Source organism: Bifidobacterium intestinale (genome assembly GCF_023656765.1).
GTDB classification, from domain to species: Bacteria; Actinomycetota; Actinomycetes; order Actinomycetales; family Bifidobacteriaceae; genus Bifidobacterium; species Bifidobacterium hominis.
This window is the reverse complement of sequence record NZ_JAMOKR010000001.1, coordinates 115,344-576,716: the sequence shown is the minus strand read 5'-3', so window position 1 is coordinate 576,716 and position 461,373 is coordinate 115,344. Positions and strand designations below refer to the sequence as shown.

Below are 461,373 nucleotides of genomic sequence, written 5' to 3'. Positions count from 1 at the left end.
CGTTCCTGATGACATTGGCCACGGTGGACGATCTGCTTGCCATCATTCTGATTGCGGTGTTCTTCTCCTCGGTGAACGCATGGTACTGGTTCGTCGGCATCGCCGTATGCGCGGTCGTATGGTATTTCCTCGTGCGCATGCGCAAAGTGCCGTGGTTCGCCGTGGCCATCGTCGGTATTCTGGCTTGGGTGATGATGTTTGAAGCTGGTGTGCATCCCACCTTGGCTGGTGTGCTGGTAGGTCTGCTTACTCCCGCGCATGAACGCTACGGCGAAAAGACTCCACGCGCCGAACGTTATGCGGACAAGCTGCAACCGTTTTCCGCATTGCTGGCCTTGCCGATTTTCGCATTGTTCGCCACTGGTGTGCATTTTGAATCGTTGACTTTGGCGCTGTTCGTTTCGCCAGTCGTTGTTGCCGTCATGGTGGCGTTGGTGGTCGGCAAGCCTTTGGGCATCATGATCACGGCCTGGCTTTCCACGCATGTGGCTGGATTGAAGATGGCCAAGGGGCTGCGTGTGCGCGACATGTTCCCCGCAGCCTGCGCTTGCGGCATTGGCTTCACCGTGTCGTTCCTGATCTCCTCGCTCGCATATAAGGATGCCGAATTGTCTGCGGAGGCACGCTTCGGCGTGCTTGTCGGCTCCATGGTCGCGGCGGTGATCTCCGGCATTCTGCTGAGCCGTCAATCCAAGAAGTTCGAACTGGCCGCTGCCGCATCGTTGAAACATAAGCATCACACTGCCGACGAGGACGCTGCCGGGGAAGTGGAATCCGTGCTTGAAGACGGCACCGTTGTGATCAGCCAGATGATCAGCGCACATCCAAAGACCAAATAACGACGTTCCGACGTATGACATTCCGCGCCATATGTCAGACACAACAAAAAGCCGACGCTCATCACATATCGTGAGCGTCGGCTTTATGTATCAAACGGTAGTCCGCTGGGAACGGCCGTGCTAGCGCTTGACCGCTACGAGCAGACCCGTACCGGTCGGAGTGAGCGCGGTGATGAAACGTTCATCGGACTCCACGGTTTCCAACAGGGTACGCATGGCAATGGATTTGGCGTCACGATTGGCGGGATTCAATACGCCGCCTGCGGAAGTTGCCGCATCGAAAGCGAGCACATCCGTGAATACGATCACACCATGCTTCTTCAGCAGGCGGGGAGCCTGTTCAAAAGAGGCAGCATAATTTTCGGCATCGCCGGCAACAACGATCAAATCGTATGTTTCGGCGTTCAAACGCGGCAGAAACACGTTGACAGGAGCATTTACCGCACGAAGCGTGGTCTGCGTCTCGTCGGAAAGACGATTGAACAGCGTACGAATCAGCGCAATGCCTTGTGAAGAGGAGTCAACCGCGGTAAGCTGTCCCCTGTTATCCAAACCATTGACGAGCTGCAACGTTTCCACTACGGAACCAGTGCCGACGGCAATCACCGACGACGCATTCACCATATGCACCAGCATGCGCAACAACTCCGCCTGTGCTGCGGAACCTTGCGGAATGCCCGCTTCTTCGGCGTGGGTACGAATGGCGTTCAGGCTGGTCGACTGGCGTGAGAACGCATGATCCTCAACGTATTCCCAAGATTTGGCGAGATTGGTATACGACGTTCTATCCATGGGTTCAGCGTTCCTTGACTTGGGCGATCAGTTGCCAGATTTCCTCGCCGACATCGATGCCGCGCGGGCATTCGCGGGTGCAGGCGCGAACCGACTGACATGCTGCGATACCGTCCGCGGAATCAATGGCATCCATACGAGCATTCGCCTGTCCGTCTCGCGAATCGTTGATGAAGCGAGACGCGGCAATCAACGCCGCTGGACCGATGAACGCCTCGCCTCCGGCGTACACTGGGCAGCTTCCTTCGCAAGTGCCGCAGGCGATGCAATTGGTGAGCAGCTCATATTTGGCGAGCTGCTGAGGATTCTGCAGATATTCGAAAGCATTGATCTTGCCGTCTTTGGTGGTGGCTAATTCGTTATTGGCCTGCAAATACGGCTTAAGCTTCCTGATCTGATCGAGCATCTGATCGATATCGGCAACCAGATCACGCTGTACGGGGAAACCCGGCAGGGGCGCGAGCTCGATCACGCCAAGATCGCCTGAAGAAACGGAAGCGGCGTCATCTGCAAGCGACGCATCTGCATCTCCGGTATGGCGGAATCCTTCATCGTCCACTAATACGGCATTCGGCTGCTTGGCCCAATCCCTGACGGAAGCGGTGCACAGCAACGTCGGTGTGCCATTGATGGACACCGCGTCGGAACCGCACATGCCATGGCCGCAGGAATAGCGGAACGCCAAAGTCGGATCGACGGTTCGCTTGATCTTCAACAGGCAATCAAGCACCGTGTCTTCCGGACGCACGTTTAACGTGTAATCCTGCACCCACTGCTTGCCGCGGGGACGGCGACGCGTCGACGCGCCGGAATCTCCGAACGGAGAGCTTTTCCTGGCGAACGGGGAGCCCCCGCGTTCGCGGTCGCGGGCACGTTCGGGGCGCGGGGTGAACCTATTGACCCGCAACGTCACCGTGTTCATGCCGTTTTCCATACCGCTCATCTACTCGCCTTTCCAATAAAAACCGACAACAAGTTTGCCATACACCGTGCCCAGAGGGCTCAGTACTCACGGGCCTTTGGCGGCATGTTCACAATATGCACCGGCTGCCAGGAGATCTGACCGGAATCATCCACCATGGAATGGGCGAGGAAGTGTTCGTCATCGCGTTCGGGGAAGTCAAGCCGCTTCAGCGAGCCACGGGATTCATGACGTGCGTCGGAAGCCGCAAGCACGGCCGAACCAAGCTCAAGCAGATGACGCACCTCCCAAATGGCGGTGATCTCCTGATTGAACGTGGAGGAATCGGAATGCGCATGCAAGGCCTGAGCGCGTACCTCCAGCTCGTCGTGCAATACGGTCTGCGCCTGCTTGATGCTGTTCGCATCGCAACGCACGGCGACAGCCCGCTCCATGACGGATCCCAAATCGGCCATAAGCTGGTATGGATTATCAGAAGCGTGCTCGTTGTCTTCAGGAAGCTGCGTCAGAAGTTCCTTCAATTCAGAGGAACGCGCATCGGCGGCCTGCTGTACATCGTCTGTTCCATCTTCGGCATCTTCGACGGTTTCGGCCATCGGATCATTCACCGGAGTGGCGGCGATACGTTCCGCAAGAGCCTTGCCGGAACGAGTACCGAACAGGCAGGCGTCCAGCAGGGAGTTACCGCCAAGACGGTTCGCGCCGTGCACGGATACACACGAGCATTCGCCGGCCGCGAACAGGCCGTCAACAATGGAGCGTTCGCCGTCAACCCAACGATATACTTCACCGTTGGTGGTGATTGGAATGCCGCCCATGGTGTAGTGTGCGGTCGGTTTGACTGGCACATAATCCTTGGTCGGGTCAAGGTCGGCGTACTTTTCGATGGTTTCCACCACCTGAGGCAGCACTTCATGCATATGGTCGGCATCAATGCCGGTCATATCGAGCCACACGCAATCCTTTGGGCCATCTGGATCCTTCGGATCCGCCACGCCACGTCCGGCGTCGATTTCAGCGGTGATGGAACGGCTGACTACGTCTCGCGCGGCCAGATCGGCATGGCCCGGAGCATACTTTTCCATGAAGGCCTCGCCATCGGCATTACGGAGCACGCCTCCCTCCGCGCGGGCCGCTTCCGACAGCAGAATGCCGGTATGTGCCAAACCGGTCGGGTGGAATTGCACGAATTCGCTGTCTTCCAGCTGCAATCCAGAGTGCAGGGCAAGCGCCATGCCGTCGCCGGTCAGATCCCACGAATTGGATGTGGTGTGGAACAGACGTCCTGCGCCTCCGGTGGCCAGAAGCACGTTGCGCGCATGAATGGCGTGCACTTGCCCCTTATGCGTGTCGAACGCCACCACGCCCTCGGCCTTGGCGCCATCCTCGGAGACCACCAGATCGGTCACATACCATTCCTCTGCGAATTCGACGCCTTCCGCCACGCACTGCTGCCACAGCGAGAAGAGGATCTGATGGCCGATGCGGTCTGCGGCGTATGCGGCTCGTCGAACTGGTTCCTTGCCGAAATCCTTGGTGTGCCCGCCGAAACGACGCTGGGCGATGTGCCCGTCTTCGGTGCGGGAGAACGCCACGCCGGCATGTTCCAGTTCGATGACCGTTGCCGGAGCCTCTTGCGCGAACAGTTCGGCCGCATCCTGATCGACCAGCCAATCGCCGCCTTTGACGGTGTCGTAGTAATGCCAATGCCAATCGTCGTGTTCGACATTGCCGAGGCTGGCCGCGATGCCGCCCTCTGCGGAACCGGTGTGCGAGCGCAACGGCTGGAGCTTGGAAATCACCAGAATATTCGGTTCGATGCCGGCTTCCCTCAGCTCCTGCATCTTTTCGCTTCGTAACATTCCTAACGCTGCGGAAAGACCTGCCGCTCCTGCGCCGACGATTACTGCATCATACATATCTTCAACATGCTTCGGACTCATACCAACGATTTTCGCACAGGGTGTGACCTCGCTGTGGTTCGTTGGATGGCGGGCATGTTGTCGTATGCGTGTTTCGCATGCTCCTGTGTGTGTTTGTTTGTCGATGGCTGTGACGATTGGTGGTGTCAGTTGCGCTGTTGCGTGGTGTTTGCGTTGACGATGGTGATGTTGCCGTGTTGCGTGCTGATGAGCCCGTTGAGTTCCAGTACGCCGAGTTCCAGGACGATTCGTGGGATCGGATATTCTCCGGGATTGGTCTCTGCCAGCATGGCGAGCAGTCCGTCAGTGGAGACATGGCCATATTTCGCGTCGCATTTTCGTATGGCTTTCAGTATGGTTCTGGTGGTGTCGTCTGATTCCGGCAGGACGTCGTCGGTTGGCTGTTCCGTCTGTTCGTCGTCTATGGCGACTGGTTGAGGGCGGTGCGAGGCATGGCAGAATTCATCGATGTCGGTCAGCGAGCAGATGATGGTTGCTCGTCCTTCTTGAATGAGCCGGTTGCATCCCGTGTTGTGTGGCATGGTCACGTCTCCTGGCACCGCGAATATGCGGCGGTTGAGTTCGTCGGCCCATCCCGCGGTGTTGAGCGCGCCTGAACGTGCGCGCGCCTGGGCGACGATGAGGCTGGACGACAAGGCCGCTATCAGACGGTTTCTAATGAGGAACCGTCTGGCTTCCGGAGCGGTTCCTGGGCACAGTTCCGAGATCAGTGCGCCGGAGTGGTTGATGATGGTTTCAAAAAGGCGTTCGTTGCTTTTCGGCCCGATATGGTTGAGGCCTCCGGCGAATACCGCGACGGTGCGGCCGGCGAGGGGCGCCCCGATTTCGTCCATGGCTTGGATGGCACCCCAGTGGGCTGCCGCATCGGTGCCTAAGGCGCCCCCGGATACTATGAGGTGCCCTGCACGGGCTGCCTGTTTGGCGAGCTCGTGTGCACTTTGCCTTCCGTATTCGCTCACTCCGCGTGATCCGACGACGCCGATCGGTTCCGGACATGACACCAATGCTTGCGGGCTGCCTTGCCCCCAAAGGCATAATGGGGCGGCCCAATCCGTATGCATGGTGAGGTCGGCGAGCTGCGAAGGCCAGCAGGGATGGTGTGGTGCGACGATCCACTGTGTACCCCCTGCTGTGAACCAATCCTTGAGCTCGTCGGAATCGGTGCTGGGCAGTGTGGTCAAACGATGCTGCCAGGAAACCATCGCGCCATGGAATGAGGCCATGCCGCGGGAGTTGATGCTGCGCCCCCAACGCGTGATGCCGTTGATGAACGCCGCATCCAGGGTTTTGCAAGCGGCCGTGGCCACGTTTTCATGATTGCCTGGACCGCTGTCGGCGAGTAGTTGCAAGGTGTGCGTGGCTGATCCGATGCCTTTGATCAGCGCGTACATCATCGCGTCGGCGCTGTCCAGACAGTAGGTGAGCACCGCACGTGCCAGGGTCTCGTCGTCGATAGCGGTTGCGTTGCCGTTCGCATTCGTATTTTCGTTCATGTCAGCTTCGTCCTCATGGAGATTCCCTGCATCATCTCTTCCGGTCCCGGAGAGGTTTTGCCTGATAGGTCGGCCAGAGTCCATGCGAGCCGCATGGCACGGTCTGCACCTCTGAGACTGAGCCGTTCACTGGCCAACGCATGGTTCACCAGTTCGATGGCTTTCGTGGACGTGTTGGCGCGAAGCCATGTTCCGGTGGCCTGCGCATTGCAGACCCACCCGAATTCATGAAAACGCTCCTGCGCGGTTTGCCTTGCCACGATGACCCGCAGGCGAATGGCGTGGCTGGATTCGCCGGAAGGAGCCATCCCTGGATTGATTCGTTCCACGGGAGGCACTTCGATTTGAATGTCGATGCGGTCGAGGATCGGACCGGACAGTCGGCTGAAGTATTTGATACGGTCTTTTTCCTTGCATGTGCAGCGTTCGCCGTTGCCGTAGGCGTAACCGCAGGGGCAGGGATTGGCCGCCATGATCAGTTGGAATCTCGCTGGATAGTAGGTGGTGCCTTTCGCACGCGATATTGCCACGTACCCGGATTCCAAGGGTTCGCGCAATGTTTGCAGGGTGCGTGCCGAGAATTCGGGCGCCTCGTCCATGAACAGAATGCCCCGGTGCGCCCGTGTGATCGCGCCTGGCTGCGCCAACCCTGCGCCACCGCCGACCAGGGACGCGGTGGATGCGGTATGGTGCGGCGCTTCGAATGGTGGAATGTCGCTGATGCCATAGCTGGGCAATGTGCCGCATAGGGAGCGGATTGATGCGACTTCCAGCTGTTCCGATTCGCTTAACGGGCTCATAATGCCGGGAATGCGCGAAGCAAGCATGGTTTTTCCGGTACCGGGAGGGCCGGTCATCATCAGATGGTGTCCACCTGCGGCCGCCACCTCCAACGCCCATTTGGCCGTTTCCTGCCCCATGACCTCATTCATGTCTCCTGGGGAAGGGTATATCGACATGGCGGCGTCGTTGGGGTTCACGTCCCTGATCAGGTCGGGAATCTCGTACTTCGCGGTGCCTCCCATCAGTTCGATTAATTCGCCCACGTGGCGCACGCCGATGGCGTTGACGTCGGGCACGAGGGCGGCTTCGTCCAGATTGGCATGCGGCACAATCACCTTGCAGGTGCCTTGATCGCGTGCATGCAGCAGAATCGGCAGTAGGCCGTTGATGGGAAGCACCGTGCCGTCGAGATTCACTTCCCCGAGCACGACGGTGTCGTTCAGGCAATCGTGGGGTATCGTTCCGGATGCGCTGAGCACGCTCGCTGCGATCGCCAGATCATGAGAGGAGCCGCGTTTGGGCATGGATGCCGGTGAAAGATTGACTGTGACCCGTGTTTCCGGCCATTTTGCGCCGCTGGCCTGGCATGCAGATTTGACACGTTCCCTCGCTTCGGAAAGCGAGGTGTCGGGAAGTCCAATGATGGAGAAGTAAGGAAGTCCGGGGGAGACGAACGCCTGGATTTGGATGATGAAGGCTTTCAGTCCGATCAGCCCTACGGAAAGTGCGCTGCCGATGGCCATCAGAACGCTCCTTCGATATGGTGCATAAGCGGCTTGCCGTCACGTACGATGACGGTGATGACGTCGAATCGTACGCCGTTGTGTGGTGTGCGATGGTCGCTGTCTGACAGCCATTGCACGGCCGCGTGGCGCAGGTTGATCTGCTTAGATGGCGTCACGGCTTCCTGCGGAGTGCCGTAGCGGAGCGTCCGCCTGGTTTTGACTTCGACGAAGACGATGATTCCCGCTTCGTCGCGTGAGACGATGTCGAGTTCGCCATACCGGCAGTGCCAATTGCGATCGAGCGTCTGCCAGCCTTGGCTTTCCAGCCATGCGGCCGCATACTGTTCGCCAAGTTCGCCGAGCTGCCGTGCGCACAGCGTACCGTCATGCAATCGCTGCGTGATGGAATCAAGAAGCTGTTCCGAACGCTGCGTTGCGGTCGGAGAGTCATGTGTTGTGTTGCCGTTCATGGTTCAAGTCCAGCAGAAAGAACCGGTGTGAAGCAAGCGTGAACGGCAAATGTGGATAAAGGATACGGTTTCGGGCGTGTTTGGGATAGTCGGTGGATAACTTGCCGTTATCCACATTGCTCCACGGGACCAATGGCTATGGAACGCCCGAAACCGTATACGATCGGAATGCTCAGCAATGGACCAGCTGCGTCAGCTCGTCAAGATTCAGTTCGAAGCTCACGCCACGTTCATCATGATGCGGCTGATACTGCGTGTTTTCCATGGCATGACGTACGAACTCGCCTGCGATATGCGCCGATTCGGCTAACGGCCTGCCCGCCATCAGCGCACCGCAGAGTGCGGAAGCGAACGCGTCGCCGGTACCATGCGTCATGAACGGCAGCTTGCTGTGAGCAAGCTCCTGCTTGCCGGAAGCCCCCGAAGCAGCTGAGGCAACATAATTGCGAATCATGCCATCGTTATGGTCGATGCCTTTCAAAACCACGTTTTTCGCACCCAAATCAAGCAATGCGTCAATCATGTCATTTACTTCGGCATCGCTCAGATCACGCCCCGGATATGCGCGCTTCGTCAGTATGGACGCTTCCGTCAAATTCGGCATCAGCACGTCGGCGCCATCCACCAGCGTGCCCATAGCTTCGCAGAGTTCCGGCGTGTATGTGGCGTAGATTTCGCCGCCGTCTCCCATTACCGGATCCACCAAACGTAGGGCATGCGGATATTGCGAATACAGTCGTTTGATGATCTCAACCTGTTCGGCGGAGCCAAGAAAACCGGAATACACGCCGTCCAAATCGACGTTTTCCTTACGCCATGCGTCCAGATAGCCGTCCAAAATCTCAGTCGTATCGTGGAACGTGAATACGCTGTAGCGCGTGTGTGCCGAAAATAGCGCGGTCGGCACCGGACATACGTCGCATCCGGCCGCCGACAGGATCGGAATGGCCGCCGTCAGCGAGCAATTGCCGTAGCCGCACATGTCATGCACCGCTGCAACGCGCGGAACATAATGCGGGTCGCGATCATACAGAATCACGTCATCCATGTTGAAACCCTCTCTTGCGATTGTCTGACCACGACTTTAGCCGCCCGTCTGACTTCGGAGTCCTGACGCTTCGCACGGTGTATCACCGCAGCACCGTTTGCCGGCGTGTCGCAGATTTTCAAACGGTTGTCAGAACGGTTTTGCAGGGCTCGAATGGCAATGATTGCAACGGTTTATAAAGGGGTATAGGCAAGTGCGATAACGTTCGGCTTGCATTGCAGAGAGCGGCCGGATTATTGTCACTACCAACACCTGACCAACCGCCACACACGGCAAGGCGGGTGGTCAGCAAGACAAGCAACGAACCATTCCACACAAGGAGCAGAAACCATGGCAGATTCCAAAAACTACCGCTTCGAAACCCTGCAGCTTCACGTCGGCCAGGAGCAGGCCGACCCGGCAACCGATTCCCGTGCGGTGCCGATCTACCAGACCACCAGCTACGTGTTCCATAATTTCGACCACGCCGAGGCCCGTTTCGGACTGGCTGATCCAGGTAACATCTACGGCCGCCTGACCAACTCCACCCAAGGTGTGTTCGAAGACCGCATCGCAGCCCTCGAAGGCGGCACCGCAGGCCTGGCCGTCGCATCCGGCGCAGCCGCGGTCGAATACGCGGTGCGCAACATCACCCAGTCCGGCGATCACATCGTCGCCGCCAAGAACATCTACGGTGGCACCTTCAACCTGCTGCGTCACACCCTGCCGCGTGACGGCATCACCACCACCTTCGTCTCCGCCGAGAATCCGCAGGAGTTCGAGGACGCCATCCAGGAGAACACCAAGCTCGTCTACTTCGAGACCTTCGGCAATCCGAACGCCGACCTGCCGGACTTCGAAGCCATCACCGCCATCGCCCACAAGCATCATCTGCCGGTGATCGTCGACAACACCTTCGCCACCCCGTACCTGTTCCGCCCGCTGGAGCACGGCGCTGACGTCGTAGTCGAATCCGCAACCAAGTTCATCGGCGGCCACGGCACCACCCTCGGCGGTGTGATCGTGGAAGGCGGCAACTTCAACTGGGCCGAAGTGCCGGGCAAGTTCCCGACCCTGACCGAGCCGGATCCGTCCTATCACGGATTGAACTTCTACGAGGCCCTGGGCGGTTCCGCGTTCGTGACCCGCATCCGCGCCATCCTGCTGCGCGACACCGGCGCCACCCTGTCTCCGTTCGCGGCCTTCCTGCTGCTGCAGGGAACCGAAACCCTGTCGCTGCGTGTCGAACGCCACGTTGAGAACGCGCTGAAGGTCATCGACTACCTGAAGACCGTTCCGGAAGTCGAATCCATCTCCCACCCGTCCATCGAAGGCCGCAAGGACAATGGGCTGTACAAGAAGTACTTCCCGAATGGCGGCGGCTCCATCTTCACCTTCGACATCAAGGGCGGCAAGGACGCGGCACGTGTGTTCATCGACAACCTGCACCTGTTCAGCCTGTTGGCCAACGTGGCCGACGCCAAGAGCCTCGTGATCCACCCGGCCTCCACCACGCACTCTCAGGAGACAGTGGAGGAGCTCGAGGACCAGGGCATCCACCAGGGCACCATCCGCCTGTCCATCGGCACCGAGAACATCGAAGACATCCTCGACGATCTCAAGGGTGGTTTCGCGGCTCTGCGTGAATCTGGTCTTGCCAAGTGAAATGCATCGGATCGGCGGAATAGCGCCATCCTAAACAAATGAAACGGTCTGCGACACCGAAAAGAAGGGGCGGTGTCGCAGACCGTTTTGTCGTATCTGCAAACGATGTCATCTCAATGTATTACAGCTGGTATAGAATCTGCGATTGTTACGAAAAGCAATATCTCAATTCTTTTCTTTGAAAGAAAAAACATTAGATTCTTTCAAAAATACAAGCATTACCGATGATATTGAGAATAACGTAAAGAGAGAAGAGATCATGGCCCAAGAAGTCAAGAACGATATCAAAAAGGCGTTGCAGGTCAACACCATTCCGCTGATCGCCATTATGACCGCGGTCACCACGGTGCTGACCATGCTTGTGAAGATCCCGACCCCGATTCGTGGCTACCTCAACCTGTCCGACACCATGATCTATTTCAGCGCGTATGCGTTCGGACCATGGGTGGGCGGCATTATCGGCGGTCTCGGCCCGGCGTTGAGTGATCTGATCTCCGGTTATCCGCAGTGGGCCATCTTCACGTTCGTCATCGATGGCCTGCAGGCCGTGCTCGTGGGCCTGCTCGTCAAGAAGTTCAATCCGGCGAACATCATCATCGGCTCGGTGGTCGCAGGCGTGTGGAAGGTGTTCGGCTATTTCATCGCAGGCGGAATCCTTTCCGGATTCGGCCCGGCTCTGGGCGAGATCGCGGGCAACTCCTTCCAGATGGCGGTGGGCCTGATTGTGGGCTTCGCGCTGTTCACCGCCGTTCGCCAGGCTTATCCGCCGCTGGTGCGTTTGGGCAATCTCGGTATCAAGGCGGGGGAGTGATACATTAATATCATGTGAAGGCAGGCCCGTGGATTTGCCGATGAATGGCGATTCCACGGGTTTTATTGTGAAACGCGGCTGCCGGCTGCGAAAAAAATGTGGAAGCACGGGGTGGACGTCATGATTACGGTTCGCGACTTAGGGTGGAAGTACGCGCCACTGGCCGACGGGGGTAAGCCGGTGGAAAGCCTCAAGCATGTCAGCTTCGACATCCGGTCCGGATCCTTCGTCGGCATCATCGGACCGACCGGAGCCGGCAAATCCACGCTATGCATGGCATTGGCCGGCATCATTCCGAACCTGGCCGACGGCACCATGAGTGGCGTTGTGGAAATCAACGGCATGAATACGAGCAGGCACTCCGTCTCGGCGCTGTCGGAGCGCGTCGGCTACGTGCAACAGGATCCTGAGGCGCAACTGTTTTGTTCGAGTGTCGAGGATGAGATTGCTTTCCCTTTGGAAAACCGTGGAGTCGCACCGAGCCTCATCGATAAGCAGATCGACATCATGCTTGACTTGGTCGGCATGACCGGATACCGCAAACGCGTGCCGACCAGCCTGTCGGGAGGTCAGATGCAGCGTGTGGCCATCGCGGCCGCGCTCGCGGCGGAACCCGATGTGCTCATTCTTGACGAACCGACTGCGGCACTCGACCCCGAAGGCAAGCAGGAAGTGTTCGATGTGCTCGAACGCATTCGCCAGACCCGTTCCATGACGGTGATCATAGCCGAACAAGATACCGAACACATCGCCTATTGGGCCGATCAGGTGCTGTTCATGGTCAACGGCGAAGTGATACGCAATGGAGACACAAGCCTATTCACCCGGGAACGCGGACTGTTGGAGTCCTCCGGAGTGCAGGTGAGCGACGGACCGTCCCCCATCATCAAGGCGCTGCCGGTAAGGAACGACGGCAAGCCGAAGCATGCGGTCATCAGTCTGGACCATGTGACGCACCGTTATGGACAGGGTGGCAATGCGTCTCCCGCACTGGATGATATCAGTCTGGATATTGAACAGGGCGCCTTCGTGGGGCTTATCGGGCGCAACGGGTCAGGCAAGACTACGCTCGCCAAGCATTTGAACGGGCTGATCCAACCCACACAGGGAATCGTGAAGGTGGATGGGCTCGACGTATCGAAGCATAGCGTGGGCGAAATGGCCGCGCACGTCGGATTCGTATTCCAAAATCCCGACCATCAGATCTTCTGCTCCAGCACCAAAGAGGAGATCGCGTTCGGTCCGACCGCGCTCGGACTTGACGCGGCCACCGTGTTCAAATGTGTCGACGAAATGATGACATTGTTCGACCTGCACCGGTATGAGGACGTTTCGCCGGCCACGCTCGGTTACGGCGAACGACGTGCGGTGGCATTGTCTTCGGTGATCGCCATGCGCACGCCAATACTCGTGCTTGACGAACCTACGGCGGGTCTTGACCATCGTCTCGCATCACGATTCCTTGGAACCGTGGAAAAACTCAACCAGCGTGGCGTCACCGTCATCATGATCAGCCATGACATGCGTGCCGTATATCGGTATTGCACGCACGTGCTCGAATTGGAAGACGGTCATATCGTGCAATATGGACCGATCGACAAATCGCAGGAAGCACAACAATCGCCCGTGCGACAGGCGCGGCAACCGCACAAGTCGCGCGGTCCGGTATCAGCGACCCACGTATTGTTGAAAATCGCCAAGGATGAATGCGACAAGGAGGAACGCTGATGGATGCCGACCTGTATGTACCAGTCGACGGATGGTTGCATCGCGCCGATCCGCGCGTCAAATTCCTCATCTCCATCGTCATGCTGGCCCTTTGCCTCGTATGGCGTAACTGGGCGTTCATCCTCGGCATCCTCATTCTCGAACATGTGATGCTCGCCACCGACCATGTGCCCGCCGAGCGCATCGGATGGGTGTGGAAGATCCTCGCCGTGCTTATCGTGTTTATCGTGGTGCTTTGGCCGGTCTTCGACCAGAGTGGAACGCACGTGCTCTGGCAGTGGGGATGGCTGCGTCTCACGCAGGAGAATCTGCTCATGGCGGCGGTGATGGGTCTGCGCATTCCAGTACTCGGCTTTGCATGCTTCATCACGCTGTTCACCACCAGCCAGACCAAACTGGTTCGTGGCTTTACCTCGCTCGGCATGCCCTACAAGGCCGGGCTCACCTTGGCAACCGCATTACGGTATATTCCCGTGTTCTTCTCCATCTTCCAATCCGTGTCCGACGCGCAGCGTGCGCGAGGGCTTGATCTGAGCGGCAAAGTCAATGCGGCAGGTAAAAAACGCAACGTATTCGTACGTCTCGTCGACCGGTTCAAATCGTATTTGCCGATCATCATCGCCGTATTGATCCGCGCCTACAAAATGAGCCAAAGCGTGGGATGGGCCATGGAATCACGCGGACTCAACCTGAATCGGAACGGCGCAAAACGCACATATCGGGTCAACCTTACGATGAGGATTGCCGATTGGATTATTCTTGCGATTACCGTCGCCGCCACCGCAGTCAGCGTATGGTTGATGACATGGCTGTCATAGGGGGTATGATGATGCAGGATGAGGGGCGTACCACGATCGCCGCACGTGATTTGAAGGTGGTATCGGCGCTGCAATGCAACGGACGCATGACTATGCAGGCGCTTGCCGATAAAATCGGCATTTCCGTATATGCGGCGACGGAAAGCTACAAACGGCTCACCGATGCGGGCATCATGACCATTGTGCCCGTATGCAATCCGTTGAGTCTCGGAAATTACAGTCAGGTGCTCGTGGGACTGCGCATCAACGGCAATCGCAACGAGGCGCTCGCCATGCTCAAAGCCATGCCTCAGGTCACCTATGTGGTCTGCACGCTGGGCGATGCCGACATCATCGCCGAAGCCGTGGTGTATTCAGCCGACGGCATGGACCATTTCCTCAAACATGATCTGCGCGCGCTACCGGGACTGACCCGCCTGCAAGTGTTCTCCTGCGGTCGATTGGTGCTTGACGACCATAATGTCAGCGTGGTCAACCGTCTGCTGGCCAAACGCGGCGAAACTGGATTCATGACCAAACGTGAGGCCAGCGTCGGCACCGACATTCCCGTGCATCGGTTGGACGCGCGATTCGTGCACACGTTCAACGAATTGCAGAAAGACGGCAGGGCAAGCTACGCCATGCTGGGGGAGCATCTTGGTGTGACGCACACCGCGATCCGTGGGCGCGTCAAAAAACTGGAGGATTCCGGTGTGATGCGCATTATGGCCACGGTAAGCCCCATGCGTTTAGGTGGATTCCGCCAAGCGTTTCTCGGCATCGGTGTGAAGCCTCCGTATCGCCTCGACGTCGAACAGTTGCTAGCGATCGACGAGGTGACATATGCAATGAGCGGAGTCGGTTTGAATGGCGCCGACTACCTCATCGAAATCATCGCCGGAGATGACGAGGACTTATGGCGTGTGGTGGATGAGTCCATCCGTTCGCTGCCAGGCGTGGACCAGACATGGTGGGCTTCCACCGTCAGCGTGGAAAAAGAGTCGTACTGGCTCGAACCTCCGCAGGATGGTGTACTCCTCGACGATTGATAAATCAATGGTATGAGACGTTTCATTTTTGCTCATTCTCAAGGATGAGCAAAGAATTCAGACCAGCGCATGATATCCGAATCAGCTGTTTTTCCGTAATTTTGGAGGTAATCCAAAGAAAGGAATGACAGCATGGATATCAGGGACGCTATCAAAGCTACCAATACGGCCATTGCAACCGTGGATCTTGTGAAGGACTACGGTTCCGGAAATAACACGGTGCATGCGTTGCGTGGCGTCAACGTCGCTTTTGAAAAAGGAAAATTCACGGCGATTATGGGACCTTCCGGTTCCGGCAAATCCACGTTGATGCACACATTGGCAGGACTGGATTCCGCGACCGACGGGCACGTCATATTCAACGGCGACGATCTGACGCGCATGAACGACAACCAGCTCACGTTGCTGCGCCGCCGTGACATCGGATTCATCTTCCAAAGCTTCAATCTGTTGCCGATGTTCACCGCCGAACAGAACATTCTCATGCCATTGACCTTGGCTGGAGCGAAACCCGACCGGCAGTGGCTGCGTCTGCTGGTGGAAACGCTTGGCCTTAAGGAACGTCTCAACCATCGTCCGAACGAACTATCGGGAGGCCAGCAGCAGCGTGTGGCCATCGCACGAGCATTGATCACCAAACCGAAACTGGTGTTCGCAGACGAGCCCACCGGCAATCTTGATTCCGTATCAAGCGCCGAAGTGCTGAGCTTCCTGAAACGTTCCGTCAACGAACTTGGCCAAACCATCATCATGGTCACGCATGATGCGGTCGCCGCGTCTTACGCCGACCGTGCGCTCGTGTTCGCCGACGGCCAGATCGTGGCGGACGTAAACAAGCCGACAGCAGACCAGATGAGTGAACTGCTGATGAGGGAACGTGAGGCCGCCACAATGAATGTGGCTTCCGCGAGACATTCCCGCTAAACGCACTGTAGAAGCATTCGAAGAAGGGAACAGAATCCACCATGTGGTCCATCACTTTGAAACTCATGCGAAAAACCAAGCGCATGCTCATACCCGCAGGCATCGCCATCATGATCGGCACGGCGTTCATCGCCAGCACCTTCCTGTTCGGCAATGCCATGAACGACTCCCTGACACGGCAGCTGACCGCCATGTTCGGAAACGCCAACTATGCGGTGAGTATCAACAGCTCCGACCTGAGCGATAAGGAACTCAACGAGGCGTATTCCAGCACTGTCGGCGACTTTCATCTCGACCAGATCGCCGGCATCGAAGGGGTTGGCGGCGTCCGTGCCTCGGTGGAAACCGGCGTCAGCGTTTCCAAGGGAGACAGCAACGTCAGCGGCGAGATCATTTCCACCGCGGCACAGAAGAACATGCTCCCCGTGAATATCACGGAAGGGGACCAGCCGAAGGATTCCAACGAAGTCGCGCTGCCGGAAGACATGGCGAAACAGTTGAACGTCGGCGTTGGAGACACTGTAAGCCTGACCTCCCGATATGCGGTAGGCGACGATGGCAAAGCCAAGGCGGACAACGTGCGCGTGGTAGGACTCACATCCGATCCGAACGGCGCCTACTCATACTATGGTGGTGCGATCGTAGGATCCAACAATCTGCTTGCCGCAATGCAGGGAGTGGACGATTTCAACGCCACCGGAACAACAATGGTGTATCTCGACCTTGCCTTGGATGGAAACAGCGTATCCGCAAAAACCATCAACGGTGTGAAAGCGTTGCTGCCAAAGCATTTCGATCTGATGTCACGACAGCAAATCAGTGACGAAAGCATCAAATCCTTAAGCGGCAACCAAACCAACATCGTCACCACATTCCTTATGTGCTTCGGCGTGCTTGCCATGTTCGTGGCGGCTCTGGTGATCGCCAACACGTTCCAAGTGCTCGTGGCGCAACGCCGCCGCACACTCGCCTTGCTACGCACCATCGGCGCAAAGAAAGGCCAACTGTATGGTTCCGTGCTGTTCGAAGCGGTGGTGCTCGGCTTCGTCGCATCCGTGCTTGGCGTGGTGCTTGGAAGCCTGCTCATGTGGGGCATGTGCGTCAGCGACATCATGCAGGCGGGTATGCGGTTCAACTTCTCCTGGCAAGCCGCCGTCGTACCGATTCTCTTCGGCATTGTGGTGACGGTGCTTGCATCCATGGGATCCGCACGTTCCGCCACCGCGGTAACGCCATTGGAGGCATTGCGTCCGATTGAACTGACCGACAACCGTCGTTCCAGCCTTACGCGAGCCATAATCGGTATTCTGATGGTGGTGGTCGGTATCGCCATGGCCATATTCTCCATCGGGCAGGTGCAGGCCACCAACGGCGGCGAGGATGCGAGCGGCGATCAATTCACGATGATTCTGCTCATAGCCATCGCCGGTGCCGCACTGGTGTTCCTCGGCATGGTGGTCACCGCGGTATTCTGGATGCCTACCCTCATGAAGGGCGTTGGAGCGTTGGCCTCGCTGACAGGTCCTTCCGCAACAATTGCACACGCCAACATTCAGAAGAATCCGCGACGCATCGCAGCAACCGGTGCCGCTCTGCTCATCGGTGTCACCTTGGTCTCCACCATCGCAACCGGTGCCGCTAGCGCCAAAGAGACTATGAATGGTGCGCTCGCCACCCGTTATAGCGTCGACATCGTGGCCATGGGCGATGACATCAGCCAGCAAATGGTCAAGGATGTATCTGACATCAACGGCGTGTCCGACACGTTGTATGCACCGGCGGTTTCCGTGACCTTGGAGAAAGCGGATGGAACCCAGCCTACGTCCGCATTGCTGGTCGGCGTGAAAAACATCGATCAGGTCAAGCAGGTCATGCGTGCCAACTTGGGTAACGCCTCCATCGACAGTGATAGCGTGCTCATGCCAACATACAATGCGCAAACCGGCAAGGAGCTGCAGTTCGCCAATGGCACGGCTGATTTCTCCACTGAATGGAACCAGAACGGCGACGCTACGCGTTCGCTGACATTGCAAGCCAACCAAGCCGACTACCGTCGTGTATCCGCGCAATATGGAGCTGTCGGATTCGTGGATGAAAGCCATTTCACCAATGGTGACCTTGATGCCGCCACCCATGTGTTGCTGGTCAAGGCAGACACTGACAAGTCGGGAGTTTCCGTTGACGACATCTACAACGACATGCAGGCCGCATTGGAGAAGAGCACTGATGCGACAGTGACCGGACCGATCGCCGAACGCATCGTATGGGCGAACATGATTGACTCCATGATGATGCTTCTGGTGGGGTTGATCGCCGTGGCCGTGCTCATCGCACTTGTCGGCGTAGCCAACACGCTGTCGCTGTCAGTGATTGAACGCACCCGAGAATCCGCCACACTGCGTGCCATCGGCATGACTCGAGGCCAGTTGCGACGCTCCCTCGCGGTGGAAGCCCTGCTCATCTCGCTGGTATCCGGCATCTCGGGCGTACTACTTGGCACACTGTTCGGCTGGCTGGGCGCATACGTGGTGTTCAGCATGTACGGCAAAGTGGTGTTCCCGTTCGAATGGGGCATTAATGGCATCGTACTCGCCGTGGCAGCCATGGCAGCACTGCTCGCCAGCGTATTCCCCGCACGCAGGGCAGTGAGCACGCCTCCTGTTGAGGCGCTCGCCGAAGCCTAAGCTTCATAACAAACACAACGAGAAGGACTCCTACCATAAACATGGTAGGAGTCCTTTTTCGCATATCATGCATACGCAAAACAACAACAAACCAATCAGACCAAATGGTTTTCATAGGCGAACACCACCGCCTGCACACGGTCACGCGCATTGATTTTCGACAGAATGTGCGCCACATGCGTTTTCACCGTCGGCAGACTGATGAAAAGCTTGTCGGCAATCTCCTGATTCGACAATCCATGCGCGATCTCAATAAGCACTTCGCGCTCGCGATCGGTCAGTTCATCTAATTCCGGATCGGTGTACGTCGAATCAAAAGTGGAAGCAGCAGCGGAATTTCCATGTGCGCCAACATTCGCAGCCATGAAATCGCCTTCCATCATTTTCTCGATAAGACGTTTCGTGGCGGACGGTGCGATAATCGCATTACCTTGAAAAACCGTGCGAATCGAATTCAGCAACGTTTCCGGTTCCGTATCCTTCAACAGAAAACCGGAAGCTCCGGCAGTGATCGCAGCCATAACATATTCATCCAAATCGAATGTCGTCAGAATGATCACTTTGGTGTGAGTGACTTCTGATTGCGTTCCATCGGCAGCAAAGCGATGCTGCAACGCACTGATCTGCCGGGTCGCCTCGATACCATCCATGCCGGGCATGCGCACGTCCATCAACACCACGTCAGGATGCAGCGTTTCCGCCAACGCCACAGCTTCCGCGCCATCACGAGCCTGCGCCGCAACCGCCATATCAGGTTGGGAGCCGATCACCATGGCAAAACCGGCGCGTACCAATTCCTGATCATCGGCTATGACCACACGAATCTTCTGTTCTTCACTCATACTCTCCACCTTATCGGCATTGTTCCGCTCACAGTGCGAAACAAACCCTTAAATCTCCCTGAAAAACTTGAATCGGCTATCGAGACACGCGCTGCAGCTGCTCCTCCAATGGTGCTGCGGGCCTCAACTGCAGTTCGCTCGCACTACCGGCATGAGCGTCATCGCTGAAACCAGTCTCACGAAGCACGCCAAGCAATTCGCGCATACGCTTAAGCGCGGCGCGCCCCTGCTCGCCAATGGCTTTGAATGCTGTGGAAATCTCGTCGGCGGTAGACTCTTTGCCTTGTGCTTCGGCGCTATCCAGCATGCGGATACCATCGACGGCTTGACTAATCACGCTGTTCAACGTGGCGGTGACTTCAGCCTGAATGCTGGCACTGATACGGTCACGTTCCATATTCGCCGCGAGAATACGCTGCTTCTCCTGCTCGGCCACCAGTGCCTCTTCGCGAGCCTGCAATACCAGTGCGTTTGAATCACTGGAACGCGCCCAACGTGCCCACGCCATGATGCCGGCGCACAGCATCAGCACTGCAACCGTATACATGACGCCGGTAAAGAATGCTGCACTACTACTTGACGTGGCTGAAACCGGTTTTGTTAAGCCCACGGAAGCGGCGATGGCGCCGAACAAGGTAGTGTATCCGTGTTGATCAGCTGCGATTTTCAAGCCCATCAGAGCTGAACAGGTGACAGCGGCAAGACCGGTCCAACGCCATGCGTGTTCACGCCCATACAATACGGCTGAATACAGCGCACACAGTGACGCTACGATATGTCCAACCTCAATCAATCCCAAAAATACCAATTGCACAACCGACAATACGAACACAATAAGCGCGCAAGTCTCGGGGAACCTGCGTCGAAGAGCCAGTGCCAGCAAGCAGCATGCGGCGATCGCATGAGAGAGCTGCGCATCGCGTGAACTATCAAAAAAGAATGTAATCGACATGCGATTCAGCAGCATGACCAATACCACGGCACCAACGGAATCCATGAGCACATAATGGTGCTGCGTCCACGCGGAAACACGTTCCACCCAATTCAGCCCTCGCGAATTGGATGTATTTGCAAGTTCTACGGATTTCAGTTTCAACGATGTGAGCAAATCATGCAGATTGGGTGCGGTGATGCGCAAGTGTTGCAGGGCGTTCGAACGATGGTCGCGGTTGGTTGGTTGGTTGGTTTCCTGCGTCTGTTCCGATGGTTGATCTGGGATTCGCGCCGATATGTTGACGGCTGTGTGAGATGCGATTGCTTCGTCGGATAATTTCGCTTTGCTGGATATGGCAGTTGTGTTGCAAGATTCGGACTGTTCCGAGGCATACTGTTCGCCGGTTTCGTCTGTCGCTGGCTCTTTACCGCCGTAAGGCAGGGTGGCCATAACTTCGAAGCCTCCGCCGAGTTGAGGGCCAGCCTGCAATGAGCCTCCGGCCGATTCGATGCGTTCCTTCATGCCCAACAGGCCGTAACCTGGCGTATGCCCGTCGATATTGGCCGCCGCGCCACGACCATTGTCGGTGACGGTCAAAGTGAGTAAACCGTTGTTCCATGACTCTTTAATATGCACATCGACGTGCGGCCCCGCATACTTGCGGATATTCGTCAGCGCCTCCTGCACTACATGGTAGGAAGCTATCGAGGCTTGTTCACCGAGTTGTTCTGGGCTGGCGGTGCCGGTGATATTCCATCGGATTCGAATGTCGGGGGAGACGTTTCGCGCTTGTTCCACAAGATTGCCTATATCGTTATAATCGGCGTGCGGTGAACCCCCGAATACTCCCAGAAGACGTTGCATGTCATGCAGTGCGCGTTCCGATTCGTGTCGAATCGTCTCCATGGTGTTTCTAGCCACCGCGGGATCATGCGTGCCTGCATAGCGGCCGCCATCAGACTGCACGATGATGATTGATAGGGTGTGCGCCACCACATCGTGCATGTCACGTGCGATGCGTGCTCGTTCCGCCAACGCGGCGATATCGCGTTCGTCCTGGTCTCGCGCGGCGATTGCCTCATTGCGTTCCCGCATCATGCGAACGGTTGCCAGACGGGCACGCTGCCAGAACGCTACAATGACGGTGGAAATGATACATACTTCGAAAATCGGCGTCAGCACCAGCATGTATTGCGCCACCATGTCGGCGACTTCCGACATGGATGTTCCTGTGTAGATGGAGCCGAGAGTGACTTCCGTGACCATTGCGCCATTTGGATTTGAGCCATTCCAACTGCTCCACGTATGCACTTTGCCACCGGTGAGCAGCGGCCCATTGGTCATGGTCCATGCCATCAACGCCGAAGCCAGAAGACCGATGGCCAACGCCAAAATAATGAAGGCTTTCGTGTTTTTGGGATTGCCGTAGACGATCACCGAATACAGCATGAACAATGCCAGAATATCGGCGCCCAATATGCAAGGGCCGAATATGAGATGCGTCAAGGCCAATGCCACACAGAGCAACGCTCCGGTCTGTGGCCGCCATCGACGGATCAGCAGCGGGATCAGCATTGCCGCTTCCCACGCCATCTGTATGGAAGGATTAAGGTCAAACAGCAATCCCGGATTATAGGTGATGCTGCCGGTCACGCCGAACAGCAGAACACCTATAACAAGCGTGAGGATGAGATCGCCTGCGAAGACATGACCATGCATCCACGACAGGAAACGCTGCTTGAAATTCGACATACGCTCCACCCTAGCGCCAGATATGCTGTGACGCCATCGTGCGCAGGAATGAAATAACGGTAAGATAAAGCCGCTTTTGTGAGGTAAGGTTGTCTCCGCATGTGGGTGAGATGGAATCCATCAAGAAGTCACTACCCGCATTGAATATGCCGATGACGCCAAAGGAAAGGTGAATGCATGACGTTGCTGAGCGAATACTACGTGCCCGGATTGCATATTGAGGATCGTTCCATCAAGGTGCCGTTGGATTGGGCGGGTCACGAGCCCGGTCATGGGTTCGATGGCGAATCGATCAGCCTGTTCTACCGTGTGGTCACCGCTCCCGAACATGTGCATGACGACCTGCCGTTGCTCGTGTTCCTGCAGGGTGGTCCCGGTGGTTCCGGTCCGCGTCCGCTCGGCCCAAGTTCCGATGGTTGGATCGAGGAAGCGATCAAGCATTTCCGCGTGGTGTTGCCGGATCAACGTGGTACGGGGCGTTCGTCTCGTGTCGACACGCATGTGATTGAGGGCATGGACGGCGACGGCAAGGCCGGTGCCGCGTTTTTGAAGCGTTTCCTCGCTGATTCGATCGTTCGTGATTTCGAGCATCTGCGTCGCACCGAATTCGGGGGCGCACGTTGGGTCACGCTTGGTCAAAGCTATGGCGGATTCCTGACGTTGACGTATCTTTCGCTGTTCCCGCAAGGAGTTATCGCCAGTTTCACCACGGGCGGCATTCCTCATGTTCCCGCCGATGCGACCGACGTGTACCGTCATACGTTCCCGCGCATGGCGGCAAAGACGAAGCAGTTCTACGAGCGTTACCCGATCGATATCGAACGTGTCGTGGCCGTCGCCGACATTCTGCAATCGCGCAAGGTCATATTGCCGAACGGCGATCCGCTCACGGTGGAACGCTTCCAATGCTTGGGATCCGATTTCGGTATGAAGCCAAGTTTCGAACGCGTGCATTGGATTCTTGACCAGGCATTCCTTGACGGCGACGGTTCGGCCTCGACCTCGGCGGAACTGTCTGACGAATTCCTATCTTCCGTGATGGAGGCGACCTCGTCTCGCCCACTGTATTGGCCGTTGCAGGAGTTCATCTACGCCAACGGCGAGCTGAAAACGCCGATTTGCTGGGCCGCCCAGCGCGTGCGCGGCGAGCATCCGGAATTCGCGGGTGACATTCGTCCGCTTAATTTCACCGGCGAGGCCATGTTCCCGTGGATGTTCGAGCAGGAACGTGCGTTGCGTCCGTTCAAACCAGCCATGGACGTGCTTATGGAAGACACGCATTTCGGCACGATCTACGATGCCGACCAGTTGGCGCGTAACGAGGTGCCGTTGCAGGCCGCCGTCTATTTCGACGACATGTACGTCGACTCCGGTCTGCAATTTGATACGCTGTCCCGTGTGGGACGATCGCACTATTGGACCACCAACGAATTCGAGCACGACGGTGTACATGGTTCCGTGGTGTTCAAGCACCTGTTCGACGAGGCGTTGAACAGGGGAGACCTGGAAGAACTGTTCTGACATTCCCGAAATTCTCCGAAACCATCGCATCCAAAACAATTACGTCCATTAGAAAAGACGACAAGGAGGACACCATGTCCAATCCAACCATCGGATTCATCGGATACGGCAACATGGCGCAGGCGATCGCCGAAGGCTTGGTTAATGCCGGCACAATCAGCGGCAACGACATTGTGGCTTGTGCGGCACACTATGACAAGCTGGAATGTAACGCCGCCAAACTTGGTGTGAAAGCGGTGCATACCGCTGCACAAGTGGCCGAAGCCGCCGACGTGGTCGTTATCGCCATCAAACCGTATCAGATTGAAGCGGTGATTTCACCGATTGTTGATAAGCTGGCGCAGCCAAACACCATCGTCGTGTCCATTGCGGCAGGCTGGGATCTGAACAAATTCCGCGACCTGTTCGGAACGTCTTTCGAACAGGCACACATCCAATGCACCATTCCGAACACGCCGATGGCTGTCGGCAAAGGCGTGCTGGTCACGGAAATCGACAACACGCTCACGCAGGAACAGACGGAAACCTTCGAAAGCCTGTTTTCGTCAATCAGCCTGATTGAACGCGTGGACACCGCACGCATGGGCATCGGCATGTGCATCGCCGGCTGCGCGCCGGCCTTCACCGACATGTACATCGAAGCATTGGGCGATGCCGGTGTGAAATATGGATTGCAGCGTGCTGCCGCGTATCGTATGGCCGCCAAAATGGTGGAAGGCGTGGGCGCGCTCTATTTGGCCAACGAAACGCATCCGGGTGCCATGAAAGACGCTGTCTGCTCTCCAGGAGGCACCACCATCAAGGGTGTCGCATCGTTGGAGGAAAGCGCGTTCCGCGGTGCCGTGATCAAAGCGGTCGACGCCATCGAAGCCTAATACTAAGCTAGGGAACCATGTCTCTTACTATCGGAATCGTCGGACTGCCGAACGTCGGCAAGTCCACCATGTTCAACGCATTGACCCGTAACAACGTGCTGGCGGAAAACTATCCGTTCGCCACTATCGAGCCGAATACCGGCATTGTGCCGTTGCCGGATGACCGCCTGCCGGTGCTCGCCAAGCTCGTGCACACGGAGAAGATCGTGCCGGCCACCGTCACGTTCGTCGACATCGCAGGCATCGTCAAAGGTGCTTCGGAAGGCGAAGGCCTGGGCAACAAGTTCCTCGCCAACATTCGCGAAGCCGATGCGATCTGCGAGGTCGTGCGTGCCTTCGAAGACGATGATATCGTGCACGTCAACGGCAAGGTCGATCCGTCCGACGACATTGAAACCATCAACACTGAGCTGATCCTCGCCGATCTGCAGACCATCGAGAACGCGCTGCCGAAGCTGGAGAAGGATCTGCGCGGCAAGAAAATCGAACCGGCCTACATGGAAGCCGTCAAGCAGGCGAAGACCATTCTCGAAGCCGGCGAAACCATTGATAAGGCGGCTCGCGAAGGCCGTTTCGACAAGGATTCCGTCTATGATCTGCACTTGATGAGCGCCAAGCCGTTCATCTACGTGTTCAACGTGGACGATGCCGAACTGCAGAACAAAGACATGCAGGCCAAGCTCGCCGCATCCGTGGCTCCGGCTCCGGCCATCTTCCTCAACGCGCAGTTCGAAGCCGATCTGACCGAACTTGATGAGGCGGACGCGCGCGAAATGCTCGCCGACGCCGGTCTTGAGGAGTCCGGCCTGGATCAGTTGGCGAGAGTTGGCTACGATACGCTTGGCCTTTCCACCTTCCTCACCGCAGGCGAGAAAGAAGTGCGCGCATGGCAGATTCACAAGGGCTATACCGCTCCGCAGGCTGCCGGCGTGATTCACACGGACTTCGAAAAGGGCTTCATCAAGGCCGATATCGTCTCCTACGACGATTTCGTGGCTGCCGAAGGCTCCATGGTCAAGATCAAGGAGGAAGGCAAGCTACGTCAGGAAGGCCGCGACTACGTGATGCAGGACGGCGATATCGTCGAATTCAAATTCAATGTGAGCAAGCATTAGTTTTCAATGGTTTGAACCATGTACATGTAATAGCCACCATTAACAGCCACCATGGTTTCAGCATTATGGAATATTCACAATATTTTCACATTTCATAGTGTATGGAACCATGGTTCAAATGGAATGGTTCAGCGGATTGTGTCATACATGCCTCAAAAACGCGTTTAAACGGCATTCTAACGGCTTTTCATATGAAATACGATGAAGTATTCATGTTCATGCTGAAACCGCGTTAAAACCGCCTTAGAATGATTCTATTTGTTATTCAATGGTTTCAAACGCTGGTTTGATAGATAATAAGCATTGAAACCGTGAATCATCGGATTCCATAACAGTGAGTATGGTTCATGATTTCAAGTTGATAACATAGATAAAGATAAAAATGAACCGCGTCGGATTACGCATAAGTTGTTAATCCAATCATGAGATGAATCCGGCGATTGTTTTCAGGTAATCGTGAACCGCAATGAGATTGAAATCACGGATTGATTGGATGGATGGCATTCATTGGAATGAGCGCTTTCATACAGCATTTCAATGAAATGTAAGTCAGGTTAACATGAACCGCAATGAGATTGAAATCATGAGAATCAGGCTGTCATGCGCCGTCAATGAGATTGAAAATCATGTGTATGAAATAAGTGAACTAAGAACTTAAAAACCTGTTAAAATATTGGGAATCGTTTTCAATGTAATGGTTCAAACATTGGTAGGCAATAAGCATACAGGTGAGGTTTCAAATAGCATTAACGCGGCAGTGATACAACGCGAATAATGTGAAATCTTGTTCTAATGTTGGGGATTGTAGGTAGCAATAATGGCAAGAGCCAGGAAAACGATAGGAGTAGCGTCCGGCGGAGCCTACACAGTGTATCACCGTATGCCCTTATAGACCGGATTCTTTCAAAAAAATCCCGAGGGTAGGGATTCTTATACTTAAATATAGATAGAATAGTGGTCCACCTGACGGCGGCGTTTTTAAAAAATGAAACCATGATATTTAAACATTGTCATTAATATATTGCGGCGTGCCGGTATAAGGAACAAACCGGCGCGCCGTTTCCTTTTGATAGATGTATTCATGAATATATTCTATTAAATAAAAGGATTATGGATTATGATTATTTTAAGTATTGTTTATTCAGCGGATTTGGCTGATTTAAGCGCAGTATGGAACAGCATGGTTCAGAAATGGATAAGTCCTATTGTTATCATGGTAATGGGCGCACTATCATTAAAGTTCCTGTTGAACAGGCAATGGAGTCAGTTCATTAACTTCCTATCCATTGGAATCGGCGTTGCTGTTGTTGTTTATATTGCTCCGGTGATGTTCAATGAAAATAGTGATTTGATTAATAGCGCCAGTGATACGGCGAAAATGATTAATTGAAACGAATATGATTGGATTGTTTGATATTTGATATATATAATATGAATCCAATCCATATCCAATAATGAAACCGGTGAGAATACAAATCACCGGTTTCATTGTATTTGAATGAATATATATAATATTGAAGATCCGTGAAAATCGATGCCGTCCACAGAGCTGAATATTACGCGTTCTGTGGACGGCATATTTTATTGAAACCATGAAAAACCGCGTTTATGACTCATGATACACGAAATGTTGAAAATCGCTGTCAGAATCGAAATGAGCGTTCAGTCAAATAGTGATTGTTTATAGTTATTCATTTCATTTTCAATTGTTGTTTTAAGCCATGAATCATGGTATTTAATAGTGCTACAACGAACATTATAAACAGGGTTTTTTATGTTCATTGTTTTTGTTATAATCGCACCGTCAACACCAATGCGTAAACCGTAAGGATCATTTGTATTATCGTCAGCGTTAATGTATATGAAACCGCGTTTCCAACTTTGATTGTAGTCATAATCAATGATTACATTTTTATATGTATGTATTTCATGTTTAATATTGTTTGAAACACCAATGAAAAATGCTGTTCGGATTTGTTCGCTACATTCATTGAATGTTTTTAATCGTTCAAATTGTGTTTCACCGAAAATATTCCAGTCAGGTTCACATTTCAGGGTTTCAATTATATATTCTGGTGGCATTTCATTAACATCACTCATTGTATTAATCCTATTGTTATTGTGTTCTATTTCAATGTTATCATTCATTCCATTCATCATGGAAATATCCACCGTTCAAAAGTTATAATAAGATGAACGGTTTGAATACCATCTATCAATATTTAAAAAACCTGAAAAATACTGGATTTTCATTTTCCATTTCAATGGCGGAAATGCGGATTCTCAAATGATATGGCTTTTGAACACAGTTTGATAGATAGATAGTGAAAACATACATTCTATTGAAAGGATTAATAATAAAATGTTATATGGTTATATAAGGGTTTCAACTGGAACGCAGGCAATACACGGCTATTCATTGGATGAGCAGAAACAGGCTTTAATGAATGCTGGTGTGGAAGAAAACCGTATCTTTGAGGACGCGGGCAAAACCGGAACAAACTTTAATCGTGATGGTTGGATTAATCTGTCGAAAGCAGTCCGTGAGGGCGACACGATTGTTTGTTATTCCATGGATAGGCTTGGACGCAACTTCAATGAGATTGTTTTAAATATGAATGTATTGGAAAAGAACGGTATTAACATACGCACTATTCGTGAGAATGTTAACACGGAAACCGCAGCAGGAAGAATGGTTGCGCAGATTTTCAGTGCCGTGGCGGAAATGGAACATGCTCTTATTTTGGAACGCACGGCGGCAGGCAGAGAGGCGGCGCAGAAGTCCGGCAAGGTATGTAATCGGCCGAAAACATACACGATGAGAAAAGCAAGGAAAGCATTGGAATACCGTGAACAAGGATGGACTATTGATGACATAGCAGTGCGTTTGAAAACCTCACACGCGGGTGTCTATCGCATGATGGCGGACGCGAAAAAGGAACGCGAGAACGCATGATAACTATGGTGAAAATAATGGTTGATGGTAATACAATGAGAAAAGCACGCCGTGTTAAGGCATGGTTTAATATTAAGAATATGGATAATGCTATCACGCTGGTTGAATATTATCCTGATTATGATTATGATGATTTCAATGTATTATTTGAACAGTATGACGCATGGAATATTGATGATTGTATTAATAAAATCCTGTGTCCGAATCCGGGACTTACGAAAATCTCAATCCGCAATCCGAAAAATATTCCATAATAACTAAAAATCATATTCAACATCACTATTGATGTCAACACATGGTGATGTTTAAAAAATCCCATGGTTCCACTTTAAATATGGAACCATTTTTTTAATCCGGTTTGAACGGCGCATACAAAAACCAACAATAAATACATTACATTAAACAAATCACACGCGTTTCACACATGAAACAAGTTCATGTGTTCACATGTGTTCATATGTTGTGTTCCAAGAACGCGCTACCACTCGCCACACACATTTCATAGTATTTATCAGGTTCTGTGGTTATGATTGTTCGCGCGCGTTTGAAAGTTCGCGGCGGCGCTTTTTTGTGCTTATTTTATTTTTTTCTTTTTTATTTTTATTTTTTGTTTTCATTGTCTATTTTCATGGTTTCATCAACTATGTTGTTCATTGTTTGAACAGCAGTATCACGCGTGAATCGTTCAATGGTCTCGCGTTTCATGGTTGCTGTTATATGCGTGTAATGTTGCGTCATTTGAGCGCTCATGTGTCCCAGTATCGTTTGCGCCATTGAAAGCGGAATGCCGTCATATGCCATTAATGACGCGGTGATGTGTCGTGTGGTATGTGGTTTCAAATAGTTGTCATCGGTGAGTTTGGTATTCCATATTTCATTGAAATAATCGCGTTGTATTCTATGCCATATCCAGTTGAAATATGAGTATGTCATAACATGTTTGTTCTTTATGAATATGACATGTTCATTGTTAATAATCGTTCCATCGCGCCATACTGGTGTTAAAACAGTATTATCCAGTGTTTGAATATGGTTTATTAACAGCGTGTAGTAATCTAATGGTAATGGTATTGTTCGTGTTTTATATGTATCCGCGCGTCCTTTTGTTCCTGCTTTTAATGTATTGTTATTAACCAGTGTTTTATTAATAGTCAGTGTCATGTTTGCGTCTGAAATCTGTTCACGCGTGATTGCTAATATTTCTCCTATTCTTAATCCGAGTGTCATGAGTTTGATGATTGGATACATATGTTGATACTTTTCATTCTTTTCAACATAACGCAGTATTCCACGAAAATCATTAACATACTGTTCAATGTTAATATTGTTTTTTATTTCAGTTTTATTCTCATAATGCGGTTTTAATAATGCTGGTTTAACCTTAATATAATCGCGTTTCAACGCATAGTTTAATACCGCATTAATCAATGATGAATAGTGAAATGCGGTTGACTGAGGTAATGTTTTATCCAGTATTATCCGTTCTATGGTTTCACGGGAAACTGTTTTAACCGGTAGTTTTTCAATGGTTTTAAAACCGTTGTTCCATTCATGAACTCGTTGTGTGTATGTTTTTTCACCTAAGTTTGCTTGTTCAAGGTATTCATTGAATACCATTTTTAATGAGGGGTTATTCTTATTCACGCGTGGTTTATTCACGCGGCGTGCCGGTTTTATTATTCCATCCACGCCGATTTCTGCGACGCGTTTTAAATGTTTATTGTTTAAATCCGCGCGTGTGTATGCGTAAACATAACGCCATTTTCCATCCTGTTTCCATTTCATACAGTATTGTTCATGCCCGTTATGAACGGTTTTGAATGTTGAAGCCATGCTATGAGCATAACATGTAGCCACCAAAAGTAGCCACCATTTCATGTATGCTACCCCATGAAAACCATTGGAAATACTGGAATGATGGAGTTCAAATTCAACGTCTCCAAAAAGTAAGTGTTTCTCTGGCTCCCCTCTTTGAGGGGAGCTGTCGCTACAAGCGACTGAGGAGCGGCACGGATAAGGCCTGAGAAGTCGTCTTCTCAGGCCTTTGTCATGACATTGTTCTGCAAGGACTGGCTGCTGCGGCAGCATAATGTGTGTTTTATTATTCGGCCTTGGCGGCTTGCTGGTCAATCCAATTGTTAACGTCGGTGACCGCCTCGTCAGGGGTTGCTTTGGCGGCTTTGTAGTATTTGGAATCTACAGGTTGACGATTTCCGCGCCGAACGGCCAGAGTGCGAGCTTGGCCATCTTGAACGATTGCAGTCCGAACGGAATACCGATAATGGTGATGCAGTTGAGTACGCCGGCTCCCAGATAGCCGAGCGCCATCCACCAGCCGACCAGCACCACCCACAGGATGTTGGCCAAGGCAGAGCCGACTCCGCCGCCGTATTGCACGGTTTTGCCAAACGGCGTCAGGGTGAGTCCCGCCATCTTGAACGCTTGAATGCCGAGCGGGATGCCGATGATGGAGATGCACAGAATCAGTCCCACCAATGCCCATCCGATTGCGATGGCCAATCCACCAAGAATGATCCACAGGATATTGCCGAGAACTCGCATGATTAGTCCCTTTCCGATTCCGGTCGATGCCTCGCATGTTCAGCTTCACTATTTTGCCAGACATCATGACGGAAACACGAGACGCAACCCTTAGTTCGCCCCTGATTCATCCCCGGACCGTTATTCGGGCGTAGCGTATGCGTAAGCCCAATCCTCTTGTGAAGATTTTGTGTATTGTTGAGCATGCGTGGGTTTCACCGTCTATTTGAATGATGATAGGCTTCTCGATACCTGCCGTACGAAAACCCATCAAGGAGATGCCATGAACCTGTATCGCTACGCGATGTTCATCGCACGCGCCTGCCGTGGGTCGTTCATCGGCAATGTTCTGTTTGCCAATCCACAAATGGCCCTATTCTCGATGCTGGTGTAGCGGGGACACGCCTTATGCCGGGATGTACCGATGGCCCATCCGCAGTCGACGTCGCATGAATCGCTCACCATAGCCATCAACTTACGCAAAGCCGCGAATCGTTTGCCGTATATGAATGCGGAACGGATGGCGGCTTTTCCTTTACCCCGGACTCATCGGTGTCCTCGCGTCTTGACACAAGCATGGGGCCGGATCGCCCACACATGCCGTTACCAACAGAAGGAAATGCTGTGACCTCACAGAAAACCGCGGAACTCGGGTCCGCCGCCAGTTCCGTAAAGCCTATTGATCCGCACACCCGATTCATCGTCGTGGGTGTGATCGTCGTCGGCTCGTTCATCGCGCTGCTCAATCAGACCGTCATGTCACCGGCCTTGCCGGCACTGATGCGTGATTTCAATATCACCACCGGCACCGTGCAGTGGGTGACCAGCGTCTACATGCTGGCCTCGGGCATCATGGTGCCGATTTCAGGCTATCTGATTGATAAATTCTCCACCCGAAAGCTCTTCGCCGGAGCTCTTGCCACTTTCATGGTCGGCACACTGCTGTGTGCCGTCGCGCCGAATTTCATGCTGTTGCTCGTCGGACGCATACTGCAATCCGTCGGCTCCGGCGTGCTGTTGCCATTGGTCGCCGTAGTGCCGATGCTCGTCTATCCGCCGGATAAGCGCGGCACCGCCATGGGCATGGCCGGTATCGTCATGGCCGCCGGCCCGGCTATCGGCCCGGTTGTCGGTGGTCTGGTGATTGACAGTTTCGGATGGCGCCCGATGTTCATTGGCATCGCAGTCGTGGCACTGGTCATCCTTGTCGGAGGCACGATGATGCTCAAGAACGTCAGCGAGTTGAAGAACCCAAAGCTCAACATCCTGTCCGTGGTCCTTTCGACCATCGCGTTCGGTGGCCTGCTCTATGGCTTCTCGTCCGCTTCCACGATGGGATGGGCCAGTCCGGTCGTCATTACCTCAATCGTCGTTGGTCTTGTGGCCTTCGTCGCATTCGTATACAAGCAAGTCAAGCTCGATGAACCATTGTTGCGCGTTGACACCCTTGCCACCCGCAACTTCCGCAACTCCGCGATTCTGGTCACTCTGATCAACGCCGCAGTCGCCGCAACCAACGTGACGTTGCCTATCTTCATCCAGAATGTGCTCGGCCAATCCGCCACCGTCACCGGCATGGTCATGCTGCCTGCCGCGGCGGTCGGCATCATCCTGAGTCCGGTCGCCGGTGCCGCATTCGACAAATTCGGCCCGCGCGGCGTGGGTATCGGTGGCCTTGCGCTCATGACCATCTCTCTTGGTCTTCTCGGTACCATCAGCACCAGGACATCAGTGCTGTTTGTCGCCGTGCTCTGCGCATTGCAGGCATCCGGTCAGGCTATCGCCAACATGCCGATCAACACTTGGGGCATCAACGCTTTGCCGAACGACATGATCGCCCATGGCAACGCCATCGCCAACACCGGCCGTCAGATCGCGGCAGCCATTGCGACCTCGCTTCTGGTCACCGCAGAAACATCCGTGACCGCCTCGCACATGTCCCAGGGTGTGAAGTCCGCCACGGCCAGCGGCATCGCGTTCTCCTACCTGCTGTGCGCCGCCATCTCGCTGGTCGCCCTGATCATCTGCATCTTCACCGTCACCAGCCGTGCCAAGGAGAAGGCCGCACGCAACGCCAAGGCCTACGAGGCGCAAGCCTCCGCCGAAGTCGCGGCTGAAACCACTGAAGGCCAGCCCGCCGAGCATCACTACGCCGGCGCATACGTGGCCCCCGCCGCCTCCCTGTTCAAGCAGGCCCAGGAACAGTCCATCGGCGGGATCATGGACGATCAGCCCTACAGCTGCCTGGACAGCGATGACATCACGCATGTGGTGCGCGAGTTCATCCGCCTCAACGTCTCCAGCCTTCCCGTGGTGAACGGCGAGGGCAGGCTCGTCGGCTTCGTCAGCGACGGCGATGTCATGAAATCGATTGCCACCTATGAATCCCGTACGGTTTCCACCGGCACCGGTTCGACGATGGTGGTGTTCGACGACGAAACCGTGGCCTCCAAGGTGCAGGCACTCTCCGGCAAGAAGGTGATGGACATCGCCACGCGTAAGGTCGTTGCCGCCACGCCCGACCAGCATGTTGGAGAGGTGGCCCGAATCCTCGCCAAGAAGCAGTTCAAGAAACTGCCGGTGGTGGATGGTGATGGCAGGCTCGTCGGTGTGATCCGCCGTAAGTCCGTGATGGAACATGCCTTCGACGCGCTGTTCCCAAAGGATGATCGGTGATTAGGCGCCATCATCGCTGAATAGAATGAATGGAATATGAGGCTTCCCTTCTCGCGGGGGAAGCCTCATTGCTTTGTCCGCGGAGTCTTACGGCACCTGCGCAAGGGCAACGTCACGTCTTCATGATATACTATTGAATAGTGTGTTCCTCTCGTTGCATGGTGACGCTAACGCATGGCGTCACGATACTGAAGCCTGCCATCTAACGGCGGGTACGGCTCGTTGCTGGAGTCGTGCACGCATACGCGCGTCGGCGTGCGTATGCCGTGATGTGACCTTTGTAGTGGAATTGAAGAATTGAGGGGCTTCTGCTGTTTTCGTGGGTTAGGTTCTTGGTTGTGGTAGGTGTATGTCGAGTCCGCCGCAGCGGAGCATGACGAGCGCGATGAGGCTGCTGACGTGGTGGAAGCCATAGGTCATGCGGATGGTGACCTTGATGCGGCTGTGGGGCTTCATCCGTGGAGCCAGCGTGATCATCATTTCGACGATCACGGCGCTGTGGCTGTTGCAAGGCATTCCCGTGGTCGCCGGCACAGGCGGATTCACGCACGTCGACGATGTGCATGATTCCGTGTATGGTATGCCGACCTGACCCCGCTTCGTTGGTGTGCGTGGGATGTCCATTCAGGTTTTTCCCATCTTCGGACTCGTAAAATAGGCGAGGTTAACAAGACGAAGAACGATGACATCCGTCGATTCGCAAGGGGTGGACGCATATGGATTATCAGTATCAGGCCGTTGAACAGCCTTCCAATCCCCGCAAAACCTGGCCGATTGTCCTTTCCGTGGTCGTGGCGCTCACTGTGGTATGCGGCGCAGGAGTGTACGTCTACCACAACAAACGGCAGGAGGCGTTGGACACATGCCGGCAATCGCTTGCGGAATTCAGCTCGGCCCGTAAGGCCGTGCTCGACACATCCGAAAATGGTAGCGAGCTGCAGAAATTGATCCGTGGTGCGCTCGGCGTGAACGACATCATCGACGCGTTCGCGGACGCGGCCACCAGCGCAGAGAACACGGTCGATACGGAAGGCTGTAAGGCGGACGCCACCATCACGCAGCTCAATCTCATCGCCAAAACACTAGACAGCGCCACGGACTCCCTGAATAACAGCCTGAAGGACATCCAGGAGAAGAACGGCACGAATGCGCTGCAGGATTCGCGGAACGATTCGGATGGCACGACGAACAGATCATCCTCCAATACTCAGTCCAATACGTCATCGGGGCAATTGCTCGACGTTCCTTCGAACGGTTCTTCCGACACGGAATCGTTGGATGAATCGAAGAAGGAACTGCAGCAGTCGCTCGACAAGGCGGACAAACTGGTCAACAAGCTTGGCAAGGACGAAACACTGACGTTGACTGGCCGTAAACTGCTGTCCGCATTGTCCAAAGCCGTGGATTCCGGTCAAAAACTCATTGAAAACAGCAATATCAAGGATTCCAAGTACTACAAGGCAGCTAAAGTCACGCTCGATGAGGCCATCGATGTGGCCGAGAATTGGGTGGACAGCCAGGCGTCCAAAGCGCAATGACGATTCTCCCTCGTGTTGCTTCCATACGCGCGTCTAAAGTTTCCCGGAAAACGTCGACGATTATGACATCAGAGAATATGACGCCATGACGGATGGAAGCGTAAGAGGGTATACGAATGGTGAAATCGGGGTGTGGGCCGTCGGGAAACATCGCGTTTGCGAACCCGGTCGCCCGTCCATATCCTAGGCGATCGGGTTCGAAAGACCGATTAGAAGAACAGCGCTGAGACTCCGGCCGCAAAGCACATAAGCAGCACAGACGTGATGAAACTGGCGAGGAACGCCTTCTGTCCCTTTTTGGCGATGGCGCTGAAATTCACGTTGATGCCAAGCGCGGCCATGGCCATGCCGAGCACGATGTACGCGAAATCGACCAGATTCGGTGCGATGGCACCGATGAACGGCACGAACGTGCCGATGATGGAAGCGCCGATGAAACCGAGCATGAACCATGGGAACGACACTTTGCGTTTACCGTCCGCTGGCATTTCGGAATGGTTTTTATCCCACCAAACGGCGATGACGATGGCTGCGAACACCAGCATCAGTACTCGCGACAGTTTCATGATGGTTGCGATGTCCACCGCGCCAAACGCGTCGCCGGCCGCCACGGCATGGGCGATTTCGTGCAAGGAAGCTCCGGCGGTAATGCCCAGCTGTGTCTTACTCAAACCGGTCAATGGTCCAAGGGCGATTTCCAGTAACGCGAAGATGGTGCCCATGATGGCGATGATGGCCACGGCCATCACTTCGTTGTTGGCTTTTTCATCCTCTTTTTCCGGCGGTACTTTGATGGAGCCAGACAATCCCATGACGGCGGCCGCACCGCAAATGCCGGTGCCGCCCGCCACCAGAATGGCGAGTTGCGGGTCGACGCCAAATTTGCGGGCGATGGCGTAGCACACCACGATGGTGAGTGTCACGACCACGGCCGCGATGGGCAGACACTTGATGCCTTGGGTGAACAATACGGTCAGATTGAGCTTGAATCCGAGCAGAATGATTCCCAGACGCAACAGTTTATTGGAAATAAGTCCTGCTGCGTCCTTCACGCCGGACCTGTGCTCCGCGGAACGGCTGGAATACCATTTGCGAATCGGAAACTGGGCCACCATGCCGATGAGCAATGCGATGATCAGCGCGCCGAACAGACTGAATCCCGGAAACTGTTTAAGCCACGAAGCCACTAGTGAGGCAGCCAAAGTGACGATGCCGACGAAAACCATTTCCTTGGTGGCTATGCGAGCCCACCATTTTTTGCAAAAATCAATCACGTGTCTCAAGTGTTCCGGCTGGTTCGGACATCGGTATGGTGCGGAAAGCGATGACTTCAGCGCCGTGCCAACGATACTGAAATCCAATGCGCGATCGGCAGCAGGTACAGGAACACTGCCAATGTCAGACTGGACGTGGGTGCTCCCACCGAAGCGAGCGGCACCGCTCCGGCGATGGACCATGGAATCAGCGGAGCCACCACCACGGCGGTATCCTCCAAATCAATAACCCTACGCTGCTCGTCATTTTCCAAATTGCCACACAACTGATCAGTCAACATAATCGACAACGTCTGATTGCAGGCGACCGCGCTCGCAACCACAGACGTGACCAAAGTCGCACCAAACACGCTGATGCGTTCCGCCATCGAAGCGATAAGCCGATGCGCGCCATCCAACAATCCCGTTTCATGGAAAATACCGGAATACGACGAGGAAATGCAGACAATCAGCATTACCTTGATCATCGAAACAATGCCGCCGCCATCAATCAACGATGCCACCTGAGCGTTCGAACAATGAAAACCGAACACCAAAGCGCGGCCGATCTCCAGCCAATCCATATGCTGCACCAACACGCAAATCGGCAATGCAGTGAGAATACTCGCGCCCATCGTAATGCGCACATCCACTCGGGCGATCGCAAGCACCACAAGCACCAACGCGGGAATAACGGTAACCCAATGAAGATCGAACGCGCTTGAGAACAAACCCGCAATATCCATGGAACCTGCGGAAGGGTGCGTGCACAAAGCCAACACAGCATAAATCGCACACGTGATGATGAACGGAACAATGGATGTTTTCAACATCAGTACGATATTGTCGAAAATATTCGTATGTGTGAGTGTTTTGACCAATTGCGCGCTGGTGGAAACAGGGGAGCAGCGGTCGCCGAAATAGGCGCCCGACAGAATCGCACCGCCAAGGAATACTGGCGAAATCTGCATGGACGTGCCGAGCGTCATGGTGATGACACCCATGGTGGCGGCCGTGGCAAACGATGAGCCGGTCAGCAGTGACATGAGGCAGTTGAGCAGGAAGGCGAGCAGAATCACCACATGCGGACGCACTAGGCTGGAAGTGTTCGCCACGATGAACGGCACGGTGCCGGCGGCGCGCCATAGCGTGGTCAGCAGACCAATCAGCACGAACGTCACCACCACAATGCTTGCGGCGCGTACGGAGGCGAATCCTTTGGAAAGCATGGTTGTAAACCTGTGACCAGTGAGTTTTCCGTGGATGAGGAACATGACCACGCCGGCCAGCAGTGCGGGAACGATGGATATGTTGGTTATGATGCAGGCGATCAAAGCCGCACAGAACAGTGCCATCGTAACAAGTTCCGCCATGATGTTCCTTTCTTTAATGATTATCGCGCGGTACGTCAACGCCTTCGACATTCTTTTGGCGAATCGTGAGAACTCGGTAAGCGTAGCAGTCAACATGTAAACGCAATGAGTTCGGGTTAAGACATGGACATGGTCTTGCGCTGTTCCGATGGAATGGTTGAAATGACAGGAGTGTCGGTTTGGTTAAACCAAACTTGAGCTTGATAATCTGAAATCGGTTATGCTGAAGTGAGCAGAATCGAGGAGGATTATGACTGATTTCGATATTGCGAAAGCGCAGGAATTGGAGCATCGTACAGATGATGCGTCGGCTCCCGAGGTGTTCTTCACTCCCGTGATTACGCCGGAAAGCCTGGTTGTCGCGTACCATGCGTTGGGAGCCAAGACGGAAGGTAAGGTCGCCATCAAAATCCATTCCGGAGAATCCGAAAAATCCAATAATCTGAATCCTGCGCTGGTCAAGGATTTGGTGCAGGAGATTGGTGGAACATTGGTTGAATGCGCCACGGCATATGACGGCAATCGCGAGACGCCTGAGAAAAGCCTTGCCGTGTTCAAGGAACGTGGATACGCGGATATCGCACCGATCCAAATCATGGACATGGGCGGTGAAATCGAAATTCCGGTAGCCAAGCACCGTCATATCGCTTATGACATCGTCGGCAAGCATATCGACGACTATGATTCCATTTTCGTGCTCTCGCATTTCAAGGGGCATCCGATGGGCGGCTTCGGTGGCGCGCTCAAAAACGTGTCCATCGGCATCGCATCGTCGAACGGCAAACGCTGGATCCATTCCGCGGGCGTGGCCACCGACCGCTGGGTGGAAGCCGACCAAGATGACTTCCTCGAATCGATGGCTGAAGCCGACGAAGCAGTGATCAGCCACATGCATGGCAACATGATGTATCTGAACGTCATGAACCGCCTGTCCGTGGACTGCGACTGCTTCCCCACCCCATCCGAACCGGACATGCACGATATCGGCGTGTTGTCATCGCTTGACCCGGTGGCGCTCGATCAGGCATGCGTGGACCTTATCCACGTTGCCCCCGACGGAGCTTCCGTCACCGAACGCATCGCTTCCCGCCACGGCGAACACACGCTCGAATACGCCGAAGAGCTCGGCATCGGTTCACGCTCGTACCGGCTGACCGTGCTCGGCTGACAGTGTCCGCAATGACCACGAAACCAGCGGGAACCGGTGGTGTCGCAATCGCCCATATCGAAGCGCTGCTTGCCGAACGCGACCATGTGTTCGTTGCCATAGACGGGCCGTGCGCATCCGGCAAAACCACGCTCGCCGCAACCGTCAACAAGCGTTTCGGCGGCAACGTGCTGCATATGGACGATTTTTTTCTACGTCCCGAGCAGCGCACGACGGAACGATTCGCGCAGCCCGGCGGGAACGTGGACCGCGAACGGTTCGAAATGGAAGTATTGGCGCCGCTTCTCGCCGGAAAAACCGCGCAATACCGTCCATGGGATTGTCGTGCGGGCGATTTTGCGGCCTCTCGTACCGTCGAACCGGCACGTCTGACCATCGTGGAAGGCAGCTACAGCATGCATCCCGATCTGCGCGGGTACTACGATTGCATGATCTGCCTTGCGATTACGCCTGCTGAGCAACTGCGTCGGCTCGAGCAACGTAATCCGCGCATGCTGCGACGATTCGTCGATGAGTGGATTCCGTTGGAAAACCGTTATTTCGAAGAGACCGGAACCGAATCGGCTGCCGACATGATTGTCGACACTGCATCGCCGGATAACGTATGACGACCATTGAAGAGAAGAAAACAAAAGGAGAATGAATATGTCTGATTCCGCAACCATGTCCGTGCGCGCCTTGCGTCGTGCCGACCTGCCGAAGCTGAGCCTGAGCATCAAAGCCGCGGCCACTGTGCTGGCCATTGTGGCCGCGGTAGCATTGCCGCAGCTGTTCCATGTCATCGGTGCCGTTTCCGGGCAGGGCACCATGCTTGGCGTCGCGTTCCTGCCGATGCATCTGCCGATCATCTTCGTCGGCCTGATCGCCGGTCCTGCCGCTGGCGCCATCGCCGGAGCCGCCGCGCCGCTCGCCAGCTTCCTGCTGTCCGGCATGCCGATGCTGGCGATGCTGCCGCTGATGATGGTGGAATTGTTCGCGTATGGTCTTGTGGCCGGTCTGTTGCGTGAGGTCAAGCTGCCGAGTCTGGTGAAGGTGGTCATCGTCCAGCTGGCCGGCCGTGTGGTGCTGACCGCAGCCACTGCGATCGCTGTGTTCGCGTTCGGCTCAAGCAAGACGGTCGCCGCAACATGGACGAGCGACCTGGCCGCCGGTCTGCCGGGACTCGCCTTACAGTGGGCTCTGATCCCGCTCGCCGCCTACTGGACCGAGTCGCTGATCGCCAAGCGCAATCACTGAACAACGATAGTCCAAACGCGGCAGTCAGCCACGTTCTGAACAAAACAGGTATTTTCGGGAGCCAAGCCATTACGCTTGGCTCCCGTTGTCATATCAGTCGGGGAATCGGGAGTAACGGCCATGATCGCGGGAGTGTCCATCACCACATTGCTGCTGGTGCTCGCAGCCGGCGTCGGTGCAGGATTCGTTGGATACGCGGTCGGCGCATCCTCTCTGATCTCCTATCCGGCGTTGCTGGCGTTCGGCATTCCGCCTGTGCTGTCCAACACCACGAACACGGTGGGCGTGTGCGGTACGGGCATCGGCGGACTGCTTTCCGCCCGAAAGGAGCTTAAAGGCCAAGGCACGCGCGTGGCCGTCTATGCCTGCATCGGATTGGTCGGCGGCATCATCGGCGGGCTGTTGCTGTTGGAACTGCCGGCGAAGGTCTTCGAATTCGCGGTACCGCCGCTTATCCTGTTCAGCGCGATCATCATCGCGCTCAACCCACGGAAGAAGGCGGCCGCGCGCGACGCCGTGGCGCAGGCGCTGCCGCAATCGCATCAAGGCGAACTAGCCACGCGGATCGCCAGCAAAACCGCAAGCGGCACGTTGCGCAACGATCCGTGGTGGCTGTGGGTCGGCGTGAGTTTCGTCGGCGTCTATTCCGGCTATTTCGGCGCGGCAGCGGGCACGCTTGCCTTGGCGATCCTGGATTTGGGTAAGATCGGCCCGTTCCATCAGATCAACGCGTTGAAAACCGTGGTTGGCTTCGGTGCGAACATTTCCGCCGCAATCATGTTCATCATTCGTGGATCCGTGTATTGGCCGTTCGCCATCATGATGTGCCTCGGCTGTACCATCGGCAGTGCGATCGCACCGCCCGTCACCCGCCATATTCCGGAGAACATCATGCGTGCCGCCGCCGTGCTGACCGGCATCATCCTTGCCGTCAAACTCGGCTGGTCCACCTACTTCTAAGCAAAATAGATCGGTTTTTGTGTGCAATGGCGATATCCTTGAAAGAAAGATAGGTACAAAACGGCAGGGGAATAATGGCGATTGTCGATGAGGCGAAACTGGGGTACCTGGACTTTCTTTCGCGTGAGGATCGGGTACGCCACCATCGCTACGTTGAGGAAATGAAACAGTATGACATGATGCGCGCCGGCGACGTCAATGCCATTTCGGAAAGCGCGAAACTGTGGGATTCTGGACTATACGGCCATCTGTCGGACGATCCACTCAAAAACGCGAAATACCGTTTCGTTACCACCATTACCTTGGCCACGCGTTTCGCCATCGAAGGTGGCATGGACGAGGAAGACGCCTACAACGCTTCCGATCTGTACATTCAGGATCTTGACAATTGCAAGACTCCGGAAGACGTGCGCCGACTGCACACCGACATGATGACCTTCTTTACTTGGGCCATGGCCGACATGCAGAAAACCGACACCCATTCCAAAGCCGTCAACGAATGCATGGACTACATCCACTACCATCTGCATGAGAAAATCACTGTCGCGATTCTGGCACAGCACGTGCATTTGAATCCCACGTATCTGTCAGAACTGTTCGCACGCGAAACGGGAACGTCATTGTCGCAATACATTACCGACAAACGTATGGAAGCCGCCGAAAACATGCTGAAATATTCGGAATACAGCTTCAATGAGATCGCGCAGATCCTCGCATACCGGTCACAAAGCCATTTCACGAAAGTGTTCAAAAAACATAGCGGCATGACACCGGGGGAGTATCGCAAGAAATACTCGCAAACCGGCATTTGGCCGGAATAAACTTGCGGACGGTCGCGTTTTTGCATCGTTGCAAGTGGTCCAAGTGAATCGCAAGTAACCTGTACGCGAATTTCCGTGCACAAATCGCATAAATCAGCGTACTTTGATGTGTGAAATCCCTGCAAATCAGCTACGGTGGAAACAATTCGATGACGATACGCGCGGATAACGAGTAGCGAAGCGCGTGAAGTAAGTAGGAAAAGGAAAGAAATACTATGGGAATGCCCCTTGATCTGTATGTGATTCGACACGGCGAATCCGAAGCGAACGTGATTATCAGCGCCGGCGAACAGGGCGACAATTCGTTGTACACGCAAGACAATGTGACCGTGCCGGATCGTTCGTGGAGACTCACCGCGATCGGCCGCAAGCAGGCGGACTGCATTGGACGTTGGCTGGTTTCGCAGCAGCAGCTGTTCGACCGTTATCTGGTTTCGCCGTACGTGCGAACGCGCGAGACTGCCGCCACCATGGCGTTGCCGAAAGCGAAATGGGAGGAAACTCGCGTGCTTCGTGAACGCTCTTGGGGTGAGATCAGTACCGTCACCAAAGACGATTTCAAAAACAATTATGAACGCAATTGGCTGTTCAAAAACACGGATCCGCTGTATTGGCGTCCGCCGGCAGGCGAGTCGATTGCGGATGTTGCGGAAAACCGCGTGCATAATCTGCTCACCTCGCTCAACCGCAAGTCGGATGCGGAATCCGTGGTGATGGTCAGCCATGGCGATCTCATGCTGGCATTGATGCTGACGTTGGAAGACCTTTCCGACGAGGAATTCATGCACCGTGCGGCGTCCGACGAATGGAAGATCACTAATTGTACGTGCTTCCATTATTCGCGTCGCGATCCGGCCACCGGGCGCACGCATAAGCGTTTCCGCTGGGAACAGACCGCCCGTCCGGTGTTCGACGATGCGGAAGGCCGTTGGGTGGTGAAGGTTGAGGATTGGCGTGAATTCAAGCGTCCAGTGCTGTCGAATGGCGATTTGGTGGACGTTGTTCATGCGGTCGACCGTCACCTGTGATGTGCGTTGGTCTGTTGATTGCATGATCGGATTGGCTGATATCGACGATTAATGCCCCCATCTTGCGTGCGAAACGCGTCCGTGTCCACACCCCGCTACAATGGCTGTGACACGCGGCGCGTTTTTGCTTGCCGCGCAAGAGAGTTAAGGAGACAATCGCATGTCCAATCTGTTCACGTGGCAGGTCCACGGTGACGGCAAGACGCTGAAGCCGGGCGAAGTCGTTGAGCCTGACGAGCGCCTGACGTGGCCGCGCACCGCCGAAATCGGCGCACAGCATGTCATCGCCATGTTCGGAGCCACGTTCCTCGTGCCGATTCTGACCGGTTTCGACCCGTCCACCACCTTGTTCTTCACGGCCATGTCGACCGCACTGTTCCTGCTGATCAACAAGAACGTGCTGCCGAGCTACTTGGGTTCGTCCTTCGGCTTCATCGCCCCGATCACCGCCGTCACCACGGCGAACAAGGGCATTGCCGTCGCATCCTTCGGCATTCTCGTCACCGGTTTGCTGCTGGCTCTGATCGGTGTGCTCGTGCACTTCGCGGGCGCCAAGTGGATCGACATCATCATGCCGCCGGTGGTCAACGGTGCAATCGTGGCCATCATCGGTTTCAATCTGGCTCCGAGCGTGTGGAACAACTTCCAGGTCGCTCCCGATACCGCTATCGTGACTTTGGCTGCCGTGCTGCTGGTAGCAGTGCTGTTCAAGGGTCTGCTTGGCCGACTCAACATTCTGATCGGTGTGATCATCGGTTACGCATACGCTTGCATTCGTGGCCAGGTTGACTTCTCCGCCATCGGCAAGGCTGCTTGGGTTGGTCTGCCGACTTTCCACCTGCCGCAGGTTGATTTCACGATTCTGCCGATGTTCGTTCCGGTGGTGCTCGTGCTCGTTGCCGAAAACGTCGGCCACGTCAAGTCCGTTTCCCAGATGACCGGCCGCGATTATGACGACCAGATCGGCACCGCCCTGTTCGCCGACGGTCTTGGCACCACCATCGCCGGTTTCGGCGGCGGTTCCGGCACCACCACGTACGGTGAGAACATTGGTGTGATGGCAGCCACCAAGGTGTATTCCACCGCAGCCTACTGGTGCGCGGCTGGTTTCGCACTGCTGCTGAGCCTGTGTCCGAAGTTCGGTGCCATCATCAACACGATTCCGGCTGGCGTGCTCGGTGGCGTGACCACTCTGCTGTACGGCATGATCGGCATGGTTGGTATCCGTATTTGGGTTGAGAACAAGGTCAACTTCGACAAGCCGCTGAACATCATGGTGGCCGCAATCACCATGATCATCGCCATCGGCCAGTTCGCGTTCGCCTTCAATGGCATTTCCTTCAACGGCATCGCCATCGGCACCATCGTGATCCTCGTCTCCTACCACGGCTTGAAGGCCATCGGCAAGGCCACCGGCACGATCGACAAGAACGACCCTGACATCCTGTGATGCAATAATCATTTGCATCGTTCTGAAGGCCCTTCCCAAACGTTCCCTGTTCCGGAAGGGCCTTTTGCGTACGCCTGTGTAGCTTTCGCGTGTGCAAGGCATTAGAGATGCGATGAGGATATGACGATTATTGAGAAGTTTCAAGATGAAAGCATACGTCGGAGTCTTCGTCGATATGGCATCTCTGAAATTTGGTTGTACGGGTCTATGGCTCATGGGGATACGAAATATGTGGGCTCGCTGAAAACGGTGTTGAATGTGTTACGTCAATCGTTTGACTTCATGTGGGGTTGAACGGTTATGATGGTGCAAAAAAGGGGCTATGTTCTTTTTTTGAATGAAGGAGTTCGTCGTATGAGTACCGCAGCAGGAAAGAAAATCGCCATCGTCACCGGTTCCGCACTTGGATTGGGATATGAGCTGACTCGACAGCTGATCGCCAAAGGATGGTTCGTTGCTGGTATTGATTTCAATGGCGCACGTCAAACGGAGCTGTCAAAGACTTTTGCTGCCGACGAATACAGAGCCTTTGTGGGCGATATTTCCGACGAATCGTTCGTGAAGAACTCCGTTGCCGCAATCTCGAAAATCGGTCATATCGATTTGCTGATCAACAATGCAGGCCAGCCTTCGTTCAAAGTCCCGACCGCATACGAGGCGGCCGACGTGGACAAGTGCCTGAAGGGTCTGAAAGGCATGGTGCTGTGGAGCGTGGAAACCCTGAAGGCGGACGGCGAGCGGGATCTCAAAATCGCCAACGTCATGTCTACCGCGGCGACGCGAGGCAACCCCAACGAATCCGTGTACTGCGCCACCAAGTGGGGCGAGAAGGGCTACACCAAGAGTTTGCAGGCCGCATACAAGGGAACAAGTGTGAAAATCGTGGGTGTCTATCCAGGTGGCATCGACACCTCATTCTACCGTGACAGCCATGACTACGTTTCGGAAGAAAAGCAGCATACCTTCATGCGTGCCGACCAACTGGCCGAAGTGATTCTGTTCAATCTGGTCAATGAAGCGAATCTGACCGTCACCGACATTGAAATCAACCGCAATCCGGCGTGAATATAACGGATATGAAGGATTGAAGGAACGTAAGCAAAAGTATTGGGCATAGGCTACAGTTATCAGGTTTGCGCAACGTGCGTAATATTTGACATGAAAGGCCATTGTGCCCGATACCGTTTTTGATGAAGATACCCTCGCAGCCGCTTCCGAAGCGATGGGCGAGGAAGAGGAACGTCCGCTGACGTTCGCCGAACTCGGCGTTCCTGGTCCGCTGGTCCGCGTGCTTGCGGCTGATGACAAGAAAACCGCTTTCCCGATTCAGGCCGACACGCTTCCCGATTCGTTGGCTGGGCGAGACATTCTTGGCCGTGGTCGTACTGGATCCGGCAAGACGCTGGCATTTTCGATTCCGCTGGTCGCTCGCTTGGGTGAAGTGGATGCCAGCGAGTATGAGAACATGAGCCAGTTCCGCCACGAGGTCAATCGTGTGAAGCAGGCCCATGCCGAGGAGCGTCGCGCCGACGATTTCGTGCCTCATCCGCGTGGTTTGGTGCTTGCTCCGACCCGTGAGCTTGCCAACCAGATCAACGACGTGCTGATGCCACTTGCTCAGATATACGGCATCAACACCACCACCGTGTACGGCGGCGTACGTTATGCCCGCCAGATCCGTGACCTTCAGGCCGGTGCCGATATTGTGGTGGCATGCCCAGGTCGTCTTGAGGATTTGATTGAACAGGGCGCGCTCACCTTGGACAAGGTTGAGGTCGCGGTTATTGATGAGGCCGACGAAATGGCCGATATGGGCTTCCTTCCGCCAGTCAAGCGACTGCTCGGCCAGATTTCGTTCGACGCGCAGATCATGCTGTTCTCCGCCACGCTCGACCATGGCGTGGACGAAGTGGTGGAAACCTTCCTGTCCGATCCGAAGGTGCATAGCGTCGATTCCGCGACGGCGACCGTTGACGAGATGACCCACCATGTGTTCAAAACCACGCTGAGCGACCGTCACGAGCTGGTGCGCACCCTCGCTTCCGGCAAGGGCCGTCGCATTCTGTTCACCCGTACCAAATTCCAGACGCAGAAGCTTGCCAAGGATTTAACGCAGAACGGCATTCCTGCGGCTGAATTGCACGGCAATCTGAGCCAGAACCAGCGTGACCGCAATCTGGCCGCCTTCAACTCCGGCGATGTGAACGTTATGGTGGCCACCGATGTGGCCGCGCGAGGCATCGACGTTTCCGGTGTGGAACTCGTGGTGCAGGTCGAACCGCCGGAAGATCCGAAATCCTTCCTGCATCGTTCCGGACGAACCGCGCGAGCCGGTCATTCCGGTGACGTGGTGACCATCATTCTGCCGAATCAGCGCCGCAGGACCCGTCGCATGATGCGAGAGGCCGGACTGGAGGTCGAGCCGATCGACGTAACCCCTGATTCGCCGGAAGTGTTGGAACTCGTAGGTGAAGTGGCCGAGCCGGTATTCGGCTGGACGCTTGAGCAGTCGCAGCCGGCAGGCAATCCGCGCCGCAGGAAAAACGGCAATGGCGGTGCCGACGGCGAACGTTCCGGCAAACCGAACCGTTCCGGTGGACGCAACAAGGATCGCGGCAAAGACAAGGGTGGCAAGCCGTTCAAGTCCGAACGTAAGGATCGTCGCAATCGCGACCAGCGTGAGGAGCGTAACGACAACGCCAAGAAGTTCGAGCCGAAGCAGAATCGCGCTGAACGTCGTGCCGCCAAGTTCGAAGGCCGTGACAATCGCGAATTCGAGGCGCGCGAACATCGTTGGGAACATCCTGAAATTCAGGAGGAACGTCGTGACCAGCGTGAGGAAAAGCGCAATAACAAGCGTCGTGAAAAGTACGCGCGCCTGCATGAGCAGCAGCGCAGTGACAACGAACAGCACGAAACGGCGAACAAGCGTAGGCACGACGGCGATTACGGCAATACCAACAATCGCAGGGGGCCGGGAAAGAAGAAGTCCGCGCAGCTTGCGAAAAAGCAGGGTGTGCCAAGCAAGAAGCAGCGCAAGTCTGAAGCCCGTGCCGAACGTCGATATGACGACGATCGTCGTTCCAAGGGCAAGAAGCATGACGAGCGTTCCTCGGATGCGAAACGCTATGACCGTCATACGGAGGTCAAGCGTGGTGGCCGTGGCGAACGTCACGACAAGCATGCCGGGCAGTCCCGCCATCGCCATGCGAACATCAGGAAAGCGCCGTTCCGCACGCGTTGATCGCTGAAATGCAAAATCAAAGCTTGCATAGCTGGTAAACAATAGAAAACGGTGTCCGCCAAGGTTCATGAGCACTTGGCGGACACCGTTTTCTATTAAAACTGATCGTCTATTAATTTGATTGGCTATATGAAAGTCGTTCAGTCTGCAATCGGATTATATTGGTCGTCTGCAGTGAAGCACTTGCGGTACGCCATCACCATAATGAGACTGTCAGCCAGAAGTGTCAACGCTGCAATGGCGGCGAGAACCAGGAACTGGTATTTCGCCGCATCGATAGGATTGCCGCCGGCGATGATCTGACCGGCCATCATGCCAGGCACCGTCACAATGCCGCTGGACGCCAGCGAGGCGGTAGTTGGCAGCAAACCCAAACGAATCGACGAGACGATGGACGGGCGCGCGGCCTCCCAAGCGGTCGCACCCAACGCCAGCAGCGTATCCACTTCGTCACGGCGTTCCTTCATGCTTTCGAAAAACCGGCTCAATCCAACCGCCAAAGCGGACACGGTATTGCCGAGCAGCATGCCAGTCAACGGTACCACCAATTGCGGCGCATACCAAGGTTGCGGGCGAATGATCAATTCGGTGACCAACGAAATCATAATGAGCATGGTGATGACCAAGCTCAAAAACACGGGACCGGCCAAGCCCTTCGGCACACCTTTGGCACGAGACAGGGTGATCTGCACAGCCGCGATCAGCATGAACATCACCAGCAGCAGCACCAGCCATGGATTGTTCGACTTGATGACGAACTCCATAATGAAACCCATGGCGCACAATTGCAGCAACGCGCGGCATGCCGACCATAGCAGTGTCTTGCCAATGCCCATGCGCATCGCTTCGGAAATGCCTGCGGCCACGCCGACCATAACCAATGCGATGAGCAGACCCCAAATATCAATGGAATAGTAATTGCCGCTCATGCCTGCACTCCTTGCACCGAATCGGACTGTGCCGCGAAATCATTGGAATCATTGGTTGCTGCGGTGTGCGGAGCATTCGCACTCTGCAATACGCCATTGGCCAGTGTGAGAATGCGTGTGGCACGCCCATCCGGCGGGCGATGGCGAATACGAATCACCGCCATGCCCCGCTCTGCGGCCTGAGCCATGATGGATGCCACCTTATCGGCGTTCTCATCATCCAAACCGGCATCAACCTCATCGGCAAGCAGCACTTTCGGCGAAGTAAGCAAGGTGCGCGCCAAACTCACACGGGCGGCCTGGCCTCCAGACAAGTCATGCGGAGCACGCCCCAAATCAATATCCGCGCAGCCAATGGCGTCAAGCGTGGCTCGAATGCGAGCATCCGGCAGTAGATCTGTGGGTTTGAGAGACTTACCGGCCGACCATTTTCTGTCGAATCCTTGCTTGCCTTCGCCCGCACGGATAGCCAATGTGAACGGTAAACGAATCGCCTCGGCCACACTCGAACCGATCAATACCGGCTTCTGCGGCAAATACGCCACCTGACTACGCCACTGCTGCGGTGTGAATTCGCTGGCAGGGCGCCCTTCAAGCTGAAAATTGCCGTTCGCATTCGGATTCAATCGTGCAAAAGCGGTAAGCAGACTACTCTTGCCCGATCCGGAAGGGCCGACCAAATCCATAATCTCACCATGCTTCACATCAACGGATAATCCGCTGAAAATCGTGCGTTTCTCACCGTCGACCGGCACGACACAGGAAACATTCGACGCCGAAAAAACATACTGCATAGTCCAACACCATACCGCTTGACTGCCGGTCGGGAGCATTGGATGTGTTTCTTAGAGTATTCTAAGCTGGAATCATATTATTTGACCAAACCATTGGAACGTGCGTTCGAGGCATGATCGGCAAAGGCAAGAACGCTGCCTAAGAGCATCATCCATTCAGCTTGCTCACAGTATTTTTCGTCGGTATTCCAAGGAAAATCAGCCTCAAGGATGAGGTCGTGCCAACGTTTCATGGACTACAACTGGCACATTGGAAATGAAGAATATGAAAGCAAGAAGTGAGCATGCGTGCATGGTTGATGAACATAAGCTTGGTGGATGGCTGGTTTCCGGCAACGTTGTTTTCGATAACCGCGGTGCTGGCGGCGATACTGTTGGGTATTGCAATATGGGAGACGGTTGGCGGAAGCCGTGGCGGCGGTAAACGTGCAATTGCCGTAGTTGCACGTCCGATGGTGATTGCGGTTATTGCCGGCATTGTCGGATTGGTGATTGCCTGGTTGCTATCGGACGTGTTTGTGGTGTTCGGTGTTGAGCTGGGTCCGCGTGTGATCGCATGGTCTGGTTGCGGTTGCGCGATCATCGGATTCGCGGTCAGTCATGCGATGCTGCATAGGGGAGCGTTGCGTGCCGTCGCCGTAATATTGGTGGCATGCGCAGTGCTTTCCGCCGCCACCGGCATCGATCAGGCATATGGAGAATATGCCACCATCGGATCACTGTTCGGCCAAGACACCTATCACGAAGCCGACCTGACGGGAATGGCGAAACGCAGCGATTTGATTAGCGTCACGCAATGGAAGCAGGAAGCGGCAGACGGTAGCATCAGCGATATTCCCGCACATGGCGAAGTCAGTAAGGTAAATATTCCAGCCACAACATCGCATTTCGAGGCGCGACAGGCGCTGGTATATCTGCCGCCGGCAGCGATTGCCACAGCCAAGCACAAGCCGGCGTTGCCGGTCATACTGATGATGAGCGGCCAGCCGGGTTCTCCGGGGCGCGCGTTTGCCGCGGGCGGCATCCAAACCATGATGGACGATTATGCTCAGCATCATGGCGGACTCGCACCCATTGTTATTGCGGCCGACCAGTTGGGAGACGATTCGCATAACACCCTATGCGTGGATTCGCCGGTGTACGGCAATGTGCTGACCTACTTGACGAAAGACGTGGTCGACTGGGTGAGAACCAATCTTCCTGCGGCATGGCAAGCACAAGATTGGGCAATCGCAGGTTTTTCGCAAGGAGCCACATGTTCGTTGCAAATCGGTGCGAACCATCCGGATTTGTTCGGCACCATCATCCCCACCGGCAGCGAGCTCAAACCGACCAATGGCAGTGAAAGCAGTATGATCAGCCGGTTCTTCCGCGGCGATCGCACCGCATACGAGAAGCAGATTCCCATCAACGCCATTCGCAACCATGCGCCTTCGAACCAGACGCTTGTTATCGGTGCGGGGGAACGTGATCACGAGTCCGTGCGCAATGCCGAACGCATCGCACCGGTTGCCCAACAGGCGGGCATGCATGTTACGGCGGTCGAATCGCTTGGCAATGCGCATGACTGGCATGCCGTGCAAGACACGTTGCGGTACGGACTTGCCGTATTCGGCTGTAACACGGGACTGAGCGACGCCAAGCCGAAATTGGCGGACTATCCGAATCTCAAACGCATCGCGATCTGACATGTCGTTTTGACGCGTCGGCAACTCGCGATCACAAGTATCAATCTGAATCGTCAATCTGAATCATTAATCCGAATTATCGAACGGAAGCATTGTCATGACAACGCAATCGCAGGAATCAGCAGTAAAACCATTGTTCGGCTTTCGCGCGCTCATATCCGATCTTGCCGACTGGATACGTCGGCACCGTATGACCTTGGGCTTCGTGCTGTTCATCACGCTGTTCAATGTCGGCATGCAGCTCGTATGCGGCATCAGACATATGCAATTTCCGCCGCAATTATCGCGCGTGAGTTTTGACGCGCTCGCGCATGGGTGCTGGTATACCGCGCCGATCTCACTGCTGTCAGTACCTCATTTGGGTCGTCTGCTGATCGACATTCCACTGATACTCATCGCATTCGGCTTATGCGAAACGGTGATTGGAAAGGTGAAGACGGCATGGGTGTCGCTGATCACCACGCTTGGCGGCATAGCGCTGGGCATGGGATTATGTTCGCTGCTCGCAGGCAAAAGTCCGCAATGGCATGCGATTTCGCATGATGGCGCGATTCTGGGGCCGCTGGTTGTTGTGGTGGGCACACTGATGTGTGCTAGCGCATTCACCGCCATGCTGTGGCGTCGGCGTATTCGTGTGATCGGCTATAGCGTGGTGCTGATCATGTTCCTCTACCGTGGCGAGGCCAGCGATTATTGTTTGCTGGCTGCCGCGCTGATCGGTCATGTGCTTGGTTATTTGATGGCGTCCGAAAGTCAAGGCGATGTGTATAGGCATGGTGCCTTGTACGAGATGCGCAGGCTGATTGGTATTGCTGCCGGCGTGCAGGCGGTCGGTTCGCTGGTTGCCGTTTCCTCAAGGCAATCATTTGGATTGCTTTCCATGTTCGGATTGCTGACCGGTTCCACGGAATTCGATACGGAACAAGTGTTGGATTGCCTCAACGGTTCCTCGCATGCCAACTGTTTCGCGCAATATCGTATGATGCGATTCACCATGCCCGGAAACTGGCTGGTGTCGTTGATGCCGACGCTGATGCTGCTGTTGATCGCATGGGGTCTGTACCGCGGACGCCGCATTGCCGCCGTGTTAAGCGTGCTGTTCAACGCGTGCACGGTGGTATTTGCGATGCTGTTCTATGTGATGCTTCCGCTGCGAAATGTTGGCGATTCGCAGGCTGATGCGTTGCCTGCGTTGGTTCGTCACGGTGCGTTTCACGCAATGTTTTCCACTATGGCATTGCCATTGATTTTTATCGTTATCGTCATTGCGTTCCGTCAGTGTTTTATGATTCGCACCAGAAGTGAGATTATGTTGCGCGCTGCGGCAGGTGCATTGTCGGCTTTTCTGTTGTTGGGATTGATGTATGTCGGGTATGGGCTTGCCTCTCCCGAGGATTTCAACGAAAGTCCGCAATTGATTGCATTGCTTGCCGATTATGTGCAACGATTGTTGCCGATCGGACTGCTGAGTGCGATCGAACCTGAGTTTGTACCCGTCGGGCAAATCTCCGTGCTGGTATATCAGTGCGTCGGTCCGGTGTTTTGGGTTATCGCCCTGCTGTGTGTTTGGGATTGTTTGCGGGATCGTTCCATGGTGAATGACGCTTCGCGCCATCATGTTGACGCGATTATTCCGCTTGGCGGCGAATCCATGTCATTCATGGCAACTTGGGAAGGCAATGATTATTGGTTTTCTGCAACCGGACGTTCCGCAATCGCCTATCGAGTGTCGTATGGCATCGCATTGACGGTGACAGGACCATTCGGAGATCCACACGAATATGCGGAAGATCTCACTGATTTCGCAACATTCTGCGCGCAGCATTCTTGGACGCCCGTATTTTACAGCGTACACGAGTCGCAGCGAGCCGAACTCGCCAAAGCCGGATGGGATTCACTTGACGTCGGCACGGAAATGATCGTCAATCCCAACGAATGGCAGACCCGAGGCAAGAAATGGCAGGACGTGCGCACCGCCATCAACAAAGCCAAACGAGACGGCATCACCGACGTGCTCACCACTTTCAAGGAAGCACCCTTCTCAGTGCAAACGCAAATTCGTGAGATTTCCGCACAGTGGGCCGGCAAAAAGGCTCTGCCGGAAATGGGATTCACCCTGGGCGGCGTCGACGAACTGATCGACTCCCGGGTGCGCCTGCTCTACGCGGTCGACGGCAACGGCAAAGTCCTTGGCGTAACCAGCTGGCTGCCCACCTATCGTGACGGCACAATCATCGGTTGGACGCTTGACTTCATGAGGCACCGTACCGACAGCGTCAACGGCATCATGGAATTCCTGATTGCACGCATGGCTGAACGACTACGTGACGAAGACAACGTGGAATTCATGAGCCTATCGGCGGCGCCACTAGCCGGCATGGGATCCAGCGAAAGCGAACACGAGGAAAGCGAAGTGTTGCGTCATGCACTGCAAATGGTCGCAGACATCATGGAACCAGCATACGGATTCCACTCACTGTTCCGTTTCAAACTGAAATTCCACCCCGACGAAGAGAAAGTGTATATCTGCTATCCCGATGCGGCCAAACTGCCGCAAATATCGCTTGCTGTGGCGCAGGCCTACGTGCCATCACTCACACCTGCCGAAGCTATGCGTTTTGTGCGCACCATCACGCCACATGATTGACGATACGTCAGATTTGGCATGGTATCAGCTTTGACAGGATGTCAGACTTGAGACGGTCCATGGTTCTGGGGTAGCTCGGGTCTACACTAAAGAACGGTTCATAAAGTACTACTTTTCCTGATGGAAGGGGTCAGCATGTCAGCTGAAGCAAACGTCGGCGTAGTCGGTCTTGCCGCAATGGGCGGTAGCCTCGCGCGTAACCTCGCACACCACGGCAACAAAGTGGCCGTGTTCAACCGCTCCTACGGTCGTACCGAAAAGCTCATGAACGAACACGGCAGCGAAGGCGAATTCTTCCCGGCAAAAACCCTCGAAGAGTTCGTGGACAGCCTCGTCAAGCCGCGTACCGCCATCATCATGGTCAAGGCCGGAGAGCCGACCGACGCCATGATCAACGCGCTCGCCGACCTGATGGAACCGGGCGACATCATCGTCGACGCAGGCAACGCCTACTTCCCGGACACCATTCGTCGCGAGAAGGAAATCAGCGCTCGCGGCTTGCATTTCGTCGGATGCGGCGTGTCCGGTGGTGAGGAAGGCGCTCTGCTTGGACCTTCCATGATGCCGGGCGGCTCCGAAGAATCCTGGAAGACGCTGAAGCCGATTTTCGAATCCATCGCAGCAAAGGCCGAAGGTGATCCGTGCGTCACACATATCGGACTTAACGGTGCCGGCCACTTCGTCAAGATGGTGCACAATGGCATCGAATACTCCGATATGCAGCTCATCGCCGAAAGCTACGATCTGATGCGTCGCGGCCTTGGCATGACCCCGGCTGAGATCGGTGACGTGTTCGAAGAGTGGAACAAGACCGAACTTGACTCCTACCTGATCGAAATCACCGCCGAAGTGCTGCATCAGGTCGACAAGAAGACCGGCAAGCCGCTGGTTGATCTGATCGTCGATCATGCTGGCATGAAGGGCACTGGCACGTGGACCGTGCAGACCGCACTGTCTCTGGCCGTTCCGGTCACCGGCATTGCCGAGGCCGTGTTCGCCCGTGGTCTTTCCTCCGAAGCTGATCTGCGTGAGGAAGCCGCCAAGCAGGGCTTCAATGGCCCTGACGGCAAGCTGAACCTCACCGACGATGAGAAGAAGGCCTTCATCGAAGACATCCGTCAGGCACTCTACGCTTCCAAGATTGTCGCCTACGCCCAGGGCTTCAACGAGATCACTACTGCCGCCGAAGAATATGGATGGGATATCGATCTGGCTGCCGTGTCACGCATCTGGCGTGGCGGCTGCATCATCCGTGCGAAGTTCCTCAACCGTATTTCCGAAGCGTTCGAATCCGGTGAGGCTAACGTGTCGCTGCTGTTTGCCCCGTACTTCAAGAACGCCATCGAAACCGCCGAAAACTCGTGGCGCAACGTGGTGGCCGAAGCCGCGCGCAATGGCTTGCCGACTCCGGCTTTCGCATCGTCCCTGTCGTACTTCGACGGCTTGCGTTCCCCGCGCCTGCCTGCCGCTCTGATTCAGGGTCAGCGCGACTATTTCGGCGCTCACACCTACCAGCGTGTGGATCAGCCGGGCGCATTCCACACCCTGTGGGCTGAGCCGGGTCGCGAAGAAATCGAAGCCTGATAGCGATTTCGTAACGAAACCAATACGCTGACGAACGTAACGAGCCGCACGCTTTATGAAAAAGTGTGCGGCTCGTTACATGAAGGCGGGTCTGTCTGGGCGTGAAGGCTCCATTGAGTTGCCTGGCGAATCATCAGCGATGTTGGTTGTGCGGATCGCCTCCGTTCATGACTGCGGCGACCCGTCGAGTCAGGGCGCGGGGGAGCAGCCGTTCCGCGGTCGCGCCGGCTTTGGTGAGATAGCCATGGTAGGCAAGCGTGCGCCCCTGCTTCATCTTTCGATAAGCATAGACGGCAAGCTGGTAGGCGGTGGCCGGTTTGGTCAGTGTAAAGAAATTCATGCCACGCATGTTCGCGGCCTTGGCGAACCCTGTGGATGTTGGCCCCGGGCATACGCAGGTCACACTCACTCCGGTATCGTGCAGCTCATACGCCACCGCTTCGGAAAGGGAGCGCACGAACGCCTTCGACGCGAAATACACCGCCATATATGGGCCTGCCATCATCGAAGCTACAGAGGAAATATTCAAGATTCTGCCGTGTCCGTGTGCCCGCATGTCACGACCATAACGGTACGTAAGCTCAGCCAACGCGGCCATATTGAGCTGCATCATCTCATGCTGGCGATGCCAGTCGGCGTCGAGAAAACCCGTCCAATCCGCAAAACCGGCGTTATTGACGAGATGATCCACCTCAAAATCCTGCGAAACCGTGTAATCATGCAACTTTTGCGGTGCGTCAGACTCGCTTAAATCAAGTGCGACCGTTTCCACATGCACGCCATAGCGATGTTCCAGCGTGCGTCTCACTTCATCGAGCTTGCTTTGCCTGCGTGCCGTGATGATGAGATCATGCCCGTCGGCCGCAAACAATGCCGCCATTTCGCGTCCAATACCACTCGAAGCCCCCGTTATCAACGCATATGCCATAAGACCACCTTCCTTAAGTATTGATGTTCATGGTAGTCAATGCGCATGCAGTAACGCCATTTGCAACGCAACGGTCCGGAACTTTTCGACTGGGCTGACTGATTGACAGTTTTCATGCACTTCTCGCATAGAAAGCAATACATCATTTACATTGGTTATTTTGGTTTGGTTCGTTCACAATGGGTGCGTCAGCATGAACGCGAAAGAACCGGCATGGAATATCCGAAAGGCCATGTTTTTGAACTTATGCAACAGGGCGGCCTGACCGACAAAGTCATTAAAATGCATGTTGTGAAACCATGATCATTCACAGCTTGCATTTGACTTCGTCCACTTGAAGTCCTTAAGTTTGATGGCATGACTTACGATTTCGACACTCCCATAGACCGCTCCGGAACATATTCGCTCAAGTGGGAAGAGGCGGGGGGCGCGCTGCCCATGTGGGTGGCGGATATGGAATTTCAAACCGCTCCACAGATCCGAGCCGCATTGCAACAGCGTCTTGACCACGGTATTTTCGGATATTCGATTGTTCCTCCTGAATGGAATCAGGCATATGTTAACTGGTGGCGTCGTAGGCACAATCTTGATATCGACCCGGAATCGTTGGTATTTTGCACCGGCGTGGTGCCGGCAATCTCCAGCATGGTACGAAAACTCACCACTGCCAACGAGAATGTGCTTATCCAAACTCCGGTCTACAACATTTTCTTCAATTCGATTATCAATAATGGATGCCGAGTGCTTGAATCGCCGTTGGGATATGACGGTTCCGGACATTACTCCATCAACTGGGCCGATCTGGAATCCAAGTTGGCTGATCCGCAAACCACGCTGATGATTCTGTGCAATCCGCACAATCCCGTAGGCCGAATCTGGGATCGCGACACCCTCGCACGCATAGGCGAGCTCTGCTGGAACAATCATGTGACCGTAATCAGCGACGAAATTCATTGTGATCTTACCGATCCGGGATATGATTACGTGCCCTTTGCCTCGGTGAATGAGCGGTGCGCAATGAACTCCGTGACCTGCATGGCACCGACCAAAACGTTCAATATCGCTGGTCTTAACACGGCTGCCGTAATGATCCCGAATCCCGTGCTGAAGCATAAAGTATGGCGCGCGCTCAATACCGATGAAGTGGCCGAGCCGAACGCTTTCGCCATGACCGCCACGCTCGCCGCCTTCAACGAAAGCGAGCCATGGCTTGAGGAATTGCGCGCATATCTGGCCGATAACAAAGCCGAAGCGCGAGCCATGATCGACGAATACAACGCTTCCGCCGCACCGGAACGACGCATCACCTTGATCGAAAGCCATGCCACCTACCTGCTGTGGGTCGATTGTTCGAAACTGACGCATGATACCGCTCTGTTGTGCGAACATCTCAAACGCAATCACCGGGTGATGTTCTCCGAAGGTGCCGAATATGGCGGCAATGGGCGTGATTTCATCCGCATCAATGTGGCTTGCCCGCGAAGCACCATGCGAGAAGGATTCAGCCGTCTGTTCGCCGGATTATGTGATTTTTCTGCGGATTAATATAGCGGCTATCGATTGTGACATTACTCACAGCTGCCAAGGAACGGCTGGTTTTGTGGGTTTTCACAAAATATGGAAAGGACGTTTTTCGGATGGTCACTGCCGTCCGTGACGTGTTGGCGATACTATGAAGCACATGACTGAAACTGTTTCATCCGTACTTGGCACGCCTGAAGAGTGGACGAATCCGCTGCGCGATCCGCGCGATCTTCGACTTCCGCGCATTGCAGGCCCGTGCAGTATTGTGATTTTCGGCGTGACCGGCGATTTGTCACGCAAGAAGCTGCTTCCTGCCATTTATGATCTGGCTAATCGTGGCCTGTTGCCGCCGAGCTTTGGTTTGACGGGTTTTGCACGTCGTGATTGGACCGAGGATCATTTCAAGGATTTCGTGAAGGAAAACGTGCAAGCGCACTGCCGTACTCCATTCAAGGAGGCGACATGGAAACAGCTCGCCGACGGCATTCGTTTCGTGCAAGGCACGTTCGACGATCCGAAGGCGTTCGAACGACTGTCGAACACCGTCGCCGAGCTCGACCGCGATCGTGGCACGCGAGGCAACCATGCGTTCTACATGTCGGTGCCGCCGCGCGCGTTCCCGCAGGTATCGCGCCAGTTGGCGGATTGCGGTTTGGCGAAGTCCGACAAGGGTGCTTGGCGTCGTGTGATCATCGAAAAGCCGTTCGGTCACGATTTGGCAAGCGCGAAAGAGCTTGACCGTGTGGTTTCCGAGGTGTTCGACCCGTCCAGCGTGTTCCGTATCGATCATTATCTCGGTAAGGAGACGGTGCAGAATATTCTGGCGCTTCGTTTCGCGAACGCGATGTATGAGCCGATCTGGAACAACAATTACGTCGACCACGTGCAGATCACGCATGCCGAGGATATCGGCGTGGCGGGTCGTGCCGGCTATTACGACGGTATCGGCGCGGCGCGTGACATCATCCAGAACCATTTGCTGCAGCTTATGGCGTTGACGGCGATGGAGGAGCCTGTTTCGTTCTCCGCTTCCGATCTGACGGCGGAGAAGACGAAGGTGCTGTCCGCAGTGCGCTTGCCGAAGGATCTGGCGGCGCATACGGCGCGTGGCCAGTATGCGGCCGGTTGGCAGGGTTCGCATGAGGTCGTGGGGTATTTGGATGAGAAGGGCATCGATCCGGAGTCGACGACCGAGACGTATGCGGCGATCCGTTTGGATGTCGATACGCGCCGTTGGGCCGGCGTGCCGTTCTATCTGCGTACGGGCAAACGTCTAGGTAAGCGTGTCACGGAGATTGCCGTGGTGTTCAAGCGCGCCCCGCATCTGCCGTTCGAGTCGACCGCAACGAAGGAGCTCGGCAAGAATGCGGTCGTGATCCGCGTGCAGCCCGATGAAGGTGTGACCATGCGGTTCGGCGCGAAGGTGCCGGGTGGCACGTCGATGGAGGTCCGTGACGTGTCGATGGACTTCGGTTACGGCCGTTCGTTCACCGAATCGTCTCCGGAAGCCTATGAACGTCTGATTCTTGACGTATTGCTGGGCGACCCGCCACTGTTCCCAACCACGCGTGAAGTGGAATTGAGCTGGCAGATCCTCGATCCGATCGAAGAGTTCTGGTCTACGCTTGGCCAGCCGCAACCGTACCGTTCCGGAACATGGGGCCCTCAGGAAGCCGTTGAAATGCTGGCCCGCGATGGACACCGTTGGAGGATGCCGTGATCATTACCATGAAGAACACCGAAACCCGTGAGATTTCGGCGAAAATCGATGAATTACACGAGGAACGTGGCGAAGCGGCTTTGGGGCGCGTGCTCACACTGCTGATCTCCACGAATGAGACGTCGCTGGAGCATGATCTCGCCGTGGCGAACAACGCCAGCCGTGAGCATCCCTGCCGTGTGATCGCCATTGCACCGAACTCGCGCAAGGCTGACATGAATGCGGAAGATGGTAAGAAGCGCACCTTCCTCGATGCTGAAGTGCGTTTCGGATCCGATGCCGGCGCGGGCGAAATCATCGTGTTGCGTCCGATTGGCGGGCTGGTTCACCACCCTGACACGTTGGTGATTCCATTGTTGGTACCGGATGCTCCGGTGGTGGCCTGGTGGCCAAACGAAGCTCCGGCGAACCTGTCGAACGATTTGCTGGGTTCCATGGCACGCAGTCGCATCACCGATGCCATGCATTCGTCGAATCCGATGCGCACGATGGATGATTTGCGTCGTAACTGGTCGTCGAAGAACGTGGATATGTCGTGGACCAGGCTCACCGTATGGCGTGCCATGCTGGCTTCGATGCTCGACCAGCCTCCGCATCTGCCGGTAAGCGGTGTACGCGTGACCGGCAAGAAGGATTATCTGCCGATGGACCTGCTGGCCGCATGGCTTCGTCTTCGTTTGAACGTGCCTGTTGTGGTGGAAGACGATCCGAACGCAACTGCGGTGACCGGCGTGTATCTGACCCGTTCCGATGGCGTGCTGAGTCTGGAACGTCCTTCCACCGATGATGGCATTGCAGTGCAGAACGTGCCCGGTCAATCGCCTCAGACCATCAGCGTACCCGCGCGTACGCTTGAGGAATGTCTGAGCGAGGAGCTGGGGCGTCTCTATCCGGACGAGATCTATGCCGAAGTGGTGACTCAAGGCTGGGATCTTATCAATCCGAAGCACTGAATCGATTCCCCCAAACAATAAAGGAACAATGCAGGAAGAGCATATGGCAGAACGTACCACCGTTGTATATCCTAATCCTCAGATTCTGGCTGAAGCCGTGGCCGCACGCACGCTGCTGACCATCACCGATTATCTGTCGGAACCGAATCGCACGCGCGTTGACATTGCCGTGACCGGTGGAACCGACGGCAACCGAGTGTTCGACGCCATGAACGCGAGCCCATTGAACGATGCCGTGGACTGGAGCCGCGTGCACGTATGGTGGGGCGACGAACGATTCGTGGCAGCCGACAGTGACGACCGCAACGCCAAGCAGGCGCGTGAGGCATGGTATGGCAAACTGGTTGACGACGGCCGTATGCCGGCAGGCAACATTCATGCGATGCCGTCCGATGAGCGTAACTTGGAAAGCGTCGCGGCAGCATCACCCGAACAGACTGATGCGGTACTGGCTGAAGCCGCCGCGCAATACCAGCGTGAACTCATTGAACAGTTGGGTGAGAATCCAGCTTTGGACATCGCCATGTTCGGTATGGGACCGGACGCGCATTTCGCATCCCTGTTCCCCGACCATGGCGAGTCGGAGATCGACGATCCGCATGTGCTTGTCGCCGGTGTGCGCGATTCACCTAAGCCGCCGCCACTGCGCCTGACGCTGACCGTGCCGATGATCGCACGATCGAAGCACACGTGGGTGTTCACATCCGAAGCGCGCAAGGCGGATGCGGTTGCTGCAGCATTCGCGCAACGCAACAATCCGCATGCGCCAAGCTCCTACGCCGATGGCGAGGAACTGCTTTGGCTCATCGACGAGGGTGCCGCCTCCAGATTGTGATGCAGGAACCGGAACCATGGAATCCCGATAGCCGGGTTCCGTTGGTTCCGTGACGGGCACGTCACCTAAGTCTATGTCTGACATGGATTATTCCCCATGGCTAAACATCAAGGCTGAATCGTCTGGATGAGTGAGCGCGCAACGCCATGCGTAGTAGTATGGCGGCAGTCAAACATGCCAGACCCTGCATTATGACTATGAGAGGAAACGTCATCATGGAACAGCCATCTAAGTTCCAACATCAGCTTCAGCCCGATATGCCATCGTCTTCCACGATATCTCCGTCACCTCATCCGGAACAAACTCCGCCATGGGGCGCGCTATGGGTGTTGGCTTGGGACTGGCCAAGGCGGTCAGTAGCTCGGCTGGCGGTGTAATTGGCTCGTTCCGCAGCGGAGATGGACCGGCGGCCCAATTCGGTGAGGAAGCGCCGAAAATCGCCGATGCGATGACTTCCGGGTTCATCGAGGGCAACCGTTGGACACTTTTGGTGGCAGGCTGCATGCTGCTCATCGGTTTGCTGGCTTCGGTCGCTGTGCGACGCGCGGCATCGACGCATAGCACACACTGACAAACATGAGGCAGGGACGATCTGCTGAATGGTTTTGGTGGGCCAGCAGCTCAACGGCGAAAAGCTCTACTGAAGCCGGCCGATACCAAGGCGAAACTGATCGCGCGGTAAGGTGGGTTTTATGAAAGTAGTAGTGCAACGAGTGAGCCAAGCCAGTGTTGACGTTGTCAACGAACTTGGCACCATTGACCCCACCTTCGAACCTCAGCAGATCGGACCCGGATTCATGTTGCTCGTAGGCGTAACCGATGAGGATGGTGAGGAGCAGATTTCTTGGCTTGCCCACAAAATCCTCAACCTGCGTGTTTTCGAAGACGAGCAAGGCAAAATGAACCGTTCCATCAAAGACATCGGCGGTGAAATCCTGTCCATTTCACAGTTCACGTTGTTTGCCGACGCGAGGAAAGGCAACCGCCCAAGCTTCGTCAAAGCGGGCAAGCCGGAACATGCCAACATTACTTGGATCAAATTCAACGAAGCGCTGCGATCCGGCGGTGTGCCAGTACGCGAAGGCCGCTTCGGAGCGCACATGCGCGTTGGACTGATCAATGATGGTCCGGTCACCATTGTTATTGACACGGACAATCTGTGACCAATAGTAAAGCGACGATTGCTTGGTGACATAAAAAATATTTGAGGAGCTGTAGTATAATTTGCAGCTCCTCAAATATTGTTTTTTGATTGACAATGATATTTACCTGTTGTCGGTAATTATCGTCACCTTGTTCGGATCGATCTTCAGGGGATCAAGCGTCAATTCCTTGATGGCATCCGCACGAATCGTGCCAGACGAAGGATTGAACACACTGTCGACGGTGCTGTGAATATCAGCGTCTACATTCGAATATTCAAAAGCAAGCGTCGTATTGATCAAACGACAATTACGCAACACGAGATTGTCCACATAGCACAAGCCCTGCAGACTTTCGATCGTACAATTCTCAAACGTGACATTACGAGAGTTCCAAGCCAAATACTCGCCGGCAATAAACGAATCGCGCACAGTCACATTCTCGCAATTCCAGAAGCAATCCTTGGAAATCAATCGAGAATTCGAAATCTCAATATTGCGTGCGCCATCAAACGGATAATTGCCAACCAAACGCAGATTATCAGCCTTGAAATCAGAACAATTCATTGCTAGATAATCACCGCGTGCACTCACATTATTCAGTGAAACATTTGAACAATCCCACAATGTTTCCTCGGCATTGACGAAATCAACGTTCCTCAACGAAACATCATGGCAACGGCGGAAATTCTTCGGCGCTTCAAATGTGCAATCCTCGACGCGAATGTTGTCTGTGTACCACACGCCTGCGCGTGCCATCTCGAACCACGTGCAATTCTTCGCCGAAATATCCGAGCAATACCACAGCGGATACTTCCATTTGAATGAACTCGACTCAAGCTCAATAGCATGCGCATGCTTCAACGGCGACTCGCCATCGTCGAAAATCGTGTCAATATACCGTTTGTCTGATGCTTGAAATTCGGCGCGTTCGCCGGTCAGCAATGCCTGACGGACCTCTTGCATGTCGCTCATTGATAACTCTCCTTGGAAAAACGCTCTGTTGCCAAGATAGAAACCTCGAGTACTCGAAGTCAAACGCATGGCCATGTTTCGCAGGAGGCGGAATAGGTCGAGAGGATTAAGCGCGTTATAAGCAATGCCGATATGCAAGCGGGTGTTTGCGAAACATGAATGTCGGTACCATAAATTGGGCAGTTGAACAATTAAACAATCGCAAGGTATTGCAGCCATATATGAAGCTTGCCGTGTAAGGCAGAGAGGAATGCGGATGAGCCAGCAGCGTGGGGGAGTGAGGACGCATGCGCTCAAAGCCGCGTTCCCCAAAGTGCTGCCGATTTGCGTCAGCTTCTTCTTTCTGGCCATGTCGTACGGCGTGCTTATGGGCGCGCGTGGTTTTTCGTTCCTATGGCCGCTGTGCATGAGCGCGTTCATCTATACCGGTTCCATGGAATTCGTTACAGTGAATCTGCTGGTTTCCGCATTCAATCCGTTCGCCACGCTTATGCTGGCGATGATGATGGGAACGAGGCACCTGTTTTACGGTCTGTCCATGTTGGAGCGTTTCAAAAACATGGGGGCGAAAAAACCGTACTTGATCTACGCCATGTGCGACGAGACATTCGCAGTCAACAATAGCGCGCAGATACCGGCAGGCGTCGACCGCGGCTGGTTTTATTTCTTCGTGTCGCTGCTGAATCAGGTTTCATGGGTGGCTGGGGCGACGTTCGGCGGCATTGTCGGCGGGCGATTGACGTTCGACATGACCGGTTTGGACTTTGTGATGACCGCGCTGTTCGTGGTCATTTTCGTAGATCAATGGCTGACTACGAAACGCAAAAGCCATATGGCGGCATTGACGGGCATTGTGGTGCCGGTGATCTGCCTGGCACTGTTTGGCGCTGATAATTTCATGATTCCGTCGTTGATCGCCATGCTGGTGATGTTCATTGTGTTGCGTCCGTATTTGGATGATCTGAAACATGATGATGCCGATGGTGAGGTCGGATTTGCTGCGGACCGAAACGAAGTGGGGGAGGCACGTTCATGATCATGACCACATGGCAGGGCATTGTTACCGTACTGATGGCGGTACTTGGCACCATCATCACCCGTTTTCTGCCGTTCATGCTTTTCCCGGAATCAAAGAAGCCGCTGCGTATCGTCGACTATCTCGGCAACGTGCTTCCGTACGCCATGACCGGACTGCTGGTGGTGTATTCGCTTAAAAATGTCAATCCTTTTGCCGGAAGCCATGGCATTCCCGAAGCGATCGCCATCGCCGTAATCGTCATACTGCACATATGGAAACGCAATATGCTGCTCTCCATCGCCGGAGGCACCGCCATATATATGGCATTGCTTCAGCTTGTTTTTGTTTGATTATCCATTTTGCAGGATTCCTCAAAATTGAAGTGCGTTTTATAGGGATTTTCCACAGTTGTTATTGCTGATATCCCATATCGTGAGAAGAAATGCGTTGATGCGATTGACGAGCCTACTCTTTTTCTTTAGCCGATAAGGAGCTGTGTTGAGCGGCTCTGGCTGTATCGAAGAGTTATATCTAACGAGAGAGAACAATATGACTAGTGCAGCAAGCACTGCCAATGCCGCGGTTCCAGCGCCCGGCAAACTGGAGTTCAAGGATGATTACACGCCTGAGGAGGCGGAACGCGTCATCCGCAATTCGAAGGGGCTCCCTGTCGGTGTGAAGCCGAAGATGGCGTGGACGTGGCCGAAGGCCCTGCTGTGGGCCGCCATCGCCATTGTGTGCGCTATTGGTTGGGCTATTCTGGCGGTTTCCCGTGGCGAGCAGATCAGCGCCATCTGGTTCGTGGTTGTGGCATTGTGCTCCTACGCGATCGCTTACCGTTTCTACGCGTATTATATTCAGATCAAGATCATGCGTACCGACGATGCGAACGCGACGCCGGCCGAGCGCGTGCATGACGGCGCCAACTTCGAACGTGCCGACCGTCGCGTGCTGTTCGGCCAGCATTTCGCCGGCATTTCCGGTGCGGGCCCGCTTGTTGGTCCTATTCTGGCCGCCCAAATGGGTTATCTGCCGTCCGTGATGTGGATCATTCTCGGTGTGATTTTCGCCGGCGCCGTGCAGGATATGCTCATGCTGTGGATCTCCGCCAAGCGTCGCGGCCGTTCCTTCGGCCAGATGGCAACCGACGAAATGGGCAAGTTCGGCGGCACTATCCTATCGATCTTCCTGATCGTGATGACCGCCATCGCCATGGCATTCCTTGCGCTCGTGGCCATCAAGGCCATGGCTTCCTCGCCGTGGGCCGTGTTCTCTATTGGTATGACCATTCCGATCGCCTTGATCATGGGCTGCTTCCAGCGTTTCCTGCATCGTAGCGTTATCGAAACCACGGTGCTCGGCTTCGTGCTGCTCGTGATCGACATCATCGCTGGCGGTTGGATCTCCAGCGTTCCGGCAATCGCCGACGTGTTCACGTTGAACGCCAAGGAACTGGTTATCGCACTGGTGATCTACTCCTTCGCCGCCGCCGCGTTGCCGCACTGGCTGCTCGTCACCCCGCGTGACTACCTGTCCACGCTGATGAAGATCGGCACGCTTGTGCTGCTCGTGCTCGGCATTCTCATCGCCAATCCGTCCGTGCAGATGCCGGCTCTGACTGAATTCGCGTCCACCTCCACGGGACCGACCTTTGCAGGCGACCTGTTCCCGTTCCTGTTCATCACCATCGCGTGCGGCGCTCTTTCCGGCTTCCACGGCGCAGTGAGCTCCGGCCTGACCCCGAAGGCTGTGGAGAAGGAAAACCAGATCCGCATGATCGGCTACGGCTCCATGCTGGTTGAATCCTTCACCGCCGTGATCGCACTGATTGCAGCCATCACCATTTCCCAGGGCGTCTACTTCTCCACGAACATGTCCGCCTCGCAGATCTCCACCGCTTCCGGCGTGACCCTGACCGCCACTTCCACTCCTGACGAGCAGGCTGAGGCCGCGGTCAAGGCCGTGGATTCGATGAAGGTTTCCGACATTGAAGGCAGCCAGATGAAGGTCACTTGGGATTCTGTCGACGAGAACGGCAATGCCAAGACCTATGAAGGTGCCGACGCTTTGAAGCAGGCCGCTTCCGACATTGGCGAGAACACCATCGTTTCCCGCACCGGCGGCGCCACCACGTTCGCTATGGGTATGGCCAACTTCCTCAAGTCCTACCTCGGCGGTCATGACTCCATGGCCTTCTGGTACCACTTCGCCATCATGTTCGAAGCGTTGTTCATCCTCACCACCGTTGACAACGGCACCCGCGTGGCCCGTTATCAGATTGGTGAGTTGCTGGGCAACGTGCGCAAGCTGAAGAAGTTCGCTGATCCGACATGGAAACCGGGCAACATCATCACCACGCTGATCGCAACCGCCCTGTGGGGTGGCCTGCTGTGGGTCGGCGTGTGCGATACGAATGGTGGTATCAACGCCATGATGCCTATTTTCGGTATTTCCAACCAGCTGCTTGCCGCCGCATGCTTCATGCTGGTCACCGTTTGCGTGGCCAAGCTTGGCTATAAGAAGTACCTGTGGATTCCTGTTGTTCCTCTCGTTTGGGATGTGGCCGTGACCTTCACCGCCGACTTCCAGAAGATCGTCGGACCGATCAGTTACTTCGCCACCGCTTCCAAGTACCAGGCGCTGATCGATGGCGGCACTTTGGAAGGCGAAGCGTTGGTCAACGCCAAGGCCGCACTCTCCAATGCGTACCTTGACGGCGTGCTCTCCGTGTTCTTCATGGTCATGATGGGAGTCTTCCTGGTCATCGGTATCTACCAGACCGTGAAGATTCTTGCCAAGGGCAAGTTCGGTGTGGAAACCACGTCCGAGGAGCCGTTCGTGGAATCCGAATGGTTCGCACCGTCCAGCCTGATCGCCACCAAGCTCGAAAAGAAGGTGCAGCGCGAATACGCCGCCAAGAGCTACGAGCTGGCGCAGAAGGAACAGGCCGCAGCCTGATGCAGGGACTCACCACCATGGTCAGACGAATCTGGTCCGCCTTATTGAAAGCCAAGGCCGGATTCGTCTGGTATGTGCGCGAATTCAGTGGAGAAGCGAAATACGACCACTATCTGGAGCATTTCGCAAGCGAACATCCCGGCGAAACCCCGCTGACCGAACGTGAATATTGGCGCATGCGAGAGGAATACGATCGCAAGCATCCCAACACCAGTTGCTGTTGCTGAAATTAACGGCCATACATAAACAATCCCCGTCTTTCATTTCGGAAGACGGGGATTGTTTTTCTTATATTTATGTTGCTTGCTTGCGATTATTCCTATACTGAAGATATTCGATTGCATGTTCCGCAATCAATATTTCGCAATCAAGAAGCGAGTCCCATGCTGTATTTCAATGTCATCACACGAATCGCGGACTGCGTTACTTTGTCTGCAAAAGCGGAATCGGCCGCGGCTTTTGCATTCAGCCCATCCAAAATCGGTTGAACATAATCGGAAGCGCCAATGCAGGCAAGATCACCTCCGGCATCGACCAATCGCACCCCCAAATCACTTGGCTGAATGCCGCCCAACGCAGTGGCGGACAAAGAATCCGAAGTGATGACACCTTGGAATCCGACCGTATTGCGCAAATAATCCGTTACCAAAGCGCTGGAGAACACGGCAGGATTATTCGGATCAATGGACTGATAGGTGGCAAGCGACATCATCACCATGGAAGGATTCGCTTCCAGCGTACTATTGAACGCGCCGATTTCCGCACCATCCAAGGTGGTGGTGGTATCAAGAATGCCGTCGGCGGTGAAATCGGTGTTGCCCGTCACCGAACCCAAACCAGGATAGTGTTTGATGGCGCTGCCTACACCCGAATCCGCCATGCCCTGAATGAACGCCTTGGCATGGTCGGCATTGCCGTCCGCATCAAGACCAAAATCACGATACAGTGCGCCGATCGGGTCATTGGAAGCCCTATCTACCGTTACCGTGCCCACCACCGGCGCCAAATCGACATTGATGCCAGCCGACTTAAGCTGGGAACCCCATACGGCCGCCGACTGACGAAGCTGATCGGTCGACATCGTTCCCTGATAAGTGGCGGAAGGAATCTGGTCGAAACCAGAGCCCTGAAGATGCTGCACCAAACCACCTTCCTGATCGGTGGTCATCAACAGCTGATTATTGTCCGGCGCATACGATTGCAATGCGGATGTGGCTGCGGCGACACCGGCCGCTCCCGAATTCCAGTTGCCGATGATCAGCACCGAACCGACATGCTGGTTCACGATGAGATCCTGCAATGAGGAAGGATCAGATCCCGCGTAGAGGGGTGCCATGACAAGCTGACCGACGCGCTCTGCAAGACTCATGGCCTTGACTGCAGCTACGGCTTTGCCATGCGGAGAGTCGTCCACCACGCTCGGCACACTGGATTTGTCAAGCGAATCATGCGATGCGTCGGATCGCTGCGAATTCGATTGCTCGGATTGACTGGAACCAACACTCGAATCCGTGTTGGATGAACATCCGGCGAACGATAGCGGCAGTGCTATGGCGCACAGTGCGACAGCAAAACGAGCGAAATGAACGTGGACCCTTTTCATGGTGTCATTATCACATGCCGGTGATGACGAATCCTCTCGCATGGGGAAATGCAGGCGGATTCGTGTTCGTGGATTGCGTAAACGTTAGGCTGGCGGCGTAAAGCCGTTCCGTGCCTATCGATAGGCTATTAGCATGTCTTTCTTTGATATGTTTGGTCCCATGTTTGACCCGGGAAGCGGCCCGAACCGTCCTCAAGGGCAGCGTGCCAATAAATCCGGTAACGATGATCCCATCATTCTCAATGTCGAAACCGATGGCGACAACACCGCCCGGCCTTCGGCGAACATGCCTCCAAGAGGCCCGTCCGGTCCGCGCATCACACGCAAGCCGAACCGCCCACGAAAACCGTCGAATGGCAGCAAAATTCTGATCGGAGTGGTGCTGGCGCTCGCCATTATCGTCGGACTGTTCTTCGGTCTGGCGCAGTTCATCACCGACGTTATGTGGTATGCGCAGCTTGGCTTCCAAAGCGTCATTTGGACGCAGCTGGGCACTAGGGTAGGCCTGTGGGTGGCATATGCGCTGTTGATCGCCGCGGTCGGATTCCTTTCTGCGTCGCTTGCGATCTGGGCCCGCCCTGACGCTGCGGACGGCTCCACCATTCGCATTAACGGCGACACCATCGAAGTAGGCAAAGGCGTAAGTTCGAAGAGCGCACGTCGTGTGGCAGTGGTGATTTCACTGATCGTCGGTCTGATGTTCGGATCGCAGTTCAATGCGAACTGGTCTGAGATCCTGCTGATGTTCAATGCCCAGAGCTTCGGCACCACCGATCCGCAATTCGGCATCGACAACGGTTTCTACGTATTCGTATTGCCTGGCTTGAAGTTGATTATGTCGGCGGTGTCGTTGCTGCTGCTGGCAGGTATCATCTTCTCCATCGTCACGCATGTGATGATGGGCGGCATCCGTATCACCATGCCAGTGCATGGCCGTGGACTGTTCCACATCACCAAGCGCGCCCGTAGGCAGATCGGCATCTGGCTGATGCTCAACATGTTCGCTTGGGCCGCGAATCAGGTGCTCGGCGTGTTCTCCCACCTCACGCAGGAGGGTAGCCGCATTACCGGCGCCACCTACACCACGGTCAACGCCACGATTCCCGTTACCTTCATCATGGCCGCCATCACCGCCATATTGGGTGTGATTCTCGGCGTGTGGATCATGAAATCGCATGCTCTGGAAGGTCAGGCCCCGATTGCGGCACGCGCTTCCGAAGCGTTCAAGGCGTGGAAAGTGCCGACCGTGGCCATCGCATCCGCCATTGTAGTGAGCTTGGTGCTTACCGTGGCATGGCCGATGCTACTGCAGCGTTTCCGAGTGAACCCGAATGCGCAGGAGATGGAATCAACCTATATCCAACGCAATATCGACGCCACGCGTGAAGCTTACGGTTTGAACAATGTGAAGACGGAACAATACCAAGCCACCACCGAAGGCGAGGAAGGCGCGCTAGCCGATTCCGCGGAATCGACCGCGCAGATCCGACTGCTCGATCCGCAGATAGTTTCCCCAACGTTCAAGCAGTTGCAGCAATCCAAGCAGTACTACACGTTTGCCGACACTCTTGCCGTCGACAAATATGAGGTCGATGGCGTGAGCCAAGACACGGTGATCGCGGCACGCGAACTTGACCTTGCCGGTCTTGACAATCGCAACTGGGTCAACGACCATACCGTGTATACGCACGGCTATGGTGTGGTGGCCGCCTACGGCAACAAGGTGACCGCTGACGGCCAGCCGAAGTTCTTTGAGGCGGGCATCCCAACCCAAGGCAAGCTCACCGAATCCGAACAGTATGAGCCACGCATCTACTTCTCGCCGAACGCTTCCGAATATTCGATTGTGGGCGCTCCGGAAGGCACGCAGTCGTGGGAGTTCGATTACCCGACCGGTTCCGAAGGAGCCACGAACACCTTCGACGGCGACGGCGGTCCAAAGATCGGCAATGTCTTCTCCCGACTGCTGTATGCCATCCGTTTCGGCTCCGACCAGATTCTGTTCTCCAACCGTGTGAACTCCGAATCGCAAATCCTCTACGATCGTTCCCCGAAGGAGCGTGTGGCCAAGGTCGCACCATACCTGACGCTTGACGGTCGTGTGTACCCGGCGGTTGTGGATGGCCGCGTCAAGTGGATCGTCGACGGCTACACCACTTCCGACGCCTACCCGTATTCGCAGATGACCGATCTGGGCGAAGCCTCTAAGGATTCCACCACGGAATCTTCTGCCACCGTGAGCGAGTTGGCTTCGAAGAACGCCAACTATATTCGCAACTCCGTGAAAGCCACCGTCGATGCATATGACGGTTCCGTGGACCTGTATGTGTGGGACGAATCCGATCCGGTGATTAAGGCATGGCAGAAGATCTTCCCCGGCCAGTACCACCAGCTGTCGGAGATTTCCGGCGATCTGATGAGCCACCTGCGTTACCCGGAAAGCCTGTTCAAGGTGCAGCGCGAACTGTTGACCAAATATCATGTGTCGAGCGCCAACCAGTTCTTCTCTGGTGAGGATTTCTGGCAGACCCCGGTCGATCCGACCGAATCCCAGCAGGCGCAGGAACGTGACATTTTGCAACCGCCCTACTATTTGACGCTGCAGACCGGCGGCTCCAACGAGCCGGTGTTCTCATTGACGTCGTCGTATATTCCCGCAGGTACGTCAACCCGAGAGATTTTGACGGGATTCCTGTCTGTCGATTCCGATGCGGGCAACGAAAAAGGCAAGATCGGCGCGAACTATGGCACTCTTCGATTGCAGGAGTTGCCGAAGGATTCCAATGTGCCAGGCCCCGGTCAGGCACAGAACAACTTCAATGCGTCGGCCGACGTATCGAAGGAACTTAACCTTCTCGAATCCGGCTCCACCAATGTGCAGCGAGGCAATCTGCTCACACTGCCGCTCGGTGGTGGACTGGTGTACGTGCAGCCGGTGTATGTCAAGTCCTCCGGTTCCACCAGCTTCCCGCTGCTGAAGAAGGTATTGGTGGCCTTCGGCGATCAGGTCGGATTCGCCAACACGCTGGACGAAGCGCTTGATCAGGTGTTCGGCGGCAACTCCGGCGCGTCCGCGGGCGACGCCGAAAACGTCAACGGTTCCACCAGCAGCAAGACCGACACGAGCGATACCAGTGACGGTTCTTCCGGAACGGACGGCACTGACTCGTCATCTGGATCGAATTCCGGCGATGGCGGCAGTTCCGACAGCACTGGCGGTTCCAGCACGATGAGCAACGATCTGAAGAGTGCCCTCAACGACGCTTCCCAGGCTATGAAGGATTCCGACGCGGCCATGAAGAAGGGCGATTGGTCCGCTTATGGCGAAGCGCAGAAGAAACTTCAGGAAGCGTTGAACAAGGCGCTCGAACTCGAACAGTAGTTTTCGTACGATTTCCGAACGAGCGCTGTTTGCATAAGGCGGAAGGACTGTTCCTCATATGGAACCGTCCTTCCGCCTTATGCGCATGCCCGGTATGCTCAAATGCATGACCGAGTATTCCTATCGCGTCGCAACGCAAGACGACATTCAAGCAATCACCGACATTTACAATGCGGCAGTCATACGAGGGGGATCATCAGCCGATACAACCCCACGCACATACGAACAGCGCAAAGCATGGGTTGAATCGCATCATGATCCGTACGCGGTGTTCGTCACGGAAACGGTAGATGATGACGGAAAGAAGCAGATCATTGGATTCAGCGCGCTTTCCGTTTTCTATGATCGCGCGGGATATGACGGCGTTACCGATCTTGCCTACTACATCGACCCGCAATGGCAGGGCAGGGGAGTCGGTACGTATACGCTCACCAAACTGCTTGAAGAATGCCGGAAACGTAATATGCGTAAGGCATGCGGCATTATTTTCGCAGACAATGCCGGTTCGATCGCGCTCATGAAACGGTTCGGTTTTACACAGTTTGGACTCATGCCAACCGCCGCCACCGATTCCACCGGCACCATGCGTGACATGAGTTACTGGTATCTCGACCTGTAAGTACAATCTTTGCGGTTATCAAGACGAGACAACGTGGCGCAATATGAATGCGCGCAATCGTATGTATGAATGAATGGAACGATTTCAATGGCATCTGATTTCTGGCTGATTGCAGGACTCGGCAATCCGGGCTCCAAATATGAAGGCACCCGTCACAATATGGGATTTATGGCAGCTGATCTGCTTGCCGAACGTTGGTCGGTCAACTTTTCCGACCATAAAGGGCTTGCCATGCTCGGCAAGGGTGTGATGAACCTGTCTGGTCGTAACGTCAAATTCTTCCTGGCCAAGCCGCTCACCTACATGAACGAGTCAGGCAATGCATTGGCTTCCATCAGCGCCTACTACCAGATTGAACCGGACCATATCGTGGTGATTCACGATGACATGGATCTTGATTTCGGACGTATCAAAGTCAAGGCAGGCGGCTCCGCAGGCGGCCATAATGGCATCAAGTCGATTGATCGCGCCTTGGGAACTCCGAAGTATGCCCGTGTGCGCATGGGCGTTGGCCACGCGCAGCGAGGTGCCCACGCCCACGACAACACCGTGAACTGGGTGCTGGGCGGATTCGGGCCGGATCAGCGCAAGCAGCTTCCGGAATTCCTCGCCGATGGCGCTGATGCCGCTGAAACCATCATCTTCAGTGGCCTCACCAAGGCTCAGGAGCAGTTCAATGGCCGCTGAACCGGTGCAGTTGCCGACTTCAGGTTCTCTGGCTGGCATTCTTGACGTACTCGAAACCGACGAGGATTTTCGTGCACTGATTTCCGGTGAGATCGAGGTGCCGGAATCCGACATAGACCCCAGCATTACCGTTGGCATTCCCGAAGGATTGCGCCCGGCACTGGCCGCTGGAGCATCGGGAACGCGGCCGGTTGTGCTTGTGGTGGCCTCTGGCCGCGAAGCCGAGGAAACGGTCGAGGCGATTCGTTCGTGGTATTCCGGCGATCCAAACGACGTGGCACAGCTTGAAGCATGGGAAACTTTGCCGCATGAACGCCTTTCGCCACGTGCCGATACCGTGGCAAGCCGCATGGCGGTGTTCCGCAGGCTAAAGCACCCTCAAGAGGGAAGCAAGCTGTTCGGACCCATCCGCATTCTCGTCATGCCGGTGCGATCCCTGATCCAGCCAGTGGTTGCAGGTTTGGCCGACGTGGAGCCTTTGGTGTTCTCTCAAGGCGAGGAATTGGCGCTCGAAGAGGCGTCGAGTCGACTGGTGGAAAACGCCTATACTCGAGTCGACTTGGTGATGGATCGTGGTGAATTCGCGGTGCGAGGCGGCATTATCGACGTGTTTCCGCCGACATTGCCGCATCCGGTGCGTATTGAGTTCTTCGGTGATGAGATCGATACCATCAGGGAGTTCCACGCTTCGGATCAGCGCACATATGGTGAGGACGTTCCTGTGGTTTGGGCCACGCCATGCCGTGAACTGCAATTGACCGACAAGGTGCGCAAGCGTGCGAAATCCCTGATTGGATCCATTCCCAATGCCGAAGACATGCTAGAGTCCATTGCCAACGCCATTCCGGTCGAAGGTATGGAATCGTTGCTTCCCGCATTGGTCGATGACATGGAGCCGGTGCAGGGCATGTTGCCCAAGCATGCGCTGGTCATGCTATCCGATCCGGAAAAATTGCGTCGTTCGGCTGACGATCTCGCAAAAACCGCCAATGAGTTTCTTGCTGCCAGCTGGCATGTCGCAGCATCCGGTCATGGTGCCGGCGCTCCGATTACGTTCGATCAGGCGAATTTCTACGATTTTGACGAAACGATTTCATCGCTGGTTTTCTCAAGACACGACGTATGGAAGCTTACGAGTTTCGGCGTGGACCCAAGCAGGGAAGGGCACGTTCAGCTCGACGCTGCCAATCCCGGCGAATATCGCGGGGATGAAGTCAAAGCAGCATCCGGCATCGAAGGTCTTCTTGATGCCGGCTATGCCGTCACCGTCACTGCAGGAGCGCAAGGTACTCTTGTCCGACTCAAGCGTGCCATCAACGAAACGGGAATCGCCAACTTCGACTGCATCAGATCGCGTGCCATCGACGGATTCGTTGACAACGCGGCGAAAGTCGCGTTGCTTACCGAACGTGACCTGACCGGACGTACATCGGCCGCGGGACAGGCAAAAACCCCGAAACGTCGCCGTAAGGCCATCGACCTTATGGAGCTCAAAGCCGGCGATTACGTGGTGCACGAGCAGCATGGCATCGGCCGGTTCCTCGAAATGCGCCAGCGTACCATCGGAGCGGGTGCCAACCAGACCACACGCGAATATCTGGTCATCGAATACGCATCCAGCAAACGCGGTGCCCCTGCCGACAAACTGTTCATCCCCACCGATCAGCTTGACCAAGTCAGCAAATACATCGGTGCCGACGCTCCGAAACTCAACAAACTGGGCGGATCCGACTGGGCTGCTACCAAGGCGAAAGCACGTAAGCATGTGCACGAAATCGCCGAAGATCTGGTCAAACTGTATTCGGCACGTCAACGCATGCAGGGGTATGCCTTCAGCAAAGACACCCCTTGGCAGAAAGAATTGGAAGACGCTTTCCCATACCAAGAAACCGCCGATCAGCTGACTACCATCGACGAAGTCAAATCCGATATGGAAAAGTCCGTGCCGATGGATCGCCTGATTTGCGGCGACGTGGGATTCGGCAAAACCGAAATCGCCGTACGTGCCGCATTCAAGGCGGTGCAGGATTCCAAACAGGTGGCTGTGCTGGTGCCGACCACATTGCTGGTGCAACAGCATTTCGAGACGTTCACCGAACGTTTTGAAGGATTCCCGGTGGAAGTAAGGGCGATGAGCCGTTTCCAAACCACCAAGGAGATCAGCGACACCATCAAGGGACTTGAAGACGGTTCCGTCGATGTGGTGATCGGCACGCACAAACTGCTTGGGCCGAAGGTCAAATTCAAGGATCTGGGACTGGTCATCATCGATGAGGAGCAGCGTTTCGGTGTCGAACACAAAGAGACGTTGAAGGCGCTGCGTACCAATGTGGATGTGCTGAGTCTGTCGGCAACGCCGATTCCGCGTACGCTGGAGATGGCCGTTACGGGCATTCGTGAAATGTCCACGTTGGCCACGCCTCCGGAAGACCGCTTGCCGGTGCTTACTTACGTTGGCGCGTATGAGGATGCTCAGGTCACTGCTGCGGTCAGGCGTGAGCTGTTGCGCGGTGGCCAGGTGTTCTACGTGCATAACCGAGTACAAGACATCGCTTCGGTTGCCGCGAAGATTCACGAGCTGGTGCCGGAATCGCATGTCGGCATCGCCCATGGCAAGATGGGGGAGAAGCAGCTCGACGGTGTGATCCGAGACTTCTGGCATCGCGACATTGACGTGCTCGTGTGTACCACCATCATCGAAACCGGTCTTGATATTTCCAATGCGAATACGTTGATCGTCGATCATGCCGACCGTTTCGGCCTAAGCCAGCTGCACCAGCTGCGTGGCCGTGTCGGGCGAGGCCGTGAACGTGCCTACGCGTACTTCCTGTACGATCCGACCAAGCCGATGACCCAGCAATCGCATGACCGACTGGCCACCATCGCGCAGAACACTGCGCTTGGTTCAGGTTTTGACGTGGCGATGAAGGATCTCGAGCTGCGTGGCACCGGCAATCTGCTGGGCGACGAGCAGAGCGGGCATATCGAGGGCGTTGGCTTCGATCTGTATGTGCGCATGGTTTCCGAAGCTGTCGAACAGTACAAGGAGCCGGAACGTACGGAATCGGTTGCTGTCACAATCGATCTGCCGATCGAAGCGTCCATTCCCGTCAGCTACATCGATTCCGACAAGTTGCGATTGGAAGCCTACCGCAAGCTGGCAGGGGCACGTACGGAAGCCGATCTCGACGAGTTGCGCGATGAGCTTACGGATCGTTACGGCAAGCCCCCGGTCGATTTCGAAGCATTGTTCGATGTGGCGAGATTGCGATTCAAAGCAAGAAAGCTTGGCATTACGGAGATCATCGGTCAAGGGCGTAACATTCGCGTGTCCAAATTCCAGCCACGTGAATCCGTGCAGATGCGCATGGCACGAATCTACAAAGGCATCCAGTACAGGCCAGTCACCCAAACGTATGTGATCCCCACCCCGTTTGCGGGTTCGCTTGGATCCGGGCCAATGAGTTCCGATGAGGTCGTTGGATGGACGAACCAGCTTCTCGACGATCTTGACTGGAAGCCGACGCCAGGGAAATAACAGTTGAAGTTCCGGACACATCCGACACGATTTACGTGAGCGTTCACATAAATCGTGTCGGATAAGTTTGCCATACGTCCACAAAACGCACTATTCTAGGCAATGTCATCACAACCTAACGTTTATAAGGAGTAGTTGTGGCAGTAATTGAAAGCGTTTACGCGCGTCAGATTCTCGATTCCCGCGGCAACCCGACCGTTGAGGTCGTCCTCGACACCGAAGACGGTGCCCAGGGTCTGGGTCTCGTTCCGTCCGGTGCTTCCACCGGCGAAGCTGAGGCTTGGGAGCGTCGCGATGGCGACAAGTCCGTGTACCAGGGCAAGGGTGTTCTCAACGCCGTTAAGGCCGTGAATGAAGAGATCGCTCCGAAGGTCATCGGCATGGACGCTTCCGACCAGCGCGCTCTCGATGAGGTCATGATCGAGCTCGACGGCACCCCGAACAAGGGTCGTCTGGGCGCCAACGCCATCCTCGGCGTGTCCCTGGCTGCTCTGTACGCCTCCGCTGAGTCCGCAGGCCAGCCGCTGTACCGCTACATCGGCGGCACCAACGGCCACATCCTGCCGGTTCCGAACATGAACATCATGAACGGTGGCGCTCACGCTGACTTCGCCACCGACATTCAGGAGTACATGATCTCCCCGTACGGCTTCGACACCTACAGCGAGGCTCTGCGTGCAGGCGTTGAGGTCTACCACACCCTGAAGAACGTCCTGAAGAAGGAAGGCCTGGCCACCGGCCTCGGCGACGAGGGCGGCTTCGCTCCGAAGATGAAGTCCAACAAGGACTCCCTGAACTACATCATGGACGCCATCTCCGCCGCCGGCTACGAGCCGGGCAAGCAGATCGGCATCTCCCTCGACGTGGCTTCCTCCGAGTTCTACAACAAGGAGACCGGCAAGTACCACTTCGAAGGTGATGATCGTGAAGCCGGCTACATGCTCGACTTCTACGAGAACCTCATCAACGAGTACCCGATCGTTTCCATCGAGGATCCGTTCCAGGAAGAAGGCTGGGAAGACTGGGCTGCCATCACCTCCAAGCTCGGCGATCGCCTGCAGTTCGTCGGCGACGACCTGCTGGTCACCAACCCGGCACGTCTGGCTAAGGGCATTGAGCTCGGCGCCGCCAACTCCCTGCTGGTCAAGCTGAACCAGATCGGTACCGTTACCGAGACCCTCGACGCCATCGAGCTGGCCACCAAGAACGGCTTCACCTCCATGGTTTCCCACCGTTCCGGCGAGACCCCGGACACCACCATCTCCGACCTGGCTGTGGCAAAGAACACCGGCCAGATCAAGACCGGTGCTCCGGCTCGTGGCGAGCGTATCGCCAAGTACAACCGCCTGCTCGAGATCGAGGAGGAGCTCGGCTCCACCGCTCAGTATGCTGGCTACAGCGCTTTCAAGGCTTGCAAGAAGTACATCGCCAAGTGAGCGTAAGCGCATTGAATATGCGCTGATATAGAATGCCCGTCGTGTTCCTCGTCGAATGCGACGGGTATTTTCGTTGCTATGAGTTCAAAGTCACGCAAGAAAGCATCCAAAAAAGGCAGCGCTGGTCCCATCGCGTTCTTTGTGGCGTTATTTATCGTGGCTTTAGGGATCATCCAGTTGGCGTCGACCTTCCATGTCTATGCGTTGAATATGGCTGAATTGAATGGCTTGAAGAAGCAGGAAGCCTCATTGATAGCGCAAAAGCAGGAATTGGAAAACGACATCGCGCGTTGGGATGACAAAGCCTACGTCACGGCGCAGGCGAGGGATCGTCTGGGATTCGTATTTCCGGGAGAACAGGCTATTCGTGTGGAACATCCCGAAGCGGTAACCGGCGAAACCACAGAAGATAAGAAGACTACGGACGAATCGCAGAAAACCGTACTGCCTTGGTACAAGGAGATGGCGTATTCGTTCAAACAAGCCGACCAGTCGGATGAAGCGAAGTCGATGGAAACGTCCGGAAGTCCGTCAGCCGGCGAATCGGATGCGAATGGAACAGGCCAGGAATCTGGTGACCAGCAGCAAACTTCACAAGACAATAACCAACAGCAATCAGGAGATCAGCAGTAGTGACACAGGGTATGACAATCAGCGAACGGGCCAAAATCTTGGCGAAGAAGGTTCTCGACCAGCCTGCTACCGAGCATGATATTGCTGTGGTCGAGCGTCAGTTGGGTCGTTACCCGCGTGGCATGGTGGCTGTCGGAGCACGTTGCGTGTGCGGCAGGCCTTTGGCTGTGGTCACGCGTCCGCTGCTGCCGGGAGACGTGCCTTTCCCGACCACTTGCTATTTGACTGGTCCGGAAGCGGTGAAAGCCATCTCCCACATCGAAGCCGAAGGCAAGATGAAGGAGTACAACGATCTTTTGGCTGAAGATGACGATCTGAAAGCCGCCTACGAGCGTGCGCACGAACTGTATTTGGCCTTTCGGCATGAAATCGCCGTTGCCATGGGAGACAGTGAGGAGCATATCGAAGGCACCAGCGCTGGCGGCATGCCTGTGCGCGTCAAGTGTCTGCATGCCCTGTTGGCGCAAACTCTGGTGATGGGCGAGGGCGCTAATCCGATCGGAGACATGGCATTGGAAGCGATTCGTCATGAATTCGACCCCAGTGTATGTCGTTGCACGGTGGAAAACGAAGACTGAACCATATTCAGACAGAAAGAAGAAGCAATGAAATCCGTTACTGTTGCCGGCATTGATTGTGGTACGAACTCGATTCGTCTGAAGGTCTCCCGTGTCAGTGAAGACGGCGTTGAAGATATTGTTCCGCGTATTCTTCGTGTGATTCGTCTTGGTCAGGATGTTGATAAGACGCATCGTTTCGCCGATGAGGCATTGGAACGTGCTTACGCCGCTGCCCGCGAATTCGCCGAGGTGCTGAAAGAGCATCCGGTGGACGGCATTCGTTTCGTTGCCACTTCGGCCACTCGTGATGCTGAGAACCGTGAGGAATTCGAAGACAATATCGAGCAGATCCTCGGCGTGCGTCCGGAAGTCATCCCCGGTACGGAGGAGGCTGATCTAAGCTTCCTTGGTGCCACGAGCGTGGTTCGTCGCGACGTCGAGGCCCCGTATCTGGTGGTTGATCTGGGTGGTGGCTCTACGGAACTGGTGCTTGGCGGCGACGGTGTAAGCCATCCGAACACGCAGGTGCAGGCCGCGTTCTCCATGAACATTGGCTCTGTGCGCATGACCGAACGTCACTTGAAGAACGATCCGCCTACCGAGGCGCAGATCCAAGAGGCTATTGCCGACATCGACGAGCATATCGATGAAGCGTTCAAAACGGTTCCTGCAGGCAAAACCCGCACTATCATCGGCGTGTCCGGCACAGTGACCACCATGACCGCTCTGGCCATGGGATTGACCGAATATGACCATTCCGCGGTAGATGGTGCCAGCTGCTCGCTGGAAGACGCTTATGCGGTCGATAACAAGTTCCTTAAGATGCCGCGCGAAGAGCGCTTGACTTACAAAACCATTCATCCGGGTCGTGTTGACGTGGTTGGCGGCGGTGCCTTGGTGTGGAATCGTGTGCTCGCCAAAGTCAGCAAAGCGGCCTATGCCGACCATGGTCAGCGTATCGACTCCTTCATGGCCAGCGAACACGGTTTGCTTGATGGCATTGTGTTGGATTACGGCACGCGATTGCTTGCCGAACGTTAACGTGGCATAATAACTTGGGTGTCGGCTTGTTCGACGCCTTGCCGCCATGGCGAAACTGGTATACGCAACCGACTTAAAATCGGTCTCTTCGGATTGCGGGTTCGATTCCCGCTGGCGGCACCGAATAACGCTGTGAATGCGTTGCTGGATAGCATGTACGAAACAATCCGTTATTACACTGGCGGCATTGATAACCCCGAGTAGCCGACCGGAACGGAAAAAGTATGACGTCGAAAGATATCAAGCCAGTAATCGAACAGCCCGATACGGAAATTCCGCTGATGCTCTCCCAAGCGATTATCGTCGCAGGAGTTTTGGCTGTGGGCGAACTGGCTTGTTCTCCGCTGTATTTCTCGTTGTTGAAGGCGTCTTTGGCATTGATTCCATGGGCTATGGAAGCGGTGTTCATGGCAGTGGCGTTCACGTTCGTTGTGGGCTTTGCGTTGCTGTGGTGCGCCGAATCGTTCACGCTCAAGATGCGTGAGCGGTTCCGCCCGTTCGCGTATGCGATTGTTGGACTTATCGGTTACGGTGTATGGAGCCTGCTGGTGTTCTCTGCCACCATCAATTCCGTGCTTGCCATGGTGGGGGAGAGTGTGCTCTCCAATGGCCAGATTGGTGCGATTGCGCTGAATGGCGCAGCTCTTGGCTTCGTCGCCTTCCTGTTCGCCAAGTTGCTTGACGTTAAACTCGGCAATCGTAAAACCACGGCCATCATCATGCTGGTGGTGGAAGTTGCGGCTGCCATCATTGGTTTGATTATTATGATTCTCATGTTCCGTGCATTGTATGCAGCCTGAGCAAGGCACCTGAGAAGCAAGGCGGCGATTGGCGTGTTCAGTATTCTCGAAATGTTCAAGATAGGCGTTGGGCCAAGTTCCTCACATACTGTTGGTCCGATGGTGGCGGCATGCAAATTTGTCGAATCACTTGACCATGCGGGAACGCTTGGCCGTGTGAGCCGCGTGCGTACGGTACTGTATGGCTCTCTTGCGTTGACGGGCTTGGGGCATGGTACCGATCGTGCGACTGTGGCAGGGCTGGAAGGCAACATGCCGCAAGCCGTCGATACAGACCATGTGAACATCATTCGTCATGAATGCGAGGCGAGTGGGGAACTGTTGCTGGCGGGTAAACATCGCATCGATTTCGACTATGCGCATGATGTGGTGATGGACGTGTGGCATCGCATGGCCGCACACCCTAATGGCATGCGTTTCCAAGCATTTGACCAGCAGAACAATCTTGTTGATGAACAGGTCTGGTATTCCATCGGTGGAGGCTTCGTACGGCAAGGCAATGCCGATGATCTGATGATCGGCATTCATGAGCGTCCGCCGGTCGGAATGTCTTTCGCCGATCAGCAGAGTGATTCCTCACTTGATGACGGTTCGGATGTGCCATATCCATTCACGTCATGCGACGAACTCATTGCGCTATGCGAGAAGCACCATATGAGTATTGCCGACATTGTGTGGGCCAACGAAACGTCCATGCAGTCGGCGGTGCAGGTTCGCAGCGAACTGGATAACGTGTGGCGGGTGATGCGTCGTTGCGTACAGCGCGGATGTCATACGTCGCAGACCGTGCTGCCCGGCGGTTTGGATGTGCCCCGCAGGGCACCGAAAATGTATGCAAGGCTTGCCTCCAACAGTGATGTGCTTGCGCGAGACAAGAAACGCGTGGATGCGGTGCTCGAATCGTCGGATGCGGCATGGGTGGATTTGTTCGCTTTGGCGGTGTCGGAGGAAAACGCCGGCGGTGGGCGAATCGTCACCGCGCCGACCAACGGTGCTGCAGGAATCATTCCGGCAGTGCTTCACTATTACTGGCATTTCGTTGACCATGCGAACGAAGAGGGCGTTATTACCTTTCTGCTCACTGCAGGTGCGGTAGGGTACCTGTTTAAACGCAATGCCTCCATTTCCGGTGCGGAAGTCGGATGCCAGGGGGAGGTCGGTACGGCATGTTCGATGGCTGCGGCCGGGTTGTGCGCGGTGATGGGTGGCTCTCCGCAGCAAGTGGAGAACGCTGCGGAAATCAGCATCGAACATAATCTGGGACTGACCTGTGATCCCGTGGGAGGTTTAGTGCAGATTCCTTGCATCGAACGCAACGCCATGGCGGCGAACACTGCCATCAATGCGGTTCGTATGGCCATGCTGGGAGATGGAACGCATATCGTGACCCTCGATCAGGCCATCAAAACCATGAAAGACACGGGCGAAGACATGATGGCCAAGTATAAAGAAACTTCAAAAGGTGGTTTGGCGGTCAATGTCGTTGAATGCTAGCGGTGGTTGGTGCTAGTCTAGGTGGCATTGTGCTTTTCAAGGAGGTTCACCATGGCATCTCAAATGCCCGTTGTCAATGTTGAGTTCGGCGATCGCCCGACCATCGAATTCCCGTCCGAGACCGCTCCGGCAGGTCTGAAGGTTGTGGAACTGTTCGAGGGCAATGGCCCGATGGTTCGCCGCGGCGACACCGTCACCGTTAATTATCACGGTGTGGTCTGGGGCAAAGACACTCCGTTCGATTCCAGCTTCGACCGTCACCAGCCGGCCAGCTTCGGCATCGGTGTTGGCCAGGTCATCAAGGGTTGGGATCAGACCGTTCCAGGTCACAACGTCGGTTCCCGCTTGGTGGTGTCCATTCCGCCGGAGTATGGCTATGGTTCCCGTGGCGTTCCGCAAGCCGGCATCGGCGGCGAAGACACCCTGGTGTTCGTGATCGACATCATCTCCACTCGCTGAAACTAAGCGGTATAGAGTAATTTCCAAGGTCAAGGAGGCAACATGGCCGAAGAAAAAACGCTTCTGCTGACGCAGGAAGCTTATGACAAGATGAAGGAAGAGCTCGCTTGGCGCGAAGGCGAGTATCGCGACGAGATCCTTTCCAAGGTTTCCGCGGCTCGCGCCGAGGGCGATTTGAGCGAAAACGGCGGCTATCAGGCCGCGCGTGAGGCTCAGCGAGTAAATCAGGGCCGCATCGAGGAACTGACCGTCAAGCTGCGCAATGCAAAGATTCTGACCGCGCCCAAGGCCGGCGAAGTCGGCGATGGTTCTTTGGTGACGTTGGATGTCAACGGCCGTGAAATGGTCTATGTGCTTGGCACGCGTGACCTGTCCATCGCCACGGATTACAGCATCATCAGCCCGGAATCTCCGATCGGCGCAGCCATCAACGGCGCTCACGAGGGAGACACGGTGTCGTACACGGCTCCGAACGGACGTGAGATTTCCGTGACCATCAAGGAAGCCAAGCCGCTCGCCTGAGTGATGTTCGTCATAAGCTGAATCTGGTATTCCAGCGACATAAAGCGACATAACAAGGCTGGTTCATCGAATACAACTGATGAACCAGCCTTTTCGTATATTTCGTCAAACTGCAGTCAGATATGACCTGAACTTACGGCCATAGCTGCACGATCACCATGTAGATCGCCACCATATGGCATGCGTAACCAGCGACAGTGCCGCAATGGAAAATCTCATGGAAGCCGAACACCTTCGGCCATGGATCAGGCTTGCGTAGCGCGTATACGATGGCTCCGGCGATGTAGCAGGCGCCGCCTGCGGCCAACAGCACCACAACAGCCGGACCGGCGTACGGTGAAATCCAGAACAATCCCATGAATGCCACGCCAGAAACACCGAAAAAAATATACACAATCACGTAAAGCCAGCGTGGGGCGCTGATCCAGATGACGTGAATGATGAGCGCCACGGTAGTGCAGATCCACATGCCTGCGATGATTGAATTGCGCCAGAACGGTTCGAGCGCAAAGGAGACCGGCGTATAAGTTCCTGCGATCAGCAGGAAGATATTCATGTGGTCGATGCGTCGTAGCACATCGGTAACGCGAGGCGACCAATCGCCCAAATGGTAGCAGGCGGAATTGCCGAACAACACCAGCGAACACGTCATGAACACGGCACACGCCCACTTCAAACCGGTACCGTGAGCCAGGCAGATCAGTACGATGCCGGCCGCCAATGCCAGGGGGGCGGCCACGGCATGAATCCAGCCGCGCATCGCCGGTTTGGGCCGACCGTGCACGTCAAGGCGAATCTTCCGTTCGATTTCCGTCGGAGTGATGCCTTCTATTTTTGCGGCACGAGCTTCACCCTTGGCAATGGCCATTTTCGCCTTGCCATCGGCCTTCTTGCGAATGTTCTCGGCCTTGTTGCGTGCCTTCACGCGAATTATATCGGCCTTGGCTTGAAGCGCCTGTTCGCGCGCTTCTGCGATGATCGCGCGTTTTTCCTCGATCTGAGCGTCTGTGGGTTTCGCCATCTGCGTGCCTCCACTGTAAGTTACGGAACCGTAACCTACGTTACCGTAACTCATGGATATGTCAATTTCTCTTCCCAATGATATTCGGCTAATATGTGCACGTGTCGTGCAAAACCTCTGGCGTAATGCGTATGATGGACTGCATGGCTGATTTCTCACATATCTTGACGACCCGTCCCGATTTCGATGACGAAGATCGTGAATGGCTGCATCATTTGGTCGCCGACTGGCAGGTGATTGCCGACCTGAGTTTTGCCGACCTACTGCTCATTTTGCAAAATGGCGAGGGCAAATACATCATCGCCGAGCAGTGTCGTCCATCCACGGTGATGAGCCTTATAACCGATGACGTCGTTGGCGACGTTGTTGAGGAGGGGATGCGCGCTGAATTGGATGCTGCGATGGCCTCCGAGTCGGTGTTCCGTTCCACGGTGCTTCGCACGGTGGGTGGGTCCACGGTATGCAACGTATATGCGCCGGTACGCCACAACGGCAAGACTCTGGGTTTGGTGGTACGTGAAACCAACTTGGCCACCCGAGAGTCGAATGGACGTTACGAATCCGAAAGTATCAGCGCGGGCAAGCAGCTGTATGAGATGATTCCGCGCGACCAGTTCCCGTACCGCAACCCGATCATGAACCAGCGTCATAATGCGCGTGTGGCGGACGGCTTCATCGTACTCACCGTCGACGGCATCGTGCGATATGCTTCGCCGAACGCCATCAGCTGCTTCCGACGTTTGGGGTCGGTCAGCACCATACAGGGGGAGTACCTGAGCGAAATCGGCACTAAACTGCTACGTGAGAACGATCCCGTGCTGGAAACCCTCCCTCTGGTGCTCAGTGGCAAGGCTGCCGTCGACTCTGAACTTGACGCCAACAAGTCTGCAGTGTCCATGCGTTCGCTGCCGTTGATGGAGGCCAATGGCCGTGTTGGCGCTGTCGTGCTATGCCGAGATGTGACCGAGCTTCGTCGCCGTGAAAAGGAATTGCAGACTAAGAATGCGACGATTTCCGAAATCCACCATCGTGTCAAGAACAATCTGCAGGCGGTTTCCGCATTGCTGCGACTGCAGGCACGTAAAACCAAGTCCGAAGAAGTCAAGAAAGAGCTGAAAGAGGCGCAGCGCCGTGTGCAGACCATCGCCATGGTTCATGAAGGCTTGAGTCAGACCGCCGATGAGATCGTCGACTACGACAAGGTCATTTCCAGTCTGTTGAAGATGGCTGTGGATTTGGCTACCATGCGCGATCAGCACATCGACATTGATTTCATCGGACGATTCGGCATGATGCCGGCGCAGGATGCCACGCCGCTGTCTCTGGTGCTGACCGAGCTGATCACCAATTCCGTGGAACATGGTTTTGAAGGCCGAAAAGACGGGCACATCACGATTTGCGTGGGTCGTGGCGGCAACAACCTCAATGTCATGGTTGAAGATGATGGCATCGGTTTGGCCAATGAGGAGCATGACGGCATGGCGCGTTCCTCCGGGTCCGGTCTGGGCACGCAGATCATCAGCACGTTCGTCAAGAACGATTTCGGCGGTACGGTCCGTTGGGAACCTCGCCGTGGCGGCGGCACCCGAGTGGTGCTTGACATGAAGCTGCGTGCGGCGCAGGACTGATGAACGCGAAAGCGATTCGGAAGGCATAAAAAAGTCCGGTTGGCTGTTAGGAGTCAACCGGACCTTTTTGTAAGTTGCTATTCGCAGAGCGTATGCGAATGACGGATCTTCGAAAAACCTTTAGATTTGCATCTGCATAGCCTGGGAACGACGGGCGCGCATGGCACGACGCTTAAGCGCGCGACGCTCGTCTTCGCTCAGACCGCCCCAAACACCGTAATCCTGATTGGTGTCGAGAGCGCATTTCAGACACGCGTCAATCACCTTGCAGGTGCGGCAAACGGCCTTGGCCTCTTCGATCTGCTGGTAGGCGGCGCCTGTGTTGCCGACCGGGAAAAACAGCTCCGGATCCTTGTCTCGACATGCGGCCTTGGCGCGCCAGTCAAAAGCACTGCTCATATAATTAATCGCCTTCCTCTTGCCATGTAAGGCATGTAAGTCCGTTACTCAGATAACCACGAATCGTGCGACTTTTCAAGAGTTTCCACGAAAAGAATCCCACGAATCGTCAAAAACCTTGAAATTCTACACACTGAATAGGGCAGGCTTTGGCCTGCTGAATAAGCACGCCACGACCGTGGAGGGTATAGTCATCCGCTGAGAATCCGTCCAGAATCGCGCCGGGAATGCCCAACATCAGATCGTTGGAACGTTCTCCGCTGGGAAAAGCCACACGGGTGGGGCATCGGTCCAACAGTGCGGAAGTGGGTTTTTCCGTAGCTGCGATCACGGTGATATTGGGATTTGCCAATGCCTCCCGCAGTTCGTTCGCTTCAGGCGAAGTGGAAAAAGGATTGAGCGGATCGTCCGCATCATCCACAATCCAGATGGTGCGTTCATACAAAGACGAGGGCCTTCCGTCATCCGTCACCATGCCATGTTCGCTTTTGCGTGTGAAACGAATATTGGCACGACCTGTGTCGTACAGCCAACGTGCGCAGTGCAGCAGCAGATTGGTTTTACCGCTGCCATAAGCGCCGATAATGGCGATGTTTTGTTGGCTCACGTCAAGAACGGCGGTATGTACAAGCACGCCATCGTCAGCAAGAGCGAAAGGAATTTCGTGCCATGGCCGGTTCGTTGTGGTCGACAGATCGGATTGCGTCGCATGCCGGGCGAGCGGATCGGAAAACAAGAGATCGGGGTGTTTGCAAGCATGGAATCGTGCGGCTGTGTCGATGTTGCGGATAAGTCGGTTGACATCTCGAACCGCGCTGCACAGGAAGGGCGTGGTGCGCTGTCCGTCATTGCAATAGGCGGCGCCAGGCATATGGGGAGGAATCAACGCCGCGTCTCGTATGCCGATCAATTCGTTCGACTGCATCTGGTCCGTAACCCTTAAGCATATGCTTAGCGACATGTTGGCCTTCATATCGGCATGAACCTGGCCCATGGGATTTTGCGTGCAGACAATCAAATGCATGCCGAGGGAACGGCCGAGCGATGCAAGACGGTTCAACCGTTGCATATAGTCGGGCAGACGGTCGCGAAGTGCGTGGAACTCGTCGATGACCACGACCAGTCTTGCCGGAGGATTGGCCAGCTGGTCGAAACGGGAGACACGTTCGGCGCTCACCAAAGTCTCACGCCGAATCAGTTCCTGTTCGATGGCGTTCAGTGCACGGACCGCATGGGACAGGTCAAGATCGCAAACATTTCCAACCGTGTGCGGAAGCTGTTCCAAGGCATTGAACGTCGATCCGCCCTTGAAATCCAGAAACACGAAATGCAGATCGTCCGGGCTGTGCTGCATGGCGAGCGATAGACACCAACTGATGAGCAGTTCCGATTTTCCCGATCCTGTGGTGCCTGCAACCATCGCGTGCGGGCCTGATCGTTGCAAATCCGTATGGAACAAGCCACGTTGCGTGATTCCTAAGGGGCAGGAGGATGTGGGGGAGAGCCACGTTCGGGCGATGGTACGCCACGGCAGCATGTCGTCATCCAAACCGTAGAGGCGTTCGAAACATACACGGGGCATCGCGGCGAATGGTGATCGGTCAATGGCCCGCTCTAGCGTTTCCGCAACCTTCGACGGCGCCGGGTCCGTAGGTTCGTCATGCTGCTGTTTCTGACGAAACCGCAATGCCATGGATATCAACGACATTGCGCTGCCGACAAGCCCCGGAGCAAGCATAGCCACGTACAGCCATTGTCGTTGCGCGACCATCGCGACAAGCATGACGAACTGCGCCAGCACAGGCGCGGCCCAGCTGATGAGCATCAGCCGGTTTTCATTGAATCCATCGGTATGCTTGCGTTTGTTCTTGCCATTCATACCCGCCATAGTGGGCAATGCGGATAAGTGGGTGCAAGCTGAAACCAGGGTTGTGGTCGGAGGATGAGTTATCCACATCCTCCGACTGGAATGTCAGCCCTGCTGTTCGGCAAGCGTGCCTACAGTGCCTGCCTCGTGGGTGCCTTTGGCCAGCTCGGAGAACAATTCGAGATTCTTCTGCTCATCCAACAACACGCTGGAGCCAACGCCATCAACGTAATAGTCGGGGTCGGTCCAGTAGACGCTTCCCGAAATGCCTTGGTCTCCGGAAGCGCTTTTGAAGGCCAAGGCCATGTGCAGCAGCGATGAGGTCGAAGCCTTCTCATCCACGGTCACGGAGCTTAACGCCGCTTCCGCTACTTTCTTGACCTTACCGAAGTTCAGAAGCGTATTCTTGGATGCGCCCTTTTTCACTATGGCGTTGATGACCTGGCGCTGACGGGCCGCACGTCCGAAATCACCTTGCGCGTCGGCATAACGCATACGAGAGAACGCAAGCGCGGTGTTGCCGTCGGCAGTATGGCAACCGGCAGTCCAGTGCAGTTGGGAGTACGGGTCATCCACGTCTTGGTCGTAGCACAATTCAACACCGCCAAGGGCGTCGACCACTTTGACAAGGCCGCCGAACTGCACCATGGTAACATGGTCGATTTTCTGCCCTGTGATGTCTTCAACCTCGTTGACCAGCTGTTTTCCGCTATACAGTTGCGCGACCGCATTGATTTTCATATAGTTTTGGTCGATTTCCACCAAGGAATCACGCGGAATGGAAATCAGTGAGGACGAGCCGGATTTCGGCTTGGTGAGTACGAGAATGGTATCCGTTCTGAAACCGGTCACGTCTCCCGCGTCGCCAATGGTGCCTTCGCGCTCGTCAGAACCGAGAATCAGCCAGCTTTCGCCGGCGGTATCGGCTTTGCCGGTCAGCCAGGACTGTTTGTTGAGCTGCCCGTCCACCCAATTCCATGCGGAGAATGTCGACAATCCCAAAGAGAGGATTATGGCAAGGAAGATGATCAGAATGGTTCTTCCCACATGGCGCTTTCCGTGCGGTCGAACGGATTTTTTTGCGACGGATTGCAATGCCGATGCGCCGGAGCCGGCCATGTTTTGTCTTGAGGTGCCTTGGTTGGTCATTCGTGGTGTGCTTGCTGGTCTGGAGGAGCCTCGTACCTGTTGTACCGTACGTTTCGGATTATGCGATGCTGAAACAGGTGCGAATGAGGCGGGAGAGGACGTGGCCGGTTTGCGTGTTCCGCTGGCGGAACGTGCGGCAGGGCGGAAGCTTTGTGGTGTGCCCGACGCAGCTGCGGATGGCGCTGCGGAAGCCGATTGCGTGGATCGTCTGGCCGAATGCGAAGCGCTAGAACGGGTCTGTTGCGAGGCAGGAGAAAAGCTCGGAATCGATTGGGAGCCGGATTTCGGAGGAACCGAGGATTTATGAGGTTGTGGTTCCGTCTTCTTCCGCCCTGCGGACGGGATGAAGCTCGGTGGTACGGACATGGGATCCTTGCCGCCGTTCTCTTCACTCATACAAATATCCTCCAAAAAGAAATCCGTTCCTACACCATTTACACCGTGTAGGAACGGATTCGGTGAAAGCGGTCTAGTTCTTTGCGGGAACGGCACAAACCGTCGCATTGAGGTAACGGTCGGCAAGTCCGATGTACTGTCCGGTAAGAGCGTCATGGATGGAACCATCTTCAGGGTCGACCGTGCCGCCGGTGTTCGGATCGATCAGCGTGCCATCGGCTTGCGTGATCAGACCAGTAACTGGATCGGGCGTGGGTGCTGCTTCCTGGGAACCCGCATTGTCGGTGCCTTCAGCCGAAGTATCGGTGGAATCGCCGGAATTGTCTGCGCTGCCGTCATTAGTGTTCGCCTCGGACTCATCGGAACCATAAATCGGCTTGTCCGCGCGCATCTTTTCCCAAAGCGTCTCCGCCTCATCGGCCCAGACCGAACGGTTCGGATCCGACGGCGCGGACACTACCGGAACGGTCTGCGAATACAGGTTGGACAGATTGAAGTCCTTGAGACTCATGGCGAGACCTGCAAGTGCGGCGGTGTCGGCCATGCCTTGCGAAATATACAGTGATTGCAACGCCGATTTCGCCAGCTGATATAGCTGTGCGGTATCGGTGAGAAGATTCTTGCTGAGTGCCTCGTTCATCAACTGTTTGATGAGGTACTGTTGCCTGGTCGTGCGCGACGTGTCGGAACCATCTCCCAAACCATGGCGGGTTCGCGCGTACTGCGTCGCCTGATATCCATTCAGATGGTGCAGTCCCTTGGTGAGCTGCAGGCTGGTGTAGGGATCGTCGACATCCTGCGGGATGCACAGGTCGACGCCTCCCACGGCGTCGACCATCTTGACCAAACCTGCGAAATCCACGACGATGAAGTTCTGAATGTTCAATCCGGTGAGACTGTTCACTGCATTCAACGTGCAGCTTGCGGCCGAGGCGAGATCGCCGCCGGTCTGATATGCGTTCGCGAAAATTGAATTGAACATCACGTTGTATTGCGCGGGAATCGTGCCATTGGTCGTCTCGCACTGAGGCACATCCACCAAGGAATCGCGCGGAATGGAAACCAGGTTGATTTTGGTGCGGTCCGCGGAAATCTGCGCCACCATCGTGGTGTCAGCCTGATGGTTGCCTACCACATCGTCGAAATCGCCTCCGACGGACTGGTTTTCCTTGCCATCGCGGGAATCCTGCCCGATGAGTACGAATTCGATAGGCTTGCCGGAATTTGGGTCGATGATCGCCGTGTTGGCATCAAGTGAACCTTGACCGATAATTTCCACTGAATGGTTTTTGATGATGCCATTCACATCCAACCATGTCGCGGCTGCCGCGGTTCCCGAGAACACTAGCATCGCCGCGATGACCGAAGCGACTATCGTCCTCGTGCGATGCTGCACTCGATATCCAAGGCTGTGTCGCGGCTGTGCATCTCGCAGTCCATTGACGTTAGGAAGCTTATCGCCGGCTGGTGATGTGGTCACGGTATCGCCTTCCTGTTTATACAAAAGATCACGCCATATCTCAACGCGTTCTAGAACATACCACTACTCTGTTATGGGATTATAGAGATGTTCCCCGATTTTCACTGATTTTGCTTCAGACCCCCATCGTCCCGGTCGTTCCATATACCACATTTTTCTTGAATCAAGGTTATTGACACGGCGGAAAACTTGACAAAAAGAAATTGCATGTGTGTAATTTAACACGACTGAAGTGTGCATATGTATAGATATGGGGAGGACGCATGTGGGGCGTGATCGATGAGTCCTCCGACAATCCGCTTGCGGAGTTGTGGGGTCTGTTCAAGCGCGATGACGATGTTTCTTGGCAGCATAGGGCCTTATGTTCCCAAACCGACCCGGAGGCGTTCTTTCCTGAAAAGGGCGGTTCCACTAGGGATGCCAAACGCGTGTGCGCCCAGTGTGAGGTCCGCGAACAGTGCCTGAAATGGGCCATCGAACACGATGAGCGATTCGGCATTTGGGGTGGTTTGAGCGAACGCGAGCGTCGTCGTTACAAGAAGGAACACAAGGAACAAGCATGACGTACGGCATGCCCCGTGCGTACACTGGAAATTATGAATTCTAATGCCAGCAGCGATATTCAGGGAATCGTGACCGATATGCTTAACAGCAGGCCGTACTCCCACCGGCAGGATGCCGATCCGTCCGTGGCTGCGGTGATTACCGCGCAAAGCGATTTACGCTTTTTCCCTTCCACCTTTGCGGCGGTGCTCGCACAGCGTGTGCTTCCGGGTACCATCATCGTTGCAGATTGCACTAATCAGGTAGAACAGCCCATGCAGATGACGTTTGACGTCATTCCGTCGCCGGCTGGCGTGCTTACGGAAGTTCCTGAAAGCAAAACCGTACGTGTCGTTCTGGTAGGGGTGAAAGGCGCGACGTCATTCACGAACGCCGTGTCTCGCGCGATACGGCAGATCGATCTTGACGCCCAGGTCAGCGCACTGTGGACTTTGCACGACGATTCCAGGCCGGCCGACGAGCTATGCCTCGAAGCATTGCTTGATGCTTGGAGAAACACGCCGACGGCGTCTTTGCTCGGCGCGAAACAGTTGGATTGGCAAGCGAAAAACCTGCATAACGTCGGTCTGTATGCGGGACACCACAATCTTGTGTCTTTGGTGGTGGATGGGGAACCCGATCAGGAACAGTATGATGGCCGGCAGGATGTGCTGGCAGTTTCGCTTTCCGGCGCGTTGGTTCCATTGGCTGCCTTGCGAACGTGGAAGGGCGCTGATTCCTGGTTTGGCACCTTCGCCGAATCCATGGATCTATGCCGGCGCATCTGCCTGGGTGGAGGTCGTGTGGTGGTGGTGCCACAGGCTCGGATTGCCCATAGAAGAGCACGGTTCGACGGCGTACGCTCCAAAAGTGGCCAGCCGGTCGAAGACGAGGATGGCCGCGTCGATCCATATCTTGCGAAGCGTGAGGCGAACACGAAATATGCGTACACGGATGTGCATCGTTCCTGGTGGCCTTTGCTGTGGATCTGGTCGATTATCAAGGCGCTGGGCTTGGCCGTGCTCTGCCTCACCCGTAAGCAGCCGTACCATGCCTGTTGCGAGCTGGCTTTGCCGTGGCGTTCACTGCTCTACCTGCCGGGCGCATGGCGTGCTCGCGCCAGGCTGCGCGAGCAAAGCAAGGTTTCTCTGAAATCACTGTCAGCATTGCAGGCGAGCCGTCAGCAAATCAAACAATGGAACGATCGCAGGCGGGCTTTCCTCGACCAGCATGGCACGGTGATTCTTAGCCCCCTCGCCAAAGCGCATCTGCGCAAAAGGCTGATGCGCAGGTGGGGATTTGCCCTCACTTCTGCGTTGATCGCGTTCGCTTGGATCGTCTTCCTGTATTGGAATGTGTTCCGTAGCGTGTGCTCCGGTGCATCGATGTATTCGCATACATTGCTGCCGACCGACGCAAGCTTTGCCCAGCTGGTCCGCGCCGCCACCACGTCGTGGGCGTATACCGCGGGAACCGGCGTCAGCGCGCCGAGTGCGCCATGGCTGTTGACGCTCATGGTGGTTTCCGTGTTCACTGCGGGGCATGTGGCGACCGCCGTCGCTGTGGTGTTTTTCCTGTCAGCGCCGTTGATGGTGCTGTCGTTCTGGGCTTTGGCTGGAATCTTCACCCGCTCTGACACGGTACGCTGCGTGACCGCATTGGCATGGTTCGCCATATCGTTGTCAATGAGCGTATATAACGATGCCGATGTGGCGATGATGACGGTTATGGTGTTCCTCCCCGGGGCTTTCGCGTTCTCTTTCCGAGCTGTGGGCATGTATCGAACGGAGGATTTGCTCAAGCCTCAGGCTTCCGTGCAGGCCGCCGCTCTTGCCGCGTTATGCTTCATTCCCGTTGTAGCCGCCGAACCGCAATTGTTGCTGCCGTTGATGTTGTCGTTCCTTGTGTTCCTTATGCTTGTGCGCTCCCATAGAACGACCCTGCTGTTGATTCCGCTGCCGGCTGCGTTCGTATGTGCGCCGACGTTGGTCAATGCGGTACGTTACGCGGGAGCTGGCACCTGGCGTCAGATTTTCGGTAGCGTGATGTTGCCGTCGTCGGCGCATGATGGGCGTCCGATGATCGCCAATCTTTCGGATATTGTTTCCCGCGCGTTCGGCGTTACCCTATCAGGCGAGGCATGGCAGTATGCGACTGTGGCGATATTGGCCTTGATTGTGCTTCTCGCCGCGGTGTCGCTGTTCCTGCCGTTTGTACTTCGTGCGTCGCGCATGATGTGGGTTGTGTCGATAGCAGGCTTGGCTACTTCGCTGCTTTCCGCTGCGGTTGTGGTTGCGGTCGACTCCGACGGAGCCGTGGCCGGTTCCGTGCTTCCAGGTGTTTCGTTCACGATGATGGGGTTGCTGTCTTGCGTGTGCATGGTCGCCGGCAGTGCGGTGCAAAGATTCGTCATGCTGTGGCAGCGGCCCGCCGGTAATGTTGAGATTGAAGGGCATGAATCCTCTGAGGGCATTATTGCCGGTCGTACCGTGCGAATCGTACTGGTTGTCTTGATCGCCGCATCTGTTGTGGCGAGTGCCGGTTTCGATTTCATCATGCGAGATCATGACACGGTCGCTGCCAGCGATTCGGGACTGCCTATCGTCGCTTCCGACTACCTTGCGCAGGATGAGGCGAGACGTGTGCTTGCCGTACGTGCGGATAGCACAGGTTCCATCAGCTACAGTGTGATGCGCACGCGTCGAGGTGATTTGATTGACGGTTCTCCGGCGCAGCGCGTCGAAGTGGCTTTCGGACGTTCCGATGATGCGAGCAAGGCGATTGCGAAGGATTGTGCTCAGCTATTGTCGAATGCTGATTCCGATGCCGTTGCCGATTTGAGTGAATTGGGATTCGGCGGCATATATGTGGTGCGTTCCGGTGATGACAAGGCGCAAAAGCAGATATTCGACCAGTTGAATTCTAATATCAGCGCTTCGGATGGTACGCAGAACGTTGTGAGCACCGATGCGGGGACGTACTATCGTCTTACCCTTCAAGACACAGCCAAGCAACATATCGACCGCAAGGGGTATCGCCAGGCGGAGTCGAGCGTTTGGCGCCAGTCATGGCTGTGGTGCATGGGGGTTGTTATTGCTGCGTACTGCTTGGTTGCGCTTCCGCGCATGAGGCGTCAGGGTCAGGAGGAAGCATGAGTAAGCATTCCCGTTCCAAAACGGTTTGGCGTGTGGTGCTGGCGGTTGCGTCGGTGCTGGTCATCGTCGCATCGGTGGCTGTGGCTGCGGTATATCGTCCGACATGGATTCATGCCGATTCGCCGGCGACGCAACGCTCGTCCGTGTCTCGTACGGTCAGCCCCCGCCAGCTGGAAACGTATTGCCCTGCACGAATGACGATTGCCGATACCGGTGCGTATGGTGACAGTGAATATCAGGCGTCCAACGGCAATATCGCATCGTCGGCGCGTTACACGGCATTCGGTGCGGTGTTCCGTTCCTCCGTAGGACTTTTTGGCGCTGATGAGACCACTTCGGCGTTGGTACTGAACAAGGATGATGAGGGATCGGACGATGATGTTTTTATTGCGTCCGGTACCGTCGATGACGGTTCCCAGTTGCAGGACACCCGTTTGTTGTCGGCTTCCGATGGAACGGGAGCGGCTTCCTCGATGATGTCTTGGGCCACTGATGGAGATTTGAAAGGCGTTTCCGCGGCTTCCTGCGTCACACCGGCTTTGAACCAGTCGTTGATGGTGCCGGGCACCAAAACAGGCATGACCCAGCAGCTGGTTGTGGCCAATCCTTCAGCCAAAGCCACGTCGGTGAACATCAAGGTCTGGGGATCCGACAAAGCCGGTGCCTTGGCGTTGTCTACAGGTTCGACGTTGATGGTGGGAGCGGGCAAGGAATCCATATTGAACCTTGCCGCGGCGGCTTCCGAACAGGACGCCCTGTATGTCACCGTGTCCAGTGCGGATACTCCGGTCGCTGCCGTGGTCCGCACGATCGCAATGGACGGTCTGACTTCGAAAGGTTCGGATTATGCGGTCCCCAACAATGCTTCAGCGAAGGCGCTGGTGATTAACGGATTGTCGGAAGGCGACGCCGTCAATCTGTATGTGTATCCGTCCCGGCAGTCCGACGTCACGGTATCTTGGACGGACGGAAAAGGAATGAAGAACACCAATCGGCAGACGCTTGAGGCGAATCGCGTTTCGGTCATCGACTTGGGTTCCGTTCCCAAATCGGCGACCGGTCTCACCATCAGCGCCACTGAGCCGGTAATGGCTGCTGCAAAAGTCACTAATGATGGAGATAGCGATCAGGCTGATTTCGCTTTGGTCAATGCTTCGGTGCCAATGAATGTCTCCGCCATGGCCGTCCCCGACCATGCCACGGCGCAAGTGAGCGTCACCAACACATCGGACGACGATCGCACGGCTACATTGACGTCATATAACGAGGCCGGCGGTATCGTGGATCAGAGTGACATCACCATCCAAGCCGGCGCCTCAACCACGGTCGAATTGGCGGATGTCAATGATGGAGACGTGGCCGCGGTCCGTCTCACCGATCCGAATCAATCCATGGTGTGGAACATCCGCGTAAGCCAGAAGGACGTTTCGGATGCAAAGCTGGCCGGAGTATCCATTATCGGTGCAACTGATCTGAAGGAAGCCCGCGAACAGGTGTGGTCCAATCAGAACATGACCATCGTGCGCTGATCACATACCCCAATCCGGGTCGATCTCCTCAGGACGGCGCCCATACAGTTCCGCAAGACGCAGCACCACTTCGTCTCGAATCGCGAGCTGAAGATCCATGCGGCTGCGCGCATGCGACTGCAAAGGCATACGGTACAGCACTATGCGCGGCGGTATGCCATGCTCGGCAGGAAACGACTGCGACCCCAAATGTGGGGTGGCCTCCCAAGGCGCCGGGTCGGATGGTGGCACATCCTCGACAGCAAACTGCACCGGTGCCACCAGTTCCGGCCACGCATTGTTGAGCCTGCGAATCTGCGCAACCAGCATATCGTCGAACATGCCGCTTCGTGTGCGGTACCGTGGAAGTCTCGTACCGAACATCGGCGTTCTCGTTCCACGACCATGACGATTCCTATACACGGTTGATTCCCAAGGCAATTGATACATGACCTCTACCATATCAGGGCTTTGCGTGAATATGCGATACCATATTGTTCATTGCACCGACATAGGAGGAACGATCATGACGGATATTTCCGTGCCCTGTTGGAATGACGTGAATATCGATGATCTGTGCGCTGGGGTACGACTTATCGCCTTCGATCTTGACAATACACTGGCAAGGTCAAAAAAACCGATGAAGGACGATATGGCCGAATGCTTCTCCGCATTGACGTCACTGATCGATGTCGCGGTGATCACCGGAGGCAAGTATGCGTTGCTGAAAAGCCAGGTGGTGGAACGGCTGACAGGGCAGGCAAACCGGGCGAATCTGCATCTTATGCCGACCAGCGGCACGCGATACTATCGTTGGGATGGTGCGAATTGGATGCAGATCTTCGCCCACGACCTCAGTGAAGAGGATCGTGCGAAAGCCTACGAATCGTTGGAACGTAATGCACGCGAGCAGAACATATGGCTCACCCATGTTTGGGGAGAGCGCATCGAAAACCGCGGCAGTCAGATCACGTTCTCCGCATTGGGGCAGCTTGCACCCATCGAGGCTAAGGAGGCATGGGATCCGACCAATGAGAAGAAAAATCGTTTGGCGCGGGCCGTTGCTGCCGATTTGCCGTATCTTGAGGTGCGTCCGGGTGGAGCCAGCAGTGTTGATATTTCCGCAAAAAACGTCGACAAGTCGTTTGCGGTCCGGGAATTGGCCGATATTCTTGGCATTGAAGTGGACCAGATCGTATTCGTAGGGGATCGTATGGATCCCGATGGCAATGATTACCCTGCGGCGCGGGCCGGTGCCAGGGCGGTGAAGGTCACCTGCCCAAACGATACCGTGAAGCTGTGCGGTGGAATCATCGCCAGTCTGTCACGGTAGAACCGGATGGAAGTCCGCGCATGGACTCAATGACGAGGGCATGTTCGCAGGTTATCGATCTGCTGTTTCCCAGAGGTTGTGCCGGCTGTGATAAGCCGGACGACGTGTTGTGCGAAGACTGCATGGCGTTGTTCTCTCATTCTTCCGCTCAGATCTTCGATGGCGTTGCGATGGGAAGCTGGTTTGCATGCGGATGGTACCGCGGCACCGTCAGAAAAGCGGTTCTCGCATGGAAGGACCATGGGGATGAGGAATGCGACCGGCCGTTTTCTGAAGCCATATGCAGACTTGCTGAAATATCTGGCGTCATTGATTTCATTCGTGGCAGGCAAAACTCCTACCGTGCCGTTTTCGTGGTTCCGGCACCGTCGTCGCGCGCTTCGATGCGGCGTCGAGGACGAAGGCACATGATGCCGATCGTCAAACGGCTGGCAAGTTTTCTTCAACGGCAAACAGATTGCAAGGTGACGGTATGCGACGCCTTGGAAAACAAGGGCATCAAAGGAAAATCAGTGCAGACCAAGGGTGCGGCGCAGCGTTCGCAGCGCTTGAAAGGGCATGTTTCGGTGCGTTCTTCGGTTTCATTGCAGAATACGATGGTGATTTTGGTGGATGATATCGTTACGACCGGCGCGACCATGCGCAGTTGTGTCGAGACGATGCGGAAGAACGGTGCCACGGTTATTACCGTGCTCGCACTGGCGCACACTCCGGCGGGAAAGTGAGTGGACGAGTCAATGCAAGCACAGTATTGATCGCGGAAAATATTTATTCGTCATCCGAAGTATGATATTTCGGCAGGATGATTTCGAAATCGGCGCCGCGCGGATCGTCGACGACCATCACCGAGCCGCCATGCAATTGGGCGGCCCAACGTGCGATTGACAGTCCAAGGCCGGTTCCTCCCGATTCGGTGCCCGGTCCTGTTTTTCCCTTGACGAAACGACGGAAGATATCGGAACGGTCCTCTTGCGGAATTTGGGAGCCGAAATTGACGACATTCGTGACGATGGTGCCGAAATCTTTGTTTTCATGCGCTTCGATAAGCACTTTGGTGTTGTCTGCGGAATGTTTGAGCGCGTTTGCGATGATATTGGTGAACAGTTGGCGCAAGCGGTCTTTGTCGCCTTCCATTTCGATATCGTCGGGCACATGCATTTCAATGTCGTGCGCATGCCCTGCGTCGGCGATTTCCAAAGGTTCCACGGTTTCATCGAGAAAATCCGCGAAATTGAACATTTCGATCCGCAGGCTTGCCGCACCGGCTTCCATGCGCGAAAGATCAAGCAGAAACGCGATCAGGTCGGATAGACGATGCGTTTGGTTGAGGATGCTTTCCAGATTCGAGGGAGTGGGCTCGACCACGCCATCCGCCATGTTCTCGACCATGGCCTGCAGTGCCGATACCGGCGTGCGTAATTCGTGGCTTACATTGGCCACCATATCTCGGCGCATCTGATCGGCATGCTGGAGTTCTTCCGCCATTTCGTTGAAGGTGAGGGCAAGCTGCCCGACTTCGTCGCGACTATTGGAATCGACATGCACGCGCACGGTGTAGTCGCCGTCGGCCATCGCTTCGGCCGCGTCGCGCATTTGGCGCAGGGGAGAGGTGAGACCTCTGGAGAAGAAGTAGGTGATGCCCAAAGCTACGGCAAGGGTAATTGGCATGGCAATCCATACGCTCAGGCCGACTTTGAGCAGAAACCACGCCATGATGAATGCGATGGCGGTGGAGATGGTGATAAGAACGCTCAATTCGACTTTGAGCGATGAAAACAAACCAATAGGACGTTCGGTTTCCAATGGATTGACCGAACGCCCTGATTTCGTATCGGTAGCACGCATACTACCGAATCTTAGCGCAATAGTTCCTCAAGCATTAGTCCTGGGGTTCCGGCGGTTCGAATGCGTAGCCGACGCCATGCACGGTGCGAATGGTCTTCGAGCCGAGCTTGTGGCGGAGCGCCTTGACATGCGAGTCGACCGTGCGGGTGCCGGAGGCATCCACCCAATCCCACACCTCTTCGAGTAGTTTCTCGCGGGTGAGCACGGACTTTGGCTTGCGGGCCAGCGTGGCCAGCAGATCGAATTCCGTAGGAGTCAGATGCACCTGCTTGCCGTCGACGGTGACGATGCGTTGCGCCGGATCGATGACCAAGGAACCGAAATCGAGGAGCTTCTCGTTTTCGGAATTCTTGGCGATGACCTTGGCGCGATCCACACGGCGCAGCAGCGCCTTGCAGCGGGCGATGAGCTCGCGCATGGAGAACGGCTTGGTCATGTAATCATCGGCTCCGGCACCGAGGCCGATGACCTTATCGGCCTCGTCGTCTCGTGCCGTCAGGATCAGCACTGGCACAGGACGTTCCGCCACAATGCGTTTCGTGGCCTCAAGCCCGTCCATCACAGGCAACATGATGTCCATGATGACCAGATCAGGACGCAGGGTCGTGGCGGCCTGAACCGCGCTGGCACCGTCAGATGCCACACGTGCCGTCCAGCCTTCCGCTGTGATGCGTTGCGCAATGGCAGTGGCCAGTGTCGGCTCGTCTTCGACCACCAGAACGGTGCGTGGAGTCGCTGTGGGTTGTGCTGATGAGTTGAGCATAGCTTTCCGCCTTTCTCAGAGTTCCGGCTTCAAGAATACTGCGCCCAGTGCCGGAACGGTGATCTTTGCGGACCAATCTCGTGAATGATACTCGCCTTCGACTGCTTCGACCGTGCCATTATGAATGCCGGAGCCGCCGTAGATCTCGTCGTCTGTGGTCAGCACTTCCGTCCACTTTCCGCCCTTGGTGAGCGGCACCTGATAGTCGGACCAGGCTTCGCCGGAGAAGTTCACGATGGCGACCATCTGCTCGCCATCCTTGCCGATACGCACGAAGCTGAGCGTGTTGTGGTCGGCGTCATCGCTGGTGAGCCACTGGAAGCCTGCAGGATCGAAATCCTGGCTCCACAATGCCGGCGATGTCTTGTACAGCTCATTCAAGTCGGCGACAAGCTTCTGCACGCCTTGATGATCGGGCCATTCAAGGGCATCCCAGTCGATGGAGCCGTCGTGGTCCCACTCGCCATACTGGGCGATTTCATTGCCCATGAAGGTGAGGTTCTTGCCCGGATGCGCCCACTGGTAGGCGAACAGCGCACGGACGCCGGCATACTTCTGCCAATCGTTGCCTGGCATCTTGCCAAACACGGAACCCTTGCCGTACACAACCTCATCATGGCTGATCGGCAACACATAGTGTTCCGAATAGGCATACACCATGGAGAAGGTGATCTCGTTGTGGTGCCATTTGCGGTTGATCGGCTCCTCATGCAGGTACTGCAGGGTGTCGTGCATCCAGCCCATGTTCCACTTGAGGCCGAATCCCAAGCCGCCTGCGTCGGTCGGTGCGGTAATGCCCGGGTATGCCGTGGATTCCTCGGCGATCATCATGATGCCCGGATTGTTCTTGTATGCCGTGGCGTTGGCTTCTTTGAGGAAGTCGATGGCCTCGAGATTCTCGCGGCCTCCGTAGATGTTCGGATGCCACTGGCCGGCCTCGCGGCTGTAATCCAAGTACAGCATGGAGGAGACCGCGTCCACGCGGAGAGCGTCGATATGGAATTCATCCAGCCAGAAGCAGGCGTTGGCCACTAGGAAGTTGCGCACCTCGCGGCGCCCGAAATTGAACACGTACGTACCCCAATCCGGGTGCTCGCCACGCGTCGGATCCGGATCCTCGTACAGCGGCGTGCCATCGAAGCGACCCAGTGCGAACGCATCCTTCGGGAAGTGGGCCGGAACCCAGTCCATAATCACACCGATGCCGGCTTCGTGCAGTTTCTCAACGAGATACTTGAAGTCGTCCGGACCTCCCAAACGTGAATCAATCGCGTAGTAGCCGGTCACCTGATAGCCCCAGGAGCCAGAGAACGGATGCTCCGCCAACGGCATGAACTCCACGTGCGTGAAGCCTTCCTTCTGCACGTAGGGGACCAGCTTGTCGGCGAGCTCGCGGTAGTCGTTCACGTCCTTGCGCCAGCTGGAGGCATTTACCTCGTAGATGCTGACGGGGCCGTTATGCGGGTCTTTGGCCGCGCGCTCGGCCAGCCAATCGGCGTCATTCCACTCATGGGTGGACTCGACCACGATGGATCCGGTACGTGGCGGAATCTCATGGGAGCGTTCCATCGGATCGGCCTTCATGGTCCACTCATTGTTGGCGTTGAGGATCTCATACTTATAGATCTCGCCAGCGCTGATGCCCGGGATGAACAGTTCCCAGATACCAGAGGATCCGAGTTCACGCATGGCGTGGGCACGGCCATTCCAGCCGTTGAAGTCGCCGACCACACGCACTGCGTGGGCGTTCGGTGCCCACACGGTGAACGCGGTGCCGACCACCTGCTCGTTCTTTACGCCCTCGGAGGAACCCATCGGGTCATCGTAGCGGAGCACGTGCGCGCCAAGCGCATCCCACAGGCGCTCGTGGCGTCCTTCGCCAAACAGATACATGTCCATCTCGCCGATAGTCGGCAGATAACGATAGGGATCGTCGGAAACAACAACGGAACCGTCTTCATATTCAGTGCGGATGCGGTAATCCGGTACGCCGTAGCCATCATCGGTGGCGACAGCGGGAACGAGTGCCATGAAGACGCCGTTGTATTCATGGATTGCGAGTGTTTGACCTTGTTCAGTGAGGATCGTCACGGATTTTGCCAACGGACGCAAGGCGCGGATCGTGACGACATCCGTGTGCTTGCCGGAGCCGAGGTGCCCACCGAGCACCTCGTGGGGATTGTAGAACGTACCGTTGCTTACTGCATCCAGTGTGCCCTGGGAAACAGGAACAGCAACGACATCTTCATTGATCTTGGATTCTGTAGCCATGGCAAAAGTGTAAGCATGAAATGCAAGAAAAGTGGCCCGTGTCGCGCCTATTTTTTGTTTTTTCAAGCGTTTTTGGTCAAGTCCACCCCTGATGGCACAATAATTTGGGTTTTGTGTAAGCTTTTCACGGAGGATTCATGGGTTACAAGGTCGGCGACATGGTCGTCTATCCGCGTCACGGCGCTGCGAAGGTGGAGGCCATCACCGAACGGACAGTCAAGGGAGTCACCCGCGAATATCTGCAGCTGTCGGTGCTTTCGTCTGACGGTCTGGTCATCAACGTTCCGGTCGACAATGCTAGGAAAGTTGGCGTGCGAGACATCGTTGACGCCAACGAAGTGGCCAAGGTATTCGAGATTCTGCGTACTCCGATCATTGAGAAGGAGATGAACTGGTCTCGTCGCTACAAGCTGAACGTCGAGAAGATCGCCACTGGCGACGTCAATAAGATCGCCGAAGTGGTGCGCGATCTTGCCCAACGTGATGTCGACGAGCATGGTCTGTCCGCAGGTGAGAAGCGCATGCTTACCAAGGCCCGCAACATTCTGACCTCGGAGATTTCCCTGTCTGAAAAGCTTGATGAAGTCGAAGCCCAGCGTCTGCTGGATGTGAACCTCGGATATGAGCCCGCTCAGCCTGGCGATGAGAAGCATCATACCGAGGCTCCTGAGGAAGCTGCTATGGATACGTTGGCTCGAGTTGAAGCCGAAGGCAAGAAGTCCAAGAAGAAGTAAGGCGTTTTCATGCGTATCGGTCAGGGTTTTGACGCGCATCGATTCGCATCCCGTGATGCAGGCAAGCCGTTGTGGCTTGCCTGTTTGCGTTGGGATGGCGATGGCATCGAGGGTGATTCGGATGGCGACGTTGCGGCACATGCGTTGATTGACGCATTGCTTTCCGCAGCACGCCTTGGCGATATCGGCACTTTGTTCGGTGTCGGCTCGCAGTCCGACGGCGCAGGCAAACATGGTGCCGAGATGCTGCGAACCACGGTCGACTATCTGAACGAACATGGCATGAGGCCGTCGAGCGCCAGTGTGGTCGTGATCGCCAATCGGCCGAAAATCGGCAAACGTAGGGAAGAGGCCGAGAGGGCGTTGTCCGAGGCTGTGGGCTGCGACGTGTCGTTAACCGCCACCACTACGGATGGTATGGGATTCACTGGTTCCGGCGAAGGCATCGCCGCGATCGCCAATGCTTTGGTGGAACCGGTCGAGCCGGTAAGGCAGGAAGCCTGATGCCTTTTCCTTACGGCTGTTTCGTTATTTCCTTCTGAAGGATTCAACCGCTTTCGCAATCGCCCAGAACAGCGTTGAAATCGTTACGATAATGAAGCTTGGGGGAGCCGGGAACATGGCGGAAAGCACCAGTCCTCCCCAAATCGAAATCAGGCAGATTACCGTGGCGACGACCATCGCCTTGAATGGCGAGCGGGCAATGATGTTGGCGGTGGCGGCGGGAGTGATCACCAACGCGAAAATCAGCAATGTGCCAACTGCTGGAACTGCAATCGTGATGACGCCGGCCATAATCGCCATAAAACAGATATTCATAAAACCGACGGGCACGCCTTTCGCCTGCGCCACTTGCTCATCAAGCGAACTGAATAACAGTGGACGATAGATAACGGCCAGAACCGCCAACAGCAACACATCGAAAATCGCAAAGCCAATGATCTGACCGTCGGTAATCGTCAGAATCGATCCGAACAAAATCGACTGCATCTGCTGCGAGGCCGAACTTGACATGCGTGCGAAAAACAAGCCAAGGCCGGTGGCGAAGGCGAGCACGGTTCCAGTGGCGATCTCACGCTGCGATGCTTTCTTGCCAAGCGCGCCGATCACCAGCGCTCCGCCGAGGGCGAACACGCCAAGACCTGCGGAGACAGGCAGACCGAGCAATACGGCTCCGGTGGCACCTGGCAGTCCGATATGCGCCAAGGCGTGGGCTGCGAATGTGGAATGTCTGGCGATGGTGAAATAACCCATCATGCCGGCCGCCAATGCGATGCACAGGCCGGCGATAAACGCGTTCGTCATGAATGGGGCGCTGAGCGTGGAAACCCAATCCGGGTCGAAAGCGAATACGGTGCCGTCCATGTTCAGTCCTCCTGCGTGGTGTGGCTGTGATGGTGGAATTGCGCGATTTCTTCTGGAGCATGCATATCGATGTTCGTGTTTTCAGGCTCGTCCTCGCTTGGTGTCACGAACATATCTCCTTGCGGAGTGGTGACCACCTGTACGGTCGTGCCGTACAAATGCGTGAGCAGATGGGAATCCAGCACCTCGTTCATGCCTGCATAGTGCGGATGCCCGTCAAGCAGATAGACGGCTCCGGTAAGGATCGGCAGCAACATGTTGAGATCGTGCGCCACCACCTGAATGGTCATGCCGAGCTCGCGGTTGAGTTTGGCGAGCACGTGCACGGTGGCGCGTTGGCTTGCCAGATCGAGATTGGCGAGGGGCTCGTCGAGCATCAGCAGTTTTGGATCGTCCACGAGCGCCTGCGCGATGGCGACCCTTTGGCGCAGTCCGCCCGAAAGCTCGGACAGGCGGTAGTTTGCTTTGTCTTGCAGGCCGACGAAGTCCATGGCCTTGCGGGCCTTGTCTCGGAGTGCTTTGGTGACGGGATGGATGCCGAATTTGGTTCCCGTCAGGCCAAGGAGCACCGACTGTTCCGCGGTGATATTCGATTCGATGTCGGAAGCGTAGCTCTGCGGCACATAGCCGATGCGGCGGTTTGCGGAACCTGCAGGCTGACCGAGCACCCTGATGCTGCCGTGCGCGGTCGGAATCAGCCCCAGTTCGGCCTTCATCATCGTGGTCTTGCCGGCCCCGTTGGTGCCGACGATTGCGGTTACCGAGCCTTGCGGAATGCTGAACGTGCCATGTTGCCAGATGATGCGACCGCCTCGTTTGACGCAGGCGTCGTTGAATTCGATGCAGGCAGGTGTCTCGTCGTGCATGGCTTCTCCTTGGTTTGAACGCACGTACATACTCGCAAATGGTGTTGACAATCATTCTCAATAAGGGAGACGTGGGCCGGCATTCAAAGTGACTCGTTGAAGGAATCCCAAGACGGCGCCAGAAGCCTTCGTAAGCAAGAAAAAAAGACCGTCTCACGTTCGATCGAACGGTGAAACGGTCTTTGAAGACGATATTGAAAGGAAGACGATATTAAAAGGTTATTTGCTTGGATTCGGCTGCGGGGCGTCGCTTGATTCACCATCCGATTCATTCGCCATTTGTGGATCGTCGGCAGCGGAGGAATCCGCAGGATCCTTCGAATCCGTGTTTTCCGAATCGTCGTTGGAACTGGTGTCGGAGTCGGATTGCTCGTCGAACATGTCGTTCAGTGAGAGGATGAGTGAGCTGATCCATGATGTCAGGCTTTTGCAGTCGGAAGGCATTTGTTCGCTGATGTCAAGTACGGGAACATCCGATTTATAAGCGGTGCCGGTCAGCGTGTTCGTGGCGTCGCTTGTGGATTGCGTGTTGTTGATAAGTACGTCGACCTTATGTTTTTCCAGCAATTCCTGGAATTCCCGAAGATCGTCAGGGGCTGGTTCAGAGCCTGTGCTTGCCGATTGCAGGTATCCTTCCGGCGTGTTGTCGGTGAACCCCATGTCGCTGAGTAGATAGTAGGCGACGGGTTCGGTGGCGGCATAGGAGGCGTCCTTATGCGTGTCGCTGAACGCCTTCATGTCCTTCTCTATTTTCTTTTCTCGTCTGTTCCACGCGGCGAGCTTGTTATTGAAATACTTCTTTTGCGTGGGCATGATACGGCTGTACGTGTCGGCCAATTCCTTGGCCATGGCGTTGCGGGCGTCGCTGGAGAACCACAGATGCGGATTGTCGCCCTCGATGGCGCCGACCATCTGTGCCGCGGAAACGGAAACGGTGTCTTTGCTGAGATTCTTGGTGGCCCAAGCGTCGTAGCCCGCGCCATTGGCCACCGCGACCTGCGCCTGTTGAAGCTTGCCGATGTCGTCGGTCTTCGGCTCGAAATCATGCGCGTCAACATCGGTCGAAGACAGGATCGACGTGACTTTCACGTGAACGCCGCCTATCTGCTCGGCGAGAGATCCCCACTGGTTGACCGAGGCAACCACCTCGATCGGCGTGATCTGTTCGGTCTGCGCATCGGAATCGACGGAAGCATCATCCTTCTGCGAAGAGGATCTTCCAAAGCATGCTGTCGTGCCGAACGTCATGCAAAGCGCGAGTCCCGCGGCAAAAGCGCGTAACAAAGAACGTCTGTGCAAGCGCATATCGGTTGCCCTCTTCCTGAACCGCCTTAATCGTGTTCATCTCATAAATACGTGTGCGACTTACGACTGAAACCAAGATAGCCTACGATACATGCAAATGCCAATACAACAGCAATCCAATAAAAAGGGGAGTGGCCAGCATGGCAGTGAAAATCGATGGAAAGATGGTGTCCGCACGGATTAAAGCGAATCTCGCCGAACGCGTCGCGTCGTTGAAAGAGCGGGGGGTTGACCCCGGTCTTGGCACCATTCTGGTTGGTTCCGATCCCGGCTCCGTCAAATATGTTGCTGGAAAACATGCCGATTGCGCTGAAATCGGTGTGAACTCCATTAAGAAGGAGTTGCCCGCCGACGCAACGTTCGAACAGATCGCTGAAGCCGTGCAGGAACTTAACGCTGATCCTGCCTGCACGGGCTATATCGTGCAGCTGCCTTTGCCGAAAGGTATTGACGAAAACGCCATCATTGATCTGATCGACCCCAAGAAGGATGCGGATGGCATGCATCCGTACAATCTTGGCGAACTTGTGCTGCACGCGCGAGGAGACATTACCACGCCGCTGCCGTGTACTCCGCGAGGCGTGATCGAACTGCTGAATGCCTATGACATCGATTTGGACGGCAAAGAGGTCTGCGTGCTCGGTCGAGGCATCACCATCGGGCGTACGGTTGGTCTGATGCTGACACGCAAGGCGGTGAACTCCACGGTTACGCTGTGCCACACAGGCACCAAGGATGTGCGCAAGCATATGCTCGAGGCCGACGTCATTATTGCGGCCATGGGTTCCGCAGGCTTTGTTAAGCCGGAAGACATCAAGGAAGGTGCGGTGCTGGTCGATGTCGGCGTTTCCCGTGTGTTTGACGAGGAAGCCGGCCGCTATCGCGTGAAGGGCGATGTTGACAAAGCCTGCTACGAGAAGGTTTCAGCATATACGCCGAACCCGGGTGGTGTCGGACCTATGACCCGTGCCATGTTGTTGGAGAATGTGGTAGAGATGGCCGAGCGTCAGCTGTAATTGCGCTTTATGCACGATGCAAGCTGATTTCGGGCGTGTCGCGTGTTGTAGCACGTCTTTTTTGTGCATGGTCCCATGTAAACTTGCGCCTTGCATGTGTTATATCGCATGCATATAACTGAAGACCGATTTTATCCACCCACTATTTGTAAGAAACCAAATTAATGGCAGAGAACAATAACGAAGTCGCCAAGGTCGCCATCAACGACATCGGCACCGAAGAGGACTTCATCAAGGCAGTCGATTCCACCATCAAGAACTTCGGTGATGGTGATCTGGTCGAAGGTACCGTCGTCAAGGTCGATCACGACGAGGTCCTGCTCGACATCGGCTACAAGACTGAGGGCGTCATTCCCTCCCGTGAGCTTTCCATCAAGAAGGACGTTGATCCGGACGAAGTCGTCGAGGTCGGCGACACCATTGAGGCTCTTGTCGTCACCAAGGAAGACAAGGAAGGCCGTCTGATTCTGTCCAAGAAGCGTGCACAGTACGAGCGCGCTTGGGGCGACATCGAGAAGATCAAAGAAGCCGATGGCGTTGTCGAAGGCACCGTTATCGAAGCTGTCAAGGGTGGTCTCATCGTCGACATCGGTCTGCGTGGCTTCCTGCCGGCATCCCTGGTCGAAATGCGTCGCGTCCGCGACCTGTCCCCGTACATTGGCCAGACCATCAAGGCCAAGATCCTCGAGCTCGACAAGAACCGCAACAATGTGGTGCTCTCCCGTCGCCAGTACCTCGAGGAGACCCAGTCCGAAGTGCGTGAGACCTTCCTGTCCCAGCTTAAGAAGGGCCAGATTCGCGAAGGTGTCGTGTCCTCCATCGTCAACTTCGGTGCATTCGTTGATCTGGGCGGTGTTGACGGCCTGATCCACGTTTCCGAGTTGTCTTGGAAGCACATTGACCATCCGTCCGAGGTCGTCAAGGTCGGCGACAAGGTCACCGTCGAGGTGCTCGACGTTGATCTCGATCGTGAACGCATCTCCCTGTCCCTCAAGGCCACCCAGGAAGATCCGTGGCAGCGCTTCGCTCGCACCCACGTTCCTGGTCAGATTGTCAAGGGCAAGGTCACCAAGATCGTTCAGTTCGGTGTCTTCATCTCCGTCGAAGACGGCATCGAAGGCCTCGTGCACATCTCCGAGCTGGCCAACCGCCACGTGGAGAACCCGGAGACCGTCGTCAAGCCGGGCGAAGAAGTGTTCGTCAAGGTGATTGACGTTGATCTCGATCGTCGCCGCATCTCCCTGTCCCTCAAGCAGGCCAACGACTCCGTCGATCCGGCTTCCGAGGACTTCGATCCGGCTCTGTACGGCATGCCGGCAGAGTACGACGAGCAGGGCAACTACAAGTATCCGGAAGGCTTCGACCCGGCAACCAACGAGTGGATCGCTGGTTACGAGAAGCAGCGTGAGGAGTGGGAGTCCCAGTACGCCGCCGCTCACGATCTGTGGGAGCAGCACAAGGAATTTGTGGCCAAGGAGCTCGAGAACGCTGAAGCTTCCGCCGCTGAAGATGGCCAGGCTCCGAAGGAAGAGAAGGTCGAAGAGGTGTCTTCCAACTACTCCTCCGAGAACACTTCCGCCGGCACCCTCGCCGACTCCGACCAGCTCGCCGCTCTGCGCGACCAGCTGCTCGGCAAGTGATTGTATGCTGAGCTAGAATCCAATCCAGCTCAGGCTAGATCCTAGAAAAGACCCCGTTCCTGATTCAGGTTCGGGGTCTTTTCGTATGTGCATGTCAAGCGTGCATGTGAAGCGCATTAGAATGGCGGTTGTGGTGATTCGAATAGGATTGACCGGCGGCATAGCGGCTGGCAAAAGCACGGTGTCCGCAAGACTGCGTGAGCTTGGTGCGGTACTTGTCGATTATGATCTGCTTGCGCGTCGAGTGGTGGAACCCGGCAGCGTTGGCCTTCAGCGCATAGCGAAATGTTTCGGCTCCGATGCTTTGACCGATCGAGGTGAGCTCAATCGAGCGTGGATGTCGGAGCATGTGTTTTCCGGCTCCGATGCGGAACGGAAGCGCAAGATGCTGGACGGAATCGAGCATCCACTGATTTATGAGCTTGCAGTACAGCTCGAACATGAGGCTGTTGAAGCTGATTGTCAAGCCGTAGTGGTGCATGACATACCGTTACTCGCCGAAGTAATCGACAGCATCCCTTTTGAATTCGACCATATCGTAACTGTTGAAGCGCCCGAACAGGTAAGGGTAAGCAGAATGATGGCAACGCGAGGCATGAGCGAAAGCCAGGCATGGAATCGTGTGAACCATCAATCCAGCGCGGAACAGCGTCTTGCCATTGCCGATGAGATCATCGATTCCACACAGCCATTGGAACAAATGTTCGATCATATTGATATGCTGATGAAACAATGGCGCACGGAAGCGAGGTAGGCATGGGATTCAATATTGAACGCACGAACAAGCCGTTTGTGGTCAAATCGCCGTATAAGCCGAGCGGCGACCAGCCTAAGGCGATTGAAGAGCTTGCGGAACGCATTGAAAACGGTGAAAGCGATGTGGTGCTCATGGGTGCCACTGGAACTGGCAAAACCGCCACCACAGCATGGCTTATTGAACGTCTGCAACGCCCGACGTTGATTATCGAACCGAATAAAACGTTGGCAGCGCAGCTGTGCGCCGAGTTCCGTGAGCTCATGCCAGACAATGCGGTGAGCTATTTCGTTTCGTATTACGACTACTACCAGCCGGAAGCCTATATTCCGCAAACCGATACGTATATCGAAAAGGATTCCAACATCAATGACGATGTGGAACGACTTCGCCATGCGGCCACGGCGAACCTGCTGACGCGTCGTGATTGCGTGGTCGTGGCAACGGTTTCCTGCATTTACGGACTCGGTACGCCGGAAGAATATGCCGGTCGCATGCTTTTCTTGGAAGAAGGGCAGGAGCTTGACCGAGACGAGCTGCTGCGTACTTTCGTTGCAATGCAGTACAAGCGCAACGATATCGCCTTCACCAGAGGTACTTTCCGTGTGCGTGGCGATACTGTCGAAATCATTCCCGTATATGAGGAACTGGCCATCCGCATCGAGTTCTTCGGTGATGAAATCGACCGTATTTCAACCCTGCATCCACTTACCGGAGATGTGATTGGGCATCAATCGCAAGTCCATATTTTCCCTGCATCGCACTATGTGGCAGGGCCGCAACGTATGGAGCGAGCATTGTCTACCATTCAGCAGGAACTTGACCAACGTACCGCCGAACTGCGCAAACAAGGCAAGGAACTTGAGGCGCAGCGTCTTTCCATGCGTACCACATACGATTTGGAGATGCTCTCTCAAGTTGGCGTCTGCTCTGGAGTGGAGAATTATTCGAGGCATTTCGACGGTCGAGAGCCGGGAAGTCCTCCGCACACGCTGCTTGACTTTTTCCCCGACGATTTTCTGCTGGTCATCGATGAATCGCATGTTACCGTGCCTCAGATTGGCGCCATGTATGAGGGTGACGCCAGCCGTAAGCGCACGCTGGTGGAACACGGGTTCCGTTTGCCTTCGGCAATGGACAATCGTCCACTCAAATGGCCGGAATTCCTTGAACGCGTCGGCCAGACGGTTTATCTTTCCGCCACACCGGGCGATTATGAACTTGGTCTGAGTGATGGTGTGGTCGAACAGATCATCCGACCGACGGGATTGGTTGATCCGCAGATCGATGTGCGTCCGGTTGACGGGCAGATCGATGATTTGCTTGCTGAAATCAAGGATCGTGTGGCTCGTAATGAACGTGCGTTGGTGACTACGTTGACCAAGAAGATGGCCGAAGATCTTACCGATTATCTGCTGGAACGTGGCATCAAAGTCGAATACCTGCACTCCGATGTGGACACTTTGCGGCGTGTCGAATTGTTGCGCGAACTGCGAGAAGGCAAGATCGACGTCATTGTCGGCATCAACCTGTTGCGTGAGGGTCTTGATTTGCCGGAAGTGTCGTTGGTCGCGATTCTTGACGCCGATAAGGAAGGTTTCCTGCGTTCCTACCGTTCCCTCATCCAGACGATTGGTCGCGCCGCGAGAAATGTGTCCGGAACCGTCATCATGTATGCCGACGACATCACCGACGCCATGCACAAGGCCATCGACGAGACCAATCGCCGCCGTGACATCCAGATCGCCTACAACAAGGAACATGGCATCGATCCGAAGCCGCTCATCAAGAAGATCTCCGATGTCAACGACATGCTTGCCAAGGAGGACGTTGACACCCAGACATTGCTTGGTACCGGATACCGCAACGCGGACAAAGCCGGCAATTCGCATCTTGGCGTGCCTGCTACCAGCAAGGAGGAATCCGATAGACGGCACGAGGAGATTCTCAAGGCTGGATTGCCCGCGCAGGATCTGGCAGATCTGATTCGCCAGCTTTCCGAGCAGATGCATACCGCTGCCGAACAACTGCAATTCGAGCTTGCGGCTCGTCTGCGTGACGAGATACGTGACCTGAAAAAGGAACTTCGGCAGATGACGGAGGCGAGCAAATAGTTCTCGACCGGTCATACGGCATCCGTACCATAGTGGATTATGGCTGAAACACCACTTGTTTTTGAAATCGCCACGTTCGCGGTTCTTGCCGTCTTTTTCGTGGTCGACTTGTTTATCATCGGACGTAAGCCCCATGTGCCCTCCACCAAGGAATGCGTGCAACATATCGCGTTCTTTGTGGTCATGGCGTTGATCTTCGGCGGACTTATGTGGTTCTTCGCGGGATCGAAGCCGGCCATCGAATTTTATTCGGGCTGGCTTACGGAATATTCGCTGAGTATTGATAATCTATTCGTCTTCGTCATCATCATGTCGAATTTTGCGGTGCCAAAACAGCTGCAGAAATTCGTGCTGTCCATCGGCATCACCATCGCATTGGTGTTGCGCGGCGTGTTCATCCTCATCGGCGCGGCCATTATCGCCCGCTTCACCTGGGTGTTCTTCCTGTTCGGCGCGTTCCTCATCGTCACCGCCATCAAGTTGGTCACCGGGGGAGACGAAGATGAGGAATATCATGAGAATGGCTTGATCCGCACATTGCGCAAGGTCATCAAGATCACCGATGAGTATGACGGAGAAAAGTTGCGTACCGTCAAAAACGGTGCCAAGTATTGGACTCCGATGCTGATCGTCTTTCTGACCATCGGAACCACCGACGTGATGTTTGCTTTTGACTCCATTCCTGCGATTTTCGGTTTGACGAAGGATCCATTCATTGTGTTCACATCCAATGTGTTCGCGTTGCTCGGTTTGCAACAGCTGTACTTCCTGCTTGGCGAGCTGCTCGACAAACTTGTCTACCTGCCGTTGGGTTTGTCCGTGGTGCTCGGCTTTATCGGCGTCAAGCTCATCATGGAGGCATTGCACGGCAATTCGCTGCCGTTCCTCAATGGTGGGCAGCCGATTTCCTGGGTGCCGGAAGTTCCCACATGGCTATCTCTTGCCGTTATCGTCCTTGCGATTGGTGGCGCGGCTTTGGCAAGTGTTCTTAAGATGCGCACCATGAAAGCGAACGAAAAGTGACAGTCCGGCAAACGTTGGGAGAATAGAGCTTTTCTATTCTCCTACGGAATTGTGAGCGCTCACAACACGCCTCGTTTTGAGGTGGAAGTGGGCGCTTTTTGCTAGTAGACTATGCCACTGGAAACAGGGTCGTCAGATCCCAAATCAATATCAACAAGAATAGGCAGGCATTCATGCGTAAAGCCAAGATCGTAGATACCATCGGTCCAGCTACCGAGTCCCTGGAAGGCATCACCAGCCTTGTCGAAGCAGGTATGGACGTCGCTCGTCTGAACCGCTCCCATGGCACTCCGGAAGACCACCTCAAGGTCTACAACAACCTCCGCGCCGCCGCCAAGGCCACCGGCCGCAACGTCGCAGCCCTGGTTGATCTGCAGGGTCCGAAGATCCGTTGCGGTTGGTTCAAGAAGAACGCCGACGGCGAAGACAAGGTCCAGCTGACCGAAGGCCAGGAGTTCGTCATCACCACCGACGATATCGAGGGCGACGAGCATATCACCTCCACCACCTTCAAGGGCCTGCCGGGCGATTGCCATGCTGGCGACCCGATCCTCATCGATGACGGCAAGGTTCGCCTCGAGGTCACCAAGGTCGAAGGCAACAACGTGTACACCAAGGTTGTCGTGGCCGGACCGGTTTCCAGCCACAAGGGTATCAACCTGCCGGGTGTCGCGGTGTCCCTGCCGGCTCTGACCGAGAAGGATGAAGCCGATCTGCGTTGGGCTATCCGCACCGGCGCCGACATCATCGCCATGTCCTTCGTGCGTTTCGCCACCGACATCGACCGCGCCCACGAGATCATGGACGAGGAAGGCCGTCGCATCCCGGTCGTTGCCAAGATCGAGAAGCCGCAGGCTCTTGAGAACCTTGAAGAGATCGTCAAGGCCTTCGACGGCATCATGGTTGCCCGTGGCGACATGGCCGTCGAGTGCCCGCTGGAAGAGGTCCCGCTGGCTACCAAGCGTTGCATCGAGCTGGCTCGTCAGTACGCCAAGCCGGTCATCGTGGCTACCGAAGTCCTCGGCTCTATGGTCAATTCCCCGGTTCCGACCCGTGCAGAGGCATCTGACTGCGCTAACGCCGTCCTCGACGGTGCCGACGCGACCATGACTTCCAACGAGACCGCCGTCGGCAAGTACCCGGCAGTCACCGTGAACACCATGAGCCGCATCTCCTCCTTCGCCACCGAGCACGGTTTCGACCGTATCCCGGAGCTGAAGAACCTGGATATGTCTTCCACCGGCGCCGTGTCTTCCGCAGCTGTGGATCTGGCTGACAAGCTGAACGCCAAGGCCATCGTTGCCTACACCCAGACCGGTTCCACCGTGCACCGCGTGTCCCGCGAACGCCCGGCCACCCCGATCTATGGCATCACCAACAACGAGCACACCTATCACTGGCTGGCTCTGTCTTGGGGCACCGAGTCCTTCCTGCTCGATGAGGATTACCACGACAAGTCCCGCAAGGACCTGATGATCTTCACCGATAAGATCCTGAAGGATGCCGGCAAGGTCACCGATGGTGACAAGATCGTTGTGCTGAGCTCTGCCCAGGGCGAGCATCAGCCGGGTCGCACCGATTCCATCTACGTCCACACCGTTGGTGCTTGCGACTGAAATGCGTTTCGGTCAGTGACTGACTGATTAGCGAATAGGAGGGCTTTCGTCCGTTTGGATGGAAGCCCTCCTATTGTTTTCGGATGATGTTGGTTTGTGGCCGATTTATAGATTGCGATAGGTTGTGATCAAGGTGTCGAGTATGGTGCGAAACGCCGACCACTCAAGGACTTTGCGAAATCTTTTTTCTGTGTTAAAATAATCAAGTTGTGCGAAAGCCCCTGTATCCCAATTGGTAGAGGAGACAGCCTCAAAATCTGTACAGTGTGGGTTCGAGTCCCACCGGGGGCACCGGATTGATGAACAGCCGCGGACGGGTATCACCCGCCGCGGCTTTCTTGTTATCTGACAACATGTGCAGTTACGTGGTGGCTCAGTGCCTTCCATCCACCAGGCGATACGGGTTACAAGGACTAAACGTGGTGTTTTAGATTTTTTGAATAGGATATTTTCACGGTTGACGGTGCTGTCATGGCTTGATGATTCCGGCGTCTTCCTCGTGGCGGATGAATGTAAGCGAGTGAATGGAAACCGGAAAAGCAAGAGAGTGGCGCAGTTCAAAAACAACGAATAGTGTAACGTCATTCCTTCGAATCTCGAACCGGGGCGTGATATGGTTTTATCTCTGGAGGGGACGGCGACCATGAGGAAAGGCGAGACGAAACCGCCGAAATCATTCACCGAAGCGACACTGCTCGCAGCGATGGAACATGCCTCGCGTTTCGTTGACGACAAGGATCCTAAGGAAGCATTGGACGACGACGAATCGCATTCAGGCGGTATCGGCACGCCTGCCACTCGTGCCGAAGTAATTGAGAAACTTATCCAGTCCGAATACGTGAAACTCAAGGGCAAACAGTTGCGTTCCATCTTGACGGGACGGAACCTGATTACGGTTGTATCCCCGGAGCTCAGGAACGTGGAGTACACGGCAAGGATGGAACAAAAACTATCGCAGGTCGAACGTGGCGAACGGTCTACGTTAGAAGTCATGAACCTGTTCAGGAAAGAAGTTGCAGGGATTCCCAGGCAAGTGGGGGAGATCGTCAGACTGAACGGGGACGCCATTCGGCCACGACAACAGAATCCGGAGACAGAATCATATGGACTATGCCCAAAATGCGGCCAACCGGTCATCCGAAAAGGCAAATTCTGGCAATGCTTGACCGACAAACGAGAAAAACAATCCGACGGCACATGGCAGACAGTCAGCGGCTGCGGCTGGAAACTCTGTCAAACCATCTGCAGCAAAAACCTCACCGATCCGATGGTGCGAACTCTGCTCGAAAAGCACCAGATCCACGTCAACGGTTCCACCTCACAAGCCGGTAAAAAGTTCTCCGCAAGCCTGATTCTAAATCCGGACAACACGGTCAAATTTGATTTCAGTCAGTGAAGATATTTGCGAAGATAAATACCGGACGGTGAGGCGGGGAAGAAAGTTTACCTCCGCACCTCACCATCCGTTTGGTATCTAGTTCTGAATGGTCTATTCTAAACCGATTGAATCAAATGGTTTAATTTTCTTCGTCCTCGTCTTCGCTGCCCTCGTGGAGTTCTGCCTTACCTCCAAGCGAGGCTAGCAGTGCAAGCACGAGTACTGAGAGGAGTCCCGCCAGCAAGGCTAAAAGTTTATATTTGAACTTTTTTGTTTCGGTGTCTTTGTTTCCTTTGAGTTGAACTATCGCTATCATCTTATCGATGATTTTTTCTTTCTGTTCGAATGATATGTCGCTCTGTTCAGCGAGGCTTGCCAGCAGTGCAAGAATTACGTCGCAGGATTCATTAAATGATTTAACATTACCCTGATCCTCTTTCAGCACTTCCAGCATGGTTTCTTGGAAGCAAGACATAACATCTCTTGTGGTGGCGGCGAATTCAGGGAATTGCAACAATGCAGTTTTTGCGACTTGCGGATCCATGTTTGGCAATTCCGACGCGAATTTCATCACTTTGTCTTTTGACATATGTCGGAAATCGGGGATATCCAGAATCTCCAGCACCTCTTGCTCAGTCAATTGTTTTCCGGCCATAAAAACTCCTCATAGTGCGCTGACAAACTTTGGAAACTATCTGGCATGCTGATACTGCGACAGTGGGGGTGAAGCTACCTCTTTCGCTTCTGACGAGCTTCCGTGTCGTTTTGTGGAAGATCGTCATCGTCGAATTCTCCCATATAAGTCACATCGTGATATTGCTCTCCATCGTATTCGTAACCAGTATATGGGTAGCCGCGTTGTGTGGTTCCCTGATATGGTTTGAACTCGGCTTCTGCCTCTTCCTTGGAGTAGAAGTCAGAGTCGAACCAGACTCCCTCTTGCTCTTCGTCCCAGCCGATTTTTGTGGCTTTGAAAACGTGTCTCATTTCATATTCCTTTCAGTTGTTGTAGCTGCGGAAGTCTTCTTCAGAGTCACAGATGGAATCTGAAGAGATACTGTTCTTATGGCTGCATTCAGTGCATTTCCATACGTAGTGATGGGCATCAAAACCCGACTAGCTGTTCAGCTGTGCATTGTAGCGATCACAATACCAGTCGATGCCCGGAAATCTATCGTTCATGGAACTATCCATCCTTTCCTCAGACCGTTCGCGGAACTGTATCCGTCGTTGGATCCAGCTTCGTTGCTTAAGCGTTCCGTACTGTCAAGTATGGCAGAGACGGTGTGAAAGCATTGAAAATACATTCGGCATTGCGGTGTCAGGCGAATTTCGATCCTCGCTTTCGTCCAATCTTTTGTGTCATTATGCCGCAGCTGTTATAGCGTTTTTTACGGTGCCAACTGAATTTGTGAGATGGCTTTTGAACTTAATTGTGCAGTATGAAGGCATGTTGCTGGGGCAAAGATTGAGGCTATGAGCTTCTTCTTACTGGATATTTGCTCTCCGGAATACTCGGCCTGCGTTGACGGGCCAGCTGAAGTACATGATTTGCTGTGCCTGTTGCTGGCTGAATTTCTTCAGCTGGTTTGGCGTGATGAGCGCGTGATTCGCGTCGATGATCTTGTAATCGGATTCGTTCCACCAGGCTGCGGTCTTTCCGGCGGTCCCGGATTGGACGGCTAAACCAGAAATGGTTGTCGGAGCATTGTGCGTGATGGTCGGGTCGAACAGTCCTGTGACGACGGTCCGGCCCAGTTCCGTCTGGTGCGTGTTCGTGCCGGCACAGCGGTACAGTCTGTTTTTGAGGATGATGTCTCCTGATTGGGAAAGCAGCCTGAAAACCTCGTCTATCTTCGGGTCGTCTAATTTGCTATCTAGCTTCTTGTAATAGGTCGCCAGATCGCCAATCCAGGTGCGGCATCGTTCCAGAACGTGTTTCGGTGTGGTGCCGTTCTTAAAGAATCCAGCGAAACGCTCATTAAATCGGCCGGCGAGACCATCGTGCGTGAGGTCGAAACCGCCAAAAGGGAAAAAGGAGAAGCAGCCCATCGAGGGCATCATCCGCGACCACCTGCGTGGCTTCTCCCGTACGATTCCATCGTTCCTCATGGCCTACGGCGACGAGAACACCAAACTGGAGAATTTCGACCGGATCATTCCGGAAAACGTGTTCCAGGGAGTGACTAGCATCACGACGGACCAGTTCAGGTTCCTGCGTGACGGCGGCGACTATGTGGACGAGGAAACCGGTGGGACCGAGCAATTCGACGGACACCTGTTCGACCCGGTCGTGTTCGACGACTCCGTGAAGGAGTTCATCCAATTGCGGCACAGACTCGCCAACTACTTCGACGAGAACCTACGGGAGGACATCTTCGACTACGTGCCGCCGCAGAAGACCAACCAGATCTTCACCCCGCGTCGCGTGGTCGTGCAGATGGTGGACATGCTCGAACAGGAGAACCCAGTCTGCTTCGACGATCCGACCCGCACGTTCGCAGACCTGTACATGAAGTCCGGCCTGTACATCACTGAGATTATCAAACGGCTCTACCGCAACGAAGGCATGCGCGATACGTATCCGGACGACCGCGAACGCCTCGATCACATCCTCGAACACCAAGTGTACGGCATCGCGCCCACCGAGATCATCTACCAGATCGCGACCCACTACATCCTCGGATGCGACGATGAGGTCGGCAACGGCTGCAAGACGCATTTCGTCAAGGCCGACTCGGCCGAACTCGCCAAGAACGGCAAGCTCTCCGAATACGTCGAACAGGTCTTTGGCGACAATCTAAACGACTGAAACTGCAGGTCACTCAGTGTTTTACAGCCAAGGTCTGCTGCAGCGTATGCGAATCGTGCGGAGGCACGACGACTGCGCAATCGCGATTGTTGACCGCTTCCACGCAGACGAAGCCACGCCATTCGCCGTCGCTCAAATCTCCGATGGCATTGCCGGCTTGCTCTCCCGGATTCCATACCACGGTCTGCGCTGCGCCCTGCTTGGTGACAATGATGGTGCGCTGCAACACGGGGTCGCGCAGCTCAAGCGTATCCGTCGAATAGTAGATGCGGTCAACCATGCCTTGGAAGGTCACAGGTTCATCACCTTGGCTGCAACGCGGATCGCCATCCAATACGGTATCGAGATAGTCCGCGCCCTCCAGTCCGCACACCTGCGACTGTTCGGCGTCGCCAACCTGCAGATACGTATGCAGTGCCTCTTCGTAAGACAATGGCTCGTCGCCATCGTTGCATACGGTAAGCGACATCGTCAATTCATGGCCGACCTCAATGGTGTAAACGGCATGAAATTGAGGATTCGGGCCAGAAACAAACTGGGAAAGTATGTCTGCGTCGATCTCACTCGAATCCAACGTGTAGCGCAAACGAGCTCCGGTGGACCCTTCCTCGTCATAATGCCAGAAACTGTTGCGGGCAAAACCGTGCTTAGGTGTCTTCGAAGCCACATGGCCGTTTTCAAAACCGGAATTGAACCAAGGGAAAATAATGGGAACGCCGCCACGGATGGCAGTGCCTTCCTTAAGGTAAATCGCCTTGGGGCGCCAGACAACAGGCTGTTCGCCGGCGGGTGCCCAGGAAAGCACATGCGCACCGTAATCGCTGACTGATGCCGTTGCGTTTTCGTTGACAATATCTCTGATGGTGAAAGTGCTACTCATACGCCCAGTATAAACAAGGTGACGTTGAACATGATTCCCGGAAAGATACTTTGCAAGATTGTGATATTTCCTGAATTTTCCAGCTTGACACGCAAGGCAGGAATGAGGATTGCGGCAACACGCGCTTGTAGGCTTCTGCTAGTATCATCCATGAAAGTACAAGGAAGATAGCCGGTTCGTTTCAACTTGCGTTATGGAAGGTGAATTAAGGCTGTGAAAAGCTGAGAATTCCCAGAATCTGAACGATTGCAAGTAACTGCATCGAATCATTCCGGAAGCGAGTTGGGGCGTGCAAGGCCGGCTTTGGGTGTGACAGTGGAAAGAGACCGACATGTCTGCAGAAAAGACCACGGAACCGGACGAAGTGCTCACCGACGATGAACTTCAGGCTGCCGCAGCGCCTGAGCGACCCCTCGAGGAGGAGAAGCCTCGCAAGCGTACCGTCGTCGTGGCCGAAGACGAATCCGTGAACCGTATGGATTTGGTTGCCATGCTGGAAGATAACGGCTACGAGGTTGTGGGCGAAGCCGCTAACGGTGAAGAGGCAGTTGATCTGACTCGCAAGTTCCGTCCGAGTGTGGTGTGCATGGACGTCAAGATGCCTCGTATGGACGGCATCGAAGCGGCCGGCATCATCTGCGACGAGAACATCGCCCCGGTTGTTATGCTTACGGCATTCTCCCAGTCCGATCTGGTGAAGAAGGCCACCGGCGCCGGTGCCATGGCGTATGTTACCAAGCCGTATGAGGAGTCCAAGCTGCTGCCGGCTTTGGAAGTGGCCATGGGCCGTTTCGCCGAGATCAACGATCTGCTCGACAATGTGGAGCGCAGCGAATCCAAACTGCATGAAGCCGAAGAGCGGCTTAAGAAGGCGGAAGAGCAGCTGAAGAAGGCTGAGGAAACCCTCGAGGAGCGTAAGCTCGTCGACCGTGCCAAGGGTCTGCTTATGGACAAGGCCGATTTCTCCGAGCAAGGCGCATTCCGTTGGATTCAGAAGACCTCCATGGACCAGCGTATTCCGAAGAAGCGCTTGGCCATGGCCATCATTGCCAAGTATGGTGATCAGAAGTCGGAAGCAGAGGATGAGCGCTAACACAGCAACTGTGGAAGGCACTTCACGCGGGACGCTATTGGTCGTTGACGGCCATTCCTTGGCGTTCCGCGCTTTTTTTGCCTTGCCCGTAGAGAATTTCAGTACATCCGCAGGTCAGGCAACCAATGCCGTCTGGGGTTTCGCTACCATGCTGTCGCAAGTGATCGATGCCGAGCATCCCGATCATCTTGCCGTCGCTTTCGACGTCAAAGGCGGCACGTTCCGCAATACGATGCTGCCGCAGTATAAAGGCACGCGAGATGCGGCTCCGGAAGATCTGCTCACGCAGTTGCCTCTGATTCAACAGATGCTTGATGCGTTGGGCGTCACGTTCATCGAAAAACCCGGATATGAGGGTGATGACGTGATCGGCACGTTGGCGAGCATGGGAGACAAGGCAGGCTATCGCACGCTGGTATTGTCTGGCGATCGTGATGCGTTCCAGCTCATCAACAACAACATCACCGTGCTGTATCCGGGGCATCATTTCAAAGACCTGAAGCATATGACTCCCGATGCGGTGGTGGAGAAATACCATGTCACCCCGGAACAGTACCCGGATTTGGCGGCGCTCCGTGGCGAAACCGCTGACAACATTCCAGGCGTTCCAGGCGTGGGCGATGGCTTCGCGGCCAAGTGGATCAACCTGTATGGCGGGCTTGACCAAATCATCGAGCATGCCGACGAGATCGGCGGCAAAAAAGGTGAGGCGCTGCGGGCCAACATCGACCAGGTCAAGCTGAACCGTTCCGTGAACGCCTTGGTGCGTGATCTCGACCTTGGTGTGTCCATCGAAGATCTGACCTTCGGCCAGGTGGATGCCAACCAGCTCAACGAATTGTTCTCCAAGCTTGAATTCGGTATTCGCACCAAAAACCGTGTGCTGAGAACATTCAACGCAGGCAAGCCTACGAACAATCTTGTGCAGCAAGATGAGTCCAGCAAGCTGGAAATACCAGAATTCGAAACGATTGATTCGCCGGAAGCGTTGGAATCATGGGTGCAATCCAATCTGCAGGCGACGAACAGGCATCTGCATGATGAGCGAGAAATCGCGCCGAAAACAACTCCTTCCGGTTTCGCCATTGATCATACGAAGAAGTGCTCGCAATCCGTGGCCCGCTCATGGGTGTTGCAGGTGGAAGGCGAAAGCAAGCCGGGGAACGCGGCTTATTCGTCGCTGATGATCGCATCGCAAGGCAAAGCGATTCGCATCAATCATATTGATCGCGATATGGCGTCACAACTGCAAACGCTACTTGACGAATACCACCAATCCATGGTGGTGCATGGCTATAAGGAACAGTCCCATCTGTTGGGAAGCGTCGGCGTGAAACTGCCGGAACCGCTGTTCGATACCAAACTTGCCGGGTATCTGGTTCATCCCGATTTCCATGCAGACACTTTGGAACAGGCGGCGGCTCATTTTTTGGATCTGCATATCGAGGAGCAGTCCGAAAGTGCGACGCAGGGAACGCTTGATTTCGACGAGCCCGAAGAATCCGTGCGGCAGAAAGACGACCAGCTTCCGCGTCACACGGCGATTGTGGGGCTGTTGGCTCGAAATCTGGCGAATTCGCTGGATCAGCGTGAGCAGTTCGCCTTGTTGGATTCCGTGGAGATTCCAGTATCTCGTGTGCTTTATGGCATGGAGCATGCCGGCGCGCAAGTCGATATGAATAGGCTGATGAACATGCGCGAACAGCTTGCCTCCGATGCGAATCATGCGCAGGAAACGGCCTGGCAGTATGCGGGCGAGCGGGTGAATCTGCAAAGTCCCAAACAGTTGCAGAAAATTCTGTTTGAAGATATGGGTTTGAAACCCACGAAGAAGACCAAAACCGGTTCGTATACCACGAATGCGGCGGCTTTGCAGGCGTTGCGCGATCGTTCGTATGATAATGACAGCGCATGCCAGTTCCTTGACGCGTTGTTGCTGCATCGCGAGAAGAACAAGCTCAAGCAGATCGTGCAGACGTTGATCGATGCGACCAACGGGTCTGACGGGCGTATTCATACGACGTTTGAGCAGACTGTGGCTGCGACCGGTCGATTAAGCTCGGTCGATCCGAATTTGCAGAACATCCCGAATCGTGATCCGGCTGGACGTGAGATTCGTTCGGCTTTTGTGCCCGGTGAGGGTTTTGAATCGTTGCTGAGTTCGGATTATTCTCAGGTCGAGTTACGTATTATGGCCGACCTTTCCGGTGATGAGGCGCTGATTGAGGCGTTCCGTTCCGGTAGGGACTTCCATAAGTATGTGGCGAGCTTGGTGTATGGCGTTCCTGTTGATGAGATTACGTCTGATCAGCGCAGTCATGTTAAGGCGATGAGCTATGGCTTGGCGTATGGGTTGAGCACGTATGGGCTTTCGCAGCAGCTTGGCATTAAGCCGGGTGAGGCCGAGTCATTGAAGCAGCAGTATTTTGCGACGTTCGGCAAGGTCCATGAGTATTTGGAGTCGTTGGTTTCCACGGCCCGTGAAAAGGGATATACGGAGACGATTTATGGTCGTCGTAGGTATTTCCCGGGGCTGAAGTCGCCGAATCGTGCGGTACGTGACGCTGCGGAGCGTGCTGCGCTGAATGCACCTATTCAGGGTTCCGCCGCGGACATTATGAAGATCGCCATGATTCGGGCTGATGATGCGTTGCATGAGTCTGGTCTTGCCAGTCGTATCATTCTGCAGATTCATGACGAACTTGTGGTGGAGATTGCGCCGGGCGAGGCGGAGCAGGCCACCGCGTTGGTGAAGGATGCCATGGAACATGCGGTTGACATGGCGGTTCCGCTGGATGTTTCCACGGGTATTGGTTCGGATTGGCAGCTTGCCGCGCACTGATGCCGCCTGTTTGGGACATGTCGGTTGCCGTGCGATGATGCCACGTATATGAAGTCGCGGATAATGAGGAGGTTGCGATGGCTGCGTTAAGCCAGGTCGTTGATGTGTTGGAAACGCTATATCCGCTTCGCTATGCGGAACAGTGGGATGAGCCTGGTCTTATCGTGGGTGACTTGCGTCAGCCTGTGCGCAATATCGCTTTTGCGGCTGATCCCTCTATGGCGGTGGTTGATCAGGCGATTGCCGGGGGCGTTGATTTGCTGGTCTGCCACCATCCGTTGTTCTTCCGTTCCGTTCATGCGGTGTCGGGATTGGGTTTCCGCGGTGAGATCGTGCGCAAGCTCAATCGTGCCGGATGCGCGCTGTGGGTGGGGCATACGAATGCCGATGCAGCATATCGTGGTGTCGGCATGGCTGCGGCTGACATGTTTGGCCTGGTGGACCAGCGTCCGCTCGTGCCCATCGACGATCCGAACGCCGAGCATCCGGTCGGCCTGGGACGTGTCGGGCGGCTTGCCGAGCCTGTGATGCTGCGTGATTTCGCCCGCCGTGTGGCCGACGTGCTGCCGTATACCGAACTTGGCGTGCAGGTTTGCGGTGATCTAGACGCTCCCGTCAATACGGTGGCGGTATTGCCGGGATCCGGTGATTCGCTGTTCGATGAGGTGCGTGCGACCGGAGCCGACGTGTATGTAACCAGCGATCTGAGGCATCATCCCGTAACGGACGCCATTGAACAGGCCCGCTATGAGGCTTCCATGCGCGCTTCCGGCATCGCTCTGGGCCATGGCGATGAGCATGTGCGTCCTGCGTTCATCAACACTCCGCATAGCGCCATCGAATCCATGTGGTTCCAGTATGCGATGAAAGACGTTCCTCGGGCGGTCGCGTCCGTGACCGGCGACACCCCCGACGTGCGTTGGATTTCCATGAACACCGATCCATGGAACATGGTGATTCCCTCGAGCGGACAGGAACGATGACACGTCATGAATAACGAAGCGGCAGACGAAACCCAAGTTGATGCATTGCTGGACGAGTCCAGCGACGGAGTGGACATGTCCGGTACGGTCACGGTGCTTGACAGCAAGCACGTGTACCAAGGCGCTATCTTCGGTGTCGACGACATGCGGATTGCATTACCGATGCGTGGTGGCGGGCGAACGGTGATTCGTCGGCAGGTGATGCGCCACGCGCCTTGCGTGGTCATGCTGGTGCATGATTGCGCGAACGACCGGTACCTGATCGAACGCGAATATCGTATCGGTTGCGACGCTTTCGCCTACGGTCTGCCGGCCGGACTCATCGACGGGGGAGAGGACGTTGAAGAGGCCGCGCTGCGCGAACTGCGCGAGGAGACCGGTGTGGAACCCACCGGGCATGACGGCATTGAATTCGACCATGTGGGGCAGTTCTACTCGTCCGAAGGCATGACCGACGAGCTCGCCAACATCATGGTGCTTCACCTGCACGCGTGGCATCCCGTCGAACGTCACTTTGACGGCGATGAGCATGTCGAATCGGCGTGGATTTCCTGGCAGCGGCTACGCGACACTCGCATCACCGCATCCAATTCCATGATCGCCATTCTTCACGAGCAAATTCGGAGAAACCGGCAAAATACAGCCAAAAGTTCTTTCGAATCGTAAAAATAATCGCCGAACAACACGAAATTACGATTTGGGGGCTAAAACGTGAGATACTTGAATCATGCAAATCAGACCCGGATCGATGTATCCGCTCGGCGCAAGCTATGACGGCGCCGGCGTGAATTTTGCCCTCTTTTCCCAAGTGGCACAAAAGGTCGAGCTTTGTCTTTTCGATGAGGAAGACAACGAAACTCGAATCGAAATGACCGAGCAGAACTCGTATGTCTGGCACAACTATCTGCCCGGAATCCAACCGGGGCAGCGTTACGGCTACCGTGTGTACGGCCCGTACGACCCGATGCAGGGCTTGCGCTGCAACCCGAACAAGCTGCTGCTTGACCCCTACGCGAAAGCCATCGAAGGCAACATCGACGGCGATGAAAGCCTCTACTCGTATTGGTTCAAAAGCCCTGACGATGTTACCAGCATGAACACGCTCGACTCGGCCCCACACACCATGAAAGCAGCCGTGGTGAACCCCTATTTCGACTGGGGCAACGACCAGCATCCGAACATCTCATACCACGATTCGGTAATTTACGAAGCCCACGTACGCGGCATGACCAACCTCAACATGGACGTGCCGCCGGACATTCGCGGAACCTACGCGGGACTGGCCTACCCCTCCGTAATCGAATACCTGAAGAAACTGGGCGTCACGGCCATCGAACTCATGCCTATTCACCAGTTCGTCAACGACAGCTTCCTGCAGGAAAAAGGCTTAAGCAACTACTGGGGATACAACACTATCGGCTTCTTCGCCCCGCACAACGCCTACTCCAGCTCCGGGCAGCGCGGCGAACAGGTCAACGAGTTCAAATCCATGGTCAAGGCATACCATCGTGCCGGCATGGAAGTCATCCTCGACGTGGTATACAACCATACTGCCGAAGGCAACAACCTCGGACCGACCCTCAGCTTCAGAGGCATCGACAACGGCGCCTACTACCGTCTGGTAGACAACGACCGCAGGCACTATTTCGACACCACAGGCACCGGAAACTCGCTGCTCATGCGCTCGCCGCACGCGTTGCAGCTCATTACCGACAGCCTGCGCTATTGGGTCACTGAAATGCACATCGACGGATTCCGATTCGATCTTGCGGCCACATTGGCGCGTCAGTTCCAGGAAGTCGACAAACTGTCGGCATTCTTCGATATCGTCGAGCAGGATCCGGTCATCTCTCGCGTCAAGCTGATCGCCGAGCCATGGGATTTGGGTTCCGGCGGATACCAGGTGGGCGGCTTCCCATCCAGCTGGTCCGAATGGAATGGCCGCTATCGTGATTGTGTGCGCGACTTCTGGCGTTCGCAGCCGTCTACCTTGCCGGAATTCGCCAGCCGACTTATGGGCAGTTCCGACTTGTATCAGGTCAACGGCCGCCGACCGGTCGCATCCGTGAACTTCATCACTGCGCATGACGGCTTCACCATGAACGATCTGGTGAGCTACAACGAGAAGCATAATGAGGCCAACGGCGAAGGCAATCGCGATGGCGAAAGCAACAACCGTTCTTGGAACTGCGGTGTCGAAGGTCCTACGACCATCAAGGATGTTAACGAGCTTCGTCAACAGCAGATGCGCAACATGTTCGCCACACTGCTGCTTAGTCAAGGCATTCCGATGATTTGCGGCGGCGACGAAGTGGCGCGCACCCAGCAGGGCAATAACAACGCCTACTGCCAGGACAATGCGATCTCCTGGACGAACTGGGATTTGGACGAGGATCAGAAGGACCTGCTCGAATTCGTATCGAAGCTGATTCATTTGAGGCTTGAGCATCCTGTGCTGCATCGCCGCCGCTTCTTCTCCGGTCGCGAGCAGGGAGACGACAGCACTGCGATTCCGCAGGTCGAATGGATGGATCACACCGGCTCCATTATGGATATGGACGACTGGTCGAACACACACGCTTTCACCGTGATGATCTATCTGAACGGTTCCGATATTCCGGAAACCGACTGGTACGGCAATCAGATGGTCGACAATGATTTCATTCTGATTTTCAACGCGCATTACGAGCCGATCATGTTCACCCTGCCCGATGAGCAATATGGCAAGAAATGGCGTCTAATTGTCGACACGCATAATCCAAAGGGGCCAGAACTCAATTATGAGGCCGGTTTTGCGATTACTGCGCAATCAAGAAGCTTCCTGCTGTTGATGAGCGACAAGAAGCCGTCCAACGGACATTACAATTTCTGATTGTTTTTCCGACACTGTTTTCCAGCTACGTTTTTTAGACTTCCGAAGCAAGCCGGGAAACAGTGTCGGGAACAGTTTCGCTGACTTCCGCAAGATCCTCGACGGAGTGGGGTCTCTCGGATTGCGCCAGTATCAGCTGCGTCTGCACGCGATCCGCTTCGATGGCGGCAATCTGACGCGAGAAAATGATGAACCAGCCAAGGAACATCATGCCGGCCAACGCCTCCACGTTCGTCAGCGTGTTATGCCCGCTCAGCCATTGGAATCCGGCATAAGCGCCAATCACAATCGCAAGATCGGAAACCACGTATACGATCTTTGAAAGTTGCGGGGCAAGCCAAGGCAGGGCAATCATCAGCATGCTCATCAAACATGGCAGGCCGCGGGCGAACACGTTGTGCAAAATCGGATGCGGCGTGTAACGGAACATGCCGATGCCTATGAAGGCGATGCCGGCCAACGCCAACATGATCGACAGCAGCAGAATCCTCGTACGGAAATGCTTCGGCGTTTCATTGGTGGAGTTGGAATCCAGATACTGCAATTGCAGACGATACGTGGTGATGAGCTCGGAAACGGCGAAATAGCTGATGATCACAATGCAGATGCCCGCGAGCATCAGCGTCGAATTGAACATACGTGCGGCGAACGTCGTACGGTCACCCAATTGGGAGAAATTGTTGTTGTACCAGTATGGATCGTCGGACGTCAATCCTGCGATGCTCACGCCAGACACCACGAAAAACGGCAGTAGGGAAGCGATCGTTTTGGCGTTCATAAGTTCCGCCTGTACGAAAGTTATATAGCCTACAACGCCTGCGATGGCCGCGCATAGGATTGGCAGATAGCCTTTCAGCGTGCGGATGCCCATCATGTTGTTGATGATGGACAACATCATGAACGACATGACGAAAATGGTCGAGGCATACACCACGGAAAGCGCAAGGATTTCGAAAATACGACGGACAGGAATAGCCCAACCATGTTTGAGCGTCAGCGAGCGTGATTTTCGTGCATAACCCAGACTGAATGATATAACACCGCATCCTGCCACGATTCCCGAGCAGACGGTGAACAGTCGTTGCGTGACACGCCAAATGGCGGGAGCGAACTGCGTGTAAGCGTTCATGACAAACCAAGCGATGATGGCGCATATTACAAAGGAGATAATGCCCGATGATTCAGCCTGCTGATGACGTCCCATGCCACTCTCCCTTCCGAAACGCTATTGTAAGTCTGTCGTTGTCCAACCATACGCTATAATAGAAACTCGTGTTCACATGATGCGATTCCGCAACGCGGGTTCGCTGAAAGCGAGCAGGAACGGGCTGTAGCGCAGTTTGGTAGCGCGTCTGCTTTGGGAGCAGAATGTCGCAGGTTCAAATCCTGTCAGCCCGACCGGAAGCCTTGGAAACATTACGTTTCCAAGGCTTTATTTTTTCTTGGCCGTAGGCTATCGACACGATTCGACACGATGACCGCGCAACCTCCGCGTCTAGACGGTCTTCAACTGTTCAGCGCGCAGCTCGCCAATCGCGTCCGCCACATCGTCCAATCGTTCCGGCCAGAGAGCCGTGTATGTGTTCAGCGTGATGCTGGGTGAGGAGTGGCCGAGCTGCATCTGTAGGGTCTTCACATCCGCGCCTTGAGCAATCGCAAAGCTCGCATAGCTATGCCTCAAACTATGGATGGTCACGCCCTCGTCCTCCATGCCGGCCAGTCGGACGGCCTTTCGCCAGACACGCGTCCGCCACGTGTTCGTCCACAGGTTCCCGCCTCTTGCCGCGCGGAACAGCCAGTCGTCGTCGCCCATGCCCTCCATCTGCCGTTCGATGGACGGTATAAGGAATCTGGGTATGGCGATGCTGCGCGGTTTGCCGTTCTTCGGCGTGCCCAGCACAAGCCTGCCTTTGCCGTCGTCGGTCCAAGTGCGGCGAATGCGCGCCCTGCGTGATTCCACATCCACGTCGCCGCATTTGAGTGCCAGCGTCTCGCCAATGCGGGCACCGGTGTATGCCTGCCAGCGGACGATCAGCCCGTCTACCGGCCGTCCTGCCCGTTCGGCCATGCCGGCCAGCAACTCCACCTCCTCGACGGTAAGGAACACCATGTCGTCATCGGATTGCGTGATGCGCGGCACGGTGACCTTTTCAATGGGGTTCTCTCCGATCCAGCCGTGCTCCAAAGCGAATTCCATGACACCGCCCATGACGACCTTGACGATGTTGCGGATGCTGCGTGGACTCAATGGCTTCGATTCGCGATCGTCCTGCAGTTCGGCGGGATACCCGCCTTCGGTGAGCTGCGTGACCCACTGTTGCAGTTCGTCGCGTTGGATTTCCCTCAGTGTGCGATCGCCCCACTTGGGGTTGATATAAACGCGCAATTCGCGGCGGTATCTGCCCAAAGTGCCCTGTTTGATATCCATCTTGCCGTCCGTCCATTCGGAGGCAACGTCCCGGAAGATGCGTAGTTCCTGCTGCGGGTCGCGGTATTTGCCGCGTCTGATGTCGTCCTCGATGGCCGCTGCGTATTCCTCAGCGTCACGGAGCTTGGCGAAGTTCCGTGATTTCTGGACGCGTTTGCCGTCTCGAAGCGTGTACCAGCGGCATCTCCACCGTGAGCCTTGGCCGTACAGCGCGGACCGCCATTTGCCGGGCACATTGGCTTTCATCGGATCCTTCGCATTGGCCAGCGACTGTTTCGCGGCCCTGCTGGGCGGGTTGCCGTCCTCGTCGTTTTTGAGCCATCTGTCGTCTACGAACGCTCTGGCCATGGTTGTCTCTTTCCGAGGATCCGCGCTACACTGTGCGTGGAACCTCATTTTGGTGAAAACGGAAATGCTGATTGTTGGTTCCTTGGGTTCCGTCCGACTGTGTTCGGGCGGGACCCTTTTTTGTTTCCCGTCGCGGTATGTGGACGCTGAGCTTCTTTTATTGCACGCACACGCCGGAATCGTACAACAGCTGCCGATAGTCCGACAGTACTTGGATGGTGACGCCCAATTCCACGGCCATCATCCACGTATTGCCTTCGTATATCTGCTCCACCATGCCATAGTCCACGGGACTGATCAACGCCAGCGCGGTCTCCCTGCGACACCGGCGCTCGCACTTCAACCCGTATTGGCTACCACAGCCTGGATCGTGGTGTTTCGCGTGGATGAGCTCATGGCACAGCGTGCAACGGCGCTGGCGCTGGTTGAGCCAGTCGGCTAATAGGATGAGTCCATGCCGGTCATCGTACAGTCCGCATATGTCGCGTGGAAGGTCACGCGACACGACCGACAGGCCCATGGATTCCGCATGCTCGATCAAACCTGAAATCGTTTCGATTTTAAAAATCCTCTTTCATAGGTATGGTGCCCACACCCATACGCGCACGCAACGCTTCGGAGGCCCTGAACTTGAGTGGACGTTTCCCAACAAATTCGATGAGACCCGCGCTCGCAAGTTCATCCACGTATTTGCGGACTGTCTGCTTCGTCAGCCTGAGGTCGACTTCAGCGTCTTCGAGCGTCATGGACTTGGTGGTGTCAAACAGCTCCTCCTGCATGACCGCGTAAAGAAGCAGCGTCGCATTCTTGGACATCGCATGCTCATTCCGCAGTTCGTCGCGCAGGTCGGTCGCCTTGCCAAGCTGATCGATCTTAATGCCGAGTTCCTCGATCAAGGACTTCTGCGCGCGTTCGATGAATCCGAGGATGGTATATACGAAGAACGTGAGTTCCCCGCAGTTGAGCTTGTCCTCGGCCTCTGTGAAAGCCTTGTAGTATTCGTTCTTGTTCTCCGCGATTGTCTTGGAGAGGGACAGCACGGTGGGCAGTGTGAGGTCATGGCTGAGATAGAGCGCGAGCAGATACCTGCCGGTTCTGCCGTTTCCGTCGTAGAACGGGTGGATGTACTCGAACAGGAAGTGGCTGGCGATGGCCCTCTGCAGGAACGGTATGGTATCCGAACGGGCGAGGTCTATCATCTGCGCCAGCAGTGCCGATATCCGAGCCTCGCCGCTGACTCCGCTATGGATGACCGTGCCGTGCGGTCCCTGCACTTCCACGTCGCCTTTCCGGAACAGTTCCCCGTCGGGCCTGTCCTTGTCTTCAATCTCGTCGAGGGCGATTTTGTCATAGATGTCCCTGATATCCTCAAGGGTCTTGGGCAGTTCGACATCGTGGTCGGTGAGGTTGAGATACAGTTTCGCGAACTCGCCGAACCGAGCCTTCTCCATATCGCCGTCGGCCTTGGCCTGCCGGGCGGCGGCCACGGCCGCTTCCGTCTCCTTACGTGTCGACCTGACGCCTTCCATCTCGTTTGTGGCGAGCAGCTCCTCGGATATGGCGTGGTGGATGTAGTTCCACCGCATGACTCCTGGGATGCTTTTCCACATGGCCGATACCCGGCGTTCGGCGAGAAGCACCTTCTGCGTGAGCATGCACATGCAGCGCGGTGTGGCGATGAACAGTTCGCCCAGGGGCGTGCCGATTCCGGTCGCGAAGGTGGAGTCGTCCTCGAGGCGCTGTTTGGCGAGCCTGTCGTGGTTGGTGTAGGAGTCCGCGCTCCTGTCGGCGTGGAACAGTCTCGCCAAAGTCTTATATTCCATGCTCATTAAGGTCACCGCTTTCTCAAATACAATTCTATTTGATAGAAACCATAAACTATGAGTCAATATTAGTCAAGATAAAGCGCTTAAAGATGAATAATAGCAATTAGCGTCCGTCCATTACCCTACTCATCGGGAGTCTCGGCCTCGAAACGCGCGTTCGGATCCCTGTTTGCGGCCATGTCATAGTCTTCGGGGTGCGCGGCGATACGGTCGATGAGATCATCGGTGATCCGGGATTCGCGCTCGCGGGCCTCGTAGGCTCGTGCGGTGTCGCTGGAGATTGACCCACAGGCTGCCGCGACCAGTGAAAGAGCGTCCGGAAGCCCAAAGAGTGGAGCGAGTCTGTCTAACTCGCTGATTGCCCAACTTCTTTTACCGAGTACTCGGTCGCTGACATAACCTTTTGATCGTCCTTCAAGAGCCTTGGAGAGGTCGGCCTGGGTAATGCCATTGGCTTCCATTGCTTGGCTGATATATTTGCAAATCACCAGATCGGTGCGTGTTGTGCTGCTATCCATAGCGATGACTGTATTCGAATTTTCGGGAAGTTACATCTTTACACCGTTCGGCGTGTCGAATTTGCCATACCGAATATTCGGGAGTACATTGAAAGCATGTTCACCGAATATCCGGTAAACGTCGAACAAAGTCCCGAATATTCGGGGAATGGAGGTGATGTGACAAGCAATGAATACGTGACACAGGCAATAAAAGTCAGGATGGCTCGACTTGGAATCACTCAATCCGACGTCGCCGACGCAGTTGGAATCAATCGGGTCGTCATAAATCGATACATGCGCAATCAACGGGAATGGCCGATTCGCGTTCTCGACAAGATTGCTCCGGCATTGAAATGGCAAGACGGTCTTGACATCTTCATTGCAGCAAATTCAGAAGAAAAAGAACCGCAATCGGCGCTCGCCGATGCGCTGGAAAACGCGACAGTCAACAATGCCAACAGCAAGGAGGAGAACTGAAATGAACACGTCGTTCGATATCACCGACATCGACTGCGCGCCCAAAGAACTCGAAGACGCTCTGGGCGTGAGCGGGAGAACGCTCTTCGATCCCAGTGAGCATCCGATCCATGTGGACATATGGGACGGCAAGGCATACGTGACCTTGGCTGAAATGATCGAGCTCGAAGGCGACGCACTGCGCCGCTTCCTGGCTATCGTCTTTCCGGCATCGCCATCGGCAGGTTCATACGTTCCGTCGCCTGCGGGGAATCGAGCCAACTGATGATGACATTATCCGCTCGCCCAAGAACGGCGGCGACGAACTCGAACTTGCGCGACGACCCCTTTGCTATGTTGCCCAACACAACCGGTTCGCACCCATCGGCCTCCAAGCGCACGTCATACGCGTCGAACGTGTTGCGGTTCCTGATCACGAACATGACGTTGTTCGGTCTCGGACTTGGATGTTCGATGATCCAGTCCGGAACGGACACCTTGCGTTCCAATAGATCGACCTGCCTATGCAGCGAATCCGAAGAGTCCCGCATGGCGTCCAGTTGCTCCGAGAACAGCGAGAGACGTCTTTCGAACCTTTCCGTATCGGTCTTCCCACTATTCGCGGCCCTTCTCCCGGTGATGACCCAACCGACGACGGATACGCCGATAGTCACCGCCCATCCAGCGATGGTCACCCATAACCCATTCATCGATTCTTCTCCTATCTGGTCCGCGTGGCGACCGGTAATCGCCGTGCTGCTTGCAACCAGTGTAGGGGAACCGTCGGGCGGCCGCTTCTCCGCCGCCCGACACCACACCCACAACCAACAATCCGAAGCGCTCACCGACGGAAGCAATCAAAAGGAAGGTGTTCCCACATGGAAACGATAGCGACCTGGTTCTCCATCGCCTGCGCGGTGGTGAGCGTCATCACGATCTTCATCAATCTGTGGCTCAACAGCTAACGGCACAAAACGATTCTAAGGAGAATCCGAAATGAGCATCAACATTCCGGCCGAGACGCCGGACGAATCCATGAACCCGATTTCCGTTGAGGAGTTCGAACGCCTGCACCCGGCGATGCTTGGCGCGATAAGGAAAGCCGTCCGCGAGGAATTGGAACTCTCTCTCGCGGACGGCGATTCAGAAGATGGTTCGAGAGATTTTAAGAGAACGGTCCTTAGTTCTTCAAGCGTTCAGCACACGCTTGATAAGCATCGGAACCATCATCGATGATGTCGAGGCTCATTGTGGTACCGCAATGCAGAGAAACGGTGATTATGTTCTCTTTGTCATCGTTGGTTCTCGCGATGAAGGTTCTGCTTTTGCGTTCTCCGGGCTTCATTCCTTTCAGAATCTCCTCGATTTCGTTGAACTGTTCGACAAGGAAATCTGGAGCGCCCGGAAGCACAACACCATCGATTTTAAGAAAGCTCTTATCCATTTCACCTCCTTTCATGCTCGGATTGAACATCACAAGCATATGCGAAGGAGCAATCAAAAATCCAAGGAGAATCCAATGAACAACCAAATCCAGCCTTTCGAATTCGAAGGAAACAAAGTCAGGGTGTTCGCCGCATTGGCGGCGGCGTTGAAGCCGATGAACACAACGAAGGACATCGCGGACAACTGCGGCATCAAGGAAGGCACCCTGGCGTACTGGCGTAGCGCGGGCATCGGCCCGAAGTTCGTGAAGGTGGGACGGATCGTCATGTATCCGAAGGAGCAGATGATCGCCTATTTCGCGCAACACCTGTACCAGTGCACGGCCGAATACGAGGAAGAGGTGGGTGCGTGATGACCGACAACGACTGGCGTACCGATATCCCGTGGCCTGATCCATGGGAAGAAAAGGAGGACAAATGAGCGACATCCGCAAAGCCTGCGTCGAAGCGATATTCAGGGAATTTGAGGACCATGGCGACGCCATCAGTCCGGCCTGCGGCGACGGGTGGGACGACATCGAAGCAAGGCGTTCGCTCGGTCACATCGTCGGATACGTCGATCTCGACGTGCCCGACCTCGTGGACATCGTTATCGACACCATCAACAAGGAGCTGTGATGGAATCAATGCCTTTGGCTGTTGGTCAGGCGCTGCTCGATCTCAGTGTTGCGTCTGCTGCCCAGTTCGGTGGTGTATGTGACGTGTACAGTGACGCGGCATGTTCCGATGTCGGCAAAGAAGAAGCCGTTTCCGGAGTTGATGGCGTCGATCTCGGATTGGTCTTTGATTATCTGCTTGGAGAAGAACTCGCTTTCGAGCGCGATCTCGCAGAACGGCATTGTCTTGTCGACGCGCGCCTGCGCAATGGTCTGGTCTTCAAAGCGGACGAACACATGAACGTCTCGTGCGATGTTGCCGCAATCGTTGACAAGGAAGACGGTGGAAGTTTCTCCATCGTACTCGACCCTCCACTTGTAAACCGTCTGGTCGGCGGTGACTGCCAACGCCCGTTGGCTGATCGCGTTCGCGTCTGCTGCTATCTCGTTCGCTTTGCCGGCAAGGTCGTTGGCGTGTTCGGCGATCCCCTTCGAGTCGGCGGCGATCCCGTTGGCTTCTTCCGCCGAGTCGTTGGCGTCCTTGGCGAGCTTGTTTCCAGCATGCGTTTGGAACAAGGCGACACATCCGGAGACACCGCCAACCAATCCCGTGACGGCGCCAACGACGCCGGTGACCACATTGATGTCCATTCCACTGATTCTAAAGCGGAGGCAAAACGATGAAGGCTCTTGCCCGCATCATCCTGCACCAGCTGATCTTCGCGGTGTGGCTACTGGCCATGTGGGTGCTGTATTGCACGCCGGCGTGCACGCACCCGATCGAACATCTCATCGCCGTGCCGTTCGCGGTGCTCATCCCGACGGCCGTCATCATGCGTCGCCTGTGCTCCGACCCCCGCTTCGCGCGCTGGCTGGACGAGCAACGGCAGTGAAGGACTTGGGCGGTTCCGCACACATTGCGGCATGGACGTGGTTCGTCATGCGCGGCCATGCCGGAACCGCCCGCGCGTCAAGGAAAAGACGTTAAAACCGGCCGGACGGGTCATCTTCTCTCTTCTCCTCCCGTCCGGCCTTCGCCGGGGCCCGCGATTGGAGGCGGGCGCCATGGATCGGCGTGTTCAGGTCACGTCGGCGGATGGATGCGCGGTTCGAATCCGCGTCCCGGCACGACATCAATCCAAAGGAGGCAAACGTTGCCAAGCAAAACACCAAGCAGACCGGAAGGCGAGAAGTGGTTCGAATGGCCGCTCACACCCGCCAGCGCCGGCATGACGTCCGCCGAACTGATCGACGAACTGTACGAAACCATATCCACGCTCAACCGCGACAGTGGATGGAACCTCACCATGGTCGCGCCGGCGCGCTTCGGCGAGATCGTCATCGACCGCGAGGCCGGATGCCTGCGCGCGAAATGCGCGTGGAAGGCCAAGGATCCAAGCCAGCTCGGCCCGGCGCCCGCCGGATACGTGAGGGGAGAGTGACATGGCCATAGGCGAGACCGTCATCACCATCGTCGGCAACCTCACCGCGGATCCGGAACTGAGAACCACCGGCCAGGGCGCGCAGGTCGCCAGCTTCACCATCGCAAACACCGCGCGCGTATACAACAAGCAGACCGGCCAGTACGAGGATGGGGCGGCGTTGTTCATGCGCTGCTCGGCATGGCGTGACATGGCCTCGCATTGCGCGCAGAGCCTTGCGAAGGGCATGCGCGTAATCGCACAAGGCCGTCTGCAGCAGCGTTCCTACCAGGCACAGGACGGATCCAATCGCACCGTCATAGAGCTGCAGGTCGACGAGATCGGCCCGAGCCTGCGCTACGCCACCGCGCAGGTCGCCCGCATCGACCGACGGCCGCAAGGTCCCGTCTACGGCAATCCCGCCGCGCAGACGCCGACCGTCAACACCGGAGCGGGCGGCTGGAGCCAACAGCCGGCCCAGTCCACGCAACCGGCCGCACCTGCCGATGATCCGTGGGGCGCTCCGTCGGACGACCGGTCATCATTCGGAGGTTTCGGCAAACCCGATCCGGAACCGGATTTCTAAGGAGCAGCAATGAAAGCCAGCGAACAACAGGCGCTCATCCCGCAGGAGGCCACGCCAGACACGCTCATCGACCTCATCGGCAAGACCCAGCAGGTCACCAAGGCCGCGGCCGTCGTGCTCAAGGCATGCCGCAACGTCATGGACACCAAAAACAAAAAGGAGCACATCGACAAGTGGGGCGGCATCCACGCCATCACCGAAGCCGTGTACGACTGCGCAGACCTCGCTCAGCGCATCCTCGACGCCGGCCTGGCCATGGAGAACATGTGCGCGAAGCCAGCCACGTCACGGCAGATGATCCTCATCGACGACCTGCGCCGCAGTCTCGACATGGACGACGGCGACGTGGAGGCGACCGTCGATCCGGACACCGGCGAGATCGACTGAACCACAGGAAGGAGAAGAAGAGATGTGGTTCATCATCGACGACCAGATGGCCGACGACAGGCGCATCCGCCGCCTGCCTCTCGCCACTGTGGGATTGTGGGTCAAGCTGTGCGTCATCCATTCCAAAGGCGTCTCGATGCAGGCCAAGGACCCGGCCGCGTATCCCGGCCACTTCGACAAGCTCGACCTCAAGGACGCCGGCGGCACCATGAAGCAGCTGCAGCAGCTCATCGACTCGGGCCTCATGGAGGAGCACGACGGAGGCTGGCGCCCTGTCTACGCCGAAGGCATATGCAAGGAGCCCAAGATGCTCACCGAGGAACAGCGCGAGGCCCGCCGCAAAGCCGGAAGCAAGGGAGGCCGCCGCAAGGCCGCCAACCAAAAGGCCAAGCAACCGTCTAGCAAATTGCTAGACGATTGCCAAGCAGACGGGGAGCAAAACGGGAGCAAAACCGCTGGCGAAACGTCTGGCAACTTGCTAGACGATGGCCAAGCAAAAACATGGCATAAAACCGATACCGATACCGATATACCCTCTCCGACCCCTCCCGCCGGCAAACCGAAGCAAACCGATACGCCGGAATCCGGCTTCGACCGTTTCGCCGAAGCCTATCCCGGATCCGTCGGCGCGAAAGGCCGCAAGACCGAAGCCGAGGCGCGAAGCCTGTACGCGGCCATCGCCGGAAACCCTGTCGAACTGACCCGACTCCAGACCGCGCTCCGCCGCTACAAGCGCGCCGTCACCGACGGTCAAGTCCGCAGCGGCCACATCCCACGGCTCAACACATGGCTCCGCGACCAATGGGAGACATGGGCGCCCGAACCCATCACACCCACCCGACCACACAAGCACACCTGGAACTGCGAACACGTCCACCAGCTCATGGATCCACACGAGGACGAATACGACCACACCGGAAGCCTCCGCAACGGCAACCCAAGCGAATGGTGGAAGGCATGCCAGGCATGCGCAGACGAACTCAACAACCGACAAGAAACCAGCAAGGAGAAGCAATGAGCAACTACCAAAGCAACGAAATCAAGCTCATCAACACCAGCCTCATCGACCCCCACCCCGACAATCCACGCAAAAACATCGGCGACGTGACCGACCTCGCGGCCAGCATCAAAGCCAACGGCCTGCTCTCGCCGCTCTCCGTCGTACCCAACGGCGAGCGCTATCGTGTCATCGCCGGCCATCGTCGTCTCGCCGCATGCAAGCAGGCCGGCACCGGAGCCGTGCCGTGTTTCGTGCTTGACTTAGACCCGTTGCAGCAGTTGGAGGCCATGGTCACCGAAAACTGCCAGCGCGAACAGCTCACCGTCCTCGAGGAGGCCGACGCCATCCAGGGCATGCTCGACCTCGGAGCCACCACCGCCGCCGTCGCGCACAGGCTCGGCCGAAGCGCCGATTATGTGCGTGACAGAGCGAAAGCGGCGAGCATCAAGGCGGACGTCAGGAAGACACGCGACGACTTCGACCAGCTCACCATCGGCCAACTCATGGCCATCGCACGATACGACGGCCAGCCGGACCGTCAGGAACGCCTCGCGCACGCCGCGGGGACCTCGAACTTCGACTACATCCTCCACAACATCGAAGTGGAAGATCGCCGGAGCCAGTGGTTCGCCGATGTCTCCGCGCTCTTCGCCACCGGCACCACCGGTCTCAACGTCATCGAGGATCCCGGAGAGACCTTCTCGGATTCCGAATGGCATTACTCCGGCGCCATCTTCCCCGCCGCGGGCACTCCGGAAGAAACCATCGAAGAGCTCCGCAAGCAGAATCCAGACGCGGTCTCCGTCCATGAAGCGACGCAGACGATATACCTCTGGGATCGTCGTGATGCGGCCGCCGAAGCCGAAAAGGAAGCCCAGCGAGCCGCCGAACAGGCCGAACGCGACGCCCGACAGCACGTGCTCGAGGAATACGCCGCCACGACGGCTGACAAGCGCATGGCATGGCTCCACGGCCATCTCCATGCCATCAAGCGCGCCAAGCTCATCGAGACCACGGCAAGGCTCGGACTCCTGCAGACAATTGACCCGGACCCGACCGGCTTCACCAAAGACCTACACACCTGGAACGACGCCGCATGCGCCCGGGAACAGTTCGCCGCCATCGCCGGCATCAAACCGGAACAGGCGCTCGCGGAACTCCACACGCACCTCGACTCACCGGACTGGCCGACATACGCGGTCATGATCCTCACCGCCAGAATCGAATGGTTCATCAGCCCAAATGACTGGGACTGGAGTGGCGACGACAACGTCAGCCGCCGCATCCCCGGCTATTACCTGATCCTCCAAGACCTCGGCTATGAGCCATCCGACGACGAGGCCGAACACCTCGACCAGCTTGTTGCCGCCATCACGGAAGAAGACGAGGAGGAAGACGAATGACCAAGGAACAGATCAACAGACTCGTCCAACTCATCACCGACACCGCGGAAACCGCGGCGAACATCGAACTCCAGGCGCTCGCCGGCGGCAAGGCCGATAACGGCATCGCCGCGATGGCCTCCGGACTAAGAACGAACTGCACTTCATGTCTGGTGCTGGTCAACGGCCTGATGCAGGAAGGAGCGCGTTGTGAGTGAGTTCGAGGACTCGAAGCGCATCGCTTTGGAACGCCAGGGCTGGCATTGCCTGCGCTGCGGGACGAACATCCACGATCCGGCTCGCTGGCCTGGACGTTCCGGCCATCACCGTCAACTGCGCCGCGCGGCGGATCCGGATGTGAGGCACAGCCCAGTCAACATCATCGAGCTGTGCGGTTCGGGCACGACCGGCTGCCATGGGTGGGTCCACCAGCATGTGGCCGAGGCCGAACGCCTCGGGATGATCGTGCCGCTCGGCACGGATCCGCGTGACGTTCCAGTGCTCGACTGGGAAGGCAGGTGGATGCGGCTGAACATGGACGGCACCGCGACCCGTCTGACAGCCATGGAGGTCGCCACACTCGACATCGACAGGAGGGAAACGGAATGACCATTGACAAGCCCGACATGCTGCTATGGATGGACGTGGAGACCACGGGGCTCGACCCGGACCATGACAGGATCCTCGAGGTGGAAATGCGTTGCACCGACATGAGAGGCGTGCGGTGCGTCGGAGGTTTCCACCGCGTCATCGGACTGCAAGGCCGCAAGGCATCCATTACGGACGGGAACCTCAAGGCGTGGCGCATGCACTGCGCCAACGGACTGCTCGAAGACGCACTCGACGCCGGATATACGGAAGAGGCGACGGCGAACGCGCTCGAGGAATACGTCGACAGCCTCGCGCAATCGTTCACCCTCCATCCGGCCGGCAGCAACCCGCAGTTCGACCTCGACTTCATCGGCCGACTCTGCCCGAACCTCCCGCTGCACTACCACCGCATCGACATGGCCACCCTCCGCGACAGTCTCGAAGCCGCCGGCTGGGATGTGAAACCGGAAGAGGAGACGCCTGCAGCCAGCGCCCACCGCACCGACGCATGCCTCGACCGCGACATCCGTCAATACGCGCGCATCATCCGCCACCTCTCCGATCATCCGGTCCGATACGTCGCCACGAAAGCAGCAAGGTGATGAGCATCTCGGCAGTGATCCTCCTATGCGCCGCCACCCTCCGCTTCCAAGGCATCGGAAACGACATCATCGACCACGATCCGAACACATGTTCCAACAGCATGAGCGACGGCATACGAAGCCTCGCCATCTACGGAAAGGAATGAAATGCACCACACAGACACCGTCAGAATCGCCACCAACCCACGCAAATGGCGCAGACCTGCACCCTGCCCGGCATGCCGCAAGTCCCGGCCGCTCATCCTGACCCTCGGCACCATCTACAAACTCCGAACCCGCAAACCGGTCAACACCATCTACGGCTGCATCTGTCCCAACTGCCGGCACAAATGCATCCTCCACGTCGACGGTAAAAACCTCAAAAAAGCCATCCGCCTCTGGAACCACCACGCCAGCCACCATCAAAGGAACGAACAATGAGAAACACCATCTGCGCCACACTCACCGCCATCACCCTCACCCTCTGCACCGCGCTCGCAGGATGCGGAAGCGCGGCGGAACCTGCCACGCCGGCGCATGCGGTCAGGTCCGTCGACTCGCAGTGCTCCGCCGGGGCCGACGTATTCACGGAATGCGTCATCACTCTGACCGACACGAGGAAAGTGGACTGTGTCGTTTACTCGGGCTTCAAGAAGGGCGGCCTGTCATGCGACTGGAATCACGTCAGCGGAGCGGACGAGGAACCACGGTGAAAATCAGAATCCAGGACGGCGCCATATACATCGCGCCAGAGGACGACGAGGAACGGCAGGCGTGCGAAATCGCCGTCAACGCCCTGCTCAGATGGTCGGCGGAACACGACAAGGAAAAGGAACAACAATGAAAGACAGTGAAGCAGACATCGCCATCGGCGTGCTCAACAAACTCATCGACCAGGAACTCGAAGCCGTCCGCGCCGCGACAAGGGACGGCAATACCCCCTTCGGCGGCTACGCCCAGACCCGACACAACGCCTTCCTCTACGCCAGGGACGAGATCAGGAAGGCGCTCGCCGATGCCGTGGAGGAAAGGGATGGGTCGAATCCGTTCCTGCCGCAGCGTGACGAATTGGTCAACGGAGGGCGCGAAATGAGCGATGAACAGACGAACCCGTTCGAACTGCAGTATGGCGAACTCACCACGAGGGACATGCATCGGTGCGACTTTTGCCGCACGCTGGTATCAAGCCCAGTTTACGAGGTCATCGCCATCTTCAACGGACAGGCGACAACGGCGGACGAGGTGTGCCCGGAATGCATGCAGCGTTTCGGTTTCAAACCAACCGCGGTCATCCCTTTGACGACGTACCGGAAGCTAATGGAATCAGTACCGGTAAGGGCGCTCAAATGAGCGGGTGGAGAGACAGTGCCGCATGTCTCGGCTACGATCCGGAGATCTTCTTCCCCAAACCGAAGGACGTGATGGCCATAAGGAAGGCGCAGGAAGTTTGCAGCGGATGCCCGGTCATCAAACAGTGCGGCAGGTTCGCCGACGAACACCCACGCATCGATGGCTACTCGGTGCAGGGAGTGTGGGGCGGCAGGCTGCGACTCGGAAAGAAGAACATATGAATCGCAAAAGCCAACTCGACTTCGAGACTGAATATGTCCGCGGCGAACCCATCCCGGTCTCCACGGACAAGACCATCGCGCAGATTGCCTCCGACGCCTACGTGCAGGGCTTCATCGCAGGACGACTCAAACCACCGACCGAAATCGAAATAGACGCCGCCCTACGCTACCTCAACAACAACGCGCTTATAAGACAGGACATCACCCACATAACAGTCAAATACGCGCTCGCCGACATGTGCCGGGAAATGAGATACGCCTTGACGAAAAGAACCATCAACTGAAAGGAAACACGAAAAAATGAGCGATAAAACACTCGAACCGCCACTGCCGCCGATCGACGCGCGCACCGAAGCCGTCGCCGAACGCCTGTTCGGACTCAAATGGGCGCTCCGCAAGGACTCCACCGAAATCATCCACGAGGAATGGCAGACCGCACCCGAATGGATCCACGACGGATACCTGCGCCAAGCCATCGAAGTGCTCGCCACCGCCGACCAAGCGCAACCCGCGAGCGCCGACGGATCCGATTATGAGGAGCGGATGCGCGTCGAATACCGTGAGTTGACCGCTCGTGCCGGCAGGCTCAGGGGCATGCTGCAGCGGTATGCGGATGGCACGCTTGACTTCGAGCCCGCCTGCCCGATCACTCTGTTGAGCAGGCAGCTTGATGTCATGGACGAATACGCCAATCTGCTCCGCCATAGAGCCAAGATCGAACACGTCCACCTCGAAAAACAGGACTCCGCCACCGAATAAACAAAGAACCCGACCTTCCGGCCGGGCCCTGGCAACACCACAAACCAGACTACCACGCCGGAGGGAATCGAACAAATGAACGAACAAAACAACGAATCCCAACCAACACCAAACCAGACACAACCAGCACAAACCAAACAAAACAAGCCAGCGCTCGCCGGCATGTGCCGAGTGTGCGGCGGGGAGTGCCGTATCCAGGCCACGATGTGCGACAAGTGCGAGACCGCTTTGAGGGGATGGATCCACGACTATCCGTCATGGATCCAAGCCCTGCGCGAGTTCCTGGATTCGACGGCGCATTACGGAGGCCACCAGCCTGGACGTGTCAACCTGCAGTTCGCGCCCACGCCGATCAGACTCTCGGTCGTTGACCATCTGCAGGAGATCGAGGATGCGGTGACGGCGTTGTGGTGTCGATTGTATGCGCCGCCGGCCATGCCATGGGCCACAAGCATCGCGGTCCCGTCCATCGTCGACATGCTCAAGGCATGCTGGTCATGCCAGCGGTTGAACCGACTGCCGGACATCGGTTTGATCTGGCATGACTGGGAGCGGTTGGTGCGCAAGACGCTGGCCATCATCGACGTGCCACCATCCAGGCACGGCATCGGCAGGTGCCTGAATCCTCTGTGTGGAGTGGAGCTGAGTGCGGAGGTCGGCGCGGTGAGCGTTGATTGTCCGGTGTGCGGCAACGCTTATCGCGTGGTCGATGTGCGATTGGGTTTCCTGCGGGAGTGCATCGAATCGGGCAGGGCGTTCACGGCGGGGGAGTGTGCGGAACTGCTGCGCGAATGCGGATTCCAGTGCAACGCGAACACGATTCGCTCATGGCGCAAGCGCGGCAGGTTCCAACCGGTTGGTGAAAACGTGAAGGGGCAGCCGTTGTACAGGCTTTCCGACGTGCATGGACAGGTCATGCGACGCGACTCGATTTGACAAAATCGAAAGTGCAACGCAAAATTGTCAGTGGATTAGAGGGTCTGAATCATGCCAGTGAATCACGTTCAGGCCCTCGATTCATATCCGGGATGGTTGGCGGAGCAGCCGAATGCACCCGCTCGCTAAGCGGGAGACCTTGACGGGTCCGCAGGTGCGAATCCTGCGCCATCCGCTCCATGACGCTCCGGGTAATCCCCAGCACCCGAAGCGCCATGATCCCCGGCCGTGTGTAGAATCTGTGGTAACAACCGCAAACTACACCGATATCGTTCAAGCTGGGGAGCATGGATGGTCAGAAGTACTGTTGACTACTACGCCTTTACTGTAAAAACGCGGAAAAAGAATCCAGATATTCCTCGCGACGTTCTGGATGTCGGGGGCGGATACAGTGTCTTAGCATATCTATGTTCCTATTTAGAACACGTCAAGGGTATCATTCTCAAAGATGAGAGACGGGAACGAATATATTCCGTAAGCGATTACGAAGTCCATGGACGGCTTGTGCTGATTGATGTGTTGTCCGGTCAGTACGGTGAAAGTGGCCAATTGCTGGACATACTTCGTGGCAACGTTGTTAGAGACATCAATCCCGACGAAGCCGCCGTGAAAACAGTCAGAATAGTTTTTTGCTGCCCTAGAGGCGATGATGTGAAGATGGCGATCTTTGCCGTCGAACACATGAATTCCATTAACGGAAAATTTGTGATTGACTATTTCGCGAAATGCTTACGTGCTTTTATCCCGGGATTGGTCGCGAAAATCGATGGGATTCTCGAAAAGGAAGCGTGGCTGGATTCAAGTAGCCTTGTTTCGATGAAAATTCCCATTAGCAGCACCGACCAACAGCTGACAGTCGATAACGGATTGGACGATGATCCCAAGGAAACGATGTATGGCCGCATGGCATTGGTTGTTCTGCCTCCGAAGGGTGTCTCTGTGCTTAATCCGAGATTCTGGCGGGCGCTGAGGAAAAAGAATATGGGAAGGGAAGGGATGCTGACAATTCCGTCATTGAATAATGAATCCATTCCCAAACAAGGAGTCCTGGTCGAGGCTGCGGGAATCGATGGTCGCAAAAAGACGTTCACAATCGGCAATGAGAAGAGTCCGAAAATTCGTGAGGTTATTACCGGAGACGGTGAGCCACGTTTGGATAACGGACAACTAAGGCGTGTACTTTCTGATTCTATCTTTCGCAAATATCATGATGAACAGATTCGTCTTGAAACTGGATGGGACAGTGGAGAGATGCATGAAGAGATACCGGACTCAGAAGTTATTGACTGGAATACATTATTTGAACAGGTAAATCCGCAAAATGGTGATAGATATGAACTTGAATCATAACGGCATCCTCTATCACTACATGGATACATTGGCTCCGAAGATTCGTGAATCGGACGATGGTCGAAATATTGCGTGGAAATACGTATTGCGGGAATTATTGTGTCCGACGATTGTCGCAATATTGGATTTTTGTTTTGGACGGTTTGCGGTAAACGCCGATATTATCGTATCGGCTTTAGGTGTCCTCGGAGGTTTATTGTTCGCACACGCTATCTTCGTATTTGAACTTAGAATGACATATAATCAAAATTTGCGAGAACGCGTGAAAAATGGAGAAATTCAAGCTGAGAATTTAAAACTTACACGACTCGTGGATGACATGTTCTTCAGCGTCGTATACTCGTCGGCTCTTGCTCTCGGAATAACTATATTGACCTCTATGGGGTCTTCCCTTGGGATATATGGTCAATTACCTGATATAGGGAAAAAAGTAGTTTCAGCGATTGTTGTATGGCTAATGACTCATTTAGCGTTCTGCATATATCGGGTACTGAAAATAACGACAAGTGCGTATGGAGAATTACGAAAGAAACGTATCTCATAAGTTCAGCCCCACCTTTGGTGCGGGGCTTTCGCATATTGAGGGAGGTGCATGATGCCGCCCACCATCACGCTCAAGATCACGGACAACGCGGACCGGCAGCTCGCCGTGATGAGCGTGCCTGTCCCGCTGTCGGGTGAGCCGGGCGAGTGCGCCATGTTCGACGCCGAAAAGTTCGAACGACTGCTCGACCGGGCGTCGATCGCGTTCCGCAGGGTGTTCGACGATGAGTGCCAGGAGTAACCCGCGCCGGAGCAACGGGCATCGCAGGGACATGCTGCGCAGGCGCGTGCTCGCCGCCTACGACACGTGCGCCATCTGCGGACGGCCCGTCGACAAGACGTTGAAGTCGCCGCATCCCATGAGCGCCGAAGTAGACGAACTCATACCAGTCTCACGCGGCGGTGATCCATACAGCTTCGCGAACTGCAGGCTCACGCACCGCATCTGCAACAGGTTCAAGAGCGACAAGACAGACGAACATGCACGAGCGCTGCTGGCCGGCAAGCAGACCATCAAACCAAGTTCGATGCCGTTCAGAACGTTCGGCATCTGACCCGATACCAGGGCGGGGACCCCGGGTGTGCCACCCTGCGGCAACCTCGGGTGCAGTGCTGATATCCCTCCCGTAATACAAACGTCGGAAACAGGGGAAACAACGAAAGGTCGGAAAGCGAGGGAAGTGCCGATGAAGTGCGAACTCTGCGGCAAGGAATTCCAACCGTCCGGCCACGGGCGGCCGCAACGCTACTGCTCCAAATCCTGCCGCCAGAAAGCCGCTTATCGTCGGGAAAAGAACCGGGCTACGCAAACGGAAGCGGATAGGCCAGTATCCAAGCCGACGAAAACGAAACGGAAGCCTGAACCGGAACTCGACAAACAGAACTTCGAACGGATGATGGACGGCTCCCACGAGGACACGCTTCGCGAAATCGTCGGCAGACTGCGCGAGGCTCTGCATGACCCGTCCACGCCGGCCAACGCGTTGCCGTCGATCAGCAGCAAGCTCGCCGAATTCGACGAACGGATGCGCATGGCCGAGGATTCCGGCAGCCTGTTCGATGCGAATGATGACGTGACGGAGGTGGCGGAGGATGTCGGAGCGTCGATTGTCTGAGATCGCCCAACGGCTCGTGAAGCCGGAAGACGTCACGTCAAGCGATTTCAAACTGATCAACAATGCGGCGGTCAAGGCCGGAATCCACTACGACCTCTGGCAGAAAGGTTTCCTATACCTCCTGTTCGCTAAACGCGCCGACGGCAAGTACGCATGCGGATCCGGAGGAGCGGTCCTGTCCAGCTGCAGGCAGATCGGCAAGACGTTCACGGTCGGCACGGCGATATTCATCCTGTGCGCCGGACGTGCCGGAACACTGGTCATCTGGACCGCGCACCACACGCGCACCTCCGACGAGACGTTCGCCGACATGTGCGACCTGACGCATAATCCGAAACTGTCCAGGTACGTGCGGAACGTGCGTCGAGCGAACGGCCAGCAGGAGATCCGTTTCACCAATGGGAGCCGCATCATGTTCGGCGCGCGTGAGAACGGTTTCGGCCGTGGCTTGCATTCGGCGGACATCGAGGTGTTCGACGAGGCTCAGATACTCACCATCAAGGCGTTGGACAATCTGATTCCGATCGTGAACACGAGCCCGAACCCGTTGATCGTGTTCATGGGCAACCCGCCGAAGCCGGGAGACCAGTGCGAGGCGTTCGAGGAGAAACGTTCGACCGCGTTGGCGGGCAATTCGGACGACATGCTCTACGTGGAGCTCGGGGCAGACCGCGACTGCGATCTGGACGACCGGACCGCGTGGGCGAAAGCGAACCCGTCTTATCCTCGCCGCACCAGCGAACAGGCGATATTGCGCATGCGCAATCTCCTCGCCGAGGATTCGTTCCGCCGTGAGGCACTCGGCATCTGGGACGAGACCGCCACCGCGTACGCCATCAGCCCCGACCTGTGGAAGGCCGCCGAAACCGACGACGTGCCCGACGGCGGCACGGTGAGCTTCGGCATCGACATGCCGCCCGACAGGAGCGTGCTGACCATCGGCGCCGCATTGCGGTACGAGGACGGGTCAGCCGTCATCCAGATGGCGAACATCAAGGACGCGCGGCAGGCTGGCACCATGTGGGCCGTGGACTGGCTCGCCGAACGTTGGCCGAAGACCGCCAGCGTGGTCATCGACGCGCAGTCCCCGGCAATGAGCCTGCTGCCCGAACTGAAGGCCGCGCACGTGAAGGTCACCGTGACGAACATGCAGGAGATGGGCCGCGCATGCGGCCGATTCCTCGACATGCTCAAAGCCGGAACGCTCAAGCACCCGCCGGACGAATACCAGCCGCAGCTGGCCGCAGCCGTCAAGGGCGCGACCACGCGTCCATTGGGACAGTCCGGCGCGATCGCATGGAACAAGCTCGGCTCGGATATCGACATAACGCCGCTCGTATCAACCACGATCGCCCTGTACGGGGCGTGCACGACAAAACGACATCCCGGAAGACGACAGACCATCGGAGGAATCTAAATGGGCGACATCCAGATGACAAACGTTCCGGATAGCTGGCGGCCGTCCGGAGGATCGGTGGCGCTGACGAAACTGGTTGTGCCCACCAGCATCGACGGGCTTACAAACCAAGAGAACGAACTGCTCGCAGAGCTCGCCGAAGTGTGGACACGTCATGCGAGCCGCAATCGGAAACTCACCGCATACTACGAATCGAAAGAGCCGCTGGTCGACTTCGGTCTCACGGTTCCACAGTCCATCAAGGACCACTACACGCCATTGGGATGGGCACGCAAGGCGGTGGACATGCTCGCCGAGCTTTGCGTATTCGAGGGATTCGTCTCGCCTGGTGTCGATGATCCGTTCCAACTACAGGACTTCATGAGCAGAATCGGCTTCACCAGCGTCCTTCAGCAGGCCATACAGACGGCACTCATTCACGGCTGCTCGTTCCTCAGCGTCATCCAAGACGCGGAGAACAAGCCTCTCATCCGCACCCACACCGCGGAAAGCTCGGCAGCGATCTGGGACTACCCGAACCGACGCGTCAAGGCATGCATGGCCATAACCGACGTGAACAACGACAACGAGGCCATCGGACTCGTGCTCTACATGCCGACGCGCAACATCAGCGTGTCCCGCAGTCTCGGCACATGGTACGTGCAAGGATCACAACCCACCGTGAACGGCGAATGCAGCGTGTTCCGCCTCGCCTACAAAGCCACCGAAGTCAAACCATTCGGACGCTCCCGCATCAGCCATGACGCGATGAACATCATCGACGGCGCGAACCGCACCATCGTGCGCGCCGAGGCGAACGCCGAATTCTACGCATTCCCGAAAATCCTGCTCATGGGCACCAGCGACGAGCTCGCGTCCTTGAGCGCGGACGCCGCGCTCAAACTCTACATGGGCCGCTACAACATGATCAGCAAGGACGCGGACGGTGATTCGCCGACAGTGACCCAACTGGCCGCATCCAGCATGGATCCGCACCTGACGATGCTGAAAAGCTGGGCCGCCATGTTCGCCAGCGCGATGAACATTCCCGCCAGCTCGCTCGGCATCGTATCGGACGCGAATCCGACGTCAGCGGACGCGACCGAGGCGCAACGCGAGGACCTGATTATCGAGGCGCGCCACTGCGACCGCGATTTCGGCGAATCGATCCTGCAGGCGGCACGCCTCGTGGCGCGCATACAGGATCCATCGGTGTCAGACGATGATCTGATGAAACTGCAGGTCGACTGGAAGAACCCCAACACTCCGTCAAGCTCCATGAGCGCCGACGCGTTCAGCAAACTCGCCGGCAGCATCGACTCGTTCGCCAACAGCGAGGTCGGCATGACCCGCGCCGGATTGAGCAGAAGCGAGATCGTCCGCTTGAAGGCCGACCAGCGCAAGGCTCAAGCCGGACAGGTCCTCGACCAGATTCGCGGCATGCGCCAACAGACGGAGCAGACGCAGGACGACGGGGAACGCCAGACCGACGCTTCCACGCAATCAACTGTTGCGGGGGGCTGAAGGACAGCTTCGACGCACTGGGAGTAGCGATCAGAGCCGGGGTGACACCGGAATCCGCGGCATCGATGCTTGGACTGAAAGGCATTGAATTCACCGGCATGACGCCGGTCAGCCTCAAACTACCGGAAGGCGGCGGAAATGAGCCTGAACAGTCTGAACCTGCCTCCGGAACAACACAGAAGGCTTGAACTCGACCTCAACGACCTGTACGAGGATTACACGGACACCATGAGCCGCTTGCAAAAAGAAGCGGGCAACAGCGTTTCAGGCCTCGTTTGGGACGGTGAAAGCCAGGAACTCATCAAAGCGGAGATCAACCGGTACGCCGACGCGGCCAACAAACTCGCATCCGACTACTACAGCCATGTGCGCGACCTATGGGCGCAATACGGCGGAATCGATATGCCGGAATACGAGCCGCCGACCATCACCGCCGACCGTGCGGTTTGGCAGATGGAAGGCGGTTTCAACAACACCGACTTCATGGGATTGCATTACAAGGACGTCATTCCAGATGAGAACGGCGTCGTGCATAACAACGCCGGAAGAACCATCGACGACCTGTGGCCAACGTTCGCCGACGAGGAGCAGGCGCTGGAATACGTGCAGAATCTGGTTCAGACGGTCGGCCGGATGACCATGCAGAGGGCCGTGGCCAACGATCCCACCAAGCCTCGCTGGGCTCGCGTCCCACGAGGGGCTAAGACATGCGCGTTCTGCCTTATGCTCGCCTCGCGTGGATTCTCCTACCTGAGCGGGGACACCGCCGGACGGCAGATGCAATACCATGCTGACTGCGATTGCGACATCGTGCCAAGCTGGGGCAGCAGCAAACTCAAAGGATACGATCCGGACAAGTATCGTGAAATGTACCAGGCAGCCAAGGCCGCGGCCGGCGATGACGGCGACTGGCGTGACATGCTAGCCCAATTGAGACGCATCTATCACGATGAGGTCAATGATGGCGTGACTGCCCAACCGACGATTCGATGGAGCGGCAAATCGATTCCGATCAGTGCTTCCGAACTATCGAGATTGTCGGATTACAGCGTCAGGATGCCTGGAGATAGATTCTCCAACGACGAGAAGATCGCGGCTTTGATGGATTGGACCGGAGACAGCTATAAAAGTATCAACGGCTACCTGTTCGGCGGACGAAACCCGTCGAAAGACGTCATCCATCAGGTCGAATGCATCGACGAAGCGATATCCGACCATATCACCCGAGAACGTTTCACGGTCGACAGGCAGATGCGGTTGTCGACGTTCCACGTCAACGACATGGAGTCGCTTTTCGATTTGAATACCGGTCGCACCTTCGAACACATCGGCTACATGGCCACCAGCATCAAGGAGGGAGGCATTGACGTTGATGGGGAAGACCGCATCGCCACAAGAATCCTGGTACCGCCGGGAAGCGCCGGCGTGTATGTGGAGCCGATCACTCAGCATCCGGGAGAATACGAAATTCTCCTGCCGAGAGGAAGGACTCTTCGTTTCGAAGGGCTTGGAGCATCCGACGGCAGGCCGATCGTTTATCTGAGACTGCTATGATTGAGCCTATGGATCGTTCCGACCGCTTCACGTTTATGCCCGGTGATTTGAAGGAAGTCACCGATGAGCGCCATCTTGCGGAAATCAAACGCAAGTATGGCGACATCTCCATGCCGCAGGACGAATATGAATGGGTCAGGAACGAAGGAAAGAAGCGCTGGTCCGTCGGCGACTATGTGTCGACCGACGAGCTGCGGTCCGAATACGCGCGAAGAAAAGCGCTGGGAAATCTCTGAATCCCAGAAAGCCATCACGTCGAAAACGTGGTGGCTTTTCTTTTACCTTTCACACCCCAGCGATGGGGCGGGGCGCAGCCATGCGCGAAACCAACAAGAATGGCCGCCCACTCGCCGGCGTCAGGCGTGGAAAACCAAACAAAAGGAGCTACCAATCATGGCAGAAGACAATCAGACCGACGCTGACGGCCAGCAGGAGCCGGGACAGCACGCTCCGACCACGAAGGACGTGAACGACGCGAAGCCGAAGACCTTCACGCAGGAGGAAGTCGACCGCATCATCAGCGAACGCCTCGGCAGGGAACGCGGCAGGAAAAGCGACTATGAGGAACTCAAGGAGAAGGCCGGCCACACCGCCGACCTCGAATCGAAGCTCTCCAAAGCGCTCGAAGAGAACGAGAAGCTTAAAAACGAAGCCAAACAGGCCGAACATGAGAAAGAGCTCTCCGCAATCCGTGTCGAGGTCGCGGCCAAACACGGCATCAACGATCCAAGCGTCCTCGTCGGCGACGATGAGAAGCAGATCGGCGACTACGCCGAAAGACTCATGAAGGTGTTCGCCGGCATGAGATCCCGCGGAATCGTCGCGGAGCAGAGCGCCCACACCGGACAGGCCAAGCCGAAACATTCCAGCCGCGAGGATTTCGCCAACGCCATGAAGAACACGCTCCTGTAACCCAACCATCAGCCACTTAATGAAAGGATGAGTCATGGCAGATCCGTCAATGACCCGAAAAAGCAATGGCCTCGACCTCACTCCAGAAACCCAGGCGGAGATCTGGCAGACCGCGAAATACCAGAGCGCGTTCATGCAGCTCGTACCCGAAATGAAGCTTCCAGGCAACGGCGCGCGCGTGCCGATCATCACCGGCGACCCCGAGGCCGCGTGGGTCGATGAAGGAGCGGAGAAACCCAAGAGCGGCGTCGGCTTTGGCAAGAAGGACATGCTGCCGTACACCATCGCGGTCATCATGCCGTTCTCCAACCAGTTCAAGCGCGACTTCGGCGCCCTCTACGACCAAGTGGTCGCCAAGGGGCCGGGCGCTATCGCGCGCACCTTCGACAAGACCATCATGGGATTGGTTGACGCTCCGGGCTCGGACTTCGACACATTGAAGGCCGCAAAGAAGATTAGCCTCGGTCAGGACGTGTGGAAGAACCTGAACGCGGCCGACGACTCCGTATCCGCGGCGGACGGCACCCTCGACGGATGGGCAATGTCCACCCAGGGCCGAAGCCTCCTGCGACAGGCCACCGACAACAACGGACGACCACTGTTCCTCGACGGCACCGGCTCGTCCGACGTGTCCACCATCCTCGGCAATCCTGTGCAGATCTCCAAGGGCGTGCACGTCCCCGCGGTCACCGAAGGCACCGCCGCCAAGGAGATCATCGGCGTCGGCGGCGAATTCGCATCCGCCGCATGGGGCAGCGTCGAGGGCCTGCAGACCAGCATCTCCGACCAGGCCACCGTCACCATCGACGGCAAGCAGATCAACCTGTGGGAACACAACATGTTCGCAGTGCGAATCGAAATCGAGGTCGGCTTCCGCATCCGCGACATCAACCGCTTCGTCCTGCTCACCGCCTGACGGAGCCCGATATGACCGTCGAACCCGACGTGTTCGCCACTTCCGACGACCTCGAACGGAGGTGGCACAAGCTCACCGACGAGGAACGCGAGAAGGCCGACACGCATCTCATGGACGTGACCGACTACATTAAGGAACGCTCCCCGAATTGGCGACGTCTCCACGACGAACGGCCACGCCTCTTGGTGAAGATCACCTGCGACATCGTCCGCAGGATCATGCAGGCCGACCCGTACGGCATCCCCGGCGGCGTCACCCAGATGAACCAGACCACCGGGAGCTTCAGCGAACAATACAGTTTCGGCTCGCCAACCGGCGACCTGTGGCTGCGCGACGACGAGAAACGCATCCTCGGCATCAACGCGCAACGCGCGTTCAGCGTCGACATGGCCACAGGTGAGGTGTCCTAATGGAAACCATCGAAGTGTGGCGCGGCCAGCCCACGACCGACACGGACGGCAATCCAATCCAAGGCAAGCCCGTCCGTGTCGGCGCATTCCAGGCGGTGGTAGCCCCGTCCTCCACCACCGACCAGGTCGAGGAGAACGCCAATCCACTGACCATCGAATACACGATCCACATCCGCGGCAGCCAACCGACAGGCATCCAACCAGCCGACCTGATCAAAGTCAGAGGCGTCCTTCTGCCAGTCAAAGGCACACCGCAAGTATGGAACAACACCCACGGACGCCACATCGGCGACGTCATCGCCGTCGGAGAACGAAAAGGATAAACCATGGCCAAACGATGCAGATTCGTGTTCAACCGCAAGGCGTTCAGCCAACAGGCGCTGAAGAACGAGACCCTGCGTGACCGCATGCGCGACGCCGCCAACGAGGCCGTCACCGACAGCCGCTGCATGGTGCGCGACCATAACGGCGCGAACCGAAACGGCGTGGCCATCCTCTGCCCCGCACCCGTGGAGAAGGCGCACGGCACATTGGAGGACACGCTCGGGAGGATGCGCGTATGAGCATCCCCGTCACCCCGCGGCGCACGGAGCCGCTGCTCCTGCCCAGGCTGCGGGAGCTGTTCCCGGACGTGACGTTCGACACCATCGAACGCAACGACCTCGAACCTCCCTTCACCGAAGCCACATTGGCCGACTCCATGCAAGGCATGAGCACTCCCATCTCCCAATACGTGCGACTGCGGCTGGGCGTGCGCTGCATGAGAGAGGACCATACGGGCGACTGGGACAAGGCAGCCCGCCTGTGGGCGGCAATCGCAAGGGAGATCATCAGGCTCGGAAACGTCGCGCCGCTCATCGACGCGTCACTCGAATCCGGGCCGGTACGCATGACTGACGAGGACAAGAGGCTGGTGTGCGCGTACGGAGTGCTCCTGCTCGAGGTCACCGTCAACTGAAACACAACCAAAGACAACGTGCCGCCACACGCGAAGAACGGAAAGGTGCAGACGAATGTCTGACAACAACGAAAAAACCACCGTCGCCGCGCAGGGCGCGACCGACTACGGGTACGTGTCCAGCGGCAACACCGCAGGCAACGTGCGCCTGATCAAGAACTACGCGCTGTTCCTGTTCCCCAAGGGCGACAGCACGTTCGTGGCTCCGACCGGAGTGGCCTGGACCCCGCCGGCAAGCAAGAAGCCGATCGGCTACTCCACGGAGGACGGCGCCGTACTGCATCCGGAACCGGGCGACAGCACCGACTACAAGGCCCACAACGGCGACATCGTGCTGTCCGACACGGATCCGGGCTACTGGACCCTGCAGCTCGCCGCCATGGAGGGCCGCAAGGATGTGGTGTCGGCCTACTTCGACGTGGACGTCGATTCGGACGGCGGCATCAGCATCAAGGGCGCCGGATTGAAGAAGGAGTGGATCCTCGTGCTGGTCGCGCTCGACCAGCGGGACCGTCCGTTCCTCCTGTACGGCACCAACGCGAAGGTGAGCGACCGTGACGACGTGAGCCTGAAATCCAGCGAGATCATGAACTTCAGCATGACGTTCAAGATGCTCAAGGGCACCAACGGCGAACAGTTCCACGCGTGGGGCCTCGTCACCGAAGACGCCAAGTGACCCATTGATTCTTCCCGTGCGGCCGATGGCGGTCGGCCGCACGGGACCATTACCCATAACCGCCGATAACCCTGAAACGGAGACGAAATGAGCGACAACACCTACCATGTCGTGGACGTGGACCTGACCGACGCGGAGGAGCTCAAGCCCGACGTGCACCTCGAGGTCGCCGGCGTGAAACTCGACCTGCCGAACCTCAACAACGCGGAACTGCCCATCGAACTCGTGCAGGCCATCCTCCTGGTCAAAAGCAAGCCCGCATTGTCCGACGAGGAAACCACGGCCTGCGTGAGCACGTTCCTCGCCTACTTCCAGACGATGCAGCCGAACTTCTGGAACGTGCTGCGCAAGACCAAACGTCCGATGGCCTACCTCACCGCGACCATCAAGGCGTGGGCCGAGGAATCCGGACTGGACCCAAAAGCGTTTACCTCGCCCACCTCTGGAACAACAATCGCGCGGCACTAGCCTACGACTGGATCCGAGCGTACGGGCAGATCTACAGGCCCGTACGCTTCCGGGAATGGGTTGAAGGCCAACGTCCACGAGTCGATTGGGGACTCGCCTGGGCGTTGACCCGCGAAATCCTCAAAGACCATACGAGCCACTCGTGGATGGCGTTGCAGAACGCCGTCTACGCGCCCGACGGAGCCGAACAGGCGGTCTGGACGCTGTCCGGACAACGCAAACGCCCATGGTTCGACCACGAGCACGACCCGCTCCGCCCGCCAACCCCGACGCACAACCTCACCCGCCGTCAACGCGAGGACAGGGAACGGCTCAAAGCCTACTTCCACATCAACGACGACCTCTGACTCCGACCGCCATCGGAATCCCAACCTACGAATAAGGAAACACGATGGCAGCACAGGACATAGGCGTCGCATACGTCCACGTCGAACCATCCGGCAAAGGATTCGGCAAAAGCATCGAAGGCGACATCGGCGACGCCGTCAACAAAGCCTCCAAGAAAAGCTCCAACACCCTCATCTCGAAAATCGGCGGAGCATTCGGCAAAATCGGCAAGGTCGGCACAGGCGCGATCGCCACCCTCGCCGGCGGCATCACCGCATTGGCCGCCAAAGGCGGCTTCACCCGCGCCCTCAACATCGAGAACGCGCAAGCCAAACTCAAAGGCCTCGGCCACGACAGCGCGAGCGTCACCGAAATCATGAACGACGCGCTCGCCTCCGTCAAAGGCACCGCGTTCGGATTGGGTGACGCCGCGACCGTCGCGGCCAGCCTCTCCGCCTCCGGCGTCAAGGAGGGCGACCAGCTCACCAAGGTCCTCAAGACCGTGGCCGACACCGCGCAGATCAGCGGCAGGAGCCTGACCGACATCGGCATGATCTTCGGATCGGTCGCCGCTCGAGGAAAGCTCCAGGGCGACGACATGCTCCAGCTCATGTCGAGCGGCATCCCGGTCCTCCAGATGCTCGGCAAGCATCTGAACAAGACCAGCGCCGAAGTGTCCGACATGGTCTCGGACGGCAAGATCGACTTCCAGACCTTCGCCGACGCCATGCAGGAAGGATTGGGCGGCGCCGCCCAGAGCGCCGGCACCACGTTCGCCGGCGCCCTGGCCAACGTGAAGGCCGCGTTGAGCCGACTCGGCGAGACCGCGGCTACGCCGGTCCTCAACGGCCTGCGAGGCCTGTTCAACCAGGCCATACCGCTCATCGACTCGTTCACCGCCGCCGTGAAACCGACGCTGGAGAAAGTCGGCGCCGGATTGCAGAAGGGATTGGAGCAGGCAATCCCCACAGCGCAGGCGAAGCTCGCCTCATTCTCCACGTTCGTCCGGAACCTGCTGGGGATCCAGATGCTCATGGCATCGGTCACGAGCCTCAGGGCGCAGCTGTCAGGCCTGGCTGCCGCGATGGTCTCGCTGACCTCCAAACTGAACCTCGGCGGCGAGGCCTCCTCGAGATTCGGCGGCATCGTCTCCGCGCTCGGGAATCTGCTCGCATCGGCCGCGCAGTCCCTGGCCAACGCCGCGGGATGGGCGAAGACGTTCGTCAACACGTTCATCGAGACAGGTGCTCTCCAGCCCTTCCTGCATGCGCTGGCGAACCTCGCCACCGGACTTGCATCGGTGGCCACGGCGCTCGTCTCGGCCGCATCGCAGGCGCTCGGCTTCGACAACTCCGGGCAGACGGCGGGATCGGCGGCACAGCGGTTCGCGGCGGTCCTAGACACGCTCACCGGCGCGCTCATGACCGTGGGCGGCTGGCTGCAGTCGGTCGGGCAGTGGGCGCAGCAGAACGGCGCGCTGGTGTCCGGCGCCCTGAAAGCCATCGCCGTCGCATTGCTCGCCGTCAAGGGCTGGGACATCGTCTCGACCGGGCTGAAAACGGTTTCCGGCGGACTGAAGGCCATCTCCGCGACCGCCTCCGGCGTGGAGAAGACCGCCACGGCCGCATTCGATCTGATCGGCAAATTATCCGACGTGGGAAGCGCGGCGGGCGGCCTGAAGCAACTCGCCAGCTCGTTCAATATCGTCAAGGCCGCCCAATCGGCGTGGAGCTCGGTGACCAAGGCTGCTACCGCCGTGCAATTGGCATTCAGCGCTGCCTTGGATGCGAATCCGATCGGCATGCTTGTCGTAGCCATCGGCGCGGTCGTCGCCGCACTGACATGGTTCTTCACCCAAACCGAAACGGGTAAACGACTCTGGAACAGCTTCGCCACATGGTTCATGGGAATCTGGAACCAGATCAGCACAGCATGCCAACCCGCACTGCAAGCCATCGGAACATTCATCACCCAGACCATGAGCCAAATCCAGCAAATCTGGCAAACCGGATGGACACTCATCACCACCGTCCTCCAAAACGTCTGGAACGCAATCGGCCCCATCATCATGATCGCACTCACCGCGATCATCACCGGCATCCAAACATTCATCGCCACCATCACACCACTCCTGCAAGCCGGCATGCAGAACATCCAAACCATCTTCCAAACCGCCGCCACCATCATCAGCACGGTCTGGAACGGACTCTGGAACACCATAACCACCGTCGCACAAGGCGCATGGACCATCGTCACCACAATCATCAGCACCGCACTCACCGTCATCCAAGGCATCATCCAACTGGCGCTCGCGGTCGTCAACGGGAACTGGAGCGCCGCGTGGTCGGCCATCCAGGGCATCGTGTCGGCAGTGTGGGGCGGCATCCAAGGTGTCGTCTCCGCTGGCATCGGCATGGTCAGCGGAGTGGTATCCGCCGCATGCTCGACCATCCGAAGCGTGTGGGCCGCGTTGTGGAATGGCGTCGGAAGCATTGTGTCGAGCGTTTGGGGCGGCATCGTTGGCACCGTGAGAAACATGGTCGGCCGTGTCGGGAGCGTCGTGAGCGGGATCGGCGGAACCGTCCGGAGCGCGGTGTCCGGCGCGGGAAGCTGGCTCGTCAGCGCGGGACGCAACATCATCCAGGGATTGATTAACGGCATCACAGGAATGGTCGGCTCGTTGTATTCCAGCATCACCAACGCGTTGTCGGGCTTGGTGGACAAGGCCAAGAACGCTTTGGGCATCCATTCCCCGTCGCGTGTGTTCCGCGACGAGGTCGGCGTGATGGTCGGACGTGGCATGGCATTGGGCATCGACGATTCCGCGCATGTGGTCAGCCGTTCCATGGATTCGCTCGTCTCTACGATGAGCCTCTCCGACGCGGACTGGTCGAAGACCGGCAGGCTGAACGTCACGGCCGGCACCGGCGCCAATGCCGGCGACGGCGATCTGCGGGAACTCATCGCGGCCGTCGAATCGCTGCACGACGACCTCGGATCGATCATCGCCAGGTACACGCCGACGATAGGGGACCGCGACTTCGCAAGGAAGGTGAGAAGTGCAATCGCTTGAATACGCATCCGCCGCCACAGGTGAGCGAATCGGCTTCGAAGGGCCTCTGTACGGCGAAACGCTCGCCGGACTGCGCGGCCGCGTCTGGGACTACAGCATCGGCGCACGCGGCCTGACCGGCATCACCCGCGGCGCGCGCGAGGAGACCGTCGCCGTGAAGATCCACGACTCGACCGCTACGCTCGACCTGCTGCGCCGCCTCGCCGACGCCGACATGGCCGCCGGCACGCCAGGCACCCTCGTGGCCGACGGCGAATGGGAGACCAGGGCGTGGATCGCGAAGAGCGAACCGCAGTCCATCACGCCCACGATGGTCGAGACGCAGCTGACCATCGTGCTTGCAGACGGCGTGTGGCGGCGCGGGACCACCGAACACCACGACCCGCGAGCCGACAAGGCCGGCGGCGACCTCGACTACCCGTACGACTACCCGCACGACTACGCCGGCATGAGCATCCTCGACACCGTGACCAACGCGACCGGCATGCCGCAGCCGGTGAAGCTCACGATCTTCGGCCCGTGCGTCAACCCGTACATCATCATCGGCACGAACCGGTACGAGGTCGACGCGACCATTCCGGCTGGCAGCAGACTTGAAATCGACGCGGCCTCCGATAGCAGAACCGTCACGATGATCTCGGACACCGGCCTGCGCACGAACCTCTTCGGCAAAGCCGTGCGAGGCACCGGACGCGGATCCGGAACCTACATCTTCGAACCGCTGCCGCCCGGCATGAGCACGATCAGCTGGGCTGGCGGATTCAAATTCGACTTGACCGCCATCGAGGAGAGGAGCGAACCGCCATGGACCTGATCGTCACCGACACGAACGGCATCCCGACTGGCTCATACGCCTCATGGACGCTCGACCTGGCATACGGGTCGGGGGAGAACGACTTCGACCTCCAATGCCCGGCATGCCTGGAACCAGGCTGCCGATGGTGGGTCGACGGCACCGGCTGGGGCGGCATCGTCGACGATGTGAAGACCAGCGTCACCGGAGGCGAGGGCGAGCTCAACTACCACGGTCGTGACTGGCACGGCCTGCTCGCCTCGAAGATCCTCGAACCCGACAAGGGCAAGGACTACCTGGCCATGCGCGGCACGATCGGCACGCTCCTGCGCACCGTCATCTCCCGTATCGGACTGCAGGACATCCTCAACGTCACGGAAGGCACGTCCAAAACCGCAAACTGGCAGTTCGACCGGTACTGCGACGCGTGGAGCGGCCTGTCCAAGATGCTGCGCGCATCAGGACTGCGGCTGCGCATCACCGCAGCGCAGAACGGCGTGACAGTCGACGCGCCGCCGATCACGGCCGCCGGCGACCTCATCGACTCCGACCTCATCGACTTCGACGCGACCCTCGCCTCGCATCCGATCAACCACCTGATCTGCCTCGGCAAGGGCGAACTCAAGGACAGGATCGTCGTCCACTGGTACGCCGACCAGAAAGGCACGCTCAGCCACACGCAGACCATCAAAGGCGCGGACGAGCGCACAAGCGTCTACGAGCTCAGCAACGCCGACGCCGCCGAACTCGAGACCAAAGGCAAGACAAAACTCCAGGAGCTGCGAGATACAGGCAGCATCGACGTGGATGTGGAATCCGACGGCATCGACCTCGACGTGGGCGACACCGTGACCGGCCGCGACAACACCACCGGCATCAAGGTCACCGCCGAAATCACCAAAAAAATCATCAAAATCGAAGACGGCATCCCGACCGTAACCTACGAGGCGACCACCGCATCCACGGAATCGACCGGCGAGACCGGCGGCGGTGGATCAAGCTCCGGAGACGGCCACGCCTACTACGCCGGCAGCGGCCTCACCCTCTCCAACTGGACGTTCAGCGCCGATGTGACCGCCGCCGACCTCGAAACGGTCCGCAAAACCGCCACCGAAGCCAACAAGGCCGCATCCGACGCCGCGGCTGAAATCGGAGGCGCCAGAGACCTCGCCAAACAGGCCGGCGTAAAAGCCGACACGGCCACCACCACGGCGCAGAACGCGTTGGCCGCGGCACAGGCGCGAATCTTGGACATCACTGCATCGACTCCAGTTACAGTGACCCGCACCGACGAGACGGCTGCCATCACCGTCGCACAGGCCACATCATCGGCGGACGGGCTCCTTGCCGCCACAGACAAGAAGAAGCTCGACGGCATCCAGTCCGGCGCGAACAAGTACACGCTGCCAGTGGCATCCACCGCCACCCTCGGCGGCGTCAAACCCGATGGCAAGACCATCACCATCGGCCCGGACGGCACCATCACCGCACAATCCAGCGCGACAGCGGCATCCTTCCTCGCCGCACACCCAATCGGCTCGCTCTACTGGTGCGTCGCCGGCAACCCCAACGACCAGGGCGGCACATGGAAGGAAATCCACACCATCATCGGCGGACACGTCTGGCAAAGACTCGCCTGAAAGGAACATCATGGCAAAAACCACGAACATCACCAAATACACATGCGACCGCTGCCGCGACAGCGCATACCTCACCGACGGAGATCCGCGCACGTCGAGCGACTGGCACCAGATCAAACACACCACCGCGGACGGAGTGACGCAGGAGGCACTGGCATGCACCTCATGCCAGCAGGAATTCAAGAAACTCGCCGCCACGCAGGACGCGGCCTACACGGCATGGCTTACCGAGGGAAAGGACTGACATGACCACCACGCTCATCACAGGCAAGGGCGGCACACCGCACATCACCAGCGGCGACATGGGCGCCATGCAGGCCGGGGTCATAGGCAACGGCAGCTACCTGCTGCAGGGCAGCGACGGCACTTTCCCTACGGTGACCATGCAGGATGCGAATCACGCGCTGATCCCCGTCCTCAACCTCGTGGTCGAAGGACGATACGCGCGCGTCACCGAGGCTGAGACCGCGACCATCGAAAGCGGCGTGAGCGGCCGGAACCGCAACGACCTCGTCTGCCTCAAATACACGAGGAACGGTCAGAACATCGAGACCGCTGCCATCGCCGTGCTCAAAGGCACGCCAAACACCGGGACGGCCGCCGATCCGACCGTCCCGTCGGGCAGCATCCACTCGGCCTCCGGCACGGTGTGGATCCCGATCGCCCGCATCCCGATCAGCGGGATCACGCCCGGCACGCCGGTCATGCTCATCAAACAGCTGCCTCCCATGTCGAAGCTGTGGGATTCCCTAACCCAGCCGAAACACAGGAATGTTCTGAAGTCCAAAACGTTCGATGGGATGAATGTATTGGCTGTCAGGAACCTTGGGGCAGTCACGATCTGGGTCGCGCAGGTCGGTTCAATCCGCACAACCGCAGAAGGCGTGGTAATCGGTACCGTCGAGGATGATTCGAGGCCTGCGGTGCCGGTGCGCTGCCTCTTCGGTACCAACAATGGCGTGTGGGGCATTGTCTGCGTTGATACGGGCGGCAACATCACGCTGACCCACAAATTCAACGACGCTGACGTCATATGGTCGTTTATCGACATCAGCTTCAGCTACGTCATCGCCTGAATGGTTTTCCCTAACCCCCAGCGTCTTGTACAACGCGAATGGGTGGAAGGTCACGAGGTGCGGGTCGATCATGGCCGTCAATGCGAGCGTGAAATTCGGCGACGGCTCATGGGACTCGTTGAACTGCCCGTACACGGTGCCCGACGACCTCAGACCTAAAAAAGAGGTCGGCGTTCCGATGCTGGTCAGCAACGGCGGTAGCCATACTGGACTGCTTGCGGTCAATCCCTCTGGTCTGATACGAGCCGCGAACATGGGCAGTTCCGGCAGCAACGATAATCGAGTAGGCTACTTGACGTGGTTCGTCGGCGTCTAGGCTGGCATTGGGTCATCCGTGTACCAGACGCCGGTGCAGCCCGCGTAAGCATTGTTCGGATTGCCGAGCATGGTCACCTTGCCTGATTTTTCGCTGTAAAGGATTAGCGTGCAGTTTCCGCCGAACACCGCTATCGCAGTGTTTCCTGTCACCGGTCTGTAACCCTGTGGTATGGTTTCCTGCGCCGCCACGTAATTCTGGTCGCTGCTTCCATCGAATTTCACGTTTCCGCTCGCGAAACACAGGCTGCCAATGCGGTCGAACCTGATAAGGCCACGGCTGTACGGCACTTTCCATGTTGCCGTGCGATGGGTTAGGGAAAACTATCGCAGTATCGTCGCCTCCCATTTTCGTTGCGCGTCCTTGAGCACGCTGGTCTCAGGACGCAGATAGTAGCGTGCGGTGGTGCTGATGCTGCTGTGGCCTAATGCGCGGCTGACCACTGCCACGTCCACGCCTGCGGCCAGCGCGGTGGTGCCCCACGAGTGACGGAGGTTTCGGGCTGGAACATATGGCAGGTTGTTTCTGCGACACCATGAGGCGTATCGTCTCGCCACCTGTGGCGGTGTCAAATCGCCTATAAGCCGTCCCTTGCCTTTCAGCTCACGCAACCTCTGGATGGCGAATCGCGGCAGCACCACGTCCCTCGTGGACTGCTCCGTCTTCGTGTCCACGACGATCTCATGTCCGGCAACCCATTGGACGCCGCGACTGACATGCACGACGCCGGTACGCAGGTCAATGTCAGACCATTCCAAGCCGTAGCCTTCCTCCGTGCGCAATCCGAGCGTCACAGCGCAGATAAGCCACGCCTCCAACTGGTGACCGTAAAACCCTTGCAACAGCGTGCGAATCTGTCTCGCATCCAATACAGGCGCACGATAATACGGCTGCTTCGGCGATTGCACGCGCAACGTAATGTCCACGTCCAACACGCCGAACCTCAACGCCTTACGCAACATCGCCCGCAAGACAGCCCACGCCTTACGTGCCGCACCCGGCGATTGGATGCCCGCAAGCCATGATTCCACATCCGCGACCGTAATGTCCGCCATATCCACAAAACCGAACCGTGGCCCGATATGCCGTCGATAAGCGCTCTCGTAGCCGACCATGGTGCATTCCCTCAAATTCGCGCATGACGGCAGCCACACCTCGTCATGGAAAACGGACAACAGCATCTTTTAACCTCCAAATCCCACACGCCACAGCGGCCTGTCCGCAATGGTCGGCGTGTGGGATCCCACAGTAGAAAGGCCTGTGATGCAACTGCTCGATCAGATCGTCGCATGGCTCGTGCCCGCCATGTGCGGCGGTGCGGTCACGCTTATCGCGGTGGTGTGGAGGTACGGGCGTGCGATGATTCACGGCCTGCGTGTCCTGCTCCGTGCGGAGATCATCCGCATTCACCGTGAATACGTGCAGACCAACAGTCCGATACCGGTCGAGGTGATGGACGAGGCCGATGACGCGTACAGCGCGTACAGCGCGCTTGGCGGCAACGGGACGGGAACGAAGATGCACAACGAGATCATGGCCGCGCATAACGGCCCAACAAGGAAGGAGCACTCATGACATTGGTGCATTTCCACCTGGCCGACGCCGAGGGGCGTGGACTGGATGGCAGCGTGAGCCTCGTGCCCACGAGGCGCGTCACGGTCGCCGATGCTATCCGTCTGCCGGTCGCACAGACCGTCAAGCTCACGGCGGGCGAGGCCACCGTGGAGGTGATGCCCTCGACGACCCAGTGGGCGTGGAGGGCGTCTGAGCTCGTGGCGGGCGGAATCGTGCGATACGTCGAGGTGCCCGACAAGGAGTCGGCGGAGTACTCAGGGCTGGCGGACGTGGATCCCAAGACCTTGGATCAATCCTCGGAGACCGTGGCCGCATGGGAGCTCGTCACGCGTGCCGCGCAGGGCGTGCTCGACCGGATCGGAACGATCGACGACAAGATACAGTCCGCCGCGGCTTCGGCCGATGCGGCGAAGGCTTCGGAAACGGTGGCCAGTCAGGAAAGCGCGAAGGCCGCCGCTGCCGCAAGCAAGGCGCAATCCTCCCAGTCCGAGGCAGCCAAAAGCGCACAGGTGGCGCGCGAGTCGGAGATCACGGCCAATGGTCTGATCGGCAAGGCGAAGACCATCGCCGGTCAGCTCACCGAAACCGCCTTCCAGGTCAAGCAGGATGCGGCCACGGCATCCCAGGCGGCGGAAACTGCCACCGTCAAGGCCGCTGCCGCCGCTACCGCCCGGGATAGAGCGGAAACGGCGAGGCAGGCTGCGGAGACGGCCATGAAGACAGCTCAGGCCAAGGCGGATGCGGCTGGCGTGAGCGCCGACAAGGCGCAGGCTTCCGAGGCTGCGGCCGCGAAGTCGGCCGAGAGCGCCGGACAATCCAAGTCGGCGGCATCGGCATCCGAGAGCGCGGCGGCACGGTCGGCGGCATCGGCATCCGATTCGGCGGCGAAGGCAAAAGACAGCGAGACCGCGGCCAGTGCCAGCGCGGCCAGCGCGGAGACGGCCGCCCAATCAGCCAATACCTCCGCCAGCTCGGCCACCGGCAAAGCGCATGATGCGGCCACATCGGCCGATAAGGCCAAGGCCAGCGAGACCGCGGCGAAAACGTCTGAGATGGTCAGCGCGGAACATGCCGATACCGCTTCGGCCGCCGCCAGCGAAGCCGCAAAGACCCTTGAGCAATTACGCAAATGGTTCCCCGCGGCCACGATGCGGACGGACCTGTGGGTGGAACCCGTGGACTTCGCCGTGGCCGGCCCGTATGAGATTCCCGACCAGCCGACCATCAGGCTCAAACCGGTGGCCGCGTACCTGGACGGGCACACGTCGGACGTGGACGCGTCCATGGCGTCACGGGACACCGCGGTTGCCACGTTGGCCGGCCAGACCTTGACATGGGTGAGCAATACGACCACGCTGGCGGCCGCGCTCAAATCGGACGGCTACCAGCCAGCAGAAGTCACCATCAAGGCCGGTGACACCACTGTCATCAAGCACGTATACCTTCAGGCCGACCAGCCGGACGGAGTGGTCGGCGACCTGTGGGTGCGCACCGAAAAACTCCACAATGGCCTGCGGTATTACACCGGCGCGTACGGTACTGCCGCCGCGGACGCCAATTCGATGTTCTTCCTCGTGGACAGGCCACGCGAAATCTGGCGGAAAACCATAGACAGCTGGAAGCTTTTGACGGGAAAGGAATTGGAATGAGACGAAAACTTGCCTATTCGAACCCTGCGCTGGTGGATTCCATTGCGCGGTTCGGCAGTCTCCCGCAGGGTGACTGGCATGTCAGCAAGACGGGCGGCAAACTCTTCGTGGGCGACACCAGCTGGCACCGTTTCGCCACATTGGGCGAGACAGTGAATGAGGCGGAATTCCATTTGGACAAGACCACGGACATGCTGATGCAGGCACAGGATGGGTCCACCTGCCGTGATGTCGCCATCGAATCGAAACCCGCATACGACATTTACGTCGTGGGGGGGGGGGGGACTTCCCGGCCTTCTTCACCGCACAGACCGCGCCGTACTGACCTTGAGGCGGGTGGCCTCCGATGAAACTCGTGAATCCAAGCACGTGGGCGACCAAGCCTATCGACAATGGTTTCGAGGGGCGGGCGGAAGGATTGACCTATACCGGCACGGCGGACGATCCGCAGCTTTTGCGAGTATGGGGCAATATTCTGAACCAATCTCCGACGTCAGGCATGTATTCCGCGATCCTCAAGGACATGTCATCCGGCGTCACCGCGACGAGCGAGAAAGTGACCATCGCGGATGGCGCGGCCACCATGCCCGCAACAAACGGATGGTGGTGGAACGGCATATTGCTCGCCAAGGGCGCGTACGTGACAATACCGTGCATCGGATGGTACAGCGACGAGGACTGGCAGGTCATGCAAGCTTTGCACGTCATCTGCTTCGCCAAGGACACGGCAGCATACTAGCCCTCGGGTTGGGGGTAGCCGCGTGAGAATCAGGAATCTCTACGATCCGCCGACGATGAAGGACCGTGATCCGGTGGTGCCGTGGGTGCCGCATAGCATGACGGCCAGCGCGAGGACCACAGCCGAGGGGTGTGAGATAACCGTCACCGGCGATGATGTCGGCTGGCTGTACCCGCCGCTGCAGGACGGGCTGGCGAAGATTGTGTGGGAGAAGGCGGACGGCAACGCCCTGACTGGCATCGACAACGATACGGTGGCCATTTACCCCGGTGTTACCGTGCTTGTCCGCCTGTGCGGCTACGAGGATGCCTCGCTCGTGACCATGCTCAAAAACCTCGGCCTACCGCTCGTGTTCGCCGCCACCGACCGTCCCTACTGATATTTTTCACCAACCACAAAAGCCACCCAAACGGGTGGCTTTTTTATATAGAAAGGAGAGGAATTTGAGCATCCTCAACAAAGGCAAACCGAAGCACATGAAACCCCGCCGCCGCTGGCGCACGCCGCTGACCGCGCTCGCCGTCGCAGTCTCCATGGCGTTCGCCCCGGCGGCGATGGCCGACATGGACGGGTACGACATCTCGAACTGGCAGTGCGGCATCGACACCGCGACCGTGCCGGCCGATTTCGTCATCGTCGGCACCACATGGGGTTCCGGCGGCGTGTACGGCGGATGCCTGTCCAACGGCGTCAACACCGACGCCAACCGTCAGCTCGCCGGCGCCATCAACAGCGGCAAGGAGACGGGCGTCTACCATTACGCGCGCGGCGGCAACCCCGAGACCGAAGCCCGGTTCTTCATCGACAACGTGCGCGGATACGTGCACAAGAGCGTCCTGATCCTCGACTGGGAGGCCGCGGACAACACGGCATGGGGCGACAAGCAGTGGCCACGCAGGTGGGCCCGCGAGGTCAAGCGACTGACGGGCGTGAACCCCATCATCTACACGATGGACTCCGGCTACTGGCAGGTCGCCGGCATGGAGACCGAACTGAACTGCGGCATCTGGATCGCACAGTACGCGACGAACCTCGTCACCGGATACCAGACAGCCCCGTGGAACATCGGAGCGCGCGGCGAGGTGATGAGACAGTACACGTCCAACGGCAGTCTCAGCGGCTGGTCCGGACGCCTCGACCTGAACAAGTTCCGCGGCGACCGCACGGCATGGCGCAAGTACGCGAACCCAGACGACAAGGGCACGGCGAGCCTGCCGAACGTCAAGCCGAAACCTCAGCCCACGACCGCGCCGACGGTCGACCTGAACGCTTTGGCCACGCGCACCATCCGCGGCGATTTCGGCAATGATCCGGCCCGCAGGCAGGCGTTGGGTGGCAATTACGCGGCGGTCATGCAGATCGTCAACAGTCGCCTCGGCGGAGGTTCCGGCGGAACGGCAGCCACGGGTTCGCGTAGCGTCGTGGTCCGTTCCGGTGACACCATGAGTGCTATCGCCGCGAGGACCGGACTCCAGCCGGTGTCCGCCTGGCGTGTGCCGAGCGGTGACATCAACAGGATTTATCCGGGACAGATCGTCACCTATGGCGGCACGTCCGTGTCCACCGCTTCGAGCGGGGTCGGAGGCCATGTGGTCCGTTCCGGCGAAAGCCTTTGGAGCATCTACGGTTCCGGCTGGCAGTCGGCTGCCGCACGCAATGGCATCCGCAGCCCATACGTTATCTATCCCGGACAGTACCTGCGCTGAAACTCCCGTCTCCACGACTTTAAGCGTTGTGGAGACGGTTGCCGCAATGTTTAAGGAGGTGAAAAATGGATGAATCCAATAGCCCGCAATCCGATTACCTGCTGCCGGGCAGGGTATACGACATACTCAAGTGGCTCGCGTTGATCGCTTTGCCGGCCGTCGCATGGCTCGTCGGAGCGGTCGGCCCGCAATGGGGACTGCCGCACTGCGGCGAACTCGTTACGACCATCAACGCGATCGGTTTGTTCGTCGGCGCGCTCATCGGCGTGAGCCAGCTCACGTCTGTCAAGGCCGACGAGGACGGCCAGTGATTAATTTTCTGACGTGAGACTCGCACTCGCCCCTCTCTCAGCTTCTATGCTGGGGGAGGGGCCTTTTTCATTTTCCGATGGAAGGCTGCGCGGTTCGACCACATCGACACGATATCGACACGATGACAGTTGCGAACAGTTAATTTCAACAAAGCGAACCACTGCGTATCGTATTGTTAAGAACGTTGGAATTTCAACGTTCTTGACAATGCTCACACCCGGCTACGCTCAGTCATGCCATGCCCGAATATAGCAGAATGTCGCAGGTTCAAATCCTGTCAGCCCGACGAAAACCGTTAGAAACAAAGGCGTTTCAGTCGGTTTGAAAAATCCTGTTTCCGGTTTCGGTACAAAACGGTATAAACATGGCAACGCAGAAAAACCTCGTGACCTTTTGCGATGTTCACATGGTTTCGTCCGTCTGGGTTTTCAAACGGAAATGGTATGGACGGAGTCCAATTGCCGAGATCGAGCAAGATACGCACGCTACATGGCGAGATTGAAGCGTTGTTTGCCACGGGTTTTGGATACGATAAACCCTATGAACGCATCTCAAGAGAATCTTTGGCCGGCGCCGTTTGCCAGCAAGTCGCTTGACGCCACCGTTGTGGTGCCGGGCAGCAAATCCCTGTCGAACCGTTATCTCATTCTTGCGGCGCTTGGACATCGGCCCGTGCGATTGGTCGGTCTATTGCGTTCGCGCGACACCGAGTTGATGATGGACGCGTTGCGCGCGTTGGGAGTGCGCTGCGAGATCGACGAGCAGGTTGATACCACGGTTACGGTGGTGCCGCCGTCCGACGGCCGGTTCCACGGTGGTACGAAGGTGTTCTGCGGTCTTGCGGGAACGGTGATGCGCTTTGTGCCCGGTCTTGCCATGTTCGCGGACGGTCCTGTGGATTTCGACGGTGACGAGCAGGCGTACGCACGTCCGATGAAGCCCGTGTTGGACGGTCTTGAACAGTTGGGGGCATGTATCGAATACCACGGCGAGGAAGGTCGCCTGCCATTTACAATCACTCCACCTCAAACGGTGAGCCAGTGCGTCAAGCCGAGTGTGGTCAGCATTGATTCTTCGGGATCCTCGCAGTTCATTTCAGGACTATTGCTCATCGGCTCTCGAGTGCCAGGCGGTTTGGAACTGCATCACACGGGGGAGAAGACGCCGAGTTTGCCTCATATCCGCATGACCGTGGCCGATCTGCAAGGTTCCGGTGTGCGTGCCAACGCAGACGAACACGCCCGCGTTTGGACTGTGCAGTCGGGAGCCGTGCAGTTACCCGAAACCGTGACGGTCGAGCCTGACCTGTCGAATGCTGCCCCGTTCCTTGGCGCAGCTCTCATCGCCGGAGGAACCGTGCGCGTGCCTCACTGGCCGGAATCCACCACGCAACCCGGAGGCCTGCTTCCGGGATATTTGGAACGTATGGGAGCCGAAATCAACTTCCCGGTGATTGACGGCGTCCGGTATTGCGAAGTGACCGGCGACGGTCGTGTCAGCGGCCTAGGTGATTTCGACCTGACGGCGGCAGGTGAGATCGCGCCATCATTGGCCGCAATCTTGGTCTTCGCCGATGTTCCTACGCGCATGCTGGGCATCGGTCATCTGCGTGGCCATGAGACGAACCGCTTGGAAGCATTGGTCAACGAGATCACCAGAGTCGGGGGTGATGCCCGTGAGCTTCCTGACGGGATGGAGATCGCGCCAGTGCCGGCAATGAATCTCAAGCCGGCTGAAATGGAAACCTATGCGGACCATCGCATGGCGACGTTCGCCGCGATGCTGGGGCTGAAAATCAACGGCATTCTAATCAAGAACATTGCGACCACCGCGAAAACGCTTCCCGATTTCGCAAATATGTGGACCAACATGCTGGCCTAGCAATGATTGTCCAGGATAATCCGCAAATAATGTTGAAAACAGTATGGAAATGTCCTTCCTCCGCAAAAACGGAGGAAGGACATTCTACGTTTGCGCAGGATCGTAATCATTCTGCAGATGCCGCTATGTCAAGCCACGATGGTTCTTAGCTTTCCTGACACGGCTTGGCCTTGTCCGGCCCCAACATGGCAAAGGTAGTGGCGCTCGCAAACGTCATAATGCCTACGAAAAACACGGAACCAATGGAAACCTGACACCGTACGTAAAGAGGTAAGCAGCGACGAGGCGTCCGACACCTTGAGGAGTGTTATCTGGCTTGAGCCTAGAAGACGGGAGGCATGATGAAGCCCCCGGAAGTTTCGCACTTTCGGGGGCTTCATCATATTGATTGTGATTTTGCGTTCAGCAACGAATCAGCTTGGAATCACTCCCACTCGATGGTTGCCGGCGGCTTGGAAGTGCAGTCGAGCACCACACGGTTGATCTGACGGCATTCGTTGGTGATACGCGTCGAAATCGTGGCAAGCACATCGTACGGAATACGGGACCAATCGGCGGTCATGGCGTCTTCGGAAGAAACCGGACGAAGCACGATCGGCGAACCGTAGGTGCGCTCATCGCCCTGTACGCCCACGGAATGCACGTCGGCCAGCAGCACCACCGGGCACTGCCAGATATCGCGGTCAAGACCAGCCTTGGAAAGCTCCTCGCGAGCGATGGCATCGGCCTCACGAAGCAGATCCAGACGTTCCTTGGTGATCTCGCCGATGATGCGAATGCCGAGGCCCGGGCCAGGGAACGGCTGACGCCATACGATTTCGTCCGGCAATCCAAGCTCGGTACCGATGGCACGAACCTCATCCTTGAACAGGGTGCGCAGTGGCTCGACGAGCTGGAACTTGATGTCGTCAGGCAGACCGCCCACATTGTGGTGCGACTTGATGTTGGCCGCGCCGTCGCCGCCGCCGGATTCCACGACATCCGGGTAGAGGGTGCCCTGAACGAGGAACTTGACTTCCTTGCCGGAAGCGCCCGCCTCTTCGATGACCTGACGCTGGGCCTTCTCGAACGTGCGAATGAACTTTTCGCCGATGATCTTGCGCTTCTTCTCCGGTTCGCTCACACCCTTCAGAGCGGTGAGGAAGTCTTCGGAGGCGTCCACGGCGATGAGCTTGATGCCGGTCGCCTCAACGAAATCATGCTTGACCTGCTCGGCCTCGCCCTTGCGCAGCAGACCGTGGTCCACGAACACGCAGGTGAGCTGGTCGCCGATGGCCTTGTGCACGAGAGCTGCCGCTACTGCGGAATCAACGCCGCCGGACAGGCCGCAGATCACCTGTGCGTCACCGACCTTCTCGCGGATCTTCGCAACCTGATCCTCGATGATGCTGGAGGCATCCCAGTTGTTGCCAAGACCTGCACACTTGTGCAGGAACGTCTCGATAAGCTGCTGACCCATCGGGGTGTGCTTGACTTCAGGATGCCACTGCACGCCATACAGCTTGCGGGATTCATCCTGCATGGCGGCAACGGGGGCGCCCTCGGTGTGTGCCAGCACTTCGAAGCCTTCCGGCGCGGTCTTAACGGCCACGCCATGGCTCATCCACGTGTTCTGATCGGCGGGGGAGCCTTCGAGCAGACCCTTCGACTCGTCGATGAAGGTCTCGGTCTTGCCGTACTCGCCAAGAGCGGCCTTGTCGACATCCGCACCCAAGGCATAGGCCATGGCCTGGAAGCCGTAGCAGATGCCCAACACGGGAACTCCGGCCTCGAACAGTTTCTTATCCACGCGCGGCGCGCCCGGTTCAAACACCGAAGCCGGACCACCGGAAAGGATGATGGCCTGCGGATCCTTGGCCAGCATCTCGTCGACCGGCATGGAATGCGGCACAAGCTCCGAATAAACATTGGCTTCACGCACGCGACGTGCGATCAGCTGGGCGTACTGGGCTCCGAAATCAACAACGAGCACAGGACCTGCGGCCATAACACTCTCCCTTTTGATATGAGGTATGAAGAAGCAACAATATTAACTGTTCTATTGTGGCGACGCTAGCAGACATTGGAAACGCTGTGAACAGGAAGTGAACAAACCTCACAATTGCTTACTACGCATGGTTCAACACGCCGCATGCAAGTATTGCAAAACGAACGTGAAAAAGGTGCGAGGATGGCTTGAAATCGTTGATATTGAGCCGTTTATCAATCTTTTTGATAGCATGTGAAGTATTCACAAATCTCCCGATAAAAGCTCTCATTTTCTAACAGAAACGACACACTTACGCACACAGTCGCAAAAAAACAGCAAAAAGTCGCACCTCGCTCGTAATATGCTCAAGTGATTGGGAATGAATCGTTCCGCGGAACCGCAAGGTTTTGCAAGATTCAGGACCGAATGAAAATAAACAATCGCACAACACAGTGCAGGAGTACAGGAGTACACATGACGAGTCCTGTTATTGGCACCCCTTGGAAGAAGCTGAACGCTCCGGTTTCCGAGGAAGCTATCGAAGGCGTGGATAAGTACTGGCGTGCAGCCAACTACCTTTCCATCGGCCAGATCTATCTGCGTAGCAACCCGCTGATGAAGGAGCCTTTCACCCGCGAAGACGTCAAGCACCGTCTGGTCGGTCACTGGGGCACCACCCCGGGCCTGAACTTCCTCATCGGCCACATCAACCGTCTCATCGCTGATCACAAGCAGAACACTGTGATCATCATGGGCCCGGGCCACGGCGGCCCGGCTGGTACCGCTCAGTCCTACTTGGACGGCACCTACACTGAGACCTTCCCGAAGATCACCAAGGACGAAGCTGGTCTGCAGAAGTTCTTCCGCCAGTTCTCCTACCCGGGCGGCATCCCGTCTCACTACGCTCCGGAGACTCCGGGCTCCATCCACGAAGGTGGTGAGCTGGGTTACGCCCTGTCCCACGCCTACGGCGCTGTGATGAACAACCCGAGCCTGTTCGTTCCGGCCATCGTCGGCGACGGCGAAGCTGAGACCGGCCCGCTGGCTACCGGCTGGCAGTCCAACAAGCTCATCAACCCGCGCACCGACGGTATCGTGCTGCCGATCCTGCACCTCAACGGCTACAAGATCGCCAACCCGACCATCCTGTCCCGCATCTCCGACGAAGAGCTCCACGAGTTCTTCCACGGCATGGGCTATGAGCCGTACGAGTTCGTCGCTGGCTTCGACAACGAGGATCACCTGTCGATCCATCGTCGTTTCGCCGAGCTGTTCGAGACCGTCTTCGACGAGATCTGCGACATCAAGGCCGCAGCTCAGACCGACGACATGACTCGTCCGTTCTACCCGATGATCATCTTCCGCACCCCGAAGGGCTGGACCTGCCCGAAGTTCATCGACGGCAAGAAGACCGAAGGCTCCTGGCGTTCTCACCAGGTCCCGCTGGCTTCCGCCCGCGATACCGAGGCTCACTTCGAAGTCCTCAAGAACTGGCTCGAGTCCTACAACCCGGAAGAGCTGTTCGACGAGAACGGTGCTGTGAAGCCGGAAGTCACCGCCTTCATGCCGACTGGCGAACTGCGCATCGGTGCCAACCCGAACGCTAACGGTGGTGTGATCCGCGAAGAGCTGAACCTGCCGGCCCTCGAAGACTACGAGGTCAAGGAAGTCGCCGAGTACGGCCACGGCTGGGGCCAGCTCGAGGCAACCCGTCGTCTGGGCGTCTACACCCGCGACATCATCAAGAACAACCCGGACTCCTTCCGCATCTTCGGACCGGACGAGACCGCTTCCAACCGTCTGCAGGCCGCTTACGACGTCACCAACAAGCAGTGGGATGCTGGCTACCTGTCCTCCCAGGTTGACGAGCACATGGCTGTCACCGGCCAGGTCACCGAGCAGCTCTCCGAGCACCAGATGGAAGGCTTCCTCGAGGCCTACCTGCTCACCGGCCGTCACGGCATCTGGAGCTCCTACGAGTCCTTCGTGCACGTGATCGACTCCATGCTGAACCAGCACGCCAAGTGGCTCGAGGCTACCGTCCGCGAGATCCCGTGGCGCAAGCCGATCTCCTCCATGAACCTGCTCGTCTCCTCCCACGTGTGGCGTCAGGATCACAACGGCTTCTCCCACCAGGATCCGGGTGTCACCTCCGTCCTGCTGAACAAGTGCTTCAACAACGATCACGTGATCGGCATCTACTTCCCGGTGGATTCCAACATGCTGCTCGCTGTGGCTGAGAAGTGCTACAAGTCCACCAACATGATCAACGCGATCATCGCTGGTAAGCAGCCGGCCGCTACCTGGCTGACTCTGGACGAAGCTCGCGCTGAGCTCGAGAAGGGTGCTGCTGAGTGGGAGTGGGCTTCCACCGCCAAGTCCAACGACGAAGCCCAGATCGTTCTCGCCTCCGCTGGCGACGTTCCGGCTCAGGAGATCATGGCTGCTGCCGACAAGCTCAACGAGCTCGGCATCAAGTTCAAGGTCGTCAACGTTGTGGATCTGGTCAAGCTGCAGTCCACCAAGGAGAACGATCAGGCTATCTCCGACGCTGACTTCGCTGACCTGTTCACCGAAGACAAGCCGGTCCTGTTCGCTTACCACTCCTACGCCCGCGACGTGCGTGGTCTGATCTACGATCGCCCGAACCACGACAACTTCAACGTCCACGGCTACGAGGAGCAGGGCTCCACCACCACCCCGTACGACATGGTTCGCGTGAACAACATCGACCGCTACGAGCTCGTTGCCGAAGCTCTGCGCATGATCGATGCTGACAAGTACGCCGACAAGATCAACGAGCTCGAAGCCTTCCGTCAGGAAGCCTTCCAGTTCGCAGTCGACAACGGCTACGATCACCCGGATTACACCGACTGGGTCTACTCCGGCGTCAACACCACCAAGCAGGGTGCTGTCTCCGCTACCGCCGCAACCGCTGGCGATAACGAGTGAGTCTAGCCTTTATAGGCTGATTGCTTGAAGAAAACCCCAGAGGATTCGTCCTCTGGGGTTTTCTGTCTTCTCTTCACCGTCTGTCCGCAACACCGTTTCTGAAATGCGTGTCTGTTACTGCTTACGCATTAGAATTGCACGTGGTGCGAAACAACGCAGTCACACACCTGAACAACGAATAGGAGCAGACATCGTGAGTCTAACCAGCGTCACCATCATCAGCCCTGAAGCCGCAAACGGCCGCAACGTCGTGGCCCTTGGCGCCACCAAGGCATTCTCGGCTGCCAAGAAAACGGCCGTGTTCCGCCCGGCGGTTTGCCGAAAGGAAACCTTCACCGACGTTCTTCTTGAAGCAAGCAACGCGGGGCTGGGACGTGAACAATCCGTAGGTGTTTGCCCGAAGCGCGCACGCACCGACAAGGAAGGTGCCCGGGCCGATATCGTGGCCGCCTACACAGAAGCCATCGAAACCGCCCAGCCCGAAGCCGTGGTTATTGTCGGAACGGACAAATCCGCCATCAACGACCCGTCCATCTTTGCGTTCAACGCTGACGTAGCTGCAGATCTTAAGTCCGTCGTGCTTCTTGCCGTATGCACCATCAACCGCACTCCGGAACAGGTCTTGGGCACCGTCGAGGCGTCGAAGGTCATCATTGAGAATGCAGGAAGCAAGGTCGTCGGCGTGTTCGTCACTGGATGCAAAGATGAGCAGGTGGAACCCCTCAAGGAGGAGTTCGCAAGTTACGAGGTGCCGGTGTGGACGCTACCCGCCGTTGATTTCGACGAGGAAGACGCCGTAGCCAAGGCCACGAAAGCATTCGAGGCGAATGTCAACGCAGAAGAGCTTATTTCCGCTGTCGAGGCTCCGTTCAAGGCTCCGACCACGCCATACGCATTCCAGTACAGCCTGCTGGGCAAGGCCAAGGCAGACAAGAGAACCATCGTGCTTCCGGAAGGAACCGAAGACCGCATCATCAAGGCAGCCGACTATCTGCTCGAGCGTGATATCGTCGATCTGATCATCGTCGGAGACAAGGAAAGCATTCTCGCCCGCGGTGAGGAGCTTGGACTCAAATCCCTTGAAAAGGCGCAGTTCCAGGCCAAGGACGACGAGGAAGTACTCGCTCCGATGGTCGCCAAACTGTGCGAGCTGCGTGCCAAGAAGGGCATGACCGAGGAACAGGCACGCAAGCAGCTCACCGATGACAGCTACTTTGGCACCATGCTCGTGGTGCTCGGTAAGGCAGACGGTCTCGTTTCCGGATCCATCAACTCCACGGCCAACACCGTACGTCCGGCGTTGCAGGTCATCAAGACCAAGCCGGGATCCTCCCTCGTGTCCGGTGCGTTCCTCATGTGCTTCAAGGATCATGTCGCCGTGTTCTCCGACTGCGCCATCAATCTGAACCCGTCCGCTGAGCAACTTGCGGAAATCGCCATCCAGTCCGCCGAAACGGCGAAGGCGTTCGGCCTTGACCCGAAGGTCGGCATGCTGTCGTATTCCACGCTGGGATCCGGCAAGGGGCCGGATGTCGACCTCGTGGAGGAGGCAACCGCACTCGTGAAGGAGAAGGCTCCGGATCTCGCGGTCGTCGGCCCCATTCAGTTCGACGCGGCTTGGTCGCCGACCGTCGCAGCCACCAAGGCCAAGGGCAACGATGTGGCGGGCCACGTCAACGTGTTCGTGTTCCCGGATCTGTGCGCGGGCAACATCGGGTACAAGGCCGTCCAGCGTTCCTCCGGCGCAGTGGCCGTCGGTCCGGTACTGCAGGGCCTGAACCGACCGGTCAACGACCTGAGCCGAGGCGCGACCGTGCAAGACATCATCAACACTGTTGCCCTGACCGCCATCGAAGCCCAGTAAAACGCTATTTTGTAGCAAGCAAAGAGTAATCTAAAGTTTGGAAAGTCGCGCAAGCGGCACATCGATTAACACATGGAGGATGCACACAATGGCGAAAACCGTCCTTGTCATCAATTCCGGTTCTAGCTCTATCAAGTATCAGCTGGTTGATCTTGAAACCGGTGAAGGTATTGCTTCCGGCCTGGTCGAGAAGATCGGCGAGCCGGTTGACGGCCACTACAAGCATGAGTTCAACGGCGAAAAGCATGAGCTTGAAGAGCCGATTCACGACCACGAGCAGGGTCTGAAGCGCGTGCTCGGCTTCTTCAACGAGTTCGGCCCGAAGCTGGACGAAGCCGGCATCGTGGCAGTCGGCCACCGCGTGGTGCAGGGCGGTTCCATCTTCCCGAACCCGGCTCTGGTTACCGACAAGACCATCAACCAGGTCAAGGATCTCGCCGTGCTCGCTCCGCTGCACAACGGCCCGGAAGCCAAGGGCGCCGAAGTCATGCGTGCGCTCCTGTCGGATGTTCCGCAGATCTTCGTGTTCGATTCCTCCTTCTTCTTCCAGCTGCCGAAGGCCGCCAGCACCTACGCGCTGAACAAGGAAATCGCCGACCAGTACCACATCCGCCGTTACGGCGCCCACGGCACCTCCCACGAGTTCATCTCCTCCGTGGTGCCGAGCGTCATCGGCAAGCCGGCCGAAGGTCTCAAGCAGATCGTGCTGCACATCGGTAACGGCGCTTCCGCTTCCGCCGAGGTTTCCGGCAAGCCGGTCGAGACCTCCATGGGTCTGACCCCGCTCGAAGGCCTCATGATGGGTGGTCGTACCGGCGATATCGATCCGGCAGTCGTCTTCCACCTGATTCGCAACGCCCACATGAACGTGGACGAGCTCGACGCTCTGTTCAACAAGCGTTCCGGCATGATGGGCATGACCGGCTTCGGCGATCTCCGTGAGGTTCACCGTCTGGTCGCCGAAGGCAACGAGGACGCCAAGCTGGCTCTCGACGTCTACGTGCACCGTATCGTCGGCTACATCGGCAACTACACCGCTCAGATGGGTGGCGTAGACGTGATTACCTTCACCGCAGGTGTTGGCGAGAACGATGACGTGGTCCGCAAGATGGTTTGCGACAAGCTCGCACCGTTCGGCGTCAAGCTGGATGAAGAGAAGAACGCGACCCGTTCCAAGGAACCGCGCATCATCTCCACTCCGGACTCGAAGATCACCATCTGCGTCATTCCGACCAACGAGGAGCTGGCAATCGCCCGCAAGTCCGCGGCAATCGCAGAAGCAGGCGAAGACACCTACGGCAACGTCTTCTCCAAGTGATGCTGAGGTCTCGCAGTCATGCTGACTGACGGGACAGCGTAAAAGGGACCGCATGTCCATTGGTATCGGCATTGATACCGATGGACATGCGGTCTTTTCCGTCTGAATATTTCTTTCGCCGTTTCCGAGGTTTCGTCGTCCATCAAACGGATTCCACCCATTCCAGACAACAGCGTTCCATGCCTGTTCATAATCCGCATAATGGGGGAGGGGCTGGTAGTACGATACGAGACGTTGTGACTATTACGCGCATACGTCGCATGTTAAGAGAAGCGGTTGGTTGTTGTGGTAAGACGTCGTTTTGTCGGTCTGAACGGTCTCAAAGGCATTGCCTTGATCGCAATAGTGTTGTATCACTGCGACCAGGGCGCATTGCGGGGCGGATTCCTAGGTGTTGACATATTCTTCACCATTTCCGGTTTCCTGATTTTCTCGTCGTTGCTGAACCATATTGATTCCGGTAAGGGAATAGGTTTCAAGGAATACTGCCTCAAGCGTCTGCTCAGAATATATCCGGCGTTGATTCTGATGGTTCCCGTCACCGTATCGTTGGCATGGTTTATCAACCAAGACATGTTGGTGGGCATTAAAAACCAGATAGTGACGGCCATGTTGGGCTGTTACAACTGGTATGCCATCGGCAGTGGCGACAGCTATTTCTCGCAGATGAATCCAGACATGTTCCGTCATCTGTGGTTCATGTCAGTGCTGATGCAGTTCTATCTGCTGGCTCCTCTGCTGATCTACCTGCTGCGGAAAATTCTGGTACGTTGGGTGCCGGTGGCGGTACTTGCTGGACTTGCCGTGTGTAGTGCGCTTTCCATGGGATTGCAGTATCACCCGGGAACCGATCCAACGAGAGTGTATTTCGGTTCGGACACGCATGCCATGGGACTTTGGCTGGGTGCCATGCTGGCATGGCTGTTGATGATCATACGGCGTAGCAACGGTCGTTCGGAAGAAACGGCGATCATGGAACGCGCTCGTCTGGTCTGGAGAAAGATTGGCCCTGCGGCGGCTTTTGTGGCATTGCTGATTCTGTTATGGATGATGCAGCACGTTGAGCAGGGGCCTGTTGCCTTCCGTGGAGGGATTTTCGTGGCTTCGCTGCTTTCAGTGGTTCTGGTCGCCGGTTCCATTCCTTTCGGATCTTGGATGCAGGATCTGCTGGTGTTCAAACCATTTGATGTGGTCGGCCGGCATTCATACGGCATTTATCTGTGGCATTGGCCTTTGTGGTTGTTCACCAAGGCGATGTTTCCACAGTGGGGTGCGCGGCATTTGGGATGGATGCTGCTAATCACATTCGCTCTTACCGCATGTTGTACCGCCATGTCGTGGAAGTTGGTGGAACAGCCTGTTGCCCGAGGCGGATTCATCGCCATGATTCGTCCTCTTCCGGAAAACGGCATGTGGGATGCTGCCAGATGCTGGATAACGATCGTAGTGGTGCTGAGCACATGCATGATGTCTGGGTACGCTGTGACTCATGCCCCGCAGCAGACCAGTGTGGAACGCGTATTGTCTGAAAACGCCCGAATACTGAAAGAACAGCAGAAACAGCAAGTGCGGCAGGAGAGCCATGCCGATATCAGCAGAAACGAGGCGCCCAAGCCCAGAAAGCCAATTCATACCATGCCTGATGGCGGGCAGATGGTCGCGTTCGGTGATTCGGTGATGTTGGCTTCCAGCCAAGGTCTACAGTCGGTGTTTCCCGGAATCACCGTCGATGCGGAGACCTCACGTTCGATGGTCAAGGCTTTGGGCTTGGTGAATCAGGCCAAAACCCAGCGGGGTGGATTGCGCCAGTGGGTGCTGGTCGGTCTTGCCACAAACTCCACGGTGACCGATGAACAGCTGAATGATTTGCTGAACAGTGTGGGACCGAATCATGTGCTGGTGCTGGTTAACGCGCATGCACCGGTATCGTGGGTTCCGGGAACGAACGACGCGTTGCAAAGGTTTGCGGACGCTCATGCCGACAATGTGGTGCTGGTAGATTGGGATACGGTGATTTCCGCACATCCTGACGAACTTGCAGGTGACGGTATTCATCCGGGAATGACGAATACCCTATATGCACAGGCCGTCAAAGACGCTATTGCCAATTGGATCAAGCGGGGGCACTGAAAGAAAAAACAGTCCTTTCCGCAAGACATCGATTATGAAAAATCCCCCTGACTCGTTTGAGCAGGGGGATTTCTCATGTCACTTTAAGACTGAATAGTCTCAGTTTTCCTGATGCTGCGGAGCCGACAGGAAATGCTCTTCACTCGGCAGCAACGCATTCAACAGCACAGCCACAACGAACGACACAGCGATGCAGTTGGATGCGAAGATGGACTGGAACAGCGACGGGAAGTTGACGAAAATGTCACCGACCTGCGTGAAACCGATGCCGATGGTGAGGCTCAACGCTGCAATGGTGATGTTGCGCTGCGTGTAGCCGGCCTCGGAAATCATCTGGAAGCCAGACAGGATGATGTTACCGAACATCATGATGGTGCAACCGCCAAGCACGGCCTGCGGCAGGGAATTGAACACTTCCGCCACGGCAGGAACGAAGCTTGCGATCACCAGAATCAGACCACCGGAAAGAATCACCTTACGGTTGACGACCTTGGTCATGGCGACCAAGCCGATATTCTGTGCGAACGACGTCAACGGAAGGCAGCCGAACAGACCGGAGACGGAGGAGATGAGACCGTCGCCTGCGATGGCGCCCGCAGTCTCCTTATCGGTAGGCTGACGGTCGAGACCAACCTTGGTGAGCGCCGCGGTATCGCCGAGCACCTCTACGGAAGACACGACGTACAGCAAGGCGAAGGAGATAATCGCACCCGGATCGAATTCAAGCTGGAAAGGCATGAAATGCGGCACGGACACGACCTGCAGATTCGAGAATCCAGAGAAATCAACCTTGCCCATGAAAATCGCGACAATATAGCCGACAACCAAGCCGAACAGCACGGAAAGCTGCTTGGCGGTACCCTTCATCAGCAGCTGGAAAGCCAGGCAGGCGACCAGCGAAATCAGACCGAGCGTGAGATTCTGCCAGCTTCCGAAATCCTTAGCACCGGAACCGCCGCCGAAACTGGTGGCACCAACGGAAAGCAGTGAAAAGCCAATCGACGTAACCACGATCGCGGATACGATCGGCGGTACGAAGCGACGCCAATACTTGGCGGTCAAACCAAGCACTACCTCCAACAGACCGCCAAGCACGACCGCGCCGGCAACCGCGCCATAGCCTTGATTCTGGGAGATCGACATGGCGGCGGCCACATATGTGAAGGAAATGCCCGTGACCATTGGCAGTCGGGAGCCGATCAGCCACACGCCGTACAGCTGCAGGCAGGTGCCCAGACCTGCCACCAGCAGACCGGCCTGAATGATCGTGGCAGACTGTTCGGCACTCATGTTGGCGGCGGAAGCCACTAGGAAAATCGGAGCCAGATTGGCCACGAACATCGCCATGACATGCTGCAGACCGAACGGGATGCCCTTCCAGAACGAAACAGGTGCGTCCAAGCTGCTTAGCGCTTCAAAGGAAACGCCCTTCTTTTCGTTTATGTTGTCTTTCTTCTCTTCGCTCACAATGAATCCTCTCTTATTCATACTGTGATGAGCAACAGGTTGTAATGGTTTCTGATGTGCGTCCGTGAGATGCAACAATCAGGAGCGGAACTCGATGGTACCGGTTTCCGGATCCATCGACTCCACGATTGCCAAGGAATCAACGTCGTAGCCCGCTGCACGCAGCTCATCGCCGCCGCCCTGGAAACCCTTTTCCACCGCGATGCCGATGCCTTCGACCGTCGCTCCGGCATCATGGCACAGATCAATCAGGCCCTTCAGAGCCTTGCCGTTGGCCAGGAAGTCATCAAGCAGCAGCACATGGTCGCCTTCGTTGAGATACCTCTTGGACACGATGACGGGGAATTCTTTCTGCTTGGTGAAGGAGTAGACGGTGGTGGTGTACTGGTCGCCATCGAGATTGATGGACTGCGCCTTCTTGGCGAACACCACAGGTGCATTGCCGAAATGACGCGCGGCAACACAGGCGATACCAATGCCGGAAGCTTCAATGGTCAGGATCTTATTGATGGTCTTACCGGCAAAATGCTCCGCCCAAGCGGCACCCATGTGGTCGAACAATTCGACATCGCACTGATGGTTAAGGAAAGCGTCCACTTTCAGCACATTACCCGGCTTGACGGTACCCTGCAGGCGAATGCGCTCTTCGAGCTCCTTCATGAATCCCCTTAGATTGTTGGCCGCATAAGGCGGCGTTGATGTTGACATACGGCGAACCGCATATAAACGTTTAGCATACGCGCGTCAATTGACCATGCGAGTGTTGCGCTGACCTGCATGTGTGATAGACATGAACTTCGCAATAATCGACTTCGAATCTTCATGGAAAGAGGAACCGTTGGAGCAGAATATGGAGCCAGGCCTGTGCGATCCGCAAAATCTGATCAAGGACCTCAATCCGCAACAGATGGAAGCGGTGAAGTACTACGGCCAGGCCCTGCTCATCGGCGCCGGCGCCGGATCCGGCAAGACCCGCGTACTCACCAGACGCATCGCATGGCTGCTGGCACACGGTTTTTGGGCGAGCAGCATTCTCGCCATCACCTTCACCAACAAGGCCGCAGCGGAAATGCGTGAACGCCTTACAGCCCTCGTAGGGCCCGAAGCCGAACATATGTGGATCTCCACCTTCCATTCCGCATGCGTGCGTATCCTCCGACGCGACGGCAAGGAAATCGGTCTTACCTCAGGATTCTCCATTTACGACACGGCTGATTGCGAACGTTTGATTAAGCTCATCAGCGGCGATCTGAACATCGATACGAAGCGGTATACGCCGCGCATGCTGCTCGGCAAAATCTCCGACTGCAAGAACTCATTGACTTCATGGCAGGACCAGTTGAAAAGCGTGAACTGCGACTACAAGCCAGGCCAGCGCGGATATCAGGTCTCAGCCGGCGACGTCGACGAGCTGGTCGCCGTGGTGTATGCGGAATACCAGCATCGTCTGGACATGGCGAATGCCGTGGATTTTGACGATCTGATCATGCGCACTGTCGAATTGTTCCAGCATTGCCCACAAGTAAGCGAATACTACCGGCATAAGTTCCGTTATATTTTCGTGGACGAGTATCAGGACACCAACCATGCGCAATATGTGCTCGTACGCGAGCTTTCCGGCATTGACTCGGGAGAAGAGCCCGATCAACATATGCGCGGCGCGGGCCGTGTCGGACCATCTTGGATTACGGTGGTAGGCGATTCCGACCAGTCGATTTACGCGTTCCGAGGTGCGGACATTCGCAATATTCAGGATTTCGAGCAAGATTTCCCTAACGCGAAAACCATCATGCTCGAACAGAATTATCGTTCGACGCAGACCATTCTCGACGCCGCCAATGCGGTGATTGCAAGAAATGAAAATCGCAAGCCGAAAAAACTGTGGACGGCACTTGGCGAAGGCGACAAGATCGTCGGATACGCGGCCGACAACGCACAACAGGAAGCAGGATGGATCGCCAACGAAATCGCGCAAATCCACGAAGAGGAAGGCGTTGCATACCGCGACATCGCCATCATGTACCGTGCCAACGCGCAATCACGTTCGCTTGAAGAGGCCATGATCAACGCCAATCTTCCATATCAGCTGGTCGGTGGCACCAAATTCTACGAGCGTAGGGAAATCAAGGATGCGCTCGCATATCTGCAGGCCATTGTGAATCCCGCGGACAATGTGAACGTCCGCCGTATTCTCAACGTGCCGAAGCGTGGATTGGGCGTTCGTGCCGAAGGCCTCATTGCCTCGTATGCGGATGCTCACGACACTACGTTCTTTGGTGCGATTGAGCATATGGAGCAGATTGAAGGCATGTCCGCGCGTACGTCGAAGCCGTTGGGTGTGTTCCGCGACATGATGCATGGGCTTGCGGATTTCGCGAAGGAACATGATACGAAACCATCCGAAGTGGTTGCCGAAGTGCTTTCCAAGAGTGGGATTTTGGAGGAGTTGCAGCGTTCCGAGGACCCGCAGGACGCTTCCCGCGTCGACAATCTTTCCCAGCTGCAGTCGGTGGCTGCGGAATTCGAGCAGAACACGCCTGATGCCACGTTGGCGGGATTCTTGGAAACCACGGCTTTGGTGGCCGATTCCGACCAGTTGCCGGGGGAGAACGAGGACTCCGGCAAAGTGACGATGATGACCCTGCACACGGCTAAGGGTCTGGAATATCCGTACGTGTTCCTGACCGGCATGGAGCAGGGAACATTCCCGCACCAGCGGGCCATGGAGGACACCAGCGAGCTTGCAGAGGAGCGTCGCCTTGCCTATGTGGGAATCACCCGCGCGAAGCGTCGCCTGTATGTGACGCGTGCGGCCGTGCGCGCGCAATGGGGGCAAGCCAACGATATGATGCCCAGCCAGTTCCTTGACGAGATTCCCGACGAGCTGATTGATTGGAAAAGACGTGAGGCCGGAGTCGAACGCATGCGTGCCAGCTGGCGGAATGATGACGACGAGTTCGGCGGCTGGGACGATGACGACGATTTCGGATCAGTGACGTTCGGTGGTTCCTCATATGGAAAGACGAGTTACGGTGGTTCCCCATATGGTTCCAGCACGTATGGATCGCGGTCCTCGTATGGGTCGTCTTCGTATGGGTCGGGGCGTGCGCAATACGGTGGCTCGTCCACGCGCGGCGCATCATCCTCACACGGCTCCAGCTCGCGGCGTTCGTATGCAGGATCGGGATCGAGCTCCTCATACGGTTCTTCATACAGCTCCGTCAAGTCCAGCGGAAAATCCGGCAAGGTCACTACTAGGCGTGTCAAGCCGAAAACCAAACCCGTGGACCTGACCAAATCCTCACAGGCAAGCCAAACCGACAATCGGAGCGGCCTGAGCATCTCGGACGTGCATGTCGGAGACAGGATCACGCATGACCATTTCGGCATGGGCACGGTCATCGAAACACAGGACAAAGGCGCGAATTCGGTCATTACCGTTGATTTCGGCAACGGTGAGGTCAAACGTCTGCTGCTGCGTATTGCACCCATTGAAATGCTGTGATGAAGCCGGAAAGCGGACGAAGCCTTTCCTCATAGCACGAAGTTGAAGAAAAAACAAGGCTTTCTTTTTCAAAAGGACCCTGCGATAATCGGCGATGTTGTCTTTTTTGAGAGGAAGATCATGAATAAGAAACTGTATGCCGGTATTTCGCAGATTCTGCTTGGTGCTTTGGTGGCCGTCGCGCCACAGACCTTCGCCCACGTGTGCGCGGTCAAAGAAATGCCGATGGCATGCCATTACACGGCTCAGGCTGCGCTCGGCATCGGCATTGTGATTGCGGTGCTTGGCGTCGCAGGGCTGTTCGTTTCCGATCAGACCCGTGCCGGCCTTGACATTGCCAATGCCGTGCTTGGCGTGCTGACCATCACTGTGCCGACCGTGCTTATCGGCGTGTGCAAGGGTGCCATGATGCACTGCCATATGGTCACCTTGCCGACGCTGATAGTGCTTGGCGTGCTGTTGGCCGTGCTCGCGGCAATCGCTGCGTATCTTGATCTCAAGCCGGCAAAGCGCGTCTGATCCTACGATGCCGAATCACATCACCCTCGCCGGTTTGCCGCTGGTCAACCTCAAGCGCAAACCGTTCCGCACGGCAGCGCTTGCCATCGTCGTCACCATGCTTACCGTGGCCTTTTATGGAGGTTCGCTGCTGTCCATGAACCTCGAAGCTGGTTTGAACAGCATGCAGGAACGTATGGGCGCCGATCTTATGGTCACGCCGCAAAACACCAAAAACGAGGCCGAGGCGTTGCTGACCAATGGATCAGCAAGCACGTTCTACTTCACCAAAGACATCACCGATGAAGTGGCGAAAGCCGACGGCATCGACGAAATCACGGAACAAACCTATATCTCATCGCTGGCCGCCGCATGCTGCGACGAAAAAGTGCAGATCATCGGATTCAATCCCGATACCGACTTCGTAATCACCCCTTGGATCGCATCGCAGTTCGACGGCACGCTCCAGCGCGGTCAGATCGTTGCCGGAGCCAGCATCAGCGTGTCGGGCAATAACACGGTCAAACTGTACGGGCACGAATTCCCAGTGGCGGCGCAACTTGCCAACACGGGTACGTCACTCGACAATTCCGTATTCGTGAACATGCAGACCGTTCCCGACGTGGTCGGCTATTCCGCCAAGGTGGGTCATGCCGCCATTCCGGAAGAATACGCCGACAAAGCCGTTTCCGCAGTGCTCATCAAGGTCAAAGACGGTTATTCCGCTCAGCAGGTCGCTTCGAACATCACCAAAACGACCGGAATCAAAAGCCTCGGATACGTGTATCCGGGCGGTATTACGGCTACCACGAAATCCAATCTGAACGTGATTATTCGCTACGTGACCCTTTTCGTCGCGGTGTTCTGGATTATGGGTCTGATTGTGCTGCTTGCGGTGTTCTCGTCCGCCATGAACGAACGTAAGCGTGAATTCGCCGCGTATCGCATTCTTGGCGCCAATCGTTCCACTTTGGTCGGCATCATTGTGAAGGAATCGGCCATGATTGGAGCTTTGGGCGGAGTCGTTGGCATTGCGGTCGCATCGCTTGCGATTTTCCCGTTCAGCACGCTTATCGGACAGCAGTTGCAGTTGCCGTATCTGCAAACCAACATATGGAATGTGTTGGCATTGATCGCAGTGAGTTTCGTGTTCGCAGTGCTTACCGGACTACTCGCCTCCGCGGCGACGGCGGTGAAACTCTCCGCTCCCGAAACCTATCTGACTTTGAGAGAAGGTGAATGATGACGGAAAACACGGTTCTCGAAGTAAAAGAGCTCACTCGCGAGTTCACACGTCGCGGCAAACCGTTCGCGGCTGTGGATCATGTCGATTTCACCTTAAATCAAGGCGAATTCGTAGCGATCGTCGGACGTTCCGGCAATGGTAAAAGCACGTTGCTGAATCTTATAACCGGCCTGCTCAAACCCACGTCCGGATCCATCGATTTGGACGGTAACGACGTGACGCGGCTGAATGACAGGCAAATGTCGATCGTGCGCAATCGCACCATCGGTTTCGTCACGCAAAGCCAGACGCTGCTGCAGAATCTTACGGCACTTGACAATGTGATTCTTCCTTCCGTACTGCAGAACGGCAAAACAGAGCAGTGCGATACCCGGATGCTTGCAGATCCTCACTATTTACAAGTGACGGAAGAGAACGCTTCTGATTCGTCTTCCGAACAGACGGTCGATGACGGACTCCCGGATGTCATTGCGGCAGTTCCGGCGGCAAAAGCGCAAAACAATCTCGTTCAGGATCATGCCGTGGAACGTGCGCACGCGTTGTTGCGCCGGCTACAGGTCGATGACTTGGCGGAATGCTATCCGAAAGAACTTTCCGGTGGCGAAATGAGACGTGTCAGCATAGCACGAGCTTTGATGAACGGTCCGAAACTATTGATTGCCGATGAGCCCACCGGCGATTTGGACGCCGAAAGCACCGCCATCGTTATGAGGCTACTGCAGGAAGTCGCCAAAGACGGTACGGCCGTACTCATGGTCACCCATGATCCGGATGCGCTCGCATATGTGGATCGAACTTACCGCATGGACAGGGGCGTACTGTCTGAGGCATAGCGTCGAAATGGCGACGTGACATGCCGAAGAGGGCGGAACGGCAAGCTCGTCCCGCCCTCATGTGTATTATTAATGATTGGTGTGCGCCCGCAAGGGACATGCCGTCTGGAGTCTTAGCCCATCAGTGGGTCGGCGGCCGATACGAGCTGTACTACGGCACGTGTTCAAGCCGTTCGTGTTCTGCACGAAGAAGCACTGGAGAGGCTGGCTCAGCGCATATCGGGAAACCGGTTTGCGTTCCGTTCAGACAACGACAGAACAAACAAAGGATTAAACCAATGACGAACGTTCAGCGTTCTCGCCGCCAGGTGCGTCTTTCCCGCGCCCTCGGCATCGCACTGACCCCTAAGGCTCAGCGCATTTTCGAAAAGCGTCCGTATGCTCCGGGTGAGCACGGTCGCACCCGCCGTCGCACTGAGTCCGATTACGCAGTGCGTCTGCGCGAAAAGCAGCGTCTTCGCGCTCAGTATGGCATCTCCGAGAAGCAGCTTCGCGCCGCTTACGAGAAGGGCACCCACACCGCCGGCCAGACCGGTAACGCCATGCTGACCGACCTCGAGACCCGTCTTGACGCTCTGGTTCTGCGTGCAGGCTTCGCCCGCACCACCGCCCAGGCTCGTCAGTTCGTGGTCCACCGCCACATCCTCGTTGACGGCAACATCGTCGACCGCCCGTCCTACCGCGTCAAGCCTGGCCAGACCATTCAGGTCAAGGCCAAGAGCCAGACCATGGTTCCGTTCCAGACCGCTGCCGAAGGCGTGCACCGCGATGTGCTGCCGGCGGTTCCGGGCTACCTGGACGTCAACCTGCCTTCTCTGAAGGCCACCCTGACTCGCAAGCCTGAAGCCGAGGAGATCCCGGTGCAGGTCAACATCCAGTACGTGGTCGAATTCTACGCCCGCTGATCTGGATCTACATACTGTAAGAACATACAGTATAAGGACATACAGCAAGAGCCTCGCAATCCTGACGATTGCGAGGCTCTTCGCTATCTAGTGAACGTAACTGTCAACACCTAGTCGCCGATGATGCCGCCTACAATGCCACTGACAATCGTCATGACAAGAGAGCCGAGTACAGACCATACGAATCCGTCAATAGTGACGCCCACAGAGAAGAACGACAGCGCCAACCATGATGCGAGCTGCATGAACAGCCAGTTGATCACCAATGCGACCAATCCGAACGAAACGATCGACAACGGCAATGCGATGATATGGATGATCGGCTTGATGGAAGCGTTGATCAGCGCCATGAACAAAGCGAACGCAGCAATGCCAAGCACAGGAGGCTCTCCGATGGCATGCATGCCGGGGAGAACCGCGACCATAATGCCTGCCGCGACGGTAAGAATTAGCCAACGAGAAATAAAACGACCCATAACAACATCGTATAGCACGAATTTGCTCAAACCGTGAGGGTAACATGGAGCCTATGTTGCTTCATCTTCATCTCGTCCGACATGGGCAGACGTTTTTCAACCGATATAACAGGCTGCAGGGTTGGTCGAATTCTCCATTGACGAAATCCGGCATCGCCGACGCAGACAAAGCCGCAAACAAATTGAAGGATTTCGATTTTGCCGCGGCATATTGCTCCGACACCACGCGTGCGCAGATGACTGCCCAGCGTATTCTCGATGTGAACGAAGCGTCCGGCCACGTTCGCCCTCAATTGATGAGCGACATGCATTTCCGTGAACAGTTCTACGGCTATTTCGAAGGGCAGGATATGGGCGTGGCGTGGACCGCCGCTGGAGGCCCTCACGGTGCGAAGAACTACAATGACATCGTTGAAAAGTACGGCCTTGGTGCGACGCGTGACTTCCTCAAAGAGGCTGATCCGTTCCACGACGCCGAATCCGATGCCGAGTATTGGGCGAGGGTCGAAGATGGTTTTGCTTTGATCGCCTCCAATCCCATGCTGAAGGACGGCGATGATGTGCTGCAGATCTCCCACGGCAATACGCTGCTGAGCCTTATGCACCGTTTTGCTCCGGAAGGATACGATTTGAGTGAACGTCCGGCCAATGGATCGGTGACCGTTCTTGACTTCGACACGACGAAACCCATCGAAGAAGCGGTAAGCGTCGTTTCATACAACCAGTGAACATAACTTGCCTTAGGTCGGGGCTTTTTACTACTGTTATGCGGGTATTGTGTTCGCGGGCAACCGTGGGACTGAAAAGAGGTTCAAGATGGGTGTTGGAGAAATAGCCGGTCTGATTGCGGCAATCGCTTTTGCGATTCTTGCCGGTTTCATGATCTACCCGTTGATTCGTCTCGGTAAGCTGTTCGACCAGATCGCCAAGACCGTCAAAGATACGGGGGATCATGCGATTCCTGCGCTTGACGAAAGTGTGACCACCGTCCAACAAGTCAACAAATCGTTGGAAGACGTCAACAAAATCTCCGCCGCGGCTTCCACGACGGCCAATAATGTCGGTGCGCTGACCGATCTGTATGGATCGTTCCTCGGCAAGCCGGTCATCAAGGTCGCTTCTGCGGTATATGCCCTGAAAACCACTGCGCAGTCCTTCGTGAACAAGAAGAACATCAACAGTGCAGCAAGCAACAAGGGGGAGTGATGTTCAAGCGTCTCTTCTGGATTTCCATCGGTGTGGGCATTGGTGCTGTGGCCGTGACCAAGGCACAGGCATACGTCAAGGCCAACACTCCTGACGCGGCCCGGCAGTTCCTGTTTGGGCCAGACCAAGATCATGTGGCCGTACGTACCCTTGAAGCCTTGTTCAATGAGTTCGACGAAGCACGACGAGCCCGCGAAGCTGAACTTAACACCAAATATGCGAGCAAGATCAGCTGATTCTTCAGCGTGATACAAGTTCAGACAACAATCACGAATTCTTTGGAAGGCATTAGGCCTTCCAGCAAAAAAGGAGCTCAATCTCAAATGCGCACTTCTGAAATCGCGAAGCGCTATCTTGATTATTTCGAAAAGCACGGTCATCTTATCGTGCCTTCGGCGTCGCTGATCTCTCCGAACCCGACCACCCTGTTCACCATTGCAGGCATGGTCCCGTTCATTCCTTACCTCATGGGCGAGCAGACTCCGCCGAAGAGCCGCATGGCTTCCAATCAGAAGTGCGTGCGTACTTTGGATATCGACGAGGTCGGCAAAACCACCCGCCACGGTACCTTCTTCCAGATGCTGGGCAATTTCTCCTTTGGCGATTACTTCAAGGAAGAAGCCATCCACTATGCGTATGAGTTGCTGACCACCCCGCAAGACAAGGGCGGCTACGGTTTCGATCCGGAGAAACTGTGGATGACCACCTTCACCGACGATGAGGAAGCCCGCTCGATGTGGAAGAACGAGGGTGTTGACCCCGAACACATCCAGATCATGGGCATGGAAGACAACTTCTGGACGACCGGTGGCCCTGGCCCCGGCGGCCCGTGCTCCGAAATCTACGTGGACCGTGGGCCGGAATACGGTGTGGAAGGCGGCCCGATCGCCGACGAGAACCGCTACATTGAAATTTGGGATCTCGTGTTCGAAAACTACGAGGTCGATAATGTCAAATCCAAAACCGACCTGCATATCGTGGGCGAACTTGAGAACAAGAATATCGATACCGGCGCTGGTCTGGAACGTCTTGCCTATCTGATGCAGGGCAAGCAGAACATTTATGAGACCGACGAGGTCTTCCCGGTCATTGAAGCAGCCCAGAAGCTGTCTGGCCGTACGTATGGCGATGACGAAGCCATGGACGTGCGCTTCCGCATCGTGGCCGACCACGTGCGCTCCGCCTTGATGATCATGTCTGACGGCGTGCGCCCATCCAACAACGGTCGTGGCTATGTGCTGCGCCGACTGCTGCGCCGTACCGTCAAGGCCATGCGCGAACTCGGTGTGACCGGTCCGGTCATGCCGACCCTGTTGCCGACTTCCAAGGCGGCTATGGAGCCGAGCTATCCGGAACTTAATAACACTTTCCACGATGTGTCCGAGGCGGCTTACGGCGAGGAGGATGCTTTCCGCCGCACGTTGGAATCCGGTACCGAAATCTTTGATCTCGCTGTGGCAAAGGCCAAGGAATCCGGATCCGACGCCGTTTCCGGCGAAGATGCGTTCAAGCTGCACGACACCTATGGCTTCCCGATCGAGATCACCCTCGAAATGGCCGCAGATCAGGGCGTCAAGGTCGATGAGGCCAAGTTCCGCGAGCTTATGGCCGAGCAGAAGAGCCGCGCACGTGCCGATGCTCTTAAGAAGCGCCACAACGTGGATCTTTCCGTCTACGACGATTTCAAGAAGACGCTGGTTCAGCCCATCGACTTCCTCGGTTACACCGACATGTCCGCGCGCGCCAAGGTGCTGGGCATCATGCAGGAAGGCAAGGGCTCCGTTCCCGCAGTCACCGGTCCGGCCAATGTCGAAGTCATTCTCGACCGTACCCCGTTCTACGCGCAGGCCGGTGGCCAGCTCGCCGATCAGGGTGAGATTCTCTCCGATGATGGCGCTGTGCTCGAGGTCGACGACGTGCAGAAGCCGATCAAGGATCTCATCGTGCACCAGTGCCGTCTGACCGAAGGCACGCTGGTTGTCGGTGCCGAGGTCAACGCCAACATCGATCTTGATCGCCGTGGTGCCATCGCCCGCTCGCATACCGCCACCCACATGGTGCACAAGGCGCTGCGTGAAGAGCTTGGCCCTCAGGCCACCCAGCGCGGTTCCGAAGATGCGCCGAACCGTCTGCGCTTCGACTTCCAGTGGTCCAGCGCTCCGAGCAAGGATGCGATGAACTCCGTGGAAGCTCGTGTCAACGAGAAGCTGCGCGAAAACCTCGCCGTCACCACTCAGGAAATGAAGTTCGATGATGCCATCGCCCTGGGTGCCATGCACCTGTTCGGAGAGAAGTATGGCGACGTCGTGCGTGTGGTTTCCATTGGCGAAGATGGCTGGAGCCGTGAGCTCTGCGGCGGTACCCACGTTGATCATGTAGGTAAGATCGGCGCGGTCAACATCATGTCCGAAGCTTCCATCGGTTCCGGAGTGCGCCGTGTCGATGCGGTCGTAGGCGAAAGCGCTTACGAGTTCAACGCTCGCGAGCATGCGTTGGTGTCACAGCTTTCCGACATGGTTAACGCCCGTCCGGATGAGCTGGCAGACCGCGTGAACGCGTTGCTTGCCAAGCTTAAGGAATCCGATCGTCGTCTTGCAGCTATGTATGAATCCCAGCTTTCGGCTTCCGTTCCGGCTCTGGTTGCTGAGGCCAAGGCTTCTCAGACTCCGGTCAAGGTGGCCGCGAAGAACGTCGAGCATTTCGGTTCCTTCGATGCGCTGCGCAAGACCGTGCTTGACGTCCGTGGCCAGCTCGGTGAGGAAACCCCGGTCGTGGTGGCCCTCGCCGGCGTGAATGAGGAAGGCAAGCCTATGGTTGCCGTGGCCACCAATGAGGCCGCACGCAAGCAGGGTATCAAGGCGGGAGATCTCGTTCGAGGCGCATCCAAGATTCTCGGCGGCGGTGGCGGCGGCAAGCCGGACTTCGCTCAGGGTGGCGGCGCGGACGCCACCAAGATTGACGAGGCTCTCGAAGCTTTGGCCCACCAGGCCATGAAGGGCTGAGCCACCAAGCATGGTTTGGCTTGGCATTGATTTGGGTGATGCTAGGGTCGGACTCGCATTGTCTGACCCCGGCATCACCCTCGCACACCCTGCAGGCAACATTCAAGTCTACGGGGATTCATTTCGCGCATTGGATGAGGTCGTTGACGTCATCGAAGACGAATCAGTCGACCATGTGGTAGTCGGGTTGCCGTTGCTGCTAAGCGGAGAAGAAGGCAGAAGCGCGAAGAAGGCACGTCGGTGGACTGTTAACCTTGAGAGAAGACTGCGCGCCGCGGTGGAGGATGATGAATACTCGTTGACGCAAGTTCCAACTATCGAATTGGTTGACGAGCGACTGACCACGGTGACTGCGCATCATCAGCTGTTCGATGCGCAAATCGGTGGACGTGGGCATCGTCCGATGGTCGATCAACAGTCAGCGGTGGTGATACTGCAGACAGCAATCGATAGAAGAGAGAGGCAAGAGGAGAGAGACCTGTGACCGATAATCTCGATGATTTTTTCTCCGATAACGCGCAATGGGTGGATTCGTCGGATAGCACATCCTTCAACTCGGCAATGCCTCCGCAGCCGCCGAAATCGCGTAGGGACATGCGTCGTCGCAGAAAACAAAAGCGTCGTCGTCTGTACCTCACGATTATTGCCTCACTTGTGGTAGTTGTTCTGATCGGTGTCGGCGTATTCTTCGGAGTACGTGCGTTGAAACATTGGAAGGCCGCGAACGAAGCGAATTCGCAGAGCCAAATCGAGGATTACACGGGATCAGGCGATAAGGAAGTGACCTTTACCGTAGAATCCGGCCAAGGCCCCGCTGAAATCGCTGAGAACCTTGTCAAAGCGAAGATCGTCAAGTCCGCTGCCGCGTTTACTTCTGCGGTAAGCGGGGCCTCGGCCACGTTGTATCCGGGATCGTACGCTTTGAAGACACATATGAAGGCATCCGACGTGGTCAAGATTTTGTCTGACCAAAGCAAGGCCGGAGGCTTCGCCGAAGTCAAGGCCGGTGAGCGCGTGTCTGATGTCATCGCGAATGCGGCACAGGCATCGGGCATAGATGTTTCGGAATTCCAAGCCATCATAGATGGTGGGGGATCGGGAATCCTTCCTGAAGAAGCCGGTGGCAAATTCGAAGGCTGGCTTGAGCCTGGCGCCTACAATGCGCAGAACAAGTCCGCTAAGGATATTATCAAGAGCATGGTCGATGCGCGCATCGCCAAGTTGGATGATTTGGGTGTGCCAACCGGCAGCGAACGTGAAAGCATTTTGATCATCGCGTCCATTGCTGAATCTGAAGTGGGCAGTGACAGATACTACGGGCAGGTCGCAAGGGTTATTCTCAACCGTATCGACAGTGACATGGCACTCGGTATGGACACGACTGTCGCCTATGGTCTAGGCATTTCCGCGAGCCGTCTTACCGATGACCAGCTGAACGATGACAGCAATCCGTACAATACCCGCATTCACAAGGGGCTGACGCCTACGCCAATCAGCAATCCGGGAGACGACGCCATCAAGGCATCCATCAATCCTCCGGAAGGCAAGTGGATGTATTTCGTCACCACCAATCTGCAAACCGGCGAAACAAAATTCGTCGAAACGGAAGACGAGTTCTGGAAGATTCGCGACGAGTATAAGAACAACAACGAAAACGCGAACTGATCAGAACATAACGCCAACTGCAATGCCTATCGCCCCGGTCGCCACAATCGCCGGGGCGAATGGCGTTCTACCGGCGTAAGAAGTATGCTTTTGCGGATCAAAACGTGTCCATAGGGCAATCCAGCACAAGCCGACCACGCCGACGGCAAGCCACCAAGACACTACGGCGAACAGACCGAACATGCCGACGGCCAAACCCATAAGCAACGTGGTCGTGACGTCGCCAAATCCCAACGAGCCGGGTTTCACTAAAGCAAGAGCGCATTGCAGCGCCGCCGACAGCGCGGCGAAGAGCAGTGCCTGCAGCGCCAAGAATAGTGCGTTGGCATAGAGCGCGTATATGAGGTTTACGATAATCTGCACTACGCATCCTGCGGCGACCCATGTGCGCGGGATGCGACGTGAACGGATGTCTTCAACGCTGACGGCTAGTCCACAGAGCAGACTCGGCAGGCAAATCATGTACCACATACCGTTAAGATAGTCCACTAGTTGCATTCGGAAGAAAAGGAGTTGGCATGTTGCGCTGGCAGACAGCAGGTGAATCGCACGGCGAGGCGCTTGTCGCCATGATCGAGGGGCTGCCTGCGGGCGTCCACGTCACTACGGAGGATATTGTCGGCGCGTTGGCGCGTCGTCGTCTTGGATATGGCCGTGGCGCACGTATGAAGTTCGAGCAGGACAAGGTTCGTATGCTTACCGGCGTGCGTTTCGGTGAGACCATCGGCTCTCCGGTGGCCATTGAGATCGCCAACACCGAGTGGCCGAAGTGGACCGAAGTGATGAGCGCCGATCCGCTTGATCATGAGATTGCTCGTGAGGGGCGCAATGCCCCGCTGTCCCGCCCGCGCCCGGGGCATGCTGACCTGACTGGCATGCGCAAATACGGTTTTGATGACGCTCGTCCGGTGCTGGAACGTTCTTCCGCACGCGAGACGGCTTCTCGTGTGGCGCTGGGCGAGGTTGCCAAGCAGTTCCTGGAGCAGACATTCGGCATCCGCACCGTTTCACATGTGCTCTCCATCGGCGGCGCGGGCATTACCGATCCGCAGCAGGTCACGCTTCCTAAGCCGGAGGACCTTGAAGCATTGGATGCCTCTCCGGTACGTACGCTTGACAAGGAAGTGGAAAAGCAGATGATCGCCCGCATCGATGAGGCGAAAGAGAACGCCGACACGTTGGGCGGTGTGATTGAGGTCGTGGTGTACGGCGTTCCTGCGGGCGTCGGTACCTATGTCGAGTCGGATCGCCGTCTTGATGCGGCTTTGGCAAGCGCCGTGATGGGCATTCAGGCCATCAAGGGTGTGGAAATCGGTGACGGTTTCCTTGAAGCCATGCGTCCTGGTTCTCAGGCCCATGATGAGATGGTGGTGGGCGAGGACGGTCGTATCTCCCGTCTGAGTAACCGTGCCGGTGGTATCGAGGGTGGCATGTCGAATGGCCAGCCGATCGTGGTGCGTGCGGCCATGAAGCCAATTCCGTCCATTCCGAAGGCGTTGCGAACCGTTGATGTGACTACAGGCGAACCGGCGCAGGCCATCAACCAGCGTTCCGACAACACCGCGGTTCCGGCGGCCGCGGTTGTGGCCGAGGCAATGGTGCGTCTGACCATCGCGCAGTATGTGCTTGAGAAGTTCGGCGGCGACTGCGTTGCCGAGACCAAGCGCAATGCCGAACAGTACATTGCCTCCTGGCCTGAGCATATGAGGTGATTCGTTTCATGGCTGGTATGCGCAGGCCTGTCGCCGTGATCATCGGCATGATGGGCGCGGGCAAAACACGTGTCGGCAAGGAAGTGGCGCGGATGATGAATCTGCCGTTTGCCGATGCCGATAATGAGATCGAACATGATGCGGGAATGCGAATCCCCGAATATTTCGAAAAGTACGGCGAGCCGGAATTTCGTGAGCTGGAAAGCGATGTTGTGCTTGACATGCTTGAGGATTTCGATGGCATCTTTTCCTTGGGCGGGGGCGCGCCGATGACACCTTCCATCCAGGAGGGATTGGCGAGATACGTTGCGTCTGGTGGCAAGGTCGTGTATTTGATGGCTGATCCGGAAGAGGCCATGGAGCGCGCGAATCGTGGTGGAGGTCGTCCGATGCTCAACGGCGATGCCAATATGCGTTGGAAGAAACTTTATAAGGAACGTGATCCGGTGTTCAGGCGCGTGGCGAACGTGCATGTGGGCACACGCGGCCAGTCTCCGCAGGCGGCTGCGAGAAAGCTGATGGAAATGATTGATCAACGTATAGTACATGTCACCGGTTCCACCATCGAACCGTACGATGTTCGTATCGGCGAGGGTGTGATGGGACAGCTTGCACAGGTTTTGGGCAGCAAGCCCGTCAAGGTGGCGCTTATCCACACACAGCCGGTGCAGCGTCATTCGGATCGTGCGCGCACGCTGCTTCGGCAGGCGGGCTATGATGCGTACGACATTATCATTCCCGATGCGGAGGCTGGAAAGACCATCGAGGTAGCCAACGGTATTTGGCAGCGTTTGGGCGATGAGGGTTTCACCCGTTCCGATGCGATCGTCGGCCTTGGCGGTGGAGCGGCAACCGATTTGGCTGGTTTTGTGGCAGCCACATGGATGCGTGGCATTCGCTATGTGAACTGCCCGACATCGCTGCTTGCCATGGTTGACGCTTCGACCGGTGGCAAAACTGGCATCAATACGCCGCAGGGAAAGAATCTGGTCGGTTCGTTCTACACTCCGGCCGGAGTGCTCGCCGACCTGAAGTCGCTCACATCGTTGCCGAACGACATTTTCATCGAGGGTTTGGGTGAGGTCGTCAAGTCCGGTTTCATCATGGATCCGGAAATTCTGCAGATTCTCGAGGATTATGCCGATGAACTGCGTGCCTTCGACGGGTCGACGTTCCTGGATTCCGATTTGAAGGATGTGGTCGCGGAGCTGATCGAACATACCGTGAGCGTGAAGGCCTACCATGTGTCCGCCGATCTTAAGGAGGCGGGACTGCGAGAATTCCTGAACTATGGGCATACTCTCGGCCATGCCATCGAAAAGCTTGAGCATTTCCGTTGGCGTCATGGCAACGCGGTGGCGGTCGGATGCGTGTATGCGGCCGAACTGTCGCATCTTCTGGGATACATCGATCAGGATCTTGTGGACTACCATCGTTCGCTGCTGGGCTCGCTGGGCTTGCCCACGTCTTGGAACAACGGTACGTGGGACGATGTGCTCGCTTTAATGCATCGAGACAAGAAGGCCCGCGGCAACAAACTTCGTTTTGTGGTGCTTGACAGGATTGGGCATCCGATTCATCTTGAGGATCCACCCGCGGATGCCGTCGAAGAGGCGTTCCGCCGCATTCAGCAGTAATAACAGGGGAGTTTGAACATGACTAAAGTAGTAGTCGTCAATGGACCGAATCTCGGTCGTCTTGGCGTGCGACAGCCCGACGTGTACGGCAAGCAGGATCTTGAGACCCTGCGCGAGTTGTGCACGCAGTGGGGTTCGGAACTCGGGCTTGACGTGGAGGTCCGCCAGAGCGATGACGAGGCCGAGATGATCGGCTGGATGCATCAGGCCGCCGACGAGAAGACGCCCATCGTGATGAACCCCGCCGCATTCACCCATTACTCCTACGGTCTTGCGGACGCCGCCCACATGGTGATTGACGAGGGTCTGCCGCTGATGGAGGTGCATATATCCAATCCGTCCGCGCGCGACGAGTTTCGCAAACGCTCCGTGATTTCACCGGTCGCCACCGGCACTATCACTGGCATGGGCTTCTACGGATACAAGCTCGCTTTGGCCGCCGTCGCGCACCTGCTGGAAGCTAAGTAACGTTTTTCGAGTTCTGATTGGGACTGCCCAAGCAACGCAATACATGCCGGATGCTTTCCGGTAGGCATCCGGCATCCACCGGGGCCACCGATCCGTCCGATCCTGATGCGAACCAGAAAGATGACGAGACACTACCGGATGATAGAAGCGTCACCATCTACTGCAAGCCTGCCGACTCCAGCTGGAAGAGCCCGAAGACAGGTCCGCCATCACGGGTTTCGTATTGGCCACGGTGACTTTTGACATAGCATTCGCATTCGCGGCTTCCCACAGAAAGAAGAACTGAATCTGATTGACTGACTGTATTTCCTACTTTTGCTAGGCGGGATCATCGAAGAGACGATGGTCCCGCATTTTCGCATTGAAGAAACACGCCGCGTCTTATGCCGCTGATAGACTGAAGTTCCATGGTTAGAAGAACACATGGCAATTCTCAAGAGCACGTTACCAAGCATATTTTTGTCACCGGTGGCGTTGTTTCCTCTCTCGGCAAAGGCCTGACCGCATCCTCCCTTGGTCGCCTACTTCGTAGCCGTGGCATCAAGGTTTTGCAGCAGAAGCTCGATCCGTACATCAACGTTGATCCGGGCACTATGAATCCGTTCCAGCATGGTGAAGTCTATGTCACCGAGGACGGCGCCGAAACCGATCTCGACATCGGCCACTATGAGCGTTTCCTTGACGTGTATCTGAGCCAAAAGGCGAACGTCACCACCGGCCAGATCTATCAGGAAGTGCTGCGCAAGGAACGCGCCGGCGAATACCTTGGACAGTGCGTGCAGGTCATCCCGCACATCACCAACGAAATCAAGTCCCGCATGCGTGCGCAGGCGTCCGATGACGTCGACGTGATCATCACCGAAATCGGTGGCACCGTCGGCGACATCGAATCCCAGCCGTTCTTGGAGGCCGCGCGTGAGGTCCGCCGCGATCTGGGCGCCGAAAACTGCATGTTCGTGCACGTCTCCTTGGTGCCGTACATTGCTGCCGCCCATGAGCTCAAGACCAAGCCGACCCAGCACTCCGTCATGATGCTGCGTCAGCTCGGCATCTCCCCGGATGCCCTGGTGTTGCGTTCCGACCGTCCGCTGAACCAGTCCATCAAGGACAAGATCTCCCTGATGTGCGACGTGGATTCCGAAGGCGTGGTCAACTGTGTGGACGCCCCGAGCATCTACGACGTGCCGAAGACCCTGTTCGACGAAGGCCTCGATGCCTATGTCGTGCGCGAACTCGGCCTGCCGTTCCACGATGTCGATTGGGACGAGTGGGAGGACCTGCTGGAGCGTGTGCACCACCCGAAGCATGAGGTGAACATCGCCATCGTCGGCAAGTACATCGATCTGCCGGATGCCTACCTGTCTGTCACCGAAGCCATCAAGGCCGGTGGTTTCGCCAACTATGCCAAGGTGAACGTCAAGTGGGTCGCCGCCGATAAGTGCGAGACCGAGGAGGGTGCGGCCGCCGCGCTCGACCAAGTCGACGGCATTGTCGTTCCCGGAGGCTTCGGCATCCGTGGCATCGACGGCAAGATCGGCGCCCTGAAGTTCGCCCGTGAGAACAAGCTGCCGGCTCTCGGCCTGTGCCTCGGCTTGCAGTCCATGGTCATCGAATACGCCCGCCACGTCCTCGGCTTGGAGGACGCGAACTCCACCGAGTTCGAGCCCGATTGTGCGACCCCGGTCATCGCAACCATGGAGGAGCAGAAAGACATCGTCGCTGGCAATGGTGACATGGGACACACCATGCGTCTTGGCTCCTATCCTGCTGAGCTTGAAGAAGGTTCCATCGTTGCGGAACTGTACGGCACCACGCATGTCACTGAGCGCCATCGTCACCGTTACGAAGTGAACGTGGCATATAAGGACCGTCTGCGTGAAGCGGGTCTGCGCATTTCCGGCCAGAGCCCGGACGGCGAACTCACCGAGTTCGTCGAGCTTCCTCGCGAAGTGCACCCGTTCTATGTGGCCACTCAGGCTCATCCTGAGTTCAAGTCCCGCCCGACCAAGCCGCACCCGCTGTTCGCAGGTCTGGTCAAGGCTGCTCTGGACCACCAGCAGGAGCGCTAAATCGACGAATTGTGATTAACGTCGGATAACCCGATATGCAACATGGTCATGAGTCCAAAGGAGTTCATGACCATGTTGCATAATAGGGGCCTGGCCTTGAATTACCAACAAGACGTATTCGTAATGAAAAACCTTTACGAGGGAGCATGAGCTTGAACGATATGGATTCTCCGGAAAGCGGCAACGGTAAGTTCGCCTTCCCAAACATGGGCGATGACCCAAAAGTCATCTCGCAGGTGAGCTTGGATTCGTTTGCCGAAACGGCCGATCCCATTGATGATGGCGCAGCGTTGACTGTGAATGCCAGCAAGAAGCGCCACCTGTTGTGGCTGTGGATTGTTCTCGCGGTGATGCTTCTTCTCGGTGTCGTGTCCGGCGGTGGATACTGGTTCTTCCAGTCACATGCGTTGCCAGGTGTCACGCTCTGGGGCAAGTCCATGACGGGACAATCCCGAGATCATATCATCCAAGAGATTTCCGATACGGCGGAATCATTGACGGTTCCCGTTTCCTATGAGGGAACGAGTAAGAAAGTCACGTTGAAGGATCTTGGCGTCGCCATTGACGCGGAGTCCATCGCCGAAAATGTGATGAACGCGAAACGTAACGATTCCTTTTTCCAGAAGTATGCATTCTGGACCCGTGAGGATGTCGACGTCGAGTCTTTCGACGATTCTCGAGTCAGTGCCCAGACGGTAGGTGACATGTTGGGAGTGCAGTCCGTGTCCGCCACCAACCCGTCGCTACAGCTCAACGCGGATGGTACCGCCTTCGATGTGACGCCAGGCCAACAGGGGACTGGTATCGATGTGACGGATATCGTCAAAGAAGCCAAGAACGTGCTTGAGTCCTTCGGCAAGCAGACCGCTCAAATGGTGACGCTCAAAAATAAGGTTACTGATCCCGTCATCACGGATGACCAAGCCAACGAGGCCAAGGCTTCTGCTGACGCGTGGATAGCGAAGCCGGTGGCTATCAAAATCGGCGACCATAAAGTGGCGGAATTCGGCGCACAGTCCATCGCATCGGCCATCACGCTTGGACCGGATAGTGAGAAGCTCGGCAATAATCAAACCCGAAATGGCTCTTTGATCATCGACGGGGACAAATTGCAGCAATACTATAATGATTCCATCAAATCGAACTTCCATGCGGATCGAGTTGACGGTGATGTCATCGTTAATAGTGTCGGTGATGTGCTGCAAACCAATGTAGCTGGGCATGATGGCATAACCGTTTCTGATGGTGGTGACACCAATGTTGGCCGTGATGCCGCTGAGGCGTTTGCCAAAGGCTCTGATTCAGTAAATATCCAAGGCACTTGCGACCCACAGAATGAGAAAAAAACCACACGTACCGTGGTGGTCAGCTTGTCTTCGCATACCGTTACAGCCATTGAAAATGGGCAGACCGTCCGTGTCATGCATATGTCTGCCGGTCAGGGCAACGATTATCAGACGGGCCAGTGCCAGCCGAGCGGCGACTTGTGTACGCCAACCTACTGCGATCCGAACTCCTACGACAACTGTACGCCTGACGGCGACTTCAAAGTGTGGCTCAAATACCAATCTCAGAACATGAGTGGCTCGCTTACCCTATCGAACGGAAGCACCGAGAAGTGGGATGTCAAGGATGTTGGATTCGTCAACTACTTCTCAAAGACCGGATGTGCGATTCACCGCATCGCCACCCAGAGCGCGTTCAACGACAGCAGCATTCAAGCTATGGGGAAGAACACATCCCATGGTTGCGTCGGCGTCGGCTGGGATCAGGCCGAATGGTTCTACAATTGGTGCCTAATGGGAACGACGGTTCACGTTCAGGCCTGATTCGCGGGCTATCGACAGAAAGACGCAAAGGCGGAAGACTGATGTTCGGCTTCCGCCTTTGCGCTATGTAAGATAAATCACGACAAATCATTGCCGAATAGCGAAAGGGGTGCTAGTGTTTCATCCCACGTTCTGTTAGGTTGTCATAAGTACAAACGAGTGATTGGAGGCAGCGTACGGTGGCAGAGAACCAAGCGCCCAATGCCGCAGCTGACGTGGAGATGAGCCAATATGTGGCTGATCGCACGCGAGTGAACGAAGATAAAATCAAGCAGGATGACGAAATCATCCAGCAGTTCGGCGACTATACGTACGGATGGCATGACACGGATTTCGCCGGAGAAGCGGCAAAAAAAGGCATTGACGAGAACGTCGTGCGCGCCATTTCCGCAGATAAGAACGAGCCGGAATGGATGCTGGAAAAGCGATTGGAAGGCTATCGCGATTTCATCAACCGTCCGATGCCTCAATGGGGTGTCGATCTGAAGGATTTTGACGCCGACGATTTCAAGTATTACGTCAAGCCGATCGACAAGCAGGCCACGACCTGGGAGGAATTGCCTGATGAGATCCGCACGACGTATGACAAGCTTGGCATTCCGGAAGCGGAAAAAAGCCGTCTTGTCTCCGGCGTCGCGGCACAGTATGAATCCGAAGTCATCTACAACTCGATCCAGAAGGATCTCGAAGACCAAGGCGTGATTTTCGTCGACACCGACACTGCGGTGCAGAAATATCCGGAAATCGTCAAGAAGTATTTCGGCAAGTGCATTCCAAGCAACGACAACAAATTCTCGGCATTAAACACCGCCGCATGGTCCGGTGGATCGTTCGTCTACGTGCCGAAAGGCGTGCATGTCGATATTCCGCTGCAGGCATACTTCCGCATCAACACGCCGAACATGGGTCAGTTCGAACGCACGTTGATCATTGCCGATGAGGGATCGTACGTGCATTATGTGGAAGGCTGCACCGCGCCGATCTACTCGACCGATTCGCTGCATTCCGGCGTAGTGGAGATTTTCGTTGAGCCACATGCCCGCGTGCGCTACACCACCGTGCAGAACTGGTCGAACAACGTCTACAATCTGGTGACGCAGCGTGCCTACGTGCGTGAAGGCGGCACTATGGAATGGGTCGATGGCAACATTGGTTCTAAGGCAACCATGAAGTATCCGGCCTGCATTCTTGCCGAGCCGTATGCGAAGGCCAGCACCATGTCGCTTGGCTTCGCAGGTAAGGGCCAGTATCAGGATACCGGTGCGAAGATGATCCACCTTGCACCGCACACCAGCTCCACCATTGTGGCGAAGTCGATTTCCCGCGGCGGTGGACGTTCCGCGTATCGTGGTCTCGTCAAAATCGTCAAGGGTGCCGAAGGATCGTCCAACTCGACGGTATGCGATGCACTGCTTGTCGATGAGTTCAGTCGCTCCGACACCTACCCGCATGTGGACGTGCGCGAAGACGATGTTTCCATGGCACATGAGGCTACGGTTTCCAAGGTTTCCGAAGACCAGCTGTTCTACCTGATGAGCCGTGGTCTTTCCGAAGACGAGGCCATGGGCATGATCGTGCGAGGCTTCGTGGAGCCTATCAGCCGTGAGCTGCCGATGGAATACGCGCTTGAACTGAACCGACTGGTTGAACTGCAGATGGAAGGATCGGTGGGCTGATTACCATGGCACAAACTCAGGAAATCAACATTCCCGTCGCGGATCCGAACGATCCGTATGCGAATCCGGCGGCCATGCCATCTTCGGCGGATCGCTCGCCGCGTTCATTCGATGTGGACGCATTCGAAGTGCCCGACCGCAAGCAGGATGATTGGCGTTATACCCCTGTGGAACGCGTCGAAGAGTTCTTTGAACCGTTTACGCCGTCGAACGAAACCCAGATTGTCGTCACTATGATCGACGGCACGGCTCTCACTGAAGGCGTGACCTATAGCGAAGGCAAGCCGGGAGACGCCGATACAGGCATTGTTTCCAAGCCTTGCGATCGCGTGTCCGCGGTGCAATGGAATTCCACATCCCGTGCTGGAGTTCTGCGCATTGAGGGTGAAATCGAGCAACCAGTGCTTGTCAAGGTGCATGGTGCCGGAACCGACTTGGATGCTTTCCATTTGGTGATCATCGCAGCTGACCGCGCCCACGCTGATGTTGTTGTGGAGCATGACGGCGATGCACGTATCGCCGAGGGTGTGGAGATCCTCACAGGTAAGGACTCCCATGTGTCCACCACATTCATTCAGGAGTGGAACAAGGGATCCAAGCATGTAGGCAACCAGCGCATCCACATGGGAGAGGGCGCGTCCCTGCGTCATTCCGTGGTCACGCTCGGCGGCGACGTTGTTCGAATCCGTATGGATCAGGATTTCGGAGGTGACCAAGGCGATCTCAATATGCTGGGTATCTACTTCGTGGATCCGGGCGAGCATATCGAACATCGCACCATGGTTGTGCACAACTATCCCGAATGTAAGAGTCGTGTGGTATATAAAGGCGCTCTTGACGGCAAGGACGCGCACTCCACATGGGTCGGCAACGCGCTGATCGCTCCGACCGCGCCGGGTACTGACTCGTATGAGCTCAACCGCAATCTGGTACTTACTCCGGGCGCGATCGCCGATTCCGAACCGAATCTAGAAATCGAAAACGGCAACATCATCGGAGCTGGACATGCCTCTTCCGTCGGTCGTTTCGACGATGAGGAGCTGTTCTATCTGCAGTCCCGTGGCATTCCGGAAACCGAAGCCCGCAAACTTGTGGTGCGAGGCTTCTTCGGCGAACTCGTCGAGGAAATCGGCATTCCCGCAATCAGCGAACATCTCATGAACGTTATCGATATGCGCCTGGCACGCGGCGAGAATGACGCAATCGCCCAGGTGTTGGAAGAGAAGTAGAACGTAGGAGCGAAAACCATGTCAACTCTTGAAATCAAAGATCTGTACGCCCACGTCGAAACCAAGGACGGCATCAAGCCGATCCTCAAAGGCGTGAACCTGACCGTCAACTCCGGCGAAACCCATGCCATCATGGGACCGAACGGATCCGGCAAATCCACGCTGGCATACACGCTGGCGGGCCATCCCAAGTACGTGGTCGATTCCGGACAGGTGCTGCTCGACGGCGAAGACATCCTCAAGATGACTCCGGACGAGCGAGCCAAGGCAGGTATCTTCCTGGCCATGCAGTATCCGGTCGAAGTGCCGGGTGTGTCGATGACCAACTTCCTGCGCACCGCAAAAACCGAAGTCGACGGCAAGGCTCCAGCCATCCGTACCTGGACCAAGGAACTGTCTGAAGCGATGAAACGCCTGAAGATGGATCCGAAGTTCGCCACCCGTTCCGTGAACGAGGGTTTCTCCGGCGGTGAGAAGAAGCGTGCCGAAGTGCTGCAGCTCGAGCTTCTCAAGCCGAAGTTCGCCATCCTTGACGAAACCGACTCCGGTCTGGATGTCGACGCGTTGCGTATCGTCTCCGAGGGTGTGAACCGCGCCAAGGAAGCCAGCCAGTTCGGCATCCTCATGGTCACGCATTACACCCGAATCCTCAAGTACATCAAGCCGGATATCGTGCATGTGTTTGCGGCCGGCCACTTCGTCAAGACTGGTGGTCCTGAACTGGCCGACGAGCTTGAGGAATCCGGCTATGACGCATACCTGCCGGAAGGTGCCGATTCCGAAAGCGCGCTGGCATGACCGATTTCGCGGCGATCCGTAGGGAATTTCCGATTCTCAATCAGAAAATTCACGGCCATCAGCTCGTTTATTTGGATTCCGCGGCGACTTCTCAGAAGCCGCAATGCGTGATCGACGCCGAAAGCGATTTCTATCGCACCATCAACGCCGGTGTGCATCGTGGAGCGCATGAACTTGCCGCACGCAGCACCATGGCGTTCGAGGAGGCGCGTGCCAAGGTGGCGCGTCTTGTCGGTGCCAATGCGGTTGAAGGCGAGGAGGAAATCGTCGTCACTTCCGGCGCCACGGCAGGATTGAATCTGTTGGCGACCGCCTTCGGTAACGCATCCCAGGGGCGTGGGGGAGAAGTGGCACGACGTTTCGCTGTGAAGCCGGGAGACGAGATTGTCGTATCCAAAGCTGAACATCATTCTGTGTTGCTGCCATTCCAGGAACTTGCCGCACGTACCGGAGCGACATTGAAATGGTTTGATCTGGACGATGAGGGACGAATCCTTGCCAACACCGCAGATGAGGTAATCACCGAGCGTACGAAGATCGTGGCCGTCACCCATGTAGGCAACACCACTGGTGCCATCACCGATATTGCGCCGATTGTGAAGCGTGCGCACGAGGTGGGCGCAGTGGTTGTGCTTGACGCATGTCAGTCCGTGCCGCACCTGAAGATCGATTTGCACGCATTGGACGTGGATTTCGCCGCATGGAGCGCGCATAAGATGTACGGTCCAACGGGCGTCGGCTTCCTATATGGCAAGCGTGAGATGCTCGAAGCGTTGCCTCCGGCGAATTTCGGCGGATCCATGGTGGAACTTGCCTGGATGGATCAGGAAGCGCAATACATGGCACCCCCGGCACGTTTCGAGGCGGGCACACAGCCAGTTGCCCAAGTCGTCGCAGCAGGCGTTGCAGCCGAGTGGCTAATGAATATTGGCATGGAAAACCTTGAAGCCCACGAACGCGTTATCGCAGGAGAACTGCTCAAGATGGGGCAGATCGAGGGTGTACGCATTCTTGGACCGCATGCCAACGAGCAACGTATCGGTACGGTTGCTTTCGAAATCGAAGGCGTTCACCCGCATGACGTCGGCCAGTTCATCGATGCGCAAGGCATCGCCATCCGTGTCGGTCACCATTGTGCGCAGCCGGTGCACCGCCATTTCGGTGTATATGCGTCCAACCGTGCATCCAGTGGCATCTACAACTGCGTCGAAGACGCACAGGCGTTGGTTGAGGCGTTGAAGAAGGTCCGTCCGTTCTTTGGAGTTAAGTAGCACATATGAGTGATTTTGCATTGTCTGGCGACGATCTCGAGCAGATGTATCAGGAGGTCATTCTCGAAGCCTCAAAGAATCCGCATGGCAGGGAGCATTTCGCTCCGGATCTGGCTTCTGAACATGCTTCCCAATCGGGAAACGCTACGGTTCAGGCGGTTCACGAGTATTGCACTCCTGGCGAGTCCCATCAGTTCAATCCGACCTGTGGAGACGAGGCCACCGTGCACGTGGAGGTTTCCGACCAGGAGCCGCATGTTATCGAACGATTGGTGTGGGACGGTCATGGTTGTTCCATTTCACAAGCCAGCCTTTCGGTGATGGTCGACCTTGTGGAAGGCAAAACCGTGGATGAGGCCATGAACTTGGCTAATACCTTCCATAAGCTCATGGAATCACGTGGCAAGGGACTGGATGATGAATCCGCGGAAGAATCCCTTGAGGACGGCATCGTTTTCCAAGGAGTTTCCAAGTATCCGATGCGTATCAAATGCGCATTGCTTGGTTGGGAAGGCATGAAGGATTCCGTGGCTAAGGCGTTGTCTGCGAAGGCGTGACAAGCATCTTTCCGCAAGTGGATCGGTGTTTCGTGCATTGTGCCTACAGTGAACGAAACACCGTCGACAAACTCCAGCCAACACGATAGGCTACTCAACAGGATATACTCAAATCAAATATGGAGCGACAATGAGCGATACCTTGGTCCCAGAACCGCAGGCCTCGATTTTCGATTCCGTTGCCAAGGCATTGGGCAATGATGAAGCCGCTGCGCGTCGCGTCATGCTTAACCCTAATCTCGCCAAAGGATTCAAGGACGGCAAACCAGTGGAAATCGAACACGAGAACATCAAGCAGGATGCTTGTGGCTGTGGCAATCAGGCCGGAGCATGCGGCTGTTCCGAGGAGCAGGATGACGGCATCGCATTGAAGGCCGTCGATGATATCGGACGTGCGACCGCCGCTGATGTGAAGGAAGCACTACATCAGGTCATTGATCCGGAACTCGGCATTGACGTGATTGATTTGGGCTTAGTATACGGCATTGAAATCGATGAGCTTGGCCGTGCCATCATTACGATGACGCTGACCACTCCGGCATGCCCGCTGACCGATTTGATTGAGGACGAGTGCGCAAGCACCCTTGCAGGCCTCGTTGAGGAATTCCGTATCGATTGGACATGGCAGCCGCGTTGGAGCATGGAAAAGATCACTCCGGAAGGACGCGAACAGTTGGCTGCACTTGGCTTCAACTTCGATAATCTTCCGAAATACTGACAGTATAGCGACATAAAAACGACATAAAAAAGCGTGCTCCCGACGCTGGGAAGCACGCTTTTGTTCTGTGTGCGGCAGAACGTCAGTCGTCGACCACAGTACCCTTCGGCACCACAGTGATGCCTTCCGGCGTGACGGTGAAGCCACGAGCCAGATCATGTTCGGTATCAATACCGACGGTCGAATTCTCAGTAAGCACAACATTCTTGTCGAGAATCGCCTTGTAGACGCGTGCCCGACGATTGATGGTCACGCCGTCGAACAGAATCGAATCGACGACCTGCGACCACGAGTGGATACGTACGTTCGGTGAAAGCACGGAATGGTGCACTTCGCCACCCGACACGATGACGCCGGGGGAGACGATCGAATCGGTGGCGTGTCCAAGACGGTCACGCCCGGCATGCACGAACTTTGCAGGCGGCAGATTGCCGGACAGTGTGTAGATCGGCCATTCGGTGTTATACAGGTTGAACTCCGGCACATAGGAGATCAGATCCATATGTGCATCGTAGAACTGCTTCAGAGTACCCACGTCGCGCCAGTAGGCATGATCGGTCGGCGTCGCTCCCGGAATCTCGTTGGAATTGAAGTCGTAGACGCCGGCCTCATTGCGAGCCGCGAAGTACGGAGCGATGTCGCCACCCATATCATGCTTGGTGTCTTCGGCCTTTTCGTCGAGCGCCAGAGCCTCGAACAGGGCGTCCGTGTTGGCAACGTAATTACCCATGGAAGCGAGGATGGAGTTCGGATCATCCGGCAGACCAGTCGTGGTCTGCGGCTTCTCCTGGAAGCTTTTGATCATGCTCGGGTGTTCCGGATCAACCTCGATCACGCCAAACTGGTTGGACTGGCTGATCGGCTGGCGAATACCCGCCACCGTGAACTCCGCACCGGATTCGATGTGCTGCTGCACCATCTGCTGGAAGTCCATACGGTAAACGTGGTCGGCGCCGACGATCACCACAATATCCGGCTGCACGTCTTCGATGATGTTGATGGTCTGATAGACGGCGTCGGCCGAACCGAGATACCAGTGCTTACCGAGACGCTGCTGGGCGGGAACAGGGGAGACATAGTTGCCGAGCAACGGCGAGAAACGCCACACTGTGGAAATATGGCGATCAAGCGAATGGGACTTGTACTGGGTGAGCACCACGGTCTGCATGTAGCCGGAATTGACCAGATTGCTCAATGGGAAGTCAATCAGTCGGAACACGCCGCCGAATGGAACAGCCGGCTTTGCCCGGTCCCTAGTCAAAGGCATCAGACGGGTGCCTTCACCACCTGCAAGCACGATGGAAAGAATTTTCGGATTCTTCGCCATGAGAACTCCTCTCCTAGAGCGTCGTTATGACACCGCACACATTGGTGGTCTGCATCATCGCAAACCGCTTACGCACTCAATAATTGCATATTTTTTGCAACATGCAAGGAGTTTGCACCGCGAGTCTTGAAAATTTGCGGATTGTTTTAGCGAACAGCAGTTGAATAGAAGGCTACGGCGCTCGAAGCGGCAACGTTAAGACTGTCCACTCCGTGGCTCATGGGAATCTTCACCGTCAGGTCGGCACGTGAGATGGTGTGATGCGACAGGCCATCGCCTTCAGTGCCGAAAATCAGCGCCAACTTATCGATATGGTCTTTTTCGTCGTCGGCATTGTTCAGGCGGCGAACGAGTTCTTCCAACGAAATGGAGTCGTCCTCAAGAGCCATCGCAACGGTCGTGAATCCAAGATCGCGCAATTCCTGCATGCCGGCGAACGGCCAGTAATGCTTATCATCTCCGCCGATGCGTGTCCACGGAATCTGAAACACCGTGCCCATCGACACGCGGGCGGCGCGCCGATACAGCGGATCGCCGCAAGAAGGCGTTACCAACACGGCATCGACATCCAACGCGGCCGCGGAGCGCATAAGCGCGCCGACATTGGTGTGGTCAACGATATTCTCCATGACCGCGACGCGGCGTGCCCCTTGGCAAACTTCTTCGACGCTGGGCAAAGGCCAACGTTTCATCGCAGCCAACGCGCCTCGGTGCAGACGATAGCCGGTCAGCTGCTTGAGCTGTTCGGGGGAGGCCACGTACACGGGAATGTCGGTGCCCCATCGGTTGTCGATGAGCGCGAAGGTTCCGGCCATGCCTTCAATCCACGGTTCTTCGACCAGCAGCGATATCGGCTCTCGGTTGGCGGCAAGCGCCCTGTCGATGACTTTCGGCGATTCCGCGATGAACAGGCCTTTGCTGGGTTCAAGCTTGTTGCGAAGCTGGATTTCCGTGAGATTTGTGTATGCCGCCACGCGCTCGTCGTCAATGGAATCAAGATGGATGAACTGCATGTGACCGATCTTTCGCCGAATAGCTTTTCAGATACAAGAAAACCCCTTGTTTCCAAGGGGTTTTGCTGGTGTCCGGAGCGGGACTTGAACCCGCACGCCTGTATAAATAGGCACTAGCACCTCAAGCTAGCGCGTCTACCATTCCGCCACCCGGACAGGTGCGTTGCTCAGCGGCAACGAAAGAAAACTATAGCAGATGCTTGGCGTGATGCAAGTCTCGGCGTGTCGCGCGGAATTCCGCCATTGGTATCCGAGGTGCTGGTAGTCTCTGAAACTATGACTGATGCCCTTTTTCTGCTTGATACGGAACATGATGATGTGCCTGTGAACAGCGATGAGCTGAACGCCGGATGGAAATTGACGTTGCCTCAATCGGTGCGTCGCCACGCCATTCAGGCCATGCGCCTGAAAGACGGTGATGAGCTGCAACTTTCCGATGGTAGGGGATTGCGCATCCATGCAGTGCTGTGCGACGCGCAGCAGGGAATCGCGCAAGTGTCGAGCTTCGGCAAGGAACCGCAACCCATCACCAAACTCGCTTTGATTCAGGCGTTGGCCAAAACAGGGCATGATGAACAGGCCATCGACACGGCAACGCAGATCGGTGTGGACGAGGTAATTCCATGGCAGGCCGATCGTTCCATCGCTAAATGGAAGGTGGGGCGTACCGACAAGAAGTGGAGGCAAGTGCTTGAGGCGGCCACCGAACAATCGCGACGTTCCTGGACGCCTGAATTGGGTGAGTGCGTGACCAGCAAGCAGCTGGTCGCCATATGCAAACGTGCCTGCGTGCACGGCGATATGGTAATCGTGCTGCACCAGGATGCCACCAAGACCTGGAGCCAGTTGGAGGAGTCGATCGCGGCGCTTTCCGACAAGTGTCTGCAAGACGGGCGCCAGCGTACCGTGTACGTGGTGGTCGGGCCGGAAGGCGGTATCGGCGATGCGGAAATTGAGTCTTTCACCAACGCCGGAGCCGAAGTATGCGTGCTCGGAAGCAACATTCTGCGGGCGTCCACGGCCGGTCCGGTCGCATTATCGTTGCTCGCACGGGCGTTGGGACGTTTCGTTTGATGCCACACGTCGGCGATTTGCCGTGGATTATCCCGGTTGCGCAATAGCATGGTCATGGAGGTTTCCCAGCATTAAGGAGCATTATGAGCGACAAGGATTGCCTGTTCTGCAAGATCATCACAGGAGAGATTCCAAGCGAAAAGGTGTATGAGGACGATACCACTTACGCGTTCAAGGACATCAATCCGAAGGCCAAAGTCCACGTGCTTGTGGTGCCTCGCGAGCATTATGCGAACGTGGCCGAGCTTGCGGCGGCCGATCCGCAGCAGCTTGCCCACATGGCTCAAGTTGCGCAGAACATCGCCGATAAGGAATTCCATGGCGCCTTCCGGCTGATCTTCAACACCGGGATTGATGCGGGGCAAACCGTATTCCATGTGCATGCTCATGTGCTGACCGGTGAAAAACTCGACGAGTAACTTTCTTTTCCCCATATATCAACGTTAGAAGAGGTTTTGTGGCCACCACTACACGTACCATCGCGATTCCCCAACAGCTTGATCCGGTAACCGTGCTTGGGCCGGTCGACGAGGTTCTCCGGGAAGTGGAACGAGCGTTCCCTGACCTGACCATCATCGTCAGAGGCAACCGTATCGCGATCATGTCACATTCCAACAAATCCGAATCCCAAGCCGCGCAGGCCGAACATGTGATTGAAAACATCATTCAAGCCGCATATACGGCTCCGATGGATGCCGACACGGTGCGACGCATGCTCGACCAGAATGTGTTGAAAAACCCCGTTCGCGCCGCGCGCCCGGGGCATGGGCGTGTAGTGGAGGGACTACGTTTGGCTGATAGGCAGCAGGGGCGTGCCGCACAACGTGAGCATGCCGCAGACCGCCGCAAGCCGCATGTGCCGGGAGTGATCACCTTTGCGCTTGGCAAGCCGGTCCGCGCGAAAACCGCTGGTCAGGTCGCCTATGTCAATGCCATCGAGTCACATACCATCACGTTTGCCATCGGCCCCGCCGGTACAGGCAAGACGTATCTTGCAGTAGCCAAGGCGGTTCGCGCCTTCCAAGATCGGCAGGTGCGCCGCATCATTCTGACCAGACCTGCAGTGGAGGCCGGAGAGAACCTCGGTTTCCTGCCGGGCACACTGAACGAAAAAGTCGATCCGTATCTTCGCCCGCTGTACGATGCGCTTTCCGACATGCTCGGAGCGGACCAGCTCAAACGTTACATGGACGACGGCACCATTGAAGTCGCGCCGCTTGCGTACATGCGTGGACGCACGCTCAACGACGCGTTCGTGATTCTCGACGAAGCGCAGAATACCACCGAACAGCAGATGAAGATGTTCCTGACGCGACTGGGTTTCAACACGAAAATGATCATCACGGGTGACGTGACGCAGGTCGATCTGACAGTGCCGAAATCCGGCCTTGCCACCATCGAACGCATCCTTGACGGCATCGACGACATAGCATTCGCCCACCTCAAGCCGGAAGACGTGGTGCGACACGCGCTGGTCGGCAAAATCGTCGCGGCCTATGATCGACACGCGGCCATCGCCGGCGACCATAGCCGTCGCGTCGCAAGCAGAATCACATCCAGGAAAACGGACGAGCAAATCGAAAGGAACGCTGAATGAGCGTCGAGGTAACCAACGAAACCGTCTGGCAGATCGACGGCAAGGTGTTCTCCGATCTCGGCATATGGGTGATGGACCAGATGCGCGTCAGCACGCAATCCGACCTGACCATCATGTTTGTCGACCCCGATCCGATCGCCCAATTGCACATGCGTTGGATGAATCTTGAAGGACCGACTGACGTAATGAGCTTCCCCATGGACGAGTTACGCCCAGGAGACGGCAGAACCGTGATGGAAGGCGTGCTTGGGGACATCGTGATCTGCCCATGGGTGGCCGCCCAGCAGGCGCTTGCGGCCGGACACAGCACCATGGAGGAAATGATGCTTCTGACAATCCACGGCATTCTCCACCTGCTTGGATACGATCATGCGACACCGGAACAGGAGCGCCAGATGTTCGGTCTGCAGCGTCAACTGCTGCTCACTTTCTTTGCTCTCCGCCAAGGATCGGGAGCGCAGGCGATTCTTCCGTCAGGAGCGCCGGATGCGCTTGCCGAATGGGATCGGGAGCATGGTACCGGGCGACAGATCGCCAAATAGTGATTACGTTGCCGGCAACATATCGTCCGGCATGATGGGGGCTGAATTATGGTGCAGGAGACAATGATTGCGCTGGTCGCGGTACTTGCCGTGGTAGCGTTGCTGCTGGTCTGGCTGTCTCTTTCGATGGCTGCCACCGAAGGCGCTGTGGGACGTGTGACCCGGGCGAGCCTGAACAACCTGATTCTTGAAGTTCAGACGGATGCGGAACTTTCGCAGTTCATTCGCGACAAGAAGATCAAGCGTATCCATAAGGTCCAGCGGCTGGTGGCCGACCGGTATGCCACCGCAGGATCGTGCGCGTTCTTCCGTATTTGCTGCAATGTGCTTGACGGTGTGCTTGTAACTGTGATCGCAGGCATGCTGGACGCTCCACTATGGGCCGAATTGCTTGCCGGATTTGTTTTTGCCATCGTCGTGGCGGTGATTTCGCTGCTGGTGCGTCCGCGTAGTGCTGGAGCATCCAAGCCCGTCGACATCATGCTGCAGCATGCGGATACCGTCTCCATTGCGGTGCTGTTGACCCCATTCGCGAAAATCGGCGGACAAAAGGGCACGAAGCGTCGTGGCAACGATCTTTCCGACGACGAGGAACTCGAGAAGATCCAGATCGAGCAGGGGCGCGCGACCATCGACCGTTTGGTTGAGGCCAACGATTTCGACCCCGAAGTTTCCGAAATGCTACGAAATGTACTCACGCTTTCCGAAACACTGACCCGTGAGATCATGGTGCCGCGCACCGACATGATCTGCATCGAGCGAGGCGAGACGTTGGAAAACATGTTGAAGCTTTGCTCCCGTTCCGGATTCTCGCGCGTGCCGGTCATTGGCGACGATGTGGACGATCTGGTCGGCGTGGCCTATCTGAAGGACGCCGTGCGCGCGACGGCTTTCAACCATGCGGCGATGACGCGCGAAGTCGAATCGATAGTCCGTGATCCGATGCTGGTACCCGAATCCAAACCGGTTGACGACCTGTTCCATCAAATGCAACGCACACGCCAACATGTCGCCATCGTCGTGGACGAATACGGCGGCATCGCAGGCATGGTCACTATTGAAGACGCCATAGAACAAATCGTGGGCGAGCTGGAAGACGAACATGATCGCACGCAACATGCCGATCCAGAACAAATCGGCGACAAAAAATGGAGCATGCCAGCCCGCACGCCGATCGCCGATCTGGAAGAGATTTTCGAAATCGACATTGACGAGGATGACGTCGACACCGTTTACGGATTGTTGACCAAATTGTTGGGACGCGTGCCAATCGTCGGTTCTTCCGCAGTCACCCGAGGATTGCGTATGACCGCAGTCGATTCCGCGGGACGACGCAAGAAGGTGTCGACCATTGTGGTGGAACCGGTCCACGTCGAGGGCGTGGACGAAACTGAAACACGTAACGAAGAACATGCGGATGATACCGAAGAGGCATCCGACAACGATAAGGATTCCAAAGACGAGCATGACTGACGCAGCAATGACTGAGACGCCCTCCAACCATTCCGATTCCACCACGCCCGTTCCATATCGTTCCGGTTTCGTTGCCGTGGTAGGACGTCCGAACGTAGGTAAGTCGACGTTGATCAACGCGTTGATCGGCACGCAGATCGCCATCGCATCATCTCGACCGGAAACCACACGTAAGGCCATTCGTGGCATTCTTACCACAGATAATGCGCAGATCGTTTTGGTTGACACGCCCGGTATCCATCGCCCGCGCACATTGTTGGGGCAGCGCCTGAATGATGTTGTGGATGAGTCTCTTGCCGACGTGGACGCCATTGCTTTCCTGCTGCCCGGTGATCAGGAGATCGGTCCAGGCGACAAGCGCATTTTGAGTCGTCTGCGTTCCGATTTTGCAGTGAAGCGCGATGACGGCACGTTCAAATGGAAAGTGCCGCTGATTGCCATCGTCACTAAAATCGACGAATTGAGCCGTGAAGGACTGATCAGCAAGCTTATCGAAATCAACGAGTTCGCCGATTTCACCGATATCGTGCCAGTCAGCGCACTCAAGCACGACAATCTTGCCGAGGTCAAGAACGTGCTTATCGAAAACATGCCTGAAGGTCCGCAAATGTATCCGGCCGAACAGATCACTGAAGAACGTCCGGAAGAAACCATTGCGGAACTGGTACGCGGTGCCTTCCTGGAAGAGTTGGATGATGAGCTGCCGCACTCGCTGGCCGTGGTCGTGGACTCCATTGAATATCCAGAAGACAACGATAGCGGAGAATCATACGATGGCAAAGCTCAAGTGATTGTATCGATTTATGTGGAGCGAGATTCCCAAAAGCCGATCATCATCGGCAGGGGAGCGGAACATCTTGTGCGCGTCAAAAAGAAGCTACGCACGCCGGTCAACCGCATCGTCGGTCAGAAAGCGAAACTCGATTTGCATGTCAAGGTTGCCAAGGGATGGCAGTCGGATCCTAAACAGCTCGAGAAGCTAGGCTTCTGATCTGCTTAGGATCCGCTTCGCAGCGAAGCTGCTCACTTCACCTAAGGACAGTCCACTGGACTGTCCTTTTGACGGTTCAGCCAAACAGCTCGAGAAGCTAGGCTTCTGATCTGCTTAGGATCCGCTTCGCAGCGGGCTTATTACAATGAAATGAGGTCTGACTCCTGTGGGAGTCAGACCTCATTTCATTGCTGTTCGAAGGTTACTTCTTCTTGGTGTACATCTGCGTGTTCAGCAAAGTGGCATAACGCTGAATGACCTTCGGACGAATCACCTTCATGGAGGAGGTCATTAAACCATTCTCCTGGGTGAACTCCTCCGGCAGAATGATGAACTTGCGTACGGATTCCGCACGGGAAACGCCTTCGTTGGCCTGATCGACCCACTTCTGCACTTCGGCGCGGACCGCTGCATTATTGGCGGCATCCTCCATTGGCATATCGCGGTCAAGTCCCTTGCTTTCCAACCACGGACGCAAGGATTCCTCATCAAGCGTGACCAGAGCGGAAATGAATGGTCGCTTGTCGCCGAGCACCAGCGCCTGGGAAACGAATTCGCAGCGTTTGATAACCTCTTCAATCGGGCCGGGAGAAACGTTCTTGCCGCCCGCGGTGATGATCAGATCCTTCTTACGTCCGATAATGTACAGGAAGCCATCATCATCGATACGTCCCAAATCGCCGGTACGATACCAGCCATCCTCGGTGAACGAATCTTCAGTAGCCTCTTCGTTCTTGTGATACTTCGGGAACACCGCCGTACCCTTGACCTGAATCTCCTCGTCCTCGGCAATACGAAGCTCGAAGCCGGGGAAGGCGACACCGACGGAACCTTGATGATATGGCACACCAAGCGGGTTGAACGCGCACGGAGCGGTGGTTTCGGTCAAACCATAGCCCTCATACACGGGCACGCCGGCGCCACGGAAGAACGCCATCAGTTCCGGATCGAGAGGAGCGCCGCCCGCCACAATCCACTGGGCACGTCCGCCGAGTACCTCACGCAGCGAAGCGTAGACCATCGGATCGAACGCCATACGGCGAGCCTTGGCCAGAGCGCTGGCCTTGCCCTTTGCGCTGATTTCCTTCATATAATTCTGAGCTGCCACAACCGCCGCGGCGAAAGCCACGCCCTTGGCGCCATGTCCGGCCTTTTGCGAAGCCGCGTTGTATACCTTCTCGAGCACACGCGGAACAACGATCATAACGGACGGTTTGGCGACCTGCAGATCGGCGATCAGCGTCTTGATGCCCTGCGCGATGTAAATATGCAGCTCGCTGGCCACGCAGATGTAGTTGATGGCGCGCGCGAAGGAGTGAGCCTGAGGAAGGAACAACAGCACGCTGTTCTTCTTCTCGTGCAGCAGCTGCGGCATGTATGCCGGAAGATTCAACGCGGTGGTGCAGTAATGCTCATGAGTCATCTCCACGCCCTTCGGTGCGGCGGTGGAACCGGACGTGTATACGATGGAGCACGGGTCGGTTTTCTTGATGGAATCAATGCGTGCGTCGAGCTCTTCGTCGCTCACGCCCGAACCATAGGCCATGATTTCGTCAAGACCGCCGTTTTCGAAGCAAATGATATGTTCCAGCGTCGGGCATTCCTTTTCGGCGCCGTCGGCCTTGGTGCGCATATCGGTGGTTTCGACCACCAGCAGACGCGAATCGGAATTATTGACGATGTTGCGAATCTGTTCCGCAGAATCCGTGTCATAGATCGTGGCAAGCACGCCGCCGCACGCCATAACGGCCGCGTCGAACACATCCCACTCGTAAGAGGTGCGGCACATGAACGCCACGCCATCGCCCTTCTTCAGGCCGTAATGCATCAGGCCCTTGGCGATCTGGCGAATATCGGCAAGCACCTCATTGCCGGTTTTGGTTACCCATTCGCTATCCGATTTATAGGTGTAGAGCGGTTCGTCACCCATACGTTCGGCACGATTGGCGTAGATGTCGTAAATTGTGGTGCCCTCGTCCAGCGGCGGCTGTCCCTCGGTTTTGGTGGTCAGTAAACCGGTTTCCGGGTCAAGGAACGTGGTGGATGGGAATCCTTCGCCCCACTCGACGGTGTGCGGAAGATCGATATGACCGTCGGGGGAGATGATGTTGTTCGGATCGTTGTAGTCCGGATTGTTACCGGAATCGTCGCTGACGGGGTGAACGAAGTCACCGCCCAGACGCAGTGCCTTCTGCGCGAGATTTGCAGCTCGCTTGTTCAAAGAGGTGATGACGGACACGTGACTCTCCTACACATCTAAATCCAATATCTGTAGGAATGATAGACCCTTGAACGCGACACGTCACCTTACGGTAGCGTAGGGAAAGCGTATGCGCTAACAAAGCGCTGCATGAAGAAATCGTCATGGAATGCCATTCAATAGGATTCAATAGGTGAACTTTTCTTCATGCGAAGGTGTGACCTACGTTACACTGGTGCGCTGTATCTGTTCATTTTGATTTCTTTAACGAGGAAGAAAGGGCACCTATGGCTGACAAAGCTGAAGCCACCGTGGTCTTCGGGGTTCTCAATGAGACTTCCGAACACGAGTCTCGCGTTGCTCTGACACCGGACATCGTAACGAGGTTGCGTAAATCGGGTGTTAACTGCCTGATTGAATCCGGTGCGGGAGTCGCGTCGCATTATGTTGATGAGGATTATACTAAAGCCGGAGCGCAGGTCGTCTCCGCTGATGAAGTGATTGCGCGTGCTGACGCGCTTGGTTTTGTCGATCGTCCGAGCGATGCGCTGCTCGCTCGTGTCAAGCAGGGCACTTGGATTATCGGTATGCTTGGCTCGTTCACCGATGCCGATTATGTCGCTACGATTGAGCAGGCCGGCTTGGTCGGTGTTGCCATGGAAAAGCTGCCACGTCAGTTGAGCTCCGCTCAGTCCATGGATGAGATGACCTCCCAGAACTCCGTGATGGGCTACAAGGCCGCCATTGTGGCAGCCGACGCTTATGGTTCGTTCCTGCCGATGATGACCACCGCCGCCGGCACGATCCGCCCGGCCAAGGTGCTCATTCTTGGCGCCGGCATCGCCGGCCTGCAGGCCATCGGCACTGCCAAGCGTCTTGGTGCGGTTGTCACCGCATACGACGTGCGCCCGGCTTCCAAGGGTGAAGTCGAATCCTTGGGCGCCAAGTTCCTGGATTTGGGTCTTGACTTCTCCAAAGGTCAGGGCGAGGGCGGCTATGCCCGCGCGCTGAGCGCCGAAGAACAGGCCCAGCAACAGGCTGCCGTCGACCAGAAGGCCGCCGGTTTCGACATCGTCATCACCACCGCCAAGGTTCCCGGCCGCAAGCCTCCGGTTCTGCTGACCAAGGCTGGCGTGGCCGGACTGCACCGTGGCGCTGTGATCGTCGACTGCGCGGCAAGCGACCTCGGCGGCAACGTCGAAGGTTCCACCGTCGGTACTCAGGTTACCGAGAACGGTGTGACCATCATTGGCGCTCCGTACCTGTCAAGCGGCGTTTCCACTACCGCATCCAACCTGCTGAGCCGCAATGTGGCTGACGTGCTCGCGCATTTCGTGCGTGACGGCAAACTGGCCATCGATCTGAACGAAGAGCTTGACAACGCCATGGTCGTGGCCGGCCGCGGCGAGGAAGCCAAGAAGGAAGGGGAGTAAGCAATGGATATCGTTGTTGCGATCACTCTGTTCGTCCTCGCGCTGCTCATCGGCGTTGAGGTTATCGGCAAGGTGCCGGCCACCTTGCACACTCCGTTGATGTCGGGCGCGAACTCGATCCACGGCATCGTCATCGCCGGTGTCGTCATCGTCGCCGCGCATGCCACCAGCCCGCTCGCCTGGGTATTCATCTTCCTGGCCGCAGTGCTGGGCACGATGAACGTGGTCGGCGGTTACGTCGTCACCGACCGCATGCTGGAAATGTTCAAGTCCGACAAGGGCAAGAAGAAGGAAGAGGAGGCCAAGTAAATGGGTACCATGGCTGAAATGCTGAGCACGCCGCTCGGCGTCATAGAATGGTTCGTCTATCTGCTGGCCGCCGTGATGTTCGTTATCGGCCTGCACTTGATGAACTCTCCGAAGACCGCCCGCAAGGGCAATATGGTCTCCGCTGTCGGCATGATTCTCGCCGTGGTCATGGCGTTCATCGTGCTGTTCGCAGGTGAGATCTCCAACGGATTCCAGCATGGCGTTGCCGTTGTGCTGCTGATCGCCGGCATCATCATCGGTGCCATCGCCGGTGTGGTTTCCGCCAAGAAGGTCAAGATGACCGACATGCCGCAGCTCGTTTCCGTATTCAACACCGTGGGTGGCGGCGCCGCCGCGCTTGTGGCTTTGAACGACATTCTGACCTCCGAAGGCACTCCGTCCATCGTGGTGCTGATCACCGCTGGTTTGGGCATCATGATCGGTTCCGTCACGTTCTCCGGCTCTCTGATCGCAGCCGGCAAGCTGCAGGGCATCAAGTGGGTGAAGAAGCTGAACTTGCCGGGCAAGGGCTTCTGGAACATTCTGTTCGCCGTACTGACCGTCGCATCCTTTATCATGCTGTGCGTGCAGCCGGGCCAGCGTCTGCTGTGGTCCGTACTCACCACCGTGTTCGCGCTGTGCTACGGTCTCGTGTTCGTCATCCCGATCGGCGGCGCCGATATGCCGGTAGTCATTTCCGTACTCAACGCCTGCACTGGCACTGCAGTGGCCATGTCTGGCTTGGCCATCAACAACATCGCTCTGATCGTGGCCGGCGCACTGGTTGGTGCAGCCGGTGTGACCCTGTCCATCGCCATGTCCAAGGCCATGAACCGTCCGCTGCTGTCCGTGCTCGCAGGCGGTTTCGGTGGTGCCAATGCCGCCGCTGGCGCCGGTGAAGGTCCGGAAGGCACAATGAAGGAAACTTCCGCAGACGATTTGGCCGTGCAGCTCGTGTATGCCGAGAAGGTCATCTTTGTACCGGGCTTCGGCTTGGCCCAGGCCCAGGCCCAGCGCGAGCTCGCCGATCTTGGTGTGCTTCTTAAGGACCATGGCGTCGAAGTCTCCTACGCCATCCACCCGGTGGCAGGCCGTATGCCTGGCCACATGAACGTGCTGCTTGCCGAAGCCAACGTGCCGTACGAGGAGCTCGTCGACCTGGACGACATCAACCCGCAGTTCCCGCAGGCCAACGTGGCTCTTGTAGTCGGCGCCAACGACGTGACCAACCCGGCCGCACGCAAGCCGGGCACCCCGGTCTCCGGCATGCCGATCCTCGACGTCGACAAGGCCCAGAACGTGGTGGTCATGAAGCGCGGTCGCGGTACCGGTTATGCCGGTATCCAGAACGAACTGTACTTCGAAGACAACACGCAGATGCTTTTCGGCGACGCCAAGGCAAGCCTGCAGGCCGTTATTGCGGCAGTCAAGGAGCTCATCAACTAACAGCTGAAACGTTGCGTTGATGTGTTCTGAAAGGTCCCTTCCAGTGATGGAAGGGACCTTTTTGCATATGGTGATTTTCGTAAGATCAGGTCTGTTGCATGCGAATTGTGAGTTATCCACAGTCGTTATTCGCCTGTGGATATGGGCGGAGTTTTCCACATATCCACAGATTTTCAAGGTCCGGTGGCGCAAGATGATTTGAATATGAGACAGTAGGTGCACCCTACAACAAAGGAGTTGCACATGGCGGAAATAATCACTGGCCCGTTCCATATGGATGAACAGGGATTTTTGGCAACGATCGAAGAACTTATCGAGCGGTTTGATGGATACAGTTCTGGCAAATATCTTGCGGAATTGGGGAAAATCCACGATGAATACGGTGAGATCGGATCTCTTTCGCTTTTTGACGAAAAAGTCTGTGAACTGGGAAAGGAATTATTCTGCAGCACATCATGGGTGGCGAATCTGGCGTGGGCCATGATTTCGTTCGATTATGATCTGGTTGAGCATGATGCGAATTTTCTTGATGGATGCCGTAACATCGTGCGTAAGTACGGTATGAGCGTTTGGCTCTATGAAATGATCAATGACGCTTCGATAGCGGTGGCTTTGCAAAGGCCCAGCAGCAGAATGCCATTCCAGATTGGATTGACCTACACCAAGGATGTGTTTCGGAGAAGCAAGAAAAAGGGTGGAAAATACGCTACCGGCAAAAAGAAGAGACTGGCCTGCATGGCTGAATATTTGCAGGAAGTATATTGGCTGGCCGCGTACAGTCTGCTGCGTTGGGGCGAGGAAGAGCCGCGTGCGGCCGATGTTGCGTTGATGGTGCTTGGATATGGCGGTATCGGCATGTGCATGCTGAGGGACGATCCGAAAGTGGTGGATTCCGGATGCGATGAAGACTTCTCCTATCGCAATCTGTGCGACCATCTGCGCGATCTTAGAATTCAAGCCGATCTGGACTATGCCTGCAATGCCGACCTGGCCGAATCCATGTTGCTTGAATATCCCGCGTGTATGGATGCGCGATATCTGTACGATGCCGAGAAAATCGTGGAAGCGTATCGTGCTTTGTGGAACAAGCAGACTGAGTCAGCTTCGCAAATCATGGAACGCGTTTACCAGAAGGGCGCATATCAGGTGGCGAGCATTTGGGAGGATCCGCTGTACCTGCATGATCTTGCCCTGTCGTTATTGGGGGCGGTGGGCTCGCGGCCACTTACTGAAGGGTTCCGGACCCGAGACGACAAGATGTTCCAGCAGGGAGTGGAAAGTCTGAAACGAACGACTGAATCCGTTAAAGGGATGGGGTTGGTGATGACATTGGGAGGGTATATCTGCTTCCCGGAGCCGGAAAGTAGGGATGATGCGCTTTTCGCACCGCGAAAGGAGAAGAAACAATTAATGGACACTTGTAACGGGCTTAGGGATCTGTCGACAATGGTTGCGCTGTACCGTTTTCCAAGAGATATCGAATCCCTACGTGCCACGCGTGCGCTTCTCGCTCATGACGCGAAGGAATATATCGATCTGATGGGTCCATACATGGGAAGCGTGGATGAGACGGGAGGCAACGAGGGGAGGCCGGTTTCAGTCGGCGACTGATCGACCTCTTAGATCGCGAACGTCTAAGCGTGTGTATCGTGGTTGTGCCGAGATTGAATGGCGGAACGTTCAGATGAACTCTGTCTCTTCGATTTCGGTGCATGCTATGCCGCGTTGCTCCAACAATTCGCGAAATGCTTTTACGTATCTATCTGTGGTGAACTTCTGCGTGAATGTCAGACAGAAGTTCTCGTTTACGCAATTCACTTCCACCAGCGTGGACGTCCAATCCGCATAGGCGCAACAATTTTGGACATGCCGTGCCAAAGAACCCCGATCGAACATTCCTATATAACTGATGTCAGCCGTTGAACGTCACATGCTGATAACTTGTCTGTACATCTGTTTCTGGGCTTCCAGATTCGGCAGGCTCTCAAGATAGTGATTCAGCCAAGTGGTTCCGGCTAGCTTGGGAATCAGTGTTTCAATATCGCACTCGTCTACCTGTTCATGGGGTATCTTCAGCTTGGTCCGGCAGATGCGGCTCTTGGCGCAATCCCTGCACAGGCCATCAGTGTGATCGTCGCGCTGGTGATGATTCGTTGTAAGCGGAAAGACATTCGTTTAAGAAAAGCTGATTTCAAGCCGAATCGCAATATGTTGGGCGACATTCTCAGCATACGGACATTCGTATATTGGCTTCATTCCTCTGCCTTACTTGGAAATCGTATCGTCAAGGTGCATAAACAGTGGGCGAGCCAGCCATGCCAAGGGCAGTGATGCCAGTGCTGAAATCAGCAGAATAAGCCAAACCGTGCAATGTGCGTGCAGCCATCCGTAAAGCATTTGCCCGAGTGGCTGGGCGCATATCGTCAACGATGAAATAATGGCCATGACCTTGCCTGTAATCGCGGTTGGCGTCCTCATCTGAATAGATGGCACGAGAATGAGGTTCAAGAAATCAACGGCGATTATGACTACCGCAGTGCAGAGCACCAGCATGATGAGCTTGGTTTGCGTTGAACATGGAAGCAGGAAGGCGATGGTCGGCGGAAGCAGCATAAGACTTTCCACAAACAACAACGAAGGGGCGTTTCGTGATTTCAAACAGTTGGCGAAACACCCAGCGATGAATGTTCCCGCTATGCCGGCAATGCCGATAATGCCATCGCATAGACCATATGTCGCCGCATCGTAGCCTAACGTAGTTCGAATAATGTAAGGAAAGCTTACTGAACTGAATCCAGTCAGTATCAGATTAATCCATGTGCAAACACCGGCTAATCGTGCTACGGTCGGCTCCTTGCGAAGCAGGAAAGCGGTCGCCGAATGCATATCGCCGATAATGACGCCGAGTAGGCAGATGCCGGCATCATCTTGATTCGATAGGGGCTTCGCGAGTCTGATGAAGCATTCAACCATGGCTGCCGACATAAGACATGCTGCGGTGATGAGCATCATCAGTCGAATGCCAATCAGCCCGTACATCACGCCACCTAGGAAACTCGGGAGTAATTGGCTGAGCTGCTGCACTTGGTTGATGATGGCCGTGCCTCGGCGAAGGTCAGTGGAGGACTCTCTTCCGATGATTTGTGGCAGTGCGGATTGTACGACGGGAGTTTCCATGGCATCGAGTACTGCCAATACTACCTGCATGATGGCGATGGCGAGAATGTTGAATCCGGATAGTGCGAAAAACACAGTCGCGAGCAGCGTGACGATTCCTGAGATGATATCGAGCGCCACCATCATGGCACGTTTGCTTACTCGGTCGGCCATAACACCTCCGAATGGGCTGATAAGTATGGTCGGAATGACGGATATGGCCAGCACAGTGGCGAAGGTCGTGGATGATGCGGTTTCGTCCAGTACCCACATGGACATGGCAAATCGGAGCATGGTATTGCCGAACAAGGAAATGCCTTGACCGAGTACAAGCAGGATGAAGTTTGCGGAGCGCAAGCTGGATTGGAGCGTCGTTTCTGACGAGTTTTTCATGATTATTCCTTTCGATACCGACTGACGGTATGTAAAAAAGTGCAAATAAAGATAGATTGATATTGCCGAGCTTTTATTGCGGATTGCTGGCGAGTAGGAAGAAGCCTTCCGCAAGCCGATCTTCCATATCACTGTCGTGATCGATAAGTGGAACTCCGAGCGAGTCCATAATCAATCCAAGGCAGTGGATGCGATGCTTGAATTCACGAAGGGTAGTGATGGGGTAGAAGTTTGGGGCTAGCCAGTAATTGAACAGCAGTGAAAAAAGTTCCGCGGCTTCTTGAGGGTATTCGGTTGTGATCGAACCGTCCTTTAACCCCTCCTGGATGAAGTCGTATGCGATTTTGGTGCTGTCGGTTCGCCAGATGCGAAGATTTTCGGCGAGGATTTTCGGGTCGTTCAGCAGGGGAAACGCATCGCGCATGAGGGTCATATGTTCGGCGTCGGTAATCTGCATCATGAGCGAATTGCGTAGTTTTTGCAATCCGTTTCGCGAGCCATCCTCTTGATTTGCTTGGGGAAGAAGTCGTTCGTTGTCGGAATCTACCAGCGCATGCAGCATCGCTTCTTTGTTTTTGAAATGATGGTAGATAGCGCCTTTGCTGAGGTCTTCGAGCTCGTCGAGAATATCTTGAATCGTGGTGTGCTCATACCCCTTTTGCGCGAACAGCTTTTTCGCGGCGTCAAGGATTCGCTGTCGCGTCACCTCAGGGTGTGCATTGCGCGCCATATGCCTCTCCTTCAAAGGTGGAGTCGAATACACCAACATTATACATACCGTTGGTCGGTATGGTATGTCGGATGCCTCCCAGCTCGGTCGAAAAGTGTACCGAAAGAATCTCTGCAGATTTCTGCAAAGAAACCTGAATCCGCGTTGCCGGGGGTGCGGGATGTCTGTCTTTTCTGCGGTTAGTGCATGATTGGGCGTCCAAGGTCAACTTGAGTGAGTGACGGCTGGGTTCCCGAAAGGAAATAAGACCTTGGTTCCTATATGCCTTTTATGGCATGGGACTTTCGGTGAAGAACGATTGCATCCGATGTGAAAAATCCCACAAATCCGGTCCACGTCCTGCTTGAGGACTCCGAAACTGTTGCCAATGCTGGAAACACGCCGTATATAGTGTTTGAGAAGACAGCGAGACACTGTATGTTGTGGTCTTGATTTTTATTTTCGTTCGGATAATGTGTGCCACGTACCAACGACGTACGGTCGTGAAAGGACGTGGAACATGAACATTACGTTATACACCAAAGCAAACTGCCCGCAATGCACGGCGACAAAACGCCAATTGGACAAACGGGGCCTTCCGTATAGGGCTGTCGACATTACGGCCGACGCACGTATCTCCGACAGATTGCGGAACGAAGGCTGGCGGCAGATGCCGGTCATCATCGCAGACGGCGAATCCTGGTCTGGGTATCGTCCCGACAAAATCCACGAGCTGGAGGCTCGCTGCAGGTGAGCGCGCTGGTGTACTTCTCGTCGGCATCGGGCAATACGACACGCTTCGTGGAGGGATGCCGATTGGATGAATTCGGCATCCATGCAATGCGCATCCCGCTGCGGCCGGACGAGCCGGAGCTGCATGTGGATGAGCCCTATGTCTTGCTGACACCTACATACGGCGGAGGAACAATCGGCAAAGCAGTGCCCGTGCAAGTCAAACGATTCCTCAATGATGAACGCAACCGCAGCGGCATCATCGGAGTCATCGCATCGGGCAACACCAACTTCGGCGAAGCCTACGGCATCGCAGGCGACATCATCGCGGCTAAATGCCGCGTACCGCTACTCTACCGATTCGAACTGATGGGCACTCCGGAAGATACCACGACCGTGCGCGAAGGACTGCGCAGATTTTTCGACGAATACACACAACAGGAACAACGATAACCATGCCGGAAGATTCAACGACACCACACGCAGCAACCGACGTTACAACCTCTTACGATCGCGCCCATGACTGGCACTCGCTCAACGCGATGCTGAACCTCTACGACAAGCAAGGGCGCATCCAATTTGATAAAGACCTCCAAGCCGTACATGAGTACGTCGAAAAGCACGTGCTGCCGAACACCGTCCACTTCAACTCCACGCAAGACAGACTCAGCCGGCTCATAGAAGACGGCTACTACGATGAATCCGTATTCGCCCAATACGATGCCGAATTCCTTGACAGGTTCTACCGCAACGTGGACGACTGCGGATTCGAATTCGATACATTCCTCGGAGCCTTTAAGTTCTACCGCTCATACGCATTGAAAACCTTCGACGGCAAACAATACCTGGAGAACTTCCCGCAACGCGCGGCCGCCGTCGCGCTCGCGCTTGCCGCCGGCGACCAGACAGCCGCCGAATCGTATTTCGAAGAACTCGTATCAGGGCGTTTCCAACCGGCGACTCCCACTTTCCTCAACCTCGGTAAAGCGCAGCGCGGAGAAGCGGTCAGCTGTTTTCTCGTACGTATCGAAGACAACATGGAGTCCATATCGCGTGGCATCAACGCCGCACTGCAGCTGAGCAAGCGAGGCGGAGGCGTCGCGCTGTTGCTTAGCAATCTGCGCGAGGCCGGCGCACCCATCAAGCGCATCAAACACCAGTCCAGCGGCGTTGTGCCTGTGATGAAACTGCTTGAGGACTCTTTCAGCTACGCCAACCAGTTGGGCGCTAGACAGGGTGCCGGTGCGGTGTACCTCAGCGCTCATCATCCGGACATCATGCGTTTTCTCGACACCAAGCGCGAGAATGCGGATGAGAAGATTCGCATCAAATCTTTGGCTCTTGGAGTAGTGATTCCCGACATTACATTCGAACTGGCGAAGAGACACGAACGTATGGCCCTGTTCAGCCCATATGACGTCGAACGCGTCATGGGCAGACCCTTCGCCGATGTTTCCATCAGTGAAAACTACCGGAATATGGTGGACGATGAACGCATCGGAAAAACCTACATTGACGCACGAGAGTTCTTCATGACTTTGGCCGAATTGCAATTCGAATCCGGATACCCGTATATGGTATTCGAAGATACTGTGAACCGAGCCAACCCGATCGACGGGCGAATCGCCATGAGCAACCTGTGCTCGGAAATCCTCCAAGTGCAGGAGCCAAGCACCTATCATGAGGATCTGTCCTACGATCACGTGGGACGTGACGTGTCCTGCAATCTTGGATCGCTCAACATCGCCAAAGCGATGGACGGTGATTTGGGACGAACTGTGGAACGTGCGATTCGCGCACTGACCTCAGTGTCGGAACATACGGACATAGCGTGTGTGCCATCCATCCGACGCGCCAACGACGAAGGCCATGCCATCGGATTGGGACAGATGAACCTCCATGGATTCCTTGCCAGAGAATCGATCATGTACGGTTCGCCGGAAGCCCTCGACTTCACCGACATGTACTTCATGACCGTTGCCTACCATGCCTACCGTGCCTCGCATGATCTCGCAGTCGAACGCGGGACACGGTTTAGAGGCTTCGAACGGTCTGCCTATGCGAAGCCTGCCGGCGCAGGCAACTATTTCGACAAATACACGGACGGCGAGCGATCGCTGGTGCCGAAGACCGGAAAAGTCGCGTCGCTGTTCGCACAACGTGGCATCCATATCCCCGACGAGGATGATTGGCGGCGTCTGCGTGACGACATCATGCGTGACGGTATCTTCAACCAATATCTACAGGCCGTGCCGCCCACGGGGTCAATTTCGTACATCAATCATTCCACGAGTTCCATCCATCCTATCGCCTCGAAGATTGAGATTCGCAAGGAAGGCAAGATTGGACGGATCTACTATCCGGCTCCCTATATGACCAACGACAATCTCCAGTATTTCGCGGATGCGTACGAAATCGGATGGAAGGCCATTGTCGACACGTATGCCGAGGCAACACGGCATGTCGATCAGGGTCTGTCGTTGACCTTGTTCTTTCCCGATACGGCGACTACCCGAGATTTGAACAAGGCGCAGATTTATGCGTGGCGCAAAGGCATCAAAACGCTGTATTACATCCGCATTCGTCAGCAGGCGTTGTCTGGCACCGAAGTGCAAGGCTGCGTCAGCTGCATGTTGTGAAACTCTTGGCTTGAAAGGAAAAGGCATGTCTCGTTTGGTTTACCGCGCGATGCTTCGTCTGACGGCTCCGGACGAATACAGGCGGCTATACGGCCGCGACAATAAGACGACGATCAGAAAGGACGACCATCATGGCACCGATATCCGTACCTCGGCAGAGAATTAAGCTCATTGACCGCGTGAGTGCCATCAACTGGAACAAACTCGAGGATGAAAAGGACCTTGAAGTATGGGACAGGCTGACCGGCAATTTTTGGCTGCCGGAAAAAGTGCCAGTCTCCAATGATCTGCCCGTTTGGCGCGGAATGAGCGAGGCCGAACATACGTTGACCATGCGCGTATTCACCGGCCTCACCTTGCTTGACACTATCCAGGGAACCGTTGGCGCGGTCAGCCTCATACCTGATGCGCTTACCCCGCATGAGGAAGCCGTTTATACGAACATCGCGTTCATGGAATCAGTGCACGCCAAAAGCTATTCCTCGATTTTTTCCACCTTGTGCTCCACCCGACAGATCGACGAAGCGTTCTCTTGGAGCGAAGAGAACGAGTATCTGCAAAGAAAAGCGCGCATCGTGCTCGACTATTATGAGGGGGACAGTCCACTCAAACGCAAAGTGGCCTCCACGCTGCTGGAATCGTTCCTGTTCTACTCAGGCTTCTATCTACCGATGTATTTCTCCGCGCACGCCAAACTCACCAACACCGCCGACGTGATCCGTTTGATCATCCGCGATGAAGCCGTGCATGGTTATTACATCGGATACAAATATCAAAAAGGGCTCGAGCGGGTCGGCGAGGACAAACGCAGTGAACTGCGCGACTACACCTACGACCTGCTCAACGAGTTGTATGACAACGAGGTGGAGTACACGCGCAGCCTCTACGAGCCTGTCGGATTGACGCAGGATGTCGAAAAGTTCCTGCGATACAACGGCAACAAGGCGTTAATGAACCTCGGATATCCAGCGCTTTTTCCACAAGAGATCTGCGACGTGAACCCGTCGATCCTTGCTGCGTTAAGTCCGAATGCCGACGAGAACCATGACTTCTTCTCCGGTTCGGGAAGCTCGTACGTGATGGGCAAATCAGTCGAGACCGACGACGATGACTGGGATTTCTGACTGTATCCCAGACAACCCCGAGGAAAGCAGCTATTGGAAACCGTCACGGGCGAGTTCGCGTCGGATCATCCACGCAGATATCTGCCCGTGACGCTGTCAGGACAGGCACGGATCGTTTCCGGTGTTCCCTCGCATACGATGCGACCGCCGGACATGCCTCCGCCCGGACCCATGTCGATGAGATAATCCGCATTCGCGATTACATCAAGATCATGTTCGATTACTACAACTGTCGCCCCAGAAGCCACCAACGAGTCGAACACGCGTAGTAATACCAGCACATCCAACGGGTGTAGCCCGATCGTAGGCTCGTCGAACACGAATACCGAACCGGACTGTCCGCGTCCCATTTCGCTGGCCAGCTTCAGCCGTTGCGCTTCGCCGCCTGATAACGCAGGAGTCGGCTCGCCAAGTGTCAGATACCCCAGGCCAAGCTCATGCAGTGTGGCCAGTTTCGATCGAACGGGACGTAGGAAATCCAATAGAGGCATCATCTCGTCGACGCTTAGCAACATCAATTCCGGCAGTGAACGGGCGACGCTGTCCGCGCAAACCAATCGAATGTCATCGGCGGTCTGTGCATACCGCGTCCCATGGCAATCGGGACACGTGACGTCAACATCGGGCAGGAACTGCACGTCCAACGAAATGGTACCGGTTCCATCGCAAGTGGAGCAGCGCAACTTGCCCGTGTTGTATGAGAATGCGCCAGGTTTGAGATTCTTCTTATGGGCATCGGAAGTCTTCGCAAACGCACGACGCAGATCATCGTGAACACCACAATACGTCGCCACGGTCGAACGGATGTTTGCTCCAATGGGCGTGGCATCGATCAGTTCCACTTTCGAAATGCCATCCGCGTCAATCAGACGAATCGAGCTTGGGAAAACGGTACCATCAACGGCCGAGCGCAACGCAGGGACCAGTGTCTCCAACACCATCGTCGTCTTACCGGAACCCGACACGCCAGACACCACAGTGAGACGCCCTCGCGGAATGTCCACCAATAACGGATGCACCGTATGCACGGTATTCGTCTCCAAATGAATCCGACCCTTGGCGAACATCGCATCTAAGTCAATCTGCGGCCGCACCCGCTCGTGTATTTTGCCACCATCACGCAGAAAAGGCGCTATCTGAGAACCAGGTGCCGTCACAACATCCACCACCGAACCCTGAGCGATCACATGACCGCCTTCGGCACCAGCCGTCGGACCCATCTCCACCAAATGATCCATCGCGGCAAGCACACGGGTATCATGATCGACCACAACCACCGAATTGCCGTCAGCCACCAAATCGCGCATCACGCCCAACAGTCCATCCACATTCGCCGGATGCAATCCGATAGACGGTTCATCCAGCACATACAGCACGCCTGTAGTGCGGTTACGCACCGAACGGGCCAACTGCACACGTTGGCGCTCGCCGGTGGACAGTGTCGCACCTGCGCGGTCAAGCGACAAATAGCATAATCCGAGTTCCACGAGCCGCTCGGCCGTATCCTCGAACGATTCGCAGATGGCTGTGGCCATCGCACGCATCTCCTGCGGCAATGACTTAGGTACTGAATGCACCCAACGTATCGTTTCGTCAAGTGTCATCGCCGTGGCTTGTGCCAGATCAATACCGAGAATCTGCGGTTGACGAGCCTGCTGTGAAAGCCTCGTACCGAAACAATCCGGACATGGTTTCTCGCTGAGGAATCTCGACACGCGTTTGATACCCTTCTCATCCTTGGCTTTGGCGAGCGCGTTCTCCACGGTATACACGGCGTTGAAGTACGTGAAGTCAAGTTCGGCGAAATCATTGCCTTTCTTCGGTTTGTATAGAATATGTTTCTTGACGGCCGGGCCGTTGAACACGATGTCCCGCTCGGCGTCGGTCAGCTGGTTGAATGGAATGTTCGTGCGCACTCCCATCGCGCCGCACACCTGCTTCATCAGATCCCACATCAACGATCCCCATGGTAATACTGCGCCGTCGTCGATGCTTTTGGTCTCGTCTGGCACCAGGGAAGCACGGTCGACGATTCGCACGATACCTGTTCCGGAGCAGGTCGGGCATGCGCCGGCGGAATTGAACGACAGCTGTTCGGCGGATGGTGGATGCATGAGTTGGTTGCAGGATGCGCATCGTATAGGCAACTCGGCCGCCACGTTCATTGTGGGACGGTTGCGTACGCCACAATGCTCGCAGACATGTGAGGCGCAACGGGAGAACAACAGACGCAGACTGTTGAGCAACTCCGTCATCGTGCCGAACGTGGATCGCACGCCGGGCACTGAAGGTCTTTGATGGAGGGCGAGAGCCGCAGGCACATGACGTATGTCGACTACCTGCGCTCGACTCGCTTGGGTGAGACGTCGCCTGGTATACGTCGACAAAGCCTCCAGATAGCGTCGGGATCCTTCAGCGTATAGCACACCTAAAGCGAGAGAGCTCTTTCCGGACCCGGAGATACCGGCGATACCGACTAATTCGTTCAACGGAATGTCGACGTCGACGCTCTTGAGATTATGTACGCAGGCACCGCGCACTTCGATGTGGGACGGTGGAAAAGCTCTAGATGATTGTTCCATACCTGCTACAGTACCTGTGTGACGGAAAAACACGTGGGCAGGGGAGCCTTATCCGTCATGGTATTGCGGCATGTGGTATTTGATCCATATATTCGACCGCAACGGAGGGGATGTCATTGTTTTCATGGCTGTCGTCAGTGTGCGTGAATCAGAAGGTGATGCGGTGGAATACGGAGAAATGGATTGGGAAAGGAAGAAATCATGTACATCGTATATACCAATGGAAAGAAGTTCGCCGAGGAACAGGACCGGAGTCTGTTCCTCGGCGTGGAGCGGGTTGCGGGCGAATGCCCAGAACATCCGCGTAAGGCGTTGATAGGCTTGTCCGCCGTGTCAGCGTGATGACAAGGCGTTGGCGCTCTTGCCTTTCGTGGCGAGCGTCACGGCGATGATAGACACGAGAGCGACAGCGTACAGTACGGTAATGATCGGAATCAGCGCGCTGTATCGGTGGGCCGCATCCGTCGTATGAGAGACGACGAAGGACGCCAGCTGGTTGCCGGACAATCCGGCGAACGCCCACGCGCTCAAAGCCAGGCCGTGCACGGTGGACACTGACTTCATACCAAAGTGCTGCTCAAGCAGCACCGGCAGTGTGGAGAAGCCGCCGCCATAGCCGGCGTTGATGAGGAACAGCATCGTCACAATCAGCCATAGGGTGCCGTTGTCAATCGAATGCGTGAAGATCTGCAACGCGCACACCGCGATGGACATGATGAAAATCACCAGATATGCGGTTTCACGGCGCTTGCAGTGGTCGGACAGTGCGGAGAACCCGATACGTCCGGCAGCATTGAACACGGCATCGACGGCCAGGATGACGCTGATGCTTCCCGCAATGGCCGTGGCCAGCTGTGTCGCGTTCAGCGACGCGTACTTTGGAAGGATGGACAGCGCATCATGCAGGATGTCCTTCTCTTGGGAGATCAATGCCAGACCGCAGGTGATGTTGAGGTAGAAGGCCAGCCAAATCGCCCAGAACACCGGTTTTCTCATGATGTCGCGACGGCGGATGCGGGCCTGTTCGGAATACACGTATCCGGCTGGACGCTTGATTAGTGCGAAGCCGATCAGCATCATTACCGCGTATACGACGGCAAGAACATAGAACATGGGCGCCAGACCAATCGTGGAGACCAGCCACTGCATGACCGGGCTTGCAATGGCCTTGGCCAGACCGAATCCCGCGACGGCGATGCCGGTGGCGAGACCCTTGTTGTCAGCGAACCACAGCATCAGGTTCTTCACCGGCGTCAGATAGCCGACGCCCAACCCGATACCCATGATCACGCCATAGAAGATGAACCCGCCGGGGAGCCATCCCGCCGCAATACTGGCTCCGGTACCGGCGAACCCACAGACGAAGCAGACCGTCGAGATCAAAGCCGATTTCTTGATGTCCTTTTCGACGAAGGGTCCAAGGAAGGCGGCCGACATGCCAAGAAAGAAGATGGCAAGCGAGAATCCCCATTCCACAATGCCCGGGGCCACATGCATCTGATCGGCGATCAGCTGTTTGAACACGCTCCAGCAGTATACGGTGCCGATTGAGATATGAATGAGCAACGCCGGAATAACAGCGCTCACCCAACGGTTTCCCCCATGTTGTTGATTGACCATGTAATATTCGTTCCTCTCTGTTGTTTGTTCGCTCTGCGACGAACAAACAACAAGATAATGGTGGAGTATTCCATGGCCTTGAGCGTGCCGGGAGGTGACAGGAGTGGGTAAGCCGTTGATTTCATTGGTTTTCCAACAAATGAACATTGCGTATGTTCACTTTGGGGATAAACATGAGGAAAATCTCATGTGAGTCTTGACACAGTTTTCATGGCTCACAATTCGAATGCGCGTTTGATGAAGGCGTTGACGGTGTTCCAATACAGTTCGGGATCCACGACGGATGCTTCCATATGGCGTGCGTCGGGAACCATGAGCTTTTCCCGATCGATGCTCGAGCACGCTTCGTAATTGATCTTGAGGAAACGTGAGCTCACGATGTCGTCCTGTTCGCCATGAATGAACAGCATCGGAATGACGGTATGTCTGAGCGACTGCAGACAGGTGGCTTCCGAAAAATCGTACCCTGCATAATGTTTGCAGAACAATCCCGTGGCATCCACGCATGCCGCGGCAAGCGGTTTCAGCAGATGCGACGAATGCCGAAGGTTGTCGATGAACACCATGCGTGCAGACGTGTAGCCGCTATCGACGATCGCGGACGCCACATTGCGCGGCAGACGCGGGTCTCCCGTCGTCATCATCACCGTTGCCGCGCCCATCGAACCGCCATACAGCAGGATACGGGCGTCGGCGTCACTCGACACGATAAGGTCGATCCAATTCAGTAGATCATTGCGTTCAAGCCAGCCCATGCCGACGTACCGTCCCTCGCTCAGGTCTTGGGCGCGCTGCGACGGAACCAATACGGTGAATCCCATGCGGGCGTAACGATGTGCCCATTTTGCGGTTTCCTCCGGCACGCCGGTATAGCCATGCATGCAGATCGCGTACAGGTGTGGTTTCGGCGCAGTGCAATCCGGATCGAACAGCCATCCATGCAGTCGAAGTCCATCATCGCTGGTAATCGTCACCGGCTGTTTGGCTTGCGAGAACCATTCTCCTGCTTCCTTTGCCTCACCCTGCTGAAGTTTCTCGATACGTTCCGGAGCAATCAGCGATTGATGGAAAACGGAACGTTTCCATTGCGTATCGATGCAGAAATGGAACAGGTATTTCGCAGTCGCAGCCAACGATGCGATACAGGCAGCCGCCACGGCTCCCGTGGCGATGCAAATATCACGAACGATTGTGCCATTGTCATGCTTCATTGCTGTCTCGATTCCTTGCGATTGACGGATTGTTCACAATTACTATCGATTGTACGTGCATACGGCGTTTTCGTGTGCTTTGACGGATTTTTCCATTTTTGATTTGTGACGTTTTCCGATGATGTCCGTCCCTGCCGTATACTGGTTGAATGTTGTCTTGGCGAGGGAAGCGTATGGCTTCCGTTATCGACTCGGCGTGTGATTCACAACTCCTTGCAGGAGCTCTTTCCACGGCTCGTTGATGCGCCGAAACAGAATGAACGAATACAACAAGGAGAAATAGCCCATGGCTACCACCATTACCCTCGAAGGTGCTGCCCGTACCGAGTTCGGCAAGGGCGCTGCCCGCCGCATGCGCGTTGCTAACCTCATTCCGGCCACTGTGTACGCAGGCGGCGAAGAGCCGGTCTTCGTGCAGCTGCCGATGAAGGAGACCACCCTGTCCCTGCGCCACACCAACGCTCTGTTCACCATCAAGTACGGTGAAGAGACCAAGATGGCCGTCGTCAAGGACGTTCAGCGCAACCCGGTGAAGCGCATCGTCGAGCACGTTGACTTCTATGAGGTCAAGGCCGGCGAGAAGATCGACGTCGAGGTGCCGGTGTTCGTTGAGGGCACCCCGAAGGGCGCTGCCGTCGCATTCGTCGACATTCAGGAGCTCAAGGTTCGCGCTGATGTCGCCAACCTGCCGGAGAAGATCGTGGTCAACGTTGACGGCCTGACCGACGGTTCCAAGGTCTTCGCCAAGGACGTCGTGCTGCCGGAAGGCGTTGTGCTCGACGTTGAGGATCCGGAAGAGTCCGTCGTCACCGTCGAGGTGCCGGAAGACGCTGCCGGTGAGGCTGCTCCGGTCGAAGCCGCTCCGGCTGCCGACGCTGAGTGAGCTCAGCTAGCTTAAGGAAGCAAACTTCCATCTTACGGTTTTGAAAAACCGTAAAAGATGATGAAAAGCCCATGTGCTCAGACGCACATGGGCTTTTTCGTACCCCGGCAACATCCGTTCTATGAGCTGGAAGGCATACGAAACTGACGGCGAATCCTGCATTTCTTACGCAATATTGGTATAACGGGTGGATACGGGCTATACTCGCCTATACGTTCAGTGAACCCGTATGGCACTGTCGGGTGCGAGGGGAACGTTTGCGTACTGCCGGAGACGGACTGCGTGACGATCCGTTTTCCCGGCAGCCATCCTGATGCCGCACATTAATGGACTATATCGAGAATCATCATTTGACGGTGGTAGGCTTCCCACGTGAGATCACACTGATCGACAATGGTCTGACGCAGGATTCCGGCAAATACGTGACGTGCATCAGCATTCCAATCGAATAACGACTAGTATGACTGACGGTGCACGGAAACAATGCACGAGAGACAAAGTGAGACGGTGCGGAAGAGAGAAACATTTGAATAAGCGTATTATTCGGCTTGATGTGGTGATGGTGGTATTCCTTGGCGGATGCGTCGGCACGGGACTGCGGTATGCGAGCTCGTTCATTGCGGACGTGGGCAGCTTTCACGTCGGCACATTCGCAGCTAATATGGTGGCCTGCTTTGTATATGCGGCGCTTTCCGCATGGCTGGGATCTTCCAGTCTGTTGAAAGGCCGTGCAAAAGAATACGTGAATCGTGGATTCGGCATGGGCATGTGCGGAGGCCTTTCCACCATGTCCACGCTCGCATTGGAAGAATTCATGATGATTGACGATCACGCGATTCCCAGCGTCCTCACCTATTGCTGCGCAACGTTCATTGTCGGTTTTGCGCTCGCCTATGCCGGTGCCTTATGCGGTTCGTGGTTGGCGGAACGAAACAAAGACGAACATGCTGACAAGGAGGCGATCCGATGAGCGTAATGCTTGCGATCGGCGTATGCGCATGCGGTGGCGTTGGCGCGGCCGCGCGCTATATCTGCGATTCGTATATCAAGGCATTGTGGCGCAAAACGTTCCCGCTTTCGACGTTTGCCATCAATGTTGTGGCCGGTCTGCTTGCCGGCTTGGTGGCGGGATTGTTCGCGGCGAACACCATAAGCCCCGACTGCCGCCTACTGCTCGCAACAGGATTTCTTGGTGGTTTCTCAACGTTCTCAACTATGATGAACGAGACGGTTACGCTCCTGCGCAATGGGAAAATCGCTTGTTTCATCGGTTATGCTCTGGCTTCGATCGTCGTGCCTGTCATGGCCGTTGCGTGCGGTTACTGGCTGGCCTGAGCCAACGTAAACGTGATTCCAAAATCATGTCCCAATGCAGAGACTGGCTTAAGTCCGCGCGTAACATGCAGCTACGCTCGGGGCTATGGAAATCACGTATACCGATGAAAAGAAGTTCACCAAAGAACAGACGCAGCAACTGTTCCGGTCCGTCGGATGGGTGTCGGGTGAATATCCGGAACGTCTGCACAAGGCTCTGATGGGATCGTCCACCGTGTTCAGCGCATGGGACGGCGACCGCTTGGTGGGCTTGGTGCGCGTGCTCGATGACACTGAGATGGTGGCTTACATGCATTACGTGCTGGTCGATCCGGAATATCAGGGTCATGGCATCGCAGGCCACTTGGTGGGCATGGTCAAAGAGAGATACCGCGACTACCTTTATATTGAAGTCATGCCGGAAGAAAGCAAGAACGCCACCTTCTATCAGAAGCACGGCTTCTCAATCATGGAAGACGGCGTGGCCATGCAGATCCGCAATCCGGGAGAACGCCGCTGAAACAAGCATCGTGACGCCAACAATCTTATTGCCCCCGTCTAATGACGGGGGTATTGCTTTTTCGAGTATCCGCCAATACATTGGAGGGTTGGGCGGAGCATTTGGTCATTTTCGTACCCCCTATGTGGTCTTTTTCCAGCAAGTTCTGCCATATATAGGCGAGATGTCCCCGGTCAAGTTCACAAATCTGCCATATGTAGCGCGGATACGTGCATAGGGGGGCGTCTTGTCGATGCTGCCCGCGGATGGCGGGCAGAGGTTGCGCCGCTGTGCTGTTTCCGGGGTAAAGGAAGTTGATGCACCATGGCAGTTAACAGCAGTTCCCTAGGCCTCCTGACAGTGCCCAACCCTGGGAGCTCTTGTTAGCCGAACGAAGCTGCGGTGGGTGCCGACCGGCGTGAGGGCGGCAACTTTTTCGCAGGATGTTTCTTCCTATCTCATATCGCGAACGCTTGTAATCGAAAGAGATTATGATGTGGGAAAGTTACTAACCAGAACCGGTGCCACAAGCACTGGAATACCAACAACCGCTGGCCGCTTTCGGGCGGCTGCAACAAGAAGAAGTAAAGAATGACTGAACAGAATCATCACGATCCGGCAGAGCTTGACAAGCTCACCGAGAAGTTCACCGTGCTCCCGAACGAAAACCCGGCATCCGACGCCAAACGTGCCGAACTCATCGACAAGCCGGCATTCGGTCAGGTCTTCTCCGACAACATGGCCCACATGACTTGGACCAAGGGCGAAGGCTGGGGAGACCGCCGCATCGAGCCGTATGCGCCGCTGAAGATGGATCCGGGCGCATCCGTTCTGCACTACGCTCAGGAATGCTTCGAAGGTCTGAAGGCCTACCGTCATGCCGATGGTTCCACCTGGCTGTTCCGTCCGGATGCGAACGCCGAGCGTTTCCAGAACTCTGCCAAGCGTCTGTACCTGCCGGAACTGCCGATCGACGATTTCATCGGTTCCGTGGCTGCCCTCGTCAAGCGTGACGTGAACTGGGTTCCGACCCGCCGCGAGTACACCCTGTACATGCGTCCGTTCATGTTCGCTTCCGAGCCGTTCCTCGGCGTGCGTGCTCCGCAGGAAGTGGACTACTGCGTGATCGCATCTCCGTCCGGCCCGTACTTCCCAGGCGGCGTGAAGCCGGTCAGCATCTGGGTTGAAGACAAGTGGTTCCGCACCGGCCCTGGCGGCACCGGCTTCGCCAAGTGCGGTGGCAACTACGCCGCATCCCTGCTGGGCGAATACACCGGCATCGACCACGGCTGCGAGCAGGTCTGCTTCGTCGACGCCGCTACCAAGACCTACCTCGAGGAGCTTGGCGGCATGAACATGATGGTCGTGCACAAGGACGGCCACGTGGAGACCCCGTCTCTGACCGGCAACATTCTGCCGGGCGTGACCCGTCGCTCCCTGATTCAGCTCATCCAGGACAACGGCCACGACGTGGTCGAAACCATGATCGCTCTGGACCAGTTGCTCGAAGACATCAAGTCCGGCGAAGTCACCGAGGTGTTCGCTTGCGGTACCGCAGCCATCATCACCCCGATCGGTCGTTTCAAGTCCGAGAAGTTCGACGTGACCGTTGCCGACGGCAACTCCGGCGAATTCACCGTGAACCTGCGCAACCAGCTGCTGGGCATCCAGCTTGGCGAGATCGAGGATCCGCACAACTGGATGTGGAAGGTCTGCTGATTTCTCGCGACTGACTTTTATGGGTTCTGACCCCGCGTGAGGGCGGAACATATATTGCTCGACACACTCAAGGCCGTTCGGCCAAGCCTACGGTCGAGCAACACATGTTCCGTCCTCACGCTTTGTCTGTGTACGATGGGAAGTCGCGAAATCCGAAAGTGAGGGAAGGGAAAGGGAAGCATGCCGGTGGCGTTGGAAAGTAATGCCTTCTTCTGGGGGATTGAGTATTTGGCGACGTTCTGCTGCGGCATGTGCGGCGGACTCGCTGCCGTGCGCAAAGGCTACGACATTTTCGCGATTCTCGTCACCACATGGCTCACCGCACTGGGCGGAGGCATCATCCGTGACTTGCTGTTGGGTATTTCGCCACCAGTCGGCGTATCAGACAAGGGTTTGGTGATCGTCGCGCTGCTCGCTTCGGTGGCTGTAGCGGTGTGCCATCCCGAAATCAACAAGCTCAAATGGTCCATGCTGTCGTTGGACGCTCTGGCATTGGGATTGTATGCGGTCAACGGTACCAGCAAAGCCATGATGTACCACACGTCAGGCATGACCGCGGTTTTTCTCGGCATGTTCACCGCGCTTGGAGGTGGCCTGATTCGAGACATGCTCATCAACGAAGTGCCGATGGTGATTCGTGACAAACATTGGTATGCGGTTCCATCTGCCGTGGGGTGCGTACTGACGGTGCTTGTCTGCAAAGGCGTGGACGCTGGAATCGTCAGTTTTCCAGCCGAAGTGGTGCTTGATCTGCTGATCGTCGCATTGATGGTCAGCATGCGATTGGTATCGGTGATTTTCGATATTCAGCTTCCGGGAGCGCTGGTGCGTCATAATACGTATCTGCCAAGTGAAGCGAAATATCTGAAACGACCGGTCATTCATTCTGATAAGGATTCCGACAAACGCAAGTACGGCAAGCGCAAGTAGCAGAGAAAAATAGTAGTGTATCAATCGACGATGCAATCTGCGCAACAAAAAAATCCCGCAGGAAAAACCTGCGGGATTTTCGTTAGCTGTGAGCTTCTAAAACTCAGAGAGCGTTGATGGCCACGGCAAGACCGGACTTGCGGTTAGCAGCCTGGTTCTTGTGGATCACGCCAGCGCCAGCAGCCTTGTCGAGCTTCTGAGCTGCGACCTTGTAGGCGGCTTCTGCTGCGGACTTATCGCCGGCGGCGATAGCTTCACGGGTGGCGCGAACGGCAGTCTTCAGGCTGGACTTCACGGCCACGTTGCGCTTGTGGGCCTTCTCGTTGGTGAGAACGCGCTTCTTCTGCGACTTGATGTTTGCCACTATTTCTCCAAACGACGTTTTCTATAAGGACATACAAACGATGATGATAACATGGCGCGCGGATAAATTGCCAACGGGCTTAGGAGTGTCGCGACTCACCATGCCGATACTAGCGGTTAGAATCGTTTGCGTCGAATATTTCAAGAGGAGGATGGCGTGGGCCAGCAGCATAACCAGCCCGGTTTCACCGATCAGTCGTTGATTCGCAATTTCTGCATCATCGCGCATATCGATCACGGCAAGTCCACGGTGGCAGACCGTATTCTGCAGCTCAGCGGCATCGTGCCCGAACGTGAGATGCGTGATCGTTTCCTGGATCGTATGGATATTGAGCAGGAGCGTGGCATCACCATCAAATCGCAGGCTGTGCGCGTGCCGTGGACGTTCGACGGCACCGAATATACCCTCGGCATGATCGACACTCCAGGCCACGTCGATTTCACTTATGAGGTTTCCCGCGCTCTCGCCGCATGCGAAGGCGCAGTGCTGCTCGTCGACGCGACGCAGGGCATCGAAGCGCAGACCCTGTCGAACCTGTATATGGCCATCGACCATGATCTGGCCATCATTCCTGTACTAAACAAAATCGATCTTCCCAGCGCGGAACCAGACAAGCATGCCGAGGAAATCGCAGGCCTGATCGGCTGCGATCCTTCCGAAGTGCTGCGCGTGTCCGGCAAAACCGGCGAAGGCGTGGCCGAACTGCTCGACCGCATTGTTGCCGACGTTCCTGCACCAACCGGCGATCCGGAAGCTCCCGCGCGTGCGCTGATCTTCGACTCCGTCTACGACTCCTACCGCGGCATCGTCACCTACATTCGTATGGTCGATGGCGAGTTGCGTTCCCGTGAGAAACTGCACATGATGGGTATTGGCATGACCCATGATCCGATTGAAATCGGCGTGATCAGCCCAGACATGATGCCTACAAAGGCGCTTGGTGCGGGTGAGGTCGGTTATGTTATCACCGGCGCGAAAGACGTCAGCCAGTCCAAGGTGGGCGACACCATCACTTCCGCGCTCAAGCCTGCGGCCGATCCGCTCGAAGGCTATCGTGACCCGCAGCCCATGGTCTACGCTGGCCTGTTCCCAATCGACAACGCGCAGTATCCGGAACTTCGTGAGGCGCTCGATAAGCTCAAGCTCAACGACGCGGCTTTGATCTACGAGCCGGAAACGTCCGTGGCGTTGGGCTTCGGTTTCCGCTGCGGCTTCCTTGGCCTGCTGCATATGGAAATCGTGACTGAACGACTGAGCCGCGAATTCGATCTCGACTTGATCTCCACCGCACCGAACGTGCCATACGAGGTCACCGCGGAAGACAATTCCGTGCATCGTGTGACCAATCCGAGCGAATTCCCCGACGGCAAGATCAAGCAGATCGTCGAACCGATGGTTGCCGCCGACATCATCACGCCGAAGGAATTCATCGGCGCCGTCATGGACCTGTGCCAGGACCATCGTGGCCAAATGGGCACCATGGAATACATTTCCGCCGACCGTGTGGAAATGCATTATCGAATTCCGCTGGCCGAAATCGTATTCGACTTCTTCGACCAGTTGAAGAGCCGCACCAAGGGTTACGCGTCGCTGGACTACCATGAGGACGGCGAACAGTCCGCCGATCTGGTGAAGGTTGACATTCTCATCCAGGGCGAGAAGGTCGATGCGTTCAGCGCCATCGTGCATAAGGATAAGGCGTATTCCTACGGTGTGATGATGACGAAGAAGCTGCGTGAGCTCATCCCTCGCCAGCAGTTCGAAATCCCGATTCAGGCCGCCATCGGCTCCCGCATCATCGCGCGCGAGAACATTCGCGCCTTGCGTAAGGACGTGCTTGCCAAGTGCTATGGCGGCGACATTTCCCGTAAGCGCAAGCTGCTCGAAAAGCAGAAGGCCGGCAAGAAACGCATGAAGATGCTCGGCCATGTCGAGGTGCCGCAGGAGGCGTTCATCGCCGCATTGTCGACCGGAGATGCCGGCAATGACCGTGATACCAAAGACAAGATTCGTGCAGCCCAGAAGACCGAAGGCTGATGTTCGAAGTCTACATTCACGTACCGTTCTGCATGCGTCGCTGTGGGTACTGTGATTTCAACACGTATACCGCCGTCGATATGGGAGCGGGCGCATCGCGCGGCAACTACGCCAACATGGTGATTCGAGAAATGTCGATCGTTCGCGATTGGCAGAGCTCGCACGGCATTGACGAACCGGAAGCGGCCACCGTCTTCTTCGGCGGTGGCACGCCCACGATTCTGAAAGCCTCGGATCTGGTGGCTATGTTGAATGCAGTGCGCGATACGTGGAGCATTGCCGAGAATGCGGAAATCACCACCGAAGCGAATCCGGACACGGTGAACGCCGATTATGTGAAGGAACTCGCGGACGGCGGCTTCAACCGTATTTCCTTCGGTATGCAGTCGGCCGTGCCAAGCGTGCTGAAAACTTTGGACCGTACCCATACCCCAGCCAATGTTGCGGCAGGGGTTGCGGCCGCGAATGCCGCAGGCATGCGATCCAGCGTCGATTTGATCTACGGCGCACCGGGGGAGAGCCTTGACGATTGGAGGACTTCCGTACGCACGGCGATTGATTTAGGCGTCAACCATATTTCGGCATATGCGTTGACGGTTGCTCCGAATACGAAAATGGGCCGTCAGATCGCTGCGGGAACATTGCCCACACCCGATGACGACGATGAGGCAACCAAATATGAGATCGCCGACGATCTGTTGGGAGCGGCCGGTCTTGAATGGTACGAGATCAGCAATTGGGCACGCCCCGGCTATGAATCGCAACATAATCTTGGCTACTGGCGCAATGTCGACTGGGCCGGACTCGGACCGGGTGCGCACAGCCACTATGGCAATGTGCTGGGTGTCGAACAGTCTGCGCCGGAGGAAAAAACCGAAACAGTCAAAACTTCGGGTTTGCGCAGCTGGGATATCGCACATCCACGCATGTGGGGGCAGGCTATCAACGCCGGCGATGTGCCATGGTCGGGAAGTGAACGAATCTCCAAAGAGGAGAACCTCGAAGAAATCATCATGCTTGGTCTGCGCATGCGTGAAGGCCTTGATTTGAGCCGCCTTGGAAACACGGCTGATATGGCTCGCATCCAACCCATGGAAGACGAAGGTCTTATCGTGATCCGTGACGGACGTGTGATTCCAACCCGAACCGGACGCCTGCTCAACGACACCATCATCGAGCGTTTCTTCGACGCCTGCTCGTTGTAATGCCGATAATCCTCTGACGAATTGGTTTTAGATGGCCCATCTTGGTATGGGCGGATACAGTGTGCAGATTGAAACGGGCCTCGGATGCAGGTTGTTGCATTCGAGGCCCGATGGCATAGCGCCTCGAACGAGGCTGTCGCCGGATGTTCACAATCAGCGCATCGTGAGTCCGCCATCGACATGCAATGTCTGTCCGGTGATGAAACGCGCATCCTCACCCACCAGCATCGCTACGCCCCCTGCGATGTCGTCGGCGGTGGCGAGCCGTCCCAAAGGCGTCTGTTCGATGATATGTTCGCGAATATCTTCAGTAGTGGCGCGGCTTGAATCCGTGCCTACGGTCAGACCTGCGGCGATGGCATTCACCGTGATGCCCCACGCGCCGGCTTCCTGCGCCAGCGAGCGTGTGAGCCCGATGAGTGCGCCTTTGGCGGCTATGTAGTCGTGGTAGGGGACGATGGGGCTGTCGACGAGGTTGCTGGAGATGTTGACGATACGTCCCCATGATTGGCGTCGCATGTATGGCAGTGTGGCTGTGCAGGTGTTGTAGGTGCCTTTGAGGCATCCTTCGAGTTGGATTGCATAGTCGTTCCAGCCGGTGTTGTCGAAGGTACTGCGGTTGCGCGGGTCGAACGAGTAGTGACTGAGTGCGTTGTTGATGAGGATGTCGATGCTGCCGAAAGTGTTGGCTGTGGTTTGCGTGAGTTCGTTGACTTGGTCTAGGTCGGTCACGTCTGCCTTGCATACGATGATGCGTCCTTGCGCTGCGGCGTCGTGTTCGATATGTTGCATGGTCTGTTGCGCGCGTTCGTTGTTGCTTAGGTAGTCGATGGTCACGTTGGCGCCGAGTTGCGCGAGTCTTAGTGCGATTGCGGCGCCGATGCCTCGGCTTGCTCCGGTGACGATGGCTGTTTTGCCGGTGAGCGGTCGACTTGTGGGTTGCTGGTTCATGGGGTTTCCTTGGGATTATTCGTAGTCGATGTCGAAGGTGTCGGAATAACGGTCGGTGTTGCGTTCGATGTCGACGGCTCTGACAAGATCGAGGATGTTGAATCCGCCATCGTGGTGCCATCCGGATTTCGCACGGTTCATTTCGCCGATGGGACAGATGCGATCGATGCCGTATTCGCCCACGTGCTGCGCAAGCGTGAACAGTCTGGATGAGCTGGCGGCGATCGCGCAGGTTTGCAGCCAAACGCGATATGGTTTCAACGTTGGCAGCGCGTTTTCGAGCTGGTCCACGGCGACGAGGTTGATGGTGCGGTTGAGTGGGGTCGCCAATGAGGTGAGACTGTCGGTATTGGGGAAGTAGAGTACGGTCCAGTTGGTGCCTTGCGGCGATTCGATGACGAACGGCGCCTGTAGGTTGCTTTGGGCCACGGAACCGTCTGATGCCGGTGCCGCCATGAACAGCGCCTTCATTTCGGTTTCTGAACGCGCTCTGCGTATGGCGAGCGATTCTTCATCGGAGGGGGTGGATCTTGGATATTTGTGCTGCTGCGAGTCGAGTTCGCGGGCAAGCAGTTCGGCGGTTTGCGCGGGGGAGATGGCTCCGCCTCGTTCCACGAAGATGGTTTGCGGCGCCAAACAGCTTTGTTGGTCGTAGGTGGCCACGTCCACGGCCATGCGGTGCACGGTCTGCACATGCGTGTCCGCGCGCAATGCTTCGCGGCCAATCAGTGAGAAGCCAATGCGAGCACCATAGCTGAGGAACGGTTTGCCGGCGCCGACACGTGGACGGATGGCTTCGGTGGTGTGCGAAGAACCGTAGGCGATCACGGCGTTCGCTTCGCCGATCGCCATGTCTTCAAGTTCCACAGTGCCGCCGCGCCATGGCACCACGGCCAAAGCGTCAGCAAGATCCGGATCGATTTGCGCCAAGGAGCGCGCGAAGAGCACGGGCATCAGCGGCTCGTCGAACGAGGATTTGCCGATGATCGCGCTTTTCGTCAGCAAACTCATGGTCATGCTCCACACAGGAATGCCGGGAACATTGCTGGAGAACACGTGGAACGTCAGATCCGGTCCGTACAGGCGCGTGTATCCGCCGGACTTGTTCGGACGGTATTCATCCAGCATGCGCGGGCTCGACAGCTCATCGTCGAGAAAACGCAACAGCTCGCGTCTACGGAACATGCGCATGTAACGTTTCAACTCGATGCGCGTCATCGTCGGATCATAGCCGGTAATGGAGGGAATCAACGATTCGGCAAGCAGACGTCCCTCATAATCGGGATCCGTCCACAATGCCACAGCCTTACCGATAACATCCACAATGCGTTCGACGGAATATGCCGACAGTGCCTGCAGCCGATTACGACGTACCGTCCCGCACAAATCACGGATTATCTCCGCAGTGAGCACCGGATATCGTAACGTGACCTCACCATGATCGGTGATGATGTCGCGCGTTTCGAAATCCTGAAACACGAAACCGCGCGGCGCATGGAAAACATCGATGACGCTCATGCGTTCGCCGCCATCACCTCATCGACGGCGATGGAGCAGCCACGTGCCTCCGCACCCTTCGCACGACCATTGAGTTCGTAACCGGAAGCGGTGCGCACGCCAAGATCCTCCGTCAAAATCGCCAGGCAGGAATTCCAATTCGCCAAATCGTAATGCGCGATCACACCCTGCTTGCCGTCGGGAACAGGCATGAGGGTCGCCGGATCGAGAAACACGGAACGAACCCACGACGGCGTGGCCTTCAAATAATTCGACGAGCCATCCGTATAGTACGACAGCAGATTCTGATCGTAAATCTGTGAACTCAACTCCGTCATACCATACATGTTCACACAGTGCGTGCGCGCGACGCCGAACACTTCAGAGAACCTCGCATACAGGTCATCGACCGTCATATCGGTTTTTGTGCTCTTGAATCCACCGGTATCGAACACACGCGAATCCTTCGCCAACGCATAGGTCTTGCCCTGCTTGGCAAGATAGTCAAGCAGATACAGGTATGCGGACGAGGCACCCATCAGCATCACCGGCTCGCCATCGGCCACCGCCTGATTGAGGAATCTCTCCACGCCCGCGAAGTCCAAGCCATCCTCATGGAAGAAGAAGCCGCTGCCCTCGCTACCGCACCGCTCCACCGCACGCGTCAGATAACGGGCCAACGAACCATTATGATTCATCTCCCAAGCGGGGGAGAGCACTGCGATGCGTATACGCTCGCGGTCCGGCATGATGAAATGACGGAACGGGCCGATCATCGAAGCGTCCCACACCTCAAGATCAGGATGATAGTTGCGTCCACGCTGGCCAGGATGCGTGGTGCCGCTGGTCATAAACACGGCCTCGCACTCCGTCTCGGGAACCGAAGTGAGCGTCAGCATCTTGAACCCATCCACCGGCATCGGTGGAATATCCATCCAGCTGGACAACGTCTGCGGAGTCACCCTGCGAGACATGCAATACGCGTGATACTGCATGTTATGAGCGTACTGAAAAGCGAAAATCTGTCGTGCGAGTGCGTCGAACGCCTCATCCGGCGCGGTTTCGCATCCGTATTTTTCGATGAACTCAAGCACATCTGCCTTGACCTGCTGCGCTTCAGTGTTTAGCGACATCGATGTCATGATGCAATGTTCCTTTCCTATGTTGAATTTCGGTAACGGTTGGCCATGAATCAAGCTTGTGCCTGATCCCCGTTGTTGCCCACGCCTGTTTTGCGACGATTGATTAGATTCGGCAAATCGATCAGCAACGCTTTGAGAATCACCACGCAGAACGCGCCGACCAGAATCGAATTAGAGAAGAACACGTGAGCGCCGCCCTCAAGACCGCTCAATGCGTTCGGCAACGCGATACCCAACAGCAGTGACAAGCCGATGACTACTTGGGATCGGTCGTCCGGCTCTGCCTTGCGCAGTGTATTGAAGCCCGTACTGATCAGGCTCGCTGCAGCCGGAAGGAAAATGCCGCCGATTACAGGGGAGGGAATCAGCGACAACATCGCGCCGGCTTTCGGCACGAAACCAAGTGCCACAAACACCACACCGGCGATGATCACCGGCACGCGTGTGTGGGACTTGCCCTCATCCGTAACCTTCAGTAAAGCGACATTCTGTGGATATGCGGTAGTGGTGAAGCCACCGATCAGCGAAGAAATAGCGGAACCAGCCGCTTCGCCGGACAAACCATAACGAACCTGGCGATCCTCAAGCTTGACGCCTTGAATCTCGCTGGCCGCCTGATACACGCCAAGCGCTTCCATAATCGCAACCATATATGCGATGAAGAACGGTACAAAAACCGCAGCATCAAAATCAAAACCGCCATATGGCATGATCTGAGGAAGACCGAACCAAGGCTTGGACGCAACCCCGGAAAAATCCGCCATGCCAAACACTATGGAGAGCGAAGTGCCGACAACCAGCGCAATCAAATAGGAAAGCGCCCTGACCATGCCTTTGCCGAACTGGGAAAGCACCACCACCAACACGCAAGTCACCACAGACACGGCCAGCGTCTTCGGATCAGCGAACTCGTCATCGCCGGGAGCGCCGCCAAGAAACTCACTCAATGTGAAACTCGACAGCGAAACGCCCACCAGAAAAATAATCACGCCGGAAACCATCGGCGCAAATAGAAAACGCATCTTCTCAATCACACGAGTCAGACACAACACCAGAAAAATCAGCGAACTAACAAAAATCGACGTGCCAGCCGCAGCCAACGAACCGGCGGTACCAGCGGCAATCATCAACGCGTCAAACGCGGCAGACGGACCTTGCACAATCGGCAGACGCACCAATTTCGTGGCCTGAATCAACGTGACCAAACCGGACACGATGAAAATGGCGTTCACCATATTCGAAGACAAGGCCAACGGCAACCCAATGGCACCGGCCACAAATACCGGATCAAGCCACACATTAGACACCAACACATGCTGCAAGCCCAGCAAAACGTTCTTTGGAGTGAGCTTCTTCGAATCGGATCCGCTCTGAACGGACGGTTGCGACATGGCAGACATGCCAATTCCCTCTCTTCCTTACGGGGGCGACCAGTCTATGATCGCCGACACAGGGGAACGCATGTGCGCACTGTTCGTGACATTCCTACGCAGGCATTACCCTGATCAGGTATGAGGGTCCGGGCAAAGCCCGTCTCAGCCACATATCGACTCCCCCTGTGCTATTCGGACAGGCAACCAGCATAACGGCATGCGTCGATACTTGGATGAGTTGGCATGAGAGCCCAGTGCGTTGTGAATTCTCCACATTTCCTCAAGAAAATGTACCTTGACTTTTCTGGGTATTCGTTATATGGACACGGAAATATCCACGACACAAAGGCGCGCTATTCTAAACCGCGCATTAAAGAACCGCAAGACTTTTCTTGCCCAAAAACATTGAAGGTGGTTTCGGTGACTTTCCACACCCCGTTAGATCTCACGATCCATGATTCCCAAGGTATGTACGATCCCGGCGCCGAGCATGACGCCTGCGGCGTGGGTATGGTCACCACCCTCAACAAGCGCCCCGAACGCAAAATCGTCGACGACGCCATTGAAGTGCTCGTCAACCTCAACCACCGTGGCGCGGTCGGCGCCGAAGAAAACACCGGCGACGGCGCGGGCATCCTCATGAGCATGCCCGACGAATTCATGCGCGCCACCGCAGGCGTCGAACTACCCGAAGAAGGCCACTACGCCGCCGGCATCGCGTTCCTCGACCGAGACATCGCCACCTCCGGCCAACAAGAACAGGCCATCGCCAAAATCGTGCGCGAAGAAGGCCTCGAAGTACTCGCATGGCGCGTCGTACCCACCAACCCGGACGGACTCGGACTGCAGGCGCTCGCCAGCATGCCCGCGTTCAAGACGCTGGTCGTGGCCGACCCCGAAGGGCAGCTCGCCGGCATCGAACTGGACCGCAAGACGTTCCGCATCCGCAAGCGTGTGGAACACGAGGTGGGCATCTACTTCGCGTCCCTTTCCGCACGCACCATCACCTACAAGGGCATGCTCACCACCATGCAGCTCAAACCCTTCTTCCTGGACCTTTCCGATGAGCGCATGAAGGCGAAGATCGCCATCGTGCACTCCCGTTTCTCCACCAACACGTTCCCGAGCTGGCCGCTCGCACAGCCGTTCCGCCAGCTGGCTCACAACGGCGAGATCAACACCATCCAGGGTAACCGTAACTGGCTGTCCGCGCGAGAAGGCCGCCTGAGCTCCGAACTGCTTGGCGAATTCAAGCCGTTGCTGCCAATCGCGACCCCGGGCTACTCCGACTCCGGCACGTTCGACGAATGCCTCGAACTGCTGCACCTGTCCGGACGTTCCATGCCGCATGCCATCTCCATGATGTTGCCGCCGGCATGGGAGAAGAACGACCAGCTCGATCCCGACGTTAGGGCGTTCTACGAATACAACAACACACTGATCGAACCGTGGGACGGCCCCGCGCACATCATCTTCACCGACGGCACTCAGGTCGGCGCGTTGCTCGACCGCAACGGCTTCCGCCCCGGCCGCTGGCAGCTCACCGACGACGGTTACATCGTGCTCGCCTCCGAAACCGGCGTGCTTCCGGAGAACGCCGAGGAGCACATCGTGTCCAAGGGCCGCTTGGAGCCGGGCAAGATGTTCCTCGTCGACACCGATGAAGGCCGCATCATCCCCGACGAAGAAATCAAGAAGAACCTCGCTGCCCAGCATCCGTACCGCCAGTGGGTCGAAGGCAACACCGTCGAGATGAGCCAGCTGCCCAAGCGCGAGCACGTCAACCACTCCGGTCAGTCCGTGCAGCGCCGTCAGCGCGCCTTCGGCTACACCGAAGAGGACCTGAAGCTGCTGCTCGCCCCGATGGCCAACACCGGTAAGGAACCGCTCGGATCCATGGGCAACGACGCGCCTATGGCCGCGCTCTCTTCCCGCAGCCGCATGCTGTTCGACTACTTCACCCAGAAGTTCGCGCAGGTTACCAACCCGCCGCTCGACTGGGAACGCGAAAAGATCGTGACCTGCCTCGAATCCGCCATCGGTCCCGAGCCGAACCTGCTGGCCGATTCCGAACTGCACGCCAAGAAGATCCTCATTCCGTTGCCGGTGCTCAACTCCGACGAAATGGCGCAGCTCAAGCGCCTCGACCGCGCCAAGATCCTCGGCGGCTACTACAAGCCGTTCGTCGTCAAGGGTCTTTATCAGGTCGCAGGCGGCGGTAAGGCACTGAAGGAACGTCTTGAGGAAATCTTCCAGGAAGTCGATGAGGCCATCGCAAACGGGTCCAACTTCCTTGTGCTCTCCGACCGTGAATCCAACTACACGTGGGGACCGATTCCATCACTGCTGCTCACTTCCGCGGTGCAGCACCACCTGCTGCGCAGACACACGCGTACCCAGATCTCCATGGTCGTGGAGGCCGGCGATGTGCGCGAAATCCACCATGTCGCTCTGCTGATCGCCTACGGCGCGGCAGCAGTCAACCCGTATCTGGCGTTCGAATCCGTCGAAGACCTGTCCCGCAATGGGTATCTCAACGTCGATGCCGAAACCGCAGTGAAGAACCTGACCAACGCGCTGTCCACCGGCGTGCTCAAGATCATGGCCAAGATGGGCGTCTCCACCATCATGAGCTACCGTGGCGCGCAGTTGTTCGAAGCCATCGGCCTGAACAAGGACGTCATCGACAAATACTTCACCGGCACCACCTCCCGCGTCGGCGGCGTCGGACTCGACGAACTGGCCGAAGAGGTTGCCATTCGTCACCGTGTGGCCTACCCGTCGCAGTGGACCGCCCGTCCGCACCGCAACCTGCGCACCGGCGGCGAGTACAAGTGGCGCCGCACCGGCGAGGATCACCTCAATGATCCTGAGGCCATCTTCCTGCTGCAGCAGTCCACCCAGCGCGGTGATTACGACATGTTCAAGAAGTATTCGGCGCACATCAACGACACCTCCAACCGTCTGATGACGCTGCGCGGACTGATGAAGTTCAAGTCCGACCGCAAGCCGATCGACATCAGCGAGGTCGAGCCGGCCAGCGAGATCGTCAAGCGTTTCTCCACCGGCGCCATGAGCTACGGATCCATCTCCCAGGAAGCGCATGAGACCCTCGCTATCGCGATGAACACCATCGGTGCACGTTCTAACTCCGGCGAAGGTGGCGAATCCGAGGATCGCATCAACGATCCGCTGCGCTACAGCAAGATCAAGCAGATCGCATCGGCGCGCTTCGGCGTGACCAGCGATTACCTCGTGCACGCCACTGATTTGCAGATCAAGCTCGCCCAAGGCGCCAAGCCGGGTGAGGGTGGCCACCTTCCGGGAGCCAAGGTCCCGCCGTGGATCGCCAAGGTGCGTCACGCGACCCCGGGCGTAGAGCTCATCTCCCCGCCGCCGCACCACGACATCTATTCCATCGAGGATCTGAAGCAGCTGATCAACGATGCGAAGATGGCGAATCCGAAGGCTCGCGTGCACGTCAAGCTCGTCTCCGAATTCGGCGTCGGCACCATCGCCGCCGGCGTGGCCAAGTGCCATGCCGACGTGGTGCTGATCTCCGGCTACGACGGCGGCACCGGCGCGGCTCCGCTCAACGCCATCAAGCACGCCGGCACCCCATGGGAGATCGGCCTGTCCGAAACCCAGCAGACGCTCGTGCTCAACGGCCTGCGTTCGCGCATCACCGTGCAGTGCGACGGCGAGCTCAAGACCGGACGCGACGTGGTGATCGCAGCCCTGCTTGGCGCCGAGGAATTCGGCTTCGCCACCGCCGCATTGATCGTCGAAGGCTGCGTCATGATGCGCGCCTGCCAGAAGAACACCTGCCCGCAGGGCATCGCCACCCAGGATCCCGAACTGCGCGCACGCTTCAAGGGCAAGCCGGAGCACGTTATCAACTTCTTCATGTTCATTGCCGAAGAAGTGCGCGAACTGCTCGCACAGCTTGGCTTCCGCACCTTGGAGGAGGCTGTCGGCCATGTCGAATGCCTCGATCAGAACGAAGCGATCAAGCGTTGGAAGTCCGACGGCATCGATTTGAGCAACGTGCTGATGCAGCCGGGACCGGTTCCGGGAACCATCCTGCATCAGACCATCGAGCAGAACCACGAGCTCGACAAGGCGCTCGACAACAAGCTCATCGAGCTTGCGCAGCCAGCCCTTGAGAAGAAGGAGCCGGTGCGCATCGAGATGCCAATCCGCAACGTGTACCGTACGCTTGGCACCATGGTCGGCTACGAGATCACCAAGCGCTACGGCGAGGAAGGTCTGCCGGACGACACCATCGACATGACCTTCCACGGTGCGGGCGGCCAGTCCATCGGCGCGTTCATCCCACGCGGCGAAACCATCCGCATATACGGCGAAGTCAACGACTACGCAGGCAAGGGCTTGTCCGGAGGCCGCATGGTCGTGCGTCCGGAAGCGGGCATCACCTTTGATCCGCATGAGAACGTGATTGCAGGCAATGTCACCGGTTTCGGCGCCACCTCTGGCCAGATGTTCGTGGCGGGACGCGCCGGCGAACGCTTTGGCGTACGCAACGGCGGCGCCACCTTCGTGGTGGAAGGCGTCGGTGACCACGGATGCGAATACATGACTGGCGGCACCGTCGTGATTCTCGGTCCCACGGGACGTAACCTCGGCGCAGGCTTCTCCGGCGGTCACGTGTACGTGCTCGATCTCGACATGAAGCAGGTCAACCCGGCAGCCGCCACCAACGGCGCACTGCTGTTCGAACCGCTCGACAGTGAGTCGGACGAAATCGTGCACGGCCTGGTCAAGCAGCACGCGGAAGAGACCGGCTCCGCATTCGCGGCCGGACTGCTCGCCGACTGGAAGAATGTATCCAAGCGATTCACGCACATCGTGCCGAAGCACTTCCTCGCCATGCAGAAGGCGATGAAGAACGCCGAAGAGAACAATATCGATTTCAATACGCCCGGCGTCTGGGAACAGGTGTACGAGCAGGTTATGGAAGGAGCGCGCTGACATGGGAGATCCACGTGGATTCCTGAAGGTCCGTACCCGTCGCGAACTGGCCGAACGCCCCGTCGAGGAGCGAATCAAGGATTGGTTCGACGTCCACGCCGAATCCGGCCTGCAACCTTGGACCACCGAACAGGCGGCCCGATGCATGGATTGCGGCACGCCGTTCTGCATGAACGGCTGCCCACTGGGCAACATCATTCCAGAATTCAACGATCTGGTCCGCCAGGAGAAGTGGGAGGATGCGTACAACCGCCTGTCCGAGACGAACAACTTCCCTGAGGTCACCGGCCGCATCTGCCCCGCGCTGTGCGAGGCCGCCTGCGTGCTGGGCATCCACCAGCCGCCGACCATGATCAAGAACGACGAATGCACGATCATCGATCAGGCATGGGATCTCGACTATGTCAAGCCGTTGCCTCCGCAGCGTCTGACCGACCAGACCGTCGCAGTGGTCGGCTCCGGCCCATCCGGTCTGGCATGCGCCCAGCAGCTCACCCGCGCCGGCCACACCGTGGTCGTATACGAGCGTGATGACGCCATCGGCGGTCTGATGCGCTACGGCATTCCGAACTTCAAACTCGACAAGCGGCTCATTGACCGCCGTGTGGAACAGATGGAGGCCGAAGGCACTGTGTTCCGCACCGGCGTGGAGATCGGCAAAGACATCTCTTGGGACGATTTGCGCTCCCGCTACGATGCCGTGGTCGTCGCCATCGGTTCCACCGTGCCGCGCGATATGAAGATTCCGGGCCGTGAACTCAAGGGCATCCACTTCGCCATGGAGTTCCTGCCTGATGCAACCCGCCGCGTCTACGGCGTTAAGCCAGTCAATGACATCACCGCCGAAGGCAAGCATGTCGTGATCATCGGCGGCGGCGATACCGGATCCGACTGCTTGGGCACGTCCATTCGCCAAGGCGCCAAAGATGTCACCGTGCTGCAGATCATGCCGCAGGAACCAAGCGAACGCCCGGCCAACCAACCGTGGCCGACTTTCGCACGCCTGTACCAGAAGACCTCCTCCATGGAGGAAGGTTTTGAAACTCAGCGTGCCGAATACGTGTACAGCACGGATTCCGTGAACTTCGTCGGCATCGAAGAGGAACAGGCCAAGGTGAAGGTGGAGCACTCCACCGCCACCGAAGGCTTCGTGGCCGACGAGAACGGACATGTGACCGGTCTCAAGGTCGTGAACGTGGCACCCGGCGAAAACGGCCCATTCACCCGCCAGCCGGGCACCGAACGCGTGATTCCGGCCGATCTGGTGCTCATCTCCGTCGGCTTCCTGCATCCGGACACCACCACGCTCGTGGATCAGCTGCCCGTCGACCTCGACGGACGCGGCAATGTGGCTCGCAACGATAAGTTCGCCACCAGCCAGGATGGCGTATTCGCCTGCGGCGACGCCGGCCGCGGCCAGAGCCTCGTGGTATGGGCCATTTCCGAAGGCCGCTCCTGCGCGGCTGCCGTGGATGAATACCTCACCGGTGCCACTGAACTTCCGGCGCCCATCGTGGCTTCCAAAAGGCCGATGATGCTGCCGCGCTGATTCGACGACGACACCAGGATCCAAGTGGTCTTCATCCGCATCCATCGGCATGCGGATGAAGACCACTTTTCCTATAGGCAACGTTTTCCTTGAATTGATATGACTGAAGCGTGGAAAACAGCCGGCGTACGGGTCCGGCATGCGCTAAAGTGGCATGCAGCAACAAGTAACAAAGGAGTGCACCAATGCCAAATCGCGCCGAACGACGTGCCCAAGCCAAGCAGAACCGCAGGGGAGTGCCCCAACAGTACGACCAGACCAGAGGCCGTGGTCGTTCCGGCATGCTTGACGAATACCAGCTTCAGGAGAAGTCCCGTCGCCTGCAGGACGGCATCGACGGTCCATGGAAACCGACCGGCGGCAGCGTCGTGGAAAACGAAAGCCTGCTGACCACCAATCCGGATTACACAAATCCCAAGATGTTCAAGGCGCCGCATTCCGTGCGCCAGTGGTTCCGCGTGGCCAGCTGGGCGCTGATCGCATTGTCCGCAATCGCATTCCTTGTAGTCATGTGGCTGCCATCGCATCCGATGTGGCTCATCGCAACTGTTTCCACTGTCTTTGCCGTCGGTGTGCTTAGCCTGTTCTTCACGGCGGGTAACCCGAAGCATAATCCGAACCTCGATCAGAATGGTACGGCCGTCTGATGGTAAGGCGATGAACGCAGAGCGGGGCTGCATCCGATGGAAGGATGCAGCCCCGCTTTCGCATGCGAGTCACGAATGACGACACTATTCGTTCCTGGTTTATTGACCTCCTTGTTTGCATTTTTAGAAAAGATGCAAAACTTTGTGACACGAATGAAACAATCAGGCGTTTCCTTGGAAATTTGCCTTACAGTAGTGGTGGAACAACTGCCTGACTCGAAGAGGAGAGCACAGATATGAAGGTTGACATCCTTTCCCGTGAATATCCGCCCAAGGTGTACGGCGGCGCAGGCGTGCACGCAGAGGAGCTTTCCAAGGTTCTGGCGGAACGTGTGGATGTGACGGTTCGTGCATTTGACGGACCACGTGCCGAAAACGAGATTCCCGAAATCCCGGGTGACAATCCGAAAGGTTCGCTCAAGGTCGTCGGATACGACGTTCCCAAGGAACTCCAGGAAGCAAACGGCGCGCTGAAGACGTTCGGCGTCGATCTGCAGATCGCCGACGATGTGGACGCCGACATTATCCACGCGCACACGTGGTATGCATGCTTGGCCGGATACCTTGCCAAGATGCTGCACGGAACGCCGCTGGTCATCACCGCGCATTCCCTCGAACCGTTCCGCCCATGGAAGCGTGAGCAGTTGGGCGGCGGCTACGACCTGAGCTCGTGGGCTGAACGTGACGCATACGAGCACGCCGACCGCGTCATCGCCGTATCCGCCGGCATGCGCGAGGACATCCTGTCCGCATATCCGAATCTTGATCCCGACAAGGTGGTCGTGGTGCACAACGGCATCACCATGAGCCAGTTCGAAATCCCGGCTGACGACGATCCGGGCTGGAAGGTGTTCGAACGTTACAACATCGACCGTAATAAGCCCACACTCCTGTTCGTCGGCCGCATCACCAGACAGAAGGGTTTGCCGTACCTGCTGCAGGCGTTGCATTTCGTCGATCCGGGCATCCAGGTCGTGCTGTGCGCCGGCGCACCCGACACTCCGGAAATCATGAACGAGGTCAAAACCGCGTTCGCCAAGCTTGATGAGGAGCGCGGCAACATCATCTGGATCGAAGAGATGCTGCCGAAGCCGGAACTTAACGCGCTCGAACACGGTTGCGACGCGTTCATCTGCCCGTCCATTTACGAGCCACTCGGCATCGTGAACCTTGAAGCCATGGCCTGTGGTCTGCCCGTGGTGGCCTCCGCGACTGGCGGTATTCCCGAAGTCGTCGTCGACGGCGAAACCGGTTACCTCGTGCCCATCGACCAGTTGCACGACGGCACTGGCACCCCGACCAATCCAGACAAGTTCGTGCACGATATGGCCGACGCCATCAACCGCATCATGGCCGACCCCGAAAAGGCGAAGCGGATGGGCCAGTCCGGATACGAACGCGCACGCGACAGCTTCAGTTGGGAGTCGATCGCCGACAAGACCGTCAAGGTCTACGAGGACGTGCTTGCCGAGCAGGGCAAAGCCGCCGAATAGCCCGTTCGCCACGTAGATGATACGTGAACGCCTTTCGCCGGACGCATTATTCTGGCGGAAGGCGTTTTCATGACTGCAATCTGCACAATGGCAGGGGAGGAAGAATGTCGGAAAAGAACATCGCGCTGAAACTCACTGACGTGGAATTCCGTCGTCGTAAGCGTGTGATTCTCACCAAGGTCAATTTGGAAATCAACAAAGGTGAGAAATGGGTGTTGTTCGGTCCTAACGGTATCGGCAAATCAAGCTTGGTTCACATGATGAGCACCAGAGGCTTCCCGTCGGAAGGTACCGTCGACATTCTTGGCAACCGTCTCGGTAAAGTGGACGTGTTCTCCTACCGTAACCGCATCGGTTTGAGCTCCGCGGAACTGAGCCGTGCATTCCCGCCTCAGGAAGATCCGCTCGACGCCATCGTGACCGCATTGACCGCGACCACCGGCCGTTGGCGCGACACTTACACCGACAAAGATTATGCCAAGGCGCGCTCCCTGATGCGCGAATTCGGCATCGAATACCTCGAAGGCAAGATGATGTTCAAGCTTTCGGAAGGCGAACGTACGCGCGTGCTGATCTGCCGTGCGCTGATGGCCGATCCGGATTTGCTGATTCTGGACGAACCGACCACAGGACTCGACCTGGGTGGTCGTGAGATCGCGCTTCGTGCGTTGAGCAGGGTCGGTGCCGAACAATCAGACCGTGCCGTGGTATTGGTGACGCATCGTCTTGAGGAGATTCCGCAGGGATTCGACCATGTGGCGATCATGGGTAGAATCACCGGCAACGAAGCCGATGCTTATGCCGACAATGTGGCAGGCAACGATCCGGCCCCCGGAACCATCGTGTACACGGGCGACTTGGAACATGGCTTCACGTCCGCGCGCTTAAGCGAGGTGTTCGGCCTGAAGCTCGAGGTGACACACATGAACGGGCGCTGGAACGCGTACGCGCTGTAACTGGCGCTTTGCATGGCGGAACATGCTGTAGCATGAATAGCGCCAGACAGGCGGGTCTTGACCGTGCTGTCGCAATGATGGAATCCATGTTTGCAATGAAGGAGCGATTGATGCGTCGAGGACCGTTGACGACGGGCGAGAAAGTGCAGTTCACGGATCGCAGATCCAATAAGATCACCGACCAGCTGGTGCCTGGTGGCGTGACGCAGACCTCGCATGGCATCATTCTGCACGACGACGTGATTGGGCAGCTGGAGGGATCCGTGGTGGTTACGGTGAGCGCCAAACGCGAGACCCAGATCAACCAGGACCATCCGGAACGCGACGCCAACAAGCCTTGGAAGGGCACGCGCGCCATCGGTGGATGGCAGTTCGCGGTAATGCGTCCGAGGCTGGCCGACTATGTGCTGTCGATGCCTCGAGGCGCGCAGATCATGTATCCGAAGGACATTGCCCAGGTAATTCAGTTGGGCGACATCCGTTCCGGCATGAACGTGCTGGAATCCGGAGCCGGATCTGGCGCCATGAGCATCAACCTGCTGGACGCGGTGAGTGAGTCCGGCCGGCTGACCACCATCGAGATGCGGTCGGAATTCGCCCGCGTGGCCGAAGCGAACGCCACGGTCTATTTCGGAGGCCGCCCTGCTTGGTGGGATTTGAAAACTGGAGATTTCGACTCGGTGGCGGCCACGTTGCCGGAGCATTCCTTCGACCGCATCATGCTTGACATGCTCGACCCTTGGAACCGGCTTGAACAGGCGTATCGAGTGATCGCCCCCGGAGGCGTGCTCGTGGCGTATGTGACCACCACCACGCAGCTGAGTCGTATGGCGGAGGCGTTGCGCGAAGCCGGCTGCTGGACGGAACCGGACATCCAGGAAACGCTGGAACGTGACTGGAAGGCGCAGGGTTTGGCAATCCGCCCCGACCATCAGATGATCGGGCACACCGGTTTCCTTATGGTATCCCGTGCGATGGCTCCGGGATTCCAGGCGTTGCGCAAACGCGACCGTGCCACGAAAGACACGACCACGGATATCGATTCCCTGAGCGCCGAAGAACGTGCCGAACAGCTCGAAGACCTTGAACTGCGTGACATTTCCGACCGTAAGCTGCGCAAAGTGCTGCGCGATCTCGACGCGCAGGTCGAGGCTATCGGCGATTGATACGGTGATTCTTGCAAGTGTTCTGAGACAATAGTCGTGTGTGTTGCGTTGACGCGCATCGGATCGTTAAGGATTGGAGCATTCGTCCATGGGAACGAGCCTTAAGAAGGTTGCGAAGAAAGCCAAGGATTACAAATACGTGCTGCTGGTGATGCGCCACGCCAAGACCGAACCGTTCGGTGACGGCGGCGACGCCGGGCGCGAACTGACCGACAAGGGACGCAAGCAGGCGAAGGCCGTCGCCAAAGGCTTGGTCACGCACAAAATGGCGCCGACGCGTATCGCGTGCTCCAGCGCCACCAGAGCAAGACAGACATGCGACCGCATGCTCAAGGTGTTCGGCGACGACCCGAAGGTCGACTACCGCCAGAGCCTGTATGAGGGTGGAGTGCAGTCCGTGTTCGACGAGCTTGCGCAGACCAAGGAAAAGCATCGCGAATTGTTGGTGCTTGGCCATGAGCCCACCGTGTCGATCGCATGCCAGTGGCTGGCGAGTTCCGAATCGGATGCGACACTGCTCGAGCTGCTGAATCTGGGCATGTCGCCGGCTTCGCTCGCCGTATTCGGCTCGAACGAGCCGTTCAACCAATGGCAGTTGCACAGCGGCGAACTCATCGCATTGCTGACGGCCAAGGATTTTGAATAATTCCTTGTCGATCGGCATGATGTTGAGAGGCGTGAAACTATCGCGCCAACTGGTATAAACCATGCTTATAACGACACTCAAATTTTCTTAATGACTTATATCAAGGCGATTTGTGATAGCTTGAGCGGGTTGCATTGTTCATATCAGATGGAGGATTCATGTCCGTTCTCACTTCCGTCTCCGGTTTCCCTCGCATCGGCCAGAACCGCGAGCTGAAGAAGATTATCGAAGCTTATTGGAAGGGTGCCGCAACGCTCGACGACGTGCGCGCCACCGCCAAGGAGCTGCGCGCCAAGCATTGGAAGCTGCAGCAGGAAGCCGGAATCGATTTGATTCCGAGCAACGACTTCAGCTATTACGACCAAATGCTCGACACTGCCATCCTGCTGAACGTCATTCCGCAGCGCTACCAGCGCCTCGCCTTCGACAATCCCGAAGAGACGCTGTTCGCCATGGGCCGCGGCTACCAGGGAGACAAGGGCGACGTCACCGCGCTGCCGATGAAGAAGTGGTTCACCACCAACTACCACTATCTGGTGCCGGAAGTCGACGAAGCCACCGACATCAAGCTCAACAGCACCAAGCCGTTCGACGAATTCAACGAGGCGAAGGCGCTCGGCATCACCACCAAGCCGGTGCTCATCGGCCCGTACACCTTCCTCAAGCTCGCCCGCAATCCGCAGGCCGAAGAACTCGAATATGACAAGGGCCTGGTCAACGCGGTCGCCGCCGTCTACGCCGAGGTCGTGGCCAAGTTCGCCGAGCTGGGCGCCGAATGGATCCAGATCGACGAACCGTACCTCGTGCTCGACAAGGAGCCGGGCGACGTCGAACTGTTCAAGAGCCTGTACACCAAGATCCTGCCCGCACGCGACGGCAAGATTAAGGTGCTGCTCAACACCTACTTCGGCCACATCGCCGACGTGTATGAGACAGTCAACCTGCTCGCCTTCGACGGCATCGGACTCGACCTCAACGAAGGCAAGGACGAGAATCTCGCCGCCGTTGAAAAGTTCGGCGTCGCAGAGAGCACCACCATCTTCGCCGGTGTGGTCAACGGCCGCAACATCTGGCGCAACGATTACGCCGTCAGCCTTGGACTCGTCGACGCGCTGAAGAAGGTCACCGACAACGTGGCCGTCTCCACCGCAAGCTCCCTGCTGCATGTGCCGTTCAGCACCGAAGGTGAAGACGGTCTCGCCGATGATGTGCGCAAGCATTTCGCCTTCGCCGTTGAAAAGCTCGGCGAACTGCACGACCTCTCGGTTCTCGCCGACGCCAGCGAGGAAGACAAGAAGGCATCCGGGGCATTGGCCGCCAACCAGGCGCTCTTCGACGGTACCCGCGTTGCCGCCGACAAGAACGTGGCGGAACGTCTCGCAGCTCTGACCGACTCGGACTTCGTGCGTCAGCCGGCACGTGCCGAACGTCAGAAGGCACAGCGTGAGGCGTTGAACCTGCCGTTGCTGCCGACCACCACCATCGGATCCTTCCCGCAAACCAAGGAAGTGCGCGCCGAACGCGCCAGACTGCGCAAGGGCGAAATCACCAAGACTGAATACGACGAATACATGAAGGCGCAGATCGACGCCTGCATCAAGCATCAGGAGCAGATCGGCCTTGACGTGCTTGTGCACGGCGAATTCGAGCGTAACGATATGGTCGAATACTTCGGTCAGAACCTCAACGGTTTCCTGTTCACCAAGAACGCTTGGGTGCAGTCCTATGGCACCCGTTGTGTGAAGCCTCCGATCGTATGGGGCGACGTGTCCCGCGCCAACCCGATTACCGTGGAATGGAGTGCCTACGCGCAGTCCCGTACCAGTCATGTGATGAAGGGCATGCTCACCGGCCCGGTCACTATTCTCAACTGGTCCTGGCCGCGCGAGGACATCACCCACGAGCAGCAGACCCAGCAGCTGGCCCTCGCCATCCGCGACGAAGTGCTCGATCTCGAAGCCGCTGGCATCAAGGTCATCCAGATCGACGAGGCCGCCCTGCGTGAAAAGCTGCCGCTCAGGAAGACCGACTGGCACAAGAAGTACCTCGACTGGGCCATTCCGGCATTCCGACTGGTGCACTCCGCGGTCAAGCCGACCACGCAGATCCACACCCACATGTGCTATTCGGAATTCAACGACATCATCACCGACATCGACGCCATGGACGCCGACGTGATTTCCTTCGAAGCTTCCCGCGGCGATCTCGTGGTGCTCGACGCCATTCACGACGCCAACTTCGAAACCGAAGCTGGCCCGGGCGTCTACGACATCCACTCGCCGCGCATCCCGTCCGAAGCCGAAATCGAGGAACGCATCTACGAAATCCTCAAGAAGATGGACGTCGAAAAGGTGTGGATCAACCCCGACTGCGGTTTGAAGACCCGCGGCAACGCCGAAACCTGGCCAAGCCTTGAAAACCTCGTGGCCGCAGCCCAGGCTGTGCGTGCCAAGCTGACCAAATAAGGCGAAACGTTAGGAACAAGACGACAGCCATGCATTCGCCAATGTTCTCGCTCGAGGTGTTCCCTCCGAAGCGAACCTCCCCTGTAGGCACCATCTACGACACGTTGGATGGCCTGCAGGGGTTGGACCCCGATTTCATTTCCGTCACCTACGGCACCGGCAAATCATCCGACCGTACATTGACCGCGCGCATCGCCCACACGGTAAGCGAATACGGCATCCCCAGCGTGGCCCATCTGACCGCGCAGTATCTGAACAAGGATGACGTCGACCAGGCACTCGACATGTTCGAACAGGCCAAGGTCTCCGGCGTGCTCGCCTTGCGTGGCGACCGCATCGACGGTGCCGAACCGGCAGGAGTGTTCGAACATGCCAGCGATCTGGCCGCATATATCCGCCAACAGCGCCCGGGCATGAAGATCTACGGCGCCTGCTATCCGGAAAAGCACCCGCAGGCGGCAACGCTGGAAGAAGACATCGACAATCTCAAAAAGAAAGTCGACGCCGGCGTGACGCACCTGATTTCGCAACTGTTCTACGACAACGAGGACTTCCTGAGATTCCTCGACAAAGCGAGGGCCGCAGGCGTCGATGCGCCGATCGAAGCGGGCATCATGCCAGTCATGAACGCGAAATCGGTGTTGAACATGTCGAGCAAATGTCAGTCGAAGATCCCCGAAAAACTCAGCATTATGCTTGATAAATGGGGAAGCGACAAGGCTTTGCTTAAAGAGGCGGGTATCGCTTACGCATCCGAGCAGATCTGCGATCTAGTGGCGCGGGGCGTCGACGGTGTGCACCTGTATACGATGAACCATCCATGCGTCAGCAGACGTATTTGGTCCAACGTCAAACCATTCTTCGTCTGATTCCGGACGATGCAACAAACATCAGGGGCGGTTGCGGGTATTTCGCAACCGCCCCTGGTTTTATACGGTTACTATAGAAACCATGACTTCCATGCAACACAAGTTCGGAGCGCTCGATCTGATTCGAGCAGGGCTGCAAGATCTCGACAAAGCTCGCACATTGTTCGATGAGCTGCACAATGACGGCATTGACGATGACAGAATGCGACTGCTGCTGACAACGCTGGAAAAAGCATGCGATCCTGACGTCGCACTCAGCAACCTGGTGGACATCATCAAAGTGGTGCAAAGCCAAGGTGAGGATTTCACCAACATCATCGCCGATGAGAACTCTTTCATACGACTGATTACCGTGCTTGGCGTATCCGATGAAATGGGCAAGCTCATGCGATTCCGTCCCGAACTCGTGGAGGCCGCGGCCAATGACGCCTGCGAAAGCCATCTTTACAATCACGAACAGCGCAGAGTGCATGTGCTCAAATCGGTAGGAGCCGATCCCAATGACCATACCATGCCGACCGCAAGCCTGCCACTTGCCGAAGCTGCGACGGCGCTACGTAAAACCTATCGCGAACAACTCGCCGCAATCATGGCACAAGATGCCACGGCGAACGATCCCATCGAAATCCAACCGCGCATCAGCACCGAACTGTCCGACCTTGCGGACGCGGCGCTTGAAGGCGCGCTCGCCATCGCACGCCATGAAGTGGACGGCAGTGAACACGTGCGTTTCGCCATCATCGGCATGGGTAAACTGGGCGCACGGGAGCTCAACTATGTATCCGACGTGGACCTGATCTACGTGGTGGAACCCGCCGACGCGGACACCAATGGCATGACGCTCAGCCGAGTCGGAACCAAAATGGCGACCACCCTGCAACGCGTATGCCAATCCGTCATTATGGGCGTCGCCGAACCGACGCTTTGGCAGATCGACGGCGGATTGCGCCCCGAAGGCAAGGATGGTCCACTGGTACGCCGGCTCGAATCCCATGAAGCCTATTATGAGCAATGGGCGGAAAACTGGGAATTCCAAGCCCTGCTCAAAGCACGCCCGGTAGCAGGCGATTCTGACCTCGGCCAAGCGTATATGAGCATGACCCGACCGTTTGTCTGGACCGCATCCAAACGAGACAACTTCGTCTACGACTGCCAGCAGATGCGCAAACGTGTCGAAGATCTTATTCCCAACCCGCTCAAAGACCGCGAAATCAAACTCGGCAGGGGAGGTCTGCGCGACGTCGAATTCACCGTGCAGATGCTCCAACTCGTGCACGGACGCTCCGACGAAGCATTGCGTACCAGCTCCACACTCGAATCCCTACAGGCCTTGGCCGAAGGCGGATACGTATCACGCAAACAAGCCAAAAAGCTCTCATGGGACTACCGATTCGAACGCGTACTGGAACACCGCCAGCAAATGTGGGCGCTCAAACGCACCCACCTGTTCCCGGACCTCGGCAAAGCCAGCACGGGAGGCCTTGAACGCAAACGAGACATCACCATCGACGAGCTAAACCAAAATCTCGAACTACGACGACTCGCACGCGCATTCCACATGCATCCCGAAGAACTCGTCAACAAATATGATGAGACACGTCGCGAAGTACGCCACCTGCACATGGACATCTACTACAGGCCCATGCTGCCCATCAACGCGGGACTTGACGACGAACAGGTGGAACTCTCCGCAAAAGCTACGCAGGAACGATTCGAATCCATCGGATTCGCCGACGCCGACGCGGCCATGCGCCACGTCACCGCACTCACCGCAGGCGTCTCCCGAGCCGCGAAAATCAACCGCATCCTGCTGCCCGCGGCGCTGCAATGGCTCGGCGAAGGGCAGAATCCAGACATGGGACTGCTCAACTGGCGCAAACTCGAAGAAAACTTCGGTTCCGAAAGCGAATACCTCGGATTCCTACGCGACTCACCATCCGCGGCACAACGCCTATGCCACATACTATCCAACTCACGATTCCTCGGCGACGCACTCAACAAATCCGTCGAATCCGTCACCTGGCTCGGCAACGACGAATCCCTGCAACCACGCTCGCGCGAAAGCCTCAATATCCAAACCAAAGCAACGCTCGAACGCAATGCCGGCAACATCAACGACTTCGCCAACTCCATCCGAGCCATGCGCAGACACGAAATCGAACGCATCGGCCTCGCATGGATGAGCGGCGTGATCGACGATGAAGCATCGCTCGCCGGCATGACCGACGTATACGACGCGGCCATCGAAGCGTCACTGCAATGGTCCATCCGACATCGCATCAACGACATGCAACTCGAACAAGCGCCCGCCGCGATCGCCATCATCGGCATGGGACGTTACGGCGGCAAGGAAGTCAACTTCAGTTCCGACGCTGACGTGATCATCATCTACCGGCCAGCCGAAGGCGCCGACGACACCCAAGCCAACCTCTTCGCACGCAAAGTGCAGGAAGACCTACGCGCGATCCTGCAAGGCCCAACCACATTCGAACAAAAAATCGAACTCGACATGGACCTTAGACCCGAAGGCAAAAACGGACCACTCGTACGATCCTACGCATCCTGCGAGGAATACTACCGATCCTGGGCAAGCACATGGGAACACCAGGCACTGCTACGCGCCCGATACGCGGCAGGCGACGCGGCGCTCGCCGAGGATTTCCTGATGAACATCGCCGATCCGTTGCGTTATCCGAAAATCGATCTTACGGAAACGCAGATCTCTGAAATCCGCAAGCTTAAGGCGCGTATGGAGGCCGAACGTCTGCCACGCGGCGTACGCAGGGATCGCCATCTGAAACTCGGCAAGGGTGGACTATCGGATGTTGAGTGGACGATTCAACTGTTGCAATTGCAGCATGCGGGAAACAACGCCAACCTGCGCGTCAACGGTACGTTGCTGGCGTTGGACGAGCTGGAACATCGCAAGCTGATTTCCGCTGGCGACGCTGTGGTGTTGCGTAAGGCATGGCGCATGTGCACGGCTGCACGCAACGGCAGCTACCTGTGGAGCGGACGCGTCAATCAGGCCGATATTCTGCCGGACGATTCATATTCGCTGGGAGGTATCGCCGTATGCCTCGGATACGATGCAAATCGCGGTCAGCATTTCGAGAACGATCTGCTTGCAGTAATGCGCAAGGCCCGCGACGTAACGGAACGCCTGTTCTACGGCCGTTCGTGAGCTGGGAAGTTAACGGCGAGGAACATGTTGTGACCGTCGGATCGAGGCCATACGGCTCTGACGAATGTGCTGGATCAAGGCTTCTGCCTATGGAAGGACGGAGACCGCTCCACGAGTATTCGTGAACACGCGGTGAACCGTCAGGGTCTGCATTTCAGGCTATAGTTGGCTAGGTCACTTCGAGTGGCCACCTTCAACCACAAGTTGCATGAAAGGTGAGCCGTTGTCTTCAGTACTCGAGCAGGCGGTTGAAACGCCGATGGTAGGAAAAAGCGTCATCACATTGGATGATCTTTCCATTCGCCAGATTCAGGAATTACTCCACAAGGCGCAGTACATTGATTCTCATCGTAAAGAAGTGGCGCACACCTGCGATGGCAGGGTGCTCGCCACTTTGTTTTATGAGCCCAGCACTCGTACGCGTCTGAGCTTCGAAACCGCCATGCTCCGACTCGGTGGCAAGGTGATCGGCTTCGCCGGCGCCCAGCTCGCTTCCGTGACCAAGGGTGAAACCATTTCGGACACTCTGAAAACCGTGTCTAACTACGTGGATGTGGTGGCGATTCGCCACCCGAAGGAGGGTGCTGCGCTCGTGGCGTCCCGCGCTGCTTCCGTGCCGGTCATCAACGCCGGCGACGGCGGGCACATGCACCCCACACAGACCTTGGCTGATTTGGCGACGCTACAGTCGCGCTTCGGTCGCGTGAACAATCTGACCGTCGGTCTGTGCGGCGATCTTACCTTCGGCCGTACCGTGCACTCCCTGATCGAAACCCTGTGCCGTTTCGGCAATGTGAACTTCGTGCTGATCAGCCCGGACGAGCTCAAGACCCCCCAGTACGTGCTCGACCGCATCAATGCGACCGACTCCTGCTCTTACACGGAAGTCAAAGATCTGGTTTCGGTGATTGGCGATCTCGACGTGCTGTACATGACCCGTGTGCAGAAGGAACGCTTCTTCAACGAAGACGATTATCTGCGACTGCGCGACACCTACATTCTCGATGAAGCCAAGATGGCTTACGCCAAGAAAGACATGGCTGTGCTGCACCCGTTGCCGCGAGTCAACGAAATCGCCGTTGAAGTGGATGACGACCCACGCGCCGCCTACTTCGAACAGGTCAAGAACGGCATGCTCATGCGCATGGCATTGGAAAGCTCGGTGGTTGGAGACGAACTGCCGGGATATGAACCGCTTGAATCCAAGGAGGTTGCGGCCTGATGGAAGTCACCAGCATTCAGAACGGAATCATCATCGACCATGTGCCTGCCGGCACCGCACTCAAGGTACTTGAATACCTGAAAATTGATCCGGCTAAGACCAAGCTCGCGCTGATCATGAACACCGACAGCCATATGTTCGGAACCAAAGACATCATCAAAATCGAAAGCGAAGAGGAAGCCGAAACCATCGACCTTGACGTGCTCGGCCTTGTGGCACGCACCGCGACCGTAGGCATTGTGCGCGGCGGTAAAATCGTAGAGAAAAAGCAGCCTACACTGCCGGAACATGTGGTCAATATCATCAAATGCGTGAACCCGCGCTGCGTGACTACCACCGAGCCGGCCGTGCAGATGTTCCATCTGGTGCATTCCGACCGTCAGGAATACCGCTGCGACTACTGCGACGAGGAAGCGAAGCTCTGACCCATGACTCTCACCCTTCACGACATCAAGGTTTGGAATACCGGTGAAGTCATCGACCTGATCGTCCCATCCGACGCTGATAAAACGGTGGACGCTTCGGCCATGACCATCGCCCCGGGATTCGAAGATCCCCACGTCCACTTCCGCGATCCGGGCCAGACCTACAAGGAATCCATGGTTTCCGGCTGCGCGGCCGCCGCCTCTGGCGGATACACGAACGTGCTTATTATGCCGAACACCGTTCCCGCCATGGATGGCGTGAAGGTGACGGCGGGGGAACCGGGTGCCAGCGAAGTGCTCGACGCCGGTTTCGACACGGTCATCGACTATTTGCAGCATTACGAACAAGCCCATGATGTGACCTTGCCGGTACGTTATGACCTGTGCGTATGCGCTTCCAAAGGGCGTGCAGGCAAGGAAGCGACTGACGTGGCCGACTGGATCGGCTATCTGCCGGAACACGATGACGACAACAAGGATGCCTACCAGCTGGCCCACCCGGTGACCGCCATCAGCGATGACGGTTCCGCGGTAACACCGGAAATCCTTGACCAAGTGTTCGACAACGTCAAGGAATCAGGTTTGTACCTGATCGAGCATTGCGAACACCACGACACCGGAGCGGTCAACGAAGGTCCCGTATCACGAGAACTGGGTGTCCCCGGCATTCCCGAAGACACCGAACTGAAGATCGTCGAACGTGACATTGAGATGGCACGTAAGACCGGCGTGCACGTGCACTTCCAGCATGTCAGCACTGCGATTTCCTTCGACGCAATTCGCAAGGCCAAAGCTGAAGGATTGCCAATTACGTGCGAAACCGCACCGCATTATGTTGCGCTGTGCGATGAGGCGTTATTGAAATACGGCACGCTTGCCAAGATGAATCCGCCGTTGCGCTCCGAAGAGGATCGCAAGGCAACCATCGCAGCCGTAGCTGACGGCACCGTCGATCTGCTGGCCACCGACCATGCGCCACACACCATGGAAGAGAAGGAGCTCGGATTCCTTGACGCTCCGAACGGCATCATCGGCCTTGAATGCGCGTACGGCGTCTGCCACAAGATTCTTGTGGACGGTGGTTTCATTTCCGACGAACGTTTGATCGAACTCATGTCGACCGCGCCTGCCGAACTTATGGGGCACGACAAGACCGACCTGACGGCCGTGCTGGACGAATACGCGGACGCCGTTCCGGGAGACGACGACACCAAACGTGTGCTGGACCTCGGCAAGGTTCCGGCAGACGACAATGTTGATCTGGTAGTGCTTAACACCAACGAGGAATGGACCGTGGATCCTGAACGATTCCATTCCTCGGCTCGAAACACCCCATTCGGCGGATGGCAGGTCACCGGCCGTCCACTCGCCACCATCATCGGTTCGAAGCTGGCCTTCAGCCGTATCGATAAGGAGGATTGATGGATCGTCTGATTGAAGCGATTGAAGACAAGCAGAATCCGAGCGTTGTGGGACTTGACCCGACTGAAGCGCTCGTGCCAGCGCAAATCGTTGCAAGCTTCGCCGAGGAAATCAACGAACAGGTCGAAGACCCGGCGGAGGCACCTGCCATGCAGCTTTCCGTGGCCTTCTTCGAATTCAACCGCGCCATCATCGACGCCGTCGCAGACATCGTGCCTGCGGTTAAACCGCAGATCGCCATGTATGAGGCGCTCGGTCCGGCAGGTATCGACGCTTACACTATGACCTGCGAATACGCCAAGCAGCAGGGATTGTATGTGCTCGGCGATGTCAAGCGCGGAGACATCGGCTCCACCGCAGCCGCATATGCTCATCACCTCAGCGGTGTAGGATTGGGCGACACCGCCTACGATCCATGGCATGAGGATGCGGTGACCGTGAACCCATACCTCGGCACCGATGGCATCACGCCGTTCGTCGACGCCGCCACCGCCAACGACAAAGACATCTTCGTGCTTGTGCGCACCTCCAACCCGTCCAGCAGCGAACTGCAGGAACTTGAACTCGCTTCTGGCGAACGCGTATACGAGCATGTTGCCGATCTGGTGGAAAGCTGGGGAGCGGAAACCATTGGCAAGAACGGCTATTCACACGTTGGCGCGGTTGTCGGAGCCACCCACCCGGAGGAAGGCAAGGCATTGCGCGCACGTATGCCGCACACGTTCTTCCTAGTACCGGGCTACGGTGCACAGGGCGGTACCGCGCAGGGTGTGGCCGGCATGTTCGACCGCGACGGTATGGGTGCTCTCGTCAACTCGTCCCGAGGCATTATCGGAGCATGGAAGAAGTCCGGTAAGTATTCCGAATCCATGAGCGCCGACGATGCTTTGGACCTGGTCGCCGAATCGGCGCGTGAAGCAGCCAAAGACATGCGTGACAATCTGCGTGCAGTCCTGCCGTAACCTGCCGACGCGCCAACTGTTCAATCTAAAAAACAACCATCAACCATCGAACGTAATAGAGAGGGAGTTCATGACCACCGCAACAACGTTCGTTCCGACCGTTGCCGAGGCGACTTCGGCAGGCTTTTTCCCAAGCCGGCATGAAGTCGAGGTCGTTGACAATCAGGAACTGACCGACGGCGTGTACCGTTTGACGTTCCGTGACGAATACATCGCCAGCCATGCCAGACCGGCGCAGTTCGTCGACGTATATTCCAATGATCCAAGCAAGCTGATGCCGCGTCCGTTCGGCGTGTGCGAAACCAACGGCGATGAAGTCAGCCTCATATTCGCCGTGGTGGGCAAAGGTACCGCCGAATTCGCACAGCTGAAGCCGGGGGACACCATTCGTGTGATGGGTCCGCTCGGCAATTCGTTCAAAACCAAGGAGCCCGCCAATTATGTGCTGGTTGCCGGCGGCTTGGGTGTGCCTCCGCTCGTATGCGCGGCGCAGCATATCGCCGGTGTCGAAGGCGCGGCCAGCACTGCGGTGTTCGGCTACCGTAACGTGCATTTCGGTGACGAATACGTGGGCAAGTATGCCGACAAGGTGTACAGCATCGACGAGAGCGAAGGCAATGTGATCACCCTGCTTGATCGCATCGAAGGCGAACTGCTTGGTGGCGAGCTCAAGCCGGTGATCCTGACCTGCGGTCCTCTACCGATGATGAAGGCCGTGGCCGCATGGGCTGCAAAGCGTGACATGGCATGCCAGCTGAGCTTGGAACAGCGCATGGGCTGCGGCTATGGCACATGCGTGCTGTGCACGGTCGACACATTGGATGGACGTTTGAAGGTCTGCTCCGACGGTCCGGTCTTTACTCGCGAACGTTTGGGATGGGGTGAATGAGATGAGCGACAATACCCAGCATGAGAACCTGTACGGCCCGTACGAATGGAAGCATCCCACGCAGGTGGCGGGCGTGCCGTGGAAGAATCCGGTCGCCACGGCTTCCGGCACCTTCCAGTATGCGGCGGTTCGCTGGTTCTACGATGTGAGCCAACTGGGCGCGGTCACCACCAAGGGAGTCTCTCCGGTGCCGTGGGAGGGCAATCCCGGCGTCCGTACCGCCGAAGGCCCATCCAGCAACATCAACGCGGTCGGACTGCAGAACCCGGGCGTGGATCATTATCTGGAAGACGACCTGCCCAAGCTCAAAGCCATCAACGCCACGGTCATCGCCAATGTGGCCGGCCACTGCGATGACGACTATATCGAAGTCGTATCCAAGCTGAACGATTCTCCTGCAGATATGCTGGAAATCAACGTGAGCTGCCCGAATGTGTCAGCCGGAGGCATGAGCGTCGGCACAGATCCGGTGGCATTGAGCCGTCTGATCACCCGACTGCGCAAGCTCACCGATAAGAAGATGATCGTCAAGCTTACGCCGAACGTCACCGACATCACCGTGCCTGCCCGCGCGGCCGTGGAAAGCGGCGCCGACGCGCTGAGCATGATCAACACGCTGCTCGGCATGCGCATCAACATTCGTACCGGCGAGCCGATCATCGACCATGTGACCGGCGGTGTTTCCGGACCGGCCGTGCTGCCGATGGGTCTCGTGGCCGTGTGGAAGACCCGTTCCGCATTGCCAGACATTCCGATCATCGGCATCGGCGGCGTCGATTCCGGCGAGAAGGCGCTCGAATACCTGTATGCCGGAGCGAACGCCGTGGAAGTCGGCGCGGCCGCGCTGTTCGAACCGACCGCACCATTGCGTGTGGCCCGTGAACTTGACGATCTGCTCGACGCACGTCCCGAACTCGCAGACAAGCTTGCCAAGGGCGAAACTTGGCGCTGACCTCGATCATTCATCAAAGGAGCATGACATGACTGAATCCCTCGACCACCGTTTTACCAAGTTCCTGCTGGACGCACAGGCGCTGAAATTCGGCGAGTTCACGCTTAAGTCCGGCCGCAAGTCACCGTATTTCATCAATGCCGGCGCATTCAACGACGGACGTAAGATCGCCACGCTCGGCGCCTTCTACGCGGAGAAGATCGCTGCGGAAATCGAAGCAGGCAATCTGCCGAACGACATCGACACCATTTTCGGTCCTGCCTACAAGGGCATTCCGCTGGGCGTCTCCACCGCGATCGCTCTGACTTCCGACCACGGTATGGAAGTCGGCTACACCTTCGACCGCAAGGAGAAGAAGGATCATGGCGACGGCGGCATGATGGTCGGCACCCAGCTGACCGACGGCATGAAGGTGCTGCTCGTCGACGATGTGATGACCGCAGGCACCGCAGTACGCGAGGTCATTCCCAAGCTCAAGGCCGAAGCGAATGTTGAGGTTGTCGGCTTGGTGCTTTCCGTGGATCGTATGGAAAAGACCAAGAATTCCGACACGTCCGCGGTGAAGGCCGTCGAAGCAGAGTTCGGCTTCCCGGTGTTCGCCATCGCCAACGTGCGTGAGATCTTCGAGGCCGGACAGCATATCGAAACCGCTGACGGTACCGCGTACGTGACCGACGAGATCAAGGCTGCTGCCGACGCCTATCTGGAGCAGTATGGCGCCTGAATTCTATAGGTGAATCGTATAGGCGAATCCTATAGTCGAGCACATAAAAAAGTGCCTCGCACCAATCGAAAGCATCGGTGTGAGGCACTTTTCATATCTCATATCAGAGTGCATCCGGTCGATCAGTGCATTCAGTCGATAAGATTGTATCCATGGTCGGTCACCACCGACTTGAGCTTCTCCAAATAGTTTTCCGCGGCCTTCGACAGCTTCGCGCGCTCGTTCGTGATCCAGCCGACCAACATGGTCTCATCGGTGTCAAGCGGCACGGTCACGATTTTCTCATTGTTGAGATCGCCGTTGTCAATGCCGGTGCACACGGTGTAGCCGTTCAGACCGATGATGAAGTTCAGAATCGTCGCACGGTCGGTCACGTTGATCTGCTTGGGGGAGTATTCCGGCCAGACCGCCTCTTCGGCGAAGAAGAAGCTGCCTTCCTCGCCCTGCTCGTACTGGATGAACGGGAACGGCTTCAAGTCGTCCATCGTGACTTTTTTCTTGCCAGCCAGCGGATTGTTGCGCGAAATGAACACATGCAATGGAGCACGGAACAGTGGATGGAATTCCAAATGCTTTTCACGCAACATCTTGCCGATCACGTCTTTATTGAAATCGGACAGGTAGATGATGCCGATTTCGGAAAGCATGTTCGCCACTTGGTTGATGATGTCTTTGGTGCGCGTCTCACGAATGGTGAACTCGTATTCGTCGGATTTGATGGAGTTGATCATTTCCACGAACGCTTCGACGGCGAATATGTAATGCTGTGTGGACACGGAGCACAGCTGCTTGCGTGGCTTCGCGTTCTTGTAACGTTCTTCGAGCAGTGACGCCTGATCGAGCACCTGGCGCGCGTAGGTGAGGAATTCCGCTCCGTCCACGGTCAAGGCGATGCCTTGCGACGAGCGGGTGAAGATTTCGATGCCAAGCTCGTTTTCGAGTTCCTTCACAGACGAGCTCAACGCGGGCTGTGACACGTATAATTCGTGCGAGGCTTCGTTCATGGAACCGCATTCCACGATTTTCACAATATATTTCAGCTGAAGAAGAGTCATAAACTCAGGTTAGAGCCATGTGCTGACCGTGGGGGAGTGCTTATACCCTCTTGTCTGGATAGTGGACTGCCGACCGCAGCGAATCAACAACAGTGCCGGCAGCATGTCAATGTCAATAATCGAATAAGCGGGATTGCCGGCCTTCTTAAAAAGCTGACAATCCCGCTTATTGCAACCGATTACCGTTCAGCCTTACCGATTCGGCTTGCTGATCAGCCTACTGATACAGATGGCCTCCCTGTTCGCGGAAACGCTCGCTCATTTCCTGCATGCCGGCGGCAATGGTTTGTGCGTCGGCCACAAGCTTCTCTTGTGATTCGGCATTGCCGAACTTTTTGCGAATATTCTGACTGATGGCCATGGAGCAGAACTTCGGACCGCACATCGAACAGAAATGCGCCATTTTCGCAGGCTCGGCCGGCAAAGTATCATCATGGAACGCGATGGCGGTGTCCGGATCGTAGCTCAGGTTGAACTGGTCAAGCCAACGGAATTCGAAGCGTGCCTTGCTTATGGCATTGTCACGGTCGATGGCATGCGGATGATGCTTGGCGATATCAGCCGCATGGCAGGCGATCTTGTATGCGATCACACCTTGCTTCACATCGTCCTTGTTCGGCAATCCAAGATGTTCCTTCGGCGTCACATAACACAGCATTGCAGTGCCATAGCGGGCGATTTCCACACCGCCGATCGCCGACGTGATGTGGTCGTAGCCGGGAGCGGTGTCAGTGGTGAGCGGTCCAAGCGTATAGAACGGCGCATCCTTGCAGATCGCCTTCTCCATTTCGATGTTCATGCGCACGGTGTCGAACGGAATATGGCCAGGTCCTTCGATCATCACCTGCACGTCGTGTTCCCATGCGCGCTGGGTAAGCTCGCCCAAAGTCATCAGTTCGGCGAACTGTGCCGCATCGTTCGCATCGGCAAGCGATCCCGGACGAAGTCCATCACCCAGTGAGAACGCCACATCGTATTTGGCGAAGATTTCACACAATTCGTCGAAATGCGTATACAGGAAGCTTTCCTGATGATGCTGCAAACACCATTCAGCCATAATCGAACCGCCACGCGAAACGATGCCCGTCATGCGGTTCGCCGTCAATGGCACGAAACGCAGCAGCACACCGGCATGAATCGTCATATAGTCCACACCCTGCTCGCACTGCTCGATCACCGTGTCGCGGAACAGTTCCCAGCTGAGCTTGGAAGCGTCATCCTCCACCTTTTCGAGTGCCTGATACATTGGCACGGTGCCGATCGGCACGGGGGAGTTGCGTAGAATCCATTCACGCGTAGTGTGAATGTCGTTGCCGGTAGACAGATCCATTACGGTGTCAGCACCCCACTTGGTGGCCCACGTGAGCTTCTCCACCTCCTCGTCAATAGACGAAGTGACCGCCGAATTGCCCATATTGGCGTTGAGCTTGGTAAGGAACTTCGAGCCGATGATCATGGGCTCAGCCTCAGGATGGTTGATATTGCAAGGCATGACGGCACGTCCTGCGGCCAGTTCGCTGCGCACCAGTTCCACGCTGCAATGCTCGCGTTCCGCTACATAGCGCATTTCCGGCGTGATGATGTTGTGGCGCGCGTACCACATTTGCGTCACCGGATGATCCTTGGCCTTCATCGGCTTATGCTGGCGGCCGCGCCATTCCTTGGAAGCCTTGCCACGCTTGATGGCGCGTTTGCCGTCATCTTCCAGATTGCGTCGACGTCCCTCGTATTCTTCGACGTCACCGCGGTCAAGAATCCAATCCAAACGCAGGGGAGCGAGTCCCTCTTTCGGATCGCATTTCGGTCCTTCGGTGTTGTAGTCCTTGAATGGCGCGTTCGGTCCGACGCCAGGAGTGTCAGACAGTTTGATTTCGGTGTATGGCACTTCCAGATCGTAGGAGCCGAATTCGTTTTCGAAATGTACCGGCGTGGTTTTGCGGATATGCGCTTTGTCGCGCTGTTTGGAATCGCGTGCGGCAATGTCGACGCGCTGCTGCTTGGCGAGCTTGGATGCGGCCTTGGCTTCCTTCGCATTGGTGAACTTCTTTTCACCGGATGCGCCGTCGGCTGCGTTGCTAGGGCTGATTTCCGCTGTGTTCTGGGCTTTCATGCGCGGTGCGTATCCGTGCTTCGTGTCGCCACGTACGGCTTTCCAACGCGTTACCATATCGCGGGTTGTGGCTTCCGGATCATCGGCTCCTGCAATCGCGGACACCACGAACCAGCCTGCCGCCTTTGAACGCGCCAGCATTTCCATATCATCTGCGGTCACGCCACCGCCTACCACTACCGGAAAACCACTGGCTGAACAAATGGTGTTGATCTGCTCTTTGTCAAGCGTGCGACCGGAACCGTCATTGCCGCCTACGGACGCTTCCGGCTTGGTGACGGAAACATGCAGCGGCGCCGCACCGATATAGTCGATGCAGCCATTGGGCAATTCGTTGATGAGTCTGACCAGGCTTTCTGTCTCCGCCGACAATCCCACGATGGCGTCTTCGCCGAGCAGCGTGCGGGCTTCACGCGGTTCCATATCGGTCTGTCCGATGTGCACGCCGTCAACCTTGATGCCTTTGCTGCGGGCCTGCCAGACCACATCCACGCGGTCGTCGATCACGAATGCCACGGAATCTGACTTGTTGTTGTCTTCGATGATTTGCGCGATATCACGCGCCATGTCGGTAAGGTCCTTCGCGTCGGCGTCTTTGGCGCGCAGTTGGATAAAGCTTGCGCCCCCGCGCAATGCGTCATCGATGACGTCGGTGATCGGTCGACCTTTGCAATCCTGTGGGCCTACCACAAAATAGGCGCTCAGGTCGAAGCTGTCTCGCATCGACGCATACGGATAATTGTTCATGATTCCCCCTTGATTATGCTGTTTTGGGTTGGGAAAATTTGATTCCGTCAGTAAATGGATACGCTGACATGCCTCGTATTCTTGGATACACGGGATAGAAAGCGAAATTACGCTTGATGATTTCGCGATGCAGGTTGTTTTGCCGACGCGTCTGTTGCGTTGACTTTTACGGATGCCGATTGACGCTGGAAATGCGTGTGCACGATGACGCTCATTCTTCGCTCCCTACGATGGTGTTAACCAACAGGTTCAAAGGGTCAGGCATTCGCCTATCTCAGCTCCGTTGAGGAGCCCCCCTGCTTTAGGTGTTGGCTACGAACCTACGCCCTGCACTGGACGTAGCCTTTCGCCGAAGCCCATAGGTGAGTCAGACCCGTCGTCACTTTCGCATGCATCGTCTTCATCCGTATCACGCCCCACCGCGCATCTCATGGCAAAACTCTCCTTGCAGGCTAAGCTATACCTCAGTTCAATGCATTGCGTATGAAAGAGGTTGACTACATGTTGGAGACGGAACGGCTGACATTGAGGGCTTGGACTGAAACAGATGCGGAAAGCTTGTACGTCTATGCGAAAGATCCGGATATCGGACCTATCGCGGGCTGGCCCGCACACCGATCGAAAGAAGAAAGTCTCAATACGATTCGTCATGTGCTCAATGGCAAGGAATGCTGCGCGATTTGCGAGCGCGGCAGCAATAACCCCATTGGCTCGATTGAGTTAAAGCTTAATGGTCATACGGGTATGACGGATCGTGATGATGAGTGTGAGTTGGGTTACTGGTTGGGCAAGCCTTTCTGGGGGAGGGGTTATATGCCGGAGGCAGCTAGGGAGATTATCCGTCATGGTTTTGTTGATCTTGGTATGAGTGCGATTTGGTGCGGTTATTATGATGGCAATCTGAAGTCGAAGCGGGTGCAGGAAAAGGTTGGTTTTGTCTATCATCACACGTGCGATGAGGTGTCGGTGCCTCTTATGCATGAGGTGCGTGTCGAGCATGTGAATATCCTTACCAAATCACGTTGGCAAATTTTGGCTGCCCGCTGATCGTGTCGGAAGCCAAGGCTGCAACAGGTTAACTGGCGATGTTTTGATGTGGTGATTGGGAGTTCAATGGCACTTACGGTCACACCGCCGAACATGCGAAATATTTCGCTAGCCGCAGACGATGATTGTGCAGAGGATTGCGAAAGGCATGCGGAATCACGGCATGAGTTGCGTTGAGTTCGTATATAATCGCAACGAGTGTGAATGACTGCAAGGAGGCTGCCATGACTGTGCCGCAACGAGTGCTTGACACTATGAATTCCGGATTGATCTATGCCTGCGATGACGAAGAGATGATCAAAGCGCAGCAGGAACAGATGGAACTACTGTACGACTTTAACGCGACCCGCCCCAGTCAAATGACGCAACGTATCGAAATTGCACGCCAACTGCTTGGCGAATTCGGCGAGGACGCCTATATCGAACCGCCGTTGCATGCCAATTGGGGATGCAACACGTATTTTGGTGCATATGCTTACGCCAATTTCAACCTCACGTTGGTTGATGATGGTGAAGTGCATATCGGCGAACATACCATGATCGGCCCGAACTGCACTATCGTTACCACCGGCCATCCGATTCGTCCTGACCTGCGCGAGAAGATCACACAGTATTCTCTGCCGGTCACCATCGGCCGCAATGTGTGGTTGGGTGCCAACGTTACCGTACTTCCTGGCGTCACTATTGGCGATAATTCGGTGATTGGTGCATGTTCGCTGGTTACCAAAGACATTCCCGCCAACGTGGTCGCATTCGGCCAGCCGTGCAAGGTGTATCGCGAAATCGGCGAACATGATGACGTCTACTATTGGCGTGACCGCATGATTAACCCGCCCTACGATCAGCGGCATTCGGTTGCATAGACATCATCGTCCTCCTTCATGAACTTATGATTCGTCAACCGTGGTAAACGCGCGGGCGTGAATATGTATGTCCGGAGCATATATTTAGATAATTGTCTAAATAAGAAAATATCTAAATATTCAGTATCGTAAAGGAGGAATGCATGGCAGGAGAGGGGTTCAAAGCGCTCTCCGATCCCACGCGACGGCGCATTTTGGAATTGCTGCGCGAACGTGACATGACGGCCGGTGAGCTCGCGGAACAATTCAACATGAGCAAACCATCGATCAGCCACCATCTGACCACGCTGAAAACCGCGGAACTGGTAACCGACGAACGGCACGGGCAAAACATCATCTACAGTCTCAACACCACGGTGATGCAGGATCTGATCGGATGGTTCATGGGGTTCATGGACGGCAATGAAAACAATAAGCAAACGGACGGTCAATAAAGGAGAATCTTATGTGCGGGAACAATCTGGATGATTCCAAAAAAGCTTTCGATAACAACATCAACAATGCTGAAAGCGTGAATAAGAATGATTCGAGGGAGAAGATCGCTCCAATCAGCCGCAACGTGTGCATTGCACTTGTTGTGCTGTGCTTGGTCAATGTTGCCGCACATCTTGCTTGCTACAGTCGACTTCCCGAAAACGTGCCGATTCATTGGGGTGCCGACGGTTCGGTCAATGGCTACGGTCCGAGAGCCATAACGTTGATTCTTGATATATTGCCGTTACTGTGCTTGGGACTTTTCCTCATCATCCCGAAGATGGATCCCAAGGGAGAAAGCTACATGAAGGCCAGCGGACTGTATCGTGGATTCGTCATCGCGTTCACGCTCATCATGTGCGGCATCACATGGTTCACCGAAGCCACCGCATTCGGCGTGATCCCAGCTACCGGTGGTCCTGTTGGGCTTATCGTTTGCGTGGTGCTGGGAGCGTTGTTCGTCGGCGTGGGAAATTACCTTCCGCGCATGCGCCAGAATTACACCTTCGGCGTCAGAACGCCTTGGGCTTTGGCTGATGAAACCAATTGGAAACGCACGCAGCGTGTAGGTGGCATCTCTTTCATGGTGTTGGGAGTGTTATTGGTCGTAGCGGGCGTCGTCAGCTCTGTCGTGCCTGTGAGCGACGTGCTCATGGCCGCAATTATTGCGACGATAGCGGTTGGCGCAGCGCTCGTTCCTTCTGCGTACAGCTATCTGCTGTTCCGCCGTAGCCGGAATTCGCAGTAACGCCAAAGCAATACTGAGACGCTCTTCGGAACTCCTCCGGGGTGCGTCCCCGAGCTTTTCCCGACGCCGTCTGATGTTCCAGTGCGCGATGTACGCGTCGGACTCGCCGCCGTAATGCTTCCTGCAACCGTCACACATAATGAAACCGCACCTTCGGTCATCGAATCTGAATTTCTTCAGTCCAACAATCGGGGTGCGGTTCACATGTGTGCGGCCCGGCCTTTTTGCTAATTCAGGTGTTCGTTTTGAAACAGTCAGAAATTCATGCCCAAGGATTTCAGATCACGACGCGCCTGATCGGCATCGACGAACTGGAATGCATGCATGCCCACAGCCTGCGCTCCAGTGACATTCTTCGCGGTGTCGTCGAAGAACACGCTGGATTCCGGCTTAAGATTGAAACGGTTCAGCGCCAGTTCGTAGATGTCGGCATTCGGCTTGTGCATCTTTTCCACGCCAGACACGATCGTGCCCTGCAGCAGCTCGCCCAGCTGGGGGAAACGCTCGAAGGCGAAATGGAACGTCTCATGCGACCAATTCGTCAACCCCCACACTCCGTAGCCTGCAGCCTTTAAATCACGCAGCAGCTGTTCCATATTCGGAATCATGCGGGGGAGCGCATCGTCGTAGCGTTCGATGTAATCGCGGAAGATCTCGGCGATCTCCTCACCCTGCTCGCGTACCACGTCGGGATAAATGTCTTCGAAATCTTCGCCATGGTCCATGCGATCCTCATAATCGTAAAAACCGCACGGATCATTATCCGCGCAAATACGGTCCACAACTACCTGAGGGTACCTGCCTTCAAGGCATGCGCGCGTCTGCCAGTCAATGAGCACGCCGCAAAAATCAAAGACCACATCGGTGACGTTGGCACTGGGGGAGGTCATGAAAATCCTTCCTGCAAAAATATGGATCGGCAACGTCAGTGTAGCGCAAAGTCACCGACGTTGGGGCTGGTGTTCAGTAAATTTGTTACACAATTAAAGTAATTGTAAAAATGCAGGCTGAATACCACGGATAATATCGCTGGCGATGATCGGATGGCCGATTTCTCCGAAATGCTGTTTTTTGGAATGACCATAGATTTGCGGACGATGCCATCCACGCTGTTCGGATTGCGATGCGATCGCTCCCGCAAGACCATGCACGTAGGCGCCGGCAGCCACGACTTCGGGAACCAATGCCGGATCCTCGGCAAGCATGTCGTCCTGCTGTGCGAGCAGGGCTCCCAACATGCCGGCGAGCACGTCACCCGATCCTGCGGTAGACATCCATGCCGGTGCGCGACCGGAAAGAATCACACGCTCATTGCTTTTGCCATCCGTGCCTACCACCATGGTCACCGCGCCCTTCAGCAATACGGTCGCGCCGGTCAGCTCATGGAGTTTACGGGCGCAGGCAAGCGGCTGTGCCCGTACCTTGTCGACACCGACTTCGTTTTCGTCCAGCCGGGTCAGCATGCGGGCCAGCTCTCCGACGTGCGGGGTGACGACCACCTGAGCCGGCACCTTGTTCGGTAGCAGGTCCAATGCTCCGGCATCCACCACGATTGGCGGCATATCCAATGCGTTTGCATGCTTGGCGTCGTCACCGTCTTCGGAGTCGACTTCTTGAGGCAACGCATAGTGCTTCAGCAGCGCGGCTATGGTTTCGCGCTGGATGTCGGCATCGGCGGCTTCGTCATCACCTGTGGGAACGCCGGAGCCAACCACCCATGATTGTACGCGTCCCTTGCCGATCACAGCTTCAGGCAACGAGGAAAGAACCATATCTTGCGTGCGCTGTGGGCCAAGATAACGTACCATGCCCGTATTGGTGCGCGCCGCGGCAGTGGAAGACAACACGGCCGCACCTGGGTAACGTGCGGAACCTGTCACCAATCCGACTACTCCACGTGAATATTTGCCGTCCGAAAGCTGCGGCAGACGGATTGAATCCGTTACGAAATCACCGTCCGTCATTTCGGTTGCGGGAACGCAATCATCAATATCGAAACCGAAATCGACCAAGGTGAGCCGTCCGCATGCGTATGAGGCGGGCGGCACCATCGCGCACGGCTTCATCGCACCGAACGTTACTGTCGCATCGGCTGGGATATATGGTCCCGGCAGCGAACCGTCATTCACACCAACGCCGGACGGCGTGTCGATCGCCACAACAAGCGGTAGGTCGGAGGAGGGTTCATTGTTCGGCAGGGCGGGCTTGTCGGGAAGTTCGCCGTCGAATCCCAAGGAGGATGCGATGGTGCCTGCGATGCCACGCAATGCGCCGCTTACGCCGATGCCGGCCATCGCGTCGATGATTACATGGGATCCTTGGGCGTATTCGACGGCGGCCTGCAGTCGTTCTCCGGCTTCGCCCGCGGAAAAACCCGTGGCGCATCCGGGTATTTCCGCGGCTGGGTCGAGTGCGAGAACGCGGCCTCCGGCGTGCACAAACGCGCTGAGAGCCTCCTCGTGCAGGGAGCGACCCACGGCGATCGCAGTGACGTGCGCGCCTTCGTTTGCCAATTCCGCGCCGGCATACAGGCCGTCTCCGCCATTGTCTCCCGCGCCTACCAGCAGGGTCACGCGAGCATCCTCGACGGCGAGATCCTCGTCGTCGAGCAGTGTCATGGTCACGTGGGCCGCCGCCGAAGCGGCCATGCGCATCAGAGGCACGCCGTCGTCAAGCAGCGGACGTTCCAGCTCGCGCACGGTATCGGAGTCGTAAGCGCTGTACAGTAGTGTCTGCAAACGGTCGGCGTCATCGGCGATGTCCATAACGTTCCCTTCCTCGTCGTTTATGAGCAACAATCCCTACTGTAGTCGTAATATTGGGAGTCAAGGGTTTTTCGGCGTGGAATGGAGGCTGATATGGCATATATCGAAATGCAGCACAGTTACAAGCGTTACCAAATGGGTTCCACCACCATTACCGCGAATGACGATGTGAACTTCGGCATTGAGAAAGGCGAATTGGCCATTATTCTGGGCGCTTCGGGCGCAGGCAAGTCGACGGTGCTGAACATTCTAGGCGGCATGGACACAAATTCCGAGGGCAGAGTGGTCATCGACGGGCGTGACATTTCCAACTACTCTCCGAAACAGTTGACGGCTTACCGCAGAACGGACATCGGCTTCGTGTTCCAGTTCTACAATCTCGTGGCGAATTTGACCGCGAAGGAAAACGTCGAACTTGCTTCGCAGATTGTTTCCGACGCGCAGGATGCCGTCAAAGTGTTGGAAGATGTTGGTCTTGGCGATCGTGTCGACAATTTTCCCGCGCAGCTTTCCGGCGGCGAACAGCAGCGCGTGGCCATCGCCCGTGCCGTTGCGAAGAATCCGAAGATTCTGCTGTGCGACGAGCCGACTGGCGCGTTGGATTACAACACCGGCAAGCAGGTGCTGCAGATCCTGCAGGATATGAGCCGTAAGAAAGGCGCAACCGTGGTGATCGTGACCCATAATTCAGCAATCGCGCCAATCGCGGATCGTGTGATCCACATGCATGATGGCAAGGTCACCGCCGTCGACGTCAACGAGCATCCGATGGACATAGCGGAACTCGAGTGGTGATGTCGCGACACGCGGTGCGACACTCGATTTGCGAAGACGTGCGAAGCGTGTAATATATGTGACTTGTGCACGGAAGCAATTCCGTACGGGAAGCACATTCCTGCGTAGCTCAGTTGGCAGAGCATCCGACTGTTAATCGGACGGTCACTGGTTCAAGCCCAGTCGCAGGAGCGCAGTTTTAGGAGTTTTCCTGATTTTTTTCAGGAGAAGACTTAAAACGGGAAAAATATTCCTGCGTAGCTCAGTTGGCAGAGCATCCGACTGTTAATCGGACGGTCACTGGTTCAAGCCCAGTCGCAGGAGCCACATGAAAGCCCTTGGAAATCAAGGGCTTTTTGTTACTCCAACGAATCAAGCACGTCGTCAATCAGCGTGCGCTCGTGCGATCCATCGGCTTTGAGTCGAGGGAAGCGTCGCAAGGCATTGGCGGGACTCGCGCCGGCCGCACGCGCCACATTCGATTTCGATTCGCCGTGGGCCAAAGCCGTTTCCGCAAGACGATCCACCAGCGAGTCCGACACCTTGCGAATCTGCTCGGCAACCCACAACTGCGCCAGTTCGGGGGAGAGCGCGTAATCGTCCTGCAATTCGCTTGATGCCTCCTGCACGGCCGCCCACAGCACCATAAAAGGCTTCTGATAGTAGGTGATCCGATCGTAGTCGGACTCGCTTTCCAGCTGCTGCAACGCTTTGCGCTGTGACGTGTTATCGCTCATGCGTTCCATCGTATGCCGCGACACGCCCCGAAGCCTGTGGATAACCCATCCTCCGACCACAGGGCCGTTTCAGCTGGACAATCCAATCACCATACTGTCATGCTGGCAATTCACCGCAGCGCAGCGCAACAAAGCAATAAAGCGGCACAGCAACGTAGCAACGCGAAGGAGCCATCATGAACGAACATGAATATCGTCGACGAATTCAACGGAACAGAATCGTCCAAGAGGAAAAGAAACGCATTCGCCAGCAGTTGCGCCAAATTATGGTCGTATGCGCGCTGGCGTGCGTCATGCTGCTCTTGTGCTGCCTATGGTCGGCTGAACCGACATATGCGAAAACGAATTCTGGTAGCGCGTCCGGATCCTGCGTAGCCCTGATGCGATGGCCGTTGAACGGCGCGCAGATAGTTGGCAAGTATGACGCGCCGAAACAACAGTGGCTTCCAGGACATCGGGGCCTTGACCTGCGCGCAGACCCTCAGGAAGCCATTATCGCGCCAGCGGACGGCGTGATCGCCTTCAGTGGCAGCGTGGGAGGCAAAGCCGTGGTCACCATACGGCATGGAGGCAGCCTTTCCGGACTGACCTCGACGTTCGAACCAGCCAAAGCGGAATGCGATGTCGGCGCACATGTTGCGAAAGGGGAGCGTTTCGCGCATGTGGAGGGCGAATCTGACCATTGTAACGATCATTGCCTGCATTGGGGAATCAAATCGGAAGGACGGCAATACACCGATCCGGAAAGCAAAACCCGGACGGTGCGAATCGGATTGAAAGTTCTATGAAACAGGAGTCGACAGAACCATCGGTTTTGTCCATACGTCGTGGCCTCGCCGAAAAAAGTGAAGCTCTCAGGCTATGATGCTGCATGTACGATGATTACGCAGGGGAGAAATGCCATGTACAAGGAATACACGCGGCCTTTGGAACAGCAGATTGACACAGACAAAAATATTTTTTCGGTGCTTGAGGAACGAGCGAACCGTACTCCGAACGATTCCTTGGTCGAATACAAGAATGAGCATGGCAAGTGGGCGTCGTTCAGCGCCACCGAGTTCCGAGACAAGGTCATCGCCATCGCCAAAGGCCTGATCGCCCAGGGCATCATGCCTGGCGACTCGGTGTCCATCATCGCCCACACTTGCTGGCAGTGGACTGCGCTCGACGTGGCGATCATGTCGATCGGCGCTCTCACCGTTCCCGTGTACGAGACGAATTCGCCCGCGCAAGTCAAAATGATCTTCAACGACGCCAACGTCAAAATGGCGTTCGCGGAAGATGACGCGCAGCGCGACAAGATCGAATCCGTCAGGAGCGAATGTTCCGATCTTGGTGACGTCTATGTCATCGGACTTGGTGCGATCGACACGATGATCGAATACGGCCATGCCGTGTCCGACGCCGAATTCCAAGAGCGCGAACATGCAGTCAAAGGCTCGGACCTCGCCACCATCGTGTACACTTCCGGCTCCACAGGAACGCCAAAAGGCATTGAGCTCACCCATTCCAATTTCGTGTTCATTACCTATTCGGGCATCAACTCCATGCCCGACATCGCGATGAAGTCGAACCGTCGTCTGCTGCTGTTCCTTCCGCTGGCACATGTGTTCGCCCGCTACATGCAGTTCTTCTGCTTCGCCGGCAATGTTTCGCTTGGCCTGTCAGGCAACCTGAAGACGATCCTGGCTGATTTCAAGGCGTTCAAGCCGACGTTCATCCTTGCCGTGCCGCGAATCTTCGAAAAGATCTACAATGCGGCGTCGCAGAAGGCCGGAGCCGGCCTCAAAGGACGTATTTTCGCAGGTGCCACGCAGGCGGCGCGCGACTGGTCGCATGCGCAGCAGTCAGGCGAAGGCATTCCGGTCGTCTTGAATCTCAAACATGCGTTGTACAACAAGCTGGTGTACTCCTCGATTATGGACGTGTTCGGTGGTCATGTGGAATACGCGGTTTCCGGAGGCGCTCCGCTTGATTCATCCATCGCGCATTTCTTCAATGGCGTCGGACTGCCGCTGCTGGAAGGCTACGGCATGACCGAAACCTGCGCTCCGTCAAGCGTCAATCCGACCTCCGGATACAAGATTGGCACCATCGGACTGCCACTGCAGGGCGTGACCATGGGCGTCGACGAAGAAGGAGAACTGTGCATCAAGAGCCCGGCCGTATGCGCCGGCTACCACAACAATCCCGACGTCACCAAGCAGCAAATCGTCGACGGCTGGCTACATACCGGTGATCTTGGTTCCATCGACGATGAAGGCTTCGTCTCCATCGTCGGACGTAAGAAGGACCTCATCATCACCGCCGGCGGCAAGAACGTCTCCCCATGCGAGATGGAAGCGTCGATCATGACGTCGCCCGTGGTGAGCCAATGCGTGATGATCGGCGACCGCAAGCCGTTCATCGCGGCCATCATTTCGTTGGATCTTGGCGAAACGAACGCATGGCTTGCGTCGAAGGGCGCGGAATGCGTAGTATCCCTCGAGGAGGCCTCCCGCAATCCGATCGTGCACGCCGAAGTGGAACGTGCCGTCAACAAAGCCAACGAGCTCGCATCCCGCGCCGAATCGATCCGTAAGTTCGAAATCGTGCCGGACGAATTCACCGAAGAAAACGGCTTGGTCACGCCGAGCATGAAGGCACGCCGTCAGGCGGTGGTCGACCATTACCGCACGCTGATCGACACAGTCATCTACGTTCCAAAGAACAAGTAAGCGCCAATTATCGCAAAAAAGCGTTGACTGCAATATAAAAAGCTGGTTTCCGTCGAATTGTTACGACGGAAACCAGCTTTTTATATTTCTTGTTCGGATTTCGTATGTTTGATGATCCGGATTATCTCGTATCAGCCGGATTACAGTCCTGCGTCGGCAAGCGAGATATATCCCGGTTCGATCAGCGTTTTCTTCAGATTGTTGGCGCTGACCGCAAGCGCCTCTTCTTGGATGGTCGGCACTTTCTTGTCTTTCATGGCTACGGATGAGATGAATGTCAGCTTCGCAAGCTTGCCCGACGTGTTAAGCTGCACGCAGGTCCGTGCAATGTCGGATGCCAAGGTCTTGCGATTTTCCAAAGCGGTCATCCACTGTTTGCCGTTCACGATATTCGGCATGGAGCTGACGTAGGCGCCGTAGCCGGTGATGATCGGCCATTGCGAGTTCTGCTCGTCAAGGGAATCGCTGGTATCTTCCGTATCGGAATCGCCGTCATCGGATTTAGGCGCCTGCGCAGGATCGGGAACGGATTGTTTTTTCAGGTCTTTCTTGCCGGTGATATTGTCCACGATGCCGGAAATGGTGATGGATGGGTTGATGTCGGCCGCCGAACCGGTATAGCCAAGATCGTTGAGCTCTTCGGAAACATAGCCGGCCACATAATCATTGCAGGAGATGATGCCGTCGATACGGGTATGACGCGATGTGTCCTTGTCCATGCCGAGACGTTCGGCGAGTGTGGATTTGATCCGTTCGCTTTTTGCCGCGTCGAACGCCACGGACGCCCAATCGGATTCCGTACTCGACGAGGTCAGCGTGCCGGATGGGGAAACGGCTTTCCCTTCTTTGAAATACGGTCCGAGCACTGACCAAATGCCTTTGAACACGTCTTGCGCGAAAGTCGCGTCCGCTGTGCTGCCGCTTTCATCGGCGGCATCGTAGGGGAGCAGCACTTCGATATGCTTCGGATTGTCGGAGCTGGTTTTGTCGAGTTCAAGTTTGCTGACCAGCTGCTTGGCCTGCAGCTGTCCGACTTGTTCGGCCGTAGTCATCGGTGCGTACACATCCGGAATGAAACCCTGCAGCGTGTTCGACACTAACACGACCTTCATACCCTCGTTTTTAGCGAGCTGCAATGCGGAAACCAAGCGTTCCGCGGATTGGGCGTAATCCTGGGCGTCTTCGTCGGAGGAGTTCCCATTCCATGTGATGGCGTGCGACGCGTAGTCTCCATACTGGCGGTCGGATTCGGTGGTGTCGGCCACCGGCGCTACCACCAGCGTGGTTTTGTCGGAGGAATCCGCATCGTCGCCGGTACTGTTGACGTGGTCCACCACATAATCCTGCACGCTTTGGCTTTGTTTGTCGAGGCTCGACGCCGTTTTGACGGTGATGTTGGAACCTTTGACGTTGTTGTCTTTCAAAGATGAGACTATTTCCGGCACTAGTTTTTCCCATTTGCTCAAAGGCGTCTGCTGGGAGATGGTGATGCCATCAGAAGGGGTGAAGATCACCACGTTGCCGGCATCGACGGTAGTGGCGGTGCCGGCGGAGTCCGCTTCATGCGATTGCGTTTCATTGTCGGACGCGCAGGCGCCCATGGCCGTGATGAGCGAGATCGATGCCAACAGTGCGAACAGATGTTTCGTCACGGTCGTGCGGTGCAGTGTCATGCCGTTTCCTTCATGAAAATCGAATGATGATTCCTATGCTGAGCTCCGATTGTAATATCTGGACGTCAAAAAGGGCTGGATATGCGTGTGAACCATACGTATCCAGCCCTTTGAGTCTGCTGTTGGACGTTCAGCCAAAGGTTATTCGGCTAAGAATCATTCAGCCAGAGCCTTGGCGAGATTTTCGTCCAAAGCGTTCATGAAGCCTTCGGTGTCAAGCCAGGCCTGATCCGGACCAACGAGCATGGCGAGATCCTTGGTCATCTGGCCGCCTTCAACGGTGGACACGATGACTTTCTCCAATGTTTCGGCGAAATGCTTGACTTCCGGAGTGTTATCCAAGTCGGCGCGGTGCTTGAGGCCGCCGGTCCAAGCGAAAATCGATGCGATCGGATTGGTGGAGGTCTTCTCGCCCTTCTGCCAACGGCGGTAGTGGCGGGTCACGGTGCCATGCGCGGCCTCGGCCTCGACGGTCTGTCCGTCAGGGGTCATGAGCACGGAGGTCATGAGGCCGAGAGATCCGAAGCCTTGCGCCACGGAATCGGACTGCACGTCGCCATCATAGTTCTTGCAGGCCCAAATGTAGCCGCCATGCCACTTGAGGGAACTGGCCACCATATCATCGATCAGACGATGCTCATAGGTCAGGCCCGCTGCGGCGTACTTGTCTTTGTATTCGTTTTCGAACACTTCGGCGAACGTATCTTTGAACTGGCCGTCGTAGGCCTTGAGAATCGTGTTCTTGGTGGAAAGATACACCGGATAGCCGCGCATCAGACCATAGTTGAAGCACGCGCGGGCGAAACCACGGATGGAATCGTTCACATTGTACTGCACCTGGGCCACGCCGCCGTCGGCGCCATAGTTGTACACGACATGCTCGATCGGCTCGGAACCATCTTCCGGAGTGAAGGTGACGGTGAGCGTGCCTGCCCCCGGAACCTTGAAATCAGTGGCCTTATACTGGTCGCCGAACGCATGTCGGGCTACCACGATCGGTTTGGTCCAGCCGGGAACCAGACGCGGAACGTTGCTCATCACGATCGGCTCGCGGAAAATGGTTCCGCCGAGAATATTGCGAATGGTGCCATTGGGGGACTTCCACATCTTCTTCAGGCCGAATTCCTTGACACGCGCCTCGTCCGGCGTGATGGTGGCGCACTTCACGCCGACATGCTCACGCTGGATGGCCTTCGCCGCGTCGACGGTCACCTGATCGTCGGTAGCATCGCGGTTTTCGATGCCGAGATCGTAATATTCGAGATCCACGTCGAGGTACGGAAGGATCAGGCGATCCTTGATGTCTTTCCAGATGACGCGGGTCATTTCGTCGCCGTCGAGTTCGACGACCTTGCCTTCGACCTTGATTTTGGCCATGTGTTGTTCTCCTGTCGGGATTGAAGGTGATAAGTTCCTGTCTTATAACGAACGTGTTAACGATACCTGTTAATGTCCAAAAAACGGGGTGGCGGCGGGTGACACGCTCTTGCATACTGTCATTGCTGAGCATTAGCCTTGAAAGCATGTCTCAGGAAATTGAAATCGGTTTGGGCAAGAAGGGTCGTCTGGCGTACTCTCTGGACGACGTTTCCATCGTTCCCTCCCGTCGTACTCGCGATCCGCAGGATGTGTCCACTTCTTGGCAGGTTGACGCCTATGAATTCGATGTGCCGGTCATCGGCGCGCCGATGGATTCGGTGACCAGCCCGGCCACCGCCATCGCCATGGGCAAGATGGGCGCTCTTGGCGTGCTCGACCTCGAAGGTCTGTGGACCCGCTACGACGATCCGCAGCCGTTGCTTGACGAAATCGCCGAGCTGCCGGCTGAAAGCGCGACCGAACGTATTCAGCAGATCTACGCCGAGCCGATCAAGCCGGAGCTCATTGTCGAGCGTCTGCATGAGATTCGTGACGCCGGCGTCACCGTTGCGGGCGCACTGTCTCCGCAGCGCACGCAGGACTATTACTCGACCGTTCTCGAAGCGGGCGTCGACCTGTTCGTCATCCGTGGCACGGTCGTCTCCGCCGAGCATGTCTCCCAGGATCACGAGCCGTTGAACCTGAAGAAGTTTATCTACGATTTGGATGTGCCCGTCATCGTCGGCGGCGCCGCCAATTACACCGCGGCCCTGCATCTGATGCGTACCGGCGCGGCCGGCGTGCTTGTCGGCTTCGGCGGCGGCGCGGTGTCCGCGAACCGCAACACCATTGGTGTCCATGCTCCAATGGCCACCGCCATTGCAGATGTGGCCGAGGCACGTCGCGACTATATGGATGAGTCCGGCGGCCGTTACGTCCAAGTGATCGCCGACGGCGGCATGGGTGACTCCGGCAGCTTCATCAAGGCGTTCGCGCTTGGCGCCGATGCTGTGATGCTTGGGTCCCCGCTGGCTCGTGCCAAGGAAGCTCCGGGCAAGGGCATGCATTGGGGTACCGAAGCCCGGCATCAGACGCTTCCGCGAGGCTTCCGTACGAACGTCGGCACCGTCGGCACTCTGGAAGACATCATGTTCGGACCCAGCCACAATGCGGACGGCACTACTAATTACATTGGTGCGCTCCGTCGTGCCATGGCAACCACCGGCTATGTCGATCTCAAGAGCTTCCAGCGTTGCCCGGTCACGGTCGCTCCGACCCGCTGAACAAGCTTTTCGGTAAAGCCTGAATAACGGTTTGCTGATCCTGCAGTGTCATGCTGCAGGATCTTTTTGTTATGCTTTCTCGGCTGAGAAAGTCAGGTTGGAATGATTAAGCTATACATCGCAGATGAAGCAGCAGAGGTGAGATGAATGGCAGTGCGTAGAAGCGGCGATCCCCGACGTTTGGACCCGTTGTCCGGACGATTCACGGACTACATCGTGATCGATACGGAAACGACCGGATTGAGTGTGCGCAAAGGTGCCAAACTCATCGAAATCGGTGCTGTCAAAATTCATAATGATGAGCTGGTCGACGAGTTCGACCAGCTCATCAACCCGTTCGAACATGTTCCTTCAAGAATCACGGGTTTGACTGGCATCAACGATGGCATGCTGCTCGGCAAACCGGACGTACGCGAAGTCATGGATGAGTTCGCGCGTTGGTGTTCGGACACGGCCGTGGTCATGGCACACAATGCTTCCTTCGACATGTCATTCCTCGACAATGCGGTGCAGCTCGCCTATGCTCAGCAGGACGCGCGTTTCTCGCACCATTTCGTCGACACGTTGGATCTCAGCCGCCGGCTGCATCCGGAAAAACGAAGCCACAAGGTTTCCACCCTTATCGTCGACTACCATATTGCCGACATGGAGGAACACCGCGCATTGTCTGACGCCAAGCAGGAATGGATGCTGTACCGTGCCATGCGTGACGAGGCTGAACTGCTCGGCATGCTCTGACAGTCCGACGTCCGACCTAACGTCGTTCGAATACTTCGACCCGGTATTCGCCTGCGGAATAATGGTCGGTGTTGCGATACTCCGTCGTCTTCTGCTTTTTATCGTTGCTTGATCGTGTGAGATAGTAGATGGTCTTGCTTGACAGGTCATCCAAGTCGCGAACCTGTGTCATGCTGCCATGGAGGGGAGCATAACCACCTCTGCTTGACGCGTCATCCTGCTTCAGGAAATGATAATTGTCGCAATCGTGATAGTAGTAATACGAATCAATGTAAGTGAATTCACCATCGGCAACAACAGCGGACGAACTGTCGCATTGTGTGAATTCGCTGGCCTGAGCGGCATGCGGCGTCAAAGCACGTTCATAGATGTAGTTTCCACGGAAAAGGAAGCTGACGGATCCGCCGATAAGCAATGCGAGGCACAGTATCCACGACAGCCATTTACGCAAGGCATGCTGTATCGAACCATTTTCGGACGGATGTTGGGCGGTGGCTATCCTCACGCAAATCAACGCGAGCGACGCGTACAAGAAAGGTATGAACGGAGTCGCATACCGCACGGTGAAAAAGCCCCAAGGCCAGCAGAACCACCAGTGCGGTAATTGCGTTGGACCAGATGGAACCTGCCGCGCCGACATAATCGGTATGGCCTTTGAAAGCGATTCCCAGAATGATGCCGAATGCCGTTGCAAGCAGCACGCGTGTAGTGAACCCTGCATTTTTCTTATGTTTGAGGAACGATAGGACGGCGAACAGGATCGCGGCCACGACGAGTGCGATTCAATCGTATGCGATGTTTGACATTTTGTCGTTATTCCCTTCTCGAAAAACGATGATGCGTTACGTGAGATACCCCCACGTTCATGTCGGACATCAATCTATCCGCTCGTTCTTCGGCGCAACGCCTTGTGGTTATTGCCGTTTTCTATAGTCGTCTATCAGACGGCAGTCATTCCGAGGCATACAGGCTGACGTTCCAGTGTTCCGCAAGTCGCTCCAAGACGTGGTTGTTTTGCGTTTAGGGAGGGCTCGTTTTAATATGGGACGTCGGATAACTGGCTTCGTATCTGAATTTGTCTGGATTTGTTAGGGCCGGAGGAATTGGAGATTAGACATGGCATTAAGCGCCGCGATTATTCTTGCAGCGGGTGAGGGTACCCGCATGCGTTCCAACAAGCCGAAAGTGCTGCACACTTTGGCCGGAAAGACGTTTTTGAACCGTGTGATGGATTCCGTGGCGGCGCTCGACCCTGAAACGTTGGCCGTGGTCGTGCACTACCAGGCGGAACGAGTCGCCGAAGCGGCCCGCTCCTACAATGAGCGTGTCACCATCGTCAACCAGGATGACATTCCTGGCACCGGACGAGCCGTGCAGTGCGCCATGACGCAGTTGAAGGAGCAAGGCGGGCTTGACGGCTCGGTGCTGATCGCAGCTTCAGATATGCCGCTGCTCGATGCCGACACGTTGAACCAGCTGCTTGCCTTCCATGAGCAAAGCGGCAATGGTGCCACCGTGCTCACCACCATTCTTGACGATCCTACCGGCTATGGCCGCATCATCCGCGACAGCGAAGGCAACGTGCTGCGCATTGTGGAACAGAAGGACGCTAACAGCAGCGAACTGGCTGTGCACGAAGTGAACACGTCCGTCTACGTGTTCGACGCCAAACTGCTGGCTGAAGCGATTGCCAACCTCAAATCCAACAATGCTCAAGGCGAGTTCTACCTGACCGATGCTCTCGAAACCGCCAAATCCAACGGTGCCGTCGGCGCATTCGCAGCCCCCGACCCGTTGAGCGTCGAAGGCGTCAACGACCGCGTGCAGCTTGCGGCGCTCGCCAAAGCCCACAACAAGCGCGTCTGCGAGCATTGGATGCGTGAAGGCGTGACCATTCTCGACCCCGAAACCACATGGATCGAAGATGACGTGCGTATCGAACGTGACGCCGTGATCCTTCCCGGCTGCTTCCTCGAAGGCAGCACGGTAATCGGAGAGGGCGCGCAGGTCGGCCCATACACGACGCTTATCAGTGCGGTCATCGATGCCGATGCCCATGTGGAGCGTTCCCGCGTGCAGGAGAGCCACATTGGCCGCGCGGCCAACATCGGCCCATGGACGTACCTGCGCCCGGGCAACGATCTTGGTGAAGAATCCAAGGCCGGCGCCTTCGTGGAAATGAAGAAGGCACACATCGGCAACGGCACTAAAGTGCCGCATCTGAGCTATGTGGGCGACGCCGACTTGGGCGAGCATACCAACATCGGCGGCGGTACCATCACTGCCAACTATGATGGCGTGCACAAGCACCACACCACCATCGGATCGAACGTGCATGTCGGTGCCGGCAACCTGTTCGTGGCTCCTGTCGAAGTCGGCAGCGGCGTCACCACCGGTGCCGGTTCCGTGGTTCGCCACGACGTTCCGGACGATTCCATGGTCTATTCCGAAAACACACAACATGTAGTAGAGGGCTGGAAGCCCGAATGGGAGCGCTGAATATGCCGGCAGTACAAGATTCCATCGACGCCATCCGCATCGCCGCAGCCGCGGCCGACCGTATGAAGGCCACTGACCTCGTAGCCTTCGACGTCACCGAACCATTGGCCATCACCGACGCGATGCTCGTCGCCACCGCTTCGAACGAACGCCAGGTGCTGGCCGTCGCCGAAGAAATCGAAAAGGACCTGTATCTCAAGAGCGGCAAGCGTCAGCCGCGTTCCCGTGAAGGCTTGACCGAAGGCCAGTGGGTGCTGCTCGACTACGGTGATTTCGTGATTCACGTCATGCATCAGGAATCCCGCGACTTCTACCGCCTCGAACGCTTGTGGAAGGATTGCCCGAGCATCGACCTGCAGCTTGAACATCCCGAGGCTTCCGACGAAGAGACCACGGAAACCGCGGAATAACACGTACGAACATGCCTTCACGTTTGGATGCGGAAGGCATGTTTTCGTATCAGGCGAGATAGTATTCGCAAATTTCATAATCGAGAAAGCAACGGAGAAGGAAGCAGTATGCCTCGAAACGTCGAACTTGAACACAGCGGCACAGTACCGGAGCACGTTCATGCCATCACTCTGGTGCGTCATGGGCGCACCGCCTACAATGCGCAACACCGCTTGCAAGGCCAGATCGACATTCCACTCGACGAAGTGGGCCGATGGCAGGTTGAACAAACAGGCAAGGCGTTGCGTGAACTGTATGTTGACCGTCGTTCCGATATTGCGAAACGGCTGGTTGTTTGTTCGGATCTGGGGCGTGCCGCAGCCACCGCCCATGCGTTCGCGGATCCGCTCGGATTGGAGGTGCATCCGGATGCCCGCGTGCGTGAACGCAGCTTCGGCGACTGGGAGGGCATTTCCGTCGAAGAGCTGGCGCAGCGTTACCCTGAGGATTACCGTTCCTGGGCGGAATTTCGTGGCGGAGAACTCAAATATGGCGCTGAACCCAAAGAGGAAGTGGGGCGGCGTGGCGTCGAAGCGCTGAACGATTGGGCGTTCCGTGCCGGGCGTGACACGGATTTGTATGTGTTCTCGCATGGCGCGTGGATTTCTCAAACGTTGCAGACATTGCTGGGAATGGCTGACGCGCACGGTGATTTCGCCGACATTCTGTCGATGCGCAATGCTCACTGGGTGCGGCTCATTCCATTGGAGATCGGTTCCGCATTGCGTTGGCGTTTGATGGATTACAACCATGGTCCCGCCATTGCTGACACCGAAGAATGGGAACATCCCAACCTGTAGCGGGTCTGCAATCGGTCCATAGCCGGCCGATGCATGGTGTCGAACGCTGCCTGTCATCGTTTTTTCAAGCTTTTCACAGAATCGCCAGTACTTTCATAGCGGAATTAGCTATCGTCAGGGCTTGTGGAAAATTTTTTTAAAGGAATCTCTTTTTCGTCGATTTGCGCGGGTGCGCTGGCGGCGGTCACGTCATTCCTGCTTTCCGCGAAAATCGGTATCGCGGGATCGGTGATTGGCGTGGCTGCGGGCTCGGTTGTTTCCGCGGTTGCCACGCAGGTGTACAAGAACGTTTTAAAGGCGTCGGGGGAGAAGCTCCAACAGGCCGTGCCGTTACCGTCAAGTAGTGATGAGGCTTCGGATGAGCCTGCTGCGGATGAAACGCAGGTGCTTGGCTCTTCCACGAAAGGTGACGAGACGAGGATTATCGGCTCGTCTCCCGTTGCGTCGGATGCCACGATGGTATTGTCCGCCGACACTGTTGCGATTGCGCCGTCCGGCTCGCCGCGCGTCATCTCCTCCGGGCAGGAGGATGAGGATGCGACCCGCACGCTTGGCGATATTGCCGGAGCGGGGGAGACTCCTGTGGTCCAGGACGGGCAGCGTGGTGTCGGTAGCGCTAGCATTGCCAACGGGAAATCCGCTGCTCGTAGCGCACGTGGTGTCCAAGTGCAGCATGCGGGACGGCGTTCCTCGAATTGGTTGCATAGCAAATACGCTCCGGCGATCATCGCATTCGTCAGTGCTCTGGTTGGTGTGGGAGTAAGTGCGGGATTGATTCTCGCTTTCACCGGCGGTCAGGGAACGGATACCGTGGTGCGTAACGTGGTGCATGAGAAGGTTGTGCCTTCGCATGAAAACACTGGCGATTCCGGATCCGGTAATGAGCAGGTTCCTGCGCAGAAGCCCAAGTCCGATTCCACGGATTCGAATGATGAAACCACCACGGATGGCAGCGGCAAGACCACCAGCGGTTCCACCGACTCGCCCACTTCCAATGGCACGTCAAGCAATACCACCAATGGTTCCACGTCCGGAAGCAGTGGATCGTCATCTGATAATTCCAGCAACGGTCCCAGCCAGACCGGAACGGACCCGTCCAACGGTACCGGTTCGAACGGAAGCACGTCCGGCACCACTGGTGATGGTTCATCATCGGGAACTGGAAGTAGTGGCACTGACGGATCGACGGGCACTGGCACATCGGGATCCACCGATGGTACTGCCGGTTCGACAGGAGATGCAAGCAGCAACTAGCGTTACCGGTGCCGTACTTTCCGTGTCGCCCGCATGAGGCGAGATTGCATATTGCGGATTACATATGGCAGTTTCCTAATGCGGGCGACACGCCGAAAGTTGCGTGGTCCATGTCTGTGATGTATCTTATACAAGGTTTGCAAGGCAGACTTTGGGGCTATGGCGCAGCTGGTAGCGCATCTCCATGGCATGGAGAGGGTCAGGGGTTCGAATCCCCTTAGCTCCACAATTATCGAGGGCCACTCCGCAAGGGGTGGCTTTTTTTGTTGAAACGACGCTGTTTCGCGGAAGTGCTTGCCGAACCTCAAAAACGTCTTAAGGTGGTAGAAACCGGTTATAAGGTGGTACGAAGGTGGTAAAGAAAACGGCAACGGCAGGACAGGCAGGTATCTGCTCGCGCTCTACCTCAGCCACGACCTCACTCTGCCCACCGTGCTGTCCCTATCCAGGACGATCGCGGAGAACAAGAACGAATACTATAAGGCGTTCACCGAGGCCGAGGACAAACTCAACAGCGGGGAACTCACGTTCTTCGTATACACCATCCTCGGACTCATCGAACGGGCGCAGGAATCCCTGATCGAGGAGCTCGTCGTCAAAATCGACCAGCTCGACAAGGCGACTGTCCTACGTGACGAGCTACGGAAGGAACATGCGCTGTCCACGAACGCAACCCTGCTTCTCTACGCAGTCATGCAGGAGGAGCTGTTCGACACCACCAAGTCCATGACGCTCGAAGACGCAGGCGGCGACCTCATGCTGACGAAGCAGACGATCCGCAAATACGTGGACGAGCTGGCGGGCGTGAGCCTCATCGAGTTCACAGGAAGACGCCCTCTCAGATTCAGGGCCTCCGAAGCGCTGCGCACGCGCATACAAGCAAAGCGAGAATGGGGGATGGAATGAAATGCCTTTGTGCTTTTTCTGGCAGATACCGTCTGACATACCTAAGCCAGCAAACAAGAATTGTCACATCGCAAAAAGCCCAGGCTAAATCGGAGATGTCTGAATCTGCATAAATTCTTTTGAGAGAAAAACCATCAATGGAATAAAGAAATTCACATACAATATCTAAGCCGAGTACGAATAGCGGCATGCCGTAGGCTTTGTCTTTGAACCCATTGCGAATCAACTCGACGTGCATATCGTCCAGCAAATACCGCTGATGCCAACCCAAAATCAATCCTTTCTTTTCCATGATTGATTGGATAGCAGATGATCGTGGTCTGACGCCTCAACAAAGTGCGGAACAGGTGCATCTTTCCTAAATTTGTGTTCAGATGAGGCACGTATGTGATGTTATTCACGTTGGGTGAACATGCGTTACGGGGTTTCTTGACGTAGTCTGAAAGTATGCCCGCATTCCATGGGCACGCAAACGAAAGGACGTCATCATGGCAGATCTCACCGATGAGATGAAGGAATTCCTCAACAGCAACCTCGCATGGGTGGCCACCATCAGCAAAGAAGGCCAGGTTGATCTCGGACCGAAAATGAGCATGTTCATCATCGACAGCAACCATATCGGCTACCACGAGCGCACCGCGGGCCAAACATACCGTAACCTGCTTGACGGCAGCGATCTGGTCGTCGCGGTCGCCAATCTTGAACAGAAGAAAGGCTACCGCTTCCGTGGCAACGTCGTGCTTCATTCCGACGATGCGATCTATGACGAGCAGGTCAAAGTCGCTGAGGAACGCGGTACGAAAAAGCCGGCAACCATTCCGGTCTTGGAGATTACGGAAATCCAGGATCTCACCCCGGGCGCTACGGCAGGTAAAACCATCGTCAAGGACTGATCAGTTCCATACTGACCTAGTCGAAACGATAACAGCGGAGAACCGCAGGCGGGACAGCATGTCCGGTCTGCGGTTCTCCGCTGTTATCGGAACGGAATATCGCGCATATGCAGCATATCGTTCGCGGCGGTTCGACTATGGATCCCTATACGACAGCTGCATGTATGGGTTGTGGATAAGTGTGGATAAGTGTACGCTCATCCACTTATCCACAGATTTTCTTAAGGAGGTGGCGGGCGAATATTGGTTTCTGCCATGCTGGTCTGCACGCATAAGCGAAGACGCTCATGCGACAACCAGCAACCGAAGAAGGTGAACCATGACACAACACACCATACGCCGCCGATGCGTAGCATTCCTCGCCATTGGCGCTATGGCGGCCCTCGCCATGCCGAGCACGGCCCAAGCTGCTCCACAATTAGCCGATCTGGGCGTCAAACAGTCCATGAGCGTGAAAGCAAGCAACGGGGAAAGCCTCGAAGGCAAGGACCTCCGCGCCATCCAACTCGCCACATACACTGCGGCAAGCGTGGACGGCAACACGATCGTCGGCTACGATCTGACCACGAACACAGCATTGGCGCCAGACATCACCGCGGCGGCCAAAACAGCCGGAGCCACCGACGCGAACCTCACCGTCAACGGCAAAAACGATCCGATGGCGTGGGTGGTGAAGAATCTGACCGACTCACGCAGCGATCTGTGGAGCGGAAAGCTACGCAACTTCTGCAATAGCCTCGCCAAACAAACCAACTTCGCCAAGCAGGAGGGAACGGCGGTCGCCACAGCCAGCCAAGACAAAACCACCATGTCGACCGGCAACGTACTTGTGCCGGGAATCTACGCCATCGTGGACCGTACCCCGGCAACAACCACGCCAAGCAGCGGAACCGCCGTCAAAACGACCGCGTCCATCATGATGATGAACGGCACCGCGGTCAACGGCATCAGCCAACTGCGCACGGCCAGTGGCACGACCTTGACGCTCGGACAGGTGATCTACAAGGTATCCAGCGTGGAAGCACCCGATAAGAAAGTCAACGTCGGCAGCACGTGGAAAGACAGCGCATCCGAAGCGATAGGCAAGGATCTGACCTACCGCGTGACGCAGAAAATCCCTAACTGGACAGGCTATGATCACTACCATCTCGCGTTGAATGACAAGCTTGGCACAGGCCTCGACTACGTTTCGCTCACTTCGATTACCGTCGGAGGCAAAGCATTGGCAGACACGTTCTACAAGGAAAACGTCAACGGCAAAACCATCAGTTGGCTGTTCGGCGTCAACGGAGACATCCTCGCTTCAGACGCATCAAAGGCAGCCCTGCCGGTCGGTTCGACGATCACCGTCACCTACACGGCCCGCCTCAACGGCAACGCGGTCATCGGAAGCCCCTGCAACGTCAACTCCATCGACTTGGAATACTCCCATAACCCCAACGCATGGCAGGACCACAACAACCAGCCCGGCAACGAGGTCAAAGTCTGCACCGGTGAAATCGCATTGCGCAAGGTCGACGCCAAAAACCAAAAGCTCACCGGCGCGAAATTCACCATCGCCCAAGGCACCAACAACAAAACACCTTTGAAACTCGTATCACTCGGCAAAGGCAACTACCGCCTCGCCACCAGCAGCGACACCACAACCACCACCACGTTCGAAGCCGGCGAAACCAAAATCCAAGGACTCAAAGGCGAATACACCATCACCGAAACACAAGCGCCCCAAGACTACTCACCGCTCATGCTGCCCAGCGCAGTCGTCACCGTCAACGTTGACGATGCCACCATGACGTGGAGCATCGACGTCAAATCCGACCCCAACAACCTCATTAAAAAAGGCGACAGCCACACCGTGGTCGTCACCAACATCCGCACCATCACCGAAATACCGTTGACCGGCGCGGCAGGATTGACCATGCTTTTCAGCATCGCAACGCTCCTCTTCATAGGAGGCATCGTAATGCTGCGCATGTGCAAATCAGCTGACGACCGCTAACCGGCATCCAACGATAGGAAACACATGACGGTCCCCACGCACGACAAACCCCGACACAAAAACACGTCGGCAAAACGCAACATCATCCGATGGTGCGTGGGAACCGCCATGCTCACCGCAACAGCACTCATCATCAGCATCCCCCTGATCATGCGCGCCGAAGACAACATCCAACAAGCAGCCAACGTCAAAGCATACGCAGCCACCGTCACCAACACCACAGACACGACAATCCAAGAAAGCAAAAGGCAGGCAAAACTCTACAACGCACGCCTCGCCAACCGAACCAAACCACAAACCGACGATCCAGCAGACAACTCAACCAACAACCAAACCGACAACCAAACAAAGGATAAAACCCCAACACAAAATCCCATCGAATACAACCAACAACTCATCATCCCACCCAGCGACGTCATAGCAACCATCAACTACCCAAAACTCGGCATCAACCTACCCATACGGCACGGAACCAGCGAACAAGTGCTCGCCATCGGCGCCGGACACTGGAAGGGAACATCCCTACCGATCGGGGGAGCGGGAACCCACACCGTCATCACCGCACACCGAGGCCTCGCCGACAAACTCATGTTCACCAAACTCGACCAAGCCCGCGAAAGCGATGAATTCACCATCACCACCCTCGATGAAACCCTCACATACCAAGTGCAAACCATCCGCACCATCACCCCCGACGATTTCACCTGGATAAACAAGCACGACGACACCGTCGATCAGGCCACGCTCATGACCTGCACCCCATACGGCATCAACACACACCGACTCCTCGTCACAGGAACACGCATCCCAAACCACGACGAATGCCCGCCCGAAACAGGCTGCCTCACCGACGGAACACTCACCGCCACAGCGTTCGTGCTCACCACCGTATGGGCAATCATCATCGCGCTCGCACGCCACAGTTACAATGAAATGCATGATCGACGAAGTATTGTTCCTACGCCACGGACGCACCGCCTACAACCTCGCAAGACGACTGCAAGGCCAAATCGACATTCCCCTCGACATCGTCGGCAGGTGGCAGGCCGACCAAAGCGCTTATGAACTCGCCAAAAAGTACTATTGGGCGAAAGTCGCGCACCTCGCCGACCATAATGACGAACTCGCCCAACCCGCGTACAAGGGCGCGTATCTCGCCAATATCGACGAAATCAACGAGGCGCCGGCCGCAAGTCGACGCATGGTCGTCGTGTCATCAGACCTTTTCCGCGCCCAACAGACCGCCCACGCCATTGCCGACCTTCTCGGACTTGACGTAGTCCTCGACCCGCACCTGCGTGAACGCAGCTTCGGCGAATGGGAGGGCATGACCCGTGAGGAGATCCTCGAACAGTACGCCGACGACTACCATTCATGGCGCGCCCACACCGGGGGCGAAACCAAGCATGGCGTCGAAAGCCGCCGCCACACCGGTCAGCGTGGCGCCCAAGCCATCCGAAGCATCATCGCCGAACATGCCGGCGATTCCATGCCAACCACGCTGCTCGCCGTCGGCCACGGATCATGGATCGTGGCCACCGTCGCCGTATTGCTTGACATGGATCCGGACGATCTCAACAATCTCGGCGCCATGCGCAACGCCTTCTGGACGCGGATGAGCGTCGATGCCAGACGTGGCCCCGCCGAACCTGACACATGGCAGTGGAAGCTCGACGCCTTCAACCAAGGCCCGGCCATCGCGGCGCTTACGGACTGGGAGAATGGGCCGAAGGAATTGCGCGGCCCGAACATGCCGTTGTGGAAGCCCATCATGCAGTGACATGCGGTAACCCACGGTGGGCCATTGCTCACCGTGGGCGCATGCGGTGAACATGAATTCTCGATGAAATCTCCGGCTTGTGGTCGGTTAGCTCCCAAGGTTGGACTATCCTAAATAAGGTTGTTTGCCCGAATGGCCCCTGAGCGGCTGCGAAAAGCTGGTCGCAGTAGGCTATGGGATTCGGGCTGCCGTACAGCGATAGAACGTTGGGAAGCGCGAAAGGCGGGTGAGAAACATGTTGAGAATGTTCAGAACGATTAACGGCCAGGTGGAGCAGATCCAAAAACCCGAAAACGGATCCTGGTTATGCCTTTCGGATCCGACCGATGTGGAGCTCGCCAACGTTTCCATGGAAACCGGCGTCGATCTCGCCGACCTGCGCGCCCCACTTGATGACGAGGAACGGTCCCGTGTGGACGTGGAAGACGATTACACGATGATCATCGTCGACATTCCAACCGTCGAGGAGCGTGGCGGGCGAGACTGGTACGAGACCATCCCGTTGTCGATCATCATCACGCAGTCGGCCATCATCACAGTCTGCATGCAGGACACTCCGGTGCTGCACCCGTTCATGGAAGGCACGATCCGCGGTTTCAACACGTATATGAAAACGCGTTTCATCCTGCAGATACTGTACCGCAACGCCACCATGTATCTGCGGTATCTGCGCATCATCGACCGTGAAAGCGACAAGCTCGAACTCAAGCTGCGCCATTCCATGCAGAATCGTGAGATCCTCATGCTGCTCGAATTGAGCAAGACGTTGGTCTATTTCACCACGTCGCTCAAGTCGAACGAAATCGTGATGGAAAAGCTGACCACGCTGCCGCGCATCAAGCAGTATCCGGAAGACGAGGATCTGCTCGACGACGTCATCACCGAAAACAAGCAGGCTATCGAGATGGCCAACATCTACAGTGGCGTTCTTGCCAACATGACCGACGCGTTCGCGTCGATCGTGTCGAACAATCTGAACAACGTGATGCGCATCTTCACGATCATCTCCATCACGCTGTCGATTCCGACGCTGGTTTTCTCGATGTACGGCATGAACTTCCAGGATGGCGGCATGCTTGGCATGCCGTTGACAGACAAGCCGTGGGGCTTCGCCGTGATCATCGGAATCTCGCTGGTCGTTTCGGCCATCGTCACCTGGTTCCTGACACGTTCACGCATGTTCAAGTAGAAGCGCGTAGAATCGCGCGTATGCAACGTCTGTCACGAAACATTTCCGCGTTGGTATGCGCCGCTTCGGTCGTATTGGGCACGAGTGCGTGCGGCACTTCCATTTCCGTCGTCACCAATGGTCTTGCGCAAGGGCCGACCATTGCGATTGGTGTGGCCGCGGACCAGCCGGGATTGGGTTTTCTGCATGGGGGAGAGTATTCGGGTCTCGATATTTCCGTGGCGCAATATGTGGCGAATGTGCTGGGATTCGCGCAAAAACAGATCGTGTTCAAACAGGTGCTGCCGTCGACGCGTGTCGCGTCGCTTGAAGACGGCACTGTGGACATGGTGGTTGATGCTTTCGCCGCTGATGATGTTCAGGATGGTGAGGTTGAGCTTGCAGGACCGTATCTGACCGTGCATGCGGCATTGCTGGTGCGTTCCGACAGTGCGGGAACCATCACCGGAACCGATGATCTTGCCGGGAAAACGGTATGCGTGGCCAAAGGCGGATTGCCCGCCGATAACGTGCGAAATCTTGCGGAGGATGTGACCGTGAGCGAACGCGACACGTATCCGCAGTGCGAGACGGCATTGATGATCGGGCAAGCGGACGCCATTGCGGCCGATGACGCCATAGCGGCTGGCCTCGCATCCAACAGGGGAGGCAGGTACCTTAAGGTCGTGGGCGAAACGTTCGGAGAACGCTCGTATGCGATCGCGGTCAGATCCGGCCAATCCACGCTTGCCAAACAGGTCGACGCCGCATTGCGGTCCATGATGGACGACGGCTCGTGGAAGCAGGCCGTAGACGAGATGAAACAGTCGACTGGCTACGTTCCCGACATGTCGATCAACCCTCCCGCGATAACGCTCTCAGCGGCGTCAGAAGGCTGACGGCCGTCGCCTTGCGTGACGCTTTGCAAAACGCTTCTTGCATAATGATTGGCGCCTTGCGAAGTGTCCAGTTGCGCGGCTAGTTTCATGCATTATGAGTGACATTGAGAAAAGCGCGCAGGCGCAGTCGAACGAACCAGCCGAGCCGTCGTTCCGTTACAATGCGGATCTGGCTCAGGGCATTGAGGGAAAATGGCAGAAGATTTGGGATGACGAAGGCACTTTCTGGGCTGCTAACGTCAACGGCGATCTGAAGGACGGAAAGGGTCGCAACGCCGAAGGGCGCCCGTCGTATTTCGCGATGGACATGTTCCCGTATCCGTCGGGCAAGGGCCTGCATGTGGGTCACCCGTTGGGCTACCTTGCCACCGATGTGGTCAGCCGCTACCACCGTATGAAGGGCGAGAACGTGCTGCACGCCATGGGCTATGACGCCTTCGGCCTGCCGGCCGAGCAGTATGCGGTCCAGACCGGTCAGCATCCGCGCATCACCACCGAGCAGAACATCGCCAACATGCGCCGCCAGCTGCACCGTATGGGACTGAGCTTCGACAACCGTCGTTCCTTTGCCACCATCGACCCAGGCTACGTGCGTTGGACCCAGTGGATCTTCTCCCGCATCTATGATTCCTGGTACGACGAGGATGCCACTAATCCGTCTGGTTCCAAGGGCTGCGCACGCCCGATCAGCACGCTGGTGGAGCAGTTCGAATCCGGCGAGCGTGAGATTCCGGGATTCGCAGGCAAGCAGTGGGGAGACCTGAGCGAAGCCGAGCAGGCCGACGTGCTCAACGACTTCCGTTTGGCCTACATCTCCAAGTCCCCGGTGAACTGGTGCCCGGGCCTGGGCACGGTGCTCGCCAACGAGGAGGTCACCGCCGAAGGCAAGTCCGAACGCGGCAACTTCCCGGTGTTCCAGCGCGAGCTGCGCCAATGGTCCATGCGCATCACCGCATACGGCCACCGTCTGATCGAAGATCTTGATGGCATCGACTGGCCGGAGAAGGTCAAGCTCATGCAGCGCAATTGGATCGGCGAATCCCACGGCGCTTCCGTGCATTTCGAGGTCGAAACCCCGAACGGTGCCAAAGACATGGAGATCTACACCACCCGTCCCGACACCCTGTTCGGCACCACGTTCGCCGTGGTCTCCCCGGAGCATCACCTGCTCGAAGACGTTCCCGCCGAGTGGCCGGCCGAGACTCCGGAAGACTGGAAGGGCGGCTATGCCACTCCGGTCGAGGCAGTGAAGGCCTATCGCTTGGCTGCGGAATCCAAGACCGCCAAGGACCGTGTCGACGAGGCTGGCGAGAAGACCGGCCTGTTCACCGGCCTGTACGCCACCAACCCGATCACCGGAGCCAAGCTGCCGCTGTTCACCGCGGATTACGTGCTCATGGACTACGGCACCGGCGCCATCATGGCCGTGCCTGGCGGCGACCGGCGCGATTACGATTTCGCGGTCAAGTTCGGCCTGCCGGTCATCTACACCGTGCAGCCGCTGGCCGAATCCGGCGACGATCTGGCCAACTATGAAGGCAAGGCGCCGTTCGTCTCCCACGACGGCATTGTCATCAACTCCTCCGTGGATGCCACCCACGCCAAGGGCGACGCGTTGAGTCTCAACGGCCTGCGCGTGGACGAGGCCATCGACAAGGTGAACGCATGGCTGGAAGAGGCCGGTGTCGGCAAGGGCACGGTCAGCTACCGTCTGCGCGACTGGCTGTTCAGCCGCCAGCGTTATTGGGGCGAACCGTTCCCGATCGTCTACGGCGAGGATGGCACTCCGCACCTGCTGCCGGACGACCAGCTGCCGATCAACCTGCCAGACGTGCCGGACTACAGTCCGAAGACCTTCGATCCGGAAGACGCCGAATCCAATCCTGAAGCTCCGCTGAGCCGCAATGAGGATTGGGTGAAGGTCGAACTCGACTTGGGCGACGGCAAGAAGACCTACTATCGCGACACCAACACCATGCCGAACTGGGCCGGCTCCTGCTGGTACTACATGCGCTACCTCGACCCGACCGATACCGAACACATGGTCGAGAAGAGCGAGTTCGACTATTGGATGGGACCGAACCACAATGAAACCGCCGGCAAGTCCGGCGGCGTGGACCTGTACATCGGTGGTGTGGAACATGCCGTGTTGCACTTGCTGTACTCCCGTTTCTGGCACAAGGTGCTGTTCGACCTCGGTTTCGTCGATTCCGCGGAACCGTTCCACAAGCTGTTCAACCAGGGCATGATCCAGGCGTACGCCTACACCGATGACCGCGGCCAGTACGTCCCAGCCGCCGAAGTGGTGGAAGGCCCGGCCGATGCCAACGGCGAGCCGACCTTCACTTGGAACGGCGAACACGCCAACCGTGAGTTCGGCAAGATGGGCAAGAGCCTGAAGAACATCATCACGCCGGACGACATGTACGCGAACTATGGTGCCGACACTTTCCGTCTGTACGAGATGGGTATGGGCCCGCTGGCCGAATCCCGCCCGTGGAACACGCGCAACGTGGTCGGATCCATGCGTTTCCTGCAGCGCCTGTGGCGCAACGTCGTCGACGAGAACACCGGCGAAGTGCGCGTCACCGATGGCGAACTCGACACGAAGACGCTGAAGCTGTTGAACAACACGATCGCCGACGTGACCGTGGAAATGGAAGCGATGCGTCCGAACACGGCCATCGCCAAGCTCATCGTGCTCAACAACCATTTGACCAGCCTCGACGAGGTGCCGCGCGCAGCCGTCGAACCGCTGATCCTGATGCTTTCCCCGATCGCCCCGCACATCTGCGAGGAACTGTGGAACAAGCTCGGACACGGCGAGTCGCTGGCGCACGCCGAATGGCCGAAGGCCGACGAACGCTATGTCGGACAGGACACCGTCACCGCGGTTGTGCAGATCAAGGGCAAGGTCCGTGCTAAGCTTGAGGTTTCGCCCGACATCGACCCGAAGGACCTTGAGAAGATGGCGTTGGAAGCCGTCGCCGACCGTCTGGGCGGCAAGGAACCGCGCAAGGTCATCGTCAAGGCTCCGAAGATCGTGTCCATCGTTCCCGCGGAATGATGTTTCGGAAAACTTTCGGAACTAACGGCCGCTGACAAGGTATCCAACCGGATGTGAACCTTTCCCGCATAAGGCGACACGCCGAACATGTGGATAACTCGCATCCTCCGACCACAGGGGCCGTTTCGACTGGACAGCATGCCCATGCATCCTCCAATTTGGATGCATGGGCATTACTATTACCCCGCCAAACGGGCGGAACAGGCAGGCCGATACCACATCGCAGGCCGCGCAGCGGCTGCGTGGACTTGGCGTGCCCAAAACACACGGAAAGAACACGCTCAGGCAAAACGTTCGCAGCGAACATGCCCTTCCCGCAACCTCCGAACCATCTGTGGCAATCGTGGCACCTGCAACGACTGAAATATCCCGTGAACAAACGTCGGAACCTGCGAAACCCTCATTGCGGGAGCTGGCCGGAGTCAAACCTGCCGACAAGTCGACGGAACAGGATGGGCCCAAACGTGATCGTCCACGACTCGTCTTTCAGCCCATCCACGCGGTCATCGCCATACTCACCCTGTCGTGCGCGCTGTGCGCAAGCCTGACCATGCTTGTGCAACAGGCCATCCACTACAGCGCGCTCCAACAGACGCAGATCACGCAATCCGAACAATCACAGGCGAACGAAATCATGAAAGACGGGACGTCATCCACGGCAACAACACCAAACCAGCAGCCTTCCATGGAGCAAAACGACCAGAACGAGCCAACATCCGAACCGACGGAACCTTCCGATCCGGCTGACGATCTGCTGAACATCAACACCGCCGGATCCGACGAACTGCAAACCTTGAAAGGCGTAGGCCCGGTGACCGCGCAACGCATCATCGACTACCGCAATCAGATCGGCCGTTTCGACAATGTCGACCAATTGTTGGAAGTCAAAGGCATCGGCGAGAAAACGCTGACGAAATTCCGAGACCAAGTGTGCGCACGATGAGAGGAAACACGTTCGAATGGCGGGATAGGGAGCAGGGGAGCAGGGATTGGCGACTGCTGCCGGCCGCCCTGTGCGGGTGGGCTGCGAGTCTGGCCACACATGCGGGATTCGACTACTGCGTCGAACAGGAAGGCAGACTCGGCATGCTGCCGCTCGTTTTAGTGTTGACTGTGCCATTGCTGGCATTGTTGGGATTGTTGGGATTGCCGTTCATGAGATCGTCTATCCTGCGATTGCCGGTCGGCATACGGCGGGTGGTCGCGGCATGGCATTTCGGCATTATCGTATGCGTGGTCGCGGCGACGGCATGCGCGTCTTCCGCGTTGACCTATGACGTATTGCAATGGAGGGATGCGGCCTCGTACGCGGCCAGAAATGGCGAAAGCGACGTTGTCACGCTGGTGCACACGACATCTCCCGCAGTAAATTCGAACAGGCGTGCGAACGATTGCCAGATCGATGCGACGATTTCGACGATCACGGCAAGCCAGGTCACGCAGCCAAGCATGATGCGGGTGCGCGTCTATGCGGACCGGCCGAACTGCGGCACACTCAAACAAGGCTGCGAATACCGGATGCGGGGCACGCTCGCAGTGTCGCAATACGGTGCCATGCCGCTATGGCTGACGGACATCGCCTCCGTGGAACGCCTACGGGCACCCAATCCCGCATTTCGCGTGATCGACATGATGCAGCAGGCGTTCTTCGAACAGACGTCACGGCTTTCCGACCAAGGAAAAGTACTTGTTCCCGGACTGACATTAGGCATTCTCGGACAGGATTACATTCCACCAGACAGCGGCAATGGCAAGACTGGCACGGGCATTGATTCCACATACGCCAATCTGCTTGAAGACGCCTTCCAACGTTCGGGCATACTGCATCTGATGGCGGTCAGCGGCGGGCATCTCGCGGTTATCGCCACTCTGATACGTACCACCTGTTCGTTTTTCCTATTGCCGAGACGCGTCACGGCCATCGCCATCGGCATGTCATACATCATGCTGTCGATGTGCGTGTTCCCCTCCGATTCGGTGTCACGAGCCCTGCTGATGGGCTTGGCCGGAGCGGGCTTCCTGTTCCTCGGGCGAAGAACACAGGCTTTGACCGCCCTCAACTGGACCACTTTGGGCATGCTCATGGTCAATCCGCACATGTCACGCAGTTTCGGATTCGCACTATCATGCGCGGCCGTGCTTGGCATCGTACTGTTCGCAGGGCCGTTAAGCGCATGGCTCACGCCGATCATGCCGGCGTTCATCGCACAGACCATGGCCATGACCATAGCCGCGCAATTGTTCACCCTGCCGATCCAAGTGCTCATCGAACCGGAACTGCCCGTCTACTCCATTCCGGCCAATCTGGTCGTCGCACCCTTCGTGGGCTTTTCCACACTTGCTGGACTCGCCAGCCTCGCCATCTCATGGATACTGCCAAACATGGGATCCATGTTCGCCAACCTGGCGTCCTGGGGTACCGCCGTCATGGAACTCATGGCCCTCAACCTCGGATCGGGAGAGCAAGCCACCATTCCATGGACCGGAGGCGCGGGCGGCGCTCTGCTGATCATCCTCGTCGAAGCCGTCGGATACATGGTCGCACGACTCGCCGGCACACTCTTCTTCCGCATCGCAACACCAGAACCAGACCTGCCAGGCCGACGACTCATACACAATCCCGTCGAACGCGTAAAAGCATGGGGCGAACGAACCCACAACACGCTCAAAACCATGAAATGGAACAAATGAATCTTGTCCACCGATACAGCGAGATTGAATACTATGCCGAAACCATCCGCAGCGACCTTCCACCTCATCTATGGAGGCGACCCGTACCTCAACGAGCAAGCCGTACGCGACCTGCGCCACCAAGCGCAACGCAAACATCCCGACGCGGAAACTATCGAACTCGATGCAACCAACGCCGACCATTACGCCTTCGACGAAGCGGTAAGCCCATCACTGCTCTCCGAACAGTCAATCGTCATCGTATCCAACCTGCAAAACGCCGACGACAAACTCGGCGAAACCATGGTCTCCTACTGCAAGCAAGCCGTCAACAATCCAACCGAAACCAGCATCGTCATCTGCCAGCATGAAGGCGGCATCAAAGGCAAACGACTCATCGACCAACTCACCAAAGCCGGAGCCGTCAAAGAAACCGTTGCAGACCTCAAAAAAGCCGAAGCGAAACTCAACTTCACCATACAATGCTTCGAGCGACGCAACCGACGCATCGAACCCATGGCCGCACAACAACTCGTAGCCGTGCTCGGCGACAAAACCGGCGAACTCGCAGCCATGGCAAGCCAACTCTGCTTCGACTTCGACGACAATCCCATAACATTGGAACGCGTCAACCAATACCTCACCGCCAACCCCCAAGTAGACGGCTTCCGCGTGGCAGACCTCGCACTCTCCGGGCGGACAGCCGACGCCATCATCGCCATGCGCGCCTCGGTCGAACAAGGCACCGCGCCAATCGCACTCATCGGAGCGCTCGCCATGAAACTACGCACCATGGCCAAGGCGTCAGCCGTACGCTCCGGCACCATCAGCGAGGCGGAAGCGAAAACCAATTCATGGGTGCTGAAAAACGCCACCAGGCAGCTTCCCGGATGGACATCCGACGGCATGAGCCGATGCATCCAAATGCTCGCATGGGCCGACGAACAAAGCAAAACCAACGGATCGGACCCGGTCTACGCGCTGGAACGATCCATCGAACTGATCAGCAACAAAGGACGAACCAACTAACATGAGCGAGGCCACCACCAGCATCACCAACGCAACCAGCGACACCACCAAAACCGTCACCATCGAAGCGGCAACCGGCGAAGCCATGCGCGAACTCGGCAAACACGTCGCACGCCTCACCCGCGGAGGAGACATCATACTCCTCTCCGGGCCACTCGGCGCAGGAAAAACCACCTTCGCACAAGGCTTCGGCGCAGGACTCAACATCAGCGAACCCATCGTCTCACCAACCTTCACCATCGCGCGCGAACTCGAAGGCCAATTCCCCAACGGCAACTCCGCCCACCTCATACACGTCGACGCCTACCGACTCGGCGGCAACGTCTACGCCCCAGGCCAAAACGCCGTCGAACGACTACTCGACGAACTCGAATCACTCGGACTCGACGAAGAACTCGAAGACCCCAGCGACAACACCATCATCCTCATGGAATGGGGCGAACAAATGGCTGCCGCACTCGCACCGGAACGCCTCGAAATCCACATCGACCGGCCACTCAACACCGACGGCACAGACACAACGACCAATACGGCCAGCAACGAACTCACCAGCAACGGCGTACGCACCGTAACCTTCATTCCCGTCGGCAAATCCTGGCAAACCTTCAACATCACACGCAACATCCGCTAAAATCCTCTAAAACACAGCCAGCAACCACGATTCCAGCATCGGTTGTACAGTAGTTCCCAGCTTGGCATAAGGAGTTTCCACAAAATGCAGACACTGGTGATCGACACTTCATACGGCTCAACCGTCGGCATGGTCGGACACGACCCCATCATCGAAACCGACTCACGCACCCACGTCGAAAAACTACAGGCGAACATCGCCGCAACCGTGGAACAAGCCGGCCTCACACCGAAAAACATCGACCGCATCATCGTCGGCGTCGGACCAGCACCCTTCACCGGACTACGCGCAGGAATCGTCGCAGCCAAAGCGCTCGCCTTCGCCACCGGTGCGCAGCTTATCGGGCAGAATGTGCTTTCCCCGCAGGTGCTTGTGCGCGACGCGGAGCGTGACGGCCGCCATCATCTGACGCTCGCCGTGAACGATGCGCGACGCAAGCAGCTGTATTTCACATTGCTGGACGGCAACGGCTATGAGGTCGGCGGCAGCGCAGGCGAAGACCGTGACGCAAACGTTGAAAGCGGCTATGTGAAAACCCTGATCGACATGGATATCGACTATCCCGAATCAATCGCAAGACGCGTCAACGAGGTACTGGAACAGCTTCGCCAGTCAGATACAAACGTGGAATATGTGGTCGATGTCATCGGCCATGGAGCGGCGAAATACGCGCAATCGTGGGCAAGTCTTCCCGAAGGCGGCATGGTGAGCGACCATGCGCTGCTCGACGAGGGTGCATCCGGACTGGAACGTTTCGCGGCCTTCGCCACTTCGCAACAGGCTTTGGCGAATCTGGAGCCGATCGAACCGTTGTATCTGCGCAGGCCGGACGTGTCGGTGCCGAACCCGTTGAAGCATGTGCTCAACCATGCCGGTGCGGAACGTACGGAGTGACGGCAGGCCCATGATCGTTGACCATATGAATATCGACGAGGAAATCGTTGTGCCGCAGATGGCCGCTTTGGAAGCGGACCTGTTCGGCAGGGGAGCGTGGAGCGAGCAGTCAATCCGTCAGGAATTCCACGCGCCGGCACGCACGTATCTGTTCGATATTGATGATTTCGGTATTGTGGATTGCGCGGCCGCAGATAGGCCGGGTGCAGATGGTTTCGCTGCGAAGCAGCCCGTCGTGCGCGGCTATGCCGGTTTCTGGTATGACGGTGATGATGCGGAAATCATGACGATCGGCGTCGGCAAGCAGTTCCAGCGGCGGGGAATCGCGGCTTCATTGATGGAAGCGTTGATTGCGCGGGCGCGCGAGCAGGGGGCGCAACGCATGTTGCTTGAAGTGCGCATCGACAATATTCCTGCCTTGGCACTGTATGAACGGTTCGGTTTTGCCAGAATGGGCTTGCGCAAACGCTACTACCAACCCGAAGGCATCGACGCATACACCATGAGCCTTGATCTTGAGCCAAGGATCGTCGGCTTCGCAGCAGCGGAACAATAAGCAGAACAACCAAACGGAACAGCAAGCAAAGCAGCAAACGGAGTAGCAATGAACGAACCAATCGTACTCGGCATCGAATCCACCTGCGACGAGACCGCGGCCGCGGTAGTGCAGGGGCGCACCCTGATCTCCAACGTCGTCGCGTCCTCCATGGATGAACACGCACGTTACGGAGGTGTGATTCCTGAAATCGCGTCACGCGCCCACGCCGAAGCGTTCGTGCCATGCGTTTCCAAGGCGTTGGCTGACGCGAACATGACATTGTCTGACGTCGATGCGATCGCCGTGTCCGCGGGTCCCGGCCTTGCTGGCTGCCTCGCCGTTGGCGTGTCCGGTGCGAAATCGCTTGCCTGGGCGGCGAACAAGCCGATTTACGGCATCAACCATGTGATTGGGCATATCGCAGTCACGCAACTGCAGTTCGGTCCGTTCCCCAAAGACACGCTCGCGTTGATCGTTTCCGGCGGGCACACGTCTCTGCTGCATGTCGAGGATGTCGCACGCCATATCGACGTGGTCGGTACAACGCTTGATGATGCGGCCGGCGAATGCTTCGACAAGGTCGCCCGCCTGCTGGGCTTCCCATATCCGGGCGGTCCTCATATCGACCGTCATGCGCAATTGGGTGACCCGCACGCCATCAAGGTGCCGCAAGGACTCACCCAAGGCAAAGCGGGCCAGCAGCATCCGTACGATTTCAGCTTCTCCGGCGTGAAGACGGCCGTCGCGCGTTGGATCGAGGAACAGCAGGCGCAAGGCAATGAGATTCCCGTGGATGACGTGTGCGCGTCGTTGGCGGATTCCGTGGCGACCGTGCTCGCCAAGAAGGCGATGCGCGGCTGTGAGCAGTACGATTCGAAGACGTTGATTGTGGGAGGCGGCTTCTCCGCGAATTCGCAGCTTCGCGCCAAACTGTTGGAGGTTGGAGCGGAATATGGTGTCGAGGTACGCGTGCCGCAGCTTAAACTGTGCACCGACAATGGCGCCATGGTGGCCATGCTGGGAGTCAATCTGGTAGAGGCTGGAGTGGCCCCGTCAAGCCCTGATTTCGCAATCGATTCGGCTATGCCATTAACGAAGATCTCCATGTGAGATTGGACTGAAAGCATCGAATGGAAACGTTTTGCAAGCCGAAACACGCATGTGACACGCTGAAGATTTGCAATCCACAAGTTTTGGTGTAGCATTTTTGTCTTGTGCACAGCGCATTCCTGCGTAGCTCAGTTGGCAGAGCATCCGACTGTTAATCGGACGGTCACTGGTTCAAGCCCAGTCGCAGGAGCCATATGAAAGCCCTTGGAAACCAAGGGCTTTTGTCATATTCATCGTCATATTCGAGGAATCAACGAAGATGCCGAGGTTCTCGGCTTATAGGAACTTTTGGCCAATAACCCGGATATTGCGGCAGGCACGTTTTACACGAAATTCATGATTGAGGAGAACGATACTATGGATGAGGTAGCCAAAGCAGGTTCCTCCACGGGCAAAACTTAAGATTTTCCCAGCAAGCGGCGTTTACCATGAACACGCAAGCAAGAAAAACACGGCAAATCATGGAAGGGAGTCCATATGTGCACTGGTGTTCGTTTCTCCGACGATGAGGGAAACATGTATTTCGGCCGTAATCTCGACTGGAGCTTCTCCTACGGCGAGACCATTCTGGTCACTCCGCGAGGCTACAAGTACGACTATGTGTATGGGGCCGAAGGCAAGAGCGAACCGAATGCGGTGATCGGCGTGGGCGTGGTCATGGCCGACCGCCCCATGTATTTCGACTGCGCCAACGAGCATGGCCTGGCCATTGCCGGACTGAACTTCCCCGGATACGCCTCCTTTGCGCACGAGCCAGTCGAAGGAACCGAAAACGTCGCCACCTTCGAATTCCCGCTGTGGGTGGCGCGCAATTTCGACAGTGTCGACGAAGTCGAAGAAGCGTTGAAGAACGTGACGCTCGTTTCGCAGGTCGTGCCCGGCCAGCAGGAGTCCCTGCTGCACTGGTTCATTGGTGACGGCACCCGAAGCATCGTCGTCGAGCAGATGTCCGACGGCATGCACGTTCATCATGACGATGTAGACGTGCTCACCAACCAGCCTACCTTCGACTTCCATATGGAAAACCTGCGCAACTACATGTGCGTGAGCAACGACATGGCGGAGCCGACCACTTGGGGCAAGGCGGAACTGAGCGCATGGGGCGCCGGCGTAAGCATGCACGGCATTCCCGGTGACGTGAGCTCACCGTCGCGTTTCGTGCGCGTCGCCTACACCAATACGCACTATCCGCAGCAGAACAACGAGTCCGCCAATGTGGCACGCTTGTTCCATACACTGGCCTCCGTGCAGATGGTCGACGGCTGCGCTAGGATGAGCAACGGCCAGTTCGAGCGCACGCTGTTCACCAGCGGTTATTCCGGAAAGACCAACACGTATTACATGAACACGTATGAGGATCCGGCGATCCGCTCGTTTGCCATGTCTGATTTCGACATGGATTCGAGCGAACTGATCACTGCCGATTGATTCCGAGAATTTCGAGTTCGAAGATTCCAGTTCCGAAGATTCCGCAGTGATCGCACTGCGGACAGTATAAAAGGGCACAACGTCGCAACCGGCGTTGTGCCCTTTTGATCAGTAAAACTAATGAGATTTATTTGGAAAAATAATTTAAAAATGGTCGAGGAATGCTTTCAAACGTTTTCCTCGTTATGTTCCTTACGCGAGGAAGCGAATCGCGACAGAACACCTGACTTGCGTAAAGCGCAATACATTCCCCAGGAGCCGAAACCGGCGAATGCCACCGCGCTGAGCAGCTCGCAAATGGTGCCGATGATGCCTCGCGGGCTGAAGAACGAGAATGCCTGATAGTAGAAGAACAGCAGATAGAAGTTGTAGACGATTCCAACCGACAAAGCAGACAGAATGGTGACGCCGAGCGTCCAACGACGGTAGCGGAACAACGCGAATACCGCTTCCGCGGCTGCCGCCTGCACCAACGCGATCACAATCAGGCTCACGCTGTATTTCGTGCCGAGCACCACCTCGACGAACGATGCGACTAAAAGCACATAGGCCGAAGCTCCCGGCTTGCGCACAATCAGAGACCCCAGCGTGGCGGGGAAGTAGAACAAAGCATGAAGCAGCGCCGCTGAACCAGGAAGAATCAAAGTCAGCAATGGAAAAAGACCATACGAGAGGCCGTCGAACACCCAGAACATCACTCCCGACATCACGCCTACTGCCGCGCCGACCGCGATATCGACCACACGCCATGTGAGGGCCTTGCGTGTTCCTTGGGTTATTTTCAAAGACTGCCTTACCTGCTTCGACAGCTTCGCGTCCGTATTATGAATTTCAGAGAATGGCTTCGCCATAATGATAATGAATCCTTGCGTTGGTCGATGCCGCGCACCGTGAGTCGGAGATCGCGGCAGTCGCCGTGGGCCGTTCCTCGACCTGCGCGGCTCGGGCAGGAACGACGAAAGGCATTATACGACATGCTGCTTGCCGAACATGCATCATGGATCTCCCTGTGTTCAAAATACCGTTACAAGTACGCCAAATCCAGGCGTACGGCCCAGTCCAGCACACCTGATCAGCACGATTTCATTAAACTCAGCAGCATAAGAGCTTCTTGTCGTGAGACGGCAGTCGGCCAAAACAGCATGGTCCTATGTTCCTTGCGATGAACACGTCAGTCACTCTTTGCAGACGCAACTTAGCTAATTTCCAGGATTACAGGTTCTTTTGCTATCCGATAGCATGCGACACGCCAAGTAGACTTCAAGCACTTTAAGTTTTTACAGTGCAGGATATGAGTACCACAACATGGCATACGATTCGTGAGGCATCCATGATTTCCGGACTTCCCGAATCCACTTTGCGCTACTACGAGCAGATCGGCATCATTGACCCGATAGCACGCGACCCAAGTTCTGGCTATCGTGCCTACACTGACGAAGACATTCAATCGCTGGTCACCATTTCCTGCTTGTCTGCGACCGGCATGCCGCTTGAAGCCATGCGCGAGTATCTGAAAAACCGTTTCGACGGAACCGAAGGCGCGCGCAGGCAAATGGAGCTACTGGACGCGCAGACATTGCGTTTGGCCGCAAAAGCAGAAAGCATCCGCATGCAGCAAGCCTATGTTTCCCTCAAAACACTCTATTGGCGTGCCGTGGCGGAAGGCCATGACGACGAAGCGCAACGACTTCTGGAAGAAAACCACGATGTCATCGAAACAGTGAAAAAACAGATTCACAGCAAGGCTGACGCATAAGCCGAAGCATCATCGCAGACATTACCTCAATTCAATTCACACACAGCAAGGGAGCAACTCATGAAGGCAGCGATCTTCAAGGGAGTCAAGCAGATGGCATGCGAAGAACATGCCGAACCGACCATCATCGACGGGGGAGACGCCATCATCCGCGTGGTACGCGCATGCGTATGCGGATCCGACCTGTGGTTCTACCGCGACGGCAGCAAGGAACCCAACACCCAGGCCGGTCATGAAGCCATCGGCGTGGTCGAGCAGGTCGGCGATGATGTGACCGTGGCCAAGCCGGGCGATTTCGTGATCGTGCCGTTCCCATTCAGCTGCGGCAAGTGCCCGGTATGCAAGGCCGGCTTCGAATCCAGCTGCCCCCATGGCGGATATTTCGGCGATGAGGGACTGGGATGTCAGGCGGAATACCTGCGCGTGCCAGAAGCTAATGGCACGCTGGTGGTCGTTCCGGGCGACGCGAAGAGCTTCTCCGACGACATGCTCGCATCGCTGCTCACCCTCTCTGACGTGATGTCGACCGGTTATCATGCGGCCGCTTCCGCCGAAATCAAGCTGGGGGACACCGCGGTCGTGTTCGGCGACGGTGCGGTCGGCCTGTGCGGCGTGCTGTCCGCCAAGCTGATGGGCGCCACGCGCATCATTTCCATGAGCCGCCATGCTGACCGCCAGCGTATCGCACGCGAATTCGGCGCCACCGATTTCGTGGAGGAACGTGGCGACGAGGCCGTGGACAAGGTGCTGGGAATGACCGACGGCTACGGTGCCGACGCAGTGCTTGAATGCGTGGGATCCGCGCTGTCGAACGACACCGCCATGAAGGTGGCGCGAGCAGGCGCAGTGGTCGGCCGCGTCGGCCTGCCGCACGGTGTGGAAGCCGACATTCCGGGACTGTTCTACCGCAACGTCGGTCTGCGCGGCGGTCCGGCACCAGTGCGCACGTACGATATGCATCGACTGCTCAAGGAAGTGCTCGACGGCAACATCAATCCGGGCATCGTCTACACCTCCGAATACACGCTCGACGATATTCAGGAAGCGTACGCGGCCATGGACGAGCGCCGAACCGTAAAGTCGCTGCTGCGCATCAGCGAAGTCTGAGCAACATGCCGACGATAGAATAAGCGCAAATCAAACGAAAGGAAGCAAGTCTTGTTCGAAGAGCTGCATAAACGGATGAATTCGTTTTGGAATAATGACAGGACGTTGTCACAAACCGATCCGGAATTCATCGAATTCTTCTCGAATTTCGCTTATGACGAAGTGGTGAACGAACCGGGAGCGAACCATCCTGATCTGGATGACAAAACCCGTTCTCTGGCCATCCTCGCCGTGCTGGTAGGAGTTCAGGGACTGGACGCTTTCGAAATGATGCTGCCGGTGGCCTACGAAACTGGACTGTCCTCCATCGCCATCAAGGAAATGGTGTATCAGGCGACCGCCTACTGCGGTTTCGGCAAAACCCTGCCGTTCCTGAAGAAGCTCAACAACTTCCTCGGCGCGGCCAACGTGCATCTACCACTCGAATCGCAAGGCACCACCACGCCGGAAACACGCGCCAAGGCGGGCGAAGACAAGCAGATCGAACTCTTCGGCGAGCATATGCGTGGATTCGCGCAATCCGGCCCCGAAGAGACACAACACATCAACAAGTGGCTTGCCGACAACTGCTTCGGTGACTATTACACGCGCGGAGGATTGAACAATCGCGAACGCGAGATAATCACGTTGTGCTTCCTTGCCGCGCAGGGCGGTTGCGAGCCGCAGCTGACGTCTCATGCGAAGGCCAATATGGACATCGGCAATGAGAAGGCTTTTCTGATTGCCGTCATTTCGCAGTGCATGCCGTATATCGGGTATCCGCGTACGCTGAATGCGATTCGTTGCATTAATGATGCCGCGAATCAGATGCAGGGCTGATTGCAGTAAGGTTTTACATCAACCGATGCCTGGATAGCTTGCTTCGATCCTTGCTTGATGCTCGCTCCGATATGGAAGGGACCGTTTGCCAGTCATGATTAGATTGGCAAACGGTCCCTCTATGTATATTGCTACTCGTGTGCGGGCGTCACTCGCCCCACACATCCTTGGCGATGGACTGTACGAGCGCGATCTTAGCCCACTGCTGTTCCTCGGTGAGCTTGTTGCCTTCCTCAGTGGAGGCGAAACCGCACTGGGTGGACAGGCACAGACGGTCGAGCGGCACATACTGGGCCGCTTCGGCAATGCGGGCCTTGATCGTTTCCGGATCTTCAAGTTCCGGCTTTTTGGAGGTAATCAGGCCGAGCACGACCTGCTTGTCGCTGGAAACCTTGGCGAGCGGTTCGAAGTCACCGGAACGGTCGTCATCGAACTCCAAGTAGTAGGCGGCGACGTTTTCCTTGCCGAAAAGCACGTCGGCCACAGTGGCGTATCCGCCGGCGGAAGCCCACGTGGAGTGGTAATTGCCACGGCAGTCGTGCGTGGTGATTACCAGATCCTCCGGCAGATCCTCGATGGCGGCATTGTTCATGGCGGCATACTGTTCCTGCATGGCGGCGAACTCGTCGGCGGTGTAATGCTGGTTGAAGTTCGGATCACAGAACATGCCCCACGTGCAGTCGTCCAGCTGAACGTTGCGGCAACCGGCCTCATACAGCGCCATGATCAGACCATGGAAGGCCTTGGCGGTGTCATCGGCAAGCTCGTCGTAATCCTTCTGGGTGTCGCCGTAGAACTCGTGCACGGAAGCGATGTTTTCCGGGCGGAACAGCTCCGCATACAGCTGTGCCGGGGCCGGAACGGTCTGGCGTGAGACGACAGTGTCGTCTTCGAACTGCTTGATGAACTTGAAATGCTCGATGAACGGGTGATTCTGGTCGAACGCGATCTTGCCAGTCAGGCGTGCGGATTCGGCGCGGGTCTCCTCATCGTGGAAGAAATAGCCTTTGTCCATCGACACCTTTTCCACGCCGGCGAAGCCCCACATACAGTCGAGATGCCACCAGCCACGACGGAACTCACCGTCGGTGATGACATGCAGGCCGGCAGCCTTCTGCTTGGCGACCAGTTCGATAATGGCCTTATCTTCCACGGCCTTGAGGGCGGCCTTGTCAATCTTGCCTGCTGCGAAATCGGCGCGGGCCTTCTTGAGCTCTGCCGGACGTAGGTATGAGCCGACCACGTCGGCGCGGAACGGCGCGTTCTGGGAATACGTCATTGGATGCTCCTTTTGCTGACAGTTAAAAATACCTAACGAAGATTAGTCAGTTTCCCGAAGCAATGCATCAAAAAGACGAGAATGTGAGACGGGACGTTATAGTGTTCTCCATCAAATCAAAGCAAGAGGTTATATGTATGGGCGGCATCAAACGGAATGAGGCAAACGGGCCAGACGAATCGACGGTACGGGGCAAAACGAAAAAGCCAAAAACCTTAGGCAAGTATCTGCTGGTTTCCGCAACGCAAACCATTGTGGAATTCGGATCGTTCATCCTATTGCATCTGCTACCGTGCCGTCTTCTGTCGCGAACGGCGTGGCCATCACGCTATCGGCTTCGTATAACTTTCTGATGAACCGCAATGTCACGTTCAAATCGTCCAGCAATTTCGGACGCAGTGTGGCATTGTTCATTCTGCTGTGGATTTGGAATTACTTGTTTGGTTCCACCATGCTGGCATGGCTGCCTTCCGCATTCGGATGGAACGCGGTGTTGGTGAAGTTCATGACCATGGCATGCCAGTTCGCATGGGGATATCCGCTGTGCAAGAAAGTGATTTTCCGCTGAATCTGCGAACGTATCAATCCCAATGGCACCCTATGGCAACGCCCTATGTATGATTGAACATGTCTTGTATTAACCCCAGAAAGAAATGGAAAGGCAATGAACGAATCGCAAGATTCCAACGACAGTAGCGCGAACAATACGAACGACATTCGTCAACAAGAGGCAGAGCATCAAGGAGCGGCCGTAAAAGCGGCACTTGGAGCCAATATCGGCGTGGCCATCGCCAAACTCGCCGCGGCGTTCTTCACCGGATCGTCCGCAATGCTTTCCGAATCGGTGCATTCCATCGCCGACTGCTCCAACGAAATCGTGCTCATGGCAGGCGGGCGTTTCTCCAAGCACAAAACGGACGGTGATCACCCGTTCGGCCTGTATCGCGCCAAATATCTCGCCTCGTTCGTAGTGGCGACGCTACTGTTCTTCGTCGGCGGTTTCTTCTCCACTTCCGAGGCGGTGAAGAAACTGTTCGCCATTGCCGAAAATCCCGCTTTGCGTGACGTCAACCAGATGGAACTGCTGGTGGCGTTCATCGTGGTGGTTATCAGCGCTTGTCTGGAAGGCTACGGCCTGCATCAAAGCATCAAAGAAGCCAACGAGCGTATGGAGCGCACGGGTGTGGCCCATATGGGTGTGTTCCGTTTCTGGAGACGCACCAAGTCGGCGGAGCTCGCGTCCGTCATCATGGAAGATACGCTTGCTCTGATCGGTTTGGCATTCGCAGGGGCGGGCATCGGTCTTGCGATTCTGCTCGATAATGAGATATTTGATGCGCTCGGCGGTTTGATGGTTGGTCTTGTGTTGATTACTGGATCGCTGCTGCTGATGTTCAAATCGGGTTCGTTGCTGATTGGCGAGGCCGTCGATTCGGATACTCGAAAGAAGATTGAGCAGGCCGTTATTTCGACGTCTGGTGTGGAGCGGTTGCTGAATATGCAGACCGTGCACATGTCCGAAGACGATATTTTGTTGTGCGTCAAAGTGCAGACCAGCAAGCTCGACCGCGACTACGACGTTGAGACCGTGAACAAGATCGAACGAAGCGTGCGTGCCGCACTGCCATGGTTCCGTTTCGAAATCTACGTAGAGCCCGACCTTTACCGCACCGACCACAAAATCGTTTCGTAGCGGCGTGCAATGCGCCTACGGTCATGAACCGTAGAGGGCGAAACGACGATACGGGCTTTTCATGAGGAGCTGGCATTCCGACGAATTCGGAGTGCCAGCTCCTCCTTTTCGCACGCTTTCTTATTAGGTGTCTCCTTGAGCTTGTGCGCACGTATCTTCTCCGGCATCCGATCCGTGGCCTGTCGTTGGGCTCCTCGGCGACCGTGAACGTACCGATTCCTCCACCGACTGGAGGAATCTGCCCGCTGTCGGCTGCAGCTGCATGGTCGGCACATGCGAGAACAATCGGTGGCATGACTGAAGCTGCACATGATGATTACCAGTTGCCCGAAGGATTCGAGCATTGTTCGAAACTTGACCCTGTACGCGATGCACCTAGCGCGTTAGACCGTGTCAAGCAAGTCGTACGCATTCTGCACGAACCAGGCGGATGCCCTTGGGACGGCGAACAAACCAATACAAGCCTGCTTAAACCACTGTTGGAAGAAACCTACGAATACATCGACGCCGTGGAAACGAACGATCGAGACAATATGCGCGAGGAGCTCGGCGACATGCTGCTACAATCCGTCTTCCAAGCGCAAGTATGTGCCGTGGATGCGCAGGATCCGTTCAATATCGATGAAGTGTGCAATCGTCTCGTCAACAAGCTCATCACCCGCCATCCGCACGTCTTCCAAACAGACGATGCTGCCGACGATTCCGTACCGGCACCGGAAAGCGCACAAGATACGCTGAAACTGTGGGAAGCGATGAAGCAGAAAGAGAAGCATCGCAAGTCCGTGCTCGAAGGCATCTCCCACGCACAAGGCGCACTGCCACGTGCCACGAAAATCGTATCGAGAGTGCACAAATCGCAGTATCGTGACCAGCTCGAAACCGCATTCAATCCAAACGCAGAACGGACGGACGAACAGCATGATGTCAGCCATCCTTATGCCGACGAAATCATCGCCATCATACGCAAGGCGCAACGCGACGGCGTGGACGTGGAATCCGACCTGCGTTGCCGTTTACGCGGCATAGAATCCGAAATCAAACACATCGAAAGGACCATGAACCATGAGTGATGTCAAAGCACTCGACCCAGCGCTGCTCAAACAGTATTCCGTGGACTTCAACGCTGACCGAGCCAATCTGGTGGCCGCCAATGCGGCAGTATCGTCCGGCGTACTTGCCGCAGCTACCGACTACAAGGGCGAGCGCGTACTGCAGAATGATTTCTCCATTGAACTGAAGCAGGGGAGTATCACCAATCAGCGTAGTTCGGGACGTTGTTGGATGTTTGCGGCGCTTAATACGTTGCGTTATGAGTTGATGCATCGTTGGAATTTGGAGGACTTCGAGTTTTCGGAAACCTACCTGTTTTTCTGGGATGCGATGGAGAAGTCGAACACGTATTTGGAGAATGTGCTTGCCACGTTGGATGAGCCGTTGGATAGTCGTGTGTTCGAGGCGATTAATTATGGTCCGGCCGATGATGGTGGTTGGTGGCAGATGTTCGCCGATTTGGTGAACAAGTATGGTTTGGTGCCGAAGAGCGCCTATCCGGAGTCGGCTAATTCGAGAAATTCGGATGCGTTCAAGCAGTATTTGAATACGAAGCTGCGTGAGTTCGCATCCGATTTGCGTGACCGTCATACGGCTGGAACGTCGTTGGATGAATTGCGTGCGTTGAAGAATGAGGATATGGCCACGGTGTATCGCATGTGCGCGATCGCGTTGGGGGAGCCTCCGGAGCGTTTTGATTTTCTTGCGCGTATGAGCGATGACAAGGATGATGCCAAGAAGAAAACCGCGGGGGATGGTTCGTCTGAAAAGGCTGCGAAGACCGGTAAGGATGAGCGTCCGCAGATTCGTGAGTTCGGCATCACTCCGATGGAGTTTTACAAGAAGTACGTGCCGGTGGACGTGAACGATCTGGTTACGTTGTGCAATGTGCCGGTGGAAAGCCGTCCGTTTGGCAAGCGGTATCGTATTCGTTTTTCGGCCAATGTGGCTGAGGCGGGTGATATGGAGTTCGTGAACGTGCCTCTTGACGTGTTCAAGAAGGCTGCCGTGGATCAGATCAGTGGTGGTCATCCGATTTGGTTCGCTTGTGATTGCATGCAGTTTTCGCTGCGTGGCGATGGCTTCTTTGATTGCGATACCGTGCGCGTTGACCAGCTTTTCGGTACGGAATTCACGTTCGACAAGGCTAGGGGGTTGGAGTATGGCGATTGCCCAAGCAATCATGCCATGACTTTGACCGGCGTGAATTTAGATGAGGATGGTCGCCCGAATCGTTGGAAGGTGGAGAACAGTTGGGGTAAGGATAATGGTCAGGATGGCTATTATGTGGCGTCCGATGCTTGGTTCGACCGTTATGTTACCGAACTGATCATTCGCAAAGAGTATCTTGACGAGGCCACGCGCGAAATACTGGCCGATCAGCCGGTTGAGCTTGAACCTTGGGAGCCGCTCACCAATCGAAGCCGATGAAGGCTTGTGCACAGGTCGCGTCCCTCTGGCCTGTTCCGCGCGTTGCCTTCGCAAGAGGAGCGCGGAGGCTAGGGGATGCGTGGCGAAATCCGAAAATGATTCAGACGATTGGCATGGCGACTTCCAGACAAACAAATCGGCTCAAGCCGACAATTGGCAATCAACATGCGATTCATGAGTCGGGACCGCTTGCAAGCCATGGATTGTTCGCAGGTCCCAAGGCAAGTTTGTGGATCGTCGAATACTTGTGAAGCGCATGCGAAAAGAAAATGCCGGACGTTTCTCGCGTCCGGCATTTTCAATCCCAATAAAACTCGAATTACTCGGTTTACTCTTCGGCGACCAGTTCCAGATAGGAGTCGTTCCATAGGTCTTCGTCGCCGTCAGGCATGAGCAGCACACGTTCAGGGTTCAATGCCTGCACCGCACCCTCATCGTGGGTGACGAGCACAATGGCGCCTTCATACTTGGCGATGGCCTTGAGGATCTCATCGCGTGAAGCCGGATCAAGATTGTTGGTCGGTTCGTCAAGCAGCAGCACGTTCGCACGGCTCGTCACCAATGTCGCCAACGCCAAGCGGGTCTTTTCACCACCGGAAAGCACACGGGCCGGCTTCAACGCATCATCGCCCGAAAACAGGAACGAGCCAAGAATCGAACGCGCCTGCGTATCGTTCAGTTCCGGGGCCACGTGAATGAGGTTTTCGAGTACCGTGGCGTTCAAATCAAGCGTGTCATGTTCCTGTGCAAAATAGCCGATCTTACAGCCGTGACCGTAATCCACGGAACCGGTGTCCGGCTCTTCCAAATGCGCGAGCAGACGAAGGGTGGTGGTCTTACCAGCACCGTTGTATCCCAAAATCACCACACGCGAACCCTTATCAATGGCCAAGTTCACGCCGGCGAACACGATGTTCGAACCATACGCTTTCGAAACGTCCTTCGCCATGATCGGCGTGCGACCGCACGGAGCCGGCTCCGGGAACCGAATATCCGCCACTTTCTCCTGCTTTTGTGCCTCGGATGTGTTCTCGAGAAGTTTCTCCGCACGACGCATCATGTTCTGCGCGGCCACGGCCTTGGTTGCCTTCGCATGCAAGCGGATACCCTGCTGCATGAGGCGTTCCGCCTTCTTCTCTGCCACTTCACGTTCGCGACGGCGACGTTCCTCGTCCACAGCACGCTGGTGCAGGTAGGCTTTCCAACCGAGGGAATACATGTCGATCTGGCCGAGCTGCGCGTCCAGATGCCAGACCTTGTTGACCACTTCGTCGAGCAGTTCGGTGGAGTGGGAGATGACCAGGAATCCACCCTCGTATTTCTTCAGGTAGCCGCGCAACCATTCGATGGAGTCGGCGTCCAAATGGTTGGTCGGCTCGTCGAGGATCAGCGTGTCCGCGTCGGAGAACAGGATGCGGGCCAGTTCGATACGACGACGCTGGCCGCCGGAAAGCGTGCCCAATTGCTGGCCCATGACCTCCTGCGGCAGACCGAGGCTTGCGGCCATCGCGGTCGCCTCGGATTGCGCCGCATAGCCGCCGGCCTTTTCGAAATCCTGCATGGCCTTGTCGTAACGGTTCATCGCGCGGGTCATGACGTCCGGATCCGGATCGGTCATCTCCTTTTCGGCCTTGCGGATACGACTGATGATCGATGCGATGTCTCGCGCGCTCATCATGCGGTCGAGCGCGGTCTGTTCCGGATCGGCGGCATGCGTGTCCTGTGGCAGATAGCCGAGCTTGCCCGATACACGCACTTTGCCGGCGGTGGGCAGCATGTCGCCGGTGATCACGCGGGTGAGCGTGGTCTTGCCGGCACCGTTACGTCCGACCAGACCGATCTTGTCGCCCTTGGCGACGTGGAAATTCGTGGGATGCAGCAACGTGCGCGCGCCGATCTGAATCTCAAGCTCCTGCGCTTCAATTGCCATGCCTCAACACCTCTGCACTTTCGTTACTGTCGTTCCAAACTGGCCGTGCCGCACATAACGGCCTGCCCATCGTTTTCATAAAGCCAAACGCCAATCGAACATCATACCGAACGCCCGCAACCATAAATGACCGGAACGTTCATCATGCCTCTTCCATCATGAAAAACAAGACCATAATGGGCATAGTAAGGTCAGTCATGGTGGATTTATCGACCAGGAAAGGGGCGATGATGGAGAAAGGGCTGTTCAATAAGCGTGTTTATGAGGTGGTGCGGCGCATTCCAAAGGGCAAAGTCGCCACCTATGGGCAGGTTGCGGTTTTGGCTGGAGCGCCGCGCAACGCGCGTTTCGTCGGCTATGCCCTGCATTCGAACCCTGAACCGGGCGTGATTCCGTGTCATCGTGTGGTGTTTCGAGACGGTTCGTTGGCACCCGGATTCGCGTTCGGCGGTCCGGAAAGACAGCGGCTTCTGCTCGAAGAGGAAGGCGTTGCCTTCATACTCCCGAAAGGCATGTCCGAACTCAGCGAGTCGGGCGAGATGAAAGACTCGAACGCCGGGGCTTCCGGACTGCGCGTCGATCTCGCCCGTTGCCAGTGGGACGCCTAGTCGCCTTCGATCCGCGTCAACAGCTTACGTTCGGCTTTTCCCGACGCCATCTGCCTTATCCGCCGCGGTTGGATAATGGGTGCCTGCCATAATGCGAAGAGCGATGGGGCGCAGATGGCGGAACGGCAAGGCATTCGGCAGCAGGACGCACTGGGGGGCGAAGTCGGTCGGGATGCCGGCCGCATCGTTGGCGCCGGCTCCTCGGACCATGACGCAATATCGGCTTTATCGTTGGAAAATAGCGCGACACGCCGTAATTTGCAGAGTCGGCATGCTTCATGTATATTTTCTACTCGTTGCCCACCACGGTGGAAAACACTTGCGGACATAGCTTAGTTGGTAAAGCGCAACCTTGCCAAGGTTGAGACCGCGGGTTCGAGTCCCGTTGTCCGCTCCATCAAAAAGCTTCCGAAGGGAAGCTTTTTTCATATCCCGGTAAAGACCGCGGGATTGCAGAACCAAGTATCCGGCCAACGGATCGCGCGTCCCGAATCCGAGCCGGATCCTTCTTCGCTGAAAAAACGTTTGACCACAATGTGAACGTTCTCTTGAAAAGGGACAATCCATGCGGGAGACTTGGAGCGGTTCCGCCAAACAGGCAACGATGCCGGGGAAGAGCGGAACGGACGGAGGTAAAAACAAATGAATGAGAACAGCGACATTATTTTCGTGCCGGACGATTCCGCCAGCCACGAGTGGACGGAACGGGACAGCGAACTAGTGGAGGAGTACGCGGCCCAGCTCATGAGCATGAGCATCTAGCCTGAAACTGGACGGAGGTAGGTTTCCCTCTTTCGTAAACATGGAAAAGACGTCGCATTCGTACTGTAAATGCGGCGTCTTTTTCATGTTTTCGTTTACAATGAAGACTTGCGTCAAGGCATCGGAACACGTGGAAAGGCGTATTGTTGGCTGAAATCAGACGGGAGATGGAGCGACTCCGACCCGTATACGAAACCGGTGTGCTACGGTTGCTGCTGCGCGCCAATTCCATGCTGTATGTCGCACTGTTGCGATCCACGTTCGACCCGTTGACCGGTGAACTGCCGCGCGAAATCGTAGAAGAGCGGTTCGTACGCAGCCTCAACAGGCTTATCGAAACCGGCGGCCACACGTTGAAAAACGGACAAACCGCACGCGACGCCGCACATTCGATCCTGCTTGACCTTACCCGCGAGGGGGAGAGCGACTACGCCTGGCTCGCCAATTCCATGGACGTGGCCTCGCATCGCTACCTGTACCGGCTCACCGCGCGAGCGCACCGCGCCATCGAAGCGCTCGATAGACTTGAAGACACCACGAAAGCGTTGTCCGGCGCGCAGGCCAACAGCATCATCATGGAAATCGAAAACGCGCGCATGCAGTTGACCGCTGATCCGCGTGAACGCATCCGCCTGCTGAAGAAAGACATCGAGGAACGGCAGAAGGAAATCGACGAACTGGAGCATAGCGAGGCTCTGGAGAAGCTCACGTCCGAACAGGTCGGCGACATCATCGGCGTGATTCACAACACCCTGCGTGGCGTGCCCATCGATCTGCGTGAGCTTGCCCTGTCCGAACGGGACAACGGCGACGCGCTACGCCGGCGCATGCAGGCCGGCGCTCTGAGCGTGGAAAGCATCCTCACCGCATACCATGACGAATATCGACGAGCGTTCCGCGAATCCGACAGCGGACGCCGTTTCGAAGACGCGTTCCAGGTCATCGTCACCGACGAGGGCAGGCGCGAAATCGACGATGCAGTGCGAGACATCGCCAGAAACCCGTATTTGGATGGCGAGCCGAGCGTGCTGCTCAATCAGGTGCGTTCCGAACTCAAACGCATCTACGAGGGTATCGAAGACGTGCGCCGGCAGATCCGCACGTCCGATGAGGCGGTCAGCCGTCTTGTACGCCAGCAGACGGACACCAGCTACCGGACCATGCTCGTCAAACTCAACCAGCTGTTCGCGAAGACCAGCGCCGAAGCCAAAGCCAATCCCAACGATCCGTCACGCCCCTACCATACGGGCGCGGGGCAGGCGCAGTTCCAAGCATTGCCGTCACGGCCGGCCAAGTCAATGGCGCGAGCCATATCGTCCAGTCTGAACGACGCTCCAACGGCGACCGTCGAAGCGCCCGACCTCAAGAACATGGTCGAAATATGCGGTCCGCGTCTGACACGCATGATCAGGCTTATTCGCCGCAATCCGGCGACGACATCGGACGGCATGTTCGTGGATCTTGCGGAAAGCTTCAACCGGCTGCCGAAAAACGAACGGAGGGAGAGCGAACTGGTCGGCTTCCTCAGCGCCCTGCGCACGCAGGACGACTCGTCATACGTGACATGGCACTGCGTATCGATCGACGGCAACGAACGCGTATGGCGCACCAAACCCATTCTCACCACCGAAGCAACGCTCGACGACATCATCGAGGAGAAATAAGCATGACGGACGACATCGAAACCAGCATCGAAGAAGAGACACCGACGGGAAACGAACCGTCGTTCGAAGGATCGGACAGTCCGCAGGCCATGCCCGCGCTGTTCAACGGCGATACCGGCGACATGCCCATCGAGGCGCGCATGGCAGCGATCGCGCTCAAACGCGAACGTTACATCGATGGAAGCCTGTACGACCATGCCTGCGAGCACCGCGAGGCTGTGGAACGTTCGCTCAACAACGACATGCTCAGACTGGTCGACAATACGAAATATCACATCATGTACGCGTCGCCGGTCACCGATTCGGAAACAAGCATCCGTTCGTTGAAAACACGCATGAGCCTGACCCGCGAGGAGGCCGCCACGCTTGCCGCGCTTCGCATCAAGGTGTTGGAATACGAGAACCAGAACGCCGAACCGTGCGATTGGCTCATCAGTTTCGACGACATCCGCGCGCTACTCGCCACCGGCGCGGGATTCCTCACCGCCAGCAACGACGAGGAGGGCACGGCGAGGAAGATCACGTCCATCGTCTCGCGCATGCGTACCTATGGGTATCTCGCGCCAGCCGAAGACGACGACATGTACGTTCTCACGCCCCTGGTGCCCATGGTGCTTGACAGGAATCTTGCCGACCAGTGGCTCGGATCCGGAGCCGCGGACGGGAGCGTACCCGCCGACGACAACGACATTGCCGGTACGGACGACAGGATGACGGCCGGCATGGAACAAGACGCATTCGATTTCAACATCGACGACGACCGTTTCGATGAAGAGGAGCACTGATGGCAGACGGCATGAAGATCGTTTCCGACAGGTGGATGCTGCAAAGCCGACAGATCGTCAACTGGGGCTCCTATGGAGGCTGGCATGAATTCCGCCCATCCATGGACGACATCATGCCTGTGACGCTGCTCGCCGGCGCCAGCGAATCAGGCAAATCCACTCTCGTCGACGCGCAGATCTCGCTGCTTTACCCATCCGGAACCCCCTACAATAAGGCGTCGAATTCCGGTCGTTCGGAACGTAACGACTACACCTATCTGCGTGGCATGATCGGCGTGAGCGACAGTGAGAACGGCGAAACGCCGATCTTCCTGCGTGGCAGGGATGCGGACGGCGTTCCGCAGAACATTTGGGGAGCGATCGTCGACACATACGTGAACAAAACCGACGGAGGCCTGCTTTCCTGCGGCAAATTCCTCTATCTGAGCGCCGGAGACGGGCAGGACGGCCTGCGCCGCCGGTATGTCACGTGGAATCGAACCATCGACCCACGGCTCATGGACCAGTACCGCGACACGCCATTCACCCGGTCCATGTTCGAAAAAACCTATCCGGAATGCACCACGCATGCCAACGCCGCGGCTTTCCACGCCTCCGTCTGGCAAGACATGGGATTGAGCGCCGACGCCTGCCGTCTCCTGCATAAAATCCAATCGGCGGACGCACCCTCGAAACTCGACGACATTTTCAAACAGGGCGTGCTCGACATACCGGAATCCATCCCTCTCGCCCGCGAAACCGTCAACGACTATAACCGGTTCAGCGAGAACTTCCGCAGCATGGAAGACAAAATGGCCCGCGTCGCCATCCTGCAGAACATTCAGACACGTTACGGCGAATACGCGAAGCAAATCAGCGAACGACGCGAATACGAGCTCATCAATCCTGACAGCGAGCATGGCGGCGAGACGCTGTCCGTATGGGCGTGCTCGCGCATGGCCGGCGAAGTGCGCGCGGGGCTGCCGGCCATGCAACGCAAGGTCAGGGAATCGCAGGAGGCCATCGACCGGGCGAAACAACGCGTCGGCGAGCTCAACACGCGAGTCGACGCCATTAAGGAACGCATCCGCGGCATCGACGGCGGCAGCCTGCAGCAGCTCGGCAAAGATCTGCAACGCGTGCGCCAGGACATTGACGAGGCGCGCAGGCAACGACATGCCATAGCCGAACGATTCGGACAGGTCGAATACAGGCTTCCCGATAGCGAGCAGGCATGGGACGCCAAACGCGCCATACTTGCCAAAACGTTCGACACGTATGAGGAACGACTGCGGGATGCGAACGTCAAATTCCGACAATTGGTGGGGGAGCGTCACGACCGGCAGCGCGACCGTGACATCCTACGACGGGACTACCAGCGCAAGCTCGCGCACAAAACACGCATCAGCGACGATATGGACGACGCGCGCACGCTCATCATGCGGGCGACCGGACTGGACGCGTCTGAACTGCCGTATGTGGCCGAACTGATGGACGTGAACGAACAGAATGAACAGTGGCGCTTGGCAATGAACGTCGCCTACGCGCCCATCGCGCAAACCATTCTCGTCGACAAACGCCACGAACAAGGATTCGCGGCGAAGATCAGCGCCATCGACCCGAACCTCATGACGCGCCGCACCTGGCGGTTCGTCGATACCGGCATGCGATACGATTCCTCCAGCAGTGAGGGCTGGATGTCGTCGAAACTGCAGTATCGGGAGGATTCGCCGTTCGTCGGATGGCTGAAAACGCAGACGACGTCACCGCACTTCGACGCGCGTTGCGTTCATGCCATCGACGATTCGAACCGCATTGAACGACAGGTGCAGGCCGATGGTCAGATCAAATCCGGCGACCGTGGATTCCACGGCAGCAAAGGACTGCACCAAGTCATCGGCTTCATGAACGAACAATACTTGGCCGAACTGAAAAACCAGCTCGACAAGGCCGAACGGGCGTTGAACGACGCCGACCGTCAAATCGAACAAATGTCCAACGCCATCAGCCTGCTGCAAGACGAGCATGAGCTCGCACGAATCATAGCCGACATGCCATGGAACAAAATCGACGTGGACGGACTGCAGGAACAGGAAACACGAATCCGCAAGCAGATCGAACGCATCGAAGGCAACCCGGAACTCGGCCAACTACAAGCCGAACTGAAACAGCTCAGCCAACAAGCCACCGCCGAAAACAAAAACCAGTATCAAGCCGAAAACGACCTTGACAACGCCCAACACGCCGTCCAAGCCGAACAATCATGGCTCGACGCCCATGGCAACACCGATTTCGATGACTCCACACTATCCAGCATGGTGTCGAACCTACTCGCCGACGCATACGACAGCTGCTTCGGCGCATCCGTGCACGCGCAAGACCGGCCGAAACTCATCGCAGGCCTCTTCGACCATGAAAACGAAACACCATTCCACACGCGCGTGCTACGCAACATATCACGCATCGCACGCACTCGAATCCAAGAAATCAACGCCAGAGCCAACCAACTGCGCGCTGACACGGAACGCATCATGGACGACTACCTCAAAAACCACTCCACAGACGACAACACCGTCATGGCAAGCGTGGAAGACTACCGATACTTCCTCGACGAACTCAACGAACTCAACATGCTCGTCACCCGCGCAGCAACCGACGAAGAATACGCCAACAGCGTCAAAAAACTCTACATGAGCTTCCAACAGCTCAACCGCGCGCTACGCACCGACGAAGAAAACATCAAAGAACAGCTCAACCGCATCAACAGCATGCTCAAAGAGCAACAATTCGGCCCACGAGGCGGCAGACTATCACTCGACGTGACCTTCAGCCCCACCGACCGCCAATTCGAAACCTCCCTCAGCCGCATCCTGTCAAAACTCGAAGACTGGACACGCAACGCAACCAACAACCCCACAGAAACACGCAAAGCATTCAACAACTGCGAAACATTCATCAACGGACTGAACAACGAACTCGAAAAAATACACGACGCCAACGGCATCAAAGAATACGGCGCACGCAACCTCGACCCACGCGTACGCAGCTCATTCTACGCAATCGTGCACCACAACAACGCCCCCGACGAACGCATCAGCTCCACCGGAGGAAAATCCGGCGGAGCCCTGCAAGAACTCACCTCATTCGTCTACGGTGCAGCCCTCATCTACCTACTCGGCGGAGACCTCACCGCACACCCCACCTACACCACGCTCTTCCTCGACGAAGCACTCATCAAAGCCGACGGCCGCTACACCAAACGCGCGCTCACCGTACTGCCACGACTCGGCTTCCAAATCATCGTCTCCGCCCCGGAAAGCAAAACCGCGGAAATCCTCAACGTCTCCAACAGAGCATACGTGGCATACAAGGACCCAACCACCGGCAACTCATACCTGCAGGAACTCGACAGCGCGACCATCGCGCAAAACGAAACGCAACCCACCACCAATGAAAAACAACACACCACAAATAGAACACCCGTTCGAAATCACAATAAAAAATAAGGTATCCTAAACAACCAGAACCCAAAACACCCACAGCGGAGGCAAGCCGTGACAACCAAACACAACAACACAACAAACGGCGAAACCATAATCGAACGCATACTCACCAGCGACGCATTCCTCACAAAAGAAATCAAAAAGGCCCCCCTCAAACAAAAAAACGGATCACTCACAGCCGACCTCAAACACCTACCCAACGACCTCAAAATCATCATCCAGGGCGCTCGTGAGCATAATCTGAAGAACGTGGACCTTGAGTTTCCACGCAATCGCATGGTGGTGTTCACAGGGTTGTCTGGTTCCGGCAAATCCTCGCTTGCGTTCGACACGCTGTTCGCCGAAGGCCAACGCAGGTATGTGGAGTCGCTGTCGGCGTACGCGAGGCAGTTCCTGGGGCAGATGGACAAGCCGGATGTCGATTTCATCGAAGGCTTGAGCCCGGCCGTGTCGATTGATCAGAAGACCACGAATCGTAATCCGCGTTCGACGGTCGGTACGATTACGGAGATTTACGATTACCTGCGACTGCTGTTCGCGCGTACGGGCGTTCCACATTGCCCGGAATGCGGCGCGTTGGTAAGTGCGCAGACGCCACAGCAAATGGTGGATGCGCTGCTGCAGTATCCGGAACGTACACGATTCCAGATACTCGCGCCGGTCGTTCGCGGGCGTAAAGGAGAGTTCGAGGACTTACTTGATCTGTTACGAGGCGACGGCTACGCGCGTGTGCTGATCGACGGCGAGAAGAAGCAGCTGTCTGACGATATCAAACTTGCCAAGCAGAAGAAGCACACCATCGAAGTGGTGGTGGACCGACTGGTGGTCAAAGACGGCATTCGTCAGCGTTTGACCGATTCCATTGAAACCGCGTTGAGACTCGCCAAGGGTATCGTTGTAGCTGATTTTGTGGATTTGGATGAGAAGGATCCCGGCCGCCGCAAGCCGTTTTCCGAGAAACGAGCATGTCCGAACGGCCATCAGCTTGAGCTTGACGAGATCGAGCCTCGTACATTCTCATTCAATGCGCCGTACGGCGCCTGCCCCGTGTGTACCGGCATCGGATACAAGCTGGAGATTGATCCGGAACTGGTGATTCCCGATCCCAGCAAAACCCTGAATGAGAATGCCATCGAACCGTGGGGCATGACCAAGGGCACTGGCGAATATTACCGTCATGTGCTTGAGGGGCTCGGCGATGAGATGGGATTCGATCTTGACACTCCTTGGAAAGATCTTCCGGAGGAGGCTCGTCAGGCCATCATGTATGGGCGCGATTTCAAGGTTCAAGTCTCATATCGTAATCGTTGGGGTCGCATGCGCGAATACTCCACCGGTTTTGAAGGTGTAGTGCGCACACTGATGCGCAGGCACGACGAGACCGATTCCGACCAGATGAAACAGTACTACGAATCGTACATGCGCGAAGTGCCATGCCAGGCATGCCAGGGACGTAGACTTCGCCCTGAGGTATTGGCAGTGACCGTTGGCGGCGAGTCCATCGCCGACGTGTGTGACATGTCCGCCGAGAAAAGCCTCGTATGGGCGAATGGCTTGCAACTTGAAGGATCGGCCGCTCAAATCGCAGGCGAAGTTCTGAAGGAGATTCGTGCCCGCCTTGGATTTCTCAACGACGTCGGACTCAACTACCTGACGTTGTCCCGTGCGGCCAAGACCTTGTCTGGCGGCGAGGCACAGCGTATCCGTTTGGCGACGCAGATCGGTTCCGGACTGGTGGGCGTGATGTATGTACTTGACGAACCGTCCATCGGCTTGCATCAGCGAGACAACGAACGCCTGATCACCACGTTGCATCACCTACGCGATCTCGGCAATACGCTGATTGTCGTGGAGCATGATGAGGACACCATCAAGAATGCCGACTGGGTCATCGACATCGGACCGGGAGCTGGCGAGCATGGTGGCGAGGTCATCTATTCTGGCCCCGCAAAAAAACTCATTGACGCTCCACGCTCGGTTACAGGAGACTATATCGCTGGTCGTAGAAAGATCGAAGTGCCACAGTCCCGACGCAAAGTACGCAAAACCAAACAACTGCGCGTGGTCGGAGCCCGTGAAAACAATCTGAAGGATCTGACGGTTAATTTCCCACTGGGAGTCTTCACCTGCGTGACGGGTGTTTCCGGTTCCGGCAAGTCCACTTTGGTCAATCAGATTCTGTATCCGGTGCTTGCCGACAAACTTAACGGCGCACGCATCGTGCCCGGCAAGCATACCCGGGTGGAAGGCGTGGACCAGTGCGACAAAGTGATCCACGTCGATCAGAACCCGATTGGGCGTACCCCTCGTTCCAATCCGGCCACCTATACCGGAGTATGGGACAAAATCCGCACGTTGTTTGCTAAGACTCCCGAAGCTCAGGTACGTGGATATGGTCCAGGACGTTTTTCGTTCAATGTCAAGGGCGGACGGTGCGAAGCCTGCCACGGCGACGGCACGCTGAAAATCGAAATGAACTTCCTGCCGGACGTGTACGTGGACTGCGAGGAATGCCATGGCAAACGTTACAATCGCGAAACGCTGGAAGTGAAATACAACGGCAAATCCGTTGCCGATGTGCTTGACATGCCAATCGAAGAGGCTGCCCAGTTCTTCAAGGCCTATCCTTCCATTTCTCGCTATCTCGACACGCTCGTTCAGGTGGGCCTGGGATATATTCGACTCGGACAGCCAGCTCCAACGCTTTCCGGAGGCGAATCGCAGCGAGTGAAACTTGCCACGGAATTGCAACGAAGGTCTACGGGTAAAACCGTATATATTCTTGATGAACCTACCACAGGCTTACATTTTGAAGATGTGCGCAAACTACTGCTTGTCCTGCAGGGATTGGTAGACAAAGGCAATACCGTCATCGTTATTGAACACAATCTCGATGTGGTCAAATCGGCTGACTGGCTTATTGATCTTGGCCCAGAGGGCGGAGATGGAGGCGGCACTATCGTTACTGAAGGCACGCCGGAACAGGTGGCGCAGTGCGAGCGGTCCTGGACCGGCAAATTCCTTAAGGACATGCTGTGAGCACACCCATTGAACGTCACAGTCCGGAAGTTTGGCGCAAAACCGCCGAGCAGATGAACGTTGACAGCAGCGATACCGTAAGGAGTGCCCTTTCTGACGGAAATGCGCCTTCCTGCGGAAGAGTTAACAAGAATGGCGCGCCTCTGCTGGGGGATTCGCGCGACCTGTTTCGTCCGAAAACATCCGATATTCCGGCACAGCCGGGCGTCTATAAGTGGCGAGACGGCGAAGGCAGGGTCATTTATGTGGGCAAGGCCAAAAACCTGCGCAATCGTTTGACCAACTACTTCCAGCCGTTGTATCAGCTGCATCCGCGTACCCAGACCATGGTGCTTACGGCACGCAGCCTGGAATGGACGGTCGTAGGTACCGAACTTGAGTCATTGACATTGGAATACACGTGGATCAAAGAGTTTGATCCACGATTCAACGTCGTGTTCCGAGACGACAAAACCTACCCGTATTTGGCGATTTCATCCTCAGAGCGCGTGCCGAGGGTGTGGGTGACCAGAAGCCGCAAACGTCGTGATACCAGATATTTCGGCCCCTATGCCAAGGTATGGGATTTGCGGCATAGTCTTGATCGTCTGCTGAAAACCTTCCCCGTGCGCACCTGTTCGCAAAACGTCTATCACAAGGCGGAAGTTACCCGGCGCCCATGCCTGTTGGCTTCGATCGGCAAGTGTTCGGCACCTTGTGTCGGGCGCATCAATGCAGCGGAACACCGGAAAATGTGCGAGCAGCTCGTCGGCGTGCTGACCGGTCGCATCGGCAAATCGTATATCGCACAGCTCACTCGCGAAATGAAAGAAGCAAGTGCTGAACTTGAGTTTGAAAAGGCAGCACGATTGCGTGATCAAATCCAAATGCTGTCCACGGTGGTCGAGCAGAATGCCGTAGTGTTCGATTCCGATGTCGATGCCGACTTTTTCGGCGTCGAATCGGATGAGCTGGAAGCATCCGTGCATGCGTTTTACGTGCGTGCCGGTTCCATTCGCGGAGAACGCAATTGGAGCGTGGAACGGGTTGAGGATGTGACAGACGAGGAGCTGATCGCCGACCTCATCGTACAAGTGTATTCGGAAACCGCGGGGGATACATCCAATGCCCCCCAGTCAACTGTCGTCACCGAACAACGTAATGCCATCGGATCAACGCAAACCGTGACTGCGACCGATGCTTTGGCGCGCGCACAGGCAACACGAGAACGCAATGAACGTCAGGGGCAGACTGGTCGTGCGGATTTGCTCGCTCCTATCTCTCCGGTGCCGCGTGAGGTGATCGTTCCCATCGAGCCAGCCCGGCGTGAGGAGTTGGAATCGTGGCTCAGCGGACTGCGCGGCGGTGCCGTGAGCATTCGCGTGGTCAGCAGGGGAGACAAAAAGCAACTCCTGGACCGTGCCAACGACAATGCCAAGCAGTCGATGCAGCGCAGCAAAATGAGCCGTATCAGCGATATGGGTGCCCGCACTACGGCCATGAATGATGTCGCCAAGGCGCTTGGGCTTGAACAGGCGCCGTTACGTATCGAATGCTACGACATTTCCAATACCGTTGGTGGCGCGTTCCAGGTCGCTTCCATGGTAGTGTTCGAGGATGCGATCGCCAAGAAGTCGGAATATCGTCGTTTCGCCATTCGCGGCGCGGACGGGCAAGGCGCGCTTGACGATTTGAGCGCATTGTATGAGACGCTGACACGTCGATTCCGGCATGGCAATATCGCAGGCGATTCCGGCGAAAGCATGGACAACGAACGACGAGCATCCGAACAGGGCGAGGAGCCGTCGGTGCAGCAGAACGTCAACCGTCATCATTTCGCCTATAAGCCGAATCTCGTGGTAGTTGACGGTGGCAAACCGCAGGTCATGGCGGCAGCGAAAGCACTTGAGGATTGCGGCGTGGATGATGTGGCCGTCTGTGGATTGGCGAAACGTTTGGAAGAGGTATGGGTTCCGGACGACGATTATCCAATCATCCTCAAACGTCAGTCCGAAGGCATGTATCTGCTGCAACGTGTTCGTGACGAGTCGCATCGTTTCGCCATTACCTACCATCGCCAGACACGAAGGAAAGGTGCATTGCGTTCCGCATTGGACGATATTCCCGGCGTCGGAGAGGCGTATCAGAAGCGTCTGCTGAACCATTTTGGTTCGGTTCGTGCCATGCGAGAGGCGAATGTCGAGGATTTCGAGCAGGTCAAAGGCGTTGGGAAAGCCAAAGCCGAAGCCATTTATCAGGCGTTGCACGCCCATGACGGGCAGCGACCGACGGAAGATGCAGTTTCGTCGAATAGCCCGAAGGATGGAATGGATTAGGATTGAGTAGCGGAAAAAAGATAATCGAATTGCTAGCATGATGACGGTGAGTATTAAGGGAGGGAATATGACTGAGGTCAATCATCGGTGCGCGGTTTTGGGTAAGCCGATCGCGCATTCGTTGTCTCCAGTGCTGCACAATGCCGCTTATCAGGCGTTAGGACTTGATGATTGGGCGTACGACAAGCATGAAGTAGGAGAGCCCGATCTTGAAGGTTTTCTCGAATCGCTTGACCCGACTTGGGCTGGTCTCAGTCTGACCATGCCATTGAAGAAAACAATCCAACCGTATGGTACGCCCTGCAATATGTGGGCGAAGGAACTTATGGTAGTCAACACCGCGGTGTTCGATTGGAACGGGACTTGCGTCAACGGCAATCCGAATCTTCCCGCCATCAAGCTGTATAACACGGATGTGCGAGGCATCGAGCTCGCTTTCGAACACTCGTATCAGGCGCGCAGGACGAAACCGAAGACGGACCGTTCGGGAACGGCCGTAATCATCGGCAACGGCAACACGGCGACGTCAGCGTTGGCCGCGTGCGTTGAATCCCCCGCAATCGGATATGTCATCGTCGTAGCTCGCCATCCCGAAAAGAATACCGCTCTCAAACCTCTTGCCGAACGATATTTGCCGTCGGAACGCCCGATAACCATTGTCGGAATGGATCATGCTGTTGAGGCGTTACGCCATGCAGATATGGCGGTAAACACCATCCCTGGTCTGGCTGCGGACAGTATCGCCGAAGCTTTGGAAACGTCAAATGCGAACATGGGTGGAACATTGCTTGATGTCGTGTACGATCCACGTCCTACCAAACTGATGCAAGCTTGGCGTCAAAGGGGAGGAACCGCCATCGGCGGCGAGGAAATGCTATTGTACCAAGCAATGGTGCAGGTTTGCCTGATGACGGGAATCTGGAATAATGATCCGCCGAGTGGCATGATTAATCAGGACCGCACCGCGCGGTTGGAACAAGCCATGCGCATCGCACTTGAGGAGGCTCTGTGATGACACAGGAAGATATCGACGCACAAGCGAATGGCACGCATGCCAGCGCTCCTTCGCCTGCCGAAGGTTTTGAAGTATTGCTAATCACCGGCATGAGTGGTGCGGGGCGATCACATGCGGCCAACAGTATTGAGGATATGGGCTGGTATGTGGTCGATAACATGCCTCCCAAACTGTTGGTGCCGCTGGTCGACATGATGATGACCACCGGATCCAACATCCATAAGCTTGCGGCAGTCGTGGATGTGCGTTCCCGCGATTATTTCGCCGATCTGTCCGCAGTGCTCAGCCATTTGGATGATCTTGGTGTGAAAACACGCATCCTGTTCCTCGACGCCAGCAACGAGGTGTTGATCAAACGATACGAATCCGTACGCAGGCCGCATCCGTTGCAACAGGGCAACCGGCTGATCGACGGCATTCTCGAGGAGCGTGACCTTCTTGAGAATCTCAAGGAGCGTGCGGACATCGTCATTGACACGTCGTCGTTGAGCATCCATCAGCTGTCCACGAAACTATATGAGGCCATGCTTGGATCTGGGCCGACCACGGTTTCCGTACACATCTTCAGTTTCGGTTTCAAATATGGTATTCCCATCGACGCCGATTTTGTCGCCGACGTGAGATTCCTGCCGAACCCATTCTGGGTTCCGGAGTTGCGTTCGCTCACCGGACGAGACAAGGCAGTCAGCGATTACGTGCTTTCCAGCGAAGGTGCCGCCGATTTCCTTGACGCATACGAAAAAGCGATTGCGATTGCGATCGAAGGGTATGCGCAGGAAGACAAGCATTATGTGACGATTGCAATCGGTTGCACCGGAGGACAGCATCGTTCCGTTGCGATGAGCGAGGCCTTGGCCAAGCGACTGCGTGCGAGGGGGCTATCGGTTTCCGTTTCCGCACGTGAGCTTGATAAGCGGTCAGCGGAAAAATGATCGTATTATGAGAAAATAGTGTCCATATATAAAGAAATCAAGCTGTGATTGTCCAAGATATTCGGTATCACAGTAAGCCGTGGCGGTGCGGAGTGATTCCGCGACTCGCCTGAAATTTAGGGAAGAACAGCAAGGTAGGAGGTTGGCTCTTGGCTCTTCTGGATGACGTCAAAAGCGAGCTGTCCGCAATCGACAATGAATTGCCAATCGCCAAAAAGGCACAGGCTACGGCAATGATTCGGTTCGGCAATGGTTTGCACTCGGTGGATCACCACATTCTTGTGCAGGTGCAGCTCGACTCCCAAGATGCGGCCACTTGGCTGCAAGACACCATCAAGAACCTGTATGGCCACGAAGCCACGCTCACTCCTGTCTCTAGGCAAACGCCGACCGGTACGGTGCAGCGTTATGTGATCCGCGTGCCGAAGGGCAGTGCGGCACTTGTGCTGCAGACCGGTCTATACAGTCGCTACACGAAGAACATGGTGCTTGGCCTGCCGAGCGATATCGTCAACGGCAAGATCGCGCAGATCAAAGCTGCATGGCGTGGCGCGTTCCTTGCGAACGGCCGCCTGTCCGACCCGGGCAAGGCCAGCTATCTCGAGATCGTATGCCCGAACCATGAGGCCGCTCTGGCGCTGGTTTCCACTGCACGACGCTTGGGCATCACCGCCAAGCCACGTAAGCTGCGCAGCTCCGAGCGCGTGACCCTGCGTGACCCTGATGCCATCGAACGCATGCTCATCCTTATGGGTGCCCCGCGTTCAGCACGCGAATGGACTGGAAAGCGTTCCGACGGCGAAGCGCGAGGCAAGGCGAACCGTTTGGCCAACTTCGATGACGCCAACATGCGCCGCAGCGCCAAGGCGGCCGCGGAAGCATGTGATAAGGTGCATCAGGCATTTGAAATCCTCGGCGACGATATTCCCGATAACCTCAAGTCTGCGGGCCAGCTCCGTCTCGATCATGCGGATGCGTCGTTGGAACAGCTGGGACGTTTGGCCGATCCTCCGATTACCAAGGATGCCATCGCCGGTCGCATTCGCCGACTGCTGCAGCTCGCCGAAAAAACCGAGAAGGCGCGCCGACAGTCGGTCTGATTGAGTTTTTGCACGAAACACCATGCCTGTTTTCGAACAGCATGGTGTTTTTGTTCGTTTGAGCTTGTATTATTCGTAAATGGCAATATGGCCATTCCACGCTTACAAGCGGCTAGGAAAGGATATACATGAAGACACTCAAGGATCTTGGAGATCTCAAGGGCAAGCGCGTTCTCGTTCGCGCTGATTTCAACGTTCCGCTGGACGGCACCACGATTACCGATGACGGTCGCATCAAGGCCGCTCTGCCGACCATCAAGGCTCTGCGCGAAGAAGGCGCAAAGGTCATTCTGATGGCCCACCTCGGCCGCCCGAAGGGCAAGGTCGTTCCGGAACTGTCCCTCGCTCCGGTCGCCGCTCGTCTTGGCGAGCTGCTCGGTATTGAGGTTCCGCTGGCTGAAGACACCTACGGCGAAGACGCTCAGGCCAAGGTCGCCGCAATGAACGATGGCGATGTCGTGCTGCTGCAGAACGTGCGCTACAACCCGGAAGAAACCAGCAAGGATCCGGAGGAGCGTTCCGCTTACGCCAAGAAGATCGCAGCTCTCGGTGAAGCGTTCGTGTCCGACGGTTTCGGCGTCGTTCACCGTGCGCAGGGCTCCAACTACGACGTTGCAGCTGATCTGCCGGCAGCCGCCGGCCTGCTGGTCGAGAAGGAAGTCAAGGCTCTGTCCCGCGCCACCGTCGAGCCGGAGCGTCCGCTGACCGTCGTGCTTGGCGGTTCCAAGGTTTCCGACAAGCTCGGCGTGATCGAGAACCTGCTTGACAAGGCCAACCGTCTGGTCATCGGCGGTGGTATGGTCTACACCTTCCTCAAGGCTAAGGGCCTCGAGGTCGGCACTTCCCTGCTGGAAGAGGATCAGGTCGAAACAGTCAAGGGCTACATCGATCGTGCCGAGCAGAACGGCGTTGAGCTCGTACTGCCGACCGACATCGTGGTGAACCCGGTTTTCCCGAAGTCCGATGAGGACATCGCTCCGGAAGTCGTGGCAGCCGATGCCATTCCGGCCGACAAGATGGGTCTGGACATCGGTCCGGATTCCCAGAAGCTCTTCCACGACAAGATTGTGGATTCCAAGACCGTCGTGTGGAACGGCCCGATGGGCGTGTTCGAGGTTCCGGCATTCGCAGCCGGTACCAAGGCCGTGGCTCAGGGCTTGGTCGACGCAACCGCAGCTGGCGCGTTCACCATTGTCGGTGGCGGTGACTCCGCTTCCGCAGTGCGCAACCTCGGCTTCCCGGAGGATGGCTTCTCGCACATCTCTACCGGTGGCGGCGCTTCCCTCGAGTTCCTTGAGGGCAAGGAACTGCCGGGCCTGAAGGTGCTCGACTAATTGCTTAATAACGCATAATCTGGAGGTGCTCCCTTATCGACAAAGGTGGGGGAGCACCTCTTGTTTTCACTAAACCGAAATTACGGCGTACTAACACTGAATGAAATAAGAACGGAGACGGGCAAACACATGGCATCGCAACGAATTCCACTGGTCGCCGGCAATTGGAAGATGAACTTCGATCATCTTGAAGCCACCTATTTCGTTCAACAGCTCGCATGGAAACTTCGTGACATCCATTTTGACTACCGCCATTGTGAAATCGCATTGATGCCGTCCTTCACATCGTTGCGCAGCGTGCAGGTGTTGGTCGAATCTGACAATTTGAAGGTTCGCTACGGCGCACAGGCTGTTTCCGTAACATCGCAGGGCGCGTTCACCGGAGATGTGTCTGCCGATATGATCGCTCACCTTGGCTGTTCGTATGTAATTGTCGGCCATTCTGAACGCCGTAAATACCATCCGGAAGATGACGCGAACATCGTGGACCAGGTACGCGCTGTTTTGGCGGCCGGCATGCAACCGATTCTTTGCGTTGGCGAAAGCTATGAGGAACGTCGCAAAGGCATTGAGCTTGATTTCGCCGTGGGGCAGGTGCATGACGTCACGCGCGATCTTTCCGACGAGGAAGCATCGCGTCTGATAGTAGCGTATGAGCCGGTATGGGCCATCGGCACCGGAATGGTGGCCACTCCACAATCCGCTCAGGACGCGGCCAAAGCGATTCGGGATGATCTGTCTGCGACTTTCGGAATACATGTGGGAGAGGCTGTGCGCATTCTGTATGGAGGCTCCGTATCTTCAAAGAATGCCGAAGAATTGATTGGCGAGCCCGATGTGGACGGATTCCTTATCGGCGGCGCCGCGCTGAATGTGGATGAGCTCACCAGAATCTGCCAGCTCACCATGAATGCGACGGTATGATGTTCGCGGAATAATGTTTTTATCGAGTTGATCTTTCAAGGTACGGTCATTATTCGATTTTCTCAATACCTTGCGCTATTGTTAACGACAGTGTTTACGAACTGGAGGTTCACTCGTGTCCGCTATGGCCATCGTCAAGCTTGTGCTGCAGATTATTCTTGTTATTTTCAGCCTCTTGCTCACCCTGTTGATTCTTATGCACAAGGGTAAGGGTGGCGGTCTGTCCGATATGTTCGGCGGCGGCCTCACCCAGAATGCGGGTTCCTCTGGCGTCGCCGAAAAGAACCTGAATCGTTGGACTGTCATCATCGCAATACTGTGGGTCGCCATCATTATCGCCCTCGGTCTGATGACGAAATTCAACCTCATCTGATTGGCTTTTTGCTTCGGCCCATGACTGTAATCCAGCCATGGGCCGAAGTGTTTCTATCGTAGTATTGGCTGCAACATACGAGCGAAGGATTGATTTGACGTCTTTGAAAATCGAGAAAACCCAAGAAACCACGATGGTTGTCGCGGATTTGGACGGTACCTTGCTGCATGATGGTGAAACATTCGAGGAACGTTTTCTCACACAACGTTCCATCGATGTGATTAACCGCATGCACGATAATGGCGTGACTTTCGCTGTGGAAACGGCACGTCCGGTCAGCACAGGCTTTTCGTTCGTGGAAAAACTGCCGGTTGATGCCGTCGCCTATCTCAATGGAGCATTGATCGATTTCAATCCATCCTCATCAAATTATGAAATGCTTACTTCGCCGATACTGCCGGAAGATGGCCATCTTAAGAAAATCGGGTTCTCCTCACAGCGAGCATGCGAAGTCTGCAAGAATCTGTTGACCGAACTGCCCGGCATGGAAGTCGGCATTGTCATGGATGATGTGAGATACACCAATTTCGACGTTACGAAATACTGGAAAACACAGACTTGGCGATACACTGACTTCGACGATGTTCCTGAAGGTATTGCCGATAAGCTCATTATCTTCCCTAACGATGAGCAGTGGAATCAGGTCGGTTCTCTTGTGCCCAGCGACTTTGATGTTCACATCTCTGAGGGATCGCTGTGGATGTTAATGAATCCTCAAGCCAACAAGGAACATGCATTGGATCTGCTTGCAGAGCATTTTGAGACGCCAATAAGCAAAACCGTCTCATTCGGCGATGATTTGGTCGACATTGCCATGCTATGTAAATCCGGCAGGGGAGTGGCGGTAGCGAACGCCAATCCGGATGTGTTGAACATCGCAGATGAAATCTGCCCATCCAACAACGATGACGGTGTGGCACAGTGGATTGAAGATAATCTATTGTGACGTCTCGTAATGTTCAAGAGTTACATGAGTTGAACTTCATGAATTGAACTTTTGTTGCAAAGGGATGCGAAATAGTTACATTTCGATATTGAACTTCCGTGATTTCAATAGGTGGCTTGTGCTAGGATTTGAACTAGTATTTGACGAGAATTGAACTGGGAGGACTGGTATGACAGAATCATTCTCCAGCCGGTTGAACGCCGCAATGGCGTTCCGCAATGTCAAACAAATTGACTTTGTGCATGCGGCTGAGAAGTTCAATATCAAACTTGGTAAAAGTCATATGAGTCAGTACGTGAGCGGCAAAACCGTGCCACGTGCCGATATCGCCCATTTTCTTGCGGCTTTTCTGCAGGTCAATGAGGATTGGCTGATGGGAAAGGACGTTCCCATGGAGCAGAACCCCGCCGCCTTGCCTGCAATCGAGTCTGATGAAACCCGACATGATAGCAATCCTGCATCAGCGCAATCAAAAGAAGGAAAGACTATGCGCACCTTTGCGAAATCCCATAAGCTCGACAATGTGCTCTACGACGTTCGTGGTCCGGTGGCGGACGAGGCGGCACGCATGGAAGCAGCGGGAACGCATATTCTGAAACTCAATATCGGCAATCCTGCGCCATTCGGATTTCGGACTCCGGATGAAGTTGTGTATGACATGGCGCAACAGCTGCCTGAGACCGAAGGATATTCACCGTCCAAAGGTCTGTTCTCGGCACGCAAAGCCATCATGCAGTATGCACAGCTCAAGAATATTCCGAATGTCTCCATCGATGATATCTTTACTGGCAATGGCGTCAGCGAGCTCATCAACCTGTCGCTGTCCGCATTGTTGGACAACGGCGACGAAGTGCTAGTGCCTTCGCCGGACTATCCTCTGTGGACCGCCTGCGTGAATTTGGCCGGCGGCACCGCCGTGCATTATATCTGTGACGAGGGATCCGAATGGTATCCCGATATCGACGATATCCGCTCTAAAATCACGGATAAGACCAAAGCAATTGTCATCATCAATCCAAATAATCCGACCGGAGCGCTTTATCCGAGGGAACTGTTGCAGCAGATTGTCGACATTGCCCGGGAACATCAGCTCATTATTTTCTCCGATGAGATTTATGATCGCCTAGTCATGGATGGGTTGGAGCATATTTCTATTGCATCGCTGGCTCCGGATCTGTTCTGTGTGACGTTCTCCGGTCTGTCGAAGTCGCATATGATTGCCGGATACCGCATTGGATGGATGATACTTTCCGGCAACAAGCGTATTGCAAAGGATTACATCGAGGGCCTGAACATGCTGGCGAACATGCGTATGTGTTCGAATGTTCCCGCTCAGTCGGTGGTGCAGACCGCTTTGGGTGGGCATCAGAGTGTCAAAGACTACATCAAGCCAGGTGGCCGCGTGTACGAGCAGCGCGAACTGGTCTATCGGATGCTCAATGAAATTCCCGGCGTTACCGCAGTTAAGCCGAAAGCGGCGTTCTATATCTTCCCGAAGCTAGACGTCAAAAAGTTCAATATTCACTCTGACGAGCAGTTCGCATTGGATCTGCTGCATGACAAGCATATTCTAATCAGTCATGGCGGTGCGTTCAACTGGCAGAATCCAGATCATTTCAGGGTGGTATATCTGCCGCGTATCACGATGTTGAAGGAAACCATAGGTGAGATCGCTGATTTCTTGAGTACATATCATCAGGCATGATGACCTTGGTTGTTTGAAGGACATTCATGGGGTGAAGCGCGCGCAGTATCGCGACGCTCCACCCCTAAATACTTATAGTCACATTACCCATAAGTATGGTTACGATCCTTTGGAGGATGCAAAGCGCAGGCGATCCAAGCGGATCCGTCAGGCTACCGCTTCATGCCTCCGTGCTGGAATAAGCTGAAAACATGTAGAGCAATAACAGAAATTCCCCTGTCAGAATTCTGACAGGGGAATTTTTTAGCCTAAATCGCTAACGTCTAAGCAAGAAGCTCAGCCGTTGACACGGTCGATGCCGGCCTGGACGTCGGTGAGGACGGAATCCCAGGACTTGATGAAGGAAGCGACGCCGTCGGCTTCCAGCTTGTCGGTGACAGCCTTGAAGTCGATGCCCAGCTCAGCGAGCTTGGCCATGATGGCGTGGGACTCTTCGTAGGTGCCCTTGATGGTCGGGGCGCCGTTGCCGTGATCGGCGAGAGCGTTCAGGGTCTTCTCCGGCATGGTGTTCACGATGAGCGGAGCGACGAGCTCGTCAACGTAGACGCAATCGGAGTAGGCCGGGTTCTTGGTGCCGGTGGAGGCCCACAGTGGACGCTGCTTCTTGGCACCCTTGGCTTCGAGAGCAGCCCAACGCGGATCGTTGGCGAACTTGTTCTCGAACAGCTCGTAAGCGAGGCGAGCGTTGGCGATAGCGGCCTTGCCCTCGAGAGCCTTGGCCTCATCGGAGCCGATCTCCTCAAGCTTGTTGTCGACGGCGGTGTCCACGCGGGACACGAAGAAGGAAGCGACGGAACCGATGTGCTTCAGGTCATGGCCGTTGGCGTCAGCCTGAGCGATGCCTTCGATGAAGGCGTCGATGACCTGCTCGTAACGCTCGAGCGAGAAGATCAGGGTGACGTTGACGGAGATGCCCTTGGCCAGGGTTGCGGTGATTGCCGGCAGGCCTTCGAGGGTTGCCGGGATCTTGATCATGGCGTTCGGACGGTTGACCTTCTCCCAGAGCTCGACAGCCTGCTTCTCAGTGGCTTCAGTCTCGTGGGCCAGACGCGGATCAACTTCGATGGAGACGCGGCCATCGACGAAATCGGTGGCTTCGGCGATCTCACGGAAGATGTCGGTGGCGTTACGCACGTCGGTGGTGGTGAGCTCGCGGATAGCGGTCTCAACGTCAACCTTGCCGAGCTCCTTGAGCTGTGCATCGTACGGGCCGACCTGGCTCAGAGCCTTCTGGAAGATGGACGGGTTGGTGGTGACGCCAACGACGTTCTTGTCCTTGATGAGCTCCTGCAGGTTGCCGGACTCAATACGGGTGCGGGACAGGTCGTCCAGCCAGATCGAGACACCGGAGTCAGAGGTGCGCTGAGTTGCTTCAGTCATTGTTTTTCTCCTTGATACCTTTTTGGATCAAATCTTTATCTATTGTGCGGTAAAAGGGGAGAGGCACATGCATTGTGCCCCTCCCCGTCGAATCACTTGGCGGCTTCGACTTCCGCGATGGAGGCCTTGGCGGCTTCGACAACATGCTCGGCGGTGATGCCCAGGTCGATCATGTTCTGAGCGCCGTCGCCCTGCAGGCCGAACTGCTCGATGGAAACCGGCTTGCCGTAGGAGCCGAGGTACTTGTACCACGGCATGGCAACGCCAGCCTCAACGGAGACACGAGCCTTGACGGAGGCCGGAAGCACGGCTTCCTTGTACTCGGCGTCCTGCTCCTCGAACCATTCGAGGGACGGAGCGGACACAACGCGAGCCTTGATGCCTTCGTCAGCCAGGGTCTTGGCTGCGGACACGGCCCACTGCACTTCGGAACCGGTGGCCATGATGATGACGTCTGGGGTGCCTTCAGTGTCAACGAGCACGTAGGCGCCCTTCTTGACGCCGTCCTTGGCCTTCTCGGCGGTCTCAGCGAGAACCGGAACGCCCTGACGGGTCAGCACCATAGCTGCCGGCAGAGTGTTCTTCTTCTCGAAGAAGTAGCGGTAGGCTTCGGCAGTCTCGTAAGCATCGGCCGGACGAACGACCTCAAGCTGCGGGATGGCGCGGAAGGAGGCCAGATGCTCCACCGGCTGGTGGGTCGGGCCATCTTCGCCGACGGCGACGGAGTCGTGGGACCACACATACAGGTTCGGAATCTGCATGAGGGCGGCCAGACGCACGGCGGAACGCTCGTAGTCGGAGAACATGAAGAAGGTGCCGCCGAATGGACGGGTGTGGGAGCCCAGAAGGATGCCGTTGGTGATGGTACCCATGGTGAATTCGCGCACGCCGAAGTGCAGCTGACGGCCGTACGGGCTGCAGACCGGCCACTGCTTGGTGGCGCACTCGGCGGGAGCGAAGGTGGCAGCGCCCTTCAGATCGGTCTTGTTGGAGCCACCGAGGTCGGCGGAGCCGCCCCAGAGTTCCGGCATGACAGCGGCGATGGCATTCAGCACGGAGCCGGAAGCGCCACGGGTTGCAACGCCCTTGCCGACTTCGAAAGTGGCTTCAAGGTCATCAATGGCCTTGTCGAAGCCTTCCGGCAGCTCGCCAGCCTTGAGGCGGTCGTACAGAGCGGCGTTGTCCGGGTTGGCCTTGCGCCATGCGTTGTACTTCTCGTCCCATTCCTTGTGGGCTTCGAGACCGCGCTCAGCAACCTTGCGTGCGTGAGCCAGAGCCTCTTCGTCGACATGGAAGGACTCTTCCGGATCGTAGCCGAGCAGTTCCTTGAGGCCTGCGACGGCTTCGGTGCCCAGCTTGGAGCCATGAGAAGACGGATCGTTGGTCTTGCCCGGGGTCGGCCAAGCGATCAGGGTGTCGACCTTGATGAGCTTCGGCTGGTTCGGGGCAGCTTCACGAGCCTTGGCAATGGTGTCGGCCAGACCCTCGACATCCTCCTTGTAGGAGCCGTCAGGCTGAATGAAGCTGAACTCGTCGGTGTACCAGCCGTAGGCCTGGAAGCGCTTGAGCACGTCTTCAGCCAGAACCAGGTTGGTGTCGCCTTCGATCTGGATGCGGTTGGCATCGAAGATTACGGTCAGGTTGCCCAGCTGCTGGTTGGCAGCAAGGGACGCAGCTTCGCCGGAGATACCTTCTTCGATATCGCCTTCGCCGCAGATGACCCAGATGTTGTGGTCAAACGGGGACTCGCCTGCCGGAGCTTCCGGATCAAGCAGGCCACGCTGGAAGCGCTGGCCATAGGCGAAACCGATGGCGGAAGCGAAGCCCTGGCCCAGCGGACCAGTGGTCATTTCGATGCCCGGGGTCAGGCCATATTCCGGATGGCCCGGAGTACGGGTGTCAGCGCCGCCACGGAAGTTCTTCAGATCGTCCAGGGTCAGGCCGTAGCCGGAGAAGTACAGCTGGACGTACTGGGTGAGGGAGGCGTGGCCGCCGGAAAGGATGAAGCGGTCGCGACCTTCCCAGTTGGGATCGTTCGGATCATGCTTGATGAAATGCTGATACAGAGTGTAGGCGATAGGCGCCAGGGAGACGGGGGAACCCGGGTGGCCGTGTCCCGCACGCTCAACCGCGTCGGCCGACAGGACCTTGGCCATCTTGATGGCGCGCTCGTCCAGCTCGGTCTCCTTGAATTCGGTCATGGATTACTTTCCTTCCAATTGGTCGGGCCGCGTATCCGGCTTGTGCCGAGCGCTCGACGCCCTCACATTGCGTTTCCCATAGTAGCGACGTGAGGTGACGTTGTGATGGATTTTTGGCGTGTTTTGGTAGTTTGTGTTCTGTTAGCGCTAACAATTAACATTCTCGTGCGATTGTTCTGTTCGATTGGTGGTATGACGAGCATTTCGGGAGATCGATATCGAAAAAAACGAGAAACACGTACTCTGGAAGCGAACGTATTAGCACTCGCGCGGCACGAGTGCTAATACAATGGGAGAAGCATTTACGGAAGATGGTTTCGCCTAATATCGCAGATATACCGAAAACCGGATTCCGCTGAGTTGTATCGCATATGTGAAAGAGGAGGCACGCATGACGCAGTCAAGACGTATGTTGGTACTGCGTGCCATCGTCGAGGACTATATTCGCTCGCAGGAGCCAGTCGGTTCGACCACCTTGACCAAAGATCATGATCTGGGCGTCAGCTCGGCCACCGTCCGTAATGATATGGCCGCCTTGGAAGATGAGGGATACCTTATTCAACCCCATACGTCAGCAGGGCGCATACCAACGGAAAAAGGGTACCGATACTTCGTGGACCGTTTGGCCACAGTGGTGCCGATGTCCGAAGCGCAACGCCGTGGCATCAACAGCTTCTTGTCGGGATCCGTCAACCTGCAGGACACCTTGCAGCGCGCAGCCCGTCTTCTGGCGCAGATCACCGGTCAGGTCGCAGTCGTAGCGGCGCCGTCGTTGGCGAAATCAACGTTACGGCATATCGAAATCGTTCCCGTATCAATCAACACCTTATTGGCCGTCGTCATCACCGACACCGGCCGAGTGGCGCAGCATATACTCAACGTTTCCGAGTTGCCGGATGCCACGGTGCTGTCGCATCTGGTCAACGAAATCAATGCGCAGTGCGCCAGCGTTTCCTTGACTCGAACCGCAGACTATGTCAGGCAGATGTCGTCCCGCAAGGAATACCACTCCATCAGCAAATTGGTGGAAACGCTTGCCCAGGCTTTCGATGGCATGGCCGACGACGAGCGCGCGAGCGAACTCTATATGGCAGGAACCTCACGGCTCGCGCACCAGCGTACCGTGGCCGATCTTGCACCATTGTTCGATGCGTTGGAAGAGCAAGTCGTGCTCATGAAACTCATGAGCTCGTTGAGTGAAGCCACGCAATCCAATGGAGTCGGGGTGGCCATCGGATCCGAAACGCACACGCCCGGCCTGCTGCACGCATCCGTGGTGACCAGCGGATACGGTCGAACCTCGGCAACCGTTGACGACGCCGCAGAAGGCGAAACTGCAGAAGAACAAGGGAGAGAAGCCAGCGATCGCACCACTACAGCGCAAGATTCCAGCGAGCCCATTGCTTTCGTCGGATCCATCGGGCCGACGCATATGGACTACGCGGCGACCATGGCCGCAGTGCGTGCCGTCGCCAGATATCTGACCGCATTCGTGGCACACGACGAAAACCAAACCAACAGCTGACCCCGCCTTATGGCACAATGACACGCAGAAAACAATAGGGAGAAAGAACAACAGTGACGGACTATTACGAAGTGCTGGGCGTAGACCGCTCCGCAAGCGACGAGGAGATCAAAAAGGCCTATCGAAAGATGAGCCGCAAATATCATCCCGATATCGCAGGTCCGGAATTCGAAGATAAATTCAAGGAAGTCAACAACGCTTACGAGGTACTGTCCGACCCGCAGAAGCGTCAGATGTTCGACGCCGGCGTGGACCCGAACGATCCAAATGCCGGAGGTATGGGCGGCAGCGGATTCGGTGGCGGATTCGGCGATATGGGAGACATCTTCAGCATGTTCACTGGAGGTGCCTTCGGAGGTGGTAACGGTGGACCGACCCCGCGTACGCAGCCAGGACGTGACTCACTTGCCACGGTAACCATCGACTTGAAGACGGCGGTGTTCGGCGACACCGCGCATGTTGAGATCAAGACGTTCGGCCTATGTCAGGAATGCGCCGGAACAGGGTGCCAGAAAGGCACCCAGCCTGCGCAATGCCCCGACTGCCATGGACAAGGCTACGCCCAGCGCGTAGTACGCACCATGCTCGGCCAAATGATGACCACTGCGCCATGTGAACGCTGCGAAGGACACGGTACCGTTATCGAAAATCCGTGTCCGTCCTGCCTTGGTCATGGTCGCGTGCGCACCACTCGTAATGTCGGTGTGTCCGTGCCTGCCGGAGTGGCGAACAATACCCGTCTGCGTCTCGCCAATCAGGGCGAAGTGGGTGAAAACGGCGGTGTTGCCGGCGACCTGTATATCGATATCCGCATCGCTCAAGACGACACCTTCACTCGTGACGGTGATAATTTGCACTGCTGGATTCAAGTGCCGATGAGCTGGGCCGTGCTGGGGCATGATCTGGAAATCGACACGTTCGACGGCAAGCAGTCGGTGAGCGTGCCTGCAGGAAGTCAGCCTGATGACACTGTGACCTTGAAGAACCTGGGTGTCACCCATCTTAACAACAAGAACGAACGCGGCGATCTGGTGGCGCATATCGCAGTGAAGATTCCGACAAAGCTTACCGATGACGAGCGTAAGCTGATGGAACAGTTCGCCGAAAAGCATGACGCCGACGCCCAGCATGTCGCGGTAAGTGCACGTCCAACTACCGGAACGAAGAAGGGATTCTTCTCCAAGTTGAAAGATGCGTTGCGCTGATTTTCCTTGTTCTAATGCCTTACATCCGATAAGAAAACAGCGTTAGATCGCATTCAAATAGCCGGTTGCTTCAAAAATCAAGGCAACCGGCTATTTTGTCAATGTTTCTGCTGTAGCAAGCGGATTGTCTCATGTCTACAACAGCCAATCATTAGACATATCTACATGTTTATTTGAGCAATGACCGGCACATGGCGCGATATTGGTTCACATAACCGCCGCCGAAGAACACGCAATGGCCGGCGATGGGGTAGAGCTGCCACAAAGTGGTTCGTTCCTGCCATCCTGCCTTCAACGGGTGCACGGACTGGTATCCGTCGAGAATGTCCCGCAAATACGACATACCGAACAGGTCAAGCATGGCGAGATCCTCTTCACGATGTCCGCCATGCGCGGCCGGATCGATCAGCACCGCTTCCACAGATCCGGAATCGGCTGACCACATGACATTGCCGCTCCACAGATCGCCATGCACACGCGCAGGCTTATCGTTAGCTGCTTTGCCCAGTATTTCAGGCAGCGCTTCAATGACAGCTTCAGTCAACTCCATGTCGTAGTCGGTCAGTTCGCGACGTTTCATACCAAGCCGTACCATTGGTCGGAGCCTGCCTTCGGCCAAATATGTGACCACGTCATCCCATTCGCCTGTATCCATAGGAACCGGATCCTGCAGGGGGCCAAAATAGCAGGTTCCCGCATAGCCGGCCGGGGCGGATCCGAAATAATCAGCACCGGCATCGTGCATGCGGGCGAGGGACGCGCCGAAATTATGCGCGGCCTGCAGTGTCGGCCCGCAGGCGTTCACACGTTCGATATCAAGATAATCCTTGTCCCAATCGTATACGTCCACAACACGCGGACCTCCCTTGGAGCTCGCTTCACCAAGCCATTGCAGGCCACGGCCTTCGCATTCGAAGAAACCTTCCGGGCTGAATGCTCTGCTTTTGCGGTATTTGCTCATAATGCCAGGCCTTTCTTTTGCATCATGCGCCACGTTTGCGAGACTATATAGAGTCGCTGGCGAGATTCCGATAGGTTTTGGCACCATTGTGTGCATAGTTTGAGACAACTCAAGGATCCATAGTGAAAAATTAGACCCCTCTCGCTAGTCTTGGATGCGGAAAAGCAGACGAAACCATTGATACATATAAAAGAGGGTTCATGAATTTTTTCCAAGCGATTTTCCTTGGGCTGGTGCAGGCATTGACCGAGTACCTGCCGGTTTCTTCCAGTGCCCATATCCGCATCATCGGCGATTTGATGCTGGGCTCTGACCCGGGTGCCGCGTTTACCGCCATTATTCAGATTGGCACCGAGCTTGCCGTCATTTTGTATTTCCGTCACGACATCATCCGTATTCTCGGTGCTTGGTTTGGCTCCCTGTTCGGCAAGGAGGGCAAGGACTTCAAAAGCCGTATGGGCGCACACAATCCGGATACCCAGATGGGCTGGTTCATTATTCTCGGCACCATGCCGATTCTGATTGCGGGCCTGCTGTTCAAGCATGCCATCGAAGGATCGCTGCGCAATCTGTGGATCACCGTCACCGTGCTTGTGCTATTCGGCGTGTTGCTGTGGGTGGTCGATGCTCGTTCCAGGCAGGTCAAGACCATGAAGGAAATGACGTGGAAGGACGCGTTGATCTTCGGCATCGGCCAGATGCTCGCCCTGATCCCAGGCGTTTCCCGTTCCGGCGGCACCATCACCTTCGGCCGTGCTATGGGGTACACCCGTGAGGCAGCCGTTCGCGTGAGCTTCCTTATGGCCATTCCCGCCGTATTCGGCGCAGGCATTCTGGAAGCCGTATCGGCCGTTAAGGACGTTGCGACGGGGGATGCCGGCATGTTCCCAGGCTGGGGCCCGACCATCGCCGCAGCCATCGTAGCGTTCGTAGTCGGCTATGTGGTGATTATCGGCTTCCTGAAGTTCGTATCCACATTCTCGTACAAGGCATTCGCCATCTACCGCATCGGCTTGGCAGTCGTTGTGGCACTGCTGCTGATCACAGGCGTGCTCTCTCCGCTGGAAGCCGTGGCTACAGCGTGAACCTAGTTCGATAAGCGAACAACAAACAAGAAAGTTGGGCCGGCCATCGCAGGATGGTCGGCCCAACTTGTATATTGACAGCCTGTCGTCAGTTGCAACATCAATTGCCACGCAAGAACGATTCGGCCTCGCGAATCAATTCCTCACATGCCGGCATGCCATTCGACGCGATACGTTGTGCCTGGGCGTTCAAATCATAATCCCGCTCCAAACAGGCAAGATAATCGCCAGCGTGTGTCTGCTCGACAATCTCATCGGCATTTTTGCGCCATTCTGCGGCCTTCCTGTTCAAATCACCCTCGATAAGCGGATGCTCCAACAGAAGCGACAATGCGCGAACCAACTCAAGCGTGCCCTGCAAACATTCCGTATTGGCGCAATAATGAGGCACGGAAACCCACATGGACGTGGTTCGGAATCCTGCATCCGACGCAAAAGCGTCAAGAATATTAGGAATGCCCACAGGGCCGTTATATTCCTTGTCAGGCTCGCTTTCGCAGCCATTCTTGGAAATGTCAAGCGGCAAAGGCCTCGTATGGGGGCAGTTGTCGAACATGGATCCTAACGTGACGATATCGCTCACATCGTAATCCTCTGCGATACGCAATGTATGCCTGCAGTATTCCTCCCAACGATAATTCGGCTCGGGGGCAATCTGCGCAAGCAAATGCAGCGTAGGGGAGACGTCAATGTCATAAAACGTGGTCTGCGGCCAAATGATTCGTTTACGTCCCTGTACCGAGCAGATCATCGGGCGAGCCACCTGATAATCATAAAAACCCTCGTTGTCGATATGACGCACCTCCTGTGAATCATATCGCGATACAAGATGCCGTATGACATTCGTCGCGGCCTGGCAGGCATCATTCCAACCCTCGAATGCGGCGATCAATATCGTCGTTCGTCTTGTCGTCTCCTCACACATATTTCAAATGTATAACGAAACCGTAGAGGCTGCGACACGCTTTTGCCGTCGGTGAATGACAAGCATTCGCGATATCGCTGAAAACCACTGCAGACAGTCAACGAAATAGTTAACGGTCTATTTTCACAGCACTTTCAGACGTTTATCATTTTGTCCGATAATGTATGTTATGTCAGAAAAGTATGCCCGCCTTCGACTGACACTCTCTTCTGTACATAACATCGTGGATTACGCCAGCACGTCCCTTTCAGGACTTTGCTCGGACATAATCCAACGGTATGACGGGTGGCGTCTTCGCTGCGCTGGACGCCTTTCATGGTCAGCCTTTGATGGCTCGATTGAGTTTTCTTTCCATTTCGCTTTTCATGCCATTCCTGGCCTGCAGATACATAAACACCAGCTCCGCGGCGATCAGCAAAATCATCAGCGCGGCTGACGGCCATCCTACTTGCTCGTAGAAATGCCGGAATTTTACGGAAAAACCAGATTTGAACATCGTATATACCGGGTATGGCAAGGCGCCAATAACCAATGAGGCGAAGTGTAAACCAACAATCGGCCAACGTACTGGATATACGTCGCGCTTGGTTTTTGAGAAGATATTTCCGCGAATCGCGGTAATCGAACAAATGTTCACTGCAATGACTGCCGCGACAATCCACAGCAATGCCGGCAGGATATCAGGCATGCGACACTCCCCCTATTGTAATCCGTCTCTACATATCTACCGTATATCGATGACCATGTAACCCGACTTGGCCTGTTCAACCTATGCGGTATCGCCAAACCTGTATATTACAGTGAAACAGCGGTGTGTGCCTGCCGCTTCGCATCAAGCTTCTTTTTCATGCGCATCGCAGCGATGTCGTCAACAGGACGGGTCGAGTCCGCGGTGGAAGGCATTGTAGATAAATCGACATACTCCTCGTGTTCAAGAGCATCCCTGATTTGCTTCCACAGGGATCCCATGGATACTCCGAACACTGCCCTACCGCTTTGCAACAGTGCCATCATTTGCTCGCTGTCCGTGCATTCGTGCACATGCTGCCCATCACACATAATAGTGATGTTTTCCAGCTGCTCAGTAGTGCGTTGCGTTAGAAAGCCAATGGCAGCTGTCACATTCTGCAGATTGATACCCGCATCAAGCAGTTTTTTCGACACGGCAAGAATCACCACGTCCTTGAACGAATACAATCTACGTGACCCAGACCCATGCGATGGAGTGATGGAAGGCTCCACAATCTGCCTGCGCGCCCAATAATCAAGCTGACGATAAGTGATGCCGGACACCCTCGATGCCACTGAACCCTTATAGCCACGCGTCACCAGCTGTGCATCGCTTGCGGGAAACAACTCCCCCTGTACCGCAGTCGGCACATGCAGATGCAACCGCATTGTTGGCCCTGCCTCATTCATCGCATTCTCCTACGACACATAAACAACGCCCATGAGCCTCTGTATGAAGCCCATGGGCGCGAAGCTGTTGTACACAGTTTATCCCGCATCACGCGGATCAACCGGCAATGACGGCCTTATTGTCGAAATAAACCAAACGGAACTTGCCAAGAATGATTTCATCGCCATTCTTAAGTTCCTGCTGATCAACACGCTGACGGTTCACATACGTGCCATTCAAGCTTCCCGCATCGATGACGCAATATCGGCCATTCGACCTGCGGAACACCGCGTGGGCGCGAGAAACCGTGGAATCATCCAAAAGGATATCGGCACTCGGATCACGGCCGACGGTAATCTCATCCTCATCGAGAAGATACCGCGACCCCGATACCGCTCCCCTAGTCGAGATCAGCAGCGCCGTGCCGTCGGCAAGACGCATAATGGTTTCAAGGTCCTCCTTCGTCAGAGGACGGTCTCCGGTGGAAGTAACCGGTACAGTTATTGCAGGAAGGCCAATGATGGTCGTTTCACCTGCGCTTGGAATCGGATCAGTCATAGTCGCCATTCTAGTCATTACCCTTACAAATAGCCGGCATTGAGGCCGGCATGGTCACGAATCATACACCGCAAAGCGGGTTTCACCCCTCAGTTTTGTCAATAATCGACACGAACTGGTCGTGCGGCAGCATGTCGTCATAGCTACGCCAACGGCGTTCCAGCTCACGATTTGCCTCGTCATGCTGTTGTTGACCAAGTTTGGCATAAGCTTTCAGCTCGTTCGGCCCCATGTCTTTGACCGGCTGATTGAGATTCAATGCTTCGTCACTCACAGACAGCCATTGTAGCCACACACCCTGAAAGAGTACGAAAAAGCCCGGATACAGCGTGTGCCCGGGCTTAAATCACATTCAAAGATCAATATTACAAAGAATAATTTCAGCGCTGCTCGTCGATCATTTCCTGCAGTGCCTTGTTGACGGACGGAGAACCGGCCGCCATGGACAGGGCGTTGATGCCGCTGATTTCGAAACCACGCTTGATTGCGGAGAAAATCTGATTCTTGTTCATGTTATTTCCTTAGTGCTCGTTTTCTTTGACGCACCTTGCGTCTTACCATCTTCTGTTGTTGACAAGTACCAATATAGAGATTTATCAGACTGAAATCATTGCCCGACCATTCGTTTTATAGCAAAATCATCGGTTACTCTTGAATTAAGAGCATTGACCGGAGAGTATGGCTTCGGCCAGCGAGTTCACCCTGCCGGCCGCTACATACGACACGCCTGAAACGACGCCCAAACCGACGAAAACTAGCCAGTCGAAACCACTGCAGACTCTACTGCAGACCGAAACGCCCATGACCATGAGAACCACCGTCCAAACCCGACGGCCGCCACCCATTTCCGACACGCCGAACGAAACGGCGGAATCCCAACGAAACCAACAAAAAAAGCGGCACGTCATGCCGCCCGATGGTGGGTGATATAGGAATCGAACCTATGACCCCTTCCGTGTGAAGGAAGTGCGCTAGCCGCTGCGCCAATCACCCAATAATGGTTGTACAGGAACTCATGTCCCAGTGGGCGATACAAGATTCGAACTTGTGACCCCTTCCGTGTCAGGGAAGTGCGCTACCTCTGCGCCAACCGCCCAGGTTATCCATCATGCCAACTTACGTCGAGCATAATGAGAGGTGGGTACGAGAGTCGAACTCGTCTATACGGCTTTGCAGGCCGCTGCCTAACCGCTTGGCTAACCCACCCTAAAGGTCGATAATCAATCGGAACCTTAGAGCGGACAACGGGACTCGAACCCGCGGTCTCAACCTTGGCAAGGTTGCGCTTTACCAACTAAGCTATGTCCGCATGTGCTCCGCAGTATCACTGCCTGAGCACGAGTATCTACTATACTCACATTTCCGTAATTTGCAAATCAGCGTGTCGCGCCTTTTCCGGACGCACCGTCAGCCGAAATATTCCTCAACGACCTGCGCAAGTTCGTCTACAGTATCAATGACTTGGTATGCGCCATGCTCCTTAAGCTCGCCTGGCTCGGCATAGCCCCATCCGCAACCTAGGCAGTCAAGGCCGCACGCCTTGGCCCCATCGGCATCGGTCCAGCGATCACCAACCATCAACGCACGATCACCGGCAGCCTCATCAAAACCGATATGTTCAAACGCCCAACGGATCACCTGATCCTTGTCAAGGCGGGAATTATCGGTGCTTGCACCATAAATGCCGTCTACCATGGCATCCAAGTGGAAATGTTCACAGATCGGAATGCACTGATACTGCGGCTTGCAGCTGGCAATCGCCAGATAGTATCCATCGGCACGCAACTTAGCCAGCTGCTCCGGAATACCATCGTAGATGGTGTTGTTCAGACGACCCGGAACTTTCTGCCCCGGATTGTTGGGATCGTCAAACACAGCCTCATCCGCATAATACCTGCGATAAATAGCGATACCCTCATCAAGACGATCTTCAGGAATATCGTTGCGCCGCAGAGATTCAATAATCGCAGGACCGATGAATCGCTGCAATTCCTCATCATCCGGAACCGGATACCCCAATTCCTCGAACACTTTGACCACACAGCCGATGATTCCCGGATCAGATTTGGTCAGAGTGCCGTCGAGGTCAAGCAGAACGACTTTCTTGGATTGCCTGGTCTGTTCGGACATGAATTGGTTCTCCCTTTATTCCTATCGATTCGTTTTCATCGATGTGATACCTGTGGACGCTAACAATTATGCCCAGCCATACTGACTGGGCATAGTGTTCAAGTGTCGTTCAGCTGTAGGTCACTCGTAGTCTGGGAACCAACCGTCACGATGCATTTGCAGTCGCTTGTCAAGCAGCGTCTTCAGCTCGTCTTCGGTACGACGCTCCAGCAGCATGTCCCAGTGCGTACGAGTCGGCTTGGATATTTCGTCATCCTCACGATCCCCGTCGCCCTCACGACGCGCGGTCATGCCGCAACGGCATTCCCATTCCTCCGGAATCTCCGCGCCCTCAGCGAACGGCAGAATCGTACGGTGCCCTTTCGGGCACACGTATGCGACGTCGTTTCGGGCCGCGAAATCCACATTATCATCGGATTCCAACGACTTTGCGCCGATGCTCATGCCTCGCAGGCTACGTTCTGCCATATTGCCTTTGCCTCCTTGGGATTGTCCGCTCTTTCTAAGCTACAGAACAGTTCGGACGTGTCTTTTATTCCTTGCTCGTTTGCTGATTGCCGATTTTTACTGTCAATTTTAGTCGACGCCAGAATATGCGACGATGCCGCGATTAATACGCTCGTATGCCTGCCTTGCGATTGGCGACAACGTTTCGGCGCGTTCGGCAAGATACGGTCCGGCCACAGCTATCTGTTGCAGCACGTCGGCAAGTCGTTTACAGTTGCGCACGAAATCTCCGCCAGTCAGCTCAGTGCCATATAACACCTGCGAGAGGCTTTCACCCTGCGCCCACTCGTAGACGATGTCGGTGATGCCGAAATCAAGCTGGCGCGGCTCTTCGAGCATATGATCCTCACACAGCATGGCGATCGACGCATGTATACCTTTGAGCTGCGCGGCGCACACGGCCACATTGCCCTGAATGCCTCCAGGATAACGACGCGGCTCTCCCCCGCTTCCCCTGCGGGCTTCGAATACCAGCGATGCGACAACGCTGGCCAACTCACAGGCATTCAAGCCGTCGAATGCACCAGCCTCGATCGCTTGGGCCAATACCAAATCAAGCTCACTGTACAGATGCCGCAGCAACTGGCCCCGTTCCGTAAGCTGATAATCGCCATGGCCCGCGGATCCCCGCACCGACTGAAGATAGCCGAGGTCGGCAAGCACAGTGCAGATATGATCAAACTGACGTGCCACGGAACCGGTACGCGAATCGTATCGATGCTGAACACGTTCTAATTCACGCGTCTCACGCGCCCAGCGATGCCCCCATTTCAAGTGCTTCTGCACGTCTGGACACTTGCGGCACGGGTGGTCACGGTCTTCTTCACGAAGTTTTTTAATGCGTCGGTCAAGCTCCATGAACGCCTGGCTACGGTCTTTCTGCGTGCTGAACACCTCATGTTTAAGCCTGCGACGTTCATTCTTCTCCAAATCACTCAAGCGCATCCTCAGACGCATGAATTCCTTGAAATCACCAAACTCACATTGGAAGGCCTGTTCGTACCCCTCCAAAGCCTTGCGCAGGGTTTCCATCTGCGCTTCAAGCTGCCAAGCCGACTCGTTGGCCTCCCACTGCGCGAAGGAATGGTCGAGCGTAACGCGGGCGGTCTCGTAATCGCTGGTATTCAACAGGTTCACAGCCATGTTGAAAGTCGGTCTGAAGCTTGAGTGCAATGGATATACTCGCTTGCTGGACAACGAGGCCGCAGTGGCTGGCATAAAACCACGGTGATCCACTACAACGGCATGTCCAATGGTGTCGATGCCGCGACGTCCTGCGCGACCGGTCAGCTGGGTGAACTCGCCGGGGGTCAAGCCAACATGCCCAGTGCCATCGAATTTCTCGAGTTTTTCGACCACCACGCAACGCGCCGGCATATTGATGCCCAGTGCCAGCGTTTCCGTTGCGAAAACCATCTTGACCAAGCCATCTTCAAACAAACGTTCGACAATCTGTCGGAACAATGCGACCATTCCCGCATGGTGTGGGGCAAACCCTTCTTCCAAAGCAAAACGGAATTGCGAGAAATGTAGCGCTTTCAAATCCTCTTGGCTTAGCTGGCCTTCGACCATTTCATCAACGATCCGTCTGATCCTACGTACTTCATCGCCGGTGGTGAGTTCCAAACCAGCATTGATGCATTGGTCGACCGCCTGATCGCAACCATTCCTTGAGAAAATGAAATAGATTCCCGGCAGCATGTCAAGAAAATTCAGTTCATCCACAACGGCCCAACGTCGAGGCGTATGACGTTCAGCTTTGTGGGGACGTTCATCCCAGCGTCCGCCCTTGCCTTTGGAACTACGCCTGTCGGGACGCTCCTCTCCTCTGCGACGTGCCGCCTGACGGTCCAGCTGATCGAGTCTGTTCACCAGTTGCGCATTGAGTTTGACCGTCTGTTCACCGTTGGCGTCACGGCGGTACAGATCGATAAGCTCCGGTTCGGTATGGTCGTCTGCCTGCACGAGCACATGCTGTTCCAGTGGTACCGGACGCTGTTCCGATACGACCAGCGTGGTTTTGCCACGGACGGATTCAATCCACTCGGAAAAATCCTCGACATTGGAGACCGTTGCGGAAAGACCGATTATCTTCACATTCTCCGGCAAGTGGATGATGACTTCTTCCCATACCGGACCTCGGAAACGGTCGGCGAGATAATGCACTTCATCGAGAATCACATAACGAAGCGCTTCAAGCGTTACGGAATGCTCATACAGCATATTGCGCAGCACTTCGGTGGTCATGACCACAATGTTCGCTTCGGAATTGATAGATGTGTCTCCGGTCAGCAATCCAACCTTATCCGCGCCGTACTGGGCAACCAGATCATGATACTTCTGATTGCTCAACGCCTTGATCGGCGTGGTATAGAAAGCTTTGACGTTCCGTGTCTGTGCCAGATAGATGGCGAAATCCGCTGCAACCGTCTTGCCCGCGCCGGTCGGCGCCGCTACGAGCACATTATCCCCGGCCTCCAATGCCTCGTTGGCCTGTAACTGGAATTCGTCAAGTTCAAATGGCAGGGATCTGGCAAACTCGGCGGCAACAGTACGCTGTTTGGCCTGCGTCTGTTTGAATGCGGCGTACCGCTGTGCGGGGGACAGTTTGACGGTCTCATTGGTATCCGACATGCCAGTGCCGTTATTACGGCGACGATGATGGGTCATAATTCCTTACAATTTAGTCAGGTCAATCATTAAAATGACGCCATTGCGCCCACTGTTGGGCATGGCGATTGCGCTTCGCCTCACGCCTTTCGATGACTTCAGTATGGGCATTCGTGTAGCGCTCGGTAACATCCTGCAGAGGTCTGGTGAAGAAGGGTGCATCGTTCTCGTCTTGCTGGGTCAATGGCTTACCCATCGCGTCGATCCGCTTCGCCGCGCGTTCGCCCAGTTTCGCCACATCCTTGAACGCATGGTAACCATGAAGGCACGCATAGACGATCCCGGAAACGACCATCACCAGCATGAATAGAGCGAGTGCCAGCCAAACCCACCAAGGCATAGAACCACTCCCGTCAGTTCTCGTTCTCACGGTCACCGATGCTCAATTCATGCTGAGCACGGGCAACGATCATGGTACGCAGCGTCTCAGGAGCCACAGCGGTGATATGTCGCGCATGTGAAATGCAGAACGCGACATACCAGGAATCGGACGAGACGATCAGATGCACTTTCTCGCCTTCTCCGCACTTTTCGACCGTTGCCCCCGACAATCCGTCAATAAACGACAGATTGTCCTGATTGGTGACGAACACAGCCGAAGTTCCATTGTCAAAGCTCCACTTGCGCAATTCGGATGCGGGTACATCAGGAATGTCGATCTTTGCAATCGGCTCGACTAATTCAGCCTTTTCAATGCGGGAGATACGTAGCACCTGCCAGATGCGAGGCTTGCCCGTAGCCTTGTTGATCGTGGTGTCTTTCTTCACATACTTGGCTTTATCCGCAGGTGCAGCAGCAGCGACATCAGTCCATACGGCAACGTAGAAAACACCCTCGTCAACGAAGATCTTGTCTGGAGCGACAAGCTTGCGCTGGGCTCGTCCTGCGCCATCCGTGTATTCCATGTCAAGCAGCGAACTCTTGGAAATCGCGCTCTTCACGATGGAGAAGTTGCGCGGCTCCATTTCATAGCCAGTCAGGCTCAGCCATGGCATATCCCCCGGCTCAACATGACGGCGAAGACGGCTGTACAACGATTCGGCCTGCTCGCGAAGCTTGTCCGGCAGCAATGACGAATGCGCGAGATAGCTTACGGATGCGGTAAGCATACTCAGATACTGCTGTGAAATACCTGCCAAGCGTTCCAAACCAAGCGAATTCGTGGCGGAAACGATGCCTTCCGCATCAAGCAGCGACCAATCGATATCAAAGAATTGGCTTCCCGCCATCTCCCCATCATCGGAAACCGTGGTCAGCGTGTTGATGTCTTTATGAATGACATTGACGAACTTCTTCAGCTCATCATCGGACTTCGGTTTGCCAATGAAACGTTCCGCAAGCTCCTCAAGCGAATATTCCTCGCCAAGGTGAGCCGAAAGGAACAGCATCAAACGCAGGCGACGGTCGACTTCACTACCGGTCTGGAATGCGGAATTCTTCTTCGGGCGTCCTTTGCTTTCCTCGACATCGTCATCGTCTGCGCTATTGCGACTGATCTCCATGGCAGTGACGGTGGAACTGTCGTCTCCCGTGGACTCGTCGGCAGGTACGAACTGCGTTGCTGCATTCAAACGACGGTTAAACGCATCAACGGCTTCCTGCGGGCTGACGATGGACGCGCCTGGATGGGATAGTACGAACATGGCCAGATCATCGGAATCAGTATAAGCGACATTCAAATGCTCGCCATCAACATCCACCGTGGCCGCGAAACGCCGCTGATCGACGACTTTGACCAATTCGTCGGGAATGGACTGGGTTCCCAGTCCAGGAGCAATGGAGTCAAGACCAAGTCCCGGAATAGGTGTCTGAGGAACACGCGGCGCGGTACGAGACGTATGTTGCGTCTCATGCGCAGGAGCCGAGGAAATCGACATAGAACGGGCCAAGTAGTTGGCGGCAGCCAAAATCGGCAGATCCTCATCCCCGAACAGCAGACGAACACGAGGCTCGTCACCAAGCTGCAGACGGTAGGACGCGAAGTCCTGTCCCTCCGACTTGGATGAATACTCCGGCTGCCTTGATTCGATGGCAATGCCCATGGCCGCAAGCTTGGCGCGGTCACGCTGGAATTGCTTGGCAAAAGCCGCCTTCGCCGCCTGATCGGCCAGTTCCCCATAGGAATCGGCATACGCCTTCACGCGCTGAGCAATCTGACGGGAAGTGAGCCATTGCGGAAAAGCTGAGGAAAGCACAGCCAACACATCAAGTTCGTGCTTGCCCCATTTGTCGGAGAAACGACGCCTTCCGTTACTGCCCTCTGCCATTAGTCCTCACGTCTCGTTAACGTTTCATTCTAAGTGCGTAACCAGTATAGGCTTCCGCACACACCTCTCTATGATAGAGGGTTTTCGCTCAGATTGTGCCTATTTTACGAAAAAATACAGTTTTTCGTGTTGAGAACACCCCTCGAATCAGACCCAATCGTCAGGTTCCACGCCTTGCGGGCCAACGTATTCGCCATTCGGAACATAACTCGGCTCGCCGGTGTCAGGCAACCGCGCGTCACCAAACAGTATTACATCCCTGCCAAAGGTCCAGTCGCCCTCGATATCGACGGAATTCGCCGCGGCGAGCGATGGGACTCCATACGGGAATCTCGTATCGAAATCATGAATGTTCTTGTAGTACCGTGCGTCCAAATGAACGTCCGGGAAAATGTAGTTACCGTCCTCCATCTCATACTGATCCGTCAGATGGAATCGATCAGACCGCATGATGAACAAATCGTCGGTGGTTTTCACCGGCAGGAAACGCATACGGTCCACGCACACGCAAGTGGCACCATCAAACAACGTCACCGCGGCTCCCATGGCCGTTTCCAGCTGAATGACCGGCTCGCTCGTCGGATCGGTGGGATCAACGGTCTTTTTATTACGGATGACCGGCAACGGCAGCACGCCGTCATATGCTGACAGCTTGGCCTTCAAAGCGTCAATTCGCACCCAGATACTGTTCGTGTTGAAGTACGGGTGTTTTTCAATGTTCTGAGCATCGTCTTTGTCATTTGGATGCACCTGACTCATTTCGCGCAGCATCAAACGACCCGTCGCCTTGTCACGCACGATATGGCCGCCCTTGCGGTCGGCGGGAGTGCGCTTGGCGACTTCGATCATGAACGGAGCGCCGGTATTTTCGAAATGCTGAGCCAGCGTACGCGAAGGTCGCGCACCGAGATTGTCGGAATTCGAGATGAACAAATACTTGAATCCATGTTCCTCGAGCACGTCGAGCAACCCGGATTCCCAGATGGTTGAGAACAGGTCACCGTGACCTGGCGGGCACCATTCAAGTTCGGGATTCGCCGGGAAGCTGACAGGAAGGCCCGTTTCCGCGCTGATCTTTGGTTCCTGATGCTGCACAATCTCCAGAGGAATATCCTCCTGATGGAATTTCTTGTTGGCTCTCAGCACCTTCATGGTGTCGTTCGAAGTGCGGAATGAATTCATCAGTGTCAACGGCAGCTCCACACCCAGACGAGTGCGTGCGGTCAACACCTGTCCGATGATGATGTCGATGAAACGCATCTGACGGGCCTTGTGGCGACGCATGGGCAAGAGAGACTTGGCGCAATCCAGTCCCATGGAGGTGCCAAGCCCACCATTGAGTTTAAGGAATGCGGTTTTTGCGAACGCATCAACGGCTTTGTCGTGGTTGATGGTCTCGTAAACGTCATGGAAACTTGGCACCCCCACTAACGGTTCCACCTCATCCTCGCGAATCCAGCTGCTTGCCTCCTCGTTACGCCAAACCTCATATAGACGCTTGAACTGCGCAATGGCCATATCGGTCATCCCATTTTCCCGCATCTTTGCGGCGGAGTGTTCGAATACGTCCTCGGTCAATGTCTTTCCCTTTCGTGCGGGCGTTATGTTCTCGTCGTACCTAGGTAATACTACGACATATTTCCCGTAACGGGGGCTTTTGGAAGTTAAAAAAGATATTTTTTAACACAAAAGACATCTTTACGCGCCCTTCATCACGTTTCATTGACTGCGCGACACGATGTATTTGAAAAAAACCACAGACTATGCTATGTTTTTTTCTCGGTGCTTTTGCATCGTTCGGACCATAGCGCAGTTTGGTAGCGCACTTGACTGGGGGTCAAGGGGTCGCGGGTTCAAATCCCGCTGGTCCGACCAGAAAAACCCGGATTCGCATGATTTCGGGTTTTCTTTTTAAGGTTGTCAGTCTTACACATGCAGGTAAGGGGTGATTGTCTTGAAGTCGAGGGACGCCCAGCCACAGTTTGACGATGTTGATGACCTTGCCCACGTGTTCGACTCTTCCGTGCCTGAAGATGAATGGAAGATCCGTCTGCCCCGAGAACTTGGCGTGGAAGCCAGAGAACGCGCGAAACATGATGGGATCACTCTCACCGAGTTGACCCGAAGAGCACTTAAAAGCGATAACCTGAGCAACACAGCCGACACCATTCGTCCAGGACGAAGGCCAAAGAACACCGACGGACGCGAACAGCTTGGCGACGAATGGAAAATCAAACTCCCCTATGCCATCGGCAAGACGGCACGGGAACGCGCAACGGAAGAGGGCATATCCTTGAGCTCTCTCGCCCGACGTGCGATCAGCGGATATCTACGCCAAAGAGACGCCGAGGAACAGCCACTCTTCTAAGACGACCAGTCAATAGCGTGCCGCACATTAGCTACAAGCTACACAGATTGGCAGATATAGTATTCCTTACAACCGTTTTTTTGGGGTGCACACCATCATTCGTGGCGTGCACCCCAAAAAAACGGACTACTTGCGCTTTTTCTTTTCTCGGATATTCACCGAAATCTGAATCGGGGAACCCTCGAAACCAAACTCTTCACGCAGGCAACGTTCGATGTAACGACGATAACCGTGCTCAAGGAAGCCAGTAGCGAAAATCACGAAGCGCGGTGGGCGCGTCGAAGCTTGGGTCGCGAAAAGAATGCGTGGCTGCTTGCCACCACGAAGCGGATGCGGATGCGCAGCCTGAATCTTGCCCAGGAAAGCGTTGAGCTTACCGGTTGGAATACGCTTGTCCCACGACTCCAAGGCGCCACGCATAGCTCTGGCCAGACGATTCGTATGCCATCCGGTCTTGGCCGACAGATTCACGCGCTGGGCCCACGTCACGCGGTCGAACTCGGTCTTCCACAAGCGTTCCATGCGCTGGCGATCGAAATCATCCATCAAATCCCACTTGTTGAATACCAGAACAACGCATCGGCCGGCATCCACGGCCTGACTCATCACCTTCAGATCCTGATCAGAGATCGGCTGAGAAGCGTCGAACAGCACCAGTGCAAGCTCCGAACGCTCAATCGCGGCCTGCGTGCGCAACGACGAGAAATACTCGGCGCCGGACAACTTGTGCAGGCGACGCTTGATGCCGGCGGTATCGATGAACAGCCAATCCTCACCATCAACCGTCACCACCTCATCGACAGGATCGCGGGTGGTTCCAGCCAGATCGTTGACCACGGTGCGCTCTTCATGCGCCAGCTGGTTCAGCAAGGACGACTTGCCGACGTTCGGGCGTCCGACCAGTGCCACACGACGAAGATGCGACGGAGTGAGGAACCCGGAAGTCTTCTCAGCCTTCTTCAACGAATCCAAAGCCGCGTCAAGCAGTTCGCCGATGCCACGGCCGTGCATGGCGGAAATGCCGTATGGCTCCCCCAAACCCATCTTCCAGAATTCGGCGGTCAGATACTCGCTCTCACGATCGTCGACCTTGTTCACCGCAAGCGTGACCGGCTTACCAGAGGCTCGCAGCATCCTTACGATACGCTCGTCAGTATTGGTAAGTCCAACCTGACCATCCACCACAAGCACCACGGCGTCAGCAAGCTGAACGGCAATCTGCGACTGCGACGCGATGGCGGATTCAATGCCTTCGACATCGGCTTCCCAACCACCGGTATCGACCAGCTTGAAATCAGTGCCGGCCCATTCAGCATCGTAGCTCACACGGTCTCGGGTCACGCCTGGAGTATCTTCCACAACGGCCGCACGACGTCCGAGAATACGATTCACCAGCGTGGACTTGCCAACGTTCGGACGTCCAACAACGGCAAGCACGCCGACCGGCTTCGGGCCGGACTGGCGTTCGCTCCCAACGAAAGACGATCCATCAATCAGTCCTTCATCGCCCTCATCCAACTCATAATCATCAAGATTGGACGCATATTGGCGGTATTGCTGCTCTTCAATGGCGTCATCGACAATGCGTACAAGCACATCAAGGGTTTCGCCGAAATCCAAATCGGAATTGTCGACAGTCAATACACCTTCCGCTGCGGACGTGAAATGCGTGACCTTGGAATCAGCCTTGTCTCGTGCCGCAACATTTTCCGCGCCAACTCCGGAAGCCGACTGCCCTGCTCGACGGGCTTGGCGGACTTCCTCACGAGCGGTAAGCAATACACGCACTTCAGCATCCGGCGCGACAACCGTAGTGATGTCACGGCCTTCGGCGACCACACCAGCACCTTCGGAGAAGGAATCGGAAGCCGCTTCACGGGCAATATACGCGCGTTGTGCGGCAATAAGCACATGCCGGACCGGAATGATGTTCGACACCTTGGACACATGGGATGACACTTCAGAGGAACGGATCGCCTCACTGATGTCTTCGCCATCGGCATATACCTTCGGATCGTCCGGATCGACACTGATGTCAAAATGACCCTCGGTGAAGAACTCGCCCACGGTTTCGGTGACTAGCTGTTCGTCGACAGTCTCCGTATCGAGGTCGATACCCTTGTTCATGCACCACCATGCGCAGGCACGATACATGGCTCCGGTATCGAGATAGGCGAAACCGTAATACTTGGCCAGCGCCTTGGACGTGGAAGACTTGCCGACGCCCGCAGGTCCATCAATAGCTACGCGGATCACAGGCCCACCGCCTTGGACAGGGAACGCACCTCAGTCTGCGAAAGCACACGGTACGATCCGGACTTCAGATCGCCAAGTTTGATCGGACCGATCTGAGTGCGCACCAAACGCCTGACCGGGAAACCGATCGCGCCGAAGATACGACGGACGATACGGTTCTTGCCGGAGTGCAGCACCACCTTGACCAGGGTGCCATCGCGGCTGGCATCAAGAATCGCGCAACGGTCAAGCTTGATCCAACCGTCGTCGAGCTGCACGCCGGTGGTGACCAGTCGGCGGCACACCTGACCGCTGATACGACCTTCCAATGTGGCGATATAGGTCTTCTCGACCTCATACTTGGGGTGCATGACATGCTGGCTCAACTCGCCGTCGTTCGTCATGAGAATCAGGCCTTCGGAATCGTAATCCAGACGACCCATGTGGAAAATACGGTCATACTTGTCGCCGACGATGTCGCTCAGGGTGTAACGTCCCTTCGGATCCTCCATGGCGCTGAGTACGCGCTTCGGCTTGTTCAAGGCAAGCGTGACATGATTGGGGTTCACACGAACACGGGAGCCGTCCACGCGAACTTCCTGGTGTTTCGGGTCGACGCGCGTTCCCAACTCGGTGACAAGTTCACCGTCGATTTCGACGCGTCCTTCAGTAATGATCTCTTCACATTTGCGACGGGACCCAAAACCTGCCTGAGCAAGAAGCTTCTGCAGACGGATACCTTCATTGTCATGCGTATGCGCCTTCGCGGCGCGGGAATATGCGTTTGGCATCGTTCTCCCAACGTGGCCGGATAATACTTATAGGGACTGCTGGTACTATGGCAGTCGTTTGGCGATTTCCAAAAATCGCAACTTGTCCACTATATGACAGAGGAAAGACTATGACTGCTGTTGAAGCAACGTCCATAACTAAGGAAGAGCAAAGCAAGCCGCTGGCACTTCGTGTCGGAGCGGAACTTGTGGGAAGCTTCATCATCTGCTTCGCGATTTACGCGATCTGCTCGCTTGGCTCCGCAGTGTACGGCATCAATATGGCGTTCATCGCCCTGCTGACGGGCATCGTGTATGCCGCGGCCACCGTAATCTTTGGATCCATCTCCGGAGCGCAATTCAATCCGGCCGTATCCGTCGCCGCCATGCTCACCGGCAAGACCCATGTGCTTGATGGCATTCTGTACATCATTGCCCAAGTGCTCGGCGGCATTGGCGCCGGTGCTGCCATCCGATTCCTTCTGCCAAGTTCCGAGCAGGTGACATTCAAGATCTGGATGACGCCGACGATCAACGGCTTCGATAAGAACTCCGTCTCCTACTCCACGCTTGGCAACTATGGCGTGACGTTCAGCATCACCTTGGCCATCGCTGTCGAAGTCATCGCAGGCATCGTCATTGTTGCCGCCGCGCTTCGCACCACGGGCGAACATGGCGAGTCCAGTACGAACCATGCCGTCGCCATGGGGCTTACCTACGGTATCGGCACCGCCATCGCCTACCCGGTGACCGGAGCTGCATTGAACCCGGCACGCGCTACTGGTATCGCTATTTTCGCGCAAAACCAGGGCCTGAATGAGGAACCACTGCAGCAGCTGTGGGTCTTCTGGATCTGCCCTGTTCTCGCCGCTGCCGTCGTTGCACTTATCGTCATTGTCTCCGGTATGGTCAGCACGAAGAAGAACACGCCGGATGCCGAAGTCGCCGATGAAATCGAAAACGACACTGCTCTCGACGAAGCGTCAGTTTCCGACGGGAACGATGGTGAGGAGAATGAGCAGTCCAGCGCCCAAACCTATACCCATGAAGGCGTCGAAAGCAACTGACCGGACCTTCCATGGACTGCGTTCACGCAATACCAGCCTGACCAGCCCAGTAACTATGGCCGTCACCGCGATCGCAGCGGTGGCGGCTTTTGTATATCCTGCAACCGCAAGCACCGTCGCAATAATCACTACGACTGCGACGATCCATTCGAACCACGGTTTGCCCTCATGATCTTCGGAAACGTAAGGATGGCTCATTCCGAGGCCTTTCATATCTCGCTTGCCTGCAACAATCGTAATCATAATAAACGTGGCGTCCGAAACCAATACAGAATCGGACGCCACGCTAATCACAATACCCTCGTATGAGGGCTGGAACGATCAGTGGAAGAAGTGGCGGGTACCGGTCACATACATGGTGACGCCGGCCTTGCGGGCCGCTTCGAACACTTCCTCGTCGCGGATGGAACCACCCGGCTGGACGATGGCCTTGACACCTGCGTTGATAAGAATCTCCGCACCATCGGCGAACGGGAAGAACGCGTCGGATGCCGCAACAGCGCCCTGAGTTCGATTTGCACCATCAGCCAGCGTATTCGCACGTTCAACGGACAGGTTGGCAGAATCGACACGATTCACCTGACCCATGCCGATGCCGACCGTGGCCTGATCATGGGCGATCAGAATGGCGTTGGACTTGACGCAACGGATGGCTCGCCAAGCGAAAACCAGATCCTTGACGGTCTGCTCGTCCGCCGGCTCGCCGGAAACCAGCTTCCACGCATCCGGATCATCGCCCGGAGCGTCGATGAGATCAGTGGACTGCACCAACAGACCACCGTCAATCTGACGGAACTGCGTCTTGGACTTCGGCGGTTCGGCAACCTTCAGAATACGAAGATTCTTCTTCTTGGTCTGCAACAGCTCAAGGGCATCGGCATCATAGTCGGGAGCGACGATCACTTCGGTGAAGATAGGACGGACGCTTTCTGCCATTTCCATGGTGACCTTGCTGTTCGCAGCGATCACACCACCATAGGCACTCATCGGGTCGCAAGCATGCGCCTTCTTGTGCGCCTCAGCGACGGTGGCTCCAATGGCAAGGCCGCACGGATTGTTGTGCTTGACCACGGCGACCGCAATCTGCGGAGCGAAATCCCACACGGCACGCCAAGCGGCATCGGCATCAACATAGTTGTTGTAGCTCATCGGCTTTCCACCGAGCTGTTCGGCATGTGCGAAGCCGTTCTGGTTCAGCGGATCGAGATACAACGCGGCCTGCTGGTGAGGATTCTCACCATAGCGCAGAACGTGGGCGCGATCCCAAGTACGGGTGAATGCGGCCGGGAACTTGGCCTCATTCACTTCCGTCTCACCTTCGGCAGTCGGCTGATCGACGGTAGCTGGCTTCGGCCAATGCTTCGCGGTCCACTCGTTGATAGTGGCATCATAAGACGCCGTGTGAGCAAATGCTTTACCGGCCAGCCAGCGACGTTCCTCAAGGGAGAAACCTTCACCGTTCTCGATACGGGCCGCGACCAACGCATAATCGTTCGGATCCGTGACGATGGCCACAGTGGCGTTGTTCTTCGCCGCTCCGCGAACCATGGACGGGCCTCCGATATCGATCTTTTCAATAGTGGCAGCTTCGTCCGCACCGGAACGAACCGTATCAGCGAACGGATACAGGTTGACGACCACCAAATCGAACGGCTTGATGCCAAACTTTTCCAGTTGAGCCGCGTGGTTCTCATTGGTCATATCAGCGAGGATACCTGCGTGGATATGTGGGTCGAGAGTTTTGACACGGCCATCGAGACACTCGGGAAAACCAGTGACTTCCGAGACTTCCGTCACCTTGACGCCGAGTTCCGCAAGACGCTTTGCAGTGGAACCCGTGGAAACCACTTCAGTGCCGGCTTTGATGAACGCCTCGGCAAGAACTTCGATACCTTCCTTATGGAAGACCGATACCAGAGCTCGACGTATCGGTCGATTCGTTGTTGTCACCTTGCTCCTCCTTATTGTTGATGGTTGAGGTCACTGTGCGGGCCGCATCGGTGATCCCACGATTATTTGGTTCGAGAACCGCAGCGGATGTACCACTCCTGCCCTCGCGGACACGCTTTATGACCCAGCGTATTCCGAAAAACATGAATACGGCCACCAAAGTCAGCAGCCACGATGAGAACAGCCCGACTGCAGTGGGCTGCCCGACCTTACGAGTCGACGCAATTACATCGACACCGACATGCGCAAGATGCTTTGATCCCAGTGCCCCGTTAGAGATGGAGAACAGCAAACTCGAGCCTACCGATACGATCACGCAGGACATGCAGAATGTTCCCGCAGGATAGGCGAATCCAGACACCACCCGCTTGACGTCAATCTGGTGATCAGCATCATCAACTCTGATGTGGAATCCCTTGTTGAACAACATGACGATCATGCCTGCGATACAGGGCAACGCCAAAGGAATGCACATCAATGCGATTCGGACCCAGTCCGTTTCAATTGCCGAAGGAAGCAGACCGAATATCGGCAGCGACGGCAATGCCGTTCCCTGACCGCTCCACATAGTGAATTCAGCAAGGTCGCCAATTGAAAAACCTGCTCCGAACACCCAGGAAACCGCCCAAATCGCAATGTTCGGAATCCACGCGAGCATAGCGATCGTCGTAAGTATACGAGAGCCACTCTGCATTCCCGACAATTCATACAGCTTCACCATGGCCGACTGATTGCAAAACGCCCAATACACGACCACGATCAGGCCAATGACCAAATAGACCGCAATCAACAACAGACCAAGAGCTAAGCCTATAATGATTGTCTTACGGACCGGCAACGAGACATGCTTGCCAGTCCATTCCAAACCTCGCTCGGTCAGCGGAGCCCCGGGAATCAAGGCAATGGCATATCCCAGTATGAAGACGAACGCCGTTTTCACGATAATCATGCCAGTCGTGTCAACAAGCTCGGTATCGACGCTGTTGGCGAAGAATATGTTAATCAGCACCCAGCCAATAGTCCCCGTCACACATCCGGAGAAACTGGTCCCAATACGCTTGGCAAGCGATGAAATAAGTGCGATCAGCATAACCGTCAGCAGCAACGGCATAATCGTCAGTGTGATGGATCCGGTCTTGAAACCGGATCCTTGGCTGAGAAGCACAACCGCTTCAGTCAGGGGAACGGAGAAGGCGGACAGATTGTCGCCGCCTTCCTCCATGGAGATGATCAGAAGCATCAGAGCTATATAGCAGCCGAGGGCGACAGCATAGATAATCATGGACGCTGCCGCTACGGCAAGCCCTTTCAACCAATACTTCAGGTTCTTTGCCATCATATCGACTTGGAAGCGAGCACCTCGCGCATGATTTCAGCAGTCTGCCCCGGAGTTCGTCCAACACGGATGCCCACGGCTTCGAGTGCTTCCTTCTTGTCTTGCGCGGTTCCCTTGCCGCCTGAAACGATGGCTCCAGCATGGCCCATCTGCTTGCCTTCCGGCGCCGTGAAGCCTGCGATATAGGCGACGACAGGCTTGGTCATATGCTCGGATGCCCACTTGGCAGCATCCTGTTCGGCGCTACCGCCAATTTCACCAATCATCACGACGGCCTTGGTGGCATCATCGTTTTCGAATACTTCAAGGGCCTCCTGCAACGTGGTGCCAACGATGGGATCGCCGCCAGCGCCTAAGCATGCAGTGAAGCCGATGTCGGACAGCTCCCCCATCAGCTGATAGGTAAGGGTGCCGGACTTGGACACCAAGCCCAAAGGTCCACGGGAGACGATGCCGTCCGGAATGATGCCGAGATTGCAGCCCTGCGCATTTTCCGTCGAAGGAAGCGTAAGCAGACCAGGGCAGTTCGGCCCGACGATGCGTACGCCCTTGCGCAATGCGAGCTCAACGAAATACGCACTGTCGGCAACCGGAATACCTTCGGTGATAACCACAATCAACTTGATACCGGCTTCAATGGCCTCAACCACGGCGTCTTTAGCAAAACGTGGCGGTACGAACACAACACTCGCCTGCGCACCGGTAATTTCAACGGCTTCGGAACAGCTGCCAAAAACATGCAGGGTAACATCTTCGCCGTTTTTTGCTTCAGGGAAATTGACTTCCTGACCGGCCTTGCGAGCATTGACGCCGCCGACGATATTGGTGCCGGCCTTCAGCATGCGCGCGGTATGGGTCATACCCTGGTGCCCAGTCATGCCCTGCACAATGACAGGTGTGCCATCCTCAACGAAAAGCGTCATTTTCAGCGAACCTCCTTGCCGTTGGCCGCAAGGCGTGCAGCCTGCTGTGCGGCCTCTTCCATAGTCTGTGCGACATGCAGATTGACTCGATTGGCTTGGGCAAGAATGCGCAGACCCTCAGCAGCGGCATTGCCGTCGAAACGGACCACCAGAGGCTTAGAGCTGCCAAGCTTGTCAAGAGCTTCCAGAATGCCCTTCGCCACCTGTTCGCAGGATGTGATGCCACCATACACGTTGACCAGCACCGATTCTACCTGCGGATCAGAAAGCACGATCTCCAGACTGCTGCACATCACTTCGGCAGACGCGCCGCCACCGATATCAAGGAAGTTTGCGGGCTTGACATTGGTTCCCTGATCCTCACCGGCACCGGAAACGGCGTCGAGCGAGCTCATCACCAAACCGGCACCGTTGCCGATTACGCCAACGGAACCTTGGAGATGCACATAATGCAAGCCATGCTCACGTGCCTTCTGCTCGAACGGATCGACATGCACCGGGTCTGCGAACCGACTCCAACCATCGTGGCGGAACGCCGCATTGTCGTCTAAAGAGATCTTGGCGTCCAACGCACACAGTGTCTTGGACGATTCATCATCCGGATCACCGATCTTGGCAAGCGGGTTGATCTCAACAAGCGTAGCGTCATTGTCTTTGAAGCACTGCCACATCTTCAGCAGGATCTGTGCGGCCTGATTAACATCGGCATGATAGAAGCCAATGCTTTCAGCCATCTTGGTAGCCGCTTCGAGGTCGAAATCCTCAAGCGCGTCAATATGCAGACGCTTGACGGATTCCGGATGTTCCTTGGCGATCTCCTCAACCTCGGTGCCGCCATTCGCTGTAGCAAGCACATCGAAATCACGGGAGGAACGATCCACAGAAATGGAGACATAGTACTCGTGAAGAATGTTCTTTGCCTCGGCCACCAACACACCGCTAACCTTGTGCTTGTGAATGGTCATCGGCAGGATGCCTTCGGATGCAAGAATGGCCTCATCGCGATTCTTCGCCAGCCTGACACCACCAGCCTGGCCGCGATGACCAATCTTCACCTGAGCCTTGATCACATTGGGGTAACCAATCTGCTCGGCAGCCTCAGCCACTTCATGAGAGTTCTGCGCGAACACTGCCTTAGGCGTTGGAATACCTTGCTCTTCAAGCAGTTCCCTAGCCTGGTACTCATAGAGATCCATGGATTCTTTTCCCTTGATGCTATTGGTTGTTTACAAAGAATATACTTAAATCACGCAGGCATGGTGATCAACGAACTAGCTGGATACCCCTGTAGGGACTTCATGCCGTCAATGCCGGTAAGTTCCATAACGAAACTGAAACCAGACACCTTGCCACCGCACTTTTCGATCAGCGCACTGGCTGCATTAGCAGTTCCACCGGTGGCGATCAAATCATCAACGATGAGCACACGTTCACCCTCATGCACGGCGCTGGTTTCGATTTCCACGGCAGCCTGGCCATATTCAAGATCATAATGCTGCGACACAGTCTCAGGCGGAAGCTTACCCGCCTTGCGCACGGCGATAAATCCTTTGCCAAGACGCGCGGCCAATGCAGGACCAAATAAGAAACCTCGCGCTTCAAGACCCGCAACGGCGTCGAAGTCATTGGGATCCACTGGCAGCGCGGCCTCAAGAGCGTCCAGAAGAACGCCAAAGGCACGAGCATCAGCCAATACCGGCATGAAATCACGGAAAAGAATGCCTTCTTTTGGGAAACCGGGAATCGTGCGAATTTTAGAAATGAGGTACTCGGCGTTTTCAGCTCCGACCCTGCTTAAACCGGAAACGGTGATATCCGTTGATGCCATGGCGGTAGTTTCCTTCTCCTTCAATATGCGGCACTTTGCATTATAGGATTTCGACGCGAAAAAGAACGGCGAAAATCCCAAAAATGAGATTCTCGCCGATATCTTTTTATATGCTGTCAGCTGTTCTTCTGTTCGGTCTCAGTCTGTACCGCTTCGATCTCACCCTCAATCGGCTCCTGAGCAACCTGATCTTCATCTGCAGAATCGACGGGAAGCGGGTTGCCGTTCTCATCGACCTCGTCATCATGCACATATGCGGGACGCACGTATTCACGGCTGATGGCGTTGAAGCCGAAACGAATCTGGGAACCTTCGGAATCGATGACGATCTCCTCGTATTCGGTATCAACGGAAACAACCTTGCCGATCACGCCGCCGATGGTGATGACCTCGGTGCCGGGCTGAAGATTGGCACGAAAATCCTGTCGCTCGGCCTGCTGCTGCTTAGCCTTCTTGGACTGCCAGAACATCATGCCAAACATGGCGACAACGATGACGATGAGAAAAATGTAATCCAAAGCACAACTCCTTGAGGTGGACGCTCAAACGGGACCCTATGTCCAAGACAACGAGTCTAGGCTAGATTGCTGACATCAACCTGAGATTCGTCAGGCACCAAACCGAGATGTTCCCATGCCTTACGTGTCGCCACACGTCCCTTCGGCGTGCGCACAAGGAACCCCTCACGAACCAAATACGGCTCGCAAACCGTTTCCACGGTTTCCGATTCCTCGCCGACCATGGCCGACAGATTGTTCAGTCCGACCGGCCCTCCGTTGAAATTGGTGACAATGGCTTTTAGCACCGCGATATCCAAGCGGTCCAGACCTTCAGTGTCGATCTGGTACAACGCCAAAGCCTCCTTGACATCATCTGGATGCACGGTTTCCAGATCATGCACGATTGCCCAATCCCTTACGCGGCGAAGCAGTCGGTTGGCGATACGCGGTGTACCCCTCGAACGCATGGCAAGCTGATGCGCAGCGCCGTCCTCGAGATGGATGCCGAGCATAGCCGAAGATCGTTCGATAAGCTTTTCAAGCTCCTCATGCGGATAAAAGTCGAGATGCGCGGTGAAACCGAAACGAGCCCTCAACGGCGATGGCAGCATGCCTTCACGAGTGGTGGCACCGATCACCGTAAACCGCGGCAGAGTAAGAGGAATGGAGGAAGCGCCCGGTCCTTTGCCGACCATTACGTCAACACGAAAATCCTCCATGGCTATATACAACAATTCCTCGGCCGCACGTGGAAGGCGATGGATCTCGTCGATGAAGAGCACTTCCCCGGCATCCAAAGAACTCAGAATGGAAGCCAGATCGCCGGCATGTTGAATGGCCGGACCGGAAGTGACTCTGATCGGCACTCCAAGCTCGTTGGCAACAATCATAGCCAACGTGGTCTTGCCCAAGCCCGGAGGCCCCGCCAAAAGAATATGATCTGGAGGAACGTCGCGCTTGCGGGCAGCATCCAAAAATAGCTGCAGCTGCGCCTTGAGCCTTGGCTGTCCGATGAAACCGTCAAGAACATGGGGTCGCAGTTCCTCATCGCTCACCGTCTCGTTGCCGACGGGCGATGAGGAAACCATGCGGAGTGATTCCTCGTTGGCACCAGTATTCGGCTGGTCGAATGCAGAGTCGTTCGTCATGATGGTGCGATTCACCTACCTCGATCAAGGGACGCCAACGCGAGTTTGAGCACACGAGGCACGTCATCGTCTCCCAGTGGAATATCGATATGGTTGCTCTCGCAGACGTCTTGCACGGCATGAACGGCATCCTGTTGACGCCATCCAAGAGACATCAGGCCTTCCACCACCTGTTCCGAACCAGTATCTTCCGTGGAACGTGTTTCAGGAGAAGCGCCTTCAATCTGGCTAAGGTCAATGGACCCTTTAAGCTCAAGGATGATTTTTTGCGCACCTTTTTTACCTAATCCTGGCGCTTTCGCCAGCGCAGTGGCATCGCCGTCCGCCACGGCTCTCGCCAAACGTTCCGGAGGCAACGTCGAAAGCAAGGAAAGGGCAACCTTCGGGCCAATGCCACTGACCTTCTGCAATTGCAGGAACATACGTTTCGATGCGAGCGAGGAAAAGCCATACAGCGTGATCGCATCCTGCGAAACGTTCAACGACGTGTACACCTTCACCGTTTGACCGGCGTGCATGGAAGCCAGATCTGCCGAAGGCATCCTGGTCTCATAGCCAACTCCCCCGACCTCAATGATCGACGAAGCCGCGTCAATGGAATCGACTTGGCCATGCAGCATGCCTATCATGCCGTCACCTCCCATAAACAACTATAGAACATTTGTTCGATAGTCTACATTCCTCTGCGGACGCCACGCTGCCGTGCCGCATTCTGCGAGGCAAGCGCCCATTGACGTTGCGCATCAGTGAGATGCTGTTCACGTTCGCCTCCTTGCAGCGCACCCGCAGGACGAAGGGCATGGCAAATCGCAATGGCCAAGGCGTCGGCCGCGTCAGCAGGTTTGGGCAGGGTATTCAGCCCCAGAATACGGGCGACCATACGTTCCATCTGAATCTTTTCGGCCTTGCCGTTGCCAGTGATCGCCATTTTCGATTCAGTCGGCGTATGCAGGGCAACGGGAATGCCACGCTGGGCTGCAGCCAACATGGCCAGCCCGGCCGCCTGCGCGGTCCCCAACACGGTGTTGCGGTTCTCTTGTGCGAACACACGTTCAATGGACACGGCATCCGGCGCAAACCGTTCTATTTTTTCAACCAAACCATTGTATATGGCCAACAGGCGCAAATCCTGTGACATTTTCGGATCGGACCGCACCACATCCACATGAATAAAAGAAAGCCGGCGGTATGCGCCGGCTTCGATCACGCCGACCCCGCAGCGAGTCAGCCCGGGGTCGACGCCAAGAATAATCACGCTCGATTACTCCTCGTCAAGCTGAGCCATGACCTCATCGGAAGCGGTCCAGTTGGAGTAGATGTTCTGCACATCGTCCAAATCGTCGAGGTTGTCGATGAGCTTGGACACCTTCTGAGCATCCTCAAGAGTCAATTCAACCTCGTTCTTCGGCATCATGACCAGATCAGCGGAATCGTAATCGAAACCAGCATCCTGCAGAGCCTTACGAACATCGATCATTTCGGAAGGATCGGTGACAACAGTGAACACATCGCCATCTTCGGTCACATCCTCGGCACCAGCTTCAGCGGCCTTTTCGAACAGATCGTCGAAATCAACGCCTTCGGCAGGAACGATGATCTGGCCCTTGCGCTCGAAGTTGAAGCTCACGGAACCGGAGGTAGCCAAGGAACCATTGCCCTTGGTCAGGGTGGAACGCACTTCAGCGGCCGCACGATTGCGGTTGTCGGTAAGGCACTCGATGATCAGACCGACGCCTGCGGGAGCATAGCCCTCATAGACGATATCTTCGTAGTTGGCACCGCCGGCCTCTTCACCAGAACCACGCTTGACAGCGCGCTTGATGTTATCGGCAGGCATGGAAGCCTTCTTGGCCTTGTAGATGGCGTCGTACAGGGACGGGTTGCCGTCAGGATCACCACCACCCATACGTGCTGCAATCTCGATGTTCTTGATCAGCTTGGCGAACAGCTTGCCACGCTTCGCGTCGATGGCGGCCTTCTTGTGCTTGGTGGTCGCCCACTTGGAATGACCTGACATAATGCTCCTAGGCAGGTTGCGGATGTTTCAAACGAAACGATTCTAAAGCGGTTCTAAGACAAAGCGCCTGACATACGGTTGTCAGGCGCGTCAACATTCGCCGTTTGCAGGCAGTTATGGCTGATATGTCCTATGGCCGGCAGTCATCTGTCGACGCGCTTCGAGAATACGCTGGAACACTGTGGCCACACCCAAAACCGCAAGCAATACCATGCCAATGGCCAACCATAAGCCGTGATGCGTCAGCCCAGTGATCGCCATGCCCACCAAAATGATGACCAGTCTGTCGGCGCGTGTTGCGATGCCGTTCTTCACCTCGAAACCAACAGATTCCGCACGGGCACGCGCATACGACGTCACAAACGACGTCATCATCGACACCATGGCCGCGCCAACACCAACCCAACTGATGTAATCCGGGCTTGACTGGCTGATGTCATACCACCAATCGGCGTGCAAGATGAAGAAGACTATTACTCCGGCAAGCAACGCCCAATCGGCGATACGATCCAACGTGGAATCCAAAAAAGCGCCGAACTGAGTGCCTCCCGTGGTCAGCTTCGCGATCGAACCGTCCAGGGAATCGGCCAGCACCAGCAATGTAAGTACTACGGCTCCCGCGAAAAGCCATCCTGTGATGCCGGCGACGAAGGCAACCACAATGGTTCCGATGGTGCCTATGACCGTCACCGCATTTGCGGTCAAACCAATGGATATCAACGCTTTGGCAAGCGGTTCTATGAGTTTTTTGAATGGTGCACGAAGATGTTCTAACATGCGGATTCCTGTTTCTCGGAAAACAAAAAGGGCGCGCAAGCGTCAATATGATGCTCGTGCGCCCTTATATGATCCATGATCTTATAAGACTGAATGCAAGCGAATCGGCTCAGTCTGCGATGGCGGCCTTGAAGTCGTCGACGTCGTTGACCTGCACGCGCTTCTTGAGCACGGTCATGATCTGCGTCTTGGCTTCATCGACCGGCACGCCGTTCAGCTGGCTGCCATCACGGAAGCGGAAACTCACCGCATTGTTGTTCATGTCTTCCTCGCCAACGATGAGGATGAACGGAACCTTGGACTTGGACGCGTTGCGGATCTTCTTGCCGAAACGATCGTCGGACATGTCGATTTCGCAACGAACCGTTTCTTCTTCGAGGCTGGCGATGAACTTCTGCAGGTGCGGAGCGAATTCATCGGCAACCGGCACACCAAGCACCTGAACCGGAGCGAGCCATGCCGGGAAAGCGCCGGCGTAATGCTCAAGAAGCACGGCGAAGAAGCGTTCAATGGAGCCGAACAGCGCACGGTGGATCATCACCGGACGCTGGTGGGTGCCGTCCGCAGCGATGTATTCCAAGCCGAAACGTTCCGGAAGGTTGAAATCAAGCTGGATGGTGGACACCTGCCAGGTACGGCCGATGGCATCACGGGCCTGCACGGAAATCTTCGGACCGTAGAAGGCTGCGCCGCACGGATCGTCAACCAGCTCAAGGCCGGATTCCTTGGCGACTTCGGCCAGCGTATTGGTGGCTTCCTCCCAGATCTCGTCAGAACCGACGTACTTGTGCGGATCCTTGGTAGACAGCTCCAGATAGAAGTCATCCAGACCGAAGTCCTTCAATAGGCCAAGCACGAAGGTCAGCAAGCTCTTCAACTCGTCCTTCATCTGCTCGCGGGTGCAGTAGATGTGGGAATCATCCTGAGTCAAGCCACGCACGCGGGTCAGACCATGAACCTCGCCGGACTTCTCATAGCGATACACCGTGCCGAATTCGAACAGGCGCAATGGCAGCTCGCGGTAGGAACGCTGGCGGGACTTGAAAATCAGGTTGTGCATCGGGCAGTTCATTGGCTTCAGGTAGTAGTCGAAGCCCTGCTTGACGACGTTGCCGTTCTCGTCTTTTTCCTCATCCAGACGCATTGCGGGATACATGCTATCCTTATACCAATGCAGGTGGCCGGAAGTCTCGTACAGACCGCCCTTGGTGATGTGCGGAGTCTGCACGAAGCTATAGTGGTGCTTGCGATGCATTTCGCGGGAGTAATCCTCCATCGCGTTGATCACGGCAGCGCCCTTCGGATGGAACACAGCCAGGCCCGGACCGATCTCATCCGGGAAGGAGAACAGATCCATTTCCGCACCAAGCTTGCGGTGGTCGCGCTTGGCGGCCTCCTCAAGACGAGTCTGATAGGTCTTGAGATCTTCTTTGGTGGCGAAAGCCGCACCATAAATGCGCTGCAGCATCGGATTGGCTTCGCTGCCACGCCAATATGCGGCTGCGGAACGCTCGATCTTGAACGCCTTGATATAGCGGGTGTTCGGTAGGTGCGGGCCGCGGCACAGGTCCTTCCAAACCACATTGCCGTCACGGTCGACATTATCGTAGAAGCTCAGTTCCTTGCCGCTGATTTCAGTGGCGGCCTCCGGATCGAGGTGGGCTTCCTTATCTTTGATCAGCTCTAGCTTGTACGGCTGATCAGCTTCTTCCGCCAAAGCCTCCTCTTCGGTCACCACGCGGCGACGGAAGGACTGGGACGACTTGATGATGCGCTGCATGCGCTTTTCGATCTCTTTGAGATCGTCAGGAGTGAACGGAGTCTCAACATCGAAATCGTAGTAGAAACCATCTTTGATGACCGGGCCGACACCAAGCTTGGCGTCCGGGCGGATCTCCTGCACGGCCTGTGCCATGACGTGGGTCGCGGAGTGGCGCATAATGGCCAAACCGTCTTCGCTATCAAGCGCGATTGGTTCCACAACATCGCCGTCATGCAGTTCGGTATACAGATCGCGAGGTTCGCCGTTAATGCGCACCGCGATGATGTTCTTGTCTTCTGCAAAGAGCTGGACGCCAGTCTGGTCTGCTGCCACCTCCTTCGCTTCGCCGTTGAGTGTGATGGAGATGGTCTGTTCAGCCATGGGTTGTCCTTTGCTATCGGGGTCCGCGTTACTAATGTGCAGGCCTGGACTGTATGTCAACGATGAACAAGATAGGGTTGAGGGCAGACATCGGCACGCTGAAAAGGTGAACGGCACGCTACAACGCAACTATTTTTAGGATCGGCCAAAAGAAAACGCTACTTAAGGCGTTATTCGACGACATGCGCATAAGTGTACTGCGGCGCGCTTCGCGTCGACGTGATTTCCACCTTGTCGGAAGGCACAATCGACACGGTGGAGCCATACTTCACCTTCAAACGTGAACCGACACCGCCCGCAAGATTGACGGCGTTCTGCAGATTGTTGCTATCCCCTATCGCCTTGATGATGAATGGCGCCTCAATATTCGTATCATCGCAGTTGAGACCGTCTGCGGAATCGCTGATATACGTACTGGTAATCACACGAATATCGTTGATTTCAATGACCTCCGCACCGCTATTTCGCAATTCTTCAAGTAACGTGAACAGAATCGACGCATCAATATCCTGCTTTGATCCTTTGGAAATACGGATGACCACGCCTTCTCCAGATACCGGCAGACGTCCGGAAAGAATTCCATTCGATTCGGCATTCTGTTTGGCGATTTCCGCCGCCTTTTCGTTCTTGTCGGCTGTGTCTTTCAGCGAGTCAAGCTGACTGGACAGCTCACTTTTGCGTTGCTCAAGCTTTTGGACCTGCGCGCTGGTTTCACTGATGAGTTTGGTTAGTTCGTCCTCGCTCATCGTCTCATATGTGGACGTTGTGTTGTTCAACTGAATGGCATAGCTAAAGCCGAGCAACGCGCAAAGTATGGTTACAAGCACGCTGGAGTACAGACGGGCACGAGTGGCCTTCGCGTTCAGCGAAATCCGCTTCGGCTTGCGCCTGACCACTGGGAATGATCCGGTCTGGGTGCTGTCGTTGTTCTGGTCCTTAACGATCTGCTCGTGAATTTTGGAGAGCACGTCCTTGTTGTCATCGTCACGTCTGCTCATATCACGTCATCCTTTGAAGATGAAACGTCGGATGGTCGACACATTGGTGAAGATTCGAATGCCGAGCACGACAATGACGGCGGTCTGCAACTGGGAACCAACGCCAAGCTGGTTTCCCAAGAAAACCAGCAATGTTGCGGTGATGACGTTCGAAAAGAAGGAGATCACAAAGACCTTATCGGAAAAGCTGCGCTGGAAATAGGCTCGTGCGGCACCAAGCAGCGCATCGAGCGCGGCCAGAACCATAATCGGCAGATACGGCTGAAGGGCAATGGGAATGTCCGGTCGGACGAACACGCCAATGACCACGCCAATGATAAGTCCCAAGACCGCTGCCATTACTTGACCTTCCTTGCATATGTCACTTCGCCAGTCACCGCCGCTTCCAGTGTAATCGATTTGTTTTTGCTCACTTGCGGATAGATGCCCGCTTCTTTGAAATCATCGTACAAACGTTGTTGTGTTTTCTTGCTCACCGTATCGGCAAGAACGTTGGAATTGCCGATTGCCTCGATGCGATACGGACTTTGCACGGAATTGACTCCGATGAGAATCGTCGTTCCAGCCGTTCGTATGGAAGTCTGCACGCCGAGACGGTATCCGTTGATGGCGATCGCTTCCGCTCCGGCCTGCCAGAGTAGCGAGACGAGCACCTGCAGATCCGAATCTGTGACGACGCGAACCTGACTGCCGTTTTCTCTTGGCAGCGACGAATCCGCGTTGTCACCGCTCACGGACAGCGGATTGGCGATGGTGAGCGTGATGCCTTCGCCTTGCACGGGAAGTATGCCATTGACCATTTCGTCATCCTGTATGGTCTGGTTCAATGACCAGTTCGACACGGATTTCGATTCTTCTTCAACTTGGGCACGCAGCGCATTGACGTCTTTGGTGAGAGTTTCGACGTTTTTTGTTTGCTCAGCCAACTGGCTTGACAGTTGCTTACGCACCTCCTTACGGGGGTCGGTGCTCAACTGACGAACGAATACGCTGCCTGCCGTGCCCACGGCAATGCAGATGAGAAACACCAACACACGGGTAAACCAGACCGAAAACATCGACGGTGTTTTGGTGGCCAGTCTCGAATCCGTATACATCACATCCATCGGACGGTTGGTCAGGTCGTCGATGAGCCGCAGCGAATCATCGTCCAGATTCCGCCCTCTTCGTGAAGTGGATGCAACAGTGTCGGGCTGCACATGATGTGAGGTCAGCCCAGCGAAAGACGCCGAAAAAACGGCGCGCCGCTTCGTGGGCGTATTCTCCGGAGACACCGGAAACGACGCACGTTCCGGAGCATCATGCATCATGTGCGCTAATCCTTATCGTTTTCCAGCAGCTGGATTCCCTGGCGTATGTAAATATAGCCGGCAAGCCAGTACAATCCTACGCCCCATATGCCGGTGGCAAGACCGCATAAATGCAATGTATCCGTAGCGGAATTAGACCAGATATCCGCAAAGATCAAAGCGACAATAGCAATCATCAGCATGGCAGTGCCTGCTTTGCCCACAAAATGCACGGGCAACGGACCATAATCATGCTGAGCTAATACCAACACGAGAATCGCCATAATCAAATCGCGCAATCCAACGATGATCAGCATCCACCATGGAATGATGTCGGCGACGCCCAACGCGAGGATGCTACAGAAAATCAGCAGACGATCGGCAATGGGGTCGAGAATCTGCCCGATCTTGCTCACTTGATTGAACGACCTTGCAATAAGACCATCCAAACCGTCAGATACCGCCGAAAGCGCAAGCACGACCAACGCAAGCACCATCTCATGGCGAGAGACCAATACCGAGATGAAAGGAATCGAAATGATTCGCAACAGGCTAATAAGGTTCGGAACCGTGAAATAAATATCCCGCGGTTCCGGACTGTATTGCTTTTTGATAATCAGTTTGCTCATACTTCGAGCAACATTACATTCTCGAGGCCTGCAAGGCGGTGACAATTATGCCACGGGCACCAACTTCATACAATTGGTCCATCAGTTGGTTGACCTTGGCCTTTGGCACGACAACGCGCACGGCCGCCCACTGTTTGTCATGCAGTGGGGAAACGGTCGGGCTCTCAAAGCCCGGCGTGATGGCCACAGCGGCGGAAACCTTCTCGACTGGAATGTCGTAATCCATGAGCACGTAGCGTTGGGCGGTAATCACACCCTGCAGTCGGCGGCTGAGAATCGTCAGGCGGTCGTCGTTCTCAGCGAGACGCGGAGAGCGAATGAGCACGGCTTCGGAATGCAGCAACGGCTCCGCGAAAATACGCAAGCCGGCATTGCGGAGCGTGGTGCCCGTGGACACAACGTCGGCGATCAAATCCGCCACTCCAAGCTGCACCGACGATTCGACGGCACCGTCAAGATGCACGGTTTCGGCGTTGATGCCATGCTCGACCAGATAATCATGCACAAGCTTGTCAAAACTGGTGGCGACACGCTTGCCTTCGATGTCTTCAAGCGTGCTGATAGGGGAATCATTCGGGGCCGCGAAACGGAATGTCGATGCGCCGAAGCCAAGTTCCATGTGCTCTTTGGCGTCCGTTCCGGAGTTGAGCAACAGATCATGGCCGGTGACGCCGACGTCGATGGTACCGCGTCCAACGTAGACGGCGATATCGAGTGGACGCAGATAGAACAACTCCACGTCATTGTCGGAATCCTCTACGACCAGCTGACGTGGATTGCTCCTCAGACGATAGCCAGCTTCGGCCAGCATGTTCCATGCAGGTTCAGACAACATGCCCTTGTTAGGCACGGCGATTCTCAGCATTTTTCCTCCCAAAAAAGGCCATGCCTTCTGCGGCATGGCCAAAAACTCACAGATTCTTGTAGATGTCTTCGAGTGTGATGCCACGGTCGATCATCATGACCTGCAGGTGGTAGATGAGCTGGCTCATCTCCTCCGCGGTACGATCGGCGCCTTCGTATTCAGCTGCGATCCAGGTCTCGCCCGCTTCTTCGACGATCTTCTTGCCGATGAAATGCGTGCCCTTGCCCAGTTCGTCAACGGTTAGCGAGCCGGCCTGCTTGGAAGCGGCCTTCTCGCTTAATTCGGCAAAAAGGGATTCAAAAGTCTTCATTGTTCTTGTCTATCCTCAAAAAATTGATGGAAGGTCAGGCCTTGAATGCGGCTTCAGCCTTCTCGCGAATGGAATCAATGGCTTCCGCAGGATTCTCAGCGCCGTACACAGCGGAACCCGCGACCAACACATCAGCACCCGCTTCAGCTACGATATGGGCAGTCTTCGGACTGACACCGCCATCGACCTGAATCTTGGTGGCAAGACCACGGCGGGTAATTTCGTCACGCAAGCGACGCACCTTGGACATCTGGTTGTCGAGGAACTTCTGGCCACCGAAGCCGGGTTCGACGGTCATGATCAAAATCATGTCGAATTCGTCGAGAATATCGAAAATCGGCTCGACAGGTTCAGCCGGACGTACCGCGAAGCAGGCTTTGCAACCCATTTCGCGCAACTGGCGTGCCAGACGCACCGGAGCATGGGTGGCACCCATATGGAAGCTCACGGATGCGGCGCCCAGCTTGGCGTACTCAGGTGCCCAACGATCCGGATCCTCAATCATCAGATGCACGTCAACCGGAAGATCGGTGACTTCGCAGATACGAGCCACGATCGGCTCGCCCAAAGTCAGATTCGGGACGAAATGATGATCCATCACGTCGACGTGAACGAGATCCGCATTGGAAATGGCCTTGAGGTCACGCTCAAGGTTGCAGAAATCGGCGGACAGGATGCTTGGTGCGATTTGAATAGTCATGGCTCTCATTCTATGAAAGGTAATCGACTTGCTGTTACTTGATGTCGGACTGTTTGTCGGTATTCGAGACGGTTTCGGTATCGTTGGTTTCGATTTCATCCGCAGTTTGCTCTGAAAGAGTCGCTGCATGATCGGCGGATTCTTCCGCCCCACTGTTTTCGAGACGTTGCTCGATTTCAGTGACGGTACGAAGCTTCTCCGCCAACAGGTCAGTGTCCTTGCCCATCTGCTGCACGACGATGAACGCCACCACGCCAAGCACGAACACCGCCATGGAAACCCACACGTTGATGCGCACGCCCAAGAACTCATGCGCATAATCGATGCGCAGGGATTCGATCCAAGTACGTCCCAACGTGTACCACATGATGTACACGGTAAATAGGGATCCGGCTTTAAGCTTTTTCATGGCCTTGGATCCGATGTACACGATGATTGCGGCTCCGATGAGATTCCAAATCATCTCATACAGGAAGGTTGGATGGAACAGTGTTCCGCTTGGGCATGTAGACCCGTCGTAGCATTGCTCGCTGTGCCCGATAGCAGTGCCTTCCATATTGAGCTTCAGGCCCCATGGGAAAGTCGTCGGCGCGCCATACAGCTCCTGATTGAACCAGTTGCCCAAACGCCCAACAGCCTGTGCTACCAACAATCCCGGGGCGATGGCGTCGGCCAGCAAGGCCATTGGATAATGCTTGTGTCTGCACCAAGCCCATGCGGCCAACGCTCCAAGCAGCACTCCGCCCCAGATGCCAAGTCCGCCATTCCAGATGCGGAACATCTCCACCCAATCGCCATTCGGCCCGAAGAAACGTTCGGGCGTGGTGATGATGTGATAGATTCGGGCACCCACGATACCGGCGGGGACACTGACCAAAGTGATGTCAAGAACCTGATCGAAATTACCGCCCAACTTCTTCCATCGTGTGGCGGTTATCCATACCGCCAGCACAATTCCCAACAGAATGCATAACGCATAGATGTGAATCGTTACAGGGCCGATGGAAAACTGTGAAATCGTTGGCGATGGAATGTATGCAAGTGTCATGGTTTCCTGATGGTAGTCCACGCATCCGATATGGCGTTGCGTGGACTACCGAAATCGTTGGAATGGTTTACTTCGCGGAGCGTGCGTTGTGAATGCCGTCCGCAAGTTCTTCGGCCTTGGCCGCCAATGCCTTGAGTCCGGTGGCCTCGTCGACGGCGTTCTTTCCGGATTCGTCGAGCATGGTATGCACCAACGCGGATCCGACGATGACACCGTCGGCATAGGAGCCGACTCGCGCACCTTGTTCGGCGGTGGAGACGCCAATGCCGACGCAGACGTTCTTCGCACCGGCATTGCGCGTGCGTGCCACCAACTCCTCAGGCGAAGCGTCAATGGTGGAACGTTCACCGGTGACGCCCATACGGGCGGCTGCATAGACGAAACCGCAAGCATTGTCGGAAACGACCTTCAAACGACTGTCTGTGGAATCCGGCGACACGAGGAAGATTCGGTCAAGTCCGTGACGGTCTGAAGCTTCGATCCATTCGCCAGCCTCATCCGGAATGAGGTCGGGGGTAATCAGGCCAGCGCCACCGGCGTTCTCGAAATCACGCGCGAAACGTTCGACGCCATAATGGTAGATGAGATTCCAGTAGCTCATCACCAACGGAACTCCCCCGGCATTGGCCACGGTCTCAACGGCCCTGAACACGTCCGCGATTTTCTCTCCATTGTCGATGGCGATTTGTGAAGCAGCCTGGATGACAGGACCATCCATGACCGGATCGGAATACGGCAGGCCGATTTCAACGGCATCGACGCCATGCTCGACCATGGTGCGGAATGCCTTCAGCGAATAGTCCGGATTCGGGAATCCATATGGCAGATAGCCGATGAATGCGGGCTTGTTCGCAGCTTCGAACTCATCGAACATGGCTTCCGACGGACTCGGCTTGTGGCTGATGCCGAGCGGCTGTCCGGACAGCGTGGTTGCTGTTGCGTGCGTCATAATGGGATGCTCCTTCTTTCACTCGCTGTCCGCGTTGTTGCCTTGGGCGCCGTTGGCTTCGAGCGCCTTGGCCTGTTCATCGGTCAAATAACCGAACCATTTGCCAGCGGTGTTCATGTCCTTATCTCCACGACCGGAAATGTTGATGATCATGACTGGGTGCTCGTATCCCTTGGCCTTGAGATCCTCAGCTGCCTTGTAGGCGCCAGCAACTGCATGAGAGCTTTCAATCGCCGGAATGATGCCTTCGGTTTCGCAAAGATCCTTGAAAGCGCTCATCGCTTCCTCATCGGTTGCCCAGGAATAGTTGACGCGTCCGATTTCTTTGAGCCATGCGTGTTCCGGGCCGACGGATGCGTAATCCAAACCGGCGGAGATGGAATACGTGTCGAGGGTCTGGCCTTCGGAATTCTCGAGAAGATAGCTCTTGGCACCTTGGAACATGCCCAGTTCGCCGGTTCCCGGAGCGAAACGAATGGCATGACGCCCGGATTCGGGGCCATTGCCGCCCGCCTCGTAGCCGTACAGATTCACGCGTTCGTCATCAAGGAAAGCGTTCATGATGCCGATGGCGTTGGAACCGCCGCCGACGCATGCGCAAACCGCATCCGGATGGTCGATGCCGTACCAATCCTGAAGCTGCTGCTTGGCTTCCTCGCCGATGATCTTCTGGAAGTCGCGCACCATTGCCGGGAACGGATGTGGACCTGCGACCGTGCCAAGCAGGTAGTGCGTGTCTTTGACGTTGGTGACCCAGTCTCGCAAAGCCTCATTGATGGCGTCCTTGAGAATGCGATCTCCCAAAGTGACTTCCACCACCTCGGCACCGAGCATGCGCATGCGAGCGACATTAAGCGCCTGACGACGCGCATCGATCTGACCCATGTAGATGCGGCATTTCAAGCCGAGCATGGCGCACACCGTAGCGGTGGCCACGCCATGCTGTCCCGCGCCGGTTTCAGCGATGACACGGGTCTTCCCCATGCGCTTGACCAGCAGAGCCTGCCCAAGCGCATTGTTGATCTTGTGCGCGCCGGTATGGTTGAGATCCTCACGCTTGAGGAACACACGCGCGTCGAGACCGGTTTTTTCTTTGAGACGCTCGGCGAAACGCGGAGCGTCAGTCAACGGTGATGGACGTCCAACATACTGCTGGTTCAGTCGTGCCAGCTCCTTATGGAACTCCGGATCGGCCTTGGCTTCCTCATAGACGCGTTCAAGCTCGTCAAGCGCCGTGATCAGCGCTTCCGGCACGTAACGTCCGCCGAATTGGCCGAAATATGGTCCTTCGTGGCTTGCCAATGGGGTTTGTTCGGATGCTTTCACTCTTGCTCCTGCCTTTACCAGTCGCTCCACAGCCTGCTCATGGTTGGCTGCGGTTGCGACACCTTCGCCAACCAGCACCGCGTCGGCTCCGGCGCGGGCATAATCCTCCAGCTCAACCGAACCGAACACTCCGGATTCCGCTACACGGATCACATCGTTCGGCAAATCAGCGGCCAGCTCGTTGTATTTGTTCACATCGACCTTGAGGTCCTTGAGATTCCGCGCGTTGATGCCGATGACTCGCGCTCCCGCATCAATGGCACGCTGGATTTCCTCACGGGTATGCGTTTCGACCAGCACCGTCATATTGAGACTATGTGCAAGCTCAAGCAAGGACTTGAGCTTGCCGTCGTCCAACGCGGCGACGATCAATAGCACCAGATCGGCACCGTGCGCACGCGCTTCCCAAATCTGATATTCCGTGACGATGAAATCCTTACGCAATACCGGGATTTTCACAGCTGCACGAACTTTATCGAAATCATCTAGCGATCCCAAAAAGCGACGTCCCTCGGTAAGCACGGAAATCGCGCTGGCTCCGCCCTTCTCGTATTCTCTGGCCAAAGCGGCTGGATCGGGAATATCGCTCAGGTGGCCTTTCGATGGCGAGGCTCTTTTGATTTCCGCGATGACCGGAATGCCGTCGGTCTTTTTCAGCCATTGCCGCGCATCAATAGGCGCTGGCGCGGCAAACGCCTGACGCTTTACTTCATCAAGAGGGATTTTCTGTTCGCGTGCTTGTTGATCTTCAACTGCTCCTGTAACCAGCTCATCGAGTACAGACATAGCGTTCCTTTCAGCAATTGACTCGATTAGTTAGCTTGTTTGGTTTGACTCACAATTGGCGAAGCTGCGAGGCGATCTGAACAGCCTCAACGCTGGCTTCGGCCTTATTGCGAGTCTCCTGCCACTCACTGGCCGGCACGGAATCAAGTACGATTCCAGCTCCGGCCTGCACGCTCGCTTCATGGTCGCGGATGAATGCAGTTCGAATGGCAATTGCCATATCGAGGTTGCCCGAAAAATCGAAATAACCGACAGTACCGCCGTAAATGCCACGATCTGCGGGCTCAAGCTCGTCGATGATCTCGATGGCACGCGGTTTCGGCGCTCCAGAAAGCGTTCCCGCAGGAAATGCAGAGGTGAACACGTCGAATGATGTCATGTCGGGGTTGACCCTGCCGGTGACGGTCGAGCAGATATGCATGATGTGGCTGAATCGCTTGACATCCATCAAGGAAACAACCTCCACGCTTTCCGGAAGGCATACGCGACTCAGATCGTTACGCGACAGATCGACGAGCATGATGTGTTCGCTGCGTTCCTTCGGATCAGACAGCAGATCCTTGGCGAGCTGCTCGTCTTCCTCAACGGTGGCGCCACGTGGTCTGGAACCCGCGATCGGGAAGGTCATGGCATGACCGTTATCCACTTTGATCAGTGTTTCCGGGCTGGAACCGATGACATTGAAATCACGTCCCTGCGCGTCAGTCAGCGACATGAAATACATGTAAGGACTGGGGTTCAACGTACGCAACACACGGTAGACGTCGAACGGATCGGCAGGCGAATCAATGTCGAGACGCTGGGAAATAACCACCTGGAACACGTCACCGTCGATAATATGCTGCTTGGCGATTTCGATAGAGCGCTCGTAATCGCTTTTCTCCGTGCGGAAGCGAAGTTCCGGCTGGCTAACGGTCTCATCCAGCACGTTGACGCGAGCTTCACCTTCGACAGGCGTGGCAACCTTTCGCTGCATATCGTCCAATCGCGACACAGCCTCATCATATGCGGCGTCGGCACGGGTCGGGCGGTCGTCCACATTCACCGCGTTGGCGATCAACCACACCGATCCGGACACATGGTCGACCACGGCAATATCTGTGGCTAGGGCCAACACCATTTCAGGCTGCCCGGTCTCGTTCGGAGCCTCGGCACGCAGGGTCGGCTCCCAGTGGCGAATCGCATCCCAGCCAACGGTACCAACCAGACCGCTGGTCAGATTCGGAAGTCCTTCAACATGCGGCGCCTTCAAGGTTTTCAGCGCGGCATGCGCGACTTCCATTGCATCGCCTTCAGCAGGCACGCCAGCAGGAACCCGCCCCAACCAATCGGCCTTACCGTTGTTGGAACGCAACTGAGCCATGGAATTCACGCCAATGAAACTGTATCTGCTCCACGTACCGCCGAATTCCGCGGATTCGAGAATAAACGTGCCAGAACGTCCAGCAGCAAGTCGCTCATAGAAGCCGACTGGCGTCAAGGAGTCAGCAAGAAGGCGACGTACAATCGGAATGACGCGATATCCCTGGTCCGCCAACTCGTGGAACTGTTCACGTCTCGGCCAGGTGGCGCCCCACTTGAGTGCTTGTACGCTGCATTCGCTCATCGCTGGCCCTCCTGTTCCTTGGTGCGATATCCCACGACCACGGGCAACTGCCCGCCTTCCTCGAAGCAGGATCGTTTGCCGGTATGGCAAGCCGCTCCTACTTGGTCAACTTCAATAAGAATGGCATCACCATCGCAATCCAGCGCGAAAGACTTCACATATTGGGCATGTCCGGAAGTATCTCCCTTACGCCAGTACTCCTGCCTGGACCTCGACCAGAAAGTAACGCGGCCGGTTGTCAAGGTGCGGCGTACGGCTTCATCGTTCATATATCCGACCATCAGCACCTCTTTGGTGTCGAACTGCTGGATGACAGCTGCCACCAGTCCTTTGTCGTCACGCTTGAGACGTTCTGCAATTCGTGGATCGAGAGTAGTGCTGTTGTCGTATGCTTCGTTGGTCATGGTGATGGTATGGTTCGTTTCTTCGATTATTGATTAATGTTCGCTTGTTTTTGCTATTTTCGGCCTTCAACGCACGATGTAGCCGGCGGCTTTGATCGCGTTCTTGACTTCACCGATCGTAACTTTGCCGTAATGGAAGATCGACGCGGCAAGAACGGCATCCGCACCAGCTTCGATTGCCGGAGGAAAATCAGAAGCCTTTCCAGCACCGCCGGAAGCAATGATCGGAATCTTCACTTCCTTGCGCACAGCTTTAATCATTTCAAGGTCGAAACCCTGCTGAGTGCCGTCTGCGTCCATGGAATTCAGCAGAATCTCTCCCGCTCCCAGCTCCTGGGCACGCTTGACCCACCAAATGGCGTCAATGCCCGTGGACTTACGTCCTCCCATGGTGGTGACTTCGAAACCAGACTGAGTATGGCGCTCCCCCTGCTCACGACGCGCGTCAACGGACAATACGAGCACCTGGTTGCCGAAACGTTCCGCGACACGGCTGATCAGTGTCGGATCGTTGATGGCAGCGGTATTGACGCCTACCTTGTCGGCTCCACAACGCAGCAGTGAATCAACATCTTCAGGAGCACGCACGCCTCCGCCGACAGTCAGAGGAATGAAAATCTGTTCGGCGGTTCGACTTACCACATCGACCATGGTCTGTCGATGCGAACTTGACGCGGTCACATCGAGGAAGGTCAGCTCGTCGGCTCCTTGGCGGTAGTATTCCGCGGCAAGCTCGACCGGGTCGCCGGCATCGCGAAGATTTTCGAAATGCACGCCTTTGACTACTCTTCCCGCATCAACATCAAGACATGGAATGACTCGGACTGCCAGTGACATGCTGTTTTACTCCTTCGCGCATGGTATCGTGCAACGAATGTAAGAGTAACCGTTTTACGTTACGCATGTCTGTCGGAAGTCCGGGTAGCGGACAAAACAGCTTCTTTCCTTGACAGCTAATCGCGTTCTTTAGCCGCAAGCTGCCCGCATGCGCCATCGATGTCCTGCCCGCGCGTATCTCTCAACGTAGCGGTGATGCCAGCCTTGTGAAGAATGTCAAGAAACTGTTGTTCATCCTCAGGCTTCGAAGCGGTCCATTTCGACCCTTCGATAGGATTAAGCGGAATCGGGTTGACGTGAACCCAATTATCACCGTAATGGTTCAGGCGTTTAGCGAGCAACTTGGCATGTTCGGCCTGATCGTTGATGCCACGCATCAGAGCATATTCGATGCTCACGCGGCGCTTCGAAGCCAGATAGTAGTCGTGTGCGGCGTCAAGCACCTGCGTGGTGTTGAAACGTTTGTTCATTGGAACAAGCTCATCTCGCAGTTCATCGCTCGGAGCGTGCAAAGACACGGCCAGACGCACCGGAATACCCTCAGCCGTAAGTTTTTTAATACCAGGTACCACGCCGACCGTGGAGACGGTAATGTTACGTGCCGAAATACCGAAACCCTCGGGCGGCATGGAACTGATCTGACGAACAGCGCTCAATACCGACTTATAGTTGCCCATGGGCTCTCCCATGCCCATGAATACAATGTTGCTCAGGCGTCCGGGCCCACCCGCAACTTCTCCGTCACGCATGGCTTTCGCGGCCACACGGACCTGTTCCACAATCTCGCCTGCCGACATGTTTCGAGTCAGACCCAATTGGCCCGTAGCGCAGAAGGGGCATCCCATGCCGCAACCGACCTGACTGGAGATGCACAACGTGGTGCGTGTGGGATAGCGCATGAGCACGGACTCAATAAGCGAACCGTCGAACAGGCGCCACAACGTTTTGATAGTGGTGCCCTCATCAGCCACTTGACGAGTCACTTCGGTAATGAGCGTCGGGAAAAACACCTTCGCGGCCTCGACTCGTTTCGTTGCTGGGAAGTCGGAGAATTCCTCCGCGTTGACATCGAAATGCCCGTAATAATGATTGGCAAGCTGCTTGACCCTGAATTTCGGAAGTCCAAGATCCTTGGCTTTAGCGATACGCTCTTCCTCGGTCATATCCGCAAAATGCATCGGCGGCTTGCCTCGACGCGCATGATCTTTGGATAACACGTCTCGGAAAGCACCAGTGGTGCCTCCTGGGGTGATGCCGGTCTCTGGCAGATCCTTCATGGAGTTCGCAGAGTCGCTCATTACTTTTCTTTGACCCTTCCTACATTCCAGTCGCCCACAGCAGCACGCACACGAATGGTGCGCACAACAGAATGGAATCCACTCGATCCATCACGCCGCCATGCCCCTTGAGCAGATGGCCCATATCCTTGATACCGATATCTCGCTTCAGCATGGATGCACACAAGTCACCAAACGTTCCGGCAATGCCGATCATGAAACCTGCCACGACGGGAACCCACCAACGAGAAGCCCACACGTCTGGCTCGTATGTGCAGAACATCACTACGAAGGAGCCAACCATGGAGAACAGGATGGACCCGGCAAGTCCTTCCCACGATTTCTTCGGCGAAATACGCGGGCTCAGCTTGTGCTTGCCCAGCCATGCTCCAGCAAACAGGCCGCCAGTATCGCTCAATGCGGGCATGAACACCATCATGATGGCGTGAGCAACGGGATGCCCATTGAATGTCAGTGGCATGATGACGCAAGACGCCAGAAGAGGAATATACAACACGGTGAACATGGAAACCGCAACATGGCTCAAACGGCTATGGGTTACCTCTCCCTGCTCATGGTTGAACGACGATTCGAGTCTTGCGCCGGCATCGGTATGGGAAAGTTTGTCGGCAACCGCCAGTGAGATGCGGCTGCCGAACGTCACCTTGGCGCTGGCTGCGATCGCGACAATCACTAGAGACGCCAGTACACATACCGTCATGGCGACGATATGACGTTCGCTGTAATAGGTGGACAGCAGCGTCGCCGCCGAACACACCCACAGCACCGCCACAGGAATGTGCAATCCCACAGTGGCGAAATCGACGCGCAGCTCCCACAGGGCAAGCATCATGAAAAGCACGACCAGATAGACGAACAAGTCGATGCTGATCAGCAGGCATGCCAAAATGAGGATGACGAGGACCGCTCCCGTGGCGATGGCCTGAGGCATGTTACGGCCCGTCTTCTTGTTGATGGCGTTGATGGCCTCTTCGGCTTCCTTTTCGTGCTGTTCCTGATGTTCCATCATGCTCCCCTGTCTAGCTGTGCGTCGATTCTTTTTCAGGAGTGAAGGTCTCAGACCTCCATGATCTCCTTCTGCTTGGCTTCAAGCAGGGTGTCGAGCTCGTCAGTGGTCTGCTTGGTGACCTTGTCGAGTTCCTTGAGCAGACGATCGCCCTCGTCCTCGCCCATTTCGCCATCCTTGATGGCCTTGTCGAGGGATTCCTTGGCCTTGCGACGAATATTACGCACAGCGACCTTGCCGTCTTCTGCCTTGCCCTTGGCAAGCTTGACGTATTCCTTGCGGCGCTCTTCGGTCAGTTCCGGCATGGTCAGGCGAATGACGTTGCCGTCACGACGCGGGCTTGCGCCCAGATCGGAATCGCGCAGTGCCTTCTCGACGGCGTTGGCCTGGGATGCGTCAAACGGGGTGACGGACAGGGTTCGCGGTTCCGGCACGCCGATGGTGGCGACGGCCTTCAGTGGGGTCGGGGCGCCGTAGTAGTCGACGGTGATGCCGTTGAGCAACGCCGGATTGGCACGACCGGTGCGAATGCCGGAGAAGTTCTCCTTGGTGGATTCCACGGACTTGGCCATCTGCGCCTTGGCCTGTTCGACGATAGTTGCCATTTGTTTACTCCTTGTTGTTGGTTTGTTCGATCGATATTCGACGTTGAATGTCGTTATTCAGCGAGCGTGGATTCCGCAGTGGAAACCATGGTTCCGATTTCCTTACCGAGAAGAGCGCGAGTCACATTACCGGCGCCTTCAAGTCCAAAAACGCGGATGCGCTGCTTGTTATCGCGAGCCATGGAAAGCGCGGCAGCATCCATGACGGCGAGATTGTCGACAAGCGCACGGTTATAGCTCAACGTGGCGAAACGCTTGGCGTTCTCGTCTTTGCGAGGATCAGCGGTATAGACGCCATCCACGCCATTCTTGCCCATCAGTACCTCATCGCAATGAATTTCCAAGGAACGTTGGATGGACACCGTGTCGGTGGAGAAATACGGCATGCCGGCGCCGGCACCAAAAATCACGACGCGGCCCTTCTCCAGATGACGAATGGCCTTGAGTGGAATGTACGGTTCGGCGACCTGCCCCATAGTGATGGCAGTCTGCACACGCGTGGCCTGCCCTTCCTGTTCCAGGAAATCCTGCAATGCGAGACAGTTCATCACAGTTCCCAGCATGCCCATATAGTCGCCGCGGGAGCGATCGATACCAGCCTGCTGAAGTTCCGCGCCACGGAAGAAGTTGCCTCCACCGACAACGATGGCAACCTGAACGCCCTGCTGCACCGCAGGAACGATTTCTTCCGCGATACGGCGGATAACAGATGTGTCGATGCCGACCTTGCCGCCACCAAACGCCTCTCCGGATAGTTTGAGCAGCACCCTGCGTGGATTATCACCAGTGTTTTCGCCAGTCATGAAAAGCCTTTCTTGCCCGAGAACTCACGAAATTTACCGCTCTCAAGAGTATCGGCAAACACAGACACATCAGCGTAGCGACACAGTCTAAAAACAAAGGTGGCCGTCACCCTATGGATGATGGCCACCTTTATGGAATCGCCGTGCGTCTAACGCATGGATTCACTTACAAAGCCAATTCACTCGGCTTCGCCCTTGCCGACCTCGACACGAGCGAAGGCCACGGCCGCGCCACCGACTTCCTTGAACAGGTCGCCGACGGTCTTGGACGGATCCTTGACGTAGGACTGCTCGAGCAGGACGTTCTCCTTGTAGAAGGCGTTGAGACGTCCTTCAACGATCTTCGGAACGATCTTCTCCGGCTTGCCTTCAGCCAGGGACTTCTCAGTAGCCACGCGACGCTCGGACTCGACCACATCGGCCGGAACATCCTCACGGGTCAGCCACTGGGCACCCATTGCGGAAATCTGCAGAGCGGCTTCGTGAGCCACGGCGGCACCAGCCTCATCAGTGGCGATCATGGCCACGATGCTCGGCGGCATTTCAGCGGACTTCTTGTGGGCGTAGATCTCGACGTGCGGACCTTCGACCTTGGCGAACTGGCCGACCTTGACATGCTCACCGAACAGAGCGGCCGCCTCTTCGACGGCTTCTTTCACGGTGGCTTCGCCGGAAGCGGCTGCCAGCACTTCGTCCACGGAAGCGGCTTCGGCCTTGACGGCATCCTCGAGAACGCTGTCAGCGAATTCCACGAACTTCGGGGTCTTGGCCACGAAGTCGGTCTCGGAATTCAGTTCGACGGCGTAACCGGTCTGGCCATTGGCGGACTCCACGACCTTGGAGGCGATGGTGCCTTCCTGAGCCTTGCGTCCTTCGCGCTTACCAGCGGCCTGAATGCCCTTGGCGCGGATGATCTCCTTGGCGCGAGCCACGTCACCCTCAGCCTCGGTCAGAGCCTTCTTAACGTCCATCATGCCGGCACCGGTTTCCTCGCGCACCTGCTTGATCAGAGCTGCAGTGATTGCTGCCATTGATTTGTCTCCTCTGGAAAATAGTGATGTCCCATATGAGTGGGAGGCACAACACCTCCCATCATAGTGGATATTTTCACTCAGCCTTGGCTTCGCCCTCAGCTTCGGCCTCAGCCGGTGCGTCGGCGGCCGGAGCGCCCTCAGTGAGAAGCTCCTTCTCCCAAGCGGCCATCGGCTGTTCGGCTTCGCCTTCAGCCTTGGCGGCCTTGCCGGAACGCTCCAGCAGGCCCTCGGCCACTGCGTCAGCCATGAGGCCAGTCAGCAGTTCAATGCCACGGATGGCGTCATCGTTGGCTGCGATCGGGTACTCAACGGACTCCGGATCAGCATTGGTGTCGACGATGGCGACAACCGGAATGCCCAGCTTGTGAGCTTCCTCGACGGCCAGGGCTTCCTTGTTGACGTCAACCACGAACATGGCGGACGGAGTACGGTTCATGTTGCGGATACCGCCCAGCTGCTTGGCCAGCTTGTCCTTCTCACGCTCGAGAAGGAGCAGTTCCTTCTTGGTCAGGCCGGAGCCACGAACGTCGGTGAAGTCCATCTCTTCGAGTTCCTTGAGACGGGAGACGCGCTTGGACACGGTCTGGAAATTGGTCAGCATACCGCCGAGCCAACGCTCGGAAACATACGGCATGTTGACACGGGTGGCCTGGTTGGAAACGGCTTCCTGAGCCTGCTTCTTGGTGCCGACGAACAGCACGGTGCCGTTGTGAGCGACGGTAGCCTTGATGAAGTCATAGGCCTTATCGATCATGTCGAGCGACTTGAACAGGTTGATGATGTGGATGCCGTTGCGCTGGGTGAGGATGAACTGCTTCATCTTCGGGTTCCAACGACGGGTCTGGTGGCCGAAGTGCAGGCCTGCCTTCAGCATGTCGCTCATATTGATCTGAGCCATGGTATTACTACCTCTTTCTTGTCGGTTCTTGCCTGGTCATGCGTTCCTGCGTGCAGCCAAAACCTTACGGCATTGGCCGACCGACACAGGTCGTCGCGAACATGACGCGAATTGGTTGTATGCCGGTTGACAATATTGGTGGTTCGGAACTTTCACGACACAGTTCCTTACCGGATGGCACACAAGGTGTAAAAATACCATGGGGTCACGTCTTTTTGCAAAGACGTGACCCCAAATCGTCATATTAAACGGAACGGCAGCAATTACTTGCGGTGATTGCGCATGTAGCGCATCGCCTCACGCCGTTCCTCTTTCTCCAGACGATCGAGATAGACATGGCCATCCAGATGGTCGGTTTCATGCTGCAGCATGCGGCCCATAATGCCATGTCCTTCCAACACGACCGTCTTGCCGTCCAAATCGATGCCACGCACACGAGCATAATCGGCACGACGAGTCTTGTACCACAATCCAGGCACGGACAGGCACCCCTCATCCCCGTACTGTTCGCCGCTGGTTTCTTCAAGGACAGGGTTGAGCACGTATCCGATCTTGCCGTTGATGTTGTAGGAGAATGCCCTCAAACCCACGCCAATCTGGTTGGCCGACAGACCGGCACGTCCCGGATCGTCAACGGTATCAAGCAGATCCTGCACCAGGTGACGCACAGCCGGCGTAATCTCCTTGATAGGGTCGCAGGGCGTGCGCAGCACCGGATCAGGTACGACTCGAATCTCACGTATTGCCAAAGCTATCTCTCCTCAATCATAGTTGTTTCCTCAGTTTCCGATGGGACCACAGGCATTGACGACTCGCCGTCGGTTTCTTCGGACTGCTTCTTGATTTTCTCCTGCATGGTATCAAATGCCTGCCGAACCTTCGGGCTTACGGATTCGGATGCCTGCCGCATGGATTCGGATGCCTGCTTGACCGTTTCCGTAGTGCGGTCAAGGATCTGCACCGTCTTCGGCAACGGCCTGTTGGATGGTTTTGGAGCATATAACACGTTGTCGATGATGTTCTCATACCGTTTGAGCACTTTCGGCCTGACGACCTTCAGGCTCGCCGTCAGCGTGCCGTTCTCCTGGTTGAACTCCTCGTCGAGGATTTCGAACTTGCGTACGGATTCCGCGCGGGAAACGTTCGCGTTCGCCTTTTCAACATACTGCTGGATAAACGCTCGCACGGCATCGTTCCTTGCAACCTGTTCCATGGACATGTTGCTGTCAAGTCCCTGCTGCGCAAGCCAGGAACGGACCATCTCCTGATCAAGCTCGATCAGGGCTCCGATGAATGGTTTGCCGTCGCCGACCACCACACCATGCGACACTATCGGGCAGGTGTTGATGATGTCTTCCATGGGTGCGGGACTGACGTTCTTGCCACCAGCAGTGATGATGATGTCTTTCTTGCGTCCCGTGATATACACAAAGCCATCATCGTCGATGGTTCCCAAATCACCGGTCTTCAACCAGCCATCGGCCATCTTGACGTCGGCCGTCAACTCTGGTTTCTTGTAATAGCCAAGGAACACATTAGGACCCATCACCTGCAGTTCCCCATCATCGTCGGTCCGCACACCCATACCGGGACCAGGCTTGCCTACCGAACCGACACGGTTGGCATCTTGCCAGTTGACGATCATCGGTGCGGCAGTTTCCGTCATACCGTAGCCTTGGATGAAGGTAATATCATCCATACCGTTGAAGAAATGGGCGAGATCAACGTTCAGGGGGGCTCCTCCGCAGGCTAGGTACCTCATGTTCGGCCCCAAAGCGGAGCGGATGGATTTACCCACGACAGACATAAAGAACGAATGTTCGGCGCGAGCCACGATGGAATGGTGTCCGGTTTCCTGCTCATCCTTCGACCATTGCACGAAATGATCAAATGCTCTAGCGAACACCCTTCCCCGAATGCCCGCTCCGGCCTTCTGCGAAGCCGCGTTGTACACCTTTTCGAACACGCGGGGAACTCCCAGCAGATAGGTTGGTTTGAAGCTGCGCAAATCGGCAAGCAGATGTTTGGCTCCCGGAAGATAGCCGACCACTCCTTGACCACCAATCGCAACGTATTGGATGTAGCGGGCGAAACAGTGCGCCAACGGCAGGAACAGCATCAGACGATTCGGCTGATACAGCATTTCGTCGAGAATGATGTAGCCGTTCAACACGATATGCGTGAAGTTCCGGTGAGAGAGCATGGCGCCTTTGGGCTTGCCTGTGGAACCGGACGTATACACAATGGTGAGCATGTCATCGGCCTTGACTCTAACGATCACCTGATCAAGCGCGTCCTCGCTGACGCCCTCTCCGAAATCAGCAACGGCATCGAGACCATCTGCCTTGAAATTGAAAACATACCGCAAGCTGCTGTGCTCTTCACGGATCCGCTCAAGCGTTTGCGTGTGCGCGGAATCGCCAGCGAAAGCGATAACCGGATTCACCTCTTCGATAATTGACTCGGTCTGCTTGGCGGAATCGGTCTCGTATACAGGCACGCTTACCGCTCCAATCGCGGCGCAGGCAAAATCAACGACTCCCCATTCGTAGCAAGTGGGCGAATAGATAACCACCATATTGCCGGTCTTGACCCCCAAGCCAAGAAGGCCTTTCGCAACCGAACGCACACGTTCGAGCATCTCCCCAGCCGTAACGTCATGCCAACGACGAGTCTCATCGTCCTGCCATTGGGCGATGAGATCCTCAGGATCACGCTCAGCGCGTCTGGAGAGCAACGCGAAAACGGTGTCCTCATCCGTGGTGCTATACGCAGGTTCTGGTATAAATTCTCTCAACATGAATCCCTATAGTAGTTGCAGTACATTTAAGGCACGCTGAAAACCCTTGGAATCGGCTGAATTTAGCCAATTCCAAGGGTTTTGAATAATTAGCCGTTTTTCGTCACATGCCGAAATCAGCAGTCACGCATTTCCAAGCGGATCCCTTGAGCACGCACTTCATGTTGCCGCATAGTCTCCGGCCTCCGATGCCCATCAGCACAGTGCTTTCGAAACATGTTGGCGAGATCATCCAGCTTTCGACGGTATAGACGGTAATCGGAAGCAATCCGAGCTGGGCGTACACTTTTACGTCCTTCTTCATCCGGCTTACGATCTGGGCGGAGGCAATCTTCAGCTTTCGCATGTAGTCTTCACTCAACACCTTCTCCACGAGCGACAGCTTCTGCCTACCGCGGAAAATATCAACAATGTTGCAAAGTAGCCGCGCAGAAAACATGCTCATGGAGTAGGCAAACTCAGCATCGCATGGCCCGGGCATGATCTGAACAAAGTGAAATGGAATTTTCCTACCGAAAAGGTCTGAATCGAGAAACCCATCATAAGTGGGAAGCTTTCGACCGGAAGGAAAAACCAGTTTTTTCCATTCAGTCAGTTCTTCCTCCGTGGGAAGCTCTTTAGGATCATCCTCCCCCTTCTTATTGAACAGCACATCCAGTCCAGAAGACGGAATAGCCAAACCCGTCCCGTCAACTGCTGGCGGCGGAACTTCATTTTCAAATGAACCATCCATGATGGCACCTTTCTTCTTTGCCCGACTCATCGTTGAGAGGGGGTGTAGGAACCATTAAGGCATGAAAGATTGCCCCCGTCAAGTTAACATCTGCCTTTTGTGGATATGTGGATAACTCAGATATCCAAACTATTACAGAACACCCTAAATATGCGTTTATCCACCCTTCATATACTGAAGAATAGAGTGGCTCTTTGCTGGAAATGCAATTAAACGGCCTGCTTCAGCATTGCCCCTAATTCGTCTCAAAATATCTTAATAAAAATGGACAGCTCCGACTTTTTCTGAAAGATATTGATCGTGTTTGTTCGCATGTGTTCGTATTATGGTACTTTGCGCCTTATGACGCCAGTTTTTCGCAAAAAACTTTTTAAAAAATTGTCTCTACACCGTTCGCAGCAGAGCCATCCCATATCAAGATTCTCCAAAAAGTTCGCAACGCCGTCGCGCGACACCCCGTGGTATGCGGCGTCCGAATAATATGGCATAATGAACACTTGGCAGAAAACGTATGTTTCTGCCGTTCCCCCATGGTGTAATGGCAGCACACGGGTCTTTGGAACCCTTTGTCTTGGTTCGAGTCCAGGTGGGGGAGCTTGTTAGGATAAAAGCTCCTGCAGAATCAGTCTGCAGGAGCTTTTATCTTATCCGAAAGCGCAGCGGCATTCCGGGAAAAATATTCGCAATACAAAAAATTTGCGAGGTGCCCTCCCCATATGGAGCGGGCACCTCGCAAATGCACCTATACACACCTATGTCAGGCAAACAAGAAGCCCTGGCCGTGGTGTTCCGGGTAGGTGTCAAACAGTTCGGCCACGGAGCCGTCTTCGAACACGGCGCGGATGGCGCTGGCCAGAAGCGGCGCAATCGATAGTACGGTCAAACCGTCCCAACGCTTCTCTTCAGGAATCGGCACGGTGTCGGTAAGCACGACTTCTCGGGCGCCACAGTTCTTCAAACGTTCTACAGCCGGACCAGACAGCACGCCATGCGTAGCGACAACGGTCACCGACTTGGCGCCAGCGTTCTTGAGTACATTGCAGGCGCCTGCGATTGTTCCAGCGGTATCGATCAGATCGTCGACAAGCACGCAGTCCTTGCCTTCGACGTCGCCCACGACTCGGTTGGCGACTGCCTGATTCGGACGGGTGATGTCGCGCGTCTTGTGCACGAACGCGAGCGGGCCGCCGCCAAGACGCTGCGCCCACTGTTCCGCAACACGAATGCGGCCTGCATCCGGGGACACGACGGCGACGTTGTCAAGCTGGTTGGCGAAACGATCACGAATGTAGTCCACAAGCACTGGCATAGCAATGAGATGGTCGACCGGACCGTCGAAGAAGCCCTGGGACTGTGCCGCATGCAGGTCGACGCTCATAATGCGGTCGGCGCCCGCAGTCTTGAGCAGGTCGAACATCAGACGGCACGAAATAGGCTCGCGGCCGCGATGCTTCTTGTCTTGGCGGGAATAACCCAACAGTGGGCAGACCGCCGTAATGGAACGTGCGGAGGCACGCTTGAGCGCATCAATCATGATGAGCTGCTCCATGATCGACTGATTGATCGGAGCTGCGTGACTTTGCAGTACGAACACGTCCGCGCCACGCACGGATTCGGTGTAGCGCACGTACATCTCGCCGTTGGCGAAGTCGTATGCTGTGGTTTCCAGAACATCGATACCGAGTTGTTCGGCGACTTCCGCCGCCAGTTTCGGATGTGTTCTGCCTGTGACAAGGATAAGGTTTTTATCCGGCTTTCCTTCAAGGATTGCGCTCACCATGTCTCCAAACGTCTGTTTTTGCGTCAAGTGGACGTGACCCATACTAACCATCCGCGCAGACCGTCTCATCCGCGCGTGTTCACCTGAAATTTACCGGTACAGTCCGTGCTTGCCAATATATTGCACCACGCCGTCCGGTACGAGGTACCAAACAGGTTCCCCGTGTTCCGCGCGTCGACGTACATCGGTCGAAGAAATCGCCAGCGCCGGTATTTCCAACGTATCGACCTTGCCTTCCGGCAGTTTCACCCCTTCTGGAGATGAGTATCCGGGGCGGGTCACGGCCACGAAGTGGGCCAGATCCCACATTTTGTCGGCATCTTTCCATTGCATGATTTCCGCGACCGCGTCGGCTCCGGTGATGAAGAAGAGTTCCGCGTCAGGATGTTGCACACGGATATCTCGCAATGTGTCGATGGTGTAGGTGATTCCCGGACGGTCGATGTCCACACGTGATACGGTGAATTTCGGATTGGATGCGGTGGCGATGACCGTCATGAGATAGCGGTCTTCCGCGTTGGTGACGTTCTTGTCGAGTTTGAATACGGGGCGTCCTGTCGGCACGAAGATCACTTCGTCGAGGTCGTACACCCATGACACTTCTGACGCCGCCACCAAGTGGCCGTTGTGGATGGGGTCGAACGTACCGCCCATAATGCCGATGCGAGGCCTGCTATGCCAGTTGCCGCGCGCTGAACGTCGACCCGTGGACACTGCGGAACCTGCTGATTCCACGGAAAGGCCGGACATGCGCCGTTCCGGTTCCACCACATAGCTGATGGCAAGTTCGGAATCGGCTTCGGCGGATTCGGGCCGCATGCGTTTCGGACCGGTCATGAAGCGTCCTCGCTCTTCTGCTCCTGATCGGCGTCCGCGGTTTCACGTCCGATGCTGTCTGCCGTGGGCGAAGCGTTGTCAGGATCGATCTTGTCCATATCCTCGTCCCACTCGTCCTGCACAACACGTCTGATTTCAGCGAAGGTCGGCAACGGGAAGTCCGGCTGGTAGGCACGTCGCACCTCGGCCACACGTTCGGTGACACGAATCAGCGTATCAGTCATGCCGTCGATATCCTGTTCGCGTTCCATGGCACTGAATTTGGCGATGTACTGTTCCATAAGACGCATCTGCTCGTCGACGTTCCTGAGTTTCTCCTCGCTGAGTTCCACCACGTCGTCGGCGCCGGTTTCCGGCCAGCCAATCAACACCGCATCGGCATATTCGAGTGACGCGCGCTGTGCCGCCGAGGCGATGCCGTCCTCGATTTGCACAAGGAACACGTATCGTACAATGCTTAATCGTTCGGAGGCGAGCTTCAATCCCAGATATGGATCATTGAGATCCGCATTCCATGGATTCTTGACGTCGGTCATTGTTCCCTCCATCTGACTGTCGTTTTCGTTGATACCGTTTTGTTCGCTCATGCTCGCACCTGCCCCGTTCCGTAACCGATCCACTTGGTCGTGGTCATTTCGCGTAGTCCCATGGGGCCGCGTGCGTGCATTTTCTGCGTTGAGATGCCAAGTTCCGCGCCGAAACCGAACACTCCCCCGTCGGTGAAACGTGTGGATGCGTTGACCATCACCACCGCCGAGTCGATGCGTGAGGTGAATTCCTCGATGGCCGAATAGTCTTCGGCGATGATGGATTCCGTATGTCCGGTGGAATGACGGTTGATGTGTTCGATGGCTTCGTTGAGTGAGTCGACCACTTTGATGCCGATTTTCAATGCCAGATACTCGGTATCCCAGTCTTCATCAGTGGCATGCATAAGTTCCACTCCGTCGATACCGGCTTTATCGATGATTGCGTAAGCTCGCTCGTCGGCATGCATTTCAACATTGGCGGCGGCGAGTGCGGCTGCGGCCTGCGGAAGGAACGTTTCGGCAATGCCCTGATGCACGAGGAGTTTTTCGGTGGCGTTGCAGACGCCGACACGTTGCGTTTTGGCATTGAGGATGATGGGGATGGCCTTGTTTTGGTCGCCGGTTTGGTCGACGTAGATATGTACGTTGCCAGCTCCGGTTTCGATGACCGGCACTTTGGAGTTTTGCACGACGGCTTGAATAAGACCCGCTCCCCCTCGCGGAATGAGTAGGTCGATGTGACCTTGGGCTTGCATCATGGCGGTGGCGCCCTGGCGTCCGTATTCGTCGACGGATGCGATGAGCGCAGGGTCGTATCCGTATTCGCGTAGCACGTCGGCGATGATGCCGAGTGTGGCTGCGTTGGTACGTTCGGCCGCGTGTCCGCCTCTGAGAAGCACCGCATTACCGGATTTGATGCAGAGCGATGCGACGTCGACGGTGACGTTGGGGCGTGCTTCGTAGATCATGCCAAGCACTCCGATGGGCACGCGGGCCTGTTCGAGTCGTAGACCGTTGTCGAGATGGTATCCGCGTACGATTTCGCCGATCGGATCCGGCAGGGTAGCTACGTGGCGTACGCCTTGTGCGGCTGCGTTGACTCGGGACACGTCGAATTTGAGTCGGTCAAGCTTGCCTGCGTCCATACCATGTTCAGCAGCTTCCTGCATATCGATGGCGTTGGCTGCGGCAATTTCTCCGGCACGCGAGTCGAGTGCGTCCGCGATGACGTTGAGAAGCTCGTTTTTACGTTGCGTGTTGGTTTGGGCAAGTTGCGCTTGCGCGATTCGTGCGGCGTCGGCTTTGGCGCACACTTCGTTGAGCACGTCGATTTCCATGGCGTTGGCTTGGATCTGTGGGTTCGTCATAGTTTCCTAGATTAGCGCGAAATCGCGCCTTGTTCCGCAGCTTCGACCATTATTTCGTCGTAGCGTCGGGAGCAGGGCGCGATTTCACATGTCGTGTGGCTCCAGAGATTCATGTCCGGAACCGTTCTCGATCAACTATTATTCGACATGGAATCAGTGGATCTGGTCGAGGCCCGGATACAGCGGGAAGTCTTCGGCGAGCTTGTCGACGCGAGCCTTGAGGGCTTCCACGTCAGCGTCCTTGCCTGCCGCAAGTGCGGTGCCGATGATGTCGGCGACCTCTTCGTATTCCTTGTTGCCGAAGCCACGGGTGGCGAGTGCGCTGGTGCCGATACGCAAGCCGGAGGCCACGCTTGCCGGACGCGGGTCGAACGGGACAGTGTTGCGGTTGATGGTGATGCCGCATTGTGCGAGGAGGTCTTCGCCCTGCTGGCCGTCCATTTCGCTGTTGCGCAAATCGACCATGACGAGGTGGACGTCGGTGCCACCGGTGAGGACGCTGATACCGTTGTTCTTGACGTCGTCGGCCATAAGACGTTCGGCGAGGATCTTGGCGCCGTCGAGGGTGCGCTGCATGCGGTCTTTGAACTCCGGTGAGGATGCGACCTTGAATGCGACGGCCTTACCTGCGATGACATGCATGAGCGGACCACCCTGCTGGCCCGGGAAGACTGCGGAGTTGAGCTTCTTGGCATAATCCTGCTTGGCGAGAATGAAGCCAGAGCGCGGGCCTCCGAGAGTCTTGTGGGCAGTGGAAGACACGACATCGGCATATGGAACCGGACTCGGATGCAGTCCCGCGGCGACGAGTCCCGCGAAGTGTGCCATGTCAACCCAGAACTTGGCTCCGACCTCGTCGGCGATCTCCTTCATGGCCTTGAAATCTTCGATACGCGGGTAGGCACTCCAGCCACCGATGATCATGGCAGGGTGGGTTTCGAGCGCACGCTGGCGGATGATTTCAGGGTCAATGCGGAAGGTTTCGGGGTTGACTCCGTAGGCTTCGGCATGGTAGAAACGCCCGGAGAAGTTGATCTTCATACCGTGGGTAAGGTGTCCGCCATGGTCGAGTGCGAGGCCGAGCACGGTGTCACCCGGCTTGACGAGCGCCTGGTAGACGGCTGCGTTGGCCTGCGCGCCGGAGTGGGGCTGCACGTTGACGTATTCGGCGCCGAACAGGCTCTTGGCGCGTTCGCGGGCGATGGTTTCGATCTTGTCGACTTGCTCGCAGCCGCCGTAGTAGCGGCGTCCCGGATAGCCTTCGGCATACTTGTTGGTCAGCACGGAGCCTTGTGCCTGAAGCACTGCACGCGGCACGAAGTTTTCGGAGGCGATCATTTCCAAGCCGTTTTGCTGTCGGGACAGTTCGGCGTTAAGCACTTCGGCGATTTCGGGGTCTGCTTCGGCAATGGGTGCATTGAACATGTCGTTCGGGGTTTGCGCGAGAGGTGATGCGGTCATTGAACTCTCCTTGGCTTGGAGGATAACTACGTTGCCCGCACGAGCATGCGGGCTCCACGATGAAGTGTACGTGCATAAATCGTATGGGAGAACAGGGCGTTTCGAAACATGGCAGCAATCGCGAAACAAGAAGGAAACAATCGCCTATTTGCAAATCGCATGTCGTCCCATTCCACGGACGCCAAGCATGTTTCTTCCCGCCCATAACGCTACACTTAATACTGTTTGACGTTATTGCCCGTTCTATTGCTAAGGAAATCCAGTGACCACGTTCCACAGCACCCGCAGCACCACCGATTCGCTCACCTCCAAGCAGGCCATCCGCAAAGGCATCGCCGACGATGGAGGCCTGTTCGTAACCGACTCACTGGGCGAAACCCACGTGGACATCGCATCCCTCGCAGGCAAGTCCTACCAGCAGATCGCATTCGACGTGCTGAGCGTGTTGCTGCCCGACTTCACCGAAACCGAACTCAAAGCATGCATCAGCGAGGCATACGGCGCGCAGTGGTCCGACGAAAAGATCACCCCGGTCAAGCCGCTCGGCGATGACTACGTGATGGAACTATTCAACGGTCCGACCTCCGCATTCAAGGACGTCGCATTGCAAATCCTGCCGCGTTTCATGGCACGCACCACCCCGACCGATGGCGACGACAACGAGAAAATCATGATCGTGACCGCCACTTCCGGAGACACCGGCAAGGCAGCACTCGCTGGTTTCGCGGATGCCGAGGGCACGGGCATCACCGTGTTCTATCCGGAAGGCAAGGTCAGCCAAGTGCAGGAACTGCAGATGAGCACGCAGGCCGGTTCGAATGTGAACGTGTGCGCGGTCAAGGGCAATTTCGATGACGCACAATCCGCGGTCAAGCGCATTTTCGGCGACCGCGAGCTTGCCAACCGCTTGGCGTCCGACTCGCATGTGGTACTGTCTTCCGCAAATTCGATTAATGTGGGGCGTTTGGTGCCGCAGGTCGTCTACTATTTCTCCGCTTACGCGCAGCTACTCGAACAGCAGGTCATCAATGTTGGCGATGAGGTCGAGTTCGTGGTGCCGACCGGTAATTTCGGTGATATTCTCGCCGGATATTATGCGAAGTTGCTGGGCCTGCCGGTCAAGCATCTGGTTGTTGCGTCCGATAAGAACAATGTGCTGTTCGATTTCCTGACTTCCGGCACGTATAACCGTCAGCGTCCGTTCTATCAGACGATTTCCCCGTCGATGGATATTCTCATTTCCTCGAATCTGGAGCGCATGCTGTATTACATGTCCGACAAGGACACTCGTCTGATCGCCATGCTGATGAACGATCTGAACCAGTGGGGCGCCTATGAGGTTCCCGAACCGATGCTGGCTAAGATCCGTTCCCTGTTCGGCACTGGCTGGGCCGATGAGGATCAGGTGCGTGAGATGATCGCGGATTGCTGGAACAAGAACCATTACGTGATCGACCCGCACACCGCGTGCGGCTATTACGTAATGCAGCAGATGCCTCGCGATCCGCTGACGCCGCGCGTGCTGTTGAGCACCGCCAGCCCGTACAAGTTCCCGCGTGTGGTCAACGAGTCCTTGGGATTGGACGCTTCCGGTACGGATTTTGAATGCATGGACGTGCTTGCCGAAGCGACCGGCACCACTGCCCCAGCCGCATTGCGCGGATTGGAAACCGCCAACGTGCGTTTCGACCATTTCGTTGACATCGACGGTATAGAAGACTTCGTCGAGCAGGCCGCCAAAACCCTGTAAACGAAGCATGTCTTCGAACCGTTAGTTCGTCATTATCGGCCGTCCGCAATATGTGGACGGCCGTTTTTCGTCAAGACTGCTACAGTTGCATGTTCGGAGGCGAACGAGCATGACATTACCGACGACATCCGCATCTGAATCAATGCAGCAGGAACAACCGGCACAACAATCAAACAAGCCGAAGCAGCTACAACGTAAGCATGATCGTCTCATCACCCGTGACATGGCGTTGGTCATGCTCGCGACCTTCTGTTTCATGTCGAGCAATATGCTTGCCAATCCGATTGTCGCCGGATATGCGGAATCGTTAGGCGCGTCCGGTATGTTGATGGGGGTGGTGGCAGGGTCGATGAGTTTCACCTCATTGTTCTGCCGCCCGATCGCAGGCAATCTTTCCGACAGAACCAGCAAACGTACGCTTGTAACGGCCGGCACAGTGCTTTATTTCACCGCGGGACTGCTGTACTATTTCGCGAACTCCCCCATCATGCTCATCATGGCGCGTGTGATCAACGGTGTCGGTTTCGCATGCTGTTCGGTCTGCTTGGCCACGTGGATGTCGCTTCTGCTGCCGATTCGCCATATGGGTGCCGGCATGGGGTTGTACGGCACAATGAACGCGCTAGCCATGGCGGTCGGCCCGGCATTGGGTATTCGCGCGCAGAAGTACATCGGCTACCGACTGACGTTTTTAAGTTCGCTGATATTGGCGGTGATCATGCTGATTGCCACGTTAATGGTGAAGAATGGCGGACAGCCGGTACGCAAAAAGCAGCCTTCCACAACGGAGAATCCCTCCCTTGCCGTAGACATTGACGGTTCTGCTGGCGCAACCAAAAAACATCATCTTTCGATCCGTTCGATTTTGGAACCACGCGTGGTGCCGTTGTCGTTGACGTTCATGATGTTCGCCATAGCGTATTTCGCGAACCAATCATTCATAATGAACTATGTCGAGGCACGTCATCTGCCGGTGTCGGCCGACCTGTTTTTCATGTTCTATGCGGTCACGTTATTGGTGTTGAGGCTGGTGTTGCGTGACCTATTCGACAGTAAGGGCTTCCGTTCTTGGCTTACGCTCTGCTCATTGGGCATGCTGGCGATGCTCGCGTGTATGACGTTCCTGTTCAACGATTGGATGCTGTTGTTGGCTGCGTTTTTCACCGCCGTCGGATATGGCTTGATGAGTTCAGTCACGCAGGCGCAGGCCGTAGTGATCGCCGGCCGCGAGCGCAGTGGTATTGCGAATAGTACGTATTATGCGGGTATTGATTTGGGTATGTCGGTTGGTCCGTTTGTGGGTGGTTTGGTGTATGGGCGTTTGCCGGTTGTGTGGTTTTATCCGGTGTTTATGTTGACGGTTCCTGTTGCTTGGTTGATTTATTGGTTGTGTGTGAGACGTGTTTCGCGGTAGTTGTTGGATGATGGTGTGAAGTTTCTGACTTGCTTGTTCGAAACTTCGTTGCCGGATTTCGGATTACGGAAGTGAGTGGGAGTTTACTTGCGTTTTTGAGCCGTGGGCTGAACGGTTGTGTTTCGTATTTGCGATTGCGATTGGGGTTACTATGGCGGGTAACGTAGAACAGCCGTTGTCAGGAGGCGACTTATGAAGACGTTGGTGTTGGTGTTTCATCCGCATGTGGAGGATTCCCACGTTAATCGTAAGCTGATGGATGTGGCCGGAAAGGTCGATGGCGTGACTGTGGTGGATGAGTATGCCGCCTATCCGGATTTCAAAATTGATGTGGAACGTGAGCATGCGTTGCTGCAGGAGCATGACCGCATTGTGTTGCAGTTCCCGTTTTACTGGTATTCGGCTCCGGCACTGCTTAAGCAGTGGGAGGATGACGTGTTGAATATCGGCTGGGCTTATGGTGATTATGCGTTGGAGGGCAAGGAGATCATGGTGGCTGTTTCCACTGGTGCACCGGCTGAATGCTATACGCATGATGGTAGTCAGGCGAGAACTATGGAAGAGTTGCTGTCGCCGTATGAGGCCATGTCTCGTTATGTACACGCCTCCTATCGTGAACCGTTCCTCGTGCATGGTGCGGCCACGTCCACTGAAGAGCAGCTCGATGAAATCATTGCCCGATATCCCACCTTCCTAACTGGGCGCTGAAAACGGTTGTAACTCGTACCGTGTCTCCAACATCTCACGGTACGAGTTTCTTTCCGTACTCGCTCGAGGAGCGTGGCTGGGTGGAGGACGGGTTCGACGGGTTCCTATTATCCCCTGCCCAGATGGCTGGTCTACATGTGCGTGGGCGGCTGAGCTGGCGGACTGCTGTACGGCGGCAAAACGGACTGAAGGGGCAAGTTCGACCGGATCCGAACGCCAGTGCCAGATCGCGGGGGACGATCCGCGGTTCGGTCGGTCCGACGTCGGCGAACGGCCTCGCTCAGACGAATTCGAGCTTCTTATGTTCCCGGGCGCATTGCACCAGATACGGATTGATGAGGTTCTGATATGGAATGCCAGTCTCCTTGGACATGTCTTTGAAGTATTCGATCGCTTACCCCGCGAGGTTCATGGTCACCGGCCTGCGGGCCGCAACGGCATAGGGGTTCGCCTTCGCGTCGCTAAAATCATATTCGTCGCGCGTGTTAACGTCCTTTTCTTGCATATTGCCCGCTCTCGCGGCGGGTGGTCTTCATACCGGATACTTCTTTCACCTTCAGCATGTAGACACCTTGCTTCGGCTCATGCAGCATTCCATATTTACCCCCTTCATAATCCACAAGGCTTTACCCGCCAATACCTGCGAGCGCCATTTTGTATGCGTTGCGGGCCGTGCTGTAACTGCTTGGCATTTTGCCGACTTTTTGTGGATCGTATTGGCATGCTGTCAGGTTCATGTAGTATTGGCGCATGATTTCGTCGAAGTGTTGTTCGACGAAGTTTTGTGGGCTTGTTTTCCATTGTAGGGTGTTTGCGTCGGAGACTGGCGGGATTAGGGTGAGTGGGATCCATGTGAGTGCTATTAGGTTCTGTATGGGTGCGTCTCCTCCGTCGTTGCTTTTCCATTCCACTCGGTCGGCGATTTGTTTGTTTTGGAGGCGTAGTTGTTGTGAGAGTGTGTCGAAGTATCCTTTTTGGTTGGCTTTTGTTCCTGTGGTCAGCTGTGCGTTGTTGTTTCTCGCTTCGCAGATTTCCAATAGATTGTTGCGGAATTCCGTCACGCACATCCTGTCGTCCGGATCAGTCGGGACGATGAGTTCCATTGGAACATAAAAGGATAGGTCTCCTTCGGCTGTCGTTTCGGGCGCAGTCCCATCTTCGTCTTTGCGGACGGCTTTCTGATATTCGTCGATATTGGACCGGTATTGCGTCCAGAAAGCCTTGAATATGCCTCATGTCTTTTGGCCGCGAGGCAGTTTCCCTCCGGTGAAGTCCAAGGCACGCTTCAGGATCAGCAGTCCGATGACGAGGGTATTGTGCCCGCCATCGAGGATTCCTTCGATGTTCCTGCTGTCGAAATGTATGCGCACCCGGTCCCTATCGAGGTTTTCGTATCTCGACGAGACAAGCAGAATGCCTTTGGTCTTGAAGGGAAAAAGCTCCGGCCCACATTCGATGGAATCCTGAATGGCTTCGTGACCTGCCCTTTTGTTTTGCGAGCAATCATCCCACTTTTCTTCCGCGGGATCAATCCCCTACAAGCGCGTGTCGCCCTAGTTTTTGCATTCGATTGCATTTTCCCTATATGCGGCAATCCGAACAACCGGCGCCCATCTTGGCCCACGCAAGGCATCCCCACTGAAGGACACGCAAGAATCAGCCCATGCCGCCGTATTCCGTTCCAGCCTTTCCGGCTATTTGACTTGGTGGATTTTGTTGCCTTTAACCATGTAGGCACGTCGGGCCATGTCGATCATGGGCTGGTCGAATCGGCTGTCTGTGTAGAATTCGTCCACTCGAACGTTGTCTCCGTAGAGTTCGCGGAATCGTTTGGGCTTGTTGGTGTTGAAGTTGAGGTAGTTTACGTTCAACGTGTTGCCGTCGATGGTGGACGAGACCAAATGTTGCACGCCAAGCCTGCGGCAGGCCTCGCCCACGGTGATGTCGAACGAGGCGGTGAGGATCACATCGTCTTCGCGTGGCTCATACCAGGGTTTGATGCGCTTCATGTTCTGATCCCAGAAGGTGTTGACCAATTCTTCGAATTCCAACGATTCGGCAAGTTCGCTTAAATATCCGTGGCATAGTTTGCCCACACCGTATTCCATTTGGTCGAGCGTGACTCGTCCGAGCTTGTATTTGATGGCGTACCGCAGTACCGGGGCGATGTACCGCAATACCTTCGGATTGTATTTGGCCGAAAACAGGTACAGGTCGAACAGGCTTTCTCCGTCATAGATGGTTCCGTCGAAATCGAACACACGCATGTAAGCAGCTCTCACTTCCTCGTACGCGCGCATCCAATACGCGCCATTGCAACTCATGCTAAAGCCCGAAGGCTGATTCCTTCTTACATGAAGGTGAACGGCCAGCGACCGCAATGTGCATGAATTGCACATCTCAATGCACATTCGGTTCATGTCACGTTCGGAAGGAGAAACCACGGCAACATAGTCGGACCGTTACTCGCCCCATAGAAGCCGTTCGCGCTACTGATACTCCTCATCGAACAACGGCTGGGCCTTCGTGTCGATGAGCTTGGCGAATTCCAGATCCTCATCTCGTTCCGCTCGACTATCCTCCCATGGTAATTCATTTAGGCTAGAAACCGTGGTGGATGTCGTATATCCTGCAGGTTGGTTCCATGTCGAACGTGACCGTGTCGAACTGTTCGGGATGGTGCACGAACGTATCGATCAGCTTCCATTGACGACGGCTGATGCCGATACGATAGTCCGGGCGAACCATAAGCACCGGCGCTTTCGGCTGGAGTTCCTCCAAGAGCTGCGCGCGCTGTTCGAAGCATTCATCATCGTCGATCCATACGATCGGCGCGGGTTCATTCTCTTCGCATTCGATGCGTACGCGTCGTTGGATGGTCTGCCATTTGCCCGTCTCACGTCCCCATTTGGTGACGGGATCATACCAGGTGACGACATCGACCAGCATGGGATCCCAGCCGAGCATCAGGTCGAGGATCTGATTGCAGTACGGCTGCCAGGTGGACAGCCACCACAATTCCACGATACCGTCGACCGCCAACGCATACATCGCGTCGGACAGTTCACTGGACCAATGAATACGCCATGATCCTACGGGCGTGTGGGCTTTTTCGTTGCCGTCCAAGTGGAACGCTTTTTCCGGATCATACATTTTCACGTAGGGACTGTCGGGCTTCGCCCAGGTCATGACCTTGTTCACGCCGCCCCTGCGTAAAAGCTTGTCATTCGGGAATGCGTTGAGCACCCCATCGAAATCCGTGAACACCACAGGCTTGGAAAACATTTTCAAATCCGTCATCACCACTCCCCTTTTGATCGCCAACCATCTTCTGGTCTTGACTCTACGGCTTCCTCACTACGTTTTACCTGACAAATACTGACAGCATCGCCATCGTTTTATTTGCTACACTCGAATTGGTTCGGCACGAACGCCGAACGACCGCAGGCACGAGCATAGGCAACCGCAAACATGGTCCATAGATGCGCAAAACATGATGCGCGGACGCATCCAAAAAAGCGGTCACCATCACGCAAAGGAGCGAAACATGGCAGACGAATCATCAAAGATTCCAGAGAAAACCGTCGAACAAATCTTCGACGAACGTTATCCCCTCGACAAATGGAAGGATTCAAACTAATCGATACTCGATAAATTCTCAATGCGCGGCCGCAAAGGCTTCGTCACCGGAGCCGCAGGCGGTCTAGGACGCAACGCCGCAGCCGCACTCGCCCAAGCCGGAGCAGACGTCGCACTAGTCGACCTGCCCAGCCAAGAAGACAAGCTCACCGAACTGGCGAAAGACATGAGCGAACGTTTCGGCACCAACGTCATCGCGCTCACCTGCGACGTCACCAACGTCGAACAAGTAGCCGAACTCAAAACGCAATTGGTGGAACAGCTGGGCACCGTCGACTTCGCGTTCCTCAACGCCGGAGTCAACGTACCGGGAGATGACCAAGACGCCACCGAAGAAGTATGGACGCGCACCATCAACATCAACCTCAACGGCACCTACCGTACCGGCCGCATCGCGCATGAAATCATGCGCGAACACGGTCATGGCGGCTCACTGATCTTCACAGCCTCCCTGTCCGGACATAACGCGAACTATATGATGGGAAGTCCGACGCCGGTGAACGCGTATGGCGCCACCAAAGCGGCCATCATGGAACACTCACGTTACCTTGCTGCCGCGCTCGCCAAGGACGGCATCCGTTCCAACACCATCTCCCCCGGATACGTGTGGTCTGGAATTTTCAATGGCCGTATCGACATGCCTGGCCACGACGCCATGCTCGAAGTCGTGCCAATGCACCGTTTCGGCACGAATGACGAGATTGCCAGCACGGTACTCTTCCTCGCCAGCGACGCCTCCTCGTACGTTACTGGCACTGATATTCGCGTAGATGGCGGCTACAGCGTCTTCTAACCTCTAACAACCATCTAGCACGTTGAGGCCGGCCGTGGCTCACAGCCCTCCGACCGACCTCAACAGGCGCCTATTCGCGCTTTATATCGGCACGAAGTCCGAAGAACCGTAAGAAGCAATCACGTCGGCATCAATTCGCCAGTAGCCCGACAGCATTTGACGTTTCCGTTGTTGTCGGATGCCGATCTGACTGTGCATCGTTTGTATGGTGCGTATGGTGAGAAGAAATTATACGGCAAGGTCTATGAGGGTGTGATTCGTTCGACTTTCGTGATCGATGGTGATGGAGTGATTCGTGTGGCCCGAATCCATCCTCGCTACAGCAATCACGAACGCTTCTTGGGAATCCTTGTACAAGCCGGTTCCCACGGCGGAGCACATCGCGCCGCCAAGGCCGCCGAACTCGTTTACTGCGACGTTTTCGACAGGGATGCCCAGCACGTCGGCAAAGACAAAACATCATCACCTCGATGTGCATTGTCCTCATCTCGCTTATGCATGGCAGATTCGCGGACTTGTACGGAGGCATCTCAGCTATGCCACAAGTCATCGCTCAACCTCTTTCCAACCATGATTGCGGCCAAGAGAACGCCCACTTGGCCGCAATCACAAAACCTACACATCGAGAAAACCCGAAGAATGATACGAGCTGTCATCCGCAACCGGAACATCATCCTGTTCTTATCCTGCAACAACAATCACTGCTATGTTGCCGAAGCCTACGACTACAGACCAAGCAAACGGTTTCCGGAATCACTCCCATCTTGCTGATACGACGCTTCTCACACGCGTACCCCGCCTGTGGATGCTCTCGGAAAGAACACTCTCATTCACAAGAGATGCAGGAATGTAATCACCCGTCCGCTCATCTTTCTTGTTCACCTGTTCCGACAAGCCCAACGCCCACCGCTCATCACCAGCAAATAAAATCAAGCCACTTTTCGCAGATTCCACCACATAGGCAGCACTCGCCACATGGTTGAAGGCCTCACCTGCTATATCCAGTTTTGATTTTGTATGACTCCGCCGCTTTTCGTATGACGTGTTCCTGTCGCTATGTCTATGGGTGTAGTCCACGCGCTTCGCCGTAAAATTCCTTCGTACGATGTCGTCATAGAAATCCGATTGCCGGGCACGACGTCCCTTATGGAAGTCCATGTAGTATTCAAACCCACATAGATGGGCAAAACGCCTTTAGTAAACCTGATGGCAACTTCGCTACCGTCATCACATTGAAGAATCAACCGTCCCGAGGAAAACAACCGGGCATATGCGGGACGGATTTCGTCCCTTACTTTCCGAAGCCACTCCGCCTTCTCTTTGCTGTGGTCAGCCATCATTGCCCTCCGAATAAAAAGAAGGGAACAGATCTTTTCGGATCTGTTCCCTTGACGGGTCTGACGCCCACTGCTTGGGCGGTTCGCCACGCTCTCGCGGGACGTTTCGCTCACCCTTCCGCTTTCCAACGGTTTCGCACGGGTGGTATGCTACGCCTCCCTTACGGTTTCCACGTCTCCGACGTGGCGGAGGTATCCGGCAGTGACCTCTCGCAAGCCTTCCGCCGCCCCGACCGACGGCAAGCCGGTTTGGGGAATGGCACAAAACTTGTCATCCCAATAATAGCCCATGCACAAACAAAACCGTTCCGCTCACATCGAAATATTCGATACCGCGCTTGCTTTGGAACGAGAAAAATAGATCGTCGCGCAACGAGTCAAGCAAGCCGCGCGCACGTAAGGCGGGTATGATGACACCTATTCGCGCTTTGTATCGGCACGAAGTCCGAAGAACGGTAAGGAGCAATCATGTCCGACATCAATTCGCCAGCGACCCCAGCAGCGCAGGACTCCCGTACATCTGCACGACTCGAAGCGGGGCAGACGGCCCCGGACTTCACACTTCCCAGCGACAACGGCGATAGCATCGCGCTCTCCGCATTGCGCGGCCAGAATATCATCCTATACTTCTACCCTGCCGCGATGACTCCTGGCTGCACTACTGAGGCCTGCGACTTCCGCGACAACCTCGCACGCCTGCGCTCCCGCGGATTCACTGTGCTCGGCATATCAAAGGATCCGCTGGACAAGCTCGTCCGGTTCCGCGAGCGCGATCATTTGACGTTTCCTTTGTTGTCGGATGCTGATTTGACTGTGCATCGTTTGTATGGTGCGTATGGTGAGAAGAAATTGTACGGCAAGGTCTATGAGGGTGTAATTCGTTCGACTTTCGTGATCGATGGTGATGGAGTGATTCGTATCGCTCGGTACAACGTGCGCGCGAAGGGTCATGTTGATTCTTTGCTGCGGGCGCTCGACAAGCTTGATGGTTCCGTTTTCTAGTTTGGAATGCTTTGTTGTTTTGTTTGTGGATTAGCTTTTCTATGTGAAGGATGCAAGCTGACTCATGCGCAGAGCGAGAAGTGCTCAGATTGGAAATGCTCTATCTCGTAGAAGAACCGAAAATCTCGTCGCTCCCCTTGCTGAGGCGGTCATGAATTCTCCAAAAGGCGTAGCGTATCCCGGTAACGGTTTTCGATCAATGACACCATTACCAAGGTCGCAGGAACCGGTGTCACGATGATTATCGTGACACATGAAATTCGATTCGCCAAAAACGTATCCGATTGCGTCGTTTTCGTGGACAAAGGAGCGATTCTGGAACGAGGCACACCCCAGGAAGTGATTGACCATCCCCAGACGGCACGAGTCCAGGAATTCCTCAGCAAGATGGCGCTGAAATAACGGTTACCAGTTATTCCACAACTTTGTCCGGTACGAAGAGCCGCCCTTTCGATGGACGGCTCTTCACATATAGCGTTTTTTATAAAATTCTTATTTGCTGAAATGCCCGAGAAGTAAAAAAGACGACTCAATCTAAAGATTATTCCCTCTGACGCAGTAGACTTTTCCTATCAACGTTCTACAAAGATGTCCGGGAGGTTCGAAATGGTAGACTGCACACCTGATCCAAACCTTTTGGAATCGATGCGGTCTGTCGGATACAGTCTGAACACCGCGGTGGCCGACATCATCGACAACTCGATCGCCGCCCACGCCAAAACCATCAGCATCCGCTACTTCGACCACGGCGAAGATCCGTATATGGCAATCATTGACGATGGCGACGGCATGGACTATGAGACGGCTGTGAACGCGATGAAACTCGCCGGAACCAACCCGAACGCCAAACGCAACGCCAGCGACTTGGGCCGTTTCGGGCTCGGTTTGAAGACCGCGTCCCTCTCACAGGCGCGTTCCGTCATGCTCTCCACCGTCCAACATGGACGTCAGAACACGCTTCGTTGGGATCTGGACCATGTCGCGCGAACACGCGAATGGGATCTTGAAACCTTGGATGAGGAGCGGACCAATCTTGAATTGCCACGAAAAGTGCGGGATCTCATGCCTAGCATGCATGGAACATGCGTGCTGTGGCGCAACTTGGATCGTCTGGGAAACGTCGCGGGCGACTCTCTGCAGGATATAGATCAGGCCATGCTCGAACTGTCCGGATATCTGGGTCTCGTGTTCCATAGATTCCTCCACCCGTATCCGGAGGATGAAATCGAACGCATCTCGATAACCGTGAACGACGAGCCTGTACCGGAACGCGATCCTTTTCTCGTGAACAACCTTGCCACGCAGCGTCAACGGATGCAGCGTATCCCCGGTACCGATGCCACATTATGCGGATACACACTCCCCTATCAGAACAAGCTGACCATGGAAGACAGGAGCCTGCTTGATCTGAAACAGGAAAAAGGACACACCCTGTTCGATACCCAAGGCTTCTATATCTACCGCGCGTACCGACTAATCACTTGGGGCAGCTGGTTCCGCCTTCTCGCCCGCAAAGAGGCAACAAAACTTTCTCGCGTACAAGTCGATATCCCAAACAACATGGATGATGAGTGGACGCTCGACATCAAGAAGTCGCAGGCCACGCCTCCGAAGACCATACGAGATGCGATGAAACGTTACGTGGAGAAATTAGCCGCTCCCAGCCGCCGCACGCAACAGTTCCGTGGGCGCAAGACATCGAACGATCCGGAGGCTCGCATCTGGGACGTCATCAGTGACAGAGATGGCTCTTTTCGTTATGAGATTAATACGGACAATCCATACGTGAAAGGATTCATCGATAACCTTTCCGTGGAGCAACGACGCGATTTCAGCGGGATGATAAAAGTATTCGCCGCAGCGTTCCCATACAACGACGTGCAGTCACGGCTCTCAGTGGACGAGCATGGCGCGGAGAATAGTCTAACCGATGACGAGATACGTGAATGCGCCCAAGACATGTGGATGCTCGCGAACCAGTTGAAGCATATGAGCGCTTCAGCTTTTGTCGAGAAATACAAATCCAAAGAGCCGTTTTCCTTATGCCAGAATGCCGAAGAAATCCTGATGGAGGTGTCGCATGAATAACAGATGGACGAACATCAAGAACAAGGTAAAAATCTACTTGATGGACGAAACACCTTCGGAAAAAGAAATCGAAGATGCCCTGAGGACGCTTGCAAAGAAACATCCCGATCTATCCGAAGATTCCGAGGGATACGAACGTACTTTTCGTGAGTTGCGTAACGAATTGGTTCCCAAAATCGATGAGGGCATAACTCTCACTGGCCAAAACTCGACATGGAAACCATGGCTGTCAGATATGCAATCATCTGATACTTGGGAAACGCCTCGGTCAGATTCGTACTACCAGTACCTTGTCATGGAGAAGGACTCCGGCTATTCGACCCTCGACTATACCGCCAATGAGATAGTCAAACTGTTGGCGGATCCACGTCGTAACCAACCGGCAGTTTCCAGAAAAGGTTTGATTCTAGGCGACGTGCAGTCCGGAAAGACCCGCACCTATATCGCTCTGATGAACAAGGCTGCAGACTGTGGATACCACCTCATCATCGTATTGACTAGTGATAATGAGAATCTAAGACAACAAACACAGGAACGTATTGATACTGATTTCATCGGCTGGCAGGATGGAATCCGAGTGGGCATCGGAAAATACCAGCAGAATATTGCGCACCCCAGCCAGCTCACCAATGAAAATGACTTCGTTGCAGCCTACGATAAGGCATTCCATAGCTTTCCACGCCCAACATGGAATAGCGCCGCCCCCTGCGTGGCAGTGATAAAGAAAAACGCGTCAATTCTCTCTAAATTCAATAAGTGGTTTGACAGTCCTGAATTCGACAAGGATCTGCCTGTGCTCATCATTGATGACGAGAGCGACTATGCATCTGTCAATTCCGCCAAACTGGATGATTCTCCCACACGAATCAATTCACTGATTCGCAATCTGTGTCAAATCAGCTCCCGAACTTCTTACGTTGCCGTTACAGCAACTCCATTCGCGAACATCTTCATCGACGATGCGGATGAAAGTGATTTATTCCCGCAAGATTTCATTCACATACTCAAATCCCCCGAAGCATATATCGGAGCGAAGAAGCTGTTTGGTGATATGGACAGCACTCCTGAAGATTCAAGTTGCGTGAGAGAAATCGATGAAGACGAGCTGGAAAGTTGGTTGCCTGTATCTCATGGAAAGAACTACGACATCGTAGACCCCGAATTGGATGACCAAGTCAAGCATGCCGTCTGCACCTTCATCAATGCGTGCGCTCTCCGTCCCAACGCGGAAGACGAACAACAGTCCATGCTTATCCATATGTCACGATTCACCGATGTACAGCGTCAGATCGCTGACCGGGTCAGCAGTTATTTAAGACAGGTTGAGAATGCCGTACGATTCCACGCGGATGGAGATCCGAGAATCGATGACCTGCAAGAGGCTTTTGAAAGTGAGTATTACACAAGCACGGACATTTCTTGGGGAATGATGTTCCGACGGATAAAGCGTCTTGTCCAATCCAGTAGACTTCGTGTCAGGCTTGTCAACTCCGATTCCGATGACTGGAGCCTCAGAAACGATGTTCCACCGGATCTGACCTCCAACGAATGCACCATTTTTATTGGAGGAAACCAGCTTTCACGAGGTATGACGCTCAACGGTCTTATCTGCAGTGTGTTCTACCGAAAAGTGACAGCTTCCGATACTCTCCTGCAGATGGGGCGCTGGTTTGGATATCGTCCGAATTACGCGGATCTGCAACGTATCTGGCTATTGCCGGCATCCGTGCTTGATTACCGATACTCATGTTCTATCGTGGAAGAGCTCAAGGAATCCGCGAGCAGGATGAAGCATCTTGGCATGACGCCCAAACAGTTCGGGCTTGCCATCAGAAAGAACCCGAACAAGGGTGTACGAATCACCAATGCGAGCAAAATGCGCAACGCTGTGGAAGGAATCGGCTACCAAGAATTTGACATGGCAGGTGAAATCATCGAGTCAATCAAACTTGATGTTGATATGAAGCGTCGAAATCAGAACGATGAAGCATTCATGAAGCTTCTCAATGTCTGCCACGCACCACAAGTCATCTCATCCGTATCGCCCATGGTTGAGACACAGGTCTTTCAAAATGTTCCCGCCAAGGCCATCGTGGATTTCCTTTCCCAATACCGATCAGGCTATAGAGATACATTCTTCGGCCCTACTCTCATGACCTATCGCGATCAGGAAATTGAAATGAACACAAGCATGGCCGAACAGTACGCATGCACCCAGCTGTCAGAAAATCCCGATATGACTTGGAATATTGGCTTCATCAACGGCAACGGAGAACAAGTGGAAGGCGTCAATTTTCATTGGACCCAAGTCAAACGTAAATGCACATTTCGGGATAATAGACAGTTCCAAATCAATGACGACAAAATGCGCCTCGGTTCCAAGAACGATGCACTCAAGATTGCAGCCTGCACATATCAGCTTCCCATTGACCAGAAAAATAGTTCGGAGCGCCAATACTATCTGACCGAGTACTTCGGAGATCATCCAAGCCTTCTCTTCTATCGTATATGCGTGAAAAATTCCGATGGTCATCAAGGATTGTCACCGCAAGAAGGCCCTGGCATGCTCGGGGTGAAGCTCATTGTCCCGGTTGACGAGGTGAACTTGAACAAGCATCTCGGCAAAACGGTCTACATGTACAACACCGTCGCTCAACGACGTGAATTCGCCGAATTAAGCAGGAAAGCCGAAGAATACGGTGATGATTAAATGAGTCTTTCCATAAATGAAATAATCTCCCTCTGGAGAGATGAGGCCCGGCGTCCGGGACGCACCAACCATGAGCTGGACACAACTCTTCGACTACCCATCGTTCTTGGATGCACGGTCGATGGGCTCCCCTACATCATGCTGCTTACCGAACGCCAGCCTAAGACCTTGAATCGGTTGGAGGCCATCGACGTTCGCGTTAGTATGCGCGGGAACGCCAGACCTCGTGAGAAATGGGCGCTCACGTTTATTCTCCAAGATTGGAGTCTGATTCATGCCTTCGGGGAGATCTGTTTGGCTTTTGCGAATCGCATTGCGGATGCCCCTTCCGAGGATGCGGCATTGCGGCAAATATACGCGACAGTCGATCAATGGCAGAGGCTGCTGAAGATGTCCCGCAATTCCGACATGGCGAAACTGCTCCGCGGCACATTCGGGGAATTGGTTGCGGCGATGGAAATCGCACAACAGGCCGGAAAGACCATCGAAGAAGTATGCGTCGCATGGCAGGGACCTTACGCGGCTCCGCAGGATTTTCAGTTCCCGGATGAGAAAATCGCTTGGGAGGTGAAGACCATCCATAAAACGGCGGAAAGCATCACCATATCGTCTCCCGAGCAGCTTGATACCAGTGACAGAAGCATTAAGCTCATGGTTCTCGAGATACAGGAAACGAAGGATATGGAGCATGGGCTGACCCTTCCCCAGCTCGTCGATAGGCTACGTGAAAAAGCAGTCGATCCCGCGACAGTCACGGAATACGTGGATGACGGTCTGGCGAACTTGGGTCTGAATCTGTATTCGGGGCTGGTCTCCCAAACCGCATTCCGCATCGGTACGATATCTACCTATCGAGTCGAAAACGGGTTTCCGAGGATCGAACCCGGGACGATACCAATCGGCGTTTCGAATCTCACGTACCATATCAGCAGAAGCAACCTGACGCCATATCTGCAGTCGGAGAGCACATCGGCCATGGTGGAGGAATGATGGAAGAAATCGAGGAATACCGGCACGATCTGTGGAACGAGGTCCTTGAACTGGCGCGCGACCGGGACATATACGATCAGGAGGCGTTTTTCGAGACCGCCTGCGAAACGCTGCGAGACAGCGAGGCCATCACCGCATACCACCCCGCCTACTGTCGTTACGCCATGGGCACGTCCAAATCCTTGGCCATCGATGGATACGATCAGGACGCTTTCGAATTGGATGAATCCATCGTGGTTATTGTCTGCGATGACAGATTGACCATGAATGACCAAAACGCGCCGCAAACTATACGAGCTGCGGAATGCAAAAAATACTTCAAGGCAATGCAACGGTTCTTTGTTGCCGCATGGAACGGCGACTACCAAGCGCAAGCCGAAGAGAGTAGCGAAACCTACGAATTCGCTCAATTCATCAAACAAAACCGCGCCGGTATTCGTCGCGCACGATTCTACTTCATTACCGATCGCGAATACACCGGCCGTAGCGACCCAGAAGCTATCCAAATTGACCAGTACAAAAAGGAAAAGGAACAACAGCATATCAGCTGGGAATACCACACTTGGGACATACGCAGGCTTATGGAAGCGTCGCATTCCACCGGATTAGCCGAACACATGTCGATCGAACTGCCCGGCGGCATCGCCACGGTCAAAGCTCCTGACGATATGGAAGATATGGACACCTATCTTCTGTTCGTCACGGGGGACGTTCTTTCCGGATGGTACAAGAAGTACGGATCGAAACTGATGGAAGCCAACGTGCGGTCATTCCTGTCAATGCGTGGCAAAGTCAACAAAGGAATTCGTACCACCATCTGCAATCAGCCTGATAGATTCGTGGCCTACAACAACGGCCTCACCGCCACCGCCACACATGTGGAGACAGACGGACAAGGGCGGATCATCAGGCTTGATGACCTCCAGATTGTCAATGGAGGTCAAACCACCGCATCCATCTTCTACACAGGGCAAAAGGACAAAACCGATCTGAGCAGGGTCATCGTCCCTGTCAAACTCGTCGTCGTTCATGAGGATATGGCGCGAGAACTCGTCCCCTATATCTCCCGGTACACGAATTCCCAGAACAAGGTCGCGGAGGCCGACTTCTCTTCCAACAGCGAGTATCAGATAAAGCTTGAGCAGTTGTCCAAGCAGGCATTGACCCCGCCTCTGCCGGGCGCGATCCAGACACATTGGTATTACGAACGTGCCCGTGGCCAATACGACAGCGAGAAGAACCGTCGGGATACCGCTTCACGTAAGGCCTTTGAGAAGGCCAACCCAAGCAAACAACGCATTAAAATGGTTGACGCCCCCAAATATCTTGTTTGCTGGGACGGGCAACCTCAAGTCGCCAGTCTTGGAGCCCAGAAGTGCTTCGCTAAATTCGTCAACCAGCAGTCGGCGAACAAGAGCGCGGCGGATGAGTTGAACGTCGATTTTTACAAGCAACTCATTTGCAAGCGAATCATCTTTGATACCGTCTACAAACACATCAAGAAGGCCGAATGGTTCTTGGGAGCATACCAGGCGAACGTTGCCGAGTATGCCGTTGCCAAGTATTCCTTGGATCTGCGGCGTGCCGGTCTGTCCTGTGATTTCGACGCCATTTGGCGAAGGCAGTCCATCGACGCGCATATGCTCGGGTGCCTTCTGAAAGCGGGAGAACAGGCTTCCGAGGTGCTTAACGATCCACGCCGTCCCGTGCAGAACGTGAGCGAATGGGCGAAAAAGGATCAATGCTGGAACAACCTAAAGGGGAAGGCGACATGTCTTGATGCCGATGACGTTGAAATCGTCATGGAAAAACCCAAGCATGCCGCCACCAAGCGAGTAGTGAAAGAGGATGAAGTATCGGCTGCTCCGGAACCGCGACACAAGGCATCCAACGAAGCTGTGGAAGAACTACCCCCCGACAATGTTCTAGTATCCGACTGGCATGCGTTGACTCCCGAATCTCTTGAGAGACTCATCACTTTCGCAACTCCCAAACACTATTTGAGTCCAAAGTCAAAGAGCTCCTTGGAGACACTCATTTCCGGCGATGACCTGCCCATTAATGAAAACGCTTTGAACAATCTGCTCAAACGATGCTTGGATGCAGGCTTCCCGTTACGCGAACTGCAGACAAAGCAGCAGGTTTCATTAAGACCGGAAATAGATATCACTTCTGAAGACGCCAGCGTTGATGACAGACGTGAATTTCTCATGTCCATTCCAGAGCAGAACTGGCAGACCATAATCCAGTGGGGGCAGAAACGCTACATGATCAGCCAAGAGATGATGGCGGCATTGGCGAGACTTTCCAAAGGACTTCAACTGACCGACCGACAAACCGTTTTGCTATGGCGTTTGGGTAATGACATGGTGAAGCGCGGCTTCCCCGCTTCTCTGTTCAGGCCCCGGGATTAGCGGTAGTATCCGACAGATGGTTCACCTAGCCAGTCGGCAACGACCTGTGCCATTTGCTGCGCCAGCAATGGTGGCACGGCGTTGCCAACCTGCCTGTACTGATCAGTGCGGTTGCCCATGAAGAAGTAGTCATCTGGGAATGTCTGTAAGCGTGCGGCCTCACGCACGGTCAAACTACGGCACTGAGACGGATCGGGGTGGATGAAGTAATGCCCGTCCTTGCTGATGTGAGACGTGACCGTAGTCGACGGCTGATCGGGCAACTGTACATGGAACCGATCCGCGAATACTACCTCTTTGCCCTCGGCCGCGCCTTCGGCGTTCTTGTGGTTCGGCAACAGATACTTCGGGAAATCGTACAGCTTCGCACAAGTCTTATGTTCCTGCGCGTAAGCCGCGCAGAACAAATATCTATCCAGATCGGAATCCATGTGGTTACGTGCAACATGCTCGGGCAACACACCGCCGCCTGCAAGATGGCCTCGATACCAGTCGGCTAATGGATTCCGATCTTCAACACCGATGCCATCGGCATGCTGTGCGGAAGGCAGATGCCTGCCCTCCATCACGGGTTCCAAGCTCGGCCCCAATGCGGATCCCTCCGGAGTGAGCATGAGTTTTTCCGCAGCCTTGCGGACGTATTCCTTCCAGTCAAGCTTGTCATGAACTCTGGAGGAGAATCCAGAACGGATGCGCGGCATCTCCCCTAATACTTGGTCGACCGTAATAACTGGGCGTGGAGTCATCACTCCGGGAGCGCCCTGGCCGCACCCGCTCCTGGTACCGAACAGGATGACCCTATGACGGGCCTGGGGGACGCCGAATTCGTCGGCGCGAACAATGAAATCATGAGGCCGCTCTGGATCTTTCACAACCATAGAATGCAGCTCGTATCCCAACGCCTCCATATCAGCACGGATATGTCCGAACACGCCTTCGCCGTAATTGCGCGCGGACAGCAGCCCTTTCACGTTCTCCATGACGAATGCCGTAGGCCTGAGTACCTCGATGAACCGCAGATAACACTTGTAGAGCGTCTGCTTGACGTCCTTTTCGAGACTGTCCTTGTCATGGGTACGACGAGCGCGCCCGACAAGCGAATACGCTTGGCACGGCGGACCACCGATCAGCACGAGAGGACCGTCATGCCCTCGCAACCGTTTCTTCGCCATCTCGACAAACTCATCATCACCCTCTTTGAGGGTTCCTTGGATTGCCTCAGCTTCAGCCTCGGCCCACTCTTCTGGATGAGAATTCTTCAATCTTTCAAGATTCTCACTGGAAGGAGTCCTGAGATAGTCGATGTAATCTTGGGGCAGCTGTCCATTCGCATCCATAAGACGGCGAGCAAACGCGCGCAACCTCAATGTGGCGTGCGCGGTACGTTCCATCTCTATAGACATGATGGTACGGAACACCGGCTCACCGTTTTCGTCACGCAGGGAAGAGAATCCTTCGCCCATACCGCCCGGTCCCGCAAACAGGTCTATGACCGGTATTGGATCCATGGGCATAGTGAAAACTCCTTGAATTGAACGTCAACGGCTGTCCAAAACCCAGGATACCAGGTAAATTGAAGTAAACTCACGAGCATCGCAAAATACATGCAGAAAGTAGCCGCCTACCGTATTTAGCGCGTCGCCACAACGCACACGTTTTCACCCCGTATGGGTGCAAATAACGGATATACCATCCGAAAAGAACCGAGGAACGTCACGGATGACAGTAACTTCCCTGAAGCGAGCATGTATAGCCGCGCTACCTCGCACTGAACAGCCGCTTAATCCTCGCAAACAGGCCGCCTTTCGAAGTCTTTTTCTTTGCATCCTCCTCATTCGAAGATTTGAATCTTTCTTGAGCGGCCCTTGGCTTGGGCACTTCTTCCACAGCCCAAGGGTCTTCCACATTCCACGAATCTTCATCTTCCCAAAGATCCTCATCCTCCCAAGAATCCATGGCTTCCCAAGGATCGCTTGCAGTCTTCGAAACAGGCATCGCCGTCTCACCCTTGATGAAGGCAAGCACCTGCGGCAGGTCCTGAGGCTGCACCAACACCTCACGGGCCTTGCACCCTTCGGAAGGCCCCACAACGCCATGCGACTCCAACAAATCCATCATGCGGCCCGCCTTGGCGAACCCAACGCGCAGCTTGCGCTGCAACATAGACGTGGAACCAAACTGTGAAGTGACGACTAGTTCCGCCGCCTGCAGAAGCAAGTCCATATCGCCGCCGATATCCTCATCCGGATTCACACCGTCCGGACCATCGCCCCAGTGGATATCGAAATCATCCAGATCGACGCCAATGTTCCTATCTGGTTTAATATCCTTCTTGTTAGACACTCGGCGTGGAGCAGGTCGGGTCCGAATAGCCTTCGCTCTCCGAGCATCATCCGCCTTTCTTTCTCCATTGAGAAAATCAAGCACTTCTTTGGAGGCAACTAGGAAGTTATCATTTATATGGTGAGCGAGATATAGCCCGTGAATATCCGTCAGTCTCGACAGAGCCGTGTATAACTGGCCGAAATCCCAGCAATCCGGATAGATAATCGCCCTATCGAATGTTTGCCCCTGTGACTTATGAATGGTAATTGCCCAAGCTAATTTAAGGGGTATCTGTTCAAATGTTCCCACAACTTCTTTTTCAACGCGACCGTTAACAAGAGCAGGCTTCGTGATCTTCCACTCAAAGCTTTGCACAAAAGTAGTCCCTATTCCATCAAAACGAACCAGGGCACCTGAACCATCGCAACTTATGACCGTTCCCAATGAACCGTTCATGAATGTATCTTCAGAGTTGTTGACAAGCGCCATGACCCGCGCGCCAGGCTTCAACGAAAGCTCCTCATCCGTCGGCATATCTGCCTTGAGAACCTCACCGGTCACATACGCCACGAATGTCATTTCCTCATCCTTTAAGGCGTCAAGCCTCCGCATGTTCTCATCCAACGCCTGAGCATTGGTGCCGCAAAGAATGATGGAATCAGACAGCGGCTCGGAAAGAGCGTGCTGTTCTATCCAATGCGCACCATTCTTGTCGCCGACCCTGCAAGCATTAAGAGCCGCGACAAATTGAGTGTCCCTTTGCCTGATCGCCTCGCAGAGTTCCACTTTTTCGAAATCCCAAAAATCCCATTCGCTACTTTGGAACGCAAACGCTTCCCCAACGTCATAGCCATATTTTTCTTCCAAAAACCGTCTCTCTTCGTCGGTAACAACGGGCGGAAGCTGGCAAAAATCACCAACGACCAATAATTGGCAAAGACCCTTGCCTTGACGTTTGCGCATATTGCCAGCAATCTTCAACACCGAGGAAAGATAATCGAATACATCCATACGGCACATGGACACTTCATCGAGAATTAACAGATCACAGTCCAGGAGAGGTGAATCCATAGGTATAAAAGGATGCGGGTCTATTTCCAAAGTCCGCATCGGGCGAATGCCAAGAACGCGGTGTATTGTCGAACCACCCACGTTTAGCGCGGCTATACCCGTCGGAGCGCATGTAATGACATTCAGCCCCGACGTTTGCGCCCATTCAATAATCCGCTCGACAATATAGGATTTACCCGTGCCAGCGAGGCCCGTAAGATAAACGTTCCTGCCTTCTTTAACCAAGTCAAAAACTTTTTTCTGACCATCAGTCAAGCCATGGAAATCCACGACAACGCTTTTTGCCGTGGACCAGATCCGCTTATATTCCTCTTGTTTCTTGGAAAGCGTTTCAAGAGCATCCGCATCGGCCTTTTCAAGCGCGTCCAGAAAAGCTCTTTCCGAAACAATCTCAATGGCGGGCTTATTCGCAATCTTTAATTCAATGGCATGCTTGACTTTCGTTCCATAACTGCCGAAAGCCCAAGCCGCGTTGCCCCTACTACCAACAATCACATAATCGGTGCTTTTTGAAGGCCCGGACTCTGTGACCTTGCCACCGGCCTTCTCAATCATCTCAGCGGCGGTCGTTTTGCCGCCATGCATTTCAAAATCTCCAGAAAGCACAAAGCGCTTATTACGAAAAACCGGAGTCATACAATTCGATACCGGGTTTTTCAGCATCTTGACGACCCATAGAAGCCTTGCTTTTTGCTCTTCGTTAATACCAGCATTATCGGAAATGTCACCAAGGAGTTTTGCGATCTGTTTTACCAAGGTGTCTTCCAAATAAGCGTACTGTTCTTCGTAAAGCTTGAGCAATCGTTTGACGTCCGCCACTGCAAAACGAGGATTATCACCAGCGTCGGAGACAAGCTTGATGAACTCTCCGACTTGGGCGGTCTTCTCACTTACCTGCCCGTATCCGTAAAACCCCATGCACCATCCCTCCAAGCATTAGCCGCACAACAGATGCCGAAAAAGAGCCGCCCTTCTATGGACGATCCCATCATCCTATCAGCTTCGCACCAGCGAATACATTCCACAAAAACCAACATCAACGAGCGCGAATGGTGCGTGGACGCGTGCCATTATGGGTTTGGATTGTGATAAGTTGCATATTTGCATGAGTCCTGAGGGTGAGCAGAGTATGTTCAGGGCAATCAGAACCAGTGGATCATGACTGACGGAACGAAGGCTGGCACACGTCATATGGAACATGTGGAATGTGCGTGCCAGCCCTCTTTGTTTGGCTTGCGTGAACCGCCTGCGATTCCGTCACATACTTTTGGATTGCCATACGCGTTTGGCGATCCGGTATGAAACAACGAGCAGAATCGCCTCCACCACTATGGCCGCCATCATAAGTACGGCGGGATTGTGCTGCATCATGCTGTCAAAACCGGTGGCGAGCATTTGGCATGTTTCAGGAAACTGCTTGACGATGCCAACGAACAGAAGCGCTATCACCGCAACAATTCCCACGATGACGGACATGGCCCGCTGCGAAGTGAAACAGTAGAGCAATGGTAGCGCGATAATGCCGAACAGCAGCCAGAACATGAGAATGCCTTTGCTGGAGCCCGCTACCCGATAGAGGTCGAGTCTTATCTGTTGCATCATGGCCGTCATGGCCGTACTCAGTCGCTGCGAGGGTTCCGGCGTAGTTACCGTTGCGTTGGATGCCGTGAGGTCGCTCATCGTTCTTCCTTTCCGTTGCCGGAATTGCCGAGAATCGTGTATCCTCGTGCGTTCGCGTTGGTTAGGCGTATGACGTCGTCGACGGACGCCCGTTCGACCTGCAACCGTTGCATGTCGATATGCGAGAGTCGATCGACGCTCACCAGTGCGTCGAAACCGGTTTCGTAACGGCGCAGTCCTATGGCCGTATTGGTTATGGCGTCAGCAAGTTCGTTCGGCCCGCCTTTGACGATGCGGAACGTATCTTCGAATTCGTCTTTGGGTCCGGTGTAGTAGAGGAGTCCGCCATTGATGTAGGCGATGAAGTCGGCGGAGCGTTCCAGATCGGCGGTGATGTGCGTGGAGAACAGCACGCCGTGTTCGCCGTCCGCCACATAGTCGGCCAGAATGTCCATGAGTTCGTCGCGGGCGAGCACGTCCAGTCCGCTGGTCGGCTCGTCGAGGATCAGGAGTTTCGCATCATGGCTGAGTGCCACGGCGAGCATGAGTTTCATGCGCATGCCTCGCGAAAGCTCTTTGATTTTCCTCCCCTGATGCAGATCGAAACGCTGCAGATACGTTTGGTATAGCTCGTGATCCCATGCCGGGTACAGTGGCGCCATGGCTCGTTCCACTGTTTTCACACGCCATTGGGTCCGATGAGTCCCATGATGTATCCGCAAGGCAGGTCGAAGGTGATGTCATCCAGAATGAATCCGGAGTCGAAACGCTTGGCCAATGAGGTGACGGCCAACGCCATCTTCTCACCCATGCACGCTGGTGTGGTATTCATTGTTGTTCCTTGTAGGCTTGTTCGAACATGCCAAGCAGATCGATCAGCTCGATGTCGGCGGCTTTGGCAGCCGCACACGTCTGCTTGAAGACCTGCATGATGCGCTCTCGGGCACACTGTTTCATCAGCTCGCTGCTTCGGCTCATCACGAACGTTCCTTTGCCTTGCATGTTCTCCACCAGTCCCTCGTCGGCCAGTTCGTTGTATGCCCTAGTGACGGTGAGTACCGAGATGCGCAGCTCCTTGGCAAGTTTGCGCAAGGATGGCAATGCTTCACCCGGTTGGAGTTCGCCGGAAAGTATCGCGGCACGGATTTGGTTCTTGATTTGTTCGTAGATCGGTTCGCCGGACACGGATGAGATGATCAGCTTCATTCTGCGTCCTTTCTGTATTGCTGTTATATATAACAGTATCACACTTTCATTAAACTGTTATAGTGTATTGCATAACAGTTGCATGTGCATCAACTTAAACAATTAAGTTCAGTATTTCCAACGGTTTTCACAGGAGCATATAACCCGCAGGATAGCGGGTCGCATGTGCTGAACAATAAAAAAGGACCCGCTATAAGCGGATCCAAAACCATCACAAATCTCTTGACGGATTGTCTGAATATCCGGTAAAACTACAGCTCTTGAGGAGCGTCATGAAAATCGAACATGATACCGTCCGCAAGCTCGCAGATCTCGGGCCAATCGGCATCGGACGAATCGTCGTGCATGGCCCATACCTTCATGCCAACCGACTTGGCGGAACGCATGCCGACCAGCAAATCCTCGAACACGGTGCACTCCCCCGGCTCGACTCCGAGACGAGATGCAGCCAACAGATACACGTCCGGCCGGTCTTTGCCGACATCGCCGGCATCATCGACGCTGACCACTTCATCGAAGTAGTCGAAAATACCAACATGCTTCATCGCCGGCTCTCTCATCATCGGCGGTAGCGATGTGGCAACGGCAAGTTTCGCTCCGCTCCCCTTCAATTGAGCGAGATATTCGCGCGCATATGGCTTGGCTTCGACCACTGTGGAATACATGACGCGAGCCATATGATCCCACTCGTCCATCAGCTCTTCGGGAGTGTCGGATAGATCAAAACGCGCGATCGTATATTCGGCGATCTGGCGGAATTGCATGGCTGCAACTTTCGTCATGTAATCGTCCGGCACATCAATGCCTCGTTTTGAAAGAAAATCGATGTCAACCTGATCCCATACGCCCATGGAATCAAGTAGTGTGCCGTCAAGATCGAAAATGGCGCCTTTGCCTTGGTTGCTTGCCATCGATATCCTGCCTTTCGATTCTTATTCAAAACTGCTCACGCAGTTTTTGATGGTCGATTCCTGTTTCACGGGGTCCTTTATTATTGTGCGTCCTACGTTAATCGAGAACCGATGATTTGAGCAGTTCTTCGGCATGTTCCAGCGAGGCTTCGCTTTCGCTGCCGGACAGCATGCGTGCGATCTCATGCACACGATCGCCGCCACGCACCTGTTTGATGGTGGTTTCGACCGACCCATCTTTCGTTTCGCCTTTCGCGACAACATATTGCTCGTCGGCCCAGGATGCGACCTGCGGCAGATGGGTGACAACTATGACCTGCGCGGATTGAGCGAGTTTCGCCAATCGCGCGCCAAGCTCCACCGCGGTTTTGCCACCGACACCCGCATCGACCTCATCGAAAATGAACGTCATGGGAGGCACGGAACCGCCCGCCACCACATGTTTTTCCGCCGCAACGAGTTCGAGTGCCAGCATGAGTCGGCTCAGCTCGCCACCAGACGCGCTTTTACCCATAGGCATTTGCGGTGAGCCGGGAAACGGTGTGAACAGAAAATCAATGTCGTCAGCACCGGAGGCGTCCAAATGTTCACGTTCCGATACGCGGATTTCCAGCTTTGATCCACTCATGGCCAGTGATTCAAGTTCCGCAGTGACTTTGGCGGCGAGCTCTTTCGCCGCGGCGGTACGTCTTTTGCTTACCGCACGTGCCGCTTTCAACGCTTCACCAAACAGTTTCTCGCGTTCCTCCTGCAATTGGCCGACTTTTTCCGGAGATGCATCCAAGTCTTCCAAGTCGAACACCGCTTGATCCCTCCACGCGATCACATCCGACAATTCCGGGCCCCAACGACGAACCAATTCGTCAAGCTCATGGATACGTCCATTGATGGCATCCAAGTCTTCCATGCCGAGATCATTGTCGACTTCGCCCGACAAGGTAAACACCACATCAGACAAATCAGTACTGATGGAATCAAGCCGATCGGCCAATTCCGAAAACACGCCGTCCACGTGAATGGCACGAAGCGCCTGCGACGCGCGATCAATCAGATCGGTGGCGCTGGATGATTCAACATCGTCAACAACCTGCGAAGCATCCAACGCACTCAACGCACGGTTCACCCCTTCGGCGATCTCGGCCGCGTTCTCAATGCGATCACGGCGAGCACGCAACTCGGCCATCTCCCCCGGCTGCGGATCGATGCGGTTGATTCGTTCGATGGACTCGCGCAGGTAGTCCGCCTGCTGACGCATGGACGACTCCTGACTCGACAATCGCTCCAACCGATCATCCATGGCACGAAGCGCATTCCAAGCTTTGCCGTATGCGGCCAACGCCACGTCATCGCCGGCATAGCGATCCAAAAACTCACGTTGTCTTACGGAAGAAGCGATACGCAGCTGGTCTGCCTGACCATGAATCGTCACCAGCTCCGCTGCGATCGACCCCAGTACGGAACGAGGCACGCTACGCCCTGACAGCATGCTGCGGGAACGACCGGAGGCAGGCACCTTGCGAGACAGGAACAGTTCTCCGTCTTCAGGTTCGAAACCCGCCTCGTGCGCCGCAGCAACCGCCGCAGGCGATGAGGCGACCTCGAACACGCCCTGCGCCCACGCTTCGTTCGCTCCAACCGATACGCGGCCACCGTCGGAAGGGCCGCCGGAAATCAGCCGGATCGCACTGAGCAGCATCGATTTGCCGGCACCCGTCTCACCGGTGATCGCCGTCATACCGCCGGCAGGCGCGATCAATGCCGAACGGATCGGTCCAAGATTATGAATCTCAAGTTCTTCAAGCATCAGTGTTTTTACTCGTTCGCTTCTTTATCTTCCGGAGACACGTGGCCGTGATGTACTTCCCCGGTTTTACGTGCCTGTTCGCGCCATCCGACAACAGGAAGATCGAATTTCGTGACCAAGCGATTCGTGAAGGGCACGCCGGAAAGACGGGCCAGACGCAAGGTGCTCTTCGATTCGCGTACTTCGACGCGCGTGCCTCGTGGCAATGCGCGTTGGCGGCGGCCATCGCAGCAGATCCAGCCGTCCGACGTGGAATCCTCGAGAATATCGATGGCGAACGTGGAACCGGAACCAATAATCAACGGACGGGCGAACAAGGCATGAGCCGCCAATGGCACCAACTGCAACGCCTTCACGTTCGGCCACATGATCGGCCCTCCTGCGGAAAACGCATACGCAGTGGAACCGGTCGGCGTCGATACAATCACGCCATCGCAGCCGAAGGAGCTCATTTCCACATCATCCACGCGAATCGACAATTCGACCATTTTGCCACGGTCGGCACGCTCCAGCGTGATGTCATTCAACGCCCAATCGCCAATCGGCTCATTCGCCCCCGGCAGCCACACGTCAACATGCGCGATCATGCGTTCATCGATGGAATAATCATGCTCGGCAACCCTGCGGATCGCCTCACTCATCTGGAAGCTTTCAAATTCCGCCAAAAAACCGACATGTCCCAAGTTCACGCCAAGAATCGGCACGCTGGTGCAGTGCACCAGTTCGGCCGCTCGAAGAATGGTGCCATCCCCGCCGAGCACCACCACAATTTCGGTTCGTTCGGGAACCACCGGCGACTGCCTGCCGAAGTCCGGCGCCTCGATATTGTCGATGATCGACACTTCGAAACCGGCCTGGGTCAGCTGCTCGACCGCCTCCTCAACCACCGTTCCGCTCTCTCTCAGGCGACTATGTGTCACCACCACCGCATGACGGGTACCGAACATCGTCAATCCCTTTCCAGCAAAGGAAACGTCCTATGAAAAACGCCTATGAAGACGCCACCGACCTCCAGTGTAATCGAACAAATGAACGAAAACCGGCAATGCGCGTCGGAAACATGCCAAAACCCGCGGAAATACCCCAAATCCGCCTCCAATGCAAGCCACGAATCAGGAATGTCAGCCGTCAAGTAGCCTGTTAGTCGCACATATGCTTACAATAGCTCACAGGAAAGAAGACCAACACATCATAAGAAAAGGAGAGAGGAACGGCATGTCAAACCTCGTCTTTGACGAGTCCTCCTCCAATCGTGAGGCCTCGCATGGCTACGCATGGTGGTTCTCGGGAGATACTTTCGAGAAGGCCATGGCGGAAGACCGCAAGCCGCGCAAACGCGGCCTCGTGCACCGACTCGTCAACCATCCGGGCTGCCTGACCATCTTCTACTTCCTGACGCTCGCGACGTTGTCCACTACGTTGCTGATGACACCCATCGCCACACCGAAAGACGAAACCACCACGTTCACCACCGCGTTCTTCACCGCGGTATCCGCCATTTCCACATGCGGCATCTCCATCGTCAACTCCACCACGCATTGGACCACCTTCGGCCAAGGCGTGCTCATCTTCGCCGTGCAGATGGGCGGCCTTGGCGTCATGACGTTCGCCTCCTTGATCGCATTGGCCGTGAACCACCATCTCAAGGCCACGCAACGCATGCTGACCGCCAACGAACTCGGCACCACGAAGCTCGGTGAAATCAAAGGCGTGCTCACCGTGGTCATCACCACCGCGTTCGTCATCGAAGGCATCACATTCGTCGCATTGTTCCCCGGCCTCTACAAAGTCAACCACGGCAATGTGCGCCACACATTGTGGGAATCGCTGTTCTTCGCGGTCATGGCGTACAACAATGCCGGCTTCACCCCCGACGGAGCCGGGCTGCATGTCAACAACTGGGCGGTCGGCCTGCCGATCCTGGCCAGTGCTTTCTGCGGAACCCTCGGCTTCCCGGTGTTGTTGAACCTGATGCGCTCCTGGCGCATGCGCCGTCCTCCGAAGCGCTGGAGCCTGCACACCAAGCTCACACTGACCACCACGTTCTGCATTGTGATCGCCTCGTTCACGTGGTTCCTGCTGATGGAATGGAACAACAAGCTGCTGTTCGCCGGAGACGGCATCGAGCCGCGCCTCTGGCACGCCATGGTCGCGGCCGTCATGCCACGAAGCTCCGGATTTGACCTGTCGTGGATGCCAGGCGTCAGCGACGCAACCAAAGTGTTCCTGTCCATCGTCATGTTCATCGGCGGTGGCAGCACCTCGACCGCAGGTGGCATCCGCGTCACCACGTTCGCGGTGATTCTGCTGACTTGTCGTGCCGCATTCACCGGACGCCACGACATCAACGCGTTCCACCGCCGCATCCACACGCAGGCGGTTATGACCGCCGTGGCCGTAAGTACGGCATGCCTCATGCTGGTCACCGTGGTGTCGATGGCGCTGATGATCATCACCGACTGCTCGCTGTGCGACGCACTGTTCGATACCTGCTCCGCGTTCGGCCTGGGCGGCTACTCGGTGGGCGTAGCCAGTGAAAGCAGCCCAACGGCGCTATACATTCTCGCCGCCACCATGTTCATCGGGCGTCTCGGACCGCTCACCATCGCCTACGCGATTTCGCGTCCACACAATCTCGAGGCCGTCCGCTACCCCACCGAGCAGATCGTGGTCGGCTGACGATACGGCTTCATATACTTGCAGTTGCCTGCAATCACACATGAATATAGTTTTTTGAAGACGGAATTTCGAAAGGTGTATAACATCATGGCTAACAACACCAGAAGCGTTCTCGTAGTTGGTTTGGGGCGTTTCGGCAGCTCTGTGGCCACCACGCTCGACATGATGGGTCAGGATGTGCTCGCCGTCGACAAAGATGGCGAACTGGTGAACCGTTGGTCTTCGCAGATTCCCACCGTGCAGGCCGACATGACCGATGTGATGGCGTTGGAGCAAATCAACGCATCCGATTTCGACACGGCCGTCGTGGCCATCGGCGACAGCGTCGAAGCTTCCGTCATTACCGCCGGCAATCTGCTCGACGCCGGCATTTCCGACATTTGGGCCAAGTCCGTGTCGAAGGAACACGCCCGCATTTTGCAGCGCATCGGCGCACGCCACATCATCAACGCGGAAACCGATGCAGGCAAACGCGTCGGACATCTTGTGTCCGGCAACTATCTCGACTACATCGAACTTGAAGGCGCATACAACGTCGTCAAAATACATACCCCCGCACACGTGGTCGGCTACACAATCGAAGACGCTCGCGTGCATGAACGTTTCGGCATCACCGTGGTCGGTATCAAATCCCCGGGCAAGGAATTCGAATACGGTTCGAAAGAGCTCATCATGCACCGCAACGACGAGCTCATCATCATGGGCAAGCAGGATCAGATCGACCGGTTCCTACGCGGCTGACATGCTCGTTCCATATGGAAAAATCCGGAATTTCATAATCATGATTTCCGGATTTTCTTTTACTTACCTTATTTGCCTTGCTTACACTGCAGACACGGTTTTCTCAATCAGCCACTGTTTCATTGCATGACCGCGTACAGCAGATATTCGATATTGCCATGCGTGCCTTCAATGGGAGATACCGTTGTGGCGCGCACGTCAAGCCCGTTGCATTCCGCGCATGCCACGACGGATGCCAACGCCTGTTCGCGTAATTCCTGACTTTCGACAATCCCGTTTTTTCCAAGGTTGCCCTTGCCGACCTCGAATTGCGGTTTGACCAGTAGCACGATCTGTGCCTGCGGTGCGGCGATTCTTGCGATCACGGGAATCACATAGGTCAGGGAAATGAACGACACGTCGGAAACAATCATTTCCGGACGATACGGCAAATCATCCACATACACATCGCGAATATTGACGCCGCTCATTTCGACAATACGATCGTCATGTGCGATTTTCGGATCCAATTGTCCATGGCCAACATCCAATGCGACGACCTGTGCAGCATCATTTCGCAATAACACATCACAGAAACCGCCGGTGGACGCACCGATATCCAAGCAACGTAATCCTTGCGCGGAACGCAATCCGGCGGCGGCGAACTGTTCGAACGCGCCGACAAGCTTGTATGCGCCACGGGAAACGTAACCGTCTCCCCTATCTGCTGTGATGACGTCATCGCAACAGACTTTCGTTGACGCCTTGGTGACGGTGACACCGTTCACACTGACTTTGCCGTCCGCGATCAAACGTTGCGCTTTGGAACGACTGTCGGTCAGACCTCGTTCCAACAACGCAACGTCAAGACGAACCACTTGAACGGAATCACTGTTTCGCAATGGTTTTCCAATAATCGGCATGAACTGTTCGTTAGGAAATACGGAGTTCCGGAACGATCACGCCACTCACATCTCGCCCGCTGTCGGCCGCGGCCCACATAGCGCAGCATGCGGCACGCAACCCGTCGACGCTGGTGATGTCGGTGACATACAGGCGGTCGCCGTCAACGCGGGCCTTCGCATCGCGGCACAGCCATGCGCCCTCATCATGCACCACTTCAGGAGCGGGCTCGTTCAAGCCCCGCAGATCTTTGGCGATGTAGGTCGGGCGAAGATACGCCGGAGCGAACATGAGTTCGCGCGGATTGGTGACGCCGGTCAACACCGCAAGGGAATCGTACCCGCCACGATTGCCCGCCTCGATATCAGTGTCGAGACGGTCGCCGATGGCGAGGCACTGTTCCTTGTCCAACGGCTCGCCATCATCATGGGCTGCGAGAATGCGTGCCTCGTCATACATGGCGGATTCCGGCTTGCCTGCGGACGAAACCGGTTCCACACCGGTGGCATTGATCACAGCCATGATCATAGAACCGCATCCCGGCGCGATGCCAAGTTCACGAGGAATGGTCAGATCACGATTGGTCACGAAATAGGTCGCGCCATGCTCAACGGCATAGGCGATTTGGGCCATTTCGTTCCAAGACATGTCGGGATACCATCCTTGGATGGCGGCGACCGGCTGCGCTTCTGCGGAATCGACGACTTCAAGACCTTGCTTGGCCGCTTCCTCACGCAGATGCTGGGCGCCAAGCACGAAAACCTTCGAACCTTCAGGCACAGCACGTGCCACCATGCGCGCGGCGACAACCGACGAGGTGATGACCTGCCAGGGTTCGACATCCAAATCGAACCCCTTCAGCTGGTCTGCCACCACGGCCTGAAGTCGGGACGAATTGTTGGTGGTGTATTCCACCGTCATGCCCGAGGATTCGGCCTTGCGGATATTCTCGGCAGCATGTTCCACCGGGTTCTTACCACGGTAGACCACGCCGTCAAGATCAAGCAATGCCAGCGAGTATGCTTCGCTGAGCGGCTGATTCGTGGACTTCAGCATGCGGGCCACGTCACCTCACTCGTTATCTTCGGAGGATTCGGAAGAAGCATCCGAAGACTCTTCGGCCTCTTCAGCCTCACCGTCATCATCGGCGTCATCTTCCGCAGCATCGTCAGCTTCTGCCGGCTCATCATCGGATTCCGCGCCAGCTTCCGTCTCTTCGGCCTCAAGCTGGGTTTCGTCGTTGGTTTCGCCGTTTTCGTCGATGGCTTCGGATTCGTCTTCCTCATTCTCAGGGTCTTCCGGAGCGTACTGCGCATCATCCTCGGAAATGCCAAGCACGTCCATGAGTTCGTCGTTCAGCTCCTGCATGTCGTATTCGACAACCAGATCGTCGGAAGTCTCATCATCTTCGACATCGGCGTACTGCAGTTCAAGCTTGTCGAGCAGACGATCCAACGCGATGGCCTCATCGGTACGGCCGGCCTCTTCAAGGAAATACTGCTCGGCCTGCATCGCACGCATGCGGTATTCGCCGGCCAACCCCTTGGAACGACCCAGCGTATGCACGATCTCGATGGCTTTGTCCCACATCTTCAGATCGCCCAGAGCGCCAGCGTACACCAAGAACATTTCAGCCTTGGCTTCACCGCGCAGATACTTGGCGTCGTCGCTCACAGCCACTTCGATGGCCTTCTTCGGCTCGCCCACGCCACGCTCGCAGTCAGCGATGAACGGCAGATAATCCAGGAAACCGTTCATACGGAACGCGGTGCGGAACTCACGCAAGGCAAGCTTGTAATCACCCTGACGGTATGCCACGAAGGCGAGCGTCTCGCGGGCGAAATCGATGCGGGAAGCCTGGCGGGCCACCCACTTGGCATGTTCGAGGGCCAGCTCCGGGTTGCTCTCCTCAAGCGTATACGCGGCAAGAATGTGCAGACCAATGTTTTCCGCATGCTCCTTCGACAGGCCACGCAGGCGTTCGCGATCGTCGGTGGTGAGCATACGCCATTCGATGCCCTTCGGCATCTTCGGCTCATCAGGACGACGATGCGTGTACGGGTTCTGCGAGGGGAAGCTCACCGTGCCATCGGAATTGCGGCGCGGCTTGGCCATGTACTCGCCACGCTTCTCCTCACGGTAGGCCATCTTCTCTTCGCGGGTGAACTCGCGACGCTCCTCGCCCTGCTGCTGGTCGCGATCCTTGTGGAAGTCACGGCGCTGATCGTCACGATGGAAATCCTTACGATCGCCATCACGGAAATTACGGAGGCCGCCATCACGACGATCATTGCCACGGTGGTCGTCACGACGGAAGTTGCGGCGATCACCATCACGATGGAAATCACGGCGATCATTATCGCGGTGGAAGTTGCGGCGATCACCATCACGATGGAAATCACGGCGATCATTATCGCGGTGGAAGTTACGACGGTCGCCATCTTCACGACGGAAGTTACGACGGTCGCCGTCACGGTGGAAATCCTTACGATCGCCATCACGACGATCGTCACGACGGAAGCTGGAACGCTCGCCGTCGCGCTGGTAGCGCGGATTGTCGCCGCGCCCGCCACGGTAGCCACGGTGGTCGTCACGACGCTCGCCGTCACGGTGGAACTTGCGCGGACCGTTGTGGAAGCGACGCTCCTGGCCTTCGCCTTCGCCGTCACGATGGAAATCGCGGTCGCGGTGGAAGTTGCCACCGTTGCCCTTGCGGTATCCGCCCTTATGGTCGTCGTTGTGGAAGCCGCCGGACTTGTGGCCGTAGGACTTGCCGCCATTGCCGCGCGGCTTGAATCCCTTGCCGCCGCGATTGCCCGGCTTGCCCGAGCCGTAGGACTTGTGGTTGCCGTAGGACTTGCCGCGCGATCCGCGCTGTTCTTCTGCCATGCTGTTCCTTATATTCCTTGTATTCCTTGAGGATGGTCTTCGTTTGTTCTTTGCTTAAGTTTGTTTGCGCCGCTCGCGATTGCCTCACGCGTTTTCTACGACGCCGAGGGCCTTCTTGCCGCGACGAATCAATGCGAAACGTCCATGCAGGAAGTTGTTTTCGTTCAAAACCTGCTCTTCGTCTTCAACACGGGCGTTGTTCAGATACACGCCGCCGGCCTTGATCGTCTTGCGCGCTTCGGAAATCGACTTGAACAGTCCGGCCTTCATGCCGGCTTCCGCCACACGGTCGCCCACCGCGGCCTTGGCGAACTCGCCGTCGATCTTCACGCCGTCAAGAGCGGCTTCAAGCGTGGACTCGTCAACGTCCGCAAGATCGCCGCCACGGCCGAACAGCGCACCGGCGGCCTCGATAGCCTGTCGGGTGGCTTCCTCACCATGCACCAGGCTGGTGACCTCCCAAGCCAAGGTGCGTTGCGCCTCACGCGCGCCCGGATTGGTCTTGCTTTCCTCCACAAGACGTTCGATCTCCGTCTTCGGCAGGAACGTGAACACCTTCAGCAGGTTCTCCATCTCGCTGTCGGGGCGGTTGAACCAGAACTGGTAGAACTTGTACGGGCTCAGCATAGTGCCGTCAAGCCAGACGGCGTTGCCTTCGGACTTGCCGAACTTCTTACCCTGAGCGTCGGTGATGATAGGGCTGGTGAACACGTTCACATCCACGCCACGTACCTTGTGGATCAAGTCAAGACCGGACGTGAGGTTGCCCCACTGGTCGGATCCGCCAAGCTCAAGCACGCAATGGTATTCGTCGAACAGGTGCAGGAAGTCGTTGCCCTGCAGCACCTGATAGCTGAACTCGGTGAAGGAAATGCCATCTTCGGAATTCAGTCGACGGGCGACGGTGTCTTTGGCAAGCATGGTACCCAAACGGAAGTTCTTGCCGACGTCACGTAGGAAGTCGATGACGTTCATGGAGGCGGTCCAATCGTAATTGGACACGAAACGGACCGGATTGCTGCCTTCCACTTCGAGAATGCCGCCGATCTGCGCCTTCAGACGCTCGGCCCAACCAGCCACGACGTCTTTCGGATTGAGCGTACGTTCGCCCGATTGGCGAGGATCGCCGATCAAGCCGGTGGCGCCGCCGACCAGGGCAATCGGATGATGGCCTGCTGCCTGAAGGTGACGCATGTTGATGAGCTGCACCAGATTGCCGATATGCAGGGAGGCAGCAGTCGGATCGAAACCGCAATAATAGGAAATGGGATCTCCGTTCAACGCTTCGGCGAGTCGATTCCTGTCAGTGGACTGGGAAATCAACCCGCGCCATTCCAGTTCATCGAGGACGGACTCGAAACCGGCCTCCTTGAAATCGATGACGTGAGCCATAGCTGTGTTTTCTCCCTATTGAATTGCGGATGATACTGCGTTTTACGCATCCTACAGTTTCGCAGAAGATGAAGACAGCCACACTCGGCGTTTTTCGTGGAATTATTTGATGTCGGCATTATTGTGCGATTGCCTGCGACGCAGCATTTCACGTACGGTTTCGATGATCTTGCTGTATTTGGTGGAATCCGTGGAGCGCAAACGCGGGAACGCACTGATCATACGACGCTGCTGTCTGTTCAAAATGGAAGTTGCAGTGGCCTGCATGTTGGCAAGAGCCTCAAACGCCTCCTGGGAGGATTCCGACAGGCCTTGGAACGTACCACGGAATTTATCTCGGAAAGCATCCCTACCCCATTGCAACGAGTCGCCGGCCTTTTCCGCATATGTTTGGACGGTTTCGCTGAACTTCGCAAGATTGTCGGCAAGATCGATGACGCCAAGCACTGTGATGACGGTATCTGTAATAACGATCACAGCGAAAATCGCACACATCCAATGCACGGCCGGCAAAGGAATCATCCGTGTTATACGTTCCACCACCGGCTGGGTGACGTCAGTGATGATCACGCCCGCAAAGCCGAACACCACGGCTCCCAGTAGGCAGATTCGCCCCTGAATGTTGAACCGGTAGTGGCTGTAGTCCCACCATCGGGCGTGGAACAGCTTTTCCATACCCCAAGAGGTAACGTATTCGAGCGTGCATGCGCCAAACGACGAAATGAAGAAAATCACCACGGGGTTATGCAGATCGCGCAACAGCACAATCGCCAAAACCGCGCCGCAACCGTAGATCGGACAAAGCGGACCGTTGAGGAAACCTCGGTTCACCCAACGATGTTCCGAAATGGATACCAGAATCGACTCGTACACCCATCCGACAAATGCATACAGCAGGAACCATAAAAACAGGTATTCCAATGCAATCATGCCATGCATTTCACTTTCCACTCTCCGGATTGCCAAGCGCCGGCTTGTTGAAACGGTCCAGAGAAAGCGTCTCCTGCGTGGCGCTGATCTTGTCAGCCACAGTCACCAGATATCCTTCGATATACCTTGGTGGGCAAGGCGTCAGCGGGAACATATGGTTTTCGATGCTGTCGCGTTCCACACGATTGAGGCGGAAATCGCGCATGGCATTGCGCATGGCGGTGCCACCATGAGTGAAACCATGCATGCGATGCACACCATCGTCCCACTCGTGCCAATCATAAAGAAAATAATCATGCAGCAAAGCGGCGCGAATCAGCGAACGCAAATCCACCCTATGCCATAAGTGCAGCCTGTCTGCGATCCATACGGCCAGACAGGCCACACGGATGGAATGCGCGAATGTGGTGACCACGCCATGCTGGTAGCATTCTCTCTCGATCCGCATATGTTCATGGTTAAGGATTTCCCGCCCGTGAATACGGACAAGATGTTGTATCTGCATGCGTGTCAGCAGCACCGCTTTGCCTTGCCTATTCGATTGGTGTCGATTGGTTTTCGTTTCGTCGACTTCGGAATCGTTTGTTTGGGATCCGATTAAAGCTCACTTGAGCAATGATTCCGGCGTCTTGTATGCAGGGCCATCGCTGACGGAGTTCGCGAACGCGCGCAGCTGTTCGATGGCGGTTTTCGCGGAAACGATCTGCTCGCGCACGCGCAGCGGAGACGTGCCTCCCTTGCCGTTACGGGCGGAAACCGAACCTTCGGTGGACAACACCTCACGCACTTCAGGTGCCTTGTCGGCCGGAAGGAATTCCTTGAAGACCTCGACGAAGTCATCGTCGGTCAAATCCCAAAGTTCCTGACCACGGTCTTCGGCGATCTTCACGCATGCGCCAGAAAGCTCATGCGCATGACGGAACGGCACGCCATTCTTGACGAGCCATTCAGCGATGTCGGTGGCAAGGGCGAAGCCGGTCGGAGCTTCCGCTTCGAGGCGCTCCTTGTTGAAGACCATGGTGCCGACCATACCGGTGAAGGCCGGAAGAAGCACTTCCAACGTGTCGACCTGGTCGAACACCGCTTCCTTGTCTTCCTGCAGATCACGCGCATAAGCGGTAGGCAGGCCCTTTAGCGTAGTGAGCAGACCAGCCAGATCGCCGATGAGACGGCCGGACTTGCCTCGTGCGAGTTCCGCGATATCCGGGTTCTTCTTCTGTGGCATGATGGACGAGCCGGTGGAATAGGCGTCGTCAAGGCGCACGAACGCGAATTCCTGGGTGTTCCAAATGATGATCTCTTCAGACAGTCGGCTGATGTCGACGCCCGCCATGGCTGCGATGAATGCAAATTCGGCGACCAGATCACGGCTGGCGGTGCCGTCGATGGAGTTCGCGGTCACCTTGGAGAAACCGAGCTCGCGGGCCACGGCCACCGGCTCCAAGCCGAGAGTGTTGCCGGCGAGGGCGCCGGAACCATACGGGCTGGCGTCGATGCGCTTATCCCAATCGGCAAGACGTTCCACGTCGCGCAGCAACGGCCACACGTGGGCCATGAGCTGGTGTGCGAGCAGCACCGGCTGGGCGTGCTGCATGTGGGTGCGGCCCGGCATGACGGTGCGTCCGGCCTTTTCGGCCTGTTCGGTCAGTGTGGCTGCGAGACCAAGCAGCATTTTGGCGATGACGCGGCTGTGGCGGCGGAGCCACATGCGAATCAGCGCGGCGATCTGATCGTTGCGGGATCGACCGGCGCGAAGCTTGCCTCCAAGCTCATCTCCGGCGATCTGAAGCAGCCCACGTTCCAATGCGGTGGCCTCGTCCTCATCGTCTTCGATCGGAGCGAACGCACCGGAGTCCACACGGCGCTGCAGTTCGTCGAGAGCGTCTTCCATACGCTGCAATTCATCGGCGGTCAACAGTCCTGCACGTCCAAGCGCACGGGCATGGGCACGTGAGCCTGCGATGTCGTCATCGGCAAGACGCCAATCGAATTGGGTGGACTTGCTCAGTCGCGCGAGTTCCGGAGACGGGCCGGACTTGAAACGGCCGCCCCACAGGGCGAGGTGTTCACCATTGGTTGTGCTCTCGGTCATTGTTACTTCATTCTCCTTGCAGATATGACTGAGGGAGAGAATACCAGTCAGGATGGTCCTAACGGTACGCTCTCCCCCATTATCGAGACGATTCGGTGTAAAACCCGCTTACTCGACGCTGTTTTCCGGAACCTCGATTCCATTGTCGAACTTGACGTCGCGGGCTGCGGCCACACGGCTCGGCAGACCGTAGATGTCGATGAAGCCGTTGGACGACTTCTGATCGAAGCTGTCGCCGGAATCGTAGGTGGCCAGATTGTAGTCATACAGCGAGGTGTCGGAACGACGACCGGTCACGACGGCGCGGCCACCATGCAGAATCATGCGGATTTCGCCGGAAACGTACTTCTGGGTATCTTCGATGAAGGCGTTCAGGGACTGCGTCGCCGGGGAGAACCACTGCGCATCGTAGACGAGTTCGGCCCAGCGCTTGTCGATATCACGCTTGATGCGATGCTGCTCGCGTTCGAGACAGCAGTTTTCGAGTTCCTGGTGGGCGGTGATCAGTGCGATAGCGCCCGGAGCCTCGTACAGCTCGCGGGACTTGATGCCGACCAGACGATCCTCGATCAGATCGATACGTCCGATGCCCTGTGCGCCTGCGCGACGGTTCATCTCTTCGATGGCCTGCAGCGGAGTAACGTCGTGACCGTCGATCTTGACAGGGATGCCCTGCTTGAATTCGATGACGACCTCATCTTCGACCGGCGGGAAAGCCGGATCGTCGGTGTAAGAGTAGCAGTCCTTGGTCGGACCATTCCACGGATCCTCAAGGAATCCGGTTTCGATGGCGCGGCCCCACACGTTCTGGTCGATGGAGAACGGGCTCTTCTCGGTCTGCACGATCGGAAGCTTGTGCTCCTTAGCGAATGCGATCTCGACGTCGCGCGTCAGCGACAGATCACGGATCGGGCTGATGGCCTTCAGCGTCGGGTCGATGGAGGAGATGGACACCTCGAAACGGACCTGGTCGTTGCCCTTGCCGGTGCAGCCATGGGAGATGGTGTCGGCGCCGAACTGGTGGGCGGCGCGCACAAGATGCTTGGAGATGAGCGGGCGGGAAATGGCGGAAACCAGCGGATACACACCCTCATATAGGGCGTTGGCCTTCAGCGCCTTCATGCAGTACTCATTGGCGAACTCGTCGCGGGCGTCTACCACATACGCTTCAACGGCACCGCAGGCAAGCGCGCGCTGCTTGATGGTTTCGAGGCTTTCGCCACCCTGGCCGACGTCGAGGGATACGGCCACGACATCCTTGCCGGTGCGTTCCTTCAGATATGAAATGGCGACGGAGGTATCCAGACCACCGGAGTACGCCAGAACGAGACGATTTTGATCGCTCATGGTTTCCCTTTCTAACATCAAACGTTATTCATCAGTATATGCAATGCTCTGTATATTTATGCATATACGGTGCGTCGTGTCCACTATACGGCTATTCAGCCTTTGGACACGACGTCCAACAGCCATTGCGCACGCTGTTTCGCATAATCGTCATCGGCGCAGATCACCATGACGGTATCGTCCCCGGCAATGGTGCCGAGCACGCCATCGATGGGCTGCTTGTCGATCACACTTGCCACATACTGGGCCGCGCCAGACGGCGTGTGGACCACCACCAGATTCCTAGCCGCCGCGACCGAAGTGACCAGTCCCGAAAGCACACGATTCATCTGCTGTTCCGTTTTTGCATCAGGATTAGCCGATGCGCTTTCCTCCGGCTGTCTACCCAGCGCATAGGCCACGGTTCCGTCAGCCAAACGGGTTTTGGTGGCATGGATCTCGTCAAGATCGCGGCTCAAGGTGGCCTGGGTCACTTCGATGCCCTGATCCGCGAGAATCTGGGACAGCTGCGACTGCGAGGTGACGATGCGCGTCAGCAACGCCTGCTCGATGGCGCTCAATCGAGCGGCCCGTGTGGCAGGACGTTGCAGCGCAGGTGTTTGGTCCGTCATCAGGCCAGCAGGCTTTCATCGCCGCGGGTCTTGCCGGTAAGCCAAGTCAGCAGTGCCTTCTGCGCATGCAGACGGTTGCCGGCCTCGTCCCACACCACGGACTGTGGTCCGTCGATGACTTCGGAGGTGACTTCCTTGCCACGGTATGCCGGCAGGCAATGCTGGAAGATGGCGTCTTCCTTGGCATAAGACATGAGTTCGGCGTTCACCTGATAATCCCAGAACGGCTTGGAACGGATGGCGTATTCCGATTCTTCGCCCATGGAAACCCATGTATCGGTGAACACGCAGTCGGCGCCGGCGACCGCTTCCTTCGGATCGGTGGTCACCAACACGGAACCGCCGGTTTCGGATGCGATGGCTTCGGCATCGGCAACGATCTGCGGATCCGGCAGATAGCCGTTCGGCCCTGCGACACGCACGTTCATGCCGGCCACGGCGCCACCAAGCAGATAGGAGTTCGACATGTTGTTGGCCGCGTCGCCGAGATAGGCGATGGTCTGGTTTTTCAGATTGTCGACGCCACCACGATGTTCTGCGATAGTCTGGAAGTCGGCAAGAATCTGGCAGGGATGGAATTCATCCGTCAGAGCGTTCACCACCGGATGGGTGGAATACTTGGCCATTTCCTCGACACGATCCTGGCCAAAGGTGCGCCACACCACGCCATAGGCCATGCGGTCAAGCACGCGTGCGGTGTCGGCGACCGGTTCGCCACGGCCAAGCTGGGAGCCGGACTTGTCGATGACCAGCGGATAGCCGCCCAGTTCGGCAACGCCAATGGAGAAGCTGGAACGGGTTCGGGTACTCGGCTTGTCGAAGATCACCGCGATGCCCTGCGGGCCGGCGAATGGCTGATGGTAGAAACGATTGTTGTGGAATTTGATGGCGAGTTCGAGAACCTGCTTCTGTTCTTCATGGTTGAGATCGTCATCGCGCAACATGTGGCGCAATTCAGGAGTTGCCATTGTTGGCTCCTTTCAAAAGAGTTTCAGTTCGTTGTGATTGCCGGCTATGTTCAGTCGTTGGGAAGATCCGCGGGGATCTTCGCGAGGATGGAGATGGCCTGATCAATATCCTGTTCAGTCACCACCAGCGGAGGAACAAGACGAAGCGCATCTGGCGCCACCGCGTTGACGATCAAACCGTGCTCCAACGCCCAATTCATCGCCGCATGCGCACATGGATGGGCAAGTTCGACCGCATCGAGCAAGCCACGTCCACGCACGGAGACGAAAAGCGGATTGCCGCAAGCCATGATGCCGTCACGCAATTGCTGGCCACGCGCCTCGGCGTTGGACACAAGGCCGTCTTCCTCAATGGTTTCCAACGTGGCCATCGCGGCGGCCGCTCCGAGCGGATTGCCCGCAAAGGTGGAGCCGTGGGAGCCTGGGGTGAATAGTGCGGAAAGCTTGGCGCCGAAGGAGATCATGCCACCCATCGGGAAACCGCCTGCAACGCCCTTGGCGAAGGTTACGATATCCGGAACCACTCCGCCCGCGAGATCCTCACGCTGGAACGCGAACCAGGATCCGGTACGCCCGATACCCGTCTGGACCTCATCGATGATGAGCAGCGCGTTGTTGTCGTCGCACATCTGACGGGCCTTCTTCACATAGCCGGCCCCAAGCGGACGCACGCCAGCCTCACCTTGGATCAGTTCCATGATGACGGCGGCGACAGGTCCCTTGCCGTATTTGCCGGGACCGGTTTCGGCAAACGCGTCATGCAATGCGGCCTCGTCACCAGCTTCGACGAATTCGATATTGGGAACCAGCGGCTCGAACGCTTCTCGGATGGAGGGCTTCCACGTTGCGGACAGCGCGCCCATGGTACGCCCATGGAAGCCGTGGGTCATGGCGATGATACGTGCCGGCTTCCCGCCAATGGCAGGCGATGCGCCCGGCAAGGTGCGTCCATACAGTTTGGCAAGCTTCAATGCCGCCTCGTTGCCTTCCGCTCCGGAGTTGCCGAAATACACATGAGATCCCTCGGGAGCGTCCGCAAGCTCAATGAGCTTCGACGCCAGTTTGATCTGCGGCTCCGTGGCGAAGTAGTTGCTCACATGGGCGGCTTTGGCGGCCTGCTCGCTGACGGCCTTCACCCATTTCGGGTGGGCGTAGCCGAGTGCGTTCACCGCAATGCCCGCAAGGAAGTCGAGGTATTCATTGCCATCGACGTCCCAGACATGCGCGCCTTCTCCGTGGTCCATAACGCGAAGCGGCGTGCCGAACACGTTCATGTGCACTCGGGAGTACTTCCCCAGCCACTTGGC

411 protein-coding genes, 16 tRNA genes, 5 pseudogenes and 2 riboswitches (2 of these 434 running past the window's edge) are annotated in these 461,373 nt (G+C 56.1%); of the genes and pseudogenes, 274 read left to right on the top strand and 158 right to left on the bottom strand.

The window, feature by feature from the left end:
• Window positions 1–839, top strand: the 3' portion of a protein-coding gene (gene nhaA / locus NBH13_RS02560) for a Na+/H+ antiporter NhaA (RefSeq protein WP_099570753.1). 532 nt of this gene lie to the left of the window's left edge; 839 of the gene's 1,371 nt are visible here — the last part of the coding sequence; the start codon falls outside the window, past its left edge; it ends in the stop codon at window positions 837–839.
• Between the two features lie 120 nt (window positions 840–959).
• On the opposite strand, the gene NBH13_RS02555 is transcribed toward nhaA, so the two are convergent.
• The 7 genes from NBH13_RS02555 to NBH13_RS02525 form a co-directional block, all read right to left on the bottom strand.
• Window positions 960–1,631: an O-methyltransferase gene (locus NBH13_RS02555; protein ID WP_099570752.1), complete on the bottom strand. Its 672-nt coding sequence runs from the start codon at window positions 1,629–1,631 to the stop codon at window positions 960–962.
• A gap of 4 nt (window positions 1,632–1,635) precedes the next feature.
• Window positions 1,636–2,574 carry a succinate dehydrogenase/fumarate reductase iron-sulfur subunit gene (locus NBH13_RS02550; protein ID WP_099570751.1) on the bottom strand — a complete coding sequence of 313 codons (939 nt, stop codon included), beginning with the start codon at window positions 2,572–2,574 and terminating at the stop codon, window positions 1,636–1,638.
• Between the two features lie 59 nt (window positions 2,575–2,633).
• Window positions 2,634–4,496, bottom strand: coding sequence for an FAD-binding protein (locus NBH13_RS02545; protein WP_250778803.1), 1,863 nt, complete (start codon window positions 4,494–4,496; stop codon window positions 2,634–2,636).
• Between the two features lie 125 nt (window positions 4,497–4,621).
• Window positions 4,622–5,989: a DNA-processing protein DprA gene (locus NBH13_RS02540; RefSeq protein WP_144164557.1), complete on the bottom strand. Its 1,368-nt coding sequence runs from the start codon at window positions 5,987–5,989 to the stop codon at window positions 4,622–4,624.
• On the bottom strand, window positions 5,986–7,515 hold the full coding sequence (locus NBH13_RS02535; protein WP_250778795.1) for a YifB family Mg chelatase-like AAA ATPase: 1,530 nt from the start codon (window positions 7,513–7,515) through the stop codon (window positions 5,986–5,988). Before NBH13_RS02535 ends, NBH13_RS02540 begins: the two co-directional genes overlap by 4 nt.
• Window positions 7,515–7,967 carry a YraN family protein gene (locus NBH13_RS02530; RefSeq protein ID WP_144164561.1) on the bottom strand — a complete coding sequence of 151 codons (453 nt, stop codon included), beginning with the start codon at window positions 7,965–7,967 and terminating at the stop codon, window positions 7,515–7,517. The genes NBH13_RS02535 and NBH13_RS02530 overlap by 1 nt, the downstream gene beginning before the upstream one ends.
• Window positions 7,968–8,139: 172 nt before the next feature.
• Complete coding sequence (locus NBH13_RS02525; RefSeq protein WP_144164563.1) at window positions 8,140–9,015, bottom strand: pyridoxamine kinase; 876 nt, start codon at window positions 9,013–9,015, stop codon at window positions 8,140–8,142.
• 330 nt (window positions 9,016–9,345) lie between these two features.
• On the opposite strand from NBH13_RS02525, the gene NBH13_RS02520 reads away from it, so the two are divergent.
• The 7 genes from NBH13_RS02520 to NBH13_RS02490 all read left to right on the top strand — a co-directional run bounded on the left by NBH13_RS02520 (window position 9,346) and on the right by NBH13_RS02490 (window position 18,652).
• Window positions 9,346–10,659 (top strand): O-acetylhomoserine aminocarboxypropyltransferase/cysteine synthase family protein, encoded by a 1,314-nt coding sequence (locus NBH13_RS02520; RefSeq protein ID WP_144164565.1) that lies wholly within the window; start codon window positions 9,346–9,348, stop codon window positions 10,657–10,659.
• A 259-nt stretch (window positions 10,660–10,918) separates the two neighbouring features.
• Window positions 10,919–11,470 (top strand): ECF transporter S component, encoded by a 552-nt coding sequence (locus tag NBH13_RS02515; protein ID WP_099570744.1) that lies wholly within the window; start codon window positions 10,919–10,921, stop codon window positions 11,468–11,470.
• A 120-nt stretch (window positions 11,471–11,590) separates the two neighbouring features.
• Entirely contained in the window at window positions 11,591–13,198 is a 1,608-nt protein-coding gene (locus tag NBH13_RS02510; RefSeq protein WP_144171478.1) for an ABC transporter ATP-binding protein, read from the top strand.
• Window positions 13,198–14,016, top strand: a complete 819-nt coding sequence (locus tag NBH13_RS02505; RefSeq protein ID WP_144164667.1) for an energy-coupling factor transporter transmembrane component T family protein — start codon at window positions 13,198–13,200, stop codon at window positions 14,014–14,016. Before NBH13_RS02510 ends, NBH13_RS02505 begins: the two co-directional genes overlap by 1 nt.
• Window positions 14,004–15,044, top strand: coding sequence for an Lrp/AsnC family transcriptional regulator (locus tag NBH13_RS02500; protein ID WP_250778792.1), 1,041 nt, complete (start codon window positions 14,004–14,006; stop codon window positions 15,042–15,044). Before NBH13_RS02505 ends, NBH13_RS02500 begins: the two co-directional genes overlap by 13 nt.
• 132 nt (window positions 15,045–15,176) lie before the next feature.
• Window positions 15,177–15,968: an ABC transporter ATP-binding protein gene (locus NBH13_RS02495; protein WP_144164569.1), complete on the top strand. Its 792-nt coding sequence runs from the start codon at window positions 15,177–15,179 to the stop codon at window positions 15,966–15,968.
• Between the two features lie 41 nt (window positions 15,969–16,009).
• Window positions 16,010–18,652: an ABC transporter permease gene (locus tag NBH13_RS02490; protein WP_250778790.1), complete on the top strand. Its 2,643-nt coding sequence runs from the start codon at window positions 16,010–16,012 to the stop codon at window positions 18,650–18,652.
• Between the two features lie 95 nt (window positions 18,653–18,747).
• Here NBH13_RS02490 and NBH13_RS02485 read toward each other — a convergent pair whose 3' ends face one another.
• Window positions 18,748–19,494: a response regulator gene (locus NBH13_RS02485; protein WP_099570739.1), complete on the bottom strand. Its 747-nt coding sequence runs from the start codon at window positions 19,492–19,494 to the stop codon at window positions 18,748–18,750.
• 76 nt (window positions 19,495–19,570) lie between these two features.
• Window positions 19,571–22,180, bottom strand: coding sequence for a sensor histidine kinase (locus NBH13_RS02480; RefSeq protein ID WP_250778788.1), 2,610 nt, complete (start codon window positions 22,178–22,180; stop codon window positions 19,571–19,573).
• 177 nt (window positions 22,181–22,357) lie between these two features.
• Between NBH13_RS02480 and NBH13_RS02475 the strand changes: the two genes are divergently transcribed.
• The 4 genes from NBH13_RS02475 (at window position 22,358) to NBH13_RS02460 (ending at window position 27,081) form a co-directional block, all read left to right on the top strand.
• Window positions 22,358–23,701, top strand: coding sequence for an alpha/beta fold hydrolase (locus NBH13_RS02475; protein ID WP_250778786.1), 1,344 nt, complete (start codon window positions 22,358–22,360; stop codon window positions 23,699–23,701).
• A 74-nt stretch (window positions 23,702–23,775) separates the two neighbouring features.
• Entirely contained in the window at window positions 23,776–24,576 is an 801-nt protein-coding gene (gene proC / locus NBH13_RS02470) for a pyrroline-5-carboxylate reductase (protein ID WP_250778785.1), read from the top strand.
• A gap of 17 nt (window positions 24,577–24,593) precedes the next feature.
• A complete protein-coding gene (gene ychF / locus NBH13_RS02465) occupies window positions 24,594–25,691 on the top strand; it encodes a redox-regulated ATPase YchF (protein ID WP_060662136.1) in 1,098 nt (365 codons plus the stop codon).
• A 1,117-nt stretch (window positions 25,692–26,808) separates the two neighbouring features.
• Window positions 26,809–27,081 carry a hypothetical protein gene (locus tag NBH13_RS02460; RefSeq protein WP_250778783.1) on the top strand — a complete coding sequence of 91 codons (273 nt, stop codon included), beginning with the start codon at window positions 26,809–26,811 and terminating at the stop codon, window positions 27,079–27,081.
• Window positions 27,082–27,353: 272 nt separating this feature from the next.
• Here the strand turns inward: NBH13_RS02460 and NBH13_RS02455 are convergent, their stop codons facing one another.
• On the bottom strand, window positions 27,354–27,791 hold the full coding sequence (locus NBH13_RS02455; RefSeq protein WP_250778781.1) for a hypothetical protein: 438 nt from the start codon (window positions 27,789–27,791) through the stop codon (window positions 27,354–27,356).
• 262 nt (window positions 27,792–28,053) lie between these two features.
• Here NBH13_RS02455 and NBH13_RS02450 point away from each other — a divergent pair, with 262 nt between their 5' ends.
• A complete protein-coding gene (locus tag NBH13_RS02450; protein ID WP_284702943.1) occupies window positions 28,054–28,647 on the top strand; it encodes a recombinase family protein in 594 nt (197 codons plus the stop codon).
• Window positions 28,644–28,901 (top strand): hypothetical protein, encoded by a 258-nt coding sequence (locus tag NBH13_RS02445; protein WP_242079551.1) that lies wholly within the window; start codon window positions 28,644–28,646, stop codon window positions 28,899–28,901. The genes NBH13_RS02450 and NBH13_RS02445 overlap by 4 nt, the downstream gene beginning before the upstream one ends.
• A 346-nt stretch (window positions 28,902–29,247) precedes the next feature.
• Here NBH13_RS02445 and NBH13_RS02440 read toward each other — a convergent pair whose 3' ends face one another.
• Both NBH13_RS02440 and NBH13_RS02435 read right to left on the bottom strand, forming a co-directional pair.
• Entirely contained in the window at window positions 29,248–30,735 is a 1,488-nt protein-coding gene (locus tag NBH13_RS02440) for a tyrosine-type recombinase/integrase (RefSeq protein ID WP_250778777.1), read from the bottom strand.
• A 108-nt stretch (window positions 30,736–30,843) separates the two neighbouring features.
• Window positions 30,844–31,209 carry a YccF domain-containing protein gene (locus NBH13_RS02435; RefSeq protein WP_025221493.1) on the bottom strand — a complete coding sequence of 122 codons (366 nt, stop codon included), beginning with the start codon at window positions 31,207–31,209 and terminating at the stop codon, window positions 30,844–30,846.
• A 187-nt stretch (window positions 31,210–31,396) separates the two neighbouring features.
• On the opposite strand from NBH13_RS02435, the gene NBH13_RS08720 reads away from it, so the two are divergent.
• The 4 genes from NBH13_RS08720 to NBH13_RS02420 all read left to right on the top strand — a co-directional run bounded on the left by NBH13_RS08720 (window position 31,397) and on the right by NBH13_RS02420 (window position 35,402).
• A complete protein-coding gene (locus NBH13_RS08720; protein WP_033501981.1) occupies window positions 31,397–31,582 on the top strand; it encodes a hypothetical protein in 186 nt (61 codons plus the stop codon).
• A 230-nt stretch (window positions 31,583–31,812) separates the two neighbouring features.
• Window positions 31,813–33,864 (top strand): MDR family MFS transporter, encoded by a 2,052-nt coding sequence (locus NBH13_RS02430; RefSeq protein WP_099595404.1) that lies wholly within the window; start codon window positions 31,813–31,815, stop codon window positions 33,862–33,864.
• Between the two features lie 424 nt (window positions 33,865–34,288).
• Window positions 34,289–34,456, top strand: coding sequence for a hypothetical protein (locus tag NBH13_RS02425; protein WP_250778775.1), 168 nt, complete (start codon window positions 34,289–34,291; stop codon window positions 34,454–34,456).
• A gap of 124 nt (window positions 34,457–34,580) precedes the next feature.
• Window positions 34,581–35,402, top strand: coding sequence for a hypothetical protein (locus NBH13_RS02420; protein ID WP_144090022.1), 822 nt, complete (start codon window positions 34,581–34,583; stop codon window positions 35,400–35,402).
• A gap of 209 nt (window positions 35,403–35,611) precedes the next feature.
• Here NBH13_RS02420 and NBH13_RS02415 read toward each other — a convergent pair whose 3' ends face one another.
• Together NBH13_RS02415 and NBH13_RS02410 are read right to left on the bottom strand one after the other, a co-directional pair.
• Window positions 35,612–36,676: a YeiH family protein gene (locus NBH13_RS02415; RefSeq protein ID WP_144090021.1), complete on the bottom strand. Its 1,065-nt coding sequence runs from the start codon at window positions 36,674–36,676 to the stop codon at window positions 35,612–35,614.
• A 56-nt stretch (window positions 36,677–36,732) separates the two neighbouring features.
• Window positions 36,733–38,079 carry a Na+/H+ antiporter NhaC family protein gene (locus NBH13_RS02410; protein WP_144090026.1) on the bottom strand — a complete coding sequence of 449 codons (1,347 nt, stop codon included), beginning with the start codon at window positions 38,077–38,079 and terminating at the stop codon, window positions 36,733–36,735.
• A gap of 199 nt (window positions 38,080–38,278) precedes the next feature.
• Between NBH13_RS02410 and NBH13_RS02405 the strand changes: the two genes are divergently transcribed.
• From NBH13_RS02405 to NBH13_RS02365, 9 genes are all read left to right on the top strand, one after another.
• Window positions 38,279–39,196, top strand: a complete 918-nt coding sequence (locus NBH13_RS02405; protein WP_099595401.1) for a DUF362 domain-containing protein — start codon at window positions 38,279–38,281, stop codon at window positions 39,194–39,196.
• An 11-nt stretch (window positions 39,197–39,207) separates the two neighbouring features.
• Entirely contained in the window at window positions 39,208–39,804 is a 597-nt protein-coding gene (locus NBH13_RS02400; RefSeq protein ID WP_099595400.1) for a uridine kinase family protein, read from the top strand.
• Window positions 39,805–39,841: 37 nt separating this feature from the next.
• On the top strand, window positions 39,842–40,432 hold the full coding sequence (locus NBH13_RS02395) for an ECF transporter S component (RefSeq protein WP_099595399.1): 591 nt from the start codon (window positions 39,842–39,844) through the stop codon (window positions 40,430–40,432).
• A gap of 120 nt (window positions 40,433–40,552) precedes the next feature.
• A complete protein-coding gene (locus NBH13_RS02390; RefSeq protein ID WP_099595398.1) occupies window positions 40,553–41,392 on the top strand; it encodes a sulfite exporter TauE/SafE family protein in 840 nt (279 codons plus the stop codon).
• A 74-nt stretch (window positions 41,393–41,466) separates the two neighbouring features.
• A complete protein-coding gene (locus tag NBH13_RS02385; RefSeq protein ID WP_099595397.1) occupies window positions 41,467–42,213 on the top strand; it encodes a helix-turn-helix domain-containing protein in 747 nt (248 codons plus the stop codon).
• Between the two features lie 215 nt (window positions 42,214–42,428).
• Entirely contained in the window at window positions 42,429–43,241 is an 813-nt protein-coding gene (locus NBH13_RS02380) for a histidine phosphatase family protein (protein ID WP_099570729.1), read from the top strand.
• A gap of 160 nt (window positions 43,242–43,401) precedes the next feature.
• A complete protein-coding gene (locus NBH13_RS02375) occupies window positions 43,402–44,691 on the top strand; it encodes a uracil-xanthine permease family protein (protein WP_099570728.1) in 1,290 nt (429 codons plus the stop codon).
• A gap of 354 nt (window positions 44,692–45,045) precedes the next feature.
• Window positions 45,046–45,756 (top strand): SDR family NAD(P)-dependent oxidoreductase, encoded by a 711-nt coding sequence (locus NBH13_RS02370; protein ID WP_195523795.1) that lies wholly within the window; start codon window positions 45,046–45,048, stop codon window positions 45,754–45,756.
• 106 nt (window positions 45,757–45,862) lie between these two features.
• Window positions 45,863–47,935, top strand: a complete 2,073-nt coding sequence (locus NBH13_RS02365; RefSeq protein ID WP_502801756.1) for a DEAD/DEAH box helicase — start codon at window positions 45,863–45,865, stop codon at window positions 47,933–47,935.
• A 140-nt stretch (window positions 47,936–48,075) separates the two neighbouring features.
• On the opposite strand, the gene NBH13_RS02360 is transcribed toward NBH13_RS02365, so the two are convergent.
• A complete protein-coding gene (locus NBH13_RS02360) occupies window positions 48,076–48,864 on the bottom strand; it encodes an ABC transporter permease (RefSeq protein ID WP_099570725.1) in 789 nt (262 codons plus the stop codon).
• Window positions 48,861–49,658 (bottom strand): ABC transporter ATP-binding protein, encoded by a 798-nt coding sequence (locus NBH13_RS02355; RefSeq protein WP_250778771.1) that lies wholly within the window; start codon window positions 49,656–49,658, stop codon window positions 48,861–48,863. The genes NBH13_RS02360 and NBH13_RS02355 overlap by 4 nt, the downstream gene beginning before the upstream one ends.
• A 284-nt stretch (window positions 49,659–49,942) precedes the next feature.
• On the opposite strand from NBH13_RS02355, the gene NBH13_RS02350 reads away from it, so the two are divergent.
• From NBH13_RS02350 to gnd, 3 genes are all read left to right on the top strand, one after another.
• Window positions 49,943–51,346, top strand: a complete 1,404-nt coding sequence (locus NBH13_RS02350; RefSeq protein ID WP_250778769.1) for an alpha/beta hydrolase — start codon at window positions 49,943–49,945, stop codon at window positions 51,344–51,346.
• Between the two features lie 97 nt (window positions 51,347–51,443).
• The gene (locus NBH13_RS02345) at window positions 51,444–53,993 is read left to right on the top strand and encodes a bifunctional lysylphosphatidylglycerol flippase/synthetase MprF (RefSeq protein ID WP_250778767.1); all 2,550 of its coding nucleotides are present in this window, start codon (window positions 51,444–51,446) and stop codon (window positions 53,991–53,993) included.
• A 135-nt stretch (window positions 53,994–54,128) separates the two neighbouring features.
• Window positions 54,129–55,577, top strand: coding sequence for an NADP-dependent phosphogluconate dehydrogenase (gene gnd / locus NBH13_RS02340; protein WP_099570721.1), 1,449 nt, complete (start codon window positions 54,129–54,131; stop codon window positions 55,575–55,577).
• 133 nt (window positions 55,578–55,710) lie between these two features.
• Here the strand turns inward: gnd and NBH13_RS02335 are convergent, their stop codons facing one another.
• Window positions 55,711–56,505, bottom strand: coding sequence for an SDR family NAD(P)-dependent oxidoreductase (locus NBH13_RS02335; protein ID WP_250778765.1), 795 nt, complete (start codon window positions 56,503–56,505; stop codon window positions 55,711–55,713).
• 102 nt (window positions 56,506–56,607) lie between these two features.
• Between NBH13_RS02335 and NBH13_RS02330 the strand changes: the two genes are divergently transcribed.
• From NBH13_RS02330 to dtd, 7 genes are all read left to right on the top strand, one after another.
• Window positions 56,608–56,808: a hypothetical protein gene (locus NBH13_RS02330; protein WP_250778764.1), complete on the top strand. Its 201-nt coding sequence runs from the start codon at window positions 56,608–56,610 to the stop codon at window positions 56,806–56,808.
• A 54-nt stretch (window positions 56,809–56,862) separates the two neighbouring features.
• Window positions 56,863–58,050 carry a MalY/PatB family protein gene (locus NBH13_RS02325; RefSeq protein WP_250778762.1) on the top strand — a complete coding sequence of 396 codons (1,188 nt, stop codon included), beginning with the start codon at window positions 56,863–56,865 and terminating at the stop codon, window positions 58,048–58,050.
• A 127-nt stretch (window positions 58,051–58,177) separates the two neighbouring features.
• The gene (zwf, locus tag NBH13_RS02320; RefSeq protein ID WP_374110572.1) at window positions 58,178–59,749 is read left to right on the top strand and encodes a glucose-6-phosphate dehydrogenase; all 1,572 of its coding nucleotides are present in this window, start codon (window positions 58,178–58,180) and stop codon (window positions 59,747–59,749) included.
• The gene (locus tag NBH13_RS02315; RefSeq protein WP_250778760.1) at window positions 59,746–60,702 is read left to right on the top strand and encodes a glucose-6-phosphate dehydrogenase assembly protein OpcA; all 957 of its coding nucleotides are present in this window, start codon (window positions 59,746–59,748) and stop codon (window positions 60,700–60,702) included. Before zwf ends, NBH13_RS02315 begins: the two co-directional genes overlap by 4 nt.
• Before the next feature lie 43 nt (window positions 60,703–60,745).
• A complete protein-coding gene (gene pgl, locus NBH13_RS02310) occupies window positions 60,746–61,537 on the top strand; it encodes a 6-phosphogluconolactonase (protein ID WP_144171301.1) in 792 nt (263 codons plus the stop codon).
• 310 nt (window positions 61,538–61,847) lie between these two features.
• Window positions 61,848–62,108, top strand: coding sequence for a hypothetical protein (locus NBH13_RS02305; protein WP_250778758.1), 261 nt, complete (start codon window positions 61,848–61,850; stop codon window positions 62,106–62,108).
• 121 nt (window positions 62,109–62,229) lie between these two features.
• A complete protein-coding gene (gene dtd / locus NBH13_RS02300; protein WP_144164611.1) occupies window positions 62,230–62,700 on the top strand; it encodes a D-aminoacyl-tRNA deacylase in 471 nt (156 codons plus the stop codon).
• Between the two features lie 102 nt (window positions 62,701–62,802).
• Here the strand turns inward: dtd and NBH13_RS02295 are convergent, their stop codons facing one another.
• Entirely contained in the window at window positions 62,803–63,645 is an 843-nt protein-coding gene (locus NBH13_RS02295) for a DUF3737 family protein (RefSeq protein ID WP_316102751.1), read from the bottom strand.
• 259 nt (window positions 63,646–63,904) lie between these two features.
• On the opposite strand from NBH13_RS02295, the gene NBH13_RS02290 reads away from it, so the two are divergent.
• The 4 genes from NBH13_RS02290 to NBH13_RS02275 all read left to right on the top strand — a co-directional run bounded on the left by NBH13_RS02290 (window position 63,905) and on the right by NBH13_RS02275 (window position 67,857).
• Entirely contained in the window at window positions 63,905–64,690 is a 786-nt protein-coding gene (locus NBH13_RS02290; protein ID WP_250778755.1) for an AzlC family ABC transporter permease, read from the top strand.
• Window positions 64,687–65,022, top strand: coding sequence for a branched-chain amino acid transporter permease (locus NBH13_RS02285; protein WP_250778753.1), 336 nt, complete (start codon window positions 64,687–64,689; stop codon window positions 65,020–65,022). The genes NBH13_RS02290 and NBH13_RS02285 overlap by 4 nt, the downstream gene beginning before the upstream one ends.
• Before the next feature lie 199 nt (window positions 65,023–65,221).
• Window positions 65,222–67,630 carry a carbon starvation CstA family protein gene (locus tag NBH13_RS02280; protein WP_250778751.1) on the top strand — a complete coding sequence of 803 codons (2,409 nt, stop codon included), beginning with the start codon at window positions 65,222–65,224 and terminating at the stop codon, window positions 67,628–67,630.
• A gap of 17 nt (window positions 67,631–67,647) precedes the next feature.
• Window positions 67,648–67,857: a YbdD/YjiX family protein gene (locus NBH13_RS02275; protein ID WP_099571151.1), complete on the top strand. Its 210-nt coding sequence runs from the start codon at window positions 67,648–67,650 to the stop codon at window positions 67,855–67,857.
• A gap of 140 nt (window positions 67,858–67,997) precedes the next feature.
• Here the strand turns inward: NBH13_RS02275 and NBH13_RS02270 are convergent, their stop codons facing one another.
• A complete protein-coding gene (locus tag NBH13_RS02270; protein ID WP_250778750.1) occupies window positions 67,998–69,233 on the bottom strand; it encodes a glycoside hydrolase family 3 N-terminal domain-containing protein in 1,236 nt (411 codons plus the stop codon).
• 133 nt (window positions 69,234–69,366) lie between these two features.
• Between NBH13_RS02270 and NBH13_RS02265 the strand changes: the two genes are divergently transcribed.
• The 13 genes from NBH13_RS02265 to NBH13_RS02205 all read left to right on the top strand — a co-directional run bounded on the left by NBH13_RS02265 (window position 69,367) and on the right by NBH13_RS02205 (window position 84,404).
• Window positions 69,367–72,615: a UPF0182 family membrane protein gene (locus tag NBH13_RS02265; RefSeq protein ID WP_250778748.1), complete on the top strand. Its 3,249-nt coding sequence runs from the start codon at window positions 69,367–69,369 to the stop codon at window positions 72,613–72,615.
• A gap of 106 nt (window positions 72,616–72,721) precedes the next feature.
• Entirely contained in the window at window positions 72,722–73,234 is a 513-nt protein-coding gene (locus NBH13_RS02260) for a GNAT family N-acetyltransferase (protein WP_099571149.1), read from the top strand.
• A gap of 87 nt (window positions 73,235–73,321) precedes the next feature.
• Window positions 73,322–73,921 (top strand): aminoacyl-tRNA hydrolase, encoded by a 600-nt coding sequence (gene pth, locus NBH13_RS02255; protein WP_099570710.1) that lies wholly within the window; start codon window positions 73,322–73,324, stop codon window positions 73,919–73,921.
• Entirely contained in the window at window positions 73,911–77,459 is a 3,549-nt protein-coding gene (mfd, locus tag NBH13_RS02250; protein WP_250778746.1) for a transcription-repair coupling factor, read from the top strand. Before pth ends, mfd begins: the two co-directional genes overlap by 11 nt.
• A 137-nt stretch (window positions 77,460–77,596) precedes the next feature.
• Window positions 77,597–78,895 carry a phosphopyruvate hydratase gene (eno, locus tag NBH13_RS02245; RefSeq protein ID WP_099570708.1) on the top strand — a complete coding sequence of 433 codons (1,299 nt, stop codon included), beginning with the start codon at window positions 77,597–77,599 and terminating at the stop codon, window positions 78,893–78,895.
• A gap of 78 nt (window positions 78,896–78,973) precedes the next feature.
• Window positions 78,974–79,528: an FtsB family cell division protein gene (locus NBH13_RS02240; protein WP_250778744.1), complete on the top strand. Its 555-nt coding sequence runs from the start codon at window positions 78,974–78,976 to the stop codon at window positions 79,526–79,528.
• Window positions 79,529–79,539: 11 nt separating this feature from the next.
• The gene (locus NBH13_RS02235; RefSeq protein WP_099570706.1) at window positions 79,540–80,106 is read left to right on the top strand and encodes a DUF501 domain-containing protein; all 567 of its coding nucleotides are present in this window, start codon (window positions 79,540–79,542) and stop codon (window positions 80,104–80,106) included.
• A gap of 27 nt (window positions 80,107–80,133) precedes the next feature.
• On the top strand, window positions 80,134–81,129 hold the full coding sequence (locus NBH13_RS02230) for a Ppx/GppA phosphatase family protein (RefSeq protein WP_250778742.1): 996 nt from the start codon (window positions 80,134–80,136) through the stop codon (window positions 81,127–81,129).
• A 40-nt stretch (window positions 81,130–81,169) separates the two neighbouring features.
• Window positions 81,170–81,249 (top strand) — tRNA-Leu (locus tag NBH13_RS02225).
• A 104-nt stretch (window positions 81,250–81,353) separates the two neighbouring features.
• Complete coding sequence (locus tag NBH13_RS02220; protein WP_250778740.1) at window positions 81,354–81,929, top strand: cadmium transporter; 576 nt, start codon at window positions 81,354–81,356, stop codon at window positions 81,927–81,929.
• A 33-nt stretch (window positions 81,930–81,962) separates the two neighbouring features.
• Window positions 81,963–83,423, top strand: coding sequence for an L-serine ammonia-lyase (locus NBH13_RS02215; protein ID WP_250778739.1), 1,461 nt, complete (start codon window positions 81,963–81,965; stop codon window positions 83,421–83,423).
• Window positions 83,424–83,474: 51 nt separating this feature from the next.
• Window positions 83,475–83,882 carry an FKBP-type peptidyl-prolyl cis-trans isomerase gene (locus NBH13_RS02210; protein WP_065440040.1) on the top strand — a complete coding sequence of 136 codons (408 nt, stop codon included), beginning with the start codon at window positions 83,475–83,477 and terminating at the stop codon, window positions 83,880–83,882.
• Window positions 83,883–83,924: 42 nt separating this feature from the next.
• A complete protein-coding gene (locus NBH13_RS02205) occupies window positions 83,925–84,404 on the top strand; it encodes a GreA/GreB family elongation factor (RefSeq protein ID WP_003835271.1) in 480 nt (159 codons plus the stop codon).
• A gap of 133 nt (window positions 84,405–84,537) precedes the next feature.
• Here NBH13_RS02205 and trhA read toward each other — a convergent pair whose 3' ends face one another.
• Window positions 84,538–85,425, bottom strand: a complete 888-nt coding sequence (trhA, locus tag NBH13_RS02200; protein ID WP_250778737.1) for a PAQR family membrane homeostasis protein TrhA — start codon at window positions 85,423–85,425, stop codon at window positions 84,538–84,540.
• Between the two features lie 143 nt (window positions 85,426–85,568).
• On the opposite strand from trhA, the gene NBH13_RS02195 reads away from it, so the two are divergent.
• Window positions 85,569–87,053, top strand: a complete 1,485-nt coding sequence (locus NBH13_RS02195) for a sensor histidine kinase (protein WP_180753414.1) — start codon at window positions 85,569–85,571, stop codon at window positions 87,051–87,053.
• Window positions 87,054–87,173: 120 nt separating this feature from the next.
• Here the strand turns inward: NBH13_RS02195 and NBH13_RS02190 are convergent, their stop codons facing one another.
• The 4 genes from NBH13_RS02190 to NBH13_RS02175 form a co-directional block, all read right to left on the bottom strand.
• Window positions 87,174–87,452: a WhiB family transcriptional regulator gene (locus NBH13_RS02190; protein ID WP_003835265.1), complete on the bottom strand. Its 279-nt coding sequence runs from the start codon at window positions 87,450–87,452 to the stop codon at window positions 87,174–87,176.
• Between the two features lie 109 nt (window positions 87,453–87,561).
• Complete coding sequence (locus NBH13_RS02185) at window positions 87,562–89,340, bottom strand: FtsK/SpoIIIE domain-containing protein (RefSeq protein WP_250778735.1); 1,779 nt, start codon at window positions 89,338–89,340, stop codon at window positions 87,562–87,564.
• A gap of 84 nt (window positions 89,341–89,424) precedes the next feature.
• The gene (locus NBH13_RS02180) at window positions 89,425–90,864 is read right to left on the bottom strand and encodes an LCP family protein (RefSeq protein WP_250778733.1); all 1,440 of its coding nucleotides are present in this window, start codon (window positions 90,862–90,864) and stop codon (window positions 89,425–89,427) included.
• Between the two features lie 73 nt (window positions 90,865–90,937).
• On the bottom strand, window positions 90,938–92,344 hold the full coding sequence (locus NBH13_RS02175; protein WP_186277529.1) for an LCP family protein: 1,407 nt from the start codon (window positions 92,342–92,344) through the stop codon (window positions 90,938–90,940).
• Between the two features lie 263 nt (window positions 92,345–92,607).
• Between NBH13_RS02175 and NBH13_RS02170 the strand changes: the two genes are divergently transcribed.
• Genes NBH13_RS02170 through NBH13_RS02160 form a run of 3 tightly spaced genes read left to right on the top strand, consistent with a single transcriptional unit; the run spans window position 92,608 to window position 97,571 of the window.
• Window positions 92,608–92,907 carry a WhiB family transcriptional regulator gene (locus tag NBH13_RS02170; RefSeq protein WP_099570697.1) on the top strand — a complete coding sequence of 100 codons (300 nt, stop codon included), beginning with the start codon at window positions 92,608–92,610 and terminating at the stop codon, window positions 92,905–92,907.
• 33 nt (window positions 92,908–92,940) lie between these two features.
• A complete protein-coding gene (locus NBH13_RS02165) occupies window positions 92,941–96,042 on the top strand; it encodes a glycosyltransferase family 2 protein (RefSeq protein ID WP_250778731.1) in 3,102 nt (1,033 codons plus the stop codon).
• The gene (locus tag NBH13_RS02160) at window positions 96,039–97,571 is read left to right on the top strand and encodes a DUF5719 family protein (protein ID WP_250778729.1); all 1,533 of its coding nucleotides are present in this window, start codon (window positions 96,039–96,041) and stop codon (window positions 97,569–97,571) included. Before NBH13_RS02165 ends, NBH13_RS02160 begins: the two co-directional genes overlap by 4 nt.
• On the opposite strand, the gene NBH13_RS02155 is transcribed toward NBH13_RS02160, so the two are convergent.
• Window positions 97,572–98,000, bottom strand: coding sequence for a metallopeptidase family protein (locus tag NBH13_RS02155; protein ID WP_099570695.1), 429 nt, complete (start codon window positions 97,998–98,000; stop codon window positions 97,572–97,574).
• A 76-nt stretch (window positions 98,001–98,076) separates the two neighbouring features.
• On the opposite strand from NBH13_RS02155, the gene NBH13_RS02150 reads away from it, so the two are divergent.
• Together NBH13_RS02150 and NBH13_RS02145 are read left to right on the top strand one after the other, a co-directional pair.
• Window positions 98,077–98,883: an HAD-IIB family hydrolase gene (locus NBH13_RS02150; protein WP_099595370.1), complete on the top strand. Its 807-nt coding sequence runs from the start codon at window positions 98,077–98,079 to the stop codon at window positions 98,881–98,883.
• A 20-nt stretch (window positions 98,884–98,903) separates the two neighbouring features.
• Window positions 98,904–99,608, top strand: a complete 705-nt coding sequence (locus NBH13_RS02145) for a ComF family protein (protein ID WP_250778727.1) — start codon at window positions 98,904–98,906, stop codon at window positions 99,606–99,608.
• Between the two features lie 43 nt (window positions 99,609–99,651).
• Here the strand turns inward: NBH13_RS02145 and NBH13_RS02140 are convergent, their stop codons facing one another.
• From NBH13_RS02140 to glgB, 3 genes are read right to left on the bottom strand one after another with little or no spacing between them, the layout of a single operon-like run.
• Complete coding sequence (locus NBH13_RS02140; RefSeq protein ID WP_099570692.1) at window positions 99,652–100,728, bottom strand: sensor histidine kinase; 1,077 nt, start codon at window positions 100,726–100,728, stop codon at window positions 99,652–99,654.
• A 34-nt stretch (window positions 100,729–100,762) separates the two neighbouring features.
• Window positions 100,763–101,491, bottom strand: coding sequence for a response regulator transcription factor (locus NBH13_RS02135; RefSeq protein ID WP_099570691.1), 729 nt, complete (start codon window positions 101,489–101,491; stop codon window positions 100,763–100,765).
• 15 nt (window positions 101,492–101,506) lie between these two features.
• The gene (gene glgB / locus NBH13_RS02130) at window positions 101,507–103,762 is read right to left on the bottom strand and encodes a 1,4-alpha-glucan branching protein GlgB (RefSeq protein WP_250778725.1); all 2,256 of its coding nucleotides are present in this window, start codon (window positions 103,760–103,762) and stop codon (window positions 101,507–101,509) included.
• 137 nt (window positions 103,763–103,899) lie between these two features.
• On the opposite strand from glgB, the gene NBH13_RS02125 reads away from it, so the two are divergent.
• Together NBH13_RS02125 and ispF are read left to right on the top strand one after the other, a co-directional pair.
• Complete coding sequence (locus tag NBH13_RS02125; protein WP_099595367.1) at window positions 103,900–104,496, top strand: CarD family transcriptional regulator; 597 nt, start codon at window positions 103,900–103,902, stop codon at window positions 104,494–104,496.
• Between the two features lie 9 nt (window positions 104,497–104,505).
• Window positions 104,506–105,000, top strand: a complete 495-nt coding sequence (gene ispF, locus NBH13_RS02120) for a 2-C-methyl-D-erythritol 2,4-cyclodiphosphate synthase (RefSeq protein ID WP_144164643.1) — start codon at window positions 104,506–104,508, stop codon at window positions 104,998–105,000.
• Between the two features lie 24 nt (window positions 105,001–105,024).
• Here the strand turns inward: ispF and NBH13_RS02115 are convergent, their stop codons facing one another.
• The 3 genes from NBH13_RS02115 to NBH13_RS02105 all read right to left on the bottom strand — a co-directional run bounded on the left by NBH13_RS02115 (window position 105,025) and on the right by NBH13_RS02105 (window position 108,032).
• A complete protein-coding gene (locus tag NBH13_RS02115) occupies window positions 105,025–105,861 on the bottom strand; it encodes a metal ABC transporter permease (protein ID WP_099570687.1) in 837 nt (278 codons plus the stop codon).
• A gap of 2 nt (window positions 105,862–105,863) precedes the next feature.
• Entirely contained in the window at window positions 105,864–106,757 is an 894-nt protein-coding gene (locus NBH13_RS02110; RefSeq protein WP_099570686.1) for an ABC transporter ATP-binding protein, read from the bottom strand.
• Between the two features lie 189 nt (window positions 106,758–106,946).
• A complete protein-coding gene (locus NBH13_RS02105) occupies window positions 106,947–108,032 on the bottom strand; it encodes a metal ABC transporter solute-binding protein, Zn/Mn family (protein WP_099570685.1) in 1,086 nt (361 codons plus the stop codon).
• A gap of 140 nt (window positions 108,033–108,172) precedes the next feature.
• On the opposite strand from NBH13_RS02105, the gene NBH13_RS02100 reads away from it, so the two are divergent.
• From NBH13_RS02100 to NBH13_RS02065, 8 genes are all read left to right on the top strand, one after another.
• Window positions 108,173–109,048, top strand: a complete 876-nt coding sequence (locus NBH13_RS02100; protein WP_099570684.1) for a bifunctional methylenetetrahydrofolate dehydrogenase/methenyltetrahydrofolate cyclohydrolase — start codon at window positions 108,173–108,175, stop codon at window positions 109,046–109,048.
• A gap of 164 nt (window positions 109,049–109,212) precedes the next feature.
• A complete protein-coding gene (gene rpsA, locus NBH13_RS02095; RefSeq protein WP_003835223.1) occupies window positions 109,213–110,688 on the top strand; it encodes a 30S ribosomal protein S1 in 1,476 nt (491 codons plus the stop codon).
• A gap of 121 nt (window positions 110,689–110,809) precedes the next feature.
• Window positions 110,810–111,442, top strand: a complete 633-nt coding sequence (gene coaE, locus NBH13_RS02090) for a dephospho-CoA kinase (protein WP_240832979.1) — start codon at window positions 110,810–110,812, stop codon at window positions 111,440–111,442.
• Window positions 111,443–111,444: 2 nt separating this feature from the next.
• Entirely contained in the window at window positions 111,445–113,556 is a 2,112-nt protein-coding gene (gene uvrB / locus NBH13_RS02085; protein WP_099571147.1) for an excinuclease ABC subunit UvrB, read from the top strand.
• Window positions 113,557–113,595: 39 nt separating this feature from the next.
• Window positions 113,596–114,579, top strand: a complete 984-nt coding sequence (locus NBH13_RS02080; protein WP_099570682.1) for a TerC family protein — start codon at window positions 113,596–113,598, stop codon at window positions 114,577–114,579.
• Window positions 114,580–114,752: 173 nt separating this feature from the next.
• The gene (pyk, locus tag NBH13_RS02075) at window positions 114,753–116,195 is read left to right on the top strand and encodes a pyruvate kinase (protein ID WP_099570681.1); all 1,443 of its coding nucleotides are present in this window, start codon (window positions 114,753–114,755) and stop codon (window positions 116,193–116,195) included.
• Between the two features lie 217 nt (window positions 116,196–116,412).
• Window positions 116,413–116,486: transfer RNA gene (locus tag NBH13_RS02070), tRNA-Leu, on the top strand.
• A gap of 322 nt (window positions 116,487–116,808) precedes the next feature.
• Window positions 116,809–117,591 carry a type IA DNA topoisomerase gene (locus NBH13_RS02065; RefSeq protein WP_144164653.1) on the top strand — a complete coding sequence of 261 codons (783 nt, stop codon included), beginning with the start codon at window positions 116,809–116,811 and terminating at the stop codon, window positions 117,589–117,591.
• A gap of 121 nt (window positions 117,592–117,712) precedes the next feature.
• On the opposite strand, the gene NBH13_RS02060 is transcribed toward NBH13_RS02065, so the two are convergent.
• The 3 genes from NBH13_RS02060 to NBH13_RS02050 all read right to left on the bottom strand — a co-directional run bounded on the left by NBH13_RS02060 (window position 117,713) and on the right by NBH13_RS02050 (window position 119,625).
• Window positions 117,713–118,228 carry a hypothetical protein gene (locus NBH13_RS02060; protein WP_144164655.1) on the bottom strand — a complete coding sequence of 172 codons (516 nt, stop codon included), beginning with the start codon at window positions 118,226–118,228 and terminating at the stop codon, window positions 117,713–117,715.
• A 74-nt stretch (window positions 118,229–118,302) separates the two neighbouring features.
• Window positions 118,303–118,560, bottom strand: a complete 258-nt coding sequence (locus NBH13_RS02055) for a hypothetical protein (RefSeq protein ID WP_117656396.1) — start codon at window positions 118,558–118,560, stop codon at window positions 118,303–118,305.
• Between the two features lie 501 nt (window positions 118,561–119,061).
• Window positions 119,062–119,625, bottom strand: coding sequence for a hypothetical protein (locus NBH13_RS02050; protein WP_186291065.1), 564 nt, complete (start codon window positions 119,623–119,625; stop codon window positions 119,062–119,064).
• On the opposite strand from NBH13_RS02050, the gene NBH13_RS02045 reads away from it, so the two are divergent.
• Window positions 119,582–120,385, top strand: coding sequence for a hypothetical protein (locus tag NBH13_RS02045; protein ID WP_186291064.1), 804 nt, complete (start codon window positions 119,582–119,584; stop codon window positions 120,383–120,385). The genes NBH13_RS02050 and NBH13_RS02045 overlap by 44 nt on opposite strands.
• Before the next feature lie 13 nt (window positions 120,386–120,398).
• Here the strand turns inward: NBH13_RS02045 and NBH13_RS02040 are convergent, their stop codons facing one another.
• On the bottom strand, window positions 120,399–121,265 hold the full coding sequence (locus NBH13_RS02040; RefSeq protein ID WP_144164659.1) for a D-hexose-6-phosphate mutarotase: 867 nt from the start codon (window positions 121,263–121,265) through the stop codon (window positions 120,399–120,401).
• A gap of 331 nt (window positions 121,266–121,596) precedes the next feature.
• Between NBH13_RS02040 and NBH13_RS02035 the strand changes: the two genes are divergently transcribed.
• From NBH13_RS02035 to glgX, 5 genes are all read left to right on the top strand, one after another.
• Window positions 121,597–122,358: an ANTAR domain-containing response regulator gene (locus tag NBH13_RS02035; RefSeq protein ID WP_099570675.1), complete on the top strand. Its 762-nt coding sequence runs from the start codon at window positions 121,597–121,599 to the stop codon at window positions 122,356–122,358.
• Window positions 122,348–125,200 (top strand): DNA polymerase I, encoded by a 2,853-nt coding sequence (gene polA / locus NBH13_RS02030; RefSeq protein ID WP_250778723.1) that lies wholly within the window; start codon window positions 122,348–122,350, stop codon window positions 125,198–125,200. The genes NBH13_RS02035 and polA overlap by 11 nt, the downstream gene beginning before the upstream one ends.
• A gap of 77 nt (window positions 125,201–125,277) precedes the next feature.
• The gene (locus NBH13_RS02025) at window positions 125,278–126,183 is read left to right on the top strand and encodes a Nif3-like dinuclear metal center hexameric protein (protein WP_250778721.1); all 906 of its coding nucleotides are present in this window, start codon (window positions 125,278–125,280) and stop codon (window positions 126,181–126,183) included.
• 6 nt (window positions 126,184–126,189) lie between these two features.
• Complete coding sequence (locus NBH13_RS02020) at window positions 126,190–126,849, top strand: NUDIX hydrolase (protein WP_080788445.1); 660 nt, start codon at window positions 126,190–126,192, stop codon at window positions 126,847–126,849.
• 61 nt (window positions 126,850–126,910) lie between these two features.
• A complete protein-coding gene (gene glgX / locus NBH13_RS02015; protein ID WP_144171287.1) occupies window positions 126,911–129,055 on the top strand; it encodes a glycogen debranching protein GlgX in 2,145 nt (714 codons plus the stop codon).
• Between the two features lie 34 nt (window positions 129,056–129,089).
• Here glgX and NBH13_RS02010 read toward each other — a convergent pair whose 3' ends face one another.
• On the bottom strand, window positions 129,090–130,259 hold the full coding sequence (locus NBH13_RS02010) for an ABC transporter permease (RefSeq protein WP_099570670.1): 1,170 nt from the start codon (window positions 130,257–130,259) through the stop codon (window positions 129,090–129,092).
• Between the two features lie 120 nt (window positions 130,260–130,379).
• On the opposite strand from NBH13_RS02010, the gene NBH13_RS02005 reads away from it, so the two are divergent.
• A tRNA-Pro gene (locus NBH13_RS02005) sits at window positions 130,380–130,453 on the top strand.
• A gap of 97 nt (window positions 130,454–130,550) precedes the next feature.
• On the opposite strand, the gene NBH13_RS02000 is transcribed toward NBH13_RS02005, so the two are convergent.
• The 4 genes from NBH13_RS02000 to NBH13_RS01985 all read right to left on the bottom strand — a co-directional run bounded on the left by NBH13_RS02000 (window position 130,551) and on the right by NBH13_RS01985 (window position 134,175).
• On the bottom strand, window positions 130,551–131,831 hold the full coding sequence (locus NBH13_RS02000) for a tyrosine-type recombinase/integrase (RefSeq protein WP_162182096.1): 1,281 nt from the start codon (window positions 131,829–131,831) through the stop codon (window positions 130,551–130,553).
• 157 nt (window positions 131,832–131,988) lie between these two features.
• Window positions 131,989–132,372: an ImmA/IrrE family metallo-endopeptidase gene (locus tag NBH13_RS01995; RefSeq protein WP_250778713.1), complete on the bottom strand. Its 384-nt coding sequence runs from the start codon at window positions 132,370–132,372 to the stop codon at window positions 131,989–131,991.
• A 19-nt stretch (window positions 132,373–132,391) separates the two neighbouring features.
• Complete coding sequence (locus NBH13_RS01990) at window positions 132,392–133,660, bottom strand: Fic family protein (RefSeq protein WP_250778711.1); 1,269 nt, start codon at window positions 133,658–133,660, stop codon at window positions 132,392–132,394.
• Window positions 133,661–133,779: 119 nt separating this feature from the next.
• Window positions 133,780–134,175, bottom strand: coding sequence for a helix-turn-helix domain-containing protein (locus NBH13_RS01985; protein WP_250778703.1), 396 nt, complete (start codon window positions 134,173–134,175; stop codon window positions 133,780–133,782).
• A gap of 96 nt (window positions 134,176–134,271) precedes the next feature.
• On the opposite strand from NBH13_RS01985, the gene NBH13_RS01980 reads away from it, so the two are divergent.
• Window positions 134,272–134,634: a helix-turn-helix domain-containing protein gene (locus NBH13_RS01980; RefSeq protein ID WP_117759415.1), complete on the top strand. Its 363-nt coding sequence runs from the start codon at window positions 134,272–134,274 to the stop codon at window positions 134,632–134,634.
• 194 nt (window positions 134,635–134,828) lie between these two features.
• On the opposite strand, the gene NBH13_RS01975 is transcribed toward NBH13_RS01980, so the two are convergent.
• A complete protein-coding gene (locus NBH13_RS01975) occupies window positions 134,829–135,323 on the bottom strand; it encodes a hypothetical protein (RefSeq protein WP_250778701.1) in 495 nt (164 codons plus the stop codon).
• 286 nt (window positions 135,324–135,609) lie between these two features.
• Between NBH13_RS01975 and NBH13_RS01970 the strand changes: the two genes are divergently transcribed.
• The 3 genes from NBH13_RS01970 to NBH13_RS01960 all read left to right on the top strand — a co-directional run bounded on the left by NBH13_RS01970 (window position 135,610) and on the right by NBH13_RS01960 (window position 136,676).
• Window positions 135,610–135,849, top strand: coding sequence for a hypothetical protein (locus tag NBH13_RS01970; RefSeq protein ID WP_151906211.1), 240 nt, complete (start codon window positions 135,610–135,612; stop codon window positions 135,847–135,849).
• Window positions 135,850–135,874: 25 nt separating this feature from the next.
• Window positions 135,875–136,411 carry a helix-turn-helix transcriptional regulator gene (locus NBH13_RS01965; protein ID WP_250778699.1) on the top strand — a complete coding sequence of 179 codons (537 nt, stop codon included), beginning with the start codon at window positions 135,875–135,877 and terminating at the stop codon, window positions 136,409–136,411.
• 64 nt (window positions 136,412–136,475) lie between these two features.
• Complete coding sequence (locus tag NBH13_RS01960) at window positions 136,476–136,676, top strand: hypothetical protein (protein ID WP_250778697.1); 201 nt, start codon at window positions 136,476–136,478, stop codon at window positions 136,674–136,676.
• Window positions 136,677–136,681: 5 nt separating this feature from the next.
• Here the strand turns inward: NBH13_RS01960 and NBH13_RS01955 are convergent, their stop codons facing one another.
• A complete protein-coding gene (locus NBH13_RS01955; protein WP_250778695.1) occupies window positions 136,682–137,305 on the bottom strand; it encodes a hypothetical protein in 624 nt (207 codons plus the stop codon).
• Window positions 137,306–137,334: 29 nt separating this feature from the next.
• Here NBH13_RS01955 and NBH13_RS01950 point away from each other — a divergent pair, with 29 nt between their 5' ends.
• The 42 genes from NBH13_RS01950 to NBH13_RS01750 all read left to right on the top strand — a co-directional run bounded on the left by NBH13_RS01950 (window position 137,335) and on the right by NBH13_RS01750 (window position 164,915).
• Complete coding sequence (locus NBH13_RS01950; RefSeq protein WP_250778693.1) at window positions 137,335–137,547, top strand: hypothetical protein; 213 nt, start codon at window positions 137,335–137,337, stop codon at window positions 137,545–137,547.
• Window positions 137,548–137,808: 261 nt separating this feature from the next.
• Window positions 137,809–138,096 (top strand): hypothetical protein, encoded by a 288-nt coding sequence (locus NBH13_RS01945; RefSeq protein WP_250778692.1) that lies wholly within the window; start codon window positions 137,809–137,811, stop codon window positions 138,094–138,096.
• A 1-nt stretch (window position 138,097) separates the two neighbouring features.
• Window positions 138,098–138,661 carry a single-stranded DNA-binding protein gene (locus NBH13_RS01940; protein WP_250778690.1) on the top strand — a complete coding sequence of 188 codons (564 nt, stop codon included), beginning with the start codon at window positions 138,098–138,100 and terminating at the stop codon, window positions 138,659–138,661.
• A 9-nt stretch (window positions 138,662–138,670) separates the two neighbouring features.
• Window positions 138,671–139,048 carry a hypothetical protein gene (locus NBH13_RS01935; protein WP_250778688.1) on the top strand — a complete coding sequence of 126 codons (378 nt, stop codon included), beginning with the start codon at window positions 138,671–138,673 and terminating at the stop codon, window positions 139,046–139,048.
• Window positions 139,049–139,070: 22 nt separating this feature from the next.
• Window positions 139,071–140,066 (top strand): hypothetical protein, encoded by a 996-nt coding sequence (locus NBH13_RS01930; RefSeq protein ID WP_250778686.1) that lies wholly within the window; start codon window positions 139,071–139,073, stop codon window positions 140,064–140,066.
• Window positions 140,063–141,451 (top strand): ParB/RepB/Spo0J family partition protein, encoded by a 1,389-nt coding sequence (locus NBH13_RS01925; RefSeq protein WP_250778684.1) that lies wholly within the window; start codon window positions 140,063–140,065, stop codon window positions 141,449–141,451. Before NBH13_RS01930 ends, NBH13_RS01925 begins: the two co-directional genes overlap by 4 nt.
• Complete coding sequence (locus NBH13_RS01920; protein ID WP_250778682.1) at window positions 141,448–141,648, top strand: hypothetical protein; 201 nt, start codon at window positions 141,448–141,450, stop codon at window positions 141,646–141,648. Before NBH13_RS01925 ends, NBH13_RS01920 begins: the two co-directional genes overlap by 4 nt.
• A complete protein-coding gene (locus NBH13_RS01915) occupies window positions 141,641–142,039 on the top strand; it encodes a hypothetical protein (protein WP_250778680.1) in 399 nt (132 codons plus the stop codon). The genes NBH13_RS01920 and NBH13_RS01915 overlap by 8 nt, the downstream gene beginning before the upstream one ends.
• On the top strand, window positions 142,036–142,623 hold the full coding sequence (locus tag NBH13_RS01910) for a 3'-5' exonuclease family protein (RefSeq protein ID WP_250778678.1): 588 nt from the start codon (window positions 142,036–142,038) through the stop codon (window positions 142,621–142,623). Before NBH13_RS01915 ends, NBH13_RS01910 begins: the two co-directional genes overlap by 4 nt.
• The gene (locus NBH13_RS01905; RefSeq protein WP_250778676.1) at window positions 142,623–142,769 is read left to right on the top strand and encodes a hypothetical protein; all 147 of its coding nucleotides are present in this window, start codon (window positions 142,623–142,625) and stop codon (window positions 142,767–142,769) included. Before NBH13_RS01910 ends, NBH13_RS01905 begins: the two co-directional genes overlap by 1 nt.
• Window positions 142,770–143,039: 270 nt before the next feature.
• Window positions 143,040–143,315, top strand: coding sequence for a hypothetical protein (locus tag NBH13_RS01900; RefSeq protein WP_250778674.1), 276 nt, complete (start codon window positions 143,040–143,042; stop codon window positions 143,313–143,315).
• Window positions 143,312–143,446, top strand: coding sequence for a hypothetical protein (locus NBH13_RS08665; RefSeq protein WP_284702941.1), 135 nt, complete (start codon window positions 143,312–143,314; stop codon window positions 143,444–143,446). Before NBH13_RS01900 ends, NBH13_RS08665 begins: the two co-directional genes overlap by 4 nt.
• The gene (locus tag NBH13_RS01895) at window positions 143,443–143,952 is read left to right on the top strand and encodes a hypothetical protein (protein ID WP_250778672.1); all 510 of its coding nucleotides are present in this window, start codon (window positions 143,443–143,445) and stop codon (window positions 143,950–143,952) included. The genes NBH13_RS08665 and NBH13_RS01895 overlap by 4 nt, the downstream gene beginning before the upstream one ends.
• Window positions 143,949–144,173, top strand: a complete 225-nt coding sequence (locus tag NBH13_RS01890) for a WhiB family transcriptional regulator (RefSeq protein ID WP_250778670.1) — start codon at window positions 143,949–143,951, stop codon at window positions 144,171–144,173. The genes NBH13_RS01895 and NBH13_RS01890 overlap by 4 nt, the downstream gene beginning before the upstream one ends.
• Window positions 144,170–144,457, top strand: coding sequence for a hypothetical protein (locus NBH13_RS01885; protein ID WP_250778669.1), 288 nt, complete (start codon window positions 144,170–144,172; stop codon window positions 144,455–144,457). Before NBH13_RS01890 ends, NBH13_RS01885 begins: the two co-directional genes overlap by 4 nt.
• A 16-nt stretch (window positions 144,458–144,473) precedes the next feature.
• Window positions 144,474–144,932 carry a crAss001_48 related protein gene (locus NBH13_RS01880; protein ID WP_250778667.1) on the top strand — a complete coding sequence of 153 codons (459 nt, stop codon included), beginning with the start codon at window positions 144,474–144,476 and terminating at the stop codon, window positions 144,930–144,932.
• A gap of 75 nt (window positions 144,933–145,007) precedes the next feature.
• The gene (locus NBH13_RS01875) at window positions 145,008–145,868 is read left to right on the top strand and encodes a hypothetical protein (protein WP_250778665.1); all 861 of its coding nucleotides are present in this window, start codon (window positions 145,008–145,010) and stop codon (window positions 145,866–145,868) included.
• Between the two features lie 90 nt (window positions 145,869–145,958).
• Window positions 145,959–146,043 (top strand) — tRNA-Ser (locus NBH13_RS01870).
• 116 nt (window positions 146,044–146,159) lie between these two features.
• Window positions 146,160–147,218 (top strand): hypothetical protein, encoded by a 1,059-nt coding sequence (locus NBH13_RS01865; protein WP_250778664.1) that lies wholly within the window; start codon window positions 146,160–146,162, stop codon window positions 147,216–147,218.
• Complete coding sequence (locus tag NBH13_RS01860; RefSeq protein ID WP_126386327.1) at window positions 147,202–147,762, top strand: hypothetical protein; 561 nt, start codon at window positions 147,202–147,204, stop codon at window positions 147,760–147,762. The genes NBH13_RS01865 and NBH13_RS01860 overlap by 17 nt, the downstream gene beginning before the upstream one ends.
• Window positions 147,763–147,810: 48 nt before the next feature.
• Window positions 147,811–148,002: a hypothetical protein gene (locus NBH13_RS01855; protein ID WP_085408278.1), complete on the top strand. Its 192-nt coding sequence runs from the start codon at window positions 147,811–147,813 to the stop codon at window positions 148,000–148,002.
• Window positions 147,986–148,315 (top strand): HNH endonuclease, encoded by a 330-nt coding sequence (locus NBH13_RS01850; RefSeq protein ID WP_085408279.1) that lies wholly within the window; start codon window positions 147,986–147,988, stop codon window positions 148,313–148,315. The genes NBH13_RS01855 and NBH13_RS01850 overlap by 17 nt, the downstream gene beginning before the upstream one ends.
• Window positions 148,316–148,447: 132 nt before the next feature.
• On the top strand, window positions 148,448–148,876 hold the full coding sequence (locus tag NBH13_RS01845) for a hypothetical protein (RefSeq protein ID WP_250778662.1): 429 nt from the start codon (window positions 148,448–148,450) through the stop codon (window positions 148,874–148,876).
• Entirely contained in the window at window positions 148,854–150,293 is a 1,440-nt protein-coding gene (locus NBH13_RS01840) for a terminase (protein WP_151905660.1), read from the top strand. The genes NBH13_RS01845 and NBH13_RS01840 overlap by 23 nt, the downstream gene beginning before the upstream one ends.
• Window positions 150,294–151,796 (top strand): phage portal protein, encoded by a 1,503-nt coding sequence (locus tag NBH13_RS01835; protein ID WP_250778655.1) that lies wholly within the window; start codon window positions 150,294–150,296, stop codon window positions 151,794–151,796.
• Window positions 151,797–151,934: 138 nt separating this feature from the next.
• Window positions 151,935–153,350, top strand: coding sequence for a VG15 protein (locus tag NBH13_RS01830; protein WP_250778653.1), 1,416 nt, complete (start codon window positions 151,935–151,937; stop codon window positions 153,348–153,350).
• Complete coding sequence (locus tag NBH13_RS01825) at window positions 153,347–153,586, top strand: hypothetical protein (protein ID WP_055063229.1); 240 nt, start codon at window positions 153,347–153,349, stop codon at window positions 153,584–153,586. Before NBH13_RS01830 ends, NBH13_RS01825 begins: the two co-directional genes overlap by 4 nt.
• Before the next feature lie 157 nt (window positions 153,587–153,743).
• Complete coding sequence (locus tag NBH13_RS01820) at window positions 153,744–154,262, top strand: capsid assembly scaffolding protein Gp46 family protein (protein ID WP_117762632.1); 519 nt, start codon at window positions 153,744–153,746, stop codon at window positions 154,260–154,262.
• Window positions 154,263–154,296: 34 nt separating this feature from the next.
• Window positions 154,297–155,178, top strand: coding sequence for a phage major capsid protein (locus tag NBH13_RS01815; protein WP_250778652.1), 882 nt, complete (start codon window positions 154,297–154,299; stop codon window positions 155,176–155,178).
• An 11-nt stretch (window positions 155,179–155,189) separates the two neighbouring features.
• Entirely contained in the window at window positions 155,190–155,588 is a 399-nt protein-coding gene (locus tag NBH13_RS01810; RefSeq protein WP_250778650.1) for a Gp19/Gp15/Gp42 family protein, read from the top strand.
• Window positions 155,588–155,911, top strand: a complete 324-nt coding sequence (locus NBH13_RS01805) for a hypothetical protein (protein WP_250778648.1) — start codon at window positions 155,588–155,590, stop codon at window positions 155,909–155,911. Before NBH13_RS01810 ends, NBH13_RS01805 begins: the two co-directional genes overlap by 1 nt.
• Window positions 155,912–155,914: 3 nt before the next feature.
• Window positions 155,915–156,151 carry a hypothetical protein gene (locus tag NBH13_RS01800; RefSeq protein ID WP_250778646.1) on the top strand — a complete coding sequence of 79 codons (237 nt, stop codon included), beginning with the start codon at window positions 155,915–155,917 and terminating at the stop codon, window positions 156,149–156,151.
• Complete coding sequence (locus NBH13_RS01795; RefSeq protein ID WP_250778645.1) at window positions 156,148–156,546, top strand: hypothetical protein; 399 nt, start codon at window positions 156,148–156,150, stop codon at window positions 156,544–156,546. The genes NBH13_RS01800 and NBH13_RS01795 overlap by 4 nt, the downstream gene beginning before the upstream one ends.
• A 55-nt stretch (window positions 156,547–156,601) precedes the next feature.
• A complete protein-coding gene (locus NBH13_RS01790; protein ID WP_117656356.1) occupies window positions 156,602–157,222 on the top strand; it encodes a phage tail tube protein in 621 nt (206 codons plus the stop codon).
• 87 nt (window positions 157,223–157,309) lie between these two features.
• The gene (locus NBH13_RS01785) at window positions 157,310–157,690 is read left to right on the top strand and encodes a hypothetical protein (protein WP_117759470.1); all 381 of its coding nucleotides are present in this window, start codon (window positions 157,310–157,312) and stop codon (window positions 157,688–157,690) included.
• 146 nt (window positions 157,691–157,836) lie between these two features.
• Window positions 157,837–158,037 (top strand): hypothetical protein, encoded by a 201-nt coding sequence (locus NBH13_RS01780; protein ID WP_039775025.1) that lies wholly within the window; start codon window positions 157,837–157,839, stop codon window positions 158,035–158,037.
• 44 nt (window positions 158,038–158,081) lie between these two features.
• Window positions 158,082–161,090 carry a tape measure protein gene (locus NBH13_RS01775; RefSeq protein WP_250778643.1) on the top strand — a complete coding sequence of 1,003 codons (3,009 nt, stop codon included), beginning with the start codon at window positions 158,082–158,084 and terminating at the stop codon, window positions 161,088–161,090.
• Complete coding sequence (locus tag NBH13_RS01770; protein WP_250778642.1) at window positions 161,077–161,904, top strand: hypothetical protein; 828 nt, start codon at window positions 161,077–161,079, stop codon at window positions 161,902–161,904. Before NBH13_RS01775 ends, NBH13_RS01770 begins: the two co-directional genes overlap by 14 nt.
• The gene (locus NBH13_RS01765) at window positions 161,895–163,523 is read left to right on the top strand and encodes a head fiber protein (protein WP_250778640.1); all 1,629 of its coding nucleotides are present in this window, start codon (window positions 161,895–161,897) and stop codon (window positions 163,521–163,523) included. Before NBH13_RS01770 ends, NBH13_RS01765 begins: the two co-directional genes overlap by 10 nt.
• 10 nt (window positions 163,524–163,533) lie before the next feature.
• Entirely contained in the window at window positions 163,534–163,767 is a 234-nt protein-coding gene (locus tag NBH13_RS01760) for a hypothetical protein (RefSeq protein ID WP_250778638.1), read from the top strand.
• A gap of 1 nt (window position 163,768) precedes the next feature.
• Complete coding sequence (locus NBH13_RS01755; protein ID WP_250778636.1) at window positions 163,769–164,599, top strand: hypothetical protein; 831 nt, start codon at window positions 163,769–163,771, stop codon at window positions 164,597–164,599.
• Window positions 164,600–164,669: 70 nt separating this feature from the next.
• Window positions 164,670–164,915, top strand: coding sequence for a hypothetical protein (locus NBH13_RS01750; protein ID WP_250778634.1), 246 nt, complete (start codon window positions 164,670–164,672; stop codon window positions 164,913–164,915).
• Here NBH13_RS01750 and NBH13_RS01745 read toward each other — a convergent pair.
• Both NBH13_RS01745 and NBH13_RS01740 read right to left on the bottom strand, forming a co-directional pair.
• Complete coding sequence (locus NBH13_RS01745) at window positions 164,912–165,067, bottom strand: hypothetical protein (protein WP_250778632.1); 156 nt, start codon at window positions 165,065–165,067, stop codon at window positions 164,912–164,914. The genes NBH13_RS01750 and NBH13_RS01745 overlap by 4 nt on opposite strands.
• Window positions 165,068–165,238: 171 nt before the next feature.
• Window positions 165,239–166,096 (bottom strand): tyrosine-type recombinase/integrase, encoded by an 858-nt coding sequence (locus NBH13_RS01740; RefSeq protein WP_250778630.1) that lies wholly within the window; start codon window positions 166,094–166,096, stop codon window positions 165,239–165,241.
• A gap of 82 nt (window positions 166,097–166,178) precedes the next feature.
• Between NBH13_RS01740 and NBH13_RS01735 the strand changes: the two genes are divergently transcribed.
• From NBH13_RS01735 to aroA, 8 genes are all read left to right on the top strand, one after another.
• Window positions 166,179–166,490: a hypothetical protein gene (locus NBH13_RS01735; RefSeq protein ID WP_250778628.1), complete on the top strand. Its 312-nt coding sequence runs from the start codon at window positions 166,179–166,181 to the stop codon at window positions 166,488–166,490.
• 155 nt (window positions 166,491–166,645) lie between these two features.
• Window positions 166,646–168,139, top strand: a complete 1,494-nt coding sequence (locus NBH13_RS01730) for a hypothetical protein (RefSeq protein WP_250778626.1) — start codon at window positions 166,646–166,648, stop codon at window positions 168,137–168,139.
• Window positions 168,136–168,489: a hypothetical protein gene (locus NBH13_RS01725; protein WP_250778624.1), complete on the top strand. Its 354-nt coding sequence runs from the start codon at window positions 168,136–168,138 to the stop codon at window positions 168,487–168,489. Before NBH13_RS01730 ends, NBH13_RS01725 begins: the two co-directional genes overlap by 4 nt.
• Window positions 168,486–168,878: a hypothetical protein gene (locus tag NBH13_RS01720; RefSeq protein WP_250778622.1), complete on the top strand. Its 393-nt coding sequence runs from the start codon at window positions 168,486–168,488 to the stop codon at window positions 168,876–168,878. The genes NBH13_RS01725 and NBH13_RS01720 overlap by 4 nt, the downstream gene beginning before the upstream one ends.
• A 22-nt stretch (window positions 168,879–168,900) precedes the next feature.
• On the top strand, window positions 168,901–169,257 hold the full coding sequence (locus tag NBH13_RS01715; protein ID WP_250778620.1) for a hypothetical protein: 357 nt from the start codon (window positions 168,901–168,903) through the stop codon (window positions 169,255–169,257).
• Window positions 169,258–169,321: 64 nt separating this feature from the next.
• Complete coding sequence (locus NBH13_RS01710; protein ID WP_250778618.1) at window positions 169,322–170,584, top strand: GH25 family lysozyme; 1,263 nt, start codon at window positions 169,322–169,324, stop codon at window positions 170,582–170,584.
• Window positions 170,585–170,649: 65 nt separating this feature from the next.
• Window positions 170,650–170,895 (top strand): phage holin, encoded by a 246-nt coding sequence (locus NBH13_RS01705; RefSeq protein WP_039775034.1) that lies wholly within the window; start codon window positions 170,650–170,652, stop codon window positions 170,893–170,895.
• A 541-nt stretch (window positions 170,896–171,436) separates the two neighbouring features.
• Complete coding sequence (gene aroA, locus NBH13_RS01700) at window positions 171,437–172,777, top strand: 3-phosphoshikimate 1-carboxyvinyltransferase (RefSeq protein ID WP_250778616.1); 1,341 nt, start codon at window positions 171,437–171,439, stop codon at window positions 172,775–172,777.
• Window positions 172,778–173,201: 424 nt separating this feature from the next.
• On the opposite strand, the gene guaA is transcribed toward aroA, so the two are convergent.
• Window positions 173,202–174,764 (bottom strand): glutamine-hydrolyzing GMP synthase, encoded by a 1,563-nt coding sequence (gene guaA / locus NBH13_RS01695; RefSeq protein ID WP_033501228.1) that lies wholly within the window; start codon window positions 174,762–174,764, stop codon window positions 173,202–173,204.
• 456 nt (window positions 174,765–175,220) lie between these two features.
• Here guaA and NBH13_RS01690 point away from each other — a divergent pair, with 456 nt between their 5' ends.
• From NBH13_RS01690 to NBH13_RS01675, 4 genes are all read left to right on the top strand, one after another.
• Entirely contained in the window at window positions 175,221–177,698 is a 2,478-nt protein-coding gene (locus tag NBH13_RS01690; protein WP_099570668.1) for a phosphoketolase, read from the top strand.
• 193 nt (window positions 177,699–177,891) lie between these two features.
• Window positions 177,892–179,562, top strand: coding sequence for a phosphate acetyltransferase (gene pta, locus NBH13_RS01685; protein ID WP_250778615.1), 1,671 nt, complete (start codon window positions 177,892–177,894; stop codon window positions 179,560–179,562).
• 88 nt (window positions 179,563–179,650) lie between these two features.
• Window positions 179,651–180,880, top strand: a complete 1,230-nt coding sequence (locus NBH13_RS01680) for an acetate/propionate family kinase (protein WP_099570666.1) — start codon at window positions 179,651–179,653, stop codon at window positions 180,878–180,880.
• A gap of 276 nt (window positions 180,881–181,156) precedes the next feature.
• On the top strand, window positions 181,157–183,010 hold the full coding sequence (locus NBH13_RS01675) for an acyltransferase family protein (protein WP_284702940.1): 1,854 nt from the start codon (window positions 181,157–181,159) through the stop codon (window positions 183,008–183,010).
• Window positions 183,011–183,109: 99 nt separating this feature from the next.
• Here NBH13_RS01675 and NBH13_RS01670 read toward each other — a convergent pair whose 3' ends face one another.
• Window positions 183,110–184,453: a nucleobase:cation symporter-2 family protein gene (locus NBH13_RS01670; protein WP_410050765.1), complete on the bottom strand. Its 1,344-nt coding sequence runs from the start codon at window positions 184,451–184,453 to the stop codon at window positions 183,110–183,112.
• A gap of 102 nt (window positions 184,454–184,555) precedes the next feature.
• Window positions 184,556–185,137: a xanthine phosphoribosyltransferase gene (locus NBH13_RS01665; RefSeq protein ID WP_099570664.1), complete on the bottom strand. Its 582-nt coding sequence runs from the start codon at window positions 185,135–185,137 to the stop codon at window positions 184,556–184,558.
• Between the two features lie 130 nt (window positions 185,138–185,267).
• Between NBH13_RS01665 and NBH13_RS01660 the strand changes: the two genes are divergently transcribed.
• The 5 genes from NBH13_RS01660 to rpsD all read left to right on the top strand — a co-directional run bounded on the left by NBH13_RS01660 (window position 185,268) and on the right by rpsD (window position 191,464).
• Window positions 185,268–187,982: an ATP-dependent helicase gene (locus NBH13_RS01660; RefSeq protein ID WP_502801755.1), complete on the top strand. Its 2,715-nt coding sequence runs from the start codon at window positions 185,268–185,270 to the stop codon at window positions 187,980–187,982.
• 120 nt (window positions 187,983–188,102) lie between these two features.
• Window positions 188,103–188,501, top strand: a complete 399-nt coding sequence (locus tag NBH13_RS01655; RefSeq protein WP_250778609.1) for a DUF4418 family protein — start codon at window positions 188,103–188,105, stop codon at window positions 188,499–188,501.
• Window positions 188,502–188,508: 7 nt separating this feature from the next.
• Window positions 188,509–189,723 carry an ABC transporter permease gene (locus NBH13_RS01650; protein ID WP_250778607.1) on the top strand — a complete coding sequence of 405 codons (1,215 nt, stop codon included), beginning with the start codon at window positions 188,509–188,511 and terminating at the stop codon, window positions 189,721–189,723.
• Window positions 189,720–190,559 carry an ABC transporter ATP-binding protein gene (locus NBH13_RS01645; protein ID WP_502801754.1) on the top strand — a complete coding sequence of 280 codons (840 nt, stop codon included), beginning with the start codon at window positions 189,720–189,722 and terminating at the stop codon, window positions 190,557–190,559. The genes NBH13_RS01650 and NBH13_RS01645 overlap by 4 nt, the downstream gene beginning before the upstream one ends.
• A 278-nt stretch (window positions 190,560–190,837) precedes the next feature.
• Window positions 190,838–191,464, top strand: coding sequence for a 30S ribosomal protein S4 (gene rpsD / locus NBH13_RS01640; protein WP_099570659.1), 627 nt, complete (start codon window positions 190,838–190,840; stop codon window positions 191,462–191,464).
• 110 nt (window positions 191,465–191,574) lie between these two features.
• Here the strand turns inward: rpsD and NBH13_RS01635 are convergent, their stop codons facing one another.
• Window positions 191,575–191,940, bottom strand: coding sequence for a phage holin family protein (locus NBH13_RS01635; RefSeq protein WP_144171283.1), 366 nt, complete (start codon window positions 191,938–191,940; stop codon window positions 191,575–191,577).
• A 53-nt stretch (window positions 191,941–191,993) separates the two neighbouring features.
• Between NBH13_RS01635 and NBH13_RS01630 the strand changes: the two genes are divergently transcribed.
• The 6 genes from NBH13_RS01630 (at window position 191,994) to mltG (ending at window position 197,813) form a co-directional block, all read left to right on the top strand.
• Window positions 191,994–192,668, top strand: a complete 675-nt coding sequence (locus tag NBH13_RS01630; protein WP_099570658.1) for a histidine phosphatase family protein — start codon at window positions 191,994–191,996, stop codon at window positions 192,666–192,668.
• A gap of 88 nt (window positions 192,669–192,756) precedes the next feature.
• On the top strand, window positions 192,757–193,146 hold the full coding sequence (locus NBH13_RS01625) for a DUF948 domain-containing protein (RefSeq protein ID WP_144166109.1): 390 nt from the start codon (window positions 192,757–192,759) through the stop codon (window positions 193,144–193,146).
• Window positions 193,146–193,382, top strand: coding sequence for a hypothetical protein (locus NBH13_RS01620; RefSeq protein WP_099570656.1), 237 nt, complete (start codon window positions 193,146–193,148; stop codon window positions 193,380–193,382). Before NBH13_RS01625 ends, NBH13_RS01620 begins: the two co-directional genes overlap by 1 nt.
• Window positions 193,383–193,469: 87 nt before the next feature.
• Window positions 193,470–196,148, top strand: a complete 2,679-nt coding sequence (gene alaS / locus NBH13_RS01615; RefSeq protein WP_144171281.1) for an alanine--tRNA ligase — start codon at window positions 193,470–193,472, stop codon at window positions 196,146–196,148.
• A 10-nt stretch (window positions 196,149–196,158) separates the two neighbouring features.
• Window positions 196,159–196,632 carry a Holliday junction resolvase RuvX gene (gene ruvX, locus NBH13_RS01610; protein ID WP_099570654.1) on the top strand — a complete coding sequence of 158 codons (474 nt, stop codon included), beginning with the start codon at window positions 196,159–196,161 and terminating at the stop codon, window positions 196,630–196,632.
• Window positions 196,629–197,813, top strand: coding sequence for an endolytic transglycosylase MltG (gene mltG, locus NBH13_RS01605; protein WP_099570653.1), 1,185 nt, complete (start codon window positions 196,629–196,631; stop codon window positions 197,811–197,813). The genes ruvX and mltG overlap by 4 nt, the downstream gene beginning before the upstream one ends.
• On the opposite strand, the gene NBH13_RS01600 is transcribed toward mltG, so the two are convergent.
• Entirely contained in the window at window positions 197,814–198,284 is a 471-nt protein-coding gene (locus tag NBH13_RS01600; protein ID WP_180753453.1) for a prepilin peptidase, read from the bottom strand.
• Window positions 198,285–198,331: 47 nt separating this feature from the next.
• On the opposite strand from NBH13_RS01600, the gene aroC reads away from it, so the two are divergent.
• The 11 genes from aroC to NBH13_RS01545 all read left to right on the top strand — a co-directional run bounded on the left by aroC (window position 198,332) and on the right by NBH13_RS01545 (window position 211,777).
• Window positions 198,332–199,525, top strand: coding sequence for a chorismate synthase (aroC, locus tag NBH13_RS01595; RefSeq protein WP_250778605.1), 1,194 nt, complete (start codon window positions 198,332–198,334; stop codon window positions 199,523–199,525).
• Between the two features lie 17 nt (window positions 199,526–199,542).
• Window positions 199,543–201,162, top strand: a complete 1,620-nt coding sequence (locus tag NBH13_RS01590; RefSeq protein WP_250778866.1) for a bifunctional shikimate kinase/3-dehydroquinate synthase — start codon at window positions 199,543–199,545, stop codon at window positions 201,160–201,162.
• A gap of 18 nt (window positions 201,163–201,180) precedes the next feature.
• Complete coding sequence (locus NBH13_RS01585; protein ID WP_250778603.1) at window positions 201,181–201,630, top strand: type II 3-dehydroquinate dehydratase; 450 nt, start codon at window positions 201,181–201,183, stop codon at window positions 201,628–201,630.
• Window positions 201,631–202,037: 407 nt separating this feature from the next.
• Window positions 202,038–203,699, top strand: a complete 1,662-nt coding sequence (gene pyrG, locus NBH13_RS01580; RefSeq protein WP_099570649.1) for a CTP synthase — start codon at window positions 202,038–202,040, stop codon at window positions 203,697–203,699.
• Window positions 203,700–203,845: 146 nt separating this feature from the next.
• Window positions 203,846–205,528 (top strand): L,D-transpeptidase family protein, encoded by a 1,683-nt coding sequence (locus tag NBH13_RS01575; protein WP_099595781.1) that lies wholly within the window; start codon window positions 203,846–203,848, stop codon window positions 205,526–205,528.
• Between the two features lie 221 nt (window positions 205,529–205,749).
• Window positions 205,750–207,204 carry a Fe-S cluster assembly protein SufB gene (gene sufB, locus NBH13_RS01570; protein WP_099571143.1) on the top strand — a complete coding sequence of 485 codons (1,455 nt, stop codon included), beginning with the start codon at window positions 205,750–205,752 and terminating at the stop codon, window positions 207,202–207,204.
• Window positions 207,205–207,209: 5 nt separating this feature from the next.
• Complete coding sequence (gene sufD / locus NBH13_RS01565) at window positions 207,210–208,433, top strand: Fe-S cluster assembly protein SufD (RefSeq protein ID WP_144166099.1); 1,224 nt, start codon at window positions 207,210–207,212, stop codon at window positions 208,431–208,433.
• A gap of 18 nt (window positions 208,434–208,451) precedes the next feature.
• Window positions 208,452–209,231, top strand: a complete 780-nt coding sequence (sufC, locus tag NBH13_RS01560; RefSeq protein ID WP_099595780.1) for a Fe-S cluster assembly ATPase SufC — start codon at window positions 208,452–208,454, stop codon at window positions 209,229–209,231.
• Entirely contained in the window at window positions 209,228–210,502 is a 1,275-nt protein-coding gene (locus NBH13_RS01555; RefSeq protein ID WP_144166095.1) for a SufS family cysteine desulfurase, read from the top strand. The genes sufC and NBH13_RS01555 overlap by 4 nt, the downstream gene beginning before the upstream one ends.
• 5 nt (window positions 210,503–210,507) lie before the next feature.
• Window positions 210,508–211,059, top strand: a complete 552-nt coding sequence (sufU, locus tag NBH13_RS01550) for a Fe-S cluster assembly sulfur transfer protein SufU (RefSeq protein WP_099570644.1) — start codon at window positions 210,508–210,510, stop codon at window positions 211,057–211,059.
• Between the two features lie 130 nt (window positions 211,060–211,189).
• Window positions 211,190–211,777 (top strand): metal-sulfur cluster assembly factor, encoded by a 588-nt coding sequence (locus NBH13_RS01545; protein ID WP_099570643.1) that lies wholly within the window; start codon window positions 211,190–211,192, stop codon window positions 211,775–211,777.
• Window positions 211,778–211,859: 82 nt separating this feature from the next.
• Here the strand turns inward: NBH13_RS01545 and glgC are convergent, their stop codons facing one another.
• The 3 genes from glgC to NBH13_RS01530 all read right to left on the bottom strand — a co-directional run bounded on the left by glgC (window position 211,860) and on the right by NBH13_RS01530 (window position 214,273).
• Complete coding sequence (gene glgC / locus NBH13_RS01540; protein ID WP_033501205.1) at window positions 211,860–213,104, bottom strand: glucose-1-phosphate adenylyltransferase; 1,245 nt, start codon at window positions 213,102–213,104, stop codon at window positions 211,860–211,862.
• Between the two features lie 146 nt (window positions 213,105–213,250).
• A complete protein-coding gene (locus tag NBH13_RS01535; RefSeq protein ID WP_099570642.1) occupies window positions 213,251–214,117 on the bottom strand; it encodes a TrmH family RNA methyltransferase in 867 nt (288 codons plus the stop codon).
• Between the two features lie 66 nt (window positions 214,118–214,183).
• A tRNA-Leu gene (locus NBH13_RS01530) sits at window positions 214,184–214,273 on the bottom strand.
• A gap of 120 nt (window positions 214,274–214,393) precedes the next feature.
• On the opposite strand from NBH13_RS01530, the gene NBH13_RS01525 reads away from it, so the two are divergent.
• From NBH13_RS01525 to era, 6 genes are all read left to right on the top strand, one after another.
• A complete protein-coding gene (locus NBH13_RS01525; RefSeq protein WP_099570641.1) occupies window positions 214,394–215,191 on the top strand; it encodes a 16S rRNA (uracil(1498)-N(3))-methyltransferase in 798 nt (265 codons plus the stop codon).
• A gap of 83 nt (window positions 215,192–215,274) precedes the next feature.
• Complete coding sequence (locus NBH13_RS01520; protein WP_099595775.1) at window positions 215,275–215,610, top strand: histidine triad nucleotide-binding protein; 336 nt, start codon at window positions 215,275–215,277, stop codon at window positions 215,608–215,610.
• 38 nt (window positions 215,611–215,648) lie between these two features.
• On the top strand, window positions 215,649–216,788 hold the full coding sequence (locus NBH13_RS01515; protein ID WP_099570639.1) for a PhoH family protein: 1,140 nt from the start codon (window positions 215,649–215,651) through the stop codon (window positions 216,786–216,788).
• Complete coding sequence (ybeY, locus tag NBH13_RS01510; RefSeq protein WP_003835085.1) at window positions 216,785–217,330, top strand: rRNA maturation RNase YbeY; 546 nt, start codon at window positions 216,785–216,787, stop codon at window positions 217,328–217,330. The genes NBH13_RS01515 and ybeY overlap by 4 nt, the downstream gene beginning before the upstream one ends.
• A gap of 48 nt (window positions 217,331–217,378) precedes the next feature.
• Window positions 217,379–218,803: a hemolysin family protein gene (locus NBH13_RS01505; protein ID WP_250778601.1), complete on the top strand. Its 1,425-nt coding sequence runs from the start codon at window positions 217,379–217,381 to the stop codon at window positions 218,801–218,803.
• Window positions 218,796–219,794 (top strand): GTPase Era, encoded by a 999-nt coding sequence (gene era / locus NBH13_RS01500; RefSeq protein WP_099570637.1) that lies wholly within the window; start codon window positions 218,796–218,798, stop codon window positions 219,792–219,794. The genes NBH13_RS01505 and era overlap by 8 nt, the downstream gene beginning before the upstream one ends.
• Before the next feature lie 202 nt (window positions 219,795–219,996).
• On the opposite strand, the gene NBH13_RS01495 is transcribed toward era, so the two are convergent.
• Window positions 219,997–222,033 (bottom strand): AMP-dependent synthetase/ligase, encoded by a 2,037-nt coding sequence (locus tag NBH13_RS01495; RefSeq protein ID WP_099570636.1) that lies wholly within the window; start codon window positions 222,031–222,033, stop codon window positions 219,997–219,999.
• A gap of 248 nt (window positions 222,034–222,281) precedes the next feature.
• Here NBH13_RS01495 and NBH13_RS01490 point away from each other — a divergent pair, with 248 nt between their 5' ends.
• The 4 genes from NBH13_RS01490 (at window position 222,282) to NBH13_RS01475 (ending at window position 226,793) form a co-directional block, all read left to right on the top strand.
• Window positions 222,282–223,427 carry an NAD(P) transhydrogenase subunit alpha gene (locus NBH13_RS01490; protein WP_250778600.1) on the top strand — a complete coding sequence of 382 codons (1,146 nt, stop codon included), beginning with the start codon at window positions 222,282–222,284 and terminating at the stop codon, window positions 223,425–223,427.
• Window positions 223,428–223,430: 3 nt separating this feature from the next.
• Window positions 223,431–223,736 carry an NAD(P) transhydrogenase subunit alpha part 2 gene (locus NBH13_RS01485; RefSeq protein WP_003809446.1) on the top strand — a complete coding sequence of 102 codons (306 nt, stop codon included), beginning with the start codon at window positions 223,431–223,433 and terminating at the stop codon, window positions 223,734–223,736.
• Window positions 223,737–225,182 (top strand): NAD(P)(+) transhydrogenase (Re/Si-specific) subunit beta, encoded by a 1,446-nt coding sequence (locus NBH13_RS01480; RefSeq protein WP_099570634.1) that lies wholly within the window; start codon window positions 223,737–223,739, stop codon window positions 225,180–225,182.
• A gap of 243 nt (window positions 225,183–225,425) precedes the next feature.
• Window positions 225,426–226,793 (top strand): riboflavin deaminase, encoded by a 1,368-nt coding sequence (locus tag NBH13_RS01475; protein ID WP_099570632.1) that lies wholly within the window; start codon window positions 225,426–225,428, stop codon window positions 226,791–226,793.
• 654 nt (window positions 226,794–227,447) lie between these two features.
• Here the strand turns inward: NBH13_RS01475 and NBH13_RS01470 are convergent.
• Together NBH13_RS01470 and NBH13_RS01465 are read right to left on the bottom strand one after the other, a co-directional pair.
• Window positions 227,448–228,731, bottom strand: a complete 1,284-nt coding sequence (locus NBH13_RS01470; protein WP_099570631.1) for an MFS transporter — start codon at window positions 228,729–228,731, stop codon at window positions 227,448–227,450.
• Window positions 228,732–228,804: 73 nt separating this feature from the next.
• Window positions 228,805–229,461 (bottom strand): TetR/AcrR family transcriptional regulator, encoded by a 657-nt coding sequence (locus tag NBH13_RS01465; protein ID WP_250778598.1) that lies wholly within the window; start codon window positions 229,459–229,461, stop codon window positions 228,805–228,807.
• A 499-nt stretch (window positions 229,462–229,960) separates the two neighbouring features.
• Here NBH13_RS01465 and nrdH point away from each other — a divergent pair, with 499 nt between their 5' ends.
• From nrdH to nrdF, 5 genes are read left to right on the top strand one after another with little or no spacing between them, the layout of a single operon-like run.
• Complete coding sequence (gene nrdH / locus NBH13_RS01460; protein ID WP_039197963.1) at window positions 229,961–230,194, top strand: glutaredoxin-like protein NrdH; 234 nt, start codon at window positions 229,961–229,963, stop codon at window positions 230,192–230,194.
• Window positions 230,140–230,625, top strand: a complete 486-nt coding sequence (gene nrdI, locus NBH13_RS01455) for a class Ib ribonucleoside-diphosphate reductase assembly flavoprotein NrdI (RefSeq protein ID WP_284702951.1) — start codon at window positions 230,140–230,142, stop codon at window positions 230,623–230,625. The genes nrdH and nrdI overlap by 55 nt, the downstream gene beginning before the upstream one ends.
• Before the next feature lie 2 nt (window positions 230,626–230,627).
• A complete protein-coding gene (gene nrdE, locus NBH13_RS01450; RefSeq protein WP_099570628.1) occupies window positions 230,628–232,811 on the top strand; it encodes a class 1b ribonucleoside-diphosphate reductase subunit alpha in 2,184 nt (727 codons plus the stop codon).
• Between the two features lie 25 nt (window positions 232,812–232,836).
• A complete protein-coding gene (locus NBH13_RS01445) occupies window positions 232,837–232,977 on the top strand; it encodes a hypothetical protein (RefSeq protein ID WP_158332981.1) in 141 nt (46 codons plus the stop codon).
• Window positions 232,943–233,935 (top strand): class 1b ribonucleoside-diphosphate reductase subunit beta, encoded by a 993-nt coding sequence (nrdF, locus tag NBH13_RS01440; RefSeq protein ID WP_099570627.1) that lies wholly within the window; start codon window positions 232,943–232,945, stop codon window positions 233,933–233,935. The genes NBH13_RS01445 and nrdF overlap by 35 nt, the downstream gene beginning before the upstream one ends.
• 65 nt (window positions 233,936–234,000) lie before the next feature.
• Here the strand turns inward: nrdF and NBH13_RS01435 are convergent, their stop codons facing one another.
• Window positions 234,001–236,049 (bottom strand): excinuclease ABC subunit UvrA, encoded by a 2,049-nt coding sequence (locus NBH13_RS01435; protein ID WP_236824269.1) that lies wholly within the window; start codon window positions 236,047–236,049, stop codon window positions 234,001–234,003.
• Here NBH13_RS01435 and NBH13_RS01430 point away from each other — a divergent pair.
• Both NBH13_RS01430 and NBH13_RS01425 read left to right on the top strand, forming a co-directional pair.
• Window positions 236,048–236,233 carry a hypothetical protein gene (locus NBH13_RS01430; protein ID WP_229027363.1) on the top strand — a complete coding sequence of 62 codons (186 nt, stop codon included), beginning with the start codon at window positions 236,048–236,050 and terminating at the stop codon, window positions 236,231–236,233. The genes NBH13_RS01435 and NBH13_RS01430 overlap by 2 nt on opposite strands.
• A gap of 485 nt (window positions 236,234–236,718) precedes the next feature.
• On the top strand, window positions 236,719–236,859 hold the full coding sequence (locus tag NBH13_RS01425) for a hypothetical protein (protein WP_180753641.1): 141 nt from the start codon (window positions 236,719–236,721) through the stop codon (window positions 236,857–236,859).
• Here NBH13_RS01425 and NBH13_RS01420 read toward each other — a convergent pair.
• The gene (locus NBH13_RS01420; RefSeq protein WP_250778596.1) at window positions 236,851–238,137 is read right to left on the bottom strand and encodes an OFA family MFS transporter; all 1,287 of its coding nucleotides are present in this window, start codon (window positions 238,135–238,137) and stop codon (window positions 236,851–236,853) included. The genes NBH13_RS01425 and NBH13_RS01420 overlap by 9 nt on opposite strands.
• A gap of 215 nt (window positions 238,138–238,352) precedes the next feature.
• The gene (locus tag NBH13_RS01415; protein WP_099570624.1) at window positions 238,353–239,348 is read right to left on the bottom strand and encodes an alpha/beta hydrolase; all 996 of its coding nucleotides are present in this window, start codon (window positions 239,346–239,348) and stop codon (window positions 238,353–238,355) included.
• A 286-nt stretch (window positions 239,349–239,634) separates the two neighbouring features.
• Here NBH13_RS01415 and NBH13_RS01410 point away from each other — a divergent pair, with 286 nt between their 5' ends.
• From NBH13_RS01410 to NBH13_RS01385, 7 genes are all read left to right on the top strand, one after another.
• A complete protein-coding gene (locus NBH13_RS01410; protein ID WP_099570623.1) occupies window positions 239,635–240,231 on the top strand; it encodes a 50S ribosomal protein L25/general stress protein Ctc in 597 nt (198 codons plus the stop codon).
• A 326-nt stretch (window positions 240,232–240,557) separates the two neighbouring features.
• Entirely contained in the window at window positions 240,558–240,683 is a 126-nt protein-coding gene (locus NBH13_RS08660) for a hypothetical protein (protein WP_260805437.1), read from the top strand.
• Window positions 240,684–240,691: 8 nt separating this feature from the next.
• A complete protein-coding gene (locus NBH13_RS01405; protein ID WP_186291075.1) occupies window positions 240,692–241,201 on the top strand; it encodes a fluoride efflux transporter FluC in 510 nt (169 codons plus the stop codon).
• Entirely contained in the window at window positions 241,198–241,566 is a 369-nt protein-coding gene (gene crcB, locus NBH13_RS01400; RefSeq protein ID WP_144090649.1) for a fluoride efflux transporter CrcB, read from the top strand. Before NBH13_RS01405 ends, crcB begins: the two co-directional genes overlap by 4 nt.
• Window positions 241,567–241,651: 85 nt before the next feature.
• Complete coding sequence (locus tag NBH13_RS01395; RefSeq protein ID WP_144165616.1) at window positions 241,652–242,065, top strand: GNAT family N-acetyltransferase; 414 nt, start codon at window positions 241,652–241,654, stop codon at window positions 242,063–242,065.
• A gap of 570 nt (window positions 242,066–242,635) precedes the next feature.
• Window positions 242,636–243,763 (top strand): branched-chain amino acid aminotransferase, encoded by a 1,128-nt coding sequence (locus NBH13_RS01390; RefSeq protein ID WP_003835037.1) that lies wholly within the window; start codon window positions 242,636–242,638, stop codon window positions 243,761–243,763.
• Window positions 243,764–243,943: 180 nt separating this feature from the next.
• On the top strand, window positions 243,944–244,693 hold the full coding sequence (locus NBH13_RS01385) for a trimeric intracellular cation channel family protein (RefSeq protein ID WP_250778594.1): 750 nt from the start codon (window positions 243,944–243,946) through the stop codon (window positions 244,691–244,693).
• A gap of 103 nt (window positions 244,694–244,796) precedes the next feature.
• On the opposite strand, the gene rpsT is transcribed toward NBH13_RS01385, so the two are convergent.
• Complete coding sequence (gene rpsT, locus NBH13_RS01380; protein ID WP_003835031.1) at window positions 244,797–245,057, bottom strand: 30S ribosomal protein S20; 261 nt, start codon at window positions 245,055–245,057, stop codon at window positions 244,797–244,799.
• 156 nt (window positions 245,058–245,213) lie between these two features.
• Between rpsT and lepA the strand changes: the two genes are divergently transcribed.
• Window positions 245,214–247,094: a translation elongation factor 4 gene (lepA, locus tag NBH13_RS01375; RefSeq protein ID WP_099570618.1), complete on the top strand. Its 1,881-nt coding sequence runs from the start codon at window positions 245,214–245,216 to the stop codon at window positions 247,092–247,094.
• On the top strand, window positions 247,094–248,299 hold the full coding sequence (hemW, locus tag NBH13_RS01370; protein WP_099570617.1) for a radical SAM family heme chaperone HemW: 1,206 nt from the start codon (window positions 247,094–247,096) through the stop codon (window positions 248,297–248,299). Before lepA ends, hemW begins: the two co-directional genes overlap by 1 nt.
• A 153-nt stretch (window positions 248,300–248,452) precedes the next feature.
• On the opposite strand, the gene NBH13_RS01365 is transcribed toward hemW, so the two are convergent.
• Genes NBH13_RS01365 through NBH13_RS01350 form a run of 4 tightly spaced genes read right to left on the bottom strand, consistent with a single transcriptional unit; the run spans window position 248,453 to window position 253,289 of the window.
• Entirely contained in the window at window positions 248,453–249,250 is a 798-nt protein-coding gene (locus NBH13_RS01365) for an SDR family oxidoreductase (RefSeq protein ID WP_250778587.1), read from the bottom strand.
• A gap of 15 nt (window positions 249,251–249,265) precedes the next feature.
• A complete protein-coding gene (locus tag NBH13_RS01360) occupies window positions 249,266–250,768 on the bottom strand; it encodes an acyl-CoA reductase (RefSeq protein WP_099570615.1) in 1,503 nt (500 codons plus the stop codon).
• On the bottom strand, window positions 250,765–251,880 hold the full coding sequence (locus NBH13_RS01355) for a LuxE/PaaK family acyltransferase (RefSeq protein WP_250778585.1): 1,116 nt from the start codon (window positions 251,878–251,880) through the stop codon (window positions 250,765–250,767). Before NBH13_RS01355 ends, NBH13_RS01360 begins: the two co-directional genes overlap by 4 nt.
• Before the next feature lie 59 nt (window positions 251,881–251,939).
• Complete coding sequence (locus NBH13_RS01350; RefSeq protein WP_250778583.1) at window positions 251,940–253,289, bottom strand: solute carrier family 23 protein; 1,350 nt, start codon at window positions 253,287–253,289, stop codon at window positions 251,940–251,942.
• 65 nt (window positions 253,290–253,354) lie between these two features.
• Window positions 253,355–253,456, bottom strand: a riboswitch (TPP riboswitch).
• A 226-nt stretch (window positions 253,457–253,682) separates the two neighbouring features.
• Between NBH13_RS01350 and gltB the strand changes: the two genes are divergently transcribed.
• From gltB to pyrE, 17 genes are all read left to right on the top strand, one after another.
• Window positions 253,683–258,254: a glutamate synthase large subunit gene (gene gltB, locus NBH13_RS01345; protein ID WP_144171377.1), complete on the top strand. Its 4,572-nt coding sequence runs from the start codon at window positions 253,683–253,685 to the stop codon at window positions 258,252–258,254.
• A gap of 1 nt (window position 258,255) precedes the next feature.
• Window positions 258,256–259,803, top strand: coding sequence for a glutamate synthase subunit beta (locus NBH13_RS01340; RefSeq protein WP_099570611.1), 1,548 nt, complete (start codon window positions 258,256–258,258; stop codon window positions 259,801–259,803).
• Window positions 259,804–259,988: 185 nt separating this feature from the next.
• A complete protein-coding gene (locus tag NBH13_RS01335; RefSeq protein ID WP_099570610.1) occupies window positions 259,989–260,450 on the top strand; it encodes a Yip1 family protein in 462 nt (153 codons plus the stop codon).
• Between the two features lie 236 nt (window positions 260,451–260,686).
• Window positions 260,687–261,943 carry a glycogen synthase gene (gene glgA, locus NBH13_RS01330; protein ID WP_250778581.1) on the top strand — a complete coding sequence of 419 codons (1,257 nt, stop codon included), beginning with the start codon at window positions 260,687–260,689 and terminating at the stop codon, window positions 261,941–261,943.
• Between the two features lie 104 nt (window positions 261,944–262,047).
• The gene (locus tag NBH13_RS01325) at window positions 262,048–262,899 is read left to right on the top strand and encodes an ABC transporter ATP-binding protein (protein ID WP_144165597.1); all 852 of its coding nucleotides are present in this window, start codon (window positions 262,048–262,050) and stop codon (window positions 262,897–262,899) included.
• Window positions 262,900–263,009: 110 nt separating this feature from the next.
• Window positions 263,010–264,065 (top strand): tRNA (adenine-N1)-methyltransferase, encoded by a 1,056-nt coding sequence (locus NBH13_RS01320; protein ID WP_144165595.1) that lies wholly within the window; start codon window positions 263,010–263,012, stop codon window positions 264,063–264,065.
• 88 nt (window positions 264,066–264,153) lie between these two features.
• Window positions 264,154–264,711 (top strand): SixA phosphatase family protein, encoded by a 558-nt coding sequence (locus NBH13_RS01315; RefSeq protein WP_144171381.1) that lies wholly within the window; start codon window positions 264,154–264,156, stop codon window positions 264,709–264,711.
• Between the two features lie 158 nt (window positions 264,712–264,869).
• Window positions 264,870–267,176 carry a 5-methyltetrahydropteroyltriglutamate--homocysteine S-methyltransferase gene (gene metE, locus NBH13_RS01310; protein ID WP_099570605.1) on the top strand — a complete coding sequence of 769 codons (2,307 nt, stop codon included), beginning with the start codon at window positions 264,870–264,872 and terminating at the stop codon, window positions 267,174–267,176.
• A 29-nt stretch (window positions 267,177–267,205) separates the two neighbouring features.
• The gene (gene metF, locus NBH13_RS01305) at window positions 267,206–268,045 is read left to right on the top strand and encodes a methylenetetrahydrofolate reductase [NAD(P)H] (RefSeq protein WP_099570604.1); all 840 of its coding nucleotides are present in this window, start codon (window positions 267,206–267,208) and stop codon (window positions 268,043–268,045) included.
• 91 nt (window positions 268,046–268,136) lie between these two features.
• Window positions 268,137–271,229, top strand: coding sequence for a bifunctional [glutamine synthetase] adenylyltransferase/[glutamine synthetase]-adenylyl-L-tyrosine phosphorylase (locus NBH13_RS01300; protein ID WP_250778864.1), 3,093 nt, complete (start codon window positions 268,137–268,139; stop codon window positions 271,227–271,229).
• A 208-nt stretch (window positions 271,230–271,437) separates the two neighbouring features.
• Window positions 271,438–272,451 carry an aspartate carbamoyltransferase gene (gene pyrB / locus NBH13_RS01295; RefSeq protein ID WP_099572011.1) on the top strand — a complete coding sequence of 338 codons (1,014 nt, stop codon included), beginning with the start codon at window positions 271,438–271,440 and terminating at the stop codon, window positions 272,449–272,451.
• Window positions 272,451–272,876 (top strand): aspartate carbamoyltransferase regulatory subunit, encoded by a 426-nt coding sequence (locus tag NBH13_RS01290; protein WP_099572012.1) that lies wholly within the window; start codon window positions 272,451–272,453, stop codon window positions 272,874–272,876. The genes pyrB and NBH13_RS01290 overlap by 1 nt, the downstream gene beginning before the upstream one ends.
• Window positions 272,877–272,879: 3 nt before the next feature.
• The gene (locus NBH13_RS01285; protein WP_144090657.1) at window positions 272,880–274,298 is read left to right on the top strand and encodes a dihydroorotase; all 1,419 of its coding nucleotides are present in this window, start codon (window positions 272,880–272,882) and stop codon (window positions 274,296–274,298) included.
• On the top strand, window positions 274,298–275,260 hold the full coding sequence (gene pyrF / locus NBH13_RS01280) for an orotidine-5'-phosphate decarboxylase (protein WP_099572014.1): 963 nt from the start codon (window positions 274,298–274,300) through the stop codon (window positions 275,258–275,260). Before NBH13_RS01285 ends, pyrF begins: the two co-directional genes overlap by 1 nt.
• A gap of 70 nt (window positions 275,261–275,330) precedes the next feature.
• Window positions 275,331–276,149 carry a dihydroorotate dehydrogenase electron transfer subunit gene (locus tag NBH13_RS01275; protein ID WP_250778579.1) on the top strand — a complete coding sequence of 273 codons (819 nt, stop codon included), beginning with the start codon at window positions 275,331–275,333 and terminating at the stop codon, window positions 276,147–276,149.
• 1 nt (window position 276,150) lies between these two features.
• Window positions 276,151–277,101, top strand: coding sequence for a dihydroorotate dehydrogenase (locus NBH13_RS01270; protein WP_099572016.1), 951 nt, complete (start codon window positions 276,151–276,153; stop codon window positions 277,099–277,101).
• A 28-nt stretch (window positions 277,102–277,129) separates the two neighbouring features.
• Window positions 277,130–277,825, top strand: coding sequence for an orotate phosphoribosyltransferase (pyrE, locus tag NBH13_RS01265; protein WP_099572017.1), 696 nt, complete (start codon window positions 277,130–277,132; stop codon window positions 277,823–277,825).
• A gap of 131 nt (window positions 277,826–277,956) precedes the next feature.
• On the opposite strand, the gene NBH13_RS01260 is transcribed toward pyrE, so the two are convergent.
• Window positions 277,957–278,880 carry a LysR family transcriptional regulator gene (locus NBH13_RS01260; protein WP_250778577.1) on the bottom strand — a complete coding sequence of 308 codons (924 nt, stop codon included), beginning with the start codon at window positions 278,878–278,880 and terminating at the stop codon, window positions 277,957–277,959.
• Window positions 278,881–279,097: 217 nt separating this feature from the next.
• Entirely contained in the window at window positions 279,098–281,740 is a 2,643-nt protein-coding gene (gene thiC, locus NBH13_RS01255) for a phosphomethylpyrimidine synthase ThiC (protein ID WP_099595654.1), read from the bottom strand.
• A gap of 202 nt (window positions 281,741–281,942) precedes the next feature.
• Window positions 281,943–282,045, bottom strand: a riboswitch (TPP riboswitch).
• Window positions 282,046–282,220: 175 nt separating this feature from the next.
• Here thiC and NBH13_RS01250 point away from each other — a divergent pair.
• From NBH13_RS01250 to NBH13_RS01235, 4 genes are all read left to right on the top strand, one after another.
• Window positions 282,221–282,784, top strand: a complete 564-nt coding sequence (locus NBH13_RS01250; RefSeq protein WP_250778575.1) for a GNAT family N-acetyltransferase — start codon at window positions 282,221–282,223, stop codon at window positions 282,782–282,784.
• A gap of 224 nt (window positions 282,785–283,008) precedes the next feature.
• Window positions 283,009–283,647 carry a sugar O-acetyltransferase gene (locus NBH13_RS01245; protein WP_099572020.1) on the top strand — a complete coding sequence of 213 codons (639 nt, stop codon included), beginning with the start codon at window positions 283,009–283,011 and terminating at the stop codon, window positions 283,645–283,647.
• A gap of 143 nt (window positions 283,648–283,790) precedes the next feature.
• Entirely contained in the window at window positions 283,791–284,081 is a 291-nt protein-coding gene (locus NBH13_RS01240; RefSeq protein ID WP_099572021.1) for an autorepressor SdpR family transcription factor, read from the top strand.
• Between the two features lie 11 nt (window positions 284,082–284,092).
• The gene (locus tag NBH13_RS01235; RefSeq protein ID WP_099572022.1) at window positions 284,093–284,869 is read left to right on the top strand and encodes an SdpI family protein; all 777 of its coding nucleotides are present in this window, start codon (window positions 284,093–284,095) and stop codon (window positions 284,867–284,869) included.
• 254 nt (window positions 284,870–285,123) lie between these two features.
• On the opposite strand, the gene NBH13_RS01230 is transcribed toward NBH13_RS01235, so the two are convergent.
• Window positions 285,124–285,759, bottom strand: coding sequence for an HAD family hydrolase (locus NBH13_RS01230; protein WP_250778574.1), 636 nt, complete (start codon window positions 285,757–285,759; stop codon window positions 285,124–285,126).
• A 93-nt stretch (window positions 285,760–285,852) separates the two neighbouring features.
• A complete protein-coding gene (locus tag NBH13_RS01225; protein ID WP_250778572.1) occupies window positions 285,853–287,634 on the bottom strand; it encodes a bifunctional ADP-dependent NAD(P)H-hydrate dehydratase/NAD(P)H-hydrate epimerase in 1,782 nt (593 codons plus the stop codon).
• Window positions 287,635–287,727: 93 nt separating this feature from the next.
• Between NBH13_RS01225 and NBH13_RS01220 the strand changes: the two genes are divergently transcribed.
• From NBH13_RS01220 to NBH13_RS01210, 3 genes are all read left to right on the top strand, one after another.
• The gene (locus NBH13_RS01220; protein WP_099572025.1) at window positions 287,728–288,429 is read left to right on the top strand and encodes an ABC transporter ATP-binding protein; all 702 of its coding nucleotides are present in this window, start codon (window positions 287,728–287,730) and stop codon (window positions 288,427–288,429) included.
• Between the two features lie 98 nt (window positions 288,430–288,527).
• Window positions 288,528–288,600 (top strand) — tRNA-Asn (locus tag NBH13_RS01215).
• A 59-nt stretch (window positions 288,601–288,659) separates the two neighbouring features.
• Window positions 288,660–288,735, top strand: a tRNA-Asn gene (locus NBH13_RS01210).
• 32 nt (window positions 288,736–288,767) lie between these two features.
• Here NBH13_RS01210 and NBH13_RS01205 read toward each other — a convergent pair.
• A complete protein-coding gene (locus tag NBH13_RS01205; RefSeq protein WP_180753427.1) occupies window positions 288,768–289,145 on the bottom strand; it encodes a transcriptional regulator in 378 nt (125 codons plus the stop codon).
• 176 nt (window positions 289,146–289,321) lie between these two features.
• Here NBH13_RS01205 and NBH13_RS01200 point away from each other — a divergent pair, with 176 nt between their 5' ends.
• On the top strand, window positions 289,322–289,933 hold the full coding sequence (locus NBH13_RS01200) for a M23 family metallopeptidase (protein ID WP_250778565.1): 612 nt from the start codon (window positions 289,322–289,324) through the stop codon (window positions 289,931–289,933).
• Between the two features lie 114 nt (window positions 289,934–290,047).
• Complete coding sequence (locus NBH13_RS01195) at window positions 290,048–291,862, top strand: AMP-dependent synthetase/ligase (protein WP_250778563.1); 1,815 nt, start codon at window positions 290,048–290,050, stop codon at window positions 291,860–291,862.
• Between the two features lie 140 nt (window positions 291,863–292,002).
• On the opposite strand, the gene NBH13_RS01190 is transcribed toward NBH13_RS01195, so the two are convergent.
• Entirely contained in the window at window positions 292,003–293,535 is a 1,533-nt protein-coding gene (locus tag NBH13_RS01190) for a substrate-binding domain-containing protein (protein WP_099572029.1), read from the bottom strand.
• A 156-nt stretch (window positions 293,536–293,691) separates the two neighbouring features.
• Window positions 293,692–294,912, bottom strand: a complete 1,221-nt coding sequence (locus NBH13_RS01185; RefSeq protein WP_099572030.1) for an NADP-dependent isocitrate dehydrogenase — start codon at window positions 294,910–294,912, stop codon at window positions 293,692–293,694.
• 146 nt (window positions 294,913–295,058) lie between these two features.
• Between NBH13_RS01185 and NBH13_RS01180 the strand changes: the two genes are divergently transcribed.
• Both NBH13_RS01180 and NBH13_RS01175 read left to right on the top strand, forming a co-directional pair.
• Complete coding sequence (locus NBH13_RS01180) at window positions 295,059–296,177, top strand: GuaB3 family IMP dehydrogenase-related protein (protein WP_099572031.1); 1,119 nt, start codon at window positions 295,059–295,061, stop codon at window positions 296,175–296,177.
• Between the two features lie 147 nt (window positions 296,178–296,324).
• On the top strand, window positions 296,325–296,915 hold the full coding sequence (locus tag NBH13_RS01175) for a 3'-5' exonuclease (protein ID WP_099572032.1): 591 nt from the start codon (window positions 296,325–296,327) through the stop codon (window positions 296,913–296,915).
• Between the two features lie 16 nt (window positions 296,916–296,931).
• Here NBH13_RS01175 and NBH13_RS01170 read toward each other — a convergent pair whose 3' ends face one another.
• Together NBH13_RS01170 and NBH13_RS01165 are read right to left on the bottom strand one after the other, a co-directional pair.
• Complete coding sequence (locus tag NBH13_RS01170; RefSeq protein WP_144171395.1) at window positions 296,932–297,366, bottom strand: hypothetical protein; 435 nt, start codon at window positions 297,364–297,366, stop codon at window positions 296,932–296,934.
• Window positions 297,359–297,685 (bottom strand): hypothetical protein, encoded by a 327-nt coding sequence (locus NBH13_RS01165; RefSeq protein ID WP_250778561.1) that lies wholly within the window; start codon window positions 297,683–297,685, stop codon window positions 297,359–297,361. The genes NBH13_RS01170 and NBH13_RS01165 overlap by 8 nt, the downstream gene beginning before the upstream one ends.
• Window positions 297,686–298,031: 346 nt before the next feature.
• Between NBH13_RS01165 and glmU the strand changes: the two genes are divergently transcribed.
• From glmU to bsh, 22 genes and pseudogenes are all read left to right on the top strand, one after another.
• On the top strand, window positions 298,032–299,414 hold the full coding sequence (glmU, locus tag NBH13_RS01160) for a bifunctional UDP-N-acetylglucosamine diphosphorylase/glucosamine-1-phosphate N-acetyltransferase GlmU (RefSeq protein WP_099572034.1): 1,383 nt from the start codon (window positions 298,032–298,034) through the stop codon (window positions 299,412–299,414).
• A gap of 2 nt (window positions 299,415–299,416) precedes the next feature.
• The gene (gene rsfS, locus NBH13_RS01155; RefSeq protein ID WP_099572039.1) at window positions 299,417–299,824 is read left to right on the top strand and encodes a ribosome silencing factor; all 408 of its coding nucleotides are present in this window, start codon (window positions 299,417–299,419) and stop codon (window positions 299,822–299,824) included.
• 108 nt (window positions 299,825–299,932) lie between these two features.
• Window positions 299,933–300,664: a histidine phosphatase family protein gene (locus NBH13_RS01150; RefSeq protein ID WP_099572035.1), complete on the top strand. Its 732-nt coding sequence runs from the start codon at window positions 299,933–299,935 to the stop codon at window positions 300,662–300,664.
• Between the two features lie 123 nt (window positions 300,665–300,787).
• Window positions 300,788–301,918, top strand: coding sequence for a hypothetical protein (locus NBH13_RS01145; protein WP_250778559.1), 1,131 nt, complete (start codon window positions 300,788–300,790; stop codon window positions 301,916–301,918).
• Window positions 301,919–302,071: 153 nt separating this feature from the next.
• Window positions 302,072–302,144 (top strand) — tRNA-Ala (locus NBH13_RS01140).
• A 137-nt stretch (window positions 302,145–302,281) separates the two neighbouring features.
• Window positions 302,282–302,824 (top strand): annotated as a pseudogene (locus NBH13_RS01135) (Fic family protein); the annotation flags it as partial.
• A gap of 488 nt (window positions 302,825–303,312) precedes the next feature.
• Complete coding sequence (locus tag NBH13_RS01130; protein ID WP_099572037.1) at window positions 303,313–303,717, top strand: pyridoxamine 5'-phosphate oxidase family protein; 405 nt, start codon at window positions 303,313–303,315, stop codon at window positions 303,715–303,717.
• Window positions 303,718–304,036: 319 nt separating this feature from the next.
• Complete coding sequence (locus tag NBH13_RS01125; protein WP_250778557.1) at window positions 304,037–305,716, top strand: isopeptide-forming domain-containing fimbrial protein; 1,680 nt, start codon at window positions 304,037–304,039, stop codon at window positions 305,714–305,716.
• Between the two features lie 24 nt (window positions 305,717–305,740).
• Window positions 305,741–306,781: a class C sortase gene (locus NBH13_RS01120; RefSeq protein ID WP_250778555.1), complete on the top strand. Its 1,041-nt coding sequence runs from the start codon at window positions 305,741–305,743 to the stop codon at window positions 306,779–306,781.
• Window positions 306,714–307,496, top strand: a complete 783-nt coding sequence (locus NBH13_RS01115; protein WP_250778862.1) for a histidine phosphatase family protein — start codon at window positions 306,714–306,716, stop codon at window positions 307,494–307,496. Before NBH13_RS01120 ends, NBH13_RS01115 begins: the two co-directional genes overlap by 68 nt.
• 235 nt (window positions 307,497–307,731) lie before the next feature.
• Window positions 307,732–308,685: a magnesium transporter CorA family protein gene (locus NBH13_RS01110; RefSeq protein ID WP_099571817.1), complete on the top strand. Its 954-nt coding sequence runs from the start codon at window positions 307,732–307,734 to the stop codon at window positions 308,683–308,685.
• A 20-nt stretch (window positions 308,686–308,705) separates the two neighbouring features.
• Window positions 308,706–309,563 (top strand): transporter substrate-binding domain-containing protein, encoded by an 858-nt coding sequence (locus NBH13_RS01105; protein WP_099571818.1) that lies wholly within the window; start codon window positions 308,706–308,708, stop codon window positions 309,561–309,563.
• A 94-nt stretch (window positions 309,564–309,657) separates the two neighbouring features.
• A complete protein-coding gene (leuS, locus tag NBH13_RS01100) occupies window positions 309,658–312,630 on the top strand; it encodes a leucine--tRNA ligase (protein ID WP_250778553.1) in 2,973 nt (990 codons plus the stop codon).
• 166 nt (window positions 312,631–312,796) lie between these two features.
• Window positions 312,797–313,573, top strand: a complete 777-nt coding sequence (locus NBH13_RS01095; RefSeq protein ID WP_250778551.1) for a ComEA family DNA-binding protein — start codon at window positions 312,797–312,799, stop codon at window positions 313,571–313,573.
• Entirely contained in the window at window positions 313,570–315,321 is a 1,752-nt protein-coding gene (locus NBH13_RS01090; RefSeq protein ID WP_250778549.1) for a ComEC/Rec2 family competence protein, read from the top strand. The genes NBH13_RS01095 and NBH13_RS01090 overlap by 4 nt, the downstream gene beginning before the upstream one ends.
• A gap of 33 nt (window positions 315,322–315,354) precedes the next feature.
• On the top strand, window positions 315,355–316,329 hold the full coding sequence (gene holA, locus NBH13_RS01085) for a DNA polymerase III subunit delta (RefSeq protein ID WP_099595581.1): 975 nt from the start codon (window positions 315,355–315,357) through the stop codon (window positions 316,327–316,329).
• Between the two features lies 1 nt (window position 316,330).
• Window positions 316,331–316,960: a tRNA (adenosine(37)-N6)-threonylcarbamoyltransferase complex ATPase subunit type 1 TsaE gene (gene tsaE, locus NBH13_RS01080; RefSeq protein WP_502801753.1), complete on the top strand. Its 630-nt coding sequence runs from the start codon at window positions 316,331–316,333 to the stop codon at window positions 316,958–316,960.
• Between the two features lie 84 nt (window positions 316,961–317,044).
• On the top strand, window positions 317,045–317,854 hold the full coding sequence (gene tsaB / locus NBH13_RS01075) for a tRNA (adenosine(37)-N6)-threonylcarbamoyltransferase complex dimerization subunit type 1 TsaB (protein ID WP_250778541.1): 810 nt from the start codon (window positions 317,045–317,047) through the stop codon (window positions 317,852–317,854).
• 10 nt (window positions 317,855–317,864) lie between these two features.
• A complete protein-coding gene (gene rimI / locus NBH13_RS01070) occupies window positions 317,865–318,410 on the top strand; it encodes a ribosomal protein S18-alanine N-acetyltransferase (protein WP_250778539.1) in 546 nt (181 codons plus the stop codon).
• A 48-nt stretch (window positions 318,411–318,458) separates the two neighbouring features.
• Window positions 318,459–319,502, top strand: coding sequence for a tRNA (adenosine(37)-N6)-threonylcarbamoyltransferase complex transferase subunit TsaD (tsaD, locus tag NBH13_RS01065; protein WP_250778538.1), 1,044 nt, complete (start codon window positions 318,459–318,461; stop codon window positions 319,500–319,502).
• Between the two features lie 117 nt (window positions 319,503–319,619).
• Window positions 319,620–319,695, top strand: a tRNA-Asn gene (locus tag NBH13_RS01060).
• Between the two features lie 284 nt (window positions 319,696–319,979).
• On the top strand, window positions 319,980–320,930 hold the full coding sequence (gene bsh / locus NBH13_RS01055) for a choloylglycine hydrolase (protein ID WP_250778536.1): 951 nt from the start codon (window positions 319,980–319,982) through the stop codon (window positions 320,928–320,930).
• A 167-nt stretch (window positions 320,931–321,097) separates the two neighbouring features.
• Here the strand turns inward: bsh and NBH13_RS01050 are convergent, their stop codons facing one another.
• Complete coding sequence (locus tag NBH13_RS01050; RefSeq protein ID WP_099571826.1) at window positions 321,098–321,781, bottom strand: ECF transporter S component; 684 nt, start codon at window positions 321,779–321,781, stop codon at window positions 321,098–321,100.
• A 440-nt stretch (window positions 321,782–322,221) separates the two neighbouring features.
• On the opposite strand from NBH13_RS01050, the gene NBH13_RS01045 reads away from it, so the two are divergent.
• The 3 genes from NBH13_RS01045 to NBH13_RS01035 are packed head-to-tail and all read left to right on the top strand — an operon-like array spanning window position 322,222 to window position 324,612.
• The gene (locus tag NBH13_RS01045) at window positions 322,222–322,686 is read left to right on the top strand and encodes a MerR family transcriptional regulator (protein WP_250778534.1); all 465 of its coding nucleotides are present in this window, start codon (window positions 322,222–322,224) and stop codon (window positions 322,684–322,686) included.
• Between the two features lie 60 nt (window positions 322,687–322,746).
• Window positions 322,747–323,793, top strand: coding sequence for a zinc-dependent alcohol dehydrogenase family protein (locus NBH13_RS01040; protein WP_099571828.1), 1,047 nt, complete (start codon window positions 322,747–322,749; stop codon window positions 323,791–323,793).
• A gap of 51 nt (window positions 323,794–323,844) precedes the next feature.
• Window positions 323,845–324,612: a carboxymuconolactone decarboxylase family protein gene (locus NBH13_RS01035; protein WP_250778532.1), complete on the top strand. Its 768-nt coding sequence runs from the start codon at window positions 323,845–323,847 to the stop codon at window positions 324,610–324,612.
• A 148-nt stretch (window positions 324,613–324,760) separates the two neighbouring features.
• On the opposite strand, the gene NBH13_RS01030 is transcribed toward NBH13_RS01035, so the two are convergent.
• Complete coding sequence (locus tag NBH13_RS01030) at window positions 324,761–325,891, bottom strand: 5-methyltetrahydropteroyltriglutamate--homocysteine S-methyltransferase (RefSeq protein ID WP_250778530.1); 1,131 nt, start codon at window positions 325,889–325,891, stop codon at window positions 324,761–324,763.
• Window positions 325,892–326,028: 137 nt separating this feature from the next.
• Here NBH13_RS01030 and NBH13_RS01025 point away from each other — a divergent pair.
• The 4 genes and pseudogenes from NBH13_RS01025 to NBH13_RS01010 all read left to right on the top strand — a co-directional run bounded on the left by NBH13_RS01025 (window position 326,029) and on the right by NBH13_RS01010 (window position 330,065).
• Window positions 326,029–326,459 (top strand): annotated as a pseudogene (locus NBH13_RS01025) (GtrA family protein).
• Window positions 326,460–326,555: 96 nt separating this feature from the next.
• Complete coding sequence (locus tag NBH13_RS01020; RefSeq protein WP_099571831.1) at window positions 326,556–327,584, top strand: cation diffusion facilitator family transporter; 1,029 nt, start codon at window positions 326,556–326,558, stop codon at window positions 327,582–327,584.
• Window positions 327,585–327,877: 293 nt separating this feature from the next.
• Window positions 327,878–328,654, top strand: coding sequence for a MazG nucleotide pyrophosphohydrolase domain-containing protein (locus tag NBH13_RS01015; protein ID WP_144164058.1), 777 nt, complete (start codon window positions 327,878–327,880; stop codon window positions 328,652–328,654).
• Window positions 328,647–330,065 (top strand): C1 family peptidase, encoded by a 1,419-nt coding sequence (locus NBH13_RS01010; RefSeq protein ID WP_099571833.1) that lies wholly within the window; start codon window positions 328,647–328,649, stop codon window positions 330,063–330,065. Before NBH13_RS01015 ends, NBH13_RS01010 begins: the two co-directional genes overlap by 8 nt.
• Window positions 330,066–330,393: 328 nt before the next feature.
• Here NBH13_RS01010 and NBH13_RS01005 read toward each other — a convergent pair whose 3' ends face one another.
• Window positions 330,394–331,995: an ABC-F family ATP-binding cassette domain-containing protein gene (locus tag NBH13_RS01005; RefSeq protein ID WP_099571835.1), complete on the bottom strand. Its 1,602-nt coding sequence runs from the start codon at window positions 331,993–331,995 to the stop codon at window positions 330,394–330,396.
• A 230-nt stretch (window positions 331,996–332,225) separates the two neighbouring features.
• Here NBH13_RS01005 and NBH13_RS01000 point away from each other — a divergent pair, with 230 nt between their 5' ends.
• From NBH13_RS01000 to NBH13_RS00930, 15 genes are all read left to right on the top strand, one after another.
• Window positions 332,226–332,603 carry an MGMT family protein gene (locus NBH13_RS01000; protein WP_144164086.1) on the top strand — a complete coding sequence of 126 codons (378 nt, stop codon included), beginning with the start codon at window positions 332,226–332,228 and terminating at the stop codon, window positions 332,601–332,603.
• Between the two features lie 321 nt (window positions 332,604–332,924).
• Window positions 332,925–333,000 (top strand) — tRNA-Gly (locus tag NBH13_RS00995).
• A gap of 532 nt (window positions 333,001–333,532) precedes the next feature.
• Window positions 333,533–335,029 carry a DUF3375 domain-containing protein gene (locus NBH13_RS00990; RefSeq protein WP_144171419.1) on the top strand — a complete coding sequence of 499 codons (1,497 nt, stop codon included), beginning with the start codon at window positions 333,533–333,535 and terminating at the stop codon, window positions 335,027–335,029.
• Window positions 335,030–335,118: 89 nt separating this feature from the next.
• Entirely contained in the window at window positions 335,119–335,814 is a 696-nt protein-coding gene (locus NBH13_RS00985; RefSeq protein WP_410050764.1) for a DUF4194 domain-containing protein, read from the top strand.
• Window positions 335,814–339,299 (top strand): ATP-binding protein, encoded by a 3,486-nt coding sequence (locus NBH13_RS00980; protein ID WP_144171414.1) that lies wholly within the window; start codon window positions 335,814–335,816, stop codon window positions 339,297–339,299. Before NBH13_RS00985 ends, NBH13_RS00980 begins: the two co-directional genes overlap by 1 nt.
• Before the next feature lie 48 nt (window positions 339,300–339,347).
• Entirely contained in the window at window positions 339,348–342,335 is a 2,988-nt protein-coding gene (gene uvrA / locus NBH13_RS00975; RefSeq protein ID WP_186291080.1) for an excinuclease ABC subunit UvrA, read from the top strand.
• On the top strand, window positions 342,332–344,650 hold the full coding sequence (uvrC, locus tag NBH13_RS00970) for an excinuclease ABC subunit UvrC (RefSeq protein ID WP_144164066.1): 2,319 nt from the start codon (window positions 342,332–342,334) through the stop codon (window positions 344,648–344,650). The genes uvrA and uvrC overlap by 4 nt, the downstream gene beginning before the upstream one ends.
• Before the next feature lie 67 nt (window positions 344,651–344,717).
• Complete coding sequence (locus tag NBH13_RS00965; protein ID WP_250778526.1) at window positions 344,718–345,662, top strand: shikimate dehydrogenase family protein; 945 nt, start codon at window positions 344,718–344,720, stop codon at window positions 345,660–345,662.
• Complete coding sequence (rapZ, locus tag NBH13_RS00960; protein WP_099595598.1) at window positions 345,662–346,597, top strand: RNase adapter RapZ; 936 nt, start codon at window positions 345,662–345,664, stop codon at window positions 346,595–346,597. The genes NBH13_RS00965 and rapZ overlap by 1 nt, the downstream gene beginning before the upstream one ends.
• A 149-nt stretch (window positions 346,598–346,746) precedes the next feature.
• The gene (whiA, locus tag NBH13_RS00955; RefSeq protein WP_099571842.1) at window positions 346,747–347,697 is read left to right on the top strand and encodes a DNA-binding protein WhiA; all 951 of its coding nucleotides are present in this window, start codon (window positions 346,747–346,749) and stop codon (window positions 347,695–347,697) included.
• A 128-nt stretch (window positions 347,698–347,825) separates the two neighbouring features.
• Window positions 347,826–349,031, top strand: coding sequence for a phosphoglycerate kinase (locus tag NBH13_RS00950; protein ID WP_099571843.1), 1,206 nt, complete (start codon window positions 347,826–347,828; stop codon window positions 349,029–349,031).
• 129 nt (window positions 349,032–349,160) lie between these two features.
• Complete coding sequence (gene tpiA / locus NBH13_RS00945) at window positions 349,161–349,955, top strand: triose-phosphate isomerase (protein WP_099595599.1); 795 nt, start codon at window positions 349,161–349,163, stop codon at window positions 349,953–349,955.
• A 124-nt stretch (window positions 349,956–350,079) separates the two neighbouring features.
• The gene (gene secG / locus NBH13_RS00940) at window positions 350,080–350,328 is read left to right on the top strand and encodes a preprotein translocase subunit SecG (protein WP_099571845.1); all 249 of its coding nucleotides are present in this window, start codon (window positions 350,080–350,082) and stop codon (window positions 350,326–350,328) included.
• A gap of 133 nt (window positions 350,329–350,461) precedes the next feature.
• Window positions 350,462–351,274, top strand: coding sequence for an HAD family hydrolase (locus NBH13_RS00935; protein ID WP_099595600.1), 813 nt, complete (start codon window positions 350,462–350,464; stop codon window positions 351,272–351,274).
• A 169-nt stretch (window positions 351,275–351,443) separates the two neighbouring features.
• Window positions 351,444–352,979 (top strand): aminotransferase class I/II-fold pyridoxal phosphate-dependent enzyme, encoded by a 1,536-nt coding sequence (locus NBH13_RS00930; protein ID WP_099571847.1) that lies wholly within the window; start codon window positions 351,444–351,446, stop codon window positions 352,977–352,979.
• 276 nt (window positions 352,980–353,255) lie between these two features.
• On the opposite strand, the gene tal is transcribed toward NBH13_RS00930, so the two are convergent.
• Both tal and tkt read right to left on the bottom strand, forming a co-directional pair.
• On the bottom strand, window positions 353,256–354,359 hold the full coding sequence (gene tal / locus NBH13_RS00925; RefSeq protein WP_003834796.1) for a transaldolase: 1,104 nt from the start codon (window positions 354,357–354,359) through the stop codon (window positions 353,256–353,258).
• A 92-nt stretch (window positions 354,360–354,451) separates the two neighbouring features.
• Window positions 354,452–356,560, bottom strand: coding sequence for a transketolase (gene tkt, locus NBH13_RS00920; protein ID WP_099595611.1), 2,109 nt, complete (start codon window positions 356,558–356,560; stop codon window positions 354,452–354,454).
• Between the two features lie 391 nt (window positions 356,561–356,951).
• Between tkt and hrcA the strand changes: the two genes are divergently transcribed.
• Both hrcA and dnaJ read left to right on the top strand, forming a co-directional pair.
• Window positions 356,952–358,085 (top strand): heat-inducible transcriptional repressor HrcA, encoded by a 1,134-nt coding sequence (gene hrcA / locus NBH13_RS00915; RefSeq protein WP_144090335.1) that lies wholly within the window; start codon window positions 356,952–356,954, stop codon window positions 358,083–358,085.
• A 53-nt stretch (window positions 358,086–358,138) separates the two neighbouring features.
• Window positions 358,139–359,290 carry a molecular chaperone DnaJ gene (gene dnaJ, locus NBH13_RS00910; protein ID WP_099571851.1) on the top strand — a complete coding sequence of 384 codons (1,152 nt, stop codon included), beginning with the start codon at window positions 358,139–358,141 and terminating at the stop codon, window positions 359,288–359,290.
• Between the two features lie 169 nt (window positions 359,291–359,459).
• Here the strand turns inward: dnaJ and NBH13_RS00905 are convergent, their stop codons facing one another.
• Window positions 359,460–360,251, bottom strand: coding sequence for a fructosamine kinase family protein (locus tag NBH13_RS00905; protein ID WP_144164082.1), 792 nt, complete (start codon window positions 360,249–360,251; stop codon window positions 359,460–359,462).
• 200 nt (window positions 360,252–360,451) lie between these two features.
• Between NBH13_RS00905 and NBH13_RS00900 the strand changes: the two genes are divergently transcribed.
• Entirely contained in the window at window positions 360,452–361,336 is an 885-nt protein-coding gene (locus NBH13_RS00900; RefSeq protein WP_099571853.1) for an undecaprenyl-diphosphate phosphatase, read from the top strand.
• A gap of 100 nt (window positions 361,337–361,436) precedes the next feature.
• On the opposite strand, the gene NBH13_RS00895 is transcribed toward NBH13_RS00900, so the two are convergent.
• The 16 genes from NBH13_RS00895 to NBH13_RS00825 all read right to left on the bottom strand — a co-directional run bounded on the left by NBH13_RS00895 (window position 361,437) and on the right by NBH13_RS00825 (window position 373,334).
• Complete coding sequence (locus tag NBH13_RS00895; protein WP_144090336.1) at window positions 361,437–362,261, bottom strand: PAC2 family protein; 825 nt, start codon at window positions 362,259–362,261, stop codon at window positions 361,437–361,439.
• Window positions 362,262–362,580: 319 nt separating this feature from the next.
• A complete protein-coding gene (locus NBH13_RS00890; RefSeq protein WP_099571855.1) occupies window positions 362,581–362,949 on the bottom strand; it encodes a hypothetical protein in 369 nt (122 codons plus the stop codon).
• Between the two features lie 107 nt (window positions 362,950–363,056).
• Window positions 363,057–363,680, bottom strand: coding sequence for a MerR family transcriptional regulator (locus NBH13_RS00885; RefSeq protein WP_099595619.1), 624 nt, complete (start codon window positions 363,678–363,680; stop codon window positions 363,057–363,059).
• Between the two features lie 97 nt (window positions 363,681–363,777).
• Window positions 363,778–364,218 carry an FHA domain-containing protein gene (locus NBH13_RS00880; protein ID WP_099571857.1) on the bottom strand — a complete coding sequence of 147 codons (441 nt, stop codon included), beginning with the start codon at window positions 364,216–364,218 and terminating at the stop codon, window positions 363,778–363,780.
• Between the two features lie 82 nt (window positions 364,219–364,300).
• Entirely contained in the window at window positions 364,301–364,492 is a 192-nt protein-coding gene (locus NBH13_RS00875; protein WP_099571858.1) for a hypothetical protein, read from the bottom strand.
• A gap of 106 nt (window positions 364,493–364,598) precedes the next feature.
• Entirely contained in the window at window positions 364,599–364,730 is a 132-nt protein-coding gene (locus tag NBH13_RS08655) for a hypothetical protein (protein WP_003834774.1), read from the bottom strand.
• 405 nt (window positions 364,731–365,135) lie between these two features.
• Window positions 365,136–365,211, bottom strand: a tRNA-Val gene (locus tag NBH13_RS00870).
• A 31-nt stretch (window positions 365,212–365,242) separates the two neighbouring features.
• Window positions 365,243–365,314, bottom strand: a tRNA-Val gene (locus tag NBH13_RS00865).
• A 39-nt stretch (window positions 365,315–365,353) separates the two neighbouring features.
• Window positions 365,354–365,424, bottom strand: a tRNA-Cys gene (locus tag NBH13_RS00860).
• Between the two features lie 30 nt (window positions 365,425–365,454).
• Window positions 365,455–365,527, bottom strand: a tRNA-Gly gene (locus NBH13_RS00855).
• Window positions 365,528–365,625: 98 nt separating this feature from the next.
• Window positions 365,626–366,348 (bottom strand): HAD hydrolase-like protein, encoded by a 723-nt coding sequence (locus tag NBH13_RS00850; RefSeq protein ID WP_099571859.1) that lies wholly within the window; start codon window positions 366,346–366,348, stop codon window positions 365,626–365,628.
• A gap of 120 nt (window positions 366,349–366,468) precedes the next feature.
• Entirely contained in the window at window positions 366,469–366,816 is a 348-nt protein-coding gene (locus NBH13_RS00845) for an RNA polymerase-binding protein RbpA (protein WP_099571860.1), read from the bottom strand.
• A gap of 108 nt (window positions 366,817–366,924) precedes the next feature.
• Window positions 366,925–369,489 carry a DEAD/DEAH box helicase gene (locus tag NBH13_RS00840; RefSeq protein ID WP_144171067.1) on the bottom strand — a complete coding sequence of 855 codons (2,565 nt, stop codon included), beginning with the start codon at window positions 369,487–369,489 and terminating at the stop codon, window positions 366,925–366,927.
• 58 nt (window positions 369,490–369,547) lie between these two features.
• Complete coding sequence (locus tag NBH13_RS00835) at window positions 369,548–369,865, bottom strand: hypothetical protein (RefSeq protein WP_099571861.1); 318 nt, start codon at window positions 369,863–369,865, stop codon at window positions 369,548–369,550.
• A gap of 13 nt (window positions 369,866–369,878) precedes the next feature.
• Window positions 369,879–371,792: a helix-turn-helix transcriptional regulator gene (locus NBH13_RS00830; protein WP_099571862.1), complete on the bottom strand. Its 1,914-nt coding sequence runs from the start codon at window positions 371,790–371,792 to the stop codon at window positions 369,879–369,881.
• Between the two features lie 147 nt (window positions 371,793–371,939).
• Window positions 371,940–373,334 (bottom strand): UTP--glucose-1-phosphate uridylyltransferase, encoded by a 1,395-nt coding sequence (locus tag NBH13_RS00825; protein ID WP_236824368.1) that lies wholly within the window; start codon window positions 373,332–373,334, stop codon window positions 371,940–371,942.
• A gap of 256 nt (window positions 373,335–373,590) precedes the next feature.
• Between NBH13_RS00825 and NBH13_RS00820 the strand changes: the two genes are divergently transcribed.
• Together NBH13_RS00820 and NBH13_RS00815 are read left to right on the top strand one after the other, a co-directional pair.
• Window positions 373,591–373,667, top strand: a tRNA-Pro gene (locus tag NBH13_RS00820).
• Window positions 373,668–373,737: 70 nt separating this feature from the next.
• Window positions 373,738–374,160 (top strand): hypothetical protein, encoded by a 423-nt coding sequence (locus NBH13_RS00815; protein ID WP_144171063.1) that lies wholly within the window; start codon window positions 373,738–373,740, stop codon window positions 374,158–374,160.
• 126 nt (window positions 374,161–374,286) lie between these two features.
• On the opposite strand, the gene der is transcribed toward NBH13_RS00815, so the two are convergent.
• The gene (der, locus tag NBH13_RS00810; protein WP_144165527.1) at window positions 374,287–376,416 is read right to left on the bottom strand and encodes a bifunctional cytidylate kinase/GTPase Der; all 2,130 of its coding nucleotides are present in this window, start codon (window positions 376,414–376,416) and stop codon (window positions 374,287–374,289) included.
• A complete protein-coding gene (locus NBH13_RS00805; RefSeq protein ID WP_099571866.1) occupies window positions 376,413–377,186 on the bottom strand; it encodes a pseudouridine synthase in 774 nt (257 codons plus the stop codon). The genes der and NBH13_RS00805 overlap by 4 nt, the downstream gene beginning before the upstream one ends.
• A gap of 110 nt (window positions 377,187–377,296) precedes the next feature.
• Here NBH13_RS00805 and NBH13_RS00800 point away from each other — a divergent pair, with 110 nt between their 5' ends.
• Window positions 377,297–378,232, top strand: coding sequence for an MIP/aquaporin family protein (locus NBH13_RS00800; protein ID WP_144165529.1), 936 nt, complete (start codon window positions 377,297–377,299; stop codon window positions 378,230–378,232).
• On the opposite strand, the gene NBH13_RS00795 is transcribed toward NBH13_RS00800, so the two are convergent.
• The 35 genes from NBH13_RS00795 to NBH13_RS00625 form a co-directional block, all read right to left on the bottom strand.
• Window positions 378,149–378,430 (bottom strand): DUF3017 domain-containing protein, encoded by a 282-nt coding sequence (locus NBH13_RS00795; RefSeq protein ID WP_099571914.1) that lies wholly within the window; start codon window positions 378,428–378,430, stop codon window positions 378,149–378,151. The two genes, NBH13_RS00800 and NBH13_RS00795, sit on opposite strands and share 84 nt — an antisense overlap.
• 123 nt (window positions 378,431–378,553) lie before the next feature.
• Window positions 378,554–380,182 (bottom strand): bifunctional phosphoribosylaminoimidazolecarboxamide formyltransferase/IMP cyclohydrolase, encoded by a 1,629-nt coding sequence (gene purH, locus NBH13_RS00790; RefSeq protein WP_099571868.1) that lies wholly within the window; start codon window positions 380,180–380,182, stop codon window positions 378,554–378,556.
• A complete protein-coding gene (locus NBH13_RS00785; RefSeq protein WP_099571915.1) occupies window positions 380,130–381,518 on the bottom strand; it encodes a cell division protein PerM in 1,389 nt (462 codons plus the stop codon). The genes purH and NBH13_RS00785 overlap by 53 nt, the downstream gene beginning before the upstream one ends.
• A complete protein-coding gene (gene sucD, locus NBH13_RS00780; protein WP_033501080.1) occupies window positions 381,518–382,441 on the bottom strand; it encodes a succinate--CoA ligase subunit alpha in 924 nt (307 codons plus the stop codon). Before sucD ends, NBH13_RS00785 begins: the two co-directional genes overlap by 1 nt.
• Window positions 382,442–382,443: 2 nt before the next feature.
• Window positions 382,444–383,637 (bottom strand): ADP-forming succinate--CoA ligase subunit beta, encoded by a 1,194-nt coding sequence (sucC, locus tag NBH13_RS00775; protein ID WP_099571869.1) that lies wholly within the window; start codon window positions 383,635–383,637, stop codon window positions 382,444–382,446.
• 50 nt (window positions 383,638–383,687) lie between these two features.
• Window positions 383,688–384,269, bottom strand: a complete 582-nt coding sequence (locus NBH13_RS00770) for an adenine phosphoribosyltransferase (protein WP_099571870.1) — start codon at window positions 384,267–384,269, stop codon at window positions 383,688–383,690.
• Window positions 384,270–384,385: 116 nt separating this feature from the next.
• Window positions 384,386–384,751 (bottom strand): preprotein translocase subunit YajC, encoded by a 366-nt coding sequence (locus NBH13_RS00765; protein WP_236824369.1) that lies wholly within the window; start codon window positions 384,749–384,751, stop codon window positions 384,386–384,388.
• A gap of 92 nt (window positions 384,752–384,843) precedes the next feature.
• Window positions 384,844–385,917: a Holliday junction branch migration DNA helicase RuvB gene (ruvB, locus tag NBH13_RS00760; RefSeq protein WP_099571916.1), complete on the bottom strand. Its 1,074-nt coding sequence runs from the start codon at window positions 385,915–385,917 to the stop codon at window positions 384,844–384,846.
• 11 nt (window positions 385,918–385,928) lie between these two features.
• Window positions 385,929–386,546, bottom strand: coding sequence for a Holliday junction branch migration protein RuvA (ruvA, locus tag NBH13_RS00755; RefSeq protein WP_144165535.1), 618 nt, complete (start codon window positions 386,544–386,546; stop codon window positions 385,929–385,931).
• Window positions 386,547–386,590: 44 nt separating this feature from the next.
• Window positions 386,591–387,172, bottom strand: a complete 582-nt coding sequence (gene ruvC, locus NBH13_RS00750) for a crossover junction endodeoxyribonuclease RuvC (RefSeq protein ID WP_099571872.1) — start codon at window positions 387,170–387,172, stop codon at window positions 386,591–386,593.
• Window positions 387,173–387,178: 6 nt separating this feature from the next.
• On the bottom strand, window positions 387,179–387,934 hold the full coding sequence (locus NBH13_RS00745; RefSeq protein WP_033501075.1) for a YebC/PmpR family DNA-binding transcriptional regulator: 756 nt from the start codon (window positions 387,932–387,934) through the stop codon (window positions 387,179–387,181).
• A gap of 114 nt (window positions 387,935–388,048) precedes the next feature.
• The gene (gene pgsA, locus NBH13_RS00740) at window positions 388,049–388,711 is read right to left on the bottom strand and encodes a phosphatidylinositol phosphate synthase (protein WP_099595631.1); all 663 of its coding nucleotides are present in this window, start codon (window positions 388,709–388,711) and stop codon (window positions 388,049–388,051) included.
• Between the two features lie 109 nt (window positions 388,712–388,820).
• Window positions 388,821–390,854, bottom strand: coding sequence for a threonine--tRNA ligase (gene thrS / locus NBH13_RS00735; protein ID WP_250778524.1), 2,034 nt, complete (start codon window positions 390,852–390,854; stop codon window positions 388,821–388,823).
• Between the two features lie 170 nt (window positions 390,855–391,024).
• Window positions 391,025–391,852: a DUF881 domain-containing protein gene (locus NBH13_RS00730; protein ID WP_099571875.1), complete on the bottom strand. Its 828-nt coding sequence runs from the start codon at window positions 391,850–391,852 to the stop codon at window positions 391,025–391,027.
• 6 nt (window positions 391,853–391,858) lie between these two features.
• On the bottom strand, window positions 391,859–392,191 hold the full coding sequence (locus NBH13_RS00725; RefSeq protein WP_099571876.1) for a small basic family protein: 333 nt from the start codon (window positions 392,189–392,191) through the stop codon (window positions 391,859–391,861).
• Entirely contained in the window at window positions 392,191–393,162 is a 972-nt protein-coding gene (locus NBH13_RS00720) for a DUF881 domain-containing protein (protein WP_250778522.1), read from the bottom strand. The genes NBH13_RS00725 and NBH13_RS00720 overlap by 1 nt, the downstream gene beginning before the upstream one ends.
• 5 nt (window positions 393,163–393,167) lie before the next feature.
• Window positions 393,168–393,770 (bottom strand): CDP-alcohol phosphatidyltransferase family protein, encoded by a 603-nt coding sequence (locus tag NBH13_RS00715; RefSeq protein ID WP_099571878.1) that lies wholly within the window; start codon window positions 393,768–393,770, stop codon window positions 393,168–393,170.
• A 13-nt stretch (window positions 393,771–393,783) separates the two neighbouring features.
• Window positions 393,784–394,635, bottom strand: a complete 852-nt coding sequence (gene hisG, locus NBH13_RS00710; protein ID WP_099571879.1) for an ATP phosphoribosyltransferase — start codon at window positions 394,633–394,635, stop codon at window positions 393,784–393,786.
• 46 nt (window positions 394,636–394,681) lie between these two features.
• Window positions 394,682–394,945 carry a phosphoribosyl-ATP diphosphatase gene (locus NBH13_RS00705; RefSeq protein ID WP_003834733.1) on the bottom strand — a complete coding sequence of 88 codons (264 nt, stop codon included), beginning with the start codon at window positions 394,943–394,945 and terminating at the stop codon, window positions 394,682–394,684.
• 34 nt (window positions 394,946–394,979) lie between these two features.
• Complete coding sequence (gene rpe, locus NBH13_RS00700) at window positions 394,980–395,645, bottom strand: ribulose-phosphate 3-epimerase (protein WP_033501068.1); 666 nt, start codon at window positions 395,643–395,645, stop codon at window positions 394,980–394,982.
• Window positions 395,646–395,679: 34 nt separating this feature from the next.
• Window positions 395,680–396,693, bottom strand: a complete 1,014-nt coding sequence (gene lgt, locus NBH13_RS00695; protein ID WP_099571880.1) for a prolipoprotein diacylglyceryl transferase — start codon at window positions 396,691–396,693, stop codon at window positions 395,680–395,682.
• A 67-nt stretch (window positions 396,694–396,760) separates the two neighbouring features.
• Window positions 396,761–397,642 carry a tryptophan synthase subunit alpha gene (trpA, locus tag NBH13_RS00690; RefSeq protein ID WP_144165545.1) on the bottom strand — a complete coding sequence of 294 codons (882 nt, stop codon included), beginning with the start codon at window positions 397,640–397,642 and terminating at the stop codon, window positions 396,761–396,763.
• 18 nt (window positions 397,643–397,660) lie between these two features.
• On the bottom strand, window positions 397,661–399,754 hold the full coding sequence (locus NBH13_RS00685; RefSeq protein ID WP_099571882.1) for a bifunctional indole-3-glycerol phosphate synthase/tryptophan synthase subunit beta: 2,094 nt from the start codon (window positions 399,752–399,754) through the stop codon (window positions 397,661–397,663).
• 49 nt (window positions 399,755–399,803) lie between these two features.
• Window positions 399,804–401,360, bottom strand: a complete 1,557-nt coding sequence (trpE, locus tag NBH13_RS00680) for an anthranilate synthase component I (RefSeq protein WP_099571883.1) — start codon at window positions 401,358–401,360, stop codon at window positions 399,804–399,806.
• Entirely contained in the window at window positions 401,357–401,764 is a 408-nt protein-coding gene (gene hisI / locus NBH13_RS00675) for a phosphoribosyl-AMP cyclohydrolase (RefSeq protein ID WP_003834725.1), read from the bottom strand. The genes trpE and hisI overlap by 4 nt, the downstream gene beginning before the upstream one ends.
• A 66-nt stretch (window positions 401,765–401,830) precedes the next feature.
• Window positions 401,831–402,601 (bottom strand): imidazole glycerol phosphate synthase subunit HisF, encoded by a 771-nt coding sequence (gene hisF, locus NBH13_RS00670; protein ID WP_144171060.1) that lies wholly within the window; start codon window positions 402,599–402,601, stop codon window positions 401,831–401,833.
• 116 nt (window positions 402,602–402,717) lie between these two features.
• Window positions 402,718–403,878 (bottom strand): dual-specificity RNA methyltransferase RlmN, encoded by a 1,161-nt coding sequence (gene rlmN, locus NBH13_RS00665; RefSeq protein ID WP_099571917.1) that lies wholly within the window; start codon window positions 403,876–403,878, stop codon window positions 402,718–402,720.
• 40 nt (window positions 403,879–403,918) lie between these two features.
• The gene (locus NBH13_RS00660; protein ID WP_099571885.1) at window positions 403,919–404,905 is read right to left on the bottom strand and encodes a phosphatidate cytidylyltransferase; all 987 of its coding nucleotides are present in this window, start codon (window positions 404,903–404,905) and stop codon (window positions 403,919–403,921) included.
• A gap of 50 nt (window positions 404,906–404,955) precedes the next feature.
• Window positions 404,956–405,510, bottom strand: a complete 555-nt coding sequence (gene frr, locus NBH13_RS00655; protein ID WP_099571886.1) for a ribosome recycling factor — start codon at window positions 405,508–405,510, stop codon at window positions 404,956–404,958.
• A gap of 53 nt (window positions 405,511–405,563) precedes the next feature.
• Window positions 405,564–406,313 carry a UMP kinase gene (pyrH, locus tag NBH13_RS00650; RefSeq protein ID WP_099571887.1) on the bottom strand — a complete coding sequence of 250 codons (750 nt, stop codon included), beginning with the start codon at window positions 406,311–406,313 and terminating at the stop codon, window positions 405,564–405,566.
• Window positions 406,314–406,492: 179 nt separating this feature from the next.
• Window positions 406,493–407,344 carry a translation elongation factor Ts gene (gene tsf, locus NBH13_RS00645; RefSeq protein WP_003834716.1) on the bottom strand — a complete coding sequence of 284 codons (852 nt, stop codon included), beginning with the start codon at window positions 407,342–407,344 and terminating at the stop codon, window positions 406,493–406,495.
• Between the two features lie 76 nt (window positions 407,345–407,420).
• Window positions 407,421–408,245, bottom strand: coding sequence for a 30S ribosomal protein S2 (rpsB, locus tag NBH13_RS00640; protein ID WP_250778520.1), 825 nt, complete (start codon window positions 408,243–408,245; stop codon window positions 407,421–407,423).
• Window positions 408,246–408,508: 263 nt separating this feature from the next.
• On the bottom strand, window positions 408,509–408,994 hold the full coding sequence (locus NBH13_RS00635) for a peptide deformylase (RefSeq protein ID WP_033501059.1): 486 nt from the start codon (window positions 408,992–408,994) through the stop codon (window positions 408,509–408,511).
• A gap of 2 nt (window positions 408,995–408,996) precedes the next feature.
• Entirely contained in the window at window positions 408,997–411,045 is a 2,049-nt protein-coding gene (locus NBH13_RS00630) for an AMP-dependent synthetase/ligase (protein ID WP_099571889.1), read from the bottom strand.
• Between the two features lie 103 nt (window positions 411,046–411,148).
• Window positions 411,149–411,778 (bottom strand): hypothetical protein, encoded by a 630-nt coding sequence (locus NBH13_RS00625; RefSeq protein WP_236824365.1) that lies wholly within the window; start codon window positions 411,776–411,778, stop codon window positions 411,149–411,151.
• Between the two features lie 524 nt (window positions 411,779–412,302).
• On the opposite strand from NBH13_RS00625, the gene NBH13_RS00620 reads away from it, so the two are divergent.
• Window positions 412,303–412,373, top strand: a tRNA-Gln gene (locus NBH13_RS00620).
• Between the two features lie 162 nt (window positions 412,374–412,535).
• Here the strand turns inward: NBH13_RS00620 and NBH13_RS00615 are convergent.
• From NBH13_RS00615 to glyA, 5 genes are all read right to left on the bottom strand, one after another.
• Window positions 412,536–413,558, bottom strand: a complete 1,023-nt coding sequence (locus NBH13_RS00615; protein ID WP_099571891.1) for a ribose-phosphate diphosphokinase — start codon at window positions 413,556–413,558, stop codon at window positions 412,536–412,538.
• A 90-nt stretch (window positions 413,559–413,648) separates the two neighbouring features.
• A complete protein-coding gene (gene nadD / locus NBH13_RS00610; RefSeq protein ID WP_180753436.1) occupies window positions 413,649–414,377 on the bottom strand; it encodes a nicotinate-nucleotide adenylyltransferase in 729 nt (242 codons plus the stop codon).
• Window positions 414,378–414,391: 14 nt separating this feature from the next.
• Window positions 414,392–414,943, bottom strand: coding sequence for a phosphoribosylglycinamide synthetase (locus NBH13_RS00605; RefSeq protein ID WP_374110521.1), 552 nt, complete (start codon window positions 414,941–414,943; stop codon window positions 414,392–414,394).
• A 35-nt stretch (window positions 414,944–414,978) separates the two neighbouring features.
• Window positions 414,979–416,292: a glutamate-5-semialdehyde dehydrogenase gene (locus tag NBH13_RS00600; RefSeq protein WP_099571893.1), complete on the bottom strand. Its 1,314-nt coding sequence runs from the start codon at window positions 416,290–416,292 to the stop codon at window positions 414,979–414,981.
• A 153-nt stretch (window positions 416,293–416,445) separates the two neighbouring features.
• Window positions 416,446–417,753, bottom strand: a complete 1,308-nt coding sequence (glyA, locus tag NBH13_RS00595; protein WP_099571894.1) for a serine hydroxymethyltransferase — start codon at window positions 417,751–417,753, stop codon at window positions 416,446–416,448.
• A gap of 262 nt (window positions 417,754–418,015) precedes the next feature.
• Between glyA and thrC the strand changes: the two genes are divergently transcribed.
• The 3 genes from thrC (at window position 418,016) to NBH13_RS00580 (ending at window position 421,625) form a co-directional block, all read left to right on the top strand.
• Window positions 418,016–419,503 carry a threonine synthase gene (thrC, locus tag NBH13_RS00590; protein WP_250778518.1) on the top strand — a complete coding sequence of 496 codons (1,488 nt, stop codon included), beginning with the start codon at window positions 418,016–418,018 and terminating at the stop codon, window positions 419,501–419,503.
• Between the two features lie 109 nt (window positions 419,504–419,612).
• On the top strand, window positions 419,613–420,917 hold the full coding sequence (locus NBH13_RS00585) for an MFS transporter (RefSeq protein WP_180753758.1): 1,305 nt from the start codon (window positions 419,613–419,615) through the stop codon (window positions 420,915–420,917).
• A gap of 192 nt (window positions 420,918–421,109) precedes the next feature.
• Window positions 421,110–421,625 (top strand): NAD(P)H-dependent oxidoreductase, encoded by a 516-nt coding sequence (locus NBH13_RS00580; RefSeq protein ID WP_099595646.1) that lies wholly within the window; start codon window positions 421,110–421,112, stop codon window positions 421,623–421,625.
• A 626-nt stretch (window positions 421,626–422,251) separates the two neighbouring features.
• On the opposite strand, the gene NBH13_RS00575 is transcribed toward NBH13_RS00580, so the two are convergent.
• The 3 genes from NBH13_RS00575 to NBH13_RS00565 all read right to left on the bottom strand — a co-directional run bounded on the left by NBH13_RS00575 (window position 422,252) and on the right by NBH13_RS00565 (window position 424,925).
• On the bottom strand, window positions 422,252–422,728 hold the full coding sequence (locus NBH13_RS00575) for a hypothetical protein (RefSeq protein ID WP_099571898.1): 477 nt from the start codon (window positions 422,726–422,728) through the stop codon (window positions 422,252–422,254).
• Between the two features lie 591 nt (window positions 422,729–423,319).
• On the bottom strand, window positions 423,320–423,892 hold the full coding sequence (locus tag NBH13_RS00570) for a haloacid dehalogenase-like hydrolase (RefSeq protein ID WP_250778852.1): 573 nt from the start codon (window positions 423,890–423,892) through the stop codon (window positions 423,320–423,322).
• Between the two features lie 334 nt (window positions 423,893–424,226).
• Window positions 424,227–424,925 carry a hypothetical protein gene (locus tag NBH13_RS00565; RefSeq protein ID WP_250778517.1) on the bottom strand — a complete coding sequence of 233 codons (699 nt, stop codon included), beginning with the start codon at window positions 424,923–424,925 and terminating at the stop codon, window positions 424,227–424,229.
• 361 nt (window positions 424,926–425,286) lie between these two features.
• Between NBH13_RS00565 and NBH13_RS00560 the strand changes: the two genes are divergently transcribed.
• The 7 genes and pseudogenes from NBH13_RS00560 to NBH13_RS00530 all read left to right on the top strand — a co-directional run bounded on the left by NBH13_RS00560 (window position 425,287) and on the right by NBH13_RS00530 (window position 436,598).
• Window positions 425,287–426,057, top strand: coding sequence for an SDR family NAD(P)-dependent oxidoreductase (locus NBH13_RS00560; RefSeq protein WP_033513081.1), 771 nt, complete (start codon window positions 425,287–425,289; stop codon window positions 426,055–426,057).
• A gap of 147 nt (window positions 426,058–426,204) precedes the next feature.
• A pseudogene (locus NBH13_RS00555) lies at window positions 426,205–426,387 on the top strand (redoxin domain-containing protein); the annotation flags it as partial.
• A 1,475-nt stretch (window positions 426,388–427,862) separates the two neighbouring features.
• Entirely contained in the window at window positions 427,863–428,396 is a 534-nt protein-coding gene (bcp, locus tag NBH13_RS00550; protein ID WP_099571902.1) for a thioredoxin-dependent thiol peroxidase, read from the top strand.
• A 645-nt stretch (window positions 428,397–429,041) separates the two neighbouring features.
• Window positions 429,042–430,484 (top strand): ATP-binding protein, encoded by a 1,443-nt coding sequence (locus NBH13_RS00545; RefSeq protein WP_250778516.1) that lies wholly within the window; start codon window positions 429,042–429,044, stop codon window positions 430,482–430,484.
• Window positions 430,477–433,194 carry a Z1 domain-containing protein gene (locus tag NBH13_RS00540; RefSeq protein ID WP_250778515.1) on the top strand — a complete coding sequence of 906 codons (2,718 nt, stop codon included), beginning with the start codon at window positions 430,477–430,479 and terminating at the stop codon, window positions 433,192–433,194. Before NBH13_RS00545 ends, NBH13_RS00540 begins: the two co-directional genes overlap by 8 nt.
• Complete coding sequence (locus NBH13_RS00535; RefSeq protein ID WP_117645389.1) at window positions 433,195–434,184, top strand: PD-(D/E)XK motif protein; 990 nt, start codon at window positions 433,195–433,197, stop codon at window positions 434,182–434,184. It abuts the gene before it with no gap.
• Entirely contained in the window at window positions 434,181–436,598 is a 2,418-nt protein-coding gene (locus NBH13_RS00530) for an AIPR family protein (protein ID WP_250778514.1), read from the top strand. Before NBH13_RS00535 ends, NBH13_RS00530 begins: the two co-directional genes overlap by 4 nt.
• On the opposite strand, the gene NBH13_RS00525 is transcribed toward NBH13_RS00530, so the two are convergent.
• The 8 genes and pseudogenes from NBH13_RS00525 to NBH13_RS00485 all read right to left on the bottom strand — a co-directional run bounded on the left by NBH13_RS00525 (window position 436,595) and on the right by NBH13_RS00485 (window position 446,482).
• On the bottom strand, window positions 436,595–438,112 hold the full coding sequence (locus tag NBH13_RS00525) for a DNA cytosine methyltransferase (RefSeq protein WP_250778513.1): 1,518 nt from the start codon (window positions 438,110–438,112) through the stop codon (window positions 436,595–436,597). The genes NBH13_RS00530 and NBH13_RS00525 overlap by 4 nt on opposite strands.
• Before the next feature lie 481 nt (window positions 438,113–438,593).
• Window positions 438,594–440,612, bottom strand: a pseudogene (locus tag NBH13_RS08715) (DNA translocase FtsK); the annotation flags it as partial.
• A 639-nt stretch (window positions 440,613–441,251) separates the two neighbouring features.
• Complete coding sequence (locus tag NBH13_RS00510; protein ID WP_250778512.1) at window positions 441,252–441,674, bottom strand: ABC-2 transporter permease; 423 nt, start codon at window positions 441,672–441,674, stop codon at window positions 441,252–441,254.
• A pseudogene (locus NBH13_RS00505) lies at window positions 441,671–442,446 on the bottom strand (ATP-binding cassette domain-containing protein). The gene NBH13_RS00510 and the pseudogene NBH13_RS00505 overlap by 4 nt, the downstream one beginning before the upstream one ends.
• Entirely contained in the window at window positions 442,443–442,820 is a 378-nt protein-coding gene (locus NBH13_RS00500) for a GntR family transcriptional regulator (RefSeq protein ID WP_250778511.1), read from the bottom strand. Before NBH13_RS00500 ends, NBH13_RS00505 begins: the two are co-directional and overlap by 4 nt.
• 251 nt (window positions 442,821–443,071) lie before the next feature.
• The gene (locus NBH13_RS00495; protein WP_250778510.1) at window positions 443,072–443,731 is read right to left on the bottom strand and encodes an HAD family hydrolase; all 660 of its coding nucleotides are present in this window, start codon (window positions 443,729–443,731) and stop codon (window positions 443,072–443,074) included.
• Window positions 443,732–443,828: 97 nt separating this feature from the next.
• Window positions 443,829–445,535 (bottom strand): DNA repair protein RecN, encoded by a 1,707-nt coding sequence (gene recN / locus NBH13_RS00490; RefSeq protein ID WP_039198524.1) that lies wholly within the window; start codon window positions 445,533–445,535, stop codon window positions 443,829–443,831.
• An 8-nt stretch (window positions 445,536–445,543) separates the two neighbouring features.
• Window positions 445,544–446,482, bottom strand: coding sequence for an NAD kinase (locus tag NBH13_RS00485; protein WP_250778509.1), 939 nt, complete (start codon window positions 446,480–446,482; stop codon window positions 445,544–445,546).
• 268 nt (window positions 446,483–446,750) lie between these two features.
• Between NBH13_RS00485 and NBH13_RS00480 the strand changes: the two genes are divergently transcribed.
• The gene (locus NBH13_RS00480; protein WP_250778508.1) at window positions 446,751–448,214 is read left to right on the top strand and encodes a potassium transporter TrkG; all 1,464 of its coding nucleotides are present in this window, start codon (window positions 446,751–446,753) and stop codon (window positions 448,212–448,214) included.
• Window positions 448,215–448,301: 87 nt separating this feature from the next.
• Window positions 448,302–448,955 carry a potassium channel family protein gene (locus NBH13_RS00475; protein ID WP_033501112.1) on the top strand — a complete coding sequence of 218 codons (654 nt, stop codon included), beginning with the start codon at window positions 448,302–448,304 and terminating at the stop codon, window positions 448,953–448,955.
• 119 nt (window positions 448,956–449,074) lie between these two features.
• Here the strand turns inward: NBH13_RS00475 and NBH13_RS00470 are convergent, their stop codons facing one another.
• From NBH13_RS00470 to NBH13_RS00420, 11 genes are all read right to left on the bottom strand, one after another.
• Window positions 449,075–449,857 carry a TlyA family RNA methyltransferase gene (locus NBH13_RS00470; RefSeq protein ID WP_187324923.1) on the bottom strand — a complete coding sequence of 261 codons (783 nt, stop codon included), beginning with the start codon at window positions 449,855–449,857 and terminating at the stop codon, window positions 449,075–449,077.
• A 10-nt stretch (window positions 449,858–449,867) separates the two neighbouring features.
• Entirely contained in the window at window positions 449,868–450,893 is a 1,026-nt protein-coding gene (locus tag NBH13_RS00465) for an HAD-IIA family hydrolase (protein ID WP_250778507.1), read from the bottom strand.
• Window positions 450,894–450,908: 15 nt separating this feature from the next.
• Window positions 450,909–452,726, bottom strand: a complete 1,818-nt coding sequence (locus NBH13_RS00460; protein WP_250778505.1) for a helicase — start codon at window positions 452,724–452,726, stop codon at window positions 450,909–450,911.
• An 84-nt stretch (window positions 452,727–452,810) separates the two neighbouring features.
• A complete protein-coding gene (gene tyrS, locus NBH13_RS00455; RefSeq protein WP_195523940.1) occupies window positions 452,811–454,118 on the bottom strand; it encodes a tyrosine--tRNA ligase in 1,308 nt (435 codons plus the stop codon).
• Between the two features lie 102 nt (window positions 454,119–454,220).
• Complete coding sequence (locus tag NBH13_RS00450) at window positions 454,221–455,048, bottom strand: putative ABC transporter permease (RefSeq protein WP_099571487.1); 828 nt, start codon at window positions 455,046–455,048, stop codon at window positions 454,221–454,223.
• A gap of 10 nt (window positions 455,049–455,058) precedes the next feature.
• Complete coding sequence (locus NBH13_RS00445) at window positions 455,059–455,553, bottom strand: HD domain-containing protein (RefSeq protein WP_144164395.1); 495 nt, start codon at window positions 455,551–455,553, stop codon at window positions 455,059–455,061.
• A 99-nt stretch (window positions 455,554–455,652) separates the two neighbouring features.
• On the bottom strand, window positions 455,653–457,140 hold the full coding sequence (gene argH / locus NBH13_RS00440) for an argininosuccinate lyase (RefSeq protein ID WP_022244997.1): 1,488 nt from the start codon (window positions 457,138–457,140) through the stop codon (window positions 455,653–455,655).
• A 108-nt stretch (window positions 457,141–457,248) separates the two neighbouring features.
• On the bottom strand, window positions 457,249–458,505 hold the full coding sequence (locus NBH13_RS00435) for an argininosuccinate synthase (RefSeq protein ID WP_250778504.1): 1,257 nt from the start codon (window positions 458,503–458,505) through the stop codon (window positions 457,249–457,251).
• 77 nt (window positions 458,506–458,582) lie between these two features.
• Window positions 458,583–459,098 (bottom strand): arginine repressor, encoded by a 516-nt coding sequence (argR, locus tag NBH13_RS00430; protein ID WP_004222349.1) that lies wholly within the window; start codon window positions 459,096–459,098, stop codon window positions 458,583–458,585.
• Window positions 459,098–460,066, bottom strand: coding sequence for an ornithine carbamoyltransferase (gene argF / locus NBH13_RS00425; protein ID WP_099595886.1), 969 nt, complete (start codon window positions 460,064–460,066; stop codon window positions 459,098–459,100). Before argF ends, argR begins: the two co-directional genes overlap by 1 nt.
• Before the next feature lie 50 nt (window positions 460,067–460,116).
• Window positions 460,117–461,373, bottom strand: the 3' portion of a protein-coding gene (locus tag NBH13_RS00420; RefSeq protein WP_250778502.1) for an acetylornithine transaminase. 39 nt of this gene lie beyond the right edge of the window; only the last 1,257 of its 1,296 coding nucleotides appear in the window; the start codon falls outside the window, past its right edge; its stop codon occupies window positions 460,117–460,119.

Excerpts from the sequence above, each read along its gene's own strand:
- NBH13_RS02555 (WP_099570752.1), bottom strand. The coding sequence starts at position 1,631 with ATGGATAGAACGTCGTATACCAATCTCGCCAAATCTTGGGAATACGTT.
- NBH13_RS02550 (WP_099570751.1), bottom strand. The coding sequence starts at position 2,574 with ATGAGCGGTATGGAAAACGGCATGAACACGGTGACGTTGCGGGTCAAT.
- NBH13_RS02545 (WP_250778803.1), bottom strand. The coding sequence starts at position 4,496 with ATGAGTCCGAAGCATGTTGAAGATATGTATGATGCAGTAATCGTCGGC.
- NBH13_RS02540 (WP_144164557.1), bottom strand. The coding sequence starts at position 5,989 with ATGAACGAAAATACGAATGCGAACGGCAACGCAACCGCTATCGACGAC.
- NBH13_RS02535 (WP_250778795.1), bottom strand. The coding sequence starts at position 7,515 with ATGGCCATCGGCAGCGCACTTTCCGTAGGGCTGATCGGACTGAAAGCC.
- NBH13_RS02530 (WP_144164561.1), bottom strand. The coding sequence starts at position 7,967 with ATGAACGGCAACACAACACATGACTCTCCGACCGCAACGCAGCGTTCG.
- NBH13_RS02525 (WP_144164563.1), bottom strand. The coding sequence starts at position 9,015 with ATGGATGACGTGATTCTGTATGATCGCGACCCGCATTATGTTCCGCGC.
- NBH13_RS02520 (WP_144164565.1), top strand. The coding sequence starts at position 9,346 with ATGGCAGATTCCAAAAACTACCGCTTCGAAACCCTGCAGCTTCACGTC.
- NBH13_RS02515 (WP_099570744.1), top strand. The coding sequence starts at position 10,919 with ATGGCCCAAGAAGTCAAGAACGATATCAAAAAGGCGTTGCAGGTCAAC.
- NBH13_RS02510 (WP_144171478.1), top strand. The coding sequence starts at position 11,591 with ATGATTACGGTTCGCGACTTAGGGTGGAAGTACGCGCCACTGGCCGAC.
- NBH13_RS02505 (WP_144164667.1), top strand. The coding sequence starts at position 13,198 with ATGGATGCCGACCTGTATGTACCAGTCGACGGATGGTTGCATCGCGCC.
- NBH13_RS02500 (WP_250778792.1), top strand. The coding sequence starts at position 14,004 with ATGGCTGTCATAGGGGGTATGATGATGCAGGATGAGGGGCGTACCACG.
- NBH13_RS02495 (WP_144164569.1), top strand. The coding sequence starts at position 15,177 with ATGGATATCAGGGACGCTATCAAAGCTACCAATACGGCCATTGCAACC.
- NBH13_RS02490 (WP_250778790.1), top strand. The coding sequence starts at position 16,010 with ATGTGGTCCATCACTTTGAAACTCATGCGAAAAACCAAGCGCATGCTC.
- NBH13_RS02485 (WP_099570739.1), bottom strand. The coding sequence starts at position 19,494 with ATGAGTGAAGAACAGAAGATTCGTGTGGTCATAGCCGATGATCAGGAA.
- NBH13_RS02480 (WP_250778788.1), bottom strand. The coding sequence starts at position 22,180 with ATGTCGAATTTCAAGCAGCGTTTCCTGTCGTGGATGCATGGTCATGTC.
- NBH13_RS02475 (WP_250778786.1), top strand. The coding sequence starts at position 22,358 with ATGACGTTGCTGAGCGAATACTACGTGCCCGGATTGCATATTGAGGAT.
- proC (WP_250778785.1), top strand. The coding sequence starts at position 23,776 with ATGTCCAATCCAACCATCGGATTCATCGGATACGGCAACATGGCGCAG.
- ychF (WP_060662136.1), top strand. The coding sequence starts at position 24,594 with ATGTCTCTTACTATCGGAATCGTCGGACTGCCGAACGTCGGCAAGTCC.
- NBH13_RS02460 (WP_250778783.1), top strand. The coding sequence starts at position 26,809 with ATGATTATTTTAAGTATTGTTTATTCAGCGGATTTGGCTGATTTAAGC.
- NBH13_RS02455 (WP_250778781.1), bottom strand. The coding sequence starts at position 27,791 with ATGAGTGATGTTAATGAAATGCCACCAGAATATATAATTGAAACCCTG.
- NBH13_RS02450 (WP_284702943.1), top strand. The coding sequence starts at position 28,054 with ATGTTATATGGTTATATAAGGGTTTCAACTGGAACGCAGGCAATACAC.
- NBH13_RS02445 (WP_242079551.1), top strand. The coding sequence starts at position 28,644 with ATGATAACTATGGTGAAAATAATGGTTGATGGTAATACAATGAGAAAA.
- NBH13_RS02440 (WP_250778777.1), bottom strand. The coding sequence starts at position 30,735 with ATGCTGCCGCAGCAGCCAGTCCTTGCAGAACAATGTCATGACAAAGGC.
- NBH13_RS02435 (WP_025221493.1), bottom strand. The coding sequence starts at position 31,209 with ATGCGAGTTCTCGGCAATATCCTGTGGATCATTCTTGGTGGATTGGCC.
- NBH13_RS02425 (WP_250778775.1), top strand. The coding sequence starts at position 34,289 with ATGGTGACCTTGATGCGGCTGTGGGGCTTCATCCGTGGAGCCAGCGTG.
- NBH13_RS02420 (WP_144090022.1), top strand. The coding sequence starts at position 34,581 with ATGGATTATCAGTATCAGGCCGTTGAACAGCCTTCCAATCCCCGCAAA.
- NBH13_RS02410 (WP_144090026.1), bottom strand. The coding sequence starts at position 38,079 with ATGTCGAAGGCGTTGACGTACCGCGCGATAATCATTAAAGAAAGGAAC.
- NBH13_RS02405 (WP_099595401.1), top strand. The coding sequence starts at position 38,279 with ATGACTGATTTCGATATTGCGAAAGCGCAGGAATTGGAGCATCGTACA.
- NBH13_RS02400 (WP_099595400.1), top strand. The coding sequence starts at position 39,208 with ATGACCACGAAACCAGCGGGAACCGGTGGTGTCGCAATCGCCCATATC.
- NBH13_RS02395 (WP_099595399.1), top strand. The coding sequence starts at position 39,842 with ATGTCTGATTCCGCAACCATGTCCGTGCGCGCCTTGCGTCGTGCCGAC.
- NBH13_RS02390 (WP_099595398.1), top strand. The coding sequence starts at position 40,553 with ATGATCGCGGGAGTGTCCATCACCACATTGCTGCTGGTGCTCGCAGCC.
- NBH13_RS02385 (WP_099595397.1), top strand. The coding sequence starts at position 41,467 with ATGGCGATTGTCGATGAGGCGAAACTGGGGTACCTGGACTTTCTTTCG.
- NBH13_RS02380 (WP_099570729.1), top strand. The coding sequence starts at position 42,429 with ATGGGAATGCCCCTTGATCTGTATGTGATTCGACACGGCGAATCCGAA.
- NBH13_RS02375 (WP_099570728.1), top strand. The coding sequence starts at position 43,402 with ATGTCCAATCTGTTCACGTGGCAGGTCCACGGTGACGGCAAGACGCTG.
- NBH13_RS02370 (WP_195523795.1), top strand. The coding sequence starts at position 45,046 with ATGAGTACCGCAGCAGGAAAGAAAATCGCCATCGTCACCGGTTCCGCA.
- NBH13_RS02360 (WP_099570725.1), bottom strand. The coding sequence starts at position 48,864 with ATGAGCGGCAATTACTATTCCATTGATATTTGGGGTCTGCTCATCGCA.
- NBH13_RS02355 (WP_250778771.1), bottom strand. The coding sequence starts at position 49,658 with ATGCAGTATGTTTTTTCGGCGTCGAATGTTTCCTGTGTCGTGCCGGTC.
- NBH13_RS02350 (WP_250778769.1), top strand. The coding sequence starts at position 49,943 with ATGCGTGCATGGTTGATGAACATAAGCTTGGTGGATGGCTGGTTTCCG.
- NBH13_RS02345 (WP_250778767.1), top strand. The coding sequence starts at position 51,444 with ATGACAACGCAATCGCAGGAATCAGCAGTAAAACCATTGTTCGGCTTT.
- gnd (WP_099570721.1), top strand. The coding sequence starts at position 54,129 with ATGTCAGCTGAAGCAAACGTCGGCGTAGTCGGTCTTGCCGCAATGGGC.
- NBH13_RS02335 (WP_250778765.1), bottom strand. The coding sequence starts at position 56,505 with ATGGCATATGCGTTGATAACGGGGGCTTCGAGTGGTATTGGACGCGAA.
- NBH13_RS02325 (WP_250778762.1), top strand. The coding sequence starts at position 56,863 with ATGACTTACGATTTCGACACTCCCATAGACCGCTCCGGAACATATTCG.
- zwf (WP_374110572.1), top strand. The coding sequence starts at position 58,178 with ATGAAGCACATGACTGAAACTGTTTCATCCGTACTTGGCACGCCTGAA.
- pgl (WP_144171301.1), top strand. The coding sequence starts at position 60,746 with ATGGCAGAACGTACCACCGTTGTATATCCTAATCCTCAGATTCTGGCT.
- NBH13_RS02305 (WP_250778758.1), top strand. The coding sequence starts at position 61,848 with ATGGGGCGCGCTATGGGTGTTGGCTTGGGACTGGCCAAGGCGGTCAGT.
- dtd (WP_144164611.1), top strand. The coding sequence starts at position 62,230 with ATGAAAGTAGTAGTGCAACGAGTGAGCCAAGCCAGTGTTGACGTTGTC.
- NBH13_RS02295 (WP_316102751.1), bottom strand. The coding sequence starts at position 63,645 with ATGCAAGAGGTCCGTCAGGCATTGCTGACCGGCGAACGCGCCGAATTT.
- NBH13_RS02290 (WP_250778755.1), top strand. The coding sequence starts at position 63,905 with ATGCGGATGAGCCAGCAGCGTGGGGGAGTGAGGACGCATGCGCTCAAA.
- NBH13_RS02285 (WP_250778753.1), top strand. The coding sequence starts at position 64,687 with ATGATCATGACCACATGGCAGGGCATTGTTACCGTACTGATGGCGGTA.
- NBH13_RS02280 (WP_250778751.1), top strand. The coding sequence starts at position 65,222 with ATGACTAGTGCAGCAAGCACTGCCAATGCCGCGGTTCCAGCGCCCGGC.
- NBH13_RS02275 (WP_099571151.1), top strand. The coding sequence starts at position 67,648 with ATGGTCAGACGAATCTGGTCCGCCTTATTGAAAGCCAAGGCCGGATTC.
- NBH13_RS02270 (WP_250778750.1), bottom strand. The coding sequence starts at position 69,233 with ATGAAAAGGGTCCACGTTCATTTCGCTCGTTTTGCTGTCGCACTGTGC.
- NBH13_RS02265 (WP_250778748.1), top strand. The coding sequence starts at position 69,367 with ATGTCTTTCTTTGATATGTTTGGTCCCATGTTTGACCCGGGAAGCGGC.
- NBH13_RS02260 (WP_099571149.1), top strand. The coding sequence starts at position 72,722 with ATGACCGAGTATTCCTATCGCGTCGCAACGCAAGACGACATTCAAGCA.
- pth (WP_099570710.1), top strand. The coding sequence starts at position 73,322 with ATGGCATCTGATTTCTGGCTGATTGCAGGACTCGGCAATCCGGGCTCC.
- mfd (WP_250778746.1), top strand. The coding sequence starts at position 73,911 with ATGGCCGCTGAACCGGTGCAGTTGCCGACTTCAGGTTCTCTGGCTGGC.
- NBH13_RS02240 (WP_250778744.1), top strand. The coding sequence starts at position 78,974 with ATGAGTTCAAAGTCACGCAAGAAAGCATCCAAAAAAGGCAGCGCTGGT.
- NBH13_RS02235 (WP_099570706.1), top strand. The coding sequence starts at position 79,540 with ATGACAATCAGCGAACGGGCCAAAATCTTGGCGAAGAAGGTTCTCGAC.
- NBH13_RS02230 (WP_250778742.1), top strand. The coding sequence starts at position 80,134 with ATGAAATCCGTTACTGTTGCCGGCATTGATTGTGGTACGAACTCGATT.
- NBH13_RS02220 (WP_250778740.1), top strand. The coding sequence starts at position 81,354 with ATGACGTCGAAAGATATCAAGCCAGTAATCGAACAGCCCGATACGGAA.
- NBH13_RS02210 (WP_065440040.1), top strand. The coding sequence starts at position 83,475 with ATGGCATCTCAAATGCCCGTTGTCAATGTTGAGTTCGGCGATCGCCCG.
- NBH13_RS02205 (WP_003835271.1), top strand. The coding sequence starts at position 83,925 with ATGGCCGAAGAAAAAACGCTTCTGCTGACGCAGGAAGCTTATGACAAG.
- trhA (WP_250778737.1), bottom strand. The coding sequence starts at position 85,425 with ATGGCGAAACCCACAGACGCTCAGATCGAGGAAAAACGCGCGATCATC.
- NBH13_RS02195 (WP_180753414.1), top strand. The coding sequence starts at position 85,569 with ATGGCTGATTTCTCACATATCTTGACGACCCGTCCCGATTTCGATGAC.
- NBH13_RS02190 (WP_003835265.1), bottom strand. The coding sequence starts at position 87,452 with ATGAGCAGTGCTTTTGACTGGCGCGCCAAGGCCGCATGTCGAGACAAG.
- NBH13_RS02185 (WP_250778735.1), bottom strand. The coding sequence starts at position 89,340 with ATGGCGGGTATGAATGGCAAGAACAAACGCAAGCATACCGATGGATTC.
- NBH13_RS02180 (WP_250778733.1), bottom strand. The coding sequence starts at position 90,864 with ATGAGTGAAGAGAACGGCGGCAAGGATCCCATGTCCGTACCACCGAGC.
- NBH13_RS02170 (WP_099570697.1), top strand. The coding sequence starts at position 92,608 with ATGTGGGGCGTGATCGATGAGTCCTCCGACAATCCGCTTGCGGAGTTG.
- NBH13_RS02165 (WP_250778731.1), top strand. The coding sequence starts at position 92,941 with ATGAATTCTAATGCCAGCAGCGATATTCAGGGAATCGTGACCGATATG.
- NBH13_RS02160 (WP_250778729.1), top strand. The coding sequence starts at position 96,039 with ATGAGTAAGCATTCCCGTTCCAAAACGGTTTGGCGTGTGGTGCTGGCG.
- NBH13_RS02155 (WP_099570695.1), bottom strand. The coding sequence starts at position 98,000 with ATGTATCAATTGCCTTGGGAATCAACCGTGTATAGGAATCGTCATGGT.
- NBH13_RS02150 (WP_099595370.1), top strand. The coding sequence starts at position 98,077 with ATGACGGATATTTCCGTGCCCTGTTGGAATGACGTGAATATCGATGAT.
- NBH13_RS02145 (WP_250778727.1), top strand. The coding sequence starts at position 98,904 with ATGGACTCAATGACGAGGGCATGTTCGCAGGTTATCGATCTGCTGTTT.
- NBH13_RS02140 (WP_099570692.1), bottom strand. The coding sequence starts at position 100,728 with ATGCGTGCTACCGATACGAAATCAGGGCGTTCGGTCAATCCATTGGAA.
- NBH13_RS02135 (WP_099570691.1), bottom strand. The coding sequence starts at position 101,491 with ATGCTCAACTCATCAGCACAACCCACAGCGACTCCACGCACCGTTCTG.
- glgB (WP_250778725.1), bottom strand. The coding sequence starts at position 103,762 with ATGGCTACAGAATCCAAGATCAATGAAGATGTCGTTGCTGTTCCTGTT.
- NBH13_RS02125 (WP_099595367.1), top strand. The coding sequence starts at position 103,900 with ATGGGTTACAAGGTCGGCGACATGGTCGTCTATCCGCGTCACGGCGCT.
- ispF (WP_144164643.1), top strand. The coding sequence starts at position 104,506 with ATGCGTATCGGTCAGGGTTTTGACGCGCATCGATTCGCATCCCGTGAT.
- NBH13_RS02115 (WP_099570687.1), bottom strand. The coding sequence starts at position 105,861 with ATGGACGGCACCGTATTCGCTTTCGACCCGGATTGGGTTTCCACGCTC.
- NBH13_RS02110 (WP_099570686.1), bottom strand. The coding sequence starts at position 106,757 with ATGTACGTGCGTTCAAACCAAGGAGAAGCCATGCACGACGAGACACCT.
- NBH13_RS02105 (WP_099570685.1), bottom strand. The coding sequence starts at position 108,032 with ATGCGCTTGCACAGACGTTCTTTGTTACGCGCTTTTGCCGCGGGACTC.
- NBH13_RS02100 (WP_099570684.1), top strand. The coding sequence starts at position 108,173 with ATGGCAGTGAAAATCGATGGAAAGATGGTGTCCGCACGGATTAAAGCG.
- rpsA (WP_003835223.1), top strand. The coding sequence starts at position 109,213 with ATGGCAGAGAACAATAACGAAGTCGCCAAGGTCGCCATCAACGACATC.
- coaE (WP_240832979.1), top strand. The coding sequence starts at position 110,810 with ATGGCGGTTGTGGTGATTCGAATAGGATTGACCGGCGGCATAGCGGCT.
- uvrB (WP_099571147.1), top strand. The coding sequence starts at position 111,445 with ATGGGATTCAATATTGAACGCACGAACAAGCCGTTTGTGGTCAAATCG.
- NBH13_RS02080 (WP_099570682.1), top strand. The coding sequence starts at position 113,596 with ATGGCTGAAACACCACTTGTTTTTGAAATCGCCACGTTCGCGGTTCTT.
- pyk (WP_099570681.1), top strand. The coding sequence starts at position 114,753 with ATGCGTAAAGCCAAGATCGTAGATACCATCGGTCCAGCTACCGAGTCC.
- NBH13_RS02065 (WP_144164653.1), top strand. The coding sequence starts at position 116,809 with ATGGTTTTATCTCTGGAGGGGACGGCGACCATGAGGAAAGGCGAGACG.
- NBH13_RS02060 (WP_144164655.1), bottom strand. The coding sequence starts at position 118,228 with ATGGCCGGAAAACAATTGACTGAGCAAGAGGTGCTGGAGATTCTGGAT.
- NBH13_RS02055 (WP_117656396.1), bottom strand. The coding sequence starts at position 118,560 with ATGAGACACGTTTTCAAAGCCACAAAAATCGGCTGGGACGAAGAGCAA.
- NBH13_RS02050 (WP_186291065.1), bottom strand. The coding sequence starts at position 119,625 with ATGGGCTGCTTCTCCTTTTTCCCTTTTGGCGGTTTCGACCTCACGCAC.
- NBH13_RS02040 (WP_144164659.1), bottom strand. The coding sequence starts at position 121,265 with ATGAGTAGCACTTTCACCATCAGAGATATTGTCAACGAAAACGCAACG.
- NBH13_RS02035 (WP_099570675.1), top strand. The coding sequence starts at position 121,597 with ATGTCTGCAGAAAAGACCACGGAACCGGACGAAGTGCTCACCGACGAT.
- polA (WP_250778723.1), top strand. The coding sequence starts at position 122,348 with ATGAGCGCTAACACAGCAACTGTGGAAGGCACTTCACGCGGGACGCTA.
- NBH13_RS02025 (WP_250778721.1), top strand. The coding sequence starts at position 125,278 with ATGGCTGCGTTAAGCCAGGTCGTTGATGTGTTGGAAACGCTATATCCG.
- NBH13_RS02020 (WP_080788445.1), top strand. The coding sequence starts at position 126,190 with ATGAATAACGAAGCGGCAGACGAAACCCAAGTTGATGCATTGCTGGAC.
- glgX (WP_144171287.1), top strand. The coding sequence starts at position 126,911 with ATGCAAATCAGACCCGGATCGATGTATCCGCTCGGCGCAAGCTATGAC.
- NBH13_RS02010 (WP_099570670.1), bottom strand. The coding sequence starts at position 130,259 with ATGGGACGTCATCAGCAGGCTGAATCATCGGGCATTATCTCCTTTGTA.
- NBH13_RS02000 (WP_162182096.1), bottom strand. The coding sequence starts at position 131,831 with ATGGCCAGAGCGTTCGTAGACGACAGATGGCTCAAAAACGACGAGGAC.
- NBH13_RS01990 (WP_250778711.1), bottom strand. The coding sequence starts at position 133,660 with ATGAGCATGGAATATAAGACTTTGGCGAGACTGTTCCACGCCGACAGG.
- NBH13_RS01985 (WP_250778703.1), bottom strand. The coding sequence starts at position 134,175 with ATGGATAGCAGCACAACACGCACCGATCTGGTGATTTGCAAATATATC.
- NBH13_RS01980 (WP_117759415.1), top strand. The coding sequence starts at position 134,272 with ATGTTCACCGAATATCCGGTAAACGTCGAACAAAGTCCCGAATATTCG.
- NBH13_RS01975 (WP_250778701.1), bottom strand. The coding sequence starts at position 135,323 with ATGAATGGGTTATGGGTGACCATCGCTGGATGGGCGGTGACTATCGGC.
- NBH13_RS01970 (WP_151906211.1), top strand. The coding sequence starts at position 135,610 with ATGAGCATCAACATTCCGGCCGAGACGCCGGACGAATCCATGAACCCG.
- NBH13_RS01965 (WP_250778699.1), top strand. The coding sequence starts at position 135,875 with ATGCAGAGAAACGGTGATTATGTTCTCTTTGTCATCGTTGGTTCTCGC.
- NBH13_RS01960 (WP_250778697.1), top strand. The coding sequence starts at position 136,476 with ATGAGCGACATCCGCAAAGCCTGCGTCGAAGCGATATTCAGGGAATTT.
- NBH13_RS01955 (WP_250778695.1), bottom strand. The coding sequence starts at position 137,305 with ATGGACATCAATGTGGTCACCGGCGTCGTTGGCGCCGTCACGGGATTG.
- NBH13_RS01950 (WP_250778693.1), top strand. The coding sequence starts at position 137,335 with ATGAAGGCTCTTGCCCGCATCATCCTGCACCAGCTGATCTTCGCGGTG.
- NBH13_RS01940 (WP_250778690.1), top strand. The coding sequence starts at position 138,098 with ATGGCCATAGGCGAGACCGTCATCACCATCGTCGGCAACCTCACCGCG.
- NBH13_RS01935 (WP_250778688.1), top strand. The coding sequence starts at position 138,671 with ATGAAAGCCAGCGAACAACAGGCGCTCATCCCGCAGGAGGCCACGCCA.
- NBH13_RS01930 (WP_250778686.1), top strand. The coding sequence starts at position 139,071 with ATGTGGTTCATCATCGACGACCAGATGGCCGACGACAGGCGCATCCGC.
- NBH13_RS01925 (WP_250778684.1), top strand. The coding sequence starts at position 140,063 with ATGAGCAACTACCAAAGCAACGAAATCAAGCTCATCAACACCAGCCTC.
- NBH13_RS01920 (WP_250778682.1), top strand. The coding sequence starts at position 141,448 with ATGACCAAGGAACAGATCAACAGACTCGTCCAACTCATCACCGACACC.
- NBH13_RS01910 (WP_250778678.1), top strand. The coding sequence starts at position 142,036 with ATGACCATTGACAAGCCCGACATGCTGCTATGGATGGACGTGGAGACC.
- NBH13_RS01905 (WP_250778676.1), top strand. The coding sequence starts at position 142,623 with ATGAGCATCTCGGCAGTGATCCTCCTATGCGCCGCCACCCTCCGCTTC.
- NBH13_RS01900 (WP_250778674.1), top strand. The coding sequence starts at position 143,040 with ATGAGAAACACCATCTGCGCCACACTCACCGCCATCACCCTCACCCTC.
- NBH13_RS01895 (WP_250778672.1), top strand. The coding sequence starts at position 143,443 with ATGAAAGACAGTGAAGCAGACATCGCCATCGGCGTGCTCAACAAACTC.
- NBH13_RS01890 (WP_250778670.1), top strand. The coding sequence starts at position 143,949 with ATGAGCGGGTGGAGAGACAGTGCCGCATGTCTCGGCTACGATCCGGAG.
- NBH13_RS01885 (WP_250778669.1), top strand. The coding sequence starts at position 144,170 with ATGAATCGCAAAAGCCAACTCGACTTCGAGACTGAATATGTCCGCGGC.
- NBH13_RS01880 (WP_250778667.1), top strand. The coding sequence starts at position 144,474 with ATGAGCGATAAAACACTCGAACCGCCACTGCCGCCGATCGACGCGCGC.
- NBH13_RS01875 (WP_250778665.1), top strand. The coding sequence starts at position 145,008 with ATGAACGAACAAAACAACGAATCCCAACCAACACCAAACCAGACACAA.
- NBH13_RS01865 (WP_250778664.1), top strand. The coding sequence starts at position 146,160 with ATGGTCAGAAGTACTGTTGACTACTACGCCTTTACTGTAAAAACGCGG.
- NBH13_RS01860 (WP_126386327.1), top strand. The coding sequence starts at position 147,202 with ATGAACTTGAATCATAACGGCATCCTCTATCACTACATGGATACATTG.
- NBH13_RS01855 (WP_085408278.1), top strand. The coding sequence starts at position 147,811 with ATGATGCCGCCCACCATCACGCTCAAGATCACGGACAACGCGGACCGG.
- NBH13_RS01850 (WP_085408279.1), top strand. The coding sequence starts at position 147,986 with ATGAGTGCCAGGAGTAACCCGCGCCGGAGCAACGGGCATCGCAGGGAC.
- NBH13_RS01845 (WP_250778662.1), top strand. The coding sequence starts at position 148,448 with ATGAAGTGCGAACTCTGCGGCAAGGAATTCCAACCGTCCGGCCACGGG.
- NBH13_RS01840 (WP_151905660.1), top strand. The coding sequence starts at position 148,854 with ATGTCGGAGCGTCGATTGTCTGAGATCGCCCAACGGCTCGTGAAGCCG.
- NBH13_RS01835 (WP_250778655.1), top strand. The coding sequence starts at position 150,294 with ATGGGCGACATCCAGATGACAAACGTTCCGGATAGCTGGCGGCCGTCC.
- NBH13_RS01830 (WP_250778653.1), top strand. The coding sequence starts at position 151,935 with ATGAGCCTGAACAGTCTGAACCTGCCTCCGGAACAACACAGAAGGCTT.
- NBH13_RS01825 (WP_055063229.1), top strand. The coding sequence starts at position 153,347 with ATGATTGAGCCTATGGATCGTTCCGACCGCTTCACGTTTATGCCCGGT.
- NBH13_RS01820 (WP_117762632.1), top strand. The coding sequence starts at position 153,744 with ATGGCAGAAGACAATCAGACCGACGCTGACGGCCAGCAGGAGCCGGGA.
- NBH13_RS01815 (WP_250778652.1), top strand. The coding sequence starts at position 154,297 with ATGGCAGATCCGTCAATGACCCGAAAAAGCAATGGCCTCGACCTCACT.
- NBH13_RS01810 (WP_250778650.1), top strand. The coding sequence starts at position 155,190 with ATGACCGTCGAACCCGACGTGTTCGCCACTTCCGACGACCTCGAACGG.
- NBH13_RS01805 (WP_250778648.1), top strand. The coding sequence starts at position 155,588 with ATGGAAACCATCGAAGTGTGGCGCGGCCAGCCCACGACCGACACGGAC.
- NBH13_RS01800 (WP_250778646.1), top strand. The coding sequence starts at position 155,915 with ATGGCCAAACGATGCAGATTCGTGTTCAACCGCAAGGCGTTCAGCCAA.
- NBH13_RS01795 (WP_250778645.1), top strand. The coding sequence starts at position 156,148 with ATGAGCATCCCCGTCACCCCGCGGCGCACGGAGCCGCTGCTCCTGCCC.
- NBH13_RS01790 (WP_117656356.1), top strand. The coding sequence starts at position 156,602 with ATGTCTGACAACAACGAAAAAACCACCGTCGCCGCGCAGGGCGCGACC.
- NBH13_RS01785 (WP_117759470.1), top strand. The coding sequence starts at position 157,310 with ATGAGCGACAACACCTACCATGTCGTGGACGTGGACCTGACCGACGCG.
- NBH13_RS01780 (WP_039775025.1), top strand. The coding sequence starts at position 157,837 with ATGGCGTTGCAGAACGCCGTCTACGCGCCCGACGGAGCCGAACAGGCG.
- NBH13_RS01775 (WP_250778643.1), top strand. The coding sequence starts at position 158,082 with ATGGCAGCACAGGACATAGGCGTCGCATACGTCCACGTCGAACCATCC.
- NBH13_RS01765 (WP_250778640.1), top strand. The coding sequence starts at position 161,895 with ATGGACCTGATCGTCACCGACACGAACGGCATCCCGACTGGCTCATAC.
- NBH13_RS01760 (WP_250778638.1), top strand. The coding sequence starts at position 163,534 with ATGGCAAAAACCACGAACATCACCAAATACACATGCGACCGCTGCCGC.
- NBH13_RS01755 (WP_250778636.1), top strand. The coding sequence starts at position 163,769 with ATGACCACCACGCTCATCACAGGCAAGGGCGGCACACCGCACATCACC.
- NBH13_RS01750 (WP_250778634.1), top strand. The coding sequence starts at position 164,670 with ATGGCCGTCAATGCGAGCGTGAAATTCGGCGACGGCTCATGGGACTCG.
- NBH13_RS01740 (WP_250778630.1), bottom strand. The coding sequence starts at position 166,096 with ATGCTGTTGTCCGTTTTCCATGACGAGGTGTGGCTGCCGTCATGCGCG.
- NBH13_RS01735 (WP_250778628.1), top strand. The coding sequence starts at position 166,179 with ATGCAACTGCTCGATCAGATCGTCGCATGGCTCGTGCCCGCCATGTGC.
- NBH13_RS01730 (WP_250778626.1), top strand. The coding sequence starts at position 166,646 with ATGCCCTCGACGACCCAGTGGGCGTGGAGGGCGTCTGAGCTCGTGGCG.
- NBH13_RS01725 (WP_250778624.1), top strand. The coding sequence starts at position 168,136 with ATGAGACGAAAACTTGCCTATTCGAACCCTGCGCTGGTGGATTCCATT.
- NBH13_RS01720 (WP_250778622.1), top strand. The coding sequence starts at position 168,486 with ATGAAACTCGTGAATCCAAGCACGTGGGCGACCAAGCCTATCGACAAT.
- NBH13_RS01705 (WP_039775034.1), top strand. The coding sequence starts at position 170,650 with ATGGATGAATCCAATAGCCCGCAATCCGATTACCTGCTGCCGGGCAGG.
- aroA (WP_250778616.1), top strand. The coding sequence starts at position 171,437 with ATGAACGCATCTCAAGAGAATCTTTGGCCGGCGCCGTTTGCCAGCAAG.
- guaA (WP_033501228.1), bottom strand. The coding sequence starts at position 174,764 with ATGGCCGCAGGTCCTGTGCTCGTTGTTGATTTCGGAGCCCAGTACGCC.
- NBH13_RS01690 (WP_099570668.1), top strand. The coding sequence starts at position 175,221 with ATGACGAGTCCTGTTATTGGCACCCCTTGGAAGAAGCTGAACGCTCCG.
- NBH13_RS01680 (WP_099570666.1), top strand. The coding sequence starts at position 179,651 with ATGGCGAAAACCGTCCTTGTCATCAATTCCGGTTCTAGCTCTATCAAG.
- NBH13_RS01665 (WP_099570664.1), bottom strand. The coding sequence starts at position 185,137 with ATGAAGGAGCTCGAAGAGCGCATTCGCCTGCAGGGTACCGTCAAGCCG.
- NBH13_RS01660 (WP_502801755.1), top strand. The coding sequence starts at position 185,268 with ATGAACTTCGCAATAATCGACTTCGAATCTTCATGGAAAGAGGAACCG.
- NBH13_RS01655 (WP_250778609.1), top strand. The coding sequence starts at position 188,103 with ATGAATAAGAAACTGTATGCCGGTATTTCGCAGATTCTGCTTGGTGCT.
- NBH13_RS01650 (WP_250778607.1), top strand. The coding sequence starts at position 188,509 with ATGCCGAATCACATCACCCTCGCCGGTTTGCCGCTGGTCAACCTCAAG.
- NBH13_RS01645 (WP_502801754.1), top strand. The coding sequence starts at position 189,720 with ATGATGACGGAAAACACGGTTCTCGAAGTAAAAGAGCTCACTCGCGAG.
- rpsD (WP_099570659.1), top strand. The coding sequence starts at position 190,838 with ATGACGAACGTTCAGCGTTCTCGCCGCCAGGTGCGTCTTTCCCGCGCC.
- NBH13_RS01635 (WP_144171283.1), bottom strand. The coding sequence starts at position 191,940 with ATGGGTCGTTTTATTTCTCGTTGGCTAATTCTTACCGTCGCGGCAGGC.
- NBH13_RS01630 (WP_099570658.1), top strand. The coding sequence starts at position 191,994 with ATGTTGCTTCATCTTCATCTCGTCCGACATGGGCAGACGTTTTTCAAC.
- NBH13_RS01625 (WP_144166109.1), top strand. The coding sequence starts at position 192,757 with ATGGGTGTTGGAGAAATAGCCGGTCTGATTGCGGCAATCGCTTTTGCG.
- NBH13_RS01620 (WP_099570656.1), top strand. The coding sequence starts at position 193,146 with ATGTTCAAGCGTCTCTTCTGGATTTCCATCGGTGTGGGCATTGGTGCT.
- alaS (WP_144171281.1), top strand. The coding sequence starts at position 193,470 with ATGCGCACTTCTGAAATCGCGAAGCGCTATCTTGATTATTTCGAAAAG.
- ruvX (WP_099570654.1), top strand. The coding sequence starts at position 196,159 with ATGGTTTGGCTTGGCATTGATTTGGGTGATGCTAGGGTCGGACTCGCA.
- NBH13_RS01600 (WP_180753453.1), bottom strand. The coding sequence starts at position 198,284 with ATGTGGTACATGATTTGCCTGCCGAGTCTGCTCTGTGGACTAGCCGTC.
- aroC (WP_250778605.1), top strand. The coding sequence starts at position 198,332 with ATGTTGCGCTGGCAGACAGCAGGTGAATCGCACGGCGAGGCGCTTGTC.
- NBH13_RS01590 (WP_250778866.1), top strand. The coding sequence starts at position 199,543 with ATGCGCAGGCCTGTCGCCGTGATCATCGGCATGATGGGCGCGGGCAAA.
- NBH13_RS01585 (WP_250778603.1), top strand. The coding sequence starts at position 201,181 with ATGACTAAAGTAGTAGTCGTCAATGGACCGAATCTCGGTCGTCTTGGC.
- pyrG (WP_099570649.1), top strand. The coding sequence starts at position 202,038 with ATGGTTAGAAGAACACATGGCAATTCTCAAGAGCACGTTACCAAGCAT.
- NBH13_RS01575 (WP_099595781.1), top strand. The coding sequence starts at position 203,846 with ATGAGCTTGAACGATATGGATTCTCCGGAAAGCGGCAACGGTAAGTTC.
- sufB (WP_099571143.1), top strand. The coding sequence starts at position 205,750 with ATGAGCCAATATGTGGCTGATCGCACGCGAGTGAACGAAGATAAAATC.
- sufD (WP_144166099.1), top strand. The coding sequence starts at position 207,210 with ATGGCACAAACTCAGGAAATCAACATTCCCGTCGCGGATCCGAACGAT.
- sufC (WP_099595780.1), top strand. The coding sequence starts at position 208,452 with ATGTCAACTCTTGAAATCAAAGATCTGTACGCCCACGTCGAAACCAAG.
- NBH13_RS01555 (WP_144166095.1), top strand. The coding sequence starts at position 209,228 with ATGACCGATTTCGCGGCGATCCGTAGGGAATTTCCGATTCTCAATCAG.
- sufU (WP_099570644.1), top strand. The coding sequence starts at position 210,508 with ATGAGTGATTTTGCATTGTCTGGCGACGATCTCGAGCAGATGTATCAG.
- NBH13_RS01545 (WP_099570643.1), top strand. The coding sequence starts at position 211,190 with ATGAGCGATACCTTGGTCCCAGAACCGCAGGCCTCGATTTTCGATTCC.
- glgC (WP_033501205.1), bottom strand. The coding sequence starts at position 213,104 with ATGGCGAAGAATCCGAAAATTCTTTCCATCGTGCTTGCAGGTGGTGAA.
- NBH13_RS01535 (WP_099570642.1), bottom strand. The coding sequence starts at position 214,117 with ATGCAGTTCATCCATCTTGATTCCATTGACGACGAGCGCGTGGCGGCA.
- NBH13_RS01525 (WP_099570641.1), top strand. The coding sequence starts at position 214,394 with ATGACTGATGCCCTTTTTCTGCTTGATACGGAACATGATGATGTGCCT.
- NBH13_RS01520 (WP_099595775.1), top strand. The coding sequence starts at position 215,275 with ATGAGCGACAAGGATTGCCTGTTCTGCAAGATCATCACAGGAGAGATT.
- ybeY (WP_003835085.1), top strand. The coding sequence starts at position 216,785 with ATGAGCGTCGAGGTAACCAACGAAACCGTCTGGCAGATCGACGGCAAG.
- NBH13_RS01505 (WP_250778601.1), top strand. The coding sequence starts at position 217,379 with ATGGTGCAGGAGACAATGATTGCGCTGGTCGCGGTACTTGCCGTGGTA.
- era (WP_099570637.1), top strand. The coding sequence starts at position 218,796 with ATGACTGACGCAGCAATGACTGAGACGCCCTCCAACCATTCCGATTCC.
- NBH13_RS01490 (WP_250778600.1), top strand. The coding sequence starts at position 222,282 with ATGGCTGACAAAGCTGAAGCCACCGTGGTCTTCGGGGTTCTCAATGAG.
- NBH13_RS01485 (WP_003809446.1), top strand. The coding sequence starts at position 223,431 with ATGGATATCGTTGTTGCGATCACTCTGTTCGTCCTCGCGCTGCTCATC.
- NBH13_RS01480 (WP_099570634.1), top strand. The coding sequence starts at position 223,737 with ATGGGTACCATGGCTGAAATGCTGAGCACGCCGCTCGGCGTCATAGAA.
- NBH13_RS01475 (WP_099570632.1), top strand. The coding sequence starts at position 225,426 with ATGGCGGAAATAATCACTGGCCCGTTCCATATGGATGAACAGGGATTT.
- NBH13_RS01470 (WP_099570631.1), bottom strand. The coding sequence starts at position 228,731 with ATGAAAAACTCGTCAGAAACGACGCTCCAATCCAGCTTGCGCTCCGCA.
- NBH13_RS01465 (WP_250778598.1), bottom strand. The coding sequence starts at position 229,461 with ATGGCGCGCAATGCACACCCTGAGGTGACGCGACAGCGAATCCTTGAC.
- nrdH (WP_039197963.1), top strand. The coding sequence starts at position 229,961 with ATGAACATTACGTTATACACCAAAGCAAACTGCCCGCAATGCACGGCG.
- nrdE (WP_099570628.1), top strand. The coding sequence starts at position 230,628 with ATGCCGGAAGATTCAACGACACCACACGCAGCAACCGACGTTACAACC.
- NBH13_RS01445 (WP_158332981.1), top strand. The coding sequence starts at position 232,837 with ATGTCTCGTTTGGTTTACCGCGCGATGCTTCGTCTGACGGCTCCGGAC.
- nrdF (WP_099570627.1), top strand. The coding sequence starts at position 232,943 with ATGGCACCGATATCCGTACCTCGGCAGAGAATTAAGCTCATTGACCGC.
- NBH13_RS01430 (WP_229027363.1), top strand. The coding sequence starts at position 236,048 with ATGAGTTGGTTGCAGGATGCGCATCGTATAGGCAACTCGGCCGCCACG.
- NBH13_RS01435 (WP_236824269.1), bottom strand. The coding sequence starts at position 236,049 with ATGCATCCACCATCCGCCGAACAGCTGTCGTTCAATTCCGCCGGCGCA.
- NBH13_RS01425 (WP_180753641.1), top strand. The coding sequence starts at position 236,719 with ATGTACATCGTATATACCAATGGAAAGAAGTTCGCCGAGGAACAGGAC.
- NBH13_RS01420 (WP_250778596.1), bottom strand. The coding sequence starts at position 238,137 with ATGGTCAATCAACAACATGGGGGAAACCGTTGGGTGAGCGCTGTTATT.
- NBH13_RS01415 (WP_099570624.1), bottom strand. The coding sequence starts at position 239,348 with ATGAAGCATGACAATGGCACAATCGTTCGTGATATTTGCATCGCCACG.
- NBH13_RS01410 (WP_099570623.1), top strand. The coding sequence starts at position 239,635 with ATGGCTACCACCATTACCCTCGAAGGTGCTGCCCGTACCGAGTTCGGC.
- NBH13_RS08660 (WP_260805437.1), top strand. The coding sequence starts at position 240,558 with ATGGACTATATCGAGAATCATCATTTGACGGTGGTAGGCTTCCCACGT.
- NBH13_RS01405 (WP_186291075.1), top strand. The coding sequence starts at position 240,692 with ATGACTGACGGTGCACGGAAACAATGCACGAGAGACAAAGTGAGACGG.
- crcB (WP_144090649.1), top strand. The coding sequence starts at position 241,198 with ATGAGCGTAATGCTTGCGATCGGCGTATGCGCATGCGGTGGCGTTGGC.
- NBH13_RS01395 (WP_144165616.1), top strand. The coding sequence starts at position 241,652 with ATGGAAATCACGTATACCGATGAAAAGAAGTTCACCAAAGAACAGACG.
- NBH13_RS01390 (WP_003835037.1), top strand. The coding sequence starts at position 242,636 with ATGACTGAACAGAATCATCACGATCCGGCAGAGCTTGACAAGCTCACC.
- NBH13_RS01385 (WP_250778594.1), top strand. The coding sequence starts at position 243,944 with ATGCCGGTGGCGTTGGAAAGTAATGCCTTCTTCTGGGGGATTGAGTAT.
- hemW (WP_099570617.1), top strand. The coding sequence starts at position 247,094 with ATGTTCGAAGTCTACATTCACGTACCGTTCTGCATGCGTCGCTGTGGG.
- NBH13_RS01365 (WP_250778587.1), bottom strand. The coding sequence starts at position 249,250 with ATGAACCAGCAACCCACAAGTCGACCGCTCACCGGCAAAACAGCCATC.
- NBH13_RS01360 (WP_099570615.1), bottom strand. The coding sequence starts at position 250,768 with ATGAGCGTCATCGATGTTTTCCATGCGCCGCGCGGTTTCGTGTTTCAG.
- NBH13_RS01355 (WP_250778585.1), bottom strand. The coding sequence starts at position 251,880 with ATGTCGCTAAACACTGAAGCGCAGCAGGTCAAGGCAGATGTGCTTGAG.
- NBH13_RS01350 (WP_250778583.1), bottom strand. The coding sequence starts at position 253,289 with ATGTCTGCCATGTCGCAACCGTCCGTTCAGAGCGGATCCGATTCGAAG.
- NBH13_RS01340 (WP_099570611.1), top strand. The coding sequence starts at position 258,256 with ATGGGAGATCCACGTGGATTCCTGAAGGTCCGTACCCGTCGCGAACTG.
- NBH13_RS01335 (WP_099570610.1), top strand. The coding sequence starts at position 259,989 with ATGCCAAATCGCGCCGAACGACGTGCCCAAGCCAAGCAGAACCGCAGG.
- glgA (WP_250778581.1), top strand. The coding sequence starts at position 260,687 with ATGAAGGTTGACATCCTTTCCCGTGAATATCCGCCCAAGGTGTACGGC.
- NBH13_RS01325 (WP_144165597.1), top strand. The coding sequence starts at position 262,048 with ATGTCGGAAAAGAACATCGCGCTGAAACTCACTGACGTGGAATTCCGT.
- NBH13_RS01320 (WP_144165595.1), top strand. The coding sequence starts at position 263,010 with ATGCGTCGAGGACCGTTGACGACGGGCGAGAAAGTGCAGTTCACGGAT.
- NBH13_RS01315 (WP_144171381.1), top strand. The coding sequence starts at position 264,154 with ATGGGAACGAGCCTTAAGAAGGTTGCGAAGAAAGCCAAGGATTACAAA.
- metE (WP_099570605.1), top strand. The coding sequence starts at position 264,870 with ATGTCCGTTCTCACTTCCGTCTCCGGTTTCCCTCGCATCGGCCAGAAC.
- metF (WP_099570604.1), top strand. The coding sequence starts at position 267,206 with ATGCATTCGCCAATGTTCTCGCTCGAGGTGTTCCCTCCGAAGCGAACC.
- NBH13_RS01300 (WP_250778864.1), top strand. The coding sequence starts at position 268,137 with ATGCAACACAAGTTCGGAGCGCTCGATCTGATTCGAGCAGGGCTGCAA.
- pyrB (WP_099572011.1), top strand. The coding sequence starts at position 271,438 with ATGAAAGGTGAGCCGTTGTCTTCAGTACTCGAGCAGGCGGTTGAAACG.
- NBH13_RS01290 (WP_099572012.1), top strand. The coding sequence starts at position 272,451 with ATGGAAGTCACCAGCATTCAGAACGGAATCATCATCGACCATGTGCCT.
- NBH13_RS01285 (WP_144090657.1), top strand. The coding sequence starts at position 272,880 with ATGACTCTCACCCTTCACGACATCAAGGTTTGGAATACCGGTGAAGTC.
- pyrF (WP_099572014.1), top strand. The coding sequence starts at position 274,298 with ATGGATCGTCTGATTGAAGCGATTGAAGACAAGCAGAATCCGAGCGTT.
- NBH13_RS01275 (WP_250778579.1), top strand. The coding sequence starts at position 275,331 with ATGACCACCGCAACAACGTTCGTTCCGACCGTTGCCGAGGCGACTTCG.
- NBH13_RS01270 (WP_099572016.1), top strand. The coding sequence starts at position 276,151 with ATGAGCGACAATACCCAGCATGAGAACCTGTACGGCCCGTACGAATGG.
- pyrE (WP_099572017.1), top strand. The coding sequence starts at position 277,130 with ATGACTGAATCCCTCGACCACCGTTTTACCAAGTTCCTGCTGGACGCA.
- NBH13_RS01260 (WP_250778577.1), bottom strand. The coding sequence starts at position 278,880 with ATGACTCTTCTTCAGCTGAAATATATTGTGAAAATCGTGGAATGCGGT.
- NBH13_RS01250 (WP_250778575.1), top strand. The coding sequence starts at position 282,221 with ATGAAAGAGGTTGACTACATGTTGGAGACGGAACGGCTGACATTGAGG.
- NBH13_RS01245 (WP_099572020.1), top strand. The coding sequence starts at position 283,009 with ATGACTGTGCCGCAACGAGTGCTTGACACTATGAATTCCGGATTGATC.
- NBH13_RS01240 (WP_099572021.1), top strand. The coding sequence starts at position 283,791 with ATGGCAGGAGAGGGGTTCAAAGCGCTCTCCGATCCCACGCGACGGCGC.
- NBH13_RS01235 (WP_099572022.1), top strand. The coding sequence starts at position 284,093 with ATGTGCGGGAACAATCTGGATGATTCCAAAAAAGCTTTCGATAACAAC.
- NBH13_RS01230 (WP_250778574.1), bottom strand. The coding sequence starts at position 285,759 with ATGACCTCCCCCAGTGCCAACGTCACCGATGTGGTCTTTGATTTTTGC.
- NBH13_RS01225 (WP_250778572.1), bottom strand. The coding sequence starts at position 287,634 with ATGGACATCGCCGATGACGCCGACCGTTTGCAGACACTACTGTACAGC.
- NBH13_RS01220 (WP_099572025.1), top strand. The coding sequence starts at position 287,728 with ATGGCATATATCGAAATGCAGCACAGTTACAAGCGTTACCAAATGGGT.
- NBH13_RS01205 (WP_180753427.1), bottom strand. The coding sequence starts at position 289,145 with ATGAGCGATAACACGTCACAGCGCAAAGCGTTGCAGCAGCTGGAAAGC.
- NBH13_RS01200 (WP_250778565.1), top strand. The coding sequence starts at position 289,322 with ATGAACGAACATGAATATCGTCGACGAATTCAACGGAACAGAATCGTC.
- NBH13_RS01195 (WP_250778563.1), top strand. The coding sequence starts at position 290,048 with ATGTACAAGGAATACACGCGGCCTTTGGAACAGCAGATTGACACAGAC.
- NBH13_RS01190 (WP_099572029.1), bottom strand. The coding sequence starts at position 293,535 with ATGACACTGCACCGCACGACCGTGACGAAACATCTGTTCGCACTGTTG.
- NBH13_RS01185 (WP_099572030.1), bottom strand. The coding sequence starts at position 294,912 with ATGGCCAAAATCAAGGTCGAAGGCAAGGTCGTCGAACTCGACGGCGAC.
- NBH13_RS01180 (WP_099572031.1), top strand. The coding sequence starts at position 295,059 with ATGTCTCAGGAAATTGAAATCGGTTTGGGCAAGAAGGGTCGTCTGGCG.
- NBH13_RS01175 (WP_099572032.1), top strand. The coding sequence starts at position 296,325 with ATGGCAGTGCGTAGAAGCGGCGATCCCCGACGTTTGGACCCGTTGTCC.
- glmU (WP_099572034.1), top strand. The coding sequence starts at position 298,032 with ATGGCATTAAGCGCCGCGATTATTCTTGCAGCGGGTGAGGGTACCCGC.
- rsfS (WP_099572039.1), top strand. The coding sequence starts at position 299,417 with ATGCCGGCAGTACAAGATTCCATCGACGCCATCCGCATCGCCGCAGCC.
- NBH13_RS01150 (WP_099572035.1), top strand. The coding sequence starts at position 299,933 with ATGCCTCGAAACGTCGAACTTGAACACAGCGGCACAGTACCGGAGCAC.
- NBH13_RS01130 (WP_099572037.1), top strand. The coding sequence starts at position 303,313 with ATGGCAGATCTCACCGATGAGATGAAGGAATTCCTCAACAGCAACCTC.
- NBH13_RS01125 (WP_250778557.1), top strand. The coding sequence starts at position 304,037 with ATGACACAACACACCATACGCCGCCGATGCGTAGCATTCCTCGCCATT.
- NBH13_RS01120 (WP_250778555.1), top strand. The coding sequence starts at position 305,741 with ATGACGGTCCCCACGCACGACAAACCCCGACACAAAAACACGTCGGCA.
- NBH13_RS01110 (WP_099571817.1), top strand. The coding sequence starts at position 307,732 with ATGTTGAGAATGTTCAGAACGATTAACGGCCAGGTGGAGCAGATCCAA.
- NBH13_RS01105 (WP_099571818.1), top strand. The coding sequence starts at position 308,706 with ATGCAACGTCTGTCACGAAACATTTCCGCGTTGGTATGCGCCGCTTCG.
- leuS (WP_250778553.1), top strand. The coding sequence starts at position 309,658 with ATGAGTGACATTGAGAAAAGCGCGCAGGCGCAGTCGAACGAACCAGCC.
- NBH13_RS01095 (WP_250778551.1), top strand. The coding sequence starts at position 312,797 with ATGGGCATTACTATTACCCCGCCAAACGGGCGGAACAGGCAGGCCGAT.
- NBH13_RS01090 (WP_250778549.1), top strand. The coding sequence starts at position 313,570 with ATGAGAGGAAACACGTTCGAATGGCGGGATAGGGAGCAGGGGAGCAGG.
- holA (WP_099595581.1), top strand. The coding sequence starts at position 315,355 with ATGCCGAAACCATCCGCAGCGACCTTCCACCTCATCTATGGAGGCGAC.
- tsaE (WP_502801753.1), top strand. The coding sequence starts at position 316,331 with ATGAGCGAGGCCACCACCAGCATCACCAACGCAACCAGCGACACCACC.
- tsaB (WP_250778541.1), top strand. The coding sequence starts at position 317,045 with ATGCAGACACTGGTGATCGACACTTCATACGGCTCAACCGTCGGCATG.
- rimI (WP_250778539.1), top strand. The coding sequence starts at position 317,865 with ATGATCGTTGACCATATGAATATCGACGAGGAAATCGTTGTGCCGCAG.
- tsaD (WP_250778538.1), top strand. The coding sequence starts at position 318,459 with ATGAACGAACCAATCGTACTCGGCATCGAATCCACCTGCGACGAGACC.
- bsh (WP_250778536.1), top strand. The coding sequence starts at position 319,980 with ATGTGCACTGGTGTTCGTTTCTCCGACGATGAGGGAAACATGTATTTC.
- NBH13_RS01050 (WP_099571826.1), bottom strand. The coding sequence starts at position 321,781 with ATGGCGAAGCCATTCTCTGAAATTCATAATACGGACGCGAAGCTGTCG.
- NBH13_RS01045 (WP_250778534.1), top strand. The coding sequence starts at position 322,222 with ATGAGTACCACAACATGGCATACGATTCGTGAGGCATCCATGATTTCC.
- NBH13_RS01040 (WP_099571828.1), top strand. The coding sequence starts at position 322,747 with ATGAAGGCAGCGATCTTCAAGGGAGTCAAGCAGATGGCATGCGAAGAA.
- NBH13_RS01030 (WP_250778530.1), bottom strand. The coding sequence starts at position 325,891 with ATGACGTATTCCCAGAACGCGCCGTTCCGCGCCGACGTGGTCGGCTCA.
- NBH13_RS01020 (WP_099571831.1), top strand. The coding sequence starts at position 326,556 with ATGAACGAATCGCAAGATTCCAACGACAGTAGCGCGAACAATACGAAC.
- NBH13_RS01015 (WP_144164058.1), top strand. The coding sequence starts at position 327,878 with ATGACTGAAGCTGCACATGATGATTACCAGTTGCCCGAAGGATTCGAG.
- NBH13_RS01010 (WP_099571833.1), top strand. The coding sequence starts at position 328,647 with ATGAGTGATGTCAAAGCACTCGACCCAGCGCTGCTCAAACAGTATTCC.
- NBH13_RS01005 (WP_099571835.1), bottom strand. The coding sequence starts at position 331,995 with ATGGCAATTGAAGCGCAGGAGCTTGAGATTCAGATCGGCGCGCGCACG.
- NBH13_RS01000 (WP_144164086.1), top strand. The coding sequence starts at position 332,226 with ATGGAGAAAGGGCTGTTCAATAAGCGTGTTTATGAGGTGGTGCGGCGC.
- NBH13_RS00990 (WP_144171419.1), top strand. The coding sequence starts at position 333,533 with ATGGAGCGACTCCGACCCGTATACGAAACCGGTGTGCTACGGTTGCTG.
- NBH13_RS00985 (WP_410050764.1), top strand. The coding sequence starts at position 335,119 with ATGCCCGCGCTGTTCAACGGCGATACCGGCGACATGCCCATCGAGGCG.
- NBH13_RS00980 (WP_144171414.1), top strand. The coding sequence starts at position 335,814 with ATGGCAGACGGCATGAAGATCGTTTCCGACAGGTGGATGCTGCAAAGC.
- NBH13_RS00965 (WP_250778526.1), top strand. The coding sequence starts at position 344,718 with ATGACTGAGGTCAATCATCGGTGCGCGGTTTTGGGTAAGCCGATCGCG.
- rapZ (WP_099595598.1), top strand. The coding sequence starts at position 345,662 with ATGACACAGGAAGATATCGACGCACAAGCGAATGGCACGCATGCCAGC.
- NBH13_RS00950 (WP_099571843.1), top strand. The coding sequence starts at position 347,826 with ATGAAGACACTCAAGGATCTTGGAGATCTCAAGGGCAAGCGCGTTCTC.
- tpiA (WP_099595599.1), top strand. The coding sequence starts at position 349,161 with ATGGCATCGCAACGAATTCCACTGGTCGCCGGCAATTGGAAGATGAAC.
- secG (WP_099571845.1), top strand. The coding sequence starts at position 350,080 with ATGGCCATCGTCAAGCTTGTGCTGCAGATTATTCTTGTTATTTTCAGC.
- NBH13_RS00935 (WP_099595600.1), top strand. The coding sequence starts at position 350,462 with ATGGTTGTCGCGGATTTGGACGGTACCTTGCTGCATGATGGTGAAACA.
- NBH13_RS00930 (WP_099571847.1), top strand. The coding sequence starts at position 351,444 with ATGACAGAATCATTCTCCAGCCGGTTGAACGCCGCAATGGCGTTCCGC.
- tal (WP_003834796.1), bottom strand. The coding sequence starts at position 354,359 with ATGACTGAAGCAACTCAGCGCACCTCTGACTCCGGTGTCTCGATCTGG.
- tkt (WP_099595611.1), bottom strand. The coding sequence starts at position 356,560 with ATGACCGAATTCAAGGAGACCGAGCTGGACGAGCGCGCCATCAAGATG.
- hrcA (WP_144090335.1), top strand. The coding sequence starts at position 356,952 with ATGACGCAGTCAAGACGTATGTTGGTACTGCGTGCCATCGTCGAGGAC.
- NBH13_RS00905 (WP_144164082.1), bottom strand. The coding sequence starts at position 360,251 with ATGAGCAAATACCGCAAAAGCAGAGCATTCAGCCCGGAAGGTTTCTTC.
- NBH13_RS00900 (WP_099571853.1), top strand. The coding sequence starts at position 360,452 with ATGAATTTTTTCCAAGCGATTTTCCTTGGGCTGGTGCAGGCATTGACC.
- NBH13_RS00895 (WP_144090336.1), bottom strand. The coding sequence starts at position 362,261 with ATGTGTGAGGAGACGACAAGACGAACGACGATATTGATCGCCGCATTC.
- NBH13_RS00890 (WP_099571855.1), bottom strand. The coding sequence starts at position 362,949 with ATGCCTGATATCCTGCCGGCATTGCTGTGGATTGTCGCGGCAGTCATT.
- NBH13_RS00885 (WP_099595619.1), bottom strand. The coding sequence starts at position 363,680 with ATGAATGAGGCAGGGCCAACAATGCGGTTGCATCTGCATGTGCCGACT.
- NBH13_RS00880 (WP_099571857.1), bottom strand. The coding sequence starts at position 364,218 with ATGACTGATCCGATTCCAAGCGCAGGTGAAACGACCATCATTGGCCTT.
- NBH13_RS08655 (WP_003834774.1), bottom strand. The coding sequence starts at position 364,730 with ATGAACAAGAATCAGATTTTCTCCGCAATCAAGCGTGGTTTCGAAATC.
- NBH13_RS00850 (WP_099571859.1), bottom strand. The coding sequence starts at position 366,348 with ATGTCCGAACAGACCAGGCAATCCAAGAAAGTCGTTCTGCTTGACCTC.
- NBH13_RS00845 (WP_099571860.1), bottom strand. The coding sequence starts at position 366,816 with ATGGCAGAACGTAGCCTGCGAGGCATGAGCATCGGCGCAAAGTCGTTG.
- NBH13_RS00840 (WP_144171067.1), bottom strand. The coding sequence starts at position 369,489 with ATGTCGGATACCAATGAGACCGTCAAACTGTCCCCCGCACAGCGGTAC.
- NBH13_RS00835 (WP_099571861.1), bottom strand. The coding sequence starts at position 369,865 with ATGCCTTGGTGGGTTTGGCTGGCACTCGCTCTATTCATGCTGGTGATG.
- NBH13_RS00830 (WP_099571862.1), bottom strand. The coding sequence starts at position 371,792 with ATGGCAGAGGGCAGTAACGGAAGGCGTCGTTTCTCCGACAAATGGGGC.
- NBH13_RS00825 (WP_236824368.1), bottom strand. The coding sequence starts at position 373,334 with ATGCGGGAAAATGGGATGACCGATATGGCCATTGCGCAGTTCAAGCGT.
- NBH13_RS00805 (WP_099571866.1), bottom strand. The coding sequence starts at position 377,186 with ATGCCAAACGCATATTCCCGCGCCGCGAAGGCGCATACGCATGACAAT.
- NBH13_RS00800 (WP_144165529.1), top strand. The coding sequence starts at position 377,297 with ATGACTGCTGTTGAAGCAACGTCCATAACTAAGGAAGAGCAAAGCAAG.
- NBH13_RS00795 (WP_099571914.1), bottom strand. The coding sequence starts at position 378,430 with ATGAGCCATCCTTACGTTTCCGAAGATCATGAGGGCAAACCGTGGTTC.
- NBH13_RS00785 (WP_099571915.1), bottom strand. The coding sequence starts at position 381,518 with ATGGCAAAGAACCTGAAGTATTGGTTGAAAGGGCTTGCCGTAGCGGCA.
- sucD (WP_033501080.1), bottom strand. The coding sequence starts at position 382,441 with ATGACGCTTTTCGTTGAGGATGGCACACCTGTCATTGTGCAGGGCATG.
- sucC (WP_099571869.1), bottom strand. The coding sequence starts at position 383,637 with ATGGATCTCTATGAGTACCAGGCTAGGGAACTGCTTGAAGAGCAAGGT.
- NBH13_RS00770 (WP_099571870.1), bottom strand. The coding sequence starts at position 384,269 with ATGGCATCAACGGATATCACCGTTTCCGGTTTAAGCAGGGTCGGAGCT.
- NBH13_RS00765 (WP_236824369.1), bottom strand. The coding sequence starts at position 384,751 with ATGTTTGGCATGATGTTCTGGCAGTCCAAGAAGGCTAAGCAGCAGCAG.
- ruvB (WP_099571916.1), bottom strand. The coding sequence starts at position 385,917 with ATGACGAACGACTCTGCATTCGACCAGCCGAATACTGGTGCCAACGAG.
- ruvA (WP_144165535.1), bottom strand. The coding sequence starts at position 386,546 with ATGATAGGCATGCTGCATGGCCAAGTCGATTCCATTGACGCGGCTTCG.
- NBH13_RS00745 (WP_033501075.1), bottom strand. The coding sequence starts at position 387,934 with ATGTCAGGTCATTCCAAGTGGGCGACCACCAAGCACAAGAAGGCCGCC.
- pgsA (WP_099595631.1), bottom strand. The coding sequence starts at position 388,711 with ATGTTAGAACATCTTCGTGCACCATTCAAAAAACTCATAGAACCGCTT.
- thrS (WP_250778524.1), bottom strand. The coding sequence starts at position 390,854 with ATGGCTGAACAGACCATCTCCATCACACTCAACGGCGAAGCGAAGGAG.
- NBH13_RS00730 (WP_099571875.1), bottom strand. The coding sequence starts at position 391,852 with ATGAGCAGACGTGACGATGACAACAAGGACGTGCTCTCCAAAATTCAC.
- NBH13_RS00725 (WP_099571876.1), bottom strand. The coding sequence starts at position 392,191 with ATGGCAGCGGTCTTGGGACTTATCATTGGCGTGGTCATTGGCGTGTTC.
- NBH13_RS00720 (WP_250778522.1), bottom strand. The coding sequence starts at position 393,162 with ATGATGCATGATGCTCCGGAACGTGCGTCGTTTCCGGTGTCTCCGGAG.
- NBH13_RS00715 (WP_099571878.1), bottom strand. The coding sequence starts at position 393,770 with ATGAGCAAACTGATTATCAAAAAGCAATACAGTCCGGAACCGCGGGAT.
- hisG (WP_099571879.1), bottom strand. The coding sequence starts at position 394,635 with ATGCTGAGAATCGCCGTGCCTAACAAGGGCATGTTGTCTGAACCTGCA.
- NBH13_RS00705 (WP_003834733.1), bottom strand. The coding sequence starts at position 394,945 with ATGAAGACTTTTGAATCCCTTTTTGCCGAATTAAGCGAGAAGGCCGCT.
- rpe (WP_033501068.1), bottom strand. The coding sequence starts at position 395,645 with ATGACTATTCAAATCGCACCAAGCATCCTGTCCGCCGATTTCTGCAAC.
- lgt (WP_099571880.1), bottom strand. The coding sequence starts at position 396,693 with ATGACACTTGCATACATTCCATCGCCAACGATTTCACAGTTTTCCATC.
- trpA (WP_144165545.1), bottom strand. The coding sequence starts at position 397,642 with ATGACGCACGCAACAGCAACCACGCTGTCCGGACAGCCGCTCGGCATC.
- NBH13_RS00685 (WP_099571882.1), bottom strand. The coding sequence starts at position 399,754 with ATGTCTGTACTCGATGAGCTGGTTACAGGAGCAGTTGAAGATCAACAA.
- trpE (WP_099571883.1), bottom strand. The coding sequence starts at position 401,360 with ATGAGCGAATGCAGCGTACAAGCACTCAAGTGGGGCGCCACCTGGCCG.
- hisI (WP_003834725.1), bottom strand. The coding sequence starts at position 401,764 with ATGACCAACGAAGCATACGACAACAGCACTACTCTCGATCCACGAATT.
- hisF (WP_144171060.1), bottom strand. The coding sequence starts at position 402,601 with ATGTCACTGGCAGTCCGAGTCATTCCATGTCTTGATGTTGATGCGGGA.
- rlmN (WP_099571917.1), bottom strand. The coding sequence starts at position 403,878 with ATGAAGGATCTGCCAGAGACCGGCATCACCCCAGGAGGCACCACTGGT.
- NBH13_RS00660 (WP_099571885.1), bottom strand. The coding sequence starts at position 404,905 with ATGGAACATCAGGAACAGCACGAAAAGGAAGCCGAAGAGGCCATCAAC.
- frr (WP_099571886.1), bottom strand. The coding sequence starts at position 405,510 with ATGGCAACTATCGTCGAACAGGCCAAGGCGCAGATGGCCAAGTCCGTG.
- pyrH (WP_099571887.1), bottom strand. The coding sequence starts at position 406,313 with ATGACTGGCGAAAACACTGGTGATAATCCACGCAGGGTGCTGCTCAAA.
- tsf (WP_003834716.1), bottom strand. The coding sequence starts at position 407,344 with ATGGCAGCAATCACTGCAGCTCTGATCAAGCAGGTGCGCGAGGAAACC.
- rpsB (WP_250778520.1), bottom strand. The coding sequence starts at position 408,245 with ATGGCTCAGATCAATATGAGCGACATGCTGAAGGCAGGCCTGCACTTC.
- NBH13_RS00630 (WP_099571889.1), bottom strand. The coding sequence starts at position 411,045 with ATGTTGAGAGAATTTATACCAGAACCTGCGTATAGCACCACGGATGAG.
- NBH13_RS00625 (WP_236824365.1), bottom strand. The coding sequence starts at position 411,778 with ATGGATGGTTCATTTGAAAATGAAGTTCCGCCGCCAGCAGTTGACGGG.
- NBH13_RS00615 (WP_099571891.1), bottom strand. The coding sequence starts at position 413,558 with ATGGTGAGCGCAATCCTTGAAGGAAAGCCGGATAAAAACCTTATCCTT.
- nadD (WP_180753436.1), bottom strand. The coding sequence starts at position 414,377 with ATGCGGCCCGAATCCGCCGAAGCCGATTCCGAACTTGCCATCAGCTAT.
- NBH13_RS00605 (WP_374110521.1), bottom strand. The coding sequence starts at position 414,943 with ATGGAGGGAACAATGACCGACGTCAAGAATCCATGGAATGCGGATCTC.
- NBH13_RS00600 (WP_099571893.1), bottom strand. The coding sequence starts at position 416,292 with ATGACGAACCCACAGATCCAAGCCAACGCCATGGAAATCGACGTGCTC.
- glyA (WP_099571894.1), bottom strand. The coding sequence starts at position 417,753 with ATGACCGCATCACCTCTCGCGCAAACCCCGAACGACATGTTCAATGCA.
- NBH13_RS00585 (WP_180753758.1), top strand. The coding sequence starts at position 419,613 with ATGACATTACCGACGACATCCGCATCTGAATCAATGCAGCAGGAACAA.
- NBH13_RS00580 (WP_099595646.1), top strand. The coding sequence starts at position 421,110 with ATGAAGACGTTGGTGTTGGTGTTTCATCCGCATGTGGAGGATTCCCAC.
- NBH13_RS00575 (WP_099571898.1), bottom strand. The coding sequence starts at position 422,728 with ATGGAACTCATCGTCCCGACTGATCCGGACGACAGGATGTGCGTGACG.
- NBH13_RS00570 (WP_250778852.1), bottom strand. The coding sequence starts at position 423,892 with ATGCGTGTGTTCGATTTCGACGGAACCATCTATGACGGAGAAAGCCTG.
- NBH13_RS00565 (WP_250778517.1), bottom strand. The coding sequence starts at position 424,925 with ATGACGGATTTGAAAATGTTTTCCAAGCCTGTGGTGTTCACGGATTTC.
- NBH13_RS00560 (WP_033513081.1), top strand. The coding sequence starts at position 425,287 with ATGCGCGGCCGCAAAGGCTTCGTCACCGGAGCCGCAGGCGGTCTAGGA.
- bcp (WP_099571902.1), top strand. The coding sequence starts at position 427,863 with ATGTCCGACATCAATTCGCCAGCGACCCCAGCAGCGCAGGACTCCCGT.
- NBH13_RS00545 (WP_250778516.1), top strand. The coding sequence starts at position 429,042 with ATGCGGTCTGTCGGATACAGTCTGAACACCGCGGTGGCCGACATCATC.
- NBH13_RS00540 (WP_250778515.1), top strand. The coding sequence starts at position 430,477 with ATGAATAACAGATGGACGAACATCAAGAACAAGGTAAAAATCTACTTG.
- NBH13_RS00535 (WP_117645389.1), top strand. The coding sequence starts at position 433,195 with ATGAGTCTTTCCATAAATGAAATAATCTCCCTCTGGAGAGATGAGGCC.
- NBH13_RS00530 (WP_250778514.1), top strand. The coding sequence starts at position 434,181 with ATGATGGAAGAAATCGAGGAATACCGGCACGATCTGTGGAACGAGGTC.
- NBH13_RS00525 (WP_250778513.1), bottom strand. The coding sequence starts at position 438,112 with ATGCCCATGGATCCAATACCGGTCATAGACCTGTTTGCGGGACCGGGC.
- NBH13_RS00510 (WP_250778512.1), bottom strand. The coding sequence starts at position 441,674 with ATGAGCGACCTCACGGCATCCAACGCAACGGTAACTACGCCGGAACCC.
- NBH13_RS00500 (WP_250778511.1), bottom strand. The coding sequence starts at position 442,820 with ATGAAGCTGATCATCTCATCCGTGTCCGGCGAACCGATCTACGAACAA.
- NBH13_RS00495 (WP_250778510.1), bottom strand. The coding sequence starts at position 443,731 with ATGGCAAGCAACCAAGGCAAAGGCGCCATTTTCGATCTTGACGGCACA.
- recN (WP_039198524.1), bottom strand. The coding sequence starts at position 445,535 with ATGCTTGAAGAACTTGAGATTCATAATCTTGGACCGATCCGTTCGGCA.
- NBH13_RS00485 (WP_250778509.1), bottom strand. The coding sequence starts at position 446,482 with ATGTTCGGTACCCGTCATGCGGTGGTGGTGACACATAGTCGCCTGAGA.
- NBH13_RS00480 (WP_250778508.1), top strand. The coding sequence starts at position 446,751 with ATGTCAAACCTCGTCTTTGACGAGTCCTCCTCCAATCGTGAGGCCTCG.
- NBH13_RS00475 (WP_033501112.1), top strand. The coding sequence starts at position 448,302 with ATGGCTAACAACACCAGAAGCGTTCTCGTAGTTGGTTTGGGGCGTTTC.
- NBH13_RS00470 (WP_187324923.1), bottom strand. The coding sequence starts at position 449,857 with ATGCCGATTATTGGAAAACCATTGCGAAACAGTGATTCCGTTCAAGTG.
- NBH13_RS00465 (WP_250778507.1), bottom strand. The coding sequence starts at position 450,893 with ATGCTGAAGTCCACGAATCAGCCGCTCAGCGAAGCATACTCGCTGGCA.
- NBH13_RS00460 (WP_250778505.1), bottom strand. The coding sequence starts at position 452,726 with ATGGCAGAAGAACAGCGCGGATCGCGCGGCAAGTCCTACGGCAACCAC.
- tyrS (WP_195523940.1), bottom strand. The coding sequence starts at position 454,118 with ATGGCTCACGTCATCGATTTCAAGGAGGCCGGTTTCGAGTCCGTCCTC.
- NBH13_RS00450 (WP_099571487.1), bottom strand. The coding sequence starts at position 455,048 with ATGATTGCATTGGAATACCTGTTTTTATGGTTCCTGCTGTATGCATTT.
- NBH13_RS00445 (WP_144164395.1), bottom strand. The coding sequence starts at position 455,553 with ATGCAGATACAACATCTTGTCCGTATTCACGGGCGGGAAATCCTTAAC.
- argH (WP_022244997.1), bottom strand. The coding sequence starts at position 457,140 with ATGACCGAGAGCACAACCAATGGTGAACACCTCGCCCTGTGGGGCGGC.
- NBH13_RS00435 (WP_250778504.1), bottom strand. The coding sequence starts at position 458,505 with ATGTTAGAAAGGGAAACCATGAGCGATCAAAATCGTCTCGTTCTGGCG.
- argR (WP_004222349.1), bottom strand. The coding sequence starts at position 459,098 with ATGACGGACCAAACACCTGCGCTGCAACGTCCTGCCACACGGGCCGCT.
- argF (WP_099595886.1), bottom strand. The coding sequence starts at position 460,066 with ATGGCAACTCCTGAATTGCGCCACATGTTGCGCGATGACGATCTCAAC.